The sequence below is a fragment of the Streptomyces sp. YIM 121038 genome, assembly GCF_006088715.1.
Classification (GTDB): Bacteria; Actinomycetota; Actinomycetes; order Streptomycetales; family Streptomycetaceae; genus Streptomyces.
Genome location: NZ_CP030771.1, coordinates 5818197 through 6279569 on the forward strand (window position 1 = coordinate 5818197; position 461373 = coordinate 6279569).

At 72.8% G+C, this 461373-nt stretch carries 394 protein-coding genes, 1 tRNA gene, 2 pseudogenes and 2 riboswitches (1 of these 399 cut by a window edge); of the genes and pseudogenes, 236 read left to right on the forward strand and 161 right to left on the reverse strand.

Annotated elements, in window-relative coordinates; genetic code table 11:
• Nucleotides 1-858, forward strand: partial view of a GuaB3 family IMP dehydrogenase-related protein gene (locus C9F11_RS25020; RefSeq protein ID WP_030681695.1) — the 3' portion only. It extends 267 nt beyond the left edge of the window; the window shows 858 of its 1125 coding nt (coding positions 268-1125); the start codon falls outside the window, past its left edge; the stop codon is at nt 856-858.
• A gap of 79 nt (nt 859-937) precedes the next feature.
• Here the strand turns inward: C9F11_RS25020 and C9F11_RS25025 are convergent, their stop codons facing one another.
• Nucleotides 938-1603, reverse strand: coding sequence for a hypothetical protein (locus C9F11_RS25025; protein WP_138961351.1), 666 nt, complete (start codon nt 1601-1603; stop codon nt 938-940).
• A gap of 103 nt (nt 1604-1706) precedes the next feature.
• On the reverse strand, nt 1707-2960 hold the full coding sequence (locus C9F11_RS25030; RefSeq protein ID WP_138961352.1) for a nucleotide sugar dehydrogenase: 1254 nt from the start codon (nt 2958-2960) through the stop codon (nt 1707-1709).
• A 228-nt stretch (nt 2961-3188) separates the two neighbouring features.
• On the opposite strand from C9F11_RS25030, the gene C9F11_RS25035 reads away from it, so the two are divergent.
• From C9F11_RS25035 to C9F11_RS25070, 8 genes are all read left to right on the forward strand, one after another.
• Nucleotides 3189-4895, forward strand: a complete 1707-nt coding sequence (locus tag C9F11_RS25035) for a glycerol-3-phosphate dehydrogenase/oxidase (RefSeq protein ID WP_138961353.1) — start codon at nt 3189-3191, stop codon at nt 4893-4895.
• Nucleotides 4896-5124: 229 nt separating this feature from the next.
• Complete coding sequence (locus C9F11_RS25040; protein ID WP_138961354.1) at nt 5125-7365, forward strand: serine/threonine-protein kinase; 2241 nt, start codon at nt 5125-5127, stop codon at nt 7363-7365.
• 258 nt (nt 7366-7623) lie between these two features.
• Entirely contained in the window at nt 7624-10380 is a 2757-nt protein-coding gene (locus C9F11_RS25045; RefSeq protein WP_138961355.1) for a protein kinase, read from the forward strand.
• Nucleotides 10381-10795: 415 nt separating this feature from the next.
• Nucleotides 10796-12370, forward strand: a complete 1575-nt coding sequence (locus C9F11_RS25050) for a serine/threonine-protein kinase (protein ID WP_138966961.1) — start codon at nt 10796-10798, stop codon at nt 12368-12370.
• A 127-nt stretch (nt 12371-12497) separates the two neighbouring features.
• The gene (locus tag C9F11_RS25055) at nt 12498-14168 is read left to right on the forward strand and encodes a serine/threonine-protein kinase (protein ID WP_138961356.1); all 1671 of its coding nucleotides are present in this window, start codon (nt 12498-12500) and stop codon (nt 14166-14168) included.
• A gap of 102 nt (nt 14169-14270) precedes the next feature.
• Nucleotides 14271-16004 carry a serine/threonine-protein kinase gene (locus C9F11_RS25060; RefSeq protein WP_138961357.1) on the forward strand — a complete coding sequence of 578 codons (1734 nt, stop codon included), beginning with the start codon at nt 14271-14273 and terminating at the stop codon, nt 16002-16004.
• 176 nt (nt 16005-16180) lie between these two features.
• Nucleotides 16181-17797 carry a succinic semialdehyde dehydrogenase gene (locus C9F11_RS25065; RefSeq protein ID WP_138961358.1) on the forward strand — a complete coding sequence of 539 codons (1617 nt, stop codon included), beginning with the start codon at nt 16181-16183 and terminating at the stop codon, nt 17795-17797.
• Nucleotides 17798-17870: 73 nt separating this feature from the next.
• Entirely contained in the window at nt 17871-19703 is a 1833-nt protein-coding gene (locus C9F11_RS25070; protein WP_138961359.1) for a GMC family oxidoreductase, read from the forward strand.
• Between the two features lie 159 nt (nt 19704-19862).
• Here C9F11_RS25070 and C9F11_RS25075 read toward each other — a convergent pair whose 3' ends face one another.
• Nucleotides 19863-21029 carry a hypothetical protein gene (locus tag C9F11_RS25075; RefSeq protein ID WP_249401878.1) on the reverse strand — a complete coding sequence of 389 codons (1167 nt, stop codon included), beginning with the start codon at nt 21027-21029 and terminating at the stop codon, nt 19863-19865.
• 279 nt (nt 21030-21308) lie between these two features.
• On the opposite strand from C9F11_RS25075, the gene C9F11_RS25080 reads away from it, so the two are divergent.
• Together C9F11_RS25080 and C9F11_RS25085 are read left to right on the forward strand one after the other, a co-directional pair.
• The gene (locus tag C9F11_RS25080) at nt 21309-21710 is read left to right on the forward strand and encodes a hypothetical protein (protein ID WP_138961360.1); all 402 of its coding nucleotides are present in this window, start codon (nt 21309-21311) and stop codon (nt 21708-21710) included.
• 184 nt (nt 21711-21894) lie between these two features.
• On the forward strand, nt 21895-22770 hold the full coding sequence (locus C9F11_RS25085) for a hypothetical protein (protein ID WP_138961361.1): 876 nt from the start codon (nt 21895-21897) through the stop codon (nt 22768-22770).
• An 833-nt stretch (nt 22771-23603) separates the two neighbouring features.
• On the opposite strand, the gene C9F11_RS25090 is transcribed toward C9F11_RS25085, so the two are convergent.
• On the reverse strand, nt 23604-23909 hold the full coding sequence (locus C9F11_RS25090; RefSeq protein WP_138961362.1) for a chorismate mutase: 306 nt from the start codon (nt 23907-23909) through the stop codon (nt 23604-23606).
• A 650-nt stretch (nt 23910-24559) separates the two neighbouring features.
• On the opposite strand from C9F11_RS25090, the gene guaA reads away from it, so the two are divergent.
• Nucleotides 24560-26149 (forward strand): glutamine-hydrolyzing GMP synthase, encoded by a 1590-nt coding sequence (guaA, locus tag C9F11_RS25095; RefSeq protein WP_138961363.1) that lies wholly within the window; start codon nt 24560-24562, stop codon nt 26147-26149.
• 113 nt (nt 26150-26262) lie between these two features.
• Here guaA and C9F11_RS25100 read toward each other — a convergent pair whose 3' ends face one another.
• Nucleotides 26263-26742, reverse strand: coding sequence for a pyridoxamine 5'-phosphate oxidase family protein (locus tag C9F11_RS25100; RefSeq protein ID WP_138961364.1), 480 nt, complete (start codon nt 26740-26742; stop codon nt 26263-26265).
• A gap of 163 nt (nt 26743-26905) precedes the next feature.
• Here C9F11_RS25100 and C9F11_RS25105 point away from each other — a divergent pair, with 163 nt between their 5' ends.
• The 3 genes from C9F11_RS25105 (at nt 26906) to C9F11_RS25115 (ending at nt 29928) form a co-directional block, all read left to right on the forward strand.
• Nucleotides 26906-27691, forward strand: a complete 786-nt coding sequence (locus C9F11_RS25105) for a class II aldolase/adducin family protein (RefSeq protein WP_138961365.1) — start codon at nt 26906-26908, stop codon at nt 27689-27691.
• 220 nt (nt 27692-27911) lie between these two features.
• A complete protein-coding gene (locus C9F11_RS25110; protein WP_138961366.1) occupies nt 27912-29177 on the forward strand; it encodes a hypothetical protein in 1266 nt (421 codons plus the stop codon).
• 223 nt (nt 29178-29400) lie between these two features.
• Nucleotides 29401-29928 (forward strand): DoxX family protein, encoded by a 528-nt coding sequence (locus C9F11_RS25115; protein ID WP_138961367.1) that lies wholly within the window; start codon nt 29401-29403, stop codon nt 29926-29928.
• Here C9F11_RS25115 and C9F11_RS25120 read toward each other — a convergent pair.
• Both C9F11_RS25120 and C9F11_RS25125 read right to left on the reverse strand, forming a co-directional pair.
• Nucleotides 29925-30200, reverse strand: coding sequence for a hypothetical protein (locus C9F11_RS25120; protein WP_138961368.1), 276 nt, complete (start codon nt 30198-30200; stop codon nt 29925-29927). The two genes, C9F11_RS25115 and C9F11_RS25120, sit on opposite strands and share 4 nt — an antisense overlap.
• Complete coding sequence (locus tag C9F11_RS25125) at nt 30187-31515, reverse strand: PspC domain-containing protein (RefSeq protein WP_138961369.1); 1329 nt, start codon at nt 31513-31515, stop codon at nt 30187-30189. Before C9F11_RS25125 ends, C9F11_RS25120 begins: the two co-directional genes overlap by 14 nt.
• Before the next feature lie 228 nt (nt 31516-31743).
• Here C9F11_RS25125 and C9F11_RS25135 point away from each other — a divergent pair, with 228 nt between their 5' ends.
• Entirely contained in the window at nt 31744-33030 is a 1287-nt protein-coding gene (locus C9F11_RS25135) for a PspC domain-containing protein (protein WP_171075834.1), read from the forward strand.
• Nucleotides 33027-33761 carry a response regulator transcription factor gene (locus tag C9F11_RS25140; protein ID WP_138961371.1) on the forward strand — a complete coding sequence of 245 codons (735 nt, stop codon included), beginning with the start codon at nt 33027-33029 and terminating at the stop codon, nt 33759-33761. Before C9F11_RS25135 ends, C9F11_RS25140 begins: the two co-directional genes overlap by 4 nt.
• Before the next feature lie 125 nt (nt 33762-33886).
• Here C9F11_RS25140 and C9F11_RS25145 read toward each other — a convergent pair whose 3' ends face one another.
• Nucleotides 33887-34993: a C40 family peptidase gene (locus tag C9F11_RS25145; RefSeq protein WP_138961372.1), complete on the reverse strand. Its 1107-nt coding sequence runs from the start codon at nt 34991-34993 to the stop codon at nt 33887-33889.
• A 342-nt stretch (nt 34994-35335) separates the two neighbouring features.
• Between C9F11_RS25145 and C9F11_RS25150 the strand changes: the two genes are divergently transcribed.
• Complete coding sequence (locus C9F11_RS25150) at nt 35336-35689, forward strand: hypothetical protein (protein ID WP_138961373.1); 354 nt, start codon at nt 35336-35338, stop codon at nt 35687-35689.
• Nucleotides 35690-35801: 112 nt separating this feature from the next.
• Here C9F11_RS25150 and C9F11_RS25155 read toward each other — a convergent pair whose 3' ends face one another.
• Nucleotides 35802-37076 carry a C40 family peptidase gene (locus tag C9F11_RS25155; protein WP_138961374.1) on the reverse strand — a complete coding sequence of 425 codons (1275 nt, stop codon included), beginning with the start codon at nt 37074-37076 and terminating at the stop codon, nt 35802-35804.
• A gap of 7 nt (nt 37077-37083) precedes the next feature.
• A riboswitch (cyclic di-AMP (ydaO/yuaA leader) is annotated at nt 37084-37240 on the reverse strand.
• 293 nt (nt 37241-37533) lie between these two features.
• Between C9F11_RS25155 and pcrA the strand changes: the two genes are divergently transcribed.
• Complete coding sequence (pcrA, locus tag C9F11_RS25160; RefSeq protein ID WP_138961375.1) at nt 37534-39996, forward strand: DNA helicase PcrA; 2463 nt, start codon at nt 37534-37536, stop codon at nt 39994-39996.
• Nucleotides 39997-40058: 62 nt separating this feature from the next.
• On the opposite strand, the gene C9F11_RS25165 is transcribed toward pcrA, so the two are convergent.
• Nucleotides 40059-41621, reverse strand: coding sequence for a M23 family metallopeptidase (locus C9F11_RS25165; protein WP_138961376.1), 1563 nt, complete (start codon nt 41619-41621; stop codon nt 40059-40061).
• A 222-nt stretch (nt 41622-41843) separates the two neighbouring features.
• The gene (locus C9F11_RS25170; RefSeq protein WP_138961377.1) at nt 41844-42695 is read right to left on the reverse strand and encodes an alpha/beta fold hydrolase; all 852 of its coding nucleotides are present in this window, start codon (nt 42693-42695) and stop codon (nt 41844-41846) included.
• A 390-nt stretch (nt 42696-43085) separates the two neighbouring features.
• On the opposite strand from C9F11_RS25170, the gene C9F11_RS25175 reads away from it, so the two are divergent.
• Nucleotides 43086-43502 (forward strand): cobalamin B12-binding domain-containing protein, encoded by a 417-nt coding sequence (locus C9F11_RS25175; protein WP_138961378.1) that lies wholly within the window; start codon nt 43086-43088, stop codon nt 43500-43502.
• Between the two features lie 83 nt (nt 43503-43585).
• Here C9F11_RS25175 and C9F11_RS25180 read toward each other — a convergent pair whose 3' ends face one another.
• Together C9F11_RS25180 and C9F11_RS25185 are read right to left on the reverse strand one after the other, a co-directional pair.
• Nucleotides 43586-45322, reverse strand: coding sequence for a DUF5691 domain-containing protein (locus tag C9F11_RS25180; protein ID WP_249401879.1), 1737 nt, complete (start codon nt 45320-45322; stop codon nt 43586-43588).
• A 38-nt stretch (nt 45323-45360) separates the two neighbouring features.
• The gene (locus C9F11_RS25185; RefSeq protein WP_138961379.1) at nt 45361-46788 is read right to left on the reverse strand and encodes an SWIM zinc finger family protein; all 1428 of its coding nucleotides are present in this window, start codon (nt 46786-46788) and stop codon (nt 45361-45363) included.
• A gap of 202 nt (nt 46789-46990) precedes the next feature.
• On the opposite strand from C9F11_RS25185, the gene C9F11_RS25190 reads away from it, so the two are divergent.
• The 5 genes from C9F11_RS25190 to sucD all read left to right on the forward strand — a co-directional run bounded on the left by C9F11_RS25190 (nt 46991) and on the right by sucD (nt 54732).
• Nucleotides 46991-48145: an AAA family ATPase gene (locus C9F11_RS25190; RefSeq protein WP_138961380.1), complete on the forward strand. Its 1155-nt coding sequence runs from the start codon at nt 46991-46993 to the stop codon at nt 48143-48145.
• Nucleotides 48142-50652 (forward strand): DUF5682 family protein, encoded by a 2511-nt coding sequence (locus C9F11_RS25195; RefSeq protein ID WP_249401880.1) that lies wholly within the window; start codon nt 48142-48144, stop codon nt 50650-50652. Before C9F11_RS25190 ends, C9F11_RS25195 begins: the two co-directional genes overlap by 4 nt.
• A 368-nt stretch (nt 50653-51020) precedes the next feature.
• Entirely contained in the window at nt 51021-52217 is a 1197-nt protein-coding gene (locus C9F11_RS25200; RefSeq protein ID WP_171076119.1) for a VWA domain-containing protein, read from the forward strand.
• A gap of 430 nt (nt 52218-52647) precedes the next feature.
• Nucleotides 52648-53826 carry an ADP-forming succinate--CoA ligase subunit beta gene (gene sucC, locus C9F11_RS25205; RefSeq protein WP_138961381.1) on the forward strand — a complete coding sequence of 393 codons (1179 nt, stop codon included), beginning with the start codon at nt 52648-52650 and terminating at the stop codon, nt 53824-53826.
• Between the two features lie 21 nt (nt 53827-53847).
• Nucleotides 53848-54732: a succinate--CoA ligase subunit alpha gene (gene sucD, locus C9F11_RS25210; RefSeq protein ID WP_138961382.1), complete on the forward strand. Its 885-nt coding sequence runs from the start codon at nt 53848-53850 to the stop codon at nt 54730-54732.
• A 69-nt stretch (nt 54733-54801) separates the two neighbouring features.
• Here sucD and C9F11_RS25215 read toward each other — a convergent pair whose 3' ends face one another.
• Nucleotides 54802-55932, reverse strand: coding sequence for a helix-turn-helix domain-containing protein (locus C9F11_RS25215; protein ID WP_249401881.1), 1131 nt, complete (start codon nt 55930-55932; stop codon nt 54802-54804).
• 107 nt (nt 55933-56039) lie between these two features.
• Between C9F11_RS25215 and C9F11_RS47500 the strand changes: the two genes are divergently transcribed.
• Entirely contained in the window at nt 56040-57983 is a 1944-nt protein-coding gene (locus C9F11_RS47500) for a DUF6350 family protein (RefSeq protein ID WP_171075835.1), read from the forward strand.
• A 1349-nt stretch (nt 57984-59332) separates the two neighbouring features.
• Here the strand turns inward: C9F11_RS47500 and C9F11_RS25225 are convergent.
• A complete protein-coding gene (locus C9F11_RS25225) occupies nt 59333-60202 on the reverse strand; it encodes a sodium/proton-translocating pyrophosphatase (RefSeq protein ID WP_138961384.1) in 870 nt (289 codons plus the stop codon).
• A gap of 287 nt (nt 60203-60489) precedes the next feature.
• On the opposite strand from C9F11_RS25225, the gene purN reads away from it, so the two are divergent.
• Together purN and purH are read left to right on the forward strand one after the other, a co-directional pair.
• Nucleotides 60490-61110: a phosphoribosylglycinamide formyltransferase gene (purN, locus tag C9F11_RS25230; protein ID WP_138961385.1), complete on the forward strand. Its 621-nt coding sequence runs from the start codon at nt 60490-60492 to the stop codon at nt 61108-61110.
• On the forward strand, nt 61107-62702 hold the full coding sequence (gene purH / locus C9F11_RS25235) for a bifunctional phosphoribosylaminoimidazolecarboxamide formyltransferase/IMP cyclohydrolase (protein ID WP_138961386.1): 1596 nt from the start codon (nt 61107-61109) through the stop codon (nt 62700-62702). The genes purN and purH overlap by 4 nt, the downstream gene beginning before the upstream one ends.
• Nucleotides 62703-62776: 74 nt before the next feature.
• On the opposite strand, the gene C9F11_RS25240 is transcribed toward purH, so the two are convergent.
• Nucleotides 62777-63409 (reverse strand): RDD family protein, encoded by a 633-nt coding sequence (locus C9F11_RS25240; protein ID WP_138961387.1) that lies wholly within the window; start codon nt 63407-63409, stop codon nt 62777-62779.
• 248 nt (nt 63410-63657) lie between these two features.
• Here C9F11_RS25240 and C9F11_RS25245 point away from each other — a divergent pair, with 248 nt between their 5' ends.
• The 4 genes from C9F11_RS25245 to C9F11_RS25260 all read left to right on the forward strand — a co-directional run bounded on the left by C9F11_RS25245 (nt 63658) and on the right by C9F11_RS25260 (nt 67352).
• The gene (locus C9F11_RS25245) at nt 63658-64515 is read left to right on the forward strand and encodes a bifunctional methylenetetrahydrofolate dehydrogenase/methenyltetrahydrofolate cyclohydrolase (protein ID WP_138961388.1); all 858 of its coding nucleotides are present in this window, start codon (nt 63658-63660) and stop codon (nt 64513-64515) included.
• A gap of 16 nt (nt 64516-64531) precedes the next feature.
• A complete protein-coding gene (locus C9F11_RS25250; protein ID WP_138961389.1) occupies nt 64532-65047 on the forward strand; it encodes a DUF3017 domain-containing protein in 516 nt (171 codons plus the stop codon).
• A 455-nt stretch (nt 65048-65502) separates the two neighbouring features.
• The gene (locus C9F11_RS25255) at nt 65503-66663 is read left to right on the forward strand and encodes a sensor histidine kinase (RefSeq protein ID WP_138961390.1); all 1161 of its coding nucleotides are present in this window, start codon (nt 65503-65505) and stop codon (nt 66661-66663) included.
• Nucleotides 66660-67352, forward strand: a complete 693-nt coding sequence (locus C9F11_RS25260; RefSeq protein ID WP_138961391.1) for a response regulator transcription factor — start codon at nt 66660-66662, stop codon at nt 67350-67352. Before C9F11_RS25255 ends, C9F11_RS25260 begins: the two co-directional genes overlap by 4 nt.
• Nucleotides 67353-67420: 68 nt before the next feature.
• Here the strand turns inward: C9F11_RS25260 and C9F11_RS25265 are convergent, their stop codons facing one another.
• Complete coding sequence (locus tag C9F11_RS25265) at nt 67421-67813, reverse strand: hypothetical protein (RefSeq protein ID WP_138961392.1); 393 nt, start codon at nt 67811-67813, stop codon at nt 67421-67423.
• Nucleotides 67814-68109: 296 nt separating this feature from the next.
• On the opposite strand from C9F11_RS25265, the gene C9F11_RS25270 reads away from it, so the two are divergent.
• Both C9F11_RS25270 and C9F11_RS48175 read left to right on the forward strand, forming a co-directional pair.
• Nucleotides 68110-68916: a peptidoglycan-binding protein gene (locus tag C9F11_RS25270; RefSeq protein ID WP_138961393.1), complete on the forward strand. Its 807-nt coding sequence runs from the start codon at nt 68110-68112 to the stop codon at nt 68914-68916.
• Nucleotides 68913-69827 (forward strand): XRE family transcriptional regulator, encoded by a 915-nt coding sequence (locus tag C9F11_RS48175; protein WP_212767828.1) that lies wholly within the window; start codon nt 68913-68915, stop codon nt 69825-69827. The genes C9F11_RS25270 and C9F11_RS48175 overlap by 4 nt, the downstream gene beginning before the upstream one ends.
• 895 nt (nt 69828-70722) lie before the next feature.
• Here the strand turns inward: C9F11_RS48175 and C9F11_RS25285 are convergent.
• Entirely contained in the window at nt 70723-71283 is a 561-nt protein-coding gene (locus tag C9F11_RS25285) for a hypothetical protein (protein ID WP_249401882.1), read from the reverse strand.
• A 387-nt stretch (nt 71284-71670) separates the two neighbouring features.
• On the opposite strand from C9F11_RS25285, the gene C9F11_RS25290 reads away from it, so the two are divergent.
• The gene (locus C9F11_RS25290) at nt 71671-72972 is read left to right on the forward strand and encodes an XRE family transcriptional regulator (protein ID WP_138966972.1); all 1302 of its coding nucleotides are present in this window, start codon (nt 71671-71673) and stop codon (nt 72970-72972) included.
• Nucleotides 72973-74006: 1034 nt separating this feature from the next.
• On the opposite strand, the gene C9F11_RS25295 is transcribed toward C9F11_RS25290, so the two are convergent.
• On the reverse strand, nt 74007-74450 hold the full coding sequence (locus C9F11_RS25295) for an ATP-binding protein (RefSeq protein ID WP_249401883.1): 444 nt from the start codon (nt 74448-74450) through the stop codon (nt 74007-74009).
• 98 nt (nt 74451-74548) lie between these two features.
• Nucleotides 74549-75289: a GntR family transcriptional regulator gene (locus tag C9F11_RS25300; protein ID WP_138961395.1), complete on the reverse strand. Its 741-nt coding sequence runs from the start codon at nt 75287-75289 to the stop codon at nt 74549-74551.
• Nucleotides 75290-75369: 80 nt separating this feature from the next.
• Between C9F11_RS25300 and C9F11_RS25305 the strand changes: the two genes are divergently transcribed.
• The 5 genes from C9F11_RS25305 to C9F11_RS25325 all read left to right on the forward strand — a co-directional run bounded on the left by C9F11_RS25305 (nt 75370) and on the right by C9F11_RS25325 (nt 81106).
• Nucleotides 75370-76467 carry a DUF1152 domain-containing protein gene (locus C9F11_RS25305; RefSeq protein WP_138961396.1) on the forward strand — a complete coding sequence of 366 codons (1098 nt, stop codon included), beginning with the start codon at nt 75370-75372 and terminating at the stop codon, nt 76465-76467.
• A gap of 363 nt (nt 76468-76830) precedes the next feature.
• Nucleotides 76831-77820: a malate dehydrogenase gene (locus tag C9F11_RS25310; RefSeq protein ID WP_138961397.1), complete on the forward strand. Its 990-nt coding sequence runs from the start codon at nt 76831-76833 to the stop codon at nt 77818-77820.
• Between the two features lie 218 nt (nt 77821-78038).
• Nucleotides 78039-79943, forward strand: a complete 1905-nt coding sequence (locus C9F11_RS25315) for a hypothetical protein (RefSeq protein ID WP_138961398.1) — start codon at nt 78039-78041, stop codon at nt 79941-79943.
• The gene (locus C9F11_RS25320; protein ID WP_138961399.1) at nt 79940-80335 is read left to right on the forward strand and encodes a hypothetical protein; all 396 of its coding nucleotides are present in this window, start codon (nt 79940-79942) and stop codon (nt 80333-80335) included. The genes C9F11_RS25315 and C9F11_RS25320 overlap by 4 nt, the downstream gene beginning before the upstream one ends.
• Nucleotides 80336-80338: 3 nt before the next feature.
• Nucleotides 80339-81106, forward strand: coding sequence for a hypothetical protein (locus C9F11_RS25325; protein ID WP_138961400.1), 768 nt, complete (start codon nt 80339-80341; stop codon nt 81104-81106).
• A gap of 13 nt (nt 81107-81119) precedes the next feature.
• Here the strand turns inward: C9F11_RS25325 and C9F11_RS25330 are convergent, their stop codons facing one another.
• Nucleotides 81120-82523 (reverse strand): MFS transporter, encoded by a 1404-nt coding sequence (locus tag C9F11_RS25330; protein ID WP_171075836.1) that lies wholly within the window; start codon nt 82521-82523, stop codon nt 81120-81122.
• 146 nt (nt 82524-82669) lie between these two features.
• Between C9F11_RS25330 and C9F11_RS25335 the strand changes: the two genes are divergently transcribed.
• Entirely contained in the window at nt 82670-83572 is a 903-nt protein-coding gene (locus C9F11_RS25335; protein WP_138966976.1) for a LysR family transcriptional regulator, read from the forward strand.
• 112 nt (nt 83573-83684) lie between these two features.
• Nucleotides 83685-84056: a hypothetical protein gene (locus tag C9F11_RS25340; protein WP_138961402.1), complete on the forward strand. Its 372-nt coding sequence runs from the start codon at nt 83685-83687 to the stop codon at nt 84054-84056.
• 58 nt (nt 84057-84114) lie between these two features.
• Here C9F11_RS25340 and C9F11_RS25345 read toward each other — a convergent pair whose 3' ends face one another.
• Nucleotides 84115-84627: a hypothetical protein gene (locus C9F11_RS25345; RefSeq protein ID WP_138961403.1), complete on the reverse strand. Its 513-nt coding sequence runs from the start codon at nt 84625-84627 to the stop codon at nt 84115-84117.
• Between the two features lie 353 nt (nt 84628-84980).
• On the opposite strand from C9F11_RS25345, the gene C9F11_RS25350 reads away from it, so the two are divergent.
• On the forward strand, nt 84981-85226 hold the full coding sequence (locus C9F11_RS25350; RefSeq protein WP_138961404.1) for a helix-turn-helix transcriptional regulator: 246 nt from the start codon (nt 84981-84983) through the stop codon (nt 85224-85226).
• A 3-nt stretch (nt 85227-85229) separates the two neighbouring features.
• On the forward strand, nt 85230-85769 hold the full coding sequence (locus tag C9F11_RS25355) for a hypothetical protein (RefSeq protein WP_138961405.1): 540 nt from the start codon (nt 85230-85232) through the stop codon (nt 85767-85769).
• Nucleotides 85770-85813: 44 nt separating this feature from the next.
• Here the strand turns inward: C9F11_RS25355 and C9F11_RS25360 are convergent, their stop codons facing one another.
• Nucleotides 85814-86578, reverse strand: coding sequence for a hypothetical protein (locus C9F11_RS25360; RefSeq protein ID WP_138961406.1), 765 nt, complete (start codon nt 86576-86578; stop codon nt 85814-85816).
• A gap of 213 nt (nt 86579-86791) precedes the next feature.
• Here C9F11_RS25360 and C9F11_RS25365 point away from each other — a divergent pair, with 213 nt between their 5' ends.
• The 5 genes from C9F11_RS25365 to C9F11_RS25385 all read left to right on the forward strand — a co-directional run bounded on the left by C9F11_RS25365 (nt 86792) and on the right by C9F11_RS25385 (nt 94172).
• The gene (locus tag C9F11_RS25365; protein WP_138961407.1) at nt 86792-88294 is read left to right on the forward strand and encodes an aldehyde dehydrogenase family protein; all 1503 of its coding nucleotides are present in this window, start codon (nt 86792-86794) and stop codon (nt 88292-88294) included.
• 111 nt (nt 88295-88405) lie between these two features.
• On the forward strand, nt 88406-89962 hold the full coding sequence (locus C9F11_RS25370; RefSeq protein WP_138961408.1) for a GMC oxidoreductase: 1557 nt from the start codon (nt 88406-88408) through the stop codon (nt 89960-89962).
• A 133-nt stretch (nt 89963-90095) separates the two neighbouring features.
• Complete coding sequence (locus tag C9F11_RS25375; protein WP_138961409.1) at nt 90096-91238, forward strand: glycine betaine/L-proline ABC transporter ATP-binding protein; 1143 nt, start codon at nt 90096-90098, stop codon at nt 91236-91238.
• Entirely contained in the window at nt 91238-93205 is a 1968-nt protein-coding gene (locus tag C9F11_RS25380) for an ABC transporter permease subunit (protein ID WP_138961410.1), read from the forward strand. The genes C9F11_RS25375 and C9F11_RS25380 overlap by 1 nt, the downstream gene beginning before the upstream one ends.
• A gap of 1 nt (nt 93206) precedes the next feature.
• Nucleotides 93207-94172 carry an ABC transporter substrate-binding protein gene (locus tag C9F11_RS25385; RefSeq protein ID WP_138961411.1) on the forward strand — a complete coding sequence of 322 codons (966 nt, stop codon included), beginning with the start codon at nt 93207-93209 and terminating at the stop codon, nt 94170-94172.
• Between the two features lie 154 nt (nt 94173-94326).
• On the opposite strand, the gene C9F11_RS25390 is transcribed toward C9F11_RS25385, so the two are convergent.
• Entirely contained in the window at nt 94327-95064 is a 738-nt protein-coding gene (locus C9F11_RS25390) for an isocitrate lyase/phosphoenolpyruvate mutase family protein (RefSeq protein ID WP_138961412.1), read from the reverse strand.
• 52 nt (nt 95065-95116) lie between these two features.
• On the reverse strand, nt 95117-95575 hold the full coding sequence (locus tag C9F11_RS25395; RefSeq protein ID WP_249402225.1) for a carboxymuconolactone decarboxylase family protein: 459 nt from the start codon (nt 95573-95575) through the stop codon (nt 95117-95119).
• Between the two features lie 160 nt (nt 95576-95735).
• Here C9F11_RS25395 and C9F11_RS25400 point away from each other — a divergent pair, with 160 nt between their 5' ends.
• A complete protein-coding gene (locus tag C9F11_RS25400; RefSeq protein ID WP_138961414.1) occupies nt 95736-97181 on the forward strand; it encodes a PLP-dependent aminotransferase family protein in 1446 nt (481 codons plus the stop codon).
• Nucleotides 97182-97227: 46 nt separating this feature from the next.
• On the opposite strand, the gene C9F11_RS25405 is transcribed toward C9F11_RS25400, so the two are convergent.
• A complete protein-coding gene (locus C9F11_RS25405; RefSeq protein ID WP_138961415.1) occupies nt 97228-97971 on the reverse strand; it encodes an NAD(P)H-binding protein in 744 nt (247 codons plus the stop codon).
• Between the two features lie 117 nt (nt 97972-98088).
• Here C9F11_RS25405 and C9F11_RS25410 point away from each other — a divergent pair, with 117 nt between their 5' ends.
• A complete protein-coding gene (locus tag C9F11_RS25410) occupies nt 98089-98562 on the forward strand; it encodes an Rrf2 family transcriptional regulator (protein WP_138961416.1) in 474 nt (157 codons plus the stop codon).
• A 25-nt stretch (nt 98563-98587) separates the two neighbouring features.
• Here the strand turns inward: C9F11_RS25410 and C9F11_RS25415 are convergent, their stop codons facing one another.
• Entirely contained in the window at nt 98588-99409 is an 822-nt protein-coding gene (locus C9F11_RS25415; RefSeq protein ID WP_138966978.1) for a hypothetical protein, read from the reverse strand.
• A gap of 421 nt (nt 99410-99830) precedes the next feature.
• On the opposite strand from C9F11_RS25415, the pseudogene C9F11_RS25420 reads away from it, so the two are divergent.
• The 3 genes and pseudogenes from C9F11_RS25420 to C9F11_RS25430 form a co-directional block, all read left to right on the forward strand.
• Nucleotides 99831-100091: pseudogene (locus tag C9F11_RS25420) on the forward strand (glutathionylspermidine synthase family protein); the annotation flags it as partial.
• A gap of 68 nt (nt 100092-100159) precedes the next feature.
• The gene (locus C9F11_RS25425; protein ID WP_138961417.1) at nt 100160-100783 is read left to right on the forward strand and encodes a hypothetical protein; all 624 of its coding nucleotides are present in this window, start codon (nt 100160-100162) and stop codon (nt 100781-100783) included.
• Nucleotides 100784-100941: 158 nt separating this feature from the next.
• Entirely contained in the window at nt 100942-102486 is a 1545-nt protein-coding gene (locus C9F11_RS25430) for a carboxylesterase family protein (protein WP_249401884.1), read from the forward strand.
• Here the strand turns inward: C9F11_RS25430 and C9F11_RS25435 are convergent.
• The 6 genes from C9F11_RS25435 to C9F11_RS25460 all read right to left on the reverse strand — a co-directional run bounded on the left by C9F11_RS25435 (nt 102479) and on the right by C9F11_RS25460 (nt 108202).
• The gene (locus tag C9F11_RS25435) at nt 102479-104050 is read right to left on the reverse strand and encodes an alpha/beta hydrolase (protein ID WP_138961418.1); all 1572 of its coding nucleotides are present in this window, start codon (nt 104048-104050) and stop codon (nt 102479-102481) included. The two genes, C9F11_RS25430 and C9F11_RS25435, sit on opposite strands and share 8 nt — an antisense overlap.
• 182 nt (nt 104051-104232) lie before the next feature.
• Complete coding sequence (locus tag C9F11_RS25440; protein WP_138961419.1) at nt 104233-104580, reverse strand: hypothetical protein; 348 nt, start codon at nt 104578-104580, stop codon at nt 104233-104235.
• Between the two features lie 156 nt (nt 104581-104736).
• On the reverse strand, nt 104737-105183 hold the full coding sequence (locus C9F11_RS25445; protein ID WP_138961420.1) for a hypothetical protein: 447 nt from the start codon (nt 105181-105183) through the stop codon (nt 104737-104739).
• A 266-nt stretch (nt 105184-105449) separates the two neighbouring features.
• Complete coding sequence (locus C9F11_RS25450; RefSeq protein ID WP_138961421.1) at nt 105450-106340, reverse strand: polysaccharide deacetylase family protein; 891 nt, start codon at nt 106338-106340, stop codon at nt 105450-105452.
• 135 nt (nt 106341-106475) lie between these two features.
• On the reverse strand, nt 106476-107183 hold the full coding sequence (locus C9F11_RS25455; RefSeq protein WP_138961422.1) for an NAD(P)H oxidoreductase: 708 nt from the start codon (nt 107181-107183) through the stop codon (nt 106476-106478).
• Entirely contained in the window at nt 107183-108202 is a 1020-nt protein-coding gene (locus C9F11_RS25460; protein ID WP_138961423.1) for an NADP-dependent oxidoreductase, read from the reverse strand. Before C9F11_RS25460 ends, C9F11_RS25455 begins: the two co-directional genes overlap by 1 nt.
• 290 nt (nt 108203-108492) lie before the next feature.
• On the opposite strand from C9F11_RS25460, the gene C9F11_RS48800 reads away from it, so the two are divergent.
• The gene (locus tag C9F11_RS48800) at nt 108493-112029 is read left to right on the forward strand and encodes a BTAD domain-containing putative transcriptional regulator (RefSeq protein WP_249401885.1); all 3537 of its coding nucleotides are present in this window, start codon (nt 108493-108495) and stop codon (nt 112027-112029) included.
• On the opposite strand, the gene rocD is transcribed toward C9F11_RS48800, so the two are convergent.
• Entirely contained in the window at nt 112026-113228 is a 1203-nt protein-coding gene (rocD, locus tag C9F11_RS25470) for an ornithine--oxo-acid transaminase (RefSeq protein WP_138961424.1), read from the reverse strand. The two genes, C9F11_RS48800 and rocD, sit on opposite strands and share 4 nt — an antisense overlap.
• A gap of 172 nt (nt 113229-113400) precedes the next feature.
• Nucleotides 113401-113491: riboswitch (ZMP/ZTP riboswitch) on the forward strand.
• A gap of 42 nt (nt 113492-113533) precedes the next feature.
• On the opposite strand from rocD, the gene glyA reads away from it, so the two are divergent.
• The 3 genes from glyA to C9F11_RS25490 all read left to right on the forward strand — a co-directional run bounded on the left by glyA (nt 113534) and on the right by C9F11_RS25490 (nt 116821).
• Nucleotides 113534-114826 (forward strand): serine hydroxymethyltransferase, encoded by a 1293-nt coding sequence (glyA, locus tag C9F11_RS25475; protein ID WP_138961425.1) that lies wholly within the window; start codon nt 113534-113536, stop codon nt 114824-114826.
• 321 nt (nt 114827-115147) lie between these two features.
• Nucleotides 115148-116158, forward strand: a complete 1011-nt coding sequence (trpS, locus tag C9F11_RS25485; RefSeq protein ID WP_138961427.1) for a tryptophan--tRNA ligase — start codon at nt 115148-115150, stop codon at nt 116156-116158.
• A gap of 90 nt (nt 116159-116248) precedes the next feature.
• A complete protein-coding gene (locus C9F11_RS25490) occupies nt 116249-116821 on the forward strand; it encodes a 2'-5' RNA ligase family protein (RefSeq protein WP_138961428.1) in 573 nt (190 codons plus the stop codon).
• A gap of 73 nt (nt 116822-116894) precedes the next feature.
• Here C9F11_RS25490 and C9F11_RS25495 read toward each other — a convergent pair whose 3' ends face one another.
• Both C9F11_RS25495 and C9F11_RS25500 read right to left on the reverse strand, forming a co-directional pair.
• Nucleotides 116895-117650 carry a decaprenylphospho-beta-D-erythro-pentofuranosid-2-ulose 2-reductase gene (locus tag C9F11_RS25495; protein WP_138961429.1) on the reverse strand — a complete coding sequence of 252 codons (756 nt, stop codon included), beginning with the start codon at nt 117648-117650 and terminating at the stop codon, nt 116895-116897.
• A gap of 155 nt (nt 117651-117805) precedes the next feature.
• The gene (locus tag C9F11_RS25500; protein WP_138961430.1) at nt 117806-119221 is read right to left on the reverse strand and encodes an FAD-binding oxidoreductase; all 1416 of its coding nucleotides are present in this window, start codon (nt 119219-119221) and stop codon (nt 117806-117808) included.
• A gap of 143 nt (nt 119222-119364) precedes the next feature.
• Between C9F11_RS25500 and C9F11_RS25505 the strand changes: the two genes are divergently transcribed.
• From C9F11_RS25505 to C9F11_RS25520, 4 genes are read left to right on the forward strand one after another with little or no spacing between them, the layout of a single operon-like run.
• Entirely contained in the window at nt 119365-119901 is a 537-nt protein-coding gene (locus C9F11_RS25505; protein WP_138961431.1) for a phosphatase PAP2 family protein, read from the forward strand.
• Nucleotides 119894-120841, forward strand: coding sequence for a decaprenyl-phosphate phosphoribosyltransferase (locus C9F11_RS25510; RefSeq protein WP_138961432.1), 948 nt, complete (start codon nt 119894-119896; stop codon nt 120839-120841). Before C9F11_RS25505 ends, C9F11_RS25510 begins: the two co-directional genes overlap by 8 nt.
• Before the next feature lie 5 nt (nt 120842-120846).
• Nucleotides 120847-121335 carry a GtrA family protein gene (locus tag C9F11_RS25515; protein ID WP_138961433.1) on the forward strand — a complete coding sequence of 163 codons (489 nt, stop codon included), beginning with the start codon at nt 120847-120849 and terminating at the stop codon, nt 121333-121335.
• Complete coding sequence (locus C9F11_RS25520) at nt 121323-122255, forward strand: YihY/virulence factor BrkB family protein (protein ID WP_138961434.1); 933 nt, start codon at nt 121323-121325, stop codon at nt 122253-122255. The genes C9F11_RS25515 and C9F11_RS25520 overlap by 13 nt, the downstream gene beginning before the upstream one ends.
• Here the strand turns inward: C9F11_RS25520 and C9F11_RS25525 are convergent.
• Nucleotides 122224-123459: a D-alanyl-D-alanine carboxypeptidase gene (locus tag C9F11_RS25525; protein WP_346347344.1), complete on the reverse strand. Its 1236-nt coding sequence runs from the start codon at nt 123457-123459 to the stop codon at nt 122224-122226. The genes C9F11_RS25520 and C9F11_RS25525 overlap by 32 nt on opposite strands.
• A 109-nt stretch (nt 123460-123568) precedes the next feature.
• On the opposite strand from C9F11_RS25525, the gene C9F11_RS48805 reads away from it, so the two are divergent.
• Nucleotides 123569-123808 (forward strand): hypothetical protein, encoded by a 240-nt coding sequence (locus C9F11_RS48805; protein WP_138961436.1) that lies wholly within the window; start codon nt 123569-123571, stop codon nt 123806-123808.
• A 2-nt stretch (nt 123809-123810) separates the two neighbouring features.
• A complete protein-coding gene (locus C9F11_RS25535; RefSeq protein WP_138961437.1) occupies nt 123811-125049 on the forward strand; it encodes a metallophosphoesterase in 1239 nt (412 codons plus the stop codon).
• Here the strand turns inward: C9F11_RS25535 and C9F11_RS25540 are convergent.
• Both C9F11_RS25540 and C9F11_RS25545 read right to left on the reverse strand, forming a co-directional pair.
• On the reverse strand, nt 125015-126553 hold the full coding sequence (locus C9F11_RS25540; RefSeq protein WP_138961438.1) for a HAMP domain-containing sensor histidine kinase: 1539 nt from the start codon (nt 126551-126553) through the stop codon (nt 125015-125017). The two genes, C9F11_RS25535 and C9F11_RS25540, sit on opposite strands and share 35 nt — an antisense overlap.
• Nucleotides 126550-127215 (reverse strand): response regulator transcription factor, encoded by a 666-nt coding sequence (locus tag C9F11_RS25545; RefSeq protein WP_249402226.1) that lies wholly within the window; start codon nt 127213-127215, stop codon nt 126550-126552. The genes C9F11_RS25540 and C9F11_RS25545 overlap by 4 nt, the downstream gene beginning before the upstream one ends.
• Before the next feature lie 274 nt (nt 127216-127489).
• On the opposite strand from C9F11_RS25545, the gene C9F11_RS25550 reads away from it, so the two are divergent.
• The gene (locus C9F11_RS25550) at nt 127490-130147 is read left to right on the forward strand and encodes an MMPL family transporter (protein WP_249401886.1); all 2658 of its coding nucleotides are present in this window, start codon (nt 127490-127492) and stop codon (nt 130145-130147) included.
• 48 nt (nt 130148-130195) lie between these two features.
• Here C9F11_RS25550 and C9F11_RS25555 read toward each other — a convergent pair whose 3' ends face one another.
• The 6 genes from C9F11_RS25555 to C9F11_RS25580 form a co-directional block, all read right to left on the reverse strand.
• Nucleotides 130196-130810 carry a Uma2 family endonuclease gene (locus C9F11_RS25555; protein WP_138961440.1) on the reverse strand — a complete coding sequence of 205 codons (615 nt, stop codon included), beginning with the start codon at nt 130808-130810 and terminating at the stop codon, nt 130196-130198.
• A 155-nt stretch (nt 130811-130965) separates the two neighbouring features.
• Entirely contained in the window at nt 130966-131727 is a 762-nt protein-coding gene (locus C9F11_RS25560; RefSeq protein WP_138961441.1) for a succinate dehydrogenase iron-sulfur subunit, read from the reverse strand.
• Entirely contained in the window at nt 131727-133481 is a 1755-nt protein-coding gene (sdhA, locus tag C9F11_RS25565) for a succinate dehydrogenase flavoprotein subunit (protein ID WP_138961442.1), read from the reverse strand. Before sdhA ends, C9F11_RS25560 begins: the two co-directional genes overlap by 1 nt.
• Nucleotides 133482-133497: 16 nt before the next feature.
• On the reverse strand, nt 133498-133980 hold the full coding sequence (locus tag C9F11_RS25570) for a succinate dehydrogenase hydrophobic membrane anchor subunit (protein ID WP_138961443.1): 483 nt from the start codon (nt 133978-133980) through the stop codon (nt 133498-133500).
• An 8-nt stretch (nt 133981-133988) separates the two neighbouring features.
• A complete protein-coding gene (gene sdhC, locus C9F11_RS25575) occupies nt 133989-134369 on the reverse strand; it encodes a succinate dehydrogenase, cytochrome b556 subunit (RefSeq protein WP_138961444.1) in 381 nt (126 codons plus the stop codon).
• A gap of 147 nt (nt 134370-134516) precedes the next feature.
• Nucleotides 134517-135098 (reverse strand): 2-oxo-4-hydroxy-4-carboxy-5-ureidoimidazoline decarboxylase, encoded by a 582-nt coding sequence (locus tag C9F11_RS25580; RefSeq protein WP_138961445.1) that lies wholly within the window; start codon nt 135096-135098, stop codon nt 134517-134519.
• 193 nt (nt 135099-135291) lie between these two features.
• Between C9F11_RS25580 and C9F11_RS47520 the strand changes: the two genes are divergently transcribed.
• From C9F11_RS47520 to C9F11_RS25595, 4 genes are all read left to right on the forward strand, one after another.
• The gene (locus C9F11_RS47520) at nt 135292-135453 is read left to right on the forward strand and encodes a hypothetical protein (protein WP_171075837.1); all 162 of its coding nucleotides are present in this window, start codon (nt 135292-135294) and stop codon (nt 135451-135453) included.
• On the forward strand, nt 135450-137036 hold the full coding sequence (locus C9F11_RS25585) for a glycoside hydrolase family 20 protein (RefSeq protein ID WP_138961446.1): 1587 nt from the start codon (nt 135450-135452) through the stop codon (nt 137034-137036). Before C9F11_RS47520 ends, C9F11_RS25585 begins: the two co-directional genes overlap by 4 nt.
• Before the next feature lie 120 nt (nt 137037-137156).
• Nucleotides 137157-137669, forward strand: coding sequence for a hypothetical protein (locus C9F11_RS25590; protein WP_138961447.1), 513 nt, complete (start codon nt 137157-137159; stop codon nt 137667-137669).
• Between the two features lie 92 nt (nt 137670-137761).
• Nucleotides 137762-138301 (forward strand): hypothetical protein, encoded by a 540-nt coding sequence (locus C9F11_RS25595; protein ID WP_249401887.1) that lies wholly within the window; start codon nt 137762-137764, stop codon nt 138299-138301.
• 86 nt (nt 138302-138387) lie between these two features.
• Here the strand turns inward: C9F11_RS25595 and C9F11_RS25600 are convergent, their stop codons facing one another.
• Nucleotides 138388-139800 carry an FG-GAP and VCBS repeat-containing protein gene (locus C9F11_RS25600; protein ID WP_138961449.1) on the reverse strand — a complete coding sequence of 471 codons (1413 nt, stop codon included), beginning with the start codon at nt 139798-139800 and terminating at the stop codon, nt 138388-138390.
• A 250-nt stretch (nt 139801-140050) separates the two neighbouring features.
• Between C9F11_RS25600 and C9F11_RS25605 the strand changes: the two genes are divergently transcribed.
• From C9F11_RS25605 to C9F11_RS25620, 4 genes are all read left to right on the forward strand, one after another.
• Entirely contained in the window at nt 140051-140941 is an 891-nt protein-coding gene (locus tag C9F11_RS25605) for a hypothetical protein (RefSeq protein ID WP_138961450.1), read from the forward strand.
• A 248-nt stretch (nt 140942-141189) separates the two neighbouring features.
• Nucleotides 141190-141612, forward strand: coding sequence for a hypothetical protein (locus C9F11_RS25610; protein ID WP_138961451.1), 423 nt, complete (start codon nt 141190-141192; stop codon nt 141610-141612).
• 391 nt (nt 141613-142003) lie between these two features.
• The gene (locus C9F11_RS25615; RefSeq protein ID WP_138966982.1) at nt 142004-142675 is read left to right on the forward strand and encodes an RNA polymerase sigma factor; all 672 of its coding nucleotides are present in this window, start codon (nt 142004-142006) and stop codon (nt 142673-142675) included.
• Entirely contained in the window at nt 142675-143823 is a 1149-nt protein-coding gene (locus C9F11_RS25620) for an extensin (RefSeq protein WP_171075838.1), read from the forward strand. The genes C9F11_RS25615 and C9F11_RS25620 overlap by 1 nt, the downstream gene beginning before the upstream one ends.
• A gap of 447 nt (nt 143824-144270) precedes the next feature.
• Here the strand turns inward: C9F11_RS25620 and C9F11_RS25625 are convergent, their stop codons facing one another.
• The 3 genes from C9F11_RS25625 to C9F11_RS25635 form a co-directional block, all read right to left on the reverse strand.
• Complete coding sequence (locus tag C9F11_RS25625) at nt 144271-145227, reverse strand: L,D-transpeptidase family protein (RefSeq protein ID WP_138961453.1); 957 nt, start codon at nt 145225-145227, stop codon at nt 144271-144273.
• 103 nt (nt 145228-145330) lie between these two features.
• On the reverse strand, nt 145331-145828 hold the full coding sequence (locus C9F11_RS25630; protein ID WP_138961454.1) for a MarR family winged helix-turn-helix transcriptional regulator: 498 nt from the start codon (nt 145826-145828) through the stop codon (nt 145331-145333).
• Nucleotides 145825-147345 carry an FAD-dependent monooxygenase gene (locus tag C9F11_RS25635; protein WP_138961455.1) on the reverse strand — a complete coding sequence of 507 codons (1521 nt, stop codon included), beginning with the start codon at nt 147343-147345 and terminating at the stop codon, nt 145825-145827. The genes C9F11_RS25630 and C9F11_RS25635 overlap by 4 nt, the downstream gene beginning before the upstream one ends.
• 28 nt (nt 147346-147373) lie before the next feature.
• Here C9F11_RS25635 and C9F11_RS25640 point away from each other — a divergent pair, with 28 nt between their 5' ends.
• Entirely contained in the window at nt 147374-148042 is a 669-nt protein-coding gene (locus C9F11_RS25640) for a TetR/AcrR family transcriptional regulator C-terminal domain-containing protein (RefSeq protein WP_138961456.1), read from the forward strand.
• 55 nt (nt 148043-148097) lie between these two features.
• Here the strand turns inward: C9F11_RS25640 and C9F11_RS25645 are convergent, their stop codons facing one another.
• Nucleotides 148098-149051, reverse strand: coding sequence for a hypothetical protein (locus C9F11_RS25645; protein WP_138961457.1), 954 nt, complete (start codon nt 149049-149051; stop codon nt 148098-148100).
• Entirely contained in the window at nt 149048-149596 is a 549-nt protein-coding gene (locus C9F11_RS25650; RefSeq protein WP_138961458.1) for an RNA polymerase sigma factor, read from the reverse strand. The genes C9F11_RS25645 and C9F11_RS25650 overlap by 4 nt, the downstream gene beginning before the upstream one ends.
• Before the next feature lie 584 nt (nt 149597-150180).
• On the opposite strand from C9F11_RS25650, the gene C9F11_RS25655 reads away from it, so the two are divergent.
• Both C9F11_RS25655 and C9F11_RS25660 read left to right on the forward strand, forming a co-directional pair.
• Complete coding sequence (locus C9F11_RS25655; protein ID WP_138961459.1) at nt 150181-151167, forward strand: glycosyltransferase family 2 protein; 987 nt, start codon at nt 150181-150183, stop codon at nt 151165-151167.
• Nucleotides 151164-152504 (forward strand): polysialyltransferase family glycosyltransferase, encoded by a 1341-nt coding sequence (locus tag C9F11_RS25660; protein WP_138961460.1) that lies wholly within the window; start codon nt 151164-151166, stop codon nt 152502-152504. Before C9F11_RS25655 ends, C9F11_RS25660 begins: the two co-directional genes overlap by 4 nt.
• Nucleotides 152505-152549: 45 nt before the next feature.
• Here the strand turns inward: C9F11_RS25660 and C9F11_RS25665 are convergent, their stop codons facing one another.
• Complete coding sequence (locus C9F11_RS25665; RefSeq protein ID WP_138966984.1) at nt 152550-153932, reverse strand: alpha-2,8-polysialyltransferase family protein; 1383 nt, start codon at nt 153930-153932, stop codon at nt 152550-152552.
• A gap of 56 nt (nt 153933-153988) precedes the next feature.
• Nucleotides 153989-154969, reverse strand: a complete 981-nt coding sequence (locus C9F11_RS25670) for a glycosyltransferase family 2 protein (protein WP_138961461.1) — start codon at nt 154967-154969, stop codon at nt 153989-153991.
• 198 nt (nt 154970-155167) lie between these two features.
• Here C9F11_RS25670 and C9F11_RS25675 point away from each other — a divergent pair, with 198 nt between their 5' ends.
• The 13 genes from C9F11_RS25675 (at nt 155168) to C9F11_RS25735 (ending at nt 171655) form a co-directional block, all read left to right on the forward strand.
• Nucleotides 155168-156517, forward strand: coding sequence for a DUF6716 putative glycosyltransferase (locus tag C9F11_RS25675; protein ID WP_138961462.1), 1350 nt, complete (start codon nt 155168-155170; stop codon nt 156515-156517).
• 98 nt (nt 156518-156615) lie between these two features.
• On the forward strand, nt 156616-157911 hold the full coding sequence (locus C9F11_RS25680; protein ID WP_138961463.1) for an N-acylneuraminate cytidylyltransferase: 1296 nt from the start codon (nt 156616-156618) through the stop codon (nt 157909-157911).
• A 14-nt stretch (nt 157912-157925) separates the two neighbouring features.
• Entirely contained in the window at nt 157926-158861 is a 936-nt protein-coding gene (locus tag C9F11_RS25685; RefSeq protein ID WP_138961464.1) for an N-acetylneuraminate synthase family protein, read from the forward strand.
• A gap of 189 nt (nt 158862-159050) precedes the next feature.
• A complete protein-coding gene (locus C9F11_RS25690; protein ID WP_138961465.1) occupies nt 159051-160367 on the forward strand; it encodes a hypothetical protein in 1317 nt (438 codons plus the stop codon).
• Between the two features lie 530 nt (nt 160368-160897).
• Nucleotides 160898-162148 carry an amidohydrolase gene (locus C9F11_RS25695; RefSeq protein ID WP_138966986.1) on the forward strand — a complete coding sequence of 417 codons (1251 nt, stop codon included), beginning with the start codon at nt 160898-160900 and terminating at the stop codon, nt 162146-162148.
• A 345-nt stretch (nt 162149-162493) separates the two neighbouring features.
• A complete protein-coding gene (locus C9F11_RS25700; protein ID WP_138961466.1) occupies nt 162494-163594 on the forward strand; it encodes a BMP family ABC transporter substrate-binding protein in 1101 nt (366 codons plus the stop codon).
• A 492-nt stretch (nt 163595-164086) separates the two neighbouring features.
• Nucleotides 164087-165142: a BMP family ABC transporter substrate-binding protein gene (locus tag C9F11_RS25705; protein WP_138961467.1), complete on the forward strand. Its 1056-nt coding sequence runs from the start codon at nt 164087-164089 to the stop codon at nt 165140-165142.
• Nucleotides 165143-165343: 201 nt separating this feature from the next.
• A complete protein-coding gene (locus tag C9F11_RS25710; protein WP_138966988.1) occupies nt 165344-166975 on the forward strand; it encodes an ABC transporter ATP-binding protein in 1632 nt (543 codons plus the stop codon).
• Nucleotides 166972-168096 (forward strand): ABC transporter permease, encoded by a 1125-nt coding sequence (locus tag C9F11_RS25715; RefSeq protein WP_138961468.1) that lies wholly within the window; start codon nt 166972-166974, stop codon nt 168094-168096. The genes C9F11_RS25710 and C9F11_RS25715 overlap by 4 nt, the downstream gene beginning before the upstream one ends.
• Nucleotides 168093-169355, forward strand: coding sequence for an ABC transporter permease (locus C9F11_RS25720; RefSeq protein WP_138961469.1), 1263 nt, complete (start codon nt 168093-168095; stop codon nt 169353-169355). The genes C9F11_RS25715 and C9F11_RS25720 overlap by 4 nt, the downstream gene beginning before the upstream one ends.
• Nucleotides 169352-169744, forward strand: a complete 393-nt coding sequence (locus tag C9F11_RS25725; protein WP_138961470.1) for a cytidine deaminase — start codon at nt 169352-169354, stop codon at nt 169742-169744. Before C9F11_RS25720 ends, C9F11_RS25725 begins: the two co-directional genes overlap by 4 nt.
• A 109-nt stretch (nt 169745-169853) precedes the next feature.
• On the forward strand, nt 169854-171131 hold the full coding sequence (locus C9F11_RS25730) for a thymidine phosphorylase (RefSeq protein ID WP_138961471.1): 1278 nt from the start codon (nt 169854-169856) through the stop codon (nt 171129-171131).
• Nucleotides 171132-171265: 134 nt separating this feature from the next.
• Nucleotides 171266-171655, forward strand: coding sequence for an STAS domain-containing protein (locus C9F11_RS25735; protein WP_138961472.1), 390 nt, complete (start codon nt 171266-171268; stop codon nt 171653-171655).
• Here C9F11_RS25735 and C9F11_RS25740 read toward each other — a convergent pair.
• Nucleotides 171566-172549, reverse strand: coding sequence for a sigma-70 family RNA polymerase sigma factor (locus C9F11_RS25740; RefSeq protein WP_138961473.1), 984 nt, complete (start codon nt 172547-172549; stop codon nt 171566-171568). The two genes, C9F11_RS25735 and C9F11_RS25740, sit on opposite strands and share 90 nt — an antisense overlap.
• Nucleotides 172550-172757: 208 nt before the next feature.
• Complete coding sequence (locus C9F11_RS25745; RefSeq protein WP_138961474.1) at nt 172758-174053, reverse strand: MFS transporter; 1296 nt, start codon at nt 174051-174053, stop codon at nt 172758-172760.
• Nucleotides 174054-174116: 63 nt separating this feature from the next.
• Here C9F11_RS25745 and C9F11_RS25750 point away from each other — a divergent pair, with 63 nt between their 5' ends.
• Together C9F11_RS25750 and C9F11_RS25755 are read left to right on the forward strand one after the other, a co-directional pair.
• A complete protein-coding gene (locus C9F11_RS25750; RefSeq protein ID WP_138961475.1) occupies nt 174117-175079 on the forward strand; it encodes a LysR family transcriptional regulator in 963 nt (320 codons plus the stop codon).
• Between the two features lie 258 nt (nt 175080-175337).
• On the forward strand, nt 175338-177032 hold the full coding sequence (locus C9F11_RS25755) for an FAD-binding oxidoreductase (protein ID WP_138961476.1): 1695 nt from the start codon (nt 175338-175340) through the stop codon (nt 177030-177032).
• Between the two features lie 82 nt (nt 177033-177114).
• Here C9F11_RS25755 and C9F11_RS25760 read toward each other — a convergent pair whose 3' ends face one another.
• Complete coding sequence (locus C9F11_RS25760) at nt 177115-177879, reverse strand: alpha/beta hydrolase (RefSeq protein ID WP_138961477.1); 765 nt, start codon at nt 177877-177879, stop codon at nt 177115-177117.
• Nucleotides 177880-177981: 102 nt separating this feature from the next.
• Between C9F11_RS25760 and C9F11_RS25765 the strand changes: the two genes are divergently transcribed.
• Entirely contained in the window at nt 177982-179175 is a 1194-nt protein-coding gene (locus C9F11_RS25765) for an adenosine deaminase (protein ID WP_216677391.1), read from the forward strand.
• Nucleotides 179176-179306: 131 nt separating this feature from the next.
• Nucleotides 179307-179759: an ATP-binding protein gene (locus tag C9F11_RS25770; protein WP_138961478.1), complete on the forward strand. Its 453-nt coding sequence runs from the start codon at nt 179307-179309 to the stop codon at nt 179757-179759.
• 67 nt (nt 179760-179826) lie between these two features.
• Here the strand turns inward: C9F11_RS25770 and C9F11_RS25775 are convergent, their stop codons facing one another.
• The 5 genes from C9F11_RS25775 to afsQ1 all read right to left on the reverse strand — a co-directional run bounded on the left by C9F11_RS25775 (nt 179827) and on the right by afsQ1 (nt 183654).
• Complete coding sequence (locus C9F11_RS25775) at nt 179827-180030, reverse strand: PspC domain-containing protein (protein ID WP_138961479.1); 204 nt, start codon at nt 180028-180030, stop codon at nt 179827-179829.
• A gap of 102 nt (nt 180031-180132) precedes the next feature.
• Complete coding sequence (locus tag C9F11_RS25780) at nt 180133-180687, reverse strand: VanZ family protein (RefSeq protein WP_171075839.1); 555 nt, start codon at nt 180685-180687, stop codon at nt 180133-180135.
• A 92-nt stretch (nt 180688-180779) separates the two neighbouring features.
• Nucleotides 180780-181385 carry a hypothetical protein gene (locus C9F11_RS25785; protein ID WP_138961481.1) on the reverse strand — a complete coding sequence of 202 codons (606 nt, stop codon included), beginning with the start codon at nt 181383-181385 and terminating at the stop codon, nt 180780-180782.
• Entirely contained in the window at nt 181382-182980 is a 1599-nt protein-coding gene (locus C9F11_RS25790; RefSeq protein ID WP_249401888.1) for a HAMP domain-containing sensor histidine kinase, read from the reverse strand. The genes C9F11_RS25785 and C9F11_RS25790 overlap by 4 nt, the downstream gene beginning before the upstream one ends.
• Nucleotides 182977-183654: a two-component system response regulator AfsQ1 gene (gene afsQ1, locus C9F11_RS25795; protein WP_030562528.1), complete on the reverse strand. Its 678-nt coding sequence runs from the start codon at nt 183652-183654 to the stop codon at nt 182977-182979. Before afsQ1 ends, C9F11_RS25790 begins: the two co-directional genes overlap by 4 nt.
• A gap of 212 nt (nt 183655-183866) precedes the next feature.
• On the opposite strand from afsQ1, the gene C9F11_RS25800 reads away from it, so the two are divergent.
• On the forward strand, nt 183867-184649 hold the full coding sequence (locus C9F11_RS25800; RefSeq protein ID WP_138961483.1) for a SigE family RNA polymerase sigma factor: 783 nt from the start codon (nt 183867-183869) through the stop codon (nt 184647-184649).
• A 260-nt stretch (nt 184650-184909) separates the two neighbouring features.
• Here C9F11_RS25800 and C9F11_RS25805 read toward each other — a convergent pair whose 3' ends face one another.
• On the reverse strand, nt 184910-185548 hold the full coding sequence (locus C9F11_RS25805; RefSeq protein ID WP_138961484.1) for an ATP-binding protein: 639 nt from the start codon (nt 185546-185548) through the stop codon (nt 184910-184912).
• A 167-nt stretch (nt 185549-185715) separates the two neighbouring features.
• Complete coding sequence (locus C9F11_RS25810) at nt 185716-186264, reverse strand: hypothetical protein (protein WP_138961485.1); 549 nt, start codon at nt 186262-186264, stop codon at nt 185716-185718.
• 171 nt (nt 186265-186435) lie between these two features.
• On the opposite strand from C9F11_RS25810, the gene C9F11_RS25815 reads away from it, so the two are divergent.
• Nucleotides 186436-186864, forward strand: a complete 429-nt coding sequence (locus tag C9F11_RS25815) for a hypothetical protein (RefSeq protein WP_249401889.1) — start codon at nt 186436-186438, stop codon at nt 186862-186864.
• A 76-nt stretch (nt 186865-186940) separates the two neighbouring features.
• Here C9F11_RS25815 and C9F11_RS25820 read toward each other — a convergent pair whose 3' ends face one another.
• From C9F11_RS25820 to C9F11_RS25835, 4 genes are all read right to left on the reverse strand, one after another.
• On the reverse strand, nt 186941-187834 hold the full coding sequence (locus C9F11_RS25820; RefSeq protein ID WP_138961486.1) for an aldehyde dehydrogenase family protein: 894 nt from the start codon (nt 187832-187834) through the stop codon (nt 186941-186943).
• A complete protein-coding gene (locus C9F11_RS25825; RefSeq protein WP_138961487.1) occupies nt 187827-189263 on the reverse strand; it encodes an aldehyde dehydrogenase family protein in 1437 nt (478 codons plus the stop codon). The genes C9F11_RS25820 and C9F11_RS25825 overlap by 8 nt, the downstream gene beginning before the upstream one ends.
• 5 nt (nt 189264-189268) lie before the next feature.
• Entirely contained in the window at nt 189269-190255 is a 987-nt protein-coding gene (gene deoC, locus C9F11_RS25830; RefSeq protein ID WP_171076122.1) for a deoxyribose-phosphate aldolase, read from the reverse strand.
• A gap of 305 nt (nt 190256-190560) precedes the next feature.
• A complete protein-coding gene (locus C9F11_RS25835) occupies nt 190561-192894 on the reverse strand; it encodes a glycosyl hydrolase family 18 protein (RefSeq protein WP_138961489.1) in 2334 nt (777 codons plus the stop codon).
• Between the two features lie 208 nt (nt 192895-193102).
• Between C9F11_RS25835 and C9F11_RS25840 the strand changes: the two genes are divergently transcribed.
• Nucleotides 193103-193747 (forward strand): PH domain-containing protein, encoded by a 645-nt coding sequence (locus C9F11_RS25840; protein ID WP_138961490.1) that lies wholly within the window; start codon nt 193103-193105, stop codon nt 193745-193747.
• A gap of 364 nt (nt 193748-194111) precedes the next feature.
• Here the strand turns inward: C9F11_RS25840 and C9F11_RS25845 are convergent, their stop codons facing one another.
• The 4 genes from C9F11_RS25845 to C9F11_RS25860 all read right to left on the reverse strand — a co-directional run bounded on the left by C9F11_RS25845 (nt 194112) and on the right by C9F11_RS25860 (nt 198557).
• Nucleotides 194112-195332 carry a glycosyltransferase family 39 protein gene (locus C9F11_RS25845; protein ID WP_138961491.1) on the reverse strand — a complete coding sequence of 407 codons (1221 nt, stop codon included), beginning with the start codon at nt 195330-195332 and terminating at the stop codon, nt 194112-194114.
• Between the two features lie 128 nt (nt 195333-195460).
• Complete coding sequence (locus tag C9F11_RS25850) at nt 195461-197131, reverse strand: phospho-sugar mutase (protein ID WP_138961492.1); 1671 nt, start codon at nt 197129-197131, stop codon at nt 195461-195463.
• A gap of 49 nt (nt 197132-197180) precedes the next feature.
• Entirely contained in the window at nt 197181-198005 is an 825-nt protein-coding gene (locus C9F11_RS25855; protein WP_138961493.1) for a purine-nucleoside phosphorylase, read from the reverse strand.
• Between the two features lie 114 nt (nt 198006-198119).
• A complete protein-coding gene (locus C9F11_RS25860; RefSeq protein WP_138961494.1) occupies nt 198120-198557 on the reverse strand; it encodes a gamma-glutamylcyclotransferase in 438 nt (145 codons plus the stop codon).
• A 361-nt stretch (nt 198558-198918) separates the two neighbouring features.
• Between C9F11_RS25860 and C9F11_RS25865 the strand changes: the two genes are divergently transcribed.
• A complete protein-coding gene (locus C9F11_RS25865) occupies nt 198919-200367 on the forward strand; it encodes an NAD(P)H-quinone dehydrogenase (RefSeq protein ID WP_138961495.1) in 1449 nt (482 codons plus the stop codon).
• Between the two features lie 215 nt (nt 200368-200582).
• Nucleotides 200583-201554, forward strand: a complete 972-nt coding sequence (locus tag C9F11_RS25870) for a DeoR/GlpR family DNA-binding transcription regulator (RefSeq protein WP_138961496.1) — start codon at nt 200583-200585, stop codon at nt 201552-201554.
• A 31-nt stretch (nt 201555-201585) separates the two neighbouring features.
• Here the strand turns inward: C9F11_RS25870 and C9F11_RS25875 are convergent, their stop codons facing one another.
• A complete protein-coding gene (locus tag C9F11_RS25875) occupies nt 201586-202155 on the reverse strand; it encodes a TetR/AcrR family transcriptional regulator (protein WP_138961497.1) in 570 nt (189 codons plus the stop codon).
• Nucleotides 202156-202267: 112 nt separating this feature from the next.
• Entirely contained in the window at nt 202268-204040 is a 1773-nt protein-coding gene (locus C9F11_RS25880; RefSeq protein WP_138961498.1) for a biotin carboxylase N-terminal domain-containing protein, read from the reverse strand.
• Nucleotides 204041-204409: 369 nt separating this feature from the next.
• Between C9F11_RS25880 and C9F11_RS25885 the strand changes: the two genes are divergently transcribed.
• A complete protein-coding gene (locus C9F11_RS25885) occupies nt 204410-204862 on the forward strand; it encodes a hypothetical protein (protein ID WP_249401890.1) in 453 nt (150 codons plus the stop codon).
• A gap of 21 nt (nt 204863-204883) precedes the next feature.
• Here C9F11_RS25885 and C9F11_RS25890 read toward each other — a convergent pair whose 3' ends face one another.
• Both C9F11_RS25890 and C9F11_RS49685 read right to left on the reverse strand, forming a co-directional pair.
• Nucleotides 204884-205495, reverse strand: coding sequence for a nucleoside triphosphate pyrophosphatase (locus tag C9F11_RS25890; protein ID WP_138961499.1), 612 nt, complete (start codon nt 205493-205495; stop codon nt 204884-204886).
• 29 nt (nt 205496-205524) lie between these two features.
• Nucleotides 205525-205653 (reverse strand): hypothetical protein, encoded by a 129-nt coding sequence (locus C9F11_RS49685; protein WP_260423091.1) that lies wholly within the window; start codon nt 205651-205653, stop codon nt 205525-205527.
• A 141-nt stretch (nt 205654-205794) separates the two neighbouring features.
• On the opposite strand from C9F11_RS49685, the gene C9F11_RS25895 reads away from it, so the two are divergent.
• Nucleotides 205795-207201, forward strand: coding sequence for an FG-GAP-like repeat-containing protein (locus C9F11_RS25895; protein ID WP_138961500.1), 1407 nt, complete (start codon nt 205795-205797; stop codon nt 207199-207201).
• Between the two features lie 42 nt (nt 207202-207243).
• Here C9F11_RS25895 and C9F11_RS25900 read toward each other — a convergent pair whose 3' ends face one another.
• On the reverse strand, nt 207244-207450 hold the full coding sequence (locus C9F11_RS25900; protein WP_138961501.1) for an acyl-CoA carboxylase epsilon subunit: 207 nt from the start codon (nt 207448-207450) through the stop codon (nt 207244-207246).
• A gap of 43 nt (nt 207451-207493) precedes the next feature.
• Complete coding sequence (locus C9F11_RS25905; RefSeq protein WP_249401891.1) at nt 207494-209155, reverse strand: acyl-CoA carboxylase subunit beta; 1662 nt, start codon at nt 209153-209155, stop codon at nt 207494-207496.
• A gap of 127 nt (nt 209156-209282) precedes the next feature.
• On the opposite strand from C9F11_RS25905, the gene C9F11_RS25910 reads away from it, so the two are divergent.
• From C9F11_RS25910 to hutH, 5 genes are all read left to right on the forward strand, one after another.
• Nucleotides 209283-210146, forward strand: a complete 864-nt coding sequence (locus C9F11_RS25910) for a biotin--[acetyl-CoA-carboxylase] ligase (protein WP_138961502.1) — start codon at nt 209283-209285, stop codon at nt 210144-210146.
• 265 nt (nt 210147-210411) lie between these two features.
• The gene (locus C9F11_RS25915; RefSeq protein WP_138961503.1) at nt 210412-211677 is read left to right on the forward strand and encodes an adenylate/guanylate cyclase domain-containing protein; all 1266 of its coding nucleotides are present in this window, start codon (nt 210412-210414) and stop codon (nt 211675-211677) included.
• Between the two features lie 85 nt (nt 211678-211762).
• The gene (locus tag C9F11_RS25920; protein WP_138961504.1) at nt 211763-212557 is read left to right on the forward strand and encodes an enoyl-CoA hydratase-related protein; all 795 of its coding nucleotides are present in this window, start codon (nt 211763-211765) and stop codon (nt 212555-212557) included.
• 107 nt (nt 212558-212664) lie between these two features.
• Complete coding sequence (locus C9F11_RS25925; RefSeq protein ID WP_138961505.1) at nt 212665-213807, forward strand: GGDEF domain-containing protein; 1143 nt, start codon at nt 212665-212667, stop codon at nt 213805-213807.
• A gap of 300 nt (nt 213808-214107) precedes the next feature.
• The gene (gene hutH, locus C9F11_RS25930) at nt 214108-215646 is read left to right on the forward strand and encodes a histidine ammonia-lyase (RefSeq protein ID WP_138966999.1); all 1539 of its coding nucleotides are present in this window, start codon (nt 214108-214110) and stop codon (nt 215644-215646) included.
• Here the strand turns inward: hutH and C9F11_RS25935 are convergent, their stop codons facing one another.
• Nucleotides 215647-217095 carry an APC family permease gene (locus tag C9F11_RS25935; RefSeq protein WP_138961506.1) on the reverse strand — a complete coding sequence of 483 codons (1449 nt, stop codon included), beginning with the start codon at nt 217093-217095 and terminating at the stop codon, nt 215647-215649. It abuts the gene before it with no gap.
• Between the two features lie 161 nt (nt 217096-217256).
• Nucleotides 217257-217523, reverse strand: a complete 267-nt coding sequence (locus C9F11_RS25940) for a hypothetical protein (RefSeq protein ID WP_138961507.1) — start codon at nt 217521-217523, stop codon at nt 217257-217259.
• A 111-nt stretch (nt 217524-217634) separates the two neighbouring features.
• Here C9F11_RS25940 and C9F11_RS25945 point away from each other — a divergent pair, with 111 nt between their 5' ends.
• From C9F11_RS25945 to C9F11_RS25955, 3 genes are all read left to right on the forward strand, one after another.
• Complete coding sequence (locus tag C9F11_RS25945; RefSeq protein ID WP_138961508.1) at nt 217635-217970, forward strand: hypothetical protein; 336 nt, start codon at nt 217635-217637, stop codon at nt 217968-217970.
• 245 nt (nt 217971-218215) lie between these two features.
• Nucleotides 218216-219463, forward strand: a complete 1248-nt coding sequence (locus tag C9F11_RS25950) for an Ig-like domain-containing protein (protein WP_138961509.1) — start codon at nt 218216-218218, stop codon at nt 219461-219463.
• Nucleotides 219464-219822: 359 nt separating this feature from the next.
• A complete protein-coding gene (locus tag C9F11_RS25955) occupies nt 219823-223086 on the forward strand; it encodes a S8 family serine peptidase (RefSeq protein ID WP_138967001.1) in 3264 nt (1087 codons plus the stop codon).
• 47 nt (nt 223087-223133) lie between these two features.
• Here the strand turns inward: C9F11_RS25955 and C9F11_RS25960 are convergent, their stop codons facing one another.
• Complete coding sequence (locus tag C9F11_RS25960) at nt 223134-223538, reverse strand: nuclear transport factor 2 family protein (protein WP_138961510.1); 405 nt, start codon at nt 223536-223538, stop codon at nt 223134-223136.
• 25 nt (nt 223539-223563) lie between these two features.
• On the opposite strand from C9F11_RS25960, the gene C9F11_RS25965 reads away from it, so the two are divergent.
• Entirely contained in the window at nt 223564-223989 is a 426-nt protein-coding gene (locus C9F11_RS25965) for a helix-turn-helix domain-containing protein (RefSeq protein ID WP_249401892.1), read from the forward strand.
• Nucleotides 223986-224783: an antibiotic biosynthesis monooxygenase gene (locus C9F11_RS25970; protein WP_138961512.1), complete on the forward strand. Its 798-nt coding sequence runs from the start codon at nt 223986-223988 to the stop codon at nt 224781-224783. Before C9F11_RS25965 ends, C9F11_RS25970 begins: the two co-directional genes overlap by 4 nt.
• An 18-nt stretch (nt 224784-224801) precedes the next feature.
• Here C9F11_RS25970 and C9F11_RS25975 read toward each other — a convergent pair whose 3' ends face one another.
• Nucleotides 224802-225689: a helix-turn-helix transcriptional regulator gene (locus C9F11_RS25975; RefSeq protein WP_138961513.1), complete on the reverse strand. Its 888-nt coding sequence runs from the start codon at nt 225687-225689 to the stop codon at nt 224802-224804.
• 128 nt (nt 225690-225817) lie between these two features.
• Here C9F11_RS25975 and C9F11_RS25980 point away from each other — a divergent pair, with 128 nt between their 5' ends.
• Together C9F11_RS25980 and C9F11_RS25985 are read left to right on the forward strand one after the other, a co-directional pair.
• Nucleotides 225818-226903: an NAD(P)-dependent alcohol dehydrogenase gene (locus C9F11_RS25980; protein WP_138961514.1), complete on the forward strand. Its 1086-nt coding sequence runs from the start codon at nt 225818-225820 to the stop codon at nt 226901-226903.
• A 269-nt stretch (nt 226904-227172) separates the two neighbouring features.
• The gene (locus C9F11_RS25985; RefSeq protein WP_138961515.1) at nt 227173-227562 is read left to right on the forward strand and encodes a VOC family protein; all 390 of its coding nucleotides are present in this window, start codon (nt 227173-227175) and stop codon (nt 227560-227562) included.
• A 48-nt stretch (nt 227563-227610) separates the two neighbouring features.
• Here C9F11_RS25985 and C9F11_RS25990 read toward each other — a convergent pair whose 3' ends face one another.
• From C9F11_RS25990 to C9F11_RS26000, 3 genes are all read right to left on the reverse strand, one after another.
• The gene (locus C9F11_RS25990) at nt 227611-228405 is read right to left on the reverse strand and encodes an alpha/beta fold hydrolase (RefSeq protein WP_138961516.1); all 795 of its coding nucleotides are present in this window, start codon (nt 228403-228405) and stop codon (nt 227611-227613) included.
• 3 nt (nt 228406-228408) lie between these two features.
• Complete coding sequence (gene msrA / locus C9F11_RS25995; RefSeq protein ID WP_138961517.1) at nt 228409-229116, reverse strand: peptide-methionine (S)-S-oxide reductase MsrA; 708 nt, start codon at nt 229114-229116, stop codon at nt 228409-228411.
• Nucleotides 229117-229226: 110 nt separating this feature from the next.
• Nucleotides 229227-230345, reverse strand: a complete 1119-nt coding sequence (locus tag C9F11_RS26000) for a hypothetical protein (RefSeq protein WP_138961518.1) — start codon at nt 230343-230345, stop codon at nt 229227-229229.
• Between the two features lie 121 nt (nt 230346-230466).
• Between C9F11_RS26000 and C9F11_RS26005 the strand changes: the two genes are divergently transcribed.
• Nucleotides 230467-231621 (forward strand): cystathionine gamma-synthase, encoded by a 1155-nt coding sequence (locus tag C9F11_RS26005; protein WP_030668471.1) that lies wholly within the window; start codon nt 230467-230469, stop codon nt 231619-231621.
• A 36-nt stretch (nt 231622-231657) separates the two neighbouring features.
• Here C9F11_RS26005 and C9F11_RS48810 read toward each other — a convergent pair whose 3' ends face one another.
• The 3 genes from C9F11_RS48810 to C9F11_RS26020 all read right to left on the reverse strand — a co-directional run bounded on the left by C9F11_RS48810 (nt 231658) and on the right by C9F11_RS26020 (nt 233146).
• The gene (locus tag C9F11_RS48810; protein WP_138961519.1) at nt 231658-231912 is read right to left on the reverse strand and encodes a hypothetical protein; all 255 of its coding nucleotides are present in this window, start codon (nt 231910-231912) and stop codon (nt 231658-231660) included.
• The gene (locus tag C9F11_RS48815) at nt 231909-232394 is read right to left on the reverse strand and encodes a sigma factor-like helix-turn-helix DNA-binding protein (protein WP_138961520.1); all 486 of its coding nucleotides are present in this window, start codon (nt 232392-232394) and stop codon (nt 231909-231911) included. The genes C9F11_RS48810 and C9F11_RS48815 overlap by 4 nt, the downstream gene beginning before the upstream one ends.
• A 239-nt stretch (nt 232395-232633) precedes the next feature.
• Nucleotides 232634-233146, reverse strand: a complete 513-nt coding sequence (locus C9F11_RS26020) for a MarR family transcriptional regulator (protein WP_138961521.1) — start codon at nt 233144-233146, stop codon at nt 232634-232636.
• A 145-nt stretch (nt 233147-233291) separates the two neighbouring features.
• Between C9F11_RS26020 and ilvA the strand changes: the two genes are divergently transcribed.
• The 3 genes from ilvA to C9F11_RS26035 all read left to right on the forward strand — a co-directional run bounded on the left by ilvA (nt 233292) and on the right by C9F11_RS26035 (nt 236664).
• On the forward strand, nt 233292-234521 hold the full coding sequence (gene ilvA / locus C9F11_RS26025) for a threonine ammonia-lyase (protein WP_138967003.1): 1230 nt from the start codon (nt 233292-233294) through the stop codon (nt 234519-234521).
• Nucleotides 234522-234796: 275 nt separating this feature from the next.
• Nucleotides 234797-235822, forward strand: coding sequence for an ATP-binding cassette domain-containing protein (locus C9F11_RS26030; RefSeq protein ID WP_138961522.1), 1026 nt, complete (start codon nt 234797-234799; stop codon nt 235820-235822).
• Entirely contained in the window at nt 235819-236664 is an 846-nt protein-coding gene (locus C9F11_RS26035; protein WP_138961523.1) for an ABC transporter permease, read from the forward strand. Before C9F11_RS26030 ends, C9F11_RS26035 begins: the two co-directional genes overlap by 4 nt.
• A gap of 63 nt (nt 236665-236727) precedes the next feature.
• On the opposite strand, the gene greA is transcribed toward C9F11_RS26035, so the two are convergent.
• Both greA and C9F11_RS26045 read right to left on the reverse strand, forming a co-directional pair.
• Nucleotides 236728-237225 carry a transcription elongation factor GreA gene (gene greA / locus C9F11_RS26040; protein WP_138961524.1) on the reverse strand — a complete coding sequence of 166 codons (498 nt, stop codon included), beginning with the start codon at nt 237223-237225 and terminating at the stop codon, nt 236728-236730.
• 192 nt (nt 237226-237417) lie between these two features.
• On the reverse strand, nt 237418-237846 hold the full coding sequence (locus tag C9F11_RS26045; RefSeq protein WP_138961525.1) for a DUF4307 domain-containing protein: 429 nt from the start codon (nt 237844-237846) through the stop codon (nt 237418-237420).
• Nucleotides 237847-237968: 122 nt separating this feature from the next.
• On the opposite strand from C9F11_RS26045, the gene mca reads away from it, so the two are divergent.
• Together mca and C9F11_RS26055 are read left to right on the forward strand one after the other, a co-directional pair.
• On the forward strand, nt 237969-238850 hold the full coding sequence (gene mca / locus C9F11_RS26050; protein WP_138961526.1) for a mycothiol conjugate amidase Mca: 882 nt from the start codon (nt 237969-237971) through the stop codon (nt 238848-238850).
• The gene (locus C9F11_RS26055; RefSeq protein WP_138961527.1) at nt 238851-239090 is read left to right on the forward strand and encodes a hypothetical protein; all 240 of its coding nucleotides are present in this window, start codon (nt 238851-238853) and stop codon (nt 239088-239090) included.
• Between the two features lie 23 nt (nt 239091-239113).
• On the opposite strand, the gene C9F11_RS26060 is transcribed toward C9F11_RS26055, so the two are convergent.
• Genes C9F11_RS26060 through C9F11_RS26075 form a run of 4 tightly spaced genes read right to left on the reverse strand, consistent with a single transcriptional unit; the run spans nt 239114 to nt 247306 of the window.
• Nucleotides 239114-240274 carry a hypothetical protein gene (locus C9F11_RS26060; RefSeq protein ID WP_249401893.1) on the reverse strand — a complete coding sequence of 387 codons (1161 nt, stop codon included), beginning with the start codon at nt 240272-240274 and terminating at the stop codon, nt 239114-239116.
• Nucleotides 240271-241563, reverse strand: a complete 1293-nt coding sequence (locus C9F11_RS26065) for a CHAT domain-containing protein (RefSeq protein WP_138961528.1) — start codon at nt 241561-241563, stop codon at nt 240271-240273. Before C9F11_RS26065 ends, C9F11_RS26060 begins: the two co-directional genes overlap by 4 nt.
• A gap of 5 nt (nt 241564-241568) precedes the next feature.
• Nucleotides 241569-244025 (reverse strand): tetratricopeptide repeat protein, encoded by a 2457-nt coding sequence (locus C9F11_RS26070; protein ID WP_138961529.1) that lies wholly within the window; start codon nt 244023-244025, stop codon nt 241569-241571.
• 53 nt (nt 244026-244078) lie between these two features.
• On the reverse strand, nt 244079-247306 hold the full coding sequence (locus tag C9F11_RS26075; RefSeq protein ID WP_138961530.1) for a tetratricopeptide repeat protein: 3228 nt from the start codon (nt 247304-247306) through the stop codon (nt 244079-244081).
• A 235-nt stretch (nt 247307-247541) separates the two neighbouring features.
• On the opposite strand from C9F11_RS26075, the gene C9F11_RS26080 reads away from it, so the two are divergent.
• Both C9F11_RS26080 and C9F11_RS26085 read left to right on the forward strand, forming a co-directional pair.
• On the forward strand, nt 247542-249566 hold the full coding sequence (locus tag C9F11_RS26080; protein ID WP_171075841.1) for a thioredoxin domain-containing protein: 2025 nt from the start codon (nt 247542-247544) through the stop codon (nt 249564-249566).
• 275 nt (nt 249567-249841) lie between these two features.
• On the forward strand, nt 249842-250363 hold the full coding sequence (locus C9F11_RS26085) for a hypothetical protein (RefSeq protein ID WP_249401894.1): 522 nt from the start codon (nt 249842-249844) through the stop codon (nt 250361-250363).
• Between the two features lie 140 nt (nt 250364-250503).
• Here the strand turns inward: C9F11_RS26085 and C9F11_RS26090 are convergent, their stop codons facing one another.
• Complete coding sequence (locus C9F11_RS26090; protein ID WP_269078097.1) at nt 250504-251265, reverse strand: hemolysin III family protein; 762 nt, start codon at nt 251263-251265, stop codon at nt 250504-250506.
• Between the two features lie 231 nt (nt 251266-251496).
• On the opposite strand from C9F11_RS26090, the gene C9F11_RS26095 reads away from it, so the two are divergent.
• Nucleotides 251497-253347, forward strand: coding sequence for a phosphoenolpyruvate carboxykinase (GTP) (locus tag C9F11_RS26095; protein WP_171075842.1), 1851 nt, complete (start codon nt 251497-251499; stop codon nt 253345-253347).
• Between the two features lie 91 nt (nt 253348-253438).
• Here the strand turns inward: C9F11_RS26095 and C9F11_RS26100 are convergent, their stop codons facing one another.
• On the reverse strand, nt 253439-253846 hold the full coding sequence (locus C9F11_RS26100) for a hypothetical protein (RefSeq protein ID WP_138961533.1): 408 nt from the start codon (nt 253844-253846) through the stop codon (nt 253439-253441).
• Between the two features lie 126 nt (nt 253847-253972).
• Nucleotides 253973-255184 (reverse strand): pyridoxal phosphate-dependent aminotransferase, encoded by a 1212-nt coding sequence (locus tag C9F11_RS26105; protein WP_138961534.1) that lies wholly within the window; start codon nt 255182-255184, stop codon nt 253973-253975.
• Nucleotides 255185-255442: 258 nt separating this feature from the next.
• Here C9F11_RS26105 and C9F11_RS26110 point away from each other — a divergent pair, with 258 nt between their 5' ends.
• Nucleotides 255443-256342: a serine protease gene (locus C9F11_RS26110; RefSeq protein WP_138961535.1), complete on the forward strand. Its 900-nt coding sequence runs from the start codon at nt 255443-255445 to the stop codon at nt 256340-256342.
• A 23-nt stretch (nt 256343-256365) separates the two neighbouring features.
• On the opposite strand, the gene C9F11_RS26115 is transcribed toward C9F11_RS26110, so the two are convergent.
• Together C9F11_RS26115 and C9F11_RS26120 are read right to left on the reverse strand one after the other, a co-directional pair.
• Complete coding sequence (locus C9F11_RS26115) at nt 256366-257979, reverse strand: D-aminoacylase (RefSeq protein WP_138961536.1); 1614 nt, start codon at nt 257977-257979, stop codon at nt 256366-256368.
• A 167-nt stretch (nt 257980-258146) separates the two neighbouring features.
• The gene (locus C9F11_RS26120) at nt 258147-259571 is read right to left on the reverse strand and encodes an amino acid deaminase (RefSeq protein ID WP_249401895.1); all 1425 of its coding nucleotides are present in this window, start codon (nt 259569-259571) and stop codon (nt 258147-258149) included.
• 191 nt (nt 259572-259762) lie between these two features.
• Between C9F11_RS26120 and C9F11_RS26125 the strand changes: the two genes are divergently transcribed.
• The 4 genes from C9F11_RS26125 to C9F11_RS26140 all read left to right on the forward strand — a co-directional run bounded on the left by C9F11_RS26125 (nt 259763) and on the right by C9F11_RS26140 (nt 263852).
• Nucleotides 259763-260941, forward strand: a complete 1179-nt coding sequence (locus C9F11_RS26125; RefSeq protein WP_269078098.1) for a sugar kinase — start codon at nt 259763-259765, stop codon at nt 260939-260941.
• Entirely contained in the window at nt 260938-261702 is a 765-nt protein-coding gene (locus C9F11_RS26130) for an IclR family transcriptional regulator (protein WP_138961537.1), read from the forward strand. The genes C9F11_RS26125 and C9F11_RS26130 overlap by 4 nt, the downstream gene beginning before the upstream one ends.
• A complete protein-coding gene (locus C9F11_RS26135; protein ID WP_138961538.1) occupies nt 261699-262118 on the forward strand; it encodes a RidA family protein in 420 nt (139 codons plus the stop codon). The genes C9F11_RS26130 and C9F11_RS26135 overlap by 4 nt, the downstream gene beginning before the upstream one ends.
• A 222-nt stretch (nt 262119-262340) precedes the next feature.
• Nucleotides 262341-263852, forward strand: a complete 1512-nt coding sequence (locus tag C9F11_RS26140) for a gluconate:H+ symporter (protein WP_138961539.1) — start codon at nt 262341-262343, stop codon at nt 263850-263852.
• Nucleotides 263853-263962: 110 nt separating this feature from the next.
• Here the strand turns inward: C9F11_RS26140 and C9F11_RS26145 are convergent, their stop codons facing one another.
• Complete coding sequence (locus C9F11_RS26145; RefSeq protein WP_138961540.1) at nt 263963-264205, reverse strand: hypothetical protein; 243 nt, start codon at nt 264203-264205, stop codon at nt 263963-263965.
• Nucleotides 264206-264387: 182 nt separating this feature from the next.
• Nucleotides 264388-265728 carry a M14 family metallopeptidase gene (locus tag C9F11_RS26150; RefSeq protein ID WP_138961541.1) on the reverse strand — a complete coding sequence of 447 codons (1341 nt, stop codon included), beginning with the start codon at nt 265726-265728 and terminating at the stop codon, nt 264388-264390.
• Nucleotides 265729-266006: 278 nt separating this feature from the next.
• Here C9F11_RS26150 and C9F11_RS26155 point away from each other — a divergent pair, with 278 nt between their 5' ends.
• Nucleotides 266007-267338, forward strand: a complete 1332-nt coding sequence (locus C9F11_RS26155; protein ID WP_138961542.1) for an Nramp family divalent metal transporter — start codon at nt 266007-266009, stop codon at nt 267336-267338.
• Between the two features lie 49 nt (nt 267339-267387).
• Here C9F11_RS26155 and C9F11_RS26160 read toward each other — a convergent pair whose 3' ends face one another.
• Nucleotides 267388-268389: a chitinase gene (locus C9F11_RS26160; protein ID WP_138961543.1), complete on the reverse strand. Its 1002-nt coding sequence runs from the start codon at nt 268387-268389 to the stop codon at nt 267388-267390.
• A gap of 385 nt (nt 268390-268774) precedes the next feature.
• On the opposite strand from C9F11_RS26160, the gene C9F11_RS26165 reads away from it, so the two are divergent.
• From C9F11_RS26165 to C9F11_RS26240, 15 genes are all read left to right on the forward strand, one after another.
• Nucleotides 268775-269674, forward strand: coding sequence for a hypothetical protein (locus tag C9F11_RS26165; RefSeq protein WP_249401896.1), 900 nt, complete (start codon nt 268775-268777; stop codon nt 269672-269674).
• Nucleotides 269675-269776: 102 nt separating this feature from the next.
• Complete coding sequence (gene cpaB / locus C9F11_RS26170; RefSeq protein WP_138961544.1) at nt 269777-270487, forward strand: Flp pilus assembly protein CpaB; 711 nt, start codon at nt 269777-269779, stop codon at nt 270485-270487.
• Nucleotides 270488-270853: 366 nt separating this feature from the next.
• Nucleotides 270854-272464 (forward strand): P-loop NTPase, encoded by a 1611-nt coding sequence (locus tag C9F11_RS26180; protein ID WP_138961545.1) that lies wholly within the window; start codon nt 270854-270856, stop codon nt 272462-272464.
• A gap of 101 nt (nt 272465-272565) precedes the next feature.
• A complete protein-coding gene (locus C9F11_RS26185) occupies nt 272566-272919 on the forward strand; it encodes a TadE/TadG family type IV pilus assembly protein (protein WP_138961546.1) in 354 nt (117 codons plus the stop codon).
• A 5-nt stretch (nt 272920-272924) separates the two neighbouring features.
• A complete protein-coding gene (locus C9F11_RS26190; RefSeq protein ID WP_138961547.1) occupies nt 272925-274265 on the forward strand; it encodes a CpaF family protein in 1341 nt (446 codons plus the stop codon).
• Between the two features lie 29 nt (nt 274266-274294).
• Nucleotides 274295-275242: a type II secretion system F family protein gene (locus tag C9F11_RS26195; RefSeq protein ID WP_138961548.1), complete on the forward strand. Its 948-nt coding sequence runs from the start codon at nt 274295-274297 to the stop codon at nt 275240-275242.
• 14 nt (nt 275243-275256) lie between these two features.
• Entirely contained in the window at nt 275257-276147 is an 891-nt protein-coding gene (locus C9F11_RS26200; protein ID WP_269078099.1) for a DUF5936 domain-containing protein, read from the forward strand.
• A 223-nt stretch (nt 276148-276370) separates the two neighbouring features.
• Nucleotides 276371-276598, forward strand: a complete 228-nt coding sequence (locus C9F11_RS26205; RefSeq protein WP_171075843.1) for a hypothetical protein — start codon at nt 276371-276373, stop codon at nt 276596-276598.
• Between the two features lie 35 nt (nt 276599-276633).
• Entirely contained in the window at nt 276634-277248 is a 615-nt protein-coding gene (locus tag C9F11_RS26210) for a pilus assembly protein TadG-related protein (protein WP_138967020.1), read from the forward strand.
• A gap of 35 nt (nt 277249-277283) precedes the next feature.
• Nucleotides 277284-277883, forward strand: a complete 600-nt coding sequence (locus C9F11_RS26215) for a hypothetical protein (protein WP_138961549.1) — start codon at nt 277284-277286, stop codon at nt 277881-277883.
• A complete protein-coding gene (locus tag C9F11_RS26220; RefSeq protein WP_249401898.1) occupies nt 277880-278503 on the forward strand; it encodes an OmpA family protein in 624 nt (207 codons plus the stop codon). The genes C9F11_RS26215 and C9F11_RS26220 overlap by 4 nt, the downstream gene beginning before the upstream one ends.
• 139 nt (nt 278504-278642) lie before the next feature.
• The gene (locus tag C9F11_RS49965) at nt 278643-278999 is read left to right on the forward strand and encodes a GNAT family N-acetyltransferase (RefSeq protein WP_346347349.1); all 357 of its coding nucleotides are present in this window, start codon (nt 278643-278645) and stop codon (nt 278997-278999) included.
• Between the two features lie 1169 nt (nt 279000-280168).
• On the forward strand, nt 280169-280456 hold the full coding sequence (locus tag C9F11_RS26230) for a hypothetical protein (RefSeq protein WP_138961551.1): 288 nt from the start codon (nt 280169-280171) through the stop codon (nt 280454-280456).
• A gap of 281 nt (nt 280457-280737) precedes the next feature.
• A complete protein-coding gene (locus C9F11_RS26235) occupies nt 280738-281523 on the forward strand; it encodes a class I SAM-dependent methyltransferase (protein ID WP_138961552.1) in 786 nt (261 codons plus the stop codon).
• A gap of 69 nt (nt 281524-281592) precedes the next feature.
• Nucleotides 281593-281967 (forward strand): helix-turn-helix domain-containing protein, encoded by a 375-nt coding sequence (locus C9F11_RS26240; protein WP_138961553.1) that lies wholly within the window; start codon nt 281593-281595, stop codon nt 281965-281967.
• Between the two features lie 313 nt (nt 281968-282280).
• Here C9F11_RS26240 and C9F11_RS26245 read toward each other — a convergent pair whose 3' ends face one another.
• Both C9F11_RS26245 and mgrA read right to left on the reverse strand, forming a co-directional pair.
• Nucleotides 282281-282643 (reverse strand): DUF192 domain-containing protein, encoded by a 363-nt coding sequence (locus C9F11_RS26245; protein WP_138961554.1) that lies wholly within the window; start codon nt 282641-282643, stop codon nt 282281-282283.
• Nucleotides 282644-282965: 322 nt separating this feature from the next.
• Nucleotides 282966-284003, reverse strand: coding sequence for an L-glyceraldehyde 3-phosphate reductase (gene mgrA / locus C9F11_RS26250; RefSeq protein ID WP_138961555.1), 1038 nt, complete (start codon nt 284001-284003; stop codon nt 282966-282968).
• A 477-nt stretch (nt 284004-284480) separates the two neighbouring features.
• Here mgrA and C9F11_RS26255 point away from each other — a divergent pair, with 477 nt between their 5' ends.
• The 4 genes from C9F11_RS26255 (at nt 284481) to C9F11_RS26270 (ending at nt 289864) form a co-directional block, all read left to right on the forward strand.
• On the forward strand, nt 284481-285242 hold the full coding sequence (locus C9F11_RS26255) for an isoprenyl transferase (RefSeq protein WP_138961556.1): 762 nt from the start codon (nt 284481-284483) through the stop codon (nt 285240-285242).
• Nucleotides 285243-285539: 297 nt separating this feature from the next.
• Nucleotides 285540-286862, forward strand: a complete 1323-nt coding sequence (locus C9F11_RS26260; protein ID WP_138961557.1) for a PhoH family protein — start codon at nt 285540-285542, stop codon at nt 286860-286862.
• 456 nt (nt 286863-287318) lie between these two features.
• A complete protein-coding gene (locus C9F11_RS26265; RefSeq protein WP_171075844.1) occupies nt 287319-288077 on the forward strand; it encodes a transglycosylase SLT domain-containing protein in 759 nt (252 codons plus the stop codon).
• A 134-nt stretch (nt 288078-288211) separates the two neighbouring features.
• Nucleotides 288212-289864, forward strand: coding sequence for an AI-2E family transporter (locus C9F11_RS26270; RefSeq protein WP_138961559.1), 1653 nt, complete (start codon nt 288212-288214; stop codon nt 289862-289864).
• Between the two features lie 212 nt (nt 289865-290076).
• Here the strand turns inward: C9F11_RS26270 and C9F11_RS26275 are convergent, their stop codons facing one another.
• The gene (locus C9F11_RS26275; protein WP_138961560.1) at nt 290077-290607 is read right to left on the reverse strand and encodes an alkyl hydroperoxide reductase; all 531 of its coding nucleotides are present in this window, start codon (nt 290605-290607) and stop codon (nt 290077-290079) included.
• A 2-nt stretch (nt 290608-290609) separates the two neighbouring features.
• Entirely contained in the window at nt 290610-291164 is a 555-nt protein-coding gene (locus tag C9F11_RS26280; RefSeq protein WP_138961561.1) for a peroxiredoxin, read from the reverse strand.
• Nucleotides 291165-291292: 128 nt separating this feature from the next.
• Here C9F11_RS26280 and C9F11_RS26285 point away from each other — a divergent pair, with 128 nt between their 5' ends.
• The gene (locus C9F11_RS26285; protein ID WP_138961562.1) at nt 291293-292231 is read left to right on the forward strand and encodes a LysR substrate-binding domain-containing protein; all 939 of its coding nucleotides are present in this window, start codon (nt 291293-291295) and stop codon (nt 292229-292231) included.
• A 150-nt stretch (nt 292232-292381) separates the two neighbouring features.
• Here the strand turns inward: C9F11_RS26285 and C9F11_RS26290 are convergent, their stop codons facing one another.
• From C9F11_RS26290 to C9F11_RS26300, 3 genes are read right to left on the reverse strand one after another with little or no spacing between them, the layout of a single operon-like run.
• Nucleotides 292382-294826, reverse strand: coding sequence for an FtsX-like permease family protein (locus tag C9F11_RS26290; RefSeq protein WP_346347350.1), 2445 nt, complete (start codon nt 294824-294826; stop codon nt 292382-292384).
• A complete protein-coding gene (locus C9F11_RS26295) occupies nt 294823-295509 on the reverse strand; it encodes an ABC transporter ATP-binding protein (protein WP_138961563.1) in 687 nt (228 codons plus the stop codon). Before C9F11_RS26295 ends, C9F11_RS26290 begins: the two co-directional genes overlap by 4 nt.
• Nucleotides 295506-296033: a PadR family transcriptional regulator gene (locus tag C9F11_RS26300; protein WP_030668264.1), complete on the reverse strand. Its 528-nt coding sequence runs from the start codon at nt 296031-296033 to the stop codon at nt 295506-295508. Before C9F11_RS26300 ends, C9F11_RS26295 begins: the two co-directional genes overlap by 4 nt.
• 333 nt (nt 296034-296366) lie before the next feature.
• Between C9F11_RS26300 and C9F11_RS26305 the strand changes: the two genes are divergently transcribed.
• Nucleotides 296367-298826 carry a transglycosylase domain-containing protein gene (locus tag C9F11_RS26305; protein ID WP_138961564.1) on the forward strand — a complete coding sequence of 820 codons (2460 nt, stop codon included), beginning with the start codon at nt 296367-296369 and terminating at the stop codon, nt 298824-298826.
• 103 nt (nt 298827-298929) lie between these two features.
• Here the strand turns inward: C9F11_RS26305 and C9F11_RS26310 are convergent, their stop codons facing one another.
• The 5 genes from C9F11_RS26310 to C9F11_RS26330 all read right to left on the reverse strand — a co-directional run bounded on the left by C9F11_RS26310 (nt 298930) and on the right by C9F11_RS26330 (nt 305634).
• Nucleotides 298930-300402, reverse strand: a complete 1473-nt coding sequence (locus tag C9F11_RS26310; protein WP_138961565.1) for a catalase — start codon at nt 300400-300402, stop codon at nt 298930-298932.
• 165 nt (nt 300403-300567) lie between these two features.
• Complete coding sequence (locus tag C9F11_RS26315) at nt 300568-302640, reverse strand: SpoIIE family protein phosphatase (RefSeq protein ID WP_138961566.1); 2073 nt, start codon at nt 302638-302640, stop codon at nt 300568-300570.
• Between the two features lie 56 nt (nt 302641-302696).
• A complete protein-coding gene (locus C9F11_RS26320; protein ID WP_138961567.1) occupies nt 302697-303380 on the reverse strand; it encodes a class I SAM-dependent methyltransferase in 684 nt (227 codons plus the stop codon).
• Between the two features lie 110 nt (nt 303381-303490).
• Nucleotides 303491-304177 carry a DUF402 domain-containing protein gene (locus C9F11_RS26325; protein WP_138961568.1) on the reverse strand — a complete coding sequence of 229 codons (687 nt, stop codon included), beginning with the start codon at nt 304175-304177 and terminating at the stop codon, nt 303491-303493.
• A gap of 44 nt (nt 304178-304221) precedes the next feature.
• Nucleotides 304222-305634, reverse strand: a complete 1413-nt coding sequence (locus tag C9F11_RS26330; protein WP_138961569.1) for a class II fumarate hydratase — start codon at nt 305632-305634, stop codon at nt 304222-304224.
• Nucleotides 305635-305786: 152 nt separating this feature from the next.
• Here C9F11_RS26330 and C9F11_RS26335 point away from each other — a divergent pair, with 152 nt between their 5' ends.
• A complete protein-coding gene (locus C9F11_RS26335) occupies nt 305787-307349 on the forward strand; it encodes a ricin-type beta-trefoil lectin domain protein (RefSeq protein ID WP_138961570.1) in 1563 nt (520 codons plus the stop codon).
• A gap of 146 nt (nt 307350-307495) precedes the next feature.
• On the opposite strand, the gene C9F11_RS26340 is transcribed toward C9F11_RS26335, so the two are convergent.
• Nucleotides 307496-309160 carry a fumarate hydratase gene (locus tag C9F11_RS26340; protein WP_138961571.1) on the reverse strand — a complete coding sequence of 555 codons (1665 nt, stop codon included), beginning with the start codon at nt 309158-309160 and terminating at the stop codon, nt 307496-307498.
• 187 nt (nt 309161-309347) lie between these two features.
• Between C9F11_RS26340 and C9F11_RS26345 the strand changes: the two genes are divergently transcribed.
• Together C9F11_RS26345 and C9F11_RS26350 are read left to right on the forward strand one after the other, a co-directional pair.
• Complete coding sequence (locus C9F11_RS26345; protein ID WP_138961572.1) at nt 309348-310022, forward strand: DUF1707 domain-containing protein; 675 nt, start codon at nt 309348-309350, stop codon at nt 310020-310022.
• Between the two features lie 271 nt (nt 310023-310293).
• Complete coding sequence (locus tag C9F11_RS26350; RefSeq protein ID WP_138961573.1) at nt 310294-310620, forward strand: WhiB family transcriptional regulator; 327 nt, start codon at nt 310294-310296, stop codon at nt 310618-310620.
• A 146-nt stretch (nt 310621-310766) separates the two neighbouring features.
• On the opposite strand, the gene glpX is transcribed toward C9F11_RS26350, so the two are convergent.
• Nucleotides 310767-311801: a class II fructose-bisphosphatase gene (glpX, locus tag C9F11_RS26360; protein ID WP_138961574.1), complete on the reverse strand. Its 1035-nt coding sequence runs from the start codon at nt 311799-311801 to the stop codon at nt 310767-310769.
• Between the two features lie 160 nt (nt 311802-311961).
• Here glpX and C9F11_RS26365 point away from each other — a divergent pair, with 160 nt between their 5' ends.
• Nucleotides 311962-312510 carry a DUF4245 domain-containing protein gene (locus C9F11_RS26365; protein ID WP_138961575.1) on the forward strand — a complete coding sequence of 183 codons (549 nt, stop codon included), beginning with the start codon at nt 311962-311964 and terminating at the stop codon, nt 312508-312510.
• A gap of 187 nt (nt 312511-312697) precedes the next feature.
• On the opposite strand, the gene C9F11_RS26370 is transcribed toward C9F11_RS26365, so the two are convergent.
• The 4 genes from C9F11_RS26370 to C9F11_RS26385 form a co-directional block, all read right to left on the reverse strand.
• Nucleotides 312698-313288 (reverse strand): malonic semialdehyde reductase, encoded by a 591-nt coding sequence (locus C9F11_RS26370; RefSeq protein WP_138961576.1) that lies wholly within the window; start codon nt 313286-313288, stop codon nt 312698-312700.
• 170 nt (nt 313289-313458) lie between these two features.
• Nucleotides 313459-313683 carry an exodeoxyribonuclease VII small subunit gene (locus C9F11_RS26375; protein ID WP_138961577.1) on the reverse strand — a complete coding sequence of 75 codons (225 nt, stop codon included), beginning with the start codon at nt 313681-313683 and terminating at the stop codon, nt 313459-313461.
• 9 nt (nt 313684-313692) lie between these two features.
• The gene (xseA, locus tag C9F11_RS26380; RefSeq protein WP_138961578.1) at nt 313693-314901 is read right to left on the reverse strand and encodes an exodeoxyribonuclease VII large subunit; all 1209 of its coding nucleotides are present in this window, start codon (nt 314899-314901) and stop codon (nt 313693-313695) included.
• Between the two features lie 266 nt (nt 314902-315167).
• Entirely contained in the window at nt 315168-316589 is a 1422-nt protein-coding gene (locus C9F11_RS26385) for an APC family permease (RefSeq protein WP_138961579.1), read from the reverse strand.
• 97 nt (nt 316590-316686) lie between these two features.
• Between C9F11_RS26385 and C9F11_RS26390 the strand changes: the two genes are divergently transcribed.
• Both C9F11_RS26390 and C9F11_RS26395 read left to right on the forward strand, forming a co-directional pair.
• Complete coding sequence (locus C9F11_RS26390) at nt 316687-317673, forward strand: 4-hydroxy-3-methylbut-2-enyl diphosphate reductase (protein ID WP_138961580.1); 987 nt, start codon at nt 316687-316689, stop codon at nt 317671-317673.
• 40 nt (nt 317674-317713) lie between these two features.
• On the forward strand, nt 317714-318463 hold the full coding sequence (locus C9F11_RS26395) for a polyphosphate--glucose phosphotransferase (protein ID WP_138961581.1): 750 nt from the start codon (nt 317714-317716) through the stop codon (nt 318461-318463).
• Between the two features lie 12 nt (nt 318464-318475).
• Here C9F11_RS26395 and C9F11_RS26400 read toward each other — a convergent pair whose 3' ends face one another.
• Nucleotides 318476-319144 carry a DUF6542 domain-containing protein gene (locus tag C9F11_RS26400; RefSeq protein WP_138961582.1) on the reverse strand — a complete coding sequence of 223 codons (669 nt, stop codon included), beginning with the start codon at nt 319142-319144 and terminating at the stop codon, nt 318476-318478.
• 298 nt (nt 319145-319442) lie between these two features.
• Between C9F11_RS26400 and ychF the strand changes: the two genes are divergently transcribed.
• Entirely contained in the window at nt 319443-320531 is a 1089-nt protein-coding gene (ychF, locus tag C9F11_RS26405; protein WP_138961583.1) for a redox-regulated ATPase YchF, read from the forward strand.
• 63 nt (nt 320532-320594) lie between these two features.
• Here ychF and C9F11_RS26410 read toward each other — a convergent pair whose 3' ends face one another.
• Nucleotides 320595-321176, reverse strand: coding sequence for a Uma2 family endonuclease (locus C9F11_RS26410; protein ID WP_138961584.1), 582 nt, complete (start codon nt 321174-321176; stop codon nt 320595-320597).
• Nucleotides 321177-321294: 118 nt separating this feature from the next.
• Between C9F11_RS26410 and C9F11_RS26415 the strand changes: the two genes are divergently transcribed.
• Entirely contained in the window at nt 321295-322713 is a 1419-nt protein-coding gene (locus C9F11_RS26415; RefSeq protein WP_138961585.1) for an amidase, read from the forward strand.
• 57 nt (nt 322714-322770) lie between these two features.
• Here the strand turns inward: C9F11_RS26415 and C9F11_RS26420 are convergent, their stop codons facing one another.
• Together C9F11_RS26420 and C9F11_RS26425 are read right to left on the reverse strand one after the other, a co-directional pair.
• Nucleotides 322771-324006 carry an MFS transporter gene (locus tag C9F11_RS26420; protein WP_138961586.1) on the reverse strand — a complete coding sequence of 412 codons (1236 nt, stop codon included), beginning with the start codon at nt 324004-324006 and terminating at the stop codon, nt 322771-322773.
• 232 nt (nt 324007-324238) lie between these two features.
• A complete protein-coding gene (locus tag C9F11_RS26425) occupies nt 324239-324871 on the reverse strand; it encodes a malonic semialdehyde reductase (RefSeq protein ID WP_138961587.1) in 633 nt (210 codons plus the stop codon).
• A gap of 165 nt (nt 324872-325036) precedes the next feature.
• Between C9F11_RS26425 and C9F11_RS26430 the strand changes: the two genes are divergently transcribed.
• The 8 genes from C9F11_RS26430 (at nt 325037) to C9F11_RS26465 (ending at nt 334742) form a co-directional block, all read left to right on the forward strand.
• The gene (locus C9F11_RS26430) at nt 325037-325543 is read left to right on the forward strand and encodes a MarR family transcriptional regulator (protein ID WP_138961588.1); all 507 of its coding nucleotides are present in this window, start codon (nt 325037-325039) and stop codon (nt 325541-325543) included.
• Nucleotides 325544-325800: 257 nt separating this feature from the next.
• Nucleotides 325801-327384, forward strand: a complete 1584-nt coding sequence (locus tag C9F11_RS26435; protein ID WP_138961589.1) for a S8 family peptidase — start codon at nt 325801-325803, stop codon at nt 327382-327384.
• Nucleotides 327385-327617: 233 nt separating this feature from the next.
• The gene (locus C9F11_RS26440) at nt 327618-328874 is read left to right on the forward strand and encodes an alpha/beta hydrolase (RefSeq protein WP_171075845.1); all 1257 of its coding nucleotides are present in this window, start codon (nt 327618-327620) and stop codon (nt 328872-328874) included.
• A gap of 146 nt (nt 328875-329020) precedes the next feature.
• Nucleotides 329021-329773, forward strand: coding sequence for a GntR family transcriptional regulator (locus tag C9F11_RS26445; RefSeq protein WP_138961590.1), 753 nt, complete (start codon nt 329021-329023; stop codon nt 329771-329773).
• Between the two features lie 426 nt (nt 329774-330199).
• On the forward strand, nt 330200-330382 hold the full coding sequence (locus C9F11_RS26450) for an SPOR domain-containing protein (RefSeq protein ID WP_030687960.1): 183 nt from the start codon (nt 330200-330202) through the stop codon (nt 330380-330382).
• Nucleotides 330383-330406: 24 nt separating this feature from the next.
• Nucleotides 330407-330811 carry a (deoxy)nucleoside triphosphate pyrophosphohydrolase gene (locus tag C9F11_RS26455; RefSeq protein WP_138961591.1) on the forward strand — a complete coding sequence of 135 codons (405 nt, stop codon included), beginning with the start codon at nt 330407-330409 and terminating at the stop codon, nt 330809-330811.
• A gap of 243 nt (nt 330812-331054) precedes the next feature.
• Nucleotides 331055-331495: an ATP-binding protein gene (locus C9F11_RS26460; protein ID WP_138961592.1), complete on the forward strand. Its 441-nt coding sequence runs from the start codon at nt 331055-331057 to the stop codon at nt 331493-331495.
• Between the two features lie 184 nt (nt 331496-331679).
• On the forward strand, nt 331680-334742 hold the full coding sequence (locus C9F11_RS26465) for a SpoIIE family protein phosphatase (protein WP_249401899.1): 3063 nt from the start codon (nt 331680-331682) through the stop codon (nt 334740-334742).
• A gap of 203 nt (nt 334743-334945) precedes the next feature.
• Here the strand turns inward: C9F11_RS26465 and C9F11_RS26470 are convergent, their stop codons facing one another.
• Both C9F11_RS26470 and C9F11_RS26475 read right to left on the reverse strand, forming a co-directional pair.
• Nucleotides 334946-335659 carry a PspA/IM30 family protein gene (locus C9F11_RS26470; protein WP_138961593.1) on the reverse strand — a complete coding sequence of 238 codons (714 nt, stop codon included), beginning with the start codon at nt 335657-335659 and terminating at the stop codon, nt 334946-334948.
• Between the two features lie 126 nt (nt 335660-335785).
• Nucleotides 335786-337804: a TPM domain-containing protein gene (locus C9F11_RS26475; RefSeq protein ID WP_138967028.1), complete on the reverse strand. Its 2019-nt coding sequence runs from the start codon at nt 337802-337804 to the stop codon at nt 335786-335788.
• A gap of 248 nt (nt 337805-338052) precedes the next feature.
• On the opposite strand from C9F11_RS26475, the gene C9F11_RS26480 reads away from it, so the two are divergent.
• Nucleotides 338053-338751 (forward strand): SMI1/KNR4 family protein, encoded by a 699-nt coding sequence (locus tag C9F11_RS26480; protein WP_138961594.1) that lies wholly within the window; start codon nt 338053-338055, stop codon nt 338749-338751.
• 11 nt (nt 338752-338762) lie between these two features.
• Here the strand turns inward: C9F11_RS26480 and C9F11_RS26485 are convergent, their stop codons facing one another.
• The 5 genes from C9F11_RS26485 to C9F11_RS26510 all read right to left on the reverse strand — a co-directional run bounded on the left by C9F11_RS26485 (nt 338763) and on the right by C9F11_RS26510 (nt 344216).
• Nucleotides 338763-340028, reverse strand: a complete 1266-nt coding sequence (locus tag C9F11_RS26485; protein ID WP_171075847.1) for a hydrolase — start codon at nt 340026-340028, stop codon at nt 338763-338765.
• A 170-nt stretch (nt 340029-340198) separates the two neighbouring features.
• Complete coding sequence (locus C9F11_RS26495) at nt 340199-340987, reverse strand: succinate dehydrogenase/fumarate reductase iron-sulfur subunit (protein WP_138961595.1); 789 nt, start codon at nt 340985-340987, stop codon at nt 340199-340201.
• A complete protein-coding gene (locus C9F11_RS26500; protein ID WP_138961596.1) occupies nt 340984-342912 on the reverse strand; it encodes a fumarate reductase/succinate dehydrogenase flavoprotein subunit in 1929 nt (642 codons plus the stop codon). Before C9F11_RS26500 ends, C9F11_RS26495 begins: the two co-directional genes overlap by 4 nt.
• Nucleotides 342913-342958: 46 nt before the next feature.
• Nucleotides 342959-343792: a hypothetical protein gene (locus tag C9F11_RS26505; RefSeq protein WP_138961597.1), complete on the reverse strand. Its 834-nt coding sequence runs from the start codon at nt 343790-343792 to the stop codon at nt 342959-342961.
• 97 nt (nt 343793-343889) lie between these two features.
• Nucleotides 343890-344216 carry a hypothetical protein gene (locus C9F11_RS26510; protein WP_138961598.1) on the reverse strand — a complete coding sequence of 109 codons (327 nt, stop codon included), beginning with the start codon at nt 344214-344216 and terminating at the stop codon, nt 343890-343892.
• Between the two features lie 812 nt (nt 344217-345028).
• Between C9F11_RS26510 and C9F11_RS26515 the strand changes: the two genes are divergently transcribed.
• From C9F11_RS26515 to C9F11_RS26570, 12 genes are all read left to right on the forward strand, one after another.
• On the forward strand, nt 345029-347371 hold the full coding sequence (locus tag C9F11_RS26515) for an ABC transporter family substrate-binding protein (protein WP_138961599.1): 2343 nt from the start codon (nt 345029-345031) through the stop codon (nt 347369-347371).
• 143 nt (nt 347372-347514) lie between these two features.
• Complete coding sequence (typA, locus tag C9F11_RS26520) at nt 347515-349422, forward strand: translational GTPase TypA (protein WP_138961600.1); 1908 nt, start codon at nt 347515-347517, stop codon at nt 349420-349422.
• A gap of 506 nt (nt 349423-349928) precedes the next feature.
• On the forward strand, nt 349929-351560 hold the full coding sequence (locus C9F11_RS26525) for an ABC transporter substrate-binding protein (RefSeq protein ID WP_138961601.1): 1632 nt from the start codon (nt 349929-349931) through the stop codon (nt 351558-351560).
• Between the two features lie 80 nt (nt 351561-351640).
• Nucleotides 351641-352567, forward strand: a complete 927-nt coding sequence (locus C9F11_RS26530) for an ABC transporter permease (protein ID WP_138961602.1) — start codon at nt 351641-351643, stop codon at nt 352565-352567.
• Nucleotides 352560-353525: an ABC transporter permease gene (locus C9F11_RS26535; RefSeq protein WP_138961603.1), complete on the forward strand. Its 966-nt coding sequence runs from the start codon at nt 352560-352562 to the stop codon at nt 353523-353525. The genes C9F11_RS26530 and C9F11_RS26535 overlap by 8 nt, the downstream gene beginning before the upstream one ends.
• An 11-nt stretch (nt 353526-353536) precedes the next feature.
• Nucleotides 353537-354589 (forward strand): ABC transporter ATP-binding protein, encoded by a 1053-nt coding sequence (locus C9F11_RS26540; RefSeq protein WP_138961604.1) that lies wholly within the window; start codon nt 353537-353539, stop codon nt 354587-354589.
• Nucleotides 354582-355736, forward strand: a complete 1155-nt coding sequence (locus C9F11_RS26545; RefSeq protein WP_138961605.1) for a dipeptide ABC transporter ATP-binding protein — start codon at nt 354582-354584, stop codon at nt 355734-355736. Before C9F11_RS26540 ends, C9F11_RS26545 begins: the two co-directional genes overlap by 8 nt.
• 250 nt (nt 355737-355986) lie before the next feature.
• Nucleotides 355987-357609 carry an ABC transporter substrate-binding protein gene (locus C9F11_RS26550; protein WP_138961606.1) on the forward strand — a complete coding sequence of 541 codons (1623 nt, stop codon included), beginning with the start codon at nt 355987-355989 and terminating at the stop codon, nt 357607-357609.
• A gap of 70 nt (nt 357610-357679) precedes the next feature.
• The gene (locus C9F11_RS26555; protein WP_138961607.1) at nt 357680-358603 is read left to right on the forward strand and encodes an ABC transporter permease; all 924 of its coding nucleotides are present in this window, start codon (nt 357680-357682) and stop codon (nt 358601-358603) included.
• The gene (locus tag C9F11_RS26560) at nt 358596-359561 is read left to right on the forward strand and encodes an ABC transporter permease (protein ID WP_138961608.1); all 966 of its coding nucleotides are present in this window, start codon (nt 358596-358598) and stop codon (nt 359559-359561) included. Before C9F11_RS26555 ends, C9F11_RS26560 begins: the two co-directional genes overlap by 8 nt.
• A gap of 5 nt (nt 359562-359566) precedes the next feature.
• Entirely contained in the window at nt 359567-360619 is a 1053-nt protein-coding gene (locus tag C9F11_RS26565; RefSeq protein WP_249401900.1) for an ABC transporter ATP-binding protein, read from the forward strand.
• Nucleotides 360612-361634 (forward strand): dipeptide ABC transporter ATP-binding protein, encoded by a 1023-nt coding sequence (locus C9F11_RS26570; protein ID WP_138961609.1) that lies wholly within the window; start codon nt 360612-360614, stop codon nt 361632-361634. Before C9F11_RS26565 ends, C9F11_RS26570 begins: the two co-directional genes overlap by 8 nt.
• A 310-nt stretch (nt 361635-361944) precedes the next feature.
• On the opposite strand, the gene C9F11_RS26575 is transcribed toward C9F11_RS26570, so the two are convergent.
• Nucleotides 361945-364185, reverse strand: coding sequence for a prolyl oligopeptidase family serine peptidase (locus tag C9F11_RS26575; RefSeq protein ID WP_138961610.1), 2241 nt, complete (start codon nt 364183-364185; stop codon nt 361945-361947).
• 169 nt (nt 364186-364354) lie between these two features.
• Between C9F11_RS26575 and C9F11_RS26580 the strand changes: the two genes are divergently transcribed.
• The 8 genes from C9F11_RS26580 to C9F11_RS26620 all read left to right on the forward strand — a co-directional run bounded on the left by C9F11_RS26580 (nt 364355) and on the right by C9F11_RS26620 (nt 372385).
• Nucleotides 364355-364549: a hypothetical protein gene (locus C9F11_RS26580; RefSeq protein WP_138961611.1), complete on the forward strand. Its 195-nt coding sequence runs from the start codon at nt 364355-364357 to the stop codon at nt 364547-364549.
• A 104-nt stretch (nt 364550-364653) separates the two neighbouring features.
• Nucleotides 364654-365562 carry an N-acetyl-1-D-myo-inositol-2-amino-2-deoxy-alpha-D-glucopyranoside deacetylase gene (gene mshB / locus C9F11_RS26585; protein WP_138961612.1) on the forward strand — a complete coding sequence of 303 codons (909 nt, stop codon included), beginning with the start codon at nt 364654-364656 and terminating at the stop codon, nt 365560-365562.
• A 134-nt stretch (nt 365563-365696) separates the two neighbouring features.
• Nucleotides 365697-366092: a DUF6113 family protein gene (locus tag C9F11_RS26590; RefSeq protein WP_138967034.1), complete on the forward strand. Its 396-nt coding sequence runs from the start codon at nt 365697-365699 to the stop codon at nt 366090-366092.
• Between the two features lie 140 nt (nt 366093-366232).
• A complete protein-coding gene (locus C9F11_RS47530) occupies nt 366233-368311 on the forward strand; it encodes a hypothetical protein (RefSeq protein WP_171075848.1) in 2079 nt (692 codons plus the stop codon).
• A gap of 225 nt (nt 368312-368536) precedes the next feature.
• On the forward strand, nt 368537-369496 hold the full coding sequence (locus C9F11_RS26605) for an ABC transporter ATP-binding protein (RefSeq protein WP_138961615.1): 960 nt from the start codon (nt 368537-368539) through the stop codon (nt 369494-369496).
• Nucleotides 369497-369762: 266 nt separating this feature from the next.
• Entirely contained in the window at nt 369763-370488 is a 726-nt protein-coding gene (locus C9F11_RS26610) for an ABC transporter permease (RefSeq protein WP_138967036.1), read from the forward strand.
• Between the two features lie 32 nt (nt 370489-370520).
• Nucleotides 370521-371726 carry a sensor histidine kinase gene (locus C9F11_RS26615; protein ID WP_249402229.1) on the forward strand — a complete coding sequence of 402 codons (1206 nt, stop codon included), beginning with the start codon at nt 370521-370523 and terminating at the stop codon, nt 371724-371726.
• Nucleotides 371723-372385, forward strand: coding sequence for a response regulator transcription factor (locus tag C9F11_RS26620; protein WP_138961616.1), 663 nt, complete (start codon nt 371723-371725; stop codon nt 372383-372385). The genes C9F11_RS26615 and C9F11_RS26620 overlap by 4 nt, the downstream gene beginning before the upstream one ends.
• Nucleotides 372386-372403: 18 nt before the next feature.
• Here the strand turns inward: C9F11_RS26620 and C9F11_RS26625 are convergent, their stop codons facing one another.
• From C9F11_RS26625 to C9F11_RS26635, 3 genes are all read right to left on the reverse strand, one after another.
• On the reverse strand, nt 372404-373282 hold the full coding sequence (locus C9F11_RS26625) for a transglutaminase family protein (protein WP_138961617.1): 879 nt from the start codon (nt 373280-373282) through the stop codon (nt 372404-372406).
• 70 nt (nt 373283-373352) lie between these two features.
• A complete protein-coding gene (locus C9F11_RS26630; RefSeq protein ID WP_138961618.1) occupies nt 373353-374207 on the reverse strand; it encodes a transglutaminase-like domain-containing protein in 855 nt (284 codons plus the stop codon).
• 201 nt (nt 374208-374408) lie between these two features.
• Nucleotides 374409-375419, reverse strand: a complete 1011-nt coding sequence (locus tag C9F11_RS26635; RefSeq protein ID WP_138961619.1) for a GNAT family N-acetyltransferase — start codon at nt 375417-375419, stop codon at nt 374409-374411.
• A gap of 143 nt (nt 375420-375562) precedes the next feature.
• Here C9F11_RS26635 and fdxA point away from each other — a divergent pair, with 143 nt between their 5' ends.
• Nucleotides 375563-375883, forward strand: coding sequence for a ferredoxin (gene fdxA, locus C9F11_RS26640; protein ID WP_138961620.1), 321 nt, complete (start codon nt 375563-375565; stop codon nt 375881-375883).
• Nucleotides 375884-375981: 98 nt separating this feature from the next.
• On the forward strand, nt 375982-377073 hold the full coding sequence (locus C9F11_RS26645) for a bifunctional succinyldiaminopimelate transaminase/glutamate-prephenate aminotransferase (RefSeq protein WP_138961621.1): 1092 nt from the start codon (nt 375982-375984) through the stop codon (nt 377071-377073).
• 117 nt (nt 377074-377190) lie between these two features.
• Here the strand turns inward: C9F11_RS26645 and C9F11_RS26650 are convergent, their stop codons facing one another.
• Nucleotides 377191-377589, reverse strand: coding sequence for an ATP-binding protein (locus C9F11_RS26650; RefSeq protein WP_138961622.1), 399 nt, complete (start codon nt 377587-377589; stop codon nt 377191-377193).
• A gap of 300 nt (nt 377590-377889) precedes the next feature.
• On the reverse strand, nt 377890-378795 hold the full coding sequence (locus C9F11_RS26655; protein ID WP_138961623.1) for a heavy metal transporter: 906 nt from the start codon (nt 378793-378795) through the stop codon (nt 377890-377892).
• A 126-nt stretch (nt 378796-378921) separates the two neighbouring features.
• Between C9F11_RS26655 and dapE the strand changes: the two genes are divergently transcribed.
• Nucleotides 378922-380013: a succinyl-diaminopimelate desuccinylase gene (gene dapE, locus C9F11_RS26660; RefSeq protein ID WP_138961624.1), complete on the forward strand. Its 1092-nt coding sequence runs from the start codon at nt 378922-378924 to the stop codon at nt 380011-380013.
• Between the two features lie 128 nt (nt 380014-380141).
• Nucleotides 380142-380894 (forward strand): TIGR00730 family Rossman fold protein, encoded by a 753-nt coding sequence (locus C9F11_RS26665; RefSeq protein ID WP_138961625.1) that lies wholly within the window; start codon nt 380142-380144, stop codon nt 380892-380894.
• A gap of 63 nt (nt 380895-380957) precedes the next feature.
• Here the strand turns inward: C9F11_RS26665 and folP are convergent, their stop codons facing one another.
• Nucleotides 380958-381818, reverse strand: coding sequence for a dihydropteroate synthase (folP, locus tag C9F11_RS26670; protein ID WP_138961626.1), 861 nt, complete (start codon nt 381816-381818; stop codon nt 380958-380960).
• A gap of 160 nt (nt 381819-381978) precedes the next feature.
• On the opposite strand from folP, the gene C9F11_RS26675 reads away from it, so the two are divergent.
• Nucleotides 381979-382431: a DivIVA domain-containing protein gene (locus C9F11_RS26675; protein ID WP_138961627.1), complete on the forward strand. Its 453-nt coding sequence runs from the start codon at nt 381979-381981 to the stop codon at nt 382429-382431.
• Entirely contained in the window at nt 382428-383021 is a 594-nt protein-coding gene (locus C9F11_RS26680; protein WP_138961628.1) for a DNA-3-methyladenine glycosylase I, read from the forward strand. Before C9F11_RS26675 ends, C9F11_RS26680 begins: the two co-directional genes overlap by 4 nt.
• Here the strand turns inward: C9F11_RS26680 and C9F11_RS26685 are convergent.
• The gene (locus tag C9F11_RS26685) at nt 383018-383818 is read right to left on the reverse strand and encodes an enoyl-CoA hydratase-related protein (RefSeq protein ID WP_138961629.1); all 801 of its coding nucleotides are present in this window, start codon (nt 383816-383818) and stop codon (nt 383018-383020) included. The genes C9F11_RS26680 and C9F11_RS26685 overlap by 4 nt on opposite strands.
• Before the next feature lie 341 nt (nt 383819-384159).
• Between C9F11_RS26685 and C9F11_RS26690 the strand changes: the two genes are divergently transcribed.
• On the forward strand, nt 384160-384327 hold the full coding sequence (locus C9F11_RS26690; RefSeq protein ID WP_003966491.1) for a DUF3117 domain-containing protein: 168 nt from the start codon (nt 384160-384162) through the stop codon (nt 384325-384327).
• Nucleotides 384328-384506: 179 nt separating this feature from the next.
• On the opposite strand, the gene C9F11_RS26695 is transcribed toward C9F11_RS26690, so the two are convergent.
• Nucleotides 384507-385205 (reverse strand): O-methyltransferase, encoded by a 699-nt coding sequence (locus tag C9F11_RS26695; protein WP_138961630.1) that lies wholly within the window; start codon nt 385203-385205, stop codon nt 384507-384509.
• A gap of 160 nt (nt 385206-385365) precedes the next feature.
• Between C9F11_RS26695 and sigE the strand changes: the two genes are divergently transcribed.
• From sigE to C9F11_RS26720, 5 genes are all read left to right on the forward strand, one after another.
• Nucleotides 385366-386130 (forward strand): RNA polymerase sigma factor SigE, encoded by a 765-nt coding sequence (gene sigE / locus C9F11_RS26700; protein ID WP_171075849.1) that lies wholly within the window; start codon nt 385366-385368, stop codon nt 386128-386130.
• Entirely contained in the window at nt 386127-387116 is a 990-nt protein-coding gene (locus C9F11_RS26705; protein WP_138961631.1) for a zf-HC2 domain-containing protein, read from the forward strand. The genes sigE and C9F11_RS26705 overlap by 4 nt, the downstream gene beginning before the upstream one ends.
• Nucleotides 387117-387202: 86 nt before the next feature.
• Nucleotides 387203-389146 (forward strand): trypsin-like peptidase domain-containing protein, encoded by a 1944-nt coding sequence (locus tag C9F11_RS26710; RefSeq protein WP_138961632.1) that lies wholly within the window; start codon nt 387203-387205, stop codon nt 389144-389146.
• Nucleotides 389147-389265: 119 nt separating this feature from the next.
• A complete protein-coding gene (locus C9F11_RS26715) occupies nt 389266-389739 on the forward strand; it encodes a sec-independent translocase (RefSeq protein WP_138961633.1) in 474 nt (157 codons plus the stop codon).
• A 207-nt stretch (nt 389740-389946) separates the two neighbouring features.
• The gene (locus C9F11_RS26720) at nt 389947-390621 is read left to right on the forward strand and encodes a hypothetical protein (protein WP_249401901.1); all 675 of its coding nucleotides are present in this window, start codon (nt 389947-389949) and stop codon (nt 390619-390621) included.
• Between the two features lie 138 nt (nt 390622-390759).
• On the opposite strand, the gene C9F11_RS26725 is transcribed toward C9F11_RS26720, so the two are convergent.
• From C9F11_RS26725 to C9F11_RS26735, 3 genes are read right to left on the reverse strand one after another with little or no spacing between them, the layout of a single operon-like run.
• Nucleotides 390760-391893, reverse strand: a complete 1134-nt coding sequence (locus C9F11_RS26725) for an Mrp/NBP35 family ATP-binding protein (RefSeq protein ID WP_138961635.1) — start codon at nt 391891-391893, stop codon at nt 390760-390762.
• Nucleotides 391894-391937: 44 nt separating this feature from the next.
• Entirely contained in the window at nt 391938-392534 is a 597-nt protein-coding gene (locus tag C9F11_RS26730) for a DUF1003 domain-containing protein (protein WP_138961636.1), read from the reverse strand.
• Nucleotides 392524-393798 carry a CBS domain-containing protein gene (locus tag C9F11_RS26735; RefSeq protein WP_138961637.1) on the reverse strand — a complete coding sequence of 425 codons (1275 nt, stop codon included), beginning with the start codon at nt 393796-393798 and terminating at the stop codon, nt 392524-392526. The genes C9F11_RS26730 and C9F11_RS26735 overlap by 11 nt, the downstream gene beginning before the upstream one ends.
• A gap of 238 nt (nt 393799-394036) precedes the next feature.
• Between C9F11_RS26735 and C9F11_RS26740 the strand changes: the two genes are divergently transcribed.
• Nucleotides 394037-394798: a hypothetical protein gene (locus C9F11_RS26740; protein ID WP_138961638.1), complete on the forward strand. Its 762-nt coding sequence runs from the start codon at nt 394037-394039 to the stop codon at nt 394796-394798.
• A 7-nt stretch (nt 394799-394805) separates the two neighbouring features.
• On the opposite strand, the gene C9F11_RS26745 is transcribed toward C9F11_RS26740, so the two are convergent.
• A complete protein-coding gene (locus C9F11_RS26745) occupies nt 394806-395321 on the reverse strand; it encodes a hypothetical protein (protein WP_138961639.1) in 516 nt (171 codons plus the stop codon).
• Between the two features lie 41 nt (nt 395322-395362).
• Complete coding sequence (locus C9F11_RS26750; protein ID WP_138961640.1) at nt 395363-396478, reverse strand: magnesium and cobalt transport protein CorA; 1116 nt, start codon at nt 396476-396478, stop codon at nt 395363-395365.
• Nucleotides 396479-396981: 503 nt separating this feature from the next.
• On the opposite strand from C9F11_RS26750, the gene C9F11_RS26760 reads away from it, so the two are divergent.
• The 4 genes from C9F11_RS26760 to C9F11_RS26775 all read left to right on the forward strand — a co-directional run bounded on the left by C9F11_RS26760 (nt 396982) and on the right by C9F11_RS26775 (nt 400420).
• Nucleotides 396982-397572: a suppressor of fused domain protein gene (locus C9F11_RS26760; RefSeq protein WP_138961641.1), complete on the forward strand. Its 591-nt coding sequence runs from the start codon at nt 396982-396984 to the stop codon at nt 397570-397572.
• Nucleotides 397573-398031: 459 nt separating this feature from the next.
• Nucleotides 398032-398673, forward strand: a complete 642-nt coding sequence (locus C9F11_RS26765) for a DUF6758 family protein (RefSeq protein ID WP_138961642.1) — start codon at nt 398032-398034, stop codon at nt 398671-398673.
• A gap of 154 nt (nt 398674-398827) precedes the next feature.
• Nucleotides 398828-399703, forward strand: a complete 876-nt coding sequence (locus C9F11_RS26770; protein WP_138961643.1) for a PHP domain-containing protein — start codon at nt 398828-398830, stop codon at nt 399701-399703.
• A gap of 114 nt (nt 399704-399817) precedes the next feature.
• On the forward strand, nt 399818-400420 hold the full coding sequence (locus C9F11_RS26775; protein WP_138961644.1) for a MarC family protein: 603 nt from the start codon (nt 399818-399820) through the stop codon (nt 400418-400420).
• Between the two features lie 103 nt (nt 400421-400523).
• On the opposite strand, the gene C9F11_RS26780 is transcribed toward C9F11_RS26775, so the two are convergent.
• Nucleotides 400524-400676 carry a hypothetical protein gene (locus C9F11_RS26780; RefSeq protein WP_138961645.1) on the reverse strand — a complete coding sequence of 51 codons (153 nt, stop codon included), beginning with the start codon at nt 400674-400676 and terminating at the stop codon, nt 400524-400526.
• Between the two features lie 215 nt (nt 400677-400891).
• Here C9F11_RS26780 and C9F11_RS26785 point away from each other — a divergent pair, with 215 nt between their 5' ends.
• On the forward strand, nt 400892-401806 hold the full coding sequence (locus C9F11_RS26785; protein WP_171075851.1) for an NYN domain-containing protein: 915 nt from the start codon (nt 400892-400894) through the stop codon (nt 401804-401806).
• A gap of 46 nt (nt 401807-401852) precedes the next feature.
• Here the strand turns inward: C9F11_RS26785 and C9F11_RS26790 are convergent, their stop codons facing one another.
• Both C9F11_RS26790 and C9F11_RS26795 read right to left on the reverse strand, forming a co-directional pair.
• On the reverse strand, nt 401853-402728 hold the full coding sequence (locus tag C9F11_RS26790; RefSeq protein WP_138961646.1) for an alpha/beta hydrolase: 876 nt from the start codon (nt 402726-402728) through the stop codon (nt 401853-401855).
• 122 nt (nt 402729-402850) lie between these two features.
• Nucleotides 402851-404518, reverse strand: a pseudogene (locus C9F11_RS26795) (DEAD/DEAH box helicase); the annotation flags it as partial.
• Nucleotides 404519-404807: 289 nt separating this feature from the next.
• On the opposite strand from C9F11_RS26795, the gene C9F11_RS26800 reads away from it, so the two are divergent.
• Entirely contained in the window at nt 404808-405581 is a 774-nt protein-coding gene (locus C9F11_RS26800) for a ferritin-like fold-containing protein (RefSeq protein WP_171075852.1), read from the forward strand.
• A 66-nt stretch (nt 405582-405647) separates the two neighbouring features.
• Here the strand turns inward: C9F11_RS26800 and C9F11_RS26805 are convergent, their stop codons facing one another.
• From C9F11_RS26805 to C9F11_RS26820, 4 genes are all read right to left on the reverse strand, one after another.
• Nucleotides 405648-405917: a hypothetical protein gene (locus C9F11_RS26805; RefSeq protein WP_138961647.1), complete on the reverse strand. Its 270-nt coding sequence runs from the start codon at nt 405915-405917 to the stop codon at nt 405648-405650.
• Nucleotides 405918-406163: 246 nt separating this feature from the next.
• Nucleotides 406164-406391 carry a DUF3107 domain-containing protein gene (locus tag C9F11_RS26810; protein ID WP_138961648.1) on the reverse strand — a complete coding sequence of 76 codons (228 nt, stop codon included), beginning with the start codon at nt 406389-406391 and terminating at the stop codon, nt 406164-406166.
• 194 nt (nt 406392-406585) lie between these two features.
• On the reverse strand, nt 406586-407227 hold the full coding sequence (locus C9F11_RS26815; RefSeq protein ID WP_138961649.1) for a TetR/AcrR family transcriptional regulator: 642 nt from the start codon (nt 407225-407227) through the stop codon (nt 406586-406588).
• Nucleotides 407228-407394: 167 nt separating this feature from the next.
• Complete coding sequence (locus C9F11_RS26820; protein ID WP_138961650.1) at nt 407395-407613, reverse strand: hypothetical protein; 219 nt, start codon at nt 407611-407613, stop codon at nt 407395-407397.
• Between the two features lie 390 nt (nt 407614-408003).
• Between C9F11_RS26820 and C9F11_RS26825 the strand changes: the two genes are divergently transcribed.
• From C9F11_RS26825 to moeZ, 12 genes are all read left to right on the forward strand, one after another.
• Complete coding sequence (locus C9F11_RS26825; RefSeq protein WP_138961651.1) at nt 408004-409041, forward strand: alpha/beta hydrolase; 1038 nt, start codon at nt 408004-408006, stop codon at nt 409039-409041.
• An 8-nt stretch (nt 409042-409049) separates the two neighbouring features.
• Nucleotides 409050-410420, forward strand: a complete 1371-nt coding sequence (locus tag C9F11_RS26830) for a DUF3152 domain-containing protein (RefSeq protein WP_138961652.1) — start codon at nt 409050-409052, stop codon at nt 410418-410420.
• A 67-nt stretch (nt 410421-410487) separates the two neighbouring features.
• Nucleotides 410488-410580: an Ms4533A family Cys-rich leader peptide gene (locus C9F11_RS49970; RefSeq protein ID WP_311775232.1), complete on the forward strand. Its 93-nt coding sequence runs from the start codon at nt 410488-410490 to the stop codon at nt 410578-410580.
• Nucleotides 410581-410780: 200 nt separating this feature from the next.
• Complete coding sequence (locus C9F11_RS26835; protein ID WP_138961653.1) at nt 410781-412505, forward strand: ABC transporter substrate-binding protein; 1725 nt, start codon at nt 410781-410783, stop codon at nt 412503-412505.
• Nucleotides 412506-412525: 20 nt separating this feature from the next.
• A complete protein-coding gene (locus tag C9F11_RS26840; RefSeq protein ID WP_138961654.1) occupies nt 412526-413533 on the forward strand; it encodes an ABC transporter permease in 1008 nt (335 codons plus the stop codon).
• A 26-nt stretch (nt 413534-413559) separates the two neighbouring features.
• On the forward strand, nt 413560-414537 hold the full coding sequence (locus C9F11_RS26845) for an ABC transporter permease (protein ID WP_138967046.1): 978 nt from the start codon (nt 413560-413562) through the stop codon (nt 414535-414537).
• Nucleotides 414534-416171 (forward strand): ABC transporter ATP-binding protein, encoded by a 1638-nt coding sequence (locus tag C9F11_RS26850; protein WP_138961655.1) that lies wholly within the window; start codon nt 414534-414536, stop codon nt 416169-416171. The genes C9F11_RS26845 and C9F11_RS26850 overlap by 4 nt, the downstream gene beginning before the upstream one ends.
• Nucleotides 416172-416407: 236 nt before the next feature.
• Nucleotides 416408-418243 carry a glycosyltransferase gene (locus tag C9F11_RS26855; RefSeq protein ID WP_249401902.1) on the forward strand — a complete coding sequence of 612 codons (1836 nt, stop codon included), beginning with the start codon at nt 416408-416410 and terminating at the stop codon, nt 418241-418243.
• A complete protein-coding gene (locus tag C9F11_RS26860) occupies nt 418240-419565 on the forward strand; it encodes a hypothetical protein (RefSeq protein WP_138961657.1) in 1326 nt (441 codons plus the stop codon). The genes C9F11_RS26855 and C9F11_RS26860 overlap by 4 nt, the downstream gene beginning before the upstream one ends.
• Nucleotides 419566-419904: 339 nt before the next feature.
• Nucleotides 419905-420855, forward strand: a complete 951-nt coding sequence (locus C9F11_RS26865) for an NAD-dependent epimerase/dehydratase family protein (RefSeq protein WP_138961658.1) — start codon at nt 419905-419907, stop codon at nt 420853-420855.
• Nucleotides 420843-421655: a spherulation-specific family 4 protein gene (locus C9F11_RS26870; RefSeq protein WP_138961659.1), complete on the forward strand. Its 813-nt coding sequence runs from the start codon at nt 420843-420845 to the stop codon at nt 421653-421655. The genes C9F11_RS26865 and C9F11_RS26870 overlap by 13 nt, the downstream gene beginning before the upstream one ends.
• A gap of 63 nt (nt 421656-421718) precedes the next feature.
• Nucleotides 421719-422897 (forward strand): adenylyltransferase/sulfurtransferase MoeZ, encoded by a 1179-nt coding sequence (gene moeZ, locus C9F11_RS26875; protein WP_138961660.1) that lies wholly within the window; start codon nt 421719-421721, stop codon nt 422895-422897.
• Between the two features lie 70 nt (nt 422898-422967).
• Here the strand turns inward: moeZ and C9F11_RS26880 are convergent, their stop codons facing one another.
• From C9F11_RS26880 to C9F11_RS26890, 3 genes are all read right to left on the reverse strand, one after another.
• Nucleotides 422968-424566, reverse strand: a complete 1599-nt coding sequence (locus tag C9F11_RS26880) for an alpha/beta hydrolase (protein ID WP_138961661.1) — start codon at nt 424564-424566, stop codon at nt 422968-422970.
• Between the two features lie 86 nt (nt 424567-424652).
• On the reverse strand, nt 424653-426245 hold the full coding sequence (locus tag C9F11_RS26885) for an alpha/beta hydrolase (protein WP_138961662.1): 1593 nt from the start codon (nt 426243-426245) through the stop codon (nt 424653-424655).
• 99 nt (nt 426246-426344) lie between these two features.
• Nucleotides 426345-429314 (reverse strand): lysylphosphatidylglycerol synthase transmembrane domain-containing protein, encoded by a 2970-nt coding sequence (locus C9F11_RS26890; RefSeq protein ID WP_249401903.1) that lies wholly within the window; start codon nt 429312-429314, stop codon nt 426345-426347.
• A 212-nt stretch (nt 429315-429526) separates the two neighbouring features.
• Here C9F11_RS26890 and C9F11_RS26895 point away from each other — a divergent pair, with 212 nt between their 5' ends.
• Nucleotides 429527-429922 (forward strand): MGMT family protein, encoded by a 396-nt coding sequence (locus tag C9F11_RS26895; protein WP_275940274.1) that lies wholly within the window; start codon nt 429527-429529, stop codon nt 429920-429922.
• Nucleotides 429923-430093: 171 nt separating this feature from the next.
• Nucleotides 430094-433450, forward strand: a complete 3357-nt coding sequence (locus C9F11_RS26900; RefSeq protein WP_138961663.1) for an ATP-dependent DNA helicase — start codon at nt 430094-430096, stop codon at nt 433448-433450.
• Between the two features lie 166 nt (nt 433451-433616).
• On the opposite strand, the gene C9F11_RS26905 is transcribed toward C9F11_RS26900, so the two are convergent.
• Complete coding sequence (locus C9F11_RS26905; protein ID WP_138961664.1) at nt 433617-433922, reverse strand: hypothetical protein; 306 nt, start codon at nt 433920-433922, stop codon at nt 433617-433619.
• A 272-nt stretch (nt 433923-434194) separates the two neighbouring features.
• Between C9F11_RS26905 and C9F11_RS26910 the strand changes: the two genes are divergently transcribed.
• From C9F11_RS26910 to nudC, 3 genes are read left to right on the forward strand one after another with little or no spacing between them, the layout of a single operon-like run.
• On the forward strand, nt 434195-437866 hold the full coding sequence (locus C9F11_RS26910; RefSeq protein ID WP_138961665.1) for a UvrD-helicase domain-containing protein: 3672 nt from the start codon (nt 434195-434197) through the stop codon (nt 437864-437866).
• 10 nt (nt 437867-437876) lie between these two features.
• Entirely contained in the window at nt 437877-439298 is a 1422-nt protein-coding gene (locus C9F11_RS26915; RefSeq protein ID WP_138961666.1) for a dipeptidase, read from the forward strand.
• 60 nt (nt 439299-439358) lie between these two features.
• Nucleotides 439359-440306, forward strand: a complete 948-nt coding sequence (nudC, locus tag C9F11_RS26920) for an NAD(+) diphosphatase (RefSeq protein ID WP_138961667.1) — start codon at nt 439359-439361, stop codon at nt 440304-440306.
• A gap of 16 nt (nt 440307-440322) precedes the next feature.
• Here nudC and C9F11_RS26925 read toward each other — a convergent pair whose 3' ends face one another.
• Nucleotides 440323-440562, reverse strand: coding sequence for a mycoredoxin (locus C9F11_RS26925; protein ID WP_138961668.1), 240 nt, complete (start codon nt 440560-440562; stop codon nt 440323-440325).
• Nucleotides 440563-440920: 358 nt separating this feature from the next.
• Here C9F11_RS26925 and C9F11_RS26930 point away from each other — a divergent pair, with 358 nt between their 5' ends.
• The 5 genes from C9F11_RS26930 (at nt 440921) to C9F11_RS26950 (ending at nt 444801) form a co-directional block, all read left to right on the forward strand.
• The gene (locus C9F11_RS26930) at nt 440921-443128 is read left to right on the forward strand and encodes an ATP-dependent DNA helicase UvrD2 (protein WP_138961669.1); all 2208 of its coding nucleotides are present in this window, start codon (nt 440921-440923) and stop codon (nt 443126-443128) included.
• 163 nt (nt 443129-443291) lie between these two features.
• On the forward strand, nt 443292-443621 hold the full coding sequence (locus C9F11_RS26935) for a hypothetical protein (protein ID WP_138961670.1): 330 nt from the start codon (nt 443292-443294) through the stop codon (nt 443619-443621).
• Nucleotides 443622-443788: 167 nt separating this feature from the next.
• Nucleotides 443789-444157, forward strand: a complete 369-nt coding sequence (locus C9F11_RS26940) for a WhiB family transcriptional regulator (protein WP_030359819.1) — start codon at nt 443789-443791, stop codon at nt 444155-444157.
• Nucleotides 444154-444477: a hypothetical protein gene (locus C9F11_RS26945; protein ID WP_138961671.1), complete on the forward strand. Its 324-nt coding sequence runs from the start codon at nt 444154-444156 to the stop codon at nt 444475-444477. The genes C9F11_RS26940 and C9F11_RS26945 overlap by 4 nt, the downstream gene beginning before the upstream one ends.
• Nucleotides 444478-444609: 132 nt before the next feature.
• Nucleotides 444610-444801, forward strand: a complete 192-nt coding sequence (locus tag C9F11_RS26950) for a hypothetical protein (RefSeq protein ID WP_138961672.1) — start codon at nt 444610-444612, stop codon at nt 444799-444801.
• A 67-nt stretch (nt 444802-444868) separates the two neighbouring features.
• On the opposite strand, the gene C9F11_RS26955 is transcribed toward C9F11_RS26950, so the two are convergent.
• Nucleotides 444869-446269, reverse strand: coding sequence for an AarF/ABC1/UbiB kinase family protein (locus tag C9F11_RS26955; RefSeq protein WP_138961673.1), 1401 nt, complete (start codon nt 446267-446269; stop codon nt 444869-444871).
• A gap of 33 nt (nt 446270-446302) precedes the next feature.
• Nucleotides 446303-447448, reverse strand: a complete 1146-nt coding sequence (locus C9F11_RS26960) for a ThiF family adenylyltransferase (protein WP_138961674.1) — start codon at nt 447446-447448, stop codon at nt 446303-446305.
• 312 nt (nt 447449-447760) lie between these two features.
• Between C9F11_RS26960 and C9F11_RS26965 the strand changes: the two genes are divergently transcribed.
• The 4 genes from C9F11_RS26965 (at nt 447761) to C9F11_RS26980 (ending at nt 451700) form a co-directional block, all read left to right on the forward strand.
• Nucleotides 447761-448354, forward strand: a complete 594-nt coding sequence (locus tag C9F11_RS26965) for a M48 family metallopeptidase (protein ID WP_138961675.1) — start codon at nt 447761-447763, stop codon at nt 448352-448354.
• Between the two features lie 141 nt (nt 448355-448495).
• Nucleotides 448496-450235 carry a TerD family protein gene (locus tag C9F11_RS26970; protein WP_138961676.1) on the forward strand — a complete coding sequence of 580 codons (1740 nt, stop codon included), beginning with the start codon at nt 448496-448498 and terminating at the stop codon, nt 450233-450235.
• An 11-nt stretch (nt 450236-450246) separates the two neighbouring features.
• On the forward strand, nt 450247-450930 hold the full coding sequence (locus C9F11_RS26975; RefSeq protein ID WP_138961677.1) for an AIM24 family protein: 684 nt from the start codon (nt 450247-450249) through the stop codon (nt 450928-450930).
• 14 nt (nt 450931-450944) lie between these two features.
• Nucleotides 450945-451700 (forward strand): AIM24 family protein, encoded by a 756-nt coding sequence (locus C9F11_RS26980; protein WP_138961678.1) that lies wholly within the window; start codon nt 450945-450947, stop codon nt 451698-451700.
• A gap of 102 nt (nt 451701-451802) precedes the next feature.
• On the opposite strand, the gene C9F11_RS26985 is transcribed toward C9F11_RS26980, so the two are convergent.
• Entirely contained in the window at nt 451803-452333 is a 531-nt protein-coding gene (locus tag C9F11_RS26985; protein ID WP_138961679.1) for an NUDIX hydrolase, read from the reverse strand.
• Nucleotides 452330-453808 (reverse strand): zinc-dependent metalloprotease, encoded by a 1479-nt coding sequence (locus C9F11_RS26990; protein WP_138961680.1) that lies wholly within the window; start codon nt 453806-453808, stop codon nt 452330-452332. Before C9F11_RS26990 ends, C9F11_RS26985 begins: the two co-directional genes overlap by 4 nt.
• A gap of 190 nt (nt 453809-453998) precedes the next feature.
• Here C9F11_RS26990 and C9F11_RS26995 point away from each other — a divergent pair, with 190 nt between their 5' ends.
• The 4 genes from C9F11_RS26995 (at nt 453999) to C9F11_RS27010 (ending at nt 457326) form a co-directional block, all read left to right on the forward strand.
• Nucleotides 453999-455111: an SDR family oxidoreductase gene (locus tag C9F11_RS26995; RefSeq protein WP_138961681.1), complete on the forward strand. Its 1113-nt coding sequence runs from the start codon at nt 453999-454001 to the stop codon at nt 455109-455111.
• A 225-nt stretch (nt 455112-455336) separates the two neighbouring features.
• Nucleotides 455337-455801, forward strand: a complete 465-nt coding sequence (locus C9F11_RS27000) for a molybdenum cofactor biosynthesis protein MoaE (protein ID WP_138961682.1) — start codon at nt 455337-455339, stop codon at nt 455799-455801.
• A 152-nt stretch (nt 455802-455953) separates the two neighbouring features.
• Nucleotides 455954-456133: a hypothetical protein gene (locus C9F11_RS27005; RefSeq protein ID WP_030683279.1), complete on the forward strand. Its 180-nt coding sequence runs from the start codon at nt 455954-455956 to the stop codon at nt 456131-456133.
• Nucleotides 456134-456231: 98 nt separating this feature from the next.
• The gene (locus C9F11_RS27010) at nt 456232-457326 is read left to right on the forward strand and encodes a PDZ domain-containing protein (RefSeq protein WP_138961683.1); all 1095 of its coding nucleotides are present in this window, start codon (nt 456232-456234) and stop codon (nt 457324-457326) included.
• Between the two features lie 80 nt (nt 457327-457406).
• On the opposite strand, the gene C9F11_RS27015 is transcribed toward C9F11_RS27010, so the two are convergent.
• Entirely contained in the window at nt 457407-457964 is a 558-nt protein-coding gene (locus C9F11_RS27015) for a PPA1309 family protein (RefSeq protein ID WP_138961684.1), read from the reverse strand.
• A gap of 147 nt (nt 457965-458111) precedes the next feature.
• Here C9F11_RS27015 and C9F11_RS27020 point away from each other — a divergent pair, with 147 nt between their 5' ends.
• Together C9F11_RS27020 and C9F11_RS27025 are read left to right on the forward strand one after the other, a co-directional pair.
• Nucleotides 458112-461051, forward strand: a complete 2940-nt coding sequence (locus C9F11_RS27020) for a UPF0182 family protein (RefSeq protein ID WP_249402230.1) — start codon at nt 458112-458114, stop codon at nt 461049-461051.
• Between the two features lie 134 nt (nt 461052-461185).
• Nucleotides 461186-461259, forward strand: a tRNA-Met gene (locus tag C9F11_RS27025).
• The last annotated feature ends 114 nt before the right edge of the window (nt 461260-461373 follow it).

Sequence of the window (461373 nt, forward strand, 5' to 3'; positions counted from 1 at the left end):
CCGCTGCTCGACGAGATCGGTGAGCTGCCCGCCGAGGCCGCGACGCGCCGCCTCCAGGAGATCTACGCCGCCCCCATCAAGGAAGAGCTGATCGGGCAGCGCATCAAGGAGGTCCGCGACGCGGGCGTCGTCACCGCCGCCGCGCTCTCCCCGCAGCGCACCGCGCAGTTCTCCAAGGCCGTCGTGGACGCGGGCGTGGACATCTTCGTGATCCGCGGTACGACGGTGTCGGCCGAGCACGTCTCCGGCGCCGCCGAGCCGCTGAACCTGAAGCAGTTCATCTACGAGCTGGACGTCCCGGTCATCGTCGGCGGCTGCGCCACGTACACGGCCGCCCTGCACCTGATGCGCACCGGCGCGGCCGGTGTCCTCGTCGGCTTCGGCGGCGGCGCCGCCCACACCACGCGCAACGTCCTGGGCATCCAGGTTCCGATGGCCACCGCCGTGGCCGATGTCGCCGCCGCCCGCCGCGACTACATGGACGAGTCCGGCGGCCGCTACGTGCACGTCATCGCGGACGGCGGCGTGGGCTGGTCGGGCGACCTGCCCAAGGCCATCGCCTGCGGCGCGGACGCCGTGATGATGGGCTCCCCGCTCGCACGCGCCACGGACGCCCCGGGCAAGGGCCACCACTGGGGCATGGAGGCCGTCCACGAGGACGTGCCGCGCGGCAAGAAGGTCGACCTGGGCACCGTCGGCACCACCGAGGAGATCCTCACGGGCCCGTCGCACATCCCGGACGGCTCGATGAACTTCTTCGGCGCCCTGCGCCGCGCGATGGCCACGACCGGCTACAGCGAGCTCAAGGAGTTCCAGCGCGTCGAGGTGACGGTGGCGGACTCGCAGCACAAGCGGTGACGTCGCACCGCGCTTGAGCAGCGCGAAGGGGCCCGGTCCGCCAGCAGGCGGGCCGGGCCCCTTCGCGTGTGTGCGCGCTCTACTGCGCGGCGCGCTTGGCACCGCCGAAGGCGGCCACCGCGGCTATCGCGAAGAACACGAACGTCATCGCGTCGGCGTCTTCCTTCCAGCCCTTCTGGAGCGCGTCGAAGTGGTCGAAGAACACCGTCGAGAAGCTGGTGTTGAACTTGTCGGAGATGACCATGGCGGCGCCGACCAGCTGGCCCAGGTAGACGGCGCCGAGGGACAGGGCGGCCGAGATCACCGCGAGGGCGGGGTTGCGGCCGCCGGCCTTGCCCGTGGCGAGGCCCACGACGAAGCCGACGCCCACGGCGGCCCAGCCGATCTCGTGCTCCGTGGCGCCGATGACGGCTCCGTAGACCCCGGCCGCGACGAGGGCGGTCACGAAGGCCACGACGATGCCGAGGCCCACGTTGCCCCGGGCGGGGGCGGGCGGCGCGGGCACCGTGTACGGGGGCTGGAAGCCGTTCTGGTGCTGCTGCGGGAACGGGGCGTACGGCTGCTGGGGCTGCGGCTGGCCGTAGGGCTGCTGCGGCTGCTGGGGGTAGCCGTAGCCCGGCTGGCCGTACGGTTGCTGCGCGCCACTCTGGCCGTACGGTTGCTGAGCGCCGCCCTGGCCGTACGGATCGGCTCCGCCCTGGCCGTACGGGTAGCCGGGCTGGCCTGGAGGCGTGGGCTGCGTCATGTGGTTTCCCCCTGGGACATCTGAGTGCACTGGTGTGCGGTAAATGGCTGGATCCGCACGGTAGCAGCAGCGGCGGGCGTGCCCCAGGGGGTCGGACGAGGGGTCAGAGGCGGTGGGCGGCGCCCGCCGGGGTCGCGCCCCGGGTGTCGAGCAGGAGTTGGGCCTTCACGGCCAGGCCCTGGAGGTCGTAGGTGCGGTGCTGCTGGAGCAGGATCGTCAGATCGGCGTCGGCGGCCGCTTCGTAGAGGCTGTCCGCGCGCGGGACGGGATGGCCGAGAACGTTCCAGTGGGCCACGTACGGGTCGTGGTAGCTGACGGCGGCGCCGAGCTGCATGAGGCGGACCGCGATCTCCTGGGCGGGGGCGCCCTGCTGGTCGGCGACGTCCGGCTTGTACGTGACGCCGAGCAGCAGCACGCGCGCGCCGCGGGCGGACTTGCCGTGTTCGTTGAGCAGGGTCGCGGCGCGCTGGATGACGTAGCCGGGCATGCGGTCGTTGACCTGCTGGGCGAGCTCGACCATGCGCAGGGGGCGGGCTCCGTGGGCCGGGCCGGGCACTTCCAGGGGCGCGCCGTGGCCGCCGACGCCGGGGCCGGGGCGGAAGGCCTGGAAGCCGAACGGCTTGGTCTCGGCGCAGCGGATGACGTCCCAGAGGTCGATGCCGAGGTCGTGGCAGAGCACGGCCATCTCGTTGACCAACGCCATGTTCACGTGGCGGTAGTTGGTCTCCAGGAGGTGCACGGTTTCGGCCTCCCGCGGCCCACGCGCGCGTACGACCTTGTCGGTGAGGCGGCCGTAGAAGGCGGCGGCGGACTCGGTGCAGGCGGGGGTGAGGCCGCCGATGACCTTGGGGGTGCCGGCGTAGCCGTGGGTGCGGCTGCCGGGGTCGAGGCGGCCGGGGGAGTAGGCGAGGTGGAAGTCGCGTCCGGCGCGCAGGCCCGAGCCCTCTTCGAGGAGGGGGCGGAGGAATTCCTCCGTGGTTCCCGGGTAGGCGGGCGATTCGAGGATGACCGTGGTGTGCGGGCGCAGGCGTGCGGCCAGGGCACGGGCGGCCTCGGCCACCGGGCCGAGGTCGAGCGTGCGGTCGGCCGCCTGCGGCGTGGGCGCGCAGATGACGGCGGTGCGGACCCGGCCGAGCTCGGCCGGGTCGGTGGTCGGGCGGAAGCCGCCCGCGAGCATGCGGCGGACGTCGGCGGCGGTGAGGGTGCCCTCCGCGCCGTCGCCGGGAAGGCGGCCGCTCGCGAGCTCGGGTGCGCGGGCGGGGTCGTAGCCGATGGTGGCGATGCCGCTGTGGGCGGCGGCCTGGGCCAGGGGCAGGCCGAGGTGGCCGAGGCCGATGACGGCGAGGTCTGCTGGCATGGCGGTGAGCCGTCCTTCCCAATAGCCGGAGCGGGACGAGGGCGCAAGCCCTGTGGACAAGATGGGGCAGCGCAATGTCAGACTAGGAGTAAATATGACCGATTTGCGGCATTGGGCCCCGCCCGTCGTCGGAGTGTTGTCCACAGGCGGTGGCTGAACCCGGCGAGCGCGACAAGAATCTGGGCATGATGTGAGCGCGACCACACCCGACGACCACGGGAGGCAGCGGTGAGGACAGCGACTCTGGGGCCGGCGGAGCGTGCCGAGTCACTCGCGAGCATGGCCGAGCGCGAACTGGACATTCTCGTCGTGGGCGGCGGTGTGGTGGGCGCGGGCACCGCGCTCGACGCCGTGACGCGCGGCCTGAGCACGGGCCTGGTGGAGGCCAGGGACTGGGCGTCGGGCACGTCGAGCCGGTCGAGCAAGCTCATCCACGGCGGCCTGCGCTATCTGGAGATGCTGGACTTCGCGCTGGTCAGAGAGGCCCTGAAGGAGCGCGGCCTGCTGCTGGAGCGCCTCGCCCCGCACCTGGTGAAGCCGGTGCCGTTCCTGTACCCCCTCCAGCACCAGGGCTGGGAGCGGCTCTATGCCGGATCGGGCGTCGCGCTGTACGACGCGATGTCGATGGCGCGCGGCCACGGCCGGGGCCTGCCCATGCACCGCCACCTGACCCGGCGTCACGCCCTGCGCGTGGCCCCCTGTCTGAAGCGGGACGCCCTCGTCGGGGCCCTCCAGTACTACGACGCGCAGATGGACGACGCCCGCTATGTGGCCACCCTCGTGCGCACCGCGGCGGCCTATGGCGCCCAGGCTGCCAACCGCGCGCGGGTGACCGGCTTCCTCCGCGAGGGCGAGCGGGTCGTCGGCGCCCGCGTCCAGGACGTCGAGGCGGGCGGGGAGTACGAGATCCGCGCGAAGCAGATCGTCAACGCCACCGGGGTGTGGACCGACGACACCCAGGCGATGGTCGGCGAGCGCGGCCAGTTCCACGTCCGGGCGTCCAAGGGCATCCATTTGGTCGTACCGAAGGACCGGATCAATTCGACGTCGGGTCTGATCCTGCGCACGGAGAAGAGCGTCCTGTTCGTCATCCCCTGGGGCAGGCACTGGATCGTCGGCACCACCGACACGGACTGGGACCTGGACAAGGCCCACCCGGCGGCCTCCAGCGCGGACATCGACTACCTCCTGGAGCATGTGAACTCGGTCCTCGCGGTCCCCCTCTCCCGTGACGACGTCCAGGGGGTGTACGCGGGCCTGCGCCCGCTGCTCGCCGGGGAGTCGGACGCCACCAGCAAGCTCTCCCGGGAGCACACGGTCGCGCACCCCGCGCCCGGCCTGGTCGTGGTGGCGGGCGGCAAGTACACGACGTACCGCGTCATGGCCAAGGACGCCGTGGACGAGGCGGTGCACGGCCTGGACCAGCGCGTCGCGGAGTGCGTCACCGAGGACATCCCCCTGGTCGGCGCCGAGGGCTATCGCGCGCTGTGGAACGCCCGCGCGGGCATCGCCGCGCGCACCGGACTGCACGTGGTGCGCGTCGAACACCTGTTGAACCGCTACGGCTCGCTGGCCGAAGAGGTCATCGAGCTGATCGAGGGCGACGCCTCGCTCGGCGCCCCGCTGCACGCGGCCGAGGACTATCTGCGCGCCGAAGTCGTCTACGCGGCCTCGCACGAGGGCGCCCGGCACCTGGACGACGTGCTGACCCGCCGCACCCGCATCTCCATCGAGACCTTCGACCGGGGCACGCGCAGCGCCCGCGAGTGCGCCGAGCTGATGGCGCCCGTGCTCGGCTGGGACAAGGACCAAGTCGAGCGCGAGGTCCAGCACTACGAGAAGCGGGTGGAGGCCGAGCGTGAGTCCCAGCGCCAGCCGGACGACCTGACGGCGGACGCGGCCCGCCTCGGGGCGCCGGACATCGTCCCCCTGTAGGGGCCGAGTCCGGAGTTGTCAAGGAAGGACACGCCAGAGATCTGGCGGTTTGACCGGAGCGGGGTGGCCAAGGAGGGTATGACCAGGGGGGTTTGGGGTGGTGCGCAGGGGTTCGCGAGGCGACGAAGTCCACCATGTGGGACATCCGACCCGCGGCGTTGACCGGTCCTCGGGTGAGGGACAATGAAGGCTCTGTCAGGGCGGGTTGTGCGGGTAGTTGAGGGGACGCATGTCGGAGGCGGAGCAGACGGGCGGGGCCCGTCAGGATCAGAGCGCGCGTCTCCTCGCGGGCCGGTACCGGCTCGGTGACGTGCTCGGCCGGGGCGGCATGGGCACGGTCTGGCGGGCGAAGGACGAGACGCTGGGCCGCACGGTCGCCGTGAAGGAGCTGCGCTTCCCTTCCAGCATCGACGACGAGGAGAAGCGGCGCCTCATCACCCGCACCCTCCGCGAGGCCAAGGCGATCGCCCGGATCCGCAACACCGGCGCGGTGACGGTCTATGACGTGGTCGACGAGGACGACCGGCCGTGGATCGTGATGGAGCTCGTCGAGGGCAAGTCCCTCGCCGAGGCCGTCCGCGAGGACGGGCTGCTCACACCGCGGCGTGCGGCCGAGGTCGGGCTCGCCGTGCTCGACGTGCTGCGCTCCGCGCACCGCGAGGGCATCCTGCACCGCGATGTGAAGCCGTCCAACGTCCTCATCGCCGAGGACGGCCGGGTGGTCCTCACCGACTTCGGCATCGCCCAGGTCGAGGGCGACCCGTCCATCACCTCGACGGGCATGCTCGTCGGCGCGCCCTCGTACATCTCGCCGGAGCGGGCGCGCGGCCACAAGCCCGGCCCAGCGGCCGACATGTGGTCGCTCGGCGGGTTGATCTACGCGGCGGTGGAGGGCGTGCCGCCGTACGACAAGGGTTCGGCCATCGCCACGCTCACCGCCGTCATGACCGAGGCGGTCGACCCTCCGGAGAACGCCGGTCCGTTGCTGGAGAAGGTCATCTACGGCCTGCTCGCCAAGGACCCCGAGCAGCGGCTCGACGACGCGAGCGCGCGGGCCCTGCTCCAGGAAGTGATCAACTCCCCGGACGGCGCGGCGGACAGGCGCCCCGAGGACCCGGCGGACGCCACGAAGGTCGTGCCCCTGCCGCCGGTGCCTCCCGTGCCCGCACAGGGTGCCGGGACCTCCGGCGGCCGTAAGGGCGAGGAGGCGGCGGAGCGGCTGAAGGGCGCGTTCCGTTCGGTGCGCAAGAAGGCGGCCGCGGCGGCGACGTCCCGGGGCGCGGGAGCCGCGGCGGCCGGTGGTGCCACGGCACTCGGCGGTTCCGCCACGGGCCGGGGCACGGGCGGCGGCGCGCCCGCGACGGGTTCCCCGGCCGGAGCCCCGCCCGGAACCCCGGCGCCCGGAGCCGTGGGCGGAGCGGTCGCTCCGGGGAACCGTACGACGGGCACGAGCACCGGCACCGGTGTTCCGGCACGGCCCACGACGGGCCCGGCGGCGACGCGTGCCACCGCGGCGGGCTCCGGCACGGGCGCGGTCACCGGCCTCGGCGCCGGTGCTGGTACCGGTGCCGCTTCCGGTGTCGGTGCCGGGATGAACTCCGCCGCCGCGGGGGGCGGTTCCCCGCACGGCGCCCACGTGCCCGCCCAGCCCGGGACGCCGCCCGGCACACCGCCCAGACCGCCCGCCAGGGCGCCGCTCACGGACGTGGTGCCCCGGCGCACGCTGGTGATCATCGCGGTGGTCGTCGTGCTCGCCGTGCTCGGCACGGTGCTCGCCTTCGCGCTCAACGGCGACGAGGGCGACAAGGGCGGCAAGGGCACCGGCACCTCCGCCTCCAGCGGCGCGAGCGCGGGCGGCGAGGGCAAGGGCAAGGACGCGGACGACGAGAAGTCCGGCGGTTCCGGCTCGGGCAAGGACGACGGCGCCAAGGGCGACCAGGGCGAGGGCCAGGGTTCCGGCAAGGACGACGGCGCGGGCCAGGGCGCCCCCATCGGCGGGGACGGCAAGGAAAAGGGCAAGGGCAAGGGCAGGGGCGACGGCGCCGAGACGACGCACAAGCACCCGCAGGGCTTCTCGATCGGCCTGCCCAAGGGATGGTCGTTCAAGAGCACGGACCGCGCGGGCGCGCGCTTCACCGGCCCGGACGACCAGCGGCTGCTCGTCGGCTGGACCACCACGCCCAAGGACAACCCGGTGGCCGACTGGAAGAACCAGGAGTCGGGCATGCGCCGGGCGGCGTACAAGCGGATCCGAATAGAGAAGGTGGACTTCCGCGGCTGGCTCACGGCCGACTGGGAGTTCACCTACGTCGACGGCGGCACCAAGTACCGCTCGGTCGACCGCGGCTTCGTGGTCAACGGCGGTCTCGGCTACGGACTGATGTACACGTCGAAGGCCGACCGCTGGGACGATGACCAGCGCCGGGACACCTGGCGGACGTTCACGCGCACGTTCGAGCCCAAGAAGTGATCCGAGGGGTGCCCCAGGAGTGATCCGAGGAGTGATCCGAAGCGCGGGCCGGGCGGAGACCCGGGAGGTGGCCCCGCGGATGATCCGCGAGTGGGCCCCGAGAAGAGCCGGAACCGGTGGTTGACGATCCGGTGAGATCTGGCATCCCGTCAATACGGTCCGGCCTGGAGACGTATCGTGAGTGCTTGCGGAGGGTAAGCAAGCGCAACGAGCCGTAAAACGAACGGAATTGACCACCGGGCGGTTGGGGGAGGCATCGTGGACGACTATGCGGGACGGGTGCTCGCCGACCGCTACCGCCTGCCGCTGCCGCCGGCCGATGAGTACGAGTTCGCCGAGACCCGCGCCTTCGACACCTACAGCGGTCAGGAAGTCCTGGTCAGGCAGGTCCCCCTGCCGGAGGTCGTCGAGGCGGAAGTGGTCGGCGACGAGGGCTATGGCGACGGCGACCTGAGTGACGTCCTGCCCGGCGGGCTGCCCGAGGGCTTCAGGAGCGCGGGCTCCGGCGCGCGGACCACCAGGCGCCCCGGCGCGCGGGCCACGCGCAGGCCCAGCGACCCCGCGGTGCGCCGGGCCATAGAGGCCGCGCAGGCCGCCGCGCGCATCCCCGACCATCCGCGTCTGGACCAGGTCTTCGACGTGTTCGCGGAGGACGGCTCGCTGTGGATAGTCAGTGAGCTGGTGGCGGCCCGGCCGCTCGCGGCGCTGCTCGCCGACAAGCCCCTGAATCCGTTCCGCGCGGCGGAGGTCGCCGCCGACGTCGTGACCGCGCTGCGCGTGCTGCACGCGCACGGCTGGGTCCACCGGAACATCACCGTGCGCACGGTGCTCGTCTGTGACGACGGGCGCGTGCTCCTCACGGGGCTCGCGGCGGGCGCGGCGGAGGAGGCCCTGTGCGGGTACGACCCGCGGCCCGAGGGCGAGGACTTCTCCGGCTTCACGGAGCCCGCGGGCGCCCTCGCGGACGGTGCGGGCGGCGCGGACGGACGGGCCCGCGGCGTGGCGGCGGCCCCGGAGCCCGCGTACGAGCCCGACCCGCCGTACGAGTCCCACGAGTCCGACGCCTCCTACGAGTCCGACGCCTATGCGCCCGACGCGTACGAGCCCGGAGCCGCGTACGAGACCGGGCCCGCCCACGAGCCGGACGCCCGGCCCGGGCCCGACTACGAATCCGACCTGCGGGCGGCGCGAGCCGGTGCGATCGCCGCGTACCGCGCGGGCGCGGCCCGGGCGGCGGCCCAGGTCAGCGAGGCCGACACCGGCAGCGTCACCGGCCGGATCGCGGATCCGTACGGAGTGCGCGGAGCGCGCGAGACCCATGGCAAGGGCGCGCGGGAGAGCTGGAACGGCGGCGCGCGCAAGCAGTGGCACGGCGCCGTCCCCCGGGCCGGAGTGCCCGCGCAGGGCGACGCCCCGGCCCCGAGCCTGGCCAAGCGGTCCGCGCCGCCGCAGCGGCAGGCCCCGCTGGACGACGACGCGTACGACAGGTACGAGACGCGCGACACCTACGACACGTACGACGCCCACGATGGGCACGACAGGTACGGCACCTCGGCGGAGGAGGCCGAGGAGGCCCAGGAGACCGCCGAGTACGAGGGCTCCGAGCCGGACGGCCACGCGCTCAGCGGCCGTTGGGACGACCCCGCGGCCGAGCGGCGTCCCCGGCGCGGCCCCGCCACCGCGCTGGCCGCCGAGCGGGCCCGGCACGCGCGGATGACGGTCGTGGGCGCGGTCACCGAGCGCTGGGCCCCCGAGCAGGCCGGTCCCGTGCACGAGAACTGGCAGCTCGCCGCGCCCATCGGACCCGCCACCGACCTGTGGGCGCTCGGCGCACTGCTCTTCCGCGCCGTCCAGGGCCACGCGCCCTACCCGGAGGAGAGCACCGCCGAGCTGGTGCAGATGGTGTGCGCGGAGCCGCCCGCGTTCGCCGAGGAGTGCGGGCCGCTGCGGCCGGTCGTGGAGTCGCTGCTGCGTCAGGACCCGACCGAGCGCATCGACTTCGAGGAGCTGAGCGGCTGGCTGCGCTCCCTGGTGCGGTCGGCGCCGGAGCCGGACGCGGGCACGCACGTGGTCCCGGCACCGCCGTACGACGGCGGCAGGCTGCCCGTCGTGCGCCGCCGCGGCGAGGTCGTGCGCAAGCGGCGCCCGCCCGCGCCGGTCGCCACGGGCACCGGCCACGGCCGCCACAAGCGCGGCCGGGAGCACACCCGGGACACCAAGCCGGTGCGGGCGCCCCGCCCGGAGCGGGAGCCGCGCCCCGCGCAGGGGCCGCGTTCGCTGGGCCGGGTGCTGCTCCTGGTGATCCTCGCGGGGCTCGTGGCGGCGGTCACGTACGCGATGCTGTTCATGCCCAAGGCCGATGAGAACGAGGGCGCGGGGCGCACGGGCAACGCGGGCGAGTCAAGCACCGCCCCGGACGACCGCCCCGCGGGCAACGGCAAGCCGGGCCAGGGCGGCGACCCCGACGACAAGGGCGAGGGCCAGGACGACAAGCCGGGGAAGTCGCCCGACGGCGAGAAGACCCCCGGCTCGCAGCAGCCGCAGACCACCGCGCCCGACCTGGCGCCCGGCTTCACGCTGCGCAAGGACACGGAGGGCTTCCGCGTCGCCGTGGCCAGCGGCTGGCAGCGCCAGGCGATGAACGGCCGGGACCAAGTGCTCTACACCCACGGCAGGTTCGAGCTCCTCGTCGTCCCGGGCCGGGACAGCACCGGGGACTACGGCACGGACCCGATGAAGTACCAGAAGGAGGACGAGCGCGAGCTCCAGCCGTTCCGGGACTCCTCCTGGGCCACGTCCAGCGGGATGCGCCGGGTCGACGTGGGCGGCCGCGCCATGGCGGAGGGCCAGTTCACCTGGCAGGGTTCGGACGGCACGGAGGTCTTCGTGCGCAATCTGGCGCTGATCGTGGACGGCAAGTACCACGTGGTGCAGGTGCGCGGCCCGGAGGCCGAACGGGACGAGGTGGACCGGCTGTACGAGCAGGCGTCGAAGTCGTACCAGGCCACCGGCTGACGCTCCCCGGGGCCGGAGGGCCAGCAGGCCAGGCCGGAGGGCGCAGGGCCGCACCGGATGCACCCCGGACCGCACCGGAAGCGCCCCGGACCGCACCGGATGCACCCCGGACCGCACCGCATCGATGGCGGACCGATGGCGGATCGACGGCGGACCAACGGCGGATTGACGGCGGATCGAACCAAACCGCCCCAGCCGTCGTCTTCGTCGGCGCCGGACACAACTGGAAGCGCCCTCTCCGTACGCGTGGGTAATGCGGGGATTCGCGGTGGAACGGCGAAGAACCGGGACCGCATCCGTCACAGTGCGGCTTCCGGCCACCCCCTCCCGTTCCCTGCCTCCCCACGCCTCCTTACCCTTGGCTCTGTCAGAACCTGGGCCCTGTCAAGACCAACTGCGGGGGAACGTGAATCAGATGCAGGGCCTGCTCCTCGCCGGCCGCTACCGGCTCGGTGAGTCCATCGGCAGCGGTGGCATGGGGCGGGTGTGGCGCGCGCGGGACGAGGTGCTGCACCGGGCCGTTGCCGTCAAGGAGCTGACGGCCGCCCAGTGGGTGCAGGAGGCCGACCGCGCGGTCCTGCTGACGCGCACCCAGACGGAGGCGCGGGCCCAGGCGCAGATCAACCACTCCGCCGTCGTCACCGTCCACGACGTACTCGAGTACGACGACCGGCCGTGGATCGTGATGGAGCTCGTCGAGGGCTGCTCGCTCGCCGACGCGGTCAAGGAGCGGGGCCGCGTCGAGGCGCGCGAGGTCGCCCGCATCGGCCTGTGGGTGCTGCGCGCCCTGCGGGCCGCGCACACCGCCGGGGTCCTGCACCGCGACATCAAACCGGGCAACGTCCTGCTGTCGGACGACGGCCGGGTGCTGCTCACCGACTTCGGCATCGCGGCGATCGAGGGCGACAAGACCATCACGCGCACCGGCGAAGTGGTGGGCTCCGTCGACTATCTGGCGCCCGAGCGGGTCAGCGGCGCCAACCCCGGCCCGGCAGCCGACCTGTGGGCGCTCGGCGCCACGCTGTACACGGCGGTGGAGGGCAACTCGCCGTTCCGCCGCACCTCGCCGCTCGGCACCATGCAGGCCGTGGTGACGGAGGAGCCCGCGGCGGCCGCGCACGCCGGAGCCCTCGGCCCGGTCATCGCCGCGCTGCTGCGCAAGGACCCGACCGCGCGGCCGAGCGCGGACGAGGCGGAGCAGATGCTCGCCGAGGCCGCGGAGGGGCGCAGGCCCAGCACCGCGCAGGCGTACGTACCGACGCGGACCAACCAGCTGCCGCCGCCCGTGGCCCGGCCCGTGGCCCAGCCCGCGACCGCGCAGCAGACGGCCCCCGCGACCCCCACGCCCGCCCCGGCGCCCGGCAGGGGCCGCTGGGCCAGGCGGCTCGCGCTGGTCGCCGCGGCGGCGCTGCTCGGCGGCGGCGCGGTGTTCGGATACCTGCAGTTCGGCGGTGACAACGGCGACCGCGCCCGCGCCGAGGCCAGCGAGGGGCAGGAGACCAAGGGCGGCAAGGACGGCAAGGACGGCGACCGGATCGTCGGCGGCATCCCCGCCGACTGGGAGCGGGTGCGCGACGCCGAGGGCTTCAGTCTGATGCTGCCCAAGGGCTGGTCGCGACGCGTCGACGGCAACCAGATCGACTACACGCCGGACAACGGCCGCCACTTCGTGCGCATCGCCATCGACCGCAGCCCGGACTTCGACAGCCCCTACGCCCACCAGATCGACCTGGAGCGGCAGCTCAAGCTGCCGAACTACCAGCGCCTGCACCTGAACTCCAACAACTTCCGCGACCACCCCGGCGCGCTGTGGGAGTTCCGCTGGACGGCGGGTTCGAGCGACACCACCAAGGGCCCCCGGCACGCCATCGAGCAGGGGTACATCAACGGGGACGGTGTCGAGTACATGATCTACATGTCGGGCCCCGAGGCGAGCTGGGACACGACGCGGGAACAGTTCGACGCGGTGCTGCGCGGCTGGCGCGACTGACCCCGCGTTGGCGGCCTGAAGCGGTGCCGCGCGACTGCCCCCGCGCGGGCGGCCTGAACTGGCCGGTCTCCGGCCCCACCTGCGGTGGTCCGGATCGATGGCCACACCTCTGGGGCATGATGGCCGCATGGGGAGCCTGGGTGACAGCACCCGTGTGATCGCCGGTCGTTACCGCATCGAAGCGCGGCTCGGCCGGGGCGGCATGGGTGTCGTGTGGCGGGCCAGTGACCAGCTCCTCGGCCGCCGGGTCGCCGTCAAGGAGCTCGCGGTCGACGAGACCCTCTCCGAGGAGGAGGCCGCCCGGCAGCGCGAGCGCACCCTGCACGAGGCGCGCGCGGTGGCGCGGCTGAGCCATCCGCACATCGTGGTCGTGCACGACGTGGTGGTCCAGGACGGCCACGCGTACCTCGTCATGGAGTACGTCGACGGCGTGTCGCTCGCGCGGCGCATCGCCCGCTCGGGGCCGCTCGGCCCGCACGCGGCGGCCCGGGTCGGTCTCGATCTGCTCGGCGCGCTGCGCACCGCGCACGCCGCCGGGATCCTGCACCGCGACCTGAAGCCCGCGAACGTGCTCATCGAGGAGGCCACCGGCCGCGTCGTCCTCACGGACTTTGGAATAGCGCAGGTCAGCGGGGCTACGACACTCACCGAGAGCGGGTCGTTCGTCGGTTCGCCGGAGTACACCGCGCCCGAGCGGATGTCCGGCGAGCGGACCGGGCCCGCGTCCGACCTGTGGTCGCTCGGGGCGCTGCTCGTCACGGCGGTCACCGGCGAGTCGCCGTTCCGCCGCGACTCGATCGGCGGGGTGCTGCACGCCGTCGTCTTCGACGAGATACGCCCGCCGCCCGCCGCGGCACCACTCGCGCCCGTCGTCCTCGGGCTGCTCGAACGCGACCCGGAGCGACGGCTCGACGCGGCCTCGGCGGAGCGGCTGCTGCGGACGTACGTCGTGACCGGCACGATGCCGAGGCTCGACGGGGACCGGTCGGGCTCCGGTCTGCTGCCTGCCGCGTTATGGCCGGGCCGCCAGCCGTCTACCCCCCGTGACCTGCCCCGATACCAGCGGACCAGGGCCGCGGTGCTGCTGCCGCTGCCGGCGGATCCCTACGAGCCCGGACCGGTCACCCGGCAGCGGCTGAACCGGCGGCAGGGCCGCACCATGCTCATCGCCGCCGTCCTGGTCGCCGCCGTGGCGGGCGGCGCGGTCTCGGCCGCCGCGCTCCTGCTCGGCCGCGACGGCGAAGGGGAGGGGGGAAATCCGGCCACGTCGGCCACGCGGGACGTGCCCGGCACCGCGGCCACCGGCGCTCCCCGGCCCACGGCCACCTCCACGGTCACCAAGACGCCGGACTCCGTGCGGCCCTCCACGCCCGACGCCCCGCGCGGCTACCGCCTGGCGAAGGACCCGCGCGGCTTCACGCTCGCCGTGCCCACGGGCTACCGGCGCACCACGGACGGACCGCGCACCTACTACACCTCCCCGGACGGCGCCTTCCGCGTCGGCATCGAGGCCGCGGCCCCGGTGCCCGGCGGCCCGTCCGCGGCCCAGCGCCGCGCGCACGCGGCGGGCCCCGAGCGCGTCCCCGGCTACCGCGACGGGCAGGTCACCGAGACCACCCGCAACGGCCGCCCCGCCGCGCTGTGGCAGTTCACCCGGGACGGCCCGCTCCGCACCTACGACCTGTGCTGGGAGGAGGGCGGGCGGATGTACGACGTGTGGGTGTCGGCTCCGCTGCCCGAATCCGGGCGGGGGCGGCGGTACTTCGACACCGCGGTCGACACGTTCGTACGCCGCTGACGGGCCCGGCGGGGGCGTGAGTTCCCGGGCCGTGCATCACCCCGGTCACAAGTGGGGACCCCGGCTGGAATCAGACACGTCAGGCAAGGTAGTCATGGGTCCATGAGCAACGACGGGGGAGCCGGGCACGGCCCGCAGGACACCACCAGTTACGGGCTGCAGCCGCCACGGCCCGCCGATCAGGGCGGGACGCCGTACCCCCATCCGTACGGGGAGCCGGCGCAGGCCGTCCCGGGCCAGCAGGCGCCGTACGGCGGGCAGTCGCCGTCCGGACCGCAGGCGTCGTCCGCGCGGCCCACCCGGTCCGACCCGGGTACGGGACGGCTCGTGGGCGGCCGCTACCGGCTGCTCTCCAAGCTCGGGCACGGCGGCATGGGCACGGTCTGGCGCGCCAAGGACGAGACCGTCGACCGCGAGGTGGCCGTCAAGGAGCCGCGCCTGCCCGACCACCTGCCCGACCGCGAGCGCGCCAACGCCTTCGAGCGGATGCGCCGCGAGGCCCGCGCCGCCGCCCGCCTCGACCACCCGGCGGTCGTGAACGTCCACGACGTCGTCGTCGAGGACGACCAGCCGTGGATCGTCATGGAGTTCGTACGGGGGCGCTCGCTCGGCGCCGCGCTGCGCGAGGGCACCCTCGGCGCGCGGGAGGCGGCGCGCGTCGGCCTCGAAGTGCTCGGCGCCCTGGAGGCGGCGCACGCGGCGGGCATCCTGCACCGCGACGTGAAGCCGGACAACGTGCTGCTCGGTGACCACGACCGCGTCGTCCTCACCGACTTCGGCATCGCCCAGATCGAGGGCGAGACGAATCTGACGGACACCGGCGGCTTCGTCGGCTCGCCCGAGTTCATCGCCCCCGAGCGCGTCCTCGGCCAGCGCCCCGGACCGGCGTCCGACCTGTGGTCGCTCGGCGTCGTCCTGTACGCGGCGACGGAGGGCGTGTCGCCGTTCCGCCGCAGCAACACGCCCGCGACTCTGCAGTCCGTCCTGAACGCCACGCCCGCGGCGCCCGCCTCCGCGCAGGGACCGCTCGCCGACGCCATCAACGGCCTGCTGCACAAGGACCCCGCGCACCGCCCGAACGCGGGGCGGGTGCGGGCGCTCCTGGAGGAGGCCGTGCGGCCGCCGCAGCCCCCGCCGACGCAGGTGGTCACGGTCGCGGGCGACCCGGGCGGGCCGGGCGCGCCGCGCGGCAAGGGCGTCTTCCTCGGCCGCAAGGCGCTCGTGGTGATCGGCGCCGCGGTGGCCGCGGCGGTGGTGGCGGGCGTGCTCGTCGCGGTGAACCCGTTCGGCGACGGCTCGTCGGACGCCGGGCCGTGGGAGGAGCACGCCGAGAAGAAGCTCGGCGCCACCGTCTCGGCGCCCGAGGGCTACGACAGATGGGTGCCCGGCGACGACGCGGCACCGAAGGAGCACTGGGTCTCGTTCCGGGACTCCAGCGGTCAGATCTCGGTGACGCTGACCCTGGACAAGAAGTCCGAGGACGACCTCAACTACATCGCGGGCACCTCCATGGCCGAGGCGTACGAGGACATGAAGGACCTGGACCAGGGCAGTTCGGTGCTCGGCTCGTCGCTGAGCCCGGACGAGCTGCGGCCGGGCAAGAAGACCACGCAGAGCGACTACCGGGGCAGCCAGTCCGCGGAGAACCTCATTCCGTACACGAACAAGGAGAGCGAGACGGAGTACCCGCGCGAGGCCACGATCTTCTACTACCGGACCAAGTCCGGCGACATGTACAAGCTGTGGATCGACTACCCGGCCAAGAGCGACTTCACCGAGCGCGGCCGTGAGGTGGCGCGGAAGGCCATCGAGGATCTGGAGATCAGCAAGCCCTGATGCGGTGTCGCACGCGGGCAAGGCGTGACCGACGTCGACTAACGCGCTGATCAGCGGCTTTGCTGCCAGCAGGCACTGGCGCGGTGTCGGGCGGCCGTCGGGCCCGCGTGCGAGACCGGTGAAAGCTCGTTACCCATGGGTACCCAAAGCGTCCGCCCAGGCATACGCTCACCGTCATGACGGACTCGCAGGCCCCCGCGGCACCCCTCGGTACGAACCCGATCGCCCAGGCCCCGCGCGGCGCCCGCACCGCCGCCGACGTGGTCACGCCCGAACTGGTCGCCCAGCTCACCCGCGATGTGCTCGGCTCGGGTCGCACGGCCAACCACACGCCGTTCACCGGCGAGCGGCTCGCCGAACTGCCCGAGTCCACGCCCGAGGACGTCGCCACCGCCTTCGAGCGGGCCCGTACCGCGCAGATCGCCTGGGCGCGCACGCCCGTGCGCCGGCGCGCCGCGGTGCTCCTGCGCTTCCACGACCTGCTGCTCCAGCGCCAGGGCGAGGCGCTCGACCTGATCCAGCTGGAGACCGGCAAGGCGCGCCTGCACGCGCACGAGGAGATCCAGGCCGTCGTCGTCGCGGCCCGCCACTACGGCCGCCGCGCGCCCGCCTATCTGAACCCCAAGCGCCACACCGGTGTCGTACCGGCCCTGACGAAGGTCACCGAGCTGCGCCAGCCGCGCGGCGTCGTCGGCCAGATCGCGCCCTGGAACTACCCCCTTGAGCTGTCCATCGGTGACGCCCTGCCCGCGCTCGTCGCGGGCAACGCCCTGGTCATGAAGCCGGACACGGAGACCGCGCTGACCGCGCTGTGGGCCCGGGACCTCATCATCGAGGCGGGTCTGCCCGCCGAGGCGTTCCAGGTCGTGCTCGGCGACGGTCCCGTCGTGGGCCCCGAAATCGTCAAGCACGCCGACTACGTCTCCTTCACCGGCTCGACGCGCACCGGGCGTGAGGTCGCCACGGGCGCCGCCGCCCGGCTGGTCGGCGTCTCCCTCGAACTCGGCGGCAAGAACGCCATGCTGGTCCTGCACGACGCCGACGTGGACAAGGCCGCCGCGGGCGCGGTCCGCGCCTGCTTCTCGTCCGCGGGGCAACTGTGCATCTCCATCGAGCGGTTGTACGTCCACGAGTCGGTCGCGGACGCCTTCGTCGAGCGGTTCGCCGCGCGCACCAGGGCGATGCGGCTCGGGCGCTCGCTCGCGTACGGCGCCGAGATGGGCTCGCTGGTCGGCGAGCGGCAGCTGGAGACCACCCGGCGGCACGTCGACGAGGCCGTCGCCAAGGGCGCCACCCTCGTCGCGGGCGGCACGGCCCGGCCCGACATAGGCCCGTACTTCTACGAGCCGACCATCCTCGACGGCGTCGAGGCGCCTATGGCCGTGTGCACGGAGGAGACCTTCGGCCCGGTCGTCTCGATCTACCGCTTCACCGACGAGAACGAGGTGGTGGAGCTCGCCAACGCGACGCCCTACGGCTTGAACTCCTCGGTGTGGACGAAGGACGGCAAGCGCGGCCGCGCCGTCGCCGCCCGTCTGCGCACCGGCACCGTCAACGTCAACGAGGGCTTCGCGCCCGCCTACGGCAGCGTGCAGTCGCCGATGGGCGGCATGAAGGACTCGGGCCTCGGCCGCCGCCACGGCTCCGAGGGCATCCTCAAGTACACCGAGGCACAGACCGTGGCCCACCAGCGCCTCATCCCGCTCGCACCGTCCTTCGGCATGGACGACGAGAAGTACGCGAAGTTCATGACGACGAGCCTGAAGGTGATGAAGGCCTTGCGGCTGCGTTGACGGGAGCGCCCCGAAGGGGCGCGGGGAACTGCGCGACCAGCCACGACGAGCCCGCAGATGCGAGGAGACCCCCATGCCGCAGGAGAACTCCGTCCAGAGCGAGGACAGCGAGGGCGACTACGACGTCATCGTCATAGGATCCGGCTTCGGCGGATCCGTGGCCGCGCTGCGGCTCACGGAGAAGGGCTACCGCGTCGGCGTGCTGGAGGCGGGCCGCCGCTTCACGCGCGCCACCCTGCCCAGGAACTCCTGGGACCTGAAGAACTACCTCTGGGCTCCCGCCCTCGGCCTGTACGGCATCCAGCGCATCCATCTGCTCGGCAACGTGATGGTCCTGGCGGGCGCGGGCGTGGGCGGCGGATCGCTGAACTACGCGAACACGCTCTACGTACCGCCTGCGGCGTTCTTCGACGATCCGCAGTGGAAGGACATCACGGACTGGCAGGACGAGCTGCGTCCGTACTACGAGCAGGCCGAGCGCATGCTCGGGGTGCGGCTCAATCCGACGACGACTCCTTCCGACGTCCATCTCAAGGCGGCCGCCGAGGCCATGGGGGTGGGCGACAGCTTCCACATGGCACCGGTCGGTGTCTTCTTCGGTGACGGACGGGACGCCACCGGTGAGTCAACGGCCAGACCCGGCGCGGAAGTTCCCGACCCGTACTTCGGCGGCGCGGGCCCCGCGCGCCGGGCCTGCACCGAGTGCGGCGAGTGCATGACGGGCTGCCGCCACGGCGCGAAGAACACGCTCACCGAGAACTACCTGTACCTCGCCGAGAAGGCCGGCGCGGTCATCCACCCGATGACGACCGTCGTCGCCCTCACCGAGGACTCGCGCGGCGGCTACGCGGTGGCCACGCTGCCCACCGACAACAAGCGCAAGGGCAAGGGCCACACGTTCCGGGCCCGCCGGGTCGTCCTGGCCGCGGGCACCTACGGCACACAGACGCTGCTGCACCGCATGAAGGACAGCCATCTGCTGCCCCGCGTGTCCGGGCGGCTCGGCGAGCTGACCCGCACCAACTCGGAGGCCCTGGTGGGCGCGCAGACCTCCGACCGGCGCTACCGCAAGCGCCACGGGGGTGCCCCGGGCGGCCGGGCCGACTTCAGCCGGGGCGTGGCCATCACCTCGTCCATCCATCCGAACGGCTCCACCCACATCGAGCCCGTCCGCTACGGCAAGAAGTCCAACGCCATGGGCAGCCTGACCCTGCTCCAGGTGCCGTACACCGCCAAGGGCGGCAAGGCGCGGGTCGCGGGCTGGCTCGCCAACTCCGCCCGGCACCCGGTGCTCACGCTGCGCTCCCTGTCGAACCGCCGCTGGTCGGAGCGGACCATCATCGGCCTGGTCATGCAGACCCTGGACAATTCGCTGACCACGTACCGCAAGGAGAAGGGCCTGGGCAAGGGCCTGCTGACGGCCCGGCAGGGCCACGGCGCGCCCAACCCGGACCAGATCCCGGAGGCCACGCGTGCCGCGACCCTCATCGCCCAGGAGATCAACGGCTTCCCCGGCTCGAACGTCGGCGAGCTGATGGGCACCCCGCTCACCGCGCACTTCCTGGGCGGCTGCCCGATCGGCGACTCCCCCCGGACGGGCGTCATCGACCCGTACCACCGGCTGTACGGGTACCCGGGGATCTCCGTGGTCGACGGCTCGGCGGTGTCCGCGAACCTCGGTGTGAACCCGTCGCTGACGATCACCGCGCAGGCGGAGCGCGCCATGTCGTTCTGGCCGAACAAGGGCGGCACCGATCCGCGTCCCGCACAGGGCACGGCGTACGCACGTCTCGCACCGGTCGAGCCGAAGTCCCCGGCGGTCCCCGCGGACGCGTTCGGGGCGCTGCGGCTGCCGTTCCTCGGGGTGCCGGTGGTGCCGCCCAAGGGCGGATCCGCGGCGCCTTAGGGGCGACCGGGTTTCAGGGCTCCCGCGACGCCCCGGGGCCTCAGGGCTCCCGACGGCCACTCCCGGAGTCCGGACAGCGAAAGGACCTGCACCCCCCTCCGAGTGCAGGTCCTTCGCGTCCATGGGTGGCCGCGTGGTCACACGCGCGCGTGGAGCGCGTTACGCGGCGTCCGAGTTACCACGGCGGCGCACTACGAACACGGCGCCCGCGCCCGCGACGACGGCGACGCCGCCGACGATGCCGATGGTCGGCAGCGCGGAGCTCGACCCGGTCGCGGCGAGGCTGCCGCTGGGCGTCGGGGCCGTCGTGACGGTGGTGTGCTTGATGGGCTTGGCGCCGCCCTGCGGCTTGGGGGCGGGGCGCGGGGCGGGCCGGTCCGGCAGCTCGACGGCCTCGCCCGGGTAGTCGATGTCGCTGCCCGGCTTCAGGACCGTGAACTCGAAGAAGTCGAACGAGCTGTGCGTGCATTCGAGCTCGGCGTCCGTGTAGCCGCCGAGGCCGAGCGCGTAGCCCGGGCCCGCCGGGGCCTTGGCGCTGATGTCGAGGCGGAGCTTGAGCTCGATCTGCTCGTGGGCGCCGAGCGTGGTCTTCCCGAAGTAGCTGCCGTCCGAGACCTCGTCGATGATCGACTTCCAGCCACCGGCCGTCGGGTCGAGGTACTGGATGCGCGCGTACGTGCTCAGCCAGTTCCGCTCGTGCTCGCTGTTGGAGAAGTTGTCCACGGCCGCGAGCCAGTTGACCTCGCCGAGCTCGTCGTCGCTGGAGTTGGCGGCGGTCAGCGTGAACTCGTGCCAGCCGCTGCCCGCGGCGATCTTGCGGGGCAGGCCCTTGAGGCTCAGTTCGAGGCGGCTCTCAAGGTCGTCGCCGGTCTTGTCGTCGACCTCGCAGGGCTCCGGCGTGGGGTCCTTCTCGTGGTCCTTGCCCCGGGACGGGGGCTTGTCGCCCTCTTCGCCGCCGGGCTTGGTGGCGTCGTCACCGGGCTTGCCGCCGGGGTCCTCGCCGGGCTTGTCACCTGGCTTGTCGCCCGGCCTGTCACCCGGCTTTTCGCCGGGCTTCTGGGCGTCGCCGGGCTTGCCGCCGGCCTCACCGGGCTTGTCACCCGGCTCATCCGGCTCGGCGCCGCTGTCGCCGGGCTCGCCGGGCTTCTCCGTCGGCTCCTGCGTGCCCGGCGTGGGCGTGCCGGAGGTCTCCGGGGTCTCGCTCACGCTCGTGCCCGGCGTCACGGCATCGCCCTCGGTCGCGAGCGCGGCCGGGGCCGAGAGCAGCGCGAGCGGGGCGAGCGCGGCAGTCGTGGCCGCGACGGCCAGGGCACGGCGAAGCTTCATGAAGACCTCGGTGAGTCCGGCGTACCGCGCGTCCCGCGTGGTACGAAGCTGGGGCCTCCGCGCCGGGGCACGGAAGTGGCCGTAGTTACGCATGCATGACTTGTGTTTCCTGTGAATGGTTGCATCCGAACTCACGGAAACTTTATGTGCGTTGGGTCACATCTCTGGAGGATGTGAAGAGCCCGGGCTTGTGCGGTCCTCATGGGGTGTCGTAGAACTTCCCCCGTTTGCAAGCGAGATGGAACCTGCCGCCGGGCAACGGGCGGGGGAGGGGGCACAGTGTCCGTACAGTCGCCGCGTGAGCCCGATGACGAGGCGCCCATACCCGACGAGGTGTGGCGGAGGTTCGCGGAGGACAGCGAGCGCGAGATCCGCGCGTCGGCGCCCAAGGAGCCGTCGGCGCGGGCGCGCATGGTGGCCGAGCGGCTGCGCAAACTGGACGCCGAGGCGGCCCGGCAGCAGGCCGAGGGCACGGTGGGGCGCAAGCGCCGCAAGCGCAAGGAGGCGGCCGCGGAGCCCTGGCGCCCGGACGACTGGCGGTCCGCGCCCGTGGGGCCGCGCCGCGGCGGCGGCCGTTCCGGACGGTGGCGCCAGGCCCGCAGCGTGGTGATCGTCGTGGGCTTCATGGTCCTCGCGATCCTGCTCCTGAGCCCGTACCGGTTCTGGCCCTGGCTCGGCTGACCGTTTGCAATTCGATGCCGATCCGTGGAACCGCCCGCGGCGATCTTCGGTCGTAGAAGGGGTGCGGGTGACTCCGCACGCAGGGCTCCGTGGCGACGGGCAGGGCTCCGCCGGGGCGAGACGGGTCCGCGGGGGCGATAGGTCCGCAAGCCCGCGGGGCGAGCAAGGGTGAAAGTGGGGGAACGTGAAGTCAGCTGTGTCGCGTGTGGTGGTGGCCGCCTCGGTCGTGGCGACGCTGGGCCTGACCGCGGCGTGCGGCGGCGGTGACGGCGGCGGCCGCGACGGAGCCAAGTCGTCGACGGAGCAGGCGAAGCCGAAGGGGTCGGGCGGCGGCGAGTCGGGCGGCGGGGAGTCGGGCGGGACCGGCGCGGCTGACGGAGGCGGTGGGCCGGGTGGTACGTCGGGCGGCTCGTCGGGCGGTGGTCGCGCACCGGCGAAGCTGACGGCCGCCTCCCTGGCCAAGGGCGACGTCCGCGGCCACGACGTGGCGCCGCGCAGGCCGAACAAGCTGGAGGCCGCGTGGGCCGGCGCGCCGGCCTCCCCGGCCGCCTGCGCCCCGTTGGCGGACCTCCTGACGCCCGCCACGCCGCCCGGGGCGAAGGGGCACGTCGGCCGCACGGTCACCGGCAAGAGCACCCGCGCCATGTCGACGACGGACGTCGAGCTGTACGCGTACGACGACGAGGACGCGGCCGAGCGGGCCCTCGCGGATCTGCGCGCGGCGACCAAGGCCAAGAGGTGCTCCGCCTTCCGCACGGGCGACCTGCGCTACTCGGGCGTCAAGACGCTGACCGCGCCGGACAAGGGTGACGGGGCCGTCAGCTACCGCCTCGGCGGCCGTCAGGGCGAGTTCGTGAAGCGCTGGACGGTCACCGTCGTGCGCAAGGGATCCACGCTCGTGTCCTTCGCCGCGTCGAGCCTGTACGACCCCCAGAGCGTGGCGCGCGACGACGAGAGCCGGGAGGACGGCGGGTTCGACCAGCCGACGGCGGACAGGGCGGACACCCAGCCGAAGGTTCCGGCGGCGGTCATGGACGCGCAGCTGGCCAAGGTGAAGTAGCGGACGCGGGCGGCGCCGCCGGGGGAGCCCCGGGTCGGGGGCCCCAGGTCGGGGGAAGCCCTGCGTCGGGGGGAGCCCCGGGTCGGGGGAGCCTCGGCGACACCGCCCGCCGAAACGAGCGAAGGGCCCCGCGGGACGGATCCGCGGGGCCCTTGGCTGTCAGCACCGACGTCAGGGCAGCGTCGGTGCTTCGGGGCGGCGCCGGGGGGAGTGCGCCGCTGGTTCGTGTGCCGGTGGCCGACCCGGCGCGCAAGGGGCGCACGGCTGGTTTAGACCAATGGCAATGAAGTTCTGCAAGGGGCGGCTGCCCGCTCGCCCTCTACGCATCGTGGAGGATGGCTGGTTCTCTGCGCAACCGTTTCGACTACATCCACTTGTGCCCGAGGGGAACACCCGGGCGGGAGGCCTGGAGGCCGGTCGGCTCCGGGCGTCCCCGGAGCCGACCGTTCCCTGGGTGACCGGGCTGCTGTCCCCTGCCGTCCGGTCACATCTCTGGGGCGAGGTCCCACGGCGTACGGGTGATCCGTACGCCTCATCGCCCCAGCGGAGGAGCCACGCGTGGTTCTTTCGGGCCGCCCGCCCCTGGCTGGCACGGACACCGGGACCAACGAAGCCCGTCGGGAACCGGTCACGCGCCGTACGGGTGAGAAGGCGTCCGAACTCAGGTCCGTGGCGCAGTGGTTCCGCGTGCGCACGTGCCCGCGCGGGACGGCCCTTGCGGTGGGCTGCGGTGGGCTGCGATGGGTCTCGGCGTGGCCGCGGCGTGGCCGCCGTGCGACTGCCGTGCGACTGCCGTGCTGCTGGGGTGCGGCTGCCGTGCGGGCCGGGTGGCCTCAGACCCGGCCGCGGCACAGCTCCAGGAGCGTCATCGCGAGCGCGGTGCCGGGCTTGCCGAGCGCGTCCCGGTAGTGGGCGAGGATCTCCATCTCGCGCGAGAGGTTCACGCGCCGCCCGCCCGAACTGATGCGGGCCTCCTGGATCACCGCGGAGACCGCCATCCGCTCCTGGACCAGACCAATGATCCGGTCATCGAGCGCGTCGATCCGTTCACGGGCACCGCCGATCAGCTCGGCGGCTTCGGGCGTACGGGCACCCGTCCGCTCGGCGGGGGTGGTGGGCTGCTGCGTGGTGGCGGTCATGGTGGGGCTCCTCGCTGGAGTCGTCTGGCGGGGGTGCCCCGGAGCGAAGGACCCGGAAACGACAGGACGCCCCGGGCCTTTCGGCCCGGGGCGCCTGGGAAGTCGCTTGTCAGGAGATCAAGCAGCTCGACCATGGCAGCCGGCGGGCCGGTTGCCATAGGTAAAGAGGAAGCCGAGGTGCTTGTTCACGGAGCCAGTATGCCCCCAGGCGTGCGCGGCGGGTCAAACCGGGTGTGAGCTGGCTCGCATACTGAGACGCACGCTCGGTCATGGCGCCCCTGCCTCCCTACGGGCGGCCCCTCCGCTCTGCGGGGCCCTCCGCCCCGGGGGGAGAGAGAGCGGGCGGGCACAGGGCGGACCGCCGCCGCGCCTGCTCCCCGCCCTCGCCCCCCACCTCGGCGGACCTCGGCCCAGCCTCCAGCGGGCCCCGTGCAGGGGCGGAGCGGTTCCCTGAGCGGGGTCGGGGGCGGCCGCCGAGGGGCCCCGCCACCGGGGCCGCGGGCCCGTCGTCCGTCGGATACGACGAAGGCGCCACGGCCGGGCCCGTTAGAATCGACAAAACAACCCCAGCTCCAACCGCGCGCGCACCCCTCGTGCACCCTTCCGCTCACGAACCTCCTGCGCACGCTCAACGCCGGAAGGCCGCCGCCGTGTCCTCAGCGACTCCCGCTGCCGCCGCTCCCGACACCGTTCTGGTCGTCGACTTCGGAGCGCAGTACGCCCAGCTCATCGCCCGCCGCGTCCGCGAAGCCCGGGTCTACAGCGAGATCGTGCCGAGCACCATGCCGGTCTCCGAGATGCTCGCCAAGAACCCCGCGGCGATCATCCTCTCCGGCGGCCCGTCTTCGGTGTACGCGGAGGAGGCCCCCTCGGTCGACCGCGCCCTGTTCGAGGCGGGCGTCCCCGTCTTCGGCATGTGCTACGGCTTCCAGCTGATGGCCACCACCCTCGGCGGCACCGTCGACAACACCGGTGCCCGTGAGTACGGCCGCACCCCGCTCAGCGTCTCCAAGCCCGGCTCGACCCTCTTCGAGGGCACCCCGGCCGAGCAGTCCGTGTGGATGTCGCACGGCGACGCGTGCAGCGCGGCCCCCGAGGGCTTCGCCGTCACCGCCTCCACGGACGTCGTCCCCGTCGCCGCCTTCGAGAACGACGAGAAGAAGCTCTACGGCGTCCAGTACCACCCCGAGGTCATGCACTCCACGCACGGCCAGCAGGTCCTGGAGCACTTCCTCTACCGCGGCGCGGGCCTGAAGCCGAGCTGGACCACCGGCAGCGTCATCGACGAGCAGGTCACCGCCATCCGCGCCCAGGTCGGCACCAAGCGCGCCATCTGCGGCCTGTCCGGCGGCGTCGACTCCGCGGTGGCCGCCGCCCTGGTGCAGAAGGCCATCGGCTCCCAGCTGACCTGCGTGTACGTCGACCACGGCCTGATGCGCAAGGGCGAGACCGAGCAGGTCGAGAAGGACTTCGTGGCCGCCACCGGCGTGCAGCTGAAGGTCGTCGACGCCCAGGAGCGCTTCCTCACCGCCCTCGCCGGTGTCTCCGACCCGGAGACCAAGCGCAAGATCATCGGCCGTGAGTTCATCCGCGTCTTCGAGCAGGCGCAGGCCGACATCATCGCCGAGGGCGCCGCCGACGGCGAAGAGGTCGCCTTCCTCGTCCAGGGCACGCTCTACCCGGACATCGTCGAGTCCGGCGGCGGCACCGGCACCGCCAACATCAAGTCCCACCACAACGTGGGCGGCCTCCCCGAGGACCTGGAGTTCGAGCTCGTCGAGCCGCTGCGCCAGCTCTTCAAGGACGAGGTGCGCATGGTCGGCCAGGAGCTCGGCCTGCCCGACGAGATCGTCCAGCGCCAGCCCTTCCCGGGCCCCGGCCTCGGCATCCGCATCGTCGGCGAGGTCACCAAGGACCGCCTCGACCTGCTGCGCGAGGCCGACGCCATCGCCCGCGAGGAACTCACCGCCGCCGGTCTCGACCGCGAGATCTGGCAGTGCCCCGTGGTGCTCCTCGCCGACGTCCGCTCCGTGGGCGTCCAGGGCGACGGCCGCACCTACGGCCACCCGATCGTGCTGCGCCCCGTCTCCTCCGAGGACGCGATGACGGCCGACTGGTCCCGCCTGCCGTACGACGTGCTCGCCCGCATCTCGACCCGCATCACGAACGAGGTCGCCGACGTCAACCGCGTCGTCCTCGACGTGACCAGCAAGCCGCCGGGCACCATCGAGTGGGAGTGACCCGACCGTCGGGGCCCCGCCCCACGACAGGTCCGGGCCGCACGGCCCGCCCGCGCGCCCAGGTCTGAACGCCGGTGCCGCCGTCCCCGCCGGGGACGGCGGCACCGGCGTTCTCACGTCCGCCGTGTCGTGCGCACCGGCTGCCCCGGCTTCCACAGCTGCACGGCCAGGTACTTCTCGTCCTCGATGGCCGTCCGCACGACCTCCGTCAGCTCCACCCGGAACAGATGGAACGCCGACGGGTCCGGCGGCCGCACCTCGTCCGTGTACCGCTTCACGGTCTCCGGGTCGCGCACCTCCACCGCCCGGCCGGAGATCCGCACGTCCCCGCCGCCCATCTCCGTGCCCGACCCCAGGTTCGCCTGGAGCGTGCACCGCGGATCGCGCCGCAGGTCGAGCGCCTTGAGCGAACCCGGCATCATCCCGAGCCACAACTCGCCGTTCAGGAACCTGACTTCCAGTCCCGACGTGCGCGGCGACCCGTCCTTGCGCAGCGTCGCCAGAACGTGGTGCGTGAACGCTCCGAACCGCTCCTCGACCGTGCGGGCCAGCTCGGGTTCCGCGGTCGCGAAGGCCTTCCAGTTGTCTGTCATGCCGACAGTCTGACGCATATACCCGACAGCTCCTGTCTCCTTTTCCTGGCCGCCGCACTACCACCCGGCACACCCGGCTCCAGACTCTCTTCACAGAAGGCCCCTGTCGCCCTTCGCTGACCGGCGGTAACTTCCGCTCCGTACGGCCAGGAACGGAGGACAGATGCGGGCGCCCACACCCATACCCGTCGAGCGGCTCCAGTTCGCCATGCCCCCGGTGCACGACAGGCCGGAGGACGAACGGCGCCACCGCAAGGAACGCCTCGCCGGTGCCCTGCGCGTCTTCGGCCGCCTCGGCTACGAGGACGGCGTCTCCGGCCACATCACCGCGCGCGACCCCGAACACCCGGACTGCTTCTGGGTGAACCCCTTCGGCATGCCCTTCAAGCACATCACCGTCAGCGACCTCGTCCTCGCCAACGCGGCGGGGCAGGTCGTGGAGGGGCGCCACCACGTCAACCAGGCCGCGTTCACCGTCCACGCCGAGGTCCACCGGGCCCGGCCCGACGCCGTCGCCGTCGCGCACTGCCACTCCGTCCACGGCCGCGCCCTCGCCGCCCTCGGTGAACTCCTGGAGCCGATCACCCAGGAGTCCTGTGCCTTTTACGAGAGCCATGCCCTGTACGACACCTACACGGGCGTCGCCGTGGACGCCGTCGAGTGCCGCCGCATCGCCGCCGCCCTCGACGACCACAAGGCGCTCGTCCTGCGCAACCACGGCCTGCTCACCGTGGGCGGCTCCGTCGACGCCGCCGCCTGGTGGTTCATCTCCATGGAACGGTCCTGCCAGGTCCAGCTCGCCGCCCGGGCCGCGGGCCGCCCGGTGCTCATCGCCCACGACGAGGCCGTACGGACCCGGGAGCAGCTCGGCGGCGACCTCGTGGCCTGGATCAACTACCAGTCCCTGTGGCAGGACATCAGCCGCTCCGAACCCGATCTGCTCGCCTGAACCCGTCGCACCCACCGCCCGGCCGGGCCCGACCGGGCCCCACGTCAACACGCGTGACCTCCGACCACCCCCGCTGACCTGACCCGCGGAACGCGCACAGGCGTCCGTACGGCACAATTCCCAGTCATTGCAAGGTAGTTCGCGGGCGCGTGGGCGGCGGCAGAGCCGGTCACGAGTTCGATCACGGCCTCGGCCGAGGGCGGGGAAGGCGGGGTACGCGGTGGCGGTGCAGGAAGCCAGGCAGAGTACGCACGGGGGTGGCTGCACGTGCGGCGACTGCCCGCACGGCGCACGCGAGGGGCACCGGCGCGCCGTGGCCGCGTTCCTCGCCAAGCGCGACGAGTTGGCGGCCGGGCACGGGGTGCCCGCGGCCGTCGTGCACTCGGCGGGCGCGTCCCGCCAGTGGGTGTCGGACGAGCTGACCCAGTCCGCCAGGGCCGTCGCCGAACGCGGGCGCGCCGAGGGGGCGGCCTGGCTCGCCCGGCTGTGGCGGTACACCCTCGTCGCCGTCTGGACGGGCGTCGTCGCGCTCCTGCTCGTCCAGGCGCTCACGGCCGTCGGCAGCGGCTGGACGGACACGCGCACGGCCGGACTGCTCGCGGCGCTCGCCGTGGCCTTCCTGCTGTCCGGTGCCGCGTATCTGCACCGCGCGCGCGGGGGCGTGCTCGCGCCCGTCATCGGTGAGGACAACCGTCTGTCCACCTCGCGTGCCGTCGCCGCCTCCTGGGTGTTGCTCGTCGTCTTCGCCGTGCTCGTCCTCGCGGGTGAACTCGCCGCGGCCACCGGTGACGACGAGCGCGACGCCCTCATCGACGGCCTCCAACTCGACCGCGTCGCGGGCCTGGTGACCGTCCTCGCCGTCGTCTGCGCCGTCGCCGTGCTGGTGCGGCGGGTCGTGGGCCTCAGGGTCCTCGCGCAGAAGCTGCAGAAGGTGCGCGCCGACCGGCCCAGGGCCGCCGATCTCCTCACCGACGACTCGGGCCGCGGCCACTTCGCTGACGCCCAGTACCTCCTCGTCAGCACCGCCGCCGTCGTCTTCGTCGCCGTCCGGCTGGCCCGTCGGCCCGAGCAGCTGCCCGACCTGCCGTGGGGGCTCGCCCTCCTCGTGCTCGTATCGGCCGCCACATACGTGGCGGGCAAGTACTCCGAGGGCGGCCGACCCGTGATCCTCTCCGTCGTCCGGGCCCGGGAGGCGGGCGATCTGGACGCGCCGATCCGCACCGGCGACGACATCGAGATCCGCGGCGCGGGCTTCGTGCCCCCCGGCGCGCAGAACGCGGACCGTCTCGCCCGGATGGCCGTCCGCATCGGCGCGGTCCACGTCCACGTGCCGCTCGTGCCGGTCGCCGGGGGCTTCACCAACCCGTCGGACACCGTCCTGACCGTGCCCGTGCCCGTCGACGTCGAGCCCGGCCGCGTCGACGTCCAAGTGATCACGGCGGCGGGTGTTGAGACCAACCGCTGCACCATCGACGTGACGGACTGACCGCCCCGCCGCACCCGCTTCCGCACGGACCGCGCGATCCACCGCCCGGCAGTCCGCACCGCGCCGAATGGACGCATGTGCTCCCCCTCCCGCGTGCCCGGAACCGCCAACCCCCCGCGGTTTCCGGGCACACCTCACGCAATCCGCCGCACGCCACTGAGCGGCGGCTCCCTTTCCTACGTATCGTCAGTTGACGGCTCAACGGGAGAGGCGGCGGACAGCCATGGTTCACGGCATGCGCACGGACACCCACACCGGCTATGCCCGGCGGACCGGCTGGCGGGACACCGCCACCCGCTACGCCCTGCTCCCGTTGAGGATCTTCCTCGGAGTCACCTTCATCTACGCGGGCCTGGACAAGCTCACCGACAGCGCCTTCATGAAGGAGAGCGGCGCCGGCTCGATCGGCGAGCAGATGCACAACATCCGCGACATCTCCGCCCTCCCCGAACTCGTCGACCTCGCCCTGAAGAGCCCCGTCGGCTTCGGCTACGCCATCGCCCTCGGTGAACTGGCCGTCGGCATCGGCACCCTGATCGGCCTGCTCGCCCGGGTCGCCGCGCTCGGCGGCGCGCTGATCTCGCTCAGCCTCTGGCTGACCATGAGCTGGTCCGCCGAGCCCTACTACTACGGCAACGACCTCGCCTATCTGATGGCCTGGCTGCCTCTCGTGCTCGCCGGGGCGTCCTTCCTCTCCGTCGACGCCTGGATCGCCCAACGCCGCGATGCCTCCGGGCTACGGCTGCGCTAGCCCCGGCCCGACCCGCTCGTGCGCGTCTCGCCCGGGCCCATGGTGCGCGTCCCGTCCTCGCGGCCTGCGGCGCGGGCCCGGCGGCCCTTGCGTATGCCGTGGGCCACGGTCGCCGTGGCGCCCGCGAGGCACAGACCTCCCGTCACGATCGGGATGATCACGAACCAGGGCGTGTCCCACAGACCGCCCGCGTCGCCCGCGTAGACGAGCCCGGCGAGCGTCACGAAGAAGCCCGCGACCAGCCGGCCCGGCTGGAACTCATGACGCAGCACGTGCCACCTCCGCCTGCCCGACGCCGACCTCGAGCCGCAGGTCGAGCGTGCCTTCGCCCTTGACGCCCGCGGGCGGGTCCAACGTCACCGTCTTCTGCTTGCCGGGGGCGATGTCCACGTCCTGGCTGTCGTCGCTCGGCAGCTGGATGTCGCCGACACCCACCTCGATCCTCACGTCCACCTTGGTGTCCTCCGGCACGATCACCTTCAGCTTTCCGGCGCCCACCTCCGCCCGCGTGCGCACCGTCTGGTCCTTGCGGAGGTCGACCCGGCTCAGATCCAGGGTGGCGACGCCCGTCCCCAGCTCGTACCGAGGGCGGATGTCCGAGGCCGTGGCCGGGGTCCAGTCCTTGCGTATCCAGTCCGCCGTGATGTTCTTCGGCAGGGCCGCGGAGGTGGCGACGAGGGCGGCGGTGATCACCGCGAGCACGAGGGAGCCCGCACCCGTGCGCCCCAGGAACGAGCTGATCGCGATGCCGAGGCCGAGCACGCCGAGCGCACAGGCGAACCCGGTCTCCAGGCTGGTGCCCAGCGGCTGGTCCTCCCAGGTCAGGCTCGTGCCGAGGCCGGCCGCGAGCAGGGCGGCCAGAAACACCCAGCCACCGATCCAGCGCGGCCCGCGGCGCCCCGGCGGCTCCTTGTCCAAGGGAGGCGCACCCCACGCCGAGGTGTGCCCCGGGGGCGGCTGATACTCCACCGCGACCGGCTCGGGGCCCCAGAAGTACTTCGGCGGGCCCTCCTCGCCGGCGGGGGTGCGCCACCAGGACGGGGCCCCGGTCACGGGCGGCGCCTTCGTCTCCGGCGGGGCGTCCGCGACGGCCTGGGCGGCCGCGGGGTCCGGGTCCGGGGTGCCGCGCTGGCGCGACCAGTACCCCGCGCCCGCGAGGAGGACGCCGAGGACGGCGGCGAAGGTCAGCGCCCCGCTGTTGCCGATCAAGGTCAGGAACACGCCGCAGCCGACGAGGGCGAAGAGGACGGCGGTCAGGGCGTGGCCGTCCACGCGGGCGGTCAGCAGCCGTCGCGCCTCGTTCTCCTCCTCTCCCTCGTAAGGGATGAGCAGCCAGGCGAAGCCGTAGAAGACCAGGCCGAGACCGCTGGTGACCGCGAGCACGGCCAGGCCGATGCGGAAGATCACCGGGTCCATGTCGCAGTGCCGGCCGAGGCCCGCGCACACGCCGCCCAGCTTGCGGTGCCGGGGGTCGCGGCGGAACTTCCGCTCGCGCGCGACCTCCGGATCGCCCGGCACCTCGGCCGTCGCGGACGGATGATCGCGCGGCGGGGCCTGTGGACCCGGCGCGGGCTGCTGATCTGTCATGAGTCCATGGTGACGGCCCCGCCCCGCCCGCGGCAGTCGGGACAACCCTGGCCGAACCCTGATATCGCCCCTGACGGCCCCGGAGCCGCACCCCTGATACCGGCCCCGCGCCCGGCACCGCCCTGCCCTCGACCCCGTGACCGGCCCCGGCGCCGGCCCCGAGATCAGGGGAGTCTCGGGGATCGACCCTGATGCCCCCGGCCCCGCCCGCGTGTGACCATCGGTGGCATGCCAGACGCCGCAGCTGTACCCATCGAAGACGAGCGGCCGCTGCGGAAGCTCTATCGCAGCGGTGAGGGCCGCCTGCTCGGCGGGGTCGCGCGCGGCCTCGCGGGCCACCTCGGCCTGCCCGTCATCTGGGTCCGGCTCATCTTCATCGGCCTCTTCACGGCGAACGGCCTCGGTGCCCTGCTCTACGCGGCGTTCTGGTTCTTCGTGCCGCTCGGCGTCGGCGGCGTCGCCGCCCAGCGCGCCGCCGTGGTCACCACGGAGACGGCGGCGGACGGCCGCCGCAGACTCGTCGCCCGCAAGCCGGACAAGGGCCAGATCGTCGCGCTCCTCGCGATGCTCGCCGTCGCCATGGTCTTCGTCGGCAGCGTGGACCTCGGCGGCCCGACGAAGGCGTATCTCTGGCCGACCCTGCTCGTCGCCGCCGGTGTCGCCCTCGTCTGGCGCCAGGCGGACAACGCCCGGCGGGCCCGTTGGATGGAGGTCGGCCGCAAGCGCCGCACCCTGACGATCGCCCGGACCGCGGCCGGTGTGCTCCTCGTCGGCGTCGGCGTGTCCGGCATCTTCGTGCTGCGCGGCTCCGCGTCCGACCTGGGCGCGGCCCTGCAGGCGGCGCTCGCCGTGCTCGTCGGCATAGCGCTGCTCGCGGGCCCCTATCTCGTACGGATGACACAGGACCTCTCCGAGGAGCGGCTGATGCGCATCCGTGCCCAGGAGCGCGCCGAGGTCGCCGCCCACGTGCACGACTCGGTGCTCCACACCCTGACGCTCATCCAGCGCAACGCGGACAGTCCCGGTGAGGTCCGCCGCCTCGCCCGCGCGCAGGAGCGCGACCTGCGCGCCTGGCTGTACAAGCCGGAGGGCACCGGCAAGGAGGAGGCGGAGGAGCCCGACACCCTCGCCGAGGCGGTCCGGCGCAACGCCGCGGAGGTCGAGGACAAGCACGGCGTCCCCATCGAGGTCGTCGTCGTCGGCGACTGTCCGCTCGACGAGCGCCTGACGGCACAGATGCAGGCCGCGAGAGAAGCGATGGTGAACGCCGCCAAGTACGGTGGCGAGGGCGGCGCGGTGCAGGTCTTCGCCGAGGTCGAGGGGGAGACGGTCTTCGTGTCCGTCCGCGACCGCGGCCCGGGCTTCGACCTGGACGCGGTACCGGACGACCGCATGGGCGTACGAGAATCGATCATCGGCCGCATGCAGCGCAACGGCGGTACGGCGCGGCTGCGCACGGTGCCGGGCGGCGGCACGGAAGTCGAGCTGGAGATGGAGAGGACGGCGGCGACATGAGCGACGCGACCGAAGCGAGCGGGCCCGTGGATCCGGCCGCCGGGGCAGCGGAGGCCGGGACCGGCGCCGCACGGCGGGTGAAGGTCGTCCTGGTCGACGACCACCGGATGTTCCGCACGGGAGTGCAGGCGGAGATCGGCCAGACCGAGCGCACGGGGGTCGAGGTCGTCGGCGAGGCCGCGGACGTCGACCAGGCGGTCACCGTGATCACGGCGACCCGGCCCGAGGTCGTGCTGCTCGACGTGCACCTGCCGGGCGGCGGCGGGGTGGAAGTCCTGCGCCGCTGCGCGCCGTTGATGGCGGACGCGGAGAGCCCGGTGCGGTTCCTCGCGCTGTCCGTCTCGGACGCCGCCGAGGACGTCATCGGCGTCATCCGGGGCGGTGCCCGCGGCTATGTCACCAAGACCATCACCGGCACCGACCTGGTCGACTCGATCTTCCGGGTGCAGGAGGGCGACGCGGTGTTCTCGCCGCGCCTCGCCGGGTTCGTCCTGGACGCCTTCGCCTCGACGGACGCGGCGCCGGTCGACGAGGACCTGGACCGCCTCACCCAGCGCGAGCGCGAGGTCCTGCGCCTCATCGCGCGCGGGTACGCGTACAAGGAGATCGCCAAGCAGCTGTACATCTCCGTGAAGACGGTCGAGTCGCATGTGTCGGCGGTCCTGAGGAAGCTCCAGCTGTCGAACCGGCACGAGCTGACGAGGTGGGCGACGGCCCGGCGACTCGTCTGACGGGCCCGCCCCGCCCCGCTCAGACGCCCGCCCCGCTCCGCTCCGGCGCCCGCCCCGCTCCGGCGCCCTGCCCGCCCCGCGGCCGTCCGGCGGCTAGTCCCGCTCGTCCCGCTCCCGCGCGGCCCTCACGCCACCCGTGTGGCCCCCGCGAACGGCATCTGGTCGATGGGGGCCAGCCGGACCGGAGCGCTGGGGTTGGGGGCGTGGATCATCTGGCCGTTGCCCACGTAGAGGCCGACGTGGCTGATGCCGGAGTAGAAGAACACCAGGTCGCCCGGCTGGAGTTCGGAGCGTCCGACGCGGCGGCCCGCGTCGATCTGGGCGTAGGTCGTGCGCGGCAGGGAGACGCCCGCCGCGCGGTAGGCGGCCTGGGTGAGGCCGGAGCAGTCGAAGGCGTTCGGGCCCGTGGCGCCCCAGACGTAGGGGCTGCCGAGCGCCTTGTAGGCGTACGAGACGGCCTTCGCGGCGCGGGAGTCGGGGGCCTTCACGGCGCCCGCCGGGGCCGCGCCACGTGCGTCGTCCCGGGAGGCCCGGCCGGAGCCGTCGGAGCCGTCCGAGCCGTCCGAGTCCGCTGTGCCGGGGCCGTCTTCGCCGCGCTCGGCGCGGGCGAGGCGCGCCCGTTCGTCGGCGGTCAGCCGGGCGAGCAGCCGCTTGGCCTCGCCGAGCTTGCCGGTCACGGTCTTCTTGTGCTTCCTCAGGTCCGCCTGGCGGGACTTGAGGTCCCCGAGAGTGTCGTCGGCCTCGGTGTGGAGCTGGTCGAGCTCCCTGACCTGGCGCCGTACGTCGGCGACCTCGGCGGCCTGGCGGCGGCCCGCGCGGTCGGCGCGGGTGGCCCGGTCGAGGAAGGCGTCCGGGTCGGCGGAGAGCGCGAGCTGGACGGACGGGTCGACGGCTCCGGCGCGGTACTGGGCGGTGGCCAGTGAGCCCAGCCCTTGGCGCGCCGAGTTGAGCCGCTCCGTCTTGCGGGCGGCCTCGTCGCGCAGGTCCCGCAGGGACTCCTCGGCCCGGTCGGCCTTCTCCTTGGCGCCGTTGTACTTCTCGGTGGCGACCTCGGCCTCGCGGTAGAGCCTGTCGACCTTGGCCTGCACCTCACCGGGGGTGAGCCGCGGTTCGGCGTGTCCGGTGCCCTCGAAGGCGGTCGCCGTGGCGGCCGACGCGAGGGCGAGGGTGGCGGCGGTACGGGCCGTATGGCCGCTGAGCGAGCGCTGCTTCGGCTTGCGGTGCTGTGCCACGGAGGCTCCACGTCCTTCCACAGTGGCCAGGTCCGGTTACGGGTCCGGCGGCGCCGCGCACAGGGGGAACGGGGCGCCGCCGGACTTCTCGGCGGTGATGTCCGGCTGCCGTCCCTGGTCCGGACGACGGTGAGGAGCCGGTCACCGGTCATGGACGCTAAACCTCGCCGTCACCGGGTCGTGACCTGTTGTGCGGAAGTGGCGCCCGCGGCCCGCTCGTGACCGGGCGCGACCGCTCCGGCGGCCGGTCGGCACCCGCTTCACCCGTTCCTGTGACCGATGTGGTGTTTGTGGTCCACCTGCCTGAAGGGGGGTGATACGGGCCCGGTTAGGCTCCGCCCCATGGACGTACTCATCCATCTCTTCGTCGGCCTGCACATCATCGGCATCGCCTCGCTCCTGGGCGGCTTCCTGACCCAGATGAAGGCGATGGGTGCCGGGACGGCCCGCTTCAGCCCCCCGATGCTGCACGGCGCGCTCACCATGCTGATCACGGGCGTGGCCCTGGTCGGCCTGAACCAGGCCGACGACAACGAGGTCAACAACCTCAAGATCGGCATCAAGATGGCGGTCCTCGTCGTGATCCTCGGGCTCGTGTACCTGAAGCGCGACGAGGAGAAGGTGGACAAGGCGATGTTCGGCGCGGTCGGCGCGCTGACGACGGCGAACATCTTCATCGCCGTCCTGTGGACGTAGCATCGCCGTCCTGTGGACGTAAGCGCCCGCTGCCCGCGTTTTCGGCCCTCTACGTAGAAGAGCGACTTCTACGTAGAGGGCCGAAAACGTGTCGCCCTCCTAAGGGGCGGGGTCAGGCGGGCCGGACCACGCTGTGGATCGGCATGTAGTAGATCGACTCGACGCGTACGTTCGCGCCCGGCTTGGGGGCGTGGATCATCTTGCCGTTGCCTATGTAGATCCCTACGTGGCTGATGTCGTCGTAGAAGAAGACCAGGTCACCGCGTTTGGCGCTGGACGTGGGCACCGTCGTGCCGACCTTCACCTGGTCCCAGGTGGTGCGGGGCAGTGAGATCCCGGCGGTCTTCCACGCGGCCCGCGTCAGCCCGGAGCAGTCGTAGGAGCCGGGGCCCGTGGCGCCCCATACGTAGGGCTTGCCGATCTGCTTCTCGGCGAAGCCGATCACCTTCTCGGCCTTCGCGGCGTACCCGCCGTCCGTGCTTCCGGAGCCCGAACCGGAACCGGAGCCCGAACCGGAGTCAGAGTCGGAGCCGGAACCCGATCCCGAGCCGGTACCGGAGCCGGACCCGGTACCGGCACCCGACCCGGCCCCCGTCCCCGAGCCGCCGCCGGAGCCCTGCTCCCGCTCCTTCCGGGCCTCCTCCGCCTTCCGCTTGCGCTCCTCCTCGGCCTGTTTGCGCGCCAGCTCGGCGGCCTTGCGCCGGGCCGCCTCCTCCTTCCGCTTCTCGATCGCGGCGAGCCGCGCCTTCTCCTCGGCGGTCAGCTTCGACAGGAGGGTGCGGGCCTCGCCGAGCTTGGTCTGGACGGTCCGCTTGCTCGACTTCAGCTCGTCGCGGGAGTCGCTGAGCGTCTTCAGGCCCTTCGTGGCCCTCGCGCGCTGCTTGGTGGCCGCCACCTGCCGCGTCTGGTAGTCGTCGACCGCCTTCTTCTGGCGGTTGGTGAGCCGGTCCGCGAGGTGGTTCTGGTCGAAGAAGCCCTTCGGGTCGTCGGCGAGCATCAGGGCGGCGGTCTCGGAGACGGCGCCGGTGCGGTACTGGGCGGCCGCGAAGGAGCCGAGCTGCCGACGGGCCTCGTTCAGGTCGTCCGTGCGCTCGGCGACGTCGTCCAGGAGCTTGTCGACGTGCTTGCGCTGCTTGTCGGTGCGCTCCTTCGCCGAGTTGTACTTCTGGGTGGCCACGCCCGCCTGGTGGTAGAGGTCGTCGACCTTCTTCTGGACCTCTTCGAGACTCGGTTCGGCGGGCCTGGTGGGCTCCGCGGGAGCGGACGGTGCCGCGTTCGCGCTCTGTGACAGGAGCGCTACGGAGGTCAGCGCGGCCGTCGTGATGCCGAGTGCGGGGGCGCTGCGTGCCAGGGGGGAGCGGGTGCGCGGCTTGCGGTGCGACGCCAAGGGAGGCGACTCCTTCCGTGGACCGCCTACCGGGTTAGCTGTCGGGTTCGGGCGGTTCGGAAGGGCTGCCCTACCGGCCCGTGCGAGGCGCAGCGGGACGGATTCACCCCAGGATCATGGTGGGTCCCCGGCTCCGGGCGCGTCGGGATCGGCGCGCGGCGGACTCGGCGGAGGCCGCGCGGCCCGGCGTGGTTCGCCGGTTTGGGGGGACGTGCGGCCCGCGGAGCACGCTAGCCAACTCCTGTGGCGCGGGGGAAGATTGATGTTCGATATGCCCGATACGTTTTCGTGACTTTCCGCACCTCCGTGTCCTCCCCGGCGCCGCCGCGACGCGGCTCACCTGCGGCGTGGCCCGGCGTGACCGCCCGGTGGCACCCCGTGGACGGCGCTGGGCGGCCGCGGCGGTGGCCGGAACCCGGGGTGGTTTGTCAGTGGGGCCGCCTAGACTCGGGAGGCGATGAGCAGCCTCTTTGACGACAGCTTCCTGGCGGACCTCAAGCCCTCGCAGGGCGCTGAGGAGGAGCCCCCGCCGCCGCCCGAGGACAGCGCTCCGGAGCCGATTCCGGACGACCTGTTCGACGGGAGGTTCGACGCGCCCGCACCCCGGGACGGGTACTACCGGGACGGCGCCCCCCGCCCGGCCCTCGACCCGGCGGCGCTCCTCGACGGGCTGAACGAGAACCAGCGCGCGGCCGTCGTGCACGCGGGCTCCCCCCTGCTCATCGTCGCGGGCGCGGGCTCCGGCAAGACCCGCGTACTGACCCACCGCATCGCGTACCTGCTCGCCGAGCGCGGGGTGCACCCCGGCCAGATCCTCGCGATCACGTTCACGAACAAGGCAGCGGGCGAGATGAAGGAGCGCGTCGAGCAGCTCGTCGGCCCGCGCGCGGGCGCGATGTGGGTGTCGACGTTCCACAGCGCGTGCGTGCGCATCCTGCGCCGCGAGTACAAGAAGCTGGGCTTCACGTCCTCGTTCTCGATCTACGACGCCGCGGACTCCAAGCGCCTGATGGCCCTGGTCTGCCGGGACCTCGACCTGGACCCGAAGAAGTTCCCGCCGAAGTCCTTCAGCGCCAAGATCTCGAACCTGAAGAACGAGCTGATCGACGAGGAGGACTTCGCCGCCCAGGCCGCCGACGGCTTCGAGAAGACCCTCGCCCAGGCGTACGCGATGTACCAGTCGCGCCTCCGCGAGGCCAACGCCCTGGACTTCGACGACCTGATCATGACGACGGTGCACCTCCTGCGCGCCTTCCCGGACGTCGCCGAGCACTACCGCCGCCGCTTCCGGCACGTCATGGTCGACGAGTACCAGGACACGAACCACGCGCAGTACGCGCTGGTGCGCGAGCTGGTCGGCCCCGCTCCGGCGGAGGGCGAGGAAGGCGAGGGGCCCGCCGAGCTGTGCGTGGTCGGTGACGCCGACCAGTCCATCTACGCCTTCCGCGGCGCCACGATCCGCAACATCCTCCAGTTCGAGGAGGACTACGCGGACGCCACCACGATCCTCCTGGAGCAGAACTACCGCTCCACGCAGACGATCCTCAGCGCCGCCAACGCGGTCATCGAGCGCAACGAGAGCCGCCGCCCCAAGAACCTGTGGACGAACGCGGGCGCGGGCGCCGGCATCACCGGCTACGTCGCCGACACCGAGCACGACGAGGCGCAGTTCGTCGCCGACGAGATCGACCGCCTCACGGACGCGGGCGACGCGAAGGCCGGCGACGTGGCGATCTTCTACCGGACGAACGCGCAGTCGCGTGTCTTCGAAGAGATCTTCATCCGCGTCGGCCTGCCCTACAAGGTCGTCGGCGGCGTCCGCTTCTACGAGCGCAAGGAAGTCCGCGACGTCCTGGCCTACCTGCGGGTTCTCGCCAACCCGGAGGACGGCGTACCGATGCGCCGCATTCTGAACGTGCCGAAGCGCGGCATCGGCGACCGCGCCGAAGCCATGATCGACGCGCTGGCGCAGCGCGAGAAGATCTCCTTCCCGCAGGCCCTGCGCCGCGTGGACGAGGCGTACGGCATGGCGGCCCGCTCGGTGAACGCCGTCAAGCGGTTCAACACGCTCATGGAGGAGCTGCGCACCGTCGTGGAGTCGGGCGCGGGCCCGGCGGTCGTCCTGGAGGCCGTGCTCGAACGGACCGGGTACCTGGCCGAGTTGCAGTCCTCCACGGACCCGCAGGACGAGACGCGCATCGAGAACCTCCAGGAACTGGCCGCCGTGGCCCTGGAGTTCGAGCAGGAGCGCCAGGAGGGCGAGGCGGGGTCGCTGTCGGACTTCCTGGAGCGGGTGGCGCTCGTCGCCGACTCCGACCAGATCCCGGACGAGGAGGACGACGGCTCGGGCGTCATCACGCTGATGACGCTGCACACCGCCAAGGGCCTCGAATTCCCCGTCGTGTTCCTGACGGGCATGGAGGACGGCGTGTTCCCGCACATGCGCGCCCTCGGCCAGACCAAGGAGCTGGAGGAGGAGCGCCGCCTCGCGTACGTCGGCATCACGCGCGCGCGGGAGCGGCTCTACCTCACGCGGTCCTCGATGCGCAGCGCCTGGGGCCAGCCGTCGTACAACCCGCCGTCGCGCTTCCTTGAGGAGATCCCGGCGACCCACCTGGAGTGGAAGCGGACGGGTTCCGTCGGCGCACCCGCCTCGTCGGGGCCCGCCGGGGGAGTGGCGTCCTCACTGTCGTCGTCGCGCTCGCGCGCGGGGGGCGCGCAGGGCTTTGCCACGCGCCGGGCAGCGGAGAAGCCGGTGGTCTCGCTCGCCGTGGGCGACCGCGTCACGCACGACCAGTTCGGCCTCGGCACGGTGGTCGGCGTGAAGGGCAGTGGGGCGAACGCCGAGGCGACGGTGGACTTCGGCGGGGAGAAGCCGAAGCGCCTGCTGCTGCGGTACGCGCCGGTCGAGAAGCTCTGAGCGACTCCTCGTGGAGGGGGCCCCGGCCGCCTCCACGAGGGGGCGGCGGTGCTCGCGTCCGCCTACGTCGGGTCCAGGCCGTGGCTGCGCAGCCACGGCAGGGGGTCTATCGCCGAGCCGCCGCCGGGGCGCACCTCGAAGTGCAGATGGGGGCCGGTGGAGTTGCCGGAGTTCCCGGAGAAGGCGATGGTGTCGCCCGCCTTCACGGGGCCGTTGGAGATCTTGTGCGTGGAGAGGTGGCAGTACCACGTCTCCGTGCCGTCCTTGGCGGTCACGATCGCCATGTTTCCGTAGGCGCTGTTCCACTTCGTGGAGACGACGCCGTCGGTCGCGGCCATCACGGGCGTGCCGTACGACACCGGGAAGTCGATGCCGGAGTGCTGCGACATCCAGTTGATGCCCGCCTGGCCGTAGTACGCGCTCAGGCCGTGCTGGGCGACGGGGAGCGCGAACTTCGGGCGCAGCCGCTCCTTGCGCGCGGCCTCGGCGACCGCCTTCCGGTGGGCGGCGTCCTTGGCGGCCTTGAGGTCAATACGTTCCTGCGTACGGCTCGCGCGGTCGGCGAAGTCGCCCGCGTCGGCCGAGAGGTTGGCCAGCTGCGTGTCGAGCTTGTTGTTCGCGGCGGACGGCTGCACGGACGCGGTGTCCGGGGCGGAGGCCGCCCGCGTCTCCTTGGTGTCGTCGTCGCCTCCGCTGAGGCCGCTCACCGACGCGGCGGCCACTCCCGCGACGCCCATCACACAGGCCGACGGCACGGCGACGGTGAGCAGCGCGGAACGCTTGGCGGGGGAGCGGCGCGACCGGGTGCGGGTGCGCGGGGCGGCGGCGCGCGCGGAGCGGGGGCGCTCGGCGGGGGCGTGCTCGCCGGGGTTCGCATCCGCTTCGATGTCGCCGAGTGCGTCTCCGGGCGTGTCGTCGGCCGTGAACTCGTGCTCGCCGGTGGCCGGTTGGCCGTACGCGCCGGACAGGGTGTCGCCGTTCTCGTAGGCGTCGCCCGCGTCGGGGGCTGCCGCGGCGGTCGCGTCCGCGGTCTCGGTGCCGTACGTCTCGGGCGTCGCGCCGTACGGCTCGTGGCCGCCGTCCGCGTTCCAGGCGGTGGCGTCGTACGCGCCGGTGTCGAAGACCTGGGTGGCCCACTGGCCGGTCTGCTGGGCGTCGGCCCAGGGACCGGCGTCCCAGGTGGCGGTGGCGTCGGGGCCCGGCTGTGACGGGATGTCCGCGAGCTGCTGGTACCCGCCGGTGTCCCACATGCCGGTGGTGTCGTGGCTGCCCGTGTCGTACGGGGAGAGGCCCTGCGGGGCGCTGAACCCGTCGTGGCCCAGGGGCTGCTGGCCCGTGGTGGCCCACTGGCCGGTGTCGTAGGCCTGGCCGGGGAGCTCGCCGAAGAGCGGGTCGGAGGGGAAACCTCCGCCGACCGCGAATCCGGAGCCGGAAGTGTCGAAGACGCCCGTGCCGTCATAGCCACCCGGGGCGTTGAACCCGGTGGCGGCGAAGGTGCCGGTGGCGTAGCCGTCGTACCCGTAGCCGACGTGCTGCGCGCTCTGGTCGTAGGAACCGTAGGGAGCGTAGTCGGCGTCGGGTGCCGGGGCCGGAGCGGGGGTCTCCGGCGGGTGACGGTCGTTCACCAACTTCTCTTTCGCCTCGACAGCATGGGGGCTGGCAGCGCAGTGCCGCGACTGTACCCGGCGGTATGCGGGCGCGACAATCTTCGGCAGGTTCCGCGCTCGCAGGAAACGGGCATTCGGCCGCCTTTCGGCGGACTGTGGGCACAGGCTTGGCCTTGCGTTCGAGGAGTGTTCGAGGTCATTCGAGGTCAGGGGCCTTCGCGGCGTGCGGCTCTGCGACCGTCACGCCGTCAGGCCGTCGGTCGACGCCGGGGTGTCGGCGGCCGGGTCAGCGAGGTCGAGGACCTGCCGGATCGCCGAGGCGACGGCGGGGTGCACCGGCAGGGCGAGGTGCCCGATGCCGGAGACGCGGACGTTCTGCGCGCTCAGGTCGGGGTGGTCGACGCAGGCCGTCTCGACCGGGTCCATCACCTGGTCCAGCTCGCTCCAGAAGCTCACGAACTGCGTGCGGCAGCCCGGCGCGGGCTCCCGCAGCTCCTCGATGACGTCCGAGCCCGGCCGCATCTGCCGGACGATCGGGTGCGCGTCCGCGAGCGGCACGACGCGGGTGCCCGTGTGCGGGGTGCCGAGGGTGACCAGCGTGCGGACGCGGGCGTCGCCGCCGAGCCGCTGCGCGTAGTAGCGGGCGATGAGGCCGCCGAGGCTGTGGCCGACGATGTCCACGCGCTCGTGTCCCGTGCGCTCGCAGATCTCCTCCACGTGGCGGCCGAGCAGCTCGGCGGCCTTGCGGATGTCGCAGGTCAGCGGCGAGTAGTTGAGGGATTCGAGGTGCTGCCTGCCGTGCTGGGCGAGGTTGCGGCGCAGCAGGACGAAGACGGAGCGGTTGTCGATGAAGCCGTGCAGGAGCAGGACCGGGGGTTTGTCGCGGGCCGGCAGCCGCGGGGCGTCGGGCGGCGGTGGCTGCGGCGCCGGGCGCCGCTCCTGGACGATGCCCGAGGGGTACAGCAGCAGGTGCCCGGCGAGGATCGCGAGCTCCAGGGCCGTCGCCTTCAGCAGGGCGAAGGGGAGTCCGGCCAGGCGCGCGGGCAGCAGCGCGGCGCAGAGGCGAAAGGGCTGGATCCTGGTGACCGTCATGTCGACCTCCCGGTCGGCACATGGGCAGACACCCTTGTCCCCCGTGTGCCTCTCATAGGAAGCCGTGACCGAGGCATGACGAACCACGATGCGTCGCACCACGGACGAAGCTCCGCCGCCCCCGTGCCGTGCGGCTGACGGCACGGGGGCGCGGCGGCGGCCTCGCGGCGGCTCCCCTCGCGCGGCCCCCGGCTCTCGCCCCGTGAAACGGGGGCGGCGCGCAGCGAACGTGTCCCACCGTGTGATTTCCCCCTCCCTCTCCACCACGAAACTGCGTGCTGCGGGATGCTGGAGATAACGTTCGTTCACCTACCCGGCCGGTGCGGCGCGGGGTATCCGTGCTGGGACAGCGGTATTTCCGTACATGGACGTCGGTACATGGAGGCAGTGATGGGTGTGGGAGCCGGTCCGATCCGCGTGGTGGTCGCCAAGCCGGGCCTCGACGGCCACGATCGCGGGGCCAAGGTGATCGCGCGGGCGCTGCGCGACGCCGGCATGGAGGTCATCTACACCGGCCTGCACCAGACGCCCGAGCAGGTCGTCGACACGGCCATCCAGGAGGACGCCGACGCGATCGGCCTGTCCATCCTGTCCGGGGCGCACATGACGCTGTTCGCCCGCGTCATCGAGCTCCTGAAGGAGCGCGACGCGGCGGACATCCAGGTCTTCGGCGGCGGCATCATCCCTGAGGAGGACATCCCGCCGCTCAAGGAGATGGGCGTCGCGGAGATCTTCACGCCCGGGGCGACGACCACGGCGATCGTGGAGTGGGTCCGGGCGAACGTACGGCAGCCCACCGAGGCGTAGACCGGGGCGCGGCGCTCCGCGGGGCCGGGCCCTGAGGGCTTCTCCGGGCCGGGCGCCTTCCCCGGGCCGGGTGGTGACGTGCTTCAAGGGGTGAGCTCCTCCCGCATCTCCGCGCGCAGGCGCAGGGTGGTGACCAGGCGCTGGAAGGCCTCCGACCAGTAGCCTCCGGCGCCGGGCGCGGCGTCCTCGCGCTCGTCCGGCACGGCGGTGAGGGCGTCGAGCCGCACGGCCTCGGCCGGGTCGAGGCAGCGCTCCGCCAGGCCCATGACGCCGCTGAAGCTCCAGGGGTAACTGCCCGCGTCGCGCGCGATGTTCAGCGCGTCCACCACCGCGCGGCCGAGGTCGGGTGCCCAGGGCACGGCGCACCCGCCGAGCAGCTGGAAGGCCTCGGACAGGCCGTGCGCGTCGATGAAGCCCGCCACCCACGCGGCCCGCTCGGGCGCGGGCAGGGCGGCCAGGAGCTTGGCGCGCTCCGCCAGGGACACCGCGCCCGGGCCCGCCGCGTCGGGCGCCGACGGGGCGCCGAGCAGCGCCCGTGACCAGGTCGCGTCGTGCTGGCGGACGGCGGCGCGGCACCACGCGGCGTGCAGCTCGCCGCGCCAGTCGTCCGCGACGGGGAGCGCCACGATGTCGGCCGGGGCGCGGCCGCCGAGTCTGTGCCGCCAGGTCGCGAGGGGTGCGGCCTCCACCAGCTGGCCGAGCCACCAGGAGCGCTCGCCCCGGCCCGCGGGCGGCTTGGGGGCGACGCCGTCGCGCTCCATGCCCGCGTCGCACTCGTGCGGGGCCTCCACGGTGAGCGTCGGGGTGCTCGCGGTGCGGTCGAGCGCCACGCAGGAGGAGGCGCGGTCGGCCATGCGGGCGGCGAGCGCCGAGGCCGGCAGGGCGGACAGGAGCTCGGCGGCCGTGGCGCGGACGTTGCGGCTGCGGTCGCCGAGGGCCTGCTCCAGGAACGGCTCGTCGGCCGGGCCCAGGCCCGTGCGCAGCGAGTCGAGGAACATCAGCCGGTCCTCGGCCCGCTCCGTCGCCCAGGTGTCGGCCAGGAGCTCGCGCGCGGCGGCGGGGTCGTGGTCCCGGAGGGCGGTGAGGAGCGCGACGCGCTCCGCGAACAGGCCCTCCTGCCAGCGGCGTTCGACCTCTGCCCGGCCTTGTGCGCCGGTGGCCGCGGCGCGGTGCGGGGCGGCGCGCAGCGCGAACTTCCAGTCCGGGTTGAGCCCCGCGAGCCACCGGGCGCGCGGGCCCGCGAAGGCCAGGGCCTGGGGGCGCAGGTCGGTGCGGCCGCGGGCCGCGGTCAACAGGGCGGGCAGCAGCTCCGAAGGGGCCGCGAAGCCCCGGTCGATGGCCAGGGCCAGCCACTGGGGCAGCAGTTCCATCAGGTCGGGCGCGGTGCCCCGGCGGCCGCCGCCCGCCGTCGGATGGTCGGCGAGCAGGCTCGCGAGGCGGCGCCGGGCCGCGGGCGGCACGACGGGCCGGGGGTCCTCGGGAGCGGGCTCGGGGCGCGCGGCGGCGGGCGCGGGGCGCAGGCCCGCTCTGCGGTGCACCGTCTGGACGGCCGCCGCGTCCAGGAGGGCGATGGGGGCCTCCTTGCCGGGCGCGTCCAGGGGCGGTGTGCGCCGGTCCGTGCCCAGGAGCGCCGTCGTGACGAGCTCCTCCCAAGGGGTGCGGGTGAAGGCCGCCGCGCGGGCGGGGAGCGGGTCGGCCGGTGTCTGCGGGCGAGAGCCGGGCCGGGCCTCCGCCGCGGGGGCGGGGGCGGGGGGCCGCGGGGCGGTCGGCTCCGTGCGGGGCGTACGCGTCGTCCGCGCGCGCGTGGCGGGTGTCGTCATCTTCGCTCCCTCTCCTGTCACAGCCGTACGGTCTCCGTTCACAGCCGTACGGTCTCCGTCGTGCCGTCCGCCCAGGCCGCCAGCGGGGTGAAGCCCTGGTGGCCGCACTCGCCGAAGACGGTCAGCGGGGCGCCTCCGGAGAGGGCGACCAGGCGCCAGAGGCCGGAGCGGGACGCGGCGGACGGGGAGATGGGCAGGGCCGAGTCGCCGTCCGCGTCCGCCAGTTGCCATCCAGCTCCGGAGCCGGAGCCGGAGCCTGGGCTGGAGGTGGAGGCGCGGGCCGGAACCGGTATCACCCGGGCCAGGGTCGTCGGCCACGCGTCCACCCACGGGTCGTCGCGCAGCGCCTCGCCGTAGCGGGCCGTCGCCGCCGCCGGGGGCAGGCCCGGCGGGCGGCCCGCGGCGGGGGCCGGGGCGGTGAACTGCTCGCCCAGGTCGGCGCGGAGCCCGGGTGCCGCCGGATCGGCGGCGTACGGAACCAGCTCGGCGTCCAGGGCCAGGCCGACCGGCAGGCTGAGGGCGGGGGCGCGGCCCGCCGCCCCGTACGACAGGAGCAGGGCCGTGCGCCCGGACCGCTCGCCGTACACCCACACGCGGCGCGTGGTGAGCTTGCTGTCCGCTGTGTCGTACTGCGCGAGGACCTGCCACACGTCCCGGACCGGCGCGCCCCGGGCCGGTGCGGGCAGGCCGACGCGGGAGCGGACCGTGGCCGCCAGCGGGGCGGACAGCCGGTCGCGGTGCAGCCAGCCCGAGGCGAGCAGGTGCAGCAGGGCGCACTCCTCCAGGAGCCGGGCGGGCCAGCCGGACCCGGAGGAGGGTATGGCGCCCAACTCCCGCACCCGCGCGGCCAGTCCCGGGGCCTGGGCGTCGACCATGCGGGCGGCCGTCTCCTCCCACAGGCCGTACCCCGCCCGCTCGGCCGTGGCCAGGCCGCCGCGCAGCAGGTCGGCCAGACGGCGCTCCAGCTCCGTCGCGCCCGCCGTGACGCGCTCGGCCCGGCGCTCCGCCCGCTTGCGCGCCGCCTCCGGGTCGGCGGCCGTCCGCTCCTGCGCCGCGCCCGGACTCCGCCTCGTCTCCGCTCTCGCGCGCCGCGAGTCCAGCCACTCCCGCGCCCAGTCCGGCGGAGGGGCGCCCTCCGGCACCGCGTCCGCCGGGCTTTCAGGGCCCGCCGCGCCGCCCGGTCCCGCCCAGAGCAGCAGCAGGCCGAGCGCGTGCTTGCAGGGGAACTTGCGGCTCGGGCAGCTGCACTTGTACGCGGGGCCCGCCGCGTCCGCCACGTCGATCACCGTCTGGTACGGCTTGCTGCCGCTGCCCTTGCACAGTCCCCACACCGCCCCCTCGCCCGAACTGCCCGTCTGCGACCACGGCCCGGCGCCGCCGAGCCTGCTTCCCGCCTTGCGTGACGATGCGTCAGGTGCCAGTGCCAGCACCTGGTCCGCCGTCCAGCGCACCCCCTGCTGAGTCATGTCGTCGACGGTAGGTCCCGCCACTGACAATCAGCCGCTATGGCTGCGTCCGAGCAGGTCAGAGGCGTGCAGGGGCCGATTGTCAGTGGCGTGGTGCACCGTGGAACCACATCGCGGCCGAGCCGTCGGCGAGGCCGCGTCGTTGCCGACGCATGCGCGCTTCGGGTGGCTCGCGCATGCCCGAGCTCGAGGGGGGACCACCATGACCGTTTCCGTGGAACCGACCGGCGGACGCGCCGCGTCCGCGAGGCCCGCGGAAGGCGGCGGAGAGCGCGCGACGCAGGAGCTGCGGCCGCACGCCGAGGACGCCTTCGCCGCCGAACTCGCCGCGCTCGCCGCACAGGACGACCGGCCGCGCCCGGCCCGCTGGCGGCTCTCGCCCTGGGCCGTGGCCACGTATCTGCAGGGCGGCACACTGCCGGACGGAACCGTGATCACGCCCAAGTACGTGGGCCCGCGCCGCATCGTCGAGGTCGCCGTCACCACGCTCGCCACCGACCGCGCCCTGCTGCTGCTCGGCGTGCCCGGCACCGCGAAGACCTGGGTGTCCGAGCACCTCGCCGCGGCGGTCAGCGGCGACTCGACGCTCCTGGTGCAGGGCACGGCGGGCACGCCCGAGGAAGCCATTCGCTACGGGTGGAACTACGCGCGGCTGCTCGCCCACGGCCCCAGCCGCGACGCGCTCGTGCCCAGCCCCGTGATGCGCGCCATGGCCGAGGGCATGACGGCCCGGGTCGAGGAGCTGACCCGCATCCCCGCGGACGTCCAGGACACGCTGATCACGATCCTGTCGGAGAAGACCCTGCCCATACCGGAGTTGGGCCAGGAGGTGCAGGCCGTCCGCGGCTTCAACCTGATCGCCACGGCGAACGACCGCGACCGCGGGGTCAACGACCTGTCCAGCGCGCTGCGCCGCCGCTTCAACACGGTGGTGCTTCCGCTGCCGGAGAGCGCCGACGCCGAGGTCGACATCGTCGCGCGCCGCGTCGACCAGATCGGGCGCTCCCTCGACCTGCCCGCCGCGCCCGACGGCATCGACGAGATCCGCCGCGTCGTCACCGTCTTCCGCGAGCTGCGCGACGGCGTCACGGCGGACGGCCGTACGAAGGTGAAGTCGCCGAGCGGCACGCTCTCGACGGCCGAGGCGATCTCCGTGGTCACCAACGGCCTCGCGCTCGCCGCGCACTTCGGGGACGGCGTGCTGCGCCCCGGTGACGTCGCCGCGGGCATCCTCGGCGCGGTCGTACGGGACCCGGCGGCGGACGCGGTGGTCTGGCAGGAGTACCTGGAAGCGGTCGTGCGCGAGCGCGACGGGTGGAAGGACTTCTACCGCGCGTGCCGCGAGGTGAGCGCGTGAGCACCGCTGCGGGGCGGGGCGGCGGGCCGCTGCTGCTCGGGGTGCGGCACCACGGCCCCGGCTCCGCGCGCGCGGTGGGGGCCGCGCTCGACGCGGCGGCGCCGGGCGTGGTCCTGATCGAGGGCCCGCCGGAGGCCGACGACCTCGTACGGCTCGCCGCGGACGAGGACATGCGGCCGCCGGTGGCCCTGCTCGCGCACGTGGTGGACGAGCCGGGCCGGTCGGCGTTCTGGCCGCTCGCGGAGTTCTCGCCGGAGTGGGTGGCGATCCAGTGGGCCGTGCGGCGGGGAGTGCCGGTGCGGTTCATGGACCTCCCGGCCGCCCACACCCTCGCGCACCGGGAGGAGGAGCCCGGCGGGCCGGGCCCCGGCAGGGGGGACCCCATCGGCACGCTCGCCGACGCCGCGGGGTACGACGACCCGGAGCGCTGGTGGGAGGACGTCGTCGAGCACCGCGGGGCGGGTGCCGACCCGTTCGCTCCGTTCGAGGCGCTCGGCGAGGCCATGGGGGCGCTGCGCGAGACACCGGGCAGCGGCGGCGAGCACCGGGACCTGCTGCGCGAGGCGTACATGCGGCTGCAAGTACGGGCGGCGCAAAGGGAGTTCGGGGCCGAGCGCGTCGCCGTGGTCTGCGGGGCATGGCACGTGCCCGCCCTGCGGCACCGGACGACGGTGGCCGCGGACCGGGCGCTGCTCAAGGGCCTGCCGAAGGTCAAGGTCGACATGACGTGGGTGCCCTGGACGCACCGCCGCCTGGCCCGCAGGAGCGGGTACGGCGCGGGCGTCGACTCGCCCGGCTGGTACGGCCATCTGTTCGGCGCGCCCGACCGGCCCGTCGAGCGCTGGCTGACCAGGGTCGCGGGACTGCTCAGGGAGGAGGGCAGGATCGTGTCGTCCGCGCACGTCATCGAGGCGGTGCGGCTCGCCGGCACGCTCGCCGCGATGCGCGGGCGGCCGCTGGCCGGGCTCACCGAGACGACCGACGCGGTACGGGCCGTGATGTGCGACGGCTCGGACGTGCCGCTCGCCCTGGTGCACGACCGCCTCGTCGTCGGCGACGTGCTCGGCGAGGTGCCGGAGTCCGCCCCGGCCGTGCCCCTGCAGCGGGACCTCGGCCGCCTCCAGCGCAAGCTGCGGCTCAAGCCGGAGGCGCTGGAGCGGGAGGTGGAGCTCGACCTGCGCAAGGAGACGGACGCGGCGCGCGGCAGGCTGCTGCACCGGCTGCGGCTGCTCGGCGTCGGCTGGGGCGAGCCGGTGCGGTCGCGCGGCAGCACCGGGACGTTCCGGGAGACCTGGCGGCTGCGGTGGGAGCCGGAGCTGTCGGTGCGGGTCGCCGAGGCGGGGGTGTGGGGCACGACCGTGGCGGGCGCCGCGACCGCCAGGGCGGAGGCGGACGCGGTGGGCGCGGAGGCCCTCGCCGACGTCACGGCCCTGGCGGAGCGGTGCCTGCTGGCCGAGCTGCCGTCGGCCCTGCCGGTGGTGATGCGCGTGCTCGCCGACCGGGCGGCCCTGGACGCGGACGTGGGGCACTTGGCGGAGGCGCTGCCCGCGCTGGTGCGGTCGCTGCGGTACGGGGACGTGCGGGGCACGGACACCGGGGCGCTGGGGGAGGTGGCGCTCGGGCTCGTGGAGCGGGTGTGCGTGGGGTTGCCGTCGGCCTGCGTGGGGCTCGACCCGGAGGCGGCCGAGCGGATGCGGGGGCGCGTGGACGCGGTGCACGGGGCCGTGGGGCTGCTGGGGTCGCTGGGGTCGCTGGCGGCTTCGGCTGCGCCTGAGCCGGGGGCTGGTGACGCGGTGCCGGGCGGCGGGGGCCGTGCCCACCCCTCCGGCCCGGGGGCGGGTGTGCGTGCGCGTTGGCTCGGGGTGTTGCGGGGGCTCGCTGGTGGGGAGCGGGTGGTGGGGGTTGTCCGGGGGCGGTGCGCTCGGTTGTTGATGGATGACGGGGCGCTGCCGGAGGGGGAGGCCGCGCGGTTGATGGGACTCGCCCTGTCCCGGGGGAGCGAGCCCGGTGAGGCGGCCGCGTGGATCGAGGGCTTCGTCGGCGGGGGCGCGGGCGGCGGAATGCTGCTCGTGCACGACGAGCGGCTGCTCGGGCTCGTCGACCAGTGGCTCACGGGAGTCTCGGCCGAGGCGTTCGTCGACGTACTGCCGCTGCTGCGGCGGACCTTCTCCGCATACGAGGACGGGGTGCGACGCACGCTGGGCGAGCTGGTGCGGCGGGGGCCCGGCCGGGGCACGTCCGCGGCGGCCGCCGCCGGGGTGCCCGGGTTCGCCCAGGAGCTGGACCGGGAGCGGGCGGACGCGGTCCTGCCGGTGGTGGGGCTGTTGTTGGGGCTGGGCGGAGACGCGGACGATCGACTCAAGGGCGGTGGCGAGGTGTACGCGAGCGCGGACGACGGTGACGGTGACACGGGCTGGGGCGGCGGCCGCGGCGACGGCCGAGGCAGCGGTTCCGGCAGCAGCCGAGCCACGGCCCTGCGGGACAACGGCCTTGTGGGGGCGGCGTGATGACACCTACGGAGGCCACGCGTGGCGCGGGGGCCGCGGGGGCCGCGGGCGGCACGGGGGCTGTAGAAGTCACGAGTGGCGCGGCGGCCGCGGAGGCCACGGAGCACGTGGACGGCGTGAAGGGCACGGAGGTCGTGGAGGCCACGGAGCGCGCAGATGGCGTGAAGGGCGCGGACGTCATGGAGGCCACGGAGAGCGTGGACGGTGTTGAGGTCGTGAACAGCGGTCAGGGCACGGGCGGCGGTAGCGGGGGTGAGGTCGCAGATGACGCTGCTGTCGCGGACGGCGGTGACGGCGGTGACGGCGGTGACAGCGGTGACAGCGGTGACAGCGGTGACGGCGGTGACAGCGGTGAGGGCGGTGACGGCGTGGGCGTAGTGGAGGCCGCTGAGGGCGTGGACGGTGGCGTGGGGGGCGAGCGGGTGCGGCGGTGGCGGCTTGTGCTGGGTGGGGGCGGGGCGGACGGGACGGGGTGCGCGCTGGCGGGGCGGGACGTCGCGATGGACGGGGCGCTGTCCTCGTTGTACGGGGGCGGGGGGCGGAAGACGGACCGGGGGCAGGGGCGGTCGGCGGGGCTCGGGGCGTCGGCGCCCGCGGTGGCGCGCTGGCTCGGTGACATCCGGACGTACTTCCCGTCGTCCGTCGTGCAGGTCATGCAGCGCGACGCGATCGACCGCCTCGGCCTGTCCGCGCTGCTCCTGGAGCCGGAGATGCTGGAGGCGGTGGACGCGGACGTCCATCTGGTCGGCACGCTGCTCTCGCTGAACCAGGCGATGCCGGAGGAGACGAAGGCCACCGCGCGAGCGGTCGTGCGGAAGGTCGTCGAGGACCTGGAGAAGAGGCTGGCCACCCGCGCGCGGGCCACGCTCACCGGCGCGCTCGACCGCAGCGCGCGGGTGCGCAGGCCGCGCCATCACGACATCGACTGGAACCGCACCATCGCGGCCAACCTCAAGAACTACCTGCCCGAGTACAAGACCGTGGTCCCCGAGCGGCTCGTCGGGTACGGGCGGGCCTCGCAGGCGGTGAAGAAGGACGTCATCCTCTGCATCGACCAGTCGGGTTCGATGGCGGCGTCCGTCGTCTACGCCTCGGTGTTCGGCGCGGTCCTCGCGTCCATGCGGTCGATCAGCACGCGGCTCGTGGTGTTCGACACCAGCGTGGTGGATCTGACGGACCAGCTCGACGACCCCGTCGAGGTGCTCTTCGGCACCCAGCTCGGCGGCGGCACCGACATCAACCGGGCGCTCGCGTACTGCCAGTCCCGGATCGCCCGCCCGGCCGACACGGTCGTGGTCCTGATCTCGGACCTGTACGAGGGCGGGATACGGAACGAGATGCTGAAGCGGGTCGCGGCCATGAAGGCCTCCGGCGTGCAGTTCGTGACGCTGCTCGCGCTGTCCGACGAGGGGGCGCCCGCGTACGACCACGACCACGCGGCCGCGCTCGCCGCCCTCGGGGCGCCGGCGTTCGCCTGCACCCCCGACCACTTCCCCGAAGTGATGGCCGCGGCGATCGAGCGCCGCCCGCTGCCCATACCGGACCGGAGCAGTACTCCTCGGTAACGGGTTGTGCGGCCGTTCGCGGGCGGGACGGCGAGCGGCGGTGTCCGGGCCCTCGCGAGGGCGGCGCGCCGTGCGGCGACTGATCGCGGGAGCGAACGGGTGGGGTCCGTCGAGAGCGTCACCGGCGGGGCCCGCCCGGGCCCGGAGGCCGTGAGGGACCGCGCCGAGGGGCCGCTCGCGGCCCGCTCGCCTACCACGCCGGGCACGATCTGTGACCGTCATCACCGCGCAAATGTGATCTGCGATTTAGGGACGCACGTCCCACGGCGATAACCTGCGAGACGGACATGCCGCGTACCGGACTCTTCGGCTACGCCTCCCTTGTGACAGCGCAGTCACGTTGCCCTTCGCGGCACGCCCACGCAGAGCACGCAGAGACTGAAGCCGCTAGCGACAGCGGCGCGAGATCACTGAAAAGGGACGGACGCGCGTGGACCTGTTCGAGTACCAGGCGAGGGACCTCTTCGCCAAGCACGGTGTACCGGTGCTGGCCGGTGAAGTCATCGACACGCCTGAGGCGGCGCGCGCGGCGACTGAGCGCCTTGGCGGCAAGTCGGTAGTGAAGGCGCAGGTGAAGGTGGGTGGCCGCGGCAAGGCCGGCGGCGTGAAGCTGGCGGCGACGCCGGACGAGGCCGTCGCTCGCGCCACGGACATCCTCGGCATGGACATCAAGGGCCACACGGTCCACAAGGTGATGATCGCCGAGACGGCCCCGGAGATCGTGGAGGAGTACTACGTCTCCTTCCTCCTGGACCGCACCAACCGCACCTTCCTCTCCATCGCCTCCGTCGAGGGCGGCATGGACATCGAGGAGGTGGCGGCCACCCGCCCGGAGGCCGTCGCCAAGACCCCGATCGACGCCAACAAGGGCGTGACCCCGGAGAAGGCGCGGGAGATCGTCGAGGCCGCCAAGTTCCCGGCCGAGGTCGCGGACAAGGTCGCCGACGTCCTGGTGACGCTGTGGGACACCTTCGTCAAGGAGGACGCCCTCCTCGTCGAGGTCAACCCGCTGGCCAAGGTCGCCTCCGGCGACATCCTGGCCCTGGACGGCAAGGTGTCCCTGGACGCCAACGCCGACTTCCGCCAGCCGGAGCACGAGGCGCTTGAGGACAAGGAGGCAGCCGACCCGCTCGAGGCTGCCGCCAAGGCCAAGGACCTCAACTACGTCAAGCTCGACGGCGAGGTCGGCATCATCGGCAACGGCGCGGGTCTGGTCATGTCGACCCTCGACGTCGTCGCCTACGCCGGTGAGAACCATGGCGGCGTGAAGCCCGCCAACTTCCTGGACATCGGTGGCGGCGCCTCCGCCCAGGTGATGGCGAACGGCCTGGAGATCATCCTCGGCGACCCGGCCGTCAAGTCCGTCTTCGTCAACGTCTTCGGCGGCATCACCGCCTGTGACGAGGTCGCCAACGGCATCGTCCAGGCGCTCGCGCTCCTCGAGGAGAAGGGCGAGAAGGTCGAGAAGCCGCTCGTCGTCCGCCTCGACGGCAACAACGCCGAGCTGGGTCGCAAGATCCTCTCCGACGCCAACCACCCGCTGGTGCAGCGCGTGGACACCATGGACGGCGCGGCCGACAAGGCCGCCGAGCTCGCGGCTGCGAAGTAAGGGACGAGGGACCAAACAGCCATGGCTATTTTCCTCAACAAGGACTCCAAGGTCATCGTCCAGGGCATGACCGGTGCCACGGGCATGAAGCACACCAAGCTCATGCTGGGTGACGGCACGAACGTCGTCGGCGGCGTGAACCCGCGCAAGGCGGGCACGACGGTCGACATCGACGGCACCGAGATCCCGGTCTTCGGCACGGTCGCCGAGGCGATGGAGAAGACGGGCGCCAACGTCTCCGTCCTCTTCGTGCCGCCGGCCTTCGCGAAGGCCGCCGTCGTCGAGGCCATCGACGCCGAGATCCCGCTCGCGGTCGTCATCACCGAGGGCATCGCGGTCCACGACTCCGCCGCGTTCTACGCGTACGCCGTGGAGAAGGGCAACAAGACGCGGCTCATCGGCCCGAACTGCCCGGGCCTGATCACCCCCGGCCAGTCGAACGCGGGCATCATCCCGGGCGACATCACGAAGCCGGGCCGCATCGGCCTGGTCTCGAAGTCCGGCACGCTCACGTACCAGATGATGTACGAGCTGCGGGACATCGGCTTCTCGTCGGCCGTCGGCATCGGTGGCGACCCGGTCATCGGTACGACGCACATCGACGCCCTGGCCGCGTTCGAGGCCGACCCCGACACCGACCTGATCGTGATGATCGGTGAGATCGGCGGCGACGCCGAGGAGCGTGCGGCGGACTACATCAAGGCCAACGTGACCAAGCCGGTCGTCGGCTACGTCGCGGGCTTCACCGCGCCCGAGGGCAAGACGATGGGCCACGCCGGCGCCATCGTCTCCGGCTCCTCCGGCACGGCCGCCGCGAAGAAGGAGGCCCTCGAGGCCGCCGGGGTGAAGGTCGGCAAGACCCCCACCGAGACGGCGAAGCTGGCCCGGGCGATCCTGGCCGGCTGACCTCCACGGTCCACAGAAGCGGGCCCGCACCCCTCACGGGGGTGCGGGCCCGCTTCTGTGCTCCCGGGGCTAGGACGCCTGCGGGGTGAGGCGCTCCGGGCCGGGGTGGGGCGCCGACCGCAGCTTCTGCTTGAGGGTCTCGTCCTCGGGGGTCAGGGGGCCCGGGCCCATGCGCGGGGGGACGCCGCTGATGGCCTTGCCGGAGGGCACGGGCGGCTCGTAGCGGGTGGGGGCCGTGCGCAGGGTCAGGGCGGTGGCGGTGACGATCAGCGCGGTGAAGGCGATGGCGGCGCGGGTCCACAGCCGGGCGCGGCGCTCGCTCGCGGTACGGACGCGGGCGGGGCGCGGGACGACGAGGCGCTCCGCGCCGCCGAGGGCGGTCAGCCGCTCGGCCAGGTCCCCGGGCCGGTCGGCGAGGCCGAGGCCGGGCAGGTGCGCGGCCACCGTTCCGCGGGCGCTGAGCAGCCGGCCCGCCGCGGTCGGGGTGCTGGCCTCCGTCTCGGCGGCGGTCTCGGGCAGGTCGAGCCCCACGCCGTCGTAGAGCATCAGGGTGCGGCGCTGGGCGGGCGGCAGGCCGAGCAGGGCGTCGAGGACGGCGCGGTCGGACGCGTCGGCGGGCGGTGTGTCCGGGTGCCGCAGGGCGGGGCGGAAGCGGTGCCAGGGGGACAGCGCGTACTCGTGGGCGGCCGCGCGGACCCAGCCCGCCGGGTCGCGGTCCACGGCGACCTCGGGCCAGCGCTGCCAGGCGAGCTGGAAGGCGCGCTCCACGGACTCGGTGGCGAGGGCGCGGTGGCCGGTGAGGGCGTAGGTCTGGCGGAGCAGGGCCGGGGCCGTGCGGGCGCAGAGGGCGTCGAAGGCCTCCTCGGCGGTGGCCGGGGGCGCGGGTTCGGCCTGTTCGGCGGGGTCCGGGGCGGGGGCCGGGGCGTCGGGGGCCGGGGTGCAGGGAGGCGGGGCCGCCGCTTCCGCGAGGGACTCCAGGAGCTTGGCGTAGGCCGCGCGTCTGCTGCCGCGCGGCTCGGTGCGGCCGGACTCCCAGGAGCGGACGGTCTCGCGGGTGACGCCCACGAGGGCGGCGAGCTGGGCCTGGCTCAGCGGCTTCGTCTCGCGCAGCCTGCGGCGTTCCTCGGGGGGCGGCAGCGAAGGGGGTCCCCCCTGCTCGGGCGAGGCCGTGAGCTTGGGGGAGGCCGGGCTCTGGGTCATGGCTCGCCGTCCCGCCGTACGAAAAAGAACATAAACGTATCTTGGGCGACACATCCGGTATTCGCCTGTTACGCCGTGAAAGCGCGTGTCGTTGGGAGCATGGCGGGGTGACCCACCTCACCGACTCCGGCTCCTGGCCGCCGCCGCAGGAACAGCCGAACGCGTCAGCCGTGGCGGAGCGGACGCATGACGGTTCGTCAGGGCTCGCCACGGGGGTGCTGGGCGGGGCGGTCGCGGCGGGGCTCGGCCTCGGCGCGTTCGCGGTCCTGGTGATGGTCCTGTGGATCAGCTCGCCGTACCCGGACAGCGGGCCCGACGGGGCGCTGCACGTCGCCGCGTCGCTGTGGCTGCTCGCGCACGGCACGGAGCTGATCCGCACCGAGACGCTGTCCGGGGCGCCCGCGCCGGTCGGTGTGACCCCGCTGCTGCTGCTCGCGCTGCCGTGCTGGCTGCTGCACCGGGCCGCGCGGGACGCGGCGGACCCGCAGGGGCGCGCGATGGGGGTGCGGGCGGCGTGGTGGGGCGTGGTCGCGGGCTACCTCCTGGTGGGGTTCGCGGCGACGTTGTACGCGGCGGGCGGTGAGCTGCGGCCGTCGTGGCCGAGCGTGGTGTGGCACGTGCCGGTGCTCGCGGTGGCGGCGGCGGGCTCGGGGGTGTGGACGGCGCACGGGCGGCCGCGGGGGCCGCTGCCCGGGGTGGTGACGCGCGCGGGGGAGCGGCTTCCCGCCGGGGTCGTGCGCCTCTTCGTACGGGGCCGGGGGCGGGCCGTCTGCCGGGCCGCGGCAGCTGGGACGGTGCTGCTCGTGGGCGGGGGCGCGCTGCTCGTCGGGGTGTCGCTCGTGCTGCACGGCCCGCTGGTGCGGGCGTCGTTCCTCGAGCTCACCGGGGTGTGGTCGGGGCGGTTCGCGGTGCTCCTGCTCGCGCTCGCGCTGCTGCCGAACGCGGCGGTGTGGGGCGCGGCGTACGGGCTCGGGCCCGGGTTCGTGCTCGGTACGGGGACCGTGGTCGGGCCCCTGGGCGCGGGGGCGGCGCCGCTGCTGCCGGAGTTCCCGCTGCTCGCGGCGGTGCCGGGGGCCGGGGGCGGGTCGCCGTTCACCTGGGCGGCGGGGGTGGTGCCGGTGGTGGCCGGGGGCGCGGTGGGGTGGTTCGTGGCGGGGGCGGCGGCCCCGGCGCACGGGGAGCGGGAGCAGGCGTGGCCCGCGGGGCGGACGGTGCTCGTGGTGCTGGGGGCGGCGGTGGGGTGCGGGGGCGCGTGCGGGGTGCTCGCAGGGGCGGCCGGGGGCGCGATGGGGGTGGGGGGGCTTGCGGAGTTCGGGCCTGTGGGGTGGCTCACGGGGGTTGCGGCGGGCGCTTGGGTGGGGGTGGTGGGGGTGCCGGTTGCGCTGGGGGTGCGGGGGTGGCGGGTGCGGGTGCCTCGGGCCGGGCGGGTGCGGGTGCCTCGGGCCGGGCGGGTACGGGGGCCTCGGGCCGGGCGGGTGTGCGGGCCTCGGGCCGGGTGGGCCGCTCGCCTGGCGGGCCGCCTCCGCCCTTGGCCCCGCCGGGCCTCGCTGCCCGCGACCTCCGTGGCGGGGGGCTCCCAGCCGGGGTCCGCCTTGCCCGGGGCATACCAGCCGGAGGCCTCGCTGCCCGGGGCACCTCTCCCTGGGGCCTCGCTGCCCGGGACCTCCGTGCCTGGGGAATCCGTGCCCGGGGCCTCTCTCCCTGGGAGCTCCCTGCCGGGGGCCTCGCTCCCCGGGACCTCGCTCCCTGGGGCCTTTGTCTCTGGGCCTTCGGCCCCGGAGGGCTCTTCTCCTGAGGGCTCCTCGTCGGGGGCTTCTTTCCCTGGGGATTCCGATTCTGGGCTCTCCGCGGCCGGGTTCTCCGGGCCTGAGCCGTCCGGTTCGGAGGCTTCCGTGCCTTCCGGTTCCTTTGAGGACCCTGAGCCGCTGGAGCCGTTTGAGCCCTTGGCGGAGGAGGCTCCGGGGCTGCCGTCGCTCTTTGAGCCGTACGACTTCCTGCCGGAGCGCGATGAGGGGGCTCCGGGCGGAAGCGGAAGCGGAACGGGAACCTGAGCCGGGGGCTGGCGCCGCGCCCCTGTGCCGCGCCGCGGGCTGGTCCCGCCCGCCCCCGCCCGGAACGCTCTGGCCCCGGCGCTGCCGGAGGCGGGCCCTGCGGCCCTGCGTTCCGCGTCACGGGACTGGTCCCACCCGCCCGCCCCCGCCCGGCAGGGCTTAGCCCTGCGGCCCGCGCCGGGTTTGGCTTCGCCGAAGCTGGCCTCTGTTGAACGATTGCTCGGTACCTGGGGCTGTGCCCACCCGTCCCGCCCTGCGGGACGATTGCCCACAGGGGTGGGGTGGACTTGGGCCGGGCGCCCGCCTGCGCCTTGGGTGAGGCATGGCGCGTCGGCGGGCTTGTCGGGGCCGGGTGGTGTGTTGCCGGGGGTGGGCCCGCCGCCTGCCCCCGCCGGGGTGTTGGGTTCGGGGCGCGGTGCCTGGGGCCTCGGCTGGGGAAGCGGGGGGTTTGGGGCGGGTGGGAGGCCACCGTCGCGGTGGTGGCGGAACGACCTGCGGGGTGGTGGCGCTTCGGGTCGGGGCCGGGCCTGGCACGGCGGGTGGGGAGCCCGTCGCGGACGCGGCGGGGCCGCCCATCGGGCGGTGGCGCGTTGCGTGGGGGCTGGGCCTGGCAAGGCTGGGGTGTTTCGGGTGGGTGAGGAAGGCCGCCGCGGTGGCGGCGGCACGGGTTCCACGGGGCGGCGGCGCTCCGCGTCGGGGCTGCCCCCGGCAAGGCCTGGGCGTTTCGGGTGGGCGGGTGGGAAAGCCCGCCGCGGTAGCGGCGGTACAGGTCCACCGGGCGGCGGCGCTTCGCGTCGGGGCCGGGCCCGGCAAGGCCGGGGAGCTACGGGTGGGTGGGTGGGAAAGCCCGCCGCGGTAGCGGTGGTACGAGACCACGGGGCGGCGGCGCTCCGCGTCGGGGCCGGACCCGGCAAGGCCGGGGAGTGCTGGGTGGGAGGGTGGGAGAGCCCCCGCCGCGCGGCAGGGTGGGTGAGCCCCCGCCGCGCGGCAGCCGGGGCGGAGGGCGTCGCCCGCCAGGCCCCGGCCCGCAGGGGCAGGGCTCCACGCGTCGGGGCCGACCCTGTGGGCAGGGTCGGGAGCAGGCCGGAGAGGGTGCGGGGCTCTACGCCCTGGGCCCGGGCCCAGGGGTGGGCAGGGCCGGGGGCAGGCCGGTGCGGAGGTCTGGCGTCGGCCGGGGCGGACAGAGGGCCGGGCCGAGGACGGAGGCCGGGCTGAGGGCGAGGGCTGGGCCGGGCCGGGCCGAGGGCCAGGTCGGGCTGGGGCCGGGCCGGGCCGGGCCGGGCTGGGGCCAGGCCGGGCTGAGGGCGGGGGCGGGCTGGGGCCGGGCCGGGGTGAGGGCGGGGAGGGGGTTAGTCGCGGCCGGTGAGGAGGGGGCGGAGTTGCTTCGGGAGAAGGTCTTCGCAGGCCTGCTGCGAGGCCCCCGTGAGCGCGTCGTCCCGACAGGTGTAGTAGTCCCGGTAGATCAGCTGCGCGCCGAACGTCGCGAGGACCATGACCAGCGCCAGCGACGCCGTCACCAGGCCGCTGATCGCCGCCGTGGTCTGGGGCCGCGACCCGCGGCCCTGCGGCTCGGGCGCGGCCGCGGCGGTCGGGTCGGGGCGCCGCGGCTTGGCCCGCAGCGCGCTGATGGCCCAGTACATGCCGAGCGCGCCGAGCAGCAGGGCCACGTAGTCCCAGCCGAAGAGGGCGAAGAAGAAGGCCCACATGCCCGAGAGCAGCGCGTAGCGCGCGCGGCGCTGGGCGGGGTCGGTCGGGTCCCAGCGCAGCCCGCCCTGGCCGTTCTGCCCGCCGGGACCGTCCTGGCCCTGGCCGCGCGGCCGGTCGCCGAAGCCGCCGGAGGAGCGGCCGGGCTGCTGGTCGCTCCACTGGCTGCCCCAGGGGGAGCCCCCCTGGCCGCCGGAGCCCTGCTCGTCGGAGCCGGAGCCGGAGCCGCCCGGGTGCCGCGGGCGCCAGGGCTGCTCGGGCGCACCCTCGGGCGGCGGTGCGAACGGGTTGTCGTCCTGCGCGGAGCCCTGCCCGCCCGAGCCCTGGCCACCCGGGCCCTGCCCGCCGGAGCCCCGGCCGTCGCGCTCCTCCTCCGGCGCCGAGGACGAGGGGCCGGGCCGCCCCTCCCGGAGCAGCACCGCACCCGGGCCGGGTGTCGAGCCGTGGCGCCCGTCGTGCGTCGGTCCGTACGCGGACGCGAAGGGTGGCGTGAGGCGGAGGCTGCGGTCCGGCATCAGGTGTGCGTCTTCCCCTTGTATAGAGCTCTGGCACAGAGCGCTGGCGGTGCTCTGCGGCCCGGCTGTGCGGAGCCGGGCAACTCGGTGGTGGAGCTAGGCAACTCGGCGTTCGGGCGGCTGCCCCCACAGACGCTACCTTCCGGCCGCGCCCCCGTCCCGTGAGGGGCCGCCGGGTGTGCCGGTATCGTTGCTGACGGTCGGCCGCTTCGTAGAGTTCCCCGTATCGGGGGACGCGAAGCCTTCGTACGACCGTACAAAGAGCACTCCCGAGAAAGGGCCCCGTCGTGGCCAAGGCCAAGCGCCTCGTCGTGCTGGTCTCCGGATCAGGTACGAATCTCCAGGCACTGCTCGACGCCATCGCGGAGCACGGAGCGGACGCCTACGGCGCCGAGGTCGTGGCCGTCGGCGCCGACCGCACCGGCATCGCGGGTCTGGAGCGCGCCGAGCGCGCGGGCCTGCCGACGTTCGTGTGCCGGGTGAAGGACCACGGGACCCGGGAGGCCTGGGACGCCGCGCTCGCCGAGGCGACGGCCGCGCACGCGCCGGACCTGGTGATCTCCGCCGGTTTCATGAAGATCGTGGGCAAGGAGTTCCTGGCCCGCTTCGGCGGGCGCACGGTGAACACCCACCCCGCGCTGCTGCCCAGTTTTCCGGGGGCCCACGGCGTCCGCGACGCGCTCGCGTACGGCGCCAAGGTCACCGGCTGCACCGTCCACTTCGTCGACGACGGCGTCGACACCGGCCCGATCATCGCGCAGGGCGTGGTGGAGGTCAGGGACGAGGACGACGAGAGCGCTCTGCACGAGCGCATCAAGGACATCGAGCGAAGCCTGCTCGTCGACGTCGTGGGACGCCTCGCCCGCGACGGCTACAGCATCGAGGGACGAAAGGTAGTTATCCCGTGACCGCCGAAGGTACGACGCCCCAGACACCCCCCAGCACCGCGGGGGCCGATCAGCGGCCCATCCGCCGCGCGCTGATCAGCGTGTACGACAAGACCGGCCTGGAAGGCCTCGCGCGCGGCCTGCACGAGGCCGGCGTCGAGCTGGTGTCGACCGGGTCGACCGCCGCGCGGATCGCCGCCGCCGGTGTGCCCGTCACCAAGGTCGAGGAGCTGACGGGCTTCCCCGAGTGCCTGGACGGCCGGGTCAAGACGCTGCACCCGCGCGTGCACGCGGGCATCCTCGCCGACCTGCGTCTGGAGGCGCACCGCAAGCAGCTCCAGGAGCTGGGCGTGGAGCCGTTCGGCCTGGTCGTGGTGAACCTCTACCCGTTCCGCGAGACCGTGGCCTCCGGCGCGAGCGTCGACGAGTGCGTCGAGCAGATCGACATCGGCGGCCCCTCGATGGTCCGCGCCGCCGCCAAGAACCACCCGTCGGTCGCCGTGGTGACGAGCCCCGCCCGGTACGGCGACCTGCTCGCCGCGGTCCGCGCGGGCGGCTTCGACTTCGCGACGCGCCGCGCGCTCGCCGCCGAGGCGTTCCAGCACACCGCCGCGTACGACATCGCGGTCGCCAACTGGTTCCTGGAGACGGAGGAGGGCGCGGGCGAGCGCTTCCCGGCCTTCGTCGGCGCCGCCTTCGACCTGAAGAACCAGCTGCGCTACGGCGAGAACCCGCACCAGAGCGCCGCCCTGTACACGGACGGCCGCGGCGGTCTCGCCGAGGCGGAGCAGCTGCACGGCAAGGAGATGTCGTACAACAACTACACGGACACCGACGCCGCGCGCCGGGCCGCGTACGACCACGACGACCCGTGCGTGGCGATCATCAAGCACGCCAACCCGTGCGGCATCGCGATCGGCGGCAACGTAGCCGAGGCGCACCGCAAGGCGCACGCCTGCGACCCGCTGTCCGCGTTCGGCGGCGTCATCGCCGTCAACCGGCCGGTGACCAAGGAGATGGCGGAGCAGGTCGCCGACATCTTCACCGAGGTCATCGTGGCGCCCGACTACGAGGACGGCGCCCTGGAAGCCCTCACCAAGAAGAAGAACATCCGCGTCCTGCGCGCCCCGCAGGCGCCCGCCGCGCCCGTCGAGGTCAAGCCGATCGACGGCGGCGCGCTGCTCCAGGTCACCGACCGCCTCCAGGCCGACGGCGACCACCCCGCGAGCTGGACCCTCGCGACCGGTGACGCGCTGTCCCCGGGCGAGCTGGCCGAGCTCGCCTTCGCCTGGCGCGCCTGCCGGGCGGTGAAGTCCAACGCGATCCTGCTCGCCAAGGACGGCGCCTCCGTCGGCGTCGGCATGGGCCAGGTCAACCGCGTCGACTCCGCGAAGCTCGCGGTCGAGCGCGCGGGCGAGGAGCGCGCCCGTGGCGCGTACGCCGCGTCCGACGCCTTCTTCCCCTTCCCCGACGGTCTGGAGGTCCTGACCGCCGCGGGCGTCAAGGCCGTGGTCCAGCCGGGCGGTTCGGTCCGCGACGAGCTGGTGGTCGAGGCGGCGAAGAAGGCCGGCGTGACGATGTACTTCACGGGCACGCGGCACTTCTTCCACTGAGCCGGAGCACGAACGGCGCGGGCGCCGCACCCCTTTCCGAGGGGGTGCGGCGCCCGCGCCGTACGCGTACCGGGTCAGCCCTTGATGACGACCGTGCCGCACACCTTGTCGGCGAAGCACTGCTTCTTGTCGTCCCACAGCGGCCACAGATAGCCGATGTAGCAGGGGATGCTGTCGAGGAAGTGCGCGAGCTTGCGGACGAAGGCCATGCCGAAGCCGAGGAAGCTGCCGTCGGTCTCGCGCAGGACGCGGATGCCGACGACGCGCTTGCCGATCGTCTGGCCGGTCTTGCCCTCCAGGTGGATCTGGTAGAAGCCCATGAAGATCGTGTAGACGAGGGCGGCCACCGAGACGAGGGAGGCGCCCGCGGTCATGTCCTCGCCGCCGATGCCGACGGTGAGCCCCACGATCAGGTACAGCGGCACGATCGTGATCAGGCCGTCCAGCAGGGTCGCGCCCACGCGCAGGCCCCAGTGCGCCAGCTCCGGGCGGCCGTCGTGCCCCATGCCGTACCCCGCCTGCTGCGGGTACGCGCCGTACGGCGCCTGGCCGGGCTGGGGCTGCGGGTACGGGGCGTAGTGCTGCCCGGGGTAGCCGCCCTGCTGCGGCGGGACGCCCTGGGGGGCCTGCTGCGGGTAGCCGTATCCGGGGCCGTAGCCGGGCTGCTGGGGCTGCTGGCCGTAGGGGTTGGGCGGCGGCGTGCTCATGCTGGGGTGTTCCTCCGGTCGGAGCGGGGAGTGCGGGGACGTCACGGCACGCACGGAGGAACGTTCACAGATGCGTCGGTCCCCCCGACACCGGCCGCGGCACTGTGGTGCTCATCGTTCTTCAGCCCCCGCTTGTTTGTCCAGCCGCGTTCACCGAGCGTTGTGCGAGTGCAATGCCACTGCGAACGCGGCGGCGTCCGGGTGCCCCGGATTGGTACGCGGGCGTGCTCATCCGGGAGGATGGGAACATGACCGCCCAGATTCTCGATGGCAAGGCCACCGCAGCAGCGATCAAGTCCGAACTGGCCGCCCGTGTGGCGGCCCTGAAGGAAAAGGGCGTCACGCCCGGACTCGGCACCGTCCTCGTCGGCGAGGACCCCGGCAGCCAGAAGTACGTCGCGGGCAAGCACCGCGACTGCGCGCAGGTGGGCATCGCCTCCATCCAGCGCGAACTGCCCGCGACCGCCTCGCAGGAGGAGATCGAGGCGGTGGTCCGGGAGCTGAACGAGGACCCGGCCTGCACCGGCTACATCGTGCAGCTCCCGCTGCCCAAGGGCATCGACGAGAACCGCGTCCTGGAGCTGATGGACCCGGCCAAGGACGCGGACGGACTGCACCCCACGAACCTGGGCCGCCTCGTCCTGAACGAGCCGGCGCCGCTGCCGTGCACGCCGTACGGGATCATCCGGCTGCTGCGTCAGCACGACGTGGAGATCAAGGGCGCGGAGGTCGTGGTCGTCGGCCGCGGCGTCACCATCGGCCGGCCGATGCCGCTGCTCCTGACCCGCAAGTCGGAGAACGCCACGGTGACGCAGTGCCACACCGGCACCCGTGACCTGGCGTCGCATCTGCGCAGGGCCGACATCATCGTGGCCGCCGCGGGCGTGCCGCACCTGGTCAAGCCGGAGGACGTGAAGCCCGGTGCGGCCGTGCTCGACGTCGGCGTGTCCCGGGACGAGAGCGGGAAGATCGTCGGCGATGTGCACCCCGGCGTCGCCGAGGTCGCCGGCTGGCTGTCGCCCAACCCGGGCGGCGTGGGCCCGATGACGCGCGCCCAGCTCCTGGTGAACGTGGTCGAGGCCGCCGAGCGCGGTGCCGCGGGCTGAGCCGGGAGTGGCCGCCATGAGTGCTGACGCCAAGGACGGGACCGGAACCGAGCCGTCGGGGGCCGGGGCCGCCGGGGAGCCGTCGGAGCAGCCCACCGCCAAGGGAGCGGTGAGCGCCCCCGGACCCGACGGGGTGCCGCGCAAGTCGTCGCGGCGCTTCCCGCTGTTCACCCGGGACACCGCGCGGCCCGAGGGCGGCGGCCGGGCCGCGCCGGGGGACGCGCCCGCGCCCGCGCGGCAGTGGCCGCTGCTCGTGGTCGTGTCGGTGGTCGCCCTCGGGCTGCTCCTGACCGCGTTCGACGTCTTCCGGGTGGGGACGATACTGGTCGGGCTCGGGCTGCTCGCGGGCGCCGTGATGCGCTGGACGCTGCCGGGCGTCGGCATGCTGGCGGTGCGCTCGCGGTTCACCGACATGGTGACGTACGGGGTCCTCGGCCTCGCCATCGTGCTGCTCGCGATGATGGCGCAGCCCGACCCGTGGCTGGTCATCCCGTTCCTGGACGACACGCTGCACTTCACGATCAGCAGCTAGCCGGGCGCGCGCGGCGCTCCGGCCGCGCGCGCCCGGACACACCAACGGCCCGTACTCGCCAGGAGAGTACGGGCCGTCGGCCGTGGGGCAGGGTGGTGCTCGCGGCCGAGGGCCCGTTCCCCCGTGCGCGCCCCCGCGCACGAAGCCTCGACCTCAGTGGTCTGTGTCGCTGCCGCTGTGGCTGCTGCCGTGGTGTGCTGTTGTGAGGTGCGGACCTGCCCGCTGGTTCCCCCCGCCAGCAGGTCCGCGCCTCCTTCCCCCGTGCGCGCCGTGTCGTCTGGGCGACTCGGGCGGTGGTGCTGAGGCAAGAAACTACGGGCGGCGGGTGCCCCGCGTCGTCCCGTCCCAGGTTGACGTTCGGCTACGCCGCAGGGCGCAGCTGCCCGTCAGCTACAACTTCCGCGGTACGGCGACGGGTTGACGTGGCTTCGCGAGACGCGCGTTACGCTGCGGCGATGCGACTCCGCCCGTTCACCGCCGACCTCCTGCTCGCACTCGGGCAGGTCGTGGCGCTGGTGCTGATCGGACCGAGCGCGAACGGCATAGGGTTCACTCCGCTCGACGCGCGGGGCTATGCGCTCGGGGTGCTCGTCATCCTGCCGACGCTGGCCCGCTCCAAGGCGCCGATCACGGTCTGCCTGGTGACGTACTGCGTCTGGGTCGCCTACATCGTCGCGGGCTACTGGCCCGTCGTGACGTCCTTCGGGCCGCTGCTGTGCCTCTACACGGTCTCCCTGCTGCGGCCGACGCGCGTCTCCGGTGTGCTCGCGGTCCTGCTCGCCGCCCTGTGGGCTTTCGGCTCCCTGCTGACCATGGACGACTCCTTCATCCCCTCCGTCGTGGCCCAGTGCATCTGCTTCAACGGCATGGTGTGGCGCATGGGCTATCTGGCGCGCCGCTCCGCCGAGCTCGCCCGCAGGACGCGGGCCGAGCACCAGGAGAAGGCCCGCCACGCCGTGGTGGAGGAGCGCGGCCGGATCGCGCGGGAGCTGCACGACGTGGTCGCCCACCACATGTCGGTGATCTCCGTGCAGGCGGGCCTCGCGAAGTTCGTCTTCGACTCCGACGCGAAGACGGCGCGCACCGCGCTCGGCACCATATCCGGCACCAGCGCCGAGGCGCTGGAGGAGATGCGGCGCATGCTGCGGGTGCTGCGGGCGCAGGAGGACGGCGAGGAGGCGCCGGACGCCCCGATGCCGGGGCTCGCCCGCATCGGGGAGATGGCGGAGCGGGTCAGGGCGGGCGGCGTGCCCGTGGAGTTCCGGGTCGTCGGGACGCCCCGGCCCATCGCGCCCGGCGTGGAGCTGTGCGCGTACCGGGTCGTGCAGGAGGCGCTCACGAACGTCCTGAAGCACGCGCGGCAGGCGAGCGCCGTCGTCGAACTGCACTATCACCACGACCACATCGAGGTTTCGGTCACCGACGACGGGGAGGGGGTGATTCAGGCCAGAGTGGGACGAGGGCGGGGACATGGCTTGATCGGCATGCGTGAGCGGGCCAAGCTCTACGGCGGGACGATCAGCATAGGGCCGCGCAGCACCGGGGGGTTCGCCGTCAGGCTTACTCTGCCGACGTCCGCGCGGGCCGCGCCGCCGGGAGACGACGCCACCGAATGACCCCACACATCAGGGTGCTTGTCGTGGACGACCAGTTCCTCATCCGCGCCGGGCTCGTCGGTGTGCTGCGGGCCGCGTCCGGCATCGAGGTCGTCGGGGAGGCGGGCGACGGCGCGGAGGCCGTGGAGCTGGCCGCGGCGACCCGGCCCGACGTGATCCTCATGGACATCCGGATGCCCGGCATGAACGGCATCACGGCCACCGAGCGCATCCTGGCCGCGGCCCCCGACCCGGCGCCGCGCGTCCTGGTCCTGACCACCTTCGACCTCGACGAGTACGTGTACGGGGCGCTGCGCGCGGGCGCGTCCGGGTTCCTGCTCAAGGACTCGGGGCCGGAGCGGCTGCTCGCCGCGGTGGCGGCGGTCGGCAGCGGTGACGCGCTGTTCGCGCCGAGCGTCACGCGCCGTCTTGTGGAGGCGTTCGCCTCGCGGCCCGGGAGCACCCCGCTGGTGGGCGCCGAGTCGCCGCCGGGTCTGGAGTCCCTGACGGGCCGGGAGCTGGAGGTGCTCAGGCTGATAGCGCGCGGCCTGTCGAACGCCGACATAGCGGACCGCCTGTACATCAGCGAGGCGACCGTCAAGACGCATCTGAACCGCACGATGAACAAGCTGGACATCGACAGCAGGGCCCAGGCCGTGGTGATGGCCTATGAGTCGGGCCTGGTCACCCCGGGCGACCAGGACCTCTGACCGCGCGGGGGACGGGGCGGTCCGCCCTCTCCCCCGGGAGGGCGGACCGCGGCTCGGGGACCGGCCGTTCAGCAGGTCACGGTCTTGTCGTAGGAGCCGAAGGGCCAGCTGTGGCGCGCCCAGGCGCGGTGCTTGAGCGAGTGGCAGCGCGAGTCGGGGCCGTGCTTGACGACGATCTTCACGCGCATGACGCGGCCGCAGTTGTTGGTGGCGGTGGCGGAGCGTCCGTTGACGGACCGCTGGACGCAGGCGGGCGCGGTGCCCTGCGGCGCGGCCTCGGACCGGACGACGGCGGCCGGGCCCCGGTCGGGCGCGGCGGCCGCGTCCGGGCCGAGGGCGAGGCCGCCGCCCAGGAGCGCGGTCGCGGCGAGACCGAAGGCGGCGGCCCGGGCGCGGCGGCGGGCCCTGGGGCCCCAGCCGGTGTCCGTGGTGTCGGACGGCATGCGTGAGGTGCTGGTCATGGGTGTTCTCCCCCGTGGATGTGGTGCCGCGAGATGCGGCGTTCTCGACTGTGCCGAGCGGAATCGGTCAACAGCCAGAGCGGCTGGTCCCGGTGGGTGTCCTTGGGATGTCCCACCCGCTGAGCTGCGGGGGAGTGTCGGGCGTGGGCGCGGGCGTGGGACGTGGGACGCGGCGGAAGTGGCTTGTTCGAACGCGTGGAAAGGCCGCCGGGGAACTGGAATTGGTGCATCCACCGTCTTTCGGAACACAAGGGGCGATGCGCCCGGGGAACCTTGCGACGCGTCCGGGGGACACCATGCCGCGTTGGAAAGAGCTGCCCGCGCAGCTGGGGGAGGAGGAGCGCCAGCTCCTCGTCCAGTTACGGCGGTTGAAGGACCACAGTGGGCTCAGCCTGGCGTCGCTCGGCGCCAAGACGTCGTACAGCGGCTCCTCGTGGGAGCGGTATCTGAACGGCAAGAAGCCCGTGCCGCGTGCGGCGGTCGAGGAGCTGGCCCAGGTGTGCGGCGCGGATCCGACCCGGCTGCTCGTCCTGCACGAGGTGGCACGGGCGGCGGACGGGCCCGGGGAGCCGCGGGACGGCGGGGCCGGGGCGGTGGGGCCCGCGGCGGCGGCCGGGCCGGTGACACGTGCGAGCGAGCCGCCCGGCCCACCTGGTCCGCCCGGTCCGGCCGCCGCCGCGCCGCCCGGGGTCCGCACCGTGCGGCTGCGGTCCGCGCTCGCCGGCCTGGCGCTCGCGGTGGCCGTCGCGTTCACGGGCGGCCTGCTCGCCGGGCAGGCGTTCACGGGGGACGAGGGCGACACGGGGCGCGGCGTGTTCTCGTACGCGCAGAAGCGGACGTACACGTGTGAGGACGGCCGTGCCGACGGCGTGCGGTACGCCGGGTACGCGACGACGGCCACCGCGATCCTCGACCGGGGGAGCAGCGGCTGGGAGGTCGTCGAGGCGCAGTGTCTGCTGAGGGCGCACGGCTTCGGCGCCGGGAAGGTCGACGGGGCGTACGGCGACGGGACGAAGGCCGCCGTCAAGCGCTTCCAGCGCGCGCGGGACCTGGTGGCCGACGGGATCGTCGGCCCGGACACCTGGGGAGCGCTGCGCAAGTGAAGGGGCGCGGGGAACGGGGCGGGCCGCGGTCGGTGCCGCCGCCCGCGTCTCTGCCGCTGGCCGAGGCCCTGCGGGAGCTGCGGGAGCGCACGGGGCTGAGCCTGGAGGCCCTCGGCCGCAGGACCGCGTACAGCAAGTCGTCCTGGGAGCGGTACCTCAACGGCAAGAAGCCCGCGCCGCGCAAGGCCGTCGTCGCACTGTGCGCGCTCGCGGGCGAGCCGCCGGGCCGCCTGCTCGCGCTGTGGGACCTGGCGGACGCGGCGTGGAGCGGGCGGTCGGCGCGGGGGGACGGGGCGGGCGAAGGGGCGGGCGAAGGGGACCGGCGCGCCGAAGGGCGGGCGGCGGACGCCCCCGGCACACTCATCGGTCCGGCCGGTCCGGCCGGGGCCCCGTCGGACGGGGGCGCGGGCGGGCGGCGCCGCTGGACCGCGCTCGCGCTCGGCGTCGCCGCCGTCGCGGTGGTCGCGGGCGGCATGACGGCCGGGCTCGCCGCCACGGGCGACCGCGACCGGCGCGCCCAGGTGGAGACCGAGGCCGCGCCCGGCCCGTACGAGCCGCGCTGCGTCGGCGCGGCCTGCGAGGGCGAGCAGCCGCAGCGGATGGGCTGCGGCGGCCCGGGGCAGGTGGTGTCGCTCGCCACCCGCTCCTTCGCCCCCGAGCGCCGGGTCGAACTGCGCGTGGGCAAGGCGTGCAACGCGGTGTGGGCGCGGGCCACCGGACTCCTCCCGGGGGACCGCGTGGTGGTCTCGCTGCCGGGCGCGCGGGCGAAGGAGCTGCGGGCGGACAAGGCCGGGGACAGCCATCGGTATCTGGCCACGTCCATGACGGCCCTCAAGGGCGCCGACCCGGCGTCTACGAAGGTGTGCGTGACGTTCGCGAGCACCGCGAAGAAGACCTGCTTCTCCGGCTGAGCGCCAAGGATCCCCAGTTCAGGGCCGTATCGATGGTGCAGGACGGCGCCCGTCCTCTCCCCCGTGGGAGGACGGGCGCCGCCGTACGTCCGGGAGCGGGACGCCCGCTCGCCGTGTGTCTCAAGCGTCGTGGACACGCCATCTTCGCTTCAAGGGCGGCCGGTTCCCTGTGGCACGGAAGTGACCATTCCGCAACGGTGTGCGGGGCCCGCAACGGCTGCGCGACGACCTGGCCGACGAGGCCCGTGGCGCAGGAACCAAACAGGGCTGTTCCCCCGTCACGTGACAAACCGGATATCGGAGAACCAGGGCGCGCGAGGAGGGATGGACGATGGGTGCGCGCGCGAGCGCCTGGCAGCCGCTGCCGGAGGAACTGCCGCCGGAGGTGCGGGACTTCGTGGAGCGGCTGCGGCTGCTCAAGGACCGTACGGGACTGAGCCTCGTCGGGCTCGGCGAGCGGACCTCATACAGCAAGTCCTCCTGGCAGCGTTACCTCAACGCCCGGCAGCCCCCGCCCCGGCAGGCCGTGCTCGCCCTGTGCCGGGTCGCGGGCGCGGACGCCGCCCGGCTGCTCGCGGCCCGGGACCTCGCGGTGCGGAGGTGGCCGCGCGACGGCGCGGCCGCCGCGCCCGGCACGGAACCGAAGACACCGGCACCGGCACCGGCACCGGTGCCGGTGCCGGTGCCGTCACGGTCGGCGGCCCGGGTGCCGGTCCCCGTGCGGCGGGTGGCGGCGCCCTCCTGGCGCCTGGTGGCCTGCTCCGCCCTCGCCGTGGCCGTGCTGCTGCTCGTGACCCTGCTGTGGGTCGTCTCGCAGCTGACGGCCGCCCGGGGCGAGGACCGCGACGGCCGGGGGAGTCCCGGGCCCGCGGAGTCCGGGCGGCCGCCGCGCGGATCAGTCGAACGACTTGTACGCGGCCTTCCGCCACTGGCCGTGGACCTTCACGTAGTACGTGCCCTGGAGGCGCTTGAAGGCGACGGTGTGCCGGTAGCCCATGAACAGGACCGTGCCGTCCGGCTCCGGACCGGACAGCGAGTTGTCGGCGTCGCCGAACGTCTCCTTGCCGACGACGCCGTCGACGTCCTCCAGGTCCTCGTGCTTCTGCCACCAGAACGTCGCGGACTCCGTGCGCTCCTCGAAGTGTCCCGTGATGTCCGACTTCCTGAAGGTGTGCAGCCCGCCGCCGCTGTCGCGCCACTTGGCGCCGTCCGCGTACAGGACCGTCTGCCACAGGGCGGTGGCGTCGCTGTTGGTGCTGTGGCTGTCGATGGACAGGGTGCCCTCGTCGCCCCAGTCGTTGTACGCGTAACCGCTGCCGTCGATGACGCGCGGCGCGGCGGCGGTGGCGAGCGGGGCGGTGGCGGCGAGCGCGACGCCGGCGCCCGCGGCGACGGAGGCGGCGGCGGTGAGCAGCCGCCGGGTCCTCCGGCCGCCGGTGGTCGTGGTGCGGTGCATGGAAATCCCCCGTGGTGTGTTCTGGTTCGGCCTGTTTCGGCCGGGTCCGGCACGGATGTGCCGCGTTCGATCCTTCGTTACGGAGGCACTCAGCAAAAGGGTCAAGTGGCGCATCCGGGACGGTTCCGGGACGTCCCGGCTCGGGACCTGGGGTTCCGCATCGTGCAACGGGATGTCGATGGGACACTGTGCGTCGACCGCGGAGCGTGCGACGGGGCGCATCTGGCCCATATGCTCCCGTGCGCCCCCAATCCGGGAACTGTCATCCTGGCTTGGCGCATCTCTCTGGGTAGTCCAGATCCGGAGCGTTCGGGGGCTTGTACGGGGCACTGGGCCAGGGAGCACGATGCGTGGAGTACTTGCACGCACGGGGGGATTGGGGGAGCGATGCCTCGTTGGAAAGCGCTGCCGGACGACCTCGACCCACAGGTCAGGGAGTTCGCGAGCCAGCTGCGCAGACTCGTCGACAACAGCGGGCTCAGCATCGCCGCGGTGGCGGACAGGACCGGCTACAGCAAGACGTCCTGGGAGCGCTATCTGAACGGGCGGCTGCTCGCCCCCAAGGGCGCCGTCGTCGCGCTCGCCGAAGTCACCGGCACGCCCGCCGTGCACCTCGTCACGCTGTGGGAGCTCGCGGAGCGCGCCTGGAGCCGTTCCGAGATGCGGCACGACATGACGATGCAGGCCATCCGCATCTCCCAGGCCCGCGCGGCCCTCGGCGAACTCGGCACGCCCGACCCGCCCAAGGGCAAGAGCGGCTCCGGCAAGGCCCGGGGCGGCGTCGGGGCGGTCACCGGTGTGGCGGGCCCCGCCGGGGTGTCCCCGACGGTGCCGCCGCGCCAGGAGAGCGCGCGGTACGGGGCCCGGACGGCGGCGCAGCCCGGGGCGGGTGCGGGCCCTGCTGTGTCGTCGGCGTCCTCTGTGCCCTCAGTGCCCTCTGTGTCCTCTGGGCCTTCCGCGCCGTCCGTGCCTTCCGCTTCCGCGTCTTCCGCCGCGTTCCCCGCCCCCTCCGCGTCCGCCTCGTCGCCGTCCTCCGCCCCGTCCTCGTACGAGGCGTCGGCGACACCGCCCACCGCGGCGGCCTCCGCGCACGCCTCGGCCGCGACGTCGTACGGCGGCGGGGCGCGGGGCGTGACCACGGTCCCCGCGGGCCCCGACGGGAAGTCGCCCGACGGGCAGCGGCGCAAGCGGAAGCTGACGATGTTCCTCGCGGGCGTCGTCGGCGCGCTCGTCGTCATAGGGGCGGCCGCGTTCCTCACCGGCGTCGGCAGGGGCGACAAGGACGACGGCAAGGCCAAGCCGTCCCCCACCCCCACCACGGCCACGGCGGACCTGCCCGCCGGGGTCGAGTGCAGCGGGGCCGCGTGCGCGGGCAAGGACCCCGAGAACATGGGCTGCGGCGGCGAGTTCGCCCGGACGACGGCCCGGGTGACCGTCGGCACGAAGACCCTCGTCGAGGTGCGCTACAGCAAGACCTGCGGGGCCGCGTGGGCGCGGATCACCCAGGCGAAGCCCGGGGACAAGGTGCAGATCAAGGGGGCGGACGCGGGGGCCGCGGGGCGGCAGAGCGGGACGGTGGCCGGGGCCGCGGACGTCGACGCGTACACGCCCATGGTGGCGGTCAAGTCGGGTACGCAGGCCAAGGCCTGCGCGACGCTGGCTTCGGGGGAGCGGGCCTGCACGCAGTAGCTGCCGCTTGCTGAACGGGGGCTTGGCCGGGGCGGGGCCTCGCGGGGCCGGGCTCGCCTGACGGGGCCGCACGGGGTTGGGCCTGCCTGGCGGGGCCTCACGGAGCCTGGCCCACCTGGCGGGGCCGGACCTTGTGCCCCGGCGTCGCCCCGCGGGGCTGGTCCCACCCGCCCGCCCCCGCCCGGCACGGCTCAGCCCTGCGGCCCCCGTCGGGTCCGGCTTCGCCTTGGCGGGCCTCTGCTGAACGGTTGCTCGGCGCCGGGGGCTGTGCCCACCCGTCCCGCCCTGCGGGACGATTGCCCACAGGGGCGCTGTCGGAGTTGGGTGCCGCGGGGTGGGCCCGCCGCCCGCCCCCGCCGGGGTGTTGGGTTCGGGGCACGGTGCCTGGGGCCTCGGCTGGCGAAGCGGGGGAGTTTCGGGTGGGTGGGTGGGAAAGTCCGCCGCGGTAGCGGCGGCACGGGCCCACGGGGTGGTGGCGCGTTGCGTCGGGGCCGGGCCTGGCAAGGCCGGGGTGATTCGGGTGGGTGGGTGGGGAAGGCTGCCGCGGTAGCGGCGGTACGGGCGCACGGGGCGGCAGCGCTCCGCGTCGGGGCCCGGCCCGGCAAGGCCAGGGAGTGCCGGGTGGGCGGGTGGGAGAGCCCCCGCCGCGCCAGCCGGAAATTGGCGGAGCCCGAAGGGGAATGCAGGCCCCCGCGCCGGGCAGACGCACGGTACCCCCACGGGAGTGGTCACACCCCCACGGCGGCCGCCACCCCCCCTCTCCCGAGGTGGCGGCCGCCACCCCCCAGCCCACCGCGCGGGCGCCCCCGCCCAAGGGCAACTGCCGCCCGCCGGAAGCACCGCAGCGAGGCCGGTCGGAATCCCCGCCGGACCCCACCCGACCGGGCCAAGACAGTCGGCCCCGGCCAGGGAGATCCGGCAAGGCAGCCGACCCCCGGCTATGGGCGCGAGCCGACCCCGGCCAGGGGCCCCAGCCGCGCCCGGCCAAGGGCGCGAGTCCGAACCCGGCAGGGGCACGGCGCGGGGCAGCTCCTTTAGCCGGGCTTGAAGGCGCGGTGCATGACGAACGCGACGAGTGTCCCGCCGTGCCGGCTCGGACCGGCCCACCACTCGTCGGCGAGCCCGTCGATGAGGAGGAGTCCCCGGCCGTGGGCTTCGGTGGCTTCGGGTGCGCGCAGGCGGACGTGCGCGGGGCAGCCAGGATTGTGCACCTCGACGCGCAGGGCTTGGCCCACGCGGTACCAGTGGATGCGTACGTGCCAGGGTTCGTCGGCCTTCCCGTAGAGGATGGCGTTGGTGACCAGCTCCGAGACCATGAGCAAGCAGTCGTCCACAGAGCACGTGAGCTGGTGTGGGGCGGTGAACTTGCGGAACCAGCGGCGTGCGTGGCCCACCGACTCCGGGACGGGGCAGAGGGTCATGCCGCCGAGGGGCTCGGGGGCGGGGCCGTCGTGGGAGGTGCCGTAGGTGCGCGTCATTGCGCTTCCCCTTCCGGTAAGTGGCCTTAGCCACTTACCGGATAGTGGCATTGGCCACTTCGAGCGGCAAGCGGTTCGGCGGAAGCCGCGCCCCCGACTCACCCCAACGGGTAACCCTGCTCGAACGCCCAGCGCCCTGGCGGATAGACGGCCTCGGCGAACTCCAGCGGCCGGTCCTGGAGGTCGTACACGACGTGATGCACGACGAGGACGGCTGCGGGCAGTTCGAGCCTCAGCTCGGCTGCCTCCGCCGGGTCGGCCAGCCGGGCGCAGACCCGGTCCTCGCCGTAGCTGCCACGACGACCGGTCGCCTCCTCGACGTACAGGACCGTGCCCTGGCGGATCCGCTCGGGCTCCAGGAGTTCGGGCGCGCGGCCCCCCAGCTCGGCCGGGAACCACGACGTGGACACCTCGACGGGCCGCTCACCGGAGTTGGTCACTCTGCGCCGCTGGATCGCCCGGCGGTCCTTGCCCAGTTCGAGGGCTTCGGCCACGTGGTCCGGCGCGTCGGCGTACCCGGCGCAGGCGATGACCGCGTACTCGCCCGGACCGTAGATCCGTCCGGTCTGCCGGGCCCGCCCGTACCGCTCGCGGGCGCGCCGGTGCACCTGCTGATCACGTACGTACGTGCCCGAGCCCTGCCGCTTCTCGACCAGCCCTTGATGCCGCAGCGCCTCCAGCGCGCGGGCCGACGTCGGCCGGGAGACATTCCAGTCGGCGGCCAACTGGCGCTCGGAGGGCACCTCGTCACCGGGCTGCAGATCACCGCGCAGGATCCGATCGCGGAGGTACTGCGCGATCTGCAGGTACTTGGGCAGAGCTTCAGCGATCTCGGGCACGCGACATCCCCTCGTCAACTGGCTAAGGCCACGGGCCACTATAGGTGGGCGGGAGGGAGCGGCCCCTCTACGCTGCTGCCGTGAAGCGACTCATCGTGGCGGCTGGAGGCGGCGGCGACGCGGTGGCGGCAGCGATGCTCCACGCCGCCCTGTACGCAACCGACGACGAACCGGCGCTGGTCCTCACCTACTCCTGGGACCGCCTGATCATCGACCCGGTTCCGGGCCCCCGTGCGCCGTCCGACTTCACTGGCCTGCGCCAACTCGCCCCGCACGTCCGGGCGGTCCCCGGCGCCGCGACCCTGAAGCCGCCGTACGGGGCCACCCTTCCGCGCCTGGCCGCCGAACTCCCGCACACCTTCGCCCTCATCGACCCCTACGCCGGAGCGGAAGGCATCGCCCGCCAACTCGACGAACTCACCATCCACTTCACCCCGCAGACCATCGACCTCCTGGACGTCGGCGGCGACATCCTGGCCCACGGTGACGAACCCACCCTGCGCAGCCCCCTGGCCGACGCCCTCACCCTCGCCGCCTGCGCCCGCGCCCGGGCAGCCGCCCGCATCCGCCTCCTGGTCGCGGGCCCGGGCCTGGACGGCGAACTCCCCGCAGATGTCCTTCGCCCCCGCCTCGGCCCCCTGATCTCAACCTTCACCCCCGAGCACACGCAAGCCATCACCTCGGTCCTCACCTGGCACCCCTCCGAAGCAACAGCGCTCCTCGCCGCCACGGCACTGGGCGCCCGGGGCCTGTGCGAGGTCCGCGACGCCGGACTCCCCGTCCCCCTCACCGCCGAAGGCCCCGCCATCCACCAAGTCGACCTGGCAGCCGCGTTCTCCGGCAACCGCCTCGCCCGGGCCATCGCCGACACGACCACCCTCGACGGGGCGGAGGAGCGCTGCCGCGCCGTCTGCGGCAGCTCCGAGATCGACTACGAACGAACCAAGGCGCGACGCCTGAGCCGGCAACAGCCAGGCCGCGCCGTCCCGCACGACCTACTGGCTCGGATCAAGGCCTTCGAACAAGCCGCCCTCACCCGACGGGCCACACACACAACCGTCCGCCGCCTCGCCGAGGCGCTGGGCCTCACCGGTGCGGCGCTCCAGCACCTCGCCCAACTCAACGCCCCGCGCGCCAGCCACCTCCCTGCGACTGTGTGGAAGCTTCAACGCAGGTGAGTCGCAGGACCCGCAGGAGAGGGCGAAGGGCGTCCGACCTGTGCAGGGCCCCTTGCCGGGGCCGCCGCTCCCGTAGGAAGGGCCACTCCGGTCTTCGCCGAAGCTACACCGCACACGCGCTCAATGTGTCAGGCTGACGATAAATGCCTCCAGGCCGGTCAGGAGGCCCCGCCCCCGCACGCCCAAGGCCCGACCCCGCCATGTGGGGTGAGCCACACCGCCCTGGTGCCCCCGGTGAGAACCGGCGCGATAGCCTGACCGCGGATCTCTCTTGATGCCAAGAGATCGATCATCGAGGGCGTCGGTGGGGATCCAGCACATGGGGCAGGGACCCCCACCGCCAGCTGTCTTACGGAGATCGCCATGACCCGCACTCCCGTGAATGTCACCGTCACCGGCGCGGCCGGCCAGATCGGCTACGCGCTGCTGTTCCGCATCGCGTCCGGCCACCTGCTCGGCGCGGACGTGCCGGTCAACCTGCGCCTGCTGGAGATCACTCCGGCCCTGAAGGCCGCCGAGGGCACCGCGATGGAGCTCGACGACTGCGCCTTCCCGCTGCTGAACTCGATCGAGATCAGCGACGACCCGAACGTGGCCTTCGACGGTGCCAACGTCGCCCTGCTCGTCGGCGCCCGCCCGCGCACGAAGGGCATGGAGCGCGGTGACCTCCTGGAGGCCAACGGCGGCATCTTCAAGCCGCAGGGCAAGGCCATCAACGACCACGCCGCGGACGACATCAAGGTCCTCGTCGTGGGCAACCCGGCCAACACCAACGCGCTCATCGCGCAGGCCGCCGCCCCGGACGTCCCGGCGGAGCGCTTCACCGCGATGACCCGTCTGGACCACAACCGCGCGATCTCGCAGCTCGCCAAGAAGACCGGCGCGGCCGTCTCCGACATCAAGCGCCTCACCATCTGGGGCAACCACTCGGCGACCCAGTACCCGGACATCTTCCACGCGGAGATCGCGGGCAAGAACGCCGCCGAGGCCGTGGGCGACGAGCAGTGGCTGGCCGACACCTTCATCCCGACCGTCGCCAAGCGCGGCGCCGCGATCATCGAGGCCCGCGGCGCGTCCTCGGCCGCCTCGGCCGCGAACGCCGCGATCGACCACGTCCACACCTGGGTGAACGGCACCGCCGCCGGTGACTGGACCTCCATGGGCATTCCGTCCGACGGCTCGTACGGCGTTCCGGAGGGGATCATCTCCTCCTTCCCCGTCACCACCAAGGACGGCAAGTACGAGATCGTCCAGGGCCTGGAGATCAACGAGTTCTCCCGCGCCCGCATCGACGCCTCCGTCCAGGAGCTGGCGGAGGAGCGCGAGGCGGTCCGCGCCCTCGGCCTGATCTGAGCCACCGGGCTCAGCCGAGCCGTCAGGCTCAATCGGTCCCGGCCGAGCCACAGGCCCGGCGGAACCGACGCGACATCCCGCCCCCGGCGGCCGTGCACCACGGCCCCCGGGGGCGTTCGTCGTTCCACGGAGCGCAACCGTCCCTTCCTTCACTGTTTTGAGGGGCGTGCGCCGGTTTCCCGGACAGCCCCGCCGTGTGGCCACTACGGTTTCGCGCCATGCGAGGGGACACGCCACGCGAGCACCAGTACACCGAATCCACCCGCCTGCTGAGCGTCGGAGCGCGCCAGAACGCGGACTTCCGACGGCGCGTCATCGGCGAACTCGTCGGTCACGCCGAGCGCCCGGTCGCACCGCCGCTCGGCACCGACGTCATCCCGGTGCTCGCGCACGCGCTGCGCGCCCGGCGCGAGGAGGTCGTCAGCGCGGCCCTGCTGTTCGCCGTGTGGGTGGGGTTCCTGGCCACCGACACGGTGATGGCCTGGGACGCGGCGAACGACCGAGCCGTGGGCGGCGACGCGGGCCTCTCCCTCGGCGACACCCTGCTGCTCGCCTTCAACGGCGACGGCGCGGCGGGATCCGGGGCCGAGGCCACGGGCCTGCTGCCCGGCGGCTGGGCCCTCTGGTACGGGGCGGTCGTGCTCCTGCTGTGGTGCGGGCGGATCGTCTCCGGCCGGGACACGGGCGTCGGGCAGCCGCTGCGGCCGGTGCGGCTGCCCGCGGTGCTCGCCTGGCTGCGGTCGCGGTTCGGCTGGCTGGTGACCGTCGCCGCCTGGGTGTTCGCCCTCACGTACTGGCTCGCGGCGTTCGGCGTGATCACCGACACGCCGTACCCGGTGATCTTCCCGCTGCTCGTCACGGTCGTGGTGTGGCGCCACCAGTTCCGCGCCAAGCGCGTGCTGCGCACCCAGCTGGCCCGGCAGGTCTTCGCCGAGACCGACCAGCCGGAGCTCCCCGCGCGGTACGCGGGGATCGCCGAGTGCGTGCTCAGGGAGCAGGCGGCCCCGCTCACCCTCTACGACGTCAACCGCCCCTTCGTGGGTGCGGGAAAGCCCCGCAAGCCGTGGTCGGTCGTCCTGGAGCTGAAGCCCGACGACCGCCCGGGCGCCGACGGCGGCGTACCGTCGCCGCGGTCCCACGGGCCGCTGACCGCACGGGACGTCATCGCCATGATCGAGCCCCGGCTCAAGGGGCTGCGCAGGTCCGCGGGCCAGACGAGCAAGGACCGGCTGCGGGACCTGGAGATCAAGGAGTTCGTGTACCTGCCGTCGGGCGCGGGCCGCGACGAGAAGCTGTACACGGGCAACGGCGACGAGACCGCGCGGGTGTACGACGCGAGCGCGGTGCGGCTCCACCTCGCCGAGTCGGTGGGCGAGGGCGGCGAGGCCCGGCGGCACTTCCTGCGGCTGCGCGTCGGATCCTGGAACGAGCAGGTCGTCGTCTCGCTCCTGGTCCGGGTGCACACGCAGGGCGGCATGCTCGTCCTCGAGGTGGTGCCGCACGTCCTCGGCCCGGTCCTGCCGGAGTTCCGCGGGGCCGACGCGGTCGCGGCGGGCGAGCCGGAGGGGCCGCTGCGGGACGCCCTGCGGGCCTGTGTGGACGGGCCCGCGTTCGGCGTGGCGCTCGGCATCGGCGCGCTGCGGGCGCTGTCGTCGCTCGGCGCGGCGGCCCGGCGCTGGTGCGCGGCCGGGGCCGGGCCGGGGGCCGGGCCCGACGCGTCGGGCCCGGCGGGCAAGGGCGCGCGGCGGCACGCCGGGGCGCGGCCCCCGGTGACGGCGACGGCGCGCGCCGTGCGGTTCCTGCGCGTCGTCGGCGCCCAGCTCCTGCCCGTGCGCACCGCGCCCCCGGACGCCCCGCTGGTCTCCCTGCGCGAACTCGCCGCCACCGACGAGCTGTCCCTGTTCCAGGAGATGGACGTCGCCCGGTACACGAAGACCCTCCAGGACCGCATCGGCGAAGGCGTCCGCGACGCGTTGCAGGCCAGCGGCTACCGCACCGACCGCCTGGAGCAGAACATCACGCAGATCAACAACAGCGGCGTCTACATCAACGAGATGTCCGGCGGCGCCCTCGCCACCGGCACCCACGGCCAGGCCACCCACACGGAGAAGACCACGGTATGAGCGACGACACGAAACCCGCGAGCACAGGCGGCGGGGCGACGGTCCACATCAACACGGTCAGCGGCGGCTCGCAGTCCTTCGGCGACCACGGCACCGCCGAGTCCACCAACTACACGACGGTCGTGGCGAGTCCGCGGTACGCCGACCTCCTCACGTCCGTACGACGGCTGCGCCGCGACCTGGAGCGCGGCGAGCGGGCGGCCGACGACGAGGCCCTCGACGCCGAACTGGCCGACGTGGAGGGCGAGATCGCCCGCACGGGCCGCTCCGGCGCCGGGCCGCTCGCCCGGGTGCGCGCCCGCCTGGCGGAGTACGCGCCCGCCGCCACGACGGCCGCGTCCGTGACGGCGGTGCTCCAGGCGCTCGCCCAGCTGCCCCAGCTTCCGGGCTGAGACGTGCGCGTCTTCGACCAGGACCGCCAGGAGTGGGTGGGGCACGAGCAGGAGCGGCAGGCCGTGGCGCTCCACGACCGGGACGCGGCGCGCCAGCGGACCGCCTGGCGCGGGGCCGTCACGGTGCTCGCGGTGTGCGGGCTCGCCTTCGGCACGTGGGCGCTCGGCTGGAAGGACGAGCCGGAGCCGACGGCGTCCCTGCTCGCGCCGCTGTCCTCGGCCAACAGCACGGACGCGGGCGATACGCCGTCGCGGTCCTCGCCGTCGGACGGCCCGTCCGCGGCGGCCGGATCCCTGCCGCGCGGCTACGAGACCGTGACCGACGCCCGGGGCTTCCGGGTGGCCGTGCCGATCGGCTGGAGCCGCACCGCGGCGCCCGGTCAGGGCGGCATAGGCGTCGTCAACTACCGCAACTACGGCAGTACGCAGCGGCTCCAGGTGTACGAGGTGAGCGAGCCGACCCCGGAGGCGTCGTTCCGGGACTTCCTGGACGACACCAAGGTGCCGAAGTCCTCCGCGTTCCAGAAGCTGTCCCTGGAGTCCATCGCCGAGGGCCAGCGGCTCACCTACGTCACGGGCCACATCGAGAACGAGCCCGACGTCGAGCCGTGGTACGTGGTGGACGACCGCTTCATGGCCGCCGACGGCAAGCTGTACGCGCTGGTGGGGTACGGGTCCACCTCGACGGACCGGGCGCAGGTGCGGCAGCTCGTCAGCAACGCCCGGGCCTGGTTCTGCCCGCCGGGGTCGGTCTGCGTGGACCCCGGCTGACGAGCGCCCGGCGCTAGTCGCGCGTACGGCCGATGCCCGGGGTGACCACCGCGGCGGCGACGACCACGGCCACGCCCACCACCCGCAGCGCGGCCTCCATGCCGCCGGCGAAGTCGCCGCCGTGGTGGGCGAGGACCGTGCCCGTGACGGCCACGCCGAGCGCCGCGCCGATCTCCCGCGACGACGTGCTGAGGCCGGAGCCGAGGCCCGCCTGGTGCGGGGGCAGGGAGGCGACGACGCCCAGGGTCAGGGCGGGCATGCACAGGCCGGTGCCCGCCGAGATGACGAGGAGCCAGCAGGCGTACAGGGCGTAGGGGGTCGAGGCGTCGGCCGTCGACGTGGCGAGCAGGCCCGCGCCGATGAGGAACAGGCCCCCGCCGACGACGGGGCGCGGCGCGGTGGACCAGCGCGCCGCGAGCCGGGGGACGAGCACCATGCCGACGGTCAGCGGCACGATGGCGAAGCCCGCCCGCGCGGCCCCGTACCCCTTCACGTACTGCAGGTACTGGGAGTTGACGAAGAAGAGCGAGAAGAGGCCGAAGAAGCTGGCGGCCGTGCCGAGGGCCGCGGCGCGCAGCCGCGGGGAGCGGAAGACGCGCGGGTCGAACAGCGGCGCCCGCGAGCGCAGCGCATGCCCGGCGAAGGCGCCGATCAGGGCCGCGCCCACCGCGAAGGCGGACAGGATGCGGGCCGACGTCCAGCCGTACAGCGGGCTTTCGATGATGCCGAAGAGGACCGCGACGAGACCGCCGATGAGCAGCAGCGTGCCGAGCGGGTCGAGGGCCGGTGCCTCCTGGGCCACGGGGGTGCGCGGCGTCGTACGGGCCACCGCGAGGGCGAGGAGCGCGCCGAGCGGGAGCATGACCCAGAACAGGGCGCGCCACGAGAGGTGGGCACCGATGAGGCCGCCGCCGACGTTGCCCGCGAGGCCGCCGAGGCCCGCCGAGAGCGCCCAGGAGGCGAGCACGCGGGGCTTCTCCCGCGGTGTCGCGACGCGCATCAGGATCGACAGGGTCGCGGGCATGATCAGCGCGGCCCCGGCGCCGGAGGCGCCGCGCCCGGCGATGAGGAGGGCGGGCGTGGTGGCGAGCGCGCTCGCCGTGGCGCCCGCGCCGAACAGGCCGAGCCCGGTGAGCAGCGCGCCCTTGCGGCCGTAGCGGTCGCCGAGCGCGCCCGCCGGGATCAGCAGGCCCGCGAACACGATCGTGTAGGCGTCGACGGTCCACAGCAGTTCGCTCGCGTCGGGCCGCAGCGACGACGACGTGAGCTGGGGGAGCAGCAGGTTGATGGCCGCGACCATGCTCTGGGCCACGAGGACGCAGGCGCACAGGACGACGAGGGTGGTGGTCTTGAGGTGGGTCGGACGCGGCGTCGGCGCTGCCTCGGCCGGCGCTTCGCTGAGGGCAGGGGAAGGCAAGGCTCCTCCTCGGGAGCGGTGTGGTGGGGGATGCACCGTCACCGTAGGCTCGCCCCGTATCTGCTTTCCAGTGCAATCTCTGCAAGGAGTGATTGCGTGTGACGCAATCCAGCGAGCCCGCGCCGCCGCACCGGCCGGGCGCCGGCGTGCCGTCCCGCACCGACGTCGACCTCAATCTGCTGATCGCCCTCGACGCGCTGCTCGACGAGGGCAGCGTGCGCGGCGCCGCCCGGCGGCTGCACCTGTCCGAGCCCGCGATGAGCCGTACGCTCGGCCGCGTCCGCAAGGCGCTCGGCGACCCGGTCCTGGTGCGGGCGGGCCGGAACCTGGTGCCCACGCCGTACGCGCTCGCGGTGCGGGCGGAGGTCGGCGCGGTGGTGGAGCGGGCCCGCGCGGTGTTCGCCGGACCCGGCGCCCAGGACCTGCGCACCGTCGAGCGGACGCTGACGATCGTGGGCCAGGACTCGCTGGCCGCGACCTACGCCCCGGCGCTCTTCGCCCGCGCCGCCGCCGAGGCGCCCGGGGTGCGGCTCCGCTTCCTGCCGGAGAGCCATCTGGACGCGCCCGTGCTGCGCGAGGGCGTCGCGGACCTGGAGGTCGGCGTCATCGACACGGTGGCGCCCGAGGTGCGGATCGAACACTTCCTGGAGGACACGATGAAGGGCCTGGTCAGGCCCGGACATCCGCTCCTCGACGGCGAGTTGACGCCCGAGAGGTTCGCCGCGGCGGACCATCTGACGGTGTCCCGCAAGGGCCGGATGACGGGCCCGCTGGACACGGCCCTCGCCGAACTGGGCCTTCAGCGACGGGTGGTCGGCAACGTGGGCACGTACACCGCGTCGCTGTTCATCCTGTTGCGCACGGACCTGGTGGGGCTCATCACCGGCTGGATGCGGCCGCTGGCCGAGGAGCTCGGTCTCGTCGGCTTCCCGATCCCCCTGGAGCTGCCGCCGCTGCGCCTCGCCATGGCCTGGCACCCGCGCCACGACGCCGACCCGGCCCACGCGTGGCTGCGCGGCTGCGTCCGCGAGCTGGTGCGCCGCGACTGAGCGGCCGCGTCCGTACGCGGTCCGCGCGGGCCGCCCGCGGGGGCGGTCTGAGTACGTGGTCTGAGTACGCGTGCTCTGTCCCGGCCGCCGTGCGTGCGGTGGACTGCGACGCATGCGACAGACCCAGGACACCCGGTGGTACGCCGTCCGGGCGCCGGAGCGGCCGTGGTACGCCGCCCGGACCCCGGAGCGGGACGAGTGGTGGTGGCTCGTCCCGACCACCGCCACGGCGCTCGCGCTGCTGTGCGCGTTCCTGCGGCTCAGGGGCTCCGAACTGCCCTTCTTCTGGATCGCGTTGACCTATACGCCGGGCTTCCTGCTGGTCGCCGGGAGCTGGGTCACGCCGCGGACGCGGGAGGCGCGCGGGGTGCGCGCGGGCCTCGCGGCGGTGGGCTGCGTGCTGACCTGGCTGACCGTGAAGGCGTTCACGGCCGCGCTGTTCGTCGTCTCCGTCCTGGTGTGGCTGCGCCAGGGCGACGGCTGAGACCCGGGCCGCTGGGGGGCGGCCCGGGTCGGGGATCCACGCGGAGGGGTGGGGCCTGCTAGAACTGCGGTTGCTGTGACTGCTGGAGCTGCTGCGGGTGCTGCTGGATGGCGCCCCTGGGCACCTCGATCTCCACGCCGCGGACCAGCATCCGGTCGTCGTAGGCGACGCGGACGGCCTGGCCGGTCTGGATCGCGAAGACGATGGACTGGATCGCGAACTCGCTCGGGTCGAGCAGCTGCACGGGGCGGCCGTCGACCAGCAGGACCAGGGCCCTCTCATAGCCGGGGAACGGGACGATGGGGGCGCGTACGGCCTGCGCGTAGCCGACCTGGAACTGGGTCTGCGGCTGCGTCCCGGGCTGCTGGCCCATCTGCTGGAGCAGGCCCTGGAAGGGCTGCTGCTGGCCGAACTGCTGGAGCTGCTGCTGGAGGTGGGGCGGCAGCTGGGACTGGCTCTGGCCCTGCTGCGGGAACTGCGACTGCCCGTGCTGCTGTGGGAACTGCGACTGCCCGTGCTGCTGCGGCGAGGTGCCGATGCCGCTGAGGCCGACGGGTGCGAACGTTGACATTCCTGTCTCACCTTTCTCTCGGGCTTCTCTCGGGTTCCTCTCGGGCTTGGCTTCGGTCTGGGTGCCTGGTCGTCACCCTCGTACCGGCCGGGCCTTCTGGGTAGCCGCACATCACGACAAACCGGAGAGAGGGGGTGAGGGAGGTGATACAAGACATGGTTCGCGTTTCATCCGCTGCGCGCCCGCGTGCGTACGAGGTCGAGAGTGGGCTCCGGCGTGCGCTGCGGGGCGTCAATCCGGCTTCCGGACGATTCGCGCCGGGGGTCCCCGCCGTGGCGTGACCTTCGGGTCTCCGTCCGGAAAACAGCTGTCCACTATTGCTCACCTGCTGCTGAATGTAGTACTTCTTATACATGAGCGAGCAAGTCCACAACAGGTTGGCCGTGGTGCGCGCCGAGCGGAAGGTGTCGCGCCAGAGCCTGGCCGAGGCCGTGGGCGTCCACTACCAGACCATCGGCTACATCGAGCGCGGGCAGTACAACCCGAGCCTCGACCTCGCCCTGAAGATCGCGAAGTACTTCGGGCTGCCGGTCGAGGCGCTGTTCTCCTTGGAGCCTTTTCGCCCGCTCACGGACGAGCTGTACGGGAGGGACCAGTAAGTCATGGCACAGCAGGAGCAGTTGACCTCGTACGACCGGCGGATGCGGGCCCTGATGAACCGCACCGAGGGGGAGCCGCTGTACCGCACGGCCGGGCGGCGCCGCGCCGTCGTCGGCGCGCACATCGCGCTGTCCGTCGCCGCCGTCGCCGCCTGGCTCGGCACGGTCGTCGGCGAGTCGGCCTGGGCGGTGTGGGTGATGCTCGGCCTGCTGCTGCCCTGGTGCGTGGCCACCGGGATCATCAACGGCGCCACGCGCGGCCTCCTTGAGCTGCGCCCGCGCGCCCTCGACGAGCGCCAGCGCGGCGAGCGCGACCGGGTGCGGGCCCGCGCCCACCAGGTCATGACCTGGCTGCTGCTCGCGGCCGTGGCCGGCACGGGCGTCGCCGGGTTCGCCGGTGTGGACGTCAAGGCGCTGGTGTTCCAGGTGACGCTCTGCGCCTTCGTCGCGCACTGGCTGATGCCGCTGTGGGTGGCGGGCCTGACGGCCCGGGACGAGCCCGCCGACGAGGCCGACGACTTCGTGGCTCCGGCCGCCGCCTGAGCGAGCCCCGGGGGCGCGCCCCGGGGAGCGCCGGGCGGCCGGCCTCACGTCCGCTGGAGCTGGTCCTGGAGCTTGGCGATGTCCACGGACTCGTCGGCCGAAGGCGTCTTCGAGGGCACCGGCTCGCCGTAGTCACTCAGCGTGGTTGTCTTGTCCTCGCCGTCGCCCTTCTCCGTGGCGCGGATCAGATAGGGCTTTCCCTCGGACGCCACGTACAGCGTCTTCTTCTTGCCGTCCTCGGTGGACGTGAGCGGCACGACCTTGGTGCCGTCGACCGTGGTGACGTCGCCCTTCTTCAGCTTGTCCGCGTCGTCGTCGGAGTCCTCGTCGACCGTCTTCTGGAGCTTCTTGAGGTCGCAGACCTCGGACAGGCCCTTGAGCAGCGGGTCGCTCGTGCTGCCGTGGATGTAGCGGTTCTTGAAGAGCTCGGCGGCGGCCGCGCCGTCGCCGCCCGGCACCTGGTGGCGCCAGAACGCGCTGTCGGGCCGCATCCACACCTTGTCGCCCCGCTTGACCAGGTCGGCGGAGCCGCCGCCCGCGGCGAAGGTCAGCTTGCCCGTGCAGTTGCCCTCGCGGTCGAGCGTCAGGTCCATCGCCGCCGGTTCGTCCTTCTCGGCGTCGGTGCCCTTCTCCGCCAGTGTGAGGTGCACCGACTTGGCGTCGAGCAGCTCCTGCTTCGCCTTGTCCGAGATTTCCCGGGCGCTGAGGTCCGAGGTCTTGTCCTTCTTGTCGTCGTCCGACGAACATGCCGGGACGAGCAGTGCCAGGGCCGCCGCCGCGCAGATCCCGGTAGCGGTCCGTGCTGACATAAGAGACATTCGCCTCATAGAGTCACCTCCGGTGACAGAACGTGCTTCGAGCGTACGTTTCCCCTCGCGTACCCGCATACGCAGTGACACAGCGCACTTTCGGCCATCGAATACGCATGCTTTCCCGGGGCCAGGGCAGGTGCACCCGGCTACCACGAGTGACCAGGTGGGGCGCAAGGCAGGAAAGTGCCAGGAACGGAAGGCAACAGGGACGTGTCCGCACAACAGACCATCCACGTCGGCGGCGAATGGCGCGCGGCCGCGAACGGCGCAACGCGCGAGATCCTCGACCCGGCGGACGCCAAGCCCTTCGCCCTCATCGCCGAGGGCGGCGCCGAGGACGCGGACGCCGCGATCGCCGCCGCCCGCCGGGCCTTCGACGAGGGCCCCTGGCCGGGCACGCCCGTCGCCGAGCGCGCCGCGCTCCTGCGCCGCGTCGCCGACCTGCTGGTCCGCGACCGCGAGGAGATCGGGCTCCTGGAGAGCCGGGACGCGGGCAAGACCCTGGAGGAGGGCCGCGTCGACGTCGACTGCGTGGCCGACGCCTTCCGGTACTTCGCCGACCTCGTGATCGGCGAGGGCGCGGGCCGCGTCGTCGACGCCGGGTCCGACGACATCCACAGCGTCGTCGTGCACGAGCCCATCGGCGTCTGCTCGATGATCACGCCCTGGAACTACCCGCTGCTCCAGGCCAGCTGGAAGATCGCGCCCGCCCTCGCGGCCGGCAACACCTTCGTCATCAAGCCCAGCGAGATCACGCCCCTCACGACGGTCGCGCTCATCGAGCTGCTCGTCGAGGCCGGTCTCCCCGAGGGCGTCGCCAACATCGTCACCGGGCCCGGCCACACCGTCGGCGCCCGGCTCGCCGACCACCCCGACGTGGACCTGGTGTCCTTCACCGGCGGGCTCGTCTCCGGCACCAAGGTCGCCCAGGCCGCGGCCCTCGGCGTGAAGAAGGTCGCCCTCGAACTCGGCGGCAAGAACCCCAACGTCGTCTTCGCCGACGCCTGCGCCACCGACGAGGGCTTCGACACGGCCGTCGACCAGGCGCTCAACGCCGCGTTCATCCACAGCGGCCAGGTCTGCTCGGCGGGCGGCCGCCTCATCGTCGAGGAGTCCGTGCGCGAGCGCTTCGTGGCCGAACTCGCCCGCCGCGCCGAGAAGATCAAGCTGGGCCGCGGCACCGAGGACGGCGTCGAGGTCGGCCCGCTCGTCTCCAAGGAGCAGCGCGAGAAGACCGAGGCGTACGTGGCCTCCGCCCTCGCCGAGGGCGCCGCCCTTCGCTGCGGCGGCAAGCGCCCCGAGCCCGGCGACACCCGGCCCGCCACCGGGTACTTCTACGAGCCGACCGTGCTCGACCGGTGCCACCGCGAGATGAAGGTCGTGCGCGAGGAGGTCTTCGGCCCGGTCCTGACCGTGGAGACCTTCCGCACCGAGGACGAGGCCCTGGCCCTCGCCAACGACACCGAGTACGGCCTCGCGGGCGCCGTGTGGACCACCGACTCCGGCCGCGCCCGGCGCATGGCCCGGCGGATGCGCCACGGCACCATCTGGATCAACGACTTCCACCCCTACCTGCCGCAGGCGGAGTGGGGCGGCTTCGGCAAGAGCGGCGTCGGCCGCGAGCTGGGCCCGGCCGGACTCGCCGAGTACCGCGAGGCCAAGCACGTCTACGAGAACCTGGCGCCCGCGCCGGTCCGCTGGTTCAAGGGCTGAGGCCCCGGGGCCCGCGGCCGCGACCCCCGCGGCCCGGGCCCCGCCCCCCGAGCCCGTACGCAATCCCCCTTACGCGCAAGCACCTTGGCAGCGACGAGGAGCAGTACCCCCATGACTGGAACGTCTGAAACCCCCCAGGCCCCGGCCGAGTTCGACTACGTGATCGTCGGCGGCGGCACCGCGGGATCGGTGATCGCATCCCGGCTCACCGAGAACCCCGACGTCACCGTCGCGGTGATCGAGGGCGGCCCGAGCGACATCGACCGCGAGGACGTCCTGACGCTGCGCAAGTGGCTCGGCCTGCTCGGCGGCGAGCTCGACTACGAGTACACGACCACCGAGCAGCCGCGCGGCAACTCGCACATCCTGCACAGCCGCGCCAAGGTCCTCGGCGGCTGCTCCTCGCACAACACGCTGATCTCCTTCAAGCCGCTGCCGTCCGACTGGGACGAGTGGGAGGAGGCCGGGGCCACCGGCTGGAACGCCCGGGCCATGGACCCCTACTTCGGCAAGCTGCGCAACAACATCGTGCGCGTCGCCAAGAAGGACCAGAACCAGATCGCCAGCGACTGGATCGAGGCCGTCAAGGAAGCCCTGGACGTCCCCGAGGTCGTCGGCTTCAACGACCGGCCGTTCGACGAGGGCGTCGGCTTCTTCGACCTGGCGTACCACCCGGAGAACAACAAGCGCTCCTCCGCCTCCGTCGCCTACCTCCACCCGCACATGGAGGCCGGTGACCGCCCCAACCTCCGGCTCTTCCTGGAGACCTGGGCGTACAAGCTGGACCTTGACGGGAAGACCGCGCGCGGTGTGCACGTGCGCACCAAGAACGGCGCGGAGCGGCTGCTCACCGCCCGCCGCGAGGTGCTCGTCTGCGCGGGCGCCGTGGACACGCCGCGGCTGCTGCTGCACTCGGGCATCGGCCCGAAGAAGGACCTGGAGGCCCTCGGCATCCCGGTCACGCACGACCTGCCGGGCGTCGGCGAGAACCTCATCGACCACCCCGAGTCCGTCATCGTCTGGGAGACCGAGGGCCCGATCCCGGGCAACTCCGCGATGGACTCCGACGCGGGCCTGTTCGTGCGGCGGGACCCGGCCCACAAGGGCCCGGACCTGATGTTCCACTTCTACCAGATCCCGTTCACCGACAACCCGGAGCGCCTCGGCTACGAACGCCCCGAGCACGGCGTGTCGATGACGCCGAACATCCCCAAGTCCCGTGCCCGCGGCCGTCTCTATCTGACGTCGGCGGACCCGGAGGTCAAGCCCGCCCTGGACTTCAGGTACTTCGAGGACGAGGACGACTACGACGGGCGGACGCTCGTCGACGGCATCAAGCTGGCCCGCAAGGTCGCCGAGGCCGAGCCGTTCAGGAAGTGGCTCAAGCGGGAGGTCTTCCCCGGCCCGCACGTCACCGACGACGCCGAGATCGGCGAGCTGGTCCGCAAGGCCGCGCACACCGTCTACCATCCGGCGGGAACCTGCCGAATGGGTGCTTCCACTGATGAACTCGCCGTGGTGGACCCGGAGTTGAAGATCCGTGGCCTGTCCGGAATCCGTATCGCGGACGCATCCGTCTTCCCGACGATGCCCGCCGTGAACCCGATGATCGGAGTGCTCATGGTCGGGGAGAAATGTGCCGAGCTCCTCGGGGGTGACGGCCGATGAGTGAAGCCGCGATACCCCTGGCGGGGAGCACAGCGAAGTCCGTGACCGCGGGTGGGCGCCATGCCGCCACGACGCCTGTGACCGTCGAGACGCCCGTGACCGCGGCCGTCGCCACGCGCCGAGGTGAGACCCGATGAGCGAAACCGCCACCACGACCACGACGGAGCCCGCCGCGGCGGACAGCCCCGTCTTCGCCGTCCGGAACCTGTGGAAGGTCTTCGGGCCGAAGTGCGAGCGGGTCCCCGGCGACCCGGAGCTGACCGCCCTCGACCCCGCCGAACTGCGCGAGCGCACCGGCTGCACCGCCGCCGTGCGGGACGTGTCCTTCGAGGTCAACAAGGGCGAGGTCTTCGTCGTCATGGGCCTGTCGGGCTCCGGCAAGTCCACGCTCGTGCGCTGCCTGACCCGCCTCATCGAGCCCACGTCCGGCTCCGTCGCCATCGACGGCGAGGACGTCCTCGCCATGGACAAGGCGCGCCTGCGCGAACTGCGCCGCCACCGCGCGTCCATGGTCTTCCAGCACTTCGGCCTGCTCCCGCACCGCACGGTCCTCGACAACGTCGCCTACGGCCTGGAGATCCAGGGCGTCGGCAAGGCCGAGCGGCGCGAGCGGGCCGCCGAGGTCGTCGCCAAGGTGGGCCTCGAAGGCCTGGAGGCGCGCAAGCCCGGCCAGCTCTCCGGCGGCCAGCAGCAGCGCGTCGGCCTGGCCCGCGCGCTCGCCGCCGACCCCGAGGTCCTGCTCTTCGACGAGCCGTTCAGCGCCCTCGACCCGCTGATCCGCCGCGACATGCAGGAGGAGGTCGTGCGCCTGCACCGCGAGGAGGGCCGCACGATGGTCTTCATCACCCACGACCTCAGCGAGGCCCTCAAGCTCGGCGACCGCATCGCCCTGATGCGCGACGGCCGCGTCGTCCAGCTCGGCACGCCCGAGGAGATCGTCGGCTCCCCGGCCGACGACTACGTCCGCGACTTCGTCCGGGACGTGCCGCGCGAGCAGGTCATCACGGTCCGCAGCGCCATGCGGCCCCTGGACCCCGCGTCCGAGCGGGACGAGCGCGGCCCGGCGGTCGCGCCCGACGCCACCGTGTCCGAGGCCATCGAGGCCGTGGCCCGCTCCGGCTTCCCGGCCCGCGTGATGGACGACGGGCGCTGCCTCGGCGTCGTCGACCAGGAGCACCTGCTCGGCGTGGTCGCGGGCGTGCGGACCCCGGCGGCCGCCCCGAAGGCCGTGCCCGCCGCGCCCGCGGACGCCGTACCGGGCGAGGTGAGCGCCTGATGGCATCCGCCACCGCGTCCACGCCCGTACGGGATACCGGGCTCGGCGCCCTGCTCCGGCACCGCACCGTGCACAAGCTCCTGCTGCTCGCCCTCGCGGCGGCGATCACCGTGCCGATCGTCAACGCCAAGTGGGCCTCCGGCGCCTGGCCGGACGCGCTCACCGTCGACCTCTCCGAGCCGCTCGGCAAGGCCAGCGACTGGATCATCGACAACCGCGACAGCCACCCGCTGTTCGTCTACTTCCTCGGCCACGTCTCCAACGCCGTCGTGCTGTCCGTGCGCGGCGTCTACCTGGTGCTGCTCGCCGCGGGCTGGGCGGGCGTGACCGCCGCCGCGGGCGTCATCGCCTGGCGCGTGGCGGGCGTGCGGCTCGCCGCGGTGGCCGCCGCCGCGTTCGGCGTGTGCGGCCTGCTCGGCATGTGGGTGCCGACGATGCAGACGCTCGCCCTGATGACCGTCGCGGTCCTCGCGTCCGTGCTCCTCGGCACGGCGCTCGGCCTCGCCGCCGGGCTGAACGACCGGGTCTTCCGCATGATGCGCCCGGTCCTCGACACCATGCAGGTGCTCCCGGCCTTCGCCTACCTCCTGCCGGTCGTCCTGGTCTTCGGCATCGGCGTGCCCGCCGCCGTCTTCGCGACGGTCGTGTACGCGGCCCCGCCGATGGCCCGCCTCACGGCACTCGGCCTGCGCGGCGCCGACGGCGGCGTGATGGAGGCCGTCGCGTCGCTCGGCGCGACCGGCCGCCAGCGCCTGCTCTCCGCGCGCCTGCCGCTGGCCCGCAAGGAGCTCCTGCTCGGCCTCAACCAGACGATCATGATGGCGCTCTCCATGGCCGTCATCGCGTCCGTGATCGGCGCGGGCGGCCTCGGCGACCGCGTCTACCAGGCGCTCGCCTCCGTCGACGTCGGCCAGGCGCTCGCCGCGGGCATCCCCATCGTGCTGCTCGCCGTCGTCCTGGACCGCGTCACCGGTGCCGCGGGCGAACGCCTCGGCGCCCAGACCGAGGACACCTCGCCGCTGCGCGGCTGGCGCGGCTGGTCCCTGGCCGCCGCCGTGACCCTCGCCTGCGCGCTCGCCGCCCGGTTCGCCGACCGCCTGGAGTGGCCGACGAGCTGGGTCGTGCAGATCGCCGAGCCGGTCAACACCGCCAAGGACTGGATGGTCGACCACCTCTACACGGGCGTGCCCGTGGTGGGCGGCACCGCCGACTGGGCCGCGCACTTCACCACGTACGTGCTCGACCCCGTGCGCGACGGACTCCAGGGCCTGCCCTGGTGGTCGCTGCTGCTCATCGTCGCCGCCCTCGCCTGGGTGATCGGCACCTGGCAGACCGCGCTCACGGCCGTCCTCGCGATGGCGGCGATCGGCGTGCTCGACGTGTGGAACGCCTCCCTCGACACGCTCTCGCAGGTCCTCGCGGGCGTCGCCGTGACCCTGGTCCTCGGCTTCGCGATCGGCGTGGCGGCCTCCCGCAGCCGGCGCCTGGAACGCCTGCTGCGGCCCGTCCTCGACGTCTTCCAGACGATGCCGCAGTTCGTGTACCTGATCCCGGTCGTCGCGCTCTTCGGCGTCGGCCGCGCCCCGGCGGTCTTCGCCGCCGTCGTGTACGCGCTGCCCGCCGTCGTGCGCATCACCACGCAGGGCCTGCGGCAGGTCAGCCCCGCCGCGATGGAGTCCGCGAAGTCCCTCGGCGCCACCAACTGGCAGGTCCTGCGCCAGGTCCAGCTGCCGCTTGCCCGCCCGGCGCTGCTGCTCGCCCTCAACCAGGGCGTCGTGCTCGTCCTCGCCGTCGTCGTCATCGGCGGCCTGGTCGGCGGCGGGGCGCTCGGCTACGACGTCCTCGCCGGTCTGGCCCGCGGCGACCTGGCGACCGGTCTGGTCGGCGGCATCGCCATCGTCTGCCTCGGCCTGATGCTCGACCGGGTGACGCAGCCGACGGAACGCCGCGCGAAGAAGGGAGCCTGACATGCGGACGCGTACCCGTGTCATCGCCGCGGCCGGTGCGGGGGCGGCCCTGCTCGCCCTCTCCGGCTGCGGCAAGGCCGACATGAGCAAGCAGGCGTCCCCGTACGCCAACGCGGCGGGCGCCAAGACCGTGACGCTGTCCGTGCAGTCCTGGGTGGGCGCGCAGGCCGACGTCGCCGTCGCCGAGTACCTGCTCAAGCACGAGCTCGGCTACCGCGTCGACAAGGTCCAGATCGACGAGATCCCGGCCTGGGACGCGCTCAGCCAGGGCCGCGTCGACGCGATCATGGAGGACTGGGGCCACCCGGACCAGGAACAGCGCTACATCAAGGACAAGAAGACCATCGTCCCCGGCGGCGACGTCGGCGTGACCGGTCACATCGGCTGGTACGTCCCCACGTACTTCGCGAAGAAGCACCCCGACGTCACCGACTGGAAGAACCTCAACAAGTACGCGAAGGACTTCCGCACCCCGGAGTCCGGCGGCAAGGGCCAGCTCATGGACGGCTCCCCGTCCTACGTCACCAACGACAAGGCCCTCGTGGAGAACCTCGACCTGGACTACAAGGTCGTCTTCGCGGGCTCCGAGGCGGCCCAGATCACCCAGATCGAACAGTTCGCCAAGCAGCAGAAGCCCTTCCTCACCTACTGGTACAAGCCCCAGTGGCTGTTCAAGAAGGTGCCGATGACGGAGGTCAAGCTGCCCGCGTACAAGGAGGGCTGCGACGCCGACCCCGCGAAGATCAAGTGCGCCTACCCGCACACGCCGCTCCAGAAGTACTTCAACGCGGACTTCGCGAAGAACGGCGGCGACGCGGCGGCCTTCCTGAAGCGCTTCAAGTGGACCGAGGCCGACCAGAACGAGGTCTCCCTGATGATCGCCGACAAGAAGATGTCCCCCGAGGACGCGGCGGAGCGCTGGCTCGCGGACAACGAGTCCAAGTGGAAGGCCTGGCTGCCGAAGTAGCCCTCGCCGGAGGGGCTGAATCTCTGCCGCAACCGGCGACAGATCCAGCCCGTCCGGCGTTTGAGGACGAGGCGCGGAGCGCCGACGAACGGGGGTCCAAGGGGGCGGAGCCCCCTTGTTCGGGAAGGGGCGGGTCAGGGGCGCCCCGCGAGGGCTAGAGCAGCTGCTTCGCGATGTCGCGCAAGGCGCCCATGGCCTGCTGGTGCAGCCCCGGCCCGAAGGTGACCCGCGTCGCGCCGAGCCGCCCCAGCTCCCGGGGAGAGGGCCCACCGGGCAGCGCGATCACGTTCAGCGGCCCCCCGACCGCGACGCGCAGCGCGGGCAGCACCTCCACCGGCGCCTTGATGACGTAGACGCAGTCCGCCCCGGCCTCGACGTAGAGCCGCGCCCGCGCCACGGTCTCCTCGAAGTCCGCGACCCCGCGCACGTACGTGTCGACGCGCGCGTTGACGAACAGCTCGCGTCCGGCCGCCTCCCGCACCGCCGCGAGGTAGTCCGCCTGCTCCCGGGGGTCCTTGAGGGTGCCCGGCGGCGCGTCCTCGCGGCCCCCGGAGTCCTCCAGGTTGCAGCCGACGGCCCCGGCGTCGAGCAGCCGCCCCACCAGCTGGCGCGCGGGCAGCCCGTACCCGTCCTCGACGTCCGCGCTGACCGGCACGGACACGGCCCGCGCCACCCGCGCGACCGCCTCGAACATCTCGCGCGGCGGCACGGACCCGTCGGCGTGGCCGAGGGCGGCGGCGACGCCCGCGCTGGGCGTGGCGAGCGCGGGGAAGCCGGCCTCCTCGAAGACGCGGGCGCTGGCCGCGTCCCACGGGCCGGGCAGGACGAGCGGGTCGCCCGGCGCCCGTCCGTGGTGCAGGGCGCCGAACGCCTCGGCAGTGCACTTGCTCATGGGTGGTGCTCATCCTCTCGGGGCTTGCGGGAACGCGCGCGGCGCGCCGGTGCTACTCGGCGGGCCGGTGCGCGGTGGACCCGGGCGTGTAGTGCCCGGGCACCATGCGCGTGGTCACGGCGAACCGGTTCCAGCCGTTGATCAGGGTGATCGCGGCGATGAGATGGGCCAGCTCCGTGTCGTCGAAGTGGCGCGCGGCGCGCTCGTACACCGCGTCGGGGACGAAGCCGTCGGTGAGGACGGTCACGGCCTCCGTCAGCTCGATGGCGGCGATCTCCCGGGCCGTGTAGAAGTGCTTGGACTCCTCCCAGGTGGACAGCTGCACGATCCGCTCGACGCTCTCACCGGCCGCGAGGGCGTCCTTGGTGTGCATGTCGAGGCAGAACGCGCAGTGGTTGATCTGCGAGGCCCGGATCTGTATGAGCTCGAAGAGGACCGGGTCCACCCCGCGCTTGGCGGCCGCGGCGAACCGGATCATGGCCTTGTACGCCTCCGGGGCCAGCTCGGCCATGTTGAGGCGGGGCGTGTGCTCGGGCAGCCGCTCGTCGTGGGCGTGCGCGGTGGCGGGCGCGTGCGGGGCGGCGGGCGTGTGCGGGGCGGCGGCGGTCTGCGTCGGGTGCGTCATGGCTTGAACCTACGAGGTGATTTGCCCACCGGTATGGTCCATTCCCATGGAGAAATCTTGGGCCACTTCCGGCGAAGCGGACACCCCCGGCCCCACGGGCCCCCACGGGGGCTGGAGCGTGGACCTCCATCTCGACGCGCCCGGCAAGGGCTCCCGCTCCGGGGTGCGCCGCAGCCTCACCGACGCGCTGCGCGACGCGGTCCGCGGCGGCCGTCTCGCGCCGGGCACGCGCCTGCCGTCGTCCCGTACGCTCGCCGCCGACCTGGGCGTCGCGCGCAACACGGTCGCCGACGCGTACGCGGACCTCGTCGCGGAGGGCTGGCTGACCGCCCGGCAGGGCTCGGGCACCCGGGTCGCCGCCCGTGACGTGCCGCGCCCGGTGGCGTCCGCGCGCCCGCCCCGCAGCGGTGGCGCCCCGGTCCACGACCTGACGCCGGGCACGCCGGACGTCGCGTCCTTCCCGCGCGGGGAGTGGCTGAAGGCGGCGCGGCGCGCCCTGGCCGCGGCCCCGAACGACGCGCTCGGCTACGGCGATCCGCGCGGCAGGATCGAGCTGCGCACGGCCCTCGCCGCGTATCTCTCCCGGGCCCGGGGCGTACACGCCGAACCGGACCGGATCGTCGTCGTGCCCGGCTTCGTGCACGGCCTGACGCTGCTCGGCGAGCTGCTCGGCGCGCGCGGCCTGCGGGAGATCGCGGTCGAGCCGTACGGTCTCGATCTGCACTGGGACCGCCTGGAGCGGATGGGCCTCGCGACCCGGCCGCTCGGGCTCGACGAACTCGGTACGCGCACCGACGGGTTGGCCGCGCACCGGGCGGTCCTGCTGACGCCCGCCCACCAGTTCCCCATCGGCGTACCGCTGCATCCCGACCGGCGGTCGCAGGCCGTGCGGTGGGCGCGGCGGTCGGACGGGCTGATCCTGGAGGACGACTACGACGGCGAGTTCCGCTACGACCGGCAGGCGGTCGGCGCGCTCCAGGGCCTCGACCCGGACCGGGTGGTGTACCTGGGCACGGCCAGCAAGTCCCTCGCGCCGGGCCTGCGGATCGCCTGGATGGTGCTCCCGGCCGCGCTGGCCTCGGAGGTGGCCGAGCTGAAGGACCGGGCGGGGGCATCGGGCGGCGCCATCGACCAGCTGACGCTCGCGGAGTTCCTGACGTCCGGGGCGTACGACCGCCATGTGCGCTCGGTGCGGCTTCGCTACCGGCGCCGCCGCGACCAGCTGGTGGCCGCCGTGGCCGAGCGAGCGCCCGACGTCCGCGTCACCGGCATCGCGGCGGGCCTGCACGCGGTGCTCCAACTGCCGCCCGGCACCGAGCAGGTGGTGGTGCAGTCCGCGAGCTGGCAGCGGCTCGCGGTCCAGGGCCTGTCCCGCTTCCGCCACCCCGGGGCGGTCGCGGACCGCCGGGACGCGCTGGTGGTCGGCTACGGCACGCCCGCCGACCACACCTGGGCCGCGGCCCTCGACGCGCTGTGCCGCTCGCTGCCGTGATCTCGGGCCGGGGCCCGGCCGTGCGCCGGGCCCGGGGCGCCTCGGGCTAGCCCTGCGCGGCCAGCCACTCCTCGAAGGTGGTGGGCATGATGCGCGCGCCGTCGCCGGGGAGCAGCGCGTCGCCCGCCATGTCCGGGCCGAACAGGCCCGACCAGGTCGGGACCAGCTTCACCGTGCGGCCCTGGGCCTGGAGCGTGCGCCGGGCCATGTCGACCATGTCCTGCGGGTCGGGCCCGGCCACGTCCTGATACCGGCCCAGGGGCGTGCCGGCCGCGACCTCGGCGAGGACGCTCGCCACGTCGTCGGGCGCGACCGGCTGGAGGAGCAGCGGCGCGACGGTGGCGACGCCGTCCTGCTCGGTCCAGCTCGCGACCATCGCGGCGAAGTCGTGGAACTGCGTGGCCGGGACGACGGTCCACGGCACCGGGCCCGCGGCGACCAGGCGCTCCTGCTCGCGCTTGCCCGCGTAGTGCGCGTTGCCCTCGACGCGGTCCATGCCCGCGATGGACAGCAGGACGTGGTGCTTGACCCCGGCCTTCTCCTCGGCGGCGAGGAGGTTCCCCGTGGTGGTGCCGAAGTACGCGACGGTCTCCGCGGGGTCGCCGGCCGTGCAGTTGGTGGTGTCCACGACCGCGTCCACCCCGGCGAGGGCGGCGTCGAGCCCCTCCCCGGTGGTCAGGTCCACGCCCAGCGAGCGGCTGACGCGCACGACGTCGTGGCCCGCCTTCTCCAGTACGGCGACGGTGCGGGCCCCGATGCTCCCGGTGGCTCCGGCGACGGCGATGCGCATGACGATCTCCCCTGGTCCGTGTGTCCCTTGGTGCCTCGTTCGGTACCCGAACCATATCTCGGACTAAATGTATCCGCAATATCCCGGATCCCGGATGTCCGGGATAGACTCGACGGCATGAAGCTGCCTGTGAGTACGGAGTGGGTGTTGCACTGCGCCACGTCGCTGGCGCAGCTGGAGCCGGGCGCGACCGCGTCGGCCGGACAGCTCGCGGGGTACTTCGACGTGCCGCAGGCCTATCTCGCCAAGCAGCTCCAGCCGCTGGTCAAGGCCGGTGTCCTCGCCGCGACGACGGGCCCCAGGGGCGGCTTCCGGCTGGCCCGCCCGGTCGCGGACATCACGCTGCTCGACATCGTCGAGGCGGTGGACGGCGCGGCGTCCCCCTACGAGTGCCGGGAGATCCGCCAGCGGGGCCGGGGCGCGCTGCCCGCCGAGGACTGCCGCGCCGCCTGCCCCATCGCGGCGAAGATGGCCACGGCCCACACCGCCTGGCGCACCAGCCTCGCCGCGGTCACCCTGGCCGACCTCCTCACCGAACTCCCGGAGTGGGCCCCGGAGCGCACCCGGCGTCTCCTCGTGGGCACGGGGTAGCGCCCCCCCCGGGGGGGGGCGGGTCTCAGTCGGTGGGGGCCTCGCCGAAGCGGGCCAGGGCCAGGGCTCCCGCCACCGCCACCGCGAAGCCGAGGACGGCCAGCCAGCCGAGCCCCTCGCGGGTGCGGTCGCCGAGCCAGACCACGCCCACCAGGGCGGGGCCGATGGTCTCGCCGATGACCATGCCCGCCGTGGCGGCGGTGACCGAGCCGCGCTGGAGGGCGGAGGTGAGGAGGAGGAACGCGGCGCCGCCGCCGATCAGGAGCGCGTACGCGGCGGGGTTGGCGACGAGCGCCCCCGGCGAGACGTCGTCGATGAGGCGCACGGTCACCTCGACCACGCCGAAGCCGCAGCCCGCCCCGAGGCCGAGGGCCACCGCCCGCGCCCGGTCCGGAAGGCGTCCGGCCACGGCCCCGAGCAGCAGCACGGCCAGGGCGACGCCCAGCATCGCGAGCCGCAGCCCCGTGGACCCGCCCTTGTCGCCCTCCTCGCCGGACGCGAGGCCGAGCAGGGCGAGCCCGGCGCAGACGACGCCGATCGCGCCCCACTCCGTACCGCTGAGCCGCACTCCGAGGAGCCGCGCCGCGGTCACGGCCGTCACGGCGAGGGAGGCGGCGAGCGCGGCGCCCACCGCGTAGATGGGCACGGACCGCAGGGCCACGATCTGGAGCAGGAACCCGACCCCGTCCAGGGCGAGTCCGGCCACGTACCGCCACTGCCGCACGGCGCGCAGCAGCAGTGCGGGGTCGACGCCTGACCCCGTCCCGGGCGCGGTCGAGCGCGCCGCGACCGCCTGCAACACCGAGGCCATGCCGAAGCAGACCGCCGAACCGAGCGCGCAAATCATCCCAAGAGTCACGAAGTGACTGTAGGGGAGGGGGTTTGCGGGTGTGCGGGCGGGAGCCCGGTTGGCGGCGCGGAGCAGCGGCTCTCTAGGCTGACCGCCGTTTCGCATACCGACACGGGGGAGTGTCCGTCAGCCATGCCGTCCGTCATGCCACCAGGCTTGCCGCGAACCCTGCCGCAAGCTCCGCCGCGAGCCCTGCCATTCGTCCCGCTGGAGCGGACACCGGTGCGGACACCGGTGCGGATGCCGGTGTGCCGCGGCCGCCGCACCGTCAGCCACCGCGGGTCCGCCGCCCGGGACGGTCTCGGCCGCCCGGGCGGCGGCCGCGCCTGAGCGGGGCCCGCCGCCATGGAACGCCGCACCACCGCCCCCCCCGCCCCGGACGGCGACCGGCCGTCGAGGGCCGGGGCGCACCGGCCCGCCGCACTGGGACGAATCCGCGTACTACGTCTTCTCCCGGCCCGAGGTCGAGGCCCTGGCGGAGGCGGTCGAGGAGCTGCACGCCATGTGCCTGGCGGCGGCCGGACACCTGGTCGAGCACGACCGCCTCGCCGACCTCGGCATCACGGACCCGCGCCTGGCCGCCCTGGTGACGGAGGCCTGGCACCGCAGGGCCGAACTGCCGTCCCTGTGCGGCCGGTTCGACCTGCGCTACGACGGCTCGGGCCCGGCCAGGCTCCTGTCATCCCCCCTCATCGCCCTCATCCCCCCTCATCCCCCCTCATCGGTACAGAGCAGAAAGCACAGCACATGAGCACTCAGCGAGCACCCCAGTACCGTCGGCGCCTCGGCCTCGTGGCCGTCGCGGCCGCCGCCGCCGTCACCCTGACCGCGTGCGGCGGCTCGGACGACTCCGACCGGGGCAAGGGCGGCAAGTCCGGCGCGCGGGCCAGTGAGGCCCCGAAGGACCTGAAGGTCGGCCAGGCGGGCCCGGCGCAGGAGATCACCCGGTACGACAAGACCGGCAAGTTCTCGATCACGCCGACGAAGGTCACCGTCGGCAAGCCCGCGGACCTCAAGGAGCTGGACGACGAGAAGAAGTACAAGGGCAAGAAGGTCGCCTGGATCTACGTCAAGGCGAAGCTGGTCGGCGGGTCCCCGGTGAAGCAGCCGATGGTGATGGGCAACGTCAACGCCGAGACCTCCGACGGCAGCCCGGCCACGAGGTTCATCCTCATCGGCGCCCTCTCCAGCCAGCCCGCGGACTGCGTGGGCAACGACGGCAAGCGGGAACTGGGCCGCGAGGACATCTGGAAGAAGGGCGAGGAGCGCACGGTGTGCGAGCCCTATCTGATCCCGGCCGACGCCACGGTCAAGTCGGTGACCTACTCGCAGGGCTTCTACAAGGAGCCCCTCAAGTGGGCGCTGCGGTAACCCCGTTCGGAATCGGCCACATTCCGCGAACGGAGCGTGGTCGGACGCTCACTCTGGGAAGAGTTGACGGCACCCTCGCGGGAACGGTCCCGCGAGGGTGCCGTCAGGGGGACCGGCACCCGCCTGCGGGCCCGTCCCGCGTGCCGGCGAGGAGCCCAGTGTCCGACCACACCGCCATCGAGGCACCGACCGCGTACGGCCCCGTCTCCGGGCGCGTCGTGAACGACGTCGCCACCTTCCTCGGCATCCCGTACGCGGCCCCGATGACCGGCGAGGCGCGGTTCGCCGCCCCGGCCCCGCCCGAGCCGTGGTCCGAGGCGCGCCCGGCGCACGCGTTCGGCGCGACCTCGCCGAAGCCGCCGTTCCCCGGCCGCCTCGCGGACCTGCTCACGGACCCGGACATCGAGGGCGACGACTGGCTCAACCTCAACGTGTGGACGCCCGACACGACACCGGACCAGCCCCTTCCGGTGTTCGTGTGGATCCACGGCGGCGGCTTCACCAACGGCTCGTCGGCGGTGCCCTGTTACGACGGCGCCGCCTTCGCCCGCGACGGCGTGGTCTGTGTGTCCCTCAACTACCGCCTCGGCGTGTACGGCTTCGGCTATCTGCCCGACGCCGAGACCCCCGCCAACCGCGGTCTGCTGGACCAGATCTCCGCCCTGCGCTGGGTCCGCGACAACATAGCGGGCTTCGGCGGCGACCCGGAGCGGGTCACCGTGGCCGGTGAGTCCGCCGGGGCCATGAGCGTCCTGGCGCTGCTCTCGGCGGGCGTCGACCTGTTCCAGCGGGCGATCGTGCAGAGCGGCACCGCGCACCTCGGCCAGACGCCCGAGGACGCCGCCCTGGTGCTGGGCGCCGTCGCCGAGCGCCTCGGCGTGCCCGCGTCCGCCAAGGCGCTCGCCGAGGTCCCGGTCGCCCGCCTCATCGAGGAGCAGAACGCGGTCAGCGGCGACGTCACGAAGACCGCCAGCGCGGTCAAGTACGGGCAGAGCACCATCGACTCCTGCGGCATGTCGTTCCTGCCCGTCGTCGGCGAGGGCCAGCTGCTGACCCAGCGGCCCATCGACGCGATCCGCGAGCAGGCGGGCGCCAACGTCCCGCTGCTCGTCGGCTCCACCGTCGAGGAGATGCGCCTGTTCGTGACCAGCAACTTCATGGTCGGCTGGGACCTGCCCGCGCTCTTCAAGCCCCGCCTGAAGGCGTACGGCTGCCCCGACGGATCGTACGAGAAGTACGACGTGGACGGGCCGGTCTACCCGCGCAAGGCGGCGCCCGGCGTGGCCTCGGCCGTCCTGACCGACCGGATGTTCCGCATCCCCTCCAGCCGGGTCGCCGAGGCCCGCGAGGGCGGTGCCGCGCCGACGCACTTGTACGAGTTCGGCTGGCGCTCCCCGGTCGCCGCCAACAACGTCAAGGTGGCGCTCGGTGCCTGTCACAGCCTGGACCTGCCCTTCGCCTGGGACACGCTGCGGCTGCCGGAGAACCTGAAGTTCACCGGGCCGAACCCGCCCCAGGCGGCGGCCGACGCGCTGCACGCCGCGTGGGTGGGCTTCGCCAAGGGCGAGGAGCCCGGCTGGCCCGCGTACGACGCGCTGAACCGGAAGGTGATGTCGTACGCGCACGACAACACCGCGGAGGACAAGGTCGTCGACAAGCCGCGCGAAGGAGAGCGTGCTTGGTGGGACGGGCACCTCAACTAGCCGTGCAGGTCCGGTCCCTCGCGGGCAGCTCGCCCGTCGCCAGGTAGGCGTTGACGTGGTCGTCCACGCAGGTGTCGCCGTACTCGCCGTACAGCCCGTGGCGGTTGGCGCCCTCGAGGGTGATCAGCCTGGCGGCGGGCAGGCGGTGCCGCAGGGCGACGCTGCCCTCGTACGGGGCGCGGGGGTCGCCGGTGGCGGCCACGATCAGCGCGCGGGTGTCGTGCCGCACCCGCGTGGGCTGCTCGCGGGGGCGGTCCCAGAAGGCGCACGGGGTGATGTTGCGGGTGAGCGGGCCGAGCAGCGGGTGCCGGGTGCGGGCGCGCCGGATGTCGCGCCAGTAGCTCTCCGGGTCGCGCGGGGCGGCCACGTCCCCGCACAGGATCGCGGTCTGCGCGCTGCCGGAGGCGGAGTCCGCGCCGGTGGTCGCGTACCGCAGCAGTTCCGCGAGGTGCCGCGGCAGCCGGACCCGCTTCCCCGCGGCGGCCCCGGCGAGCACGGACACCGTCTCGCCGAGCGCCGCGCGGGCGCTGTCCGTGTCGTCCGCGATGCCTTCCACGAGCAGGAACGGCACGTGGGAGTCGTCGACGCGGAAGACGTCCGCACCGGTGCCGAGCGTCAGCCCGCGCGCGGACCTCGCCACGATCCGGTCGACGGTGGCGAGCACCTGGGCGCGGCTGCGGCCGAGCCCGTACGTCCCGTGCCGCCGCGCCGTCCAGGAGGCCCAGTCCGCGAGGGCCCGTTCGTTCTCGCGCTCGGCGCCCTTGAGGAGCCGCGGCTGGTAGCGCGCGGTGTCGAGGGCGCCGTCGAGCACGACGCGGTCGTACCGGCCGGGGAACATCTGCGTGTAGACGGTGCCGAGATACGTGCCGTACGAGTACCCGAGGTAGGACAGCTTCTCCTCCCCGAGGGCGCCCCGGACGACGTCCATGTCGCGGGCGGTGTTGCGGGTACTGATGTGCGGCAGCACCGCCGCGTCGGTGGCGCGGCACTGGTCGGCGAGGTTCTTCTGGAGGGCGGCCTGGCGCTCGAAGCCCGCGCGGCCGGTCCCGGCGGAGAGGACGGCGGTGCTGACGGGCCAGCCGCAGTCCAGCGGGGTGCTGCGGCCGACGAAGCGCGGGTCCATGCCGATGAGGTCGTAGCGCGCGCCGGTCTCCTTCATCGCCTTGCGGATGTCGGGCGGCATGTCGAGCGCGCTGCCGCCGGGCCCGCCGGGGTTGAGGAGCAGCGCGCCCACGCGGTGCCGCCGGTCGGTGGCCTTCAGGCGCGAGACCGCGAGGCGAACGGTCCGCCCCTGGGGCTCGGCGTAGTCGAGCGGCACGGTGACGCCCGCGCACCGCGCCCCCGCCTCGTCGAGGTCTCGCCCCGTGCGGTCGCCGGGGCCTTGGGCGCAGCTGCCCCAGTGGAGGCGCTGCTGGTAGTAGCGGTCGAGCCCGTCGGGGCCCGGCTCCGGCGAAGCACCCACCGGTGCGGCGAGGGCGAGGGTCGCCGCCGCGACGCCGAACACCCCGGCACGCCGCCCCCGTCGGGCCCTCCGGTGCGGCCTGCGCCGCGCGTTGTCGTCCATGGGACCGACGCTAGAAGCGCCCCGCCCCGATGACACTCCGGCGGGCACCCGGGCTGGGGGTAGGGGAAGGCATACCACCGCCTCGGGCGGCCTACCGAACCGCGCTCCGACTCGCCTGCCCGCTGGAGGGAACGGCGGGGCCCGGAAGGGGAGGCCCCGCCGTCGTGCGGGGTGCGGTGGGGCTAGCTGCCGAACTGCACGCTGTACAGCTTGGCGCCGAAGTTGTTGGAGTAGCCGCCGGACTGGAGGCTGCCCCATTCGTTCTGGCAGTTGCCGTCGTAGTACACCCTGGCCGTGGCGTTGGTCTGGTTGGACGCGCCGGTGGCGTGGAAGAGGGTCAGGCACTGGTGGAGGGGCGGGTCGACGATCTGCTGGCTCCCCGCCGTGGCCGACTCGTAGTAGAAGGTGCCGCTGGCGGCGGCCGAGGCGCTGCTCATGGGCAGCGCGGCGAACAGCGCGAGCGCGGCGCCCGACACCAGGGCCAGACGGCCCAGGCGGCGGCGCGGCGCCTCCGTGCGTGTGGTGGTCATGGGACAACGGTTCCGCGTGAGGGCCGGGTGCGACCAGGGAGTACGTCCCTGGGGGGCCGGGAGGGCGGAGCGGGAAGCCTCGGCGCGTGCCCCGTACGTGCGCCGCCCGCGCCCCGGGCGCGGGCACGGGCGGCGACACCCTCGAACGCGCTGGTGCTACTCCTCGTTGAGCGGGCCGACGTACTCCAGCGTCCACGTCTCCTGGAACTCGGGCTTCGGCGGCACCAGCGTGATCTGCGCGCCGCGGTGGCCGGAGCGCAGGGCCAGCTCCTTGTCGGAGTGGATCTTGACGCCGCCGATGACGCGCTCGAACGTGAACTTCGCGAGCTCACCGCGCGGGACGGAGTTCACGTAGAGCTTGTCCTCGGCGATCACCAGGCCCGCCGCCTCGTGGTGGGCGAGACGGACGAGGTAGGGCGAGCCCGGTACCGACTCGACGGGCTCGATGATCCAGTCCTGCTCGATCGGCAGCGGGTTGAGCCGGTCGGTGATCACGGGTGCGCCGTGCTTGACGGCGTACTCCGTGGCGGTCACCACGGCCGACGGGCCGATGATGTGGGCGTGGATCTTGTAGATGCCGGGCTTGATCGGGATCGGGGCCATGAGTGCGCACGTCCTCTCACGCGGTCGGCTTCCCCTCACGGCGAGCCGCCGCCGGGGGAGGGTCCCACCCTCACCGCCCGCCCGGCCTTGACGCACCACGAGAAATCGCCAAGCCGAAGACGGCTCGGACTAATCGGCCTTCATTGCGAAAAGATTGCGTATAGGCGCCATCAGGCCAAAAGGGACTGGAAAACAGGTCAGGGCGGCCGGGAAGTTCCCAGCCGCCCTGATGACCGTGCCGTCGTCGCGCCCGTCGCCGTGACGCGTTACGCGTCCTTGCCGTCCGTGGTGCCCGTCCGCGTGGACCGGTAGTGCTCCGCGATCTCGTCCGACGTCGTCACCCACACCCCGGGGTGGTTCACGATGTACTCGAGTGCCTGGTCCAGGTACTTGGCGCGGAACGCCTGGCCGATGACGAAGGGGTGCAGGGCCAGCGGCATGACGCGCCCGCTGTCCGTGGCCTCCGCCTCCGCGTGCAACTGGTCGACCTGGTCCTTCAGCATCTGTACGAAGTCCGGGCCCGACGTGTTCTTGCTGACGAACAGGCCGATGTCGTTCAGCTCCACCGTGTACGGCACGCTCAGCACGCCCGGCACGTTCAGGGGGAACGGCTGGTCGTCGGCCGTCCAGTCCAGTACGTAGTCGAGGCCCAGCTCCTTGAGCAGCCGCGGGGTGTTGTGGGTCTCGGTCAGGCCGGGGCCCATCCAGCCGCGCGGCCGCGTCCCCGTCGTCCGCTCGATCGTCTCGACGATGTCCTTGAGGGAGGCGCGCTCCTCGTCCTCCGTCATGCCGGTGTGCAGGACCGAGTTGGTCTTGCCGTGCGCGAGCCACGCCCAGTCCCGCTCCCGGCCCGCCTTGACGATCTGCGGGTAGCGGTCGCCGACGTCGGAGTTGAGCAGGACGCTGGCGCGCACCCCGTGCCGGTCCAGGGTCTCCAGGGTGCGCCAGAAGCCCACCCGCGCCCCGTAGTCGCGCCAGCCGTGGTTGAGCGGGTCGGGGGTGAGCTCCGCGGTGCCCGGGTAGATGCTCGTGGAGGGCTTGCCGATCTCGAAGTGCTCCACGTTCAGGCCGATGTAGAAGGCGACGCGCTTGCCTTCCGGCCAGCTGAGCGGCTCGCGCTCGACGATGGGGCTGTAGTCGTAGAGTTCGTTGTCCATCACAATCACCCTCTGAAGTGGCCCGAGCGGCCTGTGGCGGCCGCCGCCTGCGGTGTTTCCCTCCCGCCTGCGTGATCCCATGGTCGAACCCTCACACTGGTGTGAAGGTCAAGGCGATCTCGGGTGTGACGCCCGTCACGCGTTGCGGGCGGTGGGCTTCCGGGCCGGGAAGAGCCCGTCCGGTTCCGCCGCGTCCTGCGGGAGGGGCTCGTCGGCTTCCGCCGGGGCTTTCGGGAGGATGCCGTCCGCTTCCGCCGGAACTTTCGGGAGGAGTTCGTCCAGCGCCGAGTCCAGGACCTCGAACGCGCCCGCTCCCGCCGTCAGCGAGTCGTACACGTACCGTACCGACGACCGCTCCGGCGTGATCCCGCAGTACTCGGAGATCCCCGTGCGCAGCACGTGCGTCACCGTCCCCTCCCAGCCCGCGTCCGCGAACGCCGCCCGCCCGTACGCCGTCAGGCCGAGCCACAGCATCCGCGTCCGCGCGAGCGGGCTCTCGCCCCGGCGCCGACCGTACGCGAAACCGTGGTTCCACACCCGGTCGATCCACCCCTTGAGCAGCGCCGGAAGGCCGAACCACCACACCGGGAAGACGACCACGATCGCGTCTGCTGCCGCCACTCGCCGCATATGGGCCCGCACTTCGGGCGAGTACGTCTTGCGCGGGTCGCCCCAGTCGGGCTCGTCCTCGGGCGTCATCCGGGGGTCGAAGCCCTCCGCCTCCAGATCGAGGAGGTCCACGGTGTGGCCCCCGGCGGTGAGGCGGTCCCGGGCGTGGCGGGCGAGCCCGGCGGTGAGCGAGCCGGCGCGCGGATGCCCGGTGACGACGAGCACCGCGGCCATCACTCGGCCCCGGCGGCGAGGCGGACCAGCATCTTGCCGGTGTTGGCGCCGCGCAGCACGCCGAGGAACGCCTCGGGCGCCCGCTCGATCCCGTCCGCGACGGTCCGCTCGGTCCGCAGCGACCCGTCCGCGAGCATCGCGGCCGCCTTCCCCACCCACTCCGGGAACAGGTCGAAGTGGCTGGTCACGAGCATGCCGCGGAGGGACGCCTCCTGCTTCGCGGCCTGGAAGAGGTTGTTCGGGCCCGCCGCCGGGTCCGTGTCGTTGTACGTGCTGATCGCGCCGACCATCGCGATGCGGCCCTCCCTGCGGATGGCCCCGATCGCGGCCTGGAGGTGGTCGCCGCCCACGTTGTCGACGTACACGTCGATGCCGTCCGGGGCGGCCTCGGCCAGCTGCTCGGGCAGCCCGCCCTGCCGGTAGTCGATCGCGGCGTCGAACCCGAAGGTGTCCAGGAGCTTCTTCGTCTTCTCCGGCCCGCCCGCCGAACCGATCACCCGGGACGCGCCGAGCGCCCGGGCCACCTGGCCCGCCACGCTGCCCACCGCCCCGGCGGCGGCCGACACGAACACGACGTCGCCCTCGTGTACCGGGGCGGTGCGCGTCAGCGCCGCGTACGCCGTCAGGCCGGTCGCGCCCAGCGCCCCCAGGTACGCCGACGGCGGGGCGAGCGCGGTGTCGACCACCGTCGCGGCGGCCGCGTCGACGAGGGCGTACTCCCGCCAGCCGGCGAAGTGCGTGACCGTCGCGCCGACCGGGACGTCCGGCGACCCCGACGCCACGACCTCACCGACCGCGCTCCCCTCCAGCGGGGCGCCGAGCTCGAACGGCGGGATGTACGACGGCTCGTCGTCCATCCGGCCGCGCATGTACGGGTCCACGGACATCCACAGGTTCCGGACAAGCAGTTGGCCCTCCGGGGCGGTGTCGGGGAGTTCGGTGGTGGCGAGGGCGAAGTCGGTGGCGCGGGGGGTGCCCTGCGGGCGGGCGGCGAGACGGATTTCCTTGGACGTGGGCATGGCGGGCTCCTTCGGTGGAGGCGGGTGGGGTGTCCGGGGCGGCTGCCCTGTTCACGTGCCTCACCGTGCCTGCGGCCGCGCACGAACCACTGACGGCCCACGCACGGGCCTTTCCCCGGGGGCCTTCCCCGTGCGGCCGTCGGCCCGTACCGGAGAACACCCAGCCCGTCCGGCGTTTGAGGACGAGGCGCGGAGCGCCGATTTACGGGGGCCGGGGGGCGGAGCCCCTGGTTTCGGGAAGGGGCGGGTTTGGGGAGCCCCCCCCGGCAGGGCCCACGTACCGTGAGCGCATGCGATTCGAGGTGCTGGGGCCCCTGGCGGTGCGTACCGACGACGGCACCCTCATACCGGTGCCGGAACCGAAGGTACGGGCCCTCCTCGCCGCCCTGCTCGCCCGCACGGGGCACCCCGTCCCCGCGGACACCCTCGTAGAGGACCTGTGGGGCGCCGGGAAGCTCCCGGCCAACCCCGCCAACTCCCTCCAGACCAAGGTCTCCCAGCTCCGCCGGGCCATCGGCCGCGACACCGTGGCGTACGGCCCCGCGGGCTACCGGCTGAGCCTGGCCGGGGGCGCCACGGACGCGGCCCGCTTCGAGTCCCTGACGGCACGGGCGTACAGCACGGACACCGGCCCCCGCGGCCGGGCGGCACTCCTGACCGACGCCCTGGCCCTCTGGCGCGGCCCCGCCTACGCCGACTTCCGCGACGCGGACTTCGCCCGGGCCGCCGCCGCCCGCCTGGAGGAGCAGCGGCTCACCGCCCAGGAGACCCTGGCGGAGGCCCGCCTCGCGCTCGGCGAACACGCCCTGCTGGCCGACGACCTCGCCGATCCGGTGGCCAGGGAACCGCTGCGCGAACGGTTGCGCGCGGCCCACATGCGCGCCCTCTACCGCGCGGGCCGCCCGAGCGAGGCCCTGGCCGCGTACCAGGACCTGCGCACCCGCCTCGCCGACGACCTCGGCACCGACCCGGGGCCCGAACTCGCCGCCCTGTACGGGGCGATCCTGCGCCAGGACCCGGCCCTCGCGTCCCCGCCCACCGCCCCGGCCCCGGCCCCCACTCCGCCCGCCGCCCCGGCCCCCGTCGTGGCGCCCCCGCGCACCAACCTCCCCGCCCCCACCACGCACCTCGTGGGCCGCGCCGACGCCGTGGACCGCGTCCGCCAACTGGTGCGCCGCGACCGCCTGGTGACCCTCACCGGCCCCGGCGGCGTCGGCAAGACCCGCCTCGCCCTGGAGGCCGCCGCAGACCTCGTGGACGACTTCCCCGACGGCGTCTGGCTGGTCGAACTGGCCGGAACGACCGGGGACGGAGTCCTGGAGGCGGTCGCTGCGGCACTGGGAGTCCGCGAGGACAACGCCGCCCGCCGGGCGTTCGAGGGGGAGCCGGAAGGGCCGGACGCGGCCTCACTTTCAAAGGCGGACGCACGCGCGAGCGCGGCCTCGGCCCCGGGTTCGCACGCGGGCTCGGCCTCGGGCGCGGCCGCACACGCGGGCACGGGCTCGGGGCCGGGGCCGGGCGCAGGGCCGGCCCCGGGCAACCCCCGGCTGGCGCATCTCACCCGGGCCCTCGCCGCCCGCCACGCGCTGCTCATCCTCGACAACTGCGAGCACGTCCTCGACGCCGCCGCCGACCTCGTCGCCCACCTCCTGCGCCACGCCCCGCACCTCCGCACCCTCACCACCAGCCAGGAACCCCTCGCGCTCACCGGCGAAACCCTGGAGGCCGTCGCGCCCCTGGGGGAGGACGAGGCGGTGCGTCTGTTCGCCGAGCGGGCCGCGGCCACCGCCCCCGGCTTCGTCCTGGACGACGGCAACCGCGCGGCCGTCGCCCTCATCTGCCGCCGCCTCGACGGCATCCCCCTCGCCGTGGAACTCGCCGCGACCCGAGTCCGCGCCCTCGGCGTACACGCCCTCGCCGACCGTCTGCACGACCGCTTCCGCCTCCTCAACCAGGTACGCCGCGACGCCCCGGCCCGCCAGCGCACCCTGCGCGCGATGATCGACTGGAGCTGGGACCTGCTCTCCGCCCCGGAGCGCCGCGCCCTGCGCCAACTGGCCGTCTTCCGGGGCGGTTTCACCCTGGAGAGCGCGGAAGCCGTCCTGACCGGGACCGGGGCACGGCCCGGGCCCGAGCCGCGGGCCGCAGCCGCCCTGGAGGCCGCGCCCGAGCCGCAGACCTGGGGCGGCCTGACGGCCTGGGGTGGCCCGGAGGCCGGGGGTGCCCTGGGGGCCGGGGGCGACCCGGAGGTCGGGGGCGGCTTCGTGCTCGACCTCGTCGCCCGGCTCCTCGACCGCTCCCTGCTCGCGACCGCGGGCCCCGGCCCCGACGCCGGTGGCCCCGTCCGGCACCGTCTCCTCGAGTCCGTCGCCGCGTACAGCCTCGAACGTCTCGCCGAGGCGGGCGAGTCGAAGGACCTGGCCCTGCGCCACGCCCACCACTACGCCGACCTCGCCGAACGCGCCGCCCCGGCCCTGCACGGCCCCGACCAGCGGCACTGGCTGCGCCGCCTCGACGCCGAGACGGTCAATCTGCGCGCCGCCCTCGACCGGGCCGCCGCCGAGGCCGACACCGCGCTCGCGCTGCGCCTCGTCAACGCCCTGACCTGGTACTGGTATCTGCGCGGCCGTCTCACCGAGGCCATCCGCTCGCTCGCCGTCGCCCTGAGCCTGCCCGCCGGGCCCGGGGCCGCGCGGGCCTCCGCCGCCGCCGCGCGCGGCGCCTTCTCGCTCCTCGCGGGGGAGGACGCCTGCGCGCACGGCTCCAGCTGTGCCCACGGCACCGACGGCGCCGACGCCCGCTCCCGCTGGCTGCTCGCCCTCGCCCGCTGCGGCTTCGACCGCACTCCGGAGGAGGGACGGCGCGTCGACGCGCTGCTCACCGAGTTCCGCACTGCGGGCGACCGCTGGGGCGAGGCCGCCGCGCTCAGCACCCGCGCCACCCGCGCCCTGTACGCGGGCGACCTCGCGGTGCTGCGCCGCGACGCGACCCGCGCCGCCGACCTCTTCGCCCGACTCGGCGACCGCTGGGGGCAGTTGCAGTCCTCCGAGCAGCTCGGCGTGCTCGCCGAGATCACCGCCGACTACGACGAGGCCGCCCGGCTCCAGCACGAGGGCGCCCGCGGCGCCGAGGAACTCGAACTCTGGACCGAGGTTTCCTTCCGCCTCTCCCGGCTCGGCCGCCTCGCCCTGCTCACCGGTGACGACGCCCGCGCCACCGCCCACCACGAACGCGCCGCCCGGCTCGCCGCCCGCCAGTCCCACCGGCCCGCCCAGCAGTTCGCCGAGACCGGTCTCGCCCTCGGCGCCCGCCGCCGCGGCGACCTGGACACCGCCGAACGCCTCCTGCTGCCCTGGCTCGACTTCAACCGCCGCTTCGGCATCAGCTCCGGCGCCGCCCTGATCCTCGCCCAACTCGGCTACGCCGCCGAACAGCGCGGCGACGCCGCCCGCGCCGAGCACCTCCACCGCGAGGGCCTCGACGCCGCCCGCGCCACCGGCGACAACCGCGCCGTCGCCCTCGCCCTCGAAGGCCTCGCGGGCGCCCGCTCCCTCGCCGGCGCCCACCCGGAAGCCGCCGGGCTCCTCGGCCGGGCCGCCGCGCTCCGCGCCGCCGAGGGCACCCCGCTGCCGGAGGCCGAGCGCGCCGACGTCGACCGGGCCACGGCCCGCGGCCGCACCGCCCTCGGCACCGAGGCGTTCGACAGCGCCCTCCGCACCGCCTTCCGCACCGCCTGCGACAGCGCACGCGACCCCGCCCCCGACAGCGCCGCCGACGCGGCCCGCGCACGGGGGGCGGCGGAACCGCCCCCCGTCGCCTGCGGCTAGCCCAGCACCGCCCTGAGCTGGTCGAGCCCCCAGTCCAGGTCCTCCTTGCTGATCACCAGTGGGGGAGCGATCCGGATCGTCGAGCCGTGGGTGTCCTTCACCAGGACACCGCGTTCCATCAGCTTCTCGGAGATCTCCCGGCCCGTGCCGTGCGACGGGTCGATGTCGACACCCGCCCACAGGCCGCGCCCACGCACCTCCACCACCTTCCCGGAGCCCGCGAGCAGCCCCAGTTCCGCGTGCAGATGCTCGCCGAGCTCCGTCGCCCGCTGCTGGAACTCGCCCGTCTCCAGCATCGCGACGACCTCCAGACCCACCGCGCACGCCAGCGGATTGCCGCCGAACGTCGAGCCGTGCTCACCCGGCCGGAACACCCCGAGCACGTCCGCGTCCGCCACCACCGCCGACACCGGCACCACGCCGCCGCCCAGCGCCTTGCCCAGCAGATACACGTCCGGCACCACGTCCTCGTGCTCGCACGCGAACGTCCGCCCCGTGCGGCCGAGACCCGACTGGATCTCGTCCGCCACGAACAGCACCCCGCGCTCGCGCGTCAGCTCCCGCACCCCCGGGAGATAGCCGGGCGGCGGCACGAGCACGCCCGCCTCGCCCTGGACCGGCTCGATGAGCACCGCCACCGTGTCCTCGGTGACGGCGTCCCGCAGCGCCCCCAGATCACCGAACGGCACGATGTCGAAGCCCGGCGTGTACGGGCCGTAGTCCGCCCGGGCCTCGGGGTCCGTGGAGAAGCTGACGATCGTCGTCGTCCGGCCGTGGAAGTTGTTCGCCGCCACCACGATCCGGGCGCGGCCCCCGGGCACGCCCTTGACGCGGTAGCCCCACTTCCGCGCGGTCTTCACCGCCGTCTCCACGGCCTCCGCGCCCGTGTTCATCGGCAGCACCATCTCCTTGCCGCACAGCCGGGCGAGCCGGGCGCAGAACTCCGCGAAACGGTCGTGGTGGAACGCGCGTGACGTCAGTGTCACCCGCCCCAGCTGCTCCGTGGCGGCCTCGATGAGGCGCGGATTGCCGTGGCCGAAGTTGAGTGCCGAATAGCCGGCGAGCATGTCGAGGTACCGGCGGCCCTCGACGTCCGTCATCCACGCGCCCCGCGCCGACGCGACGACGACGGGCAGGGGGTGGTAGTTGTGCGCGCTGTGCGCTTCGGCCGAGGCGATGAGGTCTTCCGTAGCAGTCACGGGGTCTCCGTTTCTCACGTTCGCACGTCGTCGTGCGATTCCTACGGCTACTAACGGCGCAAGGAGGCTCTCGCGTTGTCGTAGGGGACAGAGCGGGTTCGTGGCCCAATACCTATCGTCGCTCGCTCCGAACGCGAACCCTGACACGGTGGCCTGACCGTTACGCTGGTTTCCACAGCGCGGCGACTGGCGCACAGGGAATCGACCCTGAGGAAGCCGCGCGAGGCAGAACCTTCGAGGTGCCGAACGCCTGGGCACCCCGGGACCACGACCGGACACCAACACCGCTCGCCCCGGAGGACGCCATGAGTCACCCTTCTCCTTCCCCTTCTCCCGCGTCGCAGCACCCCGCGCTCACCGCCGCCGACCCCGAGCTCGCCGCCCTCGTCACCGCCGAGGAACAGCTCCAGGCCGACACCCTGCGCCTCATCCCCAGCGAGAACTACGTCTCCGCCGCCGTCCTCGAAGCCTCCGGCACCGTGCTCCAGAACAAGTACAGCGAGGGCTATCCCGGCCGCCGCTACTACGAGGGCCAGCAGAACATCGACCAGGTCGAGCGCCTCGCCGTCGCCCGCGCCAAGGCCGTCTTCGCCGCCGAGCACGCCAACGTCCAGCCCTACTCCGGCTCCCCGGCCAACCTCGCCGTCTACCTCGCCTTCGCCGAGCCCGGCGACACCGTCATGGGCATGGCCCTGCCGATGGGCGGCCACCTCACCCACGGCTGGGGCGTCTCCGCCACCGGCCGCTGGTTCCGCGGGGTGCAGTACGGCGTCCGCGAGGACACCGGGCACATCGACCTCGACGCCGTCCGCGAACTCGCCCTCAAGGAACGGCCCAAGCTGATCTTCTGCGGCGGTACCGCGCTGCCCCGCACCATCGACTTCGCCGCCTTCGCCGAGATCGCCCGCGAGGCCGGGGCCGTGCTCGTCGCCGACATCGCGCACATCGCCGGGCTCGTCGCGGGCGGCGCCCACCCCTCGCCCGTCCCGTACGCCGACGTGGTCTCCACGACCACGCACAAGACGCTGCGCGGGCCGCGCGGGGCGATGCTGCTCGCCCGCGAGGAGCACGCCAAGGCCATCGACAAGGCCGTCTTCCCCGGGCTCCAGGGCGGGCCCCACAACCAGACCACCGCCGCGATCGCCGTCGCCCTGCACGAGGCCGCGCAGCCGTCCTTCCGCGACTACGCCCACGCCGTCGTCGCCAACGCCAAGGCCCTCGCCGAGGCGCTGCTCGCCCGTGGCTTCGACCTCGTCTCCGGCGGTACGGACAACCATCTGATCCTGATGGACCTCACCCCCAAGGACGTGCCGGGCAAGGTGGCGGCGAAGGCCCTCGACCGGGCCGGGATCGTCGTCAACTACAACACGGTGCCCTTCGACACCCGGAAGCCCTTCGACCCCTCCGGGGTGCGGATCGGGACCCCCTCCCTGACGTCCCGCGGGCTCGGCGTGGAGCACATGGCGGCCGTCGCGGAGTGGGTGGACCGAGGCGTTCAGGCGGCGCGGGCCGGGGACGAGGACGCGCTGGCGAAGATCCGCGGCGAGGTGGCCGAGCTGATGTCCGCGTTCCCCGCGCCGGGGCTGCCGACCGGCTGACGCCCGCCGGGTCAGTCCTCGACGAGCAGGATGCCGGCGTCGTCGAAGATCCGCAGCACGACCAGGAGCAGACGGCCGCGCGAGACCACGTACTCGGCCACGATCTGTGACGTGAGGCGGATCTCACGGTCCTGCTCGCCGGGGCCGACCGGCGCATGGCGCCCTCCTGCCCAGCCTGGTGCGGCCGCACGCAGCGTACCGAGAGGACCGGCCCGCCGCGTACCAGTTCCCGACCAACGGGCGGCACCTGAGAGAATGCTGGGCATGGCCTCTGAACGCCCGCCCGTCACCCACCACCACCCTCAGGGGAATGGCTCCGCCATGCACCATCGTCCGCGTGTGCTCTCCGGGATCCAGCCCACCGCAGGCTCGTTCCACCTCGGGAACTACCTGGGCGCGGTCCGCCAGTGGGTGGCCCTCCAGGAGTCCCACGACGCGTTCTACATGGTCGTGGACCTGCACGCGATCACGGTCCCGCAGGACCCGGCCGAGCTGCGCGCGAACACCCGGCTCGCCGCCGCCCAGCTGCTCGCCGCCGGTCTCGACCCGGAGCGCTGCACCCTGTTCGTGCAGAGCCACGTGCCCGAGCACGCCCAGCTCGCCTGGGTCATGAACTGTCTGACGGGCTTCGGCGAGGCCTCCCGCATGACGCAGTTCAAGGACAAGTCGGCCAGGCAGGGCGCGGACCGGGCCTCCGTCGGCCTGTTCACGTACCCGGTCCTCCAGGTCGCGGACATCCTGCTCTACCAGGCCCACGAGGTCCCGGTCGGCGAGGACCAGCGCCAGCACATCGAGCTCACCCGCGACCTGGCCGAGCGCTTCAACGGCCGCTTCGGCGCGACCTTCACGGTCCCCAAGCCGTACATCCTCAAGGAGACGGCGAAGATCTACGACCTGCAGGACCCGACGATCAAGATGAGCAAGTCGGCGTCCACCCCGAAGGGCCTGATCAACCTCCTCGACGAGCCGAAGGCCACCGCGAAGAAGGTCAAGAGCGCGGTCACCGACACCGACACGGTGATCAGGTACGACACGGAGCAGAAGCCGGGCGTCAGCAACCTCCTCACCATTTACTCCACGCTCACCGGTACCGGTATCCCGGAACTGGAGCAGAAGTACGCCGGCAAGGGCTACGGTGCGCTCAAGACCGACCTCGCCGAGGCCATGGTCGAGTTCGTCACCCCCTTCCGGGACCGGACCCAGGCGTTCCTGGACGACCCGGAGACGCTCGACTCGATCCTGGCCAAGGGAGCGGAGAAGGCGCGCGCCGTCGCGGCGGAGACCCTCGCCCAGGCGTACGACAAGGTGGGCTTCCTGCCCGCCAAGCACTGAGCTCCACCCGAGCACAGGCCGAGCAGCACGGCCGCCGTTCCACGGCACGGCGGCACCCCCCTGCCCACCACACGACGACAGGAGTACGACGTGGGGACCGTAACGATCGGTGTGTCGATCGCGGTCCCGGAGCCACACGGCAGCCTGCTCCAGGAGCTGCGTGCGGGCTTCGGTGACCCCGCCGCGCACGGCATCCCCACGCACGTCACGCTGCTGCCGCCCACCGAGGTGGCCGCCGCGGCGCTGCCCGCGGTGGAGCACCACCTCGTGTCGGTGGCGGCGGCGGGCAGGCCGTTCCCGATGCGGCTCTCCGGCACCGGCACGTTCCGGCCCCTCTCGCCCGTCGTCTTCGTCCAGGTCGTGGAGGGCGGCTCCGCCTGCTCCTGGCTCCAGGAGCGGGTCCGCGCCACGTCCGGGCCGCTCGCGCGCGAACTGCAGTTCCCGTACCACCCGCACGTCACCGTGGCGCACGGCATCGCCGAAGAGGCCATGGACCGGGCGTACGAGGAGCTCGCCGACTACGAGGCCCAGTGGCCGTGCACCGGCTTCGCGCTGTACGAGCAGGGGGCCGACGGGGTGTGGCGCAAGCTGCGCGAGTTCACCTTCGGCGGGTCCACGGTGCCGCCGCAGGCCGCGGCCCGGGACACCCTGCCCGCCCGCTGACCCGCCGCGCCCGCACCGGTCACCCCGGCCGCGTCGGCCGCACCGGTCACCCCGCTCGTACCGGCCGCACCGCTCACACCGGCAGGCGGCGGAACACCGGCCGCGGCACGTGCCGCAGGGCCGACATCACCAGGCGCAGCTTCCCGGGGACCCACACCGTCTCCGCGCGGCGGCGCAGGCCCGCCTCGATGGCCACGGCCACGGCCTGCGGCGTCGTCGCGAGGGGGGCCTCCGCCAGGCCCGCCGTCATCCTCGACCGCACGAAGCCGGGGCGCACGACCATCACGTGCACGCCGGTGCCGTGCAACGCGTCACCCAGGCCCTGGGCGAAGGCGTCGAGGCCCGCCTTGCTGGAGCCGTAGATGAAGTTCGAGCGGCGGGCGCGTTCGGCCGCGACGGAGGAGAGCACGACGAGCGAGCCGTGGCCCTGGGCCTGGAGGGCGCGGGCGCAGACCAGGCCCGCGGAGACCGCGCCGGTGTAGTTCGTCTGGGCCACGCGGGTCGCGGCGACGGGGTCGGCCTCGTCGCGGGCCTGGTCGCCGAGCGTGCCGAAGGCCAGCAGGACCATGTCGATGTCGCCCTCCGCGAAGACCTTGCCGAGGGCGGTCTCGTGGGACTCGGGGTCCAGGGCGTCGAAGGGCACGGTCCTGGTGTCGGCGCCCCGGTCGCGCAGGGCCTGCGCGGAGCGCTCCAGGGCGGGCGACGGGCGGCCCGCCAGCCAGATGTCGCGGGTGCGGCGGGTCACCAGGCGGTGGGCCGTGGCCTGGGCGATCTCCGATGAGCCGCCCAGGACCAGGAGGGACTGGGGGGTGCCGAAGGCGTCTTTCATGGCTCTCCTTGAGTGGGGTGCGTGCGGGTGGGCCCTCGCGGGTGCGCCCCAGGCCCGCCCCTTCCCGATGCCAGGGGCTCCGCCCCTGGACCCCGTTATCGGCGCTTCGCGCCTCGTCCTCAATCGCCGGACGGGCTGAAAGATCCCCGGTACGGCTAGAGATCCAGGCGGCGGGACAGGTCCGAGCGGAAGACGTTGCCGGGGTCCAGCTCCGCGCGCAGCGCCCGGAAGGCGGGGAGCTGGGGGTACATCGCGGTCAGGACGTCGGGGCGCATGCGGGAGTCCTTGGCCAGGTAGACGCGGCCGCCCGCGGCGGCGACCTCCTCGTCCAGGCCGTCCAGGAGCCGGGCGAGGCCGGGCAGGTGCGCCGGGATGTCCAGGGCCAGGGTCCAGCCCGGCACGGGGAAGGAGAGCCAGCCGGGGTCGGCGTCGCCGAAGCGTTTGAGTACGGCGAGGAAGGACGGGCAGCGGTGCCGGGCGATGCGCCGCACGACGCGCCGCAGCGTCTCCTCCTGGCCGTGGCCGACGACGAACTGGTACTGGAGGAAGCCGCCCTTGCCGTACACGCGGTTCCAGTGGGGGACGCCGTCCAGGGGGTGGAAGAAGGACGAGACGCGCTGGATCTCGGCGGTGCGGGAGCGCGGCGCCTTGCGGTACCAGAGCTCGTTGAAGAGGCCGACGGTCGTGCGGTGCAGCAGGCCCTCGGGCAGGAAGGCGGGGGCGGCGGGAAGCCGCCGCGGCCGGAAGGCCAGCGGGTCCCTGCGGGCGCGCTCGGAAAGGGCGTCCAAGGGGGCGTGGTCGCCGCGCGTGAGGACGGCGCGGCCCGTCGCGGCGCCGCGCGCGAGGAGGTCGATCCACGCCACGGAGTAGCGGTAGCGGTGGTCGGTCGCGGTGAGGCGGGCCATCAAGTCGTCCAGGTCCGTGGCCCGTTCGGTGTCCACGGACATGAAGGAGGTCTCCACCGGCAGACAGCGCAGCTTCGCCTTGAGGATGACGCCGGTCAGGCCCATGCCGCCCGCCGTGGCGTTGAAGAGCTTGCTGCCCGGCTTCACCGCGCGGACCGTGCCGTCGGCCGTGAGCAGGTCGAAGGAGCGTACGTGGCGGGAGAACGAGCCCGAGACGTGGTGGTTCTTGCCGTGGATGTCGGCGCCGATCGCCCCGCCGACCGTGACGTAGCGGGTGCCGGGCGTCACCGGTACGAACCAGCCGAGCGGCAGCAGGACTTCCATCAGGTGGTGCAGCGAGACGCCCGCGTCGCACACGACGGTGCCCGTGTCGGCGTCGATGGTGTGCACCCGGTCCAGGCCCGTCATGTCGAGCACGGCGCCGCCCGCGTTCTGCGCGGCGTCCCCGTAGGCGCGGCCGAGCCCGCGCGCGATGCCGCCGCGCTCCCCGCAGGCGCGCAGCGCGGCCACGGCCTCCTCGCGGGAGCGCGGGCGCACCAGCCGGGCGGCCGTGGGAGCGGTGCGGCCCCAGCCGGACAGGGGCACGGCGAGCGCGGCAGCAGAGGCAGAGGCAGGGGAAGCGGAGGAAGCGGGCACGGCGGGCGCGGCGGCGGGCACGGCAGGCATGGCGCGACCGTATCGCCCGTATATGTTCCGCTTGCTCCCTATGAGGGAGTCTTCTCTCTAAATCGTCCTTAGTCTCACCGGAATGGGCGATTAAAAGAGTGTCACCCAACAATCCCGCAATTCGGGGGGTGTTGCCTGTCCGTATGGACGACATGGACCACCGGCTGCTCTCGGCCCTGCGCGCCCGCGGGAGCGATCCGCGCGTGGCGGCCGCCGCCCGCGCCCTGTCCCACAGCGGTGAGCACGGCGCGCTGTGGCTCGCCCTGGGTCTGACCGGGGCCGCGCTCGACCGCGGGCGGCGCCCCGCCTGGCTGCGCGCCACCGCGCTCACCGCCGCCGCGCACCTGGCCAGCATGGGGGTGAAGCGGCTCGTCCGGCGTCCACGGCCCGCGCACGTCACCCCGCTCGTACGGACCGCGGGGCGGCACTCCTTCCCCAGCTCGCACGCCACGTCGGCGGCCGCGGCCGCGGTGGCGTACGGCGCGCTGCGGCCCGCGGGCGCCCGGCTGCTCCCGCCGCTCGCCGCCGCGATGTGCGTCTCCCGGCTCGTCGTCGGCGTGCACTACCCGTCGGACGTGGCGGTGGGCGCGGCCCTCGGCGCGGCCACGGCGTACGCCGGCGCCCCCTGGCTGCGCGGGACCCGTGCCCCGCGCCCGATCGGAGGCCGTCACGATGGCTGACCGCACCACCGCCCTGCTCGTCCCGCCCCGCTCCCCGCAGGCCCCGAAGCCCGGCCCCGGAGGTCTGCCGCTCGGGCTCCTGAAGACCGCGCGGCCCCGCCAGTGGATCAAGAACGTCCTGGTCATCGCGGCCCCGGCGGCCGCGGGCGAGCTGTTCTCACGCCACGCCCTCAGCCAACTCGCCCTGGTCTTCGCCCTGTTCACGGCGGCCGCGGCCGCCGTCTACCTGATCAACGACGCCCGTGACGCCGACGCCGACCGCGCCCACCCCACCAAGTGCCGCAGACCCGTCGCGGCCGGGGCGGTCCCGGTGCCCGTCGCGTACGCCGCGGGCGGGGTGCTCGCCGTGGCCGCGCCGCTCGCGGCCGCCGCGCTGTGCACACCGCTCACGGCCTGTCTGCTCGCCGCGTACGTGGTGATGCAGCTCGCGTACTGCGTCAGCCTCAAGCACGTGCTCGTCGTCGACCTCGCCGTCGTCACCACCGGGTTCCTGATGCGGGCGATGATCGGCGGGGTCGCGCTCGGGATCCCGCTGTCGCGCTGGTTCCTGATCACGACCGGCTTCGGCGCGCTCTTCATGGTCTCCGCCAAGCGGTACTCCGAGGCCGTGCAGATGGCCGGCCGGGCGGGCGCCACCCGGGCGCTCCTCACCGAGTACACCACCGGCTACCTGCGGTTCGTCTGGCAGCTCGCGGCGGGCGTCGCCGTGCTCGCGTACTGCCTGTGGGCCATGGAGAGCGGCACCGCCGCGGGCACCGGCGTGCTGCCGTGGCGGCAGCTGTCCATGGTCGCCTTCATCCTCGCGATCCTGCGCTACGCCGTGTTCGCCGACCGGGGCACGGCGGGCGAGCCCGAGGACGTCGTCCTGCACGACCGCGCGCTCGCCCTGATCGGGCTCGGCTGGCTCGCCATGTACGGGCTCGCGGTCGCGGACTGGTGAGGAGCGTGCGCCCCGCGGCGCGCGAGCTGCTCGGCTTCGCCGCCGCCGGGCTCTGCGCGTACGCCGCCGACCTCGGTCTGTTCCTGTGGCTGCGCGGGCCCGCCGGAATCGACCCGCTGACCGCGAAGGCCCTGTCGTTCGTCGCCGGGTGCACGGTCGCGTACGCGGGCAACGCGCTCGGCACCTACCGCCGGGCCGACGGCGGGGCCTCGCGCCTGCGCCAGTACGCCGTCTTCTGCGCCGTCAACGTCGCGGGCGCCCTCGTCCAGCTCCTGTGCATCGCCGTCTCCCACTACGGCCTCGGATTGACCTCGCGCCGGGCGGACACGGTATCCGGTGCGGGAATCGGCATGGCACTGGCCACTGTCCTGCGGTTTTGGGGTACCCGGACGTTGGTATTCCGCTCACAGGCCGCACGGATCCCGCACGACACGGGGACCCCGCGGGCCGCACGAACCGCACCAGGAACGGGGCAGAGGACATGGACTGGCTGAAGAAGCTGCCCGGCATCGGGCCGTACGTCGACCGGCTGACGCGCACCCACGCGTGGCGCTCCTACGAACGGCTCGACGAGGTCCACTGGAGCAGGCTCGCCGCCGCCATGACCTTCATCAGCTTCGTCGCGCTCTTCCCGCTGATCACGGTGGCGGCGGCCATCGCCGCGGCCACCCTCTCCGCGCAGCAGACGCAGAAGATCGAGGACAAGATCTCCGAGCAGGTCCCCGGCATCTCCGACCAGCTCGACCTGGAGGCGCTCGTCGCCAACGCGGGCACCGTCGGCCTCGTCGCCGGCGCCCTGCTGCTGTTCACCGGCGTCGGCTGGGTCGGCTCGATAAGGGAGTGCCTGCGCGCGGTCTGGCTGCTCGACGACACCGACGAGAACCCGTTCCTGCGCAAGCTCAAGGACCTGGGCGTGCTCGCCGGGCTCGGCGGCGCCGGGCTCGCCTCGCTGATCGCCTCCGCCGTCGCCTCCACCGCCGTGGGCTGGACCGCCGAACAGCTCGGCGTCGACAAGGACGGCCCCGGCGGCGTCCTGCTCCAGCTCGCCGCCTTCGCCATCGCCGTCCTCGCCGACTTCCTGCTCCTGCTGTACGTCCTCACGCTGCTGCCCGGCGTCCAGCCGCCCCGGCGCGCGCTCATCGTCGCCGCCCTGCTCGGCGCGGCCGGGTTCGAGCTCCTGAAGCTGCTGCTCGGCGGCTATATGAAGGGCGTCGCCGCGAAGAGCATGTACGGCGCCTTCGGCGTGCCCGTCGCGCTGCTGCTGTGGATCAACTTCACCGCGAAGCTGCTCCTCTTCTGCGCCGCCTGGACGGCCGTGCCGAAGACGGAACGCACCGGGGAACGCGCGGCGGACAGCACGGCGCGCCGGGCCGAGGAGGCCGTCAGCCCCGGCGCAGCGGCCAGCGACGGTTGAGCAGGAACAGGCCGCCCGCGACCAGGGCGAGCACCCCGGCCGCGATGCCGAGCGCGACGCCCATGCCGCTGGACTGCTCGCCCGAGGCGTGCGCCACGTTCCTGGAGTTCGTGCCGCCGTCGCCCGGGGCGCCCTTGCCCGCGCCGGTGGAGGCGCCCTTCGGCGGGACCAGCTCGCCGACCGGCTTCACCTTGTCGTGTGCCGCGAAGCCCCAGTCGAGCAGCCGGGCCGTCTCCTTGTAGACGGCGTGCGGCTCGCCCGACGAGGGGTTCATGACGGTGACGAGGAGCACCTTGCCGTCGCGCTCGGCGACACCCGTGAAGGTGTTGCCCGCGTTGGTCGTCGAGCCGTTCTTGACGCCCGCGATGCCCTTGTACGCCTCGACGCCGTCGGCCCCGGTGAGCAGGCGGTTGGTGTTCTGGATGCCGAAGGACTCGCGCTTCGTCTTGCCCTTGTCCTTGCCCTTCTTCACCTTGACGGTCGCGCCGGGGAAGTCCGCGGTGGCCGTCGCGCAGTACTCGCGGAAGTCCTTCTTCTGCAGGCCGGAGCGGGCGAACAGGCTCAGGTCGTACGCGGACGACACCTGGCCCTTCTCGTCGTAGCCGTCCGGCGTGACGACGTGCGTGTCGAGGGCCTGGAGCTCCTCGGCGTGCTTCTGCATGTCGTTCACGGTCTGCGGCACGCCGCCGTTCATCGCGGACAGGACGTGCACCGCGTCGTTGCCGGAGCGCAGGAAGACGCCCAGCCACAGGTCGTGGACCGAGTACGTCTCGTTCTCCTTGATGCCGACCAGGCTGCTGCCCGCGCCGATGCCCTGCATGTCGGTCAGCGCGACCTTGTGCTTCTGGGTCTTCGGGAACTTCGGCAGCACGGTGTCCGCGAACAGCATCTTCAGGGTGCTCGCCGGGGCGAGGCGCCAGTGCGGGTTGTGCGCGGCGAGCACCTCGCCCGACTCCGCGTCCGAGACCATCCAGGAGCGGGCCGACAGGTCCTTGGGCAGCACCGGAGCGCCCGACTGGAGATCCACCTGGGTGCCCGGCTTGCCGAGGCGGGCACCGCCGACCGTGGACATCTGCGCGGGCGGCTTCGGCTGTTTGTCCTTGTCGCCGCCCGGCTTGCCGTCGGCGAGCGCGGGCGCGGCCGTCGACAGGGACAGCAGGGTCGCGGACGCGATGAGCAGGGCGGTCTTCTTCACAGCAGGCACGGACGAGAACGTACAGGGCGCGGCGGCACCCGTTTCCGCCGAGGTCCGCCCCGCCCGGCGGCCCCCACCCCGAAGGCGGTCCGTGAGGGCGCCTGGTGATACTGAGCGTATGAAGCTCAGCCGCCCCGTCTCCTGGTTCCTGCTCGCCTTCGGCGCGTGGAGCTGGGTCATCTGGATCACTTTCGTCAAGAACCTGTGGAAGGACGGCAGCGGGCTCGCCTTCGACGACGGCCGTCCGACGGCGTACTTCTGGGTGCACCTGACGCTCGCCGTTGTCTCCTTTGTCTTGGGGACGGTGGTCGGGACCATCGGGTTGCGTGGGGTGCGCGCACTGCGCCGAAGCTCATAGCCGTGGGCGTCCTCGGATTCGTCCTGGTCGCCCTGGGTGCGGCCGCCGTCTTCGGCGGCCTCCTCTGGTACGTGTGGCGACGGACGGTGCGCGACACCACGATCAAGGGCTCGTGGGGCAGACGCCTGGGCACCGTGGCGTTCCTCGCGGGACCCCTGCTGATGTTCGGCGCGCTGGCGGCGGAGCGCACCGGGGCACCGTTCCCGCTCCAGCGGATCCTGGCGTGGCCGGGCTTCCTGTGGATGGCGTTCGCGCTGTACCTGCTCCTGGCCCTGCTGGCGGGAGAGCTGGTACGCCCACTGTTGAACCGGTGGCCGGCGAGCAGACCAGCCCGTCCGGCGTTTGAGGACGAGGCGCGAAGCGCCAATGAGGCGGGCAAAGGGGCACAGCCCCATCCGGCGGACCCCGGCGGTGACCTGCCCCGCCGAGTCTTCGTGGCCAGAACGGTAGCCGCGGGCGCGGCGACCGTCGCGGCGGCGACCGTGGGCTACGGCACGTACTCCGTCCTCCGAGGCCCCCGCGTGAAACGCGTCACCGTCCCCCTCGCCAAGCTGCCGCGCGCGGCGCACGGCTTCCGGATCGCCGTGGTCAGCGACATCCACCTGGGCCCGGTGCTCGGCGCGGGCTTCGCCCGGTGCGTGGTGGACACCGTCAACTCCACCCAGGCCGACCTCATCGCGATCGTCGGCGACCTGGTGGACGGGGACGTCGAGGACCTCGCGGGCGCCGCCCGCCCGCTCGCGGACCTGCGCGCACGCCACGGAAGCTTCTTCGTCACGGGCAACCACGAGTACTTCTCCGGCGCCGAGCAGTGGGTGGAGCACGTCCGCTCGCTCGGCCTGCGCCCCCTGGAGAACGCCCGCACCGAACTGCCGTACTTCGACCTCGCCGGGGTCAACGACGTCCAGGGCGAGGACGAGGGCCAGGGGCCCGACTTCGCCAAGGCGCTCGGCGACCGGGACCGCACGCGCGCCTCCGTGCTGCTCGCCCACCAGCCCGTGGTCATCCACGACGCCGTCGAGCACGGCGTCGACCTCCAGCTCTCCGGCCACACCCACGGCGGCCAGCTCTGGCCCAACAACGTCGTCGCCGACCTCGCCAACCCCACCCTCGCGGGCCTGGAGCGCTACGGCGACACCCAGCTGTACGTGACCCGCGGCGCCGGGGCGTGGGGCCCGCCCGTCAGGGTGGGGGCGCCGTCCGACATCACGGTGGTGGAGCTGGCGTCGCGCGCGGCGTGAGCAGGGCGACCGGCTCCCGCGGCGCCTGCGGGCGCGGCCGCGACGGCGGTGACGGCACGCGCGGGAGGCTGACCAGGACCGTCAGGCCCTCGCCCGGCGCCGTGCGGAGCTGGACGCGGCCGCCGTGGGCCGCCACCACGCCCTGCACGATGGCCATGCCGAGCCCGCTGCCCCCGCTGCGGCCCGTACGGAAGAAGCGGTCGAAGACCCGGGCCGCGTCCTGTTCGCCGAGCCCCGGGCCCTCGTCCGCCACGGTCAGGCACACCACGTGGCCGCGCCGCTCCAGGCCGAGCCGCACCGGGGTCTCGGCGGGGGTGTGGGTGCGGACGTTGGCGAGCAGGTTGGCGAGGACCTTGCGCAGGCCCTGCTCGTCCGCCCGGACGAGGATCGCGCCGTCCGCGCACACCGTGAGCGGACGGCCCGGGTCCTGCGCGCGCAGGTCGTCGGCCGCGTCCCGCACCAGTCGGCTCAGGTCGACGGGGCGCAGGCGCAGCTCGGGCTGCTGGTCCAGGCGGGCCAGGGTGAGCAGCTCCTCCACGAGGTGGTTCATGCGGTCGGTCTCCGCGTTGACGCGGCACCAGGCGCGGCCGCGGTCCTCCGGCGTGGTCAGCATGCCGTTGTCGTAGAGCTGGAGGTAGCCGCGGATCGCGGACAGCGGGGTGCGCAGCTCGTGCGAGGCGTCCGCGACGAACTGCCGCAGCTGGGCCTCGCTCCGCTCGCGGGTCGCGAAGGCCGCCTCGACCTGCTGGAGCATGGAGTTGAGCGCGAGCCGCAGCTGCTCGGTCTCCCGCACCTCGGTCCTGCTGCAGGGCACGCGCCGCTTCAGATCGCCCTCGGCGATCGCGGAGGCCGTCTCGACCATGTCCTCCAGGGGCCTGAGGCGTCGGCTCGCGGACATCATCGTCAGGACGGCGAGCAGCGCGAGCAGCAGCACGCCGAAGGCCAGGTCGAGCCGGAGCGCCTTGCGCACGCTCGCGTGCACGTCCTCCGTGGAGGTGGCGATGACGAGGACCGTGCCGTCGGCGATCCGCATGCCGAGGGCGCGGTAGGAGTCGCCGCCCAGCCGTACGTCGCTCGGCGTGTCCTTGTCCGCGAACTCCTGCGCGTCGCCGACGGCGTGGGCGAGCTGGAGCTGGAGCTGCGTGGAGCCGACGTACCCGAAGTTGACGGGCTTGTCGTCGATGTCGACCGCGACGAACAGCGAGGAGGAAGGCGTCAGTTGGTCCTCCTTCCCGACCTGCTGCGGCAGCTCGATCAGCGACTTCTTGAAGTTGCTGATCTTCCTCAGATGGTCGAGGGTGACCGGCATCCCGCTGAACGCCGTGCGCGAGCTCTTCAGTTCGGAGTCGACGCTGTTCAGCAGGTAGTGCTTCATGCCCATGATGCTCACGGCGGTCGCGGCCGCTATGCCGAGCGCGAGCAGGACGACGTTCACCAGGGTGAGCTTGGCGCGCAGCGAGTTCCCGAAGAGCCGCCGCGGCCCGGTGTGCGCCCGCTTCCTCATGCCAGCCCGTATCCCACGCCGCGCCGGGTCGTGATCAGCGGTGGCCCCACCTGGTCGAGCTTGCGCCGCAGATAGCTGACGTACGTCTCCACGACCGTCGACTCCGCCGCGTGCTCGATGTGCCAGACGTGGCGCAGGAGTTGCTCCTTGGGCACCACCCGGCCCGCGTTGCGCACCAGGAAGCGCAGCAGGGCGTACTCGGTGGGCGTGAGCTGCACCTCGCGGCCGCCCCTGCGCACCAGGTACGTCGTCTCGTCCAGCTCCAGGTCGCCGTAGCGCAGCGGCGGCCGCTGCGGCAGCACGTCGCCGGGGCGGGTGCGGCGGAGCACGGCGCCGATGCGGGCGACGACCTCGTCGATGTGGAACGGCTTGGTGATGTAGTCGTCGGCGAAGCCGAGGGCGCCGACGACCTCCGTCGGCGCGTCGCGGGCGGTGAGGAACACCAGGGCGAGGTCGGGCCTGCGCGCCCGCAGTTCACGGCCGAGCGCCCGCCCGTCGCCGTCCGGCAGCATCACGTCCAGGAGCGCGCAGTCCGGCCGGGTGCGCTCGGCGAGCGCGAGGGCCTCGCGGACCGAGCCCGCCGTCATCACGTCGAAGCGGTGGAAGCGCAGGGTGAGGCTGAGGACGTCGGCGATGCTCGGCTCGTCCTCCACGACGAGCACGGTGGCCGCGCCCGCCGCGGGAGCGGCCTCTGCGACAGATGTTCCCCGGGGTTCCTCGGCGTGGCTCATGTCCCCAGTATCGGGGCGCTCGTTGTACCGGGGGCCGCTCCGTGGTTTGGAGTTGCTTGAGAATCACGGCCTTTGCCGCGCGCACGGTCCGCCCGCCGCTGATGCTGGGGGTCCTTCGCGTGCGCGAAGGGGCCGCGGGCCGGGCGGCGGCGGACGGCCCGGCCCGGCGAAGAGACCGGGCCGCCGGGACGAAGGGGCGTACATCGTGGTGGCATGGGCACGTTGGTGCTACCGGCACCGACTGGTGGTCGTGGTGCTGTGGGTGACGGCACTGGTCGGTTTAGGGGCCGTCGGCGGCTCCGCGGGCACCGACTACGCGAACGTCTTCTCCGCCCCCGACACGGACTCCACGCGCGCCGGTGACCTGATGGAGAAGGCGTTCCCCCAGCGCAGCGGCGACACGGACACCGTGGTGTGGAAGACCGCGCGGGGTTCGGCGCGGGACGCCGCCGTGCGCGGCCGGATCGAGCCCGTGCTCGCCGAGATCGCCGGGATGAAGGGCGTCGGCGAGGTGGCGGGCCCGTACGCGCCGGGGCCCGAGGCCGCCGCCAGGATCAGCCGCGACGGACGCGTCGCGTACGCGCAGATCACCTTCACCGCGCAGGCCAACGAGGTCTCCAAGAGCCTCGTCGAGGACGTCGTCGACACCGCGCGCGCCGCCGCCCGTCCGGGCCTGCGGGTCGAGCTCGGCGGCCAGGCCGTCGCCCGCATCCAGGAGCCGCCCGCGGGCACCGCGGAGGCCGTCGGCATCGCGGCCGCCGCCGTGGTGCTCTTCCTCGCCTTCGGCTCGCTGTTCGCGATGCTCCTGCCCATCCTCACCGCCGTCTTCGCCGTCGGCACCGGGCTGCTCGCCACGATGCTGCTCAGCCACGTCACGGCGGTGCCCGAAGTGGCGCCGCTGCTCGGCACGTTGATCGGGCTCGGCGTCGGCATCGACTACGCCCTGTTCATCGTCACCCGGCACCGCCGGGGCATCCTGCGCGGCCTCGCCCCCGAGGAGTCGGCCGCGCAGGCCCTCGACACCTCGGGCCGCGCCGTGCTGTTCGCGGGCGGCACCGTGTGCGTCGCGCTCGCCGGGATGCTCGTGATGAACATGCGCTTCCTGGACGGCGTGGTCATCGCCGCGTCCCTCACCGTCGTCCTGAGCGTGCTCGCCGCCCTCACCCTGCTGCCCGCGATGCTCGGCCTGCTCGGACCCCGCGTGCTCAGCCGCCGCCAGCGGCGCCGCCTCGCGGCCACCGGGCCCGAACCGGACGAGCCGACCGGCCTCGCGGCGTGCTGGGCCGCGGCCGTGGGGCGGCGCCCGCGCACGGTCGCGCTGCTCGCCGTCGCGGTCATGGCGGCCCTGTCGCTGCCGCTCCTTTCGCTGCGCCTCGGCGCCACCGACCAGGGCAACCACCAGGAGTCCAGCACCACCCGACAGGCCTACGACCTGCTCGCCGAGGGCTTCGGGCCCGGCTTCAACGGGCCCCTCCACGTGGTCGTGGAGAAGGCCGGACCGGCCGCCACCGAGGCCCTGGTGGAGCGCATCCGCGCGACGGAGGGCGTGGCGCACGTCGGCCCCGCGACGCCCTCGGCCGACGGCGGGACCGCCGTCATCCAGGTCGTCCCCACCACCTCGCCGCAGTCCGCGGCCACGGACCGCCTGATCGACCGGCTGCGCGCCGACGTACTGCCGCGGGCGGGCGTGGACGCGCACGTCGGCGGCGTGACCGCGGTGTTCAAGGACTTCGCCACGGTCACGGCGGACCGCCTTCCGTACTTCGTGGGCACCATCGTCGTGCTCGGCTTCCTGCTGCTCCTCGTCGCCTTCCGCTCCCTCGTCGTCCCGCTGACGGCGGCCGTCATGAACCTGGTCGCCGCCGCCGCGTCCTTCGGCGTGCTGGTGGCCGTCTTCCAGTGGGGCTGGGGCGCGGAGGCGCTCGGCATCGCCAAGGAGGGCCCGATCACGGCGTTCCTGCCCGTCGTCATGCTGTCGCTGCTCTTCGGCCTGTCGATGGACTACCAGGTGTTCCTGGTCAGCCGCATGCACGAGGAGTGGGTGCACACCCGGGACAACGCCCGCGCGGTGCGCGTCGGCCTCGCGGAGACCAGCCGGGTCATCAACTGCGCGGCCCTCATCATGATCTGCGTGTTCTCCGCGTTCGTCCTCAGCGGCGACATGGAGGGCGCCACGGCGGGCATCGGCCTCGCCGCGGCCGTCGCACTCGACGCGTTCGTGCTGCGCACCGCGCTCGTCCCCGCCGCCATGCGGCTGCTCGGCCGCGCCAACTGGTGGCTCCCGCCCTGGCTCGACCGGCGCCTTCCGCACCTCGCCGTCGAGCCGCAGGACGCCGCGCCCCCGGCGCCCGAGGAGCTGGAGGCGCTGGTGGCGGCCGCCCTCGGCCCGGCGGGCCCGGCGCCGGACCCGCACGCCCCGGACGACGCGTGCGGGTCGCCCGAGGCGTGCGCGGCCCAGGGCGCGTGCGGGGCGGTGGACCCGCTGACGGCCCGCGGCGACTTCTCCCCGTACGACCCCTACGACGCGGCCTACGCGGCCGACGACGAACACTACGTCCCCGGCCTGCCCGCCCCGCAGGAGCGTGGTGCGCACGTCGTGCACGGCTTCATCATCACGCCCGACGGCGAGCCCATCCACACCGTGACCATGACCCTGCTGTCCAAGAGCGGCCGCCAGCTCGACCGCGTCTCGTCCCTGGCCGACGGCTCCTACCTCCTGTCGGCCCCCGCCCCCGGCGTCTACCTCCTCGCGGCGACGGCCCCCGGCTACGCCTCGAAGGCCCGCCACATCATGCTCGGCAGCGGCCCCCTCACGTACGACCTGGAACTCCTGGAGGCGGTGGGCACGGGGCCCATGCTGTGAGGCTTCGGCGGAGCGGCGGGGGTGGGAGCGGGTGGATGCGCAGCGGGGCTAGCTCTTCTTCTTCCCGGCTTCCAGAAGTGCCGTCACGTCCAGCGACACCTTGGCGCCGATCGAGTCGGGCAGGGCGACCACCTGGCCGGGGGCGTGTACCTGATGGTTTCCGTACTCGCCGCCCTTGGGGTCGGTGAGGAGGTGCAGGCGCTGGTGCTTGCGATCGACGACGACATAGACGGGCACCTTGGCCTCGGCGTAGGCGGTGACCTTGGTCTTCAGGTCGTCCCTCCAGTTGCTGGAGGTGACCTCCAGGACGAGGCGGAAGCAGACCGGGTCGTAGGCGTTGTTCTCGACGAAGTGGTCGTCGATGTCGGCGTCCACGATCACGAGGTCGGGGATCGCGTAGTCCTCGATGGCGGTGGGGAGCCAGAGACCGACGTTCTGGAGGACCTCGGTTTCCTCGCCGTGCAACCCGGCGGCGAGGAAGGGCACCATGAGACTGGTCAGGGCGCGGGCGTGCGGGGCATCCGGGGAAGGGGTCACGAGGAGATGTCCTCCGATGATCTCGACGCGGTAGCCCGGATGGCGCTCCATGATCTCGTCGGCGATGGCCGTGAGGGAGAACGGCTCTTCGTCCTCATAGGGCTGCTCGACGCTGGCGGCGGACATCGCGTGCCTCCTAGGGGGCTGGGGTCGAGAGCATCATCGTAGGACGTGCCAGGGCCTGGTGCCGGGAGCCGAATCGTTCACCAGAACGAGTGAGGGCCCCGCTCCCCGGTGCGGTACCGGGGTGCGGGGCCCTCACTGCGGGCCGAGCCGGAGGCTCAGAAGCGGCGGGTGATCAGCGCGCGCTTGACCTCCTGGATCGCCTTCGTGACCTCGATGCCACGCGGGCAGGCGTCCGTGCAGTTGAACGTGGTGCGGCAGCGCCACACGCCGTCCTTGTCGTTCAGGATCTCCAGGCGCTGCTCGCCCGCCTCGTCACGGCTGTCGAAGATGAAGCGGTGCGCGTTCACGATCGCGGCCGGGCCGAAGTACTGGCCGTCGTTCCAGAACACCGGGCACGAGGACGTGCAGGCGGCGCACAGGATGCACTTCGTCGTGTCGTCGAAGCGCTCGCGGTCCTCGGCGGACTGCAGGCGCTCGCGCGTCGGCTCGTTGCCCTTGGTGACCAGGAAGGGCATCACGTCGCGGTAGGCCTGGAAGAACGGCTCCATGTCCACGACGAGGTCCTTCAGGACCGTGAGGCCCTTGATGGGCTCGACCGTGATCGGCTTGGCCGGGTTGATGTCCTTGATCAGGGTCTTGCAGGCCAGGCGGTTCTTGCCGTTGATCCGCATGGCGTCCGAGCCGCAGATGCCGTGCGCGCAGGAGCGGCGGAACGTCAGCGTGCCGTCCAGATCCCACTTGATCTTGTGCAGACCGTCGAGGACGCGCTCCTTGGGGTCGATCTCCAGCTGGAAGTCTTCCCAGGTCGCCTCCGCCGAGACCTCCGGGTTGAAGCGGCGGATCCGGAAGGTGACGGTGATGAGGTGGGACGAGGCCGCGGCGTCCGCCTCGACCTTGTCCATCGTCGGGGTTGCCATCAGTACTTACGCTCCATCGGCTGGTAGCGGGTCTGGACGACCGGCTTGTAGTCGAGGCGGATCGAGTCCTTGCCGTCGTCGGCGACCTCGCGGTACGCCATGGTGTGGCGCATGAAGTTGACGTCGTCGCGGTTGGGGTAGTCCTCGCGGTAGTGACCGCCGCGGGACTCCTTGCGGGCGAGGGCCGAGACCGCCATGACCTCGGCGAGGTCGAGCAGGTTGCCCAGCTCGATGGCCTCCAGGAGGTCGGTGTTGAAGCGCTTGCCCTTGTCCTGGACCGAGACGTTCTTGTAGCGCTCGCGCAGCTCGGCGATCTTCTCGACGGCCGTCTTGATGGTCTGCTCCGTGCGGAACACCATCACGTTGGCGTCCATCGTCTCCTGGAGCTCCTTGCGGATCTCCGCGACCCGCTCGGTGCCCCGGGAGTCGCGCAGCTGCTCGACCAGGTCGGCCACGAGCTGCGCCGGGTTCTCCGGCAGCTCCACGAAGTCGGCCTTCGCGGCGTACTCCGCGGCGGCGATGCCGGCGCGGCGCCCGAAGACGTTGATGTCGAGCAGCGAGTTGGTGCCCAGGCGGTTGGCGCCGTGCACCGACACGCAGGCGACCTCGCCCGCCGCGTACAGGCCCGGGACGACGGTGGTGTTGTCCGAGAGGACCTCACCCTCGACGTTCGTCGGGATGCCGCCCATGGCGTAGTGCGCGGTCGGCTGGATCGGGATCGGGTCCGTGTAGGGCTCGATGCCGAGGTACGTGCGCGCGAACTCCGTGATGTCCGGGAGCTTGGCGTCGAGCTGCTCCGGCGGGAGGTGCGTGAGGTCGAGGTAGACGTGGTCGCCCTCGGGACCGCAGCCGCGGCCCTCGCGGATCTCCGTGTAGATGGAGCGCGAGACGACGTCACGGGACGCGAGGTCCTTCATGACCGGCGCGTACTTCTCCATGAAGCGCTCGCCGTCCTTGTTGCGGAGGATGCCGCCCTCACCGCGGGCGCCCTCCGTGAGCAGGATGCCCATGCGCCAGATGCCGGTCGGGTGGAACTGGAAGAACTCCATGTCCTCAAGCGGCAGCCCGCGCCGGTAGCAGGCCGCCTGGCCGTCACCGGTGAGGGTGTGCGCGTTGGAGGTCACCTTGAAGAACTTGCCGGTGCCGCCCGAGGCGTAGATGACGGCCTTCGCCTGGAAGACGTGGATCTCGCCGGTGGCCAGCTCGTACGCGACGACGCCCGCGCTCTTCTTGACGCCGTCCTCCTCCACGATGAGCTGGTCGAGGACGTAGAACTCGTTGAAGAACTCCACACCCTCCTTGACGCAGTTCTGGTAGAGGGTCTGGAGGATCATGTGGCCGGTGCGGTCCGCCGCGTAGCAGGACCGGCGCACCGGCGCCTCGCCGTGGTTGCGGGAGTGACCGCCGAAGCGGCGCTGGTCGATGGTGCCGTCCGGGGTGCGGTTGAACGGCAGGCCCATCTTCTCCAGGTCGAGGACCGCGTCGATGGCCTCCTTCGCCAGGATCTCGGCGGCGTCCTGGTCGACCAGGTAGTCACCGCCCTTGATCGTGTCGAAGGTGTGCCACTCCCAGTTGTCCTCCTCCACGTTGGCGAGCGCGGCGGCCATGCCGCCCTGCGCCGCGCCGGTGTGGGAGCGGGTGGGGTAGAGCTTGGTGAGCACGGCGGTGCGGCTGCGCTTCGTCGCCTCGATGGCGGCGCGCATGCCGGCGCCGCCCGCGCCGACGATGACGGTGTCGTACTTGTGAATCTTCACTGGGGTCGCCTCGGCTTTAGCGGATGTTCGGGTCGAAGGTGAAGATCACCAGCGTGCCCAGGAGGATGGTGAACACCGTGGCGGTGTACAGCAGGCCCTTGAGCCACAGGCGCGTGTTCGGACGCTCCGCGTAGTCGTTGATGACCGTGCGCAGGCCGTTCGCGCCGTGCAGCATGGCGAGCCACAGCATCAGCAGATCCCAGACCTGCCAGAACGGGGACGCCCAGCGGCCCGCGACGAACGCGAAGCCGATCTTCGACACACCGCCGTCGAGCACCAGCTGGATCAGCAGGTGCGTGATGACGAGGACGACGAGGACGACGCCGGACAGGCGCATGAACAGCCACGCGGCCATCTCGAAGTTGCCGCGGGTGGCGCGAGGCGTCTTCGACGTGCGCTTGCGGGGGGCCTCGATGACGGGCGCGGGGTTGTCGGCGTCGTAGAGGGAGTCACCCTCGACGGGGCCCACTCCGGACTTCTCAAGCGTGGTGTCGGACATGTCTGGCCTCAGCTCCCGAACAGTTCACGGACGGCGTGGCCGAGGACCGGGTACAGCGCGCCCACCATCAGGACGACCCAGATGCCCACGACGGTCCAGAGCATCTGCTTCTGGTAGCGCGGGCCCTTCGACCAGAAGTCGACGGCGATCACACGCAGGCCGTTGAGCGCGTGGAAGAGGATGGCAGCGACCAGGCCGTACTCGAGGAGCGCGACGATCGGCGTCTTGTAGGTAGCCACGACCTCGTCGTACGCCTCGGGCGAGACGCGGACGAGAGCGGTGTCCAGCACATGTACGAACAGGAAGAAGAAGATGAGGACGCCGGTGACTCGATGAGCCACCCAGGACCACATTCCTTCCCGGCCGCGGTACAGCGTTCCAGCCGGCACGGAAGAACCCTCCGGGAGCGGGGATTGGGGCCGGCCGGCTTCTTGTCGGACGAGCCCGGCCGGGTACGGTCCACCGGCCGCTCGTCATCGTATCGACGAGTTGTCGGTGGGCTTGCCCGGGGTCCTCGGGTGTGATCAAACAGGCAATCAAACTGGTACGTACGGGCTATCGCTGCGCGTGGGGCGGGGCGGATCCGGCTGCCGGGACGGCCGCGGAACGGAAATCTCCGGCCAGTTGTGGACAAGTCGGGTGAGTCGGGCGCGGGCCGCGCGCCGCAGCTCGTCCGCCGCCACCGCGAGCTCCTCCTCCGGGTCGTTGCCGAGCCGGTCGCGCAGGGAGGCGAGCAGGTGGTCGAGGGCCTCGCTGGGCGCGGTGGCGTCCAGGCAGATCACGAAGGCGTGGCCGAAGCGGCTCTCGTACGCGGCGTGGGCGGCGCGCAGGGCGGTGGCCGCGGCGGTGTAGGCGCTGCCCGGCGCCACGGCCGGTTCGAGCGGCTCGGCGGCCAGGGCCTCGGTGAGGTCGGCGGGGGTCAGGTCGTACGCGGCCTCGTCGGCGGCGGCGAGCAGCGCGTCGAGGTCGGGGTAGGGCCGGTGGGCGGTGAGCCTGCGTGCCCAGTGGCTGCTTCCGCAGCAGGTCAGAAGGGTGCGCTGGGCCTCGTCGGCGGGCGCGGTGTTCAGGGGCTCCAGCGGTCCCGTCGGAGAGGTCGGAGATCCCGTGGTGTCCGGTATGGCGCGGTGCGACGGCAGGGGGGCTCCTCGGCGGAGGGCAAACGGGTGAGTGACGGGGCGCCACGCTATCGGGGTGGCGGGAGGGGTGTCCGTGCGCTCTGCGGAATCGGCGCGGCGAATTCATCCGGATGGGAGAGTTTGGCGGCACCGAGTGGACGGGCGGGGCCGGGGAGACGGGGCTTAGCGTGGGGGTGTGGACGCCTTGATGTGCGAGCGGGCCGTGCGGACGGTGCGGGCCGTGCGGACGGTGCGGGCCGTGGGAGCCGTGCGGACGGTGCGGGCCGTGGGAGCCGCGCGGGCCGCCGGGACCCCGAGGGCCACGGCGGTGGGCGCCGACGGCGGTGACCGGCGGTGACGCGGCGGCGCGCGGCCCTCGTCGGCGGAGGGGCCGTCGCGGCGGGAGCCGTGGTCATAGCCCTGGTGGCGTGGCCCGACGGCGACGGCGGGAGCGGGCGGCGGAGCGGCCGGGCCCCCACGTCCGCCGAGCCCACGCCCTCGCGGTCCTACGCCCTGTCCAAGGCCCCGCGGACCATACCCGCCGTGCGCGAGCACACCCCCGCCCGCGGCCCCGGCTGGCGCCCCGGGCCCGGGGGGCGCGTGGTCGTGGGCGCCCCGGAGCTGCGGGACGAGGCCCGCCTCCTCGCCGGTGAGCTGCGGCTGCGGTACGGGGGCGAGGCGCGGGCCCGCCCGGGCGACGTACGGCTCGACCTGGAGGACGGCCCGGCGGGCGGCAACCCGGAGGCCTACACGCTCACCGTGAAGGACCGGGTCGTCCGTGTCAGCGCCCCCGCGCAGGCGGGCGTCTTCTACGGCACCCGCACCCTGAAGCAGGCCGTGCGCGCCGACGGCGCCGCGCCCGAGGGCGTCGTACGGGACGCGCCCGCGAAGCCGCGGCGCGGGTTCATGGTCGACATCGCCCGCAAGCCCTTCCCGGCCGAGTGGATCGAGCGCCGCGTGCGGGAGCTCGGCGACCTCAAGTACAACGAGCTGGGCCTGCACTTCTCCGACGACCAGGCGTTCCGGATCGCCTCGGAGTCGCACCCGGAGGTGGTGTCCGCCGACCACCTCACCAAGGAGCAGGTGCGCCGCATCGTCGACCTCGCCGCGAGCCGCCACATCACGGTCGTGCCGGAGATCGACTCGCCCGGGCACCTGGGCGCCGTCCTGAAGGCCCACCCGGACCTCCAGCTGCGCGACACCCGGGGCGCGGCGACGCGGGGGGCCGTGGACCTGGCGAACCCGAAGGCGGCCCGGATCGTCGACGACCTCCTGCGCGAGTACGGCGAGCTGTTCCCGGGCGGGCAGTGGCACATCGGCGCCGACGAGTACCAGGCCCTGGCCGTCCGCGACCCGGAGGCGTCCTATCCGCGCCTGGCCGCGGCCGCGCGCGAGCGGCTCGGCCCCGGCGCCCGGATCCAGGACCTGGCGACGCGGTGGCTGAACGACCGGGCGCGGACGGTCGGCCCGGCGCGTGCGGTCCGGGCCTGGAACGACGGCTTCTTCCGCGGCGGCACCACGGCCGTCGACGAGCGCGTGGAGGTCGCGTACTGGACCGGCAAGGAAATCGGCGCCCGCGACCCCGTGGAGTACCTGCGCGCGGGCCGCGCGGTCGTCAACTACAACGACGAGTACCTCTACTACGTCCTGGGGGAGCCGAACGCCTTCGTCTACCCCACCGGGCAGCGCGTCTACGAGCAGTGGACCCCGCGCGTCCTGCGCGGCACCCGGCCGGTCGACGCGGCGTACGACGACCGGATCCTCGGCGCGGTCTTCGCCGTCTGGTGCGACATCCCCGGGGCCCAGACGCAGGAGCAGGTGGCCCGGGGCATCCGGATGCCGCTGCGGGCGACGGCGCAGAAGCTGTGGGACGCGCGGCGGCCCTCGGTGCCCTGGCGCGACTTCGTGGACCTCGCGGGGCGGGTGGAGGACGGCGGCTGAGCGCCCCGCCGGAGTTTGAGGACACGCCTGGGCGGGCCAACTAGGGGGGAAAGGGGCACGGCCCTCTATGGTGTGCGGCCACGGCAGCACGGGCACGGTGCGAGTACGACGGGGGCGGGGATGGGTTACTGGGGCTATTACGTCGTGGGGAGGAGCGCGCTTCCGCTGGGGAAGTGCACGGCGCTCGCGGGGGCGCGGGACGAGCTCGAACTGCTCGAGCGGCGGCCCGACGGCTGGCAGGTGTGGGAGTGCCCGAGCAAGGCCACCGAGGAGGCCAAGGACATCGGGAGCATGAACGCGCTCGCCGCCGAGACCGGCGCGCCCGCCCTCTTCGGCTATGTGATGGACAGCGACTGCGTGGTGGTCGAGGCGGCCGCGCCGGAGAGCGGCGTGTGGACGACGTGCCTGGCGCGGGACGCGATGGCCGGGTACCTGGCCGCCGGTGAGCTGACGGTCGAGGACTACTTCCTGGAGCCGCGCGACGCCGCCGAGCGCGCCGTCGCCTGGGCCGCCGAGGCGGGCCGCACCGCGCGCTCGTCGGCGCTGCTCGACGTGTTGCGCGCCGATGCCGAGCCCTCCGCGGAGCAGCTGTTCTTCCGGTTCCTCGACCGGCTCGGGGTGCTGCCGCAGTAGCCCCGCCCCACCAGCGCTTTTCGGCCGCAGTGACGGAAACGGGCCGTCGGACGCTGTAAGGGCATGTGAAGCCAGAAGAGTCACGTGCGAGCTTGGTGGAACTGATCGCCCAGGCCGATGAGACGGGTCTCGCCGCGAGCGGGCTCGCCTGCCTCGACCGGTGCGTGCCGCTGTTCGGCGACGGCGTCGACGAACAGGTCCTGCGACCGCTGTGGGCGAACCTCGCGGACGGCGCGGCGTGGGGCGGGGCGCTCGCCGGGGTGCGGCGGACGCTGACGGCGGAGGGGGCCGGGGAGGGCGCGGCCGGGCCCGCGCGGCCGGGCGGCGGTGAGGCGGCCGCGCTCGCCCGGCGCATGCTCGCCGCCGTGCCCGCGGAGCGCACCGCGGGCGCCCTGCGGACCTGGGCCGACGGCTGTTCCGCCGCGGCGCTCCAGGTCCACCGTCTGCTCGACGCCACCGACGAGGGCGTGGCGCCGCTGGTCGCCGCCGAGCTGCGCCGCCAGATACGCGTCCTGGAACTGCTCGGCGGGACCGCCCCCGGGGGCGGTCTGCGCCAGGTGCTCGACGTGTCGACGGAGGGCCGCCGGGTGCTGCGCGCGGTCGTGTCACGCCGCGCGCGGAGCGCCCCCTGAGGGGCGCGGGGCTGTGTCCATTCGCGGCTTCGCCGCGTGGGCGCGACCGGCCACGACGCACCCGCGGACGGCCACGGCGGTCGGACCTACGGCGCGAGCACCTGCCCCAGGCGCGCCCCGGCAGGAGTCCCGAGCTGAGCCCGCGCGTAGTAGACCCCGCTCGCCCGCACCACCGCCCCGTTCTTGTCGGTGTCCAGCTGAAGCACCGTCCCGTCCCCCTTGTCCTCGCCCTCGGCCCCGATCGCGAGGTCGGGATGACCGTTGCCGTCGAAGTCGGCGAGCGAGACCGCGGAGCCGAGCCGGTCGCCGGTCTCCGTGACGCCGGGGACGTCCGGCTCGTCCTGGCTGACGGCGAGCGCGCCCGCGCCGGTCAGGCCCGAGCGGGAGCCCTTGAGCAGCAGGGACGTGCCCGCGTCCGTACGGGCCTTGCCCGCGCGCGTGATGTCCTCGCCCGGGGCGCCGGTGAGCACGTCCGCGCAGCCGTCGCCGTCCACGTCGGCCGCCGCGACCGACCAGCCCATCGCGTCGCCCGCCTCGGCCGCGCCGGGCACTCCGGCCGTGGCCTGGTGGACGGTCCGCGCGCCCGTGCTCGTGAGGCCGCCGGAGCCGCCGTTGACGACCGTGACCTGGCCGCCCGCGTGCGCGCCCGACTCGGCGGTGTACGGCTGGCCGATGACCAGGTCGTCGTAGCCGTCGCCGTTCACGTCGGCCGCGGCGACCGAGCGGCCGCCGGGGATGGCGAGCCGGCCGACCCGGCTGAGGCCCGAGCGGGTGCCCCGGAACCAGACGGCCTGGGCCCGGCCCGCCGGGTCCCGGTAGGTGAGGGCCACGTCCGCGTACCCGTCGTGGTTGAAGTCGCCGGACGCGGCGGCCGGGAAGGAGATCGCCCGCTCGGCGGAGGTGATCGTGCCCGCCGCCTCCTGGTCCGCCGAGAACCGCGCGGCCCAGCTGCCGCCCGTCCCGGTGGCCGCGGCGAACACGTCCGCCCTGCCGTCCTTGTTGAAGTCGCCGACGGCCACGGCCGAGCCGAAGCGCGCGCCGCCGTACGCGAAGTCCTCCGAGAGCTGCATGTCCGTGCCCGAGGCGTAGTCCGGGCCGTACAGCATGGTCACCGCGCCCCGGTCCTTGTGGCCCGCGGTGTCGTCCTCGCCTGGTGCGCCGATGACGAGGTCCGGGTGGCCGTCGCCGTTCAGATCGCCCCGGGCGGTGGCGGCGGCCCACTCGTCGCCCGGCTCGTCCAGGCCGGGGACGCCGGGGCTCGACTGGGTGAGGTTCTTGCGCGCGGCCGCGTCGGGGCCGCCGGCCGCGCCCGGCAGGACGCTCAGGGCGCCCGTGGAACCGCCCGCCCGGGGCATGCCCGCCACCAGGTCGGCGGCGCCGGTGGCGGTACCGGTCGCGGTGCCGGTGGCCGCGTGCGCCACCGCTCCCGTGCCGCTGACGGCGGCGCCGCCGAGGACGACGCTGCCCACGGCGAGCCAGGCCTTGTGCTTGAGGGTCACGTACCCCACCCCTTGAGAACTCCTGAGCTCATGAAGCGAACTCCCGGTGAATCAACGAGTTCGTAAGACTTATGGGCGGCGCGGAGGGTTGTACGGGGTGGTGGGAAAGGGCGCGTGATGTATCCCGCACGCCTGTGGTGTGACATCCAAGCTCTCGTGTGCGCAGGGTTCATGAGAAACGTATGAGAAGGCCGACGGAAGCGCGGGCACGTGGGCGCGCGGGCAGAGCGGGGCGAAGACGGTGGGAACTGTGGGGCTGAGGGCGCGGCGCGGAACTCGGGGCGGCGCGCGCCGCCGGTGGACGCGGGCCGCGGCCGTCGCGCTCGTGGCCGGTTCGCTCGCGTCGGCCACGACGGCCTGCGGCGGCGAGCGGGGGCCGGTGCGGCTGAGCGGCGGCACGTTCGAGAAGGAACTGCCCCGCGACGAGGCGCGCGGCCAGCGGCTCACCCTGCGGGCCGTGGAGCTGATGAAGGCGACCCACTCGATGCGGATCAACGTCGCCCAGACCAAGGGGTCCGTGGCGGCCGGCACCGCGCAGCGCCAGGAGGTGACGCTGCACGTCGACCGGGAGAGCAACTGCACCGGCACGGTCGAGGAGGGCATCATGCGCGGCGACCTGATCATGATCGAGGGGCGCGCGACCTATGTGCGCTTCCAGGACTCCTCGCTCGACGCCCTCGGCTCGCTGGCCCGCGAGCGCGGCCCCGCGGTCGCCGCGCAGATGGAGCGGCGCATCGGGCTGCTGCGCGGGAAGTACGTGAAGTTCCCGACCGGCGACGGGAGTTCGGGGCGGCGCGTGATGCCGTCGGCGCAGTGCGACCTGGACGAGGTGCTCGGCCACCTCGACGGCGTGGGCGGCACCACCACCATCCGCGCCCAGGACGCGACGTGGCGCTACGGCCGCCGGGTCATACCCCTCGTGGAGCGGCAGGGCGGCACGGACACCACCGTCTACGTCGCGGCGCGGGGCAAGCCGTACCTGGTCGCGATGGAGATGGAGGAGAGCGGCGGCGAGCGCATGACCATGCGGATCTCCGACTACGACGAGCCGGTCGAGGCGAAGGCGCCGCCCGCCGCGCAGACGGTCGACGCGAGCGAACTCCAGGGCTTCGGCGACGGCACCGGCCTCTTCCAGGTCTGACGGCGACCGTGTGCTCGGCGGTTCCCGGCATCGCGAGTGCCATTTCCGTGTTTCCGAAGATGTTGTAGCTTTACCGGCGCCGAGAGCTGTTCGACCTTGCTCTCCGCTGCGCGGGCCGGGCGATATCCGCGGGGAATGCGTGTGATATCGCCGCCCGCGGGATCAGGAATCTTCCAGTCCTGATTTCGGTGTGCCCGCTTTCGGATTCCCCCCGGTCAACCGATTCCGTCAACCAAAGGGGAAGCATCATGCGTCACAGCACCAAATTCTTCATGGTGGCCGCCGCGACAGTCAGCGCGGGCCTGCTCGCGGCGGGGCCTGCCGCAGCCGTCCCCAGCACCACCTGGCGGCCTGTTCCCGACGTGCCCCATTCTGGCTGTTCCTGGAAGGACCACAAGGCGTCGAATTTCATCAGTTTCGCGAACTGCTCCTTCGTGACTGCTGACCGTACCCATCTGCAGTCCATGATGATCGTGGAAAACCGCTCCACCAAGAAGGTGAAGATAGAGGGGCTGATCACCACGAACTTCGGGGGAGACATCCACTGCAAACTCTCCGACCTCAACCCCGGGCTGCACACGTCGTGCCTGGGCCCCACCAAGCCCATGCCCGCCGGCGGGCCCTTGGCCACGACGAAGCTCATCATGAACGGTGTGCCGGACGAGAACTGACCCCGTCGCGCGACACCGGCCCTGTCCGGCCGGGTACGCAGACACGCGCTGTCTCCGGGGACGTGAGCCGCGCGAGGCACCCACGGACGTGGGAACGGCCGGGGCCGCCACCCCCCACAGGAGAGGCCCCGGCCGTCACACGGCACGAACCGCGTGGCGGTCCGTACTCCCTACTGCGTCGGGGGTGCGTTTTCTGTCACACCTCACCGAGTCACCCGCTAGTTGCGCGTTGTACAAACATGGACGTGCACGGCTTTCACGCCGTAGCGTGCAGTTTCGCGCCGTGTCGCGACCCACCAACGCGGGCCGCTTCCAGGCGGACCGCGAGCGGCGGACGGCGCGCCATGAGACCCGTGAGAGCCGCGCCTGGCCAGGCGCAGAGGGGCCCGCAGTGCAGGGGGAGGACGACGCCGAGCTGACCGCCGCCGTGCTCGCGGCGCAGGCCGGGGACGAGACCGCGTTCCGGACGGTGTACCGCGCCGTGCACCCGCGGCTGCTCGGCTACGTACGGACGCTCGTCGGTGATCTCGACGCCGAGGACGTGGCGTCCGAGGCGTGGCTGCAGATCGCCCGCGACCTCGACCGGTTCAGCGGCGACGCGGACCGCTTCCGCGGCTGGGCGGCGCGCATCGCCCGCAACCGCGCCCTCGACCACATCCGCATGCGCGGCCGCCGCCCCGCGATCGGCGGCGACGAGACCGAGCTGACCGGAAAGCCCGCCGACGCGGACACCGCGGGCGAGGCCATGGAGTCGCTCGGCACCGACGCGGCGCTCGCGCTGATAGCCCAGCTCCCGCAGGACCAGGCCGAGGCCGTCGTGCTCCGGGTCGTCGTCGGCCTGGACGCGAAGAGCGCGGCCGAGACGCTCGGCAAACGCCCCGGAGCGGTGCGTACCGCGGCCCACCGAGGGCTCAAGCGGCTCGCCGAACTGATGGGCGCCGACGACTCCGCGCGGGCGCGCGGGCTCGGCGCCGTACCCCCGCAGCCGGACCCGCACGGACGCGCGGTGCCCCCGTCCCCCTGTGTGACGCATTCGCGTACGCGGACGCAGAAGGACATGTGATGGCCGACGAGCAGGACAAGTGGCTGGACCGTGTCGCGGCGGAGCGTTTGCTGCGCGGCGAGCGGCTCGACGGCATCGGCGATCACGACCGCGAACGGGCCGAGCGGCTCGCCCAGACCCTCGCCGCGCTGTCCGCCGGCAAGCCCGCGAAGACCGGCGAGGACGGCGAACTCCCTGGTGAGTGCGGTGCGTTGGCCGCGTTCCGGGCGGCGCGGGGCGGACAGACGTTCGCGTCCGACGCGGCCGGGGCCACTGGTGCGGCCGGTACGGGCGTGGCCTCGGGCGGTGTGTCCGGCGTGGCCGGTGGCGCCCCCGGCCCGGTCGACGAACCCGTGCGGATCGGCAGCCCCGCCGCCGCGCCCCGGCCCGTGCGCTGGGGGCGCCCCCTGCGGCTCGGCGTCGCGGCGGCCCTCGCGGCCTGCATGGCCGGCGGGGTCGCGGTCGCGGCGGGCACCGGGGTGATCCCCTCCCCGTTCCACCGGGCCGAGCGGCCGCCCGCCACCAGCGCGTCCCCGGCGCAGACGCCCGACCGGCCGCTGCGCAGCCCTTCCACCGACGCCGCCGCACCGCCCGACGAGGTGCCCGACGCGGAGGACTCCCCCCTCGGCGACGACACGTCCGCCGAGCCGGACCCCTCGGCGACGTCGGAGGGCTCCGAGCGCTCCGCCGCCCCGGACGACGGCCGCGACCGGGGCGCCACGGGCTCGCCCGGCACGGGCACCGCCGACCCGGGCGAGGACGGCAAGCGCAACGGCCGCAAGTGGTACAAGCACGTGGTCTCCGCCTGCCGCGACTACCGCAGCGGCGGCCTCGCCACCGACAAGCGCCGCCGCCTGGAGGAGGCCGCCCGCGGGGCGGAGCGCGTGCGCGCGTTCTGCGAGCGGGTCCTGGACGGCAACGGCAACGGCAACGGCAAGGACCAGGACGACGACGAGCCCGGCCGCGGGAACGGCGGCGGCAACGGCCACGGCGGCGGCAACGGGCACGGCAACGACGGGGACGACGAGGACGACGACCACGGCGGCGGGCACCTGCCCGGCGGGGGCCACCACGGGGGCCGCCCCGGCGGCGGCAGCCAGGTTCCGCCGGTCACCCTGCCGCACCGTCCCCGGCCCGTCCCGTCGTACACGGCGGCCCCGGTCTTCTGACGCCGCCCACCCCCGCTGACGCGGCGTCCCCCGATCCCCCCGCCCCCTTTGTCGCGCTGGCGCGCTCGTCCTCGAACGCCGGACGGGCTGGATGGTTGCCGGTGCGGACCGGATCTCGGCCGCGGACGCGCGCCTCGACTGTGAGCCGCAGACGGGATCCGGCCGCGTCGGAGACTTTCAGCCCGTCCGGCGTTTGAGGACGAGGCGCGGAGCGCCGATGGGGCCGGTCGGGCCCGCCGCCACGGTGTGACGCAAGCCGCATCCGGCCCCTGTGACACTTTCCGGCCCCCCGGCGCAGTAAAGAGTGAGCCGACTGGTCATCGGCCCGCGCACGAGCCGGGGTTCCCCCCGTACCTACGGCTCCGTGCCATTGGCGCGGGCGGAATTCGTTCCCCCGATTCCGCCCGCGCCCTCACTCCCCGCAGCGGCCGGACCACCGGCCCCCGGCTACCGGTAGATGACCACCCGGTCCCCGTCCTCGACCTTCTTGAAGAGGTCGGCGATCCGCCCCTCGTCGCGGACGTTGACGCACCCGTGCGACGCCCCGGCGTACCCGCGCGCCGCGAAGTCCGACGAGTAGTGCACGGCCTGGCCGCCGCTGAAGAACATGGCGTACGGCATCGGCGTGTCGTACAGGGTCGAGACGTGGTGGCGGGACTTCCAGAAGACCGTGAAGACGCCCTCGCGCGTCGGGGTGTACTCCGAGCCGAAGCGGACGTCCATCGTCGACAGGGCCTTGCCGTCGACCATCCACGTCAGCGTGCGGCTCTCCTTGCTGATGCACAGCACGCGCCCGGTCAGACAGCGCCGGTCGGGCTCGGCGGGCGGCATGCCCCCGTCCGGATACAGGGCGTAGCGCGTCGGCTCGTCCGTCATGCGCAGGAGCCGCGCCCAGGTGCGGGTGTCCGTCGCACCGGTCGGGGCGAGGCCCCGCTTGCCCTGGAAGCCCTTGACCGCGGCGGCCGTCGCCGGGCCGTACAGACCCGTCGGGTACTGGTGGAACCAGCTGAGCTGCCGCAGCCGGGCCTGGAGCTCGCGCACCCGCTCGCCGCGCTTGCCCTGCGCCATGAGCACCGGGCCCGGCGGGGGCGGCGGCGTCGCCTTCGGCGGGGGCGGGGTCCACGACGGCGGCGGCGTCGGCTTCGGCAGCTTGGACGGGGGCAGCTCGGCCCGCGAGACGGGGGACTTGATCCTCGGCGTGGGGGAGCGCGTGGGTGTGGGGTCGGGAGCGTGCGGAGCCGTGCGCCTCGGTGGCGCCGCCTTGGCGACGCCCCTGTCGTCCCCGTCGCCCCTGCCGTCCCGGCCCGCCGTGCCGACGGCCTGCGCCGTGCATCCGCAGGCCAGGGTCAGCGCGACGACGGCACCCGCCGCCGCGCGTCCCCTGGCTTTCGCGACCCTGCCCATGGATCCCCCACGTCACCTCGTGTCACTGCGATGGCCGACCCTCCGCAGTGTTTCCCACCCGCGAAGGATTGTGAACCACGCCTCGACGAGGGCCCGTTGGGGCTCAGTGGTGCCAGGCCGAGCCGTTGACGTTGTGGATCATCCGCTGGAGGACCTTGAGCGCCCGTACGTACTCGGCGTCGTCGATGCCCTCGTGGATCTGCTGCCGGGTCTCCCGCTGGCGGGCGGCGACCCGCTGCTGGAGGGCGTGGCCGGCCTCCGTGCGGGCCAGCCCGCGCACCCCGCCCGCGGTCTCCTCGGTGAGCAGCTTCCGGCGGAGCAGGGCGTCGATGTTGTGCTCGATGCCGCCCTCGCCGAACTCCAGGTAGCCGCGCAGGACCCCGACGACCTCCGCGCGGTCGCGGGGGCCGTCCGCCGGGACCTGGTTGAGGACCCACCACTGCGGCTGGGTGAGCCCTTCCTCGGCGAGCATCGTGCGGATGTGGTGCACGACGGCCTGGCCCGCGGCCGAACTCCAGTAGCCGATGGGCTGGTTGACCAGCTCGGCGTCGCTGTGGGAGGGGGTGAAGACGGGCTTCGTGTCGTTCGTGTCGTTCGTCATGACCACGAAAGTAGGACCTCAAGCTTGCTTGAGGTCAACTGGCTCCGGAGATCTTCTCCGCTCCGGCCCGCCCAGGCCACGTAGCCGTCCGGGCGGACGAGGAAGAGGCCCTCGCCGTAGCCGTCCAGGGATTGCGTTCGGCGGGTGTGCACCAAGTCGCCGTTGACGGCCGGGGGTTCGGCCTCCGTGCCCACCGCGAGGAGGGTGAAGTGCGGGCCGCGGAAGGCGTCGAAGACGCGTCCCGTGCCGAGGCGGCCGTCCGGGGCGCGGTCGCCCGCGCGGAGGCCGCCCTCCGGCAGCGGGCTCCGGGTGTCCAGGGACAGGGGCGAGTCCCGGTACTCCAGGCCGAGCTGGCGCGTGGCCGCGCCCCTGCGGGCCTGTCCGCGGTGGATGCGGGTGGACAGGTCCAGCATCCGCGCGGCGTTGGGCAGCCGCTCCTCCTCGTACGTGTCGAGCAGCGCGTCCTGCGCCCCGTGCCGCAGGACGAGGTCGAGCTTCCAGCCCAGGTTGTAGGCGTCCTGCACGCTCGTGTTGAGGCCCTGGCCGCCCGCGGGCGAGTGCACGTGGGCCGCGTCGCCCGCCAGGAACACGCGCCCCGCCCGGAAGCGGTCCGCGAGCGCCGCGCGCGGCCGGAAGTCGGAGGCCCAGCGCACCTCCGTCACGTCCTCGGCCGCCAGGTGCGTGCGCGCGGCCACGGCCTCGCGCACGCCCGCGGGCGAGGTGTCGGGCGCCCCGCCGTCGGCGAACTGGGCGGTGAGCTGGAAGTCGGGCGTGCCCGGCAGCGGGCAGAGCGCGGTGAAGCCCGCGCCGGGCGACGGCGGGAAGATGTGCCAGTTGTCGCGGTCGAGCGCGCCCTCGCGGACGCGGACGTCGGCGACGAGGATCGGCTTGGGGTCGACGGTCTCGCCCGTCATGCCGATGCCGAGCGCGTGGCGCACCGCGGAGCGGCCCCCGTCGGCCGCGACGGCGTAGGCGGCCCGGACCGCGGAGCCGTCCGCGAGGCGCGCGGTGACCCCGGCCGCGTCCTGGTCGAGCCCGGTCACCTCCATGCCGAAGGCCACCGTGCCGCCGAGCTCGGTCAGGCGCGCGTACAGGATCTCCTGCGTGCGCCACTGCGGCAGCAGCCACGGACCGGCGTAGGGCGCGGCCTCCGTGACCCTCGGCTCGTCGAACATGCGGTACTCGCCCTGCCGCCTGCCCCCGGCCCACCGCATGCCCACCGGGGCCGGGCCGCCCGCCTCCAGTACGGCGCCGACCACGCCGAGGTCGTCGAGGACCTCAAGGGTGCGCGGCTGGATCCCCTTGCCGCGCGAGCCGGGGAACAGCCGCGGGGCGCGGTCGACGACGAGCGCGGGCACGCCGCGCCGGGCGAGGTCCACGGCCAGGGCGAGGCCGGTGGGGCCCGCGCCCACGATGAGGACGTCCGTTTGGGTGAGGCTCCCTTCCGCGCGGCCCGCTTCCGTGGGGCCCGTTTGCGCGCGGCCCGTTCCTGCTTCCTTAACGCTGTTAAGTGCCATGCCCGGAGCATGCGCTTAACGGTGTTAAATTGTCAAGGTGGCTACGACACGACTGGACCGCACCCGCGTGGCGCGCGTCGCCCTCGACCTGCTGAACGAGACCGGCCTCGACGGGCTGACCCTGCGCGCGATCGCCCAGCGCCTCGACGTCAAGGCCCCCGCCCTGTACTGGCACTTCAAGGACAAGCAGGCGCTCCTGGACGAGATGGCGACGGAGATGCTGCGCCGCATGGCGGCGGACCTGGCGGGCGGTCCCGATCCGGCCGACGGGGACTGGGCCGCCGCCCTCACGGGGGCCATGCGCGCGCTGCGCCGCCACCTCCTGCGCTACCGCGACGGCGCGAAGGTCTACAGCGGCACGCACTTCACCGACATCTCGTACGCCGCGCCGATGGAGGCCCAGCTGCACCGCCTGACCCGCGCGGGCTTCACCCCGGGCGCCGCGGCCCGCGCCTGGCTGACCGCGTACAGCTACACGATCGGCTGCGTCATCGAGGAGCAGGCCACGGGCCCGGACACGGCGGCGGGCGCGGGCGGCTACGACCTGGCCGCCCGCGCCGAGCGCCTGAAGGACTACCCCCTGGCCGTGGCCGCGGGCGAGGAGATGTTCCGGGGCTACGAGGACGGCTTCGAGACGGGCCTCGCGGCGGTGGTGACGGGGATCGGGGCGACGCTGCGCGGCGGCCCGGGGGCGTGAGCCCGGCCGGCCGGGCCGCCCGCGCGTGAGCCCGGCCGGTCGGGCCGCCGTCGGCTCAGGCCACGCGGTCGGTCCAGCCGATCTCCAGGAAGGTCTTCCGGTAGGCGCGCCCCGTGCTGGTCCCGGACCGGTCCTCCAGGACGCGGGAGGTCCTCGGGTCGATCACGCAGCGCGCCCAGAGCCGCTCGGGGGCGGGGCCGCGGCCCGCGGCCCCGCCGGTGAAGGTGACCTCCTTGCCGGGGCGGCCGCGGCTGTCCCGCACCGTGCCGCCCACCTCCACCCCCGGGATCCGCGCGAGGACCTTGAAGAGCGCGAAGCGCAGCCACGGACGCGCCGGTGACTCCGCGAGGAGGTCCATGACTTCCTCGAAGCGTCGCGCGGGCGCCTTCGAGAAGCCGTCGATGAGCTTGTCCGGGTCCGTGTCCAGCTTCTCCAGCTCGTTCCCCGACAGGCTCCGGGGGCCCACCGTCCAGGGGCCGACGCTCTGTCCCTTCCCGTTGACCGTGCGGCGCGGCCCCGCCTCCCAGGTGTGGCCCCGGAAGTCGCTGTACCAGGACCGGGCCCCTCTGCCCGTCGTCTCGGCGCGGACCATCCAGTACGCGCCGGGCTTCAGCTCGGGCTGGTCCGACGCGACGCCCGCCATCGTGTTCAGGAACGCGGTCGTCGACATCGTCGGCGCCGACGCCGGGGTGCCGTCCGCGTCCGGCACCGGACGGGCGACGGCGCCCGCGACGACGACGGCGGCGGCCGCGGCGACCGCGGCCAGCACCCTGCGGCGCGGGCGGCGGCTCCGCCGCGCCGCGGTGCCCGACGGCTCGCCGCTCCCGATGACGACCAGTGGCACCCCCCACCCGGTGTCCGCCGCCTGCTCGCTCTCCGTCCGCCGCGCCCACCGCTCGCGCGCGGCGGCGACGACGGCCGCCGGAGGGGGTGCGACGGCCCCGGCCGCGACCAGTTCGTCGGCCCCCGGGAAGTCGAGGATCTCGTCGCGTTCGGTGCGGTCGGTCATGTCGGGTCTCCAGCCATGTCGCAGGCGGTGCCGGCGCGCATGCGGTTGCGGGCGCGGTGCAGCCGGGTGCGGGCCGTCGCGGCCGGGATGCCGACCACGGAGGCGGCCTCGCTCGGCGTCAGCTGTTCCCAGGCGACGAGAAGCAGCAACTCCCGCTCCACCGGCGGGAGTTCGCGCAGGAGGGCTCTGAGTCTGGGGGCGAGGGCGGCGGCCACGAGCCGGTCGTCCACGGCCGCCCACGGGTCGTCGCTGCCGGGGTTCCTGGGCACGTGGGGCCCGTGCGCGGCGAGCCCGCGCCAGTGCGCGGACAGCACGTTCCTGGCCACGCCGAACAGCCAGGCGCGTACGGAACCGCGCGCGGGGTCGAAGCCGTGCCGCGCCGCGTACGCGCGGAGCCACAGCTCCGCGTGCAGGTCGTCGGCGGCCTGCGGCGCGCGGCGGGCGAAGTAGCCGTGCAGGGCCGCCGAGTGCCGTTCGACGAGCGACGCGAAGGCGACCGGGTCCCGCACCGCGTGCCGCTCCTGTCCGTCCGGGTCCTTGGCCACGGGCCCTCCCTCTCAGGGACCGCCCGTCGGCGGCCTCGCCCTGTACTTGTCGCCCGGCCGCCGGTGCGTTCGCGGGAGGTGCCGCGCGGGTCCCGGGCGCCGCCCCTGCCCGAGGGCGTCGACGCCGTGTCCGTGTCTCCGCGCCCGCGTGTTCGCCGCCGAGCGGCGCCGCGTTCGCGCCGGGGCCCCCGCACGGCCACTTTCCCGGCGGCCGTCCGGGCGGGTCCGAAAGACCGGCCTTCCGGGCTCCACCCGCCATTTCACGGCAGAGCGACGCGCGCCGGGGTGGCGCTCCAGCGCGAGTTCATCGCTCCATGGTGCTCGGTTCAGCACGTGTTCACGGAGAAAAGGGCCGGGAGCCGACGGCCCGGGACTCCGTCCGTTGAGCGAGCCGGAGCACGCCTGTCAGCATCGGGTCGCCGCCGGGCGTTCGGCCCGGGACCCCCCGAACCCGCGCGGCCCCCGAGGCGTCCTCCGGCCTGCCCACCGACCCCGTGCCCGTGGCCCGCGGTGGCGGTGCCGGACGCCCCCGTTCCCCAGGAATCCGTCCCAGGAACCGCCCCCGAGAGAGCACAGGTGCGCGAGTGAGCAACCACCCACCGAAACTGTCCGTGATCGTGCCTTGCTTCAACGTCGAGGCGTACGTCCCGGAGACCGTGACCAGCCTCGTCAACAACGACCGCGACGACTTCGAGTTCGTCTTCGTCGAGGACCGGTCGACCAAGGACCGGACCTACGAGGCACTCCTGACGCTCACGCGGCGGCTGACGCACAGCAGGGTGGTCCGGCACGAGCGGAACGGCGGCCTGGCCACGGCCCGCAACACCGGCATCGACATCGCCGAGGGGCGCTACCTCACGTTCCTGGACGGCGACGACTGGCTCGCCCCCGGCTATCTGGCCGCCCTCGTGGACTGCGCCGAGCGCTTCGACGCCGACTTCGTCCGCACCGACCACGTCCAGGCGAACGGCACCGCCCGCGAGATCCACCGCGCCCCGGAAGGCCGCCGGAACACCCCGCTCGACCCGCGGTCCTCCATCCTCCCCGTCGACTCCACGACCATGGTCGACTACCCGTACGCCTGGGCGGGCGTCTACCACCGGCGGCTGCTCGACACCGGTCTGCTGCGCTTCCACGACGGGCTGCGCACGGCCGAGGACCGCCCCTGGATCTGGGCGCTGCACCGCGGGGCGGAGTCCTACGTCGTCTCCGGCCTGCGCGGCGTCTTCTACCGCCGGGGCGTGGCGACGTCGCTGACCCGGATCGGCGACGAGCGCCAGCTGGACTTCTTCCGCTCGTTCGACCTCGTCCTGAGCGAACTCGACGACGACCCGGAGGCGGGCAGGCTGCGCGCGAAGGCACTCCGCGGCTACTGCGTGGTCATGGCCCACCAACTCCTCGACCGCGACCGCTTCGACCGCGGCGTCCACGCCGAACTGCGGCGCAGGAGCGCCGAGGCGCTGGAGCGGATGACCGACGCGGAGCTCGACGCGGCGCTGGTGGGCATGGGGGAGAGACGCGTACAGGCGCTCCGGCGGATACGCGGCGGCCTGAAGGGGATCGCGCCGTGATCCAGGTCTTCTTCGCGGCCACGCAGTACGCCGCCGCCACCGTCACCGCGGCCCTCCGGGCGGGCCTCTTCGGCCCCCGCGCGGCCCACCGCCGCGTCCTCGTCGTCAGCAACGTCGCCGCCGTGCCGGAGGTCACCACTCCCTGGGACCGCATGCCCGGTTCCGAGCGGCTGCTGACCGAGTTCGACGCCGTGCACTCCTGGAACGCGTGCATCGCGCCCCACCACCCCGCCGGCTGGTCCCCGCGCGCCCAGGACGCCCCGCTGTGGGAGCGGGCCCTGCGCCTGGCCTGGGACCTGGGCGACGCCCCCGTGGAGATCGCCTGCGAGTCCATCCAGGCCAGCCCCTCCCGGGCGGTGGCGGAGATCTTCGCGGACAGTCCCCTCCACGTCTACGCCGACGGCCTGATGAGCTACGGGCCGACCCGCAACCGCATCCCGCAGGACATGCACAGCCGGATCGTCCGCGTCCTGCACCTCGACCTCGTACCGGGACTGCGCCCCATGCTCCTGTCCGAGTACGGCGTCGCCGCCGAGGCCGTCCCCACGGGGGCCGTCGTCGACGTCCTCGCGCGGATCGGACAGGACGGCGCCCGGACGCTCGCCGACGTCCTGGCCGCTCCCGGCCGTCCCACGGCGGTCCTGCTCGGCCAGTACCTCTCCGCCATCGACCTGATCACCGGGGAGGAGGAGGCGGAGCTGCACGCCCGCATGGTGCGGGCCGCCGCCCGGGCTGGCCACGACAGCGTGCTGTTCAAGCCCCACCCCAGCGCGCCCGCCGGGTACGGCGCCCCGCTGGAGGCGGCGGCCGCGGCGCTCGGGGTGCGACTGACCGTCCTGCACGAACCCGTGCTCGCCGAGACGGTCTTCGCGCACCTGAAGCCGCGGCTCGTCATCGGCTGCTTCTCGACGGCGCTGCTGACCGCCGCCGCCCTCTACGGCATCCCCGTCGCCCGCGTCGGCACGGATCTGCTGCTCGACCGCGTCACCCCGTACGAGAACAGCAACCGCGTCCCGCTCACCCTCATCGACGCGGCCCTGCCCGACGCCGAGCACGACGCCGTGGGCACCCCTCTCGACCTGGACTCCCTGGCGCAGAGGGTGGCCCCGTTGCTGTCCGCCGTCGGGTACTGCATGCAGTCCCGCAAACACCGCGGACTGCGGGACGAGGTGGCCGCGTGGCTGGGCGCCCATCTCGCCGAGCACGCCCGGTACTTCAAGAAGCGCCGACTGACCAGCCTGGGGCTGCCCGGGGGAAGCCCCGTGCGCGCGGCGGCGCTGCGCCGGAACCCGGTGGTGCGGCGCGTCGTGCGCCGGATCCGCGCCGCGCGGCCCTGACCGTCGTCCTCGCCGGCGGCCCCGCGCGCCCCGCGTGCCGCCCCGTCAGCCCAGCGCGGCCCGCTTCAGCGACCGTGCCCGCCTGGCCACCTTGCGTACCGCCGCGTTGCGCGGGATGAACGCCAGCTGCACCGGAATGCCCCCGGGCAGCGCGAGCGCCGTCAGGCGGCGCTTCTTGAAGTACCGCCAGGTGCGGTCGCTCAGGTGCGCCGCCAGATACGCCTCGGCGGCCGGGCGCAGGCTCGGATAGATCTTGGGCTGCATGGCGAAGCCCACCGCGCGCACCAGGCCGGTCAGCGCGCGCGGGTCGGGGCGCGCGTCCTGGTGCGCGACGGCGTCCCGGTCGGCCAGGTCCGGCAGCAGGGCGTCGACGAGGGTGACCGGGACGCGGTTGCTGTTCTCGTACGGCTTCAGGCGCTCCAGGAGCAGCTCCGTGCCGACGCGGGCCACGGGCAGGTCGTAGAACGCGGACGCGGTGAGCAGCGCCGTGGAGAAGCAGCCGACGACGAGCGCGGGCCGCATCCGCTGGTAGAGGACCTCCGCGAGCACCGGCGTGTCCAGGACGGTCAGCTCGACGCCGATCCGCTCGGCCTCCTTCTCCAGCTGCCGCGACCAGCGCGCCGGAGCCGTCGGGTGGGGCTTGAACACCACGCGGGTGTGCCCGAGTTCGGCGGCGCCGCGCAGCATGGAGGCGTGCAGCTCCTCCTCTTCCTCGGCGGTGAGGATGCCGAGCGCGGACAGGTACTGGCCGAGCAGCAGCGCCGGTTCGCTGATCACGGGGAGCGCGTCGATGACGCCCGTGTGGGACTCGTCGTCGGCGAGCTCGGAGAGGACCTTCACGAAGGTGTCGGTCGGTACGACCTCCTGCTCCACGCCGAACTCCGTGAGCAGCAGGGGCTTCAGGCCCGGCACCAGGTCGAGGTGGAGCAGCCGCCGGACCCGGGTGCCGACCAGCGGGTCGAGCTTGCTGCGGGTCGGGCCGTAGCTCATCAGGCCGTCGGCGTAGACGTCGACGGGCGCGCCCTCGAAGATGCGCGCGACCGCGAGCGCCGGGTTGACCTGGATCGACTCGACGGCCAGCTCGACCCGGTCGTCGCCGAGGCCCCAGGCCAGGCGCACGTACCGCTCCCACAGCGGCAGGTCGTCGCCGCGCGGGGACCAGCCGCCCGGGTGGAAGGGGGAGATGGTCTCGTTCCAGGACACCACGTCGTCGAAGCGGGTCCGCAGCTTCTCGAAGCCGGGCATCGTGGCGACGGACGGCGTGGTCTCGGGCGTCGCCGCGTTGTTGGCGATCAGCAGGACGCGCCGGTCGGCCGGGCCGAAGCGGTCGGTGTCCAGGGCGGCGGCGAGCGTGGCGATGCCGTACAGCGTGGACGCCAGGAAGATCTGCGTGGTGCCCCGGCGGTGGTCGGGCGTCGCGGCGACCATGGCCGCGGTGTGCGGCTCGCGCACCGCGGACCCGGCGCCCGGCAGTCCGGCGGCGCTCACGCGGCCACCTCCCCGGCCCCGACCGGACGGCGGCGCAGGCGGCGCAGCCGGGTGGCCCGCTGGAGGTCCATGGAGTCGAGCGCCTCGTCGAGGACGCCCTGCGGCATCCGCTTGAGCGCGGCCGCGCTCAGCGTCTTCAGCTTTCGCGCCACCGCCGGCTCGAACCTTTCGATTGATCCCAAGTGATGGGAGATGATCGCGCAATATGTACGGACGGCCTTCGGGAGCAGCTTGTCCGCGTCGCGGTCCTCGGCCGTCTCGCGCACCACCTGGTCGAAGGCCTTGATGAAATCGAGCTGGCGCACATCGCCGATCTGGGTGAGCGACGAGGAAACGCCACGCCGGTAAAAGACCCCCAAGAGGCTGACCGCCGCGAACGTTTCCGCCTCGCGGTGCAGCCGCCAGATCCACGGCCGGTCCTCCGCGGTGCGCAGACCGTGGGTGAAGTGCAGCAGACCGCGGTCCAGGAGGCGCCGGTGGTAGACGCCCGCCCAGGCGAACGCGTAGTCCACGGACGTGGAGCGGTCCGCGGGCAGTATGACGTCGCGCGGGCTCAGCACCACGCCGCGCCTGCCGTACGGGACGCGGTGCACGCTGCGGGCGCGCGCCGTGCACTGCACATGGTCGGTGCGCACGAAGTCGCACCCCAACTCCTCGATGGAGGCGACCAGTTGCCCGAAGTAGCCGGGCGCGAGCCAGTCGTCGCCGTCGAGGAACGTGAGGTACTCGCCGCGGGCGGCGTCCAGACCCGTGTTGCGGGCGGTGGCCAGGCCTCCGTTCTGCTCGTGTCTGAGGTGCACGGCACCGGGGAGCTCGCGCGCGGCCCGCTCCAGGATGTCCGGCGTCTCGTCCGTCGAGCAGTCGTCGACGAGAATGAATTCGAAGTCGTCACGCGCGTTCGCACGCAAAGACTTCAAGGTGTCGGGCGCGTATTGCTGCACGTTGTAGAACGGCACGATGACGGAGAGCTTAACCACGTGCGAGACGTTAGGTGTCGGCCCGGCATTCGTCTTGACCCGCGGTGGGATGTCAGGTGAACGAAGCGTGGCGGAATGGTTAACCAGGCTTCCCGTCACACCTTTGCCATGCCGCTTCGCCATTCGTCGGCACGCTGTTAACCGTTTGTTGCACCTGAGTTGGGCCACCAATCGGAATGCCTTCCTAGCGTCTTCGCTGTGCCAGTAAGCAACAAGACGACGCGGGTCGCCGTGCTCGCCGACTCCGACACCCGGTGGAAGTGGGGCGCGCTCACCGCGCGGCGCCTCGTCGGAGCCACCGGAGCCCAGGCCGCCCCCCACGCCGCCGCCGCGGACGTGCACGTCGACGGATATCTGCTGCGCGGCCGGGCCACGCCGACGCCCCGCCAGCTCGAAGAGGTCGGCGTGCGGGCGGACAGCCTGCGCGAGGTCACGGCGATCGAGTTCCTGAGCGAGATGCGGGGCCGGGCCGCGGAGTACGACGTCCTCGTGCTCGCCCTGGTCGGCGGCGGCGTCCAGGCCGTGCTGCACGGCCTCGCCCGCGACTGGGCGGGCGCCCGGCAGCGGCCCGTCGTCGTCACCGGCTACGTCGGCGTCGTCTACGAGAAGCTCGCCGACGGCCTGCTGCTCCGCCACGGCGCGGACGTCGTCCTCGCCAACTCCCGCCAGGACGCGGACCGTTTCCGCGCCGTGTACGAGGGCGTGGGCGCCGACGCCGACAGCGTCACGGAGGCCGCCCTGCCCTTCCTCGGCGGCGAGCCCTACGCGCCCCGCGACCCCTACACGGTCGTCTTCGCCGCCCAGCCCTCCGTACCGGAGAAGCGCGCCGAGCGCACGTATCTGCTCGACCGCCTCGCCCGGCACGCGCGGCTGCACCCCGAGCGCGAGGTCCTGCTCAAGCTGCGCAGCAAGCCCGGCGAGCACACCACGCACATCGAGGAACTGCCGTACCAGAAGCTCGTCAAGGGCATGGACGCGCCGCCCAACTTCCGCCTCGTCTACGGGCACATGGGCGAGGTGCTCGACCGCACCGACCTGCTCGTCACGGTCAGCTCCACGGCCGCGCTCGAATCCCTGCACCGGCGCATCCCGACGGCCGTCCTCACCGACTTCGGCGTCCGCGAGGCGCACGGCAACCACCACTTCATCGGCTCGGGCTGCCTCGCCTCCTGGGACCAGCTCGACACCGGCCACGTCCCGGAGCCCGACCCGGCCTGGGTCGCGCGCCAGGGCGTCGCCGCCGACGGCACGTACGACACGGCCTTCGACGAGGCCCGCAAGCGGGTCGCGGAGCTCGTCGGCCGCGCGGCCGAGGGCGGCCTGCCCCCGCTCCAGCCGTACTACACGCAGGCCACGGCCCCCGGCTATCTGCCCGGCATCCTCGCCCGCCACCACCTCGGCCCCGACGGCGCGCCGCTGCCCGGCGCCCCCGCCGCCGACCGCGAGCCGGGCCCCGTACGGCAGGCCGTCCGCAGCGCGGCGCGCGGCGCCTACCGGCACGGGGTGCAGCGCGTCGCGCCGGTGATCCGGCGGATGGGCGAGCTGTGACCGGGCCGCGCCCGGAGCGCCGGGCCGTGATCCCGCAGCAAGGCCAGTACCCCCCACCAGGCATCCCTGACGCACCTGGCACCACTGAAGGAGCCTCCATGTCCAAGGCCCACCCGGAGGGCGCAGCGGCACGCCGCGTCCTCGCCGTCATCCCCGCGCGGGGCGGCTCCAAGGGGGTGCCGGCGAAGAACCTCGCACCGGTCGGCGGCGTCCCGCTGGTGGCCCGCGCGGTCCGCGCGTGCACCGCGTCCCGCCTGGTCACCCACGTCGTCGTGTCCACCGACGACACGGTCATCGCCGAGACCGCGCGCGCCGCGGGCGCCGAGGTGGTCCTGCGCCCCGCCGCCATCGCGGGCGACACCGCGACCAGCGAGGCCGCCGTCCTGCACGCCGTGGACGCGCACGAGGCGCTGCACGGCGTACCGGTGGACGTGGTCCTGCTCGTGCAGTGCACCAGCCCCTTCATCACCCGCGAGGACGTCGACGGCATCGTCGAGGCGATCGTCGACGGCGGCGCCGACACGGCCCACACCGTGGCGCCCTTCCACGGCTTCGTCTGGCGCGACGCGGGCGACGAGCCGCCCGCCATCGAGAGCGAGCGCACCGCCGAGGAGGGCGGCTCGACCAAGGTCGTCACCGACACCGCCACCTCCGGCGGCTACGGCGTCAACCACGACAAGTCCTTCCGCCCCCGCCGCCAGGACCGCCCCCAGGACCTCCTGGAGACCGGCGCCGCCTACGGCATGGACGCGACCGGCTTCCGCGAGCACAAGCACCGCTTCTTCGGCCACACCGAACTGGTGCGGACCGACCCCGCGCGCGTCCTGGAGATCGACGACCCGCACGACCTGGCCCGCGCCCGCGCCCTCGCCCCGCTCTTCGACGCGGTGCGCTCGGGCGACGAGGCGGCCCTTCCGACCCGCGACGACATCGACGCGGTCGTACTCGACTTCGACGGCACCCAGACGGACGACCGGGTGCTGATCGATTCCGACGGACGGGAGTTCGTCACCGTGCACCGCGGTGACGGCCTCGGCATCGCGGCCCTGCGCAGGTCGGGCCTGAAGATGCTGATCCTGTCCACGGAACAGAACCCGGTCGTCGCCGCGCGCGCACGCAAGCTGAAGCTCCCCGTGCTGCACGGCATCGACCGCAAAGACCTCGCACTGAAGCAGTGGTGCGAGGAGCAGGGCATCGCTCCCGAGCGCGTGCTCTACGTCGGTAACGACGTCAATGACCTCCCGTGCTTCGGCCTGGTCGGCTGGCCCGTGGCGGTCGCGAGCGCCCACGACGTCGTACGCGGCGCCGCACGCGCGGTCACCTCCGTCCCCGGCGGTGACGGCGCGATCCGAGAGATCGCCGCCTGGATCCTCGGCCCCTCCCTCAACAGTTAAGGAAAGTTCCTGCCATGAGCACTACGGCCTCCGCCAACCGCCTGCGCACCCTCGGTTCGAAGACCGCGGGCCCCGGTCACCCCGTCTACATCACCGGTGAGATCGGCATCAACCACAACGGCGACCTGGAGAACGCCCTCGCGCTCATCGACGTGGCCGCCGACGCGGGCTGCGACGCGGTGAAGTTCCAGAAGCGCACGCCGGAGATCTGCACGCCGCGCGACCAGTGGGACATCGAGCGCGACACCCCCTGGGGCCGGATGACGTACATCGACTACCGCCACCGCGTGGAGTTCGGCGAGTCCGAGTACCAGGCCATCACCGAGCACTGCGCCAAGCGCGGCATCGACTGGTTCGCCTCCCCGTGGGACACCGAGGCCGTCGCCTTCCTGGAGAAGTTCGACGTCCCCGCGCACAAGGTCGCCTCCGCCTCCCTGACGGACGACGAGCTGCTCCGCGCCCTGCGCGCGACGGGCCGCACGATCATCCTCTCCACGGGCATGTCGACGCCGAAGCAGATCCGCCACGCCGTCGAGGTCCTCGGCTCCGACAACATCCTGCTCTGCCACGCCACGTCGACGTACCCGGCGAAGGCCGAGGAGCTGAACCTGCGCGTCATCAACACGCTCCAGGCCGAGTACCCGAACGTCCCGATCGGCTACTCCGGCCACGAGACGGGCCTGCAGACGACGCTGGCCGCCGTGGCCCTCGGCGCCACCTTCGTCGAGCGCCACATCACCCTGGACCGCGCCATGTGGGGCTCCGACCAGGCCGCGTCCGTGGAGCCGCAGGGCCTCACGCGCCTCGTCCGCGACATCCGCACCATCGAGGCCTCCCTCGGTGACGGCGTCAAGAAGGTCTACGAGTCCGAGCTGGGCCCGATGAAGAAGCTCCGCCGCGTGGCGGGCGTCGTCGCCGAGGCCGCGGACCGCGAGCCCGTGGCGGTCTGAGGCCCGACCGCCGCACGCCGACGGGCGGGCGCACCCCGCCCGTCGGCCCCCGGCGCCCCCGGGAGCGCACCGGCGCCGCTCCCGCGCCACGCGTTCCCGGGTGGCCTGTGCACACCCCCACCGGCCCTCCCGCACGGGAGGGCCGGGGCCCGGACCGACCCGCCCCATCCCGTACGGGAGGACCGACCCATGTCAGCACGGAGCGCACGGCGCGCCGCGAGGGCACCGCACGGCACGCTGGCGTTCGTGGAGTCGCCGGTGCAGCTGCTCAACGTGCTGGAGTGGGCGCACCTGTCCGCGCCGCCCGCGGCAGCCGAGGCCGCGCCCACGGCAGCCGAGGCCGCGCCCGCGGCGGCTGACGCCGAGCCCGCGCCCTCCCTGGCGGCCGGGGCCGACTCCACGAGGGCCGACGCCGAGGCCGACTCCACGACAGCCGACGCCGAGGGCGAGTCCACGGCCGCCGACGCCGACGCCGAGGCCGCGCCGGACGATCTGACCCTGGTGGTGCTCGCCCCCACCGACCCCATGACCCGGGGCCAGCTGCGCCGCATGGCCGAACTGGCCCGCGCGGAGGGCCACACGGTGCGCTGGGAGGAGGCGCGCGGCGGCACGACCGCGCCGTTCCACACGATCGGCGGCCTCGCGGGCCCGCTGCGCAGGGCCGCCCGGATAGTGATCGGCGACCCCTTCTCGCGCTACGTACAGCTCCTGCTCACCATCACCCGGGCGCAGGACCTCGTCGTGGTGGACGACGGCACGGCCACCATGGAGTTCATCTCCCAGCTGGCCAACGGCGAGCGCCTGGTGCGCTGGCACCGCAGGGGCGGCAGGCCGGGCCCCAGGGACATGGTCTTCCTGCCCGTCTCCTCCTCGGCCCGCCGCCGCCTCACGCCGCACCCCAAGGGCCGCCGCCGCGTGGAGGTCTTCTCCTCCATGCCCATCGACGCGGCGCCCGAGGGCGTCCACGTCACGGTGAACTCCTTCGCGTGGACGCGGGCCCGCTTCGGCCCGCCGCGCATCACCAAGGGCGCGGACCTGGTCGGCACGTCCCTGGTGGAGACCGGCGTGGTGGACCTCGACCGCTATCTGGAGGCGGTGGGCGCGCTCGCCCGTACGCACGGGGCGGCCCGCTACTTCGCGCACCGCCGCGAGAGCGCCGAGAAGCTGCACCGCCTGGCCGTGGAGACGGGCCTCCAGGTGATCCGCCCCGACCTCCCCCTGGAACTCATCGCCCGCCGGGGCCCCATCGGCCGCACCATCCTCAGCTTCCCCTCGACGGTCGTCCACACCCTTCCCCTCGCCCTGGCGGGCACGGAGGTCAAGGTCGCGGTCATGGACATCGACCCCGCGTGGCTGACCGACAAGGCGTCCCCCCGGGCCCAGGGCTTCCTCTCCGGCGTCACGGGCACCGCCCGCGACGTCCACCGCCTGGCCGCCCTCCAGCACCCCGACCCGGCCCCGGCCCTCCCCACCCAGCCCACCCGCCAGACCCCGGCCCCGGCCTGACCGGCCCCGGCCCGGCTGCCCCCGGCCCGACCGGGGCCGCGCCGCCGGGCCGCGACCCGCGACGGCCCCTGTTCAACGCCTGTTGACAGCCCGTTGATCACCCTGGCGCATCCTGAACCTGCAACCGCGCCACCGTCCCCAGACGCGCCCCGCAGCCACACCGCCCCACCCCCCGTCCGGTCACTTCGTGTCTGTCCCTATACGGCCGTTGTGTCCCAAGCCGGACGGGGGGTGGGGTGGGTGTGGGTCTCTTCAGATGTTCGATTACCACACGCGCCCCCACTCCACCACCCAAACCCACCAAAGTCCGTACTCTCCACCCCAAGGATGACGACCCGCCCCAAAGGTGGAGACCTCTGACCTGCGGTGATCTCTCTGGGTGTGCGGAAGGTAACCCACCTTCATACCCGCCGTACCAGCCGCGCATGCGCTCGTGGGCCAGCGAACTTACCTCAATCTGGCTGAACTTTTGTTGATCGAGGCTTAGTTGACGGGTGCAGCGCCTTACCCTTCACAGGGTGAACCAATTGATGTCCCGCGCGTCCACGGACGCGCCCGAAGGAGCCGAATCCGCGCCGCCCGGAAATCTGCCCGGCGCGCTGCCAGCAGCGCTGCGCGCCGAACTGATCGCCTTCCGGCGTGACTTGCACATGCATCCGGAGCTCGGCAACCAGGAGTTCCGCACGACCGCGGCGATCAAGACGCGCCTGGAGAAAGCCGGGCTCACGCCCCGCGTGCTCCCGGTCGGGACCGGGCTCGTCTGCGACGTCGGGGGCACCCCGGACACCGCTGGACGCCCCGTGCTCGCGCTGCGTGCGGACATCGACGCCCTGCCCATTCCGGACACCAAGACCAGCGCCACGTACCGCTCCACCGTCCCGGACCGCGCCCACGCCTGCGGCCACGACGTCCACACCACCGTCGTCCTCGGCGCCGGACTCGTCCTCGCCGAGCTGGCCCGCGAGGGCCGCCTGCCGCACCCGGTGCGGCTGGTCTTCCAGCCCGCGGAGGAGGTGCTCCCCGGCGGTGCCACGGACGCCGTCGCCTGTGGCGTGCTCGACGGGGTCGGCCGCATCATCGCCGTGCACTGCGACCCCCGCGTCGACGCGGGCCGCATCGGCCTGCGCCACGGCCCGATCACCTCCGCCTGCGACCGCCTGGAGGTCTCCCTGGCCGGGCCCGGCGGCCACACCGCACGACCGCATCTGACGACCGACCTGGTCACCGCCGCCGCGAAGGTCGTCAGCGAGGTCCCGGCCCTGGTCGGCCGGCGCGTGGACGCCCGTTCGGGGCTCTCCGTCACCTGGGGCCGCATCGACGCGGGCCACGCGTGCAACGTGATCCCGCAGCACGCCGAGCTCTCCGGCACCATCCGCTGCCTCGACCTGACCGCCTGGCGACAGGCCCCCGACATCGTGCACGCGGCCGTGCAGGAGATCGCCGACCTGCACCGCGCCAAATCCGCGATCAACTACGTGCGCGGGGTGCCGCCCGTCGTCAACGACCCCGTCGTCACCGACCTGTTGAGGGACGCGATGGCCGCACGGCGCGGCGCCGACGCGGTCGAGGACACCGAGCAGAGCCTCGGCGGCGAGGACTTCTCCTGGTACCTGGAGCACGTCCCGGGCGCCATGGCGCGACTCGGCGTCCGTACGCCCGGCGAGCGCGGCGTACGCGACCTGCACCAGGGCGACTTCGACGCCGACGAGCACGCCATCACCGTGGGCGTGGAGCTCTTCACCGCCGCCGCGCTCCTCGACGCGGCCGACCGCACCACTTGAGAATCCGTGGGAACTCCTGAGAACCCGTGGGAACTCCTGAGAAGTACTGAGAACTCCTGAGGGCCCCGCCCTCGCACGGTCCGTACGCACCACGGCCGCACCGCCAGAAGCCACCCGGCCGGGATCCCGTGAAGCGTCGCCGTCGGCACCCACAAGGCGCCGCGGCCCGCACCCGGGATCCACTCCGCGGCCATCCCGCCATGGACTCCGCGGCCATCCCGCCACGAATCGATAACGGCCCCCGCCGAAACCGTTTCCCTCCCTTTCTACGCGCGTTAGTGTGCGCCGGAATCCGCGCCGTTCCAGGTGCGTCGGGGAACGTTCGGAACGTAAGGGGTACGTCCTATGCGTCGACGTCGTCAGATTCGCACCACCCGATCAACAGGGATTTCCCGCGCGGCCGTGGCGGTCGCCGCCCTCGCCCTCGTGGCCACCGCCTGCGGCGAGACCAGCAGCGACGCTGCCAAGGACGACGACGGCGGCGGCAAGAAGAGCGGCGCGTACCAGGGCAAGGGCATCGGACTCGCGTACGACATCGGCGGGCAGGGCGACCAGTCCTTCAACGACGCGGCCCACAGCGGCTATGCGCGGGCCCGCGAGGACTTCAAGATCGGCGGCGTCGACATGGAGCCCGGCGACGGCGAGTCCAGCGCCGACAAGACCCAGCGCATCGAACAGCTCGCCCGGCAGGGGTACGACCCGGTGGTCGGCGTCGGCTTCATCTACGCGCCCGCCATTCAGGACGTCGCGAAGAAGTACCCGGACACGACGTTCGGGATCATCGACGACAACACCGTACGGGCCGACAACGTCGCCGATCTCGTCTTCCACGAGGAGCAGGGCTCCTATCTCGCCGGAGTCGCCGCCGCGAAGACGACCAAGGCCAAACACGTCGGATTCATCGGCGGCGTCGACATTCCGATCATTCACAAATTCGAAGCCGGGTTCGTCCAGGGCGTGAAATCGGTCGACCCGAAGATCAAAATCGAGCGGCGCTATCTGACCGAGAAACCGGAGGAGGGCGGGTTCGCCAGCCCCGACAAGGGTCAGGACGCCGCGAGCGGCCAGCTCGAAGCGGGCGCGGACGTGCTCTACCACGCGGCCGGGCTCTCCGGGCAGGGCGTGATCCAGGAGGCCGGGTCGCAGAAGAAGTGGGCGATCGGCGTCGACTCCGACCAGTACCGGCAGAAGGCGCTCGCCAAGTACAAGAAGTACATCCTCGGTTCGGCCTTCAAGGACGTGGGCGGGGCGGTGTACGACCTGACGAAGTCGGTGGTCCGCGGCAAGCCGGTGACAGGCACGCAGCGGTACGACCTCAAGTCGGGCCGGGTCGGGTTCTCCGACTCCAACCCCGACTACCGCGCGATGAAGGACGTCGTGGCCGCGGTCGAGCAGGCGAAGAAGGACATCGTCAGCGGCAAGGTGAAGGTCAAGATCAAGCCATAGCGCACAGGGGGCGGCCGCGAGGTCACCCAGCCCGTCCGGCGTTTGAGGACGAGGCCGAAGGCCGATCGACCCGGGGTGGAGGGGCTCGGCCCACAAGCCCGTTCGAGGCCCAGGGGCCAGCCTCCGTGGGGAGGTTCACGTCGTACGTATAACTACCGCGTTGCCCCGTCCGTGCCGCATTAACAAGTCGTACGTATAACCCGTTGCGCCCCGGCGGATCCGTCCGCTCCGGACGGCGTCGACCAGGTGTCACCTGGTCGACGCCCGGCGGCCACAGCTCGATAACGGACCGGACAGAAGGGTTCTTATGTCAGGTCTACGCGCGTTACGCTGCGGCGAAATCGCGCCGGGTGAGGCGCGCCTCACGTACGTCCTCGCGTACGCCTCCGTACGTATCCGCAGCGTGTGCACGCGCAGCAGCGCACCTCCGCACGCGTGGCGGTCGTACCCGCGTCGTACACGTCAGGTCGTTGTCAAAAGGAGTTCGTCCCTATGCGCCGGGTGTCCCGACTCGCGCTCGCGTCCGCCGCGACCGCCGCCTTCGCCGTCACCGTCTCCGCCTGTGGCGGCACCTCAAGCGACGCCGCCAAGAACGAGGACGGCGGCAAGAAGAAGGGCGTCGCGATCGCGTACGACGTCGGCGGCGCGGGCGACCAGTCCTTCAACGACGCCGCCACGGCGGGCATGGACAAGGCCGCCACGGACTTCAAGATCGGCAAGAAGGCCGTCGAGCCGACCGACGGCGAGTCCGACGCCGACAAGATCCAGCGCCTCACCGAGCTGGCCAAGCAGGGCTACAACCCGGTCATCGGCGTCGGCTTCGCCTACGCGCCCGCCGTCAAGGAGGTCGCGGCCAAGCACCCGGACGTCACCTTCGGCATCGTCGACGACGCCACCATCAACGCCAAGAACGTCGCGGACCTGGTCTTCACCGAGGAGCAGTCCTCGTACCTGGCCGGTGTCGCCGCCGCCAAGGCCACCAAGTCCCAGACCGTCGGCTTCGTCGGCGGCGTGGACAACCCGCTGATCCGCAAGTTCGAGGCGGGCTTCGTCCAGGGCGTCCAGGCCACCGACAAGTCGGTCAAGATCAAGCGCCAGTTCCTCACGGACAAGCCCGAGGACGGCGGCTTCTCCAGCCCGGACAAGGGCAAGGAGGCGGCCAGCGGCCAGATCGAGGGCGGCGCCGACGTGGTCTACCACGCCGCAGGACTCTCCGGCCAGGGCGTGATCGAGGCCGCCGCCGCCAAGAAGGTGTGGGCGATCGGCGTCGACTCCGACCAGTACCGGCAGAAGGCCCTCGACAAGTACAAGAAGTACATCCTGACGTCGGCCACCAAGGACGTCTCCGGCGCGGTGTACAACCTGGTGAAGTCGGTTCAGGATGACAAGGCCGAGGGCGGCGTCGTGCGCGCCGACCTCAAGTCCGGCGGCGTCGGCCTGGCCGACTCCAACCCGGAGTTCATGAAGATGAAGGACCTGCAGGCGGCCCTGAAGAAGGCCGAGCAGGGCATCGGCAGCGGCAAGATCAAGGTCAAGACGAAGCTGTAACGAGCGGCGTCACGGCCGCGGAACGGGGTGTGGGCACCATGGACCGAAGGGTCCGCTCGCGCCCCGTTCGCGCGGCCAGCCTCAACCACCGCACAACGCGCCGCAGTTGGCGGGGCGCGGTGACGTCTGAGGCGTGAAGCAGGGGCACACCGCGTGCGCGGCGCAGGCCCCTTTCCTTTAAGTCCCCGAGGAGAGTGCGCCATCGACGCGTCCACCACCCCTCCGTCCGCCGCCACCACGTGCGCGGTGGAACTCACCGGCATCACCAAGCGGTTCCCCGGAGTCGTGGCCAACCACGACATCCATCTGAGCGTCCGCAAGGGCACCGTCCACGCCCTCGTCGGCGAGAACGGCGCCGGCAAGTCGACCCTGATGAAGATCCTCTACGGCATGCAGAAGCCGGACGAGGGCACCATCGCCGTCGACGGCGAGCAGGTCGCCTTCGCCAGCCCGGCCGACGCCATCGTGCGCGGCATCGGCATGGTGCACCAGCACTTCATGCTCGCCGACCAGCTCACCGTCCTGGAGAACATCGTCCTCGGCAGCGAGAAGCTGTACGGCATCGGCGCCGGGGCCCGCCGCAAGGTCCTGGAGATATCCGAGCGCTACGGCCTCGGTGTGCGCCCGGACGCCCACGTCGAGGACCTCGGCGTCGCGGACCGCCAGCGCGTGGAGATCCTCAAGGTCCTGTACCGGGGCGCCACCACGCTCATCCTCGACGAGCCGACCGCCGTGCTCGTGCCGCAGGAGGTCGACGCGCTCTTCGACAACCTGCGCGAGCTCAAGTCCGAGGGCCTGTCCGTCATCTTCATCTCGCACAAGCTGGGCGAGGTGCTCTCCGTGGCGGACGACATCACCGTCATCCGCCGCGGCACGACCGTGGGCACGGCCGTGCCGTCGAAGACCACCCCGCGTCAGCTCGCCGAGCTGATGGTGGGCAGCGAGCTGCCGACGCCGGAGACCGCCGAGTCGACGGTCACCGACCGGCCGATGCTGGAGGTCGACCAGCTCAAGCTGCTCGCCGGGGACTCGGGCCGGGCGCTCCTCGACGACATCTCCTTCACCATCCACGAGGGCGAGGTCCTCGGCATCGCCGGTGTCGAGGGCAACGGCCAGACCGAGCTGATCGACGCCCTCATCGGCCTGAAGCACGCCGACTCCGGGTCCGTCCGGCTCGCGGGCGAGGACATCACCGCCTGGGCGACGCGCAAGCGCCGCGAGGAGGGCGTCGGCTACATCCCCGAGGACCGCCACCGCCACGGGCTCCTCCTGGAGTCCCCGCTGTGGGAGAACCGCATCCTCGGCCACGTCACCGAGAAGCCGAACGCGAAGGGCTTCTGGCTCGACCCCAAGGGCGCCCAGGCCGACACCCGTCGCATCGTCGAGGAGTACGACGTCCGTACGCCCGGCATCGACGTGACCGCGGCCTCGCTGTCCGGCGGCAACCAGCAGAAGCTGATCGTCGGCCGCGAGATGAGCCACAAGCCGCGCTTCCTCATCGCCGCGCACCCCACCCGCGGCGTGGACGTCGGCGCGCAGGCGCAGATCTGGGACCAGATCCGCGAGGCCCGCCGCGAGGGCCTCGCCGTGCTCCTCATCTCCGCCGACCTGGACGAGCTGATCGGCCTGTCCGACACGCTGCGGGTGATCTACCGCGGCCGGCTCGTCGCGGACGCCGACCCGGCCACGGTCACTCCGGAGGAGCTGGGTTCGGCCATGACGGGCGCGGCCTCCGGTCACCTGGAGCACGTGGAGGAACCCGAGAACACCACGTCCGCCGCGGCAGCGGAGGACGTCACGGAAGACGCCGGTCCGGAGGACGAGGCCCGATGAAGAAGTTCGACAAGGAGCGCGTGCTCCTCGCCCTCGCGGGGCCGGTCATCGCGCTCGTCGCGGCCATGGTGCTGACCTCGGTCGTCCTGGTCGCCTCGGGCAAGAGCCCGATCGAGCCGTACAGCCTGATGTTCGAGCAGGCCACCTACTCGGACATCCAGGTCCTGATCATCAATCAGGCCGGGATGTACTACCTGGCCGCGCTCGCGGTGGCCGTCGGCTTCCGCATGAACCTGTTCAACATCGGCGTGGACGGCCAGTACCGCCTCGCCGCGATGGTCACCGCGGTCGTCGGCGCGCACGTCTCGCTGCCGTCCGGGCTCCAGATCCCGCTGCTCATCCTGGTGGCGATGCTCACCGGCGCCTTCTGGGCGGGCATCGCGGGCGTCCTGAAGACCACCCGCGGCGTCAGCGAGGTCGTCGCGACGATCATGCTCAACGCGATCGCGACGAGCGTCATCGGCTACCTCACCCTGGAGGAGAACTTCGGCGTCCCGGTCGGCAACAACCAGACCACCGGTGTCATGCACTCCTCCGGCTGGTTCCCCGGCATCGACATGGGCTCCTCCGGCGAGATCTACGGCTTCGTGGTCGTCGCCGTCCTCGCGGGCGTCCTGTACTGGCTCGTCCTCAACCGCACCCGCTTCGGCTTCGACCTGCGCGCCACCGGCGCCTCCGAGTCGGCCGCCGCCGCGTCCGGCGTCAACGCCAAGCGCATGGTGCTCACCGCCATGCTGATCTCCGGCGCGGTCGCGGGCCTCGCGGGCATGCCGATCCTCCTCGGCGACGTGCACACCTACAGCCTGAGCTTCCCCACCGGACTCGGCTTCACCGGCATCACCATCGCGCTGCTCGGCCGCAACAACCCGGTCGGCATCGCCTTCGCCGCGCTGCTCATCTCGTTCCTCGACAAGGCGTCCCCGGCGCTTGACTACAAGGGGTACGACAAGGAGATCGCGGTCATCATGCAGGGCCTGATCGTGATCGCCGTCGTGGTCTCGTACGAGGCCGTGCGCCGCTGGGGGCTGCGCCGCCAGCAGCAGCGCGTCGGTGAGGAACTCGCCGCGGCCGCGTCCGCAGCAAGCACCAACGACTCCGTGAAGGAGGTGGCCGCGCGATGAGCACCGCCACCGTCACCAAGGCCGCGCCCGCGAAGACCGCGCCGGGCCGCCGCCGCATCTCGCTCCCCGTCCTGCTCCTGATCATCGCGGGCGTGCTCGTCCTGACCTCGGTCGTACGGATGGTCACGGACGCCCACGGCATCACCTCCACCGGGCAGATGGCCGGCGCCCTGCGCCTGGCCGTGCCGATCGGGCTCGCGGGCCTCGGCGGCCTGTGGGCCGAGCGCGCGGGCGTGGTCAACATCGGCCTCGAAGGCATGCTGATCCTCGGCACCTGGTTCGGCGCCTGGGCGGGCTACCAGTGGGGCCCGTGGGTCGGCATCGTCTTCGGCATCCTCGGCGGGGCGATCGGCGGCCTGCTGCACGCGATCGTCACGGTCACGTTCAACGTCAACCACATCGTGTCCGGCGTGGCCATCAACATCCTCGCCCTCGGCACCACCCGCTATCTGTCGACGTACGCCTTCGAGGGCACGGACGGCGGCACCTCCAAGCAGTCGCCGGGCGTGGACTCGCTCGGCAAGTTCTCCGTGCCGGGCCTCTCGGACTGGCTGGTGGACCTCAACCAGAAGCACTGGTTCCTGGTCTCCGACCTCGCGGGCCTGCTCGGCGGGCTGCTCACCGACGTCTCGCCGCTGACGCTCATCGCCATCGCGATGGTGCCGCTGAGCTGGTTCGTCCTGTGGCGCACGTCCTTCGGCCTGCGCCTGCGCTCCTGCGGTGAGAACCCGGTCGCCGCGGAGTCCCTCGGCGTCAACGTCTACAAGTACAAGTACCTGGCGGTCATGATCTCCGGCGGCCTCGCCGGGCTCGGCGGCGCCTTCCTGTCCCTGGTCGCCTCCAACATCTACCTGGAGGGCCAGACCGGCGGCCGCGGCTACATCGGCCTCGCCGCGATGATCTTCGGCAACTGGATGCCGGGCGGACTCGCCATCGGCGCGGGCCTGTTCGGTTACACCGACAGCCTGAAGCTGCGGGGCGGCGGCACGAATGTCCACGCCCTGCTCCTGCTGATCGCCATCCTTCTGGTCATCGGTGCGATCTACCTGGTGTGGCGCAAGCGCTACGTCCCCGCGGCGGTCACCGCGGTGATCTCGGCGCTGATGTTCGCCTGGTACGGCCTCACCGACGAGGTGCCGAACCAGGTCGTGACGGCCACGCCGTACGTCGTGACGCTGCTGGTCCTGTCGCTGTCGGCGCAACGCCTGCGGATGCCGAAGGCGAACGGCCTGCCGTACCGGAAGGGACAAGGGAAGTGACCACCGCTGCCGACTGGGAGGCCCTGCGGGACGCCGCGCGCGCGGCCATGTCCCGTGCCTACGCGCCCTACTCGGGCTTCCCCGTCGGCGCGGCGGCCCTGGCCGACGACGGCCGCACGGTCACCGGCTGCAACGTGGAGAACGCCTCGTACGGGCTCGGCCTGTGCGCCGAGTGCGGTCTGATCTCCCAGCTCCAGCTCACCGGCGGCGGCCGCCTCACCCACTTCACCTGCGTGGACGGCAAGGGCGACATCCTGATGCCCTGCGGCCGCTGCCGCCAGCTCCTGTACGAGTTCGGCGGTCCCGGGCTGCTGATCGAGACGGCCTCGGGCGTCCGCAGCCTCGCGGAGCTGCTGCCGGACGCGTTCGGTCCCGAGAACCTCGACTGAAGTTCGACCGAAGAAGGCCCCCGCCGTTGGCGGGGGCCTTCTTCAACCCCCTTTCTCTATGCGCGTAGAGTCCCGTCTACGCACGACTGTCACTGCCGGAAGGAATGCCATGGACGTCATCTCCGTCATCCGTACGAAGCGGGACCGGGGCGAGCTGAGCGACGAGCAGATCGACTGGGTCATCGACGCGTACACGCGCGGTGCCGTCGCCGACGAGCAGATGTCGGCCCTGGCCATGGCCATCCTGCTCAACGGCATGAACCGTGGTGAGATCGCCCGCTGGACGGCGGCGATGATCGCGTCCGGCGAGCGCATGGACTTCTCCTCCCTGTCCCGCCCCACCGCCGACAAGCACTCCACCGGCGGCGTCGGCGACAAGATCACGCTGCCGCTCGCCCCGCTGGTCGCCGCGTGCGGTGCGGCCGTGCCGCAGCTGTCCGGGCGCGGCCTCGGCCACACCGGCGGCACCCTGGACAAGCTGGAGGCGATCCCCGGCTGGCGCGCCCTGCTCTCCAACGAGGAGATGCTGAACGTCCTCGGCGGTGTCGGCTCGGTGATCTGTGCGGCGGGTGACGGCCTGGCGCCCGCCGACAAGAAGCTGTACGCGCTCCGCGACGTGACGGGCACGGTCGAGGCGATCCCGCTGATCGCCTCCTCCATCATGTCGAAGAAGATCGCGGAGGGGACGGGCTCGCTCGTCCTGGACGTGAAGGTCGGCACCGGCGCGTTCATGAAGACGATCGAGGACGCGCGGGAACTGGCCGCCACGATGGTCGGCCTCGGCACCGACCACGGCGTGCGCACGGTGGCGCTCCTCACGGACATGTCCACGCCGCTCGGCCTCACGGCGGGCAACGCCCTCGAAGTCCGCGAGTCCGTCGAGGTCCTCGCGGGCGGCGGCCCGGCCGACGTGGTGGAGCTGACCCTCGCACTCGCCCGCGAGATGCTCGACGCGGCGGGCCTGCCGGACGCCGACCCGGCGAAGGCCCTCGCCGACGGCTCCGCGATGGACGTCTGGCGCCGCATGATCGCCGCGCAGGGCGGCGACCCCGACGCGCGGCTGCCGGTGGCGCGCGAGACCCACGTCGTGACCGCGCCGTCCTCCGGGGTGCTCACCCGCCTCGACGCCTACGACGTCGGCGTCGCGGCCTGGCGTCTCGGCGCGGGCCGGGCCCGCAAGGAGGACCCGGTGCAGGCCGGGGCAGGCGTCGAACTCCACGCCAAGCCGGGCACCACGGTCACCGCGGGCCAGCCCCTCCTCACCCTCCACACGGACACCCCCGAGCGCTTCGCGTACGCGCTCGAGTCCCTCGCGGGCGCGTACGACATCGCGCCCGAGGGCACGGCGTTCTCGGCGCAGCCGATCGTCCTGGAGCGCGTGGTCTGACCCGCGCGGGGCGCCCCGGGCCGTGGGTATTCAGCCCGTCCGGTGTTTGAGGACGAGGCGCGGAGCGCCGATACGGGGTCCGGGGCGGAGCCCCGGTTTCGGGAAGGGGCGGGGTGGGGGAGAGAAGCGCACCGATGAGTTCGCCCTACCCCGCCGGTCCCTCCTACGTGGCAACCTCTGCGAACCTCATCGTCATCACCGGCCCCGTCCGCCAGGACGACGTACCGGCGCTGTGCGCCGAGTTGCACCACCGCGCGGCGAACGGGCACACCGAAGTGGTGTGTGACCTGCGCGGCGTCACCACCGCGGACCTGGCCACGGTCGACGCCGTGGCCCGGCTGCGGCTCGCCGCCCGCAGGGCCGACGTGGGGCTGCGCCTGCGCGGACCCACCCCGGCCCTGTGGGCGCTGCTGCGCCTGGTCGGCCTCGCGGAGCTATGCGTCGAGGTGGAGCGGGACCCCGAACAGCGGGAACCACCGCTCGGTGTCGAGGAAGCAGTGGAACCCCGCGACCCGGCCCGCTGAGAGCTCGATGACCTGGATCGCCCAGGGCATGAAGCCGCCGTTGTCCGGGTCGGGCTTGTACTGCGCGAACGCGGGCGTGCCGTTCGCCTCCACCGGGAGGAGCCGGGAGTTCGCGCACGCCGCGCCCATCGTCGACATGAAGCCGGTGATGTCCTGCGGTCCGCGCAGCCACAGGTCGAACGGGGGCATCGTCATGACGGCGTCCTCGTGGAGCAGGGCGGTGAGCGCCGCCATGTCGTACCCCTCGAAGGCCTTCACATAGCGGTCGAGGAGCTTGCGCTGCTCATCGTCCAGCGGGTCGGACGTCGCGGTGTCGTCGGCGGGGCGCTCGGCGAGGGTCGCGCGGGCCCGCTGCAGCGCGCTGTTCACGGAGGCGACCGTCGTGCCGAGCAGCTCGGCGACCTCGCTGGCCTTCCAGGCGAGGACCTCGCGCAGGATGAGCACCGCCCGCTGCTTGGCGGGCAGTTGCTGGAGCGCGGCGACGAAGGCGAGCCGCACGGACTCCTTGGCGACGGCCGCCTCCTCGGGGCCGCTGACGGAGGGCAGGACGCGGGCGTCCGGTATCGGCTCCAGCCAGACGTTGTCCGCGCGGGGGTTGAGGGCCGCCTGGGCCAGGGGCGTGGAGGCGGTCAGGTCCATGGGGCGGGCGCGGCGGTTGCCCGCGTTCAGCATGTCCAGGCAGACGTTCGTCGCGATGCGGTACAGCCAGGAGCGGAGGCTGGAGCGGCCCTCGAACTTCTCATAGCTGCGCCAGGCGCGGACCATCGTGTCCTGCACGGCGTCCTCGGCCTCGAAGGCCGAGCCCAGCATGCGGTAGCAGTACCCCGTGAGCTCGACGCGGTGCTTCTCCAGGCTCGCGTCCAGCTCGGTGGTCGCTCCAACGGTCCGGCTCATCCCAACCCACCCCTGTGCCTCTGCCTCGCCGGCGCGGACGCCCCAGCACACCGGAAGCTACCGCAGCCCACTGACAACGGCCTCCGGAGCGGCGAAAACGGCAGTTCACGGGGGTTGTTTGCGCTATGGGCGCGCGCCCGCGCGACGGCCCCGGCCTCCCCGCGCGACCGCCCCGGGCCCCCGCAGCGGACGAGCCCCCGCCGCACCGTCAGCAGGCGCTCGCCACCGGTGTCACGCGCCGCGCCGCCCGCGTCCCGAACAGCGTGATCCCCACGACGCCCACCACCGCGAGCACGCCGAGCGCCACGGTCCCGCCCCAGCCGCCGGAGTGGAAGGCGACCGCGCCGAGGGTGCCGCCCGCGCTGCTGCCCACGTAGTACGCGGACTGGTAGAGCGCGGAGGCCTGCGCGCGGCCCCGCGTGGCCGTGTGGCTCACCGACGAGGACGCCACGGCGTGGCCCGCGAAGAAGCCCGCCGTGATCAGGACCAGGCCGAGCAGCACGAGGAGCACGTCGGAGGAGAGCGAGAGGAGCAGGCCCGCGGCCGTCGTGCTCGCGGCCAGGTACAGCGCGCCGCGCCGCCCGAGCCGCATGACCAGCTTCCCGGCCGCGGCCGAGGAGGCCGTACCGACCAGATAGACGAGGAAGACCGAGCCGATGACGCCCTGCGGCAGCGAGAACGGGGCCTCGGTGAGGCGGTAGCCGATCACCGTGTAGACCGCGCCGAACACCGTCATGAACAGCGCGCCGATCGCGTACAGACGGCGCAGCAGCGGGTTCGACAGATGCGAGCGCACCGTGCGGCCCAGGGACTTCGGGCTGAGCGTGCCCGGCGTGAAGTGGCGCGGCGCGGGCAGCAGCGCGCGGAAGGCGAGCGCGCACAGGACCGCGACGGCGCCGACCACGGCCAGGGCCCAGCGCCAGCCCCAGGCCTGCGCGACCCAGCCGGTGACGATGCGGCCGCTCATGCCGCCGATGGAGTTGCCCGCCACGAACATGCCGATCGCGGCGACCAGGGCCTTGGGCCGCACCTCCTCGGCGAGGTAGGCCATCGCGGAGGCGGGCAGTCCGGCGAGCGCCGCGCCCTGCACCGCGCGCAGCGCGATCAGGGCACCCACCGAGGGGGCGAGCGGCACGAGCAGTCCGACCACGACGGCCACGGCGAGCGAAGCCGTCATCAGGGTGCGGCGGCCGTACCGCTCCGACAGGGCGCTCAGCGGCAGGACGAACAGGGCGAGCGCGCCGGTCGCGGCGGACACCGTCCAGCTCGCGGTGGACGCGCTCACGCCCAGGTCGGCGGAGATCAGGGGGAGCAGCGCCTGCGTGGAGTACAGCAGGGCGAAGGTGGCGACGCCCGCGAGGAAGAGCGCGAAGCTCATGCGGCGGTAGCCGGGGCCTCCGGGTGCCATGCGGGAGTCGCGCGCGGGGGTGGCTTCGGGAGCGGGGGACGACGGGGAGAGGGCGACCGCGTGGGTGGCGGACGCCCCGCTACTGGCAGGAGGCATGTCTCGAACGTAGGACCGCGTCGCCTCATGCGTCCAATGCATGGAACGGCCATAATCCATCCCATGCAGCATCAGCAGAGGTCACAGGCCCGACTGTCGCAGAACAGTGACACACAGGACACGGATCACATCGTGCGGTTGCTCGCCCCGCGCCTGGCGTACTTCGCCGGGGTCGCGCGCACCGAGCACGTCACGCGCGCCGCCCAGGAGCTCCAGGTGCCGCAGTCCACGCTGTCGCGCGCGCTCGTCCGGCTCGAACGGGACCTGGGCGTCGACCTGTTCGCGCGGCACGGGCGCACGGTGTCGCTGACCCCCGCGGGCCGCACCTTCCTCGGCTCGGTCGAGCGCGCGCTCGCCGAGGTCGGCCGGGCCGCCGAGTCCGTGCGGGCCGACGCGGACCCGGCCTCGGGCAAGGTCGCCTTCGGCTTTCTGCACACGATGGGGTCCGAGACGGTGCCCGGCCTCATCCGGGCCTTCCGGGCCGACCACCCGCGCGTGCGGTTCAGCCTCGTGCAGAACTACGGCGAGGCCATGCTGGAGCGGCTGCGTGCCGGGGAGCTCGACCTGTGTCTGACCTCGCCGGTGCCCGACGCGCCCGACCTGGTGGCCCGGCGTCTGGACGAGCAGCGCCTGCGGCTGGTCGTGCCGGACGACCACCGGCTCGCCGGGCGCAAGCGGGTGCGCCTCGCGGAGGCCGCCGACGAGGCCTTCGTGACCCTGGAGCCGGGGTACGGCCTCCGGCGGATCACCGACGCGCTCTGCGCCGAGGCCGGGTTCAGGCCCCGGATCGCCTTCGAGGGGGAGGAGGCCGAGACCCTGCGCGGCCTGGTGGCCGCCGGGCTCGGCGTGGCGCTGCTCCCGCCGCCCGCCGTGGCCCGGCCGGGGGTGGTGGAGCTGACCGTCACCGGGCAGCGGGCGGTCCGCGAGGTCGGCGTGGCGTGGCTGGACGGGCATCCGGACACCGCGCCGGTGGCGGCGTTCAAGCGGTTCCTGCTCAGCAGGCGGGGTCAGCTCCTTCCGCGCTGACACCGGCACACACGGCCGCCCGGCGGAATTCCCCAATCGCCCGCTTATGAATAGGACTTGCCAGTAGGACGAGTTGCACATGCTGCAACCAAATAGGGTTTCACTGGCAGTTCGGACAGTTTTATCGATCGAGGTGTTGCGTCACACCCGTAACGCTGGTCTAGGCTCTGATCGATCATCGTTCGATGGGTCTTCAACTTCCTGTGTGGCCATGCCCGTTGGGGGAGTGTGGCCAGGTGCGAGACAAGTGAGGCATACATGGCAAAGAACGACAGATCCCTGGGTCGTAGATCCCTCCTGACCGGTGCCGCCGCCGTCGCCGGCGGGGCGGCCGTCAGCTCGGCCCTGCCCGCGACCGCCCAGGCGGCCCCGCGCACGGCAGCGGCCGCCGCGGCCGCCGACGCCACCTCCGCGACGTCCGACTACATCACCGTCAGCCCCAGCGACCCGCGCTTCCCCGACCTGGTGCGCGGCACCAACCAGCGCTGGGTCGCCAAGCCCGACTACGTCCGCCTCGTCACCACCACCGCCCAGGCGGTGCGGGCCGTGCAGGACGCCGTCACCGCCGGCAAGCGGCTGACCGTCCGCAGCGGCGGCCACTGCTACGAGGACTTCGTCTTCAACAAGGACGTCCAGGTCGTCATCGACATGTCGGGGATGACCCAGGTCTACTACGACAGCGCCAAGAACGCCTTCGCCGTCGAGGGCGGTGCCTCCAACCTCCAGATCTACGAGACGCTCTACAAGCTGTACGGCGTCACGCTCCCGGCCGGCTCCTGTGCCTCCGTCGGCGCGGGCGGCCACATATCGGGCGGCGGCTACGGCCTGCTCTCCCGGCTGCACGGCCTGACCGTCGACCACCTCTACGGCGTCGAGGTCGTCACGGTGGACAAGAACGGCACCGCCAAGGCCGTCGTCGCGACCCGCGACTCCACCGACGCCTCGCTCAAGGACCTGTGGTGGGCCCACACCGGCGGTGGCGGCGGCAACTTCGGCCTGATCACCCGCTACTGGCTGCGCTCGCCCGGCGCCACCGGCACCGACCCGACCAAGCTCCTGCCGAAGCCCCCGTCCGAGGTCTTCGTGCACGCCACGGCCGTCAAGTGGGCCGACCTGACCGAGGCGTCCTTCACCCGGCTGATCCAGAACTGGGGCGCCTGGCACGAGCAGAACAGCGCGCCGGACTCCAAGTACAACTCGCTGTTCGGCCTCCTGAAGCTGAACCAGAAGGCCGGCGCCAACTCCGAGATCGCCCTGCTCACGCAGATGGACGCCACGGTCCCCGACGCCCAGGCCCTCCTGGACGACTACCTGGCCGCGGTCTTCGCGGGCGTGGGCGCCACCCGCCAGGCCATGACCCAGCGCGCGGGCGAGCACGCGGCCATGCCGCAGTTCGCCAAGCCCCGCACGCTGCCCTGGTACATCGCGACCGACTACCTCAGCGGCGGCAACCCCACGCTGTACGGCAAGTACAAGTCGGCGTACGCCCGCAAGGGCTTCTCCACCACTCAGATCAAGGCGATGTACAAGCACCTGACGCGCACCGACTACAGCAACGGTGACGCGCTGGTCCAGATCGACTCGTACGGCGGCCGCATCAACGCCGTCAAGTCCGGCGACACCGCCGTGCCGCAGCGCGACTCGGTGCTCAAGCTCCAGTACCAGACCTACTGGACGAACCCGGCCGACGAGGCCAAGCACGTGGCCTGGATCCGCGAGTTCTACAAGGACGTGTACGCCGAGACCGGCGGCGTCCCGGTGCCGGGCGACATCAACGACGGCTGCTACGTCAACTACCCCGACAAGGACCTCGGCGACGCCGCCTGGAACACCTCGTCGACCGCGTGGAACAGCCTGTACTACAAGGAGAACTACGCCCGTCTGCAGAAGGCGAAGGCGGCCTGGGACCCGAAGGACATCTTCCGCCACGCCCAGTCGGTCCGCCTGCCGTAAGGCCACAGTTCCCCGCGCCTCAGTGCCCTGAAAGGGGCGCGGGGAACTGCGCGATCAGCCACGACGCACCCGCAGTCGAAACTCAGCCCCGCGACGCCCCACCGAAGCCGGAGGCGAGCGGCATCCGTAACCCGATGGGCGGCGGAGCCGCGAGCGCGTCCTCCAGGGGCCGGGCGAAGGCGTACCCGTACAAGGACCCCTGGACGAAGTTCACGGCGAGGGCCAGCACCTCGTCACGGTGCTGGCTCAGCCGGTGCCCGTCCGAGTGGACCTCGAACCGGCACACCTCCCGGTTCGCCTTCTTCGCCCGCTCCGCGAGCCGGAACGACAGCTCGGGATCGGTCCGCTCGTCGTTCGTGCCGTGCACGATCAGCACCTGCCGCCCCGCCAGCTGCTTCACCGGTTCGGGCGGCGCCGCCACGTCGTCCTCGGGCAGCCACGGGGCGAGCGCAAGCACCGACTGCACGGCGCTGTGACCGGCCGCGCGCAGCGCCGCACGGCCGCCCATGTCGACCCCGGCGAGACACACCGGCACGTCGCCGTAGCGGCGCACCACCTCGTCGGCCGCCCACTCGGCGTCCCGGGCGAGCTGCGCCTCCGCGCCGTTCCAGCCGCTCACGCGGTAGTGCACGACGTGGGCCGCGAGCCCGTCGGCGCGCCCGGCGCGGGCGAGCCGCCGCCCGAGGGGCCGCACCGCCGACGCGGCGAGGAACGACGGCTTGCGGGCCGACGCCGCGTGGCCGCCCGGCAGGAGCAGCACCACCGCGCTCACCGTCGAGGGCCGCGCGGCGATCGCCCGCCCGAGCCCGGCCGTGCGCGCCGGTCGCGATGTCGCTTGCTGAGCCATGCCAGAACAGTGTCAGAAGTCCGTGTGGATGCCACCCGTCCGCCTGGTCACTGTTACGTATCGACCAGTGAGTTCTACGCGCGTAGGAGTTAGAGTGCGGAAATGACGAGCCAGATCAGGAAGATCACTGAAGGAAGCGGTCACACGGGCCGTGGCACCGCCCCGGGAGTCCCGGGCTCCGAGCAGATCCGCCGCGCTCCCAAGGTCCTGCTCCACGACCACCTCGACGGCGGCCTGCGCCCCGGCACCATCGTCGACCTCGCCCGCGACTGCGGCTACGAGGGCCTCCCCGAGACCGACCCCGACAAGCTCGGCGTCTGGTTCCGCGAGGCCGCCGACTCCGGCTCCCTGGAGCGGTACCTGGAGACGTTCGCGCACACCTGCGCCGTGATGCAGACCAAGGACGCCCTCAAGCGCGTCGCCGCCGAGTGCGCCGAGGACCTGGCCGAGGACGGCGTCGTCTACGCCGAGATCCGCTACGCCCCCGAGCAGCACCTGGAGGCCGGACTCACCCTCGAAGAGGTCGTCGAGGCCGTCAACGAGGGCTTCCGCGAGGGCGAGCGCCGCGCCCGGGCGAACGGCCACCGCATCCGGGTGGGCGCCCTGCTCACCGCCATGCGGCACGCGGCCCGCGCCCTGGAGATCGCCGAACTCGCCAACCGCTACCGCGACTCGGGCGTCGTCGGCTTCGACATCGCGGGCGCGGAGGCGGGCTTCCCTCCCACCCGCCACCTCGACGCCTTCGAGTACCTGAAGCGCGAGAACAACCACTTCACGATCCACGCCGGTGAGGCCTTCGGCCTGCCCTCCATCTGGCAGGCCCTCCAGTGGTGCGGCGCCGACCGCCTCGGCCACGGCGTGCGCATCATCGACGACATCAAGGTCGCCGACGACGGCACCGTGCAGCTCGGCCGCCTCGCCTCCTACGTGCGCGACAAGCGCATCCCGCTGGAGCTGTGCCCCAGCTCGAACCTCCAGACCGGCGCCGCCAGTTCGTACGCCGAGCACCCGATCGGCCTGCTGCGCGAGCTGCACTTCCGGGCGACCGTCAACACCGACAACCGCCTGATGTCCGGCACCAGCATGAGCCGCGAGTTCGAGCACCTGGTCGGCACCTTCGGCTACACGCTCGACGACATGCAGTGGTTCACCGTCAATGCCATGAAGTCGGCGTTCATTCCTTTCGATGAACGCCTCGCGATGATCAATGACGTCATCAAGCCCGGCTATGCCGAGCTCAAGTCCGAATGGCTGTTCCGCCAGACCGCCTCCACCAGCGGATCCGTCGACAGCTAAGCGGATTTTGTACGTCAATGAAGCGGCCGGGAGTACCCACTCCCGGCCGCTTTCGGCTGTTTGCGGCCCCAGCTTGAGGGTGTTTAACGTCGAGCACCGCTCAACGCCCCCGTAGCAAGGACGCATTGAAGATGAAGCAGTCTGCCGTCAAGACCCTCGGTGTCGCCGCGCTCGGTGCCGCCTTCGCCGCCGTCGGCGCGGGCGCCGCGAACGCGGCCCCGGCCACCGTCCCCGACCCCTCCACCGCCCTGGAGACCGTCACCTCGACGCTGCCGCTCGACCAGGCCGCGGGCACGCTGCCCGCCGGTGCGCCCGAGTCCCTCGCCGCCGGGCAGAGCGCGCTCGCGAGCGGCCTCGACGCCACCAAGCCCGCCGTCGAGCACTTCCTGCCCGCCCTGTCCACGCAGACCCTGGAGGGCGCCGCGAGCGCCGCCACCGAGCCGGCCGACGACCAGGGCGAGGACGGCGGCAGGGCCGCCGCGCCGAAGCCCGGCGACCCCGTGGGCCAGCTCCTCGGCGGGCTGCCCACCGGCGAGATGAAGACGCAGGGGCTGCCGACGCAGGCCCTGGGCCTGCCGCTCTGACGGCTGCCGCACACGACTGACGGGGCGCACCCTCGGGGTGCGCCCCGTCGTCGTACGCGTACGGGGATCACCAGGCGGTCTTGGGCCTGCCGCCCTCCTTCGGCAGCAGGATCCACAGCGCGACGTACAGCAGGAACTGGGGACCGGGCAGCAGACAGGACAGCACGAAGATCACGCGCATCGTGGTCGCCGACGTGCCGAAGCGGCGGGCGAGGGCAGCGCACACTCCGCCGATCATGCGGCCGTCGGAGGGGCGGGCAAGGGCGGTCATGGTGGCTCCTTCATGGACCGTGGTCGGGCCGTCGGTCGGGCCCCGGCTCTCCAAGGCCCCGATGACTCCACGGTAGGAGCGCGCGGGGGACGCGGCATCGGGCTACGGAGCGATCCCGACCCTGGGAATCTTCGGGGTCGCCCCCTGAGGGGCCTCCTCCCGCGCCCGGCGTGCCCGGGGGCGTGCGCCGCGGCGGCGCAGCCGGGCCCGGGCCGCGGGCACCACGGCGAGATGGGCGAGCGCCACGCCCACGGTGTTCAGCAGGAGCGAGTCCACGTCCACGACCTGTCCCGGCACCCCGGTCTGCAGCAGTTCGATGCCGAGCGAGAGCAGGGCGCCCGCCGCGACCGTGCGGGCGAGGGAGGCCAGCGGCGACACGTCCAGGCGGCCGCCCACCAGCGGCAGCAGCACCCCCAGCGGGGCGAGCAGCAGCAGCGCGCCGCCGATCTGCCGGACGGCCTGCTCGGGGCCGCGCTCCAGGTCCGCCTTGATGCCGGCCAGCGGCTCCAGGTTCGCCGCGCTCACCCAGGGCACGTCCAGCGGCCGCAGCGTGATCCACGCGACGACCAGGAGGTGCGCGACGAGGAGGACCCCTCCCGCCGCGCGCAAGCGAATGGCGGCACCGCGCCCGCCCGAGCCTTGACGCACGCTCCCCAAGACGCGCCGGGCGGCGGGATCGGTTCCGCGCGAGTAATAAAGGCCGGGCGAACAGGACATCGGGCCCGTGCGGACCGGCCGGGACCGGCCCCTCAGGACTCCAGGGGCCGCGACGGCGGCGGCACCGTGCCGGGCCGGTCCCGGGACTCCGGAGTGCATTCGTAGCGCCGCAGCTGGGTGCCCGCGGGGCCGCCCAGGATGACCGAGCCGCCGTCGGAGGCGGCACTGTCCACATAGGTGCACACCAGCTGCGCCAGCGCGGCCGTCGGCAGTTCCTGGGGCTGCCTGCTGAGCCGCAGGGCCTCGTTCGGGTCGGCGGGGCGCGGTCCCGCGACCGTGATGCCGCGGCGCAGCTCCGTCGCGTACCCGGCCTGCCGCTCGTCCTCCGACGGCGGTGTGGACAGCTCGTTCAGGAGGGCCTGCGCGATGCGCGCGCGGTCCGTGCCCGTCCGGTCCGTGGGGATGCGCACCGTACGGTCGACGGCGACGAGGCGACCCGCGCACAGCAGGAAGATCTGCACGGGCACGCCGGCCGCCGCGTCGCGCGCCGAGATCCCGGAGGCCGCCGCCCCGCACGGCACCCGCGAGGGCGCGGCGCCGAAGTCGGTGGGCACCTCGGTGGAGCGGATGCCGCAGCCGGTGAGCACACCGGCGAGCGCGGCGGTGGCGAGCACGGCGCGCAGCCGTCGCCTGGTCATGTCTCTTCTCCGTCTTCCTCGGAACGGTCCGCCGTCTGCCCGGCCCCGCCGTGCGCCGCCCGCTCCGGCTCCGGCTCCGCCGTCAGCGGCGAGGCGTCGCGGGGCAGCCGCAGCGTGAACACGGCGCCCCCGGCCGCCGAGTTCGCGGCCGTGATCTCGCCTCCGTGGATGTGCGCGTTCTCCAGGGCGATGGACAGGCCGAGGCCGCTGCCCTCCGAGCGCGGCCGGGACGCGCTGGCCTTGTAGAAGCGGTCGAAGACGTGCGGCAGGACGTCCTCGGGGATGCCGGGGCCGCCGTCCTTCACGGAGATGACCAGGCTCTCGCCGTCCAGGCGCACCGACACCTTCACCGGGGAGCCGCCGTGCTTGAGCGCGTTGCCGATGAGATTCGCGAGGATCACGTCCAGGCGGCGCGGGTCGAGGAGGGCCATGATGCCGCGCTCGGCGTCCAGGTCGACGGCGTCCAGCCAGGCGCGGGCGTCGATGCAGGCCGTGATCTGGTCGGCGATGTCGACGTTGTCGAGGACGAGGCGGGCGGTGCCCGCGTCGAAGCGGGTCACCTCCATCAGATTCTCCACCAGGTCGTTCAGCCGCCGGGTCTCGCTGACCACGAGCCGGACCGCGGGCTCGATCATCGGATCGACGCTGCCCGTCTCGGCGTCCAGCTCCTCCTCGAGGACCTCCGTCACCGCCGTGATCGCGGTCAGCGGGGTGCGCAGCTCGTGCGACATGTCGGCCACGAAGCGCCGGCTCGCCTCGTCGCGGGCGCTCATGTCCGCGACCTTCTTCTCCAGGTTCTCGGCCGTCCGGTTGAACGTACGCGACAGATCCGCGAGTTCGTCCGTGCCCGAGACCCGGAGCCGGGTGTCCAGCTTGCCCTCGCCGAGGCGGCGCGCGGCGACGCCGAGGCGGTGCACCGGCTTCAGGACGGTCGTCGCGGCCGCCTGGGCGAGCAGCGCGGAGCCGACGAGCGCGAGCGCCGTGGCGATCGCCAGGGACCAGCCGAGCGAGCTGAGGTCCTTGGCCTCCGGTTCGAGCGACTTGAGCATGTAGCCCGTCGGCCCGCCGCCGACGATCTTCGTGCCGCCGACGAGGTACGGGGTGCCGTGCTCGACGGTCCGCTGCCAGTACAGGTGGTACGGGCTCTTGTTGCCGTCGCCGAGCTGCTTCTTCTTGACGGCGTCGCGCAGCGCCTCGGGCACCTTGGCGAGCGTGAACGCGTCCAGGTCGGAGTAGCCGTAGACCATCTCGCCCTGCGCGTTCCTGCCGACCAGGAGCACGCTGTAGCGCTGGCTGCTCTTGGCCATCTGCCCGGCAGCGGCCTGCAGCGCGTCCTGCGTCGGGTTCGGCGGCAGCGCGCCCGCGCGGGTCTGCATCTGCTGCCGGAAGTCCTTCAGCGCGGCGTCCTGCGCCCGCGTCAGGACGGCCTCGCGGTTCAGCCAGTACGCGATGCCGGACGCGGACACCGCCGCCGTCAGCGCCACCAGGGCGAAGACGACGACGAGCCGCAGGCGCAGACTCGTGAAGCGCAGACCGGACCAGATCGCCTTGCGGGCCGCGGGCAGCCCGCGGAGCTTGTCGTGCGGTGGGGTCACTGAGGCGTGTCCAGCCGGTAGCCCACGCCACGTACCGTACGGATCAGCGTCGGCGAGGACGGCACGTCCTCGACCTTGGCGCGCAGGCGCTGCACACACGCGTCCACGAGCCGGGAGTCGCCCAGGTAGTCGTGCTCCCACACCAGGCGCAGGAGCTGCTGGCGGGACAGGGCCTGGCCGGGGCGGCGGCTCAGCTCCAGGAGCAGGCGCAGCTCGGTCGGCGTGAGCTGGAGGTCCTCGCCGTTCTTCGTCACCGTCATCGCCGCGCGGTCGATCACGAGGGAGCCGAACGTCGCCGCGTCGTTCGCCTCGCGCTCGCCGCGGCGGAGCACCGCCCGGATCCGGGCGTCGAGCACCCGCCCCTGCACGGGCTTGACCACGTAGTCGTCGGCGCCCGACTCGAGCCCCACGACCACGTCGATGTCGTCGCTGCGCGCGGTCAGCAGGATGATCGGCAACTGGTCGGTGCGCCGGATGCGGCGGCACACCTCGAATCCGTCGATGCCGGGCAGCATCACGTCCAGCACGATCAGGTCCGGCCGCTGCTCGCTCAGGAGCTTCAGGCCGTCCTCGCCGGTGGCAGCAGTGGCCACCCGGTGGCCCTGGCGCGTCAGTGAGAGCTCCAGGGCCGTCCGGATGGCGTCGTCGTCCTCGATCAGCAACAGGGAAGGCACGAACGTCATTCTGTCCCATGGCGCGGGCGCAGTTCGACTGTTGGCGGGCGTCTCACACCGCACCCACACGAGCGAACGCCCCCGCTGATCTTGAACAGTGCCCGGTGGACCCCTGTGACAGGCCTGTGACAGTCGGCGGACACCGCCATGAAGTCGCTCGTGCAGAGTTTTGGGCACACGGAAATCCCAGACTCCACGACGGGGGGCGCGAGATGAACACGCTGCACAGCACCAGCTCGAGCGCAGTTGTCACGCGTCTGCACGACCTGGGGCGGAGTTCTGAGAAGCACGAGAAGTCCGGTGCCGTGAGCGGGCGGGGGTGCGCTCGCGGCACCGGGCGTCAGCACACCGCGGCTGCGAAGCAGGGCCGCCAGGCCTATATGACGGTGGTTGACGCGCTCAAGGGCGGCGGTGACGGGGGAGCTCACGGGGGAGCCGCGTACAGGGAGGCATCGGGGGAGCAGGCGTCCCGCTCGGAAGCGGAGTTCACCGCTTACGTCCAGGAGCGCCGCGCCTCCCTGTACGCCACCGCCTACCACCTGACCGGCGACCGCTTCGAGGCTGAGGACCTGCTGCAGAGCGCCTTGTTCTCGACGTACCGCGCCTGGGACAGGATCAGCGACAAGGCCGCCGTCGGCGGCTATCTGCGGCGCACCATGACGAACCTGCACATCAGCGCCTGGCGCCGCCGCAAGCTCAACGAGTACCCGACCGAGGAACTGCCGGAGACCGTCGGCGACACGGACGCGATGCGCGGCACCGAGCTGCGCGCCGTCCTGTGGCAGGCGCTCGCCCGGCTGCCCGAGCTCCAGCGCACCATGCTGGTCCTGCGCTACTACGAGGGCCGTACGGACCCGGAGATCGCGGACATCCTCGACATCAGCGTCGGCACGGTGAAGTCCAGCATCTGGCGCTCCCTGCGCCGCATGCGCGAGGACGAGGTCCTCAGCTTCGGCCGTGACCAGGAGGAGTCCTTCGGCGAGCTGGTCGCCTGAGGATGAGGGGGGAACACGGGGGAGAGCACGGGGGCCGTCGCTCCTAGGGGGGAAGCGGCGGAAAGGGAGGGGAACCACGGGGGACCACGGGGATCGGGGGATCTCCGGGGGGCAACACTGCGGGACCGGAAGGCCGGGGGGTCTTTCCGGTCCCGCTCTCTTTTCGCGCGGGTGGGCGGGGCGTCTCCGCGCCCGAGCGCTTCTCGTGCTGGTGGGCGGGGCGACGCCGAGCCCGCGCGGCTTCGTGCCGGGGGGCGGTGCTACGCCGCGCCCGCGCGGGCCTTCACACAGCGCCCCGCCGCGGCGGCGGCGACGCGGCCCAGGGCCTCCTCCTTGCCGCAGGCGTGGGCGCCGAGGGCGGTCTGGCGGGCCACGATGGCGCGTTCGGCGCGCATCAGGCGCCAGCCGCGGCGCAGCAGGAACGGCACGGACTTCCGCCCCTCGCGCAGATCGCGCAGGAGCCGGCGCCGGAACGTCGTCGAAGGCCGGCCGCGCAGGCAGATCGCGTCCGCGAGGACACCGAGCTCCCGGCAGCGGTCCACGATGTCCGCGGCGAAGATGCCCTCGGCGATGAACAGCGGCGTGCGCTCGATGTCGAGCGCCTCCTCGCCGACGCGCGCGCTCGTCGCGATGTCGTACACCGGTACGCGGGTGCGGCCCGTGCGGCACAGCTCCTCGATCGCGGCGACCGCGACGTCCGCGTCCCAGGACCGGGGCGAGTCCCAGTCGATGTCCGAGCTGCCCTCGACCAGCGGCAGCGAAGGGTCGGTGCCCTCCTTGTAGAAGTCGTCGAGGCACAGCACGGGCAGCCCGCTGCGGGTGGCGAACGACGACTTGCCGGAACCCGAAGGCCCGGTGAGCAGGACGACGCGCGTGGGTATCGGAGGATGGGAACCCAATTCTATGAACCTTTTCACCTGCGGTTTTGCCGACCAGTCGGACATGTGCGTCGTTCTCGACCCTGCGGGGCCCGTTCGATCCTGCTCGCTTCGTGGGGCATTATCCCCGCTGGGGTGACGGTGGCACGCATCGGCTCCGGCTGCCCGCCCGCGGACCTTCCCGCCGGCTACGGGCGGCCTGAGGCGCCGGCGCGCCCGGCACGTCGGGCCACGGCGCGCAGCACCTCGATCCTGATGTACGCCGCCCCGCCCAGCTGGATGAGCAGCCAGTAGGCCCGGAAGGCGCGTCGGGCGTGGGCGTCGGTGGAGCGCACCCGGGTCTCGAACGACAGGAGGGAGCCGCCGGTGTCGGGGGTGACGCGCAGGCTCAGGGCCGCTTTGGCCCAGCCCGGTTCGTCGAACGCGACGAAGGCGTCCGCGTCCCCCGGGGTGACCGGGGCGGGCTGGGGGCGGGTCTTCCAGAACCGGGCGATCATGCCCTTGACCAGTTCCTCGCCCGCCACGGTGACCAAGGTGGGTGTGGGGAAACTGTCGACGAACGGCCCCTCGACCCGGCCGCGGCCGCCCAGGCGCAGTCGCATCAGCGTCCGGTAGACCGGCAGTTCCCCGACGGTGACCTCGGTCAGTGCCCGCCACACGGTCGCCGGATCCGCCGCGATCCGCCGGGCGAACCGGGAGCGCAGGTCGTAGGTGGGCAGCAGCCGGTCGAGTTCCATCGCATCACTCCCGGAGAGTTCGAGTCCGCAAAGCTATCGGTGGGCGCCCGCGCTGACCGCCGGGGCGGCGCTCCGGCGGGGCGGGCTTTGGTGGGAAAGTGTCCGCACGGCTACGCTGCGTGCGCGAACGGTTACTCACGGAGAGCTCGTTAGGCGGTCCACATGGTCCAGATGGCGCGAAACCCAGCTCGGTCCGCGGCGCGGAACGCCGCGTCGACGTCGCCCTCCGCTCCCGCGCGGGCGCTTCTGCGGGCGGGCCTCACGGTGTCCGCGGCGGGGGCCGTCCTCGGTGTCGGCGCGGCCGGTGCGAGCGCCGCGGAGGCCGCGCCGCCGCCCGTCAGCTCGCAGGCCGGGGGCCTGGGGAACCTGGACGTGCAGGCGGCCACCGCGGCCGTGGGGCCCGCGCTCGCGCCCGCGAAGCGGCTGAAGCTCGACCCGCTGGCGGGCACGGGCGTGGATCCGCTGGACAACGCGGTGGGCACGCAGGTCGCCGACTTCCAGCCGGTGAGCACGGGCATGGCGACGGGGCCGCTGACGCAGGGCGGGGCGCTCGGCGACCTGCCGCTGGTGGGGACGGTGGCCGGGACGCTGCCCGGCTGAGGGGCGCGCCGGGACGCTGCCCGGCTGAGGGGCGTGCCTCCCCGTCCGCCCCGCGGGGCGGACGGGGAGGGGTGGCTCAGTACGAGGAGCCGGACGCGCCCAGCGAGCCCGTGGGGTGCCAGACCGTCTTCGTCTCCAGGAACGCGGTGAGACGCTCCGTGCCCGGGGACGCGGTGAAGTCCGTGTCCACAGCCTGTGGACGCAGCACGCGCTTCAGATTGTCCGCCGCCGCGACCTCCAGGTCCTTCGCGAGGTCCGCGGCGGTGCCCGTGAGGTCGATGGCGTTCACGTCCTGGTGGGCGGCCAGCGGGGCCGCGAGCTCCGCCGTCCGGCCGGAGAGGATGTTGACCACACCGCCGGGGACGTCGGACGTGGCGAGCACCTCACCCAGGGACAGGGCGGGCAGCGGGGCCTTCTCGGAGGCGACGACGACCGCCGTGTTGCCCGTGGCGATCACCGGGGCGAGCACGGACACCAGGCCCAGGAAGGACGACTCCTGGGGCGCGACCACCGCGACGACACCCGTCGGCTCGGGGGTCGAGAGGTTGAAGAACGGGCCCGCGACCGGGTTCGCCCCGCCCGCGATCTGGGCGATCTTGTCGGTCCAGCCCGCGTACCAGACCCAGCGGTCGATCGCCGCGTCGACCACCGCGGCGGCCTTGGACTTCGACAGGCCCTCGGCCTCGGCGACCTCGCGCACGAACTGCTCGCGGCGGCCCTCCAGCATCTCGGCCACGCGGTAGAGGATCTGGCCGCGCAGATACGCCGTCGCGTTCGACCAGCCGCCGAACGCCTTGCGCGCCGCCACGACCGCGTCCCGCGCGTCCTTGCGGGACGACTGCGGGGCGTTGGCCAGCCACTTGCCCTTTGCGTCGGTCACCTCGTACACCCGGCCGCTCTCGGAACGCGGGAACTTGCCGCCCACGTACAGCTTGTAGGTCTTGAAGACACTGAGACGCGCGTCAGACATCGAGGTAAGCCTCCAGGCCGTGGCGGCCGCCCTCGCGGCCGAAGCCCGACTCCTTGTAGCCGCCGAAGGGCGAGGTCGGGTCGAACTTGTTGAACGTGTTGGCCCAGACGACTCCGGCGCGGAGCTTGTTCGCGACCGCGAGGATGCGCGAGCCCTTCTCCGTCCAGATGCCCGCGGACAGGCCGTACTGCGTGTTGTTCGCCTTGGCGACGGCCTCGTCCGGCGTGCGGAAGGTGAGGACCGAGAGGACCGGGCCGAAGATCTCGTCGCGGGCGATGGTGTGCGCCTGGGTGACGCCGGTGAACAGCGTCGGGGCGAACCAGTAGCCCGCGGACGGGAGGTCGCAGGCCGGGGACCAGCGCTCGGCGCCCTCCGCCTCGCCCTGGTCGGCGAGCGCGCTGATGCGGGCCAGCTGCTCGGCGGAGTTGATCGCGCCGATGTCGGTGTTCTTGTCGAGCGGGTCGCCCAGGCGCAGCGTCGAGAGCCTGCGCTTGAGGGAGTCCAGGAGCTCCTCCTGGATCGACTCCTGGACCAGGAGGCGCGAGCCCGCGCAGCAGACCTGGCCCTGGTTGAAGAAGATGCCCGTGACGATGCCCTCGACGGCCTGGTCGATGGGCGCGTCGTCGAAGACGATGTTGGCGCCCTTGCCGCCCAGCTCCAGGGTGAGCTTCTTGTCGGTGCCCGCGACCGTGCGGGCGATCTCCTTGCCGACGGCCGTGGAGCCGGTGAAGGCGACCTTGTTCACGTCGGGGTGCGCGACGAGGGCCGCGCCCGCGTCGCCGTACCCGGGAAGGATGTTGACGACGCCCTTGGGCAGGCCCGCCTGGCGGCAGACGTCCGCGAAGAACAGGGCGGACAGGGGGGTCGTCTCGGCGGGCTTCAGGACGACCGTGTTGCCGGCCGCGAGCGCCGGGGCGATCTTCCAGGCCAGCATCAGGAGCGGGAAGTTCCAGGGGATGACCTGGCCCGCGACGCCGAGCGGGCGCGGGTCGGCGCCGTAGCCCGCGTGGTCGAGCTTGTCGGCCCAGCCCGCGTAGTAGAAGAAGTGCGCGGCGACCAGCGGGAGGTCCGCGTCGCGGGTCTCCTTGATCGGCTTGCCGTTGTCGAGGGTCTCCAGGACGGCGAGCTCGCGGCTGCGCTCCTGGATGATCCGGGCGATGCGGAAGAGGTACTTCGCGCGCTCGGCACCGGGCAGCGCGGACCACTTCTCGAAGGCCTTGCGGGCGGCCCTGACCGCGCGGTCGACGTCCTCCGCGCTCGCGCGCGCGACCTCGGACAGGACCTCTTCGGAGGACGGCGAGAGGGTCTTGAAGACCTTGCCGTCGGCCGCCTCGGTGAACTCGCCGTCGATGAACAGGCCGTAGGAGGGGGCGATGTCGACGACCGAGCGGGACTCGGGAGCCGGTGCGTACTCGAAAATCGATGCCATGGCGATCAGTCCACCGTCACGTAGTCAGGGCCGGAGTAGCGGCCGGTGGCCAGCTTCTGACGCTGCATCAGCAGGTCGTTGAGCAGGCTGGAGGCGCCGAAGCGGAACCAGTGGTTATCCAGCCAGTCCGCGCCGGCGGTCTCGTTCACCAGGACCAGGAACTTGATGGCGTCCTTCGTCGTGCGGATGCCGCCCGCGGGCTTCACGCCGACCTGGACGCCGGTCTGCGCGCGGAAGTCGCGGACGGCCTCCAGCATCAGCAGGGTGTTGGCGGGCGTCGCGTTGACCCCGACCTTGCCGGTCGACGTCTTGATGAAGTCCGCGCCCGCGATCATGCCGAGCCAGCTCGCGCGGCGGATGTTGTCGTACGTCGACAGCTCGCCGGTCTCGAAGATGACCTTGAGGCGGGCGTGCTCGCACGCCTCCTTGACGGCGACGATCTCCTCGTACACCTTCAGGTAGTCGCCGGACAGGAACGCGCCGCGGTCGATGACCATGTCGATCTCGTCGGCGCCCGCGGCGACGGCGTCGCGGACGTCCGCGAGCTTCACGGCGAGGGCGGCGCGGCCCGCGGGGAACGCGGTCGCGACCGAGGCGACCTGCACGTCCGAGCCCGCGACGGCCTCCTTCGCGGTGGCCACCATGTCCGGGTAGACGCAGACGGCGGCGGTGCGCGGGGTGCCGCGGTCCGTCGGGTCCGGGTGGACCGCCTTGGCGCCGAGCGCGCGGACCTTGCCGACGGTGTCGGCGCCCTCCAGGGTCGTCAGGTCGATCATGGAGATGGCCAGGTCGATGGCGTACGCCTTGGCCGTCGTCTTGATCGACCGCGTCCCGAGGGCGGCGGCGCGGGCTTCGAGGCCGACCGCGTCCACGCCGGGCAGGCCGTGCAGGAAGCGGTGCAGCGTGGCGGCCGACGTCGTGACGTCGGCGAAGGGGGTGCCGGCGGGCGCGGCCGCCCCGGCTGCCCCTGGGGGTGATGTCGTCGTCGGCATAGTCACGAGGGGAGCATATCTACGCGCGTAGCGGCCTGTACAGGGGTGGGGTGCCCGCACCCGGCGCCCGGACGCCGGTGCCGGGCGGGCCGTCCGCGGGGCGCTCACCGCCGAGGGCGGCGCGCCGGCGGCGGAGTTCCACGCCGCCACGCCGCCACGCCGCCACGCCGGGCGCCGGGTCGGGCGCGGGCCGGTCGGGCCCCCGTGTCGAAGAGCTCGGCGAAGCGCTCCGGCACGCGCGCATCCAGTTCGTACCGCGAACGTCATCGGTTCGCGGTACGAACGTCAATGTGATGTGAGGGCGGTCACTTGAGGCCGTTGTCCAGTGCCGTCATGAGGGTGCCGTTCGGGGTGTCGCCCGACATCTCCCAGACCATGCCGCCGAGCAGGCCCTTCGACTTGACCCAGGCGGTCTTCTTGCCGATCGACCAGGTGTCGTCGAAGCTCCACCACTGGCCGTTGTTGCCGGTGTAGCCATAGGTGGAGACGGACTGTTCGTCGTGGTACACGGTCATGTTCGGGACGCTGGTGATCAGGTTCTGGTAGCCCCTGGTGCCCGCCTCCTCCGGGAACTGGCCGGGGGCCGCGCCGTTGGCCGACTGCCACTCGCCCTTGACGCCGCCGTCGGCGACCTCCTTCCAGCCGCGGCCGTAGAACGGGAAGCCGATGGTGAGCTTGCGCGGGTTCACCCCGGCGTCCAGATAGGTCTTGATCGCCTTCTCCATGCTGAAGTCGAAGGAGTAGGGGTCCTGGGCGTCGCGGTACAGATTGGCCTGGTGGCCGGTGCGCTTGGGCTCCCAGGAGTCGTCGCTGCCCGAGCCGTGGAAGTCGTAGCCCTGGACGTTGGCGAAGTCCAGGTACTCGAAGATCTTCTTGATGTCCCAGCCCGCCTCGATCTTCGCCGGGTCGGCCGGGGTGAACGCGGTCAGGAGCTTGTGGCTGCCGCCGGTGGCGTCCAGCTGCTTGCGGAACTCGGCGAGCAGCGCCGTCAGATTGGCCTTGTCCGCCGGGCCGTAGTGGTTGCCGGGGTGGCCCTCGGAACCCGGCCACTCCCAGTCGATGTCGATGCCGTCGAAGATGCCCGCGCCGGTGCCGGGGCCGCCCGCGCCGTTGTAGACGGGCAGGTTGCCCTTGATCCAGGTGTCGACGCAGGACTTCACGAACTTCTCCCGGGAGGCGGGCGTGGCCGCCGCGTCGGCGAAGAACTTCGAGAACGTCCAGCCGCCGAGCGAGACGACGACCTTCAGGTGCGGGTACTTGGCCTTGAGCTTCTTCAGCTGGTTGAAGTTCCCGCGCAGCTTGCCCCAGCCGTCGTCCGCGACCCCGTCCACCGACTGCGCGGCGGAGAAGGCGCGGCCGTAGTCGGCCTCGGCGTCGCCCGCGCCGGTGCCCTCGTCCGGGTCCTGGGGCTTGCCGGAGACGCCCTTGACCACGCCGGCCAGGCAGGTGTGGTTGACCGGGTCGACGTTCTCGAAGGCGTAGTTGATGACGTCGAGCTTGGCCGCCTGGCCGGAGGTGTCCAGGTTCTTCACGAAGTGCTGGCGGCCGTAGATGCCCCACTGGGCGTAGTAGCCGACCGTGAGGTGGTTGCCGGGCCCTGCCGCGTCGTCCGTCGTGACGTTCACGGCGTTCGAGGCGGCGGACTCGTTGTCGGCGGTGTCACGCGCCTTGACGGTGAAGCTGTAGGCGGTGGCGGGGGTCAGGCCCTCGACGGTCGCGGTGGTCGCCGACGCGGGGACGGTCTTCGCGAGCTCCTTGCCGCGGTAGACGTCGTACGCGGCCACGGCCACGTTGTCCGTGGACTTCTCCCAGGCGAGGGACGCCGAGACCTGGGTCTTGCCGGTGGCGCGCAGATTGCCGGGCGCGGTCGGCGGGGTCGGGTCGGTCGACGGGTCGACGGTCGTGGCGCTGACCGGCGGGCTCTCCGGGCTGGTGTTGCCGCGCCGGTCCTTGGCGCGGACGGTGAAGGAGTAGCGGGTGGCGGGGGTCAGGTCGGTGACGGTCGCGCTGTTCGTCGCCGAGCTCGCGACCACGGTGGTGCCGCTGAGCACCTCGTACGTCGTGACCGGGTAGTCGCCCGCGCCGGCCGGGGGCCAGGTCAGGGAGATGGTGCGCGACGTGGTGGTGGTGACGGTCGGGGTGCCGGGCGCGGTCGGGGGCTTGTCCGGCGTGCCGTCGCACTTGTCGCCGTTGATCGTGCAGCCCGTGGGCGTGCCGATCGGGCCGCGCGCGGTGAACTGGTAGCTGTACGGCTCGGTGGAGCCGCCCGCCGGGACGCGGCCGTTGTAGTACGCGTTCTTCACGGTGACGTGGCTGCCCGAGACGGTCGCCTCGCCGTGGGTGTGGCCGCTGACGGTGACGCCCGGCGGCAGGTCGAACTCCAGGGTCCAGCTCGCGGACGCGGCGGAGCCGCCGTTGCGGACGATGTACTTGCCCTGCCAGGAGGCGCCGCTGCCCTCGGTGCTGAAGGCCGCGGTGAGGCCGCCCGCGGCGATGGCGGGGGCCGCGGACAGGGCGGTGAGCAGGGCCGCGGGGAGCAGCAGGGCGGCGAGCAGCACGGCGGTCCTGCCGCGCAGGGCTGCGGCCGCTCTTCGTAAGAGTCCGGGCGTGCTGGTGGTTCCTCTTCCGGTGGGGGTCATGGCTCTCCTCGGGGGTGGGTCGTTGCGGGTGACTCCTCGGGGTGCGTACGGGGGGTTCGTGTGGGAGGGGCCGTGCGGCGCCGGGCCGCCGCGCCGCCGGGGCGACAGTTAGGCGTACATGACAACCCTCGACGGTACTAGGTCTGGACCAATCGCCATACCCCCGCCGCGCGCGGCGGCCGGGAACGCGTCAGGCAGAATCAGCCGTATGACGAGCGACCCGCAGCCCACCCCGGCGGAGCCCACCCCCGCGTACAAGGACCGCGTCTACCGGTCCCACGCGGCCATCGCCGGCGGCGTCATGCTGCTCGCCATCGGCGCCTGGCTGGGCGTCGACGCGTTGATCAGGGGCGAGGGGCGCACCCCCTGGGTGGCCCTCGCCGGGCTGCTCCTCGCGGTGCCGCTCGTCATCGCCTTCACCGTGCGCCCCGCCGTGTACGCGAGCGAGGACCGGCTGCGCGTCCGCAACCCCTTCCGCACCGTCGTCCTGCCGTGGGGCGCGATCTCGGGGCTCCGCTCCGGGTACTCCAACGAGGTCTTCACGCAGGACGGCACCAAGTACCAGCTGTGGGCCATCCCGGTGTCCCTGCGCGGCCGCAAGAGGGCCGCGCAGCGGCACGCGCGGCAGGTCGCGTCGGACGACCCGGCCGCGAGCCTGACCCGCCCCGGCACCGGGCACGAGAACACGCGCACACCCGGCGACCAGGCCATGGACGACCTGCGCGAGATCGCCGAGCGCCGCGAGGGCGCCGAGGCCGCGCAGGGCGAGCCGCTGGTGCGCTGGGCGTACGAGATCCTCGCCCCGAGCCTCGCGGGAGCGGTCGTCCTGGCCGTCCTGCTCGCGACCGGCTGAGCCCGCGGGGCCGTGGGGAGCCGGACACGGCCGCTGCCGTGTCCGGCCGGGCGGCGCTCCGCAAGGGGGGTGAGCGGAGCGCCTGATCCGTCGGCTCCCGCTGGGGGGCCGGGGAGCCGCCGGACAGCGCTTCCATAGTGCGGCATCGTCGTCCGCCCGCGGCCGCCGGGGAGCCGGGCGGGCGCCGACTCCCGGGGAACCGGACCGGATTCAGCGCGGCCGAGGCCGGGATGCAGTGGGCACCCATGCGCCCGGGCACGCCCCCGGACCGGCCGAGCGCCCCCCCCCGGGCCCCCGGACCCCCGGACCCCGGACCCCCGGCCCCCGGCCCCCGGACCCCCGGCCCCGGCCCCGGCCGCGCGCCTCACGGCGGGCCCAGCCACACCAGGAGCATGTGCCCGCCGAAGGCCGCCGACGTCAGGGACGCGCCCACCAGGACCGGCACCACCACCCGCGCCCGGGCCCGGGAGAGCGCGAGCGCCACCGGAAGCAGCAGCGGGAAGCCCGGCAGCAGGAACCGCGCCCGGGGGAAGTACACCCCCCGCGAGCCCAGCACGATCGCGAGCAGCAGTCCCGTGAACACCAGCAGCGGCAGCGGCTGTTCGCGCCCCGCCACCGACATCGCGAACAGCACGAGCGCGCCGCACAGCACCAGCGTCACCATCACCAGGAACAGCTGCGGCCGCTCCACGACGAACAGGCTCTTCACCCAGCGCAGCGTGCCGATGCCGCCGTCCCACTCGTTGTGCCACCACTTCTGCACCGCGAAGTAGCCGTCCCAGCGGCCGAGCCTGACCCCCACCCAGCCGACGTACGCGAGCCAGCCGAGGGGCGCGAGGACGGCGCCCGCGAGCGCGGCCGCCGAGAAGCGGCGGCGCAGCGCGAGCAGGGCCGTCACGGTCACCGCGGCGGCGAGCGCGATGCCCGTCGGCCGGGTCAGGCCCGCGAGCGAGGCGAGGGCTCCCGCCGCCACCCAGCGCCCGGTGAGGACCGCGTACAGGCACCACGCCGCGAACGCCGTGAACAGGGACTCCGTGTAGCCCATCCACTGCACGAGGGCCACCGGCAGGCACGCCCACAGCAGCACGAGCAGCACCCCGGTCCGCCGCCCGTGCAGCCGGTCGCCGACCTTGAAGATCCCCCAGGCCGCGAGGAACGAGGCCGCGCACGCGATCGCCAGGCCCACCGCGCCGCGCGGCGCGGGCACCAGGTGCTCGCCCGCCCGGATCAACAGCGGGTACAGCGGGAAGAACGCCAGGTTGTTCGCGTCGAAGGCGTGGCCGAGCGTGTCCGCGTACCCGTGCTCGGCGATCTTCAAGTACCAGTCGCAGTCCCAGGACTCGGCGAGCAGGTGCCAGACGCCGCGGTGCTCGCGGCGCGCCCAGAGGACGAACACCAGCAGACCGCAGACGCGCACCGCCGCGTACCCCAGGAGCGCCGGGGCCGCGTGCCGCAGCGCGGCGCCCGCCCGCGCGCGCGGGCCGCGCGGCGGCCGTGCGGCGGGACGGGAGCGGCGCGACGCGGGGACGCGGGACGGGGTGTCGGCGCTGCGGCCGGAGAGACGGGCGAGGGGTCCGTACGGCACTGCGGCTCCCGGGCGTGACGAACGAGAAGGTGCGCTACCGGTCGGACCCTTCCTGGGTTGACCGGCGGCGCACCTGCACGCTGCGTCAGTTGCCGCGCGGAACCACCCGTACGGGTGGAGCCCCGGCCTCAGATTCCGGCCGCCTCCGCGAAGTCCCGCTTCAGGGCGGCCAGGAGCTCCGCGGCCCGCGCGTGGGCGGCGGGCAGGCCGGGGCGGTCCGCGACCGGCACCACGACCTCCAGGTAGCACTTCAGCTTCGGCTCGGTGCCGCTCGGGCGCACGATCACGCGCGCCCCGTCGAGGGTGTAGCGCAGCCCGTCCGTGGGCGGCAGCTGCGCCGAGCCCCCGGCCAGGTCCTCCGCGCGCGTCACCGCGAGCCCGGCCAGGCGCGCCGGCGGCTGCTCGCGCAGGCGCCGCATCGCGGCCGCGATCAGCGACAGGTCCGCCACGCGCACCGACAGCTGGTCGGTGGCGTGCAGCCCGTGGGCGAGCGCCAGGTCGTCGAGGAGGTCGAGCAGCGTGCGGCCCTCCTCCTTGAGCTCCGAGGCCAGCTCGGTGATCAGGAGCGCCGCCGTGATGCCGTCCTTGTCGCGGACGCCCTCGGGGTCGACGCAGTAGCCGAGCGCCTCCTCGTAGCCGTACCGCAGGCCCTCGACGCGGGCGATCCACTTGAAGCCCGTGAGGGTCTCCTCGTAGCCGAGGCCCGCCGTCCGCGCGATCCGGCCGAGCAGCGACGACGACACGATCGACTCGGCGAACACGCCCTCGGCCCCGCGCCGCACCAGATGGGCCGCGAGCAGCGCGCCCACCTCGTCGCCGCGCAGCATGCGCCAGGCGGTGCGCCCGGCGTCGGTGGGCACGGCCACCGCGCAGCGGTCCGCGTCCGGGTCGTTGGCGATCACCAGGTCGGGCCGCGCCTCGCGGGCCGTGGCGAACGCCAGGTCCATCGCGCCCGGCTCCTCCGGGTTCGGGAACGCCACCGTCGGGAAGTCCGGGTCGGCCTCGGCCTGCGCGGCCACGAGCACCGGCTCGGGGAAGCCGGCCCGCGCGAAGGCGGCGAGGAGCGTGTCCTTGCCGACGCCGTGCATGGCCGTGTAGACGGTCCGGGCACTCCGGGCCGAGCCCGGGGACAGGACCGCGTCCGTACGCGCCAGATACGCCTGGAGGACCTCCTCGCCGAGGACCTCCCAGCCGGACTCCGGGCGCGCCACGTCGTGCAGGCTCGCCACCGCGTCGATCTCCGCCGCGATCTCCCCGTCGGCGGGCGGCACGATCTGCGAGCCGTCGCCCAGGTAGACCTTGTAGCCGTTGTCGCGCGGCGGGTTGTGGCTGGCCGTGACCTCCACGCCCGCGACGGCGCCCAGGTGCCGTATGGCGAAGGCGAGGACCGGCGTCGGCAGCGGCCGGGGCAGCACGGCGGCGCGGAGCCCGGCGCCGGTCATCACGGCCGCCGTGTCCCGCGCGAAGTCCGCCGACTTGTAGCGGGCGTCGTAGCCGATGACGACCAGGCCGCCGGTGTGGCCCTTGCCCTTCAGGTACGCGGCCAGACCCGCGGCCGCGCGGATCACCACGGAGCGGTTCATCCGCATCGGGCCCGCGCCCAGCTCGCCGCGCAGTCCGGCGGTGCCGAACTGGAGCGTGCCGGCGAAGCGGGCCGCGAGGTCGGCCAGGACGTCCGCGCCGTCCGCCGCCCCCGCGATGAGCTTCGCCAGCTCCTCGCGGGTGTCCGCGTCCGGGTCCTCGTCGAGCCACGTCCGGGCCCGGTCGATGAGTACGTCGTGCTCCTGGTGGTCCTGCACGTGTGGTCAGCCTCTCCGTGAGGGGGTCGTACGCCTGGGGGCGGCGCGGTCAGAGGCGGTCGAGGACCTTGCCGAGCAGCTCGCCCATGCGGGTCGCCGAGTCGCGGCCCGCCTGGAGGACCTCCTCGTGGTTGAGGGGCTCGCCCGTCATGCCCGCGGCGAGGTTGGTGACCAGGGAGATGCCGAGCACCTCGGCCCCGGCCTCGCGCGCCGCGATGGCCTCCAGGACGGTCGACATGCCGACGAGGTCCGCCCCGATGGTGCGGGCCATGCGGATCTCGGCGGGCGTCTCGTAGTGCGGGCCGGGGAACTGCGCGTAGACGCCCTCTTCGAGGGTCGGGTCGACCTCCTTGCACAGCGCGCGCAGGCGCGGCGAGTACAGGTCCGTGAGGTCCACGAAGTTCGCGCCGACGATCGGGGACGTCGCCGTGAGGTTGAGGTGATCGCTGATCAGGACCGGCTGGCCCGGGCGCATGCCCTCGCGCAGACCGCCGCAGCCGTTGGTGAGCACGATGGTCTTGCAGCCCGCGGCGACGGCGGTGCGCACGCCGTGCGCGACCGCGGCGACGCCCCGGCCCTCGTAGTAGTGCGTGCGGCCCAGGAAGACCAGGACGCGCTTGTCGCCGACCTTGAAGGAGCGGATCTTGCCGCCGTGGCCCGCGACGGCGGGCGGCGGGAAGCCGGGCAGCTCGGTGACCGGGAACTCGGCCTCGGGGGCGCCGAGCGCGTCGACGGCCGGTGCCCAGCCGGAGCCCATCACGAGGGCGACGTCGTGGGTCTCGGCGCCCGTCAGCTCACGCAGGCGCGTGGCGGCGGCGTCGGCGGCGGCGTACGGGTCGCCCTGGATGTCGTCCGGAATAACTGAAGCGTTCACGCCGACGAGGGTAGCCGGTTACGCCCTACGCGCGTAGATGACGAGGCTCACGGGATCGGGATCGTTGCCTTGTCGTTTCCGACAAGGTGATCGACCGGCTCCTGCCGGAGCGGGTCAGCACGGGCGTTTGCGCAGTTCCATCACGTAGTCGTGGGGGGCGCCCGCGGACTCGGCGGCGTCGGCCAGCTCGCCGAGGTAGCGCGCCGAGGGCAGGCCGCCCTCGTAGCCGTTCAGGACGTAGACCCACGCGGGCTCCTCGCCCTCCAGGGTGTGGATCCGCACCCGCATGCGCCGGTAGATGTCGAGGCCGACGCCCTCCCAGCGGTCCATGGAGTCCTCGTCCATCGGCGCCACGTCGTACAGGGCGACGAAGACCTGGGAGCGCGGGGCCTCCACGATCGTGGCCAGTGCGCCCTCCCAGCCCATGTGCTCGCCCCCGAACGTCAGCCGCCAGCCGTTCAGCCAGCCGGTCGCGCGCAGCGGCGAGTGCGGGGCGCGGCGCGTCATGAGCCGCGCGTCGAGATTGCCGGCGTACGCGGCGTAGAGCGACATGCCGTCGAGGGTACGGCTTTCTGGCGTGGGCGCCCTACGCAGTTGCCGTTAAGGGGGCTGCGCCCCCTTAACCGGCCCTTTCTGGCGCTTCGCGCCTTGTTCTCCGGTGCCGGGTGGCGTTTGGGTTCCCGCGCTTCGCGCTTGTCCTCAAGCGCCGGACGGGCTGGGTGGGGGTGCCGGGCGGGTGGGTTTCCGCGCTTCGCGCTTGTCCTCAAGCGCCGGACGGGCTGAAGGGGGGTGCTGGGCGTTCGTTCTCGGGTGCCGGATGGGCTGGGTAGGGGTGCGCTGGGCGGGCGTTCTCGGGGGTGCTGGGGGGTGGGGGCGGGGCCCCGCTCGCTCGGTGCTCGGGGCGTACGGGACAATGGAGTACGTGACTCGGATCGTGATCATTGGTGGCGGACCCGGCGGATACGAGGCGGCGCTGGTCGCGGCCCAGCTCGGCGCGGAGGTGACCGTCGTCGACTGCGACGGTCTGGGCGGGGCGTCGGTGCTCACCGACTGCGTGCCGTCGAAGACCCTGATCGCGACGGCCGAGGTGATGACCACCTTCGACTCGTCGTACGAAGAGCTCGGGATCATCGTCGAGGACGACACCCCGCACATCGACCAGGCCGCGCGTGTCGTGGGCGTGGACCTCGGCAAGGTGAACCGCCGGGTGAAGCGGCTCGCGCTCGCGCAGTCGCACGACATCACCGCGTCCGTGACGCGGGCGGGCGCGCGCGTGCTCCGCGGCCGCGGACGCCTCGAGGGCCAGCAGGCCATGGACGGGTCGCGGACCGTGGTCGTGCGCGCCGCCGACGGGACCGAGGAGCGGCTCACCGCCGACGCCGTGCTCATCGCCACCGGCGGCCACCCGCGCGAGCTGCCGGACGCCCAGCCGGACGGCGAGCGCATCCTGAACTGGACGCAGGTGTACGACCTCGACGAGCTGCCCGAGGAGCTCATCGTGGTCGGCTCCGGCGTCACCGGCGCCGAGTTCGCGGGTGCCTACCAGGCGCTCGGGTCCAAGGTGACCCTCGTGTCCTCGCGCGACCGCGTGCTGCCGGGCGAGGACCCGGACGCCGCCGCCGTCCTGGAGGACGTCTTCCGCCGCCGCGGGATGAACGTGATGGGCCGTACCCGCGCCGCCTCCGCCAAGCGCGTGGGCGACCGCGTGGAGGTCACCCTCGCCGACGGGCGCGTCATCTCCGGCACGCACTGCCTGATGGCCGTCGGCGCCATCCCCAACAGCAGCGGCATGGGCCTGGAGGAGGCCGGGGTCAAGCTGAAGGACTCCGGGCACATCTGGACCGACCGGGTGTCCAGGACCTCCGCCCCCGGTGTGTACGCGGCCGGTGACGTCACCGGCATCTTCGCCCTCGCCTCCGTGGCCGCCATGCAGGGCCGCATCGCGATGTACCACTTCCTGGGCGACGCGGTGACCCCGCTGAACCTGAAGACCGTCTCGTCGAACGTCTTCACCGACCCGGAGATCGCCACCGTCGGCTACACCCAGGCCGACGTCGACGCGGGCAAGATCGACGCCCGGGTGGTCAAGCTGCCCCTCCTGCGCAACCCGCGCGCGAAGATGCAGGGCATCCGGGACGGCTTCGTCAAGATCTTCTGCCGCCCCGGTACGGGGATCGTGGTCGGCGGCGTGATCGTCGCACCGCGCGCTTCGGAACTGATCCACCCCATCTCGATCGCGGTCGACAACAATCTGACGGTGGAGCAGATCGCTAACGCCTTCACCGTGTACCCCTCGCTTTCGGGGTCGATCGCCGAGGTGGCCCGGCAGCTGCACACGCGGAAGACGAGCGGCGAGGCCTGATTCCGGTGTCCCCGGGTGCCGCGCGCGGCACCCGGAAGTGATCCCTCCGGCGGCCGGAATCAACTCTTCGCAGGTCACAGCCTGTTGCCGTCCATGCGTCCGGCATAGGCGCGTAGAGTACCCCTATACCACTCCCACCCCTGTCGTGCGTACAACTTCTGTAATTCGGCGCAAACTGCTGAAAGCAGACGGTCGTTGGGGTTACTGTCAGTTTCGTGTTCGCTGCAGAACGTCGCCAATTGATCCTCGAAATGGTGCGGGCCAACGGGGCTGTGTCGCTCCGTGAGCTCGCCCGCGTCGTCCAGACCTCCGAAGTGACCGTACGGCGGGACGTGCGCGCGCTGGAGGCAGAAGGACTCCTCGACCGCCGGCATGGCGGTGCGGTATTGCCGGGCGGATTCACGCGGGAGTCCGGCTTTCCGCAGAAATCGCATCTCGCGTCCGCCGAGAAGACGGCCATCGCCGACCTCGCGGCGGGTCTCGTCGATGAGGGCGAGGCCATCGTCGTCGGGGCGGGTACGACCACGCAGGAGCTGGCCCGCCGGCTCGCGCGGGTACCCGGCCTGACCGTGGTCACCAACTCCCTGCTCGTGGCCCAGGCCCTGGCCCACGCCAACAGAGTGGAAGTCGTCATGACCGGCGGCACCCTGCGCGGCTCCAACTACGCCCTGGTGGGCAGTGGTGCCGAACAGTCGCTCCAGGGGCTCAGGGTCTCGCGCGCCTTCCTGTCCGGCAGTGGCCTGACCGCAGAGCGCGGCCTGTCCACGTCGAACATGCTGTCCGCGAGCGTGGACCGCGCGCTCGTCCAGGCGGCGGCCGAGGTCGTGGTCCTCGCCGACCACACCAAACTCGGCACGGACACGATGTTCCAGACCGTGCCGACGGACGTCATCACCCGCCTCGTCACCGACGAACCGCCCGCCCACGACGACCGCGCGGCCACCGAGTTGCAGGCCCTGGCGGACCAGGGCGTGCAGATCGCCGTGGCCGGCGGAGCCGCGGGCCCCGGCCAGGGCCCGGGGGTCGACCCCGTGCCCACGGGCCGCCAGCCCCGCAGGGACGTACCGCTGCCCGGCCAGCGGCGGGGGCACGGGGGCCAGGGGCCGCAGCTGCGCAGTGCGGCGGTCCTGGGCGACCAGCAGTCCGGGGAGCGGGCGGCGAGGGTGGCCGACCTCCGGCGGCGGTAGGCCAGGGGGCGGGGCGCGCCGCGCCTCGTCCTCAGCCGCCGGACGGGCCCGCGGGGTGGGCCTTGAGGCCGCGCAGGGTCAGGGTGAGCAGGCGGTCGGCGAGCTCCGGGTCGCCGGGGGACTCCTCGGCGGCCAGGGCGATCGCGTTCGTCAGCTGGAGCAGGTCCTCGATGGACACGCCCGCGCGCACCGCGCCCGCCGCCTGGGCGCGGGCGAGGAGGGCCGCACCCGCCTCCCGCATGGGGCGGCTGCACCGCCCCAGCGGGGTGCTGTCGTCCCGCGACACCGACATCAGGGCCCGCGCGAGCCCCCGGTACTCGCTCGCGTGCGTCACCAGGGCGCGCAGCCACGCCACGAGGGCCGCACAGGGCTGCGGGGCGCCGAGCAGCTCCCGTGAGCGGCTCAGGAGGTCGCTGACCGCTTCCTCGAACACGGCGCTCATCAGGGCGTGGCGGTTGGGGAAGTGCCGGTACAGGGTGCCGATGCCCACGCCCGCGCGGCGGGCGACGTCTTCGAGGGAGGTGTCCGTGCCGTGCTCCGCGAAGGCGGAGCGGGCCTCCTTCAGGAGGCGCTGGTGGTTGCGCTGGGCATCGGCGCGCATGCGGCCTCCTCGGTCGCCGGACGGTCCGAACGCCCCCGCCCACCCGCCCCGGAAGGGGACGGGTGGGCGGAGGCCTGGCGGTACGGGCTCAGGGTGCCCGTACCGGGAAGAGTCAGTCCTTGATCTCGCAGATGGCCGCGCCCGAGGTGAGGCTCGCGCCCACCTCGGCCTGGAGGCCCTTGACGGTGCCGGAGCGGTGGGCGTTCAGGGGCTGCTCCATCTTCATGGCCTCCAGGACCACGATGAGGTCGCCCTCCTTGACCTCCTGGCCCTCCTCGACCGCGACCTTGACGATCGTGCCCTGCATCGGCGACGCCAGGGTGTCGCCGGACGCCGCCGGGCCGGACTTCTTGGCCGCGCGGCGCTTCGGCTTGGCGCCCGCCGAAAGTCCCGTACGCGCCAGGGACATGCCCATGCCGGCGGGCAGGGAGACCTCGAGGCGCTTGCCGCCGACCTCGACGACGATCGTCTCGCGGTCGCCGTCCTCCTCCTCGGCGTCGCCGCCCACGGGGGCGAACGGGGGGATGTCGTTGACGAACTCGGTCTCGATCCACCGGGTGAAGACCGTGAACGGCTCGTCGGAGCCGGTCAGTTCGGGTGCGAACGCCGGGTCGGCGACCACCTTGCGGTGGAACGGGATGGCGGTGGCCATGCCCTCGACCTCGAACTCGGCCAGCGCGCGGGCGGCCCGCTCCAGGGCCTCCTTGCGGGTGCGCCCGGTGACGATCAGCTTGGCGAGCAGCGAGTCCCAGGCCGGGCCGATGACCGAGCCGGACTCGACGCCCGCGTCCAGGCGGACACCGGGGCCGGACGGGCCCGCGAACCTGGTGACGGTGCCGGGGGCGGGCAGGAAGCCCCGGCCCGGGTCCTCGCCGTTGATGCGGAACTCGAAGGAGTGGCCGCGCAGTTCGGGGTCGCCGTAGCCGAGCTCCGCGCCGTCGGCGATGCGGAACATCTCGCGGACCAGGTCGATCCCGGCGACCTCCTCGGTGACCGGGTGCTCCACCTGGAGACGGGTGTTGACCTCCAGGAAGGAGATCGTGCCGTCGGCGCCGACGAGGAACTCGACGGTGCCCGCGCCGACGTAGCCGGCCTCCTTCAGGATCGCCTTCGACGCGCTGTACAGCTCCTCGACCTGGGCGTCGGAGAGGAACGGCGCCGGGGCCTCCTCCACCAGCTTCTGGTGGCGGCGCTGGAGCGAGCAGTCACGGGTGGAGACCACGACCACGTTGCCGTGCTGGTCGGCGAGGCACTGGGTCTCGACGTGGCGCGGCTTGTCCAGGTAGCGCTCCACGAAGCACTCGCCGCGGCCGAAGGCGGCGACCGCCTCGCGCACCGCGGAGTCGTACAGCTCCGGCACCTCTTCGAGGGTGCGGGCGACCTTCAGGCCGCGGCCGCCGCCGCCGAACGCCGCCTTGATGGCGATGGGCAGGCCGTGCTCCTCGGCGAACGCGACGACCTCGTCGGCACCCGAGACCGGGTCCGGGGTGCCCGCGACCAGCGGGGCGCCCGCGCGCTGCGCGATGTGCCGGGCGGCGACCTTGTCACCCAGGTCCCGGATCGCCTGCGGCGGCGGGCCGATCCAGGTGAGGCCCGCGTCCAGGACGGCCTGCGCGAACTCGGCGTTCTCGGAGAGGAAGCCGTAGCCGGGGTGGACGGCGTCCGCCCCGGAGTCCTTGGCGGCGGCGAGCACCTTCGCCATGTCCAGATAACTGGTCGCCGGGGTGTCACCGCCGAGGGCGAACGCCTCGTCTGCGGCCCGCACATGCAGCGCGTCCCGGTCGGGGTCCGCGTAGACGGCAACGCTCGCGATCCCGGCATCCCGGCACGCCCGGGCGACCCGGACAGCGATTTCGCCACGGTTGGCGATGAGCACCTTGCGCACGATGGCTCCCTCCTTGAAACAAGCCGAGTTTAGGGACTGCCGACACGCCCTTTCGACCCGTCCCCATTGGTGAGCTTGCCCACACGGAGCGTGATCCGAGGCGCGCCCGACCCCCGAAATCCCTTGTCGCACCGTGGTACGCAGGGTCCCTTCCCGGCAGCGTAGCCCTCCGGTGTGCTCAAGGTCTCTGTGAGGGCGCGCTGCGGCGCGGGAGCTTTCTTTGTGGAGTCCCTACGAATGGCCCAATGAATCTTTGCCTCCGGCACGGCTCTTGTCCCCCGGTTTACCCGTTAGTAGCGTGCCCGATGGCTCGTACGTACTTGCGGTAACAGCGGTTGCCGGGGATCGGTGGAGAGTGGGTGGGGCGCCGTGGGGCGCAGACCGGTGGCGTGGGCGGGAGCGGTCGTGCTGTGGGCGGGGGCGGCCGGCGTCGCGTTCCTCAACTGGTTCCTGGGCCTGGTCGTCGACAAGCAGAAGATGTCCCTCGCCGGGCTCGACCCGCACGCCATGACCGTGGCGACGTGGCTCGCGGGCGGTGCCCTCGGGCTCTATCTGGCGCTGTGCGGCTTCCTGCTGGCGCGCACCGCCGTGCGCGACCGCGCGCCGGGCGGCTTCGGACACGCCGTACTGATCAGCGCCGCCGTGCTGCACGCGCTGCTCGGCGCGTTCGCGGTGGGCCTGGTGGGCTGGCTCGCGTTCGCGTTCATGATGCTGGTGCTTGGGCTCGTCGTGCTGACGCTGATGGCCTACGACCGCCACGAGGGCCGGGCCGCGGCGGCGGACGCCCCGCCGCCCGGTGACGGGGCCCCGCGGACGGCGTGAGGCGCCGTCCGCGGCCGTGCGCTAGTCGGCCCACAACTGGGTGATGCCCACGCCCAGTTCGGCCAGGAGGCGGCGGAGGAGCGGCAGGGAGAGGCCGATGACGTTGCCGTGGTCGCCGTCGATGCCGTCGATGAAGGGGGCCGAGCGGCCGTCGAGCGTGAACGCGCCCGCCACGTACAGCGGTTCGCCGCTCGCCACGTACGCCGCGATCTCCTCGTCCGAGGGCTCGCCGAAGCGGACCACCGTCGAGGCGGTGGCGGCGACGTGCCGGCCCGAGGCCGTGTCGTACACGCAGTGCCCGGTCTGCAGGACGCCCGCGCGGCCGCGCATCGCCTTCCAGCGGGCGGTGGCCTCCTCGGCGTCGGCGGGCTTGCCGAGGGCCTGGCCGTCCAGCTCCAGGACCGAGTCGCAGCCGATGACCAGGGCGCCCTTGACGTCCGGCCGCGCGGCGACCACCGACGCCTTCGCCTCCGCGAGGGCCTTGGCGAGCTCGGCCGGGGTGGGGGCGGTGACCGCGTCCTCGTCGACCCCGCTGACGATCACCTCGGGGGCGAGCCCCGCCTGGCGCAGCAGGCCGAGGCGGGCGGGGGACTGGGAGGCGAGGACGAGGCGGCGGGTGGGCTGATCACTCATGCGGTCAGCGTAGCCCCGGTCCCGTCCGCTCAGATGATCCCCAGGATCAGCATCGCGAGGAGCATGGCCACCGCCAGGAGCACGCCCGCGCGGCGCATCTTGACCTGCATGTCCCGCATGTCCTTGGGCGGGTCGTTCTCCGGGTCGGACCACAGCATGGCTCGATGGTGCGCGCCGGGCCGGTGCCGCGCCTGAGTACGCGTACCTAAGTTCCGCAGATCGACCGTTCACCCGTACAACCCCGCGCCGGTGTCCGGCGTCAACTACGCGTTGGTCGTCCGGGAGGGGAGCGTTCTGATATGCGCGCACTGCGCACCAAGGTCCTGATGGCGGTGGCGGCGGCCGCGCCCGCACCGGCCGCGAAGGCCGCCGCCGACTTCGACGGCGACGGCTACGGCGACGTGGTCCTCGCCACCCCCGACGCGACCGTGAACGGCGTCAGGAAGGCCGGGCACGTCGCCGTCCTGTACGGCTCCGCGGACGGCGTCGCGGGCGGGCGCAGGCAGCTGGTCAGCCAGGCGTCGGCGAAGGTGCCGGGGGCGCCGGAGGAGCGCGACCGGTTCGGGGGCGCGTACGACACCGGGGACCTGGACGGCGACGGATACGCGGACCTGGTCGTCGGGGTGCCGGGCGAGAACGACGAGCGGGGGATCGTCACCGTGCTGTGGGGCGGCCGGGGCGGGCTCGTCCACGGCGGTCTGAGCATGACCTCGCCGCGCACCGGCCTCGACGTGCACTACGGCGGGTCCGTCGTCGTCGGCGACTTCGACGGCGACGGCAGGCAGCACGTCGCCACGCACTCCTACTGGGGCGCGGTCAGCCTCTCCGGCGACGGCTTCACCCGCACCCGGGCCCCGCGGCAGCAGCGCCTGAACCTCCACGGCGAGGACGCCTTCCGCCTCGTGGAGCGCCTGGAGGCCGGGGACTACGACGGCGACGGCGACGACGACCTGCTCGCCTCCGGCATCGACAACGCGGAGGGCGACGACCTCGACGGCTGGGTCGGCTACTGGAAGGGCGGCCGCACCGGCGTGACGTTCGCGCGCCCGCCCGCCGCGCTGCCCGCCACCCGCATCGGCCTGGAGGGCTCCGGCGACGTGAACAAGGACGGCTACGCGGACGTCGTGATCACCGATGCGGCCGCCCCCGGCGGCGGCGCGGTCGGCGTCTACTACGGCGGCGGGCGCGGCCCCGGCAGCGGCGGCGCGACGGTGCTCGACCAGAACAGCCCGGGCGTGCCGGACGAGGGCGAGGAGGGCGACGCGTTCGGCGCGAGCGCCTCGGTCGGCGACGTCGACGGCGACGGCTACGCCGACGTCGCGGTCGGCGCCCCCGCGAAGGGCGCGGACGGCCGCACCGCCACCGGCGCCGTCCACCTCCTCAAGGGCTCCGCGGCCGGGCTCACCGGCACCGGCGCGCAGGTCCTCGACCAGAGCACGGCGGGCGTGCCGGGCACGGCCGAGGACGACGACCGCTTCGGCTCCGCGGTCCAGGTGCGGGACACCAACGGCGACGGCAGGGCCGAGGTCGTCGTCGCCGCGTCCGGCGAGAGCGTGTTCCCCGGCGCGCGGTGGAACGACGGCTCCGCCTGGGTGCTGCGCGGCACGAAGGGCGGGATCGGCGCCGCGGGGGCGTACTCGCTCAGCGAGAGGGCGTTCGGCCTCACGTACCGGAACAAGCGGTTCGGGTCCGTGCTCGGGCGCTGAACCGCCGCGGTGGGGGCGCGGGCCGCGCCCCCACCGGGCCCGTCACACGGGCCAGTACGTGCGGCCCCAGGACGCGGGGCCCGGCTGCGGCAGGCGCTCGCGGGCCACGCGGGCCGGGTCCGCCCAGGCGTCCGGGGTGCGGGGCGCGCCGGACGGCGCCTGCGCGGCCGCCGCGGCGCGCGCCTGGACCACCGCCAGGGCGGCGGCCAGCTCCTCGGGGGTCGGGTTGCCTCGTACGACCTTGATCACGAATGGGCTCCTCGGGGGTCGGGACACAGCCGTGGGGGCCGGGCTACAGCGGGATGTTGCCGTGCTTCTTCGGGGGCAGGGACTCCCGCTTCGTACGCAGCTGGCGCAGGCCGCGCACGAGGTGCGAGCGGGTCTCGGAGGGCATGATCACCGCGTCCACGTAGCCGCGCTCGGCGGCCGTGTACGGGTTCAGGAGCGTGTCCTCGTACTCCTGGATGAGCCGCGCCCGGGTCTCCTCCTGGGCGGCCTCGTCCCCGGCCGCGGCGATCGTGCGGCGGTGCAGGATGTTCACCGCGCCCTGCGCGCCCATCACCGCGATCTGCGCGGTCGGCCAGGCCAGGTTCAGGTCCGCGCCCAGGTGCTTGGAGCCCATCACGTCGTACGCGCCGCCGAAGGCCTTGCGCGTGATCACGGTGATCAGCGGGACCGTCGCCTCCGCGTACGCGTAGATCAGCTTGGCGCCGCGGCGGATGATGCCCTCGTGCTCCTGGCCGACGCCGGGCAGGAAGCCCGGCACGTCCACGAAGGTCAGCACGGGCACGTTGAACGCGTCGCAGGTGCGCACGAAGCGCGCGGCCTTCTCGCTCGCGTCGATGTCGAGGCAGCCCGCGAACTGCATCGGCTGGTTGGCGACGATGCCCACCGGGTGGCCCTCGACGCGCCCGAAGCCGGTGAGGATGTTCGGCGCGAACAGCGGCTGCGTCTCGAAGAAGTCCCCGTCGTCCAGGACGTGCTCGATGACCGTGTGCATGTCGTACGGCTGGTTGGCGCTGTCCGGCACGAGCACGTCGAGCTCGCGGTCCTCGTCGGTCGCCTCCAGGTCCGCCTCCTCGGGGAAGACCGGGGGCTCGCTGAGGTTGTTCGACGGCAGGTACGAGAGCAGCGACTTGACGTACTCGATCGCGTCCTTCTCGTCGCCCGCCATGTGGTGGGCCACGCCGGAGGTCGCGTTGTGCGTGCGGGCGCCGCCCAGCTCCTCGAAGCCGACGTCCTCGCCGGTGACGGTCTTGATGACGTCCGGGCCCGTGATGAACATGTGCGAGGTCCGGTCGACCATCACCGTGAAGTCGGTGATCGCCGGGGAGTACACGGCGCCGCCCGCGCACGGCCCGACGACCAGGCTGATCTGCGGGATCACCCCGGACGCGTGCGTGTTGCGGCGGAAGATCTCGCCGTACATCCCGAGGGCCATCACGCCCTCCTGGATGCGGGCGCCGCCCGAGTCGTTGATCCCGACCACCGGACAGCCCGTCTTCAGGGCGAAGTCCATCACCTTCATGATCTTCTGGCCGAAGACCTCGCCGAGCGAGCCGCCGAGGACCGTGAAGTCCTGCGAGAAGACGGCGACCGGGCGGCCGTCGACCGTGCCGTAGCCGGTCACCACGCCGTCCCCGTACGGGCGGTTGTGCTCCATGCCGAAGTCGGTGGAGCGGTGCCGGGCGAACTCGTCGAGCTCCACGAACGAGCCCTCGTCGAGCAGCAGCTCGATCCGCTCGCGCGCCGTCAACTTCCCCTTGGCGTGCTGCTTCTCGACCGCGCGCGCCGAACCGGCGTGCTTCGCCTCCTCGATGCGGCGCCGCAGGTCGGCCAGCTTCCCGGCGGTCGTGTGGATGTCGGTGCCGGGATCGCCCCCGGTGGGCGCCGGGGCCTGGTGAGGCTCCTGGGGCTGCGCGGAGGGCTGCTTGGGCTCGTGCGGCTCGGACATCGGGACGCGGCTCCCTGCCTGCTCAAAGGGGACGGTGAGGGGCTTACGACGCTGGCTACTGACTCGTAGCGTATCGGCGCGGATACGCCTGTGCAGTGCGGCGTTTACCACACCTAGGGTGGCTTGCATGACGCCGTCGAATGACCCAGAGAACACCGGGAACCGCTGGAGCGACCTGGACCGCCCGCCCCTGAACGCGGCCGCGCTGCGCCGCGCGCTCGTCCGCGACGGCGGGCTCTACCGCTCCCTGGACGTGGTGGCGTCCACCGGCTCCACCAACAGCGACCTGGCCGCCCGCGCCGACGAGCTGCCCGAGGGCGCCGTGCTCGTCGCCGAGGCGCAGAGCGCGGCGCGCGGCCGCCTCGACCGGCGCTGGACCGCGCCCGCGCGCTCGGGCCTGTTCTTCTCCGTCCTGCTCAAGCCGGACGAGGTGCCCGTGGAGCGGTGGGGCTGGCTGCCGCTGCTCACCGGCGTCGCCGTCGCCACCGGCCTCGCCCGGGCCGCCGGGGTCGACACCGCGCTGAAGTGGCCCAACGACCTGCTCGTCACCGTCGACGGGGACGAGCGCAAGGCCGGCGGCATCCTCGCCGAACGCGCGGGCGCCACCGGTGTCGTCGTCGGCATCGGCGTCAACGTCACCCTGCGCGCGGCGGAGCTTCCCGTGCCGCACGCGGGCTCCCTCGCCCTCGCGGGCGCCGTGGGCACCGACCGCGACCCCCTCCTGCGGGCCGTCCTGCGCAGCCTGGAGCGCTGGTACGGCGACTGGCGCGCGGTCGGGGGCGACCCGGCGGCCTGCGGGCTCCAGGAGGCGTACGCGGCGGGGTGCGCGACCCTCGGGCGCGCGGTGCGGGCCGAGCTGCCCGGGGGGCGCGAGGTCTCCGGCGAGGCCGTGGCGGTGGACGGGGACGGGCGGCTGGTTCTCGCCACGGCCGAGGGGGTTCGGGAGCCCGTGGGCGCGGGGGACGTCGTCCACCTGCGCGGCGTCGGCTGACGGCCCTCGCGGGGCTCCCCAATCCCGCCCCTTCCCGAACAAGGGGGCTCCGCCCCCTTGGACCCCCGACAACGGCGCTGTATTCCAGCCCCTCCGGCGTTTGAGGAGCGGGGGTCTGGGGGCGGAGCCCCCAGGAAGCGGGAAGGGGCGGGCCTGGGGCGCCCCGCGAGGGCGGCGGGCCGAGCCGGGAGTGAGCTGGGGCACACCTGCCGTAAAGTTGGCGCCGGTCGATATCTGACCGTGGCAGATCGGAAGGGCAGCAGGCGTGACCGTCGACGACACCGGCTCCGGCCAGGGCGCACACCCAGCCCCCGACGGTGAGCCCCGCGCGGCGGCACCCCCGGCCTCCGAGGAGGGACCCGGCGCGGGCGACAAGGCCGCCAAGGACGACAAGCCGGACGACTCCTACCGCCCGGCGGAGCCGGACCTGGCGGCGGCCCTCGACCGCACGGCGAACCCCGGGCACCCGGCCGACCCCGACGACGACAAGGACCCCCTGGCGCTGCGCCTGGAGCAGCTGATCCTCGGGGCCGACCGGCGCTACACCCCCTTCCAGGCGGCCCGCAGCGCGGGCGTCTCCATGGAGCTGGCGTCCCGCTTCTGGCGGGCCATGGGCTTCCCCGACATCGGCCAGGCCAAGGCCCTCACCGAGGCCGACGTGCTCGCGCTGCGCCGCCTCGCGGGCCTCGTCGAGGCGGGCCTGCTGAGCGAGGCGATGGCGGTGCAGGTGGCGCGGTCCACCGGGCAGACCACCGCCCGGCTCGCGGAGTGGCAGATCGACTCGTTCCTGGAGGGCCTCACCGAGCCGCCCGAGCCGGGCATGACCCGTACGGAAGTCACGTATCCGCTCGTCGAACTGCTGCTGCCCGAGCTGGAGGAGTTCCTCATCTACGTGTGGCGGCGGCAGCTCGCCGCGGCCACCGGCCGGGTCGTCCAGGCGGCCGACGACGAGGAGATGGTCGACCGGCGGCTCGCCGTCGGCTTCGCCGACCTCGTCGGCTTCACGCGCCTCACGCGGCGCATGGAGGAGGAGGAACTCGGCGAGCTGGTCGAGGCGTTCGAGACGACGGCCGCCGACCTGGTCGCCGCGCACGGCGGACGGCTCATCAAGACCCTCGGCGACGAGGTGCTCTTCGCCGCCGACGACGCCGGGATCGCGGCCGAGATCGCGCTGCGGCTCATCGAGACCATGGCGAACGACGAGACCATGCCCGAGCTGCGCGTCGGCATCGCCTTCGGCACGGTGACGACCCGCATGGGCGACGTGTTCGGCACCACGGTGAACCTCGCGAGCCGCCTCACCTCGATAGCGCCCCGGGACGCCGTGCTCGTCGACGGGGCCCTCGCCGAGGAGCTGACCCGCACCGGGGAGGCCCCGGCGTCCGAGACGGAGGCCGCGGCGCTAGCCGAGCGCGCCGAGAAGGGGGGCGAGGAGCCGCCCGGGTACCGCTTCGCGCTCCAGCCGATGTGGCAGCGGCCGGTCCGCGGCCTCGGCATCGTCGAGCCCTGGCTGCTCACCCGCAGGGGCTGACGCCCGGCCGGTGACGGGTACCCAAGGCGCGGTCCTGCTGACATGATCGCGGGGTAACGGTCGTTAACCGGGAGTTGGAGGGGTCATGGGCGAGCTGCGGTTCGGGGAGTTCGTGGGAGTACGCCGGCACGGCCACGTGGCGGAGCTCGCGCTGGACCGGCCCAAGGCCATGAACGCCGTGTCCAGCGCCATGGCCCGCTCCATCAGCGAGGCCTGCGACGCGCTCGGCGCGGACCGGGACGTGCGCGTGGTGGTGCTGACCTCCACGCACGAGCGCGCGTTCTGCGTGGGCGCCGACCTCAAGGAGCGCAACTCCCTCACCGACGCGGAGCTGGTGCGCCAGCGGCCCGTCACCCGGGCCGCGTACACCGGGGTGCTCGACCTGCCGATGCCCACCGTCGCCGCCGTGCACGGCTACGCCCTCGGCGGCGGCTTCGAGCTCGCGCTGTCCTGCGACGTCATCGTCGCCGACCCGACGGCCGTGGTCGGCCTGCCCGAGGTGTCCGTGGGCGTGCTGCCCGGCGGTGGCGGCACCCAGCTGCTTCCCCGGCGCGTGGGCGCAGCGCGGGCCGCCGAGCTGATCTTCTCGGCGCGCCGCGTGGCGGCCGCGGAGGCCAAGGAGCTCGGGCTCGTCGACCTGGTGGCGGGCGAGGGCGAGGACCGCGACGAGGCCCTGGCGCTCGCCGCCCGCATCGCCGCGAACTCGCCCGTCGGGCTGCGTGCCGCCAAGCGCGCGCTGCGCCTCGGCCACGGGCTCGACCTGCGCGCGGGCCTGGAGGTGGAGGACGCGGCCTGGCGGTCGGTGGCGTTCTCCGGGGACCGGGCGGAGGGCGTGGCGGCGTTCAACGAGAAGCGGAAGCCGGAGTGGCCCGGGGAGTAGGGCCGCGCGCGGGGTGCCCCGGCCTCGCCCCCGGGGTGCCCGGCCCCGCTCGCGGGGCGCTCCGGCCTCACGTCTCCCTTTGCGTGGAATGTCCGTAACCTGGAGTGATGGGACAGGACGTTCGGTTGCGCGCTGTCGTGGCGCTCGCGCAGGGGATGGCCGCCGCGCACACCCCGCGCGGGTCCTGGCGCGCGGCCGCCCAGGGCGCCCGGCGGGCCCTGGACGGGAGCTTCGCCGCGCTGTCCGTGTGGGAGCGCGAGCGCGGGCGCCTGCGCGTCCTCGCCAACGTCGGGGAGCTGGCCGCGGGGGAGGAGGAGTTCCCCGAGGGCGAGGCCTACCCCGTCCACCAGTTCCCGGAGATCACGGAGTTCCTGCACGAGCGCTGGGCGGGCGGCGGCGAGCCGCACGCCTGGGTGGAGACCGCGCGGGGGCCCGGTGACGGCGGGCGCGCGGGCTACTGCCACCAGCGGGTCGCCGCGCTGCGCCGACGCGGGCGCGGCTGCTGCGTGGTGGCCCCGATCGTGCTGCGCGGGCGCGCCTGGGGCGAGCTGTACGTGGCGCGGCCGGTGGGCGCGCCGGTCTTCGACCGGACCGACGCGGACTTCGCCACCGTCCTCGCGGCCGTGGTCGCCGCCGGGATCGCCCAGACCGAGCGCCTGGAGGAGGCCCGGCGCCTCGCCTTCACGGACTCCCTCACCGGCCTCGCCAACCGCCGCGCGGTCGACGTACGGCTCGACGAGGCCGTGGAGCGGCACCGGGCCGAGGGCGTCGTCGTCAGCCTCGTCGTCTGCGACGTGAACGGGCTCAAGCAGGTCAACGACCGGCTCGGGCACGCGGTCGGCGACCGGCTCCTGGAGCGCTTCGGCTCGCTGCTCTCGCTGTGCGGGGCGATGCTGCCGGGGGCCCTCGCGGCCCGGCTCGGCGGCGACGAGTTCTGCCTCCTTTCGATCGGCCCCTCCTCGGACGAGGTGGTGCGGGTCGCCGACGAACTGTGCCTGCGGGCGTACGAGTTGGAGCTGGGCGAGGGGGTCGCCTGCGGGGTCGCTTCGACGGGGGATCCGATCGGCCCGGTGCGGTCGGCCCGGCGCCTGTTCCGGCTCGCGGACGCGGCGCAGTACCGGGCGAAGGGCGCGCGGGCGCTGAAGCCGGTGGTCGCGGGGCGCGAGGGCGCCGACGACCCCGTGGTGCGCCTCGCGGACGAGGCGGCGACTCCCGCGCGGGGCGAGCGCCGCCGCTTCCGGGGGCGGTAGCCCGCACCGGGGGCGCCCCCCGGGCGTACCCCCCCCGTGGTGTTCCCCAGCGGCCGCTGGGGCGTTCCTCGGTGGCTCGTGTCGTGTTCTCCGGTGACCCGTACGGTGGTCCGCGGTGGCCCGCGGCGAGCCCTGGGGTGGTCTGCGGTGAGCCCCGGGGTGGTTCGCGGTGAGCCCCTGCGGTGGTCCGTGGGGAGCCTCGTGGTGGGCCGTGGGGAACCTCGTGGTGGTCCGGGGGGAAGCGTGCGGAGTTCCCCAGTGACACGGCGAGTTTCAATGCGTACGCTCCTGAATATGGATATGCAGACTGTGGTCGTAGGGACGTCCGGCACCACCGCCGCGGACGTCGTGGCCGTCGCCCGCCGGAACGCCCGCATCGAGCTCGGCGACGACGCCGTCGTCGCCCTCACCGCGGCCCGGGAGATCGTCGACGCCCTCGCCGCCAAACCGGAGCCGGTGTACGGCGTCTCCACCGGCTTCGGCGCCCTCGCCAGTCGGCACATCGACCACGACCTGCGCGCCCAGCTCCAGCGGAACATCGTCCGTTCGCACGCCGCAGGCATGGGCCCGCGCGTGGAGCGCGAGGTCGTGCGGGCGCTGATGTTCCTGCGCCTGAAGACGGTCTGCTCCGGCCACACCGGGGTGCGCCCGCAGGTCGCGCAGACCATGGCCGACGTCCTGAACGCGGGCATCACCCCGGTCGTCCACGAGTACGGCTCCCTGGGCTGCTCCGGCGACCTCGCCCCGCTCAGCCACTGCGCCCTGACCCTGATGGGCGAGGGTGACGCCGAGGGCCCGGACGGGACGGTGCGGCCCGCCGCCGAGCTGCTCGCCGAGCACGGCATCACCCCGGTCGAGCTGCGCGAGAAGGAGGGCCTCGCGCTGCTCAACGGCACCGACGGCATGCTCGGCATGCTGGTGATGGCCCTCGCCGACCTGGACGTCCTGTACAAGTCCGCAGACATCACCGCCGCGCTCTCCCTGGAGGCCCTGCTCGGTACGGCGAAGGTCCTCGCGCCCGAGCTGCACGCCATCCGCCCGCACCCCGGGCAGGCCGCCGCCGCGGCCAACATGCTGGCCGTCCTCGCCGGTTCGGGCCTGACCGGGCACCACCAGGACGACGCGCCGCGCGTCCAGGACGCGTACTCGGTGCGCTGCGCCCCGCAGGTCGCGGGCGCGGGCAGGGACACCCTCGCGCACGCCCGCACCGTCGCCGAGCGCGAGCTGGCCGCCGCCGTCGACAACCCGGTCGTCCTGCCGGACGGGCGCGTGGAGTCCAACGGCAACTTCCACGGCGCGCCCGTCGCGTACGTCCTGGACTTCCTCGCCGTCGCCGCCGCCGACCTCGGCTCCATCGCCGAGCGGCGCACCGACCGGCTGCTCGACAAGAACCGCTCGCACGGCCTGCCGCCGTTCCTCGCCGACGACGCGGGCGTCGACTCCGGCCTGATGATCGCCCAGTACACGCAGGCCGCCCTGGTCAGCGAGATGAAGCGGCTCGCCGTCCCGGCATCCGCCGACTCGATCCCGTCCTCCGCCATGCAGGAGGACCACGTCTCCATGGGCTGGTCGGCCGCGCGCAAGCTGCGGACCGCCGTCGACAACCTCGCCCGGATCCTCGCCGTCGAGCTGTACGCGGCCACGCGCGGCGTCGAGCTGCGCGAGGGCCTCACCCCCGCCCCCGCGAGCCGCGCCGTCATCGAGGCCGTGCGCAAGGCGGGCGTCGAGGGCCCGGGCCCGGACCGCTATCTCGCGCCGGACCTGGCGGCGGCGGAGCGGTTCGTCCGCGGTGGCGAGCTCGTCGCCGCGGCGGAGCAGGTCACGGGACCGCTGGCCTGATCACGGCTCCGGCACCGGCTCCGGGTCCCCCGGAGCCGGGCTCGCCGGCAGGAAGTCCTCGCTGATCTCCTTCGGCCCGTACGGCCACACCTTCTCCCGGCGCGCCCACACCACGAACGCCACGCAGCCGAGCGCGACCCAGGCGAGCGACCACTCGATGGGGTGGCGGCCCGGCGCGTTCTTGTCGGCGTACCCGTAGATGACCAGCCAGCCCGCGAGCGCCACGAAGCTCGGCAGCGGGTACAGCCACATGCGGTAGGGGCGGCGCAGCGCCGGCTGGCGGCGGCGCAGCACGCTCAGGGCGAGGATCTGGGCCAGCGCCTGCACCAGGACCATCACGGCCGTCAGGAGCTGGATCAGGGTCGCGAGGTCGGTGTGGCGGCCGAGCAGGAAGCCCCCGGAGGTCACCGCGCCCATCGTCGCGAGGCCGAGCACCGGGAAGCGGTGCCGGGCGTGCAGCCTCGCGTACGGCCGGAAGAACACGCGGTCGCGGGCCGCGTCGTAGGGCACCCGGGAGCCGCCGAGCAGCCCCGCGAAGACGGACGCGAACGCGGTGATCAGGATGAGCACGGTCACCGTGTCCGCCGCGCCCCTGCCCCAGGTCTCCTCCAGGACCGCCGACGCCACGGACGTCGAGGCCACGTCGTCGGGGTCCGTCATGCGGTGCCAGTCGATGACGCCGAGCGTGCCGATCTGGAGCAGCAGGTAGATCGTCATGATGCCGAGGATCGAGAAGACGATCGCGCGGGGCAGGGTGCGCCCCGGGTCCTTGATCTCGGCGCCCAGGTAGGCGGCCGTGTTGTAGCCGAGGTAGTCGTAGATGCCGATCGTCAGGCCGCCCGCGAAGCCGATCCAGAAGTGGTCGCTCGTCAGCTCGAAGGCGCCGGACGGGTAGGTGAACGCCAGGTCGGCGTCGAAGTGCGTGAGCGAGGCGACGATCACGCAGCCGACCGACACGATCATCACGACCCACATCACGGCCGTGATCCGCGCGATGTGCTCGATGCCGCGCCACAGCAGCGCGATGACGAGCGCGATCACGCCGAGCCCGATCAGATCGCCGGTCGTGCGCCCCATGCCGGGCGCGAGATAGCCCAGGTACTGCACGAACCCCACGATTCCCGTGGACATGCCCACCGGGATGAACAGCATCGCCGTCCACACGAACAGGAACGGCATCAGCCGCCTGGTGCGGTACTGGAAGGCCTGGCGCAGATAGACGTAGCTGCCGCCCGAGCCCGGCATGGCGGCGCTCAGCTCGGCCCAGACCAGGCCGTCCGCGAGCGCGAGCAGCGCGCCCGCGACGAACCCGGTGACCGCCTGCGGCCCGCCGAACGCCGCGACCATCAGCGGGATCGTCACGAAAGGTCCGATGCCACACATCTGGCTCATGTTGATGGCGGTGGCCTGGAAGGGGCCCACGCGGCGTACGAAGCCCTTCTCCGGCATGGGAGCCTCCTGGGCGCGACGGTCGGGCACGGCCGACCGACAACGGTACGGACGATCGCCGCCGGGCCCAAGAGGTCGGACGAAAGCGCGAGTTGGTGCCCCAGCCGTCAGGGTCTACTCGGCGGGGGCCGCTGTCCCGCCGCACGGACGCCGCGCCCGGCTCAGTCCGTCGCGCCGTCCCGGCGTACCGAGTACGCCACGAAGCCCGCCCCGAGTCCCAGGAACGCCGTGCCGCCCACCACGTACGGGGTGGTGTCGACACCGCCCGTGTCCGCGAGCCGGTCCTCGGTGGCGGTCGCCCGGGGCGCGGCGGAGGTGTGGCGGGGTGCGTCGGGTGCCGGGGCCGCCTTCGCGGAGGGGACGAAGCACAGGGCGCTGAGCAGGGCCGCGGCGGCTGCCGCGGTCAGCAGCGGGCGAAGTGCGGTCACGGGAAACGGATCCCCCTTGTGGAGCTGGCGAATTGGCCGTCTGGGGCGATGCTAATGAAAGGCGCGGGTCGTGCGGAAGCCGAGCCGGGCACGGGCCGTACCCTCCCTCCCATGAACGTGAATGAAACATCACGCTTTGTACGGCTGCGTGCCGAATTGGTCGTCGAGGTGGACGGGTCCGGCGACCTGACCGCCGCCGCCCTGAAGCGCATCGTGGACGACCCCCACCTCCCCCACGACGAGCGCATGCACGCCGAGGCCACCGTCAAGGAGGACGACGCGGAGGCGCTCGCCTATCTCGTGGACCCCTTCGACCTGGTCAAAGAGCTGCCCGGAATCGAGCTGACCCAGGCGTCCTGGAGCAGCGAAGTGATCGACTACGACCCCGATTCGCCGGACTGGGACCCGGACGAGCATGATGACGGTGAGGACGGCGAGGAGCCCTAGGGCGCGCCCGCGGCACCGCGCACCGGTCGGCACCGGAGCGAAGGGGGAGCCCCGGACGGCAACCGCCGTCCGGGGCTCCGTCGTCTCCTGAACGCGCGGCAGCCCCGTCCGTCCCGCCCGACGTGGTGTTCCCCACATTCGGGGCGGAAATGGAACGCGACGGACCGGGAACTGCGTTAGGCGTGAAGCGGGATTACGGGACCCCTGGGTCTTGTGCGGATTCGGCAACGATGGAGATGCGTGTAATGACGGACAGTAAGCGGCGCAGAGGTCTGGTGGCCGTGTCCGCCCTGGTCGGCGGGGTGCTCGTGCTCTCCGCCTGTAGCGGTGACGACGGCGACAAGAAGGGCTCCGGCGGCAAGGAGTCGCAGAGCCAGGTCGACGAGGCGGCGGCGGAGAAGACCTCGGCGGCCAAGATCGCGATCGCGCCGGAGAACGGCTCCGACAACGCGAGCATCAACAAGGACGCCAAGGTCACCGTGAGCGAGGGCACGCTCACGAACGTGGTGATGAAGGCCGAGGGCGGCGCCGCGGTCGCCGGCCGGATATCCGCGGACAAGAAGACCTGGAAGCCCAGCGCCCAGCTGGAGCGCGCCACGACGTACAAGATCACCGCGACCGCCGCGGACTCCGAGGGCCGCAAGGCGCACGAGAACTCGTCCTTCACGACCGTCTCGAAGGCCAACAGCTTCATCGGCAGCTTCACCCCGGAGGGCGGCTCCACGGTCGGCGTGGGCATGCCGGTGTCGATCAACTTCGACAAGCCGATCACCAACAGGAAGGCCGTGCAGGGCGGGGTCAAGGTGACCTCGACCTCCGGCCAGGAGATCGTCGGCCACTGGTTCGGCAACCAGCGCCTGGACTTCCGCCCCCAGGACTACTGGAAGGGCAACACCACCGTCACGCTGAAGCTGGCCCTGGACGGCGTCGAGGGCGCCGACGGGGTGTTCGGCGTCCAGCAGAAGACGGTCCAGTTCAAGATCGGGCGCAATCAGGTGTCCGTCGTGGACGCCAAGACCAAGCAGATGAAGATCATGCGGGACGGAAAGGTCGTCAAGACCATCCCGATCTCCGCCGGGTCGCCCGACAACAAGACGTACAACGGCAAGATGGTGATCTCCGAGAAGTTCAAGGAGACCCGGATGAACGGCGCGACCGTGGGCTTCACGGACAGCGACGGCAAGGGCGAGTACGACATCAAGGACGTCCCGCACGCCATGCGCCTGTCCAGCTCCGGCACCTTCATCCACGGCAACTACTGGGGCTCGCAGTCGATCTTCGGCAATGTGAACACCAGCCACGGCTGCATCGGTCTGCAGGACGCGAAGGGCGCGGGCGACAAGTCGACCCCGGGCTCCTGGTTCTTCGAGAACACGATCACCGGTGACGTCGTCGACGTCCGCAACACCGGCGACAAGACGATCGCCCCGGACAACGGCCTCAACGGCTGGAACATGAGCTGGGCGCAGTGGAAGGCGGGCTCCGCCCTCTGATCCACCGCCTCCGGGCCGTCCGCACGGGCCCGCACCCCGCCCGGGGTGCGGGCCCCTCGCGTGTCCGGGTGCGGGCCCCTGGTGTGCCCGGGGGCGGGCCGCGGCGGTGGCGCCGGGGCCGCGCTCCGTGTCCGCGGCGTTGCGGGACCATGTTGAACCGGCCAACAAGCTCAACTATTCACTTCTGTCTCATAGTTGAACAGATATCGTCCCCCTCGACATACTGCGTGACTCAGAGCTTTCACCTTTGAGGGGGAAACTTGCTCAGACAAGTGAAGAAAGCGAGACGACCGGTCACCGCGCGTCGCGCGGGCGCGGCCACCATCGCGGCCGCGGCGGCCGTGGCCCTTGCCGCGGGCATGACCAGCCCGGCCCAGGCGGGGTCCGGGTCCGCCGCAGCCGCGCAGGAGCGCGTCAGGACACCGGTGAAGCACCACGTCACACTCCTCACGGGGGACCGCGTCACGGTCGACGCCAAGGGGCGCGTCACCGGGTTCGCCCCCGGGAAGGGGCGGGCGCACATACCCGTGCGGACCACCCGCCTGGACGGCCACACGCTCGTCGTGCCGGCCGACGCCCAGCGCCTGATAGCCAGCGGCAAGCTCGACCAGCGGCTCTTCGACATCACCGAGCTGAGCAAGAAGAGCAGCCGGGCGTCCCAGAAGCAGGGCCTGAAGGTCATCGTCGCCTACAAGGGCGCGGCCGCCGGGGCCAGGGCCGACGTCCGGGACGCGGGCGGCACCAAGCTCCGCCGCTCCCTGAAGACGCTCAACGCCGACGCCGTACAGACCCCGAAGCGCGACGCCGCGAAGCTCTGGGACGCGCTCACCGCGGAGCGCGGCGCGGCCCGCACCACCGCGTCCGGCATCAGCCGCGTCTGGCTGGACGGCACCCGCAGGGCGAGCCTCGACAAGAGCGTCAAGCAGATCGGCGCCCCCAAGGCCTGGCAGGCCGGGTACGACGGCAAGGGCGTGAAGATCGCCGTCCTGGACACCGGTGTGGACGCCACCCACCCCGACCTCAAGGAACAGGTCGTCGGGGCGAAGAACTTCACCCCGTCGCCCGACGCCAAGGACCGCGTCGGCCACGGCACGCACGTCGCCTCCATCGCCGCGGGCACCGGCACGAAGAACAGCGCCTACAAGGGCGTCGCCCCCGGCGCGAAGGTCCTCAACGGCAAGGTCCTCGGCGACGAGGGCTCCGGCGACGACTCCGGGATCATCGCGGGCATCGAGTGGGCGGCCGCCGAGGGCGCCGACGTGGTGAACCTGAGCCTCGGCGGCGGCGACACGCCCGGCGTGGACCCGCTGGAGGCCGCGGTCAACAAGGTCTCCGAGGACAAGGGCATCCTCTTCGCGATCGCCGCGGGCAACGACGGGGCACCCGCCTCGGTCGGCTCGCCGGGCAGCGCGGACGCGGCCCTGACGGTCGGCGCGGTCGACGACAAGGACAAGCTCGCGGACTTCTCCAGCCAGGGTCCGCGCGTCGGCGACGGCGCGATCAAGCCCGACGTGACGGCGCCGGGCGTGGACATCACCGCCGCCGCGGCCCCGGGCAGCCAGATCGAGAAGGAGGTCGGGCAGAAGCCGGAGGGCTATCTGACGATCTCCGGCACCTCGATGGCGACGCCGCACGCCGCGGGCGCCGCCGCGCTGCTCAAGCAGCAGCACCCGACCTGGAAGTACACCGAGCTGAAGGGCGCGCTCACCGCGTCCACCAAGCCCGGCAAGTACACGCCGTTCCAGCAGGGTTCGGGCCGGATCGCCGTCGACAACGCCATCAAGCAGTCCGTGATCGCCGACCCGGTGTCGGTGAGCTTCGGCACCCAGGCGTGGCCGCACACCGACGACAAGCCGGTCACCAAGAAGGTCACGTACCGCAACCTCGGCAGCGCCGCGGTCACCCTCGACCTGGCCCTCACGACGGCCGACCCCAAGGGCAACCCGGCGCCCTCCGGCTTCTACAAGCTCGGCGCCAAGAAGGTCACCGTCCCCGCGGGCGGCACCGCCTCGGTCGACCTGACCAGCGACACCAAGCTGGGCGGCACCCTCGACGGCGCGTACTCCGCGTACGTGACCGCGAACGGCGGCGGCCAGTCCGTGCGCACGGCCGCCGCGGTGAACCGCGAGGTCGAGTCGTACGACGTGACGGTGAAGCACGTCGGCCGCGACGGTCAGGCCGCCACGGCCTACAGCTCGGCCCTCTTCGGCCTCTCCGGGCTCGCCGCCCAGCAGGACTTCGAGGTCTACGACCCGTCCGGCACGGCCAAGGTCCGCGTGCCCAAGGGCGGTTACGCCCTGGACGCCAGCGTCTTCGTCGACCCGCAGGACGCCGCCAAGGGCATCGACTGGGTCGTCCAGCCGAAGCTGAACGTCACCAAGGACACCACGGTGACCGTGGACGCGCGCACGGCGAAGCCCGTCGACGTGACGGTGCCCGCCGCCGACGCCAAGTCCGAGCTGGCGCTGCCGCTCTACGGCATCACGACCGACGCCGCCGACTTCGCCTCGGGCTGGTTCCTCGACTCCTACGCGGGCTTCCGCACCGCGCACCTCGGCCCGGCCGTCACCGACGGCTCGCTGCGGCAGAGCTGGGACGCGCGCTGGACCAAGGGCGAGAAGGCCGAGTACGACGTCGTGTCGGGCGGCAAGGTCAAGCAGTTCGCCACCGGCTACACCAAGCACTACAAGGAGTCCGACCTCGCCACGGTGAAGGTCGGCCTCGGCGCCGCGTCCAGCGGGAAGAAGGCCACGGTCGGCGCCCTCGGCTATCTGCCGGACAGCGATCTGAGCGTCGCGCTCGGCGTGCCGCAGAAGGCCCCGGGCACGCGCACCCTGTACGTCTCCGCGATCGACAAGGTCAAGTGGAGCCTGGAGTTCGAGCAGCTGGGGGCCGCGGGTGACGACGGCAGTCCGGTCTCCGACGCCTCGTACTCGCTCGGCGCGCCGCAGACCTTCACGGCGGGCAAGACGTACGAGAAGAAGTTCAACACGGCCGTCTTCGGGCCGCGGATCGGCGGCGAGTTCGGCGTCTTCCGCAAGGGCAACGAGATCTCCGGCTTCCTGCCGCTGTTCGCCGACGGCCAGACGCACGCGGGCAGCTCCCGCTACGCGTCGGTGAAGACCACCCTGAAGCACAACGGCACGCAGATCGGTGAGAACACCGACCCGCTGACCGGCGAGGCCTTCAAGGTGCCCGCGGGCGACGCGCAGTACCAGCTGTCGACCTCGGTCAAGCGCAGCGTGGCCGTGGCCGCGGCCTCCACGCGGATCGACGCGAGCTACTCGTTCCGCTCGAAGAAGACCACGGCCGTCACCAAGCTGCCCGTCTCCGGCGTGCGCTTCAACGCGGCCGTCGGCCTCGACAGCCGGGTGCCCGCGGGCGAGAAGCAGTCCGTGCCGGTGACGGTGCAGGGCGCGGCCGCCGGGGCGAACCTCAAGTCCCTGACGGTCTGGGTCAGTTACGACTACGGCCGCAACTGGAAGCCCGTCGAGGTCAGGAACGGCAAGATCTCGGTGAAGAACCCGGACGCGGGCAAGGGCATCTCCTTCCACGCCAAGATCAGCGACAAGAAGGGCAACAAGTCGACGCTGTCGATCTACAACGCGTACTACGGCAAGTGAGCCGGTCCCCGCGTGCGGCGGGGACGGCCCCTTCCTGAGGACGTGAGCTAGTCGCTCCGAGGCGCGGCGCCGAACGGACTGTCGATCACATATCGCCAGTATCCGTCGGCGCCGCGTCGTGCCACGTCCGTGGCCGTCGCGCGCACCTCGTCACCGATCTCCCAGTCCACGACGAGCAGCGCGACATCGCCGTCACCAGCGACGTGCACCTGTCGGGTGCGTACGGAGATGGGCAGGCCGAGGGCCAGGAACGGGGCGTTCTGCGCGGCGATCGCGGCGTCCCCGTGCACCGGCACGCCGGACTCCGGTACGAACGCGGCGCGCGGCTCGTACAGCGCGCGGACCGCCTCCGGATCACCGCTGTTGAACCGCGCGGCGAACGCGGCGGGCACGTCCTCGGCGCGCGTCGGCAGGGCGGGCGGAGGCAGGATGGGGGTGCTCGGCTCGGTCATGCACAGCACGGTAGGAGGCGCCCTCGTGGCTCACCGAACGGTAAGTCAGGCAGGTCAGGGCGTTCGCGGGGCGCGGCCCGGACTCCCCGACGATCCGCGCGCCCGGGTCACGGCGCCGAGTCCCGGCTGCCCCGTGGAGGTCACGCTCGCGGCCCTGCGGGGCCGCTGGACCACGCTCGTGGTGCGCGAGCTGCTCGCGGGTGACGTGTACGCGTATAGCGAACTCGCCGCCGCGCTACCGGAGTTGTCCGACAAGGTACTTGCGGAGCGGCTGGCACGGCTCACCGCCGCCGGCGTGGTCCGGCGCAAGCGGACGCCCGGCTGGCCGCCCACCGTCACCTATCGACTCACCCCGCACGGCAGGGAGCTCGGTCCGGTGCTCCAGGCCCTCTGGGACTGGGGCGCGGCCGCCGCCCTTGACGTCCCGGAAGAGGAAGCCGACCCGCCATGAGCGCGAGCCCCGCCCACACCGTCGAGTACATCCGCTACCGCGTGCCCGCCGAGCGCGCCGCCGAGTTCCTGTCCGCGTACACACGCGCCGCCGTGCCGCTGGCCGCGGCGCCGCAGTGCGTGGACTACGAACTCGCCCGCTGCGAAGAGGACGTCGAGCACTTCGTCCTGCGCATCACCTGGACCTCCACCAAGGACCACCTGGAGGGCTTCCGGTCCTCGGAGCACTTCCGGGACTTCTTCGCGCACGTCCGCCCGTACGTCGAGGACATCGAGGAGATGCGGCACTACGCGCCGACCCCGGTGCGCGGCACCGGCGCCTCGACGCCGACGCTGTACGCGTGGGCGGGCGGCGCGGAGCGCTTCGAGAAGCTCACGGAGGTCTTCTACGAGAAGGTCCTCGCCGACGACCTCCTCGCCCCGGTCTTCGCGGGCCTCGCGCCCGAGCACGCGGCGCACGTCGCGCAGTGGCTCGGCGAGGTCTTCGGCGGCCCGGCGGCGTACTCCCGCGCCCACGGCGGGCCCGACGGCTCGGGAGCGCACGCCCACATGGTCTCCAAGCACCTCGGCAAGGGCATCACCGAGCCCCAGCGGCGCCGCTGGGTGAACCTCATCCAGGACGCGGCGGACGAGGCGGGCCTGCCCACCGACGCCGAGTTCCGCTCGGCGTTCGTGGCGTACGTGGAGTGGGGCACCCGCCTGGCCGTCTACTTCTCGGGCCCCGACGCGGCCCGCCCCGCCGACCAGCCCGTCCCCGCCTGGACCTGGGGCGCGGCCCCGCCGTACCAGCCCTGACGCGGCGCCGGGGAGCCGTCAGCGCACCCCCGCCGGGGACTCCGCCTGCCAGCTGGCCAGGAGGCGGAGGGCCTCGGCGGAGGGGGAGCCGGGCTCGGCGTGGTAGGTGATCAGGGACTGCTCCGTGTCGTCGGTGAGCCGCATCGTCTCGTACGACAGCGTCAGCCGGCCGACCAGCGGATGCCGCAGCTGCTTGACGCCGTGCCCCTTCTCCCGCACGTCGTGCGCCGCCCACAGCCGCCGGAACGTGTCGCTCTTCACGGAGAGCTCCCCGACGAGGGCCGACAGCTGCGGGTCGTTCGGATAGCAGCCCGCGTCCATCCGCAGGAAGCTGACCATGTCGGACGTCTTCTGGTCCCACGTGTCGGCGAACAGCTCCCGCACGCCCGGGTCGAGGAAGACCAGCCGGGCCCAGTTCCGCTGCTCGCGCGGCAGCGCGCCCCAGTCGCCGAAGACGGCGGTGGCCATGCGGTTCCAGCCGAGGATGTCGGAGCGGCGCCCGCTGACGTACGCCGGGACGGTGTCCATCGCGTCGAGCAGCTGCTGCACCGCGGGCCGCAGCGTCTGCGTCGGCGCGACCCGCTTCCGCTTGTGCGCCGCGGGCTTGGCGAGGTGCGTGAGGTGCGCGTGCTCCGCGCTGGTCAGCCGCAGGGCGCGCGCGATGGCGTCGAGGACCTCGGCCGACACATTGCGGCCGTTGCCCTGCTCCAGGCGCGTGTAGTACGCCACCGAGACGCCCGCGAGCTGCGCCAGCTCCTCGCGGCGCAGCCCCGGGACCCGCCGGTGCCTGCCGTAGCCGGTCAGGCCGACGTCCTGGGGCTGGAGGCGGGCCCTGCGGGTGCGCAGGAACTCGCTCAGCTCGGCCCGGCGGTCCAGGCCCTCGGGTGCGGCGGCGTTCACGTCCATGTCTTCCAGTATTCCGGCGCGCGGCTGTGCGTACGCTCCTGAGCCTGATACCAGCAGTGGTACGCACACCGTGCGTAGGCACAGCGGAGGTCTGGGTGACCGCTCGCGCCGCTGCCAGGCTCGGTGGCATGACCGCACAGACAGCTCCGCAGACCACCACCCCGACCCCCGGGGCCCACCAGGTCCCGGCCTACGCCGCCCCCGCGGCCTCCGCGCCCCTGGAGCGCACCACCGTGCCGCGCCGCCCGGTCGGCGAGCACGACGTGCTGATCGACATCAAGTACGCCGGGATCTGTCACTCCGACATCCACCAGGCCCGTGACGGCTGGGGCGAGGGCATCTTCCCGATGGTGCCGGGACACGAGATCGCGGGCGTCGTCGCCGAGGTCGGCCCCGGCGTCACCAAGTTCGCGGTGGGCGACCGCGTCGGCGTCGGCTGCATGGTCGACTCCTGCCGCGTGTGCGACGCCTGCCGGGCGGGCCTGGAGCAGTACTGCGTCGAGGGCAACGTCCAGACGTACAACGCGCTCGACAAGAACGGCGAGCCCACCTACGGCGGCTACTCCCGGCAGATCGTCGTCGACGAGGCCTTCACGCTGCGCATCCCCGACGGCCTCTCCCTGGACGTGGCCGCGCCGCTGCTGTGCGCGGGCATCACCACGTACTCCCCGCTCGCGCACTGGAACGCGGGCCCCGGCAAGAAGGTCGCGGTCGTCGGGCTCGGCGGCCTCGGCCACATGGCCGTCAGGATCGCGCACGCGATGGGCGCGGAGGTGACCGTCCTGTCGCAGACCCTGCGCAAGAAGGACGACGGGCTCCGGCTGGGCGCCGCCCACTACTACGCCACCGCTGACGACGCCACGTTCGAGCAGCTCGCGGGCTCCTTCGACCTGATCGTCTCCACGGTGTCGGCGCCGCTGCCCTTCGACAAGTACCTGGGCCTGCTGAAGACCGACGGCGCCCTGGTGAACGTGGGCGCCCCCGAGGAGCCCGTGTCCCTCAACGTCTTCTCGCTCATGCTCCAGCGCAAGACCCTCGCGGGCTCCGCCATCGGCGGCATCCCCGAGACCCAGGAGATGCTGGACTTCTGCGCCGAGCACGGCCTGGGCGCGGAGATCGAGCTGATCAGCGCCGACCGGATCAACGAGGCCTACGAGCGGGTCCTGCGCAGCGACGTCCGCTACCGCTTCGTCATCGACGCCGCGACGATCTGATGCCGGACGGGCTGGAAGATCCAGCCCCTCCGGCGTTTGAGGAGCGGGGGTCTGGGGGCGGAGCCTCCAGTTCGGGAAGGGGTGGGTCTGGGGCGCCCCGCGAGGGCCCTCTGGTTCCGGGGGACTAGGACGCATGGCGCAGCGATGGCCGGGCCGGTGACGGATGCCGGTGGCGGCAGCCCGGCCGTAGCGTTCCGGGTGTCAGCACGACAGACGGCAGAGAGCCGGCGCCGGGGCGGCCCGGCCGGGCTCCGGAGGAGGTCCGCACGATGAGCATCGAGCTGAACCACACCATCGTCCACGCCGAGGACACGCAGGCGTCCGCGCAGTTCCTCGCCGACATCCTGGGGCTCCAGGTCGGCCCCCAGTACGGTCCGTTCACCCCCGTGGAGATCCCCAACGGCGTCACGCTCGACTACTACGAGGGCGACGGCGAACCGTTCGTGCCGCAGCACTACGCGTTCATGGTCTCGGAGCCGGAGTTCGACGAGATCTTCGGCCGCATCAAGGAGCGGGGCCTGACCTACTGGGCGGACCCGCACCACACGCGGGAGAACGCGATCAACACGAACGACGGCGGCCGCGGGCTCTACTGGGACGACCCCAACGGTCACAAGCTGGAGATCATCACCAGGCCGTACGGATCCGGGGACGCCTGACCGCCGTACGGGTCCGGGGACGCCTGACCCCGGGGGCCCGCGTGCGGGTCACTCCCCGTGCAGGAACGCGAGGACCAGGGGCGTCGCCACGTCCGCGAACTCCTCGAAGTACGCGTGCCGGGCGCCCGGGACGAGCCGCATCCGGGCGTCCGCGATCCGCTCGGCGAGCAGCGGGGCGTTGGCCGTCGGGTTGAAGGCGTCGTCGTCGCCGTGCACCACGAGCGTCGGCGCCTTGATCCGCAGCAGCGCGTCCCACGCGTCGTGGCGGGCGCTGGCCCGCAGATGACGCCGCCGGGCGTGCCCGGGCATCGTCGGATCCCCGAGCGTGGGGAACGCGGTGCGCCCCGCCGCCTCCTGCGCCGCCAGCCACGCGGGTGTGTACATCAGCTCCCGCAGGGCGCGCGCCGCCGCCTCCTGGTCCGGCTGCGTGAGGGCGCGCCGGACCTCGGGCCCGCGCTCCACGCCGTGCGGCGCCCCCGGTGAGGTGCACCCCAGGACGAGCCGGTCCACGAGGTCCGGCCGGTCGGCGGCGAGCCACTGGGCGACCCGCCCGCCCATCGACGTGCCGTACACGTGGGCCCGCTCGATCCCGGCGTCCGCGAGGACGGCCGCGACGTCGTCGGCGAACCCGCGCGTGCTGTACGAGTCCGTGTCCGGCCGGTCGCTCTCGCCGGTCCCGCGCCAGTCCGGCGTCACCACGGTGAACGCGGCGGCGAAGTCCGCCACGACGGGGTCCCACCAGCGCCGGCTGTTGGACTGCCCGCTCAGCAGGACCAGCGGCTCACCGGAGCCTTGCAGTGCGTAGGCGAGTCCGGTGCCGTCGTCGGCGAAGGCGAGGGGCATGACCTACCGCGCGGCTTCCGGCGCGGGGGCGATGCCGGTGGGGCAGGCCCGGCCCCAGTTCGTCGCGGAGGGGCTGCTCAGCTCGACGCCGGTGCCGCCGATGCCGCAGTACCCGTCGGGGTTCTTGTCCAGGTACTGCTGGTGGTAGGGCTCGGCGGGCCAGAAGGCGCGGTCCTCGGCGGGCAGCACCGTCGTGGTGATCGTGCCGAGGCCCGCGGCCGTGAGGACCTGCTGGTAGGCCTCGCGGGACGCGGTGGCCGTCTCCTCCTGGACGGGGGAGTGGGTGTAGACCGCCGAGCGGTACTGCGTGCCCACGTCATTGCCCTGGCGGAAGCCCTGCGTCGGGTTGTGCGACTCCCAGAAGACCTTCAGGAGCTCGGCGTAGGTGACCTTGGAGGGGTCGAAGACGACGCGGACCACCTCGGTGTGGCCGGTCAGGCCGGAGCACACCTCTTCGTAGGACGGGTTCTTGGTGAATCCGCCCTGGTAGCCGACCAGGGTCGTCCAGACGCCGTCCGTCTGCCAGAACTTGCGCTCCGCGCCCCAGAAGCAGCCGAGCCCGAAGTCCGCCACCTCCAGGCCCTCGGGATACGGGCCCTGGAGGGCGGTACCGAGGACGGTGTGCCGGGAGGGGACCTCGAACTCGGGGGTCTCGCGGCCCTTCAGGGCCTCCTCGGGAGTCGGGAGCACGGGGGTGCGGCCGAAGATCATCGGGTCCTCCTGGAGCAGGTGTCGGCGTGATGCTCAACGTCTGGGGGCGGCCGGGAATTCCTCGGCCGCCCCGGACAGTCCCTTCCGGGTCGGCCCGCCCCGGGCAGGCCCTAGTGCGGCAGCGTCGCCGGGCTGCCGCCATTGGCCTCGTAGCCCGCGACCGCCAGGGCGCGATACACCGCGTAGTCCGCCGCGGGGTCCCCGGAAAGCGTCCAGGGCAGCGCCCCCACGTGGCCGTCGACGAGCACCAGCTGGTGCATGGCCTCGCTCCAGCGCTCGCCGCGGACCAGGAAGAAGACCAGGAGGTGCCGGACGTGGGCCAGCATCGGGTCGTCGGGGCGGGCCGAGTGCACCGCGAACTGGGCGCCCTCGACGGCCTTGGTCACGACCTCGCTCTGGTAGAACCCGCGCACCATGTTGACCTCGGGCAGGTGCTCGTACACCGCGAAGAGGGGGAGCGCGGAGAGCAGCGAGCCCCGGGGCGCGCGGGCGGCGGCCGCCTCGGCGAAGGAGAAGGCCTCCTCGCGGGTGCCGTGCCACTTCTCGCACCAGTAGTGCAGCGCCGCCAGGTGCGCGCCCATGTGCGCCGGCGCGCGGTCCAGGATCTTCAGCCACACCTGCTCGAACTCCGCGCGCGGATAGGCGAGTCCGCGGGCGATGGACAGCTCGATGACGTACGGGATCGGGTCGCCGGGGGAGAGCAGCGCCGCCTGGCCGCAGGCCGCCCTGGCCTCCTCCAGGATGATGCGGAACTCGTCCGTCCCCGGGGTCGACGTGCGCCAGGCCTGCTGCACCAGGAACTCCGCGTGCACGGCCGCGCCGCCCGCGTCCTTCTCGGCCTCCGCGCGCCACACCCGCAGCCACTGGCCGCCCGGGGTGTCGCTGACCCCGCCGGGCCGCTGCTGCAGCTCCAGGGACGCGGCGCCCGCGAAGGCCTGCACGCGCTGCCAGCGCTGCTCGCCGTGCACCTCCGTCCCGGCGAGGAGCTGGGCGGCGCCGCGCCAGTCCTGGGTGCGCTGCACCAGGTCGAGCACCTCGACCAGGTCGGCGTCCGGTCCCGGCATGCGGATGTCCAGGTCCTCCTGGCGCGCGAAGCCGTAGTTCGCCGGGTCCGCCGCGTCCGGGGCGCCCGGGTGCACCTGGCGGATTCCGGCGCGCCTGCGCAGCAGGACCGGCCCGAGGACCGCCCCGATCATGACCACTGCCATCAGGACCCAGAGAATCTCCATGCCTCCAAGCGAACCAGACGTCTGTGACAATTGGCCAACCTGACCGTCCGCGCAGGCCAAACGGCTCGTGGCGGCCGCCCCGCCCGGCCCGCGGCGCCGCCTCGCACTACGCTCAGGCCGCATGAGTGACTCGCACAGCAGCCAGAGCTTCGAGACCGTAGCCATCCACGCGGGCAACACCGCCGACCCGCTCACGGGCGCCGTCGTCCCGCCCATCTACCAGGTGTCCACGTACAAGCAGGACGGAGTCGGCGGACTCCGCGGCGGTTACGAGTACAGCCGCAGCGCCAACCCCACCCGTACCGCGCTCGAGGAGAACCTCGCCGCCCTGGAGAACGGCCGCCGCGGCCTCGCCTTCGCCTCCGGGCTCGCCGCCGAGGACTGCCTGCTGCGTACGCTGCTCGCCCCCGGCGACCACGTGGTCATCCCCAACGACGCGTACGGCGGTACGTTCCGCCTCTTCGCGAAGGTCGTCGCGCGGTGGGGCGTGGAGTGGTCCGTCGCGGACACCTCGGACCCGGCGTCCGTACGAGCGGCCCTCACCCCCAAGACGAAGGCCGTCTGGGTCGAGACCCCCTCCAACCCGCTGCTCGGCATCACGGACATCGCCGCCGTCGCGCAGATCGCCCACGAGGCGGGCGCCCGCCTGGTCGTGGACAACACCTTCGCCAGCCCCTACCTCCAGCAGCCGCTCGCCCTCGGTGCCGACGTCGTCGTGCACTCGATGACGAAGTACATGGGCGGCCACTCGGACGTCGTGGGCGGCGCCCTGATCGTCAACGACGACGCCCTGGGCGAGGAGCTCGCCTACCACCAGAACGCGATGGGCGCGGTCGCCGGGCCCTTCGACTCCTGGCTGGTGCTGCGCGGCGTCAAGACCCTCGCCGTCCGCATGGACCGGCACAGCGAGAACGCGACCCGCGTCGCCGAGATGCTGACCAGCCACGCGCGCGTGACCAACGTCTTCTACCCGGGTCTCGACTCGCACCCCGGCCACGAGATCGCCGCCAAGCAGATGAAGGCCTTCGGCGGCATGGTGTCGTTCCAGGTCGAGGGCGGCGAAGAGGCGGCCGTGGAGGTCTGCAACCGGGCCCGCCTGTTCACGCTCGGCGAGTCCCTCGGCGGCGTGGAGTCCCTGATCGAGCACCCCGGCCGCATGACGCACGCCTCCGTGGCGGGCTCGGCCCTGGAGGTCCCGGCCGACCTGGTGCGCCTGTCGGTGGGCATCGAGGCGGTCGACGACCTCCTCGCGGACCTCAAGCAGGCCCTGGGCTAGTCCGGTCGCCCGGACAACCCGGCCGCCGCTCACGGGCTACCAGCGCGTGAGCGGCGGCGTCGTCCGCGACGGCGGCTCCACCCACGGCTGCGCCGTCGAGGCCCACACGGCGAAGGCCACCGCGGCCGCGAGCAGCAGCAGCCACAGCAGCCGCCGCACGGCCGTGCGGCGCCGCAGGGAGCGCGCGCCGCGCCGCACCGCCTCCGCGTGCAGCTCGGGCGGCACGGACGCGGGCGCCCCCGTGTCCAGGAGCCGTCGTACGGCCGCCTCACCGCGCTCCTGCTGACTCATGACGAGGCCGCCTCCCCCAGGGCCGGTACCGCGGGGGCGGGCCCCCGGGGCGGGTGCAGGACGGTGGCGACGGCGCGGGCGCTCACGGCGCGCACGCGCTCCGGCGGCAGCCCGAGCAGCGCCGCGGTCTGCTCCTCGGCGACGCCTTCGTAGAGACGCAGGACGAGAACGAGCCGCTCCAGGGGGGACAGCCGGGCGAGCAGCCCTCCGTGGCCGCGGTAGCGCCACCAGGCACCGCGCGCGTAGTGCACGGCCACGTGCGTACGGGTGCGGTCGTAGGGGTCCTCGCCCCGCATCCGGTCCCAGGAGGCGTACGTCGCGGCGAGCGCGCGGGTCAGCAGCGTCCGCGCGCGGGGGTTGGCGTCCGGCCGCTCACCGGTGAGCAGCGTGGCGGCATGCAGGAGACGCCCTGCCGCGCCCGCGACGAACGCCTGGAACTCCCGGGCGCGGCGGGCCTGTTGGGCGGCCTGCCGCTCTCGCACCGTGCCTCCCGCCGTCCGGCGTAGGGGGACCCGGTTTCATCTGAGGCCAGGCACGGCGCCCAGGTCAAGAGCCCGGCACGAGCGGAACCTCGCGCTCGGGCACCCGGGCGTGGAACAGGTCGTCATGAGCCACGCCCCCGTACGGGCCGTGCGGAGCGGACTCCGCGCGGTCGGCGCTCGTCAGCGCCCTCCCGTACGAGGGCCGGGGCCGCGGCAGTCGGCGAACCGCGGCCCCGGGCTCAGGAGTCGGCCTGCGCCGCCGCGTCGGGCACGGCGTGGGCGTTCTGCCGCGCGGAGAGCGCGGTGTTGAAGCGGGTGAGCAGCGCGGTGAAGCCCGAGCGCTCCTCGGGCGTCCAGTCCTGCGTGAGCTCGGCCATGAGTTCACGGCGCGAGGACCGCACGTCGTCCAGGCGCGACTGGCCGCGCGGTGAGAGCTGGAGCACCACCGCGCGCCCGTCCTCGGGGTGCGAGGTGCGCTTGACCAGGCCGGTGTCGACGAGCGGCGCGACCTGGCGGGTCACCGTCGAGGAGTCGATGCCCATGCTCGCCGCGAGCGCCTTGACGCCCATCGGGCCTTCCTTGTCGAGACGGTTGAGCAGGAGGTACGCGGCTCGGTCCATGGAGTTGCGGACCTGTCCGACGCCGCCAAGACGGGTCTGCTCGGCACGCCGCGCGAACACCGCTACCTGGTGCTGGAGCGTGTCGAGGAGGCCGGGATCGCTGGCGGTCGTCATGTCCGGAGTTGTGGGCATGGCCGTGGGCTCACTTCATGGGAAGGGTGGTGGGTTGGGGGACAGGGTACGGGGTCCGGGCGCTACCCGTACCGGCGCTGCGCAAACCCGTCTCGCCGCTTGGTCGGACGGGGAAGGGACTGGCGTGAACTGCGAGACTGCCGTCATGAGCTACCGCACGACACGCTCCTTGCCGGCCGTCACCCTGGACGACGTGCGGGGCGCGCAGAAGATGCTGGGCGGCGTCGCCCGGGTCACGCCCCTGGAGGGCAGCAGGTACCTGTCCGGGCTCGTCGGCGCCCCCGTCCACCTGAAGTGCGAGAACCTCCAGCGGACCGGCTCCTTCAAGCTGCGCGGCGCCTATGTGCGCATCGCGGGGCTGCTGCCGGAGGAGCGCGCGGCGGGCGTCGTCGCGGCCAGCGCGGGCAACCACGCCCAGGGCGTGGCGCTGGCCTCCGCGCTGCTCGGGGTGCGCTCCACGGTGTTCATGCCGGTCGGCGCCCCGCTGCCCAAGGTCGCGGCGACCCGGGACTACGGCGCGGAGGTGCGCCTGGAGGGCCAGGTCGTCGACGAGACCCTGGCCGCCGCGCAGGAGTACGCGCGTACCACCGGCGCCGTCTTCATCCACCCCTTCGACCACCCGGACATCGTCGCCGGGCAGGGCACCGTGGGCCTGGAGGTCCTGGAGCAGTGCCCCGAGCTGCGCACGCTGCTCATCGGCGTGGGCGGCGGCGGGCTCGCCGCGGGCATCGCCGTGGCCGTCAAGGCGCTGCGCCCCGACGTACGGCTCGTGGGCGTGCAGGCGGCGGGGGCCGCCGCGTACCCGCCCTCGCTGGCCGCGGGCCGGCCGGTGTCGATCGACAACCCGGTGACCATGGCGGACGGCATCAAGGTGGGCCGCCCCGGCGACGTGCCCTTCCAGCTCGTCGAGGAGCTCGTCGACGACATCGTCACCGTCTCGGAGGACGCCCTCTCCAGCGCCCTGCTGCTGTGTCTGGAGCGGGCCAAGATGGTCGTCGAGCCGGCAGGCGCCAGCCCGGTCGCGGCGCTCCTGAGCGCCCCGCGGTCCTTCGAGGGGCCCGTCGTCGCCCTGCTGTCCGGCGGCAACGTGGACCCGCTCCTGATGCAGCGCATCCTGCGCCACGGCATGGCGGCCGCGGGCCGCTACCTGTCGCTGCGGCTGCGCCTGCCGGACCGCCCCGGGGCCCTGGCCTCGCTGCTCGGCGCCCTGTCCGTGGCGGACGCCAACGTGCTCGACGTGAGCCACGTCCGCACCGACCCGCGGCTCGGGCTCACCGAGGTCGAGGTGGAGCTGCACCTGGAGACGAAGGGGCCGGAGCACTGCGCCGAGGTGAGCGCGGCGCTGCGGGAGGCGGGCTACACGGTCCTGGACTGACCGCCGCCGCGCCCGGCCCGCGCGCCCGCGCCCGGCCCGGCGCCCGCCCCGCCCACGCGCCTGCCCCGCGCCCGGCACCGCTCCGCGCCCGGCTCACGCCCGGCCGGGCCCCGGTACGGGCGGGCGCCAGGGTTTTCCACAGGCTTGGCAGAACCGGTTGAGGTGACGCGATGTATCGCGTTACTGTGTGACTCACTCCACTGGCCGCCGGGCGAGCGAGGTCCGGCGAATCTAGGCTTTTCGCCAGGTACCGACCCAAGCTATGGGAGACCTCTATGCCAGGCGCCATCTATGCCGAAGGTCTGGTGAAGACCTTCGGCGACGTAAGGGCTCTGGACGGCGTCGATCTGGATGTCCCGGAAGGCACCGTGCTCGGCCTCCTCGGGCCGAACGGCGCGGGGAAGACCACCGCGGTCCGCTGTCTGACCACCCTGCTGACCCCCGACAGCGGCAGGGCGGTCGTCGCCGGAATCGACGTACTGAAGCAGCCGAACGAGGTGCGGCGTTCGATCGGACTCTCCGGCCAATTCGCCGCCGTCGACGAGTACTTGACCGGCCGCGAGAATCTCCAGATGGTCGGCCAGCTCTATCAGATGCCCACCAAGCAGGCCAAGGCCCGGGCGGGCGAGCTCCTGGAGCGCTTCAACCTCAGCGACGCCGCCGACCGCCCCTCCAAGACGTATTCGGGCGGCATGCGGCGCCGCCTCGACCTCGCCGCGGCGCTCGTCGTCTCGCCCCCGGTGATGTTCATGGACGAGCCGACGACCGGCCTGGACCCGCGCAACCGCCAGGCCCTGTGGGAGGTCATCCAAGAGCTCGTCGCGGGCGGCACGACCCTGCTCCTGACCACGCAGTATCTGGAGGAGGCCGACCACCTGGCGCACGACATCTGCGTCATCGACCACGGCCGGGTCATCGCCCGCGGCACCTCCGACCAGCTCAAGGCCAGGACCGGCGGCGAGCGCGTCGAGGTCGTGGTGCACGAGCGCGACCACATCGCCGTCGCCCGCGAGGTCCTCACCGGCTTCGGCAAGGGCGAGACCACCGTCGACCAGCACACGCGCAAGCTGACCGTGCCCGTCACCGGCGGCGCCAAGCTGCTCGCCGAGGTCATCCGCGACCTCGACGCCCGCGGCATCGAGATCGACGACATCGGCCTGCGCCGCCCCACCCTCGACGACGTCTTCATCTCCCTCACCGGCCACATCGCCGAGGCCGAGGAGGGCAACGGCACGGACGCCGCCCCGGGGAAGACCCGGCAGAGCGCCAAGGACAAGCACAAGAAGGAGGCCGGCCAGTGAGCGCCCTCAGCGACACCGCACCCGCCGCGAGGCCCGCGGGCGGCGTGAGCTCGTCCGTCCGCGACTCCCTCGTCGTCGCCAAGCGGAATCTGATCCGCATGAGCCGGATCCCCGAGATCATCCTGTTCGGCCTGATCCAGCCGGTGATGTTCGTCGTCCTGTTCAGCTATGTCTTCGGCGGCTCGATGAAGATCGGCTCCAGCACCAGCGCCGAGGAGTACCGCAACTTCCTGATGGCGGGCATCTTCGCCCAGACCGTCACCTTCGCCACCGCGGGAGCGGGCGCGGGCATCGCCGAGGACATGCACAAGGGCCTGATCGACCGGTTCCGCTCGCTGCCCATGGCGCGCGGCGCCGTCCTCACCGGCCGCACCATCGCCGACCTGGTGCAGACCGCCCTGACGCTGCTCGTCCTCGCCGTGGTCGCAATCCTCGTCGGCTGGCGGATCCACGAGGGCTTCCCGAAGGCGCTCGCCGCCTTCGGCCTGCTGCTCCTGTCCGGGTACGCGTTCACCTGGATCGGCGCCCTGATCGGCCTGTCGGTCCGCACCCCGGAGGCGGCCACGTCCGGCGGCCTGATCTGGCTCTTCCCGGTCACCTTCATCTCGAACGCGTTCGTGGACTCCGGCAACATGCCCACCTTCCTGCGGCACCTCGCCGAGTGGAATCCCTTCAGCGCCACCGTCCAGGCCTGCCGCCAGCTCTTCGGCAACCCCGGAGTGTCCCAGTCCGACGCCTGGCCCATGCAGCACCCCGTCTGGGCCTCGGTGCTCTACTCGATCCTGATCATCCTGATATTCCGCACGCTCGCGGTCCGCAAGTACCGCACGGCGACGTCCTGACACACGGCGGAGCCCCCGGCACGCGGGGTGCGTGCCGGGGGCTCCGGGCGGATCGGGGCGGGCTCAGCCCTGGTAGGGCTTGGCCTCCAGGATCTTGACCGAGGCGAGCTTGCCGTTCGGCAGCTCGTACTGGGCGTCCTCGCCGACCCGCTTGCCGTTCACACCGGAGCCGAGCGGGGACTGCGGCGAGTACGTCTCGATGTCGTCGCTCGCGTACTCCCGCGAGGCGAGGAGGAAGGTCACGGTGTCGTCCTCGTCGCCGTCGAAGGCGATCGTGACGACCATGCCGGGGGCGACGACACCGGTCGCGGCGGGCGCCTCGCCGACCTTGGCGTGCTCCAGGAGCTGCGTCAGCTGGCGGACGCGGAGCTCCTGCTTGCCCTGCTCCTCCTTGGCCGCGTGGTACCCGCCGTTCTCGCGCAGGTCGCCCTCCTCACGCGCCGCCGCGATCTTGGTTGCGATCTCGGTGCGCGCGGGACCAGACAGGTACTCAAGCTCTTCCTTGAGCTTGTCGTACGCCTCCTGGGTCAGCCAGGTGACGTTGTCGCTGGTCTGGGTCACAGGTGCTCCTCGTAGGTCCTTGAATACAAAGCATCGCCCTACCCAGAAGGATGTTCCCCTATGGGTGGGCGAAACCACGAGCCTAACAATTTCGGTGCCGGAGGGGGAGGACATATGCCATCAGAGACGCGTTAGCGCTGGTCACTGCCCTGTTTTCCCGCGCGTGCCCGGGCCTGGCGGCCCGCTTGCCGGTCAGTCCGTGTGGCAGGAGACCAGGGACGGGCTCGTGGCGCGCTCCGTGGTGCGCAGGGTGACCGTCTTGTCGATGCGACCGCTGTTCTGGTCGAAGCGGAAGTCGCCGCGGCCCACCTCGGCCCCGTTCTCGGCCTGGGCGCGCAGGGTGCAGTAGCCCTTGGCGTCCGCGTCCTTGCGTACTTCCAGGTGGACTTCGACGGCTTTGTCGGTGGCTTCCCACTTGATGATCTCGGCGTTGATCTTCGAGCCCGCGAGGGAGTCGTAGCCGAACCAGCCGACGACGCCGAGCAGCAGGACGCCGAGGACCGCGCCCACGACCTTGAGCTTGCGGTCGGCGCGCTGGTCGGCGGTGAGGGAGGTGCCGTAGCGGCCCTCCGGGGGCCTGGCGGCGGTGCCGCTCGTGTCACGGCCGCTGACCGCGGTCATGCTCGTCCTCCACTGGACACTGGACAGGGGTGCCGGAATTTTCCACCCCCCGATTCCGTCACTATAGAAGCCGCCCATTGCAGTGGATGACCGAGGGCGCCCAATTCATCGAGGATCGAGTCTTGACTGAGCAGCTGCGACTGATGGCCGTTCACGCCCACCCCGACGACGAGTCGAGCAAGGGCGCGGCCACGATGGCGAAGTACGTGTCCGAAGGGGTGGACGTGCTCGTCGTGACATGCACGGGCGGGGAGCGCGGCGACATCCTCAACCCCAAGCTCCAGGGTGACACGTACATCCAGGAACACATCCACGAGGTCCGCAAGAAGGAGATGGACGAGGCCCGCGAGATCCTCGGCGTCAAGCAGGAGTGGCTCGGCTTCGTGGACTCGGGCCTGCCCGAGGGCGACCCGCTGCCGCCGCTGCCGGAGGGCTGCTTCGCCCTGGAGGACGTGGACAAGGCGGCGGGCGAGCTGGTGAAGCAGATCCGCTCGTTCCGTCCGCAGGTGATCACCACGTACGACGAGAACGGCGGGTATCCGCACCCGGACCACATCATGACCCACAAGATCTCGATGGTGGCCTTCGAGGGCGCGGCGGACGCGGAGAAGTACCCGGAGGGCGAGTTCGGCCCGGTCTTCCAGCCGCAGAAGCTCTACTACAACCAGGGCTTCAACCGCCCCCGCACCGAGGCCCTGCACCAGGCGATGCTGGACCGCGGCCTGGAGTCCCCGTACGGCGAGTGGCTCAAGCGCTGGGACGAGTTCGAGCGGGTCGAGCGCACGCTCACCACGCACGTGCCGTGCGCGGAGTTCTACGAGATCCGCGACAAGGCGCTGATCGCGCACGCCACGCAGATCGACCCCGACGGCGGCTGGTTCCGGGTCCCGATGGACGTCCAGAAGGAGGTCTGGCCGACGGAGGAGTACGAGCTGGCGAAGTCCCTCGTCGATACTTCCCTCCCCGAGGACGACCTCTTCGCGGGCATCCGCGACAATGCCTAAATGAGCGCAAGCCTGGCAATGACGCATCTCGTCCCCCTCGCCAAGGAGGTGGACGAGAACAAGGTGACCCCCGGTGTCCTCGGTTTCATCGTCTTCGCGGTGATGGCCCTTGCCGTGTGGCGGCTGATGAAGTCCATGAACCGGCACATGAGCAAGGTCGACTTCAAGGAGGCGCCGGACCCGGCGGCCGGTTCCCGCGAGCCGGTCGACGCCGGTGAGGCCAAGGCCGACCGGGGCTGACCCCCCGGGCCCGGCCCGCGGACTCACCGCGAGTGGTCCGCCAGTGAGAGCAGCAGGTGCGCGGACTCCGGCCGCAGATGGTCGGAGTGCGCGCCCGCCGGGCCCCGCCCGCGGACGAACACGTGGCTCGCGTCGACGCTGACGAACCGGTGGTCGAGGGCCGCGTGCGGATAGCCGTCGTCCGTGCCCCGCATCCGGATGCCGGAGACGGGCGCGGGCGCCGTGCCGATGCCCGCGTGCCCGATGCCGGTGCGCTTCTCGGCCCGCAGGTGCCAGAAGCCGGTGGCCCGGTCGCCCTGCGCGTACGTCGCCACGACCGGGCCGCGCAGCGGCGCCCCGGCGAGCTCCGTGAACGTCTCGGCGAAGGCGTCGCGCGGCGCGGCCATCTGGAACAGCAGCATGGAGTCCACGGTGAACGGCCGCCCCGGTGGCGCGGGCGTGGACCAGCCGAGCGTGCCGCCCGGCGCCCCGGCCGCCCACTGCACCGCCTCGCAGAGGAAGCGGCAGCCGAAGGAGTGCCCGACGAGGTGCAGGTACTGGCCGCCCCGGCCGGCCAGGACCGGCGCCGCGTGCGGGTCGCCGCGCCGGGCGTCGAGATAGCCGAGCAACTGCCCGATGACGTCGGCCGCGTGCCCGGCCGTGCTCATGGCGTGCGCGCGGTCGCGGACGCGGCGGTAGCCGCCGAGGGACGGCAGCGACCGGGAGGGCCAGCGGATCAGCACCGGCCAGGGCGCGAAGCCCGGCCCCGCCGCCGCGCCGCGCCGGGGCCCGCCCGCCCCGCCGAGCCCCGGATACAGCTCAGGACGCCGCGCGAGCTGGCGCCCCGCCAGGCCCAGGAGCTCGCCCACGGCCTGCCGGGACGACGTGCGCGAGGTCTGCCATCCGTGGACGTACACGACGACGTCCGTCGCCCACGACGGCGGTGTGAGCCGGGCGGCGAAGTGGTCGAGGAGTCCGGGCGGCGGCACGGGGCGCGGCCCGGCGCGGGTGTCCCGCAGCGGCCAGCCGCGCTCGTCGAGGTCGACGACGGCGACCGCGTCGCCCCAGCGGCCCCAGCCGCCCCCGGCACCCTGGCCGTCCCTGGCATCCCTGTCGTCCTCGGCAACCCGGCCGTCCCTGGCGTCCCAGCCGTCCCCGGCACCCCTGTCGTCTCCGACATCCCCATCGCCCCCGGCTGTCGTCACGCGGTCCGCTCCAGTCTGCTGTCCATGCCGCTGTGCAGCGCGTACGCGAGGCCCAGCGGGTTGTGCCAGGTGTCGGCGAAGTGCCGGGTCAGGGAGTGGGCGATCGCGCCCGCGGTCTCCTCGCCGGTCAGATAGCGGGTGACGAACGCGAGGGCGTACTCGGCGGCGAACCGCTGCGGCATCTCGATCTGCGGCCCGAGCACCCCGCACGCGCCCGCGTCGAACAGGGCCCGGCCGAGATAGGCCAGGTCGGCGTTGCCCGGCAGGCCCGCGTAGCAGGCGTTGAGCAGCACGAAGGGGCGGAAGGGCACACAGGCGCGCGGGGGCGGGCGGTGGGCGCGCAGCGTGTAGCCGTCGATGGCGAGCTGGTCGCTCAGCTTCAGGACGAGGTACGGGGCTTCGTCGCCGGACGCGGTGAAGTGGCCGTGGCACCAGAAGTACATCAGCTGCTCGTCGAGGCCCCGGTCCCGCAGGGCGCGCTCCAGCTCGTCCCGGGTGGTGCGCTCCACCAGGTCGCCGCCCGCGGCGAGCGCCGCCGCGACCTCGGCGGCCCGGGTCAGGCCCGCCGCGTCCACGGCGGTGTCGTGGTTGAGGCTCACGGCCGGGGCCGCGCGGGGCGGCGGGTCGCGGTCGTCGGCGACGCGCGCGTAGGCGTGGCCGCCGGTCTGCTCGATCTGGTGCCGGTAGCCGAGGAACCGGTCGAACACCGCCGCCGGGGACGGGTCCTCGGGCTCCTCGGACGCGGCGGGCAGAGCCAGCATGGGCCACGGCAGGAACAGGTCGGAGTGGAAGCGGACGCGCAGTGGCCCCTCGCGGCCCAGCGCGTCCGCCAGGAAGCCGCGGAACAGCTTCAGCGCCTCGTCCTCGCCGCCGAGCAGCACGTCGAAGAGGAGCTGGGAGCCGTACAGGGCGAGCCGCCCGAGCGCGGCGCGCAGCTCGTCCCCCGGCTCGCCGGTGAGGTCGACGCGGCTGGCGTACGGGAAGGGCGCGCCGCGCGGGAGGCCGTCCGCGCCCACCGGCCGCAGCGCCACGAACTCGTCCTTCCACATCCGGCGCAGGCGGGCCGCGAGGGCCCGCACCTCGCCCGGCAGCACCCGCAGCGTCACCGTGTGCTCGGAGCCGCTGACCGCGGGCACGGCGGGCCCGTACATCCGGGCGCTCATCGGCTCGTCCTCGCGCCGCGCGTCGAAGCCGACGACGAGGTCGGGGTGGCGGACGACGTGCCGGGGCAGCCGGGTGTAGCCGTGGCTGGGGTCCTGGGCGATGTGGACCGGGAGGTCGTGGGCCATGGGACTCAGGACCTCCGCAGGGCTTCGGGGGCCTGACCGGAGCGGGGTCCTTCGGCGTCGCCCTCGACGACGTCGATGTACGTCTCGACCTCCTGGAGCACGGTCGCCGTCTCCAGGTGCTCGACGGTGAAGAGCAGCCGGTGCCGGCCCGCGCGCCGGGGCGTGAACAGGAACTCGGCGGCGTCCGCCGCGCGGGGCGAGGGCCGCAGTGTCACCGCGTGCGCGGGCTCGACGTCGGCGCCGGTGAGCGGGGTGGCGCGGACGGTGAGCCAAGGGAGCCCCGCGGACCGGTCCGACCACGGATGCTCGGCGCCGGGCTGGATCCGCAGCTCGATCCGGGACGCGGTGCCCGCGGTGGAGCGGTCGTCGAGGAGGGTGAGCCGGACGCGGGCGTGCGTGGCGGGGGACAGGGTGCCGTGGTCGAAGTCCGCGTCGGGTTCGGGGAGGGTGAGGCGGGCGGTGAGGGGGATGCGCTCCGGCCCGCCGCCCGCTTCCGCTCCGCTGCTCCAGCGCAGCCCGGAGGGGTCGTCGATGCTCTCGAAGAGGCGCAGGGCCTGGTTCACCGCCCTGTACGCGGCGCGCCCTTCGCGCCGCCACTGAAAGGCCCGTTCCAAGAGCGTCCACGCGTCGCCGTGGAGACACCCCGCCCGCCGGAACCCCGTCAGGGCCGAATCCAGCCCCGCCGTCGCGGCCAGCCGGTCCTCGGCGGTGTACGCAGGCAGGACCCCGAGACAGTGCTCGGCCCACGCCTGCCCCACGGTGTCCTGGGCGCTGGAGAACCCCCGGCGCGCCCGGTCCAGCAGCGGCACGGCTCCCTCCGGGCCGCCCGATGCGGCGTGGGCGATGCCCAGATACAGCTCCGCCCAGGACCTGCCCCGCGCGTCCCCGTTCTCGTGGTGTCGCCCCACCGCCTCGCCCAGGGTCTGGACGGCCGCCAGGAAGTCGTCGTGGACCAGGGCCGCCTTGCCCAGCTCCGTCACGGTCCAGGCCTCGCCCTGGAGGTCACCGAGGCCGGTGAACCTGTTCCGGGCGTCCTCCAGGACCTTGCGGGCCTCCTCCACGTCGCCGCGCAGCAGCCGAAGACGCCCGTAGTGGTGCACGGCCCAGGCCTCGCCGCGCACGTCCCCGCGGATCTGATGGGCCTCCACGGCCCGGCGCAGGAGCCGCTCCGCGCCCTTCAGCCGCCCCTGGTCGCACTGGATCGCGGCCCGGGTGTGCAGGACCCAGCCGTCCGGTGCCGTACGGGGGCCGGGGTCGGAGGCCTCAAGGGCGTCGAGCGCGCCCACGGCGAAGGGCAGCTCGCCCAAGTGGCGCATGGTGACGGCGATTTCCCGGACGGCCCGCGGGGCACTCAGTCGCTCAAGGGCGTCCAGGGCCTGCTGAGGCGCGCCCGTCTCCCGGATCGCCACGGCCGCCGTGACGCACAGGGGCTTCCAGCCGCCGGTGGTGCGCCACAGGGTCTGCTTGGCCCGCAGGAGCCGGAAGAGGCCCTGCCGGGTGATCAGTTGGGGTTCCAGGCGTTCGAGGAGGGCCGCGCCCTCCGGGTCGTCCCGGCGCAGGAGCCGTACCGCCAGATCGAGGTACGCGTCGACTCCCCGGCGCGGGTCCGCCGTGCCGTCGAGCACGGCGCGGGCCAGCGCCCGGTCCTTGGCCGCGCCGCCGTGCGGGAAGAGGTCGCCGGTGCGCCGGTACCAGCCCGGGCGCGTCGGCTGGAGCAGCCCGTGGGCGGCCAGCTCGCGCAGCGCCTCCCCGCGCTGCCGGTCCGTCATCGGCGTGTCCGCGCACAGCGCGCCCGCCACCGTCGCGTCGAACTCGTCGCCCTCCCAGGGCTCGACGGCGATGAGCAGCTTCAGGGCGGCGTAAGTGAGCCTCTTGCCCGGCACGTCGGGGGCGGTCGCCGCCACCTCGCTGCGGAGCCACCTCTCCCCGGGCCCGTCATGAGGACGCCGCGAAACGGCCACGACACGGGACTCCGTGTCCAGGACGAGCTGTTCGGCGAGGAGCAGCAGGTCGTCGCCCGGCTCGCCGTCCGGCACTCCGTCGAGCACCACCGTCAACCGCCGCCGCGCGAGGCGCGCGCGGCAAAGGGCGGGCAGTGTCGAGGGCAGGAGCTCGGGCGCCAGCGCCCGGAAGTGGGAGAGAGGGTCTATCAGGACGCCGTACACCGGCTCGTCCTTCAGGGGCTGTTCCAGGAGCCGCAGCAGCAGCCGCTCCGGCGCGGCCGCGTCCGTCGGCCCCACCGCCAGCCACACCGGGTCGGACCGCCACGCCGACGGCGCGTCCCGGGCGAAGCGCGCGAGCCGGGCCGCGTACGCCGACGTGTGCGGCGGCTGTGGACCGTACAGCTCAAGAAGTGCGGGCGTCCGGTCCTCGCGCAGGAAGGAGCGCAGCTGCCGGGGCAGGTCCTGCTCGCGCCGCGGCCCGGAGAAGGGGCCGTGCGCGTCCGGCACCCAGCCGCCCATGCGCGTCCACCCCCTCCGACGGCCCCACCGGTCGACTCCCCACTATCGCGCCCTCACTGAGGGGGCGTCACCGAAACGCCCATGATCTCCCTGGCGTGCCGGTCGGGCGTCATGCCGAGCCGCCACCCCTGCCAGCCGGTCTCCAGCTCCGCCTTGCGCTCCAGGAACAGCTCGTACGCCTCCGTGTAGCCGTCGAGCTTGGCGTCCCGCAGCGGGTGCGCGGTGCGGGTGAGCTGGGCCAGCTCCTCCTGGGCGACGGCGACGCCGATGTCCCAGCCGCCGGGCGACGCGTACGGAAGGAGCGTGGCGCGCAGGAAGTGGGCCCAGTCCTCGCCGCGCCGGTCGCCGTACGAGGCGAACAGGGAGATGGCGTCGTCGCACAGGGCCAGGGCCGCCTGCGTGCGGCCGTTGCCCGCGTCGATGACGGCGAGTTCGAGGCACGTCCAGCCCTCGCCGTGGGCGACGCCGATGCGCTGGAAGTCGGCCCGGGCGTCGACCAGGAGCTGCCGGGCGAAGCCGGAGTTGCGCAGCGAGCCGGTCTGGGCGGCGCGCTGGTCGCGGGTGACGCGGGCCGAGTGGTGCCGGGCGCACGCCAGGCCGTAGACGTCCCGCATGCGGGAGAACATGGTGCGGGCCCGCTCCAGGTCCCGTACCGCCTGGTCGAGGACGCCGGTCTCCTCCAGGGCCTGGCCCAGGTAGTACAGGGACCAGGCCTCGCCGCGCGCGTCCTCGTTGTCGCGGTGCCGGGAGACCGCCTGGCGCAGGCCGTCGACCGCGGGGGACGGGTCGCCCGCGACGAGCCGGGCGCGGGCCAGCTGGGTGAGCGCCCAGGCCTCGCCGCGCGCGTCCCGCGTGCGCCCGTACAGCTCGATCGCCCGGCGCAGTTCGGTCTCCGCGCGCGGTACGTCGCCCATGCGCAGGCACACCTGTCCGAGCTGGAAGTGCGCCCAGGCCTCGCCGTGCACGGACCCGCTGTCGCGGTGCAGGTCGAGGGCCGTGAGCAGCATCTCCTGCGCCTCGGAGAGGCGGGAGCGGTCGCGTTCCACGGCGGCGAGCGCGTGCAGGGTCCAGCCGCGGTCGCCCGCGAGCTCGTCCGCGACCTGGAGGTCGAGGGCCTCGCGGAGCCGCGCCGCGGCCTCCGAGAGGTTGCCCTGGTGGTGCAGGGTGATGCCGAGGGAGCCGAGGGCGCGGGCCGCGCCCGCGTCCTGGTGGGCCTCGAAGTACAGGTCCACGACCGAGGTGAGCGTGGACCTGGCCTGGTCGAGCTCGCCCAGGTGACGGGCCGCTATGCCGGTGCGCCACTTCACGTTCCGGCCGAGCAGGCCCTGGTCGACCGTCTGCGCGAGCTCGCTGATCTCGCCCAGGCGGTAGAGGTCGCCGCGCAGCAGGCAGTAGTCGCACAGCGCGCCGAGCAGACCGAGCACGGCCCGCGGTTCGACGCCCTCGGCGTGCCGCAGGGCCGCCGTGATGAAGCTCGACTCGTCGTCGAGCCAGCGCAGCGCCGCGTCCAGGGAGGTGAAGCCGTGCTGCCCGAACTGGTCCGCGCGTGTGGACGTCTTGCCGTCGACGAGGCGGATCACGGAGTCGGCCAGCTCGCCGTAGCTGACGATGAGACGTTCCTGCGCGGCGCTGCGCTCGGCGGGCTCCTCCTCGTCGGCGAGCCGGGCCTGGGCGAAGGAGCGGACGGTGTCGTGCAGCCGGTAGCGGCTGGCGCGCACCTGGTCGAGGAGGCCCGCGCGGGACAGGGCGGTGAGCTGCCGGGCCGCCTCCTGCTCGTCGGCGCCGAGCAGCGCGGCCGCCGCCGCGGTGCCGAGCGAGGCGCGCCCGGCGAGCGCGAGGCGGCGCAGGAGGCGGCGGGCGGCCTCGGGCTGGTCGGTGTAGCGCAGCCACAGGGTGCGCTCGACCGGCTCGACGGGCCCGTACGCGGCGAGGTCGGCGACGAGCGCCTCGGGGGTGCGCGGCCCGAGCGCGGAGCCCGCCACGCGCAGCGCCAGCGGCAGCCCGGCGCACAGCTCCCGCAGCCGGTCGAGGGACTGGGCGTCGTACGGCTCCGGCAGGTCCTGGGCGACCTGCCGGATGAGCTGTTCGGCCCCGGCGTCGTCCAGCGCTTCCACCGCGATCTCGTGCACCTGCGCGGGCAGGTCGGCGGGCAGGCCGAGGGGGCCGCGGGCGGTGACGAGGACGAGGCTGTCGGAGCGCTCGGGCACCAGCGTGCGCACCTGCTCGGGGTCGCTCGCGTCGTCCAGGACGATGACGACCTCAAGGCCGGTGAGGTGCTGGTGGTAGAGCTCGCTGAGCCGCTTGACCTGCTGCTCCTGCGTCGAGCGCTCCCGGAAGAGGAGCTGTTCGCGCGGGGCGCCCAGGCGGTTCAGGAGGTGCAGGAGCGCGTCGCGCGTGGACAGCGGCGGCGTGTCCGGGCTCTCGCCGCGCAGGTCCACCACGCAGGCCCCGCGGAACTGGTCCTTCAGATCGTGCGCGGCCCGCACCGCGAGCGCGGACCGGCCCGCGCCGGGCGCGCCGTGCAGGACCACCACCGTCGGCCTCGTCCGGGTGCTGGCCCGGGCCGCGTGCACCCACTGCGCGATCTGCCCGAGCTCGGCCCGCCGGCCCGCGAACTCGCCCTCCGCCACGGGCAGTTGCGCGAACGACTGCTCAAGGACGGTGCGCCGCCGCGCGGCCGCGCTCTTGTCGGCGCCGCGCAGCCGCGGCGCCCGCTTCCGCTGCCCGGAGCGGGCGCCGCCGACCCCGCCCGCCGTCGCCGCAGTGAGCACCCGCTGCTGGTCGAGGAACGGCCGGATGCCCCGCACCTCCAGGGCCGTCAGCCACTGGAGCCGGAGCTGCTCGGGCCCGCCGGGCTGGTGGACCGTGCCCGCGTGCCGCTGCGCCGCCGGGACGTGGGACGCCGTCACCTTCGCCACGGTCGCGGCGAATCCGGCGACCGCGACGGCCCCGCCCGCGCCGAGCGCGGTGCCGCCGCCGGTGCCGAGCACGAGGTCGGCCACGCAGGCGGCCACCGCGGCGACCGCCACGACGAGCAGGGGCGTCCCGGCCGCCTCCTTCGCATACCGCTGACCGAACGTCAGCTGCCCGGCGGCCGACTCGTCCAGGGCCCGCGTGTACGCCGCGTACTCCTCCGCCGCCGTCTGCTCCATGGCGTCGAGGGAGGCCCGTGCCCGCGAGAGCAGCACGTTCCCGTCGGTGCGGCCGCCGGTGCGCCGGACCTCTTCCTCGACCGCCCGTGCCAGCAGGCGCTCGGCTTCGGCCCGGTGGCTGTCCCGCATGTGGTCCCCCTCGAAGAGGAGCACGTGACACCGCCGTCGCGCGTGCCCGTGCCCGCGTACCGTCGCGCGGCACGTGTCACGCGCCCCGCCCTGCACGGGTGCACGTACCCCGTCACCTCTACATGTACGTGTCAGTGTCCTGCGAACGCGCGACGGGCGCGAGGGAGCGCTCCGAAGAGGGGCGCCGCGCCGGGGGAACCCCGCCGTCGGGCGCCGTGTGCGCGAGGATGGGCCCATGCCGAACCGACTGGCCCACGAGACCTCCCCCTACCTCCTCCAGCACGCTGACAATCCGGTCGACTGGTGGCCCTGGACGCCGGAGGCCTTCGAGGAAGCGCGGCGACGCGGCGTCCCCGTCCTGCTGTCCGTCGGGTACGCGAGCTGCCACTGGTGTCACGTGATGGCGCACGAGTCCTTCGAGAGCGGGGCGACGGCCGCCCTGATGAACGAGAACTTCGTGAACGTCAAGGTGGACCGCGAGGAGCGCCCCGACGTCGACGCCGTCTATATGGAGGCCGTGCAGGCCGCCACCGGGCAGGGCGGCTGGCCCATGACCGTGTTCCTGACGCCCGACGCCGAGCCCTTCTACTTCGGCACGTACTTCCCGCCCGAGCCGCGTCACGGCATGCCGTCCTTCCCTCAGGTCCTCGACGGCGTGCGGCGGGCGTGGGAGGACCGGCGCGCGGAGGTCACCGAGGTCGCCGCGAAGATCGTCAAGGATCTGGCGGAGCGTCAACTGACCCTCGGTGACGACCGGCGGCCCGGCGAGGAGGACCTCGCCAAGGCCCTGCTCGGCCTGACCCGCGACTACGACGAGCGGCACGGCGGCTTCGGCGGCGCGCCCAAGTTCCCGCCGTCCATGGTCGTCGAGTTCCTGCTGCGCCACTACGCCCGCACCGGCGCGGAGGGCGCCCTCCAGATGGCCGCCGACACCTGCGAACGCATGGCGCGCGGCGGCATCTACGACCAGCTCGGCGGCGGCTTCGCCCGCTACTCGGTGGACCGCGAGTGGGTCGTGCCGCACTTCGAGAAGATGCTGTACGACAACGCGCTGCTGTGCCGCGCCTACGCCCACCTGTGGCGCGCCACCGGATCCGAACTGGCCCGCAGGGTCGCCCTGGAGACGGCCGACTTCATGGTCCGCGAGCTGCGCACGAACGAGGGCGGCTTCGCCTCCGCGCTGGATGCCGACAGCCCGGACGCCACCGGCCGCTCGGTGGAGGGCGCGTACTACGTCTGGACCCCCGAGCAGCTGCGCGAGGTCCTCGGCGACGCGGACGCCGAGCTGGCCGCCGCGTACTTCGGCGTCACCGAGGAGGGCACCTTCGAGGAGGGCGCCTCCGTCCTCCAACTGCCGCAGGGCGACGGGGCGGTCGCCGACGCCGAGCGCGTGGCCTCCGTGCGCGGGCGCCTCCTCGCGGCCCGCGCCCTGCGCCCCGCGCCGGGCCGGGACGACAAGGTGGTCGCCGCCTGGAACGGCCTGGCCGTCGCCGCGCTCGCCGAGACCGGCGCCTACTTCGACCGGCCCGACCTGGTGGCGGCCGCCGTCGGCGCGGGCGATCTGCTCGTGCGCCTCCACATGGACGACCGGGCCCGGCTCGCCCGCACCTCCAAGGACGGCCGCGCCGGTGCCAACGCCGGTGTCCTGGAGGACTACGCCGACGTCGCCGAGGGCTTCCTCGCGCTCGCCTCGGTGACCGGCGAAGGGGTGTGGCTGGACTTCGCGGGCCTGCTCCTCGACCACGTCCTGGTGCAGTTCACCGACGAGGAGACGGGCGCCCTGTACGACACGGCCGCCGACGCCGAGCGCCTCATCCGGCGGCCGCAGGACCCCACCGACAACGCGGCGCCCTCCGGCTGGACCGCCGCCGCCGGGGCGCTGCTCACCTACGCCGCGCACACCGGGGCCGCCCCGCACCGGCGCGCCGCCGAGCGCGCCCTCGGCGTGGTCAAGGCCCTCGCGCCGCGCGCGCCGCGGTTCATCGGGCACGGGCTCGCCGTCGCCGAGGCCGCGCTCGACGGGCCGCGCGAGGTCGCCGTGGTGGGGGCGGTGGACGGCCCGCTGCACCGGGTCGCGCTGCTCGGCACGGCGCCCGGCGCCGCGGTGGCCGTCGGCCCCGCGGACGGGGAACTGCCGCTGCTCGCGGACCGGGTCCCGGTGGCGGACCGGGAGACGGCGTACGTGTGCCGGGACTTCGTGTGCGACCGGCCGACGACGGACCCGGCCGAACTCGCGGCGGCCCTCGGCGCGCTGCGCTGAACGAACCGCCGCACGGCGCCGGACGACCCCGCACGGCCCCGGACGACCTCGGACGGCCCCGGACGGTGAAGTACCGCCCGGGGCTGCCTGCCGATTGTCCTGCTTCTGTCACGGCCGGGGCCGAGCGGCCACCTTGTGCTCCTTGTGTGACCATCGGCGTGATACCAATACGGGCGTCGCAGTGGCGTAAGAAACCGCTGTGAATGTTTGGCATCGTTCTGTCAGTTGGCCCCACTAGGGGCACCGGGGGAGAGGTACTCACCGCAGTGAACCGCATGACGCGTACGACCGTCGCAGCCCTGGGCACGGCCGGGCTCATCACCGCCGCCCAGCTCGGCCTCGCCGGGACCGCCTCCGCGGCGGGTGACGCCACCCAGCGCTCCGCGTCCGCCGACAAGCCGAGCAGCGCCGCGCCGTTCGCCAAGGCGACCAGCTCCGGCTGCCCGATCGACATCGTCTACACGTCCCGCTTCTACATCGGCCGGGGCGGCTGGGTGACGGGCAACGGCCTGTACTTCGGCATCAAGAACAAGAGCAACAAGAAGTTCACGAACGTGAAGTTCACGGTCACCAACGTGAAGAACATCCGCTTCGGCCGGGCGACCGCCAAGGGCGGCAAGATCACCCACAAGACGTCGCGGACCATCACCGTCCTCGACAAGTCCTTCAGCGGCAAGGCCAAGCTGGGCGTCCAGGTCCGCACCCGGCTGCTGAACAAGAACAGCTACAAGGTGAAGTTCCAGGTCCGCGGCAACGGCTGGAACTGCGCCGTGAACCAGGGCACCTGGGGCAACTAGCCCGTAACGCGATACCGGGGTTCGAAAGGCGGCGGCCTTTCGAACCCCGGTTTTCGCGTTTCAGAGGGAACAGAGAAGAGGGCCGCGGCATCGGCCGCGGCCCTGCGGTATCGGGGAGTGAGCCCGCCCCCCTGGGGGCGTCAGGCGTGCTGGTAGGCCACCAGGGAGATGCCCACGTAGTGGACGGCGAACGCGGCGAGGGTGAAGGAGTGGAAGACCTCGTGGAAGCCGAACCAGCGCGGGGACGGGTTGGGGCGCTTGAAGCCGTAGACCACACCGCCCGCGCTGTAGAGCAGGCCGCCGACGATCACGAGGACGAGGACGGCGATCCCGCCCGCGCGCATGAAGTCGGGCAGGAAGAAGACGGCGGCCCAGCCCATGGCCAGATAGCAGGGCGTGTACAGCCAGCGCGGGGCGCCCACCCAGAAGACGCGGAACACGATGCCCGCGGCGGCGGCCGCCCAGATGCCCCAGAGCAGCCACTGCCCCTTGGCGTCGGGCAGCAGGAGCATGGTCAGCGGGGTGTACGTGCCCGCGATGATCAGGAAGATGTTGGCGTGGTCGAGGCGGCGCAGGACGCGGTCCATCCGGGGTGACCAGTCGCCCCGGTGGTACAGGGCGCTGACGCCGAACAGGAGACACGCCGTCAGGACGTAGATCCCGCAGGCTACGCGGCCGCGGGTGGAGTCGGCGAGCGCGGTCAGGAAGAGGCCGGACACCAGTACCGCGGGGAACATGCCGGCGTGCAGCCAGCCCCGCAGCTTGGGCTTCACCGGGCGCACGGCCGCGGCGACGGGCTCGATGACTGCGGCGGCGACCTCGCCTGCGGGGACGGCGGAACCGGAGCCACCTGCGGCAGAACTGGTGATCGCGTCGGGGACGGGAGCGGTCATGCGCGGCATCGTACCTACGGAACCGTAAGTTACGTATCAAAGCGGTGAAATCCCATCCTACAAGTGGCCATGCTCACTCCGCTCACGTGTGAAGCCCTCTGGACAGATGCGCGAGCGGGACGGATGATCAAATGAGTGCGGTCGGCACCGGATGAGCGCCAGAAGATCGAAATGCAGTGAAGCGTCCGGGTCGCAGCCCCCACGGGGCCCCAACCTAAAACCCCTCGTATAGGAGCAATCGTGGCGCGCGATATCGCGGCTCCCCCTTCTTCGCAGTCCTCGCAGTCCGCGGGCACCCTTCCCACCGACCACCAGGGGCTCATCTCCTGGGTGAACGAGATCGCCGAACTGACCCAGCCGGACAGCGTGGTCTGGTGCGACGGTTCCGAGGCCGAGTACGAGCGCCTGTGCGAGGAGCTCGTGGCCAAGGGCACCTTCAAGAAGCTGGACCCGATCAAGCGGCCGAACTCGTACTACGCGGCCTCCGACCCCTCGGACGTGGCGCGCGTCGAGGACCGCACCTACATCTGCTCCGAGAAGGAGGCGGACGCGGGGCCGACGAACCACTGGAAGGACCCGGCGGAGATGCGTGACGTCTTCGCGGGGGAGAAGGGGATCTTCCGCGGCTCCATGCGCGGCCGGACCCTGTACGTCGTGCCCTTCTGCATGGGCCCGCTCGGCTCGCCGCTGTCCGCGATCGGCGTCGAGATCACCGACTCGGCGTACGTCGCCGTGTCCATGCGCACGATGACCCGCATGGGCCGGCCGGTCCTGGACGAGCTCGGCTCCGACGGCTTCTTCGTGAAGGCCGTGCACACCCTCGGCGCCCCGCTGGAGCCCGGCCAGGCGGACGTCCCCTGGCCCTGCAACTCCACGAAGTACATCTCGCACTTCCCGGAGTCGCGCGAGATCTGGTCGTACGGCTCGGGCTACGGCGGCAACGCCCTGCTCGGCAAGAAGTGCTACGCCCTGCGCATCGCCTCGGTCATGGCCCGCGACGAGGGCTGGCTCGCCGAGCACATGCTGATCCTCAAGCTCACGCCGCCGCAGGGCCAGTCGAAGTACGTCGCCGCGGCCTTTCCGAGCGCCTGCGGCAAGACGAACCTCGCCATGCTGGAGCCCACGGTCTCCGGCTGGACCGTGGAGACCATCGGCGACGACATCGCCTGGATGCGGTTCGGCGAGGACGGCCGGCTGTACGCGATCAACCCCGAGGCGGGCTTCTTCGGCGTCGCGCCCGGCACCGGCGAGCACACCAACGCCAACGCCATGAAGACGCTGTGGGGCAACAGCGTCTTCACGAACGTCGCGCTGACCGACGACGGCGACGTGTGGTGGGAGGGGATGACCGAGGAGACCCCGGCGCATCTGACGGACTGGAAGGGCAACTCCTGGACGCCGGAGTCCGCCACCCCGGCCGCGCACCCGAACGCCCGCTTCACCACGCCCGCCGCGCAGTGCCCGATCATCGCGCCCGAGTGGGAGGACCCCCGGGGCGTGCCGATCTCGGCGATCCTCTTCGGCGGGCGCCGCGCCTCCGCGGTCCCGCTGGTCACCGAGTCCTTCACCTGGAACCACGGTGTCTTCCTCGGCGCCAACGTGGCCTCCGAGAAGACGGCCGCAGCCGAGGGCAAGGTCGGCGAGCTGCGCCGCGACCCGTTCGCCATGCTGCCGTTCTGCGGGTACAACATGGGCGACTACATGGCCCACTGGGTCGACGTGGCCAAGGACAAGGACCAGTCCAAGCTGCCGAAGATCTACTACGTCAACTGGTTCCGCAAGAACGACGCGGGCAAGTTCGTGTGGCCCGGCTTCGGTGAGAACAGCCGCGTCCTGAAGTGGATCGTGGGCCGTCTGGAGGGCACCGCCGAGGGCGTCGAGACCCCCATCGGCGTCCTGCCGACCCCTGACTCCCTCGACACGAACGGGCTCGAACTGCCCGCGGCCGACCTGGAGTTCCTCCTCACGGTGGACAAGGAGGTCTGGCGCGAGGAGGCCGCGCTCGTGCCCGACCACCTCAACACCTTCGGTGACCACACGCCGAAGGAGCTGTGGGACGAGTACCGGGCGCTGGTCGCGCGCCTGGGCTGAGGCCCCTGCCTTCCCGCCCGCTCATCTGCCCTCGGGGCGGGTGGGCGGGCGGGGGCGTGTCCGGGGCCGGGCGGGCGGCGGTCCGGGGCCGTCAGGCGTTGGTCAGGTGGAGGGCCGGGGCGTGGGCTTCCATGCGCTGGGCGGCCAGGATCGCCGCCCCCGTGTCGGCGCGGGACGCGGCGACGACCAGGGCGCGGCCCGCGAGGGCGTGGGCGCGCTGGTGCAGGGCGTACAGATGGGGTTCGTGGATGGCGGCGGCGACCGCCGAACGGACCGGCGGCAGGCCCCCGCGCAGGCGGGCGACCTGGGCCGCGAGGCGCTCGGCGGCACGGTCGAGACCGGGGTCGGGATCGAGGACGCGCAGCTCGTCGGTGACGGCGAGCAGCGCGGCCAGGTGCCCGGCGAGCTGGATGTCCAGCTCCTCCTCGCGGCTGCGGTGCGGGAAGTCGCCCGGGTCGGCCATCGTGTGGACCGACTTGGTGCGGATCGGCTCGTACATGAGATGGGTCTCCAAGCTGTCGAGTACCCATCTTAGCTTAGATTCTGTCTAAAGTTGAGCTGGATCTTGAGCCAGGCCCTCCGTGCTGCCGTGACGCCGCGGCGTCACGGCAGGCCGCGGTCGTCGTCACGGCTGGCTGTAGCCGTCCAGGAACGTCCCGATCCGGGTGACCGCTTCCGCCAGGTCCGTCGCCGTGGGCAGCGTGACGATGCGGAAGTGGTCGGGCTCGGGCCAGTTGAAGCCGGTGCCGTGGACGACCATGATCTTCTCGGCGCGCAGCAGGTCGAGCACCATCTGCCGGTCGTCCTTGACCTTGAAGACCTTGGGGTCCAGGCGCGGGAAGAGATAGAGGGACCCCTTCGGCTTCACGCAGGTCACGCCGGGGATCCGGGTGAGCAGGTCGTACGCCGTGTCCCGCTGTTCGAGCAGGCGGCCGCCCGGCAGGACGAGGTCGTTGATGGTCTGCCGTCCGCTGAGGGCGGCGACCACGCCGTGCTGCCCCGGCATGTTCGCGCACAGGCGCATGTTCGCGAGGATCGTCAGGCCCTCGATGTACGAGGAGGCGTGGGCCTTCGGGCCCGACACGGACATCCAGCCGACGCGGTACCCGGCCACCCGGTACGCCTTCGACATGCCGTTGAACGTGAGCGTCAGCAGGTCGGGGGCGAGGGACGCGGTCGGGGTGTGCCGGGCGCCGTCGTAGAGGATCTTGTCGTAGATCTCGTCCGAGCAGACGAGGAGGTTGTGGCGGCGGGCGATGTCGGTCAGGCCGCGCAGGACCGCCTCGTCGTAGACCGCGCCCGTCGGGTTGTTCGGGTTGATGATCACGATCGCCTTGGTGCGGTCGGTGACCTTGCGCTCGACGTCGGCGAGGTCGGGCATCCAGTCCGCCTGCTCGTCGCAGCGGTAGTGCACGGCGGTGCCGCCGGAGAGGGAGACCGCGGCCGTCCACAGCGGGTAGTCGGGCGCCGGGACCAGGACTTCGTCGCCGTCGTCGAGCAGGCCCTGCATGGCCATCACGATCAGCTCGGAGACGCCGTTGCCGATGAAGACGTGCTCGACGTCGGTCTCGATGCCGAGGGTCTGGTTGTGCATCACCACGGCGCGGCGGGCGGCGAGCAGGCCCTTGGCGTCGCCGTACCCGTGGGCGTCGCCGACGTTGCGGAGGATGTCCTCCAGGATCTCCGGCGGGCACTCGAAGCCGAAGGCGGCGGGGTTGCCGGTGTTGAGCTTGAGGATGCGGTGACCTGCTGCTTCGAGCCGCATCGCCTCCTCGAGCACGGGGCCCCGGATCTCGTAACAGACGTTGGCGAGCTTGGTCGACTGGATCACCTGCATGCTCCCGAGCCTATCTCTGGCGGGGGCGCCTCGAGCGGTGGGAGCTCGGTTGGTCCCGCTGTTCCGCCGAGTGCGCGTCGGACGTGGTTGCTCGCGCAGTTCCCCGCGCCCCTTTGGGTGCTTTCCCGTGGGGCGCCTACCGGACTCGGCCATACATGCTCTTGTTCCCGGGGGCCGGGTGGCTCAAGAATGCGCATGACAAAACTGGGGGGTCGGTTGGTCCCCCGGTCGTGCAGTCATTCCTGAGGGGACCCCCACATGAACAAGCCTCTCGTCGGTGCCGTCTTCACCGCGCTGCTCCTCGGCGCGACGGCACTGCCCGCGGCCGCCGTCAGCAACGAGGCGCCGACGGCCGACAAGCAGGTGGCGCGGACGCAGCCCGTAGCGGAGACGAAGGCCAAGGCCAAGGCCGTGACCTTCGCGGGCACCGTGGCGCTCAGCAACTGCTCCGGCTCCGTCGTACGCGTGCCCAGCTCGCAGCCCACCGACCGCGCCCTGGTGATGTCCAACGGCCACTGTCTGGAGACCGGCTTCCCCGGCCCCGGCCAGGTCATCGTGAACCGCGCGTCCAGCCGCAGCTTCACGCTCCTGAACGCCAGCGGCGGCAACGCGGGCACCGTGCGCGCCAGCAAGATCGCGTACGGCACGATGACGGACACGGACGTCTCGCTGTACGAGCTGACCAGCACCTACCGCGACATAGAGAGCCGCTACGGCATCAAGGCCCTCGAACTCGACTCCGCGCACCCGCAGGCGGGCCGGGCCATCACGGTCGCGTCCGGCTACTGGAAGCGGATGTACAAGTGCAACGTCGACGGGTTCGTCTACCGCCTGAAGGAGGGGCAGTGGACCTGGAAGGACTCGGTCCGCTACACCTCCGCGTGCCAGACCATCGGCGGCACCTCCGGCTCGCCGGTGATCGACGACCAGACCGGCAAGGTCGTGGCCGTCAACAACACCGGCAACGAGGACGGCCAGCGCTGCACCGACAACAACCCCTGCGAGGTCGACGAGAACGGCAAGGTCACCGTCCGCCAGGGCATCAACTACGGCCAGCAGACCTACACGATCGTCCCCTGCGTCGGCGCCGGCAACAAGATCGACCTGAACCGGCCGGGCTGCGCCCTGCCCAAGCCCGCGGCGGCCGCGCGCCGCTGACCCGGGCCTGAGGGCCGCCGGGGCTAGGCGGTGCGGCGCACGGCGCGTCCCGCGATGACGTCCGTGCGCCGCCCGTCCTCGATCACGAACTTCCCGTCGATCAGGACGTGCGGCAGGCCCACGGGCGGCGTGCGCGGCGCGTCGAACGTCGACCCCGCCGCGACCGTGTCCGGGTCGAAGAGCACGAGGTCGGCGCGGTAGCCCGCGCGCACGTACCCGCGGTCGGGAAGGCGCAGCCGGGCGGCGGCGCGCGAGGTGAGGTGCGCGACGCACTCCTCCAGGGACAGCACCCCCAACTCCCGTACGTACTTGCCGAGGTACTGCGGGAACGTCCCGTACGCGCGCGGGTGCGGCTTGAAGCCCTGGAGGATGCCGTCGCTGCCGCCGGTGTGCACGGGGTGCCGCATGATCGCCCGGACGTTCTCCTCGTGCCCCACGTGCTGGAGGATCGTCGAGCCGAGGCGGTCGTTGATCAGCAGCCGCCGGGCGGTGACCCACGGCTCCTCGCCGCGCATGTCGGCGGAGCGCTGGATGGTCTTGCCGACGCAGGACGCGAGCCCCGGGTCGGAGACGCCCGAGACCTCGATGGTGTCCCACTCGATCGGCACGCCGTGGCAGCCGTCGGCGCCGATGACCTCCATGTGGTGCCGGATGCGCTCGGCGGTCGCGTCGTCCTGGAGCCGGGCCAGGATCGCCTCGGGCCCGCCCTCGCTCGCCCAGCTCGGCAGCATCGCGACGAGCGTCGTACAGCCCGGTGTGTAGGGGTACGTGTCGAGCGTGATGTCGGCGCCGTCGTCGAGCGCCCCGTCGAGGAGGGCGAGCAGGTCCGGGGCCTTGCCCTTGTTCACGCCGAAGTTCATGGTGGCGTGCGCGAGGTGCAGCGGGCAGCCGGCGGTCCGGGTCAGCTCCACCATCTCGCGGTACGCCTCCAGGGCGCCCGCTCCGTAACTGCGGTGGTGGGGGCAGTAGTAGCCGCCGTACGAGGCCACGACGCGGCACAGCTCGGTGAGTTCGGCGTCCTTGGCGTACATGCCGGGGGTGTAGGTCAGGCCCGACGACATGCCGACGGCGCCCTGCTCCATGCCCTGGGCGACCAGCTCCTTCATCCGCTCCAGGTCCGCCGGGGAGGCCTCGCGGTCCTCCCAGCCCATCGCGTACATCCGGACGGTGCCCTGCGGGATGAGGTACGCGGCGTTGACGGGGATGCCGCGGCCGCCGTGCGCGCGGTCCAGGCGGTCCAGGTACTCGCCGACCGAGCGCCAGTCGAAGTCGATGTCGCTGCCGTCGCCGTTCCAGCCGGTGATCGCCTGGCGGACCTCGGCGAGGGTGCGGTCGTCCACCGGGGCGTACGACAGGCCGTCCTGGCCGATGACCTCCAGGGTGACGCCCTGGGCGGCCTTCGCGCTGTGGTCCGGGTCGCGGAGCAGGGCGAGGTCGCTGTGCGCGTGCATGTCGATGAAGCCGGGCGCCAGGGCGAGGCCCGCGGCGTCCAGGAGGCGGGTGCCCGTGGGGCGGGGGCCCGCCTCCCCCTCGCGGTGGATCTCCGTGATCCGCCCGTCCTGTATCCCTACATCGGCCGTGTACGCGGCGTCGCCGGAGCCGTCGACGACGCGCGCTCCGCGGATGACCAGGTCCATGGGGTGCCTCTCTGGTGGCGGGTGGGTGTCCTCGCGGGGGAGCGCCCCGGGCCCGCTGTACGCAGCCCGTCCGGCGTTTGAGGACGAGGCGCGAAGCGCCGAAAGCGGGGGCACGGGGGCGGAGCCCCCGGAGCGGGAAGGGGCGGGTCCGGGGCGCCCCGCGAGGGTCAGAAGTACGTGCGGATGTAGTCCGTGACCGTCCCGTCCGCCTCGACGACAGGGATGAGCTGCCACTTGTCGAAGGACGTACAGGGGTGCGAGAGGCCGAGCCCGAGCCAGTCGCCGACCTCCAGATCGGCCCCGGCGGAGGTCCGCACCCACCCGTGCTGGTCGGAGAGGGCGTGCACCTCGACCCCGGTCGCGGGCCGCTCCGCCCCGTCCCGGCGGACGGCCTGCGCCTCGGGCAGGTCGAGGTCGTACGCCGCGTCCCGCTTGCCCGCGTTGATGAAGGCCTGCTCGGGCGAGGGCCGCGACACCACCTGGGACCACAGCCGGAAGGCGGGGTGCAGGGCCCCCTCGTCGGGCACGCGGTTGAAGGGCGTGAGGTGGCGGTAGTGGCCGTCGTCGTGCGAGACGTAGGCGCCGGAGCGCAGCAGCTTCAGGACGGGCAGGGAGAGCCGGGGGACGTCGGCGAAGACGTCGGCGACGGCGTCGAACCAGGCGGAGCCGCCCGCGCTGACCACGATCTCGTCGAGCCCGCCCGCCTTGAACCGCCCCGCCGCGTCGAAGTCGGCGGTGAGCGAGACGAGCCGCCGCAGATAGGCGCGCACCCGCTCCGGCGTGGGGTCGGGCACCTCGCCCTCGTAACCGGAGACGCCCACGAGCCGCAGCATCGCGGTGGCCGCCACGGCGTCGGCGACGGCCGCGCAGTCGGCCTCGGTGCGGGCGCCGGTGCGCGCGCCCTCGCCCGCGGCGAGCTCGACGACCACGTCGAGGGGGCGCCCGGCCCCGGCGTCGCGCAGCGCGGCGTCCATCAGCTCGACGCCGCGTACGGAGTCCACGTACGCGATGAACCGGAAGTCGGGGTCGTGCGCCAGCTCCTGGGCGAGCCAGCGCAGGGCGGCGGCGTCCACCAGCTCGTTGGCCAGGAAGATCCGCTGGATGCCGAACTCCCGGGCCACGCGCACCTGGTGGGGCACGGCGAGCGTGATGCCCCAGGCGCCGTGCTCCAGCTGGCGCTGGAAGAGCTGCGGCGCCATGGAGGTCTTGCCGTGCGGCGCGAAGGCGAGGCGGTGGCGGGTCGCGTACTCCTCCATGAGCGCGAGGTTGTGCTCCAGGCGCTCGGCGGAGAGGGCGAGGACGGGGGTGGTGAAGCCGTCCGTGAACAGGTTGCGGCGCTGGGCCGCGAGCTCGCCGACGGTGAGGCCCGCGGCGTCCGGCGGCAGCCCCTTGAAGCGGTGGTCGACACGTTCCTCGGCCAGCCGGGCGAGGGCGGCCGCGGCGCGTTCGGCGGTCGCGGCGGATTCGGCGGTCGCGGCATGTGCGGCGGTCGCAGTGCGTTCGGCGTTCGCAGCGCGTTCGGCGGGCGCGCCGGAGGGTGTGCCAGCGGGCGTGTCGGCGGCCATGGGCGCCTCCTCAGAGATGCGTTGCATATACTGCAACATTCATTGCGTATGTCGCTTACTGCTGTCTAACATCCGAGCCAACGCCGGGTCAACGGATCCGGGCCCGGTCCTCGCACCGGGCTTCGGCCCGGCTCACGGGCCTTCCGGACCGGCTGATCCGGTGCCCCCACCCGGCCGTCGAGCGTGCGGCGAACGACGAATGAAGGGCTGACACGAGCGTGACCGGAGCAGACCGAGACGCGACCGAGGCCGCGACCGGCGAGGTGCCCGAGGGCGTGACCGCGCCCGGTGCCCCGCCCGGCGTCGCCGAGGACGCGCACGGCGGTGCGGACGGCGGTGCCGCGGACGACGGCGTCGACGTCGTCACGCTCGGGGAGTCCATGGTCACCTTCCTGCCCACGCGGCCGGGGCGGCTCGCCGACGTCCCCGCGTTCGAACGGGGCATCGGCGGGGCCGAGTCCAACGTGGCCTGCGCCCTCGCCGCCGCCGGACACCGCACCCGATGGGTCAGCCGGGTCGGCTCCGACGGCTTCGGCGACCACCTCGTCGACGCCATCGGGGCGTACGGAGTGGACACCTCCGCGGTCGGGCGCGACCCGCGCCGGCCCACCGGCATCTACTTCCGCACCGCCGACGACCGCGACACCGAGGCCCACGAGGTCGTCTACTACCGGGCGGGTTCCGCCGCCTCGGCGATGTCGCCCCGCACGCTGGCCGCCGACGCGCTGTGGTGCGGACGCGTCCTGCACCTGTCGGGGATCACCGCCGCCCTTTCCCCCGACTGCCTGGAGCTCGTGCGCACCCTGTGCGACCGCGCGGCCGGACGCCGCCGCTCGCTCGTCTCCTTCGACGTCAACCACCGCCCCGGCCTGTGGCCCGAGGGCGGCCGCAGCCCCGCCGTCCTGCTCGACCTGGCGCGCGGCGCCGACCTCGTCTTCGTCGGCGTCGACGAGGCCGCGGCCGCCTGGCAGGTCACCGGCGGCCCCGCGGCCATCCGCGCCGCACTTCCCGAACCCGCCCAACTCGTCGTCAAGCAGGGGTCCGAGGGCGCCACCGCCTTCGTCACCGACCCCGCGACCGGGCGCGACACCGCCACCTTCGTCCCGGCCCTGCGCGTCGACGTCGTCGCCCCGGTCGGCGCCGGTGACGCCTTCGCCGCCGGATACCTGTCAGGAACGCTGCGCGGCCTCGGTGCCGAGCAGCGGCTGCGGCACGGCCATCTGATGGCCGCCGCCGCCCTCACCGTGCCGGGCGACCTCGCCACGCCCCCCGCGCGCGAGCACGCCGACGCGCTCGCCGCCCTGGCCCCCGCCGCCTGGGAGACACTGCGCCTTGGCCCCGGCTGGACGGCAGAGCCGCGCCGCCCCGGGGCCGCCGAGGAGGTACCAACGCCATGAGCCAGACCGTCGACCGAGCCCTGACGATCCTGCCCCTGCTCGCCGAGGGCCCCGCTGATCTGGGGCAGGTCGCCGACCGCCTCGGAGTGCACAAGTCCACGGCCCTGCGCCTGCTGCGCACCCTGCACGAACACGGCCTGGTCTTCCGCCAGTCCGACCAGCGCTACCGCCTGGGCGCGCGGCTCTTCGCGCTCGCCCAGGAGGCCGTCGAGCACCTCGACGTCCGCGAGATCGCCCATCCCCACCTGCTCGCCCTCAACGAGAAGTGCGGCCACACGGTCCACCTCGCGGTGTACGAGGAGGGCGAGGTCGTCTACATCGACAAGGTCGAGAGCCGCTACCCGGTACGGATGTACTCGCGCATCGGCAAGTCCGTCGCCATCACCGTCGCCGCCGTCGCCAAGCTCCTGCTCGCCGACTTCCCCGAGGGGGAGCGCCGCGTGATCGCCGAGAAGCTCGACTACCCCACGTACACGTCCCGTTCGACACCCAACTCGGCCGCCTTCCTCAAGGAGCTGGCGCAGGTGCGCGAACAAGGCTGGGCCACCGACCTCGGTGGTCACGAGGAGTCCATCAACTGCGTCGGCGCGCCCATCCGGGGCGCGGACGGCCGCGTCGTCGCCGCCATGTCGGTGTCCGCGCCGAACGTCGTCGTCACCGCCGAGGAACTCCTCACCCTGCTCCCGCTGGTCCGCCGCACGGCGGAGGCGATCAGCCGGGAGTACTCCGGCAAGGCCCCTATCAAGGAAGCAAGTTCATGAGCGAGAACATCCAGAAGACCGCGATCACGCCCTCCACGCACACCGCCCCGCCCGCGAAGTTCTCGCACGGCGTGAAGAAGGGCAACATCCTCCAGGTCGCCGGGCAGGTCGGCTTCCTCCCCGCCGAGGAGGGCAAGGCGCCCACCCCGGCGGGCCCCACCCTGCGCGAGCAGACCCTGCAGACCTTCGCCAACGTCAAGGCCATCCTCGAAGAGGGCGGCGCCACCTGGGACGACGTGATGATGATGCGCGTCTACCTCACGGACGTCGACCACTTCGCGGAGATGAACGAGATCTACAACCAGTACTTCGACGAGCAGGGCCTCAAGGCCCCCGCGTCCGCCCGCACCACGGTGTACGTCGGCCTGCCCAAGGGCCTCCTCATCGAGATCGACGCCCTGGCCGTCCTCGGCTGAGGCTTTTCCCGGGGCCGCGCCATCTCCTGCCGCCCCGTTCATCGGCGCTTCGCGCCTCGTCCTCAAACGCCGGACGGGCTGATGGTCTGCGGACCGGCACGATCCAGCCCGTCCGGCGTCTGAGGAAGCGCGCACAGCGCGATGCCGCTCCACCCGTCCGGCGTGAGGACCACGCCGCGATCCCCCCTGCCCAGAAAGCCCCATGCACTTACGAGGTCAACGATGTCCCCGTTCGCCCCCTCGGGCTCCACCGGAGCCCGCACCGCGCTCGCCGCCGCCGAAGTACCGGAGAAGGTCCCGCACACCGGTGGCCTGATGGCCCTGATCGACGGCACGGCGGGACTGCTGACCGTCGCGGCCCTCGGCATCCTGCTGCTCCTCTACCTGATCATCAAGGTCAGGCTCCAGCCGTTCGTGGCCCTGCTCGCCGTCTCCATAGCCGTCGGACTCGCCGCCGGCCTTTCGGTCACCGAACTCTTCGGCACGGTCCAGAAGTCGACCGCGACCTCGCTCATCGAAACCGGCATGGGCGGCATCCTCGGCCATGTGGCGATCATCATCGGCCTCGGCACGATGCTCGGCGCGATCCTTGAGGTCTCCGGCGGGGCCGAGGTGCTGTCCAGGCGCCTGCTCGACCTCTTCGGTGAGAAGCGCGCCCCCGTGGCCATGGGTCTGACCGGCCTCATCTTCGGCATCCCGGTCTTCTTCGACGTCGGCATCTTCGTCCTCGCGCCGATCGTGTACGCCGCCGCCAAGCGCAGCGGCAAGTCGATCCTCCTGTACTGTCTGCCGCTGCTCGCCGGCCTGTCGATGACGCACGCCTTCCTGCCCCCGCACCCGGGGCCCGTGGCGGCGGCCGGACTGCTGAAGGTGGACCTCGGCTGGGTCATCCTCATGGGCATCGTCTGCGGCATCCCGGCCGTGCTCGCGGCCTGGGCGTACGCCGCCTGGATCGGCAAGCGGATCTTCGTCCCCGTACCGCAGGACATGCTGGAGGCCTCCGAGGAGGCGAAGGCGGCCGTCGCCGAGGAGCAGCGCGCGCAGGGCCTGACCCCGACGGAGGAGCCGGTCGCGCTGAGCACCGTGTTCCTGATCATCGGCACCCCGCTGCTGCTCATCCTGCTGGCGACGTTCTCCTCCATCGCCTTCGACCCGTCCACGCTCCGCAGCGTGATCGAGTTCTTCGGCCACCCCTTCGTGGCCCTGACGATCGCGCTCCTGATGGCGTACTACCTGCTCGGCATCCGGCGCGGCTGGTCCCGCAAGTCCCTGGAGACGGTGTCGACGGCGTCGCTCAAGCCCGTCGGCAACATCCTGCTCGTCGTCGGCGCGGGCGGGGTCTTCGGCGCCGTGCTCAAGGGCAGCGGCGTCGCCGACGCCCTCGCCGACACCTTCAACGACGTGGGCCTGCCGGTCATCGTCCTCGCCTACCTCATCTCCCTGGTCCTGCGCGTGGCGCAGGGCTCGGCGACGGTCGCGATCGTCACCACCGCGGGCATCGTCGCCCCGCTGCTCTCCGAGGGCGACTACTCGCACGCCTTCACGGCCCTGGTCATCATGGCCATCTCCGCGGGCTCGATCTTCGCCTCGCACGTCAACGACGGCGGCTTCTGGATCGTGGCGAAGTACTTCGGCATCACCGAGCGCGACACCCTGAAGACCTGGACGGTCCTGGAGTCGGTCCTGTCGGTGGCGGGCTTCGCGGTGGCGGCGGTGGTGAGCCTCTTCGTGTAGCCGTCGCGTACGGCGGCGGACCGTCGCACCCGGGCGAGTGGCCGCCGCGTACGGCACGGCGGAGCGGGGGCACCCGGTGGATCACCGAGTGCCCCCGCTCCGGCGCCGCTTCACGACTGGCGCAGCACCACGCCTTCCTGGCCCGGCCGTCGAACCGACCGTGCCTGATCGTTACGCCGCCTGCGCAGCACGCGCAGGGGGCGGTGCATTCCGCAGCAGCGGCCGGCCCGGGAGCCGGTGGTCGCCGCCGCCCTGGCGACGTCCGCCGCCAGGGCGAGGACCACTCCCGTCACGGCTCCCGCGACGGCCAGCGCGGCCCGTCGCCGCGAGGGCCCGGGAGACGCCGAGAGCATCGAAAGCATGGAGGACACAGCGCGCACAGAGCACTTCCTCTCCGTAGTCCGGTCAGCGGGTGATCCGCTTTTGTGATCACCCGCCGAGAGGCTGCGCCTGAACTGCCCCGCTATGCATGCCGCGTCGGGAATCAACCCCTGTGAGTGATCAACAACGACCCCAGGGGGCTACGCGTGCCCGGTCACTGTCCGGTGCAGTACTGCTGTTCCTTCCCGATCGAGCGGTACATGCAGTCCGAGTTCTCCAGGAGCTGGAGCACCGCGTCCCGGTTGCGGGAGGTCTCGCGCTCGATGACCTCGTCGGGCGGGTAGAAGCCGCCCCCGCCGGACCGGGGGTACATCTCGAAGGTGTAGCCGAAGATCTTCTGGTTGCCCCAGAGCCAGTCGTCGATGGTGCCGTCGGTGATGTAGAGGTCGCTGGACTGCTCGGGCGTGTAGCCGTTGCTCGCGGCCATCTTGCGGCCGACGGTGGCGAACGCGTCGTGGTCGTCCTGGGTCAGACCGGGCGCCGTGTCGTTGTACGTGTAGCCGAACGGCCACAGGACCAGCTCGCTGTACGTGTGGAAGTCGATGCCCGCCTTGATCTGCTGCTTGCCGCCGACCACCCGGCTGCGCACGAAGTTCGCGACGACCTTGACCTCGGGGCCCGACTCGGGCGCGCTGCCCCGGTAGGTCTCGGAGCCGGGCGTGCCCGAGGAACCGCCGCAGCAGCCCCACTTGAAGTTCCAGTTGCGGTTCAGGTCGGTGCCGGTGGCGCCGCCCGAGTTGGGCTGCCGGTTCAGGCGCCAGCTGCGGTAGGAGCCGGTGGCGATGTCGTACTCGCCGCCGTCGGGGTTGAGGTCCGGCACGATCCAGATCTCGCGCTCGTTGACCATCTTGGTGACGCGGGGGTCACTGCCGTAGCCCGCGCCCAGCTCGCGCAGCGTGTAGAGGGCCATCTCCACCGTCAGGTGCTCACGGGCGTGCTGGTGGTGGGTGAAGAGGACCTCGGGCTCGCTCTCGTCCGTGCCGACGTTGTCGCTGACCTTGATGGCGACGATGTCCCGGCCCTGGTACGACTTGCCGATCACGCGCTTGCTCATGATGTTCGGGTACTGCTGGAGCCGCTGGTCGATCTCCGCGGTCATCTCCGCGTAGTTGTGGTACCGGGAGTCGGCGGGCGGGAAGTCCCGCACCCGCACCGGCCCGTCGCCCGCGCGCTTCGGCGGCCCGGCCAGCGCCTTGAGCGTGTACCCGAGCGCGCGCAGCTTCCTGGCCTGGGCGGCGTTCGCGGAGACGACGACCCCGTGGTCACCGGCCTCGTCGATGGACACGCCGGTCGCGGCGAGCGCCGTACGGGCGGCGCGCGTGGCGGGTCCGGGCACGGAGTACTGGCGGATCTCGTCCTCGGCCGCGGCGGCCGCCGCCTTCCGGGCCGAAGGGGACGAGGAGTCGGACGCGTTGGCGCTGAGGGGCGCCCCGATCGCGAGGGCGAGCACGGCCGCGAGAGCCGCTGATCTCTTTCCGCGTATGCGAAGTCGCATGAATGCTCCTGTGGGGGTGGGAGTGGTGCATTGCGACGCATGTGGTGCGGGTGGCGCGAGCGCGCGGGGTGCCGGGTGGGCACGGACCGTGCTGGCCCATGGTCGCGGCATGGCATGTTCTGGTCAACATGCCTTTGAGCCGACTGTGGGGCGGCTGTGCGGTGACCGCGCGAAGGCCGTGCGGCGACCGCGCTGCCGGAGCACGCGCCTCCCGCGCCCCACGGCCCGCTGCCGTACGACCCCTTGTGCGCCGCGCGTGCGTGCGCTTTCTTGATCGCATGGCCGAAACCAAAGGTGGACCCATCGCCGCCGGGGACGTCGAGTCCGTTCCCCGCAAGTCCAGTTGGAAGTACATCGGTCCCGGCATCGTCGTCGCCGCCACCGGGGTCGGCGCGGGCGACCTGGTGGCCACGCTGATCGCGGGCAGCAACTTCGGCTACACGCTGCTGTGGGCCGCCGTCATCGGCTGCGTCGTGAAGATCTCCCTGGCCGAGGCCGCGGGCCGCTGGCACCTGTCGACCGGCCGCACGCTCTTCGAGGGCTGGGCCAGCCTCGGCCGCTGGACGACGTGGTTCTTCGTCGCCTACGTCGTGGTGTGGGGCTTCGCGTACGGCGCGGCCGCGATGTCCTCGTCGGGCCTGCCGCTCCAGGCCCTGTTCCCCGACGTGATGGACCTGAAGTGGTGGGCGGTGCTCACCGGTGTGGTGGGCCTGGTCTTCGTCTGGTTCAACAAGTACGACGTGTTCGAGAAGGTCATGACGGTCCTGGTCGGCGTCATGTTCGTGGTCACGGTGTACCTGGCGGTCCGCGTGACCCCGAACCTGGGGGACGCCGTCGCGGGTCTGCTCCCCGTCCTGCCCGACGAGAAGGACTCGGTCCTCAACACCCTCGGCCTCATCGGCGGCGTCGGCGGCACCATCACGCTGGCCGCGTACGGCTACTGGGTGAACGCCAAGGGCTGGACGAACACGGGCTGGATGAAGGTGATGCGCCTGGACAACCGCGTCGCGTACGTCACCACCGGCATCTTCGTCGTGGCGATGCTCTTCGTCGGCGCCGAGCTGCTGCACTCCGCGAACGTCGCCCTCGCGAGCGGCGACAAGGGCCTGGTCCAGCTGAGCGGCATCCTGGAGGAGGAGTACGGCACCGCCACCTCGAAGCTCTTCCTCATCGGCTTCTTCGCCACGTCCTTCACCTCCCTCATCGGCGTCTGGCACGGCGTGAGCCTGATGTTCGCCGACTTCGTGGAGCACTACCGCAAGTCCCGCACGGGCGCGGACGGCGGTGCCCGCTCCGGCGCCGAGGTGGCCTCCGGCGCCCGCGAGCGCTCGCTCCCCTTCCGCGCCTACCTGCTCTGGCTGACCTTTCCCCCGATCGTCCTGCTCTTCCAGGGCCAGCCGTTCCGCCTGATCATCATCTACGGAGTCCTGGGCGCGGCCTTCATGCCCTTCCTCGCCCTGACCCTGATCTGGCTCCTCAACTCCGCCCGCACGCCCGCGGAGTGGCGCAACGGCTGGGTCAGCAACGGCATGCTGGTGATCGCGGGCCTGCTGTTCCTGGTGCTGTGCGTCAAGCAGATCACGGACCAGGACTGGAGCAGCTTCTTCTGATCCGCCGGGCGTACCGCGGCGCCGCGGTACGCCCGGGGGCGGGTTCGGTCTACGGCAGGCCGTGGACGTGCGCTCCCACGGCGTTGGACCACGCGTTCCCGTTCAGGGCGTCCCAGTTGGTCGACCAGGTCATGGCCCCGCGGATGCCCGGATAGGTCCTGGACGGCTTGAAGGAGCCGCAGCCGGTGCCCCGGGCGAGGCAGTCGAGGGCGTTCTTCACGAGGGCCGGCGCGACGTACCCGGACCCGGCCCCGCGCGGTGACGCGGGCGTCCCGATCCCCACCTGCGACGGCGCGAGCCCGCCCTCCAGCTGGATGCAGGCGAGCGCGGTCAGGAAGTCCACGGAGCCCTGGCCGTAGACCTTCCCGTCGCACCCCAGCATCGCGCCGCTGTTGTAGTACTGCATGTTGACGACGGCGAGGATGTCCTTCACGTTCAGGGCCGTCCTGAAGTACGCGTTGGACGTCGACTGCATGTCGATGGTCTGCGGCGCCATGGTGAGCACGAGGCCCGGCCCGGCCTTCTGGGACAGGGACTTGAGGGCCTGGGTCATATAGGTGGCGTTGAGCCCGTTCTCCAGGTCGATGTCGACGCCGTCGAAGCCGTACTCCTGCATGAGCGCGTACACGGAGGTGGCGAAGTTCGCCGCCGCGGTGGAGCTGTTGACGGAGACGGCCCCGCGCTCGCCCCCGACCGAGACGATCACGGACTTCCCCGCCGCCTTCTTGGCCTTGATGTCGGCCTTGAACTGGGCGACGGTGTACCCGCCGAGCCCCGCGGAGTCGAGGTTGAAGGTCACCTTCCCCGGCGTCCCGGTGGCGTCCGCGAAGGCGACGGCGATGATGTCGTACTGGTCCTGCACCTGGCTGAGCCGCTGCACGGTGGCGCCGTTGTTGAAGTTCTGCCAGTACCCGGTGACGGCATGCTTGGGCACGGCCCGAGCCTGCGCCTGGGCGTGGCCCTGCCCCGGCGCACCGGTGTCGCGGGCGTCGGCGCTCCCGGCCCCGCCGGTCGCGAGCCCCGCGACCGCGAGCCCGAACGCGGCGAGCATCCCGGCGAGAACGCCGCTCCTGCTCCTGCTCCTGTGCCTGCGTGTACGTGTACCTGTGCGTGCGCGGTCCACTTCTGCCTCCGGTGGGGGGATGGGGGGGGAGGGGCCCGTACGGGCCGGAAGGGGACGGTGGCCACCGCTGTTGCTTGGTCGTACAAGCTGGTCCAGACCAATGTGGTTGTCAAGGGTTCCTGGGGAACCGCGTCCCTGGAGGGAGGCTCCGCGCGCGCCGCGTGGCGGGAGCTGTCCCGACAACCCATAGGTGAACAGTGGGAAGTTGGGTGTTAGGGCGGCCCCCGCGTGGATATGGTGCACAGCTAGGAGCGCACGTGCGCGTTGGCGTGCGCGGACGGGAGCGTGAGGACTCGGAGCCGGGGGTGTGCGCATGCCGACCGCGATAGCCGTCACCAGCCCGGAGCTGGTGCTGCCTTCGCCCGATCGTCACACCCCGACCGCCGCCGTCCTGAAGAGCGCCGACCAGTCGCCGAAGACGTACTCGCTCGACCGGGCGCTCACCGAGATGCACCAGCTCATCGAGTACCACGGGTACGTGATCGTGCTGTGCCCGGCGTCCGCGCCCCAGGCGGTGCGGCATCGGCTGCACGCGATCCGGTCTGTCCTCGAGAGCGACCGGATCGCGTTCGTGCGGAGTGAGCTGCCGCCGCTCGGGCTTTCCGTACTGGCGCTGCAGTTACGGCAGTTGTCGATCTGCGACTTCAGCCCCGGCGTGCTCGCCTCCGCCGCGCGGCTGTTGACCCACTACATCTACGCGGGCGCCCTGCTCGGGTCCGTCGCCAAGCTCGACCGCGTGCCCGTCACGCTGCGTTCGCACACCAAGTCATGGGTTCCGGGCACGCAGTTCGCGGTACTCGCCGCGCCGCGGACCGCGATGGTGAAGGCGGGGGGTGACGCGGTGCTTCCCGCGCCCGAGTTCGGCACGAAGCTGTTGTACGCGCCGGGGCAGCTCGCCGCCGACTGGGTCACCGACACGCTCGCCGACGTCTGGCAGGTGCAGGGCGCCGTCGACGTGCCGCTGCCCGGCGAGTCCGCGCGCTGGTGGGCCACCGGCAAGCTCGTCGAGTTCGCCGCGGCCATCCCGGACATCTCCGTGCTCTACCAACTGGTGTCGTCCGTGCGGAGGGAGGACTGCCACTGGTGCGGTCTCGAACTCATCGGCGACCGCTGCGCGTTCTGCGCGGCGCCGCTGCTCCCGCCGTCCGAGCGGACCGCCGCCGCTCCCGAGGTGACCACCGGGACGCGGGCGCTGCCCCGCGGCGCCACCTAGGACGCCCCCGGCCCGTGCCCCACCGGCTCACGCACCACCCCGCTCACCGTCCGTAGCCACACGCACTCGCTGCACGATCGAACGAGGTAGGTACTCCGGCCCATGAACTCACGCCAGCGCCGCGGTGTCATCCTGATGGTCCTGTCGGTCCTGTGCGCGATCGGCGCCTTCGCGGGCGTCCTCTCCGTGATCCGCGACGTGAACTCGAAGGTCGGGCCCGAGACCGCGGCGTACGAGCTGAAGACGGACATCGCGCCGTACAAGGAGCTGGAGCCCGAACAGTTCAAGAAGGTGGAGATGCCCGAGCGGTGGCTGTCGGACAACGCCGTCACCAACCTCCGGGAGATCCGCGGGAAGATCGCCGTCACTCAGCTCCGGAAGGGCTCCCTGCTGCAGAGCGACATGATCGTGAAGCGGCCCCGGCTCGCACCGGGACAGCAGGAGATCGCCATCATGATCGACGCGGCGACCGGCGTCGCCGGGAAGATCACCCCCGGTTCGACCGTCAACATCTACGCCACCTTCAAGGCCGAGACCGACCGCGGCAAGGACCAGTCGAAGGTCATCGTCGAGAAGGCCAGGGTCATCGACGTCGGCAAGCTCACGGCCCTCGAACCCGACCGCGACGACCGCAGCCGCCGCCGCACCGACGAGGCCGTGCCCATCACGTTCGCCCTCGACACGCGGGACGCCCAGCGCGTCGCGTACGCCGAGTCGTTCGCCTCGCACGTCCGGCTCGCCCTGGTCGGCCGGGGCGGCGACGCGGACGTACCGCGCGGGGACCGTACGTACACCTTGGACGAGGACAAGTAGGGGGCCCGCTGTGAACGTTCCCTTGGCTGGTGTGGCTCGCGCGGTTCCGGCGGCTCGCGCCCGGCACCACGGCTGGTCCTCGGGGGTACCGCCGCTCCGGGGGCACCCCGCGCGGTCCCTCCGCCTCGTGCGGCGGCCGTGGCCCCCGTGGCCCGCGCGCCTCGCACGTCTGCCGGAGGCCTCGCGCGCACCGGAGGCCCCGTCGGCCGCCCTACGCCCGTCGCGCACCACGCCCGGCGCGTCGCCGCCGCCCACCGGTGCCACGGGCGCCACCGGCACCACGGGCGCCGCAGGCGCCCCCCGCGGCGGGCCCCCCGAACGGCGCGGGAACCCCGCAGCCCCCCGGCCCGAGGGAGGCGGCCGCCCATGACCATCCGCATCCTCCCGGCGGTCGGCGACCCGGACGCCGCCCGCAGTCTGAGCGGGCTCGCCGCCCAGCTTCCGGACGCCGAACCCGCCGCGCCCGTCGCCGACTCCACCGAGCTCCTCGACACCCTCGCCCGCCTCGCCGCGGAGTCCGTCGACGAGCTGCCCGAAGTCGTCCTCGTCCACGAGCGCATCGCCCCCGTCCCCGCCCTCGACCTCATCCGCGACCTGGTCCTGCGCTTCCCCGCCGTCGGCGTCGTCCTCGTCACGGCCGACACCAGCCCGGCCCTGCTCACCGCCGCCATGGACTGCGGGGCGCGCGGCATCGTCCCCCATCCGCCGGCGTACGACGCCCTGGCCGAGCGCGTCCAGGCCGCGGCGGGCTGGGCCACCGGCATGCGGCGCCACCTCGGCACCGGCGCCGTGGACCTGTACGGCCCCGGCTCCGGCGCGGCCGCCCCCGGCAGCGGCCAGGTCATCGCCGTGACCGGCGCGAAGGGCGGCGTCGGCACCACCCTCACCGCCGTGCAGCTCGCCCTCGCCGCCCAGGCCTCGGGCCGCAGCACCGCGCTGCTCGACCTGGACCTCCAGTCCGGCGACGTCGCCTCGTACCTCGACGTACAGTTCCGCCGCTCCGTCGCCGACCTCGCCGCGATCAGCGACCTCACGCCGCGCGTCGTCCAGGACGCCGTCTACGCCCACGAGACCGGCATCGGCCTCCTCCTCGCGCCCGCCGAGGGCGAGCGCGGCGAGGAGATCACCGAACGCGTCGCCCGGCAGACCGTCCACGCGCTGCGCGGACGCTACGACGTCGTGGTCGTCGACTGCGGCACGTACGTCACACCCGCGGGCGCGGCCGTCGTGGAGACGGCCGACCAGGCCGTCCTGCTGCTCACCCCCGACGTCGTCGCCGTACGCGCCGCCAAACGCATGGTCCGGCTCTGGGACCGGCTCCAGATCCGCAAGGCCGAGGAGACGGTCACCGTCGTCAACCGGCACACGCGAGGCACCGAGATCCAGCCCGCCCTCGTCGCCCGCGTCACCGGCACGCGCGCCGCCCGCACCACCGTTCCGGACGTACCCAAGGAACTCCACGGCGCCGTCGACGCGGGCCGCCTGCACGACCTCGACGCCAAGTCCACCGTCAAGCAGGCGCTGTGGGGGCTCGCCGGTGAACTGGGCGTCGTGGAACCGGAGACCGGGGGCGCCCGCAAGAGCGGCCGCGGCCTGCGCCGCGCCCCGAAGTCGGACCGCGGCGCCGTCACCCTGGAGTTCGCGGGCATGTTCCCGCTGCTCCTCGCCGTCCTCGGGATCCTGTGGCAGTGCGCGCTGTACGGCTACTCGTACTCACTGGCGGGGAACGCGGCGGACGAGGCCGCGCGGGCGGCCGCGGCCGCAGTGGTCTCCGGCGACGCCGGAGCGTGCGACTCCGCGGCCAAGGAACATCTGCCCGGTGCGTGGCAGGACGCCAGGGTCTCCTGCGCGGCCGAAGGCGACGTGATGAAGGCCCGGGTGGACATCAAGGTCCCCGTGTTCTTCCCCGGCGTCACGACGGGGTGGGAGGTCCATGCGCAGGCCGGTGCGGCGGTGGAGGGGGATGACACGCCATGAGAGTGGGGTACTTCGCCGGTCTCCTCTGTGGGCGATCGCCCCGCAAGCCCGGGCGGCAGACCAGGCCGAGCAGACGCCCCCGGGGCGACAAGGGCGTCTCCATGCTGGAGTTCGCCGGCTTCCTCCCCGTCCTGCTCCTCGTGGGCCTCGCCGCCATCCAGCTCGGCCTGGTCGGCTACGCGGCCAACCAGGCGGGCTCCGGCGCCCGCGCCGCCGCCCGTGTCGAGTCCCGCGAGGGCACCGGCGGCGAGGCCGCGGGGCACGCCGCGATGGACTCCGGCCTGGACGCGGACGTATCGGTCGCGGGCGGGGGAGGCGACACCACCACCGCCACGGTCACCGTCCAGGTCCCCACGCTCCTGCCCTTCGTCGACACGGACTGGGAGGTCGAGAAGACCGTGACCATGCCCAACGACGACCCCGCGGAGCCCGGCGCCCCCGGGACAGGAGGCTGACCCGCATGAGCCTGCGCTCCCGCATCGCGTCGCCCGCCGACACCGCCGCGCCCAGCCGCGACGACAGCCTCGTGGCGACGTACCGGGCGAAGCTGCTCGAAGAGATAGACCTGGCCGAGATGTCGTCCCTGTCGGCGTCCGACCGCCGGGCCCGCCTGGAGCGGGTCCTCGGCCACATCATCAGCCGCGAGGGCCCCGTCCTCTCGGCCTCCGAGCGGGCGCACCTGATCCGGCGCGTGGTCGACGAGGCCCTGGGCCTCGGCGTCCTGGAGCCGCTGCTCGCCGACGCCTCCATCACCGAGATCATGGTCAACGGCCCCGACTCGATCTTCGTGGAGCGCGCGGGCCGCGTGGAGCAGCTCCCGCTCCGCTTCGCGTCCGAGGACCAGCTGATGCAGACGATCGAACGCATCGTCTCCACGGTCAACCGCCGCGTCGACGAGTCGAACCCCATGGTCGACGCGCGCCTGCCCACCGGCGAACGCGTCAACGTCATCATCCCGCCCCTCGCCCTCACCGGCGCGACCCTCACGATCCGCCGCTTCCCGCGCGCGTACACGCTGCCGGAGCTGATCGGCCTCGGCTCCCTCGACGAGCACATGCTGATGCTCCTCGCGGCCTTCGTACGGGCCCGCTTCAACGTCATCGTCAGCGGCGGCACCGGCTCGGGCAAGACCACGCTCCTCAACGCCCTCTCGGGCCTCCTGCCGGGCCACGAGCGCATCATCACCATCGAGGACTCGGCCGAACTCCAGCTCCAGCAGGACCATGTGATCCGCCTCGAGTCCCGCCCGCCGAACGTCGAGGGCAAGGGGCAGATCACGATCCGCGACCTGGTCAGGAACTCGCTGCGGATGCGCCCCGACCGCATCATCGTCGGCGAGGTCCGCGGCGGCGAGACGCTCGACATGCTCCAGGCCATGTCCACGGGCCACGACGGCTCCCTGGCCACGGTCCACGCCAACACGGCCGAGGACGCCCTCACCCGGCTCCAGACCCTGGGCTCCATGTCGGAGGTCCAGGTCCCCTTCGAGGCCCTGCGCGACCAGATCAACTCCGCCGTGGACGTCGTCGTCCAGCTCGCCCGGCACGCCGACGGCTCCCGCAAGGTCGCCGAGATCGTGCTGCTCGTCTCGCACGGCCGCCAGCAGTTCCGCATCGCCCCCGTCACCCGCTTCGTCCCCCACCCGGTCGGCCCCGACCGGGTCGTCCACGGCTACTTCGAGCACCTGCCGCTGCCGCGCCCCGTCGCCGAGCGCCTGTACGTCGCCGGTGAGCCGGTGCCGCCCGCGTACGGGGTGGCCGAGGCCATCGACGTACTCAACACGCGCGAAGCGATCGGCTGAGGAGACCAGAGGAGACCTGAGGACACCCCATGAACAACCCCACGCTCCTGGCCCTCGGCGCCACGCTCCTCACCGGCACGCTCGCCGTCGCCGGAGTCCAGACGTACGCCTCCGGCCGCGCGCAGCGCCAGGCCCTGGTGGACCGGCTGTCCGCCGAGGGCGGGCCCGCGGCCCTGGAGGGCGGCGGCCGCAGGCGCCGGTTCACCGCGGTCGACCGCAGGCTGCGCCGCACCCGCCTGGGCCGCGCCCTGCACCTGCGGCTCTCGGCGACGGGCCTCGACCTGACGCCCGGCGAGTTCTTCACGTACGTCACCGCCGTCGTGGCGGCCGTGTGGCTGATCGCGGCGGCGTCCCTGGCCCCCTTCTTCGGCCCGATCGCGGGAGTGGTGGCGGTCTGGGGAGCGGTCATCTTCCTCAACTGGCAGCGGCAGAAGCGCATCGAGGCGTTCATCAACCAGCTCCCGGACGTGGCCCGCATCCTCGCCAACGCGACGGCCGCGGGCCTCGCCCTGCGCACGTCGCTCGCGATGGCGGCGGAGGAGCTGGAATCCCCAGCGGGCGAGGAACTCTCGCACGTCGCCCACCAGTTGACGGTCGGCCGCTCGATCGACGACACGCTGGAGGAGCTGGCCCAGCGCCTGCCGTCCCGCGAACTGATAGTGCTGGTCACGACGTTGGTCCTGTCCAACAAGGCGGGCGGCTCGGTGGTCAACTCCCTCCGCAACCTCACGCAGACCCTGGAGGACCGCAAGGAGACCCGGCGCGAGGTCCGCACGATGCTCTCGGAGGTCCACGCCACGGCCTTCACGGTGCCGCTCCTCGGCCTCGGCTCGCTCCTGCTGATCAATTCCTCGAACGAGGGCGCGCTGGAGCGCGTGACCGGCTCGCCCCTGGGGCAGACCCTGATCCTGATCTCGCTGGGCCTGTACGCGGTGGGCTTCTTCGTGATCAGACGCCTGGGCAAGATCGAGGTCTGAGGGAGGGGGACACAGTGCCTGCGTTGTTGCTCGCCCTGCTGATGGGCCTGGCGGTCGCGGGAGTCTGCCAGGGCGTCCGCATGTACCGCGCGGAGGCGAAGCTGCCGCCCGACCTGGCGGTCGCCCTGGAGGTCGGCGCGACACGCGTCTCGGCGGCGGGCGGGGCCGTGGACCGCCTGGGGATGCGGTGCGCGCCCCTGGTGCTCCGGCTGATGGGCCCGAAGCGGGTCGCGGCCAAGCGCCGCCGGATCGACATGGCGGGCAATCCCGGCGGCCTCACCATCGACCGCTACGCCGCCCGCCGCGCGGTGTACGGCGTCTTCGGCCTCGTCCTCGGCCTGATCTTCCTCACCAACGGGCAGCCGCTGTTCGCCGTCATGACGTTCGCCTTCGGCGCGATGGCCGCCGACGCCCTCATCTGGCAGGCCATCCGCGAACGCCGCGAGGTCATCGACCGCACCCTGCCCGACTTCCTCGACGTCCTCGCCGTCGTCGTCTCGGCGGGGCTCGGCTTCCGGCAGGCGCTCGACCGCGTCGCCGAGAAGTACGAGGGTCCGTGGGCGGACGAACTACGCATCACCCTGCGCCAGATGGACATGGGCGTCAGCCGCCGCCAGGCCTTCGACGAGCTGCGCCGCCGCAACTCCTCCGAGCAGGTCGCCCAGTTCGTCTCCGCCCTCCAGCAGGGCGAGGAACTCGGTTCCCCCATCGCCGAGACCCTGATCCAACTCGCCACGGACATGCGCCGCACGGACGCCCAGAACTCCCGCCGCAGAGCCGCGAAGACCATCCCCAAGGCCACGCTGGTGACGCTGGTGTTCATGCTTCCGGCGACGATGATCCTGATCGCCGCCGGGATGTTCCTGGGCTCCGGATCCGACTTCGGCTCGATTCTGGGGCGGTGAGCTTCCCCAAATGTCCTTGCTGATGCAACCGCGTATGGGACCCTCCCGAAGGGAAGGGCGACGATGATGCATTCGATACCCAGTGAGGCCGGTGAAATAGGCCAACCTGCGCGCCGGACGGGAAGTCGGTTGCGCGAGGGGCCTCTTGGGGCAGTGGTTGTGATAGTCGGTCACGTAGACGGTATCGGTATCGGTATCGGGTGGGAGAGAAAGGTCGTCCGTCATGCTGAAGGAACGCGTACTGGGTGCGTGGGTCACGTGGACCCTGACGGTGTCCGCGCGGGTGCGGCGGGCCCAGGGGGGCGAGGGGGACCGGGGGGCGGGGTTCGTGGAGTATGCGGGGTTGATGATTCTGATTGCCGGGATCTATACGCTCATCGATCAACTCGGTCTCGACGGCAAGATCTCCCAGGCGATCGGCAACGCGGTCAACGACGTAATCGGCGGCTGATCCGGAGCCGGATACGCGGTGATGGCGGGCAGACGCTGCCGATCTACATCTGGTTGACCGGAATTCTGCTCTTCGTCGCCTTCGCGTTCTTCGCGTTCGCTCAGGCGGCGTCCGCACGCAACGGCGCGCAGTCGGCGGCGGACGCGGCCGCGCTGGCGGCGGCGCAGGAGACACGGGACGAGCTCTTCGAAGGCCTGGCCAAAGCCATCGAGGACGGCGACGGGGACGAATGGCTGGACTGGCTCGGCGGCGACCTGTTCACGGGGGAGGGCGCGGAGGCGGCGGCCGACGCGCTGGCGGCCGAGAACGACTCCAAGGTCACCGGCTTCGGCAGCACGGAGGTCAGCGGCTACCCGGGCTATCACGTGGAAGTCACGACCAATTACACGGTCGGAGACTCGATCATCCCGGGTACGGAGACGAAGCACGCGAGGGCCGAGGCGACCGCCGTCATCAAGCCCCGGTGTGAGTCCGCGCCTCCGGCGGAGCAGCCGGCCGATCCGCCGGGTGACCCGTCGGACGAACCCGAGGACGCCGTGGAGTTCTTCTGCGACGGCGAGGAGGGCCTCATCGAGATCGACCCCGACGACTTCGACCCGGACGATCTGCCGGACGCGTCCGTCCTATTCTCCGTGCACCTGGCCGAGTGACAAGCGATCACAGAGAAGAAAAGGAAGCCGCTGAGATGAAGCTTCGGCGCACCATGACGACCCGCAGGGCAATGACCGCGGTGGCGATCACGACTGGGCTGGTCCTCACGGTGGCCGGCTGCGGCGGTGGAGACGACGGTGACTCCAAGTCCGGCAAGAAGTCGTCCTCCTCGGATTCCGCCAAGGACGTCGACGACGGCGGCAGCGGCAAGGAAGCCGAGAACTCCACTTCGGACGAGGCGCTGGCCGAGGTCAAGGGCAACGGCATCACGCTGACAGTTACGTCCGCCGAGCGTGACGAAGGCGGCTTCTTGACCCTGAGCGGCAGGGTGACGAACGGCACCTCGGGCATTTGGCTCGCCGGTGAGTGGCGGAGCGACGAGAACGAACTGAAGAAGAACGGCGGTTCGTTGGCCGGTGCCGCCCTCGTTGACGCGGCGGGCAAGAAGAAGTATCTAGTGCTGCGGGACACCACAGGCAGGTGCCTGTGCACCAAATTCGAGGGCGGCATCAATCAGAACCAGTCCGCCGAATGGTTCGCCCAGTTCCCGGCGCCGCCGGAGGACACCACGAAGCTGCAACTCCAGGTGCCGACGATGCCGCCCGCCGCGCTCGAACTCAGTGAGGGCGAGTGACCATGACCCCCCGCCCCCGAAGGACGGCCACGGCGACGGCCGCCGTCATCGTCGCGGCGCTCACCCTCCTCGCCCCCGAGGCCCGGGCCGACGACGACCCCAGCACACCCCCCGGCTCCTCCACCACCTCCCCACCCCCCGAGGTCGACTCCAACAGCCCCGGCCTGAAGCTCGCCGACGGGGCGACGCTCGCGCCCGCCAAGGTTCTCGACATCAAGTCCGTCGTGGAGGACCTCGGCGGTGAGGAGCGCAGGGAGGACACCAACACGGACGTGAAGTTCGCGTTGCAGGCGGAGGTCCTGTTCCCCAAGGACAGCGCGAAGCTGAACCCGGAGGCGGACGCCCGTATCGAGGCCATCGCAGACGAGGCGAAGGCCCAGAAGGCCACCGACGTCCGGGTCTTCGGGTTCACGGACGACCTCGGCTCGTACGCCCACGGCAAGAAGCTCTCCAAGGACCGCGCGGAAGCCGTCCACGACCGTCTGGCGAGCTTCCTCGGCCCCCAGGTCACGTACTCCGTACGCGGCTACAGCGAGGACTATCCGATCGCGGACAACGGCTCGGAGGAAGGCCGGAAGAAGAACCGCCGCGTGGAGGTCTCGTTCCCGCGCGGAGCGTGAGCCGTGAGCCGGGACCCGGGCGCCGGGTATCCCGAGGACATGGAGGGGCCCGCAATCGTCCTCCCCGTACGTACGCGACCGGGGGAGTCTTCGCTGAGCTGGCCGAGGCGGTGCTGGCCCGCACCGGCCCGCGGAGCCGGTGTGGTTCCTCGGGACCGTCGGCGTCGACCCCGCCCGGCAGGGCGCGGGCCTGGGCCGGGCGGTCCTGCGCCCCGGCCTGGAGACGGCGGAGCGGGACGGCGTACCGGCGTTCTGGAGACCTCCGCCGAGACCAACGTCCGCTTCTACGAACGCCTCGGCTTCGAGGCCACCGCCGACCTCACCCTGCCCGGTGGCGGCCCGCGCAGGTGGTGCACGCCGCGGGCGTCCCCTGAGGGCCCACACGCTCGACGCGGTCGCAAACAAGTCGGCGCCCCGATCTCCCGCGCCCGTTCGCTCGGCGCACACTTTTGGCCATAGTGCCCATACCCGGGATTCGCCCCCGAGCCCGTGGTGAAAGGGGAGACGGCGGTGACGCCAGCGCCGACGCGACGAGGACGCGGACCGGCCCGTGGCGGGATCGCGCCCTGGGTACCACAACTGCCGTGCGCCTGCGATGAAGTGGCGGCAAGTATGTTCGACGGAGTGAGCTCGCCACCGGACTGACCCTCAGCATCGGACCGGCGGCCGGTGTCTTTTGGATGGCCAAGGACAACCAACAGCCCGGCTGGCCGCTGCACTCGCTCCGAGCCGTGGCCGACACCGGCAAGGGCCTGATCGCCTACGACGACTGGAGCAAGAACCCGGCACGCGCCGCAGGCCTCGTCGGCTTTAAAGCAGTCACGATCCTGGCGACCCGCGGCGCGGCGGCGAAGACGATCTCGGGCGTCAGCAAGTTCAGCCGGGCGGCGGATCCGTTCCGGTACGCCGTGAAGGGCGTTCATTTCAGGGTGACCAAGGACGGGGGACCGGTCAAGCCGTTGAGAAGCGGCCGGGCAGGTACACGGCTGGACTTGGAGTACGGCTCCTACCGCTTGGAGGGTGTCGGCGCGCGGGCTCCCGTGCGGCATGCGGCTGTGCCTCGGGACACGGGCCGTACGTCGGGGAAAGGGGCCGCACGGTCTATCTGGCGAGTGGTGGAGCAGGGCTCGACAAGCACCGGAAGGTTCTTCCAAGGGTGGAGGACGCGTGGAGTTCGTGACGGTCACTCGCCCCCGGCGCACCACTCCTCCTCGTCGCGCCACGGAGGGTGCGGTTCTGCGGAGCAGTCCCACAGCGTGCATGCGTCTGGCAGTGGCTCTGATCCGACCGCTGGAACTGCTCACGGTTCTGGTGCGGTACCGCGTACTGGTGGGCCTCCCGGCGGGACCGGCGCTTTGCCGCACGGCATGCCCCGCGGAGGAGAAGGGTATGTGCCTGGGCGTCACCTCCACCCGAATGACCAAGCGCTGGTCGACTGTCTAGGGACGTGGATATTCTGGGCCCCAAGGCGCGCGAGAGGTCCACCGGATTCTATCGGAATCCTGTATATCCGAGTGGATTCCTGTCGGTTGACTTCACTGGCGGAGTCAAGAAGGTGGTCCATGGTATTCGAAGTGGGCAGTGGGAGTTGCGTGCGATGTATCTGAATCCAGCCCCTGGTCGCCACCTTTAGAGGTGACGTTGTACCTCCAGGGAGGGAGTCGTGTGAATACGGAGCTTGAGAGATTTGTTAAGACTTACCTGCATTACGAGCAGGCTTACGATGTACGCGGCGCGTTGCGCCCCACTCTGACGGCCTTCGGTGAACCTTTCCTGGGAGGCGTGCGCAGAGGGTTCGTTGACCTGTTGCGGGAGCGTAGTGCCACCATTGTCGATTACGAGCGGTTGACGGACGTCGATTTCTCCGATGAGAGCTCTTTGTATGACTACTTGCAGGGAATTTACGCGTACCTCTTCGAGGGTGGCGCGGAGCAGCCCACACCGCCTGAGTGATTGCCCATTCCTGCCCGGTCCGGGATGAAGGGGGGCAGGTATGGCATCTCAAGACTACGAAAGTCAGTTGCTGGAGGCCATTTCGGTTCGGCGGAGAATTCGGGATGCGTTGATGTTCGGACGGGAGTGGTAGCCACGTTCTGTGGATGATCGGGCACTACCGCTTCGGCGACGGCACGGACGCCTCCGCCTGGGCCGACGTCGACCGGCTCACCCGCCACCTGTCGGCGGCCCGTACGTAATTCCGGGCAGGTCGGAGCCGCGCTTGAGAGCATCGGACCATGAGCACCTCCAGCGACGGCACACCCGCTTCCCGTACGTTCGACGACCTCGTGGCCGAGGCCGCGGCCGCCCCCACCCAGGGCTGGGACTTCTCCTGGTTCGAGGGCAGGGCCACCGAAGCGCGGCCCTCGTGGGGGTACGCGCGGGCCATGGGGGAGCGGCTGCGCGATGCGGAGGCCGCGCTCGACGTGCAGACGGGGGGCGGGGAGGTGCTGGCGTCCGCGCCCTCGTTGCCCGCGGTCGCCGTGGCCACGGAGGGCTGGCCGCCGAACGTGGCGAAGGCGACGGCACTGCTGCACCCGCGCGGCGCGGTCGTCGTGGCCTCGGCCGAGGACGCGCCGCTGCCGTTCGCGGACGGCGCCTTCGACCTGGTCACGAGCAGGCACCCCGTCACGCCGCACTTCGCCGAGATCGCGCGGGTGCTGCGGCCCGGCGGGACGTACTTCGCCCAGCACGTGGGCCCGAGCAGCGTGTTCGAGCTCGTCGAGTACTTCCTGGGGGAGCAGCCCGCGGAGGTCAGGAACGCCCGCGACCCCGAGGGCGAGCGGGCCGCGGCCGAGGCCGCCGGGCTCGACGTGGTGTCGCTGCGCGCCGAGCGCCTGCGGATGGAGTTCTTCGACGTCGGGGCCGTCGTCCACTTCCTGCGGAAGGTGGTGTGGATGGTGCCCGGGTTCACCGTCGACGCGTACCGGCCGCGACTGCGCGAGCTGCACGAGCTGATCCGGGCGGAAGGACCGTTCGTGGCCCACAGCACCCGGCACCTCTTCGACGCGCGCAAGCGCTGACCCGTCCACCGGCGGTACTGTCGATCCGGTAAGTGAGGCAGCGGCCGTACCCGGACGAGGAGTTGGCACATGGCGAAGGGCAAGGGGCCGTACGTGTGCGGTCTGGACGCGGCCGTGGACGTCGTCGGCGGCAAGTGGAAGCCCATGATCCTGTGGGCGCTGTACGCGGGGGGCACCCTGCGGTTCGGGGAGCTGCGGCGGCACGTCCCCGGCGTCAGCGAGAAGATGCTGATCCAGCAGCTGCGGGAGATGGAGACGGACGGCATCGTGCACCGCGAGGTCTACCGCGAGGTGCCGCCCAAGGTGGAGTACTCCCTCACCGACCTCGGCCAGTCCCTGAACCGGGCCCTGGAGCCGCTCGGCCTGTGGGGCGACGCGAACATGGAGCGCCTGGTCGCCAATCAGGAGGCCAAGGCCGCCGCCGCGGTCGCGCGCGGCGCCTGAGGCCGCGCGCCCTCGCGCCTCCGCGCCCCGCGTCCCCGCCCGAAGCCCGGTGCGCCCCCGCACCCCTGCCCGAAGCCCCGCGCCTCATAAGGCAATTCGGGCAATTCGGGGCGACTCCGGTGTGCCGCGGCCGTCGATTCAACATTGTTATCGATTGTTCTGCGCACCGGCTCGATTCAGTCGCCGGACTCACGTAAGTTCAGACCAACGCTAATTCGCGGGCGCAAAGCTGCGCGGGGCGGGTGCCGCGCAGTGGAGGGGGCTGCGCGGCCTCGTGCGCGCTCTGCCCGAGAGCGAGCGCCCCACCGTGCTCCTAGGCGCCGTTCCGATCCGGCCCGTCCAGGTCCACCACCAGGCGCACGCCCCTGCGGACCCCCCACGCCGCCATCGCTCCGGCCTCCGCCTCCACCACGCGCCGGGCCCGGAGCCGGGGCAGGCCCACCCGGCCCGGCCGCATCGTCCGCACCGCGAGCACGCGGGACCTCCGGTCCAGGTACGCCACGTCCACCGCGAACCGCATCCCCAGGGTGTGCACCGCGCTCGTACGCGGCAGCAGCAGGGCGCCCGGGACGCCGTCCCGGCCGAGCAGCCCGCGCCGCCGCGCGCGGGGCGAGTCCGCCACCTCCAGGGGGACCGCGAAGGGGCTCCCGGAGCCGGGCACCGTCAGCGTCGCCATGGCGCGACGCTAGCGCCCGGCGCGTCAAGCGCGCGCCCCGCCCGCGCGTCACCCTTCGGAGCTACCGCCTCCGGCGGTCGGATCCCGCCGCGAGGGCCGGAAACCGGTGGGGAATGGGGGCCAAGCAGTCGCCGGGCGGTTTCGGAGAGTAGTTGTGGCACGCCGATGCACCGCGAAGCACTTACGAAGGGTTATGGTGGAAACCCCCCCTCGGGCCGGTCCGTCTCCCCCCCACGGACCGGCCCGTTTCTTTTGGCCGCGCGGCGGCCGCCCGCGCCACGGCCGTGAGGCCGCGCGCGGGGCCGCGCGCCGGACCGCGCCGTCAGCTCCGACCGGCCCAGATGTTCGTCCCCGGCGTCGACACCGCGAAGGTGTCGATCTCCTCGAGCTCCGCCTCCGTGAGCTTCGGCCCGGACAGCGCCGCCACGTTCTCCTCCAGCTGCCGCACGCTGGACGCGCCGATGAGCGCCGACGTCATGCGCTCGTCCCGCAGCACCCAGTTCAGCGCCAGTTGCGCGAGCGACTGGCCGCGCCGCGCCGCGATGTCGTTCAGGCCATTGAGGCGGCGTACGACCTCGTCGCTGAGGAGCCCGGGGTCGAGCGACTTGCCCTGGGTCGCGCGCGAGCCCTCGGGGATGCCCTTCAGGTACTTGTCGGTCAGCAGGCCCTGCGCGAGCGGCACGAAGGAGATGCAGCCCATGCCCTCCGCCTCCAGGGTGTCGAGCAGGCCGTCGTCCTCGGTCCAGCGGTTGATCATCGAGTACGAGGGCTGGTGGATGAGCGGACGGACCCCCATCTCGCGCAGCAGCCGCGCGGCCTCGGCGGTCTGCTCGCTGGTGTACGAGGAGACGCCGACGTACAGCGCCTTGCCCTGCTGGACCGCGGACGCGAGGGCGCCCATGGTCTCCTCCAGCGGGGTGTCCGGGTCGAAGCGGTGCGAGTAGAAGACGTCGACGTGGTCCAGGCCCATGCGCCGCAGCGAGGAGTCGAGCGACGACAGGAGGTACTTGCGGGAGCCCCACTCGCCGTACGGGCCGGGGTGCATCAGATAGCCCGCCTTGGTCGAGACGACCAGCTCGTCCCGGTAGGGGGCGAAGTCCTGGGCGAAGAGCTTGCCGAAGTTCAGCTCCGCGCTGCCGGGCGGCGGGCCGTAGTTGTTCGCCAGGTCGAAGTGGGTGACGCCCAGGTCGAAGGCGCGGCGCAGGATCGCCCGCTGGGAGTCGAGCGTGCGGTCGTCGCCGAAGTTGTGCCAGAGGCCGAGCGAGACGGCCGGCAGCCGCAGGCCGCTCCTGCCGGTGCGGCGGTACTCCATCGTGTCGTAGCGGTCGGGGGCGGCGGCGTACGGGGAGATGTCGTTCATGGAACGAAGCTACGTCACTGCGTTCGGCTTGGGCGGGGTTGATCGGCCTGCGGCCTCGTCCTCGAGCGCCGGACGGGCTCTCCATCGGCCTGCGGCCTCGTCCTCGAGCGCCGGACGGGCTCTCCATCGGCCTGCGGCCTCGTCCTCAAACGCCGGACGGGCTTGAAATGGCCTGCGGTCTCGTCGTCAGGCGCCGGGCGGGCTCGATGGGCGCGGTGGCGGTCCGCGCGTGGCGTGGTGCGGGGGGCCCAACCCCCGTGTCGCGCGCCCCCCTTCCGTGCCGGAGGCGGTCGTTCGGGGTGGGGGCGTGGACGGGCGCCCCCCATACCCCTCTTTCTCCCGTCCGTAACGGCACCCGGGCCGAGGGACCGCCCGCGCAGCGGTACCCTTTCGGCTTCGGGGGCCGCGTCGGGCCCCAGGAACCCCGGCCGGTCGGCCCCCGGGGCAGCGGCCGTCTTTCGTGAGAGGTGGAATCTCGTGAGCTTGCGCGACCTGGTGTACCGGCTGTACGCACACCGGGTGGAGGGCCGCCTCGACCACGCGCAGGTGCCCAAGCACATCGGCGTCATCCTCGACGGCAACCGCCGCTGGGCGAAGGCCTCCGGCGGCACCACCGCGCAGGGCCACCAGGCGGGCGCGTACAAGATCGAGGAGTTCCTCGGCTGGTGCGCCGAGACCGACGTCGAGGTCGTCACGCTGTGGATGCTGTCCACCGACAACCTCGACCGCCCCGACGAGGAGCTCGTCCCGCTCGTCGGCATCATCGAGGAGACGGTCCGCAGCCTCGCGGCCGACGGCCGCTGGCGCGTGCACCACGTGGGCACCCTCGACCTGCTCCCGGGCCGCACCCAGCGGGTCCTCAAGGAGGCCGAGCAGGCCACCGACACCAACACGGGGATACTCGTCAACGTGGCCGTCGGCTACGGCGGCCGCCAGGAGATCGCCGACGCCGTCCGCTCCCTGCTGCTCGACCACGCCGAGCGCGGCACCTCCATCGAGGACGTCGCCGACAGCGTCGACGTCGAACAGATCTCCAAGCACCTCTACACCAGCGGCCAGCCGGACCCCGACCTGGTGATCCGGACGAGTGGTGAACAACGCCTCTCCGGCTTCATGCTCTGGCAGTCCGCTCACTCCGAGTACTACTTCTGCGAAGTCTTCTGGCCGGCGTTCCGGAAGGTGGACTTCCTGCGTGCGCTGCGTGATTACGCCGCGCGCCACCGCCGTTACGGTGGATGACGAACCGGGTGGACTGAGGACTCGGTAACCGGGAGTTAACCAACGCGCCGTCATATGCCATGGCATGGCTGCGCTTGTTCGAGGGAATAAGCCTTCCAGGTCGGCGTCCGATTCACGGGCGCCGTATCTCAGCGGGCGGCACGGGGCCGTCCGCCCGGGAGGCCCTTTGCGCAAGGACGACCGCGCGGTGAGCGCGGACGACACGGAGGGCCGGTGCCCGGCCCGCGCATGGGGGCCGCACACCGGCCCAGTTCCCTCCGTCGCTCCCCGACCTCATCCGAGGGGGTACGTCCTTCCGTGGTGACCAGCACGAAGCGCCAGCAAGGCCGGCGCACCTATGTTCTCGACACCAGCGTCCTGCTCGCCGACCCGAACGCGCTCGCGCGTTTCGACGAGCACGAAGTGGTGCTGCCGATCGTCGTAGTGACGGAGCTAGAGGCCAAGCGCCACCATCCCGAACTCGGCTACTTCGCCCGGCAGGCCCTGCGCCTGCTCGACGACTTCCGCATCAGGTACGGGCGCCTGGACGCGCCCATCCCGATCGGCAGCCTGGGCGGGACGCTGCGCGTCGAGCTCAACCACTCCGACCCCGGCGTGCTCCCGGCCGGATACCGCCTGGGCGACAACGACTCGCGGATCCTCGCCGTGGCCCGCAACCTCCAGGCCGAGGGATACGACGTCACCGTCGTCTCGAAGGACCTGCCGCTGCGGATCAAGGCGTCCTCCGTCGGCCTCCTCGCCGAGGAGTACCGGGCCGAGCTCGCCATCACGGACTCCTCCGGCTGGACCGGCATGTCCGAACTGACCCTCTCCGGCGAGCAGGTCGACCTCCTCTACGAGACGGAGACGCTCTACGTCCCCGAGGCCTCCGAGCTGCCCGTGCACACCGGCCTGACCATCCAGTCCGAGCGCGGCAAGGCGCTCGGCAGGGTCACGGCCGAGGGCAGCGTCCGCCTGGTCAGGGGCGACCGCGAGGCCTTCGGGCTCAAGGGCCGCAGCGCGGAGCAGCGGGTCGCGCTCGACCTGCTCCTCGATCCGGACGTCGGCATCGTCTCGATGGGCGGCCGCGCGGGCACCGGCAAGTCCGCGCTCGCGCTCTGCGCGGGCCTGGAGGCCGTCCTGGAGCGGCGCCAGCACCAGAAGGTGATGGTCTTCCGGCCGCTGTACGCGGTGGGCGGGCAGGAGCTCGGCTATCTGCCCGGCACCGAGGCCGAGAAGATGGGCCCCTGGGCGCAGGCCGTCTTCGACACGCTCGGCTCGGTCGCGGGCAAGGAGGTCATCGAGGAGGTGTCGGCGCGGGGCATGCTGGAGGTCCTGCCGCTCACGCACATCCGGGGCCGCTCCCTGCACGACGCCTTCGTCATCGTGGACGAGGCCCAGTCCCTGGAGCGGAACGTCCTCCTGACGGTCCTGTCCCGGATCGGGGCGAACTCACGCGTCGTCCTCACCCATGACGTCGCCCAGCGCGACAACCTCCGGGTCGGGCGGTACGACGGAGTGGTCGCCGTCATCGAGAAGCTGAAGGGGCATCCGCTCTTCGCCCATGTGACGCTCACGCGCTCGGAGCGCTCGCAGATCGCGGCCCTGGTGACGGAGATGCTGGAGGACAGCCAGATCTGACCGTTTCGTCCGAAGCGCGAAAATCCCCCGTTCCGCGCGGAACGGGGGATTTTCGCGCTTCATGACTGAGGTGAGGTCAATTGCCCCTGGGGCGGCGGCGCTTGGCCGCGACCGGAGGAGCGAGAGAGCCTAGTGGGGTCTCGGCCCCATGCGTCTGCGTTTCCGTAAAACTGCTGGGACAAACGGGATGTGAGCTTTCACACGCAACTCGGAATTGCCTCCCGGCATCCCGCTACGGCAGAGTCTGGGTCCTGTCAGGCCCCGCATACGGCACTCCTGTACCCCCAGCGGTACGGAACAACAGAACTTCATAGTGGTCGCCGTATGCCGCCCGAGCACCACGCGGCGCTCCCGTCAAGGGAGTTGTCCACCGGGCCCGCGCCTCCCGTGACCGAGCAGCAAACGGAGGCCAGCGTCAGGGGCACGATTGCGTCCGCGAGGTCACCTATGCGGGCGATGCTGGAAGGAAACCGTGTGAGCCGGATTTCGGTCCGGGGATTCGCAGTGGCGTCGGCCACCGCGGTCACCACCGTCGGCGCCGTCGTGGGCGTTGCCTCGGGCAACACCCCGTCCTCGAACTCGAACGACCTCGAGGCGACGGCCAGCGACTCGACTCTCCTCGCAGACATCCCCGCCGGCGAGCAGGCCCAGGTGCAGACCACTTCGGTGGCGCAGCAGGCCGACGCCCAGGCGATGGCCGCCGACTCGGCCGCGAAGAAGTCCGCCGCTGAGGCCGCCCGCGTCCAGGCCGCCAAGAACGCCGTGGCCAAGCAGAAGGCCGCGAAGCAGGCGGAAGCGGACAAGAAGGCCGCCGCCAAGGAAGCCGCGGAGAAGAAGAAGCAGCAGGAGAAGGAGCGCCTGGAGAACAAGGCGAGCCGCTCCTCCTCGCGCGACGCCTCCGACTTCGCCCCGCAGAGCTCCTACACGGTGGCCCAGGTCCAGGCGATGGCCCGGCAGATGGTCCCCGCGGGCCAGTTCCAGTGCTTCAGCAACATCGTGAACCACGAGTCCACGTGGAACTACCGCGCCACCAACGCCTCCTCCGGCGCCTACGGCCTCGTCCAGGCGCTGCCCGGCTCCAAGATGTCCTCGGCGGGTGCCGACTGGCGCACCAACCCGGCCACGCAGATCAAGTGGGGCCTCAACTACATGAACGACCGCTACGGCAGCCCGTGCGGAGCCTGGAGCTTCTGGCAGGCGAACAACTGGTACTGAGCGATCACGCTCAACCTGGCGCAGCCCCTCATCGTCCTACGGTGGGGGGCTTCGCCATGTACGGTCGGTTCGAACGCCCCAGCGGGTACGACCGGGGCTCCGGTGGGGAATGAGCGGGGGGAAGAGGACGGATCATGTCGCGAGTTCCAGGGTGGCGCCGACGCGTCGGCGCGGGCCTGACCAGGCTGGGTGAACGCCTGGACACGGGCCGCGCCCAGGGCGCCCCGGACACCCCCGAACCGGAGCCGGCCGCGGCCGGACGGGACGAGCCGTCCGACGCGTCCGTCATATCCGATGCGTCGCGTACGCCTGATGTGTCCGCTGCGCCCGGCAGGTCCGTCAGTACGGTGACCGCCGAAGCCTCCGGTCCCGCGCCCGCCGAGGACGCCGCGCCCGACGGCACGCACGCGCGCGCGGACGACTCCGCGCCCGCCGCGCGGCCCGCCCCCGCGGACGACACCCCCGCCGGGGAGCCCGCCCCGGCGGGCGCCAAGCTGTCGCTGCGCAAGCGGTACGCCGACATGGTGCGGCACGCCGCCGACGCGCGTGCCGACGCCGAGGGCCGGGACCAGGGCGAGGAGCCGTCCGACGCGGCCGCGGACCACGTGCCCGCGCCGCCCGCCTACGCCCCCGCCATCGCGGCGCGGCCCGACCCCGTGGCCGCCGTGCCGTGGGGCGTGCGGGTCGCCGCCGAGGCCGGGTGGCGGCTGCTCGTGCTCGCGGGCACGGTCTGGGTCCTGATGAAGGTCATCAGCGCGGTCCAGCTCGTCGTCTTCGCCTTCGTCGCCGCGCTGCTCATCACGGCGCTGCTCCAGCCGACCGTGGCCCGGCTCAGCAGGCTCGGCCTGCCGCGCGGGCTCGCCACGATGGTCACCGCCGTACTCGGCTTCGTGATCATGGGCCTGGTGGGCTGGTTCGTGGTCTGGCAGGTCATGGAGAACGTCGACACGCTCTCCAGCCAGATCCAGGACGGCATCGAGGACCTGCGCAAGTGGCTGCTCAACAGCCCCTTCCACGTCACCGAGGACCAGATCAACGACATCGCGAAGAGCCTGCGCGAGGCCGTGGGCGCGAACTCCGAGGAGATCACCTCCGCGAGCCTCGAAGGCGTCACCGTCATCATGGAGGCCCTGACCGGCATCCTCCTCGCGGTGTTCTCCACGCTCTTCCTGCTGTACGACGGACCGCGCATCTGGAAGTGGTTCCTGCGGCTCGTGCCCGCCGCGGCCCGGCCCGGCGTCGCGGGGGCGGGGCCGCAGGCGTGGCGCACGCTCACCGCGTATGTGCGGGGCACGGTGATAGTGGCCCTCATCGACGCGGTCTTCATCGGCCTCGGGATCTACTTCCTGGGCGTGCCGATGGCGGTGCCGCTGGCCGTCTTCATCTTCCTGTTCGCGTTCATCCCGCTGGTGGGCGCGGTGATCTCGGGCGCGCTCGCGGTCGTCGTCGCGCTGGTCACGCAGGGCGTGTTCACGGCCGTGATGTCGCTCGTGGTGGTCCTCGCGGTGCAGCAGATCGAGGGGCACATCCTCCAGCCGTTCATCCTCGGCCGCGCGGTGCGGGTGCATCCGCTGGCCGTCGTGCTCTCCGTGGCCGCGGGCGGGATGGTGGCCGGGATCGGGGGAGCGGTGGTGGCCGTGCCGCTCGTCGCCGTGACGAACACGGTGGTCGGGCATCTGCGGGCCTACTCCCGGGACCTGGCCCTGCGCCAGGCCGAGGCGGTGGCGGACACGGCTCCCGCGCCGGAGCAGCTGCCCTCCCCGCCCACCCGCCCTTCCTCCGGCTGACCGTCCACCCCATCGCGCTGGCGCGCTCGTCCTCAAACGCCGGACGGGCTGGGATGTTCCGTCTGTCCGTACTCGGGTGCACGGAAGGCCCCGCTCCCCTGATAGGGAGCGGGGCCTTCCGACAGCGCCCCGAAGGGGCGCGGGGAACTGCGCGACCAGCCACGACGGAGCAGTAGACGACCGACGGGCCAATGTGCGGGGAAGCGCGGCCGCTAGGCCAGGTGCGCCTCGGACTCCAGCGTGACGCCGACGGCCTGGATCACCGAAGCGATCTTGAAGGCCTCCTGGATCGTCTCGCGGTCCACACCGGCCTTGCGCAGCACCTGCTCGTGCGAGTCGAGGCACATGCCGCAGCCGTTGATCGCGGAGACCGCGAGCGACCAGAGCTCGAAGTCGACCTTCTCCACGCCCGGGTTGCCGATGACGTTCATCCGCAGGCCCGCGCGCAGCGTCCCGTACTCCGGGTCGGAGAGCAGGTGGCGCGTGCGGTAGAAGACGTTGTTCATCGCCATGACGGCGGCCGCGGACTTGGCCGCGGTGTACGCCTCCGGCGAGAGGTTCGCCTTCGCCTCGGGCTCCAGCTCGCGCAGCACCTGCGCGGAGCGCGAGGCGATCGCGCAGGCGAGCACCGTGCCCCACAGCTGCTGCTTGGGCAGGTCGGAGTTGCCGATGACCGAGCCGAGGTTCAGCTTCAGGTCCTTGGCGTAGTCCGGGACGGCGGCCTTCAGCTCATCGAGGGCCATGCTCACTCACCGGCCAGGAGCGCGACCGCGTCCAGGGTGTCCTCGCCCTTGCTCCAGTTGCAGGGGCACAGCTCGTCCGTCTGGAGAGCGTCGAGGACCCGCAGGACCTCCTTGGGGTTACGGCCGACGGAACCGGCGGTCACCATCGTGAACTGGATCTCGTTGTTCTGGTCGACGATGAAGACGGCGCGCTGCGCGAAGCCGTCCTCGCCCTCGATGCCGAGCGCGCGCATGAGCTCGTGCTTGGAGTCGGCCAGCATCGGGAAGGGCAGGTCACGCAGGTCGTCGTGGTCCTTGCGCCAGGCGTGGTGCACGAACTCGGAGTCGCCGGAGAAGCCGAGGACCTGGGCGTCACGGTCGGCGAACTCGTCGTTCAGCTTGCCGAAGGCGGCGATCTCGGTCGGGCACACGAAGGTGAAGTCCTTGGGCCACGCGAAGACGATCTTCCACTTGCCCTCGTAGGTCTTGTGGTTGATCTGCTCGAACTCCTTGCCCTTCTCCAGCGAGACACAGGCAGTCAGGTCGAACTCGGGGAACTTGTCACCGACAGTGAGCACGCGCTCTCCTTGCAGCGGGAAGCCCCGGTCGAGGGCTTCCGAGGGGTTGGACTCCGTCGATCGTGGCACAGGGTGCATTGATTAGGGAAATAGCTACACTTGGTCGCGTTGATTGGAGGTGGTTATCAGTGGCCACTGTCTATAGGGGCAAACAGCCCAGCCTGGCGCAGCTGCGCGCCTTCGCCGCCGTCGCCGAGCATCTGCACTTCCGGGACGCCGCCGCGGCGATCGGGATGAGTCAGCCCGCGCTGTCCGGCGCCGTCTCCGCCCTGGAGGAGGCACTGGGTGTCCAGCTCCTGGAGCGGACCACCCGCAAGGTGCTGCTCTCCCCGGCCGGGGAGCGGCTCGCCGTGCGCGCCAAGGCCGTCCTCGGCGAGGTCGAGGCGCTCCTGGAGGAGGCGGACGCCGTGAAGGCGCCGTTCACGGGCGCGCTCCGGCTCGGTGTGATCCCGACCGTGGCGCCGTATCTGCTGCCGACGGTACTCGCCCTCGTCCACGAGAAGTACCCGGACCTGGATCTCCAGGTGCACGAGGAGCAGACGTCGTCGCTCCTGGAGGGCCTCGCCGCGGGGCGCCTCGACCTGCTGCTCCTCGCGGTGCCGCTCGGGGTGCCCGGCGTCACCGAACTGCCCCTGTTCGACGAGGACTTCGTCCTGGTCACCCCGCTCGACCACTGGCTTGGCGGCCGCGAGGGGATCCCCCGCGAGGCGCTGCGGGAGCTGAACCTGCTGCTCCTCGACGAGGGCCACTGCCTGCGCGACCAGGCCCTCGACATCTGCCGTGAGGCGGGCCGCGCCGATGCGCCCGTCACCACGACCGCCGCCGGGCTCTCCACCCTGGTGCAGCTCGTGGCCGGCGGGCTCGGCGTGACGCTGCTTCCGCGGACCGCAGTGCGCGTCGAGACCAGCCGCAGCAGCCAGTTGCTCACCGGGTACTTCGCCGACCCCGCGCCCACCCGGCGCGTCGCCCTCGCGATGCGCTCGGGGGCGGCCCGGGCCGCGGAGTACGCGGAGCTGGCCGAGGCGCTGCGGGGGGCGCTGCGGCCGCTGCCCGTGCGGGTGCTCTAAGCGCTTCGCTGGAATCGCCGCGATGGGCCGTCGATCGCCTGCGGGACCGTCGTGGCCGGTCGCGCAGTTCCCCGCGCCCCTTCGGGGCGCTGCCGTACACGCGCCGGGGGCGGGAGTCCATGAACTCCCGCCCCCGGCGATGCACTTGCTTCACTCCGTCCGCAAACCGTCCGGCCGCATCATCCGCCACAGCGGCGGCAGGCTCAGGGCCGTCACGACCGCGACCAGGACCGCGCCCGCGCCCGCCAGGGGGATGAACACCAGCCAGTCCGTGACCGGCTTGGCGACCATGCGGCACATCACCACGCCGAGGGCCAGGCCGCCGGCGACGGCGAGGGCGAGGCCGAGCGCCACGGGGATGGCGGTCTGCCACAGGATCGACCAGCCCATCGAGGCGCGGCGGGTGCCGAAGGCGGTCAGGGCCGCGAGCAGGCGCTTGCGCTCGCGGAGCTGCTCCAGCATCGACACCAGCATGGACGCGGCGATCAGCATCATCGTGGCGATGGCCCCGGCCTGCAGGCCCTTCTGGACGGACGCGTACTGCTTGTCGCGCTCCATCATCTCGATGGTCCCCACGCGCACCAGCGGATCCATGCGGGCCGCGGCGTTGCGCACGTACTCCTCGGCGTCCGGCACGCTCCGGTCGATCTGGACCATGGCGTTGGTCGAGGCGTCGACCATGCGGTCCACGTCGAGGGCGCGGGGCGTCGCGAAGACGCCGTAGTACTTGTCGCCCACCGGGTCGGGCCTGGCCTGCACGGTGCGCGTCGACTTCGGCAGCGTCCACGGGGAGTGCTTGCCGCGCGGCTTGCCGTCGTAGCTGAACCAGGAGTCGGAGTTGAGGTCGATCGGCTTGCCGGGGCGGGCCACCATGTCGACCTGCGCGGTCGTCTCGCGGTCCCCGGAGCGCACGATGAACGTGTCGCCGTTGGTGCAGGACTTGACGTGGGCCAGTTCGCGCAGCGTCTCGCAGGTGCCGACGCGCAGCTCGGTGGTGGGCCGGTAGCCGTCGGACTCCTGGCCCTTCGGCAGCTTTCCGGGCTTGACGACGTACGACGAGACGCTGCCCATGACGTTCTTGACGCCCTTGGTGGCGCGGAAGTCGTCGATCATGCGCTGGGCGAGCGCGCCGCTGGCCTGCGACGAACTCACGCTGAGCTGGGCGCGGCGCGGGTCGCTGTCCGTGGTGGTGTTGAACTCGTCGTGCATGGACGCGAAGAGCATCTGCAGCGCGACCGCGCCCGCCACCGCGACCGTGATGCCACTGACCGCTCGGGCCGCCGTACCGCTGCTCAACTGCAGTCGGCGGGTGGCCAGCTGCCAGGGCACGGGCCCGCCGCGCAGCTTGGCCACGGCGGCCTCGACGAGCCAGGGCAGCAGCGTGGCGAGACCCACCAGGGCGAGGGTCGCGCCGACGGCGATGACGTAGACGTGCACGTCGGCCGTGGTGGACTCGCTGGAGATGCGCTCCTGGCCGAGCAGGATCCCGAGCCCCAGGACCGGGAGGAGCAGCCGCCACCACAGGCGGCGCTTGCGCGGCGCCGAGCTGCGGACGACGCCCAGCGGCTCGATGGCGACCGAGCGCAGCGACACCAGGGTGACGAGCACCGCGGAGACGGGCACGGCCACGAGGATCAGCGCGGCGAGCCCCGGCAGCGGCACCATGTCGGAGGGGAAGGCGCTGACCTTCCAGATGTCGACCATGCCGACCGCCTGCCGGGCGAGCAGGAAGAACACGGCGCCCGCCACGAGCCCGAGCAGCGCCCCGCACAGGGCCTCGCCCGCCGCGATCCGGCGCACCGCACGGCGGTCGGCGCCGACCAGGCGCAGCGCGGCGAGCCGCTGGTCGCGGCGCTCGCCGCCGAAGCGGACCGCGGTGCCGATGAAGATGAGCACCGGGGTGAGCAGCACGACGCAGATCAGGACGATGAGGACGACCAGGAGCGGGTCGAGGGGCTCGGTGGGCTGCTCGTAGCCGAAGGCCGACGTGCGGTAGGCGCCGTCGCCCCTGGTCAGCGAGTCGGAGCCGAGGTAGTAGTACAGCTCCTTGGGGTGCATCAGGCCCGCGTCGCCGATGGTGCCCACCTGGCGGTACTGGCTGAAACGCTCCTTGAGGAGCGTGCCGCCGGAGCCGTTCATCAGGTCCCGCAGGGCGGGCGAGACGACCACTTCACCGGCCTTGGGCAGGGCGTCGAGGCCGGGCGGAAGCACCGGGTGGGCGCCGTCCGCGCGCAGCATGCGCCCGGTGATCTCGGAGTTGCGGAAGTCCGTGCTCACGTTGATGGACAGCACGGTCGTGTCGCCGGGCTCGACCTGCTTGCCGTTCATCTCGGTGAGCGGGGTGCGCGCCGTGGAGCGGGCGTCGCGCTTGTTCAGCATGTCCGGCACGGACGCGGCGCCGAGCAGCAGCGCCACGCCGAGGCCCACGCCGACGGCGGTGAGGATCGTCCGGGTCCAGCCCTGCCGGCCGCCGCCGATCGCGAAGCGCAGGCCCATGGCCAGGTCGCGGATCCAGGCGCGGACGCCGCCGGGGCCGGGGCGCGGGGCGGCGGCGGGGGCCCGGACCACGGCCGGTTCGGTCCGTGTCGTACTCATACCAGGCGCTCCATGTCCCGTGACTTGCCGTCGCGGACGACGATCTCGCGGTCGGAGTACGCCGCGACGCGGGTCTCGTGCGTGACCAGGACGACGGCGGCGTTGGTGGACCTGGCGGCGTCGGTGAGCAGCTCCATCACGCGCTCGCCGTTGAGCGAGTCGAGCGCGCCCGTGGGCTCGTCGGCGAAGACCACGCGCGGGCTGGTGGCGAGCGCGCGGGCCACGGCGACGCGCTGGCCCTGGCCGCCGGAGACCTCGCCGGGCCGCTTGGCGCGCACGTCGTCGACCTCCAGGCGCTCCATCCAGCCCAGGGCGGTGCGCTCGGCGTCCTTGCGCTTCGCGCCGTTGAGCCGCAGCGGGAGCGCCACGTTCTCGACGCAGGTCAGCTCCGGCACGAGCTGCCCGAACTGGAAGACGAAGCCGAACTCGCTGCGCCGCAGCGCGCTCAGGTCGGTATCCGTCATCGACGTCAATGAGCGGCCGTGGTAGGAGATTTCGCCCGCGTCGGGGCGCACGATTCCGGCGAGGCAGTGCAACAGCGTGGACTTGCCGGAGCCGGAGGGCCCCATGACGGCGACGACCTCGCCGGGGTGTATGGAGAACGCGGCGTCGTCGAGCGCGGTCGTGGGCCCGTAGGCCTTGCGCAGCCCGTGGGCGGTGAGCAGGGAACCGCTGGGGGTCATGCGGGGAGCACCTCCTTGGCGAGCCTGCCGAGGCGGGCACTTGTCAGTTCGAGCCAGCGCAGGTCGGCTTCGAGGTGGAACAGGGCGTGGTCGCAGATCAGCTGGTCGGCGAGGTCGCCCTTGCGCTTGCGGTCGGTGAGGATGCGCATCATGCGCAGGTGCTCGGACCGCTGGGTGTCGAGGATGTCGGCGGCGTCCCGGTGCGTGAGCAGCGCGAGGACGACCTTGGTGTAGAGCGTCGACTGGAGGTACGGCTCCGGCTTCTCCGGGGTGGCGAGCCACCGCTGGACATCGGTGATGCCCGCCTCGGTGATGGCGTAGCGCTTGCGCTCGGGGCCGTCACCCGCCTCTATGCCGTCGACCTCGACGAGGCCGTTCTTCAGCAGGCGCGACATGGTCGAGTAGACCTGGCCGTAGTGCAGTGGCTTGTCGTGCCCGAACTTCTCGTCGAAGGCGCGCTTCAGGTCGTAGCCGTGGCGCGGGCCGGACTCGAGCAGGCCCAGGAGGGTGTGACCGATGGACATGCCGAGGACTATACACACCACGTATACGTGACGTGTATACGTCGAGTGTGTAGCGGGACCCCGCACCGCCCCGGCCCGGTGGATGTGACCACTCCGGCAGAAGAGGGAGGCAACCGTCCGTGCTTCCGAGGAGTCGATTCCGGTGGAGTGGCAAGGGTTCCCCTGGCATGGGTGCTCATTGTCACGTCCGGAAAAGACCGGATCGGGCGCCTTTTGTCCTCGGGTGCGGTGTTAGCTTCGTGAGCTGACCTGACCCGTGCGAGGAGTACGAGACGTACGCGGCGTACGAGCGGCACGAGACGGATACGACGAAGAAGCGGAGCGACCACAGTCATGGGCCGAGCGGAAGAGCGAAAAGCGCGGCAGCGCGGTGCGCGCCGGGCAGCGCGCGGCCGCCCGCCCGGCGGCGCCCCTGCCTCCGGCACGCCCGCCGACGCCGGTACGAGCCCCTCCGAGGGCGCACCGGCGGGCACCGGGCCCGGCTCCGGCTCCGGCGACTCCGGCGGCGGCACCCCGGCGCGGCGCACGCGCGGCGGCAAGCCCAAGCGGACCGGCATCCGCCGCTTCTTCACCTGGAAGAAGCTCCTCGGCTATTTCTTCGGCTTCATCCTGCTCGGCATGCTCGGCTTCGTCGTGCTCTACCTGGTGGTGGACATCCCCAAGGGCAACGCCCTGGCGAAGAAGCAGAGCAACATCATCAAGTACAGCGACGGCGAGGTCCTGTACCGCGACGGCGAGGTCAACCGCGAGATCGTCGACCTGGAGAAGATCCCCAAGAAGGTGCAGCGCACCTTCGTCGCCGCCGAGAACAAGTCCTTCTACAAGGACACGGGCATCGACTTCAAGGGCACCGCGCGCGGCGTGATCAACACGCTCTCCGGCAAGGGCAAGCAGGGTGGCTCGACGATCACCCAGCAGTACGTCAAGAACTACTACCTGTCGCAGGAACAGACCGTCACGCGCAAGCTCAAAGAGCTGGTCATCTCGCTGAAGGTGGACCGCGAGAAGAGCAAGGACGACATCCTCGCGGGCTACATCAACACCAGCTACTACGGCCGCGGCGCGTACGGCATCCAGGCCGCGGCCCAGGCCTACTACGGCGTCGACGCCGCGCAGCTGAACGTCTCGCAGGGCGCCTACCTCGCCGCCCTGCTCCAGGCGCCGAGCTCCTACGACTGGGCCACCGCGACTCCCACCGCCAAGAAGCTGGTCAAGGAGCGCTGGAACTACGTACTGAACAACATGGTCGGGGAGGGCTGGCTCGACTCCGGCGAGCGCGACGGCCTGAAGTTCCCCTACCCGCACGCGCCGAAGGTCGCGCCCGGCATGAAGGGCCAGACCGGCTATCTGGTGCAGTTCGCCAACGAGATCGTCCAGCGGCAGCTGGTGGAGCAGGGCTACACCAAGTCCGAGGCCGAGGCGCAGCTCAAGGCCGGCGGCTACACCATCACGCTGAACATCGACCGCAAGAAGCAGCGCGCGCTGGAGAAGGCCGTCGAGCGGAAGCTCGAAGACCGCCTCGACCCGAAGAAGAGCAAGGCCGACGCGCGCGTGCAGGCGGGCGCGGTGTCCGTGAACCCGAAGACCGGCGCGATCGTCGCGATGTACGGCGGCAGCGACTATCTGAAGCACTTCAGGAACAACGCGACCCGCACCGACTACCAGCCCGCCTCCACCTTCAAGCCGCTGATACTCGCCGCCGCCCTGGAGAAGGGTGCCACCACCCAGGACGGCGATCCGATCACGGCGAACACGATCTACAGCGGCCGCAGCGAGCGCCCCGTCAAGGGCAGCGACATCGCCTTCGCGCCGCCGAACGAGGACGACCAGTCGTACGGTCCCGTCACCGTGCAGACCGCGATGAACAAGTCCGTCAACTCCGTGTTCGCGCAGATGGGCGTGGACGTGAAGATGGACAAGGTCCTGGAGGTCGCGGGCAAGCTCGGCATGAGCACCAAGGGCCTGCCCGCGGTGCCCGCGCAGACGCTCGGCACGATGGGCGCGAGCCCCCTGGAGATGGCCGGGGCCTACGCCACGCTCGACAACCACGGCAAGCTGGTCACCCCGCGGCTCGTGAAGTCCGTCCAGCACCGGGACCGGACCGTCGACCTGCCGGACGCGATCGGCGACCAGGTCATCAGCCGGGGCGCGGCCGACTCGGTGACGTCGGTGCTCACCGGCGTGGTCGACGACGGCACCGCCCGCAGGTCCGTGCGCGACGCGCCCAGCCGCAAGGGCCAGCAGGTCGCGGGCAAGACCGGTACGTCCGACGACAACAAGTCGGCCTGGTTCGTGGGCTACACGCCGAAGCTGGTCACCTCCGTCGGTCTCTTCGGCGAGCAGCCCAAGGACGACGGCAAGGTCAAGCGGGGCACCCAGGTGTCCATGCGCGGTGCGGGCGGCAAGCCCCGCGTCGACGGCGGCAGCTTCCCGGCCGAGATATGGGCGGCGTACACCTTCGAGGCGACCGGCTCGCGCACCAAGTTCAAGCTGGACACCGACATGGGTGCCGCCGTCGCACCGCCGCCCGACCCGACCACGCGAATCCCCTCGACCCCGACGACGCGGCCCAGCGAGCCGGACGAGAAGGACAAGCCGAGCACCAGGCCGCCGTCGACCAAGCCCCCGACGACCCCGCCGCCGTCGACGAAGCCGCCGACGACCCCGCCGCCCACGGACCCGACGACGAAGCCGCCGACGACCCCGCCGACGACTCCGACGTCGCCCACCTTCGGGATCCCGGACGACCCGGACGACCGGCGGGCCGACAGATCGTCGCGCTCGGACGAATAGCGGTCGGCGCGCTCGGACGCACGGCAGCGGACACGGAAGGTGCCCGGAACCCAGGGTTCGACCCCACGGTTCCGGGCACCTTCCGCGTTCGGGCGCGTTCGCGTCAGCCAGGTCCCGCGCCGTCGACCCGCGCCGCGACCTTGTCGCCGAGGTCCTTGTCCACGCTGCGCCAGTAGCGCAGCGCCCGGTCGAGGACCGGCCGGGAGACGCCGTCGAGCAGATGTCCGCTGATGTTCGCCACCAGGCGCTCGCGCGCCGCGTCGTCGAGCACCTCGCGCACCATCGTGCCCGGCTGCCCGAAGTCGTCGTCCTCGCGGTGCAGCTTGTACGCCTCGCGCACCATCTCGCCCGCGGTCCGCCAGCCCGCCGGGTCGACGGACTCCTGGACGGGGGCGGCCGGTCCGCCGTACGAGTTGGGCGCGTACGGACGCGCGACGTTCGCCGGCTCGTAGCGCATCGGGCCGTCCTTCGCGTACGAGCGGACGGGGGAGCGCGGGCGGTTCGGCGGCAGCTGCTGGTAGTTGGGGCCGATGCGGTAGCGGTGCGTGTCCGGGTACGAGAACAGCCGGCCGAGCAGCATCTTGTCCGGGGACGGGCCGATGCCCGGCACCATGCTGGACGGCTCGAACGCGGCCTGCTCGATGTGGACGAAGAAGTCCTCGGGGTTCTCGTTCAAGGTCATCCGGCCGACCTCGATGAGCGGGTAGTCGCCGTGCGGCCACACCTTCGTCAGGTCGAACGGGTTGAAGCGGTAGTCCGGCGCGTCGTCGAACGGCATGACCTGCACCTTGACCGTCCAGCTCGGATGGTCCCCCCGCTTGATCGACTCGAACAGGTCGCGGCGGTGCAGATCGCCGTCCTTGCCCGCGAGGTCGTCCGCCTCGTCCTGGGTGAGGAAGTCGATGCCCTGGTCGGTCTTGAGGTGGTACTTCACCCAGAACTTCTCGCCGCCGCCGTTGATCCACATATAGGTGTGCGACGAGTAGCCGTTCATGTGGCGGTACGTCTTCGGGATGCCGCGGTCGCCCATGAGCCAGGTGACCATGTGCGCGGACTCCGGCGACAGGGTCCAGAAGTCCCACTGCATGTCGTGGTCGCGCACCGCGCTGTCGAGGGTGCGCTTCTGCGAGCGGATGAAGTCCTGGAACTTCTGCGGGTCGCGCACGAAGAAGACGGGGGTGTTGTTGCCCACCAGGTCGTAGTTGCCGTGCTGCGTGTAGAACTTCAGCGCGAAGCCGCGCGGGTCGCGCCAGGTGTCCGGGGAGCCCTGCTCGCCCGCCACGGTGGAGAAGCGGGCCAGCATCTGTGTGCGCCTGCCCGGCTGGAACAGGTCGGCCTTGGTGAACTGGCTGACGTCGTTGGTGACCTCGAAGGTCCCGTACGCGCCGGAGCCCTTGGCGTGCACCACGCGCTCGGGCACCCGTTCGCGGTTGAACTGGGCCATCTTCTCGATCAGATAGTGGTCCTGGAGCAGGATCGGGCCGTTCGCGTCGACGGTCAGCGAGTGCTCGTCGCTCTCGACCGGAACGCCGGCGTTGTCGGTGGTGGAGGGGGCCTTACGGGGCGCCTCGCTCACGAGCGTCCTCCCGTTCGGAGAGGGGGGTCAGGTCGCTTCGGTCACCACGCCAGTCAACGACGCCGACAAGGCGTCGGCAACTTTTTGCCGGACCGGGCAGGGCAGGGCCGAGCCCGGGGGCCGGACCTGGCAGCGGCCTGGTCCGGGTGCCCGCTCAGGCCCGGCTCATGTCTGGTTCAGCTCGAACCAGACCACCTTTCCCGTGCTCAGCCGCGTGGCGCCCCAGCGCCGCGCCAGCTTGTTGACCAGGTACAGGCCGCGGCCGCCCTCGTCCGTGGCGCGCGCCTGCCGCAGCCGGGGCAGCTGCGGCACGTCGTCGCCGACCTCGCAGCGCAGGACGTCCGTCCGCAGCAGCCGCAGCGTGATCGGGCGCGTGGCGTACCGCACGGCGTTCGTGACGACCTCGCTGACGAGCAGCTCCACCGCGTCGTTCAGATCGGTCAGGCCCCAGCGCTCCAGGGCGCTGCGGGCGAGCCTGCGGGCACGCGACGGAGTGGCGTCCTCCGGTTCCAGGAACCAGTACGCCACGTCGCTGGGCGCGATCCCGTCGAAGCGGGCGGCGAGCAGCGCGATGTCGTCGTCGCGGTCGCCGGGCCCGAGCATGTCGAGCACCTCGTCGCAGAGCGCCTCCAGGGGCGGCGGGTGGTCGGGCCCGGTCAGCTGGGCCGTGGCGGCGAGCCGCTCGCGCAGCTGCTCTATGCCGGTCCACACGTCGCGCAGGCGGGACTCCACGAGCCCGTCCGTGTACAGGAGCAGCGTGGCGCCCGCCGGGGCGTCCAGCTCGACGGCCTCGAAGTCCACGCCGCCGACGCCGATGGGCGCGCCCGGGGGCACGCGAAGCACCTCCGCACGCCCGCCCAGATGCAGCAGGACGGGCGGCGGGTGGCCCGCGTTGGCGATGGTGATGCGGTGCGAGACCGGGTCGTACACCGCGTACAGGCAGGTCGCCATGCGGTCCGAGCCGAGCCGCTGGGCCTGCTCGTCCAGGTGGTGCAGGACCTCCTGCGGCGGCAGGTCGAGCCCGGCGAGGGTCTGCGCGGTGGTGCGCAGCTGGCCCATGATCGCGGCGGACGTCATCGAGTGCCCCATGACGTCACCGACGACGAGCGCCACGCGGCTGCCGGGCAGCGGGATCGCGTCGTACCAGTCGCCGCCCACGCGGGCGGTCTCGGCGGCCGGGAGGTAGCGCGAGGCGAGCCGCACGCCGGTGGCGCGCGGCAGGGTCTCGGGCAGCATCGTGCGCTGCAACTCGTCCGCGATGTACGCCTCGCGGCCGTACAGGACCGCCTTGTCGATGCCCAGGGCGCTGTGCGTGGCCAGCTGGGCGGCCACCAGCAGGTCGTCGGCCTCGAAGGCGTGCCGGTCCGGGCGGCGCAGGAACACCGCGGCGCCGATGACCCGCCGCCGCCCCCGCAGCGGCGCCAGGATCGCCCGCTGCCCGCCCGGGGCCGAGCGGCCCTCGCCGAGCAGCTCCGGCAGCGCGCCGAGCGCGGCGGGGGAGTCCGCGAACACCGGCCGTACCCCGCGCAACACGTAGTCGAGCGCGCTTTCGCTGACGACCTCGCACAGCTCCGCCGCGGTCGCCAGGTCGGACTGGACCTGGAGCGCGGGCAGCGTGCCGCCGTCGGTGTCGTGGTTCTCCGGGATGCGGTCGGTGCGGCGCAGGCGCAGCAGCAGCGGCCCGACCGGGCGCTCGTCGCCCACCGGCAGCGGGTCGCGCAGATAGACGAGGATCGCGTCCGAGAACGTCGGGACCGTGGCCCGGCACAGGCCCATCACGATCTCGTCGAGGTCGATGCCGCGGGCGATGCGCCGGGTCGCCGCGCCCACGAAGCGCAGCCGGTCGCCGTCGCGCCGCATCGCGGCCGGGCCCGGCGGGCGCGGCAGCCCCGTGCGGCGCTCGGTGCCCCCGGGCGGGCCGGGGACCGCGGCGGACGAGAGCTCGGTGGCCGGGCGGGTCTCGTCGACGCCGGTGTGCGGCTGGCCGGGAACGCCCTCGGGGGCCGGCCGGGGCCGGTGGCCGCCGGGGCCGAACGCGCCCGCGGTCGACGACTGGGCGTGCTCGCTGCCCGCGTCCTGCTCACCCGTACGTGCCTGCGCGGGCATGGCGTTCACCCCCGCGGAGCCACCCACCTCCGGCTCCGGGGTACGCAGCAGCGCCCCGCGGGGATCCGCGGGGGCGGTGGGCCGGGCAACTGGTGCCTTGCGGCCCTCGTAGGGGCTGAGGTGCTCCGTCACGCGTTTTGAATCCGTCCGTCCGGGGCTGCGCGCCGCGCGCGCCGTCCAAGCGTTGCTCAGCCGCGCCGGCAGTGCAGGAATAACTGGTGCTCGGGTGGTGCGTCGGTGCTCGCCGGGGCGTACGCGTACGACTCCTCGTGGGCGATGTCGAAACCGGCGTCCCGCACGACCTGCCGCAGTTCGTCCCGCAGGTAACCGGATACCCGGATCACGTGCCCCAGGAACGGAATCGCCGCGTCGTCCAGGTCGGCCTCGACCATGGACAGCGCGAGCAGGCCACCGGGCCTGAGCAAGGACCGCAGCAGCCGAAGAGCAGACGGTATCTCCTCCCGGGGCAGCATCAACAGCGCGAAGAAACAGGCAATCCCGTCGAACTGCCCCACAGCGCCCGGTCCTTCGCCGTCGATCCGCAGGTCGGCGAGGTCCAGACGGCGGAACTCGGCCGCGGGCGGGGGGACATTCCGGCGCGCGAGGTCCAGCATTCCGGCTGACAGGTCGACACCGAGCACGGTGTGCCCCGCGTCGGTGAGCTGACGGGCCGTGGGCAGCCCGGTGCCGCAGCCCACGTCCAAGACCCTGGACCCGGGAGGAAGTTCACCGGCCAGTCTCTTTCCGGCCGCGAGCTGCCCCTCCTTGTGCGGGAACGCGACGTCGTACGCCACGCCGATGGCGTCGAACGCCGCGGCCTGGCCCGTGCGGTCGCGGCCGCCACGCGCTCCGTATTCCTCGCTCACGTTCAGCCGCTCCTCGATGACATCCTGTCAGGCCGCGCGGGGGCACCAAGAGTTGCTGCTGTGCGCCCTTGCGGAGGACGATCCTACGTTTGAACCACGGGGGCGCATCAAGGGTCTCATGACGAGACATGCGCGGGCGTACGGTCCCAGTCACCCGGCAGGGCGGGAACGCGCCAGCCCGCGTCCGGCCGCCACCGCTCCCAGCCGTCCGCGAAGGGCGTGCCCCACGCCTCGATCGCCGCCACGGCCTCGCGGCCCGCCCGGCGGACGGCCGCCGCCCGCCCGTCGTCCATCAGCCCGGCGCGCCGGGCCTGCTCGAACTCGTCCTCGTCGTGCCAGCGCCAGGTGCCGTCCGGGAGCACGGAGAGGTCGAGGAAGTGGTCCTCGGAGTCCACGCCGCCGGACCAGCGGGTGCGGGGCTCCTCCAGGTTCACGTACCAGTTCTTGAACCGCCAGCCCGGCTCCCAGAACAGCCACACCGACCAGGGCTCGTCCGGCCGGGCCAGCTTCAGGACGCCGGTGCCGAACCAGTGGCCGCGGCGGGTCGTGCGCGGCTTGGTGTACCGGGTGGCCAGGGGCTCCTCGTGCACGGCCGTGCCGTCGGCGAGCACCGGGCGCACGCACTCCGTGCCCGGCGCCAGCCAGACGGCCAGCAGGTCCGCGCGGTCCTCCACGACGGTGACGGGCCGGCAGATGTGGATCCCGTCACCGCCGTTGGCGCGGTAGCGCCACAGGATGGGTGTCCCCGGCGCCCAGCCCTTGGCGCTCGCCGGTGCCGTGCTTCCGTCGCGGTCGTCTGTCATGAACAGATACTAGGACCCGCCGCCCGGACCCTGCCGGGGGCTCCCTACGGGTGGGTCATGCGCAGGACGTCCAGGGCCTCGTCCAGCTGCTCCAGGGTGAGGTCGCCGCGGTCGACGTACCCGGAGTCGAGGACGACCTCGCGGATGGTCCGCCGCTCGGCCAGCGCCCGCTTGGCCACCTTCGCCGCCTCTTCGTACCCGATGTACTTGTTCAGCGGAGTGACCACGGACGGCGAGGACTCGGCGTACTCCCGCGCCCGCTCCCGGTGCGCGACCACCCCGTCGACCGTCCGGTCGGCGAGCAGCCGCGACGCGTTGGCGAGCAGCCGCACCGACTCCAGGACGTTCTTCGCGATGACCGGCAGCATCACGTTCAGCTCGAAGTTGCCCGCGGCCCCGGCGGTGGCCACGGTCACGTCGTTCCCCGTCACCTGCGCGGCCACCATCAGGACGGCCTCGGGGATCACGGGGTTGACCTTGCCGGGCATGATCGAGGAGCCGGGCTGGAGGTCGGGCAGGCTGATCTCGGCGAGCCCGGTGCGCGGCCCGGACGCCATCCACCGCAGGTCGTTCGAGATCTTGGTGAGGCCGACGGCGATGGTGCGCAGCTGCCCGCTGGTCTCGACGACGCCGTCGCGCGCGCCCTGCGCCTCGAAGTGGTCGCGGGCCTCGGTGAGCGGCAGCCCCGTGGACCGTGCGACCTCGGCGATGACGGCCGCGGAGAAGCCGGGCGGGGTGTTGATGCCGGTGCCCACGGCGGTGCCGCCGAGCGGCAGTTCGGCCAGGCGCGGCAGGGAGGACCGCAGCCGCTCGACGCCGTAGCGCACCTGCGCCGCGTAGCCGCCGAATTCCTGCCCAAGAGTGACGGGCGTGGCGTCCATCAGATGCGTACGCCCGGACTTGACGACGTCGGCGAACTCCGCGGCCTTGCGCTCCAGGGCGGCGGCCAGGTGCTCCAGGGCCGGGATCAGCTCGCCGGTGACGGCGGCCGTGGCGGCGATGTGGATCGAGGAGGGGAAGACGTCGTTGGACGACTGCGAGGCGTTGACGTGGTCGTTGGGGTGCACGTCGCGGCCGAGCCGCTCGGTGGCGAGCGTGGCGAGGACCTCGTTCGTGTTCATGTTGGACGAGGTGCCGGAGCCGGTCTGGAAGACGTCGACGGGGAAGTGGTCGTCCCAGCGGCCCTCGGCGACCTCGCGGGCCGCGTCCGCGATGGCGTCGGCCACGTCCTCGTCGAGCACCCCGAGGCGCGCGTTGACCTTCGCCGCCGCCGCCTTGATCTCGGCGAGCGCGGCGATGTGCGCCCGCTCGATGCGCTGTCCGGAGATCGGGAAGTTCTCCACGGCGCGCTGGGTCTGGGCGCGCCACTTGGCGCCCGCGGGGACCCGTACCTCGCCCATGGAGTCGTGCTCGATCCGGTACTCGCCGCTGCCGTTGCTGTCCGCGCCGCCGCTCATGGTCCGACTGTCCTTCCGTTCCGTATCGCCCGCAACTGCCGCGAAAGCCGGGCAACTGCCTCGGAAAGTTGAGCTCTTGTCTTGTTCGGAGTATTCCCAAGACTCCTACCCACCAGTAAAAACCCTGGGTAACACCAAACCGGGGAGGCGCAATGAAGCGCACGACACGCGTCGGACACGGCGGCGCGGGCCGCCTGCGAGCCACGGTCACCGCCGCCACGGCCCTGGCGGCCCTGCTCGGCGGCGCCCTGGCGGCCGCACCCGCCCACGCCGCGCCCGCGGGACCGGAGGGCCCGGCGAGAACGGCCGTGCCGCTGCCCGCGGACCTGGAGAAGATCCGCGCGGCCGAGGCCACCAAGCTCTACGGAGACGCGGCCGAGCGCCCGCTCGCCGAGCGCAGGACCGGCCTGATCTCGCTCGGGGACAGCGAGATCAGCGGCGAGGGCATCGGCCGCTACGAGCCGGGCACGGACGGCCCGGACAACTGGTGCCACCGCTCGCCGGACGCCGCCGTGCACCGCACGGGCATCCCCGTCGACGTCACGTACAACGTCGCCTGCTCGGGGGCGACGACCGCGAACGTCCGCATCGGCGGGCAGCAGCAGTACGCCGACGAGCTGGTGCAGAGCGACAACCTCGCCATCAAGGCCCGCAACACCAGGATCAAGGCGATCATGCTGGTCATCGGCGCGAACGACGACCTCCAGTTCGCGCCCGTCATGACCGACTGCGTGACCCGCTACCTCACGCTCCAGGGCCCGTGCGCGCCCAAGTACGCGGGCGGCTGGCAGGCCCGTGTCGACGCACTCGTGCCCAAGGTCGAGCAGACGGTCCGCGACCTGCGCACCGTCATGAGCCAGGCCGGGTACTCCGGCACCGACTACAAGCTGGTCGTCATGGGCTATCCGAGCCCGATCGGCCCCGACTTCCGCGACAACCCGAACTTCCCCGGCAAGCTGGCCTGCGGCGGCCTCGGCTACGACTCCGACACCCAGTGGGGCCGCAACGAGGCCGTGCCCGCCTTCGAGCGCGGCATGCGGCAGGCCGCGCGGAGCGCCGGGGCCACCTACCTCGACAACTCCCGCCTCTTCCACGGCCACGAGGTCTGCACGGAGGACACCTGGGCGCGGGGCCTGTACGTCGAGCTGTCCAACCCCTTCCCGCCGGACTCCAACTCGGTGCGCCAGTCCTTCCACCCCAACGCCCGGGGCCACGCCGCCTTCGCGTCCTGCCTGACCCAGCTGTACGACTCCGGCTGGGACGAGGGCGGCTGCGCCGACCCGGCGAGCACCGGCGGCGCCAAGCTCCACAAGGGCGGCTGGGACGACGCGTTCACGCCCCTGAAGAACGAGGCCACCGGCACCTGCCTCGACGCCGACGCCTCCAACAGCCGCAACGGCACCAAGGTCCAGGGCTGGGACTGCACCGGCAACCGGAACCAGACCTGGTGGTACGACACCGGACAGCAGGCCCTGCGCACCGGCCTGACGCACGACCGCTGCGTGGACGTGCCGGAGGGCGCCTACAAGGAGGGCACCGCCGTCACCCTCTGGAACTGCCACGGCGGCGACAACCAGAAGTTCGTCCGCCAGTCGGACACCCTGCGCCCCGCCGCGGCGACCGGACTCTGCCTGACCCTCGCGGGCCCCAAGGAGCCCCTGAGGCTCCAGAAGTGCGTGGGGGCTGCGGGGGCTGCGAGCCAGCGGTTCGCGTAGCGGCTGCGGCTTCGCCGTGGCTGGTCGCGCCGTTCCCCGCGCCCCTTCGGGGCGCTTCCCCGGGCGGGGTTGAAGGGGCGGAGCCCCTTTGGCGGGACGGGCAGGGGCGGCGGGGGCGGAATCCTCCTCCCCGCCGCCCGCACGCGCTACGCCAGACCCGGACCCCGGACCGGAATCGACGTGAACGTCGGCTCGGGGGCCGGGTTCTGGAAGAAGTCGTTGCCCTTGTCGTCGACGACGACGAACGCGGGGAAGTCCTCGACCTCGATCTTCCAGACCGCCTCCATGCCGAGCTCCTCGTACTCGACGACCTCGACCTTCTTGATGCAGTCCTGCGCGAGCCGCGCGGCGGGCCCGCCGATCGAGCCCAGGTAGAAGCCGCCGTGCGCGCCGCAGGCGTCGGTGACCTGCTGCGAGCGGTTGCCCTTGGCCAGCATGACCTTCGAGCCGCCCGCCGCCTGGAACTGCTCGACGTAGGAGTCCATGCGCCCGGCCGTGGTCGGCCCGAAGGAGCCGGACGCGTAGCCCTCGGGGGTCTTCGCCGGGCCCGCGTAGTACACCGGGTGGTCCTTCAGGTACTGCGGCATCTCCTCGCCCGCGTCGAGCCGCTCCTTGATCTTGGCGTGCGCGATGTCGCGGGCCACGACCAGCGGGCCGGTCAGCGAGAGCCGGGTCTTGACCGGGTACTTGGTGAGCTCGGCGAGGATGTCGTCCATGGGCTGGTTGAGGTCGATCTTCACGACCTCGCCCTCGTCCAGGTGGGCGTCCTCGGTCTCGGGCAGGAAGCGCGCCGGGTCCGTCTCCAGCTGCTCCAGGAAGACGCCCTCGGCGGTGATCTTCGCGAGGGCCTGGCGGTCGGCCGAGCAGGACACGGCGATCGCGACCGGGCAGGAGGCGCCGTGCCGGGGCAGGCGCACCACGCGCACGTCGTGGCAGAAGTACTTGCCGCCGAACTGCGCGCCGATGCCGATCTTCTGCGTCAGCTCGAAGACCTTCTCCTCCAGGTCCTTGTCCCGGAAGCCGTGGCCGAGGACCGAGCCCTCGTCGGGCAGCTCGTCCAGGTAGTGCGCGGAGGCGTACTTGGCGGTCTTCAGGGCGTACTCGGCGCTCGTGCCGCCGACGACGATCGCCAGGTGGTACGGCGGACAGGCGGCCGTGCCGAGCGAACGGATCTTCTCTTCCAGGAACTTCATCATCGAGGCCTCGTTGAGGACGGCCTTCGTCTCCTGGTAGAGGAACGACTTGTTGGCGGAGCCGCCGCCCTTCGCCATGACCAGGAACTTGTACGCGCCGCCGTCGGTCGCGTACAGCTCGATCTGCGCGGGCAGGTTGGAGCCGGTGTTCTTCTCCTCCCACATGGTGAGCGGAGCCATCTGCGAGTAGCGCAGGTTCAGGTTCTTGTACGCGTCGTAGACGCCGCGGCTCAGGGCCTCCTCGTCGCCGCCCCGCGTGAGCACGTTCTGCCCGCGCTTGCCCATGACGATGGCGGTGCCGGTGTCCTGGCACATCGGCAGCACGCCCGCGGCCGCGATGTTCGCGTTCTTCAGCAGGTCAAGGGCGACGAACTTGTCGTTGGCCGAGGCCTCGGGGTCGTCGACGATCCGGCGCAGCTGGGCCAGGTGCGCGGGCCGCAGGAAGTGCTGGATGTCGTGGATGGCCTCCTCGGCCAGCTTGCGCAGCGCCTCCGGCTCGACCTTGAGGAAGGTGCGCCCGTCGGCCTCGAAGGTGGAGACACCCTCGGTGGTCACCAGCCGGTACGGGGTGGGGTCCTCTCCCAGCGGGAGCAGATCGGAGTACGCAAACTCTGGCATGACGCCCAATTCCTCACTTGGCAGACAGCGCGGCGCTCGCCTCCATTGGCGGCACCCGCCCAGCGTAGAACGGGTGGGGAGCGGGGCGCTGGTGAGGTAAGGCTCACTTGGGCGCGGGCCCCGCGCGGGGCGGGAACGCGCGGACAAGGGGTAGTCGCGATCTATCGCGTCTGGGTAGTCTGGTGCCGTGGACCTAGAGAAGCGCTCCCCGACACCTCCGGCCGAGGCACCGCCACGCACGGCGACGCCGCACCTCAGGGCCTCGGACGCCGATCGGGAGCGGGCCGCCGAGGTCCTCGCGGACGCGCTCGCCACGGGCCGCATCGACCCGCAGGAGCACAGCGAGCGGCTCGACCGCGTCTATGCGGCGAAGACCCTCGCCGAGATCGAGCCCCAGCTGGCGGACCTGCCCGACCCCGGCACCTCGCTCACGGAGGCCCCCGCGCGCCCTTCGCCCGGCGCGATCCCCGAGAGCGCCGACGACACGCTGTACGGGATCTTCAGCGACGTGGTCCGCAGGGGCCGCTGGAGCCCCGGCCGCCGCACGCACGCGTACGCCGTCTTCGGCGACGTGGTCGTCGACCTCAGCGAGGCGGTGTTCCAGCACCGGCAGATCGTCGTCAAGGGCTTCGCCCTCTTCGGGAACGTCAAGGTCCGCGTCCCGGAGAACGTGTCGCTGCGCGGCCGCGGCACCGCCGTCTTCGGCACCTTCGAAGTGGACACCCTCGCCTCCGCGGAGCGTGACGCTCCGGTGGTCTTCGTGGAGGGCCTCGCGGTCTTCGGCGACCTCACGGCCCGGCCCCGGCACGGCAAGCTCATCCGCGACCTGCGCGGCTTGCTGCGCAAGCGGCTGCAGGGCTGAGCGCGCCGCCGCGCGCCCCGCGCGTCCGGCGGCGCCACGGCGACGACACGTTTCGGCCAGCCGAACCCGGTATCAGGAACCGGAACTTCCGTGCACCGGGACACAGTGCATAGGCCCGCACACAGCGGGTAGAGCTTCGGGCATCGTCTCTCGCTCGCGAAGCCGTCGTCAGGAGTAGACCGTGCTGCAACCGACGCATCAGTCCCTGCAGGTCGCCGCCCCGACCGATGGGGCCTCCCCTGCACGAGCGCAGCCGAGTGCGTGGGGAAAGGTGCCAGTGCGGGAGCGGGACCAGGACAACCCATGGCACTCCGACGCCGTCTGCCGCCGCGACGAGGCCGGTCTCTTCTTCGCCCCGTCCAAGGAGCCCACCGCCGCGCGCCTCTCCCGCGAGGAGGCCGCGAAGCGGGTCTGCGCGCGCTGTCCGGTGATGGTGGAGTGCCGCGAGCACGCCCTGCTGCAACCGGAGCCGTACGGCGTGTGGGGCGGCCTGACCGCCGCCGAGCGCCGCGTGGTCCTCGCCCGGCGCCGCCGGCGCGACCTGGAGCTCAAGAAGGCGGCCCGCGCGGCCACAGGACCGGTCGCGGCCGCGGGCTAGCACCCGCACCCCCGGCCACGGCCGGGACCCGGGGCGCCACGTACGGCAACGGGCGCGTACGGCAACGGGCGCGTACGACAACGGGGGCGCTCCCCGCACGGAGCGCCCCCGTCGTCTGCGCGCGGTCCGCCGCGCGCCCGGTGCCGTTACTTCGCCCGCTCGAAGTCGATCGCGCTGTAGGCGCGCAGCTTCGCCAGGCGGTGATCGGAGTCGATCTTCCGGATCGTGCCGGACTTGGAGCGCATGACCAGGGACTGGGTCGAGGCCATCTCGGCGCCGTAGCGCACGCCGCGGAGCAGCTCGCCGTCGGTGATGCCGGTCGCGACGAAGAACACGTTCTCGCCGCTGACCAGGTCGTTCGTGGTGAGCGTGCGGTCCAGGTCGTGGCCCGCGTCGAGCGCGCGCTGCTTCTCCTCGTCGTCCTTGGGCCACAGCTTGCCCTGGATGACACCGCCCAGGCACTTGATGGCGCAGGCGCTGATGATGCCCTCCGGGGTGCCGCCGACGCCCATGAGCAGGTCGACGCCGGTGCCCTCGCGCACGGCCATGACCGAACCGGCCACGTCGCCGTCCGAGATGAACTTGATGCGCGCGCCGGTCTCCCGGATCTCCTTGACGATGCCCTCGTGCCGGGGCCGGTCCAGGATGACGACCGTGACGTCCTCGGGGGAGGACTTCTTGGCCTTGGCGACGCGGCGGATGTTCACCGACACCGGGGCGTTGATGTCCACGTAGTCGGCGGCCTCGGGGCCCGTGACCAGCTTGTCCATGTAGAAGACGGCGGACGGGTCGAACATGGTGCCGCGGTCGGCGGCGGCCAGCACGGCGATCGCGTTCGGCATGCCCTTGGCGGTGAGCGTGGTGCCGTCGATCGGGTCGACGGCGATGTCGACCTCGGCGCCGGTGCCGTCGCCGATGCGCTCGCCGTTGAAGAGCATCGGCGCCTCGTCCTTCTCGCCCTCGCCGATGACGACGACGCCGTTCATCGAGACGGTGTGGACGAGGGTCCGCATGGCCCGCACGGCCGCGCCGTCCGCGCCGTTCTTGTCGCCGCGGCCGACCCAGCGGCCCGCGGCCATGGCGGCGGCCTCGGTGACCCGGACCAGCTCCAGGGCGAGGTTGCGGTCGGGGGCCTCCGGAGAGACCTCCAATTCGGAGGGCAAATGGTGATGCTCGGTCATCGAGGCGCACCTTTCTGATACGACGACGGCCGGATGAGGGTGATGCCTCGACTCTATCCGCAGGTCGACAAAGTGAGCAGGGGGCCCCACGCATGAGCGGACCGGCGGCAAGGGAGGGGGCGTGCGAGAGGCCCGCAGGGGACCTGCGACGATGGGGGGCGTGGCAGGCAGAACTGGCAAGCAGACCGTGCGCAACATGCTGCTCTCGTTGGCCGTCATCGGCCTCGTTGTGGCGGCGATCTACGTGTTCATCCCGCACGACGAGTCCAAGGATCCGGTCGAGCGGGTCGACTACCGCGTCGAACTCCTGACGGCCCGGCGGGCGGCGCCGTACCCGGTGGCGGCCCCCAAGGGCCTGCCCGAGTCCTGGAAGCCCACCTCCGTCCGGTACAACGGCGCGGCCCACGACAACTGGCACCTGGGCTTCCTCGACCCGGCCGGCGAGTACGTGGCCATCAAGCAGTCCACCGGCAAGCCGTCCGAGTTCATCGACGAGGCCACGCAGAAGGCCCGGAAGACGGACGCGACGGAGAAGATCGCGGGCAAGACGTGGCAGCGCTACAAGGGCGCGCACTACAAGGCGCTCGTCCTTGAGGACAAGGGCGCCACGACCGTGGTGCTCGGCACGGCCCCGTTCGACCAGCTGTCGACGATGGTGGAGTCGCTGGAGATGAAGCGGACGCCGGTGGAGCCGGTGAAGGCGGGCTGACCCCCCTCGCGCGCTCGCCGCACCGCGAGTCCGTCCCGTGATCCCGTTCTACGGTCCCGTGGCGCGATCTCGCAGTGCGACCCCGTAGTGCGATCTCGTAACGCGATCCCGTAACGCCAGAGGCCCCCGGCACAGTGCCGGGGGCCTCTGACGTGCGGTACGGGGGTGCCGTGCGCGCGGGCGTCGCTCAGACGGTCGTGATGACCTGGTCGAACTCAAGGCGCGGGGAGCGCGGGAACCAGGCGTCCTCGCCCGGCTTGCCGATGTTGATGACCATCAGCGGGGTGTGGTCCTCGTCCAGGAACTCCTTCTGCACGCCCGCGAAGTCCAGCCCGGTCATCGGGCCCGCGGCGAGGCCCGCGGCGCGGATGCCGACGATGAAGTACGCGGCCTGCAGCGCGGCGTTCAGGCCCGCGGCCTGCTCGCGGACCGGGCGCTCGGCGAAGAAGGCGTCCTTGGCCTGCGGGAAGTGCGGGAAGAGGTGCGGCAGCTCCTCGTGGAACTCGTTGTCCGCCGACAGGATCGCCACGAGCGGGGCCGTCAGGGTCTTGGGGCGGTTGCCCTCGGCCATGTGCTGCACGAGCCGCTCACGGGCCTCCGGCGTACGCACCAGGGTCACGCGCAGCGGCGACTGGTTGAACGCGGTCGGGCCGTACTTGACCAGGTCGTAGATGGCCTGGATCTGCTCGTCGGTGACGGGCTCGTCGGTGAAGGTGTTGGCGGTGCGGGCCTCGCGGAAGAGCAGGTCCTGGGCGGCGGGGTCAAGAACGAGGGACATCTGAGTCAGCCTTCTCAATCTCAATGCGTCGTCGTACGGGGGGCCGTACGTCAGGGGCGGGGACGTGAGGATGACCTTACTCCGGTGAGGTTCAATCTTCAACTAAAGTGGGGGCAGGGTGAGCTACGCAACACTCCGGACGGGCCGGGGCGGCTCCCCGGGGCCGGGCCTCAGTCCTCTTCGGCCAGCGCGGCGTCCAGCCGGGCCCGGGCGCCCTCCAGCCAGCGCCGGCACACCGCCGCCAGCTCCTCGCCCCGCTCCCACAGGGCCAGGGACTCCTCCAGGGAGGTGCCCCCGGCCTCCAGGCGGCGCACCACCTCGATGAGCTCGTCCCGCGCCTGCTCGTAGCCGAGCGCGCCCGCCGTCCCGGCGGCTTCGTCCGTCTTGCTGGTCATGCGCCCACCCTAGATGTCGACCCGTACGGGGAAATCGCCTTCGGCGACCCGCGCGCGCAGCGCTTCGCCGTCCGTCACCTCGTCCGCCGCCCGGACGACGGCGCCGTCCTGCTTCTGCAGCACCGCGTACCCCCGCTGGAGCGTGGCCTTGGGGGAGAGCGCCACCACGCGTGCGTGCGTGTGGGCCAGCTCCGAGTCCGCGCGGTCCAGGAGGTGCCCGAGCGTGCGCCGGGCCCGGTCCACATACGCCGTGACCTGCTCCTCGCGTTCCTCGACCATGCGGTGCGGCCGCTCCATGCACGGCCGGGCGAGGGCGTGCGCGAGGCCCCGCTCCTCGCGCTCCAGGAACGCCACCACGCTGCGCCGGGCCCGCTCCCGCAGGAACGCGACCCGCTCCAGCTCCTCGCCGACGTCCGGTACGACCTTCTTCGCGGCGTCGGTCGGCGTCGAGGCGCGCAGGTCCGCCACGTGGTCGAGGAGGGGGTTGTCCGGCTCGTGGCCGATCGCCGACACGACCGGCGTACGGCACGCGGCGACCGTCCGCACCAGCTGCTCGTCCGAGAACGGCAGGAGGTCCTCCACGCTGCCGCCGCCGCGCGCCACGATGATCACGTCGACCTCGGCGAGCTCGTCCAGCTCCTTGACGGCCTGCACCACCTGCGGCACCGCGTGCACGCCCTGCACCGCCACGTTGCGCACCTCGAAGCGGACGGCGGGCCAGCGGTGCCTGGCGTTCTCCAGGACGTCGCGCTCGGCGGCCGACGCGCGGCCGCAGACCAGGCCGATCAGCTGCGGCAGGAACGGCAGCGGCCGCTTGCGGTCGGCGGCGAACAGGCCCTCACCGGCGAGCGTCTTCTTCAGCTGCTCGAGCCGGGCGAGCAGCTCGCCGACCCCGACCGGCCTTATCTCCGCCGCGCGCAGGGACAGCTGGCCGCGCGGCGCGTACCACTCCGGCTTGGCGTGGACGACGACGCGGGCGCCCTCCGAGACGACGTCCGCGACCGCGTCGAACACCTGGCGGTAGCACGTGACGCTCACCGAGATGTCGTGCGACGGGTCGCGCAGCGTCAGGAACACCACGCCCGCGCCGGGGCGCCGGGACAGCTGAGTGATCTGCCCCTCGACCCACACGGCGCCGAGCCGGTCGATCCAGCCGCCGATGAGGCGCGAGACCTCGCCCACGGGGAGGGGGGTGTCGGCGGACGTGTTCAGAGCCATGCCGTGAGACTAGCCGTCCGGGCCGACAGTGCCGCCGCTCCGCGGCGGCCGGGGCTTCTCCGCCGCTCCGCGGCGGGTTTCCACCCACCCGCCCGCCCGTGGCTCCCCGGCTTCGCCGGCGCGGGCCGTATCCCCGCCGCTCCGCGGCGTGCTCGCCCACCCGCCCGTGGCTCCCCGGCTTCGCCTGCCCGGGCCCCCTCCCCGCCGCTCCGCGGCGTACTCGCCCGCCCGTGGCTCCTCGGCCGCGTCCCCGCCGCTCCGCGGCCCTACCCCCCTTCCGGCGCCCCCCTCCGCACGCCCTGTACCGCCAGCACCACCAACCCCGCCGCCAACCAGATCGCGCCCACCACCTGCGCGGAGCCCGACGCCTCCTTGATGACCGCGATGACGATCGCCGCGCCCACGACCGGCACGAGGACGTGCCGCCACCAGCTCACCGGGCCGCCCCGGCGTCGCACCGCGAACCACCCCACCACGCTCGCGTGCAGCAGGGCGAAGGCCGTCAGAGCGCCGATGTCGACGACCGAGACCAGGTGGTTCATGCCGTCGTCGCGGCGCGCGGCCCACACGGCCGCGACCAGCGTCACGGCCGCCGCGCACAGCAGGGCCACCCGCGGAGTACCGGACTCCGTACGGGACAGGAGCCGGGGCAGGCGCCGCCCCCGGCTCATCGCGAAGAGCAGCCGGCCCGCCGCGGCCTGCCCGGCGAGCGCCGCGAAGGCCGCGCCGATGGCCTTGCTCACCGCCACCAGGTCGTGCAGCCAGGAGCCGACGGAGGCCTCCACGGCCGAGTAGAAGGCGGAACCCTGGTCACCGGGGTGCGCGGCCAGGTCGGCGGAGGACACCGGGGTCATCAGGGCCACCAGATACGTCTGCGCCACGAACAGGACACCCGTCAGGGCCAGGCAGAACAGGACCGCCCGCGCCACCTTCGCCGAGCCCCCGGTGACCTCCTCCGCGAACGAGGCGATCGCGTCGAAGCCCAGGTAGGACAGGACCGCCACGGACACCGCGCCCACCACCGCGGAGAGGGCGAACGCGCCTTGCGTACCGTCGCCCGAAAGGGGCGAGAGCCAGCCCCGCTCCGCGCCGTCGCGCGCGAGGACCACGATCGCGGACACCACGAACACCACCAGGACCACGATCTCCATGGCGAGGACCGCGAAGCCGACCCGTGCGGCGGGCCGCACGCCCCACAGGTTCAGGGCGGTCGTCACGGCCACCGCGATCGCCGTCCACACCCACCGGGACACCTCCGGCACCAGCTCGTGCATGGCGATCCCGGAGAAGAGGTACGCGACCGCGGGGATCAGCAGATAGTCCAGCATCGCCATCCAGCCCGCGATGAATCCCGCGCCGTTGCCGAGGCCCACGCGCGCGTACGCGAAGACCGAGCCCGCCTGGGGCACCACCCGCACCATCTGGGCGTAGCTGAAAGCGGTGAACGCCATGGCCACCGTCGCCACGACGTACACCAGCGCCACCGCGCCGTGCGACTTGGCGTCCAGGGTCCCGAAGACGCCGACGGGGGCCATGGGGGCGATGAAGAGGAGTCCGTAGACGACGAGGTCGCGGAAGCCGAGGCTGCGCCGCAGGCCCTCGCCCTCGGTCCCGGCCGCGGTCCCGTTCGTGGCGGACCCGCGGTCGCCGTCGGACGGCGGGTGCGCATTCGTGCTGTGGGCGGACATCGTGCCTCCGGGTGCCTGACGCTGATCGCACACTTGGCTCCCAGTCTCCCCACACAGGCGATCTTTGACCTCTCGTACGCGGCCTTACGATGGGCCTATGACTGCAACGCCTGGCTCCCGCCGTGTCCTGCTCGCCGCTCCCCGTGGCTACTGCGCGGGCGTGGACCGTGCCGTGATCGCCGTCGAGAAGGCCCTGGAGCAGTACGGGGCCCCGATCTACGTCCGCCACGAGATCGTCCACAACAAGTACGTCGTGCAGACCCTGGAGAAGAAGGGCGCGATCTTCGTCGACCAGGTGGACGAGGTGCCCGAGGGGTCCATCGTGATGTTCTCCGCGCACGGCGTCGCGCCGACCGTGCACGAGGAGGCCGCCGAGCGGAAGCTCGCCACGATCGACGCGACCTGCCCGCTGGTCACCAAGGTCCACAAGGAAGCGGTCCGGTTCGCCAAGGAGGACTTCGACATCCTCCTGATCGGCCACGAGGGCCACGAGGAAGTCATCGGCACGTCGGGCGAGGCCCCCGACCACATCACGCTGGTCGACGGCCCCGACGACGTCGCGAACGTCGAGGTCCGCGACCCGGACCGGGTCGTCTGGCTCTCCCAGACCACGCTCTCCGTCGACGAGACGATGGAGACGGTCGGCGCCCTGAAGAACAAGTTCCCGAACCTGCTCTCGCCGCCCAGCGACGACATCTGCTACGCCACGCAGAACCGCCAGACCGCGGTCAAGAAGCTCGCCGAGGACGCGGAGCTCGTCATCGTCGTCGGCTCCAAGAACTCCTCGAACTCCATCCGCATGGTCGAGGTCGCCCTGGAGGCGGGCGTGCCCGCCTCGCACCTGGTGGACAACGCGGGCGAGATCGACGAGGCCTGGCTGGAGGGCGTGACCACGGTCGGCCTCACCTCGGGCGCGTCCGTCCCGGACGTCCTGGTGGACGGCGTCATCGAGTGGCTGGCCGAGCGCGGGTACGCGGACGTGGAGACGGTGAAGACGGCCGACGAGTCGATCACGTTCTCGCTGCCCAAGGAGCTCCGCCGGGACCTGCGCACCGAGGCCGCGGAGCTGTCCGGGAAGAAGTGACCACCGCGTCAGTGCCGGTCCGGCGTCGTACCGTGGGGCCATGCAGATCTTCGGTGTGGACATCGGCGGATCCGGGATCAAGGGCGCTCCCGTGGACCTGGACCGCGGAGACCTGGCGCAGGAGCGGCACAAGGTCCTGACGCCGCACCCGGCCACGCCCGAGGGCGTGGTGGCGCGCGTGTGCGAGGTCGTCGAGCACTTCGGCTGGTCGGGACCGGTCGGCGCCACCTTCCCCGGTGTCATCACCGACGGCACGGCCCGCACGGCGGCGAACGTCGACAAGAGCTGGATCGGCACGGACATCCGCGGCCTGATCGCCGACCGTCTCGGCGGCGTCCCGGTCACCGTGCTGAACGACGCGGACGCGGCGGGCGTCGCCGAGATGCACTTCGGCGCGGGCCGCGGCCGCACCGGCACGGTCATCGTGCTCACCCTCGGCACGGGCATCGGCAGCGCCGTCTTCACCGGCGGCCGCCTCGTGCCGAACACGGAGCTCGGCCATCTGGAGCTGCACGGCCACGACGCGGAGAAGCGCGCCTCCTCCAAGGCCCGCGAGGACGAGGACCTGACCTGGGAGCACTGGGCGCGCCGCGTGCAGAAGTACCTGGCGCACGTGGAGATGCTGTTCTCGCCCGAGGCGTTCGTCATCGGCGGCGGCGTCAGCCGCAAGGCCCACAAGTTCCTGCCCCTGATCGAGGGCGTCCGGGCCGAGCTGATCCCGGCGAAGCTGCAGAACAACGCCGGGATCGTGGGGGCGGCCATGGCCGCGAGGGCGACCGCCGGGGGCTAGGGCCGGGCCGCGCTAGGACGCCGGTACGCGGCGCCCCGGCGGGGTGTGGTCGCCCGGCCGCGGCGGGCGCCTGCTCTGCGGCGGGCGCTGCTCCTTGCGCTGCGCGCGCCTGCGCCCCATCAGGCGCAGCTTGCGTACGGTCACGATCACCCCGGCGACCAGCGTGCCGCCGTACAGCCAGCCCGCGTGCAGGGCCAGCAAGGTGAGCAGGCCCATGAAGTGGCCGCCGAAGCCGCCGGTGCCCTCGGCGATGGGCAGCACCCCGGCCGCGAAGGCGATCGGCACGGCGACGGGCGCGGTGACCAGGTCGGCGGGCCGCACCCACAGCGCGGTGAGCGCGCTGACCGGCAGGAACAGCACTCCGTAGGCGACCACCGAGCTGCCGAAGAGCAGCCGCAGCAGGCACGCGAGCAGCAGCATGACGACGGCCGCGAACAGGCCGCTGCCCAGCCCGGTGAGGCGCGGGTTCGGCATGCGGCGCAGCTTGCGGTACAGCGGCACCCGACTCAGGGCCCGGTACACCGGGTTCCTGCGCAGGATCCGGGCGAGCGGGGACGAGGCGCCGGGCGGCCGGGAGGCGGCCCGGTAGACCGTCGCCGACTCCGTGGGGCTGCCCTGCCCGGGCAGGGGCGCGGCGGGGCGCGGCCTGGCGCGCGGGGGACGGGTCCTGTGTTGCTCCACCGCACCAACCTAGGTCGGGCCGGGGGCGGAACCGGGACTGGGACACGCGTTTTGGCCGAGCTTGGTCCGGCGTTCGACGCGGAGGCGGTACGCGGGCGGGGCACGGGGCCCGGCACACCGTAGACTGGTGGATCGTGCCCCAGGCAGTGCGGGGCCGGTGAGGGACCACCGCGGGCCCCGGGGACCCCGGACGACGGGGACGACGGGGGCGGCGAGCGCAGCAGCCGCCGGGTCCGCCCACGGGGCCCTCGCACAGCCCCAGCCAAGACCCCACTCCTCACGTACGGGAAGTCGCAACGTGTCGCTCACGATCGGAATCGTCGGTCTGCCCAACGTCGGCAAGTCGACCCTGTTCAACGCCCTGACCAAGAACGACGTCCTTGCGGCCAACTACCCGTTCGCGACGATCGAGCCGAACGTGGGCGTGGTCGGCGTCCCCGACACCCGCCTGGACAAGCTCGCCGAGATCTTCGGCTCCCAGAAGATCCTCCCGGCGACCGTCGACTTCGTGGACATCGCCGGCATCGTGCGCGGCGCCAGCGAGGGCGAGGGCCTGGGCAACAAGTTCCTGGCGAACATCCGCGAGTCCGACGCGATCTGCCAGGTCATCCGCGCCTTCGCGGACGAGAACGTCGTCCACGTCGACGGCAAGGTCTCGCCCAAGGACGACATCGAGACGATCAACACCGAGCTGATCCTCGCCGACCTCCAGACGATCGAGAAGGTCCTGCCGCGCCTCCAGAAGGAGTCGCGCATCAAGAAGGACATCGCGCCGAAGGTCAAGGCCGTCGAGGAGGCCAAGGAGATCCTGGAGAAGGGCGACACGCTCTTCTCCGCGGGCATCGTCCAGGGCTCGGGCAACGAGGAACTGCTCCACGACCTGCACCTCCTCACCACCAAGCCCTTCCTCTACGTCTTCAACGTGGACGAGGACGAGCTGACCGACGACGCCTTCAAGGCCGAGCAGCGCGCCCTGGTCGCCCCCGCCGAGGCCATCTTCCTCAACGCCAAGCTGGAGGCCGACCTCGCCGAGCTGGACGAGGACGACGCCCTGGAGCTCCTCCAGTCCGTCGGCGCCGAGGAGCCCGGCCTCGCCACCCTCGCCCGCGTCGGCTTCGACACCCTCGGCCTCCAGACCTACCTGACGGCAGGCCCCAAGGAGTCCCGCGCCTGGACCATCAAGAAGGGCGCCACGGCCCCCGAGGCCGCCGGTGTCATCCACACCGACTTCCAGAAGGGCTTCATCAAGGCCGAGGTCATCTCCTTCGCCGACCTGGTCGAAACGGGCTCGGTGGCCGACGCCCGCGCGGCGGGCAAGGCCCGCATGGAGGGCAAGGAGTACGTGATGCAGGACGGGGACGTGGTGGAGTTCCGCTTCAACGTCTGACGCGTGCACGCGAAGGGGCCGGGTTCTGGTGAACCCGGCCCCTTCGCGTCGCGCGGTGCAGTGTCAGCTCTTTCGCGGCGGGGTGAGCTTGTCGAGGTCGAGGCTGATCTCGAACGGGAGCTCCCGTTCGAGGGAGTGGCGGAAGATGCCGGCGGGCGCGTAGGCACGGGTCGGCTCGTCCAGTTCGTAGACGTGGATGACGGGCGCGCCGTCCTCGTCCTCGACGCGCCAGTAGTGCGGGATGCCTGCCTCGGCGTACTTGCGGAGCTTGACGGTGCGGTCGCGGTGGGCGGATTCGGGGGAGACGACCTCGACGACGAGACGGACCTCTTCCGGCGCGAACCAGGTGCGGTCGCCTTCGAAGTCGGCCGTGGTCACCAGGAGATCGGGTTCGGGGCGGTTGCGGGCGTCGAGCTTGATGGTCATTTCACGGCCGATGCTGATGTCGGCGGGTGCTTGCTCCATGAGCGCAACGGCGAGCAAGGTGATGAGGTGGCCGTGCCACCACCTCTGTGGCGACATCATGAAGACGAGGGCTCCATCGATCAGCTCGGTGTGACGCGGGGCCTCCGGGAGGTGGTCCAGGTCCTCCGCGAACCAGCCCTCCGCGCGTGGAGGGCGCATCCAGTCGGGCAAGGCGGTCATGCCCCCACCGTACCGAGGGGCGGCCGACCAGGCGGTGGGAACGTCGGTTCGGGGGGCGCTGGCGGTCCGTCGGCCGCACTGTTGACGCGCCGTTCCCTCGCCTCCACCGTGGTCCGGTATGGACGACGACGATCTCTGTTTTGTCGATGCCGTGGAGCTTGCGCGGATGGTGCGGGTGGGGGAGGTGTCCGCTCGGGAGGTGGTGGGGGCGCAGCTGGGGCGGGTGGGGCGGGTCAATGCGGGGGTGAACGCCGTTGTCTCGGTGGATGGTGAGGGGGCGCTCGCGGCGGCCGGGCTGGCGGATGAGCGGCTGGCCGGGGGCGGGGACGTGGGGCCGTTGCACGGGCTGCCGGTGGCGTTCAAGGACACGCATCTGACGCGGGGGACGCGGACCACGCTGGGGTCGAGGGTGTTCGCCGAGTGGGTGCCGGACGAGGACGAGCTGATCGTGGCGCGGATGCGGGCGGCGGGAGCCGTGGGCTTCGGCAAGACCAACGTGCCGGAGCTCGGGGCCGGGTCGCACACCTTCAACGCCGTGTTCGGCGCGACGCGCAACCCCTACGACCTCGGGCGCTCCGCGGGCGGCAGCAGCGGGGGAGCGGCGGCCGCGCTCGCGGCGGGCCTCCAGCCGCTCGCGGACGGCAGCGACATGGGCGGCTCGCTGCGCAATCCGGCCTCCTTCTGCAACGTCGTGGGGCTGCGGCCGACGCCGGGCCGGGTGCCGTCGTACCCGGCGGCGAACGCGTGGGACAGCCTGACCGTGCCGGGGCCCATGGGGCGTACGGTCGCCGACGTGGCGCTGCTGCTGTCCGTCATCGCCGGGCCGGATCCGCGCTGTCCGCTGTCGCTCGACACCCCGCCCGCCGCCTCGTTCCGGGCGCCGCTGGAGCGCGACACCCGGGGGCTGCGGGTCGCGTGGGCGCCGGACCTGGGCGGACGGGTGCCGGTCGACCCCGACGTACGGGACGTACTGGACCGGCAGGGTGCGGTGTTCGAGGCGCTCGGGTGGCGGGTCGAGGAGGACTGCCCGGACCTGGACGGGGCCGACGCCGTCTTCCGTACGCTGCGCGCGCAGGCCTTCCTGCTGGGGCTGGGCCCGCTCCTCGACGAGCACCGCGCGCTGCTCAAGGCCAGCGTGGTGTGGAACATCGAGGAGGGCCGGAAGCTGACCGGCGCCGACCTCGCGGCGGCCACGGCCGGGCACACCCGCATCCTGCGCGCGGCCGCCGGGTTCTTCGAGCGGTACGACGTGCTGCTCGCGCCGGTGAGCCAGGTCGCGCCGTTCCCGGTGGAGTGGGAGTACCCGCGGGTCGTGGACGGCCGGGCGCAGGAGACGTACATCGACTGGATGCGGTCGGCGTCGTACGTGTCGCTGCTCGGCGGGCCCGCCCTCGCCGTGCCCGCCGGGTTCACGGAGGCCGGGCTTCCGGTCGGGGTCCAGATCGTGGGGCCGCCCCGGGCCGAGCGGGCCGTCCTGGAGGTGGGGGCCGCCTTCGAGGCCGCGACGGGGTGGGGGCGTCGGCGGCCCGCGGTGTGAACAGGGGCGCGGCCCCCGCCCGGACGGGGGCGGGGGCCGCGGTGCGTGCGCGGGGGGCTAGCCGAGGACGAGCAGGGTGGCGAGGCCGGGGCCGAAGGCGCCGCCGAGCTGGTAGCTGAGGGCGAACAGGCCGATCGCGGTGGGGCGCTGGGCGTCCGTGGCGGCCGAGGCGGCCTGCACGGAGAGCGTCGCGTTGGCGCCCGTCGCGGTGAAGGCCGCCGCGCCCGCGGCCAGCAGGAGCAGGGCGCCCGAGGTCGCGAAGGCCGCGGTGACGGCCGCCGTCACGCCCACGGCGATCAGGACCGTGCGCACGGCCGCGCGCCCCATGCGGGCCGAGCCCGCGGCGAGCAGCCAGGACGCGGCCGACGCGATGAGCAGGGTGACCAGCTGGCCGGTGCCGATCGTGCCGGTGGTCCAGCCCGCGCGGTCCTGGAGCAGCCGCGGCACGGTGAACAGGAGCGTGAAGTACGAGGTGGACAGGGCCGCGCCGAGCACGGCGGAGGTCACGAAGAGCGGGGAGCGCAGGAGGCGGGCCGGGACGAAGCCCTCGGGGCGGCGGCGGACGTGCGCGCCGAGGAGCACCGCGGCGGCCAGGGCGCCCGCGAGCGCGGGCAGCGGGGCGGTGGGCAGCAGGATCAGGGCCGTGGCGAGCGCGATGAGGAGCGTGGCGCCGCGGGCGTCGAAGCGGCCCTGGGCGGGCGGCGTCTGGCCGGCGTAGCGGGCGACCACCGGTACGGCCACGAGCGCGACCGCCGAGACCGCGAGCGCGAGCCGCCACGACACGGCGTCGGTGAGCGTCGCGCCGAGCAGCGGGCCCGCCGCGCCGAGGATGCCGAAGCCGGAGCTGATCACGCCCATGCGGCGGGCGTTGCCCGCGAGGTTCATCGCGATGGCGACCAGGCCCGCGCCGCCCAGGGACTGCGCGGCGCGGCCCGCCAGGGCCACGGGCAGCCAGGGCGCGGCGGCGACGAGCGCGGTGCCGCCGAGGACGAGGGCCGTGCTCAGCCGCAGCACCGTGGCGAGGCCGCGGCGGCGCAGGAGTCCGGCGAGCAGCGGGGTGCCCGCCGCCATGGCCCAGGCGAAGGCGGTGACCAGCCAGGTCGCCGTGGCGGTGGCCACGCCGAGGGAGCGTGCCATGTCCGGCAGGATCAGCACCGGCGCGTTGGCCCCGGCGGCGACCGGCGCGGCGAGCAGCGCCAGCCAGCCGATGGGGACCTGACCGGCGCGGACCGGTGCGGTGCCCTTGGCGGCGGGGCGCGGGACGGCCTTGCCGAGGACGGTGACGGTGGACATGGGAACCCCCTGAAGCGAATGGTGTGCGGCGGCCGGGTGGCGGGCCGTGGTGACGACGTGGTGCGGGGCCGTCGGGTTGGACGTGGTGGCGAGGCCGGGTCGGGCCGTGGTGACGAGGCCGGGCAGGGCCGTGGTGGCGAGGCCGGGGCGGGCCGTCGGGTCGGGCCATGGCGTCGAAGCCAGGCCGGACCGGCACGCCGACCCCGGGTCGGGCCCTCGTGGCGCGGCCGGGTCAGACCGTCGTGACCACGTCGTCGTACGGCAGGCGGGGCGAGCGCGGGAACCAGGCGTCCGGGCCGGGCCTGCCGATGTTGACGACCATCAGCGGCTCGTGGTCGTCGTCCAGGAACTCCGCGCGCAGGCCCGCCGCGTCGTACCCGGTCATCGGCCCGGCGGCGAGCCCCGCGGCGCGTACGCCGACGATGAAGTACGCGGCCTGGAGGGTCCCGTTGAGCAGGGCGGACTGCTCGCGCACCGCGCGCTCGGAGAAGTACGTGCGGCCGGCGTCGGGCGCGTGCGGCACCAGGCGCGGCATCTCCTCGTGGAACTCGTGGTCCGTGGCGAGGATCGCGACCAGCGGGGCGGTGGCGGTCTTGGCGCGGTTGCCCTCGTCCATGTGCTTCAGGAGCCGCTCGCGCCCCCGCGGGGTGCGGACGAGCACCACGCGCAGCGGCGACTGGTTGAAAGCCGTCGGGCCGTACTTGATCAGGTCGTAGACGGCCTGGATCTGCTCGTCGGTGACGGGCTCGTCGGTGAAGGTGTTGGCGGTGCGGGCCTCGCGGAAGAGCAGGTCCTGGGCGTGGGGGGCGAGGGCGAGAGCGGGCTGGGCGTGGGGGGCGAGCGCGGGCTCGGCGGCGGCGGTCATCGGGTGCTCCTTGATTCTCTTCGCGTTCGTTCTCTTCGCGCTCGTCTTCTGAGCAGTGAGAGTTTCAACGTTGAGATAAAAGCACGCGGGTTCGTTCAGCGTCAAGTGTCTTAACATTGAGAAGTCGTCCGTTGAGAGAGCAGAAGCGAAGGAGAGTGGGTCCGCATGAGCGACGCCGTGGACGCCATCGTCGGGCAGTGGGAGAAGGAGCGGCCCGAGCTGACCGACGCCCTGTGGCCGGTGCAGCTGATCGCCAGGGTGCAGCGCGCGCACCGGGTGCTCGACCGGGAGGCGAAGGCGTTCCACGCCCGGCACGGGGTGGAGACCGGCGAGTTCGACGTCCTCACCACGCTGCGCCGCTCCGGGCCGCCGTACGCCCTGACCGCGGGCGCCTTCCTCAAGGCCGCCATGGTGACCTCGGGTGCGATCACCAACCGCATCGACCGCATGGAGGCCAAGGGTCTGGTCCGGCGCGTCCGGGACGCCGCCGACCGGCGGACCGTCAGGATTCAGCTCACCGAGCGCGGCAAGGAACTCACGGACACGCTGATGGTCGAGCACCTGGAGAACTACGACCGGCTCCTCGACGGCCTCGACCGCGACGAGGTCCTGCGCGCGGCTGAGCTGCTCCGCAAGTTCCTGGAGCTGCACGGCGACACGTCGATCACGTAGTCGGCCGCGGGGTGCGCGCCGACGGGCGGGCGGGCCTTCGCGGGCCCGCCCGGCGCCACATTCCGGCCATGACCCGCACATGGCAATCGTGTTACGTCCGAACGCCACCCTTGTGCGTCCCTTGGGGATCCGACAACCTTTCGACGGCGACAGAGAGTTGACCACTGATCAACTCGGCGTAGACATGCCGCCACTGCATTGTCATGCCCCTGTCGCATCCCCCACAGGCGCACCACCGATCGAGGAGGACCCCTCAGATGGCAGTGACGCGTCACAGTCGACGAAGACTGACAGGTGCAGGCCCGCTCGCCCTGGCCGCCGCCACGGCGGTCGCCCTGGGTGTCGTGTCCGCCCTCCCGGCGGCCGCGCAGCCGAGCGCCCCGGAAGGCAGGATCCAGTACGCGGGCGCCCCCGGCTCCGTCGCGAACAGCTACATCGTCACGCTCGACGAGGACGCCGCGAAGGCGGATTCGGCCAAGGGCCGTGCCCTGGCGACGAAGCACGGCGCGGAGATCGAGCGGACGTACAAGAAGGTGCTCAACGGCTACGAGGTACAGGCCTCGGAGGCCGAGGCGAAGAAGCTCGCCGCCGACCCGGCCGTCACCTCCGTCGTGCAGAACCGCACCTACAAGGTCGCCGGGACCCAGCCCAACCCGCCGTCGTGGGGCTTGGACCGCATCGACCAGCGCAACCTCCCCCTCGACCAGAAGTACACGTATCCGGACAAGGCCGGTGAGGGCGCCACCGTCTACATCATCGACACCGGCGTCCGGAAGAGCCACCAGGACTTCGGCGGCCGCGCCGCCGACGGCTACGACGCCGTCGACAACGACAACGTCGCGCAGGACGGCCACGGCCACGGCACGCACGTCGCCGGCACCGTCGGCGGCATCGCGCACGGCGTCGCCAAGAAGGCGAAGATCGTCGGTGTCCGCGTGCTCAACAACCAGGGCTCCGGCACCACCGCCCAGGTCGTCGCGGGCATCGACTGGGTGACGCGCAACGCCACCAAGCCCGCCGTCGCCAACATGAGCCTCGGCGGCCCGGCCGACAGCGCGCTCGACACGGCCGTGCGCAACTCCATCGCGGCGGGCATCACCTACGCCGTCGCGGCGGGCAACGAGACCACCAACGCCAACACCCGCTCGCCCGCACGCGTCACCGAGGCCATCACCGTCGGCGCCACCACCAACACCGACGCCAAGGCCAGCTACTCCAACTTCGGCACCGTCCTGGACCTGTTCGCGCCCGGCTCCAACATCACGTCGACGTGGAACACCAGCGACACGGCCACCAACACCATCTCCGGCACGTCGATGGCCTCGCCGCACGTCGCGGGCGCCGCCGCCCTGTACGTCGCCGAGAACCCCACGGCCACCCCGGCCCAGGTCTCCCAGGCCCTGGTCAGCGCGGCAACGCCGAACGTCGTCGGCAGCCCCGGCACCGGCTCGCCCAACCGCCTGCTGTACGTGGGCGGCGGCGGCACCAACCCGCCGGGACCGAAGTTCGAGAACGGCGCGGACTTCTCCATCACCGACAACTCCTCCGTGGAGTCCCCGATCACGGTCTCCGGCGTCGCGGGCAACGCCCCGTCGACGCTGAGCGTGCCGGTCGCCATCAAGCACACGTACATCGGTGACCTGAAGGTCGAGCTCGTCGCCCCCGACACCACGGCGTACGTCCTCAAGGACTTCGGCGTGGGCGGCAGTTCGGACGACATCAACACCGCGTACACGGTCGACGCCTCCTCCGAGACCGCCAACGGCACCTGGAAGCTCCGGGTGACCGACAACGCGGACCAGGACGAGGGCACCCTGGACAGCTGGGGCCTGCAGTTCTGAGCCCTTCCCCGGCGCAGCGGTGACATGAGTCAGTGACCTCGCCCCCGTGGTGCGGTTCCCGGGTCCTTCCCGGGTGCCGCCCGCGGGGGTGAGGCGTGCGTGGGGCGGGGCGTGCGCGGGCGGCGGGTCGATGCGTCGGCGGTCGGTGGGGCGCGCGAGTCGGTGGGGCGCGCGGGGTGGTCGGGAAGGTGACCCTAAGGGCCTTTTGTCTGCTTCTGTGATAGTTCTGTGGCGTGGTCATCCGCGGGCTCCTGGCCGTCCTCTGCCTGCTCGACGCCGCGCTCGCCGTGCTCGTCGCCGCACCACTGCCCCGCGTCCCCGCCCTCGTGGCCGCCGCCGTCGCGGTCACCTCCTGGAGCCTCGTCCTCGTGCCGCCCGCGCTGCTCGGGCTCGCGGCCGCCGTGTGCGCGGCGCGGCGGTGCCCGTGGTGGGCGGGCGCCGCCGCCCTCACCGCGTTCGCCGCCCTGGTGTACGGAGTGATGCCGTACGCGGCGGCGTACCGCACCGCCGAGCGCCACGGCGCGAGCCTGGACCTCGGCACATACGTCAGCGGCGGCGTCAACTACGCCAAGACGCCCGCCCGGGGGCGCGGCATCACCTACGCGCGCCCCGGCGGCGAGCGCGTCCGGCTCGACCTGTGGACGCTGCCGGAACGGCCCGCGGCGCGGCGGCCCGCCGTGGTCTGGGTGCACGGCGGCGGCTGGAACAAGGGCCACCGCAGTCAGTCGCCCCGCTGGAACCGCTGGTTCAACGCGCGCGGCTGGTCGGTCTTCGACATCGACTACCGCCTCGCGCCGCGCGTCACCCAGCTCGACCAGATCCGTGACGTACGGTGCGCGGTGCGCTGGGTGCGGCGGCACGCGCGCACCTACGGCGTGGACCCCGAGCGCCTGGTCCTCGCGGGCAGCTCCGCCGGTGGCAACCTGGCGCTCGCCGCCGCCTACGCGCAGGCGCCCTCCTCGCACACACCGGGCGCATGGCGTGCGGCGGGTACGAAGAGTGAGCGCCGCGCGCGGTCGGCGTGCGCGATGCGTGACCGTCCCGTGGCCGGAGTGGTCTCGCTGTACGGGCCCACGGACATGCGGCGCCTCATCGAACGGACCGTGCTGCGCGCCGATCCGCTGATGCCGCGTCTGATGGGCGGTTCGGCGGCCGGTGCGCCCGAGCGCTACCGGCTCGGCTCGCCCGCGCGGCTCGTCCACCACCGGGTGCCGCCCACGCTGCTCCTGCACGGCGGCGCGGACCGGGCCGTGCCGGTGGCGCAGGCGCGTGACCTGGCCCGACGCCTCGCCGTCGCCGGGGCGCCCGCGACCTACGTCGAACTGCCCTGGGCCGACCACTGCTTCGACGTCAACTGGGGCGGGTGGGCGAGCCAGGTCGCGCGAGCCGCGCTCGGGCGCTTCCTGGACGGGATCGCGGGCCGACCGCCCCGCCCCGCCGGTGTCACCGGCCGGACGCATGAGCGTCAACTGACCGGGAATCACGGATAGTTGAGGGATATAGCGCCGGAAAGGCACTGCGTAAAGCCCTGCGGACCGGGAAATCATCACTTCGGGTGATTCCTTGGCCTAGGGTTGCGGCCAACAACCCACGGTTGCCACGCTGTTGCTGTCTGTCAACCTGATGGGAGTGGCCAGTGACTTTCGGTGAGCAGCCGGCCTATCTGCGCGTCGCGGGTGATCTCCGCAAGAAGATCGCCGACGGTTCGCTGCCTCCGCACACCCGGCTCCCCTCGCAGGCCAGGATCCGCGAGGAGTACGGCGTCTCGGACACGGTCGCCCTGGAGGCCCGCAAGGTCCTCATGGCCGAGGGTCTGGTCGAGGGGCGCTCCGGCTCCGGCACCTATGTGCGCGAGCGCCCCGTCCCGCGCCGCATCGCGCGCACGGGCTTCCGCGGCCCCGGCACCTCCTCGCCCTTCCGTCAGGAGCAGGCCGCCGACGGCACCCGCGGCACCTGGGAGTCCCGCAGCGAGCAGGCCGAGGCGACCGGCGCCGTCGCCGAGCGGCTCGGCATCCGCGTGGGCGACCGCGTCATGTGCACCAAGTACGTCTTCCGGGACGCGGGGGAGGCGATGATGCTCTCCACCTCCTGGGAGCCGCTCGCCGTCACCGGCCGCACCCCCGTGATGCTCCCGGAGGAGGGCCCGCTCGGTGGCTGCGGCGTCGTCGACCGCATGGCCGCCATCGACGTGGTCGTCGACAACGTGGCCGAGGAGGTCGGCGCCCGCCCCGGCCTCGCCGAGGAACTGCTCGCGCTCGGCGGGGTGCCCGGCCACGTCGTCCTCGTCGTCCAGCGCACGTACTACGCCTCGGGCCGCCCCGTGGAGACCGCCGACATCGTGGTGCCCGCCGACCGGTACCGCGTCGCGTACCACCTGCCCGTCCGCTGACGGCCCGTCCGGCGCGCTCCCGGTCCTCCGGCGGGCGTCCGCCGACGCCGGAATCTGGCCTTTCTCGCGGCCCGACCCGCCCTGGCCCGTTACCTGTTGGTCATGCGCACGCCTTGGCCGGGTGCCGCCTGGCCCGTTCTTCCGCGAACGTCGTGCGCCCCGGTGGGCGGGGCGCACGGTGACGGGGCGCCTGGGTCAACGGGGCGTAAAGGGGGGAGAGTTAGGGCTCGTCGCGGCCGGTTGTGGCCGACACAGGGGGCGCATCCATGAGGGTGCGCCCCCTGCGCGCTGGCCGATTGCGTATCTCTTTGTGCAAAGTCGTATCCGCTGCGTAAAGGTCGGGCGTAAGCTCGGGCATATGCGGAATGCGGTTTCCTTACTGATCGAGGCGTGGGGTGCGCCGGGGGTGGGGAGCGGAGGGACGGCATGAACGACGGGACGGTCATACTTCCCTGGCTCGTGATACGGCAAGACGACAACGGCAACCGCTACCGCGTCGGAAGGTACGCGACCAAGGCCGAGGCCCAGAAGATCGCCGACAGCCTGGACGACCGCGGGCACAAGCAGCTGTACTGGATCGAGCGGCTGAACCAGAACGGCGGGCGGTGACGCCGCGGGCGTAGGCTCCGGCGCATGACTGAGCGGATCATGGTGGTCGGCGCCGCACTGTACGACGGCGAGCGCCGCCTTCTGGCCGCGCGCCGCAGCGCGCCCGAGGAACTGGCCGGGCGCTGGGAGCTTCCGGGCGGCAAGGTGGAGCCCGGCGAGCGCGACGAGGACGCGTTGGTGCGCGAGCTCAAGGAGGAGCTGGGCGTCGAGGCGGAGGTCGTCGATCGCGTGCCGGGGGAGTTCCCTCTCGGGCGCGGCTATGTGATGCGGGTGTGGCGGGCCCGGCTGCTCGCGGGGGAGCCGCGGCCGCTCCAGGACCACGACGCGCTGCGCTGGCTGGAGCCCGACGAGCTGTGGACGGTGGAGTGGCTGGCGGCGGACGTGCCGGCCGTCCGGGCGCTCGGCCTCGCGGGCCGGGGCGAACGGTAGCTCCGCCGAGGCGAACGGTAGCTCCGCCGGGGCGGCCGCGGCTCCGGCGTGGCCGGGGGAGGGCCCGGCGTGGCGGGAGGGGGCCCGGCGCGCCTCTGTGCGGCGCGGGGCGGCAAGGGGCGCGCGAGGTTCGTCAAGGTGAGGTTCTGCTTCTCGTACGCCGTTCGTGCCACAGTGCCACCTTGAACACGGTAATCCCACCGGGATATCGGGTATGTGCCCATTAACCCCATGAAACCGGACATGGATCCGTCGCTCGGCTGGGAAGTGATCGGCGTGCTCGACACCGAAGGCGACTGCGCCGAGTGGGACTTTCCCGCGGACCCGGGCGCCGTCCGCACGGCCCGCGCCGTCGTCCGCAAGCAGCTGGGCGACTGGGACCTCGCCCCTCTGGGCGACGTCGCCGTCCTGCTCGTCAGCGAACTGGTGACCAATTCCCTGCGGTACGCGTCGGGGCCCATCGTCGTCCGGCTCGTCCGCCCCGAGGGCCCGCTGGGCACGCTCCTCGTCGAGGTCTCCGACCCCGTGCCCGACCCGCCGCGCGAGCGCGTCGCCGCGCCCGACGACGAGGGCGGCCGGGGAATCCAGCTGGTCGCCAGGTCGTCGAGCCGCTGGGGCACCCGCCCGGGGCGCAGGGGAACAGCGGGGAAGACGGTGTGGTTCGAGCTGGCGCTGCCCGGTTAGAAGACAGAGAGCGTCGGTACGTACAAATGCACGGGCCGGACGCAAGGCGGTCACGGGCCAAAAAGCGGTAAGTGCGTGCCGTGATCGTGAACGGCGTGTGGCACGGCCCCGTAGTGCTGGATACTGCGGGCAGCCACATCCGGTGACCGGTGCCGGATGCGGTGAGCTGGAGGGGACGGTTCGCGTGAGCGAGATACCAGCGAAGGCGACGGGTTCGACGCGGCCGACGGCGCGGGCGGGGCGGGCAGCCTCGTCGGCGGCCGGGGGCCCGGTCGGGACCGCGGCGCCGAGCGCGGGCGACGGTGCGCGTACCACCGCAGGTGGCGGCGCGGACCACGGCCCCGTCGGCGCGACGGCCGGTCACGGCCGCGGCCCCGCGGGCGCGGCCGGACCCGAGCGCGCTGACGGCGGAGCGGACCGGGCCCCGGGCGCCACGGGAGACGTACCCGCGAAGGGCACCGGCGGCGACCTGCCGGGGCAGGGCGCGGGCGGCGGCGCGCGGCCCGACGAGGGCCGTGGCGTAGGGCGCGGCGCGTCCGGGACGGTAGGTGCCGGTGCGGCGCATGGCGTAGCCGGGGACTCGGACGCCGTCGACGCGCGTCACCACGCCGCGGGCCGCACGCGGCCGCGCGTCGAGGACCAGCCCCCCACGCGGGGCGACATCATCTGGCAGAACAGCCCGCCGGGCTCCCTCTACGACTACATCAAGGTGGCCTCGTTCTCGATCGGCCCGGACGGCCTGGTCGACCAGTGGAGCAGCCGGGCCGAGCGGCTGTTCGGCGTGCCCGCGCGGGACGCCGTCGGCAAGGACCCGATCGAGGCGTTCGTCCCGCGGGAGCTGCGGCCGCGCGGCCACCGGAAGATGGCCGAGATCCTGGACGGCCGGGAGTGGACGGGATCGGTCCCCTTCCGCCTCCCGGAGCCGGTCGGGCCTGCGCCCGCGTCCCCGGCAGCGACCGCGACCTCGTCCCTGGCCGCGTCCGCCGCATCTGCCGCGTCCGCCGCCCCCGTTCGCGAGGGCGTCGCCGAGGTCTATGTCATGCCCGCCAGGACCGCGGACGGGGAGCGGTCCGCCGTGTGCCTCGTCGTCGACGTCCGGGCGCTCCAGCAGATCGAGTCCGACCTCGCCGCCTCCCAGGCCCTCTTCGGCCAATCTCCCTTCGGGTTCGTCCTGTTCGGCACGGACCTCAAGGTGCAGCGTGCCAACCGCCGCTTCGCGGCCGTCTTCGGCGGCACCGCCGAGGACCACCGCGGCCGCACCGTCCACGACTACCTGCCGCGCAACGAGGCCGACCGCATGCAGGCCGCCCTGCGCCGCGTCCTGGAGACCGGCGAGGCCGTCAACGACATGCAGATCGTCGGGCCCGCCCCCGGCAGCAGCGAGCGCCGCCACTGGTCGGTCAACCTCTACCGCGTGCACAGCGGTTCGGGCCGCCCCATCGGCATCGCGGGCCTCGGCAACGACGTCACCAGCCGCCACGTCGCCGCCCGCGAGGCCGCCCACGCCCGCCGCAACCTCGCCCTCCTGAACGAGGCGGGCGCCCGCATCGGCAACTCCCTCGACCTGGAGACCACCGCCCGCGAACTCCTCGACGTCGCCGTCCCCGGCTTCTGCGACCTGGCCTCCGTCGACCTCTACCAAGGCCTCCTCGACGGCGACGAGACGCCGCCGGGGCTCGCCGACGGCAGCGCCGAACTGCGCCGCGTCGCCTTCGCCAGCGCCGTGGCCGACGCGCCCTTCCCCGAGGGCACGGGCCCCATCGACGTCGGCTCCGTGCACCGCTTCCCGTTCACCTCGTCCTGCGCCGACGCGCTGCGCACCGCCCGGGCGCGGCTCATCGCCGCCGGTGACGACTGCGGGCCGACCCGGCTGACCGGCGGCCTCATCCAGTCCACGCTGGCCGTCCCGATGGTCGCCCACGACACCGTCGTGGGCCTCGCCCAGTTCTCCCGTACGAAGGGCAGCGAGCCCTTCGGCGAACGCGATCGCGCGCTGGCCGGTGAGCTCGCCGCGCGCGCCGCCGTCTGCATCGACAACGCCCGCCTCTACCGCCGCGAACACGAGCGCGCACTGATCCTCCAGCGCTCCCTGCTGCCGCCCGGCGACCCGGAGGCGGCCGGGCTCGACATCGCCTGCCGCTATCTGCCGGGCAACGCGGCCACCGAGGTCGGCGGCGACTGGTTCGACGTCATCGAACTGCCCGGCCACCGCACCGCCCTCGTCGTCGGCGACGTCATGGGCCGCGGCCTGCGCGCCGCCGTCACCATGGGCGAACTGCGCTCCGCCGTGCGGACCCTGGCCCTGCTCGACCTGGAACCCGCCGAGGTGCTCGCCGCGCTCGACGAGATCGCCCGCGGCCTCGGCAACCCCTCGGGCCCCCGGCGCACCACGGCCCGGGGCGCCCGCGACACCGACGACCTCGCCGAGGTGTACCTCGCCACCTGCGTGTACGCCGTGTACGACGCCGTCACCCGGCGCGTCACCATCGCCAACGCGGGTCATCTGCCGCCCGTCCTCGTCGAACCCGGCGAGAGCGCGCTCATGCTCGACGTACCGCCCGGCATGCCGCTCGGCGTCGGCGGCGAACCCTTCGAGGAGGTCGAGGTCGACCTGCCCGAGGGCGCCCTGCTCGCCCTCTACACGGACGGCCTCGTCGAGTCCCGCGACCACCCGCTCGACGAGGGCCTGAACGCGTTCGTCAGCGCCCTCACCGACCCCGAGCAGGCCCTGGAGGACATCTGCGACCACGTCCTCAGCGCCCTGGACACCCACCACGGCGAGGACGACATCGCGCTGCTCATGGCGCGCGTCCAGGGGCTGCCCGCCGAGCACGTCGGCGACTGGACGCTGCCGCGCGAGCCGCGCTCGGTGGGCCACGCCCGCGAGCTGGCGTGCGCGCGCCTGCGGGAGTGGGGCCTCGACGCGCTCGTCGACACCGCCGAGCTCCTCGTCAGCGAACTCGTCACCAACGCCCTGCGGTACGGCGAGGGCGAGATCCGGCTCCGGCTGCTCCTCGACCGCACCCTGGTGTGCGAGGTGTGGGACGCGGGCCTGGTCCAGCCGCGCCGCCGCCGCGCCCGCGACACCGACGAGGGCGGGCGCGGCCTCCAGCTCGTCGGCCTGCTCAGCGCGGCCTGGGGCTCACGGCGCACCCCGCGCGGCAAGACGGTCTGGTTCGAACTGGCGCTGCCGGACGGGAACACGCCGCCGATGGACGCGGCGGAGGCGCTGATGAGCCTGTTCTGACGGGGCCTCGCGCGGGCTTCGCGTGGGGGCTGCGCGGGTTTCGCCCGGGCGCCGCGCGGGTGGGGCGGGTCGGCGTGCTGAGCGGGCATGATGAAGTCCGCTGCATGGTGGAAGCGCCCCGAAGGGGCGCGGGAAACTGCGCGACCAGCCCCGACGAACCCGCAGGCGAACGACGGCATGGCACGGCGGATCCAGCGGAGCGCTCAGGTGGTGGCCTTGAGCGCGGCGAGCCGGGCCTCGACCTCCGCCTCGTCGCTCAGGCTCTCCAGCTGCTCGAACTGCGCGTCGAGCGACGACGCGGCCAGCTCCTCCCGGCCCAGGGCCCGCGCCTCCTCCCTGCGCACCTTCTCCTCGAACCGGCTCAGCTCGCTCGTCGGGTCGAGCACGTCCAGGCTCCCGGCGGCGTCGGCCATCCGGTTCCGCGCCTGCGCGGCCTTGGCCCGTGCCACCAGCTCGTTCCGCTTCGACTGCAGCTCCGTCAGCTTGATCTTCATCGAGTCGAGGCCGTCCTTGAGCCGCGCGACCACGTCGCTCTGCGCGGCGATCGTCGGCTCGGCCTCCTTGGCCTCCTTCTCCGCGCGCAGCTGCCGCCCCAGGGCGACCTTCGCCAGGCCGTCGAACCGGTCGGCCTCGACGGCCCCGTCCGCCATCCGCAGCGCGTCCGCCTTCCGGCTCGCGGCCAGCGCCTTCGCGCCCCACTCGACGGCCGCCTTCTGGTCCTCCTCGTGGTCCTGCTCCATGAGCCGCAGGTCCCCGATGGTGGCCGCGACGGCCTGCTCGGCCTCCTTGATGTTGTCCGTGTACTCGCGGATCAGCTGGTCCAGCATCTTCTGCGGGTCCTCGGCCTGATCGAGGAGGGCGTGCACATTGGCCTTCGCCAGCTGGGTCACACGCCCGAGGATCGTCTGCTTGGTCATGTCGTCGCTCTCCTTGTACGAGGCGTTGGCACCAGGCGGTTGGCACTGGATGGGGTGACGAGGCCTTGGCCCGGGGGCCTGGCCCTGGCCCGGGGCCAGGGGCGCGGGGGGGGCACCGGGCCGCGTTCAGAACCGGCCACCGCCCCCCATCCGCCCCCGCGTCCCGCCCCCGCCGAACGTCCCGGGCCCACCGCCCCCGAAGCCTCCGCCGCCGCCCCTTCCGGTCCCGCGCCCCAGCCCGCCGAGGACCTCCCCGAGGACGATCCCGCCGAGGACGGCACCGCCCATGCCGCCGCCCCGGCCGCCCGCGCCGAAGCCCCCGCCGTACGGATTGCCGTAGGCGCGGACGTCCCGCTCGGCGAGCGCCTGGGCCTGCCGCGCCAGGGAGTCGGCCCGCTGCGCCGCGGCGAGCGCGGCGGCGGGGGCGGCGCCGCCGGGGGCCTCGGCCCGCTCCAGGTGGCGCTCCGCCTCCGCGAGCCGGGTCCGGGCCTCGGGGCCCACCGCGCCCCGGTGCGTCGTCACCTGGTCCCGGGCGGCGGCGACGGCGCTGCGCGCGGTGAGCAGGGCCTGGTCGAGGAGCACCCGGGCCCGGTCGTCCTCGCTCGCACGCTGCCGCGCCCCGGCCAGGGCGTCGTCGAGCGCCGCGTCGGCCTCCTCCACGCGGCGCAGCGCGTCGATCGGGTCGTACGCCCCCGCCGACAGCGCGCGCCCCACCTCCGCCACGACGGACTCGGCCCGGGCGATCCTGCCGCGCAGATCGGCGGTCGGCGTGCCCGCGTCCGTGCCCTCAAGGAGGCCGCGCGCGTCGGCGAGGTCGGCCTCGGCCTCGCTGAGCGCGCCCGGCAACCGCCGGTCGGCCTCGGCGAGTTCACCGGCGAGCCGCGTCACGCCGTCCACGAACGTGCCCGCCTGGTCGACGGCTCCCTCCGCCGCGCGCAGATGCACGGCGGCCGTCCCGTTGTCGGCGCTGCCGACGGCCGCGCGGGCCTGGTCCAACTGGCTCGCGGCGAACGCGAGCCGGTCCTTGGCCTGCGCCACGCTCCCCACGACCGTCTCGCTCGCCGCCGGCGCGTAGGCCGCCCGCAGTTCCTTGAGCGTCGTCTCCGCCTCCATGGCCCGCGCGTTGACCTGCCGGAGCGCCGTCTCGGCGTGCTCCAGGGCGCTGGGCGCGGTGCGCTCCAGGGAACGCAGCTCGTCGAACGCCGCCGCCTCCGCGTCGAGCCGCCGCCCCGCCTCCGTGCAGCGCGCCACGATCTCGTCGAGCATCCGCCGCCGCGTCGCGTCGTCCTCCGGATACGCGTCGTCGAGCCGCTGCCGCAGCCGGAACGCCGCCGTCAGCTCCGCGCGCGCATACGCCACCGCCGCCGCGAACGGGCGTGCCGCCTCCTCACCGAACTGCGCGGTGGCGAAGCCCAGTTCCTCGGCGCTGGTGCGCACCGCGTCATCGGTCTCGACGAGCAGCCGCCCGGAGTCCGCGTCCAGCTCGGGCAGGGGAGTGACCCGCTGCGCCTCGCCCCGGCCGCCGGGCGTCGTCCGCGTCGTGAACCTCCGCCTGCGCCGCCGGTAGGCGACCGCGGCGAAGGTGCCCGCCACGCCGACCGCGACCACGGGCAGCACCAAGTCACCCGCCACTCCGTCGTCACCCCGGCCCCCGCCGCCCGGATCCGCTTCACCGGGAGTGATCGCGGGCCGGGGCACGGGCTGCCCGGCGAGCACGGCCGCGTATCCCTGGGCCGCGCCGATCGCCGCCCCCGCCCAGTCGTGCTGCCGCAGGGCGGGCTCGATGGCGGTCGCCGCGACGTCCCTGAGCTGCGCCTCGCTGAACCGCGAGCCCTGCTCGGCCGAGTACGCGTACTGCCGGTCATGGGTGGCCACGGCCAGCAGCACGTCGTCCGTCCCCAGGCCGTTCCGCTCGGCCGTGGTGTCCGCCCAGTCCCGCGCGGACCGTCCGGAGAAGTCCCGGACATAGGCCACGAAGAGCTGGATCTTCCGGTCGTCGTAGAGCCGGTCGAGCGCGTCGGCGACGGCGGCTCGACGGCCCCCGAGCGCGCCCGCCCTGTCGGTGATCTGGCCGTCGCGGTCCAGGCGCACGGGGTCCTCGGCGGGCGCCGCCCGGGCACCGGACACGGCGGCCCCGGCAGGCATCGCGGACGCCGGTGGCACGGTCCCCGGCAGCCCGCACCAGAGGAGGAGCACGGCTGCCGTGGCCCGCGCGGCGGTGCGCGTCCACGCGGACGGCGGGGACGGCACAGCGGGCGCAGGCAACGCGGAGCGCCGGGACGACGGGAACGACGTCACATCTGGCAGCGTAGGGCGGTCCCTGAGGCCCCGCGACCGGGGGCCGGGCCGACGGCCTCTCGTACGGTGGAGGTGAGCGGACTGAGGGGGCGGCGGTGATCGGACTCAGAGGGGCGGCGGTGGGCGGGGTCTGGGCGGGTGTGCGGGAACGGGTGCTCGCGGTGCGGGAGGCGCCGCACTGGCGTGAGGTGTTCGGCGCGGACTGGCTCGGCGAGCACGGCCATGGCTTCCGCCTTGAGCCCGTCCTCTCGGAGCCGGAGGTGCGGGCCGTCGAGCACCACCTGGGTGTGGAACTGCCGGGGGAGTACCGCGACTTCCTCCGCCAGGTCGGCGCGGGTGGCGCGGGCCCGGACTACGGCCTCTTCGCCCAGAGGCCGCCGGGGTCGGACGACGAGCCGGACTCCGGTGCCTGCGCGCTGCCGTTCCGCCCGGAGGGCACCGACGAACTGGCCGGTCATGAGGCCGATCAGCCGTGTGCCGACGACTACGCCGACGAGGAGGCCCTGAGCCGTGACTACGCGGCTTGGGAGGCGCGCTACGACGTGCTCCACGACTCCCTGACCGACGGCACCCTCCACCTCGGCCACCAGGGCTGTGGCTACTACACCCTCCTCGCGGTGACGGGCCCGGAGCGCGGCACCCTGTGGGACGACGTGCGGGCCGTCGGCGAGGGCGTGCAGCCCGTGACGCGGCAGGACAAGCCCCGTGTCACCTTCGCCCAGTGGTATCTGTCGTGGCTGGAGCACGCGGAGCGGACGGCGGCCGAGGGCCGCCCCCGCCCTTACGGGACATAGCCCGCCCGGTGCTACGGGACGTAGCGCACCTCCGGGAACTGGGGCGACGGGCCGTCCAGGAGGTGGTTGTCCCGGTCGCGCAGCCAGCGGTCGAAGAAGGACGTCACATAGGAGCGCTGGGCGGCGACGGCCCGCTTCGGGTCGACGGTGCCTATGTTCTTCTCGATGACGGCTCGGGAGGCTCCGGTCTGGGGCAGCAGGGCCGCCAGGTCCGTATAGGTCTGGTGCTGGGAGCCGCGGAGGGTGAAGTCCCGCTTCCAGCCCGGGGTGTGGGACCAGAAGGCGCCCCATGAGGGCTCGGTGGTGTGGTCGCTGCCTTCGCGGCCCATGAGGAGCAGCGGGCGGTCGACGCCGTGCCGGGCCACCGGGGTGAGGTTCGTGCCCTTGGGCTCGCCGTTGAGCTCCATGGTGCCGTCGAGGTTGACGGCGGCCTTGACGCGCTTGTCCTCGTACATCGTCTCGGCGGCGGCGATTCCGCCCGCGGACTGGCCGAACATGCCGACGCGGCCGCGGTCGATCACCCGGGACAGGCCGTGCGGCAGGGCGCCGAGCCGGTCGAGGACGAACTTGTCGTCGGCGACCCGGGTGTCCAGGACCTTCTTCAGGAGCCGGGACAGCGACCGGTCGTCCGTCACCTTGGCGAAGGCGTCCCGCAGGGGCTTGTCGCCCTTGACCGAGCCGTCGGGGAACTGCACGCCCGGCGCCTCATAGGTGTGGTCGACGGTGATGACCACATAGCCACGGCTCGCCATCTCCTCGACCAGGGAGGTGCCCCAGGTCCGCGGGTCGTTGGCCCCCGCGGAATAGAGCAGCACCGGGCGTCGGCCGCCGCGGTCGTCGACCGGGGCCGACTGGCGCGCGTGGGTGCGCATGCCCGGCCAGTCGACGGCGCCCTTCGCTATGCCGTGCGGGGCGGCGGCGTCCCACCGCTCGGCCGCGCCCGGCGCCATGTACGGCGCGGGGGCGGGGCCGCCGCCGGTCTTCCGCGCCGGATACCAGACGCTGACCATCAGCTCCCGGTACGGCTGCGAGGTGACCCAGGGGTCGTGCCGGGAGTGGTCGACGAGGCGGGACGTCACCGTGCCGACGGGGTGAGGGCCTGTCGGGGCGGGCAGGACGGGGCGCACTCCGTCCTCGGGCTGTGCGCGCACCGCGCTCTCCGTCCCCCGGGCGAAGGCCGGGGCGGCGGCCCCGGCCCCCAGCGTCACCGCCGCCGCGAGGCCCGCGGCCACCAGCACCTTCATCGAGCGCGCGCTCCGCGCCGTGCGAATCTCCATGCCTCCATGCTGGCCGCGCGCCCACGCCGGAACCATGGGGGAGATCACGAGACTTGCCTGGGGGATTACCCCCACACATCCTTCGCCAGCCCCGCCAGCCCCGCCAGCCCCGCCAGCCCCGCCAGCCCCGCCAGCCCCGCCAGCCCCGCCAGCCCCCGTGCCTGTGGTGCCTACTCCCCCCGCCGCCGGATCTTGTTCCCCAGCCAGACCAGCGGATCGTACTTGCGGTCCACCGCGCGCTCCTTCAGGGGAATCAGCGCGTTGTCCGTGATGCGGATGCCCTCGGGGCACACCTCCGTACAGCACTTGGTGATGTTGCAGTAGCCGAGCCCGTGCTCGTCCTGGGCGGTGGCCTTGCGGTCGAGGCCCGTGTCCGCCGCGGCGTCCAGCGGGTGCATGTCCAGCTCCGCGACCCGCATCAGGAAGCGCGGCCCCGCGAACGCCGTCTTGTTCTCCTCGTGGTCACGCACCACGTGGCAGGTGTCCTGGCACAGGAAGCACTCGATGCACTTGCGGAACTCCTGGGAGCGGTCCACGTCCTCCTGCATCATGCGGTACTCGCCGGGGCCCACGCCGGGCGGCGGCACGAAGGAGGGCACCTCGCGCGCCTTGGCGTAGTTGAAGCCCACGTCGGTCACCAGGTCGCGGACCACGGGAAACGCCCGCAGCGGCGTGACGGTGATGGTCTCCTCGCGCGAGAACACCGACATCCGGGTCATGCACATCAGGCGCGGCCGCCCGTTGATCTCCGCCGAGCAGGAACCGCACTTGCCCGCCTTGCAGTTCCAGCGCACCGCGAGGTCCGGCGCCTGGGTGGCCTGGAGGCGGTGGATGATGTCGAGGACCACCTCGCCGTCGTTGACCTCGACCGTGAAGTCCTCGAGGCCGCCCCCGCCGGTGTCGCCGCGCCAGACCCTGAAGCGCGCGTCGTACGCCGTGGACGATGCAGCTGTGCTCACTCGTAGAGCTCCTCTTCGGCCAGGTACTTGACCAGCTCCTCCTTCTCGAAGAGGGCGAGCAGGTCGGGGCGGATGGGATCGGTCGTGACGCGTTCGAGGTCGATCTGGCCGCGCTCCGGGTCGGTCGCCGCGAGGCCGCCGGTCGGGTCGACGAGGCGGCACAGCAGGTTCACGCGGCGCCACTCGCGGTTCATCCCGGGGTGGTCGTCGCGGGTGTGCCCGCCGCGGCTCTCGGTGCGCTCCAGGGCCGCGCGCGCCACGCACTCGCTGACGAGCAGCATGTTCCGGAGGTCGAGCGCCAGGTGCCAGCCCGGGTTGAACTGCCGGTGCCCCTCGACCCCGGCCCGCCGCGCCCGCACCCGCAGCTCGGCGAGCTTCTCCAGGGCCCGCTCCATCTCGCCCGCGCGACGGATGATGCCGACCAGGTCGTTCATGGTCTGCTGGAGCTCCTGGTGGAGCGTGTACGGGTTCTCCGGGGGCGCCCCGTCCGAGGGGCCCTCCGCGCTGAACGGACGCAGTGCCTCCGCGGCCGCCGTGTCCAGCTGCGGCTCGTCCACCACGGGGCGTACGGCCGACTCGTCCGCGTACCGGGCCGCGTGGAGACCGGCGCGGCGGCCGAACACGAGCAGGTCGGACAGGGAGTTCCCGCCGAGCCGGTTGGAGCCGTGCATGCCGCCCGCGACCTCGCCGGCCGCGAACAGGCCCGGCACGCCGCGCGCCGCCGCCGTGTCGGAGTCGACCGCGATGCCGCCCATCACGTAGTGGCAGGTCGGGCCGACCTCCATCGCCTCCGCGGTGATGTCGACGTCCGCCAGCTCCTTGAACTGGTGGTACATCGAGGGGAGCCGCCGCCGGATCACCTCGGCGGGCATCCGCGTCGACACGTCGAGGAACACCCCGCCGTGCGGCGAGCCGCGCCCCGCCTTCACCTCGGAGTTGATGGCCCGCGCCACCTCGTCCCGGGGCAGCAGCTCGGGCGGGCGGCGGTTGTGGTCCGGGTCCTCGTACCAGCGGTCGCCCTCCTCCTCCGACTCCGCGTACTTCTCCTTGAAGACGTCCGGGACGTAGTCGAACATGAACCGCTTGCCCTCGGAGTTCCGCAGGACACCGCCGTCGCCGCGCACGGACTCGGTGACGAGGATGCCTTTCACCGACGGCGGCCACACCATTCCCGTCGGGTGGAACTGGACGAATTCCATGTTCAGCAGCGGGGCGCCCGCGAGCAGTGCGAGGGCGTGCCCGTCGCCCGTGTACTCCCACGAATTCGACGTCACCTTGAAGGACTTGCCGATGCCGCCGGTGGCGAGCACGACGCTGGGCGCCTCGATGACGAAGAACCGCCCGCTCTCCCGCTCGTAGCAGAAAGCGCCGCTGACCCGGTCGCCCTCTTTGAGTACGCGGGTGACCGTGCACTCCTGGAAGACCTTGAGGCGGGCTTCGTAGTCGCCGAATTCCTTCTCGTCCTCCTGCTGGAGGGCCACGATCTTCTGCTGGAGGGTGCGGATCAGTTCGAGACCCGTACGGTCACCGACGTGGGCGAGCCGGGGGTATTCGTGGCCGCCGAAGTTCCGCTGTGAGATCCGGCCGTCCTTGGTGCGGTCGAAGAGCGCGCCCCAGGTCTCCAGTTCCCACACCCGGTCGGGCGCCTCGCGCGCGTGCAGTTCGGCCATCCGCCACTGGTTGAGGAACTTTCCGCCGCGCAGGGTGTCACGGAAGTGCACCTGCCAGTTGTCGCCGGAGTTCACATTCGCCATGGCCGCCGCGATGCCGCCCTCGGCCATCACCGTATGGGCCTTGCCGAACAGCGACTTGCAGATCACCGCCGTGCGCGCGCCCTGCTCACGGGCCTCGATCGCGGCCCTCAGGCCCGCACCGCCGGCGCCCACGACGACGACATCCCACTGCTGCCGCTCCACTTGAGACATCAGAACGCCCCTATTTCTTCCTTCGTCATATCCGTCGTATTCGTCGTCAGAACAGTGTCGGATCGTCGAACGCGCCGGAGGCGATCAGATACACATAGAAGTCGGCGAGCGCGACGCTGATCAACGACGCCCAGGCGAGCAGCATGTGACGGCCGTTCAGCCAGCCCACCCACTGCCACATCCGGTAGCGCACCGGATGCTTGGAGAAGTGCTTGAGCTTTCCGCCGACGACGTGCCGGCACGAGTGGCAGGAGAGCGTGTACGCCCAGATCAGCACGATGTTCACCAGGAACACGAGCGTGCCGAGGCCCATGTGGCCCCACGCGTAGTGCTCGTCGCGGAAGGCGAGCACGGTGTCGTAGGTGAGAATGCCCGCGACCGGTACGGCGGCGTAGAAGAAGTACCGGTGGATGTTCTGCAGGATCAGCGGGAAACGCGTCTCGCCGGTGTACTTGGCGTGCGGTTCGGCGACCGCGCAGGCGGGCGGGGAGGCCCAGAATCCGCGGTAGTAGGCCTTGCGGTAGTAGTAGCAGGTGAGCCGGAAGCCCAGCGGGAAGATGAGGATGAGCAGGGCGGGGGACAGGCCCCACCAGCTGCCGAAGATCTCCCAGTTCGGGCCGTTCTTCATCGGCTTGCAATTGTCCGCGACGCACGGCGAGTAGAACGGCGAGACGTACGGCGCCGCGTAGTAGTCGGAATTCGCGAACGCCCGCCACGTCGAGTACACGACGAAGGCGAACAGTCCGGCGGCGGTCGCGGCGGGCTGGAGCCACCAGCGGTCCGTCCGCAGATGGGCAGCGGCGATCGCGGCGCGCGTGCCGTGCCGTACGCCGCCGGGGGCCGTGCCCTTGTTCAGATGGGGTTCGGTGCCAGTTGCCAACGAGGCTCCACTCCTTCGTCGACGGGTGGGTTACGACGGGCGCGGGCCCCGGGGGCCGGGGCCGGACGGGCCGGGGGCGGGCGGGGCCGGGGCCTGGCTAGGGCGCGCGGCGGTAGCGGGCGCCCAGGCCCTCGTCGTCGGAGTCCGTCCACAGGGAGCTGTCGTACGGGGTGTCCGGTACGGGGACCATCGCGGGCCGCGCGGGGGGCGGGGGCGCCGGGGACTGGCGCTCGGTCGGAGATGCGGGGGCCACGGCCGCGCGCAGCAGCGCGACGCTCTCGCGCAGGTGGTCGGTGTCCATGCGGACCCGGCGGAAGTCGACGCCCGCCGCGTCCGCCTCGGCCTGCCGCTCGATCCGGCCCACCGTGCGGACGAGGTCGTCGACACAGCGCTGAATGGCCGTCAGGTCGTCTTGCAGAGCCATGACTTGCCCTCACTTCAAGGGGTGCGGTCGTAAACGCTCATGCGCCTGCGAGTGTCGCGCCTCACATCCCGGCTTGGGAAGGGATCTGTCGTGATTGGGCCCGGGAAGGGGGCGGGCTGGCTCATGTCCGCCGGAGCGCGCCCCGGCGGCCCCGGTGGGGCCGCGCTCCGGCTCTCCTTCCGCGGGGGCCGGGCCCGGGCCTTCCGCCCGTTCCCGCATCGGCCTCCGGCCTCGTCCTCACACGCCGGACGGGCTTGTCCCCCCGCCCGCCCGCCTGCCCCTCATCGCGCTGCCGCGCTCGTCCTCGGACGCCGGGCGGGCTGGGGCGCCCCCACCCCGCCCGCCCTCTCATCGCGCTGCCGCGCGGGCCGGGAGTCCGCTCGTCCGCTGTCGCTCGTCGGCTGTCCGCCGTTCCCGGGGTGGGGGGAGAGGGGCGTTGGGCCGCATGGGTGGGTTCTGGGGGGAGGGCCGTCGTGTCGGGGGACCGCGCCGGGGGCCGTCGCGTTCAGTGGGGGTGATACATGTGATCAACTCCATATTTCGCCCGTAACGCCGCCATCCGCGCATACCCATGGAAACGGCACCCCGAGCAACACCGCCAAGGGCACCGCCCCGGAGGCACCCCGAAGGCACCCCGGGGGGGCACCACCCCCGGGCCACCGCCCCAGGGCGCCACCCCCAGGGCACCGCGGAACGGCGTTGCGAGCCCCCCACCCGGACCACGAACGGCACCACGTCACCAGCCCCGGCCCCCCTCCCACCCCCGCCCGTCAGGGCGGATCGCGGCCGGGCCAGCCCCGGAGGTACCCGTCATGCCCCACGACCGCGCCAGGCCGCAGCGACCGGTCCGCCCGAAGGCCACGGTCCGATCGGCCGTGTTCCTCGCCGCGGGAGTCCTCGCGCTGCCCGCCCTCGCGGGGTGCGGCGCGGACGACGAGACGAGCACCCCCGCGGCGGCCCAGGACGTCGCCCCCGCCGCCCGGGACCTGGTGGCCGACGGCGGCACCGTGAAGTGGGCCGTCGACGCGCTGCCGGAGACCTTCAACACCTTCCAGTCGGACGCGGACGACGCCACGTCCCGGGTGGCGGGCGCCGTCCTGCCCTCCCTGTACCGCCTCGACGCGCAGGGCCGCGTGCAGCGCAACCCGGACTTCCTGGAGACCGCGAAGGTCGTCGAGAGCGAGCCCAAGCAGGTCGTGCTCTACAAGCTGAACCAGCAGGCGGTGTGGAGCGACGGCCGGGAGATCGGCGCGGACGACTTCGCCGCCCAGTGGCGGGCCCTGTCCGGCAAGGACAGCGCGTACTGGACGGCCCGCAACGCGGGCTACGACCGCATCGAGAAGATCGAGCGCGGCGCCAACAACCTGGAGGTGCGCGTCACCTTCGCGCAGCCGTACGCGGACTGGCGCTCGCTGTTCTCGCCGCTGTACCCGAAGGAGGTCATGGGCACCCCCGACTCCTTCAACGACGGCGCGCGCACCAGGCTGAAGGTCACCGCGGGCCCCTTCGCCCTCAAGGACGTCGACCGGGCCGCGGGCGAGGTCACGCTCCGGCGCAGCCCGCGCTGGTGGGGCAGCCCCGCCAAGCTCGACGCGCTCGTCCTGCGCGAGGTGCCGCGCGAGCGCCGCGCCGCCGCGCTGGCCGCGGGCAAGGTCGACCTGGCCGACGTGGACGCCGACGAGGCGGGCCGGATCGCCCTGGCCGCCCGGGACAAGGGTGACCGGGGCCCGCTCACGCACGGCCCCGGCGCCCGGCTCACCCCCGCCGACGCCCTGCGCTCCTGGGCCCGCGCCCACGGCACGGACGAGGAGGCCGCCGCGGCCGAGCAGGAGGCGCGCGAGCGGACGGACAAGGCCGTCGCGCGGTACGCCGACGAGCAGGCGGGCCTGCGCGGCTACACGGTCCGCAAGTCCCTCGAACCCGCCTACACCCAGCTCGCCCTCAACGGCGCCGAGGGCCCCCTCGCCGACGACCGGGTCCGCCGCGCGGTCGCCCGCGCCCTGAACCGCACCGAGCTCGCGGAAACGGTTCTGAAGCCGCTCGGCCTGCCCGCGCTCCCGGTCGGCAGCCATCTGGCCCTGGCCGGTCAGGACGCGTACGCGGACAACAGCGGGGCGCTCGGGGACCAGGACACCGCCGAGGCGCGGGCGCTGCTCGCCGACGCGGGCTGGACGCCCGGCGGCCCCCTCAAGGACAAGCTCAAGAGGGACAAGGACAAGGACAAGAAGGAGAACGCGGCGGGCAGCGAGGCGGAGGCCCGCGAGGAGGACGGCGACGACGGTACGTACGTCGTCGGCGAGGACGACCAGAAGCCCGGCGACTCCGGCACCTCGGTCCTCGCGCCCGCCCCCGCGGCCGCGTTCCAGCAGGCCGTCCTGGCCCGCCAGGCCGACGCCCTCACCGCGCGCCGCGACGCCGACAAGGAGCAGCGCAAGGACCCGGGCGCCCCGGCCAAGAAGCACGCGCGCAAGCACGCCGAGAAGCACGCCGAGAAGCACACGGAGAAGCACGCCAGGGGCGGTGCCCCGGGCGCCTACGCCCCCAAGGGCACCGCCGCACCGAAGGCGGGCAAGGGGGCGGGCGGGCCCCTGGCCAAGGACGGCAAGCCGCTCACGCTCCGCTTCGTCCTGCCGTCCGGCGACGGCTCGCAGGCGCTGCGCGGCGTCGCCGACCGCATCTCCCGGATGCTGGAGCGCATCGGCGTCCGTATGGAGATCGCGAAGGTCGCCGACGAGAGCTACTTCAAGGACCACATCGCGTCCGGCCAGTACGACCTGGCCCTGTACTCCTGGCCCGCGTCCGCCTTCCCCGCCACCGACGCCCGGCCGATCTTCGCCAAGCCGGTGCCCGCCGCGGACGGCTCCCTCAACGTCGAACAGAACTACACCCGCGTCGGCACCGACCACATCGACCAGCTCTTCGACCAGGCCCTCGCCGAGCTCGACGAGGGCGAGATGCGCTCCCTGGTGAAGAAGGCCGACGCCCGCATCTGGGCGGCCGCGGGCTCCATCCCCCTGTACCAGCGCCCCCAACTGGTGGCGGCCCGGCCGAACCTCGCCAACGCCGGTGCCTTCGGCTTCGCGACCCCGCTCTACGAGGACATGGGCTACCGGAAGCCCGGCGCCGGACCCGCCGAGAGCCCGTCCCGGGGCTGAGGCCGGGGCCCCGCCGGGCCGGTTCCGGCGGGGCCGCGTAGAATGGGGTAAGGCCGTGGCGTGTGTCTGCCCGGCAGGGCGCGCGTACCAAAAGAGAAAAGTACGCGCAGCCTTCCACTCTTCCCGGGAGAAGCGCACCTCGCATGCCCACGCGCCACGACATTCGTAACGTCGCCATCGTCGCCCACGTCGACCACGGCAAGACGACCATCGTCGACGCCATGCTCAAGCAGGCCGGCGCCTTTGCCGCGCACGCCGCAGAGTCCCTCGACGACCGCATGATGGACAGCAACGACCTGGAGCGTGAGAAGGGCATCACGATCCTGGCCAAGAACACCGCGGTCAAGTACCACCCGAAGGACGGTGGCGACCCGATCACGATCAACATCATCGACACCCCCGGCCACGCCGACTTCGGTGGCGAGGTCGAGCGCGGTCTGTCGATGGTGGACGCGGTCGTCCTTCTGGTCGACGCCTCCGAGGGTCCGCTGCCGCAGACCCGCTTCGTGCTCCGCAAGGCCCTCCAGCAGCGGCTGCCGGTGATCCTCTGCATCAACAAGACGGACCGCCCGGACTCCCGCATCGACGAGGTCGTCAACGAGACGTACGACCTCTTCCTCGACCTGGACGCCGACGAGGACCAGATCGAGTTCCCGATCGTCTACGCCTGCGGCCGTGACGGCGTGGCCTCGCTGACCAAGCCGGAGGACGGCACCGTCCCCGCGGACAGCACCAACCTGGAGCCGTTCTTCACGACGCTCCTGGAGCACGTCCCGGCCCCCGAGTACGACGAGTCGGCCCCGCTCCAGGCCCACGTCACCAACCTGGACGCCGACAACTTCCTCGGCCGCATCGCGCTGCTCCGCGTCGAGCAGGGCGAGCTGCGCAAGGGCCAGACCGTCGCCTGGATCAAGCGCGACGGTTCGATGGCCAACGTGCGCATCACCGAGCTGATGATGACCGAGGCCCTCACCCGCAAGCCCGCCGAGAAGGCCGGCCCCGGTGACATCTGCGCCGTCGCGGGCATCCCCGACATCATGATCGGTGAGACCCTCGCGGACCCGGAGAACCCGATCGCGCTCCCGCTGATCACGGTCGACGAGCCCGCGATCTCCATGACGATCGGTACGAACACCTCGCCGCTGGTCGGCCGCGGCGGCACCGGCAAGGGCGCGGACGCCAAGTCCGCCGTCAAGGACCGCAAGGTCACCGCCCGCCAGGTCAAGGACCGTCTGGACCGCGAGCTGATCGGTAACGTCTCGCTGCGTGTCCTGGAGACGGGACGCCCGGACGCCTGGGAGGTGCAGGGCCGCGGTGAGCTGGCGCTCGCCATCCTGGTCGAGCAGATGCGCCGCGAGGGCTTCGAGCTGACCATCGGCAAGCCCCAGGTGGTCACCCAGGAGATCGACGGCAAGACGCACGAGCCGGTCGAGCGCATGACCATCGACGTGCCCGAGGAGCACATGGGCGCCGTCACGCAGCTCATGGGCGTCCGCAAGGGCCGCATGGACAACATGTCCAACCACGGCTCCGGCTGGGTGCGCATGGAGTTCGTCGTCCCGTCCCGCGGCCTCATCGGCTTCCGTACGGAGTTCCTGACGAACACCCGTGGCACGGGCATCGCGCACTCCATCCACGAGGGCCACGAGCCGTGGTTCGGCCAGCTCCAGACCCGTAACAACGGTTCGCTGGTGGCCGACCGCGCGGGCGCGGTCACGCCGTTCGCGATGATCAACCTCCAGGAGCGCGGTGTGCTGTTCACCGAGCCCGGCACCGAGGTGTACGAGGGCATGATCGTCGGTGAGAACTCGCGCTCCGACGACATGGACGTGAACATCACCAAGGAGAAGAAGCTCACCAACATGCGTGCGGCTTCCGCGGACAACACCGAGAACGTGGTGCCGCCGCGCAAGCTCTCCCTGGAGCAGTCCCTGGAGTTCTGCCGCGACGACGAGTGCGTCGAGGTGACCCCGGAGGCGGTCCGCATCCGCAAGGTGAACCTGGACCAGCGCGAGCGCGCCCGTGCGGCGTCGCGCGCCAAGCACGGCTGAGCCCCTCAGGACGCGGCAGGGCCGCTCCGCGGGACCGACGTCGAGGCCGGCCTCCCCACACCCACCGGTGTGGGGGGAGCCGGCCTCCGGCGTATCCGGGGAGCGATAGCGTCTCGTCACGGAGCGTCTCCGCGAAGGCGGCTCGACAGTGGCTCGACCGCTGCTCGGCAACCGGTTTTTGCCCACGATCTGTCCGCTATACGGACTCTCTTGACCGTTAGATGGGTAACACGTCCGTTTCGCAACCATCTATCTGGGATCGGTTTGTCCGGATTTTGGAAGTTGTACGTGCCAGGTGTGATTGAACCGAGACCAAAAGGGTGTGGTCGGGCCGTACCTCATGGCTAATAGTTGACCGCGTATAGCTCGGGTCAATGGGTCACGCGCTGTGGGGAGCGCCGACTCACGAGCACACTGGGGTACTCGATCTTCGTCGGCAGGGGTGTCGGCGCTGCTTGACGTACCCCCTCTTGTAGCGAACAAGTGGACTCATGAGGAGGAACCCCATGCGTGGTGCCAAGAGCGCCAAGTGGGTTGGGGGCGCGGTTGTTATCGCCCTTGCCGCGACGGCCTGTGGTGGCGGCGACAGCGGCAGTGACAACAAGAACCGGGCGATCGACAAGAACGGCACCTTCGTCTACGCGAGTGGCGAGCCGCAGAACCCGCTTCAGCCGGCGAACACCAAGGAGGCGTACGGAAGCGACGTCATCCACACGCTGTTCACCGGTCTCGTCGACTACACGCCGGGCACCGGCAAGCTGGTCAACATGAACGCGGAGTCGGTGACGCCGTCCAAGGACAACAAGACCTGGACGGTCAAGCTCAAGCCGGGGTGGAAGTTCCACAACGGCGAGGCGGTCACCGCGGAGTCGTACGTCAAGGCGTGGAACTGGGCGGCCCACACGCCGAACAACCAGACCAACAGCTCTTGGTTCGCGGACATCGAGGGTTACACCGACGTCCACCCCGAGAAGGGCAAGCCGAAGACCGACAAGATGTCGGGTCTGAAGGTCAAGGGCGAGAACGAGTTCACGATCACGCTGAACGCGGGCATCCCGTACTACGCGTACAAGCTGGGCTACGAGGTCTTCTCCCCGCTGCCCTCGGGCTTCTTCAAGGACCCGAAGGGCTACGGCGAGAAGCCGGTCGGCAACGGTCCGTACAAGTTCGCCAGCTGGGACCACAAGAAGTCCATCAAGGTCACGCGCTACGACGGCTACCAGGGCCCGAACAAGGCCAAGAACGGTGGCGTCACCTTCAAGAACTACGCCTCCTCCGAGGGCGCGTACAAGGACCTGGTGTCGAACAACGTCGACTCCATGGCGATCGTGCCGGAAGGCGAGCTCGCCAACTACCAGGAAGACCTGGGTGATCGCGCGATCAACCAGGACTTCTCGATGATCCAGACGATCGCGTTCGCCCGCTACACCAAGCAGTGGAAGAACATCGACGTCAAGGTCCTCCAGGGCCTGTCGATGGCGATCGACCGCGACACCATCATCAAGACGGTCCTCAACAACACCCGTGAGGCCGCCACCGGCTGGGTCGCCAAGGACATCATCGGCTACAAGCCCGGCGCCTGCGGCGAGTACTGCAAGTACGACGCCAAGAAGGCCAAGGAGCTCATCAAGGCCGGCGGCGGCGTCCCGGACAACAAGGTCTCCATCCAGTACAACGCCGACCAGCCGCACAAGGGCTGGGTCACCGCGGTCTGCAACAGCATCAAGCAGGCGACCGGCGTGAACTGCGTGGGCGACCCGAAGACCGACTTCCAGGCCGACACGCAGACGCGTGACGCCAAGAAGGTCAAGTCGATGTACCGCTCCGGCTGGGTCCTCGACTACCCGTTCAACGGCAACTTCCTGCGTGACCTCTACGGCACCGGTGTCGGCGGCAACCAGAGCGGCTTCTCGAACAAGGACTTCGACAAGCTGACGGCCAAGGCCGACAAGGCGCCGACCATCGAGAAGTCCGCGGACCTCTACAACGAGGCCGAGCGCAGCCTGCAGAACAGCTTCCCCTCCATCCCGCTCTGGTACGGCAAGTTCCAGACCGGCTACTCCACCAATGTCTCTGGCGTGAAGTTCGACCAGCAAGCGAGCCCGATCTTCACTGAAGTCCAGGTGTACAAGAAGTAGTTCGCGAGGGCTCAGCCCGTGGTGCCGACCGGTGATCCCGGTCGGCACCACGGGCGGCTTCGCACAGGACGGAGGCTTCCATGGGGCGCTACGTCGCGCGGCGACTGCTCCAGATGATCCCGGTCTTCATTGGGACCACTCTTCTCATTTTCTTGATGGTCAATGTGCTTCCCGGCGACCCGGTACGGGCGCTGTGGGGGGACAAGCCGCCGGACCCGGCGCAGATGGAGGCCATTCGCCACCAGCGCGGTCTCGACCTCCCGCTCTGGCAGCAGTACCTGCACTACATGAAGAACCTGGCCGTCGGTGACCTGGGCACCAACATCGGTGGCCGGCCGGTCGGCGACATCCTCAGCCAGGCGTTCCCCGTCACGGTGCGGCTCGCCCTGCTCGCCTTCGGCATCGAGATGGTCCTCGGCATCGCCCTCGGCATGCTCGCCGGTGTGCGCCGCGGCCGCGTCGTGGACAACCTGATCCTGGTCTTCACGCTGCTCGTCATCTCGGTTCCGGTGTTCGTGCTCGGCTACATCGTCCAGACGGTGTTCGGACTCCAGCTGAAGTGGACCGAGCCAACGGTCCAGGACGCCACGGACATCACCCAGCTGATCCTTCCGGCGATCGTGCTCGGCTCGCTCTCCCTCGCGTACGTCGCCCGGCTCACGCGGACGAGCATCGCGGAGAACCTGCGCGCCGACTACATCCGCACCGCCGTCGCCAAGGGTCTGCCCAAGAGCCGGATCATGACGCGCCACCTGCTGCGCAACTCGCTGATCCCGGTGGTGACCTTCCTCGGCACCGACATCGGCACCCTGATGGGCGGCGCGGTCGTCACGGAAGGCATTTTCAACGTGCCGGGCGTGGGCAACACTCTGTTCGACGGTCTCGCACGCCGCGAGGGTCAGGTCATCGTCGGCACTGTGACCATCCTGGTGCTCGTCTACCTGGCCGCGAGCCTGATCGTCGACCTGCTCTACGCGGTCCTGGACCCGAGGATCCGTTATGCCTGACGTCACCAAGACCACTCAGCCGGACGCGGCCTCCGACGGCGCGGCCAAGGCCGCGGCGACGGCCTCCGAGGCCGCCGCGGGCCCGGCGCCGGGCAAGCCCCGCTCGCTTGCCGCGGACGCCTGGCGGGACCTGCGCCGCAACCCGTTCTTCGTGATCTCCGGGCTCCTCATCGTGCTGCTCGTGGTGATCGCGTTCTTCCCGGGCATGTTCACCAGCGCCGACCCGACCAAGGGCGATCTGCGCAACCACTTCCTGGAGAAGCCGAGCTACACGCACTTCTTCCAGCCGGAGTGGTTCGGCTACGACGGCCAGGGCCGGTCCATCTACGCCCGCGTGCTGTACGGAGCCCGCAACTCGATCACGGTCGGCATCTGCGTCACCATCGCCGTCACCATCATCGGCTCCATCCTCGGCATGCTCGCCGGCTACTTCGGCGGCGTCTGGGACGCGATCATCTCGCGGATCACCGATGTGTTCTTCGGCGTCCCGTTCCTGCTCGGCACCATGGTCGTGATGAACGCCGTGACCGACCGCACGGTGTGGACGGTGGTGGGCGCCCTCGCGGTGCTCGGCTGGACCCAGATCACCCGCGTCATGCGCGGATCCGTGATCACCACCAAGCACTCCGACTACGTGGTCGCGGCCAAGGCGCTCGGTGCGAGCACCTGGCGGATCCTGATCCGGCACATCCTGCCGAACGCGGCCGCACCCGTGATCGTCGTCGCGACCATCGCGCTCGGCGGCTACATCACGGCCGAGGCGACCCTCTCCTTCCTCGGCATGGGCCTGTCGGACGACGCGATCTCGTGGGGCAGCGACATCTCCGACGCCGCCAAGCAGCTGCGCAACGACCCGTACATCCTGTTCTTCCCGGCCGGCATGCTGAGCCTGACCGTCCTGGCGTTCATCATGCTGGGCGACGCCGTGCGCGACGCCCTCGACCCCAAGCTGCGCTGAGGGAGGCGTACGTGACCACCATCGAGAAAGAGGCGAGCGTGCCCGCCCCGCGCGACGCCGAGCGGGCACCCCTGCTCGAAGTCCGGGACCTGCACGTCGAGTTCCACACCCGCGAGGGCGTGGCCAAGGCCGTCAACGGCGTCAACTACACCGTGGAGCCGGGCGAGACGCTCGCCGTGCTCGGCGAGTCGGGCTCCGGCAAGTCCGTGACCGCGCAGGCGATCATGGGCATCCTGGACATGCCGCCCGGCAAGATCGGGAAGGGCGAGATCCTCTTCCGCGGCCAGGACATGCTGAAGATGTCCAACGAGGAGCGCAGGAAGATCCGCGGCCGCAAGATCGCGATGATCTTCCAGGACGCGCTCAGCTCCCTGAACCCGGTGCTCAGCGTCGGCTACCAGCTCGGCGAGATGTTCCGGGTGCACCAGGGCGCCAGCCGCAAGGAGGCCAAGGCCAAGGCCATCGAGCTGATGGACAAGGTCAAGATCCCGGCCGCCAAGGAGCGGGTGAACGACTACCCGCACCAGTTCTCGGGCGGTATGCGCCAGCGCATCATGATCGCGATGGCGCTCGCCCTGGAGCCGGACCTGATCATCGCCGACGAGCCCACCACGGCCCTCGACGTGACGGTCCAGGCGCAGGTCATGGATCTGCTCGCGGAGCTCCAGCGCGAGTACAACATGGGCCTGATCCTGATCACCCACGACCTCGGCGTGGTCGCGGACGTGGCGGACAAGATCGCCGTCATGTACGCGGGCCGGATCGTGGAGACGGCGCCGGTGCACGAGCTGTACAAGCGCCCGGCGCACCCGTACACCCGGGGCCTGCTCGACTCGATCCCGCGCCTGGACCAGAAGGGCCAGGAGCTGTACGCGATCAAGGGGCTGCCGCCCAACCTCCTGAAGATCCCCACGGGGTGCGCGTTCAACCCGCGCTGCCCGAAGGCCCAGGACATCTGCCGCACCGAGATCCCGAAGCTCGCCCCGGTCACGGAGCGGGACGGCGGGGAGCTCGTGGGCCGCGGCAGCGCGTGCCACTTCTGGAAGGAGACGATCCATGGCTGAGGAGCTCAAGAAGGACGCCGCGGACGTCACCGACGCCACGCCGAACGTCACCGAGGTGGAGACGGTCGACGCGGCGACGCCCGAGGAGGCCGTCGCGGCCATCGAGGCCCCCGCCGAGCGCGGTGAGCCGATCCTCCAGGTCCGCAATCTGGTGAAGCACTTCCCGCTGACCCAGGGCATCCTCATCAAGCGCCAGATCGGTGCGGTGAAGGCGGTCGACGGCATCTCCTTCGACCTCTACCAGGGCGAGACGCTCGGCATCGTGGGCGAGTCCGGCTGTGGCAAGTCCACGGTCGCGAAGCTGCTCATGACCCTGGAGCGGGCCACCGCGGGCGAGGTCTTCTACAAGGGCCAGGACATCACCAAGCTGTCAGGCCGGGCCCTGAAGGCCGTGCGCCGCAACATCCAGATGGTGTTCCAGGACCCGTACACCTCGCTCAACCCGCGCATGACGGTGGGCGACATCATCGGGGAGCCCTTCGAGATCCACCCCGAGGTGGCGCCGAAGGGCGACCGGCGCCGCCGGGTCCAGGAGCTCCTGGACGTGGTCGGGCTGAACCCCGAGTACATCAACCGCTACCCGCACCAGTTCTCGGGCGGTCAGCGCCAGCGCATCGGCATCGCCCGCGGCCTGGCCCTCAACCCCGAGATCATCATCTGCGACGAGCCGGTCTCGGCCCTGGACGTGTCCGTCCAGGCCCAGGTCATCAACCTGATGGAGAAGCTCCAGGACGAGTTCAACCTGTCCTACCTCTTCATCGCGCACGACCTGTCGATCGTCCGGCACATCTCGGACCGCGTGGGCGTGATGTACCTCGGCAAGATGGCCGAGATCGGCTCCGACGAGCAGATCTACGACCACCCGACGCACCCGTACACCCAGGCGCTCCTCTCGGCCGTCCCGGTCCCCGACCCGGAGGCCCGCGAGGGCCGCGAGCGCATCATCCTCACCGGTGACGTCCCGTCCCCGGCCAACCCGCCCTCGGGCTGCCGCTTCCGCACCCGCTGCTGGAAGGCGCAGGACAAGTGCGCGGAGGAGGTCCCGCTGCTCGCGATCCCCGAGCGCTTCAAGGACGTGGACACCCCCGCCGCCCACGAGTCGGCGTGCCACTTCGCGGAGGAGAAGGACGTGGTGCACGCGGCCTAGCACCGCGACACCGTCCGTGTGCCCCGCCGGGCTGCGAGCCCGGCGGGGCACACGTGTGTGCGGGGGCCGCCGCCCGGGCCCGCACGGCGATCCGTGAAGGCGGCGCAGCGGGGCATCCGGGCGCCGCATGCGTACATCCGGAGGTCCTCTTCCCTCATACGGCCGGGCTAAATGTGCCGCTTGCCCCCTATAACGCGATATTGGCGATAGTGCGCGCGGCAGGCGCGCGGCGGAGGCGAGGAGGCAGTTCATGCGTGGAGCCACGCACGCCAAGTGGGCCGCTTGTGCGGCGGCGGTCGCGCTCGCGGCGACAGCCTGTGGTGGTGGGAGCGGCGGCGGCGACGGCTCCGGGGTCGTGGGCTCCTCCTGGGGCGACCCGCAGAACCCGCTGGAGCCCGCCAACACCAACGAGGTGCAGGGCGGCAAGGTCCTCGACATGATCTTCCGGGGCCTCAAGCGGTACGACCCGAAGACCGGCGAGGCCAAGGACATGGTCGCGGAGTCCATCGAGACGAAGGACTCGCAGACCTACACCGTCAAGGTCAAGGACGGGTGGAAGTTCAGCAACGGCGAGGCCGTCACCTCGAAGTCGTTCGTGGACGCCTGGAACTACGGGGCGCACCTCAAGAACAACCAGAAGGGTGCCTACTTCTTCGGCTACATCGAGGGCTACGACAAGGTCCACCCGGAGAAGGGCGACCCGAGCGCGGACACCCTGTCGGGCCTGAAGGTCGTCGACGCGCGGACCTTCACCGTCAAGCTCTCGCAGAAGTTCTCCACCTGGCCCGAGACCCTCGGCTACCCGGCCTTCGCGCCCCTGCCCAAGGCCTTCTTCGACGACCGCGCGGCCTGGCTCGCCAAGCCCGTCGGCAACGGCCCGTACAGCATCAAGTCGTACCAGAAGGGCTCCAAGATGGAGCTCAGGAAGTGGGACGGCTACAGCGGCGACGACAAGGCGCAGAACGGCGGCGTGGACCTCAAGGTCTACACCGACAACAGCATCGCCTACAACGACCTGATGGCCGGGAACCTCGACCTCGTCGACGACGTGCCGGCCGCGCAGCTCAGGAACGTGAAGAACGACCTCGGCGACCGCTACATCAACACCCCCGCCGGCATCATCCAGACCCTGTCCTTCCCGTTCTACGACAGCAAGTGGACCCGGCCCGGGATGGAGAAGGTCCGCAAGGGCCTGTCCATGGCCATCAACCGGCAGCAGATCACCGAAACGATCTTCCAGAAGACGCGGACGCCCGCCAAGGACTGGACCTCGCCCGTGCTCGGCGAGGACGGCGGCTACAGCAAGAGCCTGTGCGGCGACGCCTGCGACTACGACGCCGCGCAGGCCAAGAAGCTCGTCCAGGAGGGCGGCGGCATCCCCGGCGGCACCCTGAAGATCTCGTACAACGCGGACACCGGCTCCCACAAGGAGTGGGTGGACGCCGTGTGCAACTCCATCAACAAGGCCCTGGGCAACAACAGGTCCTGCGTCGGCAACTCCATCGGCACCTTCGCCGACTTCCGCAGCCAGGCCTCGCAGCAGAAGCTCGACGGCGCCTGGCGCGCGGGCTGGCAGATGGACTACCCGCTGATCCAGAACTTCCTCCAGCCGGTGTACTACACCGATGCCCCGTCCAACGACGGCAAGTACAACAGCAAGGAGTTCGACGCACTCGTCGACAAGGCCAACGCCGAGACCGACACCGGCAAGGCCGTCTCCACCTTCCAGGACGCGGAGAAGGTGCTCGCCAAGGACATGGCGGCGATCCCGCTCTGGTACCAGAACGGCAGCGCCGGCTACTCGGACCGGGTCTCGGACGTGTCGCTGAACCAGTTCAGCGTGCCCGTGTACGCGGAGATCAAGGTCAACTGAGCCGCGCGGAGCGGCCGTCCGGTCCCCAGGACACCGGGGCGGCCGCTCCCCCTACCCCCGGAGCCAGCCCATGGGGCGATATGTGATCCGGCGCCTGCTGCAGATGATCCCGGTCTTCTTCGGCGCCACCCTGCTGATCTTCCTGATGGTGAACGTGATGGGCGACCCCATCGCGGGCCTGTGCGGCGACCGCAAGTGCGACCCCGCGACGGCCGCCCAGCTGAAGAAGGAGTTCGGCCTCGATAAGCCCGTCTGGCAGCAGTACGTGACCTACATGGGCAACGTCTTCACCGGCGACTTCGGGACGGCCTTCAACGGGCAGAAGGTCACCGAGCTGATGGGGACCGCGTTCCCCGTCACCGTCCGGCTCACGCTCGTCGCCATCGTCTTCGAGATCGTCATCGGCATCAGCCTGGGCGTGCTGACCGGGCTGCGGCGCGGCAGGCCCATCGACACCACGGTGCTGATCCTCACCCTGGTCGTCATCTCGGTGCCGACGTTCGTCACCGGTCTGCTGCTCCAGCTGCTGCTCGGCGTGGAGTGGGGCGTCATCAAGCCGTCGGTGTCGTCCGAGGCGACCGTGGACGAGCTGATCGTGCCGGGGCTCGTGCTCGCCTCCGTCTCGCTCGCCTACGTCACCCGGCTCACCCGGACGTCCATCGCCGAGAACCGCCGCGCCGACTACGTCCGCACCGCCGTCGCCAAGGGCCTGCCCCGGCGCCGCGTCGTCCTGCGGCACCTGCTGCGCAACTCCCTCATCCCCGTCGTCACGTTCATCGGCACCGACGTGGGCGCGCTCATGGGCGGCGCGATCGTCACCGAGCGCATCTTCAACATCCACGGCGTCGGCTTCCAGCTCTACCAGGGCATCCTGCGGCAGAGCACCCAGACCGTCGTCGGCTTCGTGACCGTGCTCGTCCTCGTCTTCCTGGCCGCCAACCTCATCGTCGACCTCCTGTACGCCGTACTCGACCCGAGGATCCGCTATGCCTGAACCCCAGGAGCACGAAGGCGCCATTGCGGGGACCGGCGCCGGCGGCGCGATGGACCTCGCCGCCAGCGAGGCGACGACGCTCACGCCCGGCGGCCCGGGCGGGCCCACCGCGCCCGTGCGCAGCCTGTGGTCCGACGCCTGGCACGACCTGCGCCGCAACCCCGTCTTCATCGTCTCGGGCCTGATCATCCTCTTCCTCGTCTTCATCTCCCTGTGGCCCTCCGCGATCGCCTCCGGCGACCCACTGGACTGCGATCTGGCCAACGCCCAGAAGAGCTCGTCGCCGGGACACCCCTTCGGCTTCGACGGCCAGGGCTGCGACGTCTACACCAGGACCGTCTACGGGGCCCGCGCCTCGGTCACCGTCGGCGTGTGCGCCACCCTCGGCGTGGCGTTCCTCGGCAGCGTGCTCGGCGGGCTCGCCGGGTTCTTCGGCGGCGCCTGGGACGCGGTCCTCTCCCGCATCACCGACATCTTCTTCGCCATCCCGGTGGTGCTCGGCGGTCTCGTGCTGCTGTCCGTGGTCACCTCCAGCACCGTCTGGCCCGTCATCGGCTTCATGGTGCTGCTCGGCTGGCCGCAGATCTCCCGCATCGCCCGCGGCTCGGTGATCACCGCCAAGCAGAACGACTACGTCCAGGCGGCCCGCGCGCTCGGCGCCTCCAACAGCCGGATGCTGCTGCGCCACATCGCGCCCAACGCGGTCGCGCCGGTCATCGTCGTCGCCACCATCGCCCTCGGTACGTACATCGCCCTGGAGGCCACGCTCTCGTACCTGGGCGTCGGGCTGAAGCCGCCGACGGTCAGCTGGGGCATCGACATCTCGGCGGCGTCCGCCTACGTCCGCAACGCCCCGCACATGCTGCTGTGGCCCGCCGGGGCCCTCGCCGTCACCGTGCTCGCGTTCATCATGCTCGGCGACGCGGTGCGCGACGCCCTCGACCCGAAGCTGAGGTAGGCGCCATGGCACCCACGGCACCCCCGGAGTCCGCAGCGGCCGCGGCGGCGGCCCCGGCCCCACCGGCCAAGCTGCTCGAAGTGCGCGACCTGCACGTGGAGTTCCGCACCCGCGAGGGCGTGGCCAAGGCCGTCAACGGCGTCGACTACGCCGTCGCGGCGGGCGAGACGCTCGCCGTGCTCGGCGAGTCGGGCTCGGGCAAGTCCGTCACCGCGCAGGCCATCATGGGCATCCTCGACGTGCCGCCCGGCCGCATCAGCGGCGGCGAGATCCTCTTCCAGGGCCGGGACCTGCTGAAGCTCAAGGAGGACGAGCGGCGCAAGGTGCGCGGCGCGGGCATGGCGATGATCTTCCAGGACGCGCTCAGCTCCCTGAACCCCGTGCTCAGCGTCGGCGACCAGCTCGGCGAGATGTTCGTCGTCCACCGGGGCATGTCCCGCAAGGACGCCCGCGCCAAGGCCGTCGAGCTGATGGACCGCGTGCGCATCCCCGCCGCCAGGGAGCGCGTCGGGCAGTATCCGCACCAGTTCAGCGGCGGCATGCGCCAGCGCATCATGATCGCCATGGCGATGGCCCTCGAACCGGCCCTGATCATCGCGGACGAGCCGACGACCGCGCTCGACGTCACGGTCCAGGCCCAGGTGATGGACCTCCTAGCGGAGCTCCAGCGCGAGCTGAACATGGGCCTGATCCTCATCACCCACGACCTGGGCGTGGTCGCCGACGTCGCCGACACCATCGCCGTCATGTACGCGGGCCGCATCGTGGAGAAGGCCCCCGTCCACGAGATCTACCAGGCGCCCGCGCACCCCTACACGCGCGGCCTCCTCGACTCGATCCCGCGCCTCGACCAGAAGGGCCAGGACCTCTACGCCATCAAGGGCCTGCCGCCCAACCTCACGAACATCCCGCCCGGCTGCGCCTTCAACCCGCGCTGCCCCATGGCCCAGGACGTGTGCCGCACCGACGAACCGCCGCTCGCCCCGGTCACGTACGAGGGCCTCGCGGGGGAGCGGCGCAGCGCCTGCCACTTCTGGAAGGAGTGCCTCCGTGGCTGAGCCCATTCTGGAAGTGCGCGGACTCGTCAAGCACTACCCGCTCACCCGGGGGATCGTGCTGAAGAAGCAGGTCGGCGCCGTCAAGGCCGTCGACGGCGTGGACTTCGACCTGCGGCGCGGCGAAACCCTCGGCATCGTGGGGGAGTCCGGCTGCGGGAAGTCCACCGTCGCCAAGATGCTCGTCAACCTGGAGCGGCCCACGGCGGGGGAGATCCGCTTCAAGGGCGAGGACATCGCCGGGCTCTCGGGCCGGGCCCTGAAGGCCGTCCGCCGGAACATCCAGATGGTGTTCCAGGACCCCTACACGTCCCTGAACCCCCGCATGACCGTCGGCGACATCATCGGCGAGCCCTACGAGATCCATCCCGAGGTCGCGCCGAAGGGCTCGCGCCGCAAGAAGGTCCAGGACCTCCTCGACGTGGTCGGGCTCAACCCCGAGTACATCAACCGCTACCCGCACCAGTTCTCCGGCGGACAGCGCCAGCGCATCGGCATCGCGCGCGGGCTCGCCCTGCGCCCGGAGGTCATCGTCGCCGACGAGCCCGTCTCCGCGCTCGACGTCTCCGTGCAGGCGCAGGTCGTGAACCTCCTGGAGCGGCTGCAGAGCGAGTTCGAGCTCTCCTACGTCTTCATCGCCCACGACCTGTCGATCGTGCGGCACATCTCCGACCGGGTCGGGGTCATGTACCTGGGGCGGATCGTCGAGGTCGGCACGGACGCGGAGATCTACGAGCATCCGACGCACCCCTATACGCAGGCGCTGCTCTCCGCCGTGCCCGTGCCGGATCCGCGGGCCCGGGAGCACCGCGAGCGCGTCATCCTCAGCGGGGACGTGCCCTCGCCCGCGAACCCGCCCTCGGGGTGCCGGTTCCGCACGCGCTGCTGGAAGGCCCAGGAGCGCTGCGCCCTCGAGGTCCCGGCCCTCGCCGTCCCCGCGGAGTTCCGCCTGGCCACGGGGCCGGCCGCGCATGACTCGGCCTGCCACTTCGCGGAGGAGAAACACGTGGTGCCGTAGCCCTCGCGGGGCGCCCCGGGCCCGCCCCTTCCCGAACAAGGGGGCTCCGCCCCCTTGGACCCCCGTATCGGCGCTTCGCGCCTCGTCCTCAAACGCCGGACGGGCTGGAAATCCAGCCCCTCCGGCGTTTGAGGAGCGGGGGTCTGGGGGCGGAGCCCCCAGGGGGCGCTACCCGCGAGGTCGGTAACAGGGCGGCAACCTGGGCGACCCCAGGAGGTAAAGAGAGCGCGCCAGCCTGGTGGCGTACGGCCGTGCGGGTGCCGTTGGACCGGCCGGGGCATGCCATGTGGCCCCGGCCGGTCGTCACGGCCTACAGGCCGAGGGAGCGCTTCAGGAAGTCGACCTGGAACAGCAGGAGGTTCTCCGCGACCTGCTCCTGGGGCGTCATGTGCGTGACCCCGGAGAGGGGCAGCACCTCGTGCGGACGCCCGGCGGCGAGCAGCGCGGAGGACAGCCGCAGGGAGTGCGCGACGACCACGTTGTCGTCGGCGAGGCCGTGGATGACCAGGAGCGGCCGGTGCGGCTCGGCGGGGTCGACGAGCCCGTCGTCGGCGACGAGGGAGCTGGTGCGGTAGGCCTCGGGCGAGGTGCCCGGGTCGCCGAGGTAGCGCTCCTGGTAGTGCGTGTCGTACAGGCGCAGATCCGTCACCGGCGCCCCGGCCACCGCCGCGTGGAAGACGTCGGGGCGGCGCAGGACCGCCATCGCCGAGAGGTAGCCGCCGAAGGACCAGCCGCGGATGGCGACGCGGTCCAGGTCGAGCGGGAAGCGCTCGGCGAGGGCGTGCAGGGCCTCCACCTGGTCGTCGAGGGTGCGGGTCAGATCGCCCTTGACGGCCTTCTCCCAGGCGGGCGAGCGCCCCGGCGTACCGCGCCCGTCGGCGACGACGACCGCGAAGCCCTGGTCGGCGAACCACTGCGAGGTCAGGAACATGTTCCGGGAGCTGAGCACCCGCTGGGCGTGCGGGCCGCCGTACGGATCCATGAGGACGGGAAGCCGTACTCCGGAGGAGGGGTCGTACCCCGTCGGAAGCAGGACGGCGCACGGAATCCTCTGTGCGCCCCCTTCGGTGAGCGTCACGCGCGGGGTGAGCCCCGGCTGCTGCGCGTGCGAGACGACGGTGGCCACCTGCTTGCCGTCGCGCAGGACGCGGACCCGTGAGCCGGCGTGGTCGAGCGTGGCCGAAACCAGCACGGTGACGTCGCCCGCCCGCACCGCCGAGTGCACCCCGGGCTCCTGGGAGACCCGCTCCACGCCGAGCTCGTTGACGCGGTAGACGTGCACCTCGCCGAGGGCCGGGTCGGTGGCCGCCTCACCCGCGGACGCCGAGACCAGGACCGATTCGTCGGTCACGTCGAGCACGGCGCGGACGTGCAGCTGCGGCCCCGTCAACGGCCGTTCGCCGACCGCGAGGACGCGCGCGCCGCCCTCGTCCGCGATCCGCACGAGCTGCCCGCTGGGCGACCAGCAGGGCACCCCGGGGAACAGTTCGAGCCAGTCGTCGTCCTCGTCGGCGTGCACCATCCGCGTCGTCCCGGTGCCGGGGTCCACGGCCAGGTACAGCGCGCTGCGCTGGTCGCGGGCCTGCACCAGGAGCAGCGGCGCACCGCTCGCCGACCAGTGCACACGGGCCAGGTACGGATAGCGCTCGCGGTCCCAGACGACCTCCGTACGGGTGCCGTCGAGGCCGATCACGAAGAGCCGCACCTCAGCGTTGGGCGTGCCCGCCGCGGGGTACGCGACCTGCTCCGGCTCCCGCTCCGGGTGCGCGGGGTCGGCGATCCACCAGCGCCGCACCGGGGTGTCGTCGACCCGCGCGACCAGGAGCCGGTCCGACTCCGGCGACCACCAGAAGCCCCGGAAGCGCTGCATCTCCTCGGCCGCGATGAACTCCGCGAGCCCGTACGTCACCGTGCCCGCCCCGTCGCCGTCGGGCTCCGCGAGGGCCCGGTCCGCGCCGCCGTCGGCAGCCGTGACGCGCAGCGCGCCCCCGGCGACGTACGCGATGTGCCGCCCGTCCGGCGACGGGCGCGGGTCGATCACCGGGGCGGGCACGGACAGCTCGCGCGCGGTGCCCGCGCGCAGCTCCGCGGCGAAGAGGCGGCCCGAGAGGGCGAACGCCGCCAGCTCCGCCGCCGCGTCGGTGGCGTACCCGACGATCCCGGCGCCGCCCTCGCGGCTGCGCTCCCGGCGCGCCCGCTCGGCCGCGGAGAGCTGCTCGGCGGACCCGCCGAGCAGCGCCTGCGGGTCGGCGGCGACGCGCTCCACGGGGGACCCGTCCGCGGCGAGGTCGAGGACCCACAGCTGGTTCGCGCGGTCCGTGCCGGACGCGGAGCGGAGGAAGACGACGCGGGAGCCGTCGGGCGCGACGGTGAACGCGCGCGGCGTCCCGAGGGAGAAGCGCTGCGTACGGGCGTGCAGGCGCGGGAAGGACGGCTGCCGCGCCGCGGTGTCGGAGGGGTCCGTGCGGTCCGGCGCCGCCGCGCCGGGCGGCGTACCGGCCTGCTCGGGCGTCTCGGAATTCTCGGCGGTCTCGGGGTTCTGGATGGTCATCCCCCGAGCCTAAGTGTGATGCGCCCCCCGTGTTTCGGTGCTCCGACTCATGTGATTCCACGGATAGTTATGATCCGTAGCGCGTGGTGGGTAGGACCTTGCTGGCACGGGTGGAGGACTCCGCCGGCGAGGCAGGGGTGAGGCTCGGGGAAGTGGGAGGTGAACCGGCGTGGTGCTGTCGGTCTCGGTGGTGCTGTTGCTGGCCATCATCGTGGTCATGTTGGTGCGGAAGCAGGGGCTCAAGACGATCCACGCGATCGTCTGCGTCCTGCTCGGGTTCTACCTGGCCAGTTCGTCCGTGGCGCCAACCATCGACGAGCTGTCGACGAACCTGGCGGGCGTGCTCGAGGACATCGACCCGTAAAGACGCGTCACCGCCGCCCCTGTCGCACCGGTCCCACCGGCGCGGCAGGGGCGGACGTGCGGCATGCGCGCCGGGCGGGTGCGCCGGGCTCGTAGGCTGTTCCCATGACGGAACTGCCCGCCCGGCGCCTGCTGCTCGTGCACGCGCACCCCGACGACGAGTCGATCAACAACGGCGCGACGATGGCCGCGTACGCGGCCGCCGGTGCCCGTGTCACGTTGGTGACCTGCACGCTCGGCGAGGAGGGCGAGGTCATCCCGGCGGAGCTCGCGCACCTCGCCCCCGACCGCGAGGACACGCTCGGCGCGTACCGCGTCGGTGAGCTGGCCGCCGCGATGAAGGAGCTCGGCGTCGGCGACCACCGCTTCCTCGGCGGCGCGGGCCGCTACCGCGACTCCGGGATGATGGGCCTCGAACAGAACCACCGCCCCGGCGCCTTCTGGGCCGCCGACCTGGACGAGGCCGCCGCGCACCTCGTCGCGGTGATCCGCGAGGTGCGGCCCCAGGTGCTCGTCACCTACGACCCCGACGGCGGCTACGGCCACCCCGACCACATCCAGGCCCACCGCGTCGCCATGCGCGCCGCGGACCTGGCGGGCGAGCCCGGCTTCCGCACCGACCTGGGCGCGCCGCACGCGATCGCCAAGATCTACTGGAACCGCGCGCCGCGCTCGGTCGTCGAGGAGCGCTTCGGACGCCTCCCGGAGGCCCTCCCCGGCACGCCCTTCACGGCCGTCGCCTCCCTGGCCGACGTGCCCGGCGTCACGGACGACGAGCGGATCACCGCGGAGACCGGCGGGCCCGCCTTCGCCGCCGCCAAGGCCGCGGCCATGCGGGCCCACGCCACGCAGATCGACGTGAGCGAGCCGCTGTTCGCGCTGTCGAACGGCCTGGCCCAGCCGATCTTCGACACCGAGTACTACGAGCTCGTACGGGGCGAATCGGGGGCGGCGCCCGGCGCGCGCGAGACCGATCTGTTCGCCGGGCTCGGCACGGAAGGGGCGGACCAGTGAGTACGCGATCCAAGGCCTCGTCGGGCGCGCGGTCCAAGGCCTCGTCCGCGGCCGAGGCGGCGAAGCCGTCCGCCAAGTCCGCCAAGCCCGCGAAGCCGTCCCCGGCCGCCGGCTCCGGCGCGGCGGCCGCCGCCGTGCCCGGCAGCTTCCTCGCCCAGCCGCTGAACGCCGCCCGCCTGGTGGCGTACGTCGCGCTCTTCGTGCTCGGCGCGTTCGTCGGGGTCGCGGGGGCGCTCGTCCAACAGGGCTGGTTCCCGGGCGGGTTGCTGCTCGCGCTCGCCGGAGCCGCCGGTGCCTTCTACGGCGGCGCGCGCGCCACCGGCACCAGAGCCGGGGCCCTCGCGCCCGCCGGAGGGTGGCTCGCCGCCGTCATGCTGCTCACGGCGACCCGCCCGGAGGGCGACTTCGTGTTCGGCGCCGGGCTCGGGTCGTATGTCTTCCTGCTCGGCGGCATGGGCGTGGCTGTGATGTGTGCCACGCTCGGACAGCGGCCGCAACCAGGTGCGTCCGACGCCCGACTTGGCAAGTGACGTACCACTTGAGCCCGTTCCCGGCAGGGGTTTGACGCCGGTCACGGGATGCCTGCCGACGGCGGCCAGTATGGTGGTGCGCGCCGCCGAGCCGCCCGAGTGGTCGAGACGGGCGGCGGAGCCAACCAGGAGAACCTGCCTTGAGTCGTGAAACTGACAGTTCGTCCTCCGGTCCTCACGGGCGCGCGGGAGCCGCGTACCCGTCGGGGACGCCGCCGTACGGCTCGCCCGCTCAGGGCGTCGGCCCGGACGGCGCAGCGGACGGCGCCGGGCTCGGGCCCGGCGACCGGCGGTCCGGCGAACCGAAGACCGAGACCACGCTGACCACCCGGATCCGGATCAACATCCCCGGATCGCGGCCCATCCCGCCCGTCGTGATGCGCACGCCGGTCGGGGACGCCGACGGCGACAGAGGCACGGAGCCCCACGGTCCGGACGACACCGGCTCCGGTCCGGGTGCCGCCTCGGCGCTGCCCGGTCCCGGCGCGCCCGTCCCCGCCCCCGGCGGGGCGCTGAACGGCGGCGCCGTTCCCCAGGCGTCCACGGGGCCCGCCGGAGGTTCCGCTTCCGGCGAGGACGGCGGGGAGCCCGCGAGCGACTGGTTCGCACCGCGCAAGACCCCGGCCAAGGGTCCGTCCACTCCGGCGAGCCCGTCTCCCTCTTCGGGCACCGGTTCGGGTGACTCCGGCACGGGCGGCTACGACGTGTCCGCCGCCGTGGCGGCCGGACCGCTCGGCTCCGCCGGGGAGCCGCGGCGCGACGACCTCCCGTACTTCCCCGGCGACGACCGGCCCGCCGGGCCCACCGGGGGACCGGTGACCGGGGACGGCCCGATGCTGACGCCGGAGCCCCCGGCCGGGCCCGACCCGTACGCGGCGGGTCCCGGCCCGTACGGGACCGGTGCCGACGCGTTCGCGGGCGGCCCCGCGGGCCCCGGCGGCCCCGGTGGCCCCGGTGGCCCCGGCCGCCTCAGCGACGACACCGCGATCCTCACGCCGCAGAAGCCCCTGCCCGGCGCGGGCGGCCCCGGCGGCCCCCGGCCGCCCGCCGGCGGCGCCCCCGGAGCACCCGGCGTCCCCGGAGCGCCCGGAGGAAACGTCTCCGGTGACACGCTCAACAGCGGCATCCCGGTCGTCCCGCCCGCCCAGAACGGGCCGTTCGCGCCCGGCGCCCCCGACGGGCCGCTGCCGCACACGCCGCCCAAGCTGCCCGAGCCCGCGCAGCAGAAGGCCCCGGCCGCCCCGGCGGCCAAGAAGGCGAAGAAGAAGGGCCGCAGCAAGCTGGTCATGCTCGCCGGGCTCGTCGTGGTCATCGGCTGCGGCGCGTACGGCGCGGGCCTCCTGATGAACCACGCGGACGTGCCGAAGGGCACCACCGTCCTCGGCGTCGACATCGGCGGCGGCACCCGCGACGAGGCCGTCAAGAAGCTCGACGCGGCGCTCGGCGAGCGCGTCAACAAGCCGCTCAAGCTGACGGTCGGCGGCGACACGCTCACCCTCAAGCCGGACCAGGCGGGGCTCACGCTCGACAGCCAGGCCACGGTCCGCTCCGCCGCGGGCAGCGACTACAACCCCGTGTCGGTGATCGGCGGCCTGTTCGGCGGCGAGCGCGTCGTCGAGCCGGAGATGCCCGTCGACGAGGAGAAGCTGGCGGCCGCCCTGGAGCGCGCCGCGGGCGGCTCCGGCTCCGGCACCGCCAAGGAGGGCACGGTCAAGTTCGTGCCCGGCAAGGCCGTCGCGGTCCACGGCAGGGCGGGCAAGGGCATCGACGCCGAGAAGGCCTCGGGCGCGGTCGCCCAGGCGTACAAGAAGCAGGTCGAGACCGGCAGCGCGGGCAGCGTGGCGGTGCCCGTCACGAACCGCAGGCCGACGGTCTCGGACGCCGAGGTCGACCGGTTCATGCGGGAGTTCGCCAAGCCCGCCATGTCCGCCAACGTCACGATCAAGGCGGGCACCGGTGGCGGCATCCCGCTCGGCCCCGCGCGGTCGCTGCCGCAGGTGCTCGGCGTCAAGGTCGTGAACGGCAAGCTCGTCGAGACGTACGACCTCAAGGCGCTCAAGGCGCTCTACGGCAGCACCTTCGACGGCGTCCTGATCCAGCGCGGCAACGGCAAGAAGACGCCGGTCCAGCCGACGGACGTCGCCCAGGCCATGGGCAAGGCACTGCGCGGCAAGACGCCCGCGGAGCGCATCGGCGTGATCGAGACGAACGCGAGCTAGCTTCGCTGGATGTGCCGCGATGGGCCCGTCGGTTGACTGCGGGCCCGTCGCGGCTGGCCGCGCCCACGCGGCGGAGCCGCACATCGACACGGCCCCGCGCCCCTTCGGGGCGCTGTCGCCGGGGCCCGGCGCCGTCGGTCACCCCTCCCGCATGACATCTGTCATGCGGATGTCACCACACCCGACACTGCCACCGCACCGCTCTGACCAGCGACGATGGTGCACATGACGACGACAGCGACCACCGCGGCCGGCCCCGCGGAACCCCCGGTGAGTGCCGTGCGGTTCGAATCGGTGACCAAGTCCTACGGCGACGTACGGGCCGTCGACGGCCTGAGCCTCGATCTGCGGCCCGGTGAGACGGTGGCGCTGCTCGGGCCGAACGGCGCGGGCAAGTCGTCCACGCTCGACCTGCTCCTCGGTCTGCGCCGCCCGGACAGCGGCACGGTCAGCGTGTTCGGCACCGGCCCGCGCGAGGCGATCACCGCGGGCCGCGTCGGGGCGATGCTGCAGAGCGGCGGCCTCATGGACGAGGTCTCGGTGCGCGAACTGGTCCGCCTCGCCTGCGCGTTGCACCCGCGGCCGTACCGCGTGAACGACGTCCTCGCGCACGCGGGCATCACCCAGATCGCCGACCGCAAGGTCAACCGGCTCTCCGGCGGCCAGCAGCAGCGCGTCCGGTTCGCGCTCGCGACCGCCGGGCCCAACGACCTGATCGTCCTCGACGAGCCGACCACGGGCATGGACGTCAGCGCCCGCCAGGCGTTCTGGGCGACCATGCGGGAGCAGGCCGACCAGGGGCGCGCGGTCCTCTTCGCCACGCACTACCTGGAGGAGGCCGACGCGATCGCGGACCGCGTCCTGGTGCTGCACCGCGGCCGTCTCCTCGCCGACGGCACCGCCGCCGAGATCAAGGCGCGGGCGGGCGCCCGCAAGGTCAGCTTCGACCTGGCGGAGCTGGCCGCCGACGGCGCCGAGCTGACCGCGCGGCTGCGCCGCCTGCCGCACGTCAGCGCGCTCGACGTGTCCGGGCGCACGGTCCGGCTGCAGTCCACCGACGCCGACGCCACCGTGCACGCGCTGTACGGCCTCGGCGTCTACCCCCGCAACCTGGAGGTCGCGGGCCTCGGTCTGGAGCAGGCCTTCGTCGCGATCACCGCGGCCGAGGAGGCGAAGGCGGCATGACCGGCACCTCCGCTACCGCGCGTACCTCCGCCACGGCGCGTACCTCCGCCACGGCGCGCACCTCCGTTACCTCGCGCACCGACACCACCCCACACACGGGCACCACTCCGCACCAGGGCGCCACCCCGCACACCGACACGAGCACGGAGACCGACGTGACCACGGCGACGCACACGACGGAAGCGACACGAGCGACGCACACGACGGCGGCACGGGCGGGCGCCCGGCGGGGCGCGGCGGGCTTCTCCTCCGCGGCCCTCGTCAAGCTGGAGATCAAGCGCTCCCTGCGCAACCGGAAGTTCCTGTTCTTCTCCGTGCTCTTCCCCGCGCTGCTCTTCCTCATCACCGCGGGCGGCCAGGACGCCCACGCCAAGATGCCCGACAGCGGCGGCCTGAGCGTGCCCGCGTACCTGATGGTGTCCATGGCCTCCTTCGGGGCGCTCACCGCCGTCCTGATGGGCAACAGCGAGCGCATCGCCCAGGAGCGCGAGAGCGGCTGGGTGCGCCAGCTGCGCCTGACCAGCCTGCCCGGCCGCGGCTACGTGCTCGCCAAGACGGCCAGCGCCGCCGTCGTCAGCCTGCCCTCGATCCTCGTGGTCTTCGCGGCCGGGGCCGCCGTCAAGGACGTCCGCCTGGACGCCTGGCAGTGGCTGGCCCTGACCGGCTCGATCTGGGCGGGCAGCCTGTGCTTCGCCGCACTCGGCGTGGCCGTCGGCTACCTCGCCACCAGCGACACGGCACGCCCGATCGCGATGATCCTGTACTTCACCCTCTCGGTCCTCGGCGGCCTGTGGATGCCCTCCACGACCTTCCCGCACTGGCTCCAGACCCTCGGCGAGTGGCTGCCCACGCACGCGTACGCGGCGCTCGGCCGCGCCATCGAGCTGGGCGGCGCCCCGCACGCCAAGGACGTCGTCCTGCTCGTCGCGTACTTCGCGGCCTTCGCCACGGGCGCGGCCTGGCTGTACCGGAAGGACACACTGAAGGCGTGAACGAACCACTGGACCTGGAACGCCGCCACCCCCTGCACAGCTTCGGGCGGCCCGCCACGGACCGCCGCGCGGCCCGCACCAAGGCCGCCTGGATCGGCATCTGGCTGGTCTTCATGGCGGCACCGGTGAAGGACCTGGCCGACGGCGGCCGCTCCACGGCGGCGACGGTCCTCGGCTCGCTCGGCCTCGCCGCGTTCGTCGGCTGTTACCTCACCCTGGTCTTCCGGTACACGACGCGGGTGCTCAGCTGGCGCTGGGTGTACGTCACGTACGGGGCCCTCGTGCTGCTCGCGGCCGCCCTCTCGGCCTGGATGGACTCCGCCTGGCTCGGCCTGTGGGTGTACGTCGCGGTGTCCGCGGGCGCGGTCCTGCCGATGGGCCAGGCCCTGTGGGTGATCCCGGCCGTCACCGGGGCGATGCTGGCGATCGGCGTGTACGCGCAGGGCGTGGGCGCGGCGGACCTGATCACCGGCCTGGGCGTGACGACCTTCCTCGTCGGCTTCGCGATGACCGGCGTCCGCCATCTGATCCGTACGACCGTCCAGCTCCGCCAGGCCCGTGCCACGGTCGCCCAGCTCGCCGCCAACGAGGAGCGCCTGCGCCTGGCCCGCGACCTGCACGACCTGCTCGGCCACTCCCTGTCGCTGATCACGCTGAAGAGCGAGCTGGCCGGGCGGATGCTGCCCGACCACCCGGACCGGGCCGCCCAGCAGGTCGCCGACATCGAGCAGGTCAGCCGCCAGGCCCTGGTGGACGTCCGCGAGGCGGTCACCGGCTACCGCAGGCTCACCCTGCCCGGCCAGCTCGCCGGGGCGCGCACCGCGCTGACCGCCGCGGGCGTCGAGGCCGCCGTCCCCCTGGAGGTCCCCGAGGGCCCGCGGGCGCCCGACGAGGAGCGGGAGGCCGCACTCGCCTGGGCGCTGCGCGAGGCCGTGACGAACGTCGTCCGGCACAGCGGGGCGAGCCGCTGCGCGGTCACGCTCACCCGCCGCCAGACCCTCGCGGGCCCGGTGCTCGAACTGGCCGTGGAGGACGACGGCGTGGGCCTCACGGCGGGCACCGGCCACGGCAACGGCCTGACCGGTCTCACCGAGCGCCTGGAGGCCGTCGGCGGCGTCCTGGAGGTGGGCCCGGGCGGCGGGCGCGGCAGCCGCGGCTGCCGGCTCGCCGCGCGCGTGCCGCTGGCGGCGGACCCGGCGGGGGCGGCCGCGGCGTCCGCTCTAGGATCACCCGCATGACCGGCACGCACACCCCCGCAGACCCCGGCGAAGCCGACGCCCCGGCGGGCGGCCCCGTCCGGGTGCTGCTCGCCGAGGACCAGTCCATGGTCCGTGAGGCCCTCGCGGCGCTCCTCGGCCTGGAACCGGACATCGAGGTCGTGGCGCAGGTGGCGCGCGGCGACGAGGTGCTCGCGGCCGCGCGCGCCCACCCCGTCGACGTGGCGCTCCTCGACATCGAGATGCCGGGCCGCACCGGCATCGAGGCGGCGGCGGAGCTGCGCGCCGCCCTGCCCGGGGTGAAGGTCGTCGTCCTCACCACCTTCGGCCGCCCCGGCTATCTGCGCAGCGCCATGGAGGCCGGGGCCGTGGCCTTCCTGGTGAAGGACGCGCCCGCGGCCCAGCTCGCCGACGCCGTGCGCCGCGTCCTCGCGGGCGAGCGCGTCATCGACCCCACGCTGGCCGCGGCCGCCCTCGCCGAGGGCGCCAACCCGCTGACCGACCGCGAGCGGGAGGTCCTGCGCGCCGCCGCCGACGGCTCCACCAACGCCGAGCTGGCCGCCGCCCTGCACCTGTCCCAGGGCACGGTCCGCAACTACCTGTCGACGGCCATCCAGAAGCTCGCCGCGCGCAACCGCGCCGAGGCCGTGCGGGTCGCCCGGGACAAGGGCTGGCTGTGACCTGCCGCCGGGCCGGGCTCAGTTGAGCCGCGCCCGGGCCGCCCGCGCCTGCCGCCGCACCCGCTCGGCCGCCGCCGCGTCGCGCGGGGCGAGGGCGTCGGCGTAGGTCTCCAGCTCGGCGGCGCCCGTGCGGAAGTCGCCGCGCTGGACCAGGAGCTGGGCCCGGTCGTGGTGCAGCCGGTCCGCGGGTCCTGGAAGCAGCAGCGCGAGCTCCACGGCCCACAGGGCGACGTCGGAGCGCTCGGGCCGGGCCGCGGCCCAGACGCGGACGTTGTTCAGGACGCGCAGGACGATCTCGCGCGGGTCGGCGGGCCGCAGCATCGCCGGTTCCAGCGGCGCCCCGGTGGCGCCCGCAACCAGGAGCCGCGCCTCCGTACAGCTCAGTAGGCGCCCTCCGCCGAACGGGTCGGCGAGCACGCGCTCCTCGCACCCGCCCTGGCCGCCGCAGGAGTCGTACGCGCCGCAGCCCTCGTCCGGGCAGGCGTCCGGGCTGCCGAAGGCGACCACGAAGTGGCCGGGCAGCGCGACGCCGTACACCGGGGCGCCCGCCCGCCGGGCCACCTCGATCCACAGCACGGACAGCAGGATCGGCAGGCCGCGTCGGCGCCGCAGGACGCGGTGGAGGAGGGCCGACTCCAGGCGCTGGTAGTCACCGGGCCGCCCGCCGAACCCCAGGCGCCCGCCGAGCAGTTCGGCGAGCGCGGCGGCCCAGGCGCGGGGCCCGCCCGGACTCGGCGGCAGCAGCCGCGCGAGCAGGTCCAGCTGGCGCCGCGCCGCCGCCATGCCCGCCCCGTCGAGCGCGGGGTCCGCCTCCGCGCCGATCAGCAGGCACAGCAGCGCGAGGTCGGGCCGCTCGGCCCTGGCCTCCACCGCGAAGGCTCGACGCCACGGATGCATAGGACGGTGGTGCCCGGCCGGGGGCGCCTCAACCGGGGCCGGCCGCCCCCGGGCCCCGCCCCGCGAGCGCTCAGTTGAGCTTCGCCCGGGCCGCGCGCGCCTGGAGCCGGACCCGCTCCGCCGTCGTGGGCTCGATCGACTCGACGACCTCGGCGTACTCGTCGAGACCCCGCGCCCCCTCCAGGAAGTCACCGCGCTCGACGAGCAGCTGGGCCCGCTCGTAGCGCAGCCGCGCCGGGTGGGAGGGGAGCAGGAGCGACAGTTCGAGGGCCCACAGCGCCACGTGGGAGCGCTCGGAGCGGTCCGCGGCCCAGGCCCGGATGTTGTTGAGGATGCGCAGCATGATGTTCAGCGGGGCCGCGGCCGTCAGGAGCGAGGAGTTGAGCTTGCCGCCCGTGGTCTGCGCGACCAGCTGCTCCGCGTCCTCGCGGCTCAGCAGCCGCCCGCCGTTGAACGGGTCGGCAAGGACCTGCTCCGTCGCGCCGTACTCGTCCGGACTGCCGAAGCCCACCACGAAGTGGCCGGGCAGCGCGACGCCGTACACCGGGGCGCCCGCACGCCGGGCCACCTCTATCCACACCACGGACAACAGGATCGGCAGGCCCCGCTTGTGCCGCAGCACCTCGTGCAGGAGCGAGGACTCCAGGCGCTGGTAGTCCGTGGCGGCGCCGTGGAAGCCGTGCCGCCCGCCGAGCAGCTCGGACATCGCGGCCGCCCACGCGCGCGCCCCGCCCGGCCGGTAGGGGAGCTGCCCGGCGAGGGTGTCCAGCTCGATCTGCGCCGCCACGATGCCCGCGTCGTCGAGCTCCGGGTCCGCCTCCCCGCTCAGCAGCAGGCACAGCAGGGAGAGGTCGGGCCGCTCGGACCTGGCCTCGTCGGCGAATCTGCGCCGCCATTCACTGGACTTCGCGGGCTGTGCGCGCATCCGTGCCTCTGTCGTTTCTGTGTGGGCCCGTCCCGCCGGGCCGAGGGGTGGTGCCGGGGTGCTGCTTCCCGTGCTGTCTTCGTCGTACGCGTACGCCGGTCGAACGCGTACGCCGCCATCCGTGAGGGGCCGGAACGCCGTCGCGCCCGGTCCCGGGCGCCTCGCCCCCCGGGCGCGGCCGCTCGGGCCTTCCGTCGTCGCTCACGCCTCCGGTCGCTCGGGCTGCCTGTAGTGGTGGTAACGGTGGTGGACGGAGAATCCCATCCCGTCGTACAGCGCCCGCGCACCGCCGTTGTCCTCCTCCGCCTGGAGCCACGCGGCCGACGCCCCCTCGTCGAGCGCCCGCCGCGCGAGCGCCGTCATCACGGCCGTGGCCAGGCCCCGCCGCCGCTGCGCGGGGTCCACCTCCACCGCCATGAATCCCGCCCACCGGCCGTCGACCACGCACCGCCCGATCGCCGCCGGCACGCCCTCGTCACCGGGCACGGAAGCGAACCACACCGAGGGGCCGCTCGTCAGTACCTGGACCACATGTGGTCCCGCCGTCCCGGCCCGCCCGTACCGCCGCAGCCACGCCTCGTCGACACCGCGCGCCAGGGTCACCCGCCCGGTGTCCACGGGCAGGTCCCCGACCGGGGCGAGCGCGCCGGTCAGGACCAGCGTGGTCACCTCCCGTGCCCAGCCGCGCCGTTCGAGCTCCGCGCGGAGCCGTTCCTGCGCGTCGTCGACGCCGGTCGCGGTCTGCACGTACGCGGGCAGGCCGCGGTCCGCGTACCAACTGCGCACGTACGTCAGCGCGTCGTCGAGGGGGCGGCCCGGATCGCCGAGCGGCAGCACGGAGTTGGCCCGTCGGGTGAATCCGGCGGCGGCCCGCAGCGTCCACGCGCCGAGGCGCTCGCTCTCCAGCGGCTGCCAGGCGCGCGCCCCCGCCCGCGCCAGCTCCTCGTACGTCGCGGCGGGTCCCCGGCGGCGCGCGGGCGCGGCCGGCACGACCTTGCCCGCGACCAGGACACTCTCCGCAATCCGGACAGCCTCGCCACTCTTGCGTGTGATCACCAACACACCGTCGTTCCACGATGTGAGAACGCCCACCGTGTCCGTGAACCGGGAGCCCGGAGCGTCCACCTCGCCCACGCGGCGAACCGATACGCGTTTACCCACGTCAGAAGGGGTGATTCGGACCTCGAGCCGTCCGCCCGCAGTGAATTCCACAGCTCTGTACGCCCCTCCTGTTCGGATCTTGCCCGGGAACGGAGATACTAGGTGCGGGCATCGACGACGCCGCGCTCCCGCGCGCCAGGCGAGCGGAGCCTGAGGACGGCCCGCCAGCGCCCGTATCGAGGAGGAACGACAGCGTGACCTACGTCATCGCGCAGCCTTGTGTCGACGTCAAGGACAAGGCGTGCATCGAGGAGTGCCCGGTCGACTGCATTTACGAGGGCAACCGCTCCTTGTACATCCACCCGGACGAATGCGTCGACTGTGGAGCCTGCGAACCGGTCTGCCCGGTCGAGGCGATCTTCTACGAGGACGACACTCCTGAGGAGTGGAAGGACTACTACAAGGCGAACGTCGAGTTCTTCGACGAGCTCGGCTCGCCGGGTGGTGCCAGCAAGCTCGGTCTGATCGAGCGCGACCACCCCTTCGTCGCAGGCCTGCCGCCGCAGAACCAGTAAGCGGCCGCTCAAGCGCCGCCCCGGTCCCGTACGGCCACGTCCGCCGTACGGGACCGGGGCGTTTGTACAAGACCCACGCACCGCCTGGAGCGCATCTCGTGTCAGCAGTCTCGGACCGTCTTCCCACGTTCCCCTGGGACAAGCTCGAACCGTACAAGGAGACGGCGGCGGCCCACCCGGACGGCATCGTCGACCTGTCGGTCGGCACGCCCGTCGACCCGGTGCCCGAGCTGATCCAGAAGGCGCTCGTCGCGGCCGCCGACTCGCCCGGCTACCCCACGGTGTGGGGCACGCCCGAGCTGCGCGACGCGATCACCGGCTGGTGCGCCCGGCGCCTCGGCGCCCGCGACCTGACCCACCACAACGTGCTGCCGATCGTCGGCTCCAAGGAGCTCGTCGCCTGGCTCCCCACCCAGCTCGGCCTCGGCCCCGGCGACAAGGTCGCCCACCCGCGCCTGGCCTACCCGACGTACGAGGTCGGCGCGCGCCTGGCCCGCGCGGAGTACGTCACGTACGAGGACCCGCTGGAGCTCGACCCCACGGACCTCAAGCTCCTGTGGCTCAACTCGCCCTCCAACCCGACCGGTCGTGTCCTGTCAAAGGACGAGCTGACCCGGGTCGTGGCCTGGGCGCGCGAGCACGGCGTCCTGCTGGTCAGCGACGAGTGCTACCTGGAGCTCGGCTGGGAGGCCGACCCGGTGTCGGTCCTGCACCCGGACGTCTGCGGCGGCTCGTACGAGGGCGTCGTGGCGGTCCACTCCCTCTCCAAGCGCTCGAACCTCGCGGGCTACCGCGCGGCGTTCGTCGCCGGGGACGCCGCCGTGCTGGGCGACCTCCTGCAGATCCGCAAGCACGGCGGAATGATGACTTCCGCTCCGACGCAGGCCGCGGTGATCGCGGCCCTCGGGGACGACGCCCACGTCCACGAACAGCGCGAGCGCTACGCGGCCCGCCGCACCGCCCTGCGCGAGGCCCTGGTCCGGCACGGCTTCCGCATCGAGCACAGCGAGGCGAGCCTCTACCTGTGGGCCACCCGCGACGAGTCCTGCTGGGACACGGTCGCCCATCTGGCCTCCCTCGGCATCCTGGTGGCCCCCGGCGACTTCTACGGCGAGGCGGGCGCCCACTTCGTCCGCGTGGCGATGACGGCGACGGACGAACGCGTGGCGGCAGCGGTGTCCCGCCTCTAGCTGTGGGCAGCTGGTCCGCCCGGAGGGCGGAACGGGTCGGCGAGCAACCGGCAACGCGAAGGGGTGCGGGGAGCTGCAAGCTCCCCGCACCCCTTCCGCGTACCTGGACCCGGAGGGTCAGCCCAGCGGCAGGCTCTTCACCGGCAGCTGCTCGGTCGGCAGCCCCTTCCCCGTCGCGTCCCCGAGAACCTCACCGGCCCCCTCGGCCACGTCGTCCGCGGCCCCCTTCGCGGCGGGCGTCGTCGTCTTCGCGCCCTTGCCCACCGCCTTGCCCGCGGTCGGCACACCCTTCTTGACGGCCTTGCTCCCGGCCTCCGTCGCGACGCCACTGGCCTTCTGCGTCGCGCCGTCGACCGTGTCGCCCAGGCTGCTCGGGTCGACGGCGCTGAGCCCGCCCAGCTTCGACGTGTCCGGCAGGTCGGCGGCGCTCGCGGAGCCGGCCGCACCGACCACGGGCGCCGCCGCGGCGACGAGCAGCGCGGCACGGGCGATCCGGCGGGTCAGGGGGAGGGACATGGTGCTCCTTAGCGGGAGAGGACGGTGAGGTGTCCGACCGGAGGATCTCCGGCGCCGGACGCAGTGACTACCGCTCGAAGCTCGCGAAGGTTGCGGTGGGCCAACGTAAAGAGTTGGCAATGCGTCGCATTATCGGCTGCGGATAAATTCGGGCAAACACCATTCGTGGAAATGCTGTCAAGACCGCTCAACACCCCTTGTCCTCAAGGAATTTGAGCGGACTGCCGCATCTGTTCGAAAGGGCCTGACGGGCGTCTCCGTGCAGCAATCGCCGTCCCTCATTCGAGGGACCCTTCCGCACTACTGCCCAGCGACGATTCGGACTTCACGCGTACGCGCGCCGGTCGTGCGCCACATATCCCCGGAATCACCGGAATCCCCGGCGTTCCACTCCCGGTCCCCGTACGCGACCCGCTCGATGTGCAGTGCCGTCGCGTTGGCCACGGCCCAGTGCGCCAGCTCCCAGCCGCGCTGCGGAATGCCACTTTCCGGTGAGGCGGCGGTCGCCTCGGTGACGGGGACGCTCACCACGCGCCCGCGCGCGGGCGTGCCTTCGGGCAGCACGCCCCGCCCGAAGTCCCGCGCGAGCGCCCGCCGCACCTCCCGCGGGCCGCCCGGGTCGATGCCCGGCAGGCCCTGGCAGCTGAGCGTCGCCGGAGTGCGCCCGGTGAGCGCGGCGGCGAGCAGCGCCGCGTCCGGCTCGTGCTTCGCGTACGCCTGCGGGAAGCCGCTGCGCTGCACGCGCTGCGCGGCGACTGTCAGGGGCAGGCGCGAATAGCCCGGCACGTCCTTGAGGTGGTCGTAGAACCGCACCGACGCGTACACCGGGTCCATGATCTGCCGCCGGGAGCCCCAGCCCTGCGAGGGCCGCTGCTGGAACAGGCCGAGCGAATCCCGGTCGCCGTGGCGGATGTTGCGCAGGCCCGACTCCTGGAGGGCCGTCGCGAGGGCGATCGTCACCGCGCGCTCGGGCATGCCGCGCCGGGTGCCGACGACCGCGATGGTCGCGGCGTTGACGGCCTGCTCCGCGTTCATCTCGTACGTCGCCCCGTCGCCGTTGCCCGACACGACCGTGCACCGGGGGTCGGAACGGCTCCCGGAGACGTACTGGACCACTACGTAGGCCACGACGGCGAGCAGCGCGGCGAGGGCCGCCCCGGCGCGCGGGAGGCGGCCGCGCCGGACGAGGAGGGACGGCTCGGACACGCGCACCAAGGTACTGGAGCGGACTGACAGTGCCGACACGGGCACGGAGAGGGACGGTTCGGGCGTGGCGCCGGGCGGCGGGACGGAAAGGGAGGCGATCCGCGGCGGAGAGTTAGGGTCGAGGCCATGGATCAGACCTCGGCGCAGCCGCCGCTCGACCTCACCATGGACGCCGCCGCGCTGACGGCCGCGCTCGTCGACTTCCCGTCCCCCAGCGGCCAGGAGAAGGCGCTCGCGGACGCCATCGAGACCGCGCTGCGCGCCCTGCCGCACCTGACGGTCGACCGGCACGGCAACAACGTCGTGGCCCGCACGGACCTGGGCCGCGCCGAGCGCGTCGTCCTGGCCGGGCACATCGACACGGTCCCGATCGCCGGGAACGTCCCCTCGCGCCTGGACGAGGACGGCGTGCTGTGGGGCTGCGGCACCTGCGACATGAAGTCCGGTGTCGCGGTCCAGCTGCGCATCGCCCAGACCGTGCCGGAGCCCAACCGCGACCTCACCTTCGTGTTCTACGACAACGAAGAGGTCGCCGCGCACCTCAACGGCCTGGGGCACGTCGCCGAGGCCCACCCCGACTGGCTCGCGGGCGACTTCGCGGTGCTCCTGGAGCCGACCGGCAACCAGGTCGAGGGCGGCTGCCAGGGCACGCTGCGGGTCCACCTGAAGACGACGGGGGAGCGGGCACACTCCGCGCGCGCGTGGATGGGCTCCAACGCCATCCACGCGGCCGCCCCGATCCTCGCGAAGCTGGCCGCGTACGAGGCGCGCCGGCCGGTCGTCGACGGCCTCCAGTACCACGAGGGCCTCAACGCGGTCGGCATCGAGGGCGGCGTCGCGACCAACGTCATCCCCGACGCCTGCACGGTGGTCGTCAACTTCCGTTACGCGCCCGACCGCACGCCCGAGGAGGCGGAGGCCTTCGTCCGCGACTACTTCGCCGACTGCGGGATCGACGAGTTCGTCGTCGACGACCACACGGGGGGCGCGCGCCCCGGCCTCACGCACCCCTCCGCGCAGGCCTTCCTCGCGGCCGTCGGCGGCGAGGCCCGGCCCAAGTACGGCTGGACCGACGTGGCCCGCTTCAGCGCCCTCGGCGTGCCCGCCGTCAACTACAGCCCCGGTGAGCCGCTCCTCGCCCACAAGGTGGACGAGCGGGTCAAGGCCTCCCTGATCCCCGAGGCGGAGGCCAAGCTGCGCGCCTGGCTCACCTCCTGACCCCGGCCGCCTTGTGGAATTACGCCGCGCGTAACGCCCGTAGACCTACGCTGAAGTGGCACAACGAGTAAGTGGGGCGCGGCAGGGGCCACCCGGCCCGCCGCGACCGTCAGTGGAAGGGGATGTTCATGGGCAGTCCGGAAGCTCAGGGTCCGCCGGAGGAACAGCACCTGGGGCCGGTGGTGCGGCGCCGTGAACAGATCACGCCCGGCACCACCGACCAGCGGCTCCTCGACACCGAGGGGGGCGACTCGGCGTGGGTGCACACCGACCCCTGGCGGGTGATGCGCATCCAGTCCGAGTTCGTCGAGGGCTTCGGTGCCCTGGCCGAACTCCCGAGCGCGATCAGCGTCTTCGGCTCGGCCCGCACCCGCCCCGACAGCCCCGAGTACGAGGCGGGCGTCCGCATCGGCAAGGCCCTCGTGGAGGCGGGCTTCGCCGTCATCACCGGCGGCGGCCCCGGGGCGATGGAGGCCGCCAACAAGGGGGCCCGCGAAGCGAAGGGCGTCTCCGTCGGGCTCGGCATCGAGCTGCCCTTCGAGCAGGGGCTCAACCCGCACGTCGACATCGGCGTGAACTTCCGCTACTTCTTCGTCCGCAAGACGATGTTCGTGAAGTACGCGCAAGGGTTCGTGGTCCTGCCCGGCGGGCTCGGCACCCTCGACGAGCTCTTCGAGGCGCTCACCCTCGTCCAGACCCGCAAGGTGACCCGCTTCCCCATCGTCCTCTTCGGCTCCGCCTACTGGGGCGGCCTCGTCGACTGGCTCCGCGACACGGTCGTGGCCCAGGGCAAGGCCTCGGAGCACGACCTGCTCCTGTTCCACGTGACGGACGACGTGGACGAGGCGGTCAGCCTGGTGACGAAGGAAGTCGGCCGCTAGCTCCCGCGGTCCGGGCGCCGGACGGGCCGCGCGCGGCCCGTCCGGCGCCCGGCGGCAGGGCGGCTACGCCAGGCCCCGCCGGGCGACCGCCGGAGGCCGGTGCCCCGCGATCGTGGCGACCATGTCGACGACCTGCCGCGTCTCGGCCACCTCGTGGACCCGGTACACCTGCGCGCCGAGCCACGCGGACACCGCGGTCGTGGCCAGCGTCCCCACCACCCGCTCCTTGAGCGGACGGTCGAGGGTCTCCCCGACGAAGTCCTTGTTGGACAGCGACACCAGCACGGGCCACCCGGTGTCCACCAGCTCCCCGAGGCGCCGCGTGGCCTCCAGGGAGTGCCGCGTGTTCTTCCCGAAGTCGTGCCCGGGGTCGATGAGCACGGACTCCCGGGGGACCCCCAACTCCACGGCCCGCTCGGCGAGCCCGACGGTCACGCGCAGGATGTCGGCCACCACGTCCTCGTACGTCACCCGGTGCGGCCGGGTCCGCGGCTCCGCGCCGCCCGCGTGGGTGCACACGAGCCCCACCCCGTACCGCGCGGCGACCTCCGCGAGCTTGGGGTCGACCCCGCCCCACGCGTCGTTGAGCAGATCGGCGCCCACGTCGCACACGGCCTCGCCGACCTCGTGCCGCCAGGTGTCGACGCTGATGACGACGTCCGGGAAGCGCCGGCGCACCTCGGCGACGAACCCGACGGTCCTGCGGGCCTCCTCCGCGGCGGTCACCTCCTCGCCGGGACCGGCCTTGACGCCGCCGATGTCGATGATGGCGGCCCCCTCGGCCACGGCCTGCTCCACGCGCGCGAGCGCGGGTTCGTCGCGGAACGTGGCGCCCTGGTCGTAGAAGGAGTCCGGGGTCCGGTTCACGATCGCCATGATGACCGGCTCATGCGCCTCGAACACGCGCCTGCCCAGCTTGAGCATCCGCTGTGCGCCTCCCTTTCGTTACGCGGCCGACCGCGTGGCCGTCGCCGCCTGTGACCTTAACTGTCAGAGGCGCATGGCACGATCGGAGCCAGACAACAGCCAGACAGTTCCGTGCCGACCGGCCGCGGTCGGCATCCGAGCGTGGGGACCCGCACAGATGGTCATGTTCCTGTTCCTGGTCGTCGCCCTCGTGGTGGTGGTCGCCGCGGTGACGCTGGCCGTCCTCGGCGGCTCCGAGGGCGGCACGCTGCCGGACGTGCCGCCGGAGCGCTTCGCTGACCCGCTGCCGCCGGACCGCCCGCTGCGCCGGGCGGACGTGGAGGCGGTCCGCTTCCCCATGACCGTCCGCGGCTACCGCATGGTGGACGTCGACGAGGCGCTGGACCGCCTCGGCGCGGAGCTGGCCGAGCGGGACGCCCGCATCGCCGAGCTGGAGACGGCGCTCGCGGGCGCCCAGGCCACCGCGGTCGGCGGCCCCGGCCTCTTCACGACGTACGCGGGACCCCCCGCCCCGGCCCCGGACCCGGCGGAGCACGGCCCGAGCGACCGCGTCCCGGACGGCGAGGACCCGGCGGCACCCCACGCCGAGCGACCGGAGGACGACCGATGAGCGACGCGATCCCCGGCCCGGACGGCGCCCCGCGCTGCCCCTGGGGCCTGTCCACCGAGGACTACGTGGCGTACCACGACGAGGAGTGGGGCCGCCCGGTCCACGGGGACGACGCGCTGTTCGAGCGCCTCTGCCTGGAGGCCTTCCAGTCGGGCCTGTCGTGGATCACGATCCTGCGCCGCCGGGAGGGCTTCCGCGCGGCCTTCTCCGGCTTCAAGATCGCCGCGGTCGCGGAGTTCACGGACACCGACCGCGAGCGACTCCTGGCCGACGAGGGCATCATCCGCAACCGCGCGAAGGTGGACGCCACCCTCGCCAACGCGCGCGTGCTCGCCGACTGGCCCGAAGGCGAGCTCGACCGCCTGATCTGGTCGTTCGCGCCGGACGCCGCCGCCCGCCCGGCGCCGCGGACGCTCGCCGACGTGCCCGCGGTCACCGACGCGTCCACGGCCCTGGCCAAGGACCTGAAGAAGCGCGGCCTGCGCTTCATCGGCCCCACCACGGCCTACGCCCTGATGCAGGCCTGCGGCCTGGTGAACGACCACCTCGCGGACTGCGTGGCCCGCGAGGCGAGCGGCTCGGGCCGCTAGCGGCCCAGATAGCGGGGCGCGGCCTTGTCGAGGAAGGCCTGCACGGCGATGGCGTGGTCCTCGGAGGCACCCGCCTTCGTCTGCAGCTCGTCCTCCTTGTCCAGCGTCTCGTCCAGGGAGTGCCCGGCGGCGTACGCGAGGGACTCCTTGATCGCCCCGTACGCGAGGGTCGGGCCCTCGGCCAGCGCGCGGGCCACCGCGCGCGCCTCCTCGGCGAGGGCGTCCGCCGGGACGACCTTGTTCGCGATGCCCAGGTCGAGCGCCTCCTGCGCCTTGACGCTGCGCGGGAAGAGCAGCAGGTCGGCGGCGCGGCTCTGGCCGACGAGCCGGGACAGCGTCCAGGACACGCCCGAGTCGGCGGTCAGCGCGACCCCGGCGAAGGAGGTGGTGAACGACGCGGTGTCCGCGACCACGCGGTAGTCGGCGGCGAGGGCGAAGCCGAAGCCCGCGCCGGCCGCCACGCCGTTGACGCCCGCCACGACCGGCTTGGCCATGCCGGTCAGCGCTCGCACGATCGGGTTGTAGTGGTCGCGCACCGTGCTCATGGTCTGCCCGGAGCCCGTCGCGCGCGACTCCTGGAGCACCCCGATGTGCTCCTTGAGGTCCTGGCCCACGCAGAAGGCGCGGCCGGTCGCGGTGAGCAGCACCGCGCGCACCTCCTGGTCGGCCGCCGCCGCGCGCGCCGCGTCCCGGAGGGCCACCTTGGCCTCGGTGTTCATCGCGTTCATCGCGTCGGGGCGGTTCAGCGTGATCGTCGCGAGCCCGTCACTCACTTCGTAGAGCACGGTGTCGGCCATGGTGGGGTCCCCTCCGCTGGTCCTGTGTGGTGGTCCTGTGGGCGTGTGTCCCTGGGCCTCGGTGCGCCCAGCATGACCTAGATCATCGGCCACCGGTACGCCGTCGGAGATGTGACCTGCGTCAAAGAACAAGAGGCGGAAGAAGCGCCTGGGGCGGCGAAGTATTGCAGTCACATCGCCGAATTGAGTGGTTTTGCGGGCGTGCGTTGCGCAAGCGATGCCGACCGATGTTGGTCATCGGGTCCCGCCATGCGGGATAATGACCTGGAAGCAATGTGTTCGATGCCGGTGACACCTGGGTTGTCGGCTGCGACAAGCTGGTTTCAGGAAGGGGAACGAGCATGGCGGCCATGAAGCCGCGGACGGGCGACGGCCCGCTCGAGGTGACCAAGGAGGGGCGGGGCATCGTCATGCGCGTTCCGCTCGAAGGCGGCGGTCGACTTGTCGTCGAACTGACCCCGGATGAGGCCGACGCACTCGGCGACGCCCTGAAGAAGGTCGTCGGCTGACGCGCATTCGCCCACACTTTTCCACTGCCCCGGCATCGTACGACGAGCCGGGGCAGTGCTGTGTGCGGAAGATCGCCGGGCGGCCCAAGGCATACGGGAGTTTGACGCGCCCCGCCCCGCGGCCCCGGTGACGGCCCCGCCGACCCGTCGGACGGGTCCTGGCGTTTGTCGGACGGGTCCTAGCGCTTGACCGCGCACAGCAAGCCGTCGCCCACCGGCAGGATCGACGGTACGAGGTCCTGGCTCTCGCGCACCGCGCGGAGCAGCTCCCGCAGGCGCAGTACCTCTATGGGCTGGGGTCCGGAGTCGACGGTGCGGCCGTCGAAGAACACGCCCTCGAAACAGACGAGGCCCCCGGGACGCAGCAGGCGCAACGATTCAGCGAGGTAGTCGAGGCACTCGAGCCGATCGCCGTCGCAGAAGACGAGGTCGTAGCCGCCGTCGGCGAGGCGCGGCAGGACGTCGAGGGCGCGGCCCGGGATGAAGCGGGCGCGGTTCCCGGCGAAGCCGGCGGCCCGGAACGCCATCCGGGCGAACTGCTGGCGCTCGGGCTCCGGGTCCACGGTGGTCAGCACCCCGTCGGGGCGCATGCCGTGCAGCAGATGGATGCCGGAGACCCCCGTGCCCGTGCCGATCTCGGCGACGGCCTTGGCGTCCACGGTGGCGGCGAGCAGCCGCAGCGCGGCGCCGGTGCCGGGCGACACGGAGCGCAGCCCCGCGTCCCGCGCGCGGTCGCGGGCCCAGAGCAGCGCCTCGTCCTCGGCGACAAAGGCGTCGGCGAACGCCCAGCTCGTCTGCCGGTTGCCGCTAATGGCCCTCTCCTGTCCCCGTGGTTGCCTGGCGGTGACTGTATCCGTTGGGCCCGGGAACCCGCAGATGGGACCGGGCGTTAGTCAGGTGTGAGGCCGACCGGGACAGTCCGGGGGCAGCCGACGGGGGAATCGGATGGATCAAGGCACGATCGAAAGGGCCGTTCCGAACGCCCAATCGGCAAATCTAGGTAAAAACGCTTATCCGGAGCTAACGGGCGAGGTGGTTATGGTAGGGGCTCCACTGGACACCACCAGAGCCGACAGGGGAGGTGCGGCCGAGTCCGCGGATCAGGGAGGAGCGCTCCGGCGTTTTCTCAGGTTGGCGGGTAGGCCGAAATCCGTGACCGACACCGCTGACCGCGCTAACTCCGCTCAGACCGCGACCTTTGCCGCTGACGCGGATGCCCAGGCGTGGACTCCCCCCACCTGGGAGGAGATCGTCAGCACCCACAGCGGCCGCGTCTACCGCCTCGCCTACCGCCTGACGGGCAACCAGCACGACGCCGAGGACCTCACGCAGGAAGTCTTCGTCCGCGTCTTCCGCTCCCTGTCGACGTACACGCCCGGCACCTTCGAGGGCTGGCTGCACCGCATCACCACGAACCTCTTCCTGGACATGGTGCGCCGCAAGCAGCGCATCCGGTTCGACGCCCTGGGGGACGACGCCGCCGAGCGCCTCCCGAGCCGCGAGCCGTCCCCCCAGCAGGTGTTCAACGACACGCACTTCGACGCGGACGTCCAGCAGGCGCTCGACACCCTCGCGCCCGAATTCCGCGCCGCCGTCGTCCTGTGCGACATCGAGGGCCTTTCGTACGAGGAGATCGCCGCCACCCTGGGCGTCAAGCTCGGTACGGTCCGCAGCCGTATCCACCGTGGCCGCTCCCAGCTCCGCAAGGCGCTCCAGCACCGGTCGCCCGAGGCCCGCGCCGAGCGCCGTTCGCTCGCGGTCACCGGTGCCGTGGCGCTGGGAGGAGGGGGCGCGACCGCGTGAGTGGATCACGGTCCAATCCTGCCGAGCGGCATTTCGCCGAGCAGCACCTGGGGGACCGGCTCGCCGCGCTGGTCGACGGTGAGCTCGGTCATGACGCGCGCGAGCGAGTGCTCGCCCATCTGGCCACCTGTCCTACGTGCAAAACGGAAGCCGACGCCCAGCGCCGGCTCAAGAGCGTGTTCGCGCAGACGGCGGCCCCGCCGCCCAGTGAGAGCTTCCTCGCCCGGCTGCAGAACCTGCCGGGCATGAGCCTCGACGACATCGAGGGCCAGGGCGGCCCGCGCACCCCCGTCGACGACGGCTTCGCCACGGGCTCGTCCGGCACGACGGGCCTGCCCCGCGGCGGTGTGTTCTCCCTCAGCGGCCCGCGCCCCGACCCCCTCGTCGAGTACGCGCCCTCGGGCGCCCACGCGGCGGTGCTCCCCAGCGAGCAGCGCGGCTTTCGCATACACGCCGTCGGCAGGACCGAGGCCGAGCGGTCCGGCTGGCGCGGGCGACGGTTCGCCTTCGCGGCCGCCGGAGCCGTGTCCCTCGCCGCGATAGCGCTCGGCGGGGTCACGGTGAGCGCTCCGCTCGGCTCCGCCGACCAGCGCGCGGGCGGCGCGGGGACGAACAGCAACGCCTCGCCGCCGCGCTCGCAGCCGGCGCCCGCCACCGGCGTCCCCGAGTCGACGCGCCGCCGGGGCGGCAGCCCCTTCTCCGTCCAGGGACAGCGGCCCCAGGCGCCCGCGTCGACCACGGCCGCGGTACCGCTCCTGTCCGGTGCGCCCGGGCCCTCCACGCGGACGCCCCAGCACCTCACGGCCCCGCTGCTCGCCGGTGCCGGGGTGATGTCGCCACTGGTGCGCGCCGCCGCCCCGGACGATCCGGAGAGACCGGACGTCCCCGCGGGCGGCCTCACGCTGAACGCGGCCGCGGACCCGGCGCCCCGGGCGACACCGCCCCCCGGCCTCGCCCAGCGACGGGGCACGGCCGAGATCCACTGACGTCGGGCGCGCGGACCTGGTTGAATTCCCCGGTGTGCCCGACGGGCACGGAATCGGCGTCCGCCGTGGGCAGTTGTGGGGAGAGCATGGACGAGGTCGTGGGTACTGGGCCGAGCGGGGACGTGGGCGCCGGGCCGCACGGGGAAGCGGACATACCCCGCGCCCCCGGCACCCCCGAGGCCCGCCCCCCGGCCCCTCACACCCCGCCCCCGGCTCCGGGCACCCCGCCCGGGGCCCCCGGTGTCCCCCCGGCCGCCGCGCCCCGGCAGCCCCACCCGACCGACACCCACCCCACCCCCACGGCCCCCGCCCGGGCGACACCCACAGAGCCCGGCTCCCCGGCGGCCCCGGCACCCGACAGCCACCCCGGCGCGCCCGACGCCGCGCCCGCAGTGCCCGGCTCCCTGGCGGCCCAGCCGACCGACGGCCGCCCCGGCCTGTCCGACGCCGCGCCCGGCTCCCCAGCGGCGCCCGACAGCTACCCCGGCGCGGCCGCCCCCGCGCCCGCAGCGCCCGGCTCCCCGGCCGTCCCGGCATCCGACAGTGACCCCAGCCGGACCGCCACACCTGCGCCGCCCGCCCCGGCGGCCCCGCCCGCCCCGGCGGCCCCGGCGGCCCCGGTGGCCCCGGTGGCGGCGTCCGCTCAGGCGGTCGCACCCGCCCCGGCTCACACCCCGGCCGACCGCCCCCAGCCGCTGCACGAGCCCGACCCGTACAGCACCCCGCCGTACGGCGGGCCCGGCCCGTGGGCCCCCGCCCCGCCCGTGCAGCACCCGGGCACGACCCCGGCCCACGGCACCCCCACCCCGGGCGCGGCCCCGGCTGCTCCCGCCCCCTGGCAGCGCTACGACCCCTGGAGTGCCGCTCCTCTGCAGCAGACCGGTGCCGCCGTCGAGACGCGGGAGCAGCGGCGCAAGCGCGGGCGGCGGGCGCTGGTGGCCGGGGCGGTGTTCATCGCGCTCGTCGCGGGCGGCATCGGCGGCGCCGTGGGGGCGTATCTGGAGCGTGAGGGCGGCATCGGCGGCGGTGGCGTGGAGCTGCCGCAGGCGGGTGCGGAGTCCCACACCCGGCCCAAGGACAGCGTGGCGGGGATCGCCGCGAGTGCCCTGCCCGGTGTCGTCACGCTGCACGTGCGCGGCGACGACGGGTCCGGCACCGGCACCGGATTCGTCCTCGACGGCAAGGGCCACATCCTCACGAACAACCACGTCGTCGAACCGGCGGGAACGGGCGGCGAGATATCCGTGACCTTCAGCGGCGGCGAGACCGCGCGCGCCAAGGTCATCGGCAGGGACAGCGGATACGACCTGGCCGTCGTGAAGGTCACCCGCGTCCGCGGCCTGAAGCCGCTGCCCCTCGGCAACTCCGAGAACGTGCAGGTCGGTGACCCCGTGGTCGCCATCGGCGCGCCCTTCGACCTCGCCAACACCGTCACCTCCGGGATCATCAGCGCCAAGGAGCGGCCCATCACGGCGGGCGGCGAGAAGGGCGACGGAAGCGACGTCTCGTACGTCAACGCCCTCCAGACCGACGCGCCCATCAACCCCGGCAACTCCGGCGGGCCGCTCGTCGACTCCAAGGCCCGCGTCATCGGCATCAACAGCGCCATCCGCTCCGCCGACGGCGGCTCGGAGTCCGAGGGCGGGCAGGCCGGTTCCATCGGGCTCGGCTTCGCCATCCCGATCAACCAGGGCAAGCGGGTCGCCGAGGAGCTGATCAACACCGGCCGGGCCACGCACCCGGTGATCGGCGTCACCATCGACAAGCGGTTCACGGGCGACGGCGCCCGCATCGCGAGCAAGAGCCAGAACGGCGGCCCCGCCGTCACCCGGGGCGGCCCCGGCGCCAAGGCCGGGCTCCGGCCGGGCGACGTGATCACCGAGGTCGACGGCCGCCCGGTGCACTCCGGCGACGAGCTGATCGTCAAGGTCCGCGCGCACCGGCCCGGGGACCGCCTGGAGCTGACCATCGAGCGGGGCGGGGACGAGCGCACCGTGACGCTGGTCCTCGGCAGCGCCAGTGGCGACTGAGCCGGGAGCGCGCTCCTGGCGCGCACTTGCCGCTGTTGATGTCGTTGACGCCCGGCGGCTACCGGACGTACAGCAGCGCCGGGTACCGTAGAGCGGGTCCGGACGGCAAGGAGCTCAGGGTGTTCAACGACATCGGCGTATTCGAGATAGTGACGCTGGTCATCCTCGCTGTACTCATCTTCGGCCCGGACAAGCTGCCCAAGTTCATTCAGGACGCCTCCCGGACCATCCGTAAGATCCGCCAGTTCTCGGACAGTGCGAAGCAGGACATACGGGACGAACTCGGACCGGAGTTCAAGGACTTCGAGTTCGACGACCTGAACCCGAAGAAGTTCATCCGCAAGCAGATGGAGCGGGACGACCTCGGGCTCAAGGAAATCCGCAACGGCTTCGACCTGCGCAAGGAAATGGCCGAAGTGGCCGACTCCGTGCACGGGCGCGAGAGCGAGTCCGGCCAAGACCGCGCGGACGGCGCGAGCCGCTCCGGCACGTCCACGGCCTCGGCGAACGGCAGCGGCCGGATCGACATGGAGAAGCGCCCCGCCAAGCCCGCGGCCGACGACCACCCGCCCTTCGACGCCGACGCGACCTGAGCGCACCCGCGTGCGCCATCCGGCGCCACGCGTGCGCCGTCCGGTGCGCCGTGGTGCCCGCGGTCATGGCCTTCCGGCCACCCGTCCGCCGACTCCTTTGGCGGCTTCCGGAATCGGTGTGGCTATCCTGCCTTGTTGTCCGGCGTGAGGACGCCCGAGGGGGGCGGGCCGCTCCGGACCGACGACAGCGAGGAGGCGGCCGGGTACATGGAGACGACAAGTCGGGTAGGCGCTCAGGCGTCAGCCGCGGACGGTACCGCGTCGCAAGCGGTGCCCTCCGCCCGGCGTACGGTCGACGGCTACCTGCTGGCGCCCTTCCCCTGGTACGGCCTGGACGAGGCCTTCACGGGACCGCGCTGGCTGATGCAGGTCGGCACCGCGGCGGACGGCGCCGTGGAGCACGGTTCGATCGGCCACGGCGACGAGCCCTCGGTCCGCGCCGAGGGCGGCCTCGGCAACGGGGACAGGGAGCGGTTCGCGGTCGTGGTGACCGTCGCCGCCAACCCGGTGCGGCGCAGCGCCGACGGCACGGGCGTCCTGGAGGCCACCTCGGTGTCCTCCGCGGCCTGGCTCGCCGGGGTCGGGCTGCTGTCCTACACCTGGCCCGGGCAGATGGACCACAGCCTGCGGGACGACTGGCTGGACCAGCAGACGGAGACGGCGTGGGTCCTCGCGGACGACCTCGACGGCTCCGACTGGTCGTCCCTCTCCCTGCCGGTGGACGGGGTCCCGACCTCGTTCCACTACCGGGAGTCCGAGTACGGCTGGGTCCTCGCCGGGTCCACCCAGGAGGGGGTGCATCTGGGGGCGTACGGGCGCGGGATGAGCGCGTACGGCCTCGGCTTCTCGGTGGTCAAGGACATCGCCGCCTACGCGAAGTAGCCCTCCGGGCAGGTACGCGGGAAGGGGCGCCGCTCGCGATGGGCGGCGCCCCTTCCCGCGCGGGTGCGCTCGTCGGCCTCCGGCCTCGTCCTCACACGCCGGACGGGCTCGATGCCCCGTCCGTTCCCGGGCTTCGCGTCAGAACTTGTTGCGCGGCGTGATGCCCAGGGACAGGCCGGACAGGCCGCGCTGGCGGCCGCCGAGCTTGCCCGCGATCGTGCGCAGCGCGCTGCCCGCCGGGGACTCGGGGTCGGAGAGGACCACCGGCCTGCCCTCGTCGCCGCCCTCGCGCAGGCGCACGTCGATGGGGATGGAGCCGAGCACCGGCACCGTCGCGCCGGTCGTCTTCGTGAGGCCCTCGGCGACCCGCTGGCCGCCGCCCGTGCCGAAGACGTCGACCATCTCGCCGCAGTGCGGGCAGGGCAGCCCGGACATGTTCTCGACCACGCCGACGATCTTCTGGTGGGTCTGGACGGCGATGGAGCCCGCGCGCTCGGCGACCTCGGCCGCCGCCTGCTGGGGCGTGGTGACGACCAGGATCTCGGCGTTCGGCACCAGCTGGGCGACGGAGATCGCGATGTCGCCGGTGCCCGGCGGCAGGTCCATCAGGAGCACGTCCAGATCGCCCCAGAAGACGTCCGCGAGGAACTGCTGGAGCGCGCGGTGCAGCATCGGGCCGCGCCACACCACCGGCGCGTTGCCCGGCGTGAACATGCCGATGGAGATGACCTTCACGCCGTTCGCCGACGGCGGCATGATCATGTTCTCGACCTGGGTGGGGCGGCCGTCCGCGCCGAGCATGCGCGGCACCGAGTGGCCGTAGATGTCGGCGTCGACCACGCCGACCTTGAGGCCGTCGGCTGCCATCGCCGCCGCGAGGTTCACCGTCACGGACGACTTGCCGACGCCGCCCTTGCCGGAGGCGACCGCGTACACACGGGTCAGGGAGCCGGGCTTGGCGAAGGGCACCTCGCGCTCGGCCTGGCCGCCGCGCAGCGCCGTCGCGAGCTCCTTGCGCTGCTCGTCGCTCATCACGTCGAGCGTCACGTCGACCCGTGTGACGCCCTCGACGCGGGCGACGGCGTCCGTCACGTTCTTCGTGATCGTGTCCCGCATCGGGCAGCCGGAGACCGTCAGATACACCGCGACCGCGACCGCGCCGTCCGCGCCGATGTCCACGGACTTGACCATCCCCAGTTCGGTGATGGGCCGCTGGATCTCGGGGTCGTTCACCGTCGCCAGCGCTTCGCGCACCGCGTCTTCCGTAACCATGTACTCGATGGTACGGCTCCCGGTAGGGGGGTTCGGAAGGCCCGTCAGCGGTCGCCTACGTCACGTGCCCGGGCGGCCTCGGGCGGGAATACCGGACGCTGCTCCTCCAGCTCCTTGACCAGGTCCTGGAGTTCGGAGCGGAGCCAGTCACGGGTGGCGACCTCGCCGAGGCCCATGCGCAGCGAGGCCAGCTCGCGCGTCAGGTACTCGGTGTCGGCGATGGAGCGCTCGTTCTGCCTGCGGTCCTGCTCGTGGGTGACGCGGTCGCGGTCGTCCTGGCGGTTCTGCGCGAGCAGGATCAGCGGGGCCGCGTAGGAGGCCTGGAGCGAGAGCATCAGGGTCAGGAAGATGAAGGGGTAGTTGTCGAAGCGCAGGCTCTCGGGGGCGGAGACGTTCCAGACCACCCACATGATGATGACGACCGTCATCCAGACGATGAACCGGCCGGTGCCGAGGAAGCGCGCGATCCGCTCCGAGAGCCGCCCGAAGGCCTCGGGGTCGTAGTCCGGAAGGAGTTTGCGGCGCCGCGCACGGGGCTGGTCGAGGCGGAACCGGGGCCGGGTCTCCGGCCGGGGCTCGCGCCGCTCCTCGCGCGCCTCGCGCTCGCGCCCGCCGACGCGTCCCTGCCGTTCACGCGCCATGGCCGGCCTCCTCCTGGAGGTGGAACTCCGTCTCGCGCCAGTCCTCGGGCAGCATGTGGTCCAGTACGTCGTCGACGGTGACGGCTCCGAGGAGCGCGCCCCCCTCGTCGACCACGGGCGCCGCCACCATGTCGTACGCGGCGAAGAAGCCCGCGACGACCGGCAGCTGGTCCTCCGGCGAGAGGGGCCGCAGATCGTCGTCGAGGATCGAGCCGACGAGCGTGTAGGGCGGGTCGCGCAGGAGCCGCTGGAAGTGCACGGTGCCCAGGTACTTGCCGGTCGGGGTCTCGTCCGGCGGGCGGCACACGTACACCTGCGCGGCGAGGGCGGGCGAGAGGTCCTCCTGCCGCACCCGGGCGAGGGCGTCGGCGACCGTGGCGTCCGGGCGGAGCACGATCGGCTCGGTCGTCATCAGACCGCCCGCCGTGCGCTCCTCGTACGCCATCAGGCGCCGTACGTCGGCCGCGTCGTCCGGCTGCATCAGGGTCAGCAGGCGTTCCTTGTCGTCCTCGGGGAGCTCGGCGAGCAGGTCGGCCGCGTCGTCGGGGTCCATGGCCTCCAGGACGTCGGCGGCGCGCTCCTCCTTGAGCTTGCCGAGGATCTCGATCTGGTCGTCCTCCGGGAGCTCTTCGAGGACGTCGGCGAGCCGGTCGTCGTCGAGGGCGGCGGCCACCTCGGCGCGGCGCTTGGCGGAGAGGTGGTGCAGGACGTTGGCGAGGTCGGCGGGGCGCAGCTGCTCGAAGGTGGCGAGCAGGTTCTCGGCGCCCTGCCCGTGCTCCTCCAGGGAGAAGCCGTCCACGGCGGACCAGTCGACGGTCAGCGTCTCGCCCTTGCGCCGGAAGGCGCCCTCCTTGCCCTTGCGGACGAAGACCCGGTCGACCTCCCAGTCGCGGCGGGCCGGGAGCTGGCGCACGGACACGTCGAGGACGGTGACCTCCTCGCCGGTCTCCACCAGGCGCACGCGCCGGTCGAGCATCTCGCCGAGCACGAGGCGCTCGGTGGGGCGCTGCTCGAAGCGGCGCACGTTCAGGACGCCGGTGCTGATGACCTCGCCGGACTCGATGCCGGTCACCCGGGTCATGGGCAGGAAGATGCGCCGGCGGGTCGCGAGCTCGACGACCAGGCCGAGCAGCCGGGGCGGCCTCCTGCCGACGCGGAGCATGACGACGAGGTCGCGCACGCGGCCCACCTGGTCGCCGTTCGGGTCGAAGACCGCGGTGCCGGACAGGTGCGAGACGAAGATCCGGGGCGCGCCTCCTGCCATGTGCCGCGCCTTTCTCGGGGTGCGTCAGGGAACCGTTTCGGCGGTATGTGCCCTATGCCGGTGATACGGGGTTCAGGCTAGCCCGTACCCCGCGCATATGCCCTGGTGAGCGGTCCGGACGGACTGGCTCCGAGGGGTGTGGGAGACACCGGTACGCTGCGGTACGCCCGGCCGTCCAGGCGTACGGCCGTGGCCGCAGACGACGTCCGCACGAGAGGCAGCCCCACCTGTGACTGCGATGCGACCGGCTCCCCGATTCCGAAGGTCCGCGCTGCTCGGCGCGGTGTGTGCGGGGCTCGTGGTGGGCGGTGCGGGGCTGACGGCGTGCGGCGGTGGCGGGGAGGATCCGGACCAGGGCACGAACGGCGTCGGCAAGCTCTCCGCGGCCAGGATCCAGAGCAAGGCCCGGCAGGCCGCCGAGGCGGCACCCGCCGTGCGGCTGTCCGGCAGCGTGGTCACCAAGGGCCACACGTACAAGCTCGACATGCGGCTCACGGCCAACGGCGGGACGGGCACGGTGACGTCCAAGGGGCAGATGTTCGAGCTGCTCCGCGTCGGCGAGAACCTCTTCCTGAAGGCGGACTCGGCCTTCTGGGCGCACGAGGGCGAGGACGGCGGCTCCCCGGGCGCGGACAGCTCGGCGGCGGCCAAGCTCGACGGCAAGTACGTGAAGGTGCCCCAGGGCGACCCGGCCTACCGCAGGCTCAGCGGGTTCACCGACAAGGACGTGCTGCTCGACGGCACCCTCGCGCTGCACGGCACGCTGGCCAAGGGCGAGCGCGGCGGCTCCGGCAGCAAGCGCTACATCAGGATCAGCGGCGACGAGGGCGCGGGCGGCACCCTGGAGGTGTCCCTCGACGGCAAGCCGTACCCGCTGACCCTGCGGCGCGCGGGCGGCGCGGGCACGCTGCGGCTCAGCGAGTGGAACCAGGCCGTCCCGCTGAAGGAGCCGGGCCTGAACGAGACGGTGGACTACGGCAAGCAGCTGCCCACGTCGTAGCCGCCGCTCAGCGCCGCTTCCTCCCCCTGCCCAGGAGCAGCTTCGGCAGCGCCTGGGGCATGGGCCTGCGGGTCGTCGCGGGCGTCGGCAGCGGCGGGGCCGCCAGTGAGCCGCCCGGGGGCTCCAGGTCCGCCTCGCGCGGCGTGAGGCGCAGCACGCGGCACTCGGCCGCCCAGCGCTCGACGACGCGCTCGCCGTCGGGGGCGTTCAGCCGCTTGCCCTTCAGCTCGGCCACCGCCGCCTCCCACTCCTCGGTGCGCGGCGCGAGCTCCGTGACCGTGGCCGTCCAGGACAGGAGGCGGCCGCCCTTGTCCTTGCTGCGCACGGTCACCTCGGCGGTGGCGCCGTCGGCGAGGTGCGGCAGGGGCTGCTCGCCGGGGCCGTCGCCCACGAGGTGCGCCGCGCCGTCGAGCCAGACGTGCCACAGGGCGCGGGCGGGACCCGCGCCGCGCACCCAGATCAGGCCGGACTTCTTGGTGGCCTCTTCGATCAGGGCGCGCCCGAACAGGGTGTCAGCGGTCATGACGGCAGCTTAGCCAGCGGCCCCGCGGCCGGGGCCCCCGCTCACAGCCAGCCGTTGCGCTTCAGGGTGCGGTGGATCGAGTAGCAGGCCGTCGCGATCAGGCCGAGGACCATCGGGTAGCCGAAGCGCCAGTGCAGTTCGGGCATGTGGTCGAAGTTCATGCCGTAGACGCCGCACACGGCCGTGGGGACGGCGATGATGGCCGCCCAGGACGTGATCTTGCGCATGTCCTCGTTCTGCGCGACGGCGGCCTGCGCGAGGTTGGCCTGGAGGATCGAGTTGAGCAGCTCGTCGAAGCCGAGCACCTGCTCCTGGACGCGGGCGAGGTGGTCGGCGACGTCGCGGAAGTACTTCTGGATGTCGGGGTCGACGAGCCGCATGGGGCGCTCGCTGAGCAGCTGCATCGGGCGCAGCAGCGGCTGCACGGCCCGCTTGAACTCCAGGACCTCGCGCTTGAGCTGGTAGATCCGCCCGGCGTCGACGCCGCGCGAGCCGCCCTTGCCGGTGGCCGCGAAGACCTCGTTCTCGACGTCGTCGATGTCGACCTGCATCGCGTCGGCGACCGCCAGATAGCCGTCGACGACGTGGTCGGCGATGGTGTGCAGGACCGCCGACGGGCCCTTGGCGAGCAGTTCGGGCTCGTCCTGGAGGCGGCGGCGCAGCGCGCGCAGCGAGCCGTGGCCGCCGTGCCGGACGGTGATGAAGAAGTCCCGGCCGGTGAAGCACATGACCTCGCCGGTCTCCACCACCTCGCTGGTGGCGGTCAGCTCGGCGTGCTCCACGTAGTGGATGGTCTTGAAGACCGTGAACAGCGTGTCGTCGTAGCGCTCCAGCTTGGGCCGCTGGTGGGCGTGGACGGCGTCCTCGACGGCCAGCGGGTGCAGCCCGAACTCGGCGGCGATGCCCGCGAATTCGGCCTCCGTCGGCTCGTGCAGGCCGATCCAGGCGAAGCCGCCGTCGCGGCGGACCTGGAGCATCGCCTCGTGCGGGGTGAGGGTCTCGTCGCAGGACACGCGGCGGCCGTCGCGGTAGACCGCGCAGTCGACGACGGCGGACGCGGCACGGGGATCGCGGGTCGCGTCGTACGAGCTGTAGGCGCCGCTGTCCTTGCGCAGGGAGGGACGGACCGCGGCGCGCAGGTCACGGATCATCGACATGGGCAGGCTCCTTCGACGAAAGGGCCGCCTGCGGCGGGTGGAACTGCCCGGAATGGGGACGTCCGGCTGTGTTGGGAGGCACGTCCACAAAGCGGGGAGCACCGCACCGTCGCGGAGGCAGCAACGCTACTGATGCAGATCAGGTGAAACGCGGTGCTCTTCCGTCGTGCGGGGCACAGGCCGGTCGGGGCCGAGGAGTTCGTGAAGTGCCGGGCGCACGGCCGCAGCGTCGTTGCTGCGGGAGGTCAGCGGGCGGAAGAGCGAGTGGTACTGCACGGTCGACTTCGATCCACTGCAGCCCCACCTCCTCCGGCCGGTCCCCCGTAGGGGAGTTCCCAGGCGCACGCGGGCGCCGTCCGTCGAGTGCGGACCCGAGGGCCCTGAGGTCCGGGCTTGAGAGCGACGCTTCTGCGTGCCGCCCGGGCCAGCAGCCAACAGTATCAGCCGACCGGTGCGCCAAACCCCCACCTTTACCCATCACTGACGAGTTCTATGCTCACGGCATGGCTGATGTTCTTGCTCTGGTCGAGGCCCGGTTGCGCGACGGCCTGGGCGAACCGGACGCGCGCGCGGCGGTGACGTTCCTCGGTACGGACCGCGTCGAGGTGTTGCGCTTTCCGGCCGAAAGCACGGGGGTCGTGCGGTACGCCACCCTCGGCATGTCCGCCCAGCCGATGGCCGACCCCACGGCCGTCCTCGCGGACCCGGTGAAGGGCCCGCGCGCGGAGCTGGTCCTCTCCGTGCGGGGCGGCGTCGCCGACACCGACAAGGTGCTCAGGCCGCTGGCCGTGCTCGCCGCGTCACCGCAGGTCGAAGGCGTCGTGGTGGCTCCCGGCAGCTCGCTGGACGTGGGCGAGCCGCTGTGGCCGGGCGCGCCCTTCACCTCGGTCCTCGTCGCCGAGCCCGGCGGCCTGGTGGCGGATCTGGAGCTGGCCGAGCCGATGGAGCCCGTACGGTTCCTGCCGCTGCTCCCGATGACGCCGAACGAGGCGGCCTGGAAGCGGGTGCACGGCGCGCAGGCCCTCCAGGAGCGCTGGCTGAGCAAGGGCACGGACCTGCGCGATCCGCTGCGCGCGGGCGTCGCCCTGGACTGAGGGGGCCGGCGCCGGGCCGACGGGCCGTGGCTTCCGGGTCGTGTGCGTCCAGGGGGGGCTGTATCGGGGTCGCGCATGGGGGCCGTGTGCGTCCAGGGGGTGCGTATCGGGGCCACGCGTCCTGTCCGTGCGCGTCCAGGGGGCGCGTATCGGAGCCACGCGTCCGGGGCGTGTGCGTCCCTAGCGGGTGCGTACCCGTGCCGCGCGTCCGGGTCGCGTGCGTCTACGCTTCCGCGCCCGGCACACTCACTCTCCTGGGCCGTACGTCTCCCCGGCCCTGGACCACCGGCGCCCGTACCCCCACCGCCGTACGCCTGCGCCACCCCCGGCCGAAGGCGTACGCGGTCCCGCGCGGCCACGCCCCTCGCCCGGCCCTCCCGGTGCCCGCGCCGTGCGGTCGCACTCCGGACGGGTGATCGTCCTTGACGCGGCGTCCACCGGGGAGGACCGTGGGGCGCTATGAGGGGCGAACCCAGTTGCCCGAAGTGTGGTGGCCGGGTCAGGGCTCCCGGCCTCTTTGCCGACTCCTGGCAGTGTGACGTGCACGGCACCGTGCATCCGCTGCAGCCCGTGATCCCGCCCAGCGTCGAGGCGCTCAGCGTCGTGGTGCACCGTGCGCAGGTGCCGGTGTGGATGCCCTGGCCGCTGCCCGTCGGCTGGCTCTTCACCGGGGTGGCCTGCGCGGGCGACGACCGCAGCGGCGGCCGGGCCACCGCCGTGGCCTGCTCGGGCCCCGCCCCGCTCGGCGGCGGCGGCGAACTCATCCTGGTCGCCGAGGAGTTGGGCGTCGGCCTCGGCGCGCGCTACGCGGGCATCGACGGCCCCGACCCCGGCCCCGGCATGAACGTCGGCAAGCCGCCCGCCGCCAAGGTCCTCGCCGCCGGTCGCCCGACGCCCATGTGGCACGTGTCCGGCACGCCCGAGGACCGCGCGGTGTTCGCGGGCGAGGCGTGCGGCCTGTGGCTGTGGGCGGTCGCGTGGCCCGAGCAGTCGGGGCTCCTGATGTACGACGAGCTGGTGCTCACGGACCTGCGGGACGCGGGGGCGGAGGTCGAACTGCTGCCCTGCGGGGCGCTGTCGCCGCGCCTGCTGACGCCGTAGCCCTCGCGGGGCGTGTCCCTGCCGTTGTACCTACTGTGTCCCCGCCGTGTCCCCGAGCGCGCTCCGCGTGCGCACGCGCTGGCCGGTCGCCCCTGAGGCGGCCGTTATCCTTGAAGCGCCCCTATGTCCGTCCCGAACAGCGTGGAGTCCTCGCGTGCGCATCGACCTGCACACCCACTCCACCGCTTCCGACGGCACGGACACCCCGGCCGAGCTGGTGCGCAACGCCGCCGCCGCGGGGCTCGACGTCGTCGCCCTGACCGATCACGACAGCACGCGCGGCCACGCCGAGGCCATCGCCGCGCTGCCCGCCGGCCTGACCCTCGTCACCGGTGCCGAGCTGTCCTGCCGCCTCGACGGCGTGGGCCTGCACATGCTGGCGTACCTCTTCGACCCGGACGAGCCGGAGCTCGCGCGGGCGCGCGAGCTGGTGCGCGACGACCGGGTGCCGCGCGCGCGGACCATGGTCCGCAAGCTCCAGGAGCTCGGCGTCCCCGTGACCTGGGAGCAGGTCGAGCGGATCGCGGGCGACGGCTCCGTGGGCCGCCCGCACGTCGCCGAGGCCCTCGTGGAGCTCGGCGTCGTCGCCGACGTCTCGGCCGCCTTCACGCCCGAGTGGCTCGCCGACGGCGGGCGCGCGTACGCGGAGAAGACCGAGCTCGACCCCTTCGAGGCGATCCGCCTGGTCAAGGCCGCGGGCGGCGTCACCGTGTTCGCCCACCCGGCCGCCGCCCAGCGCGGCAGGATCGTCCCGGAGTCCGCGATAGCCGAGCTGGCCGCCGCGGGCCTCGACGGCATCGAGGTCGACCACCCCGAGCAGCTGGCGTACGCCCCCGAGGCGGGCCCGCGCCTGCGCGCCCTCGCCGCCGACCTCGGCCTGCTCGTGACCGGCTCCAGTGACTACCACGGCAGCCGCAAGACCGTCTCGCTCGGTGAGTACACCACCGACCCCGAGATCTACGGCGAGATCACGCGCCGCGCCACCGGGGCCTTCCCGGTGCCGGGCGCGGGCGGAGACCTGTCCGCCTAGCGGGCGCGTCCACCGTCCGCCACGCCTGTCCGGGGCCGCGGCCCCGCCGCGCCGTGCGCGGCCGCCGCCGCCCCACCTCCCTCACCTCGTACGACTCTCTGCAAGGCCATCACCGTGTTCGACGTCGCCGTTTTCGGATCTCTCTTCCTCACCCTTTTTGTCATCATGGATCCCCCCGGGATCACGCCGATCTTCCTCGCCCTGACCGCGGGCCGCCCCGCCAAGGTGCAGAAGAAGATGGCCTTCCAGGCCGTCTGTGTGGCCTTCGGAGTCATCGCCCTGTTCGGCGTCATCGGCCAGCAGATCCTCGACTATCTGCACGTGTCGACGCAGGCCCTGATGATCGCGGGCGGCCTGCTCCTGCTGCTCGTCGCGCTCGACCTGCTCACCGGCAAGACCGACGAGCCCCAGCAGACCAAGGACGTGAACGTCGCGCTCGTCCCGCTGGGCATGCCGCTGCTCGCCGGGCCCGGCGCGATCGTCCAGGTGATCCTGGCCGTCAAGGACGCCAGCGGCATGGAGCAGGTCTCGGTCTGGGCGGCGATCCTCGCCATCCACGTGGTGCTGTTCCTGGCGATGCGCTTCTCGCTGCTGATCATCCGGGTCATCAAGGACGGCGGCGTCGTCCTGGTGACGCGTCTCGCGGGCATGATGCTGTCGGCGATCGCGGTGCAGCAGATCGTCAACGGCGTCACCCAGATCATCCGGGGCGGCTGAGCCCCCGCGCGCACCGCGCACCCACGAACAGAGCCCTGTACGTCACCGGCGTGATCCGGTGTCGTACAGGGCTCTGGAGCGTGATGGGTGGGGACGTGCGGCGTTACGAGGCCGTGGTGTCGGCCGGGCGGATGTAGAGGCGCTGGCCGATGGCGGCCGCCTGCTGCACGATCCGATTGACGGAGGCGGCGTCCACGACGGTGGTGTCCACAGCGGTGCCGTCGACGTCGTCGAGTCGCATGATTTCGAAGCGCATAGGGCTTCTCCCTTCGTCTGGTGATCCTCCTGAGGAGAACTGCGGTTACATACGGGTCCAACGAGTTTCCCGCCTCAAACATTCCCTACGCTAAGGAAATTTTTTGAGAGGCTAATGAACATCGTGTTGCCGCCCCGTTTCGCGGCTGGTTGTGTTCGTTGCGTAACAAGCACTGGTTGTGCCCCCTGTGTGACGGACGCGACAATGTGTTCCGTATGGACACGGACGAGACCACCCACGAGACCGTCGAGGTCAACGCCCTGCTGGCGCGCGCCAACGGGCTCCTTGAGCGCATGCTCGCCGAGGTGGCGAAGACTCCGTCCACCCATGCGATCTTCGTCGACGCCGGATATCTGTACGCCGCCGCGGGACGCCTCGCCGTGGGCACCGAGGACCGGCGTGCCTTCGACCTGGACGCCGAAGGGCTCATCGACGCGCTCATCGACAAGGCGCGCACGATCTTCGCCGACAGCAGGCTGCTGCGCGTGTACTGGTACGACGGCGCCCGGCGGCGCATCCACACCAGTGAGCAGCAGTCCATCGCCGAACTGCCCGACGTCAAGGTCAGGCTCGGCAACCTCAACGCCAACAACCAGCAGAAAGGCGTCGATTCGCTGATCCGCAGCGACCTGGAGTCCCTGGCCCGGCACCGGGCCATCAGCGACGCCGCGCTCATCGGCGGCGACGAGGACCTGGTGTCGGCCGTCGAGGCCGCGCAGGGGTACGGCGCCCGCGTCCACCTGTGGGGCATCGAGGCCCCCGACGGGCGCAACCAGGCGGAGCCGCTGCTGTGGGAGGTCGACAGCCAGCGCACCTTCGACGCCGACTTCTTCAAGCCGTACATCAGCCGCCGCTCCGCCCTGCCGTACGAGGGCCCGCTGGCGGCCTCCCGGCCCTCGCGGGACGACGTGCGCTTCGTCGGCGCGCAGATCTCCGCGAAGTGGCTGTCGGCGCGGGGCCGCGAAGCCCTCGTGGGGCTGCTCCCCGGCCACCCCTATCTGCCCGGTTCGGTCGACCAGGAGCTCCTCGTCGAGGCGGAGCGGCTGCTCGACTACTCCCTGCGGGGCCAGTCCGACCTGCGGCGGGTGCTGCGGGACGGCTTCTGGGAGCACCTCCAGAAGTGCTACTGAGGCGCCGGGCTCAGCGGGTCCGGACCGATCGGCGGGCCCGGTTCCATCAGCGGGTCCGGTCCCAGAAGGAGACGAGGGCGGTGGCCGTCGCCTCGGGCCGGTCGGTGTTGGGGGAGTGGTCGGCGCCCGTCACGACCGTGCGGTGCGCGCCGAGGCGCCGGGCCATGTCGTCCAGGAGAGGCACCGGCCAGGTGTCGTCCCGCTCCCCGGACAGCACGTGTACGGGCAGCTCCAGGGCGGCGAGCTCGGCCACGCGGTCCGGCTCGACGCACAGCTGTCTGCCGGTGGCGATCAGCTGGGCCGGGCTGTTGCGCAGCCAGCGGGCGCGCAGGGCGTCGCTGTCCGCGCCCCCGTTCACCTCGGCGTCCTGTGGCGGGTCCATGGCCCGCATCGCCTCCCACACCGTGGCCATCGAGTGCGCCGCGAGGGCGTCCGTGAGCAGGGTGGCGCGGGTGCGCTGGGACGGTGCGATGCGGCCGGGGCCCGACGACATGAGCGTGAGCGAGGCGAAGGTGCCCGCGGGGGCGGCCAGCGCGGCCGTGCGGGCGATCAGGCCGCCCAGGGAGTGGCCGACCAGGTGCAGCGGGGTGCCGGGCGGGTCGTCGAGCGCGGCGGCCTGGGCGAGCACGTCGCGGGCCAACTCGCCCAAGGAGTAAGCGGATTCGTCGTCCGGGCCGTCGGACTCGTACTGTCCGCGTCCGTCCACGGCCACCGCGCGGTAGCCCGCGTCGGCCAGCGGCCGGAGCAGCGCGATGAAGTCCTCCTTGCTGCCGGTGAACCCGGGCAGGAGCAACGCGGACCCCTTGACCCCGCCGGTCGTGCGGGCGGGCGCGGCGTCCAGGACGGCGAAGTCCCCGCGCGCGGTCTCCAGCACCCGGGCCCGGGTGCCGGGGGGCGGGGTGAAGGTGGGGGGCCTACTCATGCGACGTACGGTAACGCCTGCCCGCCACGGCGGCGCTGTGGGGGAGGACGGCAGAAAGCCCGCCGCGGTCGCGACGGGCTTTCTCAAGGGGTGGCGGGCTGCTACTCCGCGGCGTCGGGCTTGCCCGCGCGGGTGCGGCGGCGCCTGCGGGGCGCACGCGGAGCCGACTCCGGCTCGGCGGCGGGGGCCTCGGCGGCCGGAGCCTCGGCGGCAGCGGCGGCCTCCGCGGCGGACACCGGGGCTCCCGCGCGGGTGCGGCGGCGCCTGCGCGGCGTACGCTCCTGGCGCTCGGCGGGCTCCTCCACGGTGGCGGCGGCGGTCCGGGAGCGGCCACGCGGGGACCGGCCCTTGGCGCCTCCGCGGGCGGACGGCTCGCCGAGGTCCTCGATCTCCTCGGCGTCGAGGCCCGCCCGGGTGCGCTCGGCGCGCGGCAGGACACCCTTCGTGCCGACGGGGATGTCGAGCTCCTCGTACAGGTGCGGGGAGCTGGAGTACGTCTCGACCGGGTCGTTGAAGTCCAGCTCGAGCGCCTTGTTGATCAGCTGCCAGCGCGGGATGTCGTCCCAGTCGACGAGCGTGATCGCGATGCCCTTGGCGCCCGCGCGGCCGGTGCGGCCGATGCGGTGCAGGTACGTCTTCTCGTCCTCGGGGGACTGGTAGTTGATGACGTGCGTGACGCCCTCGACGTCGATGCCGCGGGCGGCGACGTCGGTGCACACGAGCACGTCGACCTTGCCGTTGCGGAAGGCGCGCAGGGCCTGCTCGCGGGCGCCCTGGCCGAGGTCGCCGTGGACCGCGCCGGAGGCGAAGCCGCGGCGCTCCAGCTGCTCGGCGATGTCCGCGGCCGTCCGCTTCGTCCGGCAGAAGATCATGGCGAGGCCACGGCCGTCGGCCTGGAGGATGCGGGACACCATCTCGGGCTTGTCCATGGAGTGCGCGCGGTACACGTGCTGCGCGATGTTCGCCACGGTCGCGCCCTGGTCGTCCGGCGCGGTGGCGCGGATGTGCGTGGGCTGCGACATGTAGCGGCGGGCGAGGCCGATGACGGCGCCCGGCATGGTCGCGGAGAAGAGCATCGTCTGGCGCTTCACCGGCAGCAGGTTGATGATCTTCTCGACGTCGGGCAGGAAGCCCAGGTCGAGCATCTCGTCGGCCTCGTCGAGGACGAGGCACTTGACGTGCTTCAGGTTCAGCTTGCGCTGGCCCGCGAGGTCGAGCAGGCGGCCGGGGGTGCCGACGACCACGTCGACGCCCTTCTTCAGGGCCTCGACCTGCGGCTCGTAGGCGCGGCCGCCGTATATGGCGAGGACGCGGACGTTGCGCGCCTTGCCGGCGGTCAGGAGGTCGTTGGTGACCTGCGTGCACAGCTCGCGGGTGGGGACGACGACGAGCGCCTGCGGAGCCTGCGTCAGGTCGTCGGGCGTGCCGCGGCCCGCCTCGACGTCGGCGGGGACGACGACGCGCTCGAGGATCGGCAGGCCGAAGCCGAGCGTCTTGCCGGTGCCGGTCTTGGCCTGGCCGATGACGTCGGTGCCGGAGAGCGCGACGGGGAGCGTCATCTCCTGGATGGGGAAGGGGTTCACGATGCCGACGGCCTCGAGGGCCTCGGCTGTCTCGGGGAGGATCCCGAGATCCCGGAAAGTCGTAGTCAGGGCAATGCCTCTTCTGTGAGACGCGGCGCGAGGCGAACGCTGGGGGTCGTGACCGTGTCGGGGACTACCGGCCGCCTGTGGAACGAACCGGGCGGGCCAGGTGGCACGGGACCACTGCCGACGCTCGAGCGCTCACACCGCTGAGGGTCCCTCCGCATGCCGTACGCACCATGCGTACGCCCTGGAGGGCTGTCTGGTCGGAGCCGATCGGGCCACCGACCGGGCATCCTCATTCATACGGCCCGTCGAATATTCGGCGGGCGCATTACCACTGTACCCCGGAATCTCGCATGAGTGTCCGGCGATTTGTGTCACCCGGCTCGCACCGGCGCTCCCGGTGGCCCGGCGCGCGCCCCCTCGGCGGCCGTACGTCGTTGTCGTCACAGTGGCTGACCAGGGCCTTACGCCACCGCGCCGCCGGGCTATTGTGCGGTTCATGGAGACGCCTGACAACGCAGCTCAGCCCGCGAAGGACGCAGCCGACGCCGGGGCCGCCGCCACCCCCACCGGGGTGGCCGCCCAGGACTGGGCGAAAGCTTCCGCCGACCCGCAGTACCGCGCCGCGGTCGTGGACCTGCTCGGCGCGCTCGCCTACGGAGAGCTCGCGGCGTTCGAGCGGCTCGCGGAGGACGCCAAGCTGGCGCCGACGCTGGCCGACAAGGCGGAGCTGGCGAAGATGGCGTCCGCCGAGTTCCACCACTTCGAGCAGTTGCGGGACCGGCTCGCCGCGGTCGGCGAGGAGCCGACCGGGGCCATGCAGCCCTTCGTCGCCGCGCTGGACGGCTTCCACCGGCAGACGGCGCCGTCCGACTGGCTGGAGGGCCTGGTCAAGGCGTACGTCGGCGACTCCATCGCCAGTGACTTCTACCGCGAGGTCGCGGCCCGGCTCGACGTCGACACGCGCGGGCTCGTCCTCGGCGTCCTCGACGACACCGGGCACGCGAGCTTCGCCGTGGAGAAGGTGCGCGCCGCGATCGAGGCGGACCCGCGCGTCGGCGGGCGGCTCGCGCTGTGGGCGCGGCGGCTGATGGGGGAGGCCCTCTCGCAGTCGCAGCGGGTGGTGGCCGACCGGGACGCGCTCTCGACCATGCTGGTCGGCGGCGTCGCGGACGGCTTCGACCTCGCCGAGGTCGGGCGGATGTTCTCGCGGATCACCGAGGCGCACACCAAGCGGATGGCCGCGCTGGGCCTGGCGGCCTGAGTCCGGCCCCGGGCCCCGGCCCGGAGCCCGGCGGCCCGGACGCGAGTCCGGGCCGCGCGCGGTGGCCTACGCCGTGAGCTGGCGGCGGCGCAGGCGGCGGTCAGGGCGGAGCAGCAGGGACAGCAGCGCGGCCGCGACGATCACGGCACCCACCAGGGTCATGGCCGAGCGGCCGGGGCCGAGCGCCGTGTGCGCGATGAACGCTCCTACGAGCGCCCCGCCCGCCCCGGTCGCGAGGACGAGCGTGCGGGACGGCAGGCGGTGGCCGAGCCGGTGGGCCGTCGCCCAGGCGAGGGCCAGGCCGAGCAGCGCGGAGCCGAGAGCTTCCAGGATCACGATGGGGGTCCCTCCCTCGTGGTCGGGTGCGGTCGCGGACGACCGCGGCGGATCATGGGGGCAAAACGGTCCTAGCCGGTCCTACCCCCGGCCGTCGGAACGCAACCCTCCACCCCATCCATGTCCGGAGCTCGCCGCCGCTTCCCGTACACCGGGTGAACAGCGGGTGAACACACGGGAGCGGCCCGGTGGTCCACCCACCGGGCCGCTCCCGTGCGCGCCGCTGCGGCGCGCGCCGTCCGCGTGCTACAGCGTGCCGAAGCCCACCTTGCGCTGGGCCGGCTCGCCGATCTCCACGTACGCGAGGCGGTCGGCGGGGACCAGGACCTTGCGGCCGTGGTCGTCCGTCAGGCTCAGCAGCGGGGCCTTGCCCGTCAGGGCCTCGGAGACCGCGCTCTCGACCTCCTCGGCGCTCTGACCGCTCTCCAGAACGATCTCGCGCGGCGCGTGCTGCACGCCGATCTTGACCTCCACGCTTTGTCCCTCCGACGGTCAGTGATGTGCGCGGCCGCCCGCGCCGTACCTGCACAGATTAGCCCGGTGAGGCGACGCTGACGGCTCCGGCCGCGCACGCCAGGAGCGAACACGCGCCGGGAAGAGAAGCGGGCGGGGGCTGAGCGTCCGTCCGCCTGCTCCGGGGCCCTCGGCTGCTCCGGGGCCCTCGGCTCTCAGTGGCCCTCGGCGCCGTGCAGCGGGAAGCCCGCGATGCCGCGCCAGGCCAGCGAGGTGAGCAGCTGGACCGCCTTCTCCCGCGAGACGCCGCCGTCGCTGTGCAGCCAGGAGCGCGCGACGACCTGGGCGAGGCCGCCGAGCCCGGAGGCAAGGAGCATCGACTCGGCCTCGGGCAGGCCGGTGTCCTCCACGATGACCTCGCAGATCGCCTCCGCGCACTGGAGCGTCACCTTGTCGACGCGCTCGCGGACCGCGGGCTCGTTGGTGAGGTCCGACTCGAAGACGAGCCGGAAGGCGCCGCCGTCGTCCTCCACGTACCCGAAGTAGGCGTCCATCGTCGCCGCGACGCGCTGCTTGTTGTCGGTCGTCGAGGCCAGGGCCGCGCGCACCGCCTGCAGCAGGTTGTCGCAGTGCTGGTCGAGCAGGGCCAGGTAGAGGTCGAGCTTGCCGGGGAAGTGCTGGTAGAGCACCGGCTTGCTGACACCTGCCCGCTCGGCGATGTCGTCCATCGCCGCCGAGTGGTACCCCTGGGCGACGAAGACCTCCTGGGCCGCGCCGAGGAGTTGGTTGCGTCGGGCACGGCGCGGCAGGCGAGTGCCCCGCGGGCGTGCCGCCTCTGTCTGCTCGATGGCTGTCACGCCGCCTCCCAGAATCGTCCTTAGTTGCGGTGTGCGCCGCGCCGCCATCGTACTTTTCGGTAACTGCGATGTGCGCGGTGCGAGCGCAGAATTTCACGGACCGGGCACCCATGGAAGCGGTGCGTAGCAGGGCAAACACGGGCAGCTGTGCGAGCGTGCGCCCCCGCTCAGCGGTAGTCGTCCTCGTCCAGGTCGACCACGCGGGCCTGCTCGGCGACGTCGGCCACGTTGGCGGCGCCGGGGTCGACGTCCTCCAGGGAGCCGTCGTGCTGCGGTGCCAGGTCGGTGTGCTGCTCGGCGGCGTCGGCCTCGGGCGTCTCCTCGTCGTAGCCGTCCTCGGCCTCCTCGGCCTCGAACGTGTCCGGGTCGCTGGGGTCAACGGTCATGATGGGGACTCCTCGGATCTCTTGCCGGTGTCTGCGGCGTCTGCGGCGTCTTCGGTGTCTCTCGGTGCGGTTCGGGGTCTCGGGGTCTCGGGGTCTCGGGGTCTCGGGGTCTCGGGGTCTCGGGGTCTTCGGGTTGTTCCGGTTCGTCTTCGTCCCCGGTGCGGTTCTCCCCGGCTCCGCCGGGGTCTCCTCCGTACGGGACGTTCCGGGGTACGAGTGCCCTGTTCGCGGGCCTCTTCCCCGCGAGTTCCCCATGTCCCCAGGGAACACCCGATCGGAGCGCTCCGCGATCTCTCGCCCGGTCCCCGCGTGATCTGTTACGGGATCCAAACGGCACCTGTGACCCCGAACACGCGATCCAACGCGTGATCGTCTCGTAACATTGCCCGCATGTCTTCGACCGAGTTGCCGGACGTGCTGGCCGCCACCGTCGCCCCCAAACCGGGCGCCGTCGGTGTCGCGGAGGGCGAGCGCATGGACTCGGTCACGCTGCCCGGCCTGACGCTCTCGGTGCGCGGCCGGGCCGCGGCGGACACGGATCTGCCGCCCGCGCTGTACGTGCACGGGCTCGGCGGCTCCTCGCAGAACTGGTCGGCCCTGATGCCGCTGCTCCAGGACGTCGTGGACGGCGAGGCCCTCGACCTGCCGGGCTTCGGCGACTCACCGCCCCCGGACGACGGGGACTACTCGGTCACCGGGCACGCGCGTGCGGTCATCCGCTATCTGGACGCCCGCGGACGCGGCCCCGTCCATCTGGTGGGCAACTCCCTGGGCGGCGCCGTCACCACCCGCGTCGCCGCGGTCCGCCCCGACCTCGTGCGCACCCTCACCCTGGTCTCGCCCGCCCTGCCCGAGCTGCGGGTGCAGCGCACCGCCGTACCCACGGGCCTGCTCGCGCTGCCCGGGGTGGCGGGCCTGTTCACCCGGCTGACCAAGGAGTGGACACCGGCGCAGCGGGTGCGCAGCGTCATGGGGCTCTGCTACGGCGATCCGGCCAAGGTCTCGCCGGAGGCGTTCGCGGCGGCCGTGCGCGAAATGGAGCGCCGGCTCGCACACCCCTACTTCTGGGACGCCATGGCCCGCTCGGCCCGCGGCATCGTGAACGCGTACACGCTCGGCGGCCAGCACGGTCTGTGGCGGCAGGCCGAGCGGGTGCTCGCACCGACGCTGCTCGTGTACGGGGGCCGGGACCGGCTGGTGTCGTACCGCATGGCGCGCCGGGCCGCGGCGGCCTTCGGCGGCTCGCGGCTGCTCACGCTGCCCGACGCCGGGCACGTGGCGATGATGGAGTTTCCGGACGCGGTGGCCACCGCGATCCGTGAACTCGTGGCTGATGCGGGTGAGTTGAGGGATCCTCGTGAGGTGCGCAAGGGTGGCGGCGTGAACGACGACCGCCGCGAGCCGGGTACTTCGGGTACGAGGAGCTGACACGCCGCGTGGGACGTCATAGCCGCCGGACCCCGGCCGACACGACAGACACCAGCAGCACCCCTGGCATACCCGAGTCCCAGGCGACCGAGCCCGGGACCGGCGGCGGCCGCCGCCGGCGCGGTGACACTCCCGCGCACGGCACGCCCCAGGTGACGCCGCCGCACGGCACCCCCGAGCACGGCGCCCCCGCGCACGGCACCCCGCAGGCCACCCCGCCCCGCGGCGTCCCGCACGTGCGCGGCGGGCACCCCGAGCAGCGTGAGCCCGGGGGCGGCTGGGGTCCGGTCGGCGGCGCCGCGCCGAAGGCCAGGACCGGTGCGCCGCGGCCGCGGCGGGTGCCGGGGCCGAGACGGGAGGACGTCGCGGCCTTCGACGCCCTCGGTGCCCCGGACGGCTTCGAGGGCGCGGACGTGTTCGCGGCGGGCGCCACGCCCGTGCGGCGCCCCGCGCCCCGCGACCCGTACGCGTCCGTGACCGCCTGGGAGACCGACGCCGGGGACGACGGCGACGGCACCGGCGGCTCCCCGGGCGCCGCCGCGGCCGACGGCGGGACCCCGTCGGGCGGGCGGCTCAGCAGCCGTACCGTCATCGGTGCGGCCGCCGCGACCGTGACCCTGGCCCTCGCCATCGTCGTGGCCGCCCAGGTCACCGACGACGGCAAGGGCTCGGGCTCCGACACGCAGGCCGCCGACCACGGCGCGGGCGACGACCGCGACGCCCGCGGCTCCGCCTCGCGCTCGGACAACCGGCCCGCGCCGACCGACACCGCGACCCCGGAGTCGTACGACGCGAAGATGGGCAAGAAGTACCCGCTGGACGCGAAGCTCGCCGCGTCCGGGCAGTTCGCGGCGATGCCCGGGTTCGACAAGGCGCCCGGCAAGGGGCAGAAGTTCCGCTACCGCGTCGACGTCGAGAAGGGCATGGGCCTGGACGGCGCCCTGTTCGCGCAGGCCGTGCAGAAGACCCTGAACGACAGCCGGAGCTGGGCCCACGGCGGGGCCCGCACCTTCGAGCGGATCTCCTCCGGGAAGCCGGACTTCGTCATCACCCTGGCGAGCCCGGTGACCACCGCGAAGTGGTGTGCGAAGTCCGGTCTCGAAACGCTCCAGCAGAACGTGTCGTGCGACTCGGCGTCCACCGACCGCATCATGATCAACGCCTATCGGTGGGCCCAGGGGGCCAAGACCTACGGCGACCGCATCCACCCGTACCGCCAGATGCTGATCAACCACGAGGTCGGCCACCGGCTCGGCCACGGCCACGTGGACTGCCAGCGCGACGGCGAACTCGCGCCCGTGATGCAGCAGCAGACCAAGTTCCTCGACCACGACGGGATCCACTGCAAGCCCAACCCCTGGGTGTTTCCCAAGGGGTGAGACGGCCTGGCTCGACAGGTGGGACATCGCGTTGACATTCCGCGAGGCATCGTCCATATTTCTCCGCATGTCGACCCGTCACGCCTCCCCGAGCGCCGCCCTTGAGCTGGCGCTGTTCGGCGTGACCGCGCTCTGCGTGGCCGATATTCACTGTCGCTGACGCCCGCCCCGGCGAGTGCGTCGCGCTTCTTCTTCCTTCACCGCGTTCCGTGCCCCTGTGGGGCGCGCTCCCTACGCGGCCCACGATGTGGTCAGCTGTCCGCATCCTGGACAGACGGTCTTGGACGTACGTGCCCGGGGCGGGCTCCCGCGCTTTCCTCCGCTCCCCTTCATCTCCTCAGCTTTCCGAGAGGCACTCCGATGCGTCTGCGTCGTCAGAAGTCCGTCATATCCCGCCGCGTGGCAGCGGCATCCGCCACCCTGGTCGTCCTGGCCGCCGGCGCCGCCGCCTGCGGGCCCGAGGACGGCAACGACGCCGGAGGCGACGGCAAGGCCGAGAAGGGCGGCACGCTCACCGTCCTCAACCGCGACCCCCAGAAGACCTTCGACCCCGCCCGCCTTTACACCTCCGGCGGCGGCAACGTGCCGAGCCTGGTCTTCCGCACCCTGACCACCCGCAACCGCGAGGACGGCGCCGAGGGCGCGAAGGTCGTCCCGGACCTCGCCGAGAGCCTCGGCAAGCCGAGCAAGAACGCCACGGTGTGGACGTACACCCTGAAGAAGGGCCTCAAGTTCGAGGACGGCACGCCGATCACGACCAAGGACATCAAGTACGGCATCGAGCGCTCCTTCGCGGCCGAGCTGTCCGGCGGCGCGCCCTTCCTGCGCGACTGGCTCATCGGCGGCGCCACGTACGAGGGCCCGTACAAGGACAAGAAGGGCCTCGACTCGGTCGAGACGCCGGACGAGCGCACGATCGTCTTCCATCTGAACAAGCCCGTCGGCGACTTCGACTACGTGGCCACGCAGACGTCGTTCGCGCCCGTGCCGAAGGCCAAGGACAAGGGCACCAAGTACGAGGAGCACCCGATCTCCTCGGGCCCGTACCAGGTCGTCAAGAACACAGGCGGCGGCGAGCGCCTCCAGCTGGAGCGCAACCCGCACTGGTCGGCGAAGACCGACGCCGAGCGCAAGGCCTACCCGGACAAGATCGACGTCCGCTCCGGCTTCAACTCGTCCGTCATCAACCAGCGCCTCTCCGCGAGCCAGGGCGCCGACGCCGCCGCCGTCACCACCGACACCAACCTCGGCCCGGCCGAGCTCGCCAAGGTCACCGGCGACAAGAAGCTGGCCTCGCAGGTCGGCACCGGCCACTTCGGCTACACCAACTACCTGGCCTTCAACCCGAAGAAGAAGCCCTTCGACAACCCGAAGGTCCGCCAGGCCGTCGCCTACGCCGTCGACCGCTCCTCGGTCATCAACGCCGCGGGCGGCTCCTCCCTCGCCGAGCCCGCGACGACCTTCCTGCCCAACCAGGAGTCGTTCGGCTACCAGAAGTTCGACCACTTCCCGGCGGGCGCGAGCGGCAACCCGAAGAAGGCCAAGGAGCTCCTGAAGGAGGCCGGCTACAAGGACGGCCTGACCATCACGCTCACGCATTCCAACGCCAAGAACTTCGAGACCAGCCCGGAGATCGCCACCGCCCTCCAGGACTCCCTGAAGAAGGCCGGCATCACCGTCAAGCTCCAGGGCCTGGAGGACAACGACTACGAGGACAAGGTCCACGACGCCAAGGACGAGCCGGGCCTCTTCCTCGCCCACTGGGGTGCCGACTGGCCCTCCGGCGGCCCCTTCCTCGCCCCGATCTTCGACGGCCGCCAGATCGTCAAGGACGGCTACAACTTCAACTCCTCCTTCCTGAACGACAAGGCCGTCAACAAGGAGATCGACGAGATCAACAAGCTGACGGACCACGCCGCGGCCGCCGAGCGCTGGGGCGCGCTCGACAAGAAGATCGGTGAGAAGGCCGTCAACGTGCCGCTGTTCCACCCGGTCTACAAGCGCCTGTACGGCAAGGACATCAAGAACGTCGTGATCAGCGACTGGACGGGCGTCCTCGACATCTCCCAGGTCGCGGTCAAGTAGGGCCCGTCGGTAGATCTGTCATGAGTGAGGCCCTGTTGGCCTCGGAGAGCGGGGGAGCGGACGCCGCCACGGCGTCCGCTCCCGGCTCCTCCGGAGCCCGTCAGTTCTGGCGGCGGCTGCGCACGCGGCGCGCCGCCCTCGTCGCGGGCGCGATCGTCGTCCTGCTCGTCCTGGTCGCGCTCGCCGCGCCCCTGCTCACCGCCCTGGAGGGCCAGGACCCCACCACGTACCACCCGGAGCTCATCGACTCCGCGCGTGGCGGCGTGCCCGTCGGCTCCTTCGGCGGCATGAGCGCCGAGCACTGGCTCGGCGTCGAGCCGCAGACCGGCCGCGACCTCTTCGCCCGCCTGGTGTACGGCGCCCGGGTCTCCCTCGGCGTCGCGCTGATCGCGACGCTGCTCCAGGTCACCCTCGGCATCGTCGTCGGGCTCGCCAGCGGGCTCGGCAACCGCTGGGTCGACCTCGCGCTCAGCCGCGCCACCGACGTCATGGTGGCGCTGCCCCTGATGGTCCTCGCGCTCGGCCTTCTCGCCGTCGTGCCCAGCGACTTCCCGCGTCCCGTGCTCGTCGCGCTCGTCGTCGGCGTGGTCGGCTGGGGCGGCATGGCCAAGATCGTGCGTGCCCAGACCATCACGCTCAAGGAGCTCGACCACGTCGCCGCGGCCCGCCTCAGCGGCTGGGGCGGGGTGCGCATCGCCCGCCGCGAGCTGCTGCCCGCGCTCGCCGCGCCCGTCATCACGTACTCCGCGCTGCTCGTCCCCACCAACATCACCGTGGAGGCGGCCCTCTCCTTCCTCGGCGTCGGGGTCAAGCCGCCCACCGCGTCCTGGGGCCAGATGCTCACCTCCGCCGACGTCTGGTACGAGGCGGCACCGCAGTACCTGCTGCTGCCCGCGGGCGTCCTGTTCGTGACCGTGCTGGCCCTGACCGTCCTCGGCGACGGCGTGCGCACCGCCCTCGACCCGCGTGCGGCCTCGCGGCTGCGGGTGGGCGCGAAGCGGGCCAAGAAGAAGGGGGCGGAAGCGTGAGCCTGGGCTCCGGATTCACCGGCTTCATGGTGCGGCGCGCCCTCGGCGCCGTCGTCACGCTGTTCGTCCTGTCCGTCGTGATCTACGCCGTCTTCTACGTCGCCCCCGGCGACGTCGCGCAGATCACCTGCGGTCCGCGCTGCTCGCCCGCCCAGGTCCAGCAGGTCTCCGAGCAGCTCAAGCTCGACGACCCGATGTACGCGCGGTACTTCGAGTTCCTGCGCGGCATCTTCGCCGGCCACGACTACTCGACCGGCACCGGCGTGCAGCACTGCGACGCGCCCTGCCTCGGCCTGTCGTACCAGACAGACCAGCAGGTCACCGATCTGATCCTGAACAAGGTGCCGGTCACGGGCTCGCTCGCCCTCGGCGCGATGGTCCTGTGGCTGATCCTCGGCGTCGGCACCGGCGTCCTCTCGGCGTGGCGGCGCGGCCGCCCCACCGAGCGGATCCTGACCGCTGTCACGCTCGCGGGCACGGCGACCCCCGTGTTCGTGATCGGCCTGCTCCTGATGGTCCTGGTCTGCGGCCAGCTCCAATGGCTGCCGTTCCCGCAGTACGTGCCCTTCACCGAGGACCCGCAGCAGTGGGCGTGGAACCTCCTCCTGCCCTGGGTGTCGCTCGCCCTCATCGAGTCCGCCAAGTACGCGCGCCTGACCCGGTCCGCGATGCTGGAGACCCTCGCCGAGGACCACGTGCGCACCTTCCGCGCGTACGGGATCAGCGAGCGCTCCCTCGTCGGGCGGCACGCCCTGCGCGGCGCCCTCGCGCCCGTGATCGCGCTGACGGCCAACGACTTCGGGACCATGTTCGGCGGCGCCCTGCTCACCGAGACCCTGTTCGGCCTGCCCGGACTCGGCCGCGAACTCGTGCAGGCCGTCCGGGTCGTCGACCTGCCGGTGGTCGTCGGCATGGTCCTCATCACCGGCTTCTTCGTGGTCCTCGCCAACGCCGTCGCGGACGTGCTGTACGCGGTGGCCGACCGACGGGTGGTGCTCCCATGAGCCTCGACGACCAGCTCGTGCACGTGGACGGCCTGAGCGTCGGCTTCGGCGACGTACGCGCCGTGGACGACGTCTCCTTCACGCTGGCGCGCGGCGCCGCCCTCGCCCTCGTCGGCGAGTCGGGATCCGGCAAGTCCACCGTCGCCTCCGCGCTGCTCGGCCTGCACCGGGACACCGGGGCACGGGTCACCGGCGCCGTGCGCGTCGGCGGCGTCGACGTCACCGGGGCCGGCGACCGCGAACTGCGGCGGCTGCGCGGCGGGGTCGCCGCGATGGTCTTCCAGGACCCCCTGTCCTCGCTCGACCCGTACTACGCGGTCGGCGACCAGATCGCCGAGGTGTACCGCGCCCACTCCGGGGCCTCGCGCCGCGCGGCACGCGCGCGTGCCGTCGACGTCCTCGGCCGCGTCGGCATCGCCGACGCGGCGCGGCGGTCGCGCTCGCGCCCGCACGAGTTCAGCGGCGGCATGCGCCAGCGCACCCTGATCGCCATGGCCCTCGCCTGCGAGCCCGACCTGCTCATCGCCGACGAGCCGACCACCGCCCTCGACGTGACGGTGCAGGCGCAGATCCTCGACCTGCTGCACGAGCTGCGCGCGGAGAGCGGCATGGGCCTGCTCCTGGTCACCCACGACGTGGGCGTGGCCGCCGAGAGCGTGGACGACGTGCTCGTCATGCGGCACGGGCGCGTCGTGGAGCGCGGCGGCGTCGCCGACGTCCTCGCCGCGCCCCGGGAGGCGTACACCAAGCAGCTCCTGAGCGCCGTGCCGCGCGTCGACTCCGTACGGGACGACCGCTCCGGCGACCTCGGCGACGTCGTCGTCGAGGCGAAGGGGCTGCGGCGCGAGTTCGGGCGCGGCAAGGGCGCCTTCGTCGCCGTCGACGACGTGTCGCTGACCGTGCGGCGCGGCGAGACCCTCGGCGTCGTCGGCGAGAGCGGCAGCGGCAAGACCACGCTGGGCCGGATGCTCGTGGGACTCCTGGAGCCCACCTCGGGACGGCTGAGCTTCGGCGGCGCCGAGAAGCAGGGCACCGGCCCCGTGCCGGGGGTGCAGATGGTGTTCCAGGACCCCGTCTCCTCGCTCAACCCGCGCCGCTCGGTGGGCGAGTCCGTCGCCGATCCGCTGCGTGCGCGGGGCGACCGCGACGAGGCCGCGATCCGCGCCCGCGTACGGGACCTGATGGAGCGCGTCGGCCTCGACCCGGCGCACTACGACCGCTACCCGCACGAGTTCAGCGGCGGCCAGCGCCAGCGCGTCGGCATCGCGCGGGCGCTCGCCGCCGAGCCCCGGCTCATCGTCTGCGACGAACCGGTCTCGGCGCTCGACGTGACCACGCAGGCCCAGGTCACCGCGTTGCTCGCGGAGCTCCAGCGGGAGCTGGGGCTCGCGCTCGTCTTCGTCGCGCACGACCTCGCGGTGGTGCGCCAGGTCAGCGACCGGGTCGCGGTGATGCGGCGCGGCCGGCTCGTCGAGTACGGCTCCGTGGACGAGGTCTACGACACGCCCCGGGACCCGTACACGAAGGACCTGCTCGCGGCCGTGCCCGCCCTCGACCCGGCGCTCGCCGCCGAACGGCGCGCGGCCCGTCTCGCCCGGTCAGGACCGGCCCCGGAGGAATTGGCCGTGGCATGACTCCGCGTGAGCGGGAACGGCTCCCCACGAGCCCCGCATGACGCCTTTCGTCGCGCTATGAGGCTTCTATAGCGCGACGGAACGCTACCGGCGCGGGAAAGTTACTGCTCTTCACCCCTTTTGGTGGCGCGATGGACAACCGTCCGTCGCGCCACCGGCATGTCCGCATACGTTCGTCCCGCTGCGAGCCGCCGGGCCAACGGCGGCTCCCCATAGGGCAGATCGGGGGTGCACGCGTGCGCATTGGACTGCTTACGGAGAGTGGCTATCCGTATGTGGGCGGTGAGGCCAGGCTCTGGTGCGACCGGCTCGTGCGCGGGCTCGGGCGGCACGAGTTCGACGTCTACGCGCTGAGCCGCAGCGCCCGCCAGGAGGCGCTGGGCTGGGTCGACCTGCCCCCGCAGGTCCGCCGGGTGCGCAGCGCCGCGCTGTGGGGCGAGGCCTCCGGACGGCCGGTGCTGTGGGGGCGGCGCCGCGCGGGCCGGCGCTTCGCCGAGTGCTTCACGGAGCTCGCGGCGGGGCTGACGGGCGCGTCCGGTGAGGGCGTGACGCGCACGCCCGACGGGGGTGTGACGGGCACGTCCGGCGAGAGCGTGACGGGCACGTCCGATGAGTTGGCGGACCGTTTCGGCAACGGCCTCTACGGCCTCGCCGAACTCGCCCGCGACACCGGCGGGCTCGCCGGGGCCCTGCGCTCCGAGGACGCCGTACGCGCCCTGGAGAGCGCCTGCCGCGCGCCCGGCGCGCACCGGGCCGCCCGCGCCGCCCGCGTGCCCGACCTGCTCGCCGTCGCGGCGGACCTGGAGCGGACCCTGCGCCCGCTCTCCCTCGACTGGTACGACGACGACACGCTCGGCGCCGTCGACCTCTGCCACGCCACGGCGGGCGGCGCCGCTGCGCTGCCCGGCCTGCTCGCCCGGCACTTCGCGGGCGTACCGCTGCTCGTCACCGAGTACGGCGTACGGCTGCGGGCGCACTACCTGGCGGGCGCGGGCGCCGTGGCGGGCGCGGGCGCCGCCGAAGAGCCCGCGCCGAGCGCACCCGCGCGGGCGCTGCTCGCCTCCTTCCACGGCAGGCTCGCCGCCGAGACCTACCGCGAGGCCACCGTCATCACCCCCGGCAACGCGCACGCCCGCCGCTGGCAGGAGCGGTGCGGTGCCGACCGCGCCAAGCTGCGCACGGTCTACCCGGGCCTGGAGGCCGACCGCTTCGCCGAGGTCGGCGAGCGCGAGGAGCCCGGCGAGCCGCACACGCTCCTGTGGGTCGGCCGGGTCGAGCCCGCCAAGGACCTGATCTCCCTCCTGCACGCCTTCGCCGAGGTCCGCAAGGAGGAACCCGGGGCGCGCCTGCGGATCGTCGGCGCCCTCGCCGACGGGGACCGGGCCGCGGCCTACCTCGCCCACTGCCGGGCGCTCGCCGCGCAGCTGTTCCCCGACGAGGCCGAGGACGCGTACGCGGTCGGCGCCAACCCCGTCTCCTTCGAGGAGATCGGCAGCCCCGAGGCGCCGGACCTCGCCGACGCCTACGCCGGAGGCGGCGTGGTCGTCCTGTCGAGCGTCGTCGAGGGCTTCCCCATCAGCCTCATCGAGGCGATGCTCTGCGGCCGCGCCACGGTCTCCACGGACGTCGGCGCGGTGGTCGAGGTCATCGGCGGCACGGGCCTCGTGGTGCCGCCCCGCAACCCCCGGGCGCTCGCGCAGGCGTGCGTGCAGCTGCTGCGCGACCCCGAGCGCCGCGCACGCCTCGGTGCGGCGGCGCGGGCCCGGGCGCTCGAACTCTTCACGGTCGAGCAGAACATCGCGGCATTTCACAGCATTTACCTGGAGATCGTCTCGCACTGCCCGGTGCGACGCGAGACCGTGAACGAGGCGGGCGAGCCGGTGCCGTTCGCCCACCCGGCCGAGGCGTCCGTGCCGGGCCGGTGGGCCGTCGGCGGCCGCCTCGCGGGCGCGGTCCCCCTCGGCAGGCCCGCACCCCTCGGCACCGCCGCGACCGCCGCCACCGCCGCCACCGCCCCGAGCTGGGCCGCCCGCTGCGGCCTGCGGGGACACCTGGGGGAGGTGGCGTCGTGACGGGACGTGACGCGGCCGCCGCGGCACAGGGTCGTGGCGCGGCGGCGCTGAGGGGTGGCGCGACCGGCCTGGGTGGGGAAGCGGAGGCCGCGGGCTGCAGCGCGACCGGCCCGGGCGGAGGCGTGGAGGCCCCGGGCGGCTGTGCGACCGGCCTGGACGGAGGCGCGAAGGCCCCGGGCGGCGGTGCCTTCGCCCCGAGCCGTGGCGCGCAGTCCCCCCGGCGCGGCACGGGCGACCCCGTCAAGGCCCTCCTCCACCGGCACCGCGAACTCTGCGAACGGGCCGTCGACCCGCTGGAGATCGCGGCGGGCCTGGAGGCGCACGGCGTCACCGACCGCACGGCCGCGCGGTTCCGGCACCGCGACGTGTTCGCCCTCGCCGAGGAGATGTACGCGCGCGTGCCGCGCGACAGCGACGAGTGGGACGCCCTCGACGCCCCGGGGCACGGCAGCTCCGGCCGACCGGCGGGCGCCGCCCCCGAAGTCCACGCCGCCTGGCCGGTGTTCGCGCTGCTGCCCGGCGCGGTGTGCGCCCTCACCGTCGCCGGGCTCGCCCTCACCACGGGCGGCGTGCGCCTCGCGGTGGGCCTGGGCGGCGCGTTCGCCCTCGCCGCCACGGTCCGCGTCGCCCTGCGCCACGGCCCGCTGCGCACCCCGCGCCCCGCCGCGTCGGCCACGCGCGCGTGGACGTGCTGGCTGCTCGCGTACGCCCTGTGCGGCGAGGGGCTGCTGCGCGCCGCCGCGCCGGGCGGGACCGACCGGGCCCTGCCGCCCTCGGCCCTCGCCGCCCTCGGGCTCGCCGCCGCCGTCGTGCCCGGCACGGCGTGCGCACGGCTGTTCACGGTGCGGGCCCGCCGACGGCTCGGCAGGAGCCGGGGGCTCGCCGACTTCGCCGCGTCCGTACGGCCCCTCCTGCTCGGCGTGTTCGCGCTCTACGCGACCGCGGTGGGCCTGGCGCTGGCCGGAGCCGACGCCGCGCTCGGCCTCGCCGGCGCGGCGGGCGCGGGCGGCGTGACCCCCTGCCTGGGCGTCGGGGCGCTGGCCGCGCTGCTGTGGCTCGGGCGGCTCCTCGCGGCGCACGGCTCCACGCGCGCGCCCGCCCTCGTGTACGCCGCGGTCGGCGCGACCGGGGCGGCGGCCCTGGCCCTCGCGTGGGCCGCCCGCCTTCCGGGCTGCGGCTTCCTCGCCACGCCGGTGGAGACCGCGGCCCTCACCTGGGGCGTGCCCGCCGCCGTCTGCGGGGCGGGGGCCGCGCTCCTGCTGGCCCGCGCGGTCCGCGTGCTGGGCCGCGCCTCCGCGCACGCCTGCGGGGGTGCGGCATGAACGCGTGCGCCGCCGCTCGGGGCTCGCGGCTCCAGGGCCTGCGACTCCAAGGCTCGCGGTTCCAGCGCCCGAGGCTCCTGCGCCCGAGGCTCCAGGGCCCCCGGCTCCAGCGTCCGAGCCCTCAGCACCCCCGCGGCGAACCCGAGCCCTCCGACCACCCCGCCCCCGAACGGCCCGAACCCCCGCTCCCGCGGCCCCGGCGCGGGCCCCGGCGGCGCGGGCCCCGGTCGCGGCGGGCCGCGCCGGTCCATCCGTTACCCGAGACAGCCGGCACCACCCTGAAGGAGAAACACAGATGACAAGGCCCAGCATCCGAGCGTCCGTCCCCGGAGGCGCCCGATGAGGGTGTTGCTGATCGGAGCCAACGGATACCTCGGCCGGTTCGTCGCCGACCGGCTGCTCGCCGACCCGGCGGTCCAGCTCACCGCGCTCGGCCGCGGGGACGACTCGGACGTACGGTTCGACCTCGCCAGCGGCAGCCCCGGCGCGCTGACCCGCTTCCTGGACGCCGTACACCCGGGCGTCGTCATCAACTGCGCGGGCGCCACCCGCGGCGGCGCCCGCGAACTGACCCGGCACAACACCGTCGCCGTCGCCACCATCTGCGAGGCCCTGCGCCGCAGCGGCTGCGGCGCCCGCCTGGTGCAACTCGGCTGCGGCGCCGAGTACGGCCCGAGCCAGCCCGGCTCGTCCACCGCCGAGGACGCCGTGCCACGGCCCGGCGGCCCCTACGGCGTCAGCAAGCTGGCCGCCACCGAACTCGTCCTCGGCTCCGGCCTGGACGCCGTGGTCCTGCGGGTGTTCTCGCCCGCGGGCCCCGGCACCCCCGCCGGATCGCCGCTCGGCCGCCTCGCCGAGGCCATGCGCCGCGCCATGCAGTCCGGCGACGGCGAGCTCAAGCTCGGCGGGCTCGGCGTCCAGCGCGACTTCATCGACGTCCGCGACATCGCCCGGGCCGTGCACGCCGCCTCGCTCTCCGCCGCCCAGGGCATCGTCAACATCGGCTCCGGGCGCGCCGTGCGGCTGCGCGACGCCGCCGCCGTGCTCGCCCGCGTCGCCGGCTACGGCGGCGCCCTGCACGAACTCGACCAGCCGCCCGGCAGGCCCGGCCTCCACCCGCGGGTCGACGCCGACCACGCCGCGCCCGCCGCCTACCCCTACCCGGACGGCTGCGGCAGCTGGCAGCAGGCCGACGTGCGCACCGCGCGCGACCGGCTCGGCTGGCGGCCGCGCATCAACCTCGAAGAGTCGCTCGCCGACATCTGGATGGAGGCCGCATGCCGCATCTAGGCCGCACACCGCACCCCGGCCCCACCCCCCGGCCGGGCCGCGGACCGCGTCCCACCGGCACGACGGCCCTCGGCCCGCGGACCGCCCCGCGCGTCGGCTTCGGCGTCCCCGGCACCGCCCACCCCCTGCTGGCCTCCGCCGAGTGGGCCGAACTCACCCGGGCCCACGGCTCCTTGCACTGGGTCGTCCTGAACGTCGCGGGCGGCCCGGGCGACCGGCCCGACCCACACTGCCTCGACGCCGCCGGACGACTGCGGAACGCGGGCGTCCGGGTCCTCGGCCACCTCGACGCGGCGTACGGCGCCCGGAGTTTCGGCGAACTCGTCTCCGACGCCCACCGCTATCTCGACTGGTACCTCGTCGACGGCTTCTACCTCGCCCGCTGCCCGACGGAGCGCGCGGCGCTGCCCGAGGTCCGGCGCACCGTCACCACCCTGCGCGCGCTCCTCGGCAGGGCCCACGTCGTGTTCGGGCACGGCACGCACCCGTACCCCGGATACATCGAGAGCGCCGACCAGTTGGTGACGTTCAGCGGGCCCTGGAGCGACTACCGCTGGTCCCAGGTCGCCGAGTGGACCGCCGACTACCCGCCCGAGTGCTTCTGCCACCTCGTACACGGCGTACCGCGCGGCCACCTCGACGAGGCGCTGCGCGTCGCCCGCTGGCAGGGCGCCTCGACGATCTACTTCACCGACCGCACGGACGGCGGCGGCAGCGGCGCGGGCGGCGACCCCTGGGAGGCCCTGCCCGGTTACTGGGACGAGATCGTCTCGCGTATCGGACCAGGTGTCTCGGAATGAAGAAGGCCGTGGCAGTGTTACGGAGAGAACAACCGTTCCGCATATCCGACCAACGGAGTCCCCGTGTCGCTGCCACCCCTGGTCGAGCCAGCATCTGAGCTCACCGTCGACGAGGTCCGCAGGTACTCCCGCCACCTGATCATCCCGGACGTCGGGATGGACGGGCAGAAGCGGCTGAAGAACGCCAAGGTGCTCTGTGTGGGCGCCGGCGGCCTCGGGTCACCGGCGCTGATGTACCTCGCGGCGGCGGGTGTCGGCACCCTCGGCATCGTGGAGTTCGACGAGGTCGACGAGTCGAACCTGCAGCGCCAGATCATCCACAGCCAGTCCGACATCGGCCGCTCCAAGGCCGAGTCGGCCCGCGACAGCGTCCTCGGCATCAACCCGTACGTGAACGTGGTCCTGCACGAGCAGCGGCTCGAAGCCGACAACGTGATGGACATCTTCAGCCAGTACGACCTGATCGTCGACGGCACCGACAACTTCGCGACCCGCTACCTGGTCAACGACGCCTGCGTGCTCCTGAACAAGCCGTACGTATGGGGCTCCATCTACCGCTTCGACGGCCAGGCCTCGGTGTTCTGGTCCGAGCACGGCCCCTGCTACCGCTGCCTCTACCCGGAGCCCCCGCCCCCCGGCATGGTCCCGTCCTGCGCCGAGGGCGGCGTGCTCGGCGTGCTGTGCGCGTCCATCGGCTCCATCCAGGTCAACGAGGCCATCAAGCTCCTCGCGGGCATCGGCGAGCCGCTCGTCGGCCGCCTGATGATCTACGACGCCCTGGAGATGCAGTACCGCCAGGTCAAGGTCCGCAAGGACCCCGACTGCGCGGTCTGCGGCGAGAACCCCACCGTCACCGAGCTCATCGACTACGAGGCCTTCTGCGGCGTCGTGTCCGAGGAGGCCCAGGAGGCGGCCGCCGGTTCGACGATCACTCCCAAGCAGCTCAAGGAGTGGATCGACGCCGACGAGAAGATCGAGATCATCGACGTCCGCGAGCCGAACGAGTACGAGATCGTCTCGATCCCGGGCGCCAAGCTGATCCCGAAGAACGAGTTCCTCATGGGCACCGCCCTGCAGGGCCTGCCGCAGGACAAGAAGATCGTCCTGCACTGCAAGACGGGCGTCCGCAGTGCGGAGGTCCTCGCCGTCCTGAAGTCCGCGGGCTTCGCGGACGCCGTGCACGTCGGCGGCGGCGTGATCGGCTGGGTCAACCAGATCGAGCCCGAGAAGCCCGTCTACTAGACGTCGGGCCGCCGGGCCCACCGCCTCGGCCTCAGCGGCCCCCGGGTGACTGCCACCCGGGGGCCGCTCGTCATGGCGCGCAGACCTTGCCGTCGCGCGGGACCTCGCCCTTGAGCAGATAGTCGTTGACCGTGCCGTCGACGCAGTCGCTGCCGTTGCCGTACGCCCCGTGGCCCTCGCCCTTCCAGGTGAGCTGGACGCCGACGCCCTCGCCCAGCTCGTCCGCCATCTTCCGGGCGCCCTCGTACGGCGTCGCCGGGTCGCCGGTGGTGCCGACGACCAGGATCGGGGCGGCGCCGGGAGCGCTCACCTCGGGCGTGTCCCGCAGGCCGGCCACTGGCCAGTCGTGGCACCAGCCCGCCGTGTCCCAGGCCATGAAGCCGCCGAACACCGGGGATATCTCCCGGAACGCGGCGAGCCGCGCCTTGGCCTCGGCCGCCGTCGGCCGCTCCTTGGCGTCCCGGCAGCCGATCGCGCGCTGCGCGTGGCTCTGGGTGCTGTACGCGCCGGACGCGTCCCGGTCGTTGTACGTGTCGGCCAGCTCCAGGAGTCCCGTGCCGTCGCCCTTCTCGGCCTTCTCCAGGGCGTCGGTGAGCACCGGCCAGGTCTGCCTGCTGTACAGCGCGACCGTGATGCCCGTCGTCGCGAGGGCCTCGCCGAGCCTGCGGCCGGGCGTGGACGTCCGCAGCGGCTTCGCGTCCACGCGGCGCAGCAGCTCGGCTATCCTCCGCGTGCCCGTGGCGGGGACCTCTCCGGAGGACCTGAGGTAGTTCTCCAGGGCGCGCTGGAAGCCCCGGGCCTGGTTCCGCGCGTGGCCCACCGTGCCCGCCGTCGGGTCGACGACCGCGTCGAGGGTGAGGCGGCCCACCTTCTTCGGGAACAAGTGGGCGTACGTGCCGCCCAGTTCGGTGCCGTACGAGATGCCGAAGTAGTGCAGCTTCTCGTCGCCGAGGACCTGCCGCAGGACGTCCATGTCGCGGGCGGCGTCGGCCGTCGAGACGTGCGGCAGGAGCTTCTTCGCGGCCCGCGCGCAGCCCGCGCCGAACGCGGCCGCGTCGCCCAGATACGCCTTCTCCTCGGCCGGGGTGTCCGGGGTGGGGTCCGTGTTCTCCGCCGCCTGGGTCCGCTGGTCGCTGCGGCAGCGCACGCCCTCGCTGCCCGCGACGCCGCGCGGGTCGAAGCTCACCAGGTCGTACCGCTCGCGCAGGTCGCCGTACGCGCCCGCGAACGCCGGGAGCATGGAGACGCCCGAGCCGCCGGGCCCGCCGAAGTTGAACAGGAGCGAGCCGATGCGGTCGCCGCGCTTCTTGGCGGTGGACGCGGCGCGGATCAGGGCGATGCCGATGGTCTCGCCGTCCGGCTTCGCGTAGTCCAGCGGGACCTTCAGGGTCGCGCACCGCCACTCGCCGCCGGGCGGGGCGTCCTTGCCCGAGCCCTCGCACGCGCCCCAGTCGAGCCGCTGTGCGACCACGGCCGCGGGCAGCGTGGACGACGGGTCCGGCCGCGGCTTCGGGTCGGCGCCCTGGGCCGCGGGGCGCTCACCGCTTCTGCCGCCGTCGCTGCCGTCCTTGCCGCCCTTGTCGTCGGACGAGCCGGTGCACCCCACGGCGAGCGCGGCCACCAGGGTCGCCGCGGTGGCCAGGGCCGCCGACCGTACGAAAAGCGGCATGTCTCGCTTCCCCCCTCGAATGAACGTCCGGCCATCCTAGGCGGGGCCACTGACAGCGCCCCGGCACGCCCTCGGCCGCGCGCCCCTCAAGTGCCGGACGGGACCGCCGCCTTGCCCGCCGCCTTGCCCGTGCCGCAGACCGTGCCCGACGTCGGCACCGTGCCGTTCAGGAGGTAGCCGTCCACCGCGCCCCGCACGCACGCGTCCCCGCTGTCGTACGCGCCGTGCCCCTGGCCCTTGTACGTCAGCTCGACGCCCACGCCCTCGCCGAGCGCGTCGACCATCTTGCGGGCGCCCTCGTAGGGAGTCGCGGGGTCCCCGGTGTTGCCGATGACGAGGATCGGCGCCGCGTCGGGGGCACTGACGTCCGGGTGGTCGGCCTGGCCCGGCACGGCCCAGTCGGTGCAGCCGAGCATGCCCCACGCCAGATAGTCGCCGAACAGCGGCGAGGCCGCCCGGAAGCGGGGGAGCTTCGCCTCGACGTCGGCCGTCGTGTACCGCGGCTTGTCGTCGGCGCAGTTGATGGCGACGTTCGCCGCCGACAGGTTGCTGTACTCGCCGTCCTCGTTGCGCCCGTTCATCGAGTCGGACAGGAGCATGAGGATCCGGCCGTCGCCGTCGTAGGCCTCTTCCAGGCCCTCGGTGAGGTAGGGCCAGAAGTCCTGGGAGTACAGGGCCTGCACGATGCCGTTGGTGGCCGCGGTCTGGGTCAGGCGGCGCGGCGGAAGACCGGGCAGCGGCTTGGCGTCCAGGTCCTTCAGGAGCTTGGCGATGCGGTCCTTGACGTCGTCCTCGGTGTCGCCGACGGGGCAGTCGTCCTTCTGGGAGACGCAGTCCTTCGCGAAGTTGTCGAGGGCGAGCTGGAAGCCCTTGGCCTGCCCGAGGGAGCCCTGTTCGGCCGTCTCGGTGGGGTCGACGACCGCGTCGAACACGGCGCGGCCGACGTTCTTGGGGAACAAGTGCGCGTAGACGCCGCCGAGTTCGGTGCCGTAGGAGATGCCGAAGTAGTGCAGCTTCTTGTCGCCGAGCACCTGGCGCATCAGGTCCATGTCGCGGGCCACGTCAGTGGTGCGCACATGGGGGAGCACCTTGCCGGAGTTCTCCTCGCACGCCTCGTTGAAGCCCTTGACGTTGTCGATGAACTCCTTGCGCTCGGCCTCGTCGTCGGGCGTCGCGTCCTGCTGGAAGTACCTGTCGAGCTGTGCGTCGTCCTCGCACCGCACGCCGTCGCTGCGGCCGACGCCGCGCGGGTCGAAGCTCACCAGGTCGTACCGGGTGCGCAGCTTCGCGTAGTCGGCGCCGAACGCGGGCAGCGTCGTGACGCCCGAGCCGCCGGGGCCGCCGAAGTTGAACACGAGCGAGCCGACGCGCTTGTCCTCGGCGCCACTGGCCCGGGCGCGGATGAGCGCGATGCCGATCGTGTCGCCCTCGGGCTCGTCCCAGTCCAGCGGGGCCTTCATGGTGGCGCACTGCCACCGCGCGCCGCCGGGCAGCGGTGACGGGGCCCCGCCGCCGCCCTCGGCCGCGGACGGCGCCGGGCAGTCCTTCCAGCTGAGCTTCTGGTCCGGCCGGGCCTCGTCGGCTGTGTCCGAGGCCGCGTCACCGCAGGCCGCGAGCGCGGTGGACAGCAGGACGGCGGTGGCGGCCAGGGCCCTGGCACGCGGCGGGAGCTTGGGCATGGCTCCATCCTGCGGGGGAGCGGGGCGGGGCGCTCGGGGCACGAGCCGTGCGGGTGACCTGGCCGCCTCCGGACCGCACGCGGCCGGGGCGGCGGCGCGCTACAGCTGGCCCTTGCGGGTCAGGTGGTTGAAGAACAGCCATCCGGGGAGCACCGGGAGCCACAGCGTGAGCAGCCGGTACAGCAGCACGGCGGGGGCGGCCACGTCCTTGGGCACGCCCACGGCGACGAGACCGAGGGTGAGGGTCGCCTCGACCGCGCCGATGCCACCGGGCGTGGGCGCGGCCGAGCCGAGCGCGTTGCCCGCGAGGAAGACCACGGCGACGCTGGCCAGGCTGAGGGTGCCCATCTCCTCGCTGGCGAAGGCCCGCACCGACGCGTCCAGGCACAGCACGAAGAAGAACGTCAGGAGCAGCATCCCGCCGATGCCGGTGAGCAGCTTCTGCGGGCGCTGCAGGACGTCCAGCATGCGCGGCACGACACCCGCGAACAGCGACCTCACGCGCGTGACGACGATCTTCCGCAGGAACGGGATGGCGGTCACCACCAGGACGAGCACCGCCACCGACAACAGGCCCGCGATGACCGTGCGCGACGGCGTCAGCGACGGCGTCTTCTCGGTGCCCGTCAGATAGCCGAAGACGAGCAGCAGCAGGATGTGCGAGCCGAGCCCGAACAGCTGCGAGGCGCCGACACTCGCCACCGCGAGCCCGGAGCGCACCCCGGACCGCTGGAGGAACCGGGTGTTCAGCGCGACACCGCCGACCGCCGCTGGCGCCACGATCTTCACGAACGACCCGGCGACCTGCGCGGCCACCGCCCGCAGGAACGGCACCCGCTCCGGCACGAAGCCCAGCAGGCTCATCGCCGCCGCGAAGTAGCTCAGCGCCGAGAACGCCACGGCCGCGGCGACCCAGCCCCACTCGGCCTCTCCGACGATGGTGCCGAAGTCGACGTGGGTGAGCTGCGAGAGCAGGAAGTACGCGCCGATGGCACCGGCGATGAAGCTGATCAGCGTGCGCGGCCTGATCCGCTCCAGCTGCGCGGGCTCCACGGGCGCCGTCGGCCGGATCAGCAGCACTTGGTGGCGGATCTGGGTGAGCAGGTCCTCCTCGCGGGCCTGCTCCAGGGCCTCGTCTATGGCCTGCTTCTCGGCCTGCTTCTCCGCGCGCAGCGACTTGCGGGCCGCCGCCGAGTCCGGGGCCTGCTCCTCCGGCTCGTCGTCGCCGCGCGCCACCTTGGCCCGCTGGGACGCTTCCAGGACGGCGTCGCGCTCGCGCTGGGCGCGCTCGCGGGCCCGCTTGCGCAGCGTCGCGCGCGTGGAGCGCGTCAGGGCGATCGGCTGGAGCAGCGGCAGACAGTCGGCCACGGCGTCGGGCCCGAGCACCTCGACCGCGGAGGCGACCGCGCGCTCCGCGCCGACGCGCAGCCCGAAGGCGGTGAGCAGCTGCGCGATGTCCATCCGCAGCACCAGGTCACCGGCCGCGATCTCGCCGCCGCGCAGATCCGTCAGGATCACCCTGCCGGAACGATCCACCAGGATGGCGTCCCCGGCGAGCCTGCGGTGCGCGATGCGCCGCGACTGGAGCGCCCGCACCTGCCGCCAGGTCTCGCGCAGCAGCTCGTCGGTGAGCGCCGCGTCGGGCAGCGAGTCCAGGGTCCGCCCGCCCGTGTGCTCGTAGACGAGGATCACCGCGTCCGGGCCGAGCTCGGAGGTGGCGATCAGCTTCGGCGCGTTGGCGCCCGCCGCGATCGCCGCGTACGCGAGGAGGGCCTCCTGCTCCAGCGCCTGGCGCAGCGACTGGAGGCTGCGCCGGGTGGTGATGCTGCGCAGGGTGAGGCGCCGCCAGACCCGGTAGAAGAAGCCCTGTGCCTGCTGTTCGCGGTCGATGACCGTGACGTCGAGCGGTGGCCCGTCCTCCAGCGTGACGAAGTAGCGCCGGCCGCGGTCCCCCTGGTCGGTGCTGTCCCCGCTGTCCTCGCGGGCGGCGCTCACCGGGCGGAAGCCGACGTGCCGCAGGCCCGCGAGCAGCGTCTGCCCGGTGGGCTGCACGTTCGGCGAGCCGACCGCGTACAGCGTGCCGTAGGCGACGGTCCAGCCGATCAGGACCGTCAGGATGATCGAGAACGGTGTCGTGTTGCCCGACACGAGCATCGTGAACGCTTCGAGCAGCAGCACCACGAGCAGGACGACGCGCCACCGCGGGCGGCGCGCCATGCCCACGGCCGTCATGTACGCGATGACCGGGGCGAGGTAGCCGTGCACCGGGTCGGTCAGCGCGTGCACGTCGCCGGGCGAGGGCTGTGTCAGGGCGTCCTGGATGGACTCGGGGGCTCCTCTGGCGACCCACAGGTCGGTGGCCAGGGTCACGCCGTGCGCGAGGACGGCCGCGAGGACGCCGTCGGCGATCCGCAGCCCGTCCCGCTTGATCAGCCGCTCGATCGCGAACGCCACGGGCACGAGCAGGACGCCGATGCTCGCGGTCAGGCCCGCCAGCTTCATCAGCAGGTCCGGCGGCTCGCCGGTGCCCGCGTTGATGTCCTGCTCCAGGCCGGACGTCGTGCCGTGCGCGAACGCGGAGATCGCGAGCAGCACGGCGATCGCCAGCATGCCGATGAGCAGCCGCATCAGGTCGGAGGGGCGGTGCACGCGCGCGGGGAGCAGCGGTTCGTCGCCCTCCAGGCGCTCGGCGTAGGAGTCGTCGGCGCAGTCGGTGTCGAAGCCGGGCACCTCCGCCGGGGCCGGGGCTGGGGCCTGGACCTGGGCCGGGGCCTGGGCGGCGGCCGGTCCGGGCGCGGTGTCCGCGGGGTGCGGGCCTGTGGGACGCGGTTCGGCGGAGCGCGGCTCGGAGGGGTGCGGGTCCGTGGAGCGAGGCTCGGAGGGATGCGATTCCGTGCGGCGCGGCGTGGAGGGGTGCGATTCCGTGGGACGCGGTTCCGTAGGGCCGGACGGCTGCTCGGCGCGGGTCAGGGCCCGCGATTCCCGGCCGTCCCCGGCCTCGCCGACGGGCTCACCGGTACCGGGGCGTGACGTGTCCGCGGAGGTGCCAGCCGTCTTGTCGGAATGCACGCTCTGCTGCTCCGTCGCCTCTTCTTGATCTCGTATCACCAGTCACCGCCCGCATGATGGTGGCATGCCCCGCCGACAACGGGGGGCATCAGGGGGCAATCCGGGGGCGCGAAACGGTCACGATTTGCCACATCGGACCTAGTCGTACACGCCTCCACACGCTCCGTATCCGACCGGTCACCCTGTCGGTGGCATGGGGCAGGATGGTCCGGATGAGCGAGGAGAGCGCAGCGGTACCGGAGCTTCCGGAGTACGCGGAACGCGTCCTGGAAGTGGCGGAAATGATTCCCCCGGGCCGGGTGATGACGTACGGAGACGTCGCCGAATGGCTGGAGGAGGGCGGCCCCCGCCAGGTCGGCCGGGTGATGGCCCTCTACGGAGGCGCGGTGCCGTGGTGGCGCGTGGTCCGCGCCGACGGCGCCCTGCTGCCCGGACACGAACTGCGCGCCCTGGAGGCCTACCGCGCGGAGGGCACGCCCCTGCGACAGGCGGGCCGGGCGACACAGGGACACGTGCCGCGCATCGACATGCGCCGGGCGCGCTGGGACGGCGGGGCCGCCGCCGACGGACCGGGCGAGCGGCCGCAGGCTCCGGAAGGTCACATCTGACAGCTTCCGGCATCCGGGCACGCGGTGGTGGGCCGCTGGTGGCCCGTACGGGGGAAGCCACCCGTCCCACACGGCCACTGGCGTAGCGTCGACAGCACGCATGCACCCTCACCCCGTGACCGCCTCGCGGCCACACCTCGATCAGAACACCCACCAGGACCGGCGACCCACGTGAGCTCCACTTCCTCCGCACGGCACGCGCGGCACCCCTCGTACCAGCAGGTACGGCAGGGGGCCACGGGCGCCTACCGACTGGTGCGTACCCCGCCGGTCGCCGCGGACCCCCCTGAACTGGACGCACGCCAGCGCGCCGTGGTTGACCACGACGGCGGTCCGCTGCTCGTTCTCGCAGGTCCGGGCACCGGCAAGACCACGACCCTGGTCGAGTCGGTCGCCGCCCGCGTGGCCAAGGGCACCGACCCCGAGCGCGTCCTGGTACTCACCTTCAGCCGCAAGGCCGCGGTGGAGCTGCGCGACCGCATGGCCCACCGGATAGGCGCCGCCGACGCCCCGCAGGCCACCACCTTCCACTCCTTCTGCTACGCCCTGGTCCGCGCCCACCAGGACGCCGACCTGTTCGTCGAACCGCTGCGCCTGCTCTCCGGACCCGAGCAGGACGTCGCCGTCCGCGAGCTCCTCGCCGGGCAGCTCGGCCTCGGCGAGGAAGGCCTCGCCCGGGTCCGCTGGCCCGACGAACTGCGCGCCTGTCTGACCACGCGCGGCTTCGCCGACGAGGTCCGCGCCGTCCTCGCCCGCAGCCGCGAGCTGGGCCTCGGCCCCGACGCCCTCGACGCCTTCGCCCGCCGCAGCGGACGCCCCGACTGGCGCGCCGCGGCCGCGTTCCTCGCCGAGTACCTCGACGTCCTCGACCTCCAAGGAGTGCTCGACTACGCCGAACTGGTGCACCGCGCGGTGCTGCTCGCCCACCGGCCCGAGGTGGCGCGGGCCCTCGTCGCGCAGTACGACGCCGTGTTCGTGGACGAGTACCAGGACACCGACCCCTCCCAGGTGCGCCTCCTGCACGCCCTCGCCGACGGCGGCCGCGACCTCGTCGCCTTCGGAGACCCCGACCAGTCGATCTACACCTTCCGGGGCGCCGACGTGAACGGCATCCTCCGGTTCCCGTCCGACTTCCCGCGCGCGGACGGCACCCCGGCACCGGTCGAGGTCCTGACGACGTCCCGCCGCTCCGGCGCCGGACTCCTCGCGGCCACCCGGCTCCTCGCCCGGCGCATGCCGCTGACCCGGCTGCCCGCCGAGAAGGTGCGCGCCCACCGCGACCTCGCCGCCGTCAGGGACGGCGGGCGCGTGGACGTCCTCACCTTCCCCACGGCCGGTACGGAGATCGACAACATCGCGGACGTCCTGCGCCGCGCGCACCTGGAGGACGGCGTCCCCTGGAGCGAGATGGCCGTACTCGTGCGCGCGGGCGCCCGCACCCTGCCCTCCTTCCGCCGCGCCCTCACCGCCGCGGGCGTCCCCCTGGACATAGACGGCGACGACATCCCCCTGCGCCACGAACCGGCCGTGACGGCGCTCCTGACGGCCTTGCGGGCGGTGGCCACGGCGGAGGCCGAGGGCCAGGCGCGCCCAGGGGCCGCCGGGGACGACGGCCCGGCCGCCCCCCAGGTCACCCCCGCCTGGCTCGGCACCGAGACCGCCCTCGCCCTGCTCACCTCGCCGCTCGCGGGCATGGACGCCGCCGACCTGCGCCGCCTCGGCCGCGCCCTGCGCGAGGAGGAGCGCGCCGCGGGCAACCACCTGCCGCCGCCCTCCGACGAACTGCTCGCCCGCGCCCTCGCCGAACCGGAGCGGCTCGTCGCGCACGACCCCTCGTACGCGAAGGGCGCCCAGCGCCTCGGCGAGCTCATCGGCCGGGCCCGCGCGTGCCTCGCGGGCGGCGGCACCGCCGAGCAGGCGCTGTGGGAGCTGTGGGACGGCACCCCCTGGCCGCGCCGCCTGGAGCGCGCCGCCCGGCGCGGCGGCGCGGCGGGCCGCAACGCCGACCGCGACCTCGACGCGGTGTGCGCCCTGTTCGCCACCGCGGCCCGCGCCGAGGAGCGCACCGGCGGCCGGGGCGCCCTGAACTTCCTGGAGGAGATCGAGGCCCAGGACATCGCCGCCGACACGCTCACCCGCCGCGCCGTGCGCCCCGACGCCGTACGCCTCATGACGGCACACCGCTCCAAGGGCCTGCAGTGGCGGCTCGTCGTCGTCGCGGGCGTCCAGGAGGGGCTCTGGCCCGACCTGCGCCGCCGCGGCTCCCTCCTGGAGGCCGACCGCATCGGGCGCGACGGCATCGCCGAACCCCTCACCCCCGGAGCGCTGCTCTCCGAAGAGCGCCGCCTGTTCTACGTCGCCGCCACCCGCGCGCGTGAACGCCTGGTCGTCACCGCCGTCAAGGCGCCCGCCGACGACGGCGACCAGCCGTCCCGCTTCCTCACCGAACTCGGCGTCGAACCCAAGGACGTCACGGGCCGCCCGCGCCGCCCCCTGTCGGTCTCCGCCCTGGTCGCGGAGTTGCGCGCCACGACCGTCGACCCGCACGCGTCGGACGCCCTGCGCGAGGCCGCGGCCCACCGCCTGGCCCGCCTCGCCGGGCTCTCCGACACCGACGGCCGCCCCCTCGTGCCCTCCGCGCACCCCTCCCGCTGGTGGGGCATGCACGAGCCCACGGCCGGCACGGCACCCCTACGGGACCGCGACAAGCCGGTCACCCTCTCCGGCAGCGCCCTGGACCAGCTCGCCAACACCTGCGCCCTGCAGTGGTTCCTGGGCCGCGAGGTGAAGGCGGACGCGCCCGCGACCGCCGCCCAGGGCTTCGGCAACGTCGTCCACGTCCTGGCCGACGAGGTCGCCTCCGGACACACGCCCGCCGACCTCGACGTCCTCATGGAACGCCTCGAATCGGTGTGGGACGCCCTCGCCTTCGACGCCCCCTGGAAGTCCGACCAGGAGAAGGAGCACGCGCGCGTAGCGCTCGAACGGTTCCTCCAGTGGCACATCAGCGGCGCCCACGCGGGCCGCACCCCCGTAGCCAGCGAGCACGGCTTCGACGTGACCCTGGAAGCGGGCCCCTACGAAGTACGCGTGCGCGGCTCCATGGACCGCGTCGAACGCGACGCGGACGGCCGCGCCTACGTAGTGGACTTCAAGACCGGCAAACAGGCCCCCAGCGCCGCCGACGTCGCCCGCCACCCCCAGCTGGCCGTCTACCAGCTCGCGCTGCGCGAAGGCGCGGCCGACGACGCCTTCGGCGGCACCCGCCCCGAGGCGGGCGGCGCGGAGCTGGTGCACCTGCGCCAGGGCGCCGCCAAGAAGGACGGCGGCGACACCCTGCCGAAGGTCCAGTCGCAGCAGCCCCTGGAGAGCGGCGACGACGGCGACTGGGTCGGCGACCTCCTCGCCACCGCCGCGGGCAAGGTCCTCGACGAACGCTTCACCCCCGCAACGGGCCAGCACTGCACCCACTGCGCCTTCCGCACCTCCTGCAGCGCCCTCCCGGAGGGCCGCCAGGTCGTGGAGTGAACCCGGCTGCCATACTGCGGACTCATGCCTCTAATGTGCTTGGAACGGCTGCACCAGGGCATCGCTGTTAGGCTCTGCCAAGAGTTGCGTTGGGCCTTGACGCAGCCAAGTGCCCTGGAGGGCCAGATCCTTCAAGGCACTCGGATAGCCGTACGGAACCCTCCTGCTACGGCAAGTTGGCTGCCAGCCTGCAAGCGCGGTCGGCGTGGTTTGTCTTGACTCCCAAGTTGTACAGCACGCCCTTGCATGCTGCCTGACTTGCCACTTGGCTTAGCGAATCCTGGTGCTTGTACGCGCCGTCGCAAATTGCCTTCACTTTCGAGCCAACTGTGTAGCCCTTCTGCTTCAGGTAGTACGTGCAGTCATAAGCTGAAGCCGCAGCTGGCGCCGCCGTCGCGATCGGCATAACCGCCGCCGCACCCGCGAGCATGCTCACTGCCACAAGGATTCGCTTCGCCTTGCGTGATTTCACACTTCTCCTTGCTGGTGATCGATTGGTTAACGATTCCTGGCACTGGGCCGAGCTGAAAGTAGATCATGCATTCGGATGCAAGATCAAAGTGGTAAAGGGGAGGCCTGGCCTGATTCCCTTGCCTGCTTGCCCTGCATTCGGCACCAGGATGTCGCGGGGCCATATGGAGTTGGATGCCCTCGACCTGACCTATGGCGCTCAAGTCCGGGCTGGCAGCCTCAGCCACTGATCGCTGGCCCCAGTTGTCAGCGGCCGCCGCTAGCCTTTCCGACGTGCCCTCCCGCCTCACCGACCCCGACGAGCTCAAAGAGCTCCTCGGCATCCCGTTCACCCCGGAGCAGACGGCCTGCATTACCGCGCCGCCCGCCCCGCAGGTCATCGTGGCCGGAGCCGGGTCGGGCAAGACGACGGTGATGGCCGCGCGCGTGGTGTGGCTGGTCGGCACCGGCCAGGTCGCCCCCGAGCAGGTCCTCGGCCTGACGTTCACCAACAAGGCGGCGGGCGAGCTCGCCGACCGCGTCCGCCAGGCCCTCGTCAAGGCGGGCGTCACCGACCCGGACCCGGCCGACCCCGACGACGCCCCGGGCGAACCGGTCATCTCCACGTACCACGCCTTCGCCGGACGCCTGCTGACCGACCACGGCCTGCGCATCGGTCTGGAACCCACCTCCCGGCTCCTCGCCGACGCCACCCGCTTCCAGCTCGCCGCGCGCGTGCTGCGCGAGGCCCCCGGCCCGTACCCGGCCCTCACCCGCTCCTTCCCGGACCTCGTCAGCGACCTCCTGGCCCTCGACGGCGAGCTCTCCGAGCACCTCGTGGACCCCACCCGGCTCCGCGCGTACGACACCGAGCTGCTGCGCACCCTGGCAGGCGCCAAGCTCACCAACGGCGACCTCCGCAAGGTCCCCGAAGCGGCGGCCGCCCGCACCGAGCTCACCGGCCTCGTCGAGCGCTACCGCGACGCCAAGCGCGCCCGCGACCTGCTCGACTTCGGCGACCAGATCGCCCACTCCGCGACGCTCGCCCGCACCCGCGCGGACGTCGGCGCGATCCTGCGCGAGGAGTTCCGCGTCGTCCTGCTCGACGAGTACCAGGACACGTCCGTGGCCCAGCGCATCCTCCTCGCGGGCCTGTTCGGCGGCGGCACCGGCCACCCCGTCACCGCGGTCGGCGACCCCTGCCAGGCCATCTACGGCTGGCGCGGCGCCTCCGTCGCCAACCTCGACGACTTCCCGCACCACTTCGCCCACGCCGACGGCCGCCCCGCCACCCGCCACGCGCTGAGCGAGAACCGCCGCAGCGGCGGCCGCCTCCTCGACCTCGCCAACGGCCTCGCCGCCCCGCTGCGCGCCCGCCACGCGGGCGTGGAGGCCCTGCGGCCCGCCCCCGGCGCCGAGCGCGACGGCACCGTCCGGTGCGCGCTCCTGCGCACCCACGCCGAAGAGATCGACTGGATCGCCGACTCCCTCGCCCACCTCGTCCGCACCGGCACCGCCCCCGGCGAGATCGCCGTCCTGTGCCGCACGGCCACCGACTTCGCCGACATCCAGGGCGCCCTCGTCGCCCGCGACGTACCCGTCGAGGTCGTCGGCCTCTCCGGACTGCTGCACCTCCCCGAAGTCGCCGACCTCGTCGCGGTCTGCGAGGTCCTCCAGGACCCCGGCGCCAACGCCTCCCTGGTCCGGCTCCTCACCGGCCCCCGCTGGCGCGTCGGCGCCCGCGACCTCGCCCTCCTCGGCCGCCGCGCCCGCCTCCTCGTCCGCCACGGCCACCCGGCGCCCGGCGGACCCGACGACCCCGAAGCCGCCGACCGCCGCCTCGCCCAGGCCGTGGAAGGCGTCGACCCCTCCGAGGTGATATCGCTCGCGGACGCGCTCGACACCTTCCTGGAGTCGCCGATCGGCACCTCCGAAGACGACGGCCTGCCCTTCTCCGCGGAAGCGCGCGTCCGGTTCGCCCACCTCGCCGCCGAACTGCGCGACCTGCGCCGCTCCCTCGCCGACCCGCTGATGGACGTCCTGCACCGCGTCCTCGCCGTCACCGGCCTGGAAGTCGAGCTGTCCGCGTCCCCGCACGCCCTGGCCGCCCGCCGCCGCGAGACCCTGTCCAACTTCCTGGACGTCGCCGCGTCCTTCGCCGCCCACGACCCCGCGGCCTCCCTGCTCGCCTTCCTCGGCTTCCTGCGCACCGCCGCGCAGTACGAGAAGGGCCTCGACAACGCCCTGCCCGGCGGCGAGAACACCGTCAAGGTCCTCACCGCCCACAAGTCCAAGGGCCTGGAGTGGGACGTCGTCGCCGTCCCCGGCCTCGTCACCGGCACCTTCCCGAGCGCCCAGGGCCGCGAGAAGTGGACCGCGCAGGCCAAGGTCGTCCCGCACGCCCTGCGCGGCGACGCCGACACCCTGCCCGACGTCGACACCTGGGACGCCAAGGGCCTCAAGGCCTTCCACACCGCCATGAAGGAGCACCAGCACACCGAGGAGCTCCGCCTCGGCTACGTGACGTTCACCCGCCCCCGCAGCCTCCTCCTCGGCTCCGGCCACTGGTGGGGCCCCACCCAGAAGAAGCCGCGCGGCCCGTCCGACTTCCTGACGGCGCTCCACGACCACTGCGCCGCCGGACACGGCGAGATCGAAGCCTGGGCCGACGAGCCGCAGGACGGCGAGGAGAACCCCGCCCTGCGCGAGGCCGCCGCCGACCACGCCTGGCCGCTCCCCCTCGACCCCGCCTCCCTGACCCGCCGCCGCGCCGCCGCGGACACCGTCCAGGCCCACCTGGACCGCCTCAGGACGGGCACGGCCCGAGACCACCAGGAGCCCCACCCGGCGGCGGACCCGGAATGGCCGCCGCCCCCGGAGGACGACGAGCTCCACGAAGAGGACGTGTTCCCCGCAGAGAACGGCGCGCCCCACGAAGGCGAGGGCGAGCCCTACGAAGACAACGGCGAGCCCTACGAAGGCAACGGCTCTGGCGAGACCCCCTACGACGACGGCAGCCCCCCGCCCGAGGCCGAGGACCCCTCCGCCTGGGACTCCTGGACCAGCGACCGCCCTCAGCCCCCGGCCCCGGCCCCGGCCCCCGTCATCCCGCACGCACGCGAGCCGCACGCCACCGGACCCGAGCAGCCCCTCACCCCGGAAGAGCTGCGCACACTCGCCTCCTGGGACCGCGACCTGGACGCCCTCGCCGACGAGCTCCTGCGCGCCCGCGAAGGCGTGTGCGACGTGCCCCTGCCCGCCTCGCTCACCGCCTCCCAGGTGCTGCGCCTGGCCGCCGACCCCGACGGCCTCGCCCAGGAGCTCGCGCGGCCCATGCCCCGGCCCCCCCAGCCCGCGACCCGGCGGGGCACCCGCTTCCACGCCTGGGTGGAGGCCCGCTTCGAAGAGCTGCGCCTGCCCATGCTCGGCCCGGACGAACTGCCCGGCGGCGCCCCCGGAGAGGCCGACATCGCCGACGAACGCGACCTGGAGGCCCTCAAGGAGGCCTTCGAGCGCACCGAGTACGCCCACCGCACGCCCTACCGCGCCGAAGCCCCCGTCCAGCTGACCCTCGGCGGCCGCCTCATCCGCGGCCGCGTCGACGCCGTCTACAAACAGGGCGACGGCGACGACGCCACGTACGAGATCCTCGACTGGAAGACCAGCCGCACCCAGGACGCCGACCCGCTCCAGCTCGCCGTGTACCGCCTGGCCTGGGCCGAGCAGTACGGCGTCCCCCTGGAGTCGGTGACCGCCGCGTTCCTGTACGTCCGCAGCGGCGACGTCGTACGCCCCCGACACCTGCCCGGCCGGGCCGAGCTGGAACGGCTCCTGCTCGGCGAGGGCGAGAAGGAGGGCGGGAACGAGCACGAGAACGAGGGCCGGGCCGACCGCGAGGCCACCGGCGAGGGCGGCGGCCCCGAGGCCGACCGGCCACCGGACAGGACCGCTCCCGCGGGCCGATAGGCTCGTGACCATGAGTAAGTCCGCCGACCAAGCTGACAGCGTCGTCAGCGCCGTACGCGAGTACGTCGACGACCACCGTGCCGCCTTCCTCGACGACCTCGCCGAGTGGCTGCGCATCCCGTCCGTGTCGGCGCAGCCCGAGCACGCCGACGACGTGCGCCGCAGCGCCGACTGGCTGGCCGCCCGGCTGAAGGACACCGGCTTCCCGACCGCCGAGGTCTGGGAGACAGCCGGCGCCCCGGCCGTCTTCGCCGAATGGCCCTCCGGAGACCCGCAGGCACCCACCGTCCTCGTCTACGGCCACCACGACGTACAGCCCGCCGCCCGCGAGGACGGCTGGGACACCGACCCCTTCGAGCCCGTCATCCGCGACAACCGCCTCTACGCGCGCGGCGCCGCCGACGACAAGGGCCAGGTCTTCTTCCACACCCTCGGCGTGCGCGCCCACCTCGCCGTCACCGGCCGCACCGCCCCCGCCGTGAACCTCAAGCTGATCGTCGAGGGCGAGGAGGAGTCCGGCTCCGCCCACTTCCGCGACCTGATCGAGCGCCACCGCGACCGCCTGGCCGCCGACGCCGTCGTCGTCTCCGACACCGGCATGTGGTCCAAGGACACCCCGACCGTCTGCACCGGCATGCGCGGCCTCGCCGACTGCGAGATCGAGCTGTACGGCCCCGACCAGGACATCCACTCCGGCTCCTTCGGCGGTGCCGTACCCAACCCGGCCACCGCCGCCGCCCGCCTCGTCGCCGCCCTGCACGACGAGCACGCGCGCGTGGCCGTACCGGGCTTCTACGACGGCATCATCGAGCTCACCGACCGCGAACGGCAGCTCTTCGCCGCACTGCCCTTCGACGAGGCCGAGTGGCTGCGCACCGCCAAGTCGCACGCCCCCCACGGAGAGGCGGGACACACCACCCTGGAGCGCGTCTGGGCCCGCCCGACCGCCGAGGTCAACGGCATCGGAGGCGGCTACCAGGGCGCGGGCGGCAAGACGATCATCCCGTCGAGCGCCCTGCTGAAGCTCTCCTTCCGCCTGGTCGCGGGCCAGGACCCCGACCACGTGGAAGAAGCCGTCCGCACCTGGGTCGCCGACCAGCTGCCCGCAGGCATCCGCCACACCATCACCTTCGGCGCCGCGACCCGCCCCTGCCTGACCCCGCTCGACCACCCCGCCCTGCAGTCCGTGGCCCGCGCCATGGGCAGCGCCTTCGAGCAGGAGATCCTCTTCACGCGCGAAGGCGGCTCAGGACCGGCAGCCGACCTCCAGGACGTCCTCGGGGCGCCCGTGCTCTTCCTCGGCATCTCCATTCCCTCGGACGGCTGGCACGCGCCGAACGAGAAGGTCGAGCTCGACCTGCTCCTCAAGGGCGTCGAGACCACCGCCTACCTCTGGGGCGACCTCGCGGAGCACTGGCGCGATGCACACTGAGCACACCGAAGACACCTGCTCGCTGAACCACCCATTCCACCGGGGGAGTTGGAAGCACCAGTGACCACCTGGACCGACCGCGCCGCAGACCGCCCCGTCTCGCTCACCGCGCCGAGCGGCATCGACCGCGCGGCCCACCACCGCCTCGACGAGGCCTGGCTCGCCGCCGCGTGGAGCCACCCCTCGACACGCGTCTTCGTGGTCTCCGGCGGCCAGGTCCTCATCGACGAGACCCCCGACGGCCGCACCGAACTGGTGATGACCCCCAGCTTCGAAGCGCCCCTCACCGAAGCCCACCGCTACTTCCTGGGCACCGACGACGACGGCGTGAGCTACTTCGCCCTCCAGAAGGACTCCCTGCCCGGCCGCATGGACGCCTCCGCACGCGCCGCCGGACTGCGCGAGGCGGGCCTGCTCCTGTCGCCCCGCGACGCCGGCCTGATGGTGCACGCCGTCGCCCTGGAGAACTGGCAGCGCATGCACCGCTTCTGCTCGCGCTGCGGCGAGCGCACCGTCATCGCGGCCGCCGGCCACATCCGCCGCTGCCAGGCCTGCGGCGCCGAGCACTACCCGCGCACCGACCCCGCCGTGATCATGCTCGTGACGGACGACAAGGACCGCGCCCTCCTCGGCCGCCAGGTCCACTGGCCCGAAGGCCGCTTCTCCACGCTCGCGGGCTTCGTGGAGCCCGGCGAGTCCATCGAGCAGTCCGTCCGCCGCGAGGTCTGGGAAGAAGCGGGCGTCACCGTAGGAGACGTCGAGTACGTCGCCAGCCAGCCCTGGCCGTTCCCGTCCAGCCTCATGCTCGGCTTCATGGCCCAGGCCACCTCGTCGGAGATCAACGTCGACGGCGAGGAGATCCACGAGGCCCGCTGGTTCTCCCGCGACGACCTGCGGGCCGCGTTCGAGTCCGGGGAGGTCCTGCCTCCCTACGGCATCTCGATCGCGGCCCGCCTGATCGAACTCTGGTACGGCGAGTCCCTGCCGCGGCCCGGCGCGGCGGCCTGACCCGGCCCCCGGGGACCTAGGCGAGCTTCTGCTTCACCTGCGCCAGCGAGGGGTTCGTCAGCGTCGAGCCGTCCGGGAAGAGAACGGTGGGAACCGTCTGGTTCCCACCGTTCGCCTTCTCGACGAACGCGGCGGACTCCGGGTCCTGCTCGATGTTGACCTCGGTGTACGCGATGCCCTCGCGGTCCATCTGGCCCTTCAGCCTGCGGCAGTAGCCGCACCAGGTGGTGCTGTACATCGTCACGGTGCCCGGCATGTCTTCGCGCTCCTTCACGGCTCGGGGTGCGTCATCGCACTTCGGGGTGCGTCGTCGCACCCAGTCGAACGTACGCGACCCCGCCGCCATTCCCACACCCACGCCCCTCCCGGCAGAGCCCGCGCCCAGGCCCCTCCCGGCAGAGCCTGCACTCACGCCCCTCCCGCCCCAGCCCACACCCGCGTCTCACCCGCCAGAGCTCACACTCGACACCAGGAGACGCCCCCGGGACCGACCGGCACCAAGCCCTGCCCCGGACCAGCCACACCCGGACACACCCCGGGATTAATACGACTGCGACCACCACCCTGTGGATAACCCCGCTCACGCGCCCCACAGGAACTGGCAGCATTGAAGGGTGACAGCAGCAACGCACTCCACCCTCTTCCCGCGGGTCCCGGACTCGGCCGACGCGGTGCTCGACGGGCTCGACCCCGAGCAGCGCGAGGTCGCCACGGCCCTGCACGGGCCGGTCTGCGTGCTCGCGGGCGCGGGCACGGGCAAGACCCGCGCCATCACCCACCGCATCGCGTACGGAGTGCGCGCGGGCATCCTCCAGCCCGCCAGCGTGCTCGCCGTCACCTTCACCAACCGCGCCGCCGGCGAGATGCGCGGCCGACTGCGCCAGCTCGGCGCCCAAGGCGTCCAGGCCCGCACCTTCCACTCCGCGGCCCTGCGCCAGCTCCAGTACTTCTGGCCCAAGGCCGTCGGCGGCTCCCTGCCCCGACTCGTGGAACGCAAGATCCAACTCGTCGCCGACGCCGCGACCGCCTGCCGCATCCGCCTCGACCGCAACGAACTGCGGGACGCCACCGGCGAGATCGAATGGTCCAAGGTCACCCAGACCGTCCCCGCGGACTACGCCGCCGCGGCCGCCAGAGCTGGCCGCGAGACCCCCCGCGACCCCGCCGAGATCTCCCAGCTCTACGCGGCCTACGAAGACCTCAAGCGAGACCGCTCCGTCATCGACTTCGAAGACGTCCTGCTCCTGGCCGTCGGCATCCTCCAGGACCGCCACGACATCGCCGAACAGGTCCGCTCCCAGTACCAGCACTTCGTCGTCGACGAGTACCAGGACGTCAGCCCGCTCCAGCAGCGCCTCCTGGAGCTGTGGCTCGGCGAGCGCGACAGCCTCTGCGTCGTCGGCGACGCCAGCCAGACCATCTACTCCTTCACCGGCGCCACCCCCGACCACCTCCTCGACTTCCGCACCCGCCACCCCGGCGCGACCGTCGTCAAACTCGTCCGGGACTACCGCTCCACCCCCCAGGTCGTCCGCCTCGCCAACGGCCTGCTCGCCCAGGCCCACGGCCGCGCCGCCGACCACCGCCTGGAACTGGTCTCCCAGCGCGAACCCGCCGCGGACCCCGTCTACACGGAGTACGCGGACGAACCCGCCGAAGCCGAAGGCGCCGCCCGCCGCATCCGCGCCCTCATGACCGACGGCCTCCCCGCCAGCGAGATCGCGATCCTGTTCCGCACGAACTCCCAGTCGGAGATCTACGAACAGGCCCTCGCCGACGCAGGCATCCCCTACCAGCTCCGCGGCGCCGAGCGCTTCTTCGAACGCACCGAGGTGCGCGAGGCCGGCGCGGCCCTCCGCGGCGCCGCCCGCTTCGGCGGCAACGACGCCCTCCTCGACGACGTCGTCGACCTGCCCTCCCAGGTCCGCGCCGTCCTCTCCACCAAGGGCTGGACCACCGAGCCCCCCGCGGGCTCCGGCGCCGTCCGCGACCGCTGGGAGTCCCTGGCCGCCCTCGTGCGCCTCGCCGAGGACTTCGCCCGCGCCAACCCCGCCGCGACCCTCGCCGACCTCGTGGCCGAGCTGGACGAGCGCGCCGCCGCCCAGCACGCCCCCACCGTCGAAGGCGTCACCCTCGCCTCCCTGCACGCCGCCAAGGGCCTGGAGTGGGACGCCGTCTTCCTGGTCGGCCTCGCCGAAGGCATGATGCCGATCACCTACGCCAAGACCGACGAACAGGTCGAGGAGGAGCGCCGCCTCCTCTACGTCGGCGTGACCCGCGCCCGAGCCCACCTCTATCTGTCCTGGGCGGTGTCCCGCTCCCCGGGCGGGCGCCCCAACCGCAGGGCCACCCGGTTCCTCGACGGACTGCGCCCCGGCTCGGGAGCGACCGCCGGGGCACGCGCGGCGGGCGGCACGGGAGGCATCGAGCGCGGCACCGGCGGCGGCACCGAACCCGGCGGCCCCAGAGCCCGCCGCCGCACCAGCCGCACCCCGGCCCGCTGCCGCGTCTGCGGCCGCACCCTCACCGACGCCGGTGAGATGAAACTCATGCGGTGCGAGGACTGCCCGTCCGACATGGACGAAGGGCTCTACGAGCGCCTGTGGGAGTGGCGCGCGGGGCACGCGCGACGCATCGGACAGCCCCCGTTCTGCCTCTTCACGGACAAAACCTTGATCGCCATCGCCGAGTCCGTGCCCGAGGAGGAGGGCGAGCTCGCCCGCATCCCCGGCGTCGGCCAGCGCAAGGTACGCACCTACGGCGCCGACGTCCTGGCCATTTGTGCAGGTCAGGAGGTTACCGACGGCGGCGAGGCCAACTGATTCAAACTCGTCGAAAAAATAGTTTGCGCATGCGCCAGCAATCCCCATAGGTTCTTAACACGGAAACGGCGGGCTTCTCCGGAGCCCCGGTTCCATGCTGTACTTGTCAGTCCGAAGGATCGGCCCCGGCCGATCCCCTAGACGCCGAGAGGAGGCGAATCCAGTGATCAGCATCAACGAGAGCTTCATCAGCACCGCCAAAATGACCGATCGCTCGGTCGTCGCCTCCTGCCTGCTCGGCTTCTCGCACCAGAGCACCGGTCTGTCCGTCGGCAATGCCGCCGCTCGTCCGGGTGCCTCCCTGCCTGCCATGGGTCTCCAGATCCGTGAAGGCAATGAGCGACCGACCCAGGCACCGGAAGCAGCAGTAGCGGCGGCACAGGCGCAGGCCTATGCCTTCGCGGCGGCCGGTGCCGGATTCCGGAAGCAGACGACGCAGCACCACACGATGTGGGCCTTCCGTGGGCTCGAACCCTGGAGTGATCCAGTCTGATCTCGATCAGACCGGCGCCTTCAGGGCCGCGGAACCCCACCCGGGATCCGCGGCCCTTCTGTTTTCCCCGAAACAGGGAGACAGACCGAAGGGGCCACAGCAAGACCCGGTACCAGCCGCAAACCGGCCGACCCCGGCCGGAACGACCAGACGAGGAAGAACACCCCGTGCAACTCGAAGCGCACGCCCCGTCCGTACCGCCTTCAGACACGCTCCCCCCGCCCGCACCCACGGAGGACCCGACCTTGACTCCCCTCACAGCGCTCACCGCGCTCGACGACGCCATCGAGAACCTCGGCGTACCCGTCCCCTGCCGCGCCTACGACCCCGAGGTCTTCTTCGCGGAGTCCCCGGCCGACGTCGAGTACGCCAAGTCGCTCTGCCGCACCTGCCCGCTGATGGAGGCCTGCCTCGCCGGCGCCAAGGAGCGGCGTGAGCCGTGGGGTGTCTGGGGCGGTGAGCTGTTCGTCCAGGGCGTCGTCGTAGCCCGCAAGCGCCCGCGTGGCCGTCCGCGGAAGAACCCGGTAGTGGCATGAGTACCGCCGGAACGATCGATCGCCCCCTGACGCACGACCCGAAGAAGCAGGCCCCGATGAAGGCACCCGCGAGTGAGCCCACCGGCTCCGCGACCCCAGACTTCACCCCCACCGGCGCGACCGGCTCGCGCCAGAACAGGACCCGAGAAATGCAACTCATCCCAGAAGCCATGGCCCGTGCGCATATGCACGAGCGACTGCGTGAGGCCGAGCAGCAACGCCCGGCCGTCCGCCTGATCGCGGCCCGCCGCATGCAGCGCCGCGCCGAGCGCGCCTCGCTGCGCGCCCGCCGCGCGCTCGCCATGGCGGTCATGCAGTAGATCCGCCGCCACACGGCAACCGGAAGCTCCGGCGAGCTTCCCGGCGAACCCAGCGGGGGCCGGTCCGAACGGACCGGCCCCCGCGGTGCGTTGTGCCCGCCGATCACCCGGCGACGGCGATAAGGTCACCGAGTGGACCAGCAGCCTTCTCAACCTGCGGACACCGAGAACCTCGTGTGCTCCCGCTGCGGCACGGTCGCCGACGGCCGGCCCCCCACCTGGACCTGCTCCGTGGAGAACGGCGTCCGCCACTACTTCTGCGACATCTGTGCGCGGGACAACATCCGGGCCATTGAGGGGAGACTCGACTCGGCCTGGTGGTGACCGACGCCTCGCGGGGGGGCTTCCCCTCCCCCCCCCGCCCCCTCCCCACCCCCACCCCCGCGTCAGGTCATGCCTCGGCCGCCGCGTCGTCCAGCTCCTGGCCGTCGCTCGGGTCGTGCTGCTCCTCCGGCTCCGCCGGTTCGTCGTCCGGCAGGAATCCGGGGACCCACTCCTCCAGCTCGTCCCGCATGCGTACGGTCGCGCCCAGCTGGCACAGGACGCCGATGGTGCTGAGCGTCACGCGGTGTATCAGCAGGTACGACGGCGGGAGGTTCAGCCGTTTGCCCAACTGGTGGGCGGGGGAGCGGGGGTCGGCCACACGTGTCGCCTGGCTGCGCATCCAGCCGCGTGTGAAGGTGAACTCGTCCGCGAGGGCGGGTTCGATGATCGGCAGCAGATAGTCGAGGACCGCTTCGGGCTCCAGGTCGACGGAGTCCTTGACGAAGCCTTCTTCGCACAGCATCTCGTAGACCGCGTCGGCCTGGCCCTCGACCGTCATCCGCAGGGAGCGGCCGATCGTCGGGGGCAGTCCGCCGGGCAGTCGGTCCACCGTGCCGAAGTCCAGGACGCCGAGACGCCATTCGCCCTTCTCGCCCGGCAGCAGACGGAAGTTCCCGGGGTGTGGATCGGCGTGCAGCAGGCCGGTGCGGGCCGGTCCTGAGAACAGGAAGCGGGCGAGGAGCTGGCCCGCACGGTCCCGCTCCTCCTGCGAGCCGTCGGTGATCACGTCGGCCAGCGGCACGCCGTCGATCCACTCCGTCACCAGGACCTGCTCGCTCTGGTGGACCACGTCGGGCACGATCACGTCAGGGTCGTCCGCGAACTCCTCGGCGTGGGCGCGCTGGGCCTGCGCCTCCAGGCCGTAGTCCAGCTCCTCGGAGACGCGGTCGCGCAGCTCCGCGATGAGGGGCTTGATGTCCATGCCAGGGATCAGCGGGCCAAGGACCCGGGCGAAGCGGCCCAGTTGGTTCAGGTCCGAGAGCAGGGCTTCGCCCGCTCCCGGGTACTGGACCTTCACCGCGACGTCGCGCCCGTCCGCCCATACGGCTCGGTGCACCTGGCCGATCGAGGCGGCCGCGGCGGGCTTGTCCTCGAACTCGAGGAACAGCTCCCGCCAGTCCTCGCCGAGCCGCTCCGCGAGCACGGTGTGCACGGTGCGGGTCGGCATGGGCGGTGCGGCTTCCTGAAGTTTCGTCAGGGCCGCGCGGTAGGGACCGGCGACCTCCTCCGGCAGGGCCGATTCGAAGACGGACATGGCCTGCCCGAACTTCATCGCCCCGCCCTTCAGCTCACCGAGCACCTTGAACAGCTGCTCCGCCGTGCGTTGTTGCAGCTCACGGCCCACGAGTTCCGCCGACTTGCCGCCGATTCTCTTGCCGAGCCCCCAGGTCGCGCGGCCCGCGAAGCCGAGCGGCAGCGCGGCCAGTTTGGCGGTACGGGTAACCGCCTTCCGGGGAAGATCAGACATGCGCCCCTCCAAGTCCCAGACAGCCGCGCCCTCTCAGGCGGTGACACCGGTCATTGTCCCGTGTGGCTCTCGATCCACGGCGGTGTCCTCCCTCTTAACGCGCTCACTCGCCCCACACGGGCAAGTAGCGTGCGCCGGTACGCGCTGGGCGCGCCAGGCGTAGCGCGGTGCCGCCGTCAGCCAGCGGACTCCCGTGAGGGAGGGTGCCGCGCCGTCCAGGAAGGCCAGTGCGTGTGCCGCTGCGAGGCCGGCCACGGTGGTGGACAGGGCCAGGTCGCAGGCGGGCACCTGGCGCCGGTGTCCCGAGTGCCACTGTGCCAGCATGCGCGGCCAGGCGGGGTCGCGGTCCGTCTCGGTCAGGGCGAGGCAGCTCGCGCAGGCGCTCACACCCGGCAGCACCAGGGGGCCGACCACGCCCGTGCCCTCGATCACGCCCGCGTACAGGTGCGGCGTTCCGGCGGCGAGCAGCGGCTCTGCTCCGGACGGGGCCGGGGCGTAGGCGTCGAGGCCGTCGCGCGGGGTGAGCAGGACCAGGGACAGAGGGTGCTCGCCGTCGGCTCTGTCCTCGGGGTGCCGTGGCGGGCGGCTCGGCGCGGCTCGGCGCGCGGCCCGTCGTGCCGCTGCGTCCCTGCGCTGGCCGATGGAGTCGGCGGGGAGCCCGCCGGGAGCGATGTCCCAGGGTTCGACGCACCCTCCGTCCCGCACGTCCACCTGGCCGACCCCCGCGCCGGACAGGACCGACGCCACGACCGCGCCCACGCGGCCGGTGCCCTGCACACGCACGCGGGTGGCACGGCGGGCGGCCAGTTTGCGGATGGCGTCGTGGGGGCGGGGGGTGACGGCCGACAGGGTGGCCAGGTCCGGGCGCAGCCGGTCCATGGTGTCCGGGCGGGCGCGCAGGGCCTCGGCCGCAGGGCCGCCGCCCGTCGCGTCGTCGAGCAGCCCGGCGTGGTCCAGGCGCTGGAGCAGCGCGTCCACGTGTCCGTCCGGCAGGCCCATTCTCCTGGCTTCCGCGCGCAGCAGGGGCAGGCCTCGGGTGCCGTCGAGGAGTGTGAGGAAGCTGCCTGTCGCGGTGTCCACGGGGCCGAGTACGCGGGCGTGGGCGGGCGTCACCCCGAACTGGACGGTGTTGAGATCGCGCCAGCCGCGTCGTAGCGCGGGCTTGAGGATCGGATGCATGCGTTCCCCCGTGTCATGCCGAGCCGAGTCATGCCGTGTGGTGTCGTCGAGTGTCTGGATGTTGTTGTGCGGTGTGCGGCGTGCAGTGCCGCGTCGTGCCGCGTCGCGTCGTGCTGGGTGTACGTGTCGCGAGGCGAGACGTTGCCGTTCGACGGTCAGCATGCCCGGCCGGGCTGGGGTGTGCTCGGGGTTGTCCACAGGCGGCGAGTGTTTGTCGTACTAATCGAGCTAATCGAGCGCACGGGGAGGGGATCGATACCGAACCGTCCCGGAGGCGGGACTTCCCGCTTGCCGAACGGGTAACGTCAAGGCGTGCCCGCCGACCCACTGCACCGCGGAAGTCCACAGCGCAGCGCGACCAGCCCGCCGTCGTCCGGCTCGGCGGCGACCGCGGTCGAGGTGCGACGGAGCGCCCGCCGACGCAGAACGGTCTCGGCGTACCGCGAGGGGGACCGCACGGTCGTCCTCATCCCCGCCCGGATGTCCGAGGCGGAGGAGCAGCGTTGGGTGACCGTCATGCTAGACAAACTGGCCGCGCAGGAGAGCAAGCGGGTCCTCGGGGACAGTGAGCTCGCCGAGCGGGCGCGGCGGCTCTCGGAGCAGTTCTTCGACGGCAGGGCGCGTCCCACGTCCGTGCGCTGGGTGACGAATCAGAACACCCGGTGGGGCTCGTGCACGCCCTCGGAGGGCAGCATCCGCCTGTCGCACCGGTTGCAGGGCATGCCCGAGTACGTGGTCGACTACGTCCTGGTCCACGAGCTCGCGCATTTGCTGGTCCCGGGGCACGGGCCGCGTTTCTGGCAGCTCCTGGAGGCCTATCCGCGCACGGAGCGCGCCCGCGGCTATCTCGAAGGAGTGGCGGCCGCGGACCGGCTGCCGCACCTGCCCGCCGCCCGGGAGGAGTGACCGGGGCCTCGGCGCGGCAGGGCGGCCGGGGCACCCCGCGGTGGTTGTGTACCGGGTCTGTACCGGCTTCGTCCGTTGTCGGACTTTGCGGTTAGCCTGGCGCGACGCATTCACCATCGGGATGGGGGACGGTCGTTACGTATGCCCAGGGAATTCCAACGCGGCCATAAGGCCAAGATCAGTGACCTCACCGCAGGGACCGACCTGTACGTCGGTGTGCACCTCGCTGCCCCCGGGCTGACCTTCGACATCAGCTGCTTCGGCCTCGACGCGGACGAGCGGCTGTCCGACGACCGCTACTTCATCTTCTTCAACCAGCCGAAGTCCCCGGAGGAGTCGCTGCAGCTCCTGGGCGCGCAGGCCGGTGACAACGAGTCCTTCCGCGTCACCCTCGACCGGATCCCGCCGCAGATCCAGAAGCTGTCGTTCACTGCTGCGATCGACGGCGCCGGGCAGATGTCCCAGCTCGCCTCCGGTTACATCCGGATCGTCGCGGGCGGCGAAGAGGTGGCCCGGTACGCCTTCGACGGCTCGGAGTTCTCCACCGAGCGGGCGCTGATGCTCGGCGACTTCTATCTGAAGGACGTGTGGCGCTTCGCCGCGATCGGGCAGGGCTTCGACGGCGGCCTGGACGCGCTGCTGCGTAACTTCGGCGGCGAGGTCGCCGAGGAAGAGCCCGCGGCGCCCGAGCCGCAGGCCCAGGCCCAGGTGCCCGGTTTCGCACCGCCCGGCGGCGCCACGCCGCCGCCCGCCTTCGCGGCTCCGGCGGCCCCCGCCCCGGCGGCTCCGGCCCCCGTGCCCGCCCCGGCGCCCGTCCCGCACACCCCGCCCCCGGCGAACGTGACGCCCCCGCCCGCCCCGGCCCCGCCCGCCCCGGCCCCGCCCGCCCCGGTCGCGTCCGCGCCCGTCCCGCCCGCCCCGTCCGTGCACTCCGCGCAGACCATCGTCGCCCCGCTGGGCCAGCCGGGCGCCCCGGTGCCGCCCCCGGCCCCCCTGCCGCCCCAGGCCCCGGCGCCGTACGGCCAGCCGCCCGGTTACGGTCAGCAGCCCTCGGCGCCCCTGCCGCCCGGCTACGGCCAGCCCTCCGCACCCCCGCCTCCGGGATACGGCCAGCCCGCCGCGCCTCCATCGCCCGGTTACGGTCAGCAGCCTCCGGCGCCGGTGCCCGGCCAGGCCCCGCCGCCCTTCGCGCAGGGTGTCCCGGGAGCGGCCCCGCAGGGCGCCGGTGTGGCTGCCGCGCTGCAGAAGTACCGCGAGGCGGGCACGGGCCAGCGCTGGACGCAGCAGAACGAGAAGCTGGTCCGCATCGACCTGAACGTCGGCGGCCAGCCCGTGCTCGCCCGGCAGGGCAGCATGGTGCTCTACCAGGGCAAGGTCGAGTTCAGCTACAAGGGCGCGGGCTTCGCGGGCCGCGTCGTGGGCAACGCCACCGGCCAGGAGATGCAGCTGATGCGCTGTACGGGCCGCGGCCAGGTCTTCCTCGCCGAAGAGGGCACCCATCTGCACCCCATCGAGCTCCAGGGGGACGCCATCTGCGTCTCCGCGGAGAACGTCCTCGCCTTCGACGAGTCCCTCCAGCACGAGGTGCGCCGCATCGAGGGGCACGGCATCCCCGGGGGCGCGCTGTTCGTCATGCAGTTCCAGGGGAGCGGCACCGTCGTCGTGAAGACGCACGGCATGCCCGTCGTGCTGCCGGTGACCCCGACCACCTTCGCCGACTGCCACGCCGTCGTCGCCTGGTCGGCCGCCGCGCAGGCGATCGTTTCCAGCCAGGTCAGGCTGCGGGCGAACGCCTCCGCGGGCGCCACGGGGGAGAGCGTGAACCTCCAGTTCCGCGGCGCGCCCGGCAACTTCATCGTCGTCCAGCCGTACGAGGTCTGAGGGAGCCCGTCATGAACCAGTACCAGCTCGCGGGCTTCGCCCCGGCCCCGGTGGCCGCCCGCATGGAGAACCACGGCCACCACATGCTGAAGGTGGCCATGCAGACCGGAAACGACCTCTTCGCGCGCGTGGGATCGATGGTCGCCTACGAAGGGTTCGTGCAGTACGAGCCGAACCCGCCCGCCGTCCGCCAGATCGCCCGCGACTGGATCACCGGCGAGGGCGCGCCCCTGATGAAGTGCTCCGGAGACGGCCTGCTGTACCTCGCCGACTACGGGGCGGACGTCGTCGTCATCAACCTGGCGGGCGACTCGCTCTCGGTGAACGGCACCAACCTCCTCGCTTTCGACGCGAGCCTCCAGTGGGGCGTCGAGCGGGTCAAGGGACTCGCCAAGTTCGCGGGCCAGGGCCTGTGGAACATCAAGGTCTCCGGGCAGGGCTGGGTGGCGCTGACCTCGCGCGGCACGCCCATCGTCGTCGACTGCGGCCGCGGTGAGGACGAGACGTACGTGGACCCCGACGCCCTGATCGCCTGGTCGCCGAACCTGAAGGTGAAGGGCAAGCGCAGCTTCAAGGCCGGTTCCCTCATCGGGCGCGGCAGCGGCGAGGCCTACCAGATGGGCTTCTCCGGGGAGGGCATCGTCGTCGTACAGCCCAGTGAGGACAGCACCGACCGCCTCCGGATCCGGAGCTGAGGGGGAGCACCACCATGCAGAGCTCGCTTTTCGCGCACTCCGAGCAGCAGTCCCAGGAGCGCTACACCGTCCAGAACCCGCAGCTGCTGCGCGTCGCCCTGGAGGGCCACGACGACGTACTCGCCCGCAAGGGCGCCATGGTCGCCTACCAGGGGCTCATCGAGTTCGACGCCGAGTTCCAGTCCGGCGGGCAGCGGCGGGCCCGGGCGCACACGGGTGAGGGCCTGGACCTGATGCGCTGCCACGGCCAGGGCACCGTCTACTTCGCGAACCTCGCCCAGTACATCCACGTCGTGGACGTGGAGCAGGACGGCCTGACGGTGGACAGCTCCTACGTCCTCGCCATGGACTCCTCGCTGTCCCACCAGGTGATCGCGGTGGACAGCCAGTACGGGATCTCCGGCTCCGGCAAGTACCAGCTGAACATCACCGGGCGCGGCAAGGTCGCCCTGATGACCTCCGGGCAGCCGCTGATGCTCCAGGTCACCCCGGACCGGTACGTCAACGCCGACGCGGACGCGATCGTCGCCTGGTCCAGCGGGCTGCGGGTGCAGATGCAGGCACAGACGCACTCCTCGGGCGTGTGGCGGCGCCGCGGCAACACCGGCGAGGGCTGGGAGCTCAGCTTCATGGGACAGGGCTACGCGCTCGTCCAGCCCAGCGAGCTGCTGCCGCCGCAGCACGCCCAGATCGGCCAGGGGGCACGCGCCCAGTTCGGCATGGGCCAGCAGGGCGCCCGGGGGCAGAACCAGAGCAACGTCTGGAACTGAGCCCGACCCGTCTGTGTCCGGCCGTCTGTGTCCGGACCTCCATCGGTAAGGGGCGGTCGCCATGGCGACCGCCCCTTACCCATGCCGCCTATCAGGAGGCCGTCACACCGGCAGGCGCTCCCGCGTGGCCTCCACGAGCCGGACGACGGACGTGTCGGCCACGTCCGCCACCTCGTCGTACGCGAACCAGCGCAGGTCCAGGGACTCGTCGCTGATCGCCGCCACCGCTCCGGGCGGCGCGAGCGCGGCGTACTGCACGTCCAGGTGCTGGGTGCAGGGACCCGGGATCGGGTGGCGGTCCAGGCGCACCGGGCCGCCCGGCAGCAGGGTCAGGCCCTCGACGCCGGACTCCTCGGTGGCCTCGCGCAGCGCCGCCTGGGCGAGGGTGCGGTCGTCCGGCTCGCAGTGGCCGCCCATCTGGAGCCACATGCCCAGCTTCTTGTGCAGCGTGAGCAGCACGCGCCCGCGGGCCGGGTCGACGACCAGCGCGCTGGCCGTCACATGGCCGTCCGTGCAGGCCTTCCACATGCCGTCGTCCGGGTGGGCGGACAGATGGTCCAAGTAGTACTGCCGCAGGTCTTCCTGGTGCTCGTACGCCTTCAGGACGAGCACCGCGTCGTCGCGCAGAGTCACTTGCCGTCGTCGTCCTTGCCCTCGGGGGAGCCGCCCTCGGGGGAGCCGCCCTCGGCGGAGTCGTCACCCTTCGTGAGGTCCGGCTTGCCAGAAGCGCCGCCGTGCGCCGCCTCGCCGAGCATCTTGTCCAGCTCGGAGAAGTCCAGCTGCTCGCGGTGCACGAAGCCGTCCGGGTCGTCCAGGTCGGACGCCGTGGGGAGCATGTCCGGGTGCGCCCACAGGCCGTCGCGGCCGTCGACGCCGCGCGCGTCCGTGAGGGAGGCCCACAGGCGCGAGGCGTCCCGCAGACGGCGCGGGCGCAGCTCCAGGCCGATGAGCGTCGCGAACGTCTGCTCGGCGGGCCCGCCGGTGGCACGGCGGCGGCGCAGCGTCTCACGCAGCGCGTCGGCCGACGACAGGCGCGGCTTGGCCGCCGCGTGCACGACCGCGTCCACCCAGCCCTCGACGAGCGCCAGGGCCGTCTCCAGGCGGGCCAGGGCGGCCTTCTGCTCGGGGGAGTCTTCGGGCTGGAACATGCCCTGCTGGAGGGCTTCCTGAAGCTGCTCCGGATTCTGCGGGTCGAACTGGCCGACGACGTCTTCCAGCTTGCTCGTGTCGACCTTGATCCCGCGGGCGTAGCCCTCGACGGCGCCGAACAGGTGCGAGCGCAGCCACGGCACGTGCGCGAAGAGCCGCTGGTGGGCGGCCTCGCGCAGGGCCAGATACAGCCGCACCTCGTCCATGGGGACGCTGAGGTCCTTGCCGAACGCGGTCACGTTCACCGGCAGGAGGGCCGCGCGGCCCGCCGGGCCGAGGGGCAGGCCGACGTCCGTGGAGCCCACGACCTCGCCCGCGAGGACGCCCACGGCCTGGCCGATCTGCTGGCCGAACATGGCGCCGCCCATGGAGCGCATCATCCCGATCAGCGGGCCCGCCATGGCCTGCATCTCCTCGGGCAGGACGTCGCCCATGGCCACGCCGACGCGCTCGGCGACGGGGTCGACGAGCTCCTTCCACGCCGGCAGGGTCGCCTCGACCCACTCGGCGCGGCTCCAGGCCACGGCGGTGCCGGAGCCGGACGGCAGGGAGGTGGCGTCGTCCAGCCAGAGGTCGGCCAGGCGCACGGCCTCCTCGACGGCGGTCCGCTCGGCGGGCCCGACGCTGGCGTCCTTGGTGCCGTCCGCCGTGCCCTGGGCGACGGTCTGGCGGGCGATGTCCTTGGCCATGTCCCAGTTCACGGGACCGCCCTCGTACGACAGCATCTGGCCGAGCTGCTGGAAGGCGGCGCCCAGGTCGCTGGGGTTCATGGAACCGAACATCGCGGCGAACGGGTTGTCCCCGCCGCCGGGGCCGCCCAGACCGGGCACACCGAAGCCGAACGGGTTCCCGGGGCCACCGGAACCCTGTCCCCCTCCGGGGGTGTCCTTCTTCTTGCCCTCGTCGCCGTCCTCCGGCTCCTCCGGCGGAAGGCCGAATCCGAATGGGGTGTCACTCACGGGTTTCCTCGGCTCGTAAGGCCACCGGATGGGTCCGGCGGCGGCTGCCCGACAACACCACCCAGCGTAGACACCGTGACGGGATCGGGCCTCGGTGCTTCGCCGCCTCGGGGGCTGCGGCAGGATGGATGCCACCTGGTACGTACGCGTCATTCGCATACGTACTGAAGACAACCGCTGGAGACGCCCGGTGAGTTCCCCAGATCCGCAGGTTCGCGCAGCGCGAAACCCTTCGACCCCGGCCCCCGTCCGCGGGCCTGTCGTCGCCGTGACCGGCGCCGCGGCGGGCGTCGGCGCGCTGCTGACCGAGCGCCTGGCAGAGTCCGACGAGATCAAGCAGGTCGTGGCCATCGACGAGCGGCGCGGCGAGTGCGCGACGGCCCAGTGGCACATCCTGGACGTCCGCGACCCCGCGATCGCCGAGAAGCTGCGCGGCGTGGACGTCGTCGTGCACCTCGCGCTCGACCTCGACCTGGAGACCGACGGGGCGGCCCGTACCGCGTACAACGTACGGGGTACGCAGACCGTCCTGACCGCGGCCGCCGCCGCGGGGGTGCACCGGGTCGTGCTGTGCACCTCGGCGATGGTCTACGGAGCGCTCGCCGAGAACGAACTGCCCCTCTCCGAAGACGCCGAATTGCGGGCGACAGCGGAGGCCACCGGTGTCGGCGACCTCCTGGAGATCGAGCGGCTCGCCCGGCGCGCGCCCCGGGCCCACCCCGGCCTGAACGTCACCGTGGTGCGGCCCGCCGTGCTCGTCGGCGGCACCGACACCGCGCTGACCCGCTACTTCGAGTCGCCGCGGCTGCTCGTCGTCGCCGGGTCCCGGCCCGCGTGGCAGTTCTGCCACGTCGAGGACCTGTGCAGCGCCCTGGAGTACGCCGTCCTGGAGAAGGTCGAGGGCGAGCTGGCCGTCGGCTGCGACGGCTGGCTGGAGCAGGAGGAGGTCGAGGAGCTCAGCGGGATCCGGCGCATGGAGCTGCCGTCCGCCGTCGCCCTCGGGGCGGCCGCGCGGCTGCACCGCATCGGGCTGACGCCGTCCCCGGCGGGCGACCTGGCGTACACGATGTACCCCTGGGTCGTCAGCGGGAGCCGGCTGCACGACGCGGGGTGGCGGCCGCAGTGGACCAACGAGGAGGTCCTCGCGGAGCTGCTCGAGGAGGTCGCGGGGCGGCGGACCGTGGCGGGCCGGCGGCTCGGGCGCAAGGACGCGACGGCGGCCGGGGCCGCGGGCGCCACGGTGGCCCTGCTGGGTACGGCCGCCCTGGTGCGGCGGGCCCGGAAGGCGCGGCGGCGGCTCTGAGGGCCCCTCCGGGGCCCTGAACCCCCGGCTGGGCCTCTTCTGCCCCCTCGCTCGCCGTTGGTGGGCTGTGCCCACCCGTTCCGCCCGCTGGGCGGACCGGCTGCCCACAGCCGGGGGAGGCGCCACGGGGCGTGTGCCGGGTCGTAGGGATGGCCAAGCCGGGCCTGTGGGGGCTGGGGGATAGCGCTATTCCGTCGGGTCCGGGGCGTGCGGCACCATGGCCCCATGGCACGTACTCCGATCGATCACCCGGGTGAGCAGGCCGCCGACGAGCCGATCCGGCTGCTGGCAGTCCGGGACGCTCCGCTGTCGCTGGACGAGGTCTTCCGGGCCGTCGGTGACGACGCCGCGGGCGGCACGGCCCTGTTCGTCGGGACGGTGCGCAACCACGACGGGGGCGCCGACGTGGACGCGCTCGCGTACTCCAGTCACCCCACCGCCGAGGCCGAGCTGCGGCGGGTGGCGGAGAAGGTCGTCGCGGACTTCCCCGTCCGTGCCCTGGCCGCCGTGCACCGCGTCGGCGCCCTCACCGTCGGTGACCTCGCGGTCGTCGTCGCCGTCTCCTGCCCGCACCGGGCCGAGGCCTTCGCGGCCTGCCGCAAGCTGATCGACGACCTCAAGCACGAGGTGCCCATCTGGAAGCACCAGACGTTCTCCGACGGCCAGGAGGAGTGGGTCGGCGCCTGCTAGCCCTGTGGGGCGGCCCGCGTACGGGACTCCGCGGGTGGTGCGTCCGCGGAACTCCGGTTGCGTAACCGGACCCCTGCCGTGAGCGTTGTCGGAGCGGCGGGTTAATCTGCTGATCAGTCAGTTGTGGTCGCTCATGGGGTCGGGAGGTCGACATGGCATCACTTGCCTGGTTGCTCATTCCACTTCTGGCGGCGGTCGGCGCTGGTCTGTGGGCCCTTTTGGCCCATCGCAACCGCGAGAGCGGGAAGACCGGCGACATCAGCGAGCTGAACGGCTACGCGGCGTTCCGCAAGGCGATGGAGAAGACCCACTCGGGTACCGACGCCGTCTGATCCGCGGTCCCCGCGACGCCCGGGGGACCGCCCAGCGGCCTGCCCGTACGGACCGGCCCCGGGGGTGCCCTCACAGGACCGTCCCGTACTGTCGTTCCATGCCACGCCGCACGGCGACGCTGCTCGCCTCCACCCTGATGCTCATCGCGCTGCTCTGCGCGGGAGTGCTCGTCAAAGTGCCGTACTCGGAGATGTCCCCCGGGCCGACGGTGAACACCCTGGGTGACCACGACGGCGAGCCGGTACTCCAGATCTCGGGCCGCAAGACGTACCCGACGACCGGTCACCTGAACATGACGACGGTCCGGGTCACCAGCGCCGACTACAAGATGAACCTCGCCGAGGCCGTCTACGGCTGGCTCTCGCACGACAACATCGTCGTGCCCCACGAGACGCTGTACCCGGACGGCAAGACCGAGCAGCAGTCGACCCGGGAGAACGCCGAGGAGTTCAGCCAGTCCCAGGAGAGCGCGAAGGTCGCCGCCCTGAAGGAACTGGACATCCCGGTGAAGACCCAGGTGGTCGTCGGCAGCGTCTTCAAGGACAGCCCGGCCGAGGGCCGGCTGCACGCGGGCGACGTCATCAGGAGCGTCGACGGCACGGCCGTGAAGAAGACCACGGACGTCGCGAAGCTCGTCACCCGGCACAAGCCCGGCGAGGCCGTCACGTTCACCGTCGTACCGGTCAAGGAGGCGGCCGCCGCCGAGAAGGCGGGCAAGGAGCCGACCAGGACCGAGGACGTCAAGATCACCACGGACAGGTCCGACGACGAGGGCAAGGCCCGGGCGATCGTCGGCATCCAGGCCGGGACCGACCACACCTTCCCGTTCACCATCGACATCAAGCTCGCCGACGTGGGCGGGCCGAGCGCGGGCCTGATGTTCGCGCTCGGGATCGTCGACAAGATCACACCGGGCGACCTCACGGGCGGCAAGTTCGTCGCGGGCACCGGCACGATCGACGACGACGGCAAGGTCGGCCCGATCGGCGGCATCGAGATGAAGACCGTGGGCGCGCGCGACAAGGGCGCGGAGTACTTCCTCACGCCCAAGGACAACTGCGCGACCGCCGCGAAGGACGTCCCCGGCGGGCTCACGCTGGTCAAGGTCGACACCATCGCCGACGCGGTGAAGTCCCTCGACAAGATCCGCAAGGGAGACACCGCCGGTCTGCCGCAGTGCACCAAGGGCTGAGCCCACGGAAACGGCCGCGGCCGGGGCGGTGGGCCCCGGCCGCGTACTCGGTCAGATGCTGTGGAGCGCCCGCGGAGCGGCTACTCCGCGAACGTCGCGTTCAGCGCGTCCGCGAGGCCCGGCACCAGGTCGGAGCCGGTCAGGACCTCCGTGGCGGAGTCCTTCTCGCGCAGCCGCAGGGCCGAGTCGCGCGCGCCGTCGCGCAGCACCGCGACCGTCATGCGGACCTCCTGGCGCTCGGGGTGCTTCGCCACCCACGCGGCGAGCTGCTTCTCGCTCAGATGCTGCGGAACGGACGCCTCCGCGGACGGCGGGAGCATCAGGCGCTCCACGGTGAGGGCACAGCCCGCGACGGAGTCGGGCCAGGCGATGGTGCCGAGGAACTCGTCGAGCGCGGCCCCGGCGGGCAGCTCGTCCTGCTCGATGGGGGTGAGCGGCGCGGCCGAGCCGTCGTCGGGGAGGCCGAGGCGGTCGGCGAGGCCGGGCTCCTGGGTGCGCAGTCGCGCGGTGTCCACCAGGGCGAAGAGACGGGCGGGCTGATCCCAGCCGAGGCTCGCGACGTACTCGTCGATTTCGAGCACGGCGCGGGTGAGCGGGCTCGCGGCCATCGGAGGGCCGGAGGGGGAAACGTTGGGCATGCCCAATATCCTGCCTGGTTCAGACCCCGGAACGGGAACTGAGTAAAGCGTCGGTAAGTTGCATCAGTGGGCTCTACGATCGCGGGGCCCGATTCAGCCACAGCTACAGCTACAGCGAACTTCGAGGTGCGCACCTTGGCTTTCCAGATGCCGGACCGCGGCGGAGGCCCGACGGGGCCACGGATCAGAGTGGGCCGACCGTCCCGTCGTGTCCGGACCCTGCTTTTGACGCTCGGCGTCCTGGCCGTGCTGGCCATGGCGTTCGTCATGTTCGCGGGGTTCTGGACGGACTGGCTCTGGTTCCGCTCGGTCGGCTACTCATCGGTCTTCACGACGACCCTGTCGACCAAGATCGGCCTGTTCTTCGTCTTCGGCCTCCTCATGGCGGCCGCGGTCGGTGTGAACATCTGGCTGGCGCACCGGCTGCGCCCGCCGCTGAGCGCCATGTCGATGGAGCAGCAGAGCCTCGACCGGTACCGCATGGCGATCGCGCCGTTCAAGAAGTGGCTCCTCATCGGGATCACCGCGCTCGTCGGCCTGATCGCGGGCGCCTCCGCCGCGGGCCAGTGGCGCACCTGGCTGATGTGGGTCAACGGCGTGCCGTTCGGCCAGAAGGACCCCCAGTTCCACCTGGACGTCTCCTTCTTCGCCTTCGACCTGCCCTGGTACCGGTTCCTGCTGGGCTTCGGCTTCGCGGCCACGGTCCTCTCGGTGATCGCCGCCGCCCTGACGCACTACCTGTACGGCGGCCTGCGCATCACCAGCCCCGGCGGCCGGGCCACGGCCGCGGCGACCGGGCACCTCTCGGTGCTGATCGGCATCTTCGTGGCCCTCAAGGCCGTCGCGTACTGGCTCGACCGGTACGGCCTCGCGGTGAAGTCCAGTGACTTCAAGGCGACCGACAACTGGACGGGCCTCAGGTACGTCGACGCCAACGCCTATCTGCCGGCGAAGACGATCCTGTTCTGCATCGCCGTCATCTGCGCGCTGCTGTTCTTCGCCACGCTGTGGCGGCGCACCTGGCAGCTGCCGGTCATCGGCTTCGGCCTGATGGTGCTCTCCGCGATCCTGATCGGCGGCCTGTACCCGGCCATCGTCCAGAAGTTCCAGGTCCAGCCGAACGAGCAGGCGAAGGAAGCCCCGTACGTCGAGAAGAACCTGGAAGCGACGCGCAAGGCGTACGACATCGGCGGCACCGATGTGAAGAAGTACCCGGGCGTGAGCAACACCCAGGACACGTCGAAGCTGCGCACCGCCGCGACCGACGCCGCCAGCTTCCGCCTGCTCGACCCGAACATCGTCTCGCCGACCTTCCAGCAGCTCCAGCAGATGAAGGCCTACTACGGCTTCCCGTCGAACCTGGACGTCGACCGCTACAAGGACAAGGACGGCAAGGAGCAGGACACCGTCATCGGCCTGCGCGAGCTGGACCTGAACGGCGTCCAGAAGAACAACTGGATCAACGACCACTTCCGCTACACCCACGGCTACGGCGTCGTCGCGGCCAAGGGCACGGAGGCGAAGGGGTCGGGCGAGCCGGTCTTCACCGAGTCCGACCTGCCCTCCAAGGGCAATCTGCCGCGGTACCAGCAGCGCATCTACTACGGCGAGAAGACCACCCAGTACTCGATCGTCGGCGGTCCGCAGAAGGAGATCGACTACTCGGACGACAGCGGCGAGAAGACGACCAGCTACAAGGGCAAGAGCGGCGTCAACCTCTCCAACCCGCTGAACAGGGCCGCGTACGCGGTGTCGTTCGGCGAGCCCCAGATGCTGTACTCGGGCGCGATCGGCGAGGGCTCGCGGATCCTGTACAACCGCACGCCCAAGGAGCGCGTCGAGGCGGTGGCCCCCTGGCTGACGATCGACGGCGACGCCTACCCGGCGGTGGTCGACGGCAAGATCCAGTGGATCGTCGACGCCTACACGACGACGAACGGCTATCCGTACGCGTCGCGCACCACCCTCGGCGACACCACGGCCGACTCCCTGACGGCGCGGAACAACCAGCGCCAGGTGGTCGCCCAGCAGAACCAGGTCAACTACATCCGCAACTCGGTGAAGGCGACCGTCGACGCGTACAGCGGTGACGTCAAGTTGTACGAGTGGGACACCGAGGACCCCATTCTGAAGACGTGGCGCAAGGCGTTCCCGGACACCGTCAAGGACAAGAGCGAGATCTCGCCGGCCCTGATGGACCACCTGCGCTACCCGCAGGACCTGTTCAAGGTCCAGCGCGAGCTGCTCACCCGCTACCACGTGAAGGACGCCGACACGTTCCTCAGCGGCAGCGAGGTGTGGGAGGTCCCGAGCGACCCGACGAACCAGACGTCCAGCGCCGTCCCGCCGTACTACCTGAGCATGAAGATGCCGGGCAGCAAGAAGCAGGACTTCTCGCTGACGACGACCTTCGTGCCCAACAAGCGGAACAACCTGAGCGCCTTCATGGCGGTCAACGCGGACGCGGGCTCACCGGACTACGGCAAGATGCAGATCTTGAAGATGCCGACCGACAGAACGGTCGACGGTCCGAAGCTCGTGCAGAGTCAGTTCAACTCCGACAAGGACATCGCGGAGCAGATCAGACTCCTCAAGGGCGGCGACTCCGAAGTCGACTACGGCAATCTCCTGACCGTGCCCCTGGACGGAGGCCTGCTCTACGTGGAGCCGGTCTACGTCAAGGGCGGTGGGCTCAAGTACCCACTCCTGAAGCGCGTCCTCGTCACCTACGGAGACAAGATCGCCTTCGAGAGCACCCTGGACAAGGCGCTCAACGTGGTCTTCGGAACCGAAGGGGCGACCCCCGTCGAGCCACCGGACAAACCGGGAAGCGGTGACAAGGAGAAGCCCGACAAGCAGAAGCCGCCGACGTCGGACAACCCCGACCTCCAGAAGGCCATCGACGACGCCCAGAAGGCGATCGACGAAGGCAAGGAGGCCCTCAAGGACGACGACTGGGAGGCCTACGGCAAGGCCCAGGCCAAGCTCCAGGAGGCCCTGGAGCGCGCCGAGGACGCCCAGTCCGACCAGGCGAAGAAGAGCGACAAGGGCGAGAAGGGCGACAAGGGCGGGGGCGGCGGCGGATAGCCGCTCACCCGGGACGCCCGGCCTCCCCCGGGACGCCCGCCCCCCGGGGGTGCCCGGGGCGCCCGGACCTCCCGGGGCGCGCGGACAGCGCGCGGAACCCACCCCGCGCCGTGATACGGTGACGTACACAACGGCGCGGGGTGGAGCAGCTCGGTAGCTCGCTGGGCTCATAACCCAGAGGTCGCAGGTTCAAATCCTGTCCCCGCTACTCGCGACGAAGGCCCGGATCCTGTCACAGGATCCGGGCCTTCGTCATGTCTTCGTCACGATCGGCGCGCCCCCTCCGCGACGCACTCATGCCGGTGTCCCATGCCAGTGATGT

Excerpts from the sequence above, each read along its gene's own strand:
- C9F11_RS25025 (WP_138961351.1), bottom strand. The coding sequence starts at position 1,603 with ATGACGCAGCCCACGCCTCCAGGCCAGCCCGGCTACCCGTACGGCCAG.
- C9F11_RS25030 (WP_138961352.1), bottom strand. The coding sequence starts at position 2,960 with ATGCCAGCAGACCTCGCCGTCATCGGCCTCGGCCACCTCGGCCTGCCC.
- C9F11_RS25040 (WP_138961354.1), top strand. The coding sequence starts at position 5,125 with ATGTCGGAGGCGGAGCAGACGGGCGGGGCCCGTCAGGATCAGAGCGCG.
- C9F11_RS25050 (WP_138966961.1), top strand. The coding sequence starts at position 10,796 with ATGCAGGGCCTGCTCCTCGCCGGCCGCTACCGGCTCGGTGAGTCCATC.
- C9F11_RS25055 (WP_138961356.1), top strand. The coding sequence starts at position 12,498 with ATGGGGAGCCTGGGTGACAGCACCCGTGTGATCGCCGGTCGTTACCGC.
- C9F11_RS25060 (WP_138961357.1), top strand. The coding sequence starts at position 14,271 with ATGAGCAACGACGGGGGAGCCGGGCACGGCCCGCAGGACACCACCAGT.
- C9F11_RS25065 (WP_138961358.1), top strand. The coding sequence starts at position 16,181 with ATGACGGACTCGCAGGCCCCCGCGGCACCCCTCGGTACGAACCCGATC.
- C9F11_RS25070 (WP_138961359.1), top strand. The coding sequence starts at position 17,871 with ATGCCGCAGGAGAACTCCGTCCAGAGCGAGGACAGCGAGGGCGACTAC.
- C9F11_RS25075 (WP_249401878.1), bottom strand. The coding sequence starts at position 21,029 with ATGAAGCTTCGCCGTGCCCTGGCCGTCGCGGCCACGACTGCCGCGCTC.
- C9F11_RS25090 (WP_138961362.1), bottom strand. The coding sequence starts at position 23,909 with ATGACCGCCACCACGCAGCAGCCCACCACCCCCGCCGAGCGGACGGGT.
- C9F11_RS25100 (WP_138961364.1), bottom strand. The coding sequence starts at position 26,742 with ATGACAGACAACTGGAAGGCCTTCGCGACCGCGGAACCCGAGCTGGCC.
- C9F11_RS25105 (WP_138961365.1), top strand. The coding sequence starts at position 26,906 with ATGCGGGCGCCCACACCCATACCCGTCGAGCGGCTCCAGTTCGCCATG.
- C9F11_RS25115 (WP_138961367.1), top strand. The coding sequence starts at position 29,401 with ATGGTTCACGGCATGCGCACGGACACCCACACCGGCTATGCCCGGCGG.
- C9F11_RS25125 (WP_138961369.1), bottom strand. The coding sequence starts at position 31,515 with ATGACAGATCAGCAGCCCGCGCCGGGTCCACAGGCCCCGCCGCGCGAT.
- C9F11_RS25135 (WP_171075834.1), top strand. The coding sequence starts at position 31,744 with ATGCCAGACGCCGCAGCTGTACCCATCGAAGACGAGCGGCCGCTGCGG.
- C9F11_RS25140 (WP_138961371.1), top strand. The coding sequence starts at position 33,027 with ATGAGCGACGCGACCGAAGCGAGCGGGCCCGTGGATCCGGCCGCCGGG.
- C9F11_RS25150 (WP_138961373.1), top strand. The coding sequence starts at position 35,336 with ATGGACGTACTCATCCATCTCTTCGTCGGCCTGCACATCATCGGCATC.
- pcrA (WP_138961375.1), top strand. The coding sequence starts at position 37,534 with ATGAGCAGCCTCTTTGACGACAGCTTCCTGGCGGACCTCAAGCCCTCG.
- C9F11_RS25170 (WP_138961377.1), bottom strand. The coding sequence starts at position 42,695 with ATGACGGTCACCAGGATCCAGCCCTTTCGCCTCTGCGCCGCGCTGCTG.
- C9F11_RS25175 (WP_138961378.1), top strand. The coding sequence starts at position 43,086 with ATGGGTGTGGGAGCCGGTCCGATCCGCGTGGTGGTCGCCAAGCCGGGC.
- C9F11_RS25180 (WP_249401879.1), bottom strand. The coding sequence starts at position 45,322 with ATGACGACACCCGCCACGCGCGCGCGGACGACGCGTACGCCCCGCACG.
- C9F11_RS25185 (WP_138961379.1), bottom strand. The coding sequence starts at position 46,788 with ATGACTCAGCAGGGGGTGCGCTGGACGGCGGACCAGGTGCTGGCACTG.
- C9F11_RS25190 (WP_138961380.1), top strand. The coding sequence starts at position 46,991 with ATGACCGTTTCCGTGGAACCGACCGGCGGACGCGCCGCGTCCGCGAGG.
- sucD (WP_138961382.1), top strand. The coding sequence starts at position 53,848 with ATGGCTATTTTCCTCAACAAGGACTCCAAGGTCATCGTCCAGGGCATG.
- C9F11_RS25215 (WP_249401881.1), bottom strand. The coding sequence starts at position 55,932 with ATGACCCAGAGCCCGGCCTCCCCCAAGCTCACGGCCTCGCCCGAGCAG.
- C9F11_RS25225 (WP_138961384.1), bottom strand. The coding sequence starts at position 60,202 with ATGCCGGACCGCAGCCTCCGCCTCACGCCACCCTTCGCGTCCGCGTAC.
- C9F11_RS25240 (WP_138961387.1), bottom strand. The coding sequence starts at position 63,409 with ATGAGCACGCCGCCGCCCAACCCCTACGGCCAGCAGCCCCAGCAGCCC.
- C9F11_RS25245 (WP_138961388.1), top strand. The coding sequence starts at position 63,658 with ATGACCGCCCAGATTCTCGATGGCAAGGCCACCGCAGCAGCGATCAAG.
- C9F11_RS25250 (WP_138961389.1), top strand. The coding sequence starts at position 64,532 with ATGAGTGCTGACGCCAAGGACGGGACCGGAACCGAGCCGTCGGGGGCC.
- C9F11_RS25255 (WP_138961390.1), top strand. The coding sequence starts at position 65,503 with ATGCGACTCCGCCCGTTCACCGCCGACCTCCTGCTCGCACTCGGGCAG.
- C9F11_RS25260 (WP_138961391.1), top strand. The coding sequence starts at position 66,660 with ATGACCCCACACATCAGGGTGCTTGTCGTGGACGACCAGTTCCTCATC.
- C9F11_RS25265 (WP_138961392.1), bottom strand. The coding sequence starts at position 67,813 with ATGACCAGCACCTCACGCATGCCGTCCGACACCACGGACACCGGCTGG.
- C9F11_RS25270 (WP_138961393.1), top strand. The coding sequence starts at position 68,110 with ATGCCGCGTTGGAAAGAGCTGCCCGCGCAGCTGGGGGAGGAGGAGCGC.
- C9F11_RS25285 (WP_249401882.1), bottom strand. The coding sequence starts at position 71,283 with ATGCACCGCACCACGACCACCGGCGGCCGGAGGACCCGGCGGCTGCTC.
- C9F11_RS25290 (WP_138966972.1), top strand. The coding sequence starts at position 71,671 with ATGCCTCGTTGGAAAGCGCTGCCGGACGACCTCGACCCACAGGTCAGG.
- C9F11_RS25295 (WP_249401883.1), bottom strand. The coding sequence starts at position 74,450 with ATGACGCGCACCTACGGCACCTCCCACGACGGCCCCGCCCCCGAGCCC.
- C9F11_RS25310 (WP_138961397.1), top strand. The coding sequence starts at position 76,831 with ATGACCCGCACTCCCGTGAATGTCACCGTCACCGGCGCGGCCGGCCAG.
- C9F11_RS25315 (WP_138961398.1), top strand. The coding sequence starts at position 78,039 with ATGCGAGGGGACACGCCACGCGAGCACCAGTACACCGAATCCACCCGC.
- C9F11_RS25320 (WP_138961399.1), top strand. The coding sequence starts at position 79,940 with ATGAGCGACGACACGAAACCCGCGAGCACAGGCGGCGGGGCGACGGTC.
- C9F11_RS25340 (WP_138961402.1), top strand. The coding sequence starts at position 83,685 with ATGCGACAGACCCAGGACACCCGGTGGTACGCCGTCCGGGCGCCGGAG.
- C9F11_RS25345 (WP_138961403.1), bottom strand. The coding sequence starts at position 84,627 with ATGTCAACGTTCGCACCCGTCGGCCTCAGCGGCATCGGCACCTCGCCG.
- C9F11_RS25350 (WP_138961404.1), top strand. The coding sequence starts at position 84,981 with ATGAGCGAGCAAGTCCACAACAGGTTGGCCGTGGTGCGCGCCGAGCGG.
- C9F11_RS25355 (WP_138961405.1), top strand. The coding sequence starts at position 85,230 with ATGGCACAGCAGGAGCAGTTGACCTCGTACGACCGGCGGATGCGGGCC.
- C9F11_RS25360 (WP_138961406.1), bottom strand. The coding sequence starts at position 86,578 with ATGTCAGCACGGACCGCTACCGGGATCTGCGCGGCGGCGGCCCTGGCA.
- C9F11_RS25370 (WP_138961408.1), top strand. The coding sequence starts at position 88,406 with ATGACTGGAACGTCTGAAACCCCCCAGGCCCCGGCCGAGTTCGACTAC.
- C9F11_RS25375 (WP_138961409.1), top strand. The coding sequence starts at position 90,096 with ATGAGCGAAACCGCCACCACGACCACGACGGAGCCCGCCGCGGCGGAC.
- C9F11_RS25380 (WP_138961410.1), top strand. The coding sequence starts at position 91,238 with ATGGCATCCGCCACCGCGTCCACGCCCGTACGGGATACCGGGCTCGGC.
- C9F11_RS25385 (WP_138961411.1), top strand. The coding sequence starts at position 93,207 with ATGCGGACGCGTACCCGTGTCATCGCCGCGGCCGGTGCGGGGGCGGCC.
- C9F11_RS25390 (WP_138961412.1), bottom strand. The coding sequence starts at position 95,064 with ATGAGCAAGTGCACTGCCGAGGCGTTCGGCGCCCTGCACCACGGACGG.
- C9F11_RS25395 (WP_249402225.1), bottom strand. The coding sequence starts at position 95,575 with ATGGCCGAGCTGGCCCCGGAGGCGTACAAGGCCATGATCCGGTTCGCC.
- C9F11_RS25400 (WP_138961414.1), top strand. The coding sequence starts at position 95,736 with ATGGAGAAATCTTGGGCCACTTCCGGCGAAGCGGACACCCCCGGCCCC.
- C9F11_RS25405 (WP_138961415.1), bottom strand. The coding sequence starts at position 97,971 with ATGCGCATCGCCGTCGCCGGAGCCACCGGGAGCATCGGGGCCCGCACC.
- C9F11_RS25410 (WP_138961416.1), top strand. The coding sequence starts at position 98,089 with ATGAAGCTGCCTGTGAGTACGGAGTGGGTGTTGCACTGCGCCACGTCG.
- C9F11_RS25415 (WP_138966978.1), bottom strand. The coding sequence starts at position 99,409 with ATGATTTGCGCGCTCGGTTCGGCGGTCTGCTTCGGCATGGCCTCGGTG.
- C9F11_RS25425 (WP_138961417.1), top strand. The coding sequence starts at position 100,160 with ATGAGCACTCAGCGAGCACCCCAGTACCGTCGGCGCCTCGGCCTCGTG.
- C9F11_RS25435 (WP_138961418.1), bottom strand. The coding sequence starts at position 104,050 with ATGGACGACAACGCGCGGCGCAGGCCGCACCGGAGGGCCCGACGGGGG.
- C9F11_RS25440 (WP_138961419.1), bottom strand. The coding sequence starts at position 104,580 with ATGACCACCACACGCACGGAGGCGCCGCGCCGCCGCCTGGGCCGTCTG.
- C9F11_RS25445 (WP_138961420.1), bottom strand. The coding sequence starts at position 105,183 with ATGGCCCCGATCCCGATCAAGCCCGGCATCTACAAGATCCACGCCCAC.
- C9F11_RS25450 (WP_138961421.1), bottom strand. The coding sequence starts at position 106,340 with ATGGACAACGAACTCTACGACTACAGCCCCATCGTCGAGCGCGAGCCG.
- C9F11_RS25455 (WP_138961422.1), bottom strand. The coding sequence starts at position 107,183 with ATGGCCGCGGTGCTCGTCGTCACCGGGCATCCGCGCGCCGGCTCGCTC.
- C9F11_RS25460 (WP_138961423.1), bottom strand. The coding sequence starts at position 108,202 with ATGCCCACGTCCAAGGAAATCCGTCTCGCCGCCCGCCCGCAGGGCACC.
- C9F11_RS48800 (WP_249401885.1), top strand. The coding sequence starts at position 108,493 with ATGCGATTCGAGGTGCTGGGGCCCCTGGCGGTGCGTACCGACGACGGC.
- glyA (WP_138961425.1), top strand. The coding sequence starts at position 113,534 with ATGAGTCACCCTTCTCCTTCCCCTTCTCCCGCGTCGCAGCACCCCGCG.
- trpS (WP_138961427.1), top strand. The coding sequence starts at position 115,148 with ATGCACCATCGTCCGCGTGTGCTCTCCGGGATCCAGCCCACCGCAGGC.
- C9F11_RS25495 (WP_138961429.1), bottom strand. The coding sequence starts at position 117,650 with ATGAAAGACGCCTTCGGCACCCCCCAGTCCCTCCTGGTCCTGGGCGGC.
- C9F11_RS25500 (WP_138961430.1), bottom strand. The coding sequence starts at position 119,221 with ATGCCTGCCGTGCCCGCCGCCGCGCCCGCCGTGCCCGCTTCCTCCGCT.
- C9F11_RS25505 (WP_138961431.1), top strand. The coding sequence starts at position 119,365 with ATGGACGACATGGACCACCGGCTGCTCTCGGCCCTGCGCGCCCGCGGG.
- C9F11_RS25510 (WP_138961432.1), top strand. The coding sequence starts at position 119,894 with ATGGCTGACCGCACCACCGCCCTGCTCGTCCCGCCCCGCTCCCCGCAG.
- C9F11_RS25520 (WP_138961434.1), top strand. The coding sequence starts at position 121,323 with ATGGACTGGCTGAAGAAGCTGCCCGGCATCGGGCCGTACGTCGACCGG.
- C9F11_RS48805 (WP_138961436.1), top strand. The coding sequence starts at position 123,569 with ATGAAGCTCAGCCGCCCCGTCTCCTGGTTCCTGCTCGCCTTCGGCGCG.
- C9F11_RS25540 (WP_138961438.1), bottom strand. The coding sequence starts at position 126,553 with ATGAGGAAGCGGGCGCACACCGGGCCGCGGCGGCTCTTCGGGAACTCG.
- C9F11_RS25555 (WP_138961440.1), bottom strand. The coding sequence starts at position 130,810 with ATGTCCGCCGCCAGCGTCGAGCAGCCCTATGAGGACGAAGAGCCGTTC.
- C9F11_RS25560 (WP_138961441.1), bottom strand. The coding sequence starts at position 131,727 with ATGGCAACCCCGACGATGGACAAGGTCGAGGCGGACGCCGCGGCCTCG.
- C9F11_RS25570 (WP_138961443.1), bottom strand. The coding sequence starts at position 133,980 with ATGTCCGACACCACGCTTGAGAAGTCCGGAGTGGGCCCCGTCGAGGGT.
- C9F11_RS25590 (WP_138961447.1), top strand. The coding sequence starts at position 137,157 with ATGGGTTACTGGGGCTATTACGTCGTGGGGAGGAGCGCGCTTCCGCTG.
- C9F11_RS25610 (WP_138961451.1), top strand. The coding sequence starts at position 141,190 with ATGCGTCACAGCACCAAATTCTTCATGGTGGCCGCCGCGACAGTCAGC.
- C9F11_RS25620 (WP_171075838.1), top strand. The coding sequence starts at position 142,675 with ATGGCCGACGAGCAGGACAAGTGGCTGGACCGTGTCGCGGCGGAGCGT.
- C9F11_RS25625 (WP_138961453.1), bottom strand. The coding sequence starts at position 145,227 with ATGGGCAGGGTCGCGAAAGCCAGGGGACGCGCGGCGGCGGGTGCCGTC.
- C9F11_RS25630 (WP_138961454.1), bottom strand. The coding sequence starts at position 145,828 with ATGACGAACGACACGAACGACACGAAGCCCGTCTTCACCCCCTCCCAC.
- C9F11_RS25635 (WP_138961455.1), bottom strand. The coding sequence starts at position 147,345 with ATGGCACTTAACAGCGTTAAGGAAGCAGGAACGGGCCGCGCGCAAACG.
- C9F11_RS25645 (WP_138961457.1), bottom strand. The coding sequence starts at position 149,051 with ATGACCGACCGCACCGAACGCGACGAGATCCTCGACTTCCCGGGGGCC.
- C9F11_RS25665 (WP_138966984.1), bottom strand. The coding sequence starts at position 153,932 with ATGGTCGCCGCGACGCCCGACCACCGCCGGGGCACCACGCAGATCTTC.
- C9F11_RS25680 (WP_138961463.1), top strand. The coding sequence starts at position 156,616 with ATGTCCAAGGCCCACCCGGAGGGCGCAGCGGCACGCCGCGTCCTCGCC.
- C9F11_RS25685 (WP_138961464.1), top strand. The coding sequence starts at position 157,926 with ATGAGCACTACGGCCTCCGCCAACCGCCTGCGCACCCTCGGTTCGAAG.
- C9F11_RS25690 (WP_138961465.1), top strand. The coding sequence starts at position 159,051 with ATGTCAGCACGGAGCGCACGGCGCGCCGCGAGGGCACCGCACGGCACG.
- C9F11_RS25695 (WP_138966986.1), top strand. The coding sequence starts at position 160,898 with ATGTCCCGCGCGTCCACGGACGCGCCCGAAGGAGCCGAATCCGCGCCG.
- C9F11_RS25700 (WP_138961466.1), top strand. The coding sequence starts at position 162,494 with ATGCGTCGACGTCGTCAGATTCGCACCACCCGATCAACAGGGATTTCC.
- C9F11_RS25705 (WP_138961467.1), top strand. The coding sequence starts at position 164,087 with ATGCGCCGGGTGTCCCGACTCGCGCTCGCGTCCGCCGCGACCGCCGCC.
- C9F11_RS25715 (WP_138961468.1), top strand. The coding sequence starts at position 166,972 with ATGAAGAAGTTCGACAAGGAGCGCGTGCTCCTCGCCCTCGCGGGGCCG.
- C9F11_RS25720 (WP_138961469.1), top strand. The coding sequence starts at position 168,093 with ATGAGCACCGCCACCGTCACCAAGGCCGCGCCCGCGAAGACCGCGCCG.
- C9F11_RS25730 (WP_138961471.1), top strand. The coding sequence starts at position 169,854 with ATGGACGTCATCTCCGTCATCCGTACGAAGCGGGACCGGGGCGAGCTG.
- C9F11_RS25735 (WP_138961472.1), top strand. The coding sequence starts at position 171,266 with ATGAGTTCGCCCTACCCCGCCGGTCCCTCCTACGTGGCAACCTCTGCG.
- C9F11_RS25740 (WP_138961473.1), bottom strand. The coding sequence starts at position 172,549 with ATGAGCCGGACCGTTGGAGCGACCACCGAGCTGGACGCGAGCCTGGAG.
- C9F11_RS25745 (WP_138961474.1), bottom strand. The coding sequence starts at position 174,053 with ATGCCTCCTGCCAGTAGCGGGGCGTCCGCCACCCACGCGGTCGCCCTC.
- C9F11_RS25750 (WP_138961475.1), top strand. The coding sequence starts at position 174,117 with ATGCAGCATCAGCAGAGGTCACAGGCCCGACTGTCGCAGAACAGTGAC.
- C9F11_RS25755 (WP_138961476.1), top strand. The coding sequence starts at position 175,338 with ATGGCAAAGAACGACAGATCCCTGGGTCGTAGATCCCTCCTGACCGGT.
- C9F11_RS25760 (WP_138961477.1), bottom strand. The coding sequence starts at position 177,879 with ATGGCTCAGCAAGCGACATCGCGACCGGCGCGCACGGCCGGGCTCGGG.
- C9F11_RS25765 (WP_216677391.1), top strand. The coding sequence starts at position 177,982 with ATGACGAGCCAGATCAGGAAGATCACTGAAGGAAGCGGTCACACGGGC.
- C9F11_RS25770 (WP_138961478.1), top strand. The coding sequence starts at position 179,307 with ATGAAGCAGTCTGCCGTCAAGACCCTCGGTGTCGCCGCGCTCGGTGCC.
- C9F11_RS25775 (WP_138961479.1), bottom strand. The coding sequence starts at position 180,030 with ATGACCGCCCTTGCCCGCCCCTCCGACGGCCGCATGATCGGCGGAGTG.
- C9F11_RS25785 (WP_138961481.1), bottom strand. The coding sequence starts at position 181,385 with ATGACCAGGCGACGGCTGCGCGCCGTGCTCGCCACCGCCGCGCTCGCC.
- C9F11_RS25800 (WP_138961483.1), top strand. The coding sequence starts at position 183,867 with ATGAACACGCTGCACAGCACCAGCTCGAGCGCAGTTGTCACGCGTCTG.
- C9F11_RS25810 (WP_138961485.1), bottom strand. The coding sequence starts at position 186,264 with ATGGAACTCGACCGGCTGCTGCCCACCTACGACCTGCGCTCCCGGTTC.
- C9F11_RS25815 (WP_249401889.1), top strand. The coding sequence starts at position 186,436 with ATGGCGCGAAACCCAGCTCGGTCCGCGGCGCGGAACGCCGCGTCGACG.
- C9F11_RS25820 (WP_138961486.1), bottom strand. The coding sequence starts at position 187,834 with ATGTCTGACGCGCGTCTCAGTGTCTTCAAGACCTACAAGCTGTACGTG.
- C9F11_RS25825 (WP_138961487.1), bottom strand. The coding sequence starts at position 189,263 with ATGGCATCGATTTTCGAGTACGCACCGGCTCCCGAGTCCCGCTCGGTC.
- deoC (WP_171076122.1), bottom strand. The coding sequence starts at position 190,255 with ATGCCGACGACGACATCACCCCCAGGGGCAGCCGGGGCGGCCGCGCCC.
- C9F11_RS25835 (WP_138961489.1), bottom strand. The coding sequence starts at position 192,894 with ATGACCCCCACCGGAAGAGGAACCACCAGCACGCCCGGACTCTTACGA.
- C9F11_RS25840 (WP_138961490.1), top strand. The coding sequence starts at position 193,103 with ATGACGAGCGACCCGCAGCCCACCCCGGCGGAGCCCACCCCCGCGTAC.
- C9F11_RS25860 (WP_138961494.1), bottom strand. The coding sequence starts at position 198,557 with ATGTCGCTCTACGCCGCGTACGCCGGCAATCTCGACGCGCGGCTCATG.
- C9F11_RS25865 (WP_138961495.1), top strand. The coding sequence starts at position 198,919 with ATGGAGTACGTGACTCGGATCGTGATCATTGGTGGCGGACCCGGCGGA.
- C9F11_RS25875 (WP_138961497.1), bottom strand. The coding sequence starts at position 202,155 with ATGCGCGCCGATGCCCAGCGCAACCACCAGCGCCTCCTGAAGGAGGCC.
- C9F11_RS25890 (WP_138961499.1), bottom strand. The coding sequence starts at position 205,495 with ATGAGTGATCAGCCCACCCGCCGCCTCGTCCTCGCCTCCCAGTCCCCC.
- C9F11_RS49685 (WP_260423091.1), bottom strand. The coding sequence starts at position 205,653 with ATGCTGTGGTCCGACCCGGAGAACGACCCGCCCAAGGACATGCGGGAC.
- C9F11_RS25895 (WP_138961500.1), top strand. The coding sequence starts at position 205,795 with ATGCGCGCACTGCGCACCAAGGTCCTGATGGCGGTGGCGGCGGCCGCG.
- C9F11_RS25905 (WP_249401891.1), bottom strand. The coding sequence starts at position 209,155 with ATGTCCGAGCCGCACGAGCCCAAGCAGCCCTCCGCGCAGCCCCAGGAG.
- C9F11_RS25910 (WP_138961502.1), top strand. The coding sequence starts at position 209,283 with ATGACGCCGTCGAATGACCCAGAGAACACCGGGAACCGCTGGAGCGAC.
- C9F11_RS25920 (WP_138961504.1), top strand. The coding sequence starts at position 211,763 with ATGGGCGAGCTGCGGTTCGGGGAGTTCGTGGGAGTACGCCGGCACGGC.
- C9F11_RS25925 (WP_138961505.1), top strand. The coding sequence starts at position 212,665 with ATGGGACAGGACGTTCGGTTGCGCGCTGTCGTGGCGCTCGCGCAGGGG.
- hutH (WP_138966999.1), top strand. The coding sequence starts at position 214,108 with ATGCAGACTGTGGTCGTAGGGACGTCCGGCACCACCGCCGCGGACGTC.
- C9F11_RS25935 (WP_138961506.1), bottom strand. The coding sequence starts at position 217,095 with ATGCCGGAGAAGGGCTTCGTACGCCGCGTGGGCCCCTTCCAGGCCACC.
- C9F11_RS25945 (WP_138961508.1), top strand. The coding sequence starts at position 217,635 with ATGAACGTGAATGAAACATCACGCTTTGTACGGCTGCGTGCCGAATTG.
- C9F11_RS25950 (WP_138961509.1), top strand. The coding sequence starts at position 218,216 with ATGACGGACAGTAAGCGGCGCAGAGGTCTGGTGGCCGTGTCCGCCCTG.
- C9F11_RS25955 (WP_138967001.1), top strand. The coding sequence starts at position 219,823 with ATGACCAGCCCGGCCCAGGCGGGGTCCGGGTCCGCCGCAGCCGCGCAG.
- C9F11_RS25960 (WP_138961510.1), bottom strand. The coding sequence starts at position 223,538 with ATGACCGAGCCGAGCACCCCCATCCTGCCTCCGCCCGCCCTGCCGACG.
- C9F11_RS25970 (WP_138961512.1), top strand. The coding sequence starts at position 223,986 with ATGAGCGCGAGCCCCGCCCACACCGTCGAGTACATCCGCTACCGCGTG.
- C9F11_RS25975 (WP_138961513.1), bottom strand. The coding sequence starts at position 225,689 with ATGGACGTGAACGCCGCCGCACCCGAGGGCCTGGACCGCCGGGCCGAG.
- C9F11_RS25980 (WP_138961514.1), top strand. The coding sequence starts at position 225,818 with ATGACCGCACAGACAGCTCCGCAGACCACCACCCCGACCCCCGGGGCC.
- C9F11_RS25985 (WP_138961515.1), top strand. The coding sequence starts at position 227,173 with ATGAGCATCGAGCTGAACCACACCATCGTCCACGCCGAGGACACGCAG.
- C9F11_RS25990 (WP_138961516.1), bottom strand. The coding sequence starts at position 228,405 with ATGCCCCTCGCCTTCGCCGACGACGGCACCGGACTCGCCTACGCACTG.
- msrA (WP_138961517.1), bottom strand. The coding sequence starts at position 229,116 with ATGATCTTCGGCCGCACCCCCGTGCTCCCGACTCCCGAGGAGGCCCTG.
- C9F11_RS26000 (WP_138961518.1), bottom strand. The coding sequence starts at position 230,345 with ATGGAGATTCTCTGGGTCCTGATGGCAGTGGTCATGATCGGGGCGGTC.
- C9F11_RS26005 (WP_030668471.1), top strand. The coding sequence starts at position 230,467 with ATGAGTGACTCGCACAGCAGCCAGAGCTTCGAGACCGTAGCCATCCAC.
- C9F11_RS48810 (WP_138961519.1), bottom strand. The coding sequence starts at position 231,912 with ATGAGTCAGCAGGAGCGCGGTGAGGCGGCCGTACGACGGCTCCTGGAC.
- C9F11_RS26020 (WP_138961521.1), bottom strand. The coding sequence starts at position 233,146 with ATGCCCACAACTCCGGACATGACGACCGCCAGCGATCCCGGCCTCCTC.
- ilvA (WP_138967003.1), top strand. The coding sequence starts at position 233,292 with ATGAGCTACCGCACGACACGCTCCTTGCCGGCCGTCACCCTGGACGAC.
- C9F11_RS26030 (WP_138961522.1), top strand. The coding sequence starts at position 234,797 with ATGCCAGGCGCCATCTATGCCGAAGGTCTGGTGAAGACCTTCGGCGAC.
- C9F11_RS26045 (WP_138961525.1), bottom strand. The coding sequence starts at position 237,846 with ATGACCGCGGTCAGCGGCCGTGACACGAGCGGCACCGCCGCCAGGCCC.
- C9F11_RS26055 (WP_138961527.1), top strand. The coding sequence starts at position 238,851 with ATGAGCGCAAGCCTGGCAATGACGCATCTCGTCCCCCTCGCCAAGGAG.
- C9F11_RS26065 (WP_138961528.1), bottom strand. The coding sequence starts at position 241,563 with ATGGCCCACGACCTCCCGGTCCACATCGCCCAGGACCCCAGCCACGGC.
- C9F11_RS26070 (WP_138961529.1), bottom strand. The coding sequence starts at position 244,025 with ATGGGCGGCTGGGTGCCGGACGCGCACGGCCCCTTCTCCGGGCCGCGG.
- C9F11_RS26075 (WP_138961530.1), bottom strand. The coding sequence starts at position 247,306 with ATGCGGGACAGCCACCGGGCCGAAGCCGAGCGCCTGCTGGCACGGGCG.
- C9F11_RS26080 (WP_171075841.1), top strand. The coding sequence starts at position 247,542 with ATGCCGAACCGACTGGCCCACGAGACCTCCCCCTACCTCCTCCAGCAC.
- C9F11_RS26085 (WP_249401894.1), top strand. The coding sequence starts at position 249,842 with ATGACGCGTACGACCGTCGCAGCCCTGGGCACGGCCGGGCTCATCACC.
- C9F11_RS26090 (WP_269078097.1), bottom strand. The coding sequence starts at position 251,265 with ATGCCGCGCATGACCGCTCCCGTCCCCGACGCGATCACCAGTTCTGCC.
- C9F11_RS26100 (WP_138961533.1), bottom strand. The coding sequence starts at position 253,846 with ATGTACGAGCCGATCCGCACCAAGTCGGTCCACACGATGGCCGACCCG.
- C9F11_RS26105 (WP_138961534.1), bottom strand. The coding sequence starts at position 255,184 with ATGCAGGTGATCCAGTCGACCAAGCTCGCCAACGTCTGTTACGAGATC.
- C9F11_RS26110 (WP_138961535.1), top strand. The coding sequence starts at position 255,443 with ATGAACAAGCCTCTCGTCGGTGCCGTCTTCACCGCGCTGCTCCTCGGC.
- C9F11_RS26115 (WP_138961536.1), bottom strand. The coding sequence starts at position 257,979 with ATGGACCTGGTCATCCGCGGAGCGCGCGTCGTCGACGGCTCCGGCGAC.
- C9F11_RS26120 (WP_249401895.1), bottom strand. The coding sequence starts at position 259,571 with ATGCAACGCATCTCTGAGGAGGCGCCCATGGCCGCCGACACGCCCGCT.
- C9F11_RS26130 (WP_138961537.1), top strand. The coding sequence starts at position 260,938 with ATGAGCCAGACCGTCGACCGAGCCCTGACGATCCTGCCCCTGCTCGCC.
- C9F11_RS26135 (WP_138961538.1), top strand. The coding sequence starts at position 261,699 with ATGAGCGAGAACATCCAGAAGACCGCGATCACGCCCTCCACGCACACC.
- C9F11_RS26140 (WP_138961539.1), top strand. The coding sequence starts at position 262,341 with ATGTCCCCGTTCGCCCCCTCGGGCTCCACCGGAGCCCGCACCGCGCTC.
- C9F11_RS26145 (WP_138961540.1), bottom strand. The coding sequence starts at position 264,205 with ATGCTCTCGGCGTCTCCCGGGCCCTCGCGGCGACGGGCCGCGCTGGCC.
- C9F11_RS26150 (WP_138961541.1), bottom strand. The coding sequence starts at position 265,728 with ATGCGACTTCGCATACGCGGAAAGAGATCAGCGGCTCTCGCGGCCGTG.
- C9F11_RS26155 (WP_138961542.1), top strand. The coding sequence starts at position 266,007 with ATGGCCGAAACCAAAGGTGGACCCATCGCCGCCGGGGACGTCGAGTCC.
- C9F11_RS26160 (WP_138961543.1), bottom strand. The coding sequence starts at position 268,389 with ATGCTCGCCGCGTTCGGGCTCGCGGTCGCGGGGCTCGCGACCGGCGGG.
- C9F11_RS26165 (WP_249401896.1), top strand. The coding sequence starts at position 268,775 with ATGCCGACCGCGATAGCCGTCACCAGCCCGGAGCTGGTGCTGCCTTCG.
- cpaB (WP_138961544.1), top strand. The coding sequence starts at position 269,777 with ATGAACTCACGCCAGCGCCGCGGTGTCATCCTGATGGTCCTGTCGGTC.
- C9F11_RS26180 (WP_138961545.1), top strand. The coding sequence starts at position 270,854 with ATGACCATCCGCATCCTCCCGGCGGTCGGCGACCCGGACGCCGCCCGC.
- C9F11_RS26185 (WP_138961546.1), top strand. The coding sequence starts at position 272,566 with ATGCTGGAGTTCGCCGGCTTCCTCCCCGTCCTGCTCCTCGTGGGCCTC.
- C9F11_RS26190 (WP_138961547.1), top strand. The coding sequence starts at position 272,925 with ATGAGCCTGCGCTCCCGCATCGCGTCGCCCGCCGACACCGCCGCGCCC.
- C9F11_RS26195 (WP_138961548.1), top strand. The coding sequence starts at position 274,295 with ATGAACAACCCCACGCTCCTGGCCCTCGGCGCCACGCTCCTCACCGGC.
- C9F11_RS26205 (WP_171075843.1), top strand. The coding sequence starts at position 276,371 with ATGCTGAAGGAACGCGTACTGGGTGCGTGGGTCACGTGGACCCTGACG.
- C9F11_RS26215 (WP_138961549.1), top strand. The coding sequence starts at position 277,284 with ATGAAGCTTCGGCGCACCATGACGACCCGCAGGGCAATGACCGCGGTG.
- C9F11_RS26235 (WP_138961552.1), top strand. The coding sequence starts at position 280,738 with ATGAGCACCTCCAGCGACGGCACACCCGCTTCCCGTACGTTCGACGAC.
- C9F11_RS26240 (WP_138961553.1), top strand. The coding sequence starts at position 281,593 with ATGGCGAAGGGCAAGGGGCCGTACGTGTGCGGTCTGGACGCGGCCGTG.
- C9F11_RS26245 (WP_138961554.1), bottom strand. The coding sequence starts at position 282,643 with ATGGCGACGCTGACGGTGCCCGGCTCCGGGAGCCCCTTCGCGGTCCCC.
- mgrA (WP_138961555.1), bottom strand. The coding sequence starts at position 284,003 with ATGAACGACATCTCCCCGTACGCCGCCGCCCCCGACCGCTACGACACG.
- C9F11_RS26265 (WP_171075844.1), top strand. The coding sequence starts at position 287,319 with ATGCTGGAAGGAAACCGTGTGAGCCGGATTTCGGTCCGGGGATTCGCA.
- C9F11_RS26270 (WP_138961559.1), top strand. The coding sequence starts at position 288,212 with ATGTCGCGAGTTCCAGGGTGGCGCCGACGCGTCGGCGCGGGCCTGACC.
- C9F11_RS26275 (WP_138961560.1), bottom strand. The coding sequence starts at position 290,607 with ATGGCCCTCGATGAGCTGAAGGCCGCCGTCCCGGACTACGCCAAGGAC.
- C9F11_RS26290 (WP_346347350.1), bottom strand. The coding sequence starts at position 294,826 with ATGAGTACGACACGGACCGAACCGGCCGTGGTCCGGGCCCCCGCCGCC.
- C9F11_RS26295 (WP_138961563.1), bottom strand. The coding sequence starts at position 295,509 with ATGACCCCCAGCGGTTCCCTGCTCACCGCCCACGGGCTGCGCAAGGCC.
- C9F11_RS26300 (WP_030668264.1), bottom strand. The coding sequence starts at position 296,033 with ATGTCCATCGGTCACACCCTCCTGGGCCTGCTCGAGTCCGGCCCGCGC.
- C9F11_RS26305 (WP_138961564.1), top strand. The coding sequence starts at position 296,367 with ATGGGCCGAGCGGAAGAGCGAAAAGCGCGGCAGCGCGGTGCGCGCCGG.
- C9F11_RS26325 (WP_138961568.1), bottom strand. The coding sequence starts at position 304,177 with ATGACAGACGACCGCGACGGAAGCACGGCACCGGCGAGCGCCAAGGGC.
- C9F11_RS26330 (WP_138961569.1), bottom strand. The coding sequence starts at position 305,634 with ATGAGCGGCGGCGCGGACAGCAACGGCAGCGGCGAGTACCGGATCGAG.
- C9F11_RS26335 (WP_138961570.1), top strand. The coding sequence starts at position 305,787 with ATGAAGCGCACGACACGCGTCGGACACGGCGGCGCGGGCCGCCTGCGA.
- C9F11_RS26340 (WP_138961571.1), bottom strand. The coding sequence starts at position 309,160 with ATGCCAGAGTTTGCGTACTCCGATCTGCTCCCGCTGGGAGAGGACCCC.
- glpX (WP_138961574.1), bottom strand. The coding sequence starts at position 311,801 with ATGACCGAGCATCACCATTTGCCCTCCGAATTGGAGGTCTCTCCGGAG.
- C9F11_RS26370 (WP_138961576.1), bottom strand. The coding sequence starts at position 313,288 with ATGTCCCTCGTTCTTGACCCCGCCGCCCAGGACCTGCTCTTCCGCGAG.
- C9F11_RS26375 (WP_138961577.1), bottom strand. The coding sequence starts at position 313,683 with ATGACCAGCAAGACGGACGAAGCCGCCGGGACGGCGGGCGCGCTCGGC.
- xseA (WP_138961578.1), bottom strand. The coding sequence starts at position 314,901 with ATGGCTCTGAACACGTCCGCCGACACCCCCCTCCCCGTGGGCGAGGTC.
- C9F11_RS26385 (WP_138961579.1), bottom strand. The coding sequence starts at position 316,589 with ATGTCCGCCCACAGCACGAATGCGCACCCGCCGTCCGACGGCGACCGC.
- C9F11_RS26390 (WP_138961580.1), top strand. The coding sequence starts at position 316,687 with ATGACTGCAACGCCTGGCTCCCGCCGTGTCCTGCTCGCCGCTCCCCGT.
- C9F11_RS26395 (WP_138961581.1), top strand. The coding sequence starts at position 317,714 with ATGCAGATCTTCGGTGTGGACATCGGCGGATCCGGGATCAAGGGCGCT.
- C9F11_RS26410 (WP_138961584.1), bottom strand. The coding sequence starts at position 321,176 with ATGACCGCCTTGCCCGACTGGATGCGCCCTCCACGCGCGGAGGGCTGG.
- C9F11_RS26415 (WP_138961585.1), top strand. The coding sequence starts at position 321,295 with ATGGACGACGACGATCTCTGTTTTGTCGATGCCGTGGAGCTTGCGCGG.
- C9F11_RS26420 (WP_138961586.1), bottom strand. The coding sequence starts at position 324,006 with ATGTCCACCGTCACCGTCCTCGGCAAGGCCGTCCCGCGCCCCGCCGCC.
- C9F11_RS26425 (WP_138961587.1), bottom strand. The coding sequence starts at position 324,871 with ATGACCGCCGCCGCCGAGCCCGCGCTCGCCCCCCACGCCCAGCCCGCT.
- C9F11_RS26430 (WP_138961588.1), top strand. The coding sequence starts at position 325,037 with ATGAGCGACGCCGTGGACGCCATCGTCGGGCAGTGGGAGAAGGAGCGG.
- C9F11_RS26435 (WP_138961589.1), top strand. The coding sequence starts at position 325,801 with ATGGCAGTGACGCGTCACAGTCGACGAAGACTGACAGGTGCAGGCCCG.
- C9F11_RS26450 (WP_030687960.1), top strand. The coding sequence starts at position 330,200 with ATGAACGACGGGACGGTCATACTTCCCTGGCTCGTGATACGGCAAGAC.
- C9F11_RS26455 (WP_138961591.1), top strand. The coding sequence starts at position 330,407 with ATGACTGAGCGGATCATGGTGGTCGGCGCCGCACTGTACGACGGCGAG.
- C9F11_RS26460 (WP_138961592.1), top strand. The coding sequence starts at position 331,055 with ATGGATCCGTCGCTCGGCTGGGAAGTGATCGGCGTGCTCGACACCGAA.
- C9F11_RS26470 (WP_138961593.1), bottom strand. The coding sequence starts at position 335,659 with ATGACCAAGCAGACGATCCTCGGGCGTGTGACCCAGCTGGCGAAGGCC.
- C9F11_RS26475 (WP_138967028.1), bottom strand. The coding sequence starts at position 337,804 with ATGCCTGCCGGGGCCGCCGTGTCCGGTGCCCGGGCGGCGCCCGCCGAG.
- C9F11_RS26485 (WP_171075847.1), bottom strand. The coding sequence starts at position 340,028 with ATGGAGATTCGCACGGCGCGGAGCGCGCGCTCGATGAAGGTGCTGGTG.
- C9F11_RS26500 (WP_138961596.1), bottom strand. The coding sequence starts at position 342,912 with ATGTCTCAAGTGGAGCGGCAGCAGTGGGATGTCGTCGTCGTGGGCGCC.
- C9F11_RS26510 (WP_138961598.1), bottom strand. The coding sequence starts at position 344,216 with ATGGCTCTGCAAGACGACCTGACGGCCATTCAGCGCTGTGTCGACGAC.
- C9F11_RS26515 (WP_138961599.1), top strand. The coding sequence starts at position 345,029 with ATGCCCCACGACCGCGCCAGGCCGCAGCGACCGGTCCGCCCGAAGGCC.
- typA (WP_138961600.1), top strand. The coding sequence starts at position 347,515 with ATGCCCACGCGCCACGACATTCGTAACGTCGCCATCGTCGCCCACGTC.
- C9F11_RS26525 (WP_138961601.1), top strand. The coding sequence starts at position 349,929 with ATGCGTGGTGCCAAGAGCGCCAAGTGGGTTGGGGGCGCGGTTGTTATC.
- C9F11_RS26530 (WP_138961602.1), top strand. The coding sequence starts at position 351,641 with ATGGGGCGCTACGTCGCGCGGCGACTGCTCCAGATGATCCCGGTCTTC.
- C9F11_RS26535 (WP_138961603.1), top strand. The coding sequence starts at position 352,560 with ATGCCTGACGTCACCAAGACCACTCAGCCGGACGCGGCCTCCGACGGC.
- C9F11_RS26545 (WP_138961605.1), top strand. The coding sequence starts at position 354,582 with ATGGCTGAGGAGCTCAAGAAGGACGCCGCGGACGTCACCGACGCCACG.
- C9F11_RS26550 (WP_138961606.1), top strand. The coding sequence starts at position 355,987 with ATGCGTGGAGCCACGCACGCCAAGTGGGCCGCTTGTGCGGCGGCGGTC.
- C9F11_RS26555 (WP_138961607.1), top strand. The coding sequence starts at position 357,680 with ATGGGGCGATATGTGATCCGGCGCCTGCTGCAGATGATCCCGGTCTTC.
- C9F11_RS26560 (WP_138961608.1), top strand. The coding sequence starts at position 358,596 with ATGCCTGAACCCCAGGAGCACGAAGGCGCCATTGCGGGGACCGGCGCC.
- C9F11_RS26565 (WP_249401900.1), top strand. The coding sequence starts at position 359,567 with ATGGCACCCACGGCACCCCCGGAGTCCGCAGCGGCCGCGGCGGCGGCC.
- C9F11_RS26575 (WP_138961610.1), bottom strand. The coding sequence starts at position 364,185 with ATGACCATCCAGAACCCCGAGACCGCCGAGAATTCCGAGACGCCCGAG.
- mshB (WP_138961612.1), top strand. The coding sequence starts at position 364,654 with ATGACGGAACTGCCCGCCCGGCGCCTGCTGCTCGTGCACGCGCACCCC.
- C9F11_RS26605 (WP_138961615.1), top strand. The coding sequence starts at position 368,537 with ATGACGACGACAGCGACCACCGCGGCCGGCCCCGCGGAACCCCCGGTG.
- C9F11_RS26620 (WP_138961616.1), top strand. The coding sequence starts at position 371,723 with ATGACCGGCACGCACACCCCCGCAGACCCCGGCGAAGCCGACGCCCCG.
- C9F11_RS26625 (WP_138961617.1), bottom strand. The coding sequence starts at position 373,282 with ATGCATCCGTGGCGTCGAGCCTTCGCGGTGGAGGCCAGGGCCGAGCGG.
- C9F11_RS26630 (WP_138961618.1), bottom strand. The coding sequence starts at position 374,207 with ATGCGCGCACAGCCCGCGAAGTCCAGTGAATGGCGGCGCAGATTCGCC.
- C9F11_RS26650 (WP_138961622.1), bottom strand. The coding sequence starts at position 377,589 with ATGTCCCTCCCCCTGACCCGCCGGATCGCCCGTGCCGCGCTGCTCGTC.
- dapE (WP_138961624.1), top strand. The coding sequence starts at position 378,922 with ATGGATCAGACCTCGGCGCAGCCGCCGCTCGACCTCACCATGGACGCC.
- C9F11_RS26665 (WP_138961625.1), top strand. The coding sequence starts at position 380,142 with ATGGGCAGTCCGGAAGCTCAGGGTCCGCCGGAGGAACAGCACCTGGGG.
- folP (WP_138961626.1), bottom strand. The coding sequence starts at position 381,818 with ATGCTCAAGCTGGGCAGGCGCGTGTTCGAGGCGCATGAGCCGGTCATC.
- C9F11_RS26675 (WP_138961627.1), top strand. The coding sequence starts at position 381,979 with ATGGTCATGTTCCTGTTCCTGGTCGTCGCCCTCGTGGTGGTGGTCGCC.
- C9F11_RS26680 (WP_138961628.1), top strand. The coding sequence starts at position 382,428 with ATGAGCGACGCGATCCCCGGCCCGGACGGCGCCCCGCGCTGCCCCTGG.
- C9F11_RS26685 (WP_138961629.1), bottom strand. The coding sequence starts at position 383,818 with ATGGCCGACACCGTGCTCTACGAAGTGAGTGACGGGCTCGCGACGATC.
- C9F11_RS26690 (WP_003966491.1), top strand. The coding sequence starts at position 384,160 with ATGGCGGCCATGAAGCCGCGGACGGGCGACGGCCCGCTCGAGGTGACC.
- sigE (WP_171075849.1), top strand. The coding sequence starts at position 385,366 with ATGGTAGGGGCTCCACTGGACACCACCAGAGCCGACAGGGGAGGTGCG.
- C9F11_RS26710 (WP_138961632.1), top strand. The coding sequence starts at position 387,203 with ATGGACGAGGTCGTGGGTACTGGGCCGAGCGGGGACGTGGGCGCCGGG.
- C9F11_RS26720 (WP_249401901.1), top strand. The coding sequence starts at position 389,947 with ATGGAGACGACAAGTCGGGTAGGCGCTCAGGCGTCAGCCGCGGACGGT.
- C9F11_RS26725 (WP_138961635.1), bottom strand. The coding sequence starts at position 391,893 with ATGGTTACGGAAGACGCGGTGCGCGAAGCGCTGGCGACGGTGAACGAC.
- C9F11_RS26730 (WP_138961636.1), bottom strand. The coding sequence starts at position 392,534 with ATGGCGCGTGAACGGCAGGGACGCGTCGGCGGGCGCGAGCGCGAGGCG.
- C9F11_RS26735 (WP_138961637.1), bottom strand. The coding sequence starts at position 393,798 with ATGGCAGGAGGCGCGCCCCGGATCTTCGTCTCGCACCTGTCCGGCACC.
- C9F11_RS26740 (WP_138961638.1), top strand. The coding sequence starts at position 394,037 with ATGCGACCGGCTCCCCGATTCCGAAGGTCCGCGCTGCTCGGCGCGGTG.
- C9F11_RS26745 (WP_138961639.1), bottom strand. The coding sequence starts at position 395,321 with ATGACCGCTGACACCCTGTTCGGGCGCGCCCTGATCGAAGAGGCCACC.
- C9F11_RS26750 (WP_138961640.1), bottom strand. The coding sequence starts at position 396,478 with ATGTCGATGATCCGTGACCTGCGCGCCGCGGTCCGTCCCTCCCTGCGC.
- C9F11_RS26760 (WP_138961641.1), top strand. The coding sequence starts at position 396,982 with ATGGCTGATGTTCTTGCTCTGGTCGAGGCCCGGTTGCGCGACGGCCTG.
- C9F11_RS26765 (WP_138961642.1), top strand. The coding sequence starts at position 398,032 with ATGAGGGGCGAACCCAGTTGCCCGAAGTGTGGTGGCCGGGTCAGGGCT.
- C9F11_RS26780 (WP_138961645.1), bottom strand. The coding sequence starts at position 400,676 with ATGCGCTTCGAAATCATGCGACTCGACGACGTCGACGGCACCGCTGTG.
- C9F11_RS26785 (WP_171075851.1), top strand. The coding sequence starts at position 400,892 with ATGGACACGGACGAGACCACCCACGAGACCGTCGAGGTCAACGCCCTG.
- C9F11_RS26790 (WP_138961646.1), bottom strand. The coding sequence starts at position 402,728 with ATGAGTAGGCCCCCCACCTTCACCCCGCCCCCCGGCACCCGGGCCCGG.
- C9F11_RS26820 (WP_138961650.1), bottom strand. The coding sequence starts at position 407,613 with ATGACCGTTGACCCCAGCGACCCGGACACGTTCGAGGCCGAGGAGGCC.
- C9F11_RS26825 (WP_138961651.1), top strand. The coding sequence starts at position 408,004 with ATGTCTTCGACCGAGTTGCCGGACGTGCTGGCCGCCACCGTCGCCCCC.
- C9F11_RS49970 (WP_311775232.1), top strand. The coding sequence starts at position 410,488 with ATGTCGACCCGTCACGCCTCCCCGAGCGCCGCCCTTGAGCTGGCGCTG.
- C9F11_RS26835 (WP_138961653.1), top strand. The coding sequence starts at position 410,781 with ATGCGTCTGCGTCGTCAGAAGTCCGTCATATCCCGCCGCGTGGCAGCG.
- C9F11_RS26840 (WP_138961654.1), top strand. The coding sequence starts at position 412,526 with ATGAGTGAGGCCCTGTTGGCCTCGGAGAGCGGGGGAGCGGACGCCGCC.
- C9F11_RS26845 (WP_138967046.1), top strand. The coding sequence starts at position 413,560 with ATGGTGCGGCGCGCCCTCGGCGCCGTCGTCACGCTGTTCGTCCTGTCC.
- C9F11_RS26850 (WP_138961655.1), top strand. The coding sequence starts at position 414,534 with ATGAGCCTCGACGACCAGCTCGTGCACGTGGACGGCCTGAGCGTCGGC.
- C9F11_RS26865 (WP_138961658.1), top strand. The coding sequence starts at position 419,905 with ATGAGGGTGTTGCTGATCGGAGCCAACGGATACCTCGGCCGGTTCGTC.
- C9F11_RS26870 (WP_138961659.1), top strand. The coding sequence starts at position 420,843 with ATGCCGCATCTAGGCCGCACACCGCACCCCGGCCCCACCCCCCGGCCG.
- C9F11_RS26880 (WP_138961661.1), bottom strand. The coding sequence starts at position 424,566 with ATGCCGCTTTTCGTACGGTCGGCGGCCCTGGCCACCGCGGCGACCCTG.
- C9F11_RS26885 (WP_138961662.1), bottom strand. The coding sequence starts at position 426,245 with ATGCCCAAGCTCCCGCCGCGTGCCAGGGCCCTGGCCGCCACCGCCGTC.
- C9F11_RS26895 (WP_275940274.1), top strand. The coding sequence starts at position 429,527 with ATGAGCGAGGAGAGCGCAGCGGTACCGGAGCTTCCGGAGTACGCGGAA.
- C9F11_RS26915 (WP_138961666.1), top strand. The coding sequence starts at position 437,877 with ATGAGTAAGTCCGCCGACCAAGCTGACAGCGTCGTCAGCGCCGTACGC.
- C9F11_RS26925 (WP_138961668.1), bottom strand. The coding sequence starts at position 440,562 with ATGCCGGGCACCGTGACGATGTACAGCACCACCTGGTGCGGCTACTGC.
- C9F11_RS26945 (WP_138961671.1), top strand. The coding sequence starts at position 444,154 with ATGAGTACCGCCGGAACGATCGATCGCCCCCTGACGCACGACCCGAAG.
- C9F11_RS26955 (WP_138961673.1), bottom strand. The coding sequence starts at position 446,269 with ATGTCTGATCTTCCCCGGAAGGCGGTTACCCGTACCGCCAAACTGGCC.
- C9F11_RS26960 (WP_138961674.1), bottom strand. The coding sequence starts at position 447,448 with ATGCATCCGATCCTCAAGCCCGCGCTACGACGCGGCTGGCGCGATCTC.
- C9F11_RS26970 (WP_138961676.1), top strand. The coding sequence starts at position 448,496 with ATGCCCAGGGAATTCCAACGCGGCCATAAGGCCAAGATCAGTGACCTC.
- C9F11_RS26975 (WP_138961677.1), top strand. The coding sequence starts at position 450,247 with ATGAACCAGTACCAGCTCGCGGGCTTCGCCCCGGCCCCGGTGGCCGCC.
- C9F11_RS26980 (WP_138961678.1), top strand. The coding sequence starts at position 450,945 with ATGCAGAGCTCGCTTTTCGCGCACTCCGAGCAGCAGTCCCAGGAGCGC.
- C9F11_RS27000 (WP_138961682.1), top strand. The coding sequence starts at position 455,337 with ATGGCACGTACTCCGATCGATCACCCGGGTGAGCAGGCCGCCGACGAG.
- C9F11_RS27005 (WP_030683279.1), top strand. The coding sequence starts at position 455,954 with ATGGCATCACTTGCCTGGTTGCTCATTCCACTTCTGGCGGCGGTCGGC.
- C9F11_RS27010 (WP_138961683.1), top strand. The coding sequence starts at position 456,232 with ATGCCACGCCGCACGGCGACGCTGCTCGCCTCCACCCTGATGCTCATC.
- C9F11_RS27015 (WP_138961684.1), bottom strand. The coding sequence starts at position 457,964 with ATGCCCAACGTTTCCCCCTCCGGCCCTCCGATGGCCGCGAGCCCGCTC.
- C9F11_RS27020 (WP_249402230.1), top strand. The coding sequence starts at position 458,112 with ATGCCGGACCGCGGCGGAGGCCCGACGGGGCCACGGATCAGAGTGGGC.